406 protein-coding genes, 2 tRNA genes, 4 pseudogenes and 1 riboswitch (1 of these 413 only partly in view) are annotated in these 405,786 nt (G+C 61.3%); of the genes and pseudogenes, 196 read left to right on the top strand and 216 right to left on the bottom strand.

Going from position 1 to position 405,786, the window contains the following annotated elements:
• A pseudogene (locus tag BLQ09_RS10995) lies at positions 1 to 301 on the top strand (IS481 family transposase); the annotation flags it as partial.
• Positions 302 to 443: 142 nt separating this feature from the next.
• On the opposite strand, the gene BLQ09_RS10990 reads toward BLQ09_RS10995, so the two are convergent.
• Together BLQ09_RS10990 and cysK are read right to left on the bottom strand one after the other, a co-directional pair.
• Positions 444 to 1,382 (bottom strand): aspartyl/asparaginyl beta-hydroxylase domain-containing protein, encoded by a 939-nt coding sequence (locus BLQ09_RS10990; RefSeq protein WP_027604254.1) that lies wholly within the window; start codon positions 1,380 to 1,382, stop codon positions 444 to 446.
• Between the two features lie 127 nt (positions 1,383 to 1,509).
• Entirely contained in the window at positions 1,510 to 2,484 is a 975-nt protein-coding gene (cysK, locus tag BLQ09_RS10985) for a cysteine synthase A (protein ID WP_065928169.1), read from the bottom strand.
• Between the two features lie 129 nt (positions 2,485 to 2,613).
• Here cysK and BLQ09_RS10980 point away from each other — a divergent pair, with 129 nt between their 5' ends.
• The 3 genes from BLQ09_RS10980 to BLQ09_RS10970 all read left to right on the top strand — a co-directional run bounded on the left by BLQ09_RS10980 (position 2,614) and on the right by BLQ09_RS10970 (position 5,814).
• Entirely contained in the window at positions 2,614 to 3,690 is a 1,077-nt protein-coding gene (locus tag BLQ09_RS10980; RefSeq protein ID WP_027604256.1) for a DUF748 domain-containing protein, read from the top strand.
• Positions 3,691 to 3,790: 100 nt separating this feature from the next.
• Complete coding sequence (locus BLQ09_RS10975; RefSeq protein WP_027604257.1) at positions 3,791 to 4,636, top strand: AAA family ATPase; 846 nt, start codon at positions 3,791 to 3,793, stop codon at positions 4,634 to 4,636.
• Positions 4,636 to 5,814, top strand: coding sequence for a vWA domain-containing protein (locus BLQ09_RS10970; RefSeq protein ID WP_024074064.1), 1,179 nt, complete (start codon positions 4,636 to 4,638; stop codon positions 5,812 to 5,814). The genes BLQ09_RS10975 and BLQ09_RS10970 overlap by 1 nt, the downstream gene beginning before the upstream one ends.
• Positions 5,815 to 5,856: 42 nt before the next feature.
• On the opposite strand, the gene BLQ09_RS10965 is transcribed toward BLQ09_RS10970, so the two are convergent.
• From BLQ09_RS10965 to BLQ09_RS10950, 4 genes are all read right to left on the bottom strand, one after another.
• Entirely contained in the window at positions 5,857 to 6,399 is a 543-nt protein-coding gene (locus BLQ09_RS10965) for a hypothetical protein (RefSeq protein ID WP_027604258.1), read from the bottom strand.
• A gap of 96 nt (positions 6,400 to 6,495) precedes the next feature.
• A complete protein-coding gene (locus tag BLQ09_RS10960; protein WP_092356650.1) occupies positions 6,496 to 7,407 on the bottom strand; it encodes a 5-oxoprolinase subunit C family protein in 912 nt (303 codons plus the stop codon).
• A complete protein-coding gene (gene pxpB, locus BLQ09_RS10955) occupies positions 7,404 to 8,108 on the bottom strand; it encodes a 5-oxoprolinase subunit PxpB (protein ID WP_092356647.1) in 705 nt (234 codons plus the stop codon). Before pxpB ends, BLQ09_RS10960 begins: the two co-directional genes overlap by 4 nt.
• Positions 8,105 to 8,845, bottom strand: coding sequence for a 5-oxoprolinase subunit PxpA (locus BLQ09_RS10950; protein WP_092356644.1), 741 nt, complete (start codon positions 8,843 to 8,845; stop codon positions 8,105 to 8,107). Before BLQ09_RS10950 ends, pxpB begins: the two co-directional genes overlap by 4 nt.
• Before the next feature lie 175 nt (positions 8,846 to 9,020).
• Between BLQ09_RS10950 and BLQ09_RS10945 the strand changes: the two genes are divergently transcribed.
• A complete protein-coding gene (locus BLQ09_RS10945) occupies positions 9,021 to 9,935 on the top strand; it encodes a LysR family transcriptional regulator (protein WP_092356641.1) in 915 nt (304 codons plus the stop codon).
• A 76-nt stretch (positions 9,936 to 10,011) separates the two neighbouring features.
• On the opposite strand, the gene BLQ09_RS10940 is transcribed toward BLQ09_RS10945, so the two are convergent.
• The 3 genes from BLQ09_RS10940 to BLQ09_RS10930 are packed head-to-tail and all read right to left on the bottom strand — an operon-like array spanning position 10,012 to position 11,906.
• Positions 10,012 to 10,554, bottom strand: coding sequence for a DUF2937 family protein (locus BLQ09_RS10940; RefSeq protein WP_027604263.1), 543 nt, complete (start codon positions 10,552 to 10,554; stop codon positions 10,012 to 10,014).
• Between the two features lie 11 nt (positions 10,555 to 10,565).
• Positions 10,566 to 11,342, bottom strand: coding sequence for a class II glutamine amidotransferase (locus BLQ09_RS10935; RefSeq protein ID WP_092356638.1), 777 nt, complete (start codon positions 11,340 to 11,342; stop codon positions 10,566 to 10,568).
• Positions 11,343 to 11,372: 30 nt separating this feature from the next.
• On the bottom strand, positions 11,373 to 11,906 hold the full coding sequence (locus BLQ09_RS10930) for an MFS transporter (protein WP_092356635.1): 534 nt from the start codon (positions 11,904 to 11,906) through the stop codon (positions 11,373 to 11,375).
• Between the two features lie 24 nt (positions 11,907 to 11,930).
• Here BLQ09_RS10930 and BLQ09_RS10925 point away from each other — a divergent pair, with 24 nt between their 5' ends.
• Positions 11,931 to 13,973 carry a S9 family peptidase gene (locus BLQ09_RS10925; protein WP_092356632.1) on the top strand — a complete coding sequence of 681 codons (2,043 nt, stop codon included), beginning with the start codon at positions 11,931 to 11,933 and terminating at the stop codon, positions 13,971 to 13,973.
• Positions 13,974 to 14,042: 69 nt separating this feature from the next.
• Positions 14,043 to 14,516 (top strand): cyclic nucleotide-binding domain-containing protein, encoded by a 474-nt coding sequence (locus BLQ09_RS10920; protein ID WP_027604267.1) that lies wholly within the window; start codon positions 14,043 to 14,045, stop codon positions 14,514 to 14,516.
• Here the strand turns inward: BLQ09_RS10920 and BLQ09_RS10915 are convergent.
• Positions 14,513 to 14,791 carry a hypothetical protein gene (locus BLQ09_RS10915; protein WP_027604268.1) on the bottom strand — a complete coding sequence of 93 codons (279 nt, stop codon included), beginning with the start codon at positions 14,789 to 14,791 and terminating at the stop codon, positions 14,513 to 14,515. The genes BLQ09_RS10920 and BLQ09_RS10915 overlap by 4 nt on opposite strands.
• A gap of 78 nt (positions 14,792 to 14,869) precedes the next feature.
• Here BLQ09_RS10915 and BLQ09_RS10910 point away from each other — a divergent pair, with 78 nt between their 5' ends.
• Positions 14,870 to 15,556 carry a spermidine synthase gene (locus BLQ09_RS10910; RefSeq protein ID WP_065929156.1) on the top strand — a complete coding sequence of 229 codons (687 nt, stop codon included), beginning with the start codon at positions 14,870 to 14,872 and terminating at the stop codon, positions 15,554 to 15,556.
• A 42-nt stretch (positions 15,557 to 15,598) separates the two neighbouring features.
• On the opposite strand, the gene BLQ09_RS10905 is transcribed toward BLQ09_RS10910, so the two are convergent.
• A complete protein-coding gene (locus tag BLQ09_RS10905; RefSeq protein WP_092356629.1) occupies positions 15,599 to 16,519 on the bottom strand; it encodes a ParB/Srx family N-terminal domain-containing protein in 921 nt (306 codons plus the stop codon).
• 106 nt (positions 16,520 to 16,625) lie between these two features.
• Here BLQ09_RS10905 and BLQ09_RS10900 point away from each other — a divergent pair, with 106 nt between their 5' ends.
• From BLQ09_RS10900 to BLQ09_RS10890, 3 genes are all read left to right on the top strand, one after another.
• A complete protein-coding gene (locus BLQ09_RS10900; protein ID WP_003210675.1) occupies positions 16,626 to 17,000 on the top strand; it encodes a YajD family HNH nuclease in 375 nt (124 codons plus the stop codon).
• 168 nt (positions 17,001 to 17,168) lie between these two features.
• Positions 17,169 to 17,636, top strand: coding sequence for an RNA methyltransferase (locus BLQ09_RS10895; RefSeq protein WP_027604271.1), 468 nt, complete (start codon positions 17,169 to 17,171; stop codon positions 17,634 to 17,636).
• Positions 17,637 to 17,703: 67 nt separating this feature from the next.
• A complete protein-coding gene (locus BLQ09_RS10890) occupies positions 17,704 to 18,054 on the top strand; it encodes a YgaP family membrane protein (RefSeq protein WP_027604272.1) in 351 nt (116 codons plus the stop codon).
• A 52-nt stretch (positions 18,055 to 18,106) separates the two neighbouring features.
• Here BLQ09_RS10890 and BLQ09_RS10885 read toward each other — a convergent pair whose 3' ends face one another.
• Both BLQ09_RS10885 and BLQ09_RS10880 read right to left on the bottom strand, forming a co-directional pair.
• The gene (locus tag BLQ09_RS10885) at positions 18,107 to 19,327 is read right to left on the bottom strand and encodes a hypothetical protein (RefSeq protein WP_027604273.1); all 1,221 of its coding nucleotides are present in this window, start codon (positions 19,325 to 19,327) and stop codon (positions 18,107 to 18,109) included.
• Between the two features lie 13 nt (positions 19,328 to 19,340).
• A complete protein-coding gene (locus BLQ09_RS10880; RefSeq protein WP_003172524.1) occupies positions 19,341 to 19,790 on the bottom strand; it encodes a YcgN family cysteine cluster protein in 450 nt (149 codons plus the stop codon).
• A 153-nt stretch (positions 19,791 to 19,943) separates the two neighbouring features.
• On the opposite strand from BLQ09_RS10880, the gene BLQ09_RS10875 reads away from it, so the two are divergent.
• Entirely contained in the window at positions 19,944 to 20,528 is a 585-nt protein-coding gene (locus tag BLQ09_RS10875) for a nitroreductase family protein (RefSeq protein WP_027604274.1), read from the top strand.
• Between the two features lie 65 nt (positions 20,529 to 20,593).
• On the opposite strand, the gene BLQ09_RS10870 is transcribed toward BLQ09_RS10875, so the two are convergent.
• From BLQ09_RS10870 to BLQ09_RS10850, 5 genes are all read right to left on the bottom strand, one after another.
• Positions 20,594 to 21,526: a D-2-hydroxyacid dehydrogenase gene (locus BLQ09_RS10870; RefSeq protein WP_092356626.1), complete on the bottom strand. Its 933-nt coding sequence runs from the start codon at positions 21,524 to 21,526 to the stop codon at positions 20,594 to 20,596.
• A gap of 107 nt (positions 21,527 to 21,633) precedes the next feature.
• Positions 21,634 to 21,927, bottom strand: a complete 294-nt coding sequence (locus BLQ09_RS10865; RefSeq protein WP_065938924.1) for a YcgL domain-containing protein — start codon at positions 21,925 to 21,927, stop codon at positions 21,634 to 21,636.
• Positions 21,924 to 23,057 (bottom strand): ribonuclease D, encoded by a 1,134-nt coding sequence (gene rnd / locus BLQ09_RS10860; protein WP_065938923.1) that lies wholly within the window; start codon positions 23,055 to 23,057, stop codon positions 21,924 to 21,926. The genes BLQ09_RS10865 and rnd overlap by 4 nt, the downstream gene beginning before the upstream one ends.
• A gap of 122 nt (positions 23,058 to 23,179) precedes the next feature.
• Complete coding sequence (locus tag BLQ09_RS10855; protein WP_092356623.1) at positions 23,180 to 23,779, bottom strand: class I SAM-dependent methyltransferase; 600 nt, start codon at positions 23,777 to 23,779, stop codon at positions 23,180 to 23,182.
• 101 nt (positions 23,780 to 23,880) lie between these two features.
• Positions 23,881 to 25,251: a glutamine synthetase family protein gene (locus BLQ09_RS10850; RefSeq protein ID WP_092356620.1), complete on the bottom strand. Its 1,371-nt coding sequence runs from the start codon at positions 25,249 to 25,251 to the stop codon at positions 23,881 to 23,883.
• 347 nt (positions 25,252 to 25,598) lie between these two features.
• Here BLQ09_RS10850 and BLQ09_RS10845 point away from each other — a divergent pair, with 347 nt between their 5' ends.
• Both BLQ09_RS10845 and BLQ09_RS10840 read left to right on the top strand, forming a co-directional pair.
• Entirely contained in the window at positions 25,599 to 26,372 is a 774-nt protein-coding gene (locus BLQ09_RS10845; protein WP_065947384.1) for a transporter substrate-binding domain-containing protein, read from the top strand.
• Between the two features lie 50 nt (positions 26,373 to 26,422).
• Positions 26,423 to 27,262 (top strand): cache domain-containing protein, encoded by an 840-nt coding sequence (locus tag BLQ09_RS10840; protein ID WP_092356617.1) that lies wholly within the window; start codon positions 26,423 to 26,425, stop codon positions 27,260 to 27,262.
• 69 nt (positions 27,263 to 27,331) lie between these two features.
• On the opposite strand, the gene BLQ09_RS10835 is transcribed toward BLQ09_RS10840, so the two are convergent.
• Together BLQ09_RS10835 and pobA are read right to left on the bottom strand one after the other, a co-directional pair.
• Positions 27,332 to 28,849: an MDR family MFS transporter gene (locus BLQ09_RS10835; RefSeq protein ID WP_051429325.1), complete on the bottom strand. Its 1,518-nt coding sequence runs from the start codon at positions 28,847 to 28,849 to the stop codon at positions 27,332 to 27,334.
• A gap of 66 nt (positions 28,850 to 28,915) precedes the next feature.
• Positions 28,916 to 30,100, bottom strand: a complete 1,185-nt coding sequence (pobA, locus tag BLQ09_RS10830) for a 4-hydroxybenzoate 3-monooxygenase (RefSeq protein WP_175472305.1) — start codon at positions 30,098 to 30,100, stop codon at positions 28,916 to 28,918.
• Positions 30,101 to 30,289: 189 nt separating this feature from the next.
• On the opposite strand from pobA, the gene BLQ09_RS10825 reads away from it, so the two are divergent.
• Positions 30,290 to 31,168 carry a helix-turn-helix domain-containing protein gene (locus tag BLQ09_RS10825; protein ID WP_027604284.1) on the top strand — a complete coding sequence of 293 codons (879 nt, stop codon included), beginning with the start codon at positions 30,290 to 30,292 and terminating at the stop codon, positions 31,166 to 31,168.
• On the opposite strand, the gene BLQ09_RS31250 is transcribed toward BLQ09_RS10825, so the two are convergent.
• Entirely contained in the window at positions 31,161 to 31,337 is a 177-nt protein-coding gene (locus BLQ09_RS31250) for a hypothetical protein (RefSeq protein WP_162844255.1), read from the bottom strand. The two genes, BLQ09_RS10825 and BLQ09_RS31250, sit on opposite strands and share 8 nt — an antisense overlap.
• A gap of 100 nt (positions 31,338 to 31,437) precedes the next feature.
• Entirely contained in the window at positions 31,438 to 32,343 is a 906-nt protein-coding gene (locus BLQ09_RS10820; RefSeq protein ID WP_027604285.1) for a LysR family transcriptional regulator, read from the bottom strand.
• A 107-nt stretch (positions 32,344 to 32,450) separates the two neighbouring features.
• Here BLQ09_RS10820 and BLQ09_RS10815 point away from each other — a divergent pair, with 107 nt between their 5' ends.
• Positions 32,451 to 33,314 (top strand): MBL fold metallo-hydrolase, encoded by an 864-nt coding sequence (locus BLQ09_RS10815; RefSeq protein WP_092356614.1) that lies wholly within the window; start codon positions 32,451 to 32,453, stop codon positions 33,312 to 33,314.
• A 34-nt stretch (positions 33,315 to 33,348) separates the two neighbouring features.
• Positions 33,349 to 33,963: an NAD(P)-dependent oxidoreductase gene (locus BLQ09_RS10810; protein ID WP_092356611.1), complete on the top strand. Its 615-nt coding sequence runs from the start codon at positions 33,349 to 33,351 to the stop codon at positions 33,961 to 33,963.
• Between the two features lie 48 nt (positions 33,964 to 34,011).
• Here BLQ09_RS10810 and BLQ09_RS10805 read toward each other — a convergent pair whose 3' ends face one another.
• A complete protein-coding gene (locus BLQ09_RS10805) occupies positions 34,012 to 34,884 on the bottom strand; it encodes a LysR substrate-binding domain-containing protein (RefSeq protein ID WP_092356608.1) in 873 nt (290 codons plus the stop codon).
• Between the two features lie 111 nt (positions 34,885 to 34,995).
• Between BLQ09_RS10805 and BLQ09_RS10800 the strand changes: the two genes are divergently transcribed.
• From BLQ09_RS10800 to BLQ09_RS10785, 4 genes are all read left to right on the top strand, one after another.
• Positions 34,996 to 36,621: a 5-guanidino-2-oxopentanoate decarboxylase gene (locus tag BLQ09_RS10800; RefSeq protein WP_092356605.1), complete on the top strand. Its 1,626-nt coding sequence runs from the start codon at positions 34,996 to 34,998 to the stop codon at positions 36,619 to 36,621.
• Positions 36,618 to 38,060: an aldehyde dehydrogenase family protein gene (locus BLQ09_RS10795; protein WP_092356602.1), complete on the top strand. Its 1,443-nt coding sequence runs from the start codon at positions 36,618 to 36,620 to the stop codon at positions 38,058 to 38,060. The genes BLQ09_RS10800 and BLQ09_RS10795 overlap by 4 nt, the downstream gene beginning before the upstream one ends.
• A gap of 266 nt (positions 38,061 to 38,326) precedes the next feature.
• The gene (locus tag BLQ09_RS10790; RefSeq protein WP_092356599.1) at positions 38,327 to 39,514 is read left to right on the top strand and encodes a cyanate transporter; all 1,188 of its coding nucleotides are present in this window, start codon (positions 38,327 to 38,329) and stop codon (positions 39,512 to 39,514) included.
• Positions 39,515 to 39,651: 137 nt separating this feature from the next.
• Positions 39,652 to 40,587: a LysR family transcriptional regulator gene (locus tag BLQ09_RS10785; protein ID WP_092356596.1), complete on the top strand. Its 936-nt coding sequence runs from the start codon at positions 39,652 to 39,654 to the stop codon at positions 40,585 to 40,587.
• A 15-nt stretch (positions 40,588 to 40,602) separates the two neighbouring features.
• Here BLQ09_RS10785 and BLQ09_RS10780 read toward each other — a convergent pair whose 3' ends face one another.
• Both BLQ09_RS10780 and BLQ09_RS10775 read right to left on the bottom strand, forming a co-directional pair.
• A complete protein-coding gene (locus BLQ09_RS10780) occupies positions 40,603 to 40,965 on the bottom strand; it encodes a 5-carboxymethyl-2-hydroxymuconate Delta-isomerase (RefSeq protein ID WP_092356593.1) in 363 nt (120 codons plus the stop codon).
• A 55-nt stretch (positions 40,966 to 41,020) separates the two neighbouring features.
• Complete coding sequence (locus tag BLQ09_RS10775; protein WP_092356590.1) at positions 41,021 to 41,944, bottom strand: LysR substrate-binding domain-containing protein; 924 nt, start codon at positions 41,942 to 41,944, stop codon at positions 41,021 to 41,023.
• Between the two features lie 127 nt (positions 41,945 to 42,071).
• On the opposite strand from BLQ09_RS10775, the gene BLQ09_RS10770 reads away from it, so the two are divergent.
• Positions 42,072 to 42,251: a hypothetical protein gene (locus BLQ09_RS10770; RefSeq protein ID WP_027604295.1), complete on the top strand. Its 180-nt coding sequence runs from the start codon at positions 42,072 to 42,074 to the stop codon at positions 42,249 to 42,251.
• Positions 42,252 to 42,335: 84 nt separating this feature from the next.
• The gene (locus tag BLQ09_RS10765) at positions 42,336 to 42,833 is read left to right on the top strand and encodes a hypothetical protein (protein WP_051429319.1); all 498 of its coding nucleotides are present in this window, start codon (positions 42,336 to 42,338) and stop codon (positions 42,831 to 42,833) included.
• Here the strand turns inward: BLQ09_RS10765 and BLQ09_RS31245 are convergent, their stop codons facing one another.
• Positions 42,834 to 42,977, bottom strand: coding sequence for a hypothetical protein (locus BLQ09_RS31245; RefSeq protein WP_162844254.1), 144 nt, complete (start codon positions 42,975 to 42,977; stop codon positions 42,834 to 42,836).
• Positions 42,978 to 43,173: 196 nt separating this feature from the next.
• On the opposite strand from BLQ09_RS31245, the gene BLQ09_RS10755 reads away from it, so the two are divergent.
• Positions 43,174 to 44,478, top strand: coding sequence for an MFS transporter (locus BLQ09_RS10755; RefSeq protein WP_027604296.1), 1,305 nt, complete (start codon positions 43,174 to 43,176; stop codon positions 44,476 to 44,478).
• On the top strand, positions 44,478 to 45,236 hold the full coding sequence (locus BLQ09_RS10750; RefSeq protein ID WP_092356584.1) for a substrate-binding domain-containing protein: 759 nt from the start codon (positions 44,478 to 44,480) through the stop codon (positions 45,234 to 45,236). Before BLQ09_RS10755 ends, BLQ09_RS10750 begins: the two co-directional genes overlap by 1 nt.
• Here BLQ09_RS10750 and BLQ09_RS31500 read toward each other — a convergent pair.
• A pseudogene (locus tag BLQ09_RS31500) lies at positions 45,234 to 45,428 on the bottom strand (LysR family transcriptional regulator); the annotation flags it as partial. The gene BLQ09_RS10750 and the pseudogene BLQ09_RS31500 sit on opposite strands and share 3 nt — an antisense overlap.
• Before the next feature lie 120 nt (positions 45,429 to 45,548).
• Here BLQ09_RS31500 and BLQ09_RS10740 point away from each other — a divergent pair.
• The 8 genes from BLQ09_RS10740 (at position 45,549) to BLQ09_RS10705 (ending at position 51,685) form a co-directional block, all read left to right on the top strand.
• On the top strand, positions 45,549 to 46,400 hold the full coding sequence (locus tag BLQ09_RS10740; protein WP_027604298.1) for an STAS domain-containing protein: 852 nt from the start codon (positions 45,549 to 45,551) through the stop codon (positions 46,398 to 46,400).
• 2 nt (positions 46,401 to 46,402) lie between these two features.
• The gene (locus tag BLQ09_RS10735) at positions 46,403 to 46,765 is read left to right on the top strand and encodes an STAS domain-containing protein (RefSeq protein ID WP_065938902.1); all 363 of its coding nucleotides are present in this window, start codon (positions 46,403 to 46,405) and stop codon (positions 46,763 to 46,765) included.
• On the top strand, positions 46,762 to 47,166 hold the full coding sequence (locus BLQ09_RS10730) for an ATP-binding protein (protein ID WP_027604300.1): 405 nt from the start codon (positions 46,762 to 46,764) through the stop codon (positions 47,164 to 47,166). The genes BLQ09_RS10735 and BLQ09_RS10730 overlap by 4 nt, the downstream gene beginning before the upstream one ends.
• On the top strand, positions 47,157 to 48,164 hold the full coding sequence (locus tag BLQ09_RS10725) for an ATP-binding protein (protein ID WP_092356581.1): 1,008 nt from the start codon (positions 47,157 to 47,159) through the stop codon (positions 48,162 to 48,164). The genes BLQ09_RS10730 and BLQ09_RS10725 overlap by 10 nt, the downstream gene beginning before the upstream one ends.
• Complete coding sequence (locus tag BLQ09_RS10720; RefSeq protein ID WP_027604302.1) at positions 48,157 to 49,020, top strand: sensor histidine kinase; 864 nt, start codon at positions 48,157 to 48,159, stop codon at positions 49,018 to 49,020. The genes BLQ09_RS10725 and BLQ09_RS10720 overlap by 8 nt, the downstream gene beginning before the upstream one ends.
• Positions 49,010 to 50,944 carry a response regulator gene (locus tag BLQ09_RS10715; protein ID WP_092356578.1) on the top strand — a complete coding sequence of 645 codons (1,935 nt, stop codon included), beginning with the start codon at positions 49,010 to 49,012 and terminating at the stop codon, positions 50,942 to 50,944. The genes BLQ09_RS10720 and BLQ09_RS10715 overlap by 11 nt, the downstream gene beginning before the upstream one ends.
• A gap of 248 nt (positions 50,945 to 51,192) precedes the next feature.
• Positions 51,193 to 51,405 carry a cold-shock protein gene (locus BLQ09_RS10710; protein WP_027604304.1) on the top strand — a complete coding sequence of 71 codons (213 nt, stop codon included), beginning with the start codon at positions 51,193 to 51,195 and terminating at the stop codon, positions 51,403 to 51,405.
• 67 nt (positions 51,406 to 51,472) lie between these two features.
• Positions 51,473 to 51,685 carry a cold-shock protein gene (locus BLQ09_RS10705; RefSeq protein WP_027604305.1) on the top strand — a complete coding sequence of 71 codons (213 nt, stop codon included), beginning with the start codon at positions 51,473 to 51,475 and terminating at the stop codon, positions 51,683 to 51,685.
• A 13-nt stretch (positions 51,686 to 51,698) separates the two neighbouring features.
• Here BLQ09_RS10705 and BLQ09_RS31825 read toward each other — a convergent pair whose 3' ends face one another.
• Together BLQ09_RS31825 and BLQ09_RS31820 are read right to left on the bottom strand one after the other, a co-directional pair.
• Entirely contained in the window at positions 51,699 to 52,508 is an 810-nt protein-coding gene (locus BLQ09_RS31825) for a methyl-accepting chemotaxis protein (protein ID WP_371914500.1), read from the bottom strand.
• A 48-nt stretch (positions 52,509 to 52,556) separates the two neighbouring features.
• Positions 52,557 to 53,324, bottom strand: a pseudogene (locus BLQ09_RS31820) (MCP four helix bundle domain-containing protein); the annotation flags it as partial.
• Positions 53,325 to 53,892: 568 nt separating this feature from the next.
• On the opposite strand from BLQ09_RS31820, the gene BLQ09_RS10690 reads away from it, so the two are divergent.
• Positions 53,893 to 54,195 (top strand): type II toxin-antitoxin system HigB family toxin, encoded by a 303-nt coding sequence (locus BLQ09_RS10690; RefSeq protein ID WP_027604307.1) that lies wholly within the window; start codon positions 53,893 to 53,895, stop codon positions 54,193 to 54,195.
• A gap of 3 nt (positions 54,196 to 54,198) precedes the next feature.
• Complete coding sequence (locus BLQ09_RS10685; RefSeq protein WP_027604308.1) at positions 54,199 to 54,570, top strand: helix-turn-helix domain-containing protein; 372 nt, start codon at positions 54,199 to 54,201, stop codon at positions 54,568 to 54,570.
• 140 nt (positions 54,571 to 54,710) lie between these two features.
• Here the strand turns inward: BLQ09_RS10685 and BLQ09_RS10680 are convergent.
• The 5 genes from BLQ09_RS10680 to dapA all read right to left on the bottom strand — a co-directional run bounded on the left by BLQ09_RS10680 (position 54,711) and on the right by dapA (position 58,399).
• Positions 54,711 to 54,800 (bottom strand) — tRNA-Ser (locus BLQ09_RS10680).
• 83 nt (positions 54,801 to 54,883) lie between these two features.
• Positions 54,884 to 55,597 carry a phosphoribosylaminoimidazolesuccinocarboxamide synthase gene (gene purC / locus BLQ09_RS10675; RefSeq protein ID WP_027604309.1) on the bottom strand — a complete coding sequence of 238 codons (714 nt, stop codon included), beginning with the start codon at positions 55,595 to 55,597 and terminating at the stop codon, positions 54,884 to 54,886.
• A gap of 27 nt (positions 55,598 to 55,624) precedes the next feature.
• Positions 55,625 to 56,383 (bottom strand): MBL fold metallo-hydrolase, encoded by a 759-nt coding sequence (locus tag BLQ09_RS10670; protein ID WP_027604310.1) that lies wholly within the window; start codon positions 56,381 to 56,383, stop codon positions 55,625 to 55,627.
• A gap of 4 nt (positions 56,384 to 56,387) precedes the next feature.
• Positions 56,388 to 57,503: an outer membrane protein assembly factor BamC gene (gene bamC / locus BLQ09_RS10665; protein ID WP_027604311.1), complete on the bottom strand. Its 1,116-nt coding sequence runs from the start codon at positions 57,501 to 57,503 to the stop codon at positions 56,388 to 56,390.
• A 17-nt stretch (positions 57,504 to 57,520) separates the two neighbouring features.
• Positions 57,521 to 58,399 (bottom strand): 4-hydroxy-tetrahydrodipicolinate synthase, encoded by an 879-nt coding sequence (gene dapA, locus BLQ09_RS10660; protein WP_065928210.1) that lies wholly within the window; start codon positions 58,397 to 58,399, stop codon positions 57,521 to 57,523.
• Between the two features lie 273 nt (positions 58,400 to 58,672).
• On the opposite strand from dapA, the gene BLQ09_RS10655 reads away from it, so the two are divergent.
• Both BLQ09_RS10655 and BLQ09_RS10650 read left to right on the top strand, forming a co-directional pair.
• Positions 58,673 to 59,233 carry a glycine cleavage system transcriptional repressor gene (locus BLQ09_RS10655; protein ID WP_003172487.1) on the top strand — a complete coding sequence of 187 codons (561 nt, stop codon included), beginning with the start codon at positions 58,673 to 58,675 and terminating at the stop codon, positions 59,231 to 59,233.
• Positions 59,234 to 59,243: 10 nt separating this feature from the next.
• A complete protein-coding gene (locus tag BLQ09_RS10650) occupies positions 59,244 to 59,717 on the top strand; it encodes a peroxiredoxin (protein WP_027604313.1) in 474 nt (157 codons plus the stop codon).
• Between the two features lie 49 nt (positions 59,718 to 59,766).
• Here BLQ09_RS10650 and BLQ09_RS10645 read toward each other — a convergent pair whose 3' ends face one another.
• Together BLQ09_RS10645 and BLQ09_RS10640 are read right to left on the bottom strand one after the other, a co-directional pair.
• On the bottom strand, positions 59,767 to 60,837 hold the full coding sequence (locus BLQ09_RS10645) for an AI-2E family transporter (protein ID WP_027604314.1): 1,071 nt from the start codon (positions 60,835 to 60,837) through the stop codon (positions 59,767 to 59,769).
• 31 nt (positions 60,838 to 60,868) lie between these two features.
• Positions 60,869 to 61,108, bottom strand: coding sequence for a sulfurtransferase TusA family protein (locus BLQ09_RS10640; RefSeq protein WP_010212198.1), 240 nt, complete (start codon positions 61,106 to 61,108; stop codon positions 60,869 to 60,871).
• A gap of 95 nt (positions 61,109 to 61,203) precedes the next feature.
• Here BLQ09_RS10640 and BLQ09_RS10635 point away from each other — a divergent pair, with 95 nt between their 5' ends.
• A complete protein-coding gene (locus tag BLQ09_RS10635) occupies positions 61,204 to 62,637 on the top strand; it encodes a M48 family metalloprotease (protein WP_027604315.1) in 1,434 nt (477 codons plus the stop codon).
• A 67-nt stretch (positions 62,638 to 62,704) separates the two neighbouring features.
• Here the strand turns inward: BLQ09_RS10635 and BLQ09_RS10630 are convergent, their stop codons facing one another.
• The gene (locus BLQ09_RS10630; protein WP_027604316.1) at positions 62,705 to 64,144 is read right to left on the bottom strand and encodes a DegQ family serine endoprotease; all 1,440 of its coding nucleotides are present in this window, start codon (positions 64,142 to 64,144) and stop codon (positions 62,705 to 62,707) included.
• A 25-nt stretch (positions 64,145 to 64,169) separates the two neighbouring features.
• Here BLQ09_RS10630 and BLQ09_RS30965 point away from each other — a divergent pair, with 25 nt between their 5' ends.
• Positions 64,170 to 64,349, top strand: a complete 180-nt coding sequence (locus BLQ09_RS30965) for a hypothetical protein (RefSeq protein WP_133822131.1) — start codon at positions 64,170 to 64,172, stop codon at positions 64,347 to 64,349.
• 29 nt (positions 64,350 to 64,378) lie between these two features.
• Here the strand turns inward: BLQ09_RS30965 and BLQ09_RS10625 are convergent, their stop codons facing one another.
• From BLQ09_RS10625 to rpoE, 3 genes are read right to left on the bottom strand one after another with little or no spacing between them, the layout of a single operon-like run.
• Positions 64,379 to 65,341, bottom strand: a complete 963-nt coding sequence (locus BLQ09_RS10625) for a MucB/RseB C-terminal domain-containing protein (RefSeq protein WP_051429320.1) — start codon at positions 65,339 to 65,341, stop codon at positions 64,379 to 64,381.
• 16 nt (positions 65,342 to 65,357) lie between these two features.
• Positions 65,358 to 65,945 (bottom strand): sigma-E factor negative regulatory protein, encoded by a 588-nt coding sequence (locus BLQ09_RS10620; protein WP_003172479.1) that lies wholly within the window; start codon positions 65,943 to 65,945, stop codon positions 65,358 to 65,360.
• Between the two features lie 32 nt (positions 65,946 to 65,977).
• Positions 65,978 to 66,559: an RNA polymerase sigma factor RpoE/AlgU gene (rpoE, locus tag BLQ09_RS10615; RefSeq protein WP_003172477.1), complete on the bottom strand. Its 582-nt coding sequence runs from the start codon at positions 66,557 to 66,559 to the stop codon at positions 65,978 to 65,980.
• A gap of 462 nt (positions 66,560 to 67,021) precedes the next feature.
• On the opposite strand from rpoE, the gene nadB reads away from it, so the two are divergent.
• A complete protein-coding gene (nadB, locus tag BLQ09_RS10610) occupies positions 67,022 to 68,638 on the top strand; it encodes an L-aspartate oxidase (protein WP_027604319.1) in 1,617 nt (538 codons plus the stop codon).
• Here nadB and BLQ09_RS10605 read toward each other — a convergent pair.
• Both BLQ09_RS10605 and BLQ09_RS10600 read right to left on the bottom strand, forming a co-directional pair.
• A complete protein-coding gene (locus BLQ09_RS10605) occupies positions 68,607 to 69,053 on the bottom strand; it encodes a protein YgfX (RefSeq protein WP_027604320.1) in 447 nt (148 codons plus the stop codon). The genes nadB and BLQ09_RS10605 overlap by 32 nt on opposite strands.
• The gene (locus BLQ09_RS10600; protein WP_027604321.1) at positions 69,037 to 69,291 is read right to left on the bottom strand and encodes an FAD assembly factor SdhE; all 255 of its coding nucleotides are present in this window, start codon (positions 69,289 to 69,291) and stop codon (positions 69,037 to 69,039) included. Before BLQ09_RS10600 ends, BLQ09_RS10605 begins: the two co-directional genes overlap by 17 nt.
• A 140-nt stretch (positions 69,292 to 69,431) precedes the next feature.
• Here BLQ09_RS10600 and BLQ09_RS10595 point away from each other — a divergent pair, with 140 nt between their 5' ends.
• The gene (locus BLQ09_RS10595) at positions 69,432 to 70,373 is read left to right on the top strand and encodes a CAF17-like 4Fe-4S cluster assembly/insertion protein YgfZ (protein WP_027604322.1); all 942 of its coding nucleotides are present in this window, start codon (positions 69,432 to 69,434) and stop codon (positions 70,371 to 70,373) included.
• A gap of 36 nt (positions 70,374 to 70,409) precedes the next feature.
• Positions 70,410 to 71,231 carry an HDOD domain-containing protein gene (locus tag BLQ09_RS10590; protein ID WP_027604323.1) on the top strand — a complete coding sequence of 274 codons (822 nt, stop codon included), beginning with the start codon at positions 70,410 to 70,412 and terminating at the stop codon, positions 71,229 to 71,231.
• Here the strand turns inward: BLQ09_RS10590 and BLQ09_RS10585 are convergent, their stop codons facing one another.
• Together BLQ09_RS10585 and BLQ09_RS10580 are read right to left on the bottom strand one after the other, a co-directional pair.
• Entirely contained in the window at positions 71,232 to 72,617 is a 1,386-nt protein-coding gene (locus tag BLQ09_RS10585; protein WP_027604324.1) for a sensor histidine kinase, read from the bottom strand.
• Positions 72,610 to 73,281 carry a response regulator gene (locus tag BLQ09_RS10580; RefSeq protein ID WP_065938886.1) on the bottom strand — a complete coding sequence of 224 codons (672 nt, stop codon included), beginning with the start codon at positions 73,279 to 73,281 and terminating at the stop codon, positions 72,610 to 72,612. Before BLQ09_RS10580 ends, BLQ09_RS10585 begins: the two co-directional genes overlap by 8 nt.
• Before the next feature lie 235 nt (positions 73,282 to 73,516).
• Between BLQ09_RS10580 and BLQ09_RS10575 the strand changes: the two genes are divergently transcribed.
• From BLQ09_RS10575 to BLQ09_RS10555, 5 genes are read left to right on the top strand one after another with little or no spacing between them, the layout of a single operon-like run.
• Positions 73,517 to 74,809 carry an OprD family porin gene (locus BLQ09_RS10575; protein ID WP_092356569.1) on the top strand — a complete coding sequence of 431 codons (1,293 nt, stop codon included), beginning with the start codon at positions 73,517 to 73,519 and terminating at the stop codon, positions 74,807 to 74,809.
• 31 nt (positions 74,810 to 74,840) lie between these two features.
• Positions 74,841 to 75,824 carry a Bug family tripartite tricarboxylate transporter substrate binding protein gene (locus tag BLQ09_RS10570; RefSeq protein ID WP_027604327.1) on the top strand — a complete coding sequence of 328 codons (984 nt, stop codon included), beginning with the start codon at positions 74,841 to 74,843 and terminating at the stop codon, positions 75,822 to 75,824.
• A 59-nt stretch (positions 75,825 to 75,883) separates the two neighbouring features.
• A complete protein-coding gene (locus BLQ09_RS10565; RefSeq protein WP_027604328.1) occupies positions 75,884 to 76,342 on the top strand; it encodes a tripartite tricarboxylate transporter TctB family protein in 459 nt (152 codons plus the stop codon).
• Position 76,343: 1 nt separating this feature from the next.
• Positions 76,344 to 77,858, top strand: coding sequence for a tripartite tricarboxylate transporter permease (locus BLQ09_RS10560; RefSeq protein ID WP_027604329.1), 1,515 nt, complete (start codon positions 76,344 to 76,346; stop codon positions 77,856 to 77,858).
• A complete protein-coding gene (locus tag BLQ09_RS10555; protein ID WP_027604330.1) occupies positions 77,851 to 78,888 on the top strand; it encodes an AbrB family transcriptional regulator in 1,038 nt (345 codons plus the stop codon). The genes BLQ09_RS10560 and BLQ09_RS10555 overlap by 8 nt, the downstream gene beginning before the upstream one ends.
• 31 nt (positions 78,889 to 78,919) lie before the next feature.
• Here the strand turns inward: BLQ09_RS10555 and ung are convergent, their stop codons facing one another.
• Positions 78,920 to 79,612, bottom strand: coding sequence for a uracil-DNA glycosylase (gene ung, locus BLQ09_RS10550; protein WP_092356566.1), 693 nt, complete (start codon positions 79,610 to 79,612; stop codon positions 78,920 to 78,922).
• A 136-nt stretch (positions 79,613 to 79,748) separates the two neighbouring features.
• Here ung and BLQ09_RS10545 point away from each other — a divergent pair, with 136 nt between their 5' ends.
• Positions 79,749 to 80,861, top strand: coding sequence for an enoyl-CoA hydratase/isomerase family protein (locus BLQ09_RS10545; protein ID WP_092356563.1), 1,113 nt, complete (start codon positions 79,749 to 79,751; stop codon positions 80,859 to 80,861).
• A 55-nt stretch (positions 80,862 to 80,916) separates the two neighbouring features.
• On the opposite strand, the gene BLQ09_RS10540 is transcribed toward BLQ09_RS10545, so the two are convergent.
• Positions 80,917 to 81,288: a hypothetical protein gene (locus tag BLQ09_RS10540; RefSeq protein ID WP_081744398.1), complete on the bottom strand. Its 372-nt coding sequence runs from the start codon at positions 81,286 to 81,288 to the stop codon at positions 80,917 to 80,919.
• 262 nt (positions 81,289 to 81,550) lie between these two features.
• Between BLQ09_RS10540 and BLQ09_RS10535 the strand changes: the two genes are divergently transcribed.
• The 11 genes from BLQ09_RS10535 (at position 81,551) to BLQ09_RS10485 (ending at position 93,598) form a co-directional block, all read left to right on the top strand.
• A complete protein-coding gene (locus tag BLQ09_RS10535; protein ID WP_092356560.1) occupies positions 81,551 to 83,173 on the top strand; it encodes a methyl-accepting chemotaxis protein in 1,623 nt (540 codons plus the stop codon).
• Between the two features lie 167 nt (positions 83,174 to 83,340).
• Positions 83,341 to 83,442, top strand: a riboswitch (guanidine-I (ykkC/yxkD leader).
• 60 nt (positions 83,443 to 83,502) lie between these two features.
• Positions 83,503 to 84,570: a putative urea ABC transporter substrate-binding protein gene (locus tag BLQ09_RS10530; RefSeq protein ID WP_092356557.1), complete on the top strand. Its 1,068-nt coding sequence runs from the start codon at positions 83,503 to 83,505 to the stop codon at positions 84,568 to 84,570.
• A 12-nt stretch (positions 84,571 to 84,582) separates the two neighbouring features.
• Complete coding sequence (locus tag BLQ09_RS10525) at positions 84,583 to 85,398, top strand: ABC transporter permease (RefSeq protein ID WP_027604335.1); 816 nt, start codon at positions 84,583 to 84,585, stop codon at positions 85,396 to 85,398.
• Entirely contained in the window at positions 85,395 to 86,159 is a 765-nt protein-coding gene (locus BLQ09_RS10520; RefSeq protein WP_092356554.1) for an ABC transporter ATP-binding protein, read from the top strand. The genes BLQ09_RS10525 and BLQ09_RS10520 overlap by 4 nt, the downstream gene beginning before the upstream one ends.
• Positions 86,156 to 86,881 (top strand): urea amidolyase associated protein UAAP1, encoded by a 726-nt coding sequence (locus BLQ09_RS10515; protein ID WP_027604337.1) that lies wholly within the window; start codon positions 86,156 to 86,158, stop codon positions 86,879 to 86,881. The genes BLQ09_RS10520 and BLQ09_RS10515 overlap by 4 nt, the downstream gene beginning before the upstream one ends.
• A gap of 9 nt (positions 86,882 to 86,890) precedes the next feature.
• The gene (locus tag BLQ09_RS10510) at positions 86,891 to 87,520 is read left to right on the top strand and encodes an urea amidolyase associated protein UAAP2 (RefSeq protein WP_092356551.1); all 630 of its coding nucleotides are present in this window, start codon (positions 86,891 to 86,893) and stop codon (positions 87,518 to 87,520) included.
• Positions 87,521 to 87,683: 163 nt separating this feature from the next.
• A complete protein-coding gene (gene uca, locus BLQ09_RS10505) occupies positions 87,684 to 91,289 on the top strand; it encodes an urea carboxylase (RefSeq protein ID WP_092356548.1) in 3,606 nt (1,201 codons plus the stop codon).
• Between the two features lie 47 nt (positions 91,290 to 91,336).
• Positions 91,337 to 91,543 (top strand): cysteine-rich CWC family protein, encoded by a 207-nt coding sequence (locus tag BLQ09_RS10500; RefSeq protein WP_027604340.1) that lies wholly within the window; start codon positions 91,337 to 91,339, stop codon positions 91,541 to 91,543.
• Entirely contained in the window at positions 91,533 to 92,225 is a 693-nt protein-coding gene (locus BLQ09_RS10495; RefSeq protein ID WP_027604341.1) for a pseudouridine synthase, read from the top strand. The genes BLQ09_RS10500 and BLQ09_RS10495 overlap by 11 nt, the downstream gene beginning before the upstream one ends.
• A 304-nt stretch (positions 92,226 to 92,529) precedes the next feature.
• Complete coding sequence (locus BLQ09_RS10490) at positions 92,530 to 93,414, top strand: alpha/beta fold hydrolase (protein WP_027604342.1); 885 nt, start codon at positions 92,530 to 92,532, stop codon at positions 93,412 to 93,414.
• 110 nt (positions 93,415 to 93,524) lie between these two features.
• A tRNA-Gly gene (locus BLQ09_RS10485) sits at positions 93,525 to 93,598 on the top strand.
• 143 nt (positions 93,599 to 93,741) lie between these two features.
• On the opposite strand, the gene BLQ09_RS10480 is transcribed toward BLQ09_RS10485, so the two are convergent.
• On the bottom strand, positions 93,742 to 94,251 hold the full coding sequence (locus BLQ09_RS10480; protein ID WP_092356545.1) for a GNAT family N-acetyltransferase: 510 nt from the start codon (positions 94,249 to 94,251) through the stop codon (positions 93,742 to 93,744).
• Between the two features lie 9 nt (positions 94,252 to 94,260).
• Positions 94,261 to 94,629, bottom strand: coding sequence for a hypothetical protein (locus BLQ09_RS30960; protein WP_133822129.1), 369 nt, complete (start codon positions 94,627 to 94,629; stop codon positions 94,261 to 94,263).
• A 496-nt stretch (positions 94,630 to 95,125) separates the two neighbouring features.
• Between BLQ09_RS30960 and BLQ09_RS10470 the strand changes: the two genes are divergently transcribed.
• The gene (locus BLQ09_RS10470) at positions 95,126 to 95,650 is read left to right on the top strand and encodes a DUF3833 domain-containing protein (RefSeq protein WP_027604345.1); all 525 of its coding nucleotides are present in this window, start codon (positions 95,126 to 95,128) and stop codon (positions 95,648 to 95,650) included.
• A gap of 20 nt (positions 95,651 to 95,670) precedes the next feature.
• Positions 95,671 to 95,976: a DUF6482 family protein gene (locus BLQ09_RS10465; protein WP_092356542.1), complete on the top strand. Its 306-nt coding sequence runs from the start codon at positions 95,671 to 95,673 to the stop codon at positions 95,974 to 95,976.
• Positions 95,977 to 96,044: 68 nt separating this feature from the next.
• Here the strand turns inward: BLQ09_RS10465 and BLQ09_RS10460 are convergent, their stop codons facing one another.
• Entirely contained in the window at positions 96,045 to 96,284 is a 240-nt protein-coding gene (locus BLQ09_RS10460) for a DUF6124 family protein (protein WP_027604347.1), read from the bottom strand.
• 425 nt (positions 96,285 to 96,709) lie between these two features.
• Between BLQ09_RS10460 and BLQ09_RS31240 the strand changes: the two genes are divergently transcribed.
• Positions 96,710 to 96,952 (top strand): helix-turn-helix domain-containing transcriptional regulator, encoded by a 243-nt coding sequence (locus tag BLQ09_RS31240; protein ID WP_051429321.1) that lies wholly within the window; start codon positions 96,710 to 96,712, stop codon positions 96,950 to 96,952.
• Positions 96,953 to 96,957: 5 nt separating this feature from the next.
• Here the strand turns inward: BLQ09_RS31240 and BLQ09_RS10450 are convergent, their stop codons facing one another.
• Both BLQ09_RS10450 and BLQ09_RS10445 read right to left on the bottom strand, forming a co-directional pair.
• Complete coding sequence (locus tag BLQ09_RS10450; protein WP_092356539.1) at positions 96,958 to 98,148, bottom strand: MFS transporter; 1,191 nt, start codon at positions 98,146 to 98,148, stop codon at positions 96,958 to 96,960.
• Entirely contained in the window at positions 98,145 to 99,308 is a 1,164-nt protein-coding gene (locus BLQ09_RS10445; protein ID WP_092356536.1) for an MFS transporter, read from the bottom strand. Before BLQ09_RS10445 ends, BLQ09_RS10450 begins: the two co-directional genes overlap by 4 nt.
• Before the next feature lie 95 nt (positions 99,309 to 99,403).
• Between BLQ09_RS10445 and BLQ09_RS10440 the strand changes: the two genes are divergently transcribed.
• The 5 genes from BLQ09_RS10440 (at position 99,404) to BLQ09_RS10420 (ending at position 102,104) form a co-directional block, all read left to right on the top strand.
• Entirely contained in the window at positions 99,404 to 100,300 is an 897-nt protein-coding gene (locus BLQ09_RS10440) for a LysR family transcriptional regulator (RefSeq protein ID WP_027604350.1), read from the top strand.
• A 164-nt stretch (positions 100,301 to 100,464) separates the two neighbouring features.
• A complete protein-coding gene (locus tag BLQ09_RS10435) occupies positions 100,465 to 100,647 on the top strand; it encodes a type II toxin-antitoxin system HicA family toxin (RefSeq protein ID WP_092356533.1) in 183 nt (60 codons plus the stop codon).
• A 22-nt stretch (positions 100,648 to 100,669) separates the two neighbouring features.
• Positions 100,670 to 101,080, top strand: a complete 411-nt coding sequence (locus BLQ09_RS10430) for a type II toxin-antitoxin system HicB family antitoxin (RefSeq protein WP_027604351.1) — start codon at positions 100,670 to 100,672, stop codon at positions 101,078 to 101,080.
• An 88-nt stretch (positions 101,081 to 101,168) separates the two neighbouring features.
• Positions 101,169 to 101,510 carry a hypothetical protein gene (locus tag BLQ09_RS10425; RefSeq protein ID WP_027604352.1) on the top strand — a complete coding sequence of 114 codons (342 nt, stop codon included), beginning with the start codon at positions 101,169 to 101,171 and terminating at the stop codon, positions 101,508 to 101,510.
• Positions 101,511 to 101,603: 93 nt separating this feature from the next.
• Positions 101,604 to 102,104 carry a methylated-DNA--[protein]-cysteine S-methyltransferase gene (locus BLQ09_RS10420; protein ID WP_027604353.1) on the top strand — a complete coding sequence of 167 codons (501 nt, stop codon included), beginning with the start codon at positions 101,604 to 101,606 and terminating at the stop codon, positions 102,102 to 102,104.
• On the opposite strand, the gene BLQ09_RS10415 is transcribed toward BLQ09_RS10420, so the two are convergent.
• Complete coding sequence (locus BLQ09_RS10415) at positions 102,105 to 102,887, bottom strand: GNAT family N-acetyltransferase (protein WP_027604354.1); 783 nt, start codon at positions 102,885 to 102,887, stop codon at positions 102,105 to 102,107. It abuts the gene before it with no gap.
• Positions 102,888 to 103,062: 175 nt separating this feature from the next.
• Between BLQ09_RS10415 and BLQ09_RS10410 the strand changes: the two genes are divergently transcribed.
• Positions 103,063 to 103,488: a low affinity iron permease family protein gene (locus tag BLQ09_RS10410; protein ID WP_027604355.1), complete on the top strand. Its 426-nt coding sequence runs from the start codon at positions 103,063 to 103,065 to the stop codon at positions 103,486 to 103,488.
• A gap of 54 nt (positions 103,489 to 103,542) precedes the next feature.
• Here the strand turns inward: BLQ09_RS10410 and BLQ09_RS10405 are convergent, their stop codons facing one another.
• From BLQ09_RS10405 to BLQ09_RS10390, 4 genes are all read right to left on the bottom strand, one after another.
• Positions 103,543 to 104,070 carry a DUF4142 domain-containing protein gene (locus BLQ09_RS10405; RefSeq protein WP_027604356.1) on the bottom strand — a complete coding sequence of 176 codons (528 nt, stop codon included), beginning with the start codon at positions 104,068 to 104,070 and terminating at the stop codon, positions 103,543 to 103,545.
• A 118-nt stretch (positions 104,071 to 104,188) separates the two neighbouring features.
• Positions 104,189 to 104,830 carry a LysE family translocator gene (locus BLQ09_RS10400; protein WP_027604357.1) on the bottom strand — a complete coding sequence of 214 codons (642 nt, stop codon included), beginning with the start codon at positions 104,828 to 104,830 and terminating at the stop codon, positions 104,189 to 104,191.
• A 54-nt stretch (positions 104,831 to 104,884) separates the two neighbouring features.
• Positions 104,885 to 105,295 carry a fosfomycin resistance glutathione transferase gene (gene fos, locus BLQ09_RS10395; RefSeq protein ID WP_092356530.1) on the bottom strand — a complete coding sequence of 137 codons (411 nt, stop codon included), beginning with the start codon at positions 105,293 to 105,295 and terminating at the stop codon, positions 104,885 to 104,887.
• An 11-nt stretch (positions 105,296 to 105,306) separates the two neighbouring features.
• On the bottom strand, positions 105,307 to 106,233 hold the full coding sequence (locus BLQ09_RS10390; protein WP_092356527.1) for a LysR family transcriptional regulator: 927 nt from the start codon (positions 106,231 to 106,233) through the stop codon (positions 105,307 to 105,309).
• Positions 106,234 to 106,301: 68 nt separating this feature from the next.
• On the opposite strand from BLQ09_RS10390, the gene BLQ09_RS10385 reads away from it, so the two are divergent.
• Complete coding sequence (locus tag BLQ09_RS10385; protein WP_027604360.1) at positions 106,302 to 106,790, top strand: DMT family transporter; 489 nt, start codon at positions 106,302 to 106,304, stop codon at positions 106,788 to 106,790.
• Here BLQ09_RS10385 and BLQ09_RS10380 read toward each other — a convergent pair whose 3' ends face one another.
• The 5 genes from BLQ09_RS10380 to BLQ09_RS10360 all read right to left on the bottom strand — a co-directional run bounded on the left by BLQ09_RS10380 (position 106,791) and on the right by BLQ09_RS10360 (position 111,985).
• A complete protein-coding gene (locus tag BLQ09_RS10380; RefSeq protein WP_027604361.1) occupies positions 106,791 to 108,122 on the bottom strand; it encodes an MFS transporter in 1,332 nt (443 codons plus the stop codon). It lies immediately after the preceding gene.
• A gap of 59 nt (positions 108,123 to 108,181) precedes the next feature.
• Positions 108,182 to 109,123, bottom strand: a complete 942-nt coding sequence (locus BLQ09_RS10375; protein WP_092356524.1) for a hydroxymethylglutaryl-CoA lyase — start codon at positions 109,121 to 109,123, stop codon at positions 108,182 to 108,184.
• Positions 109,120 to 110,313 carry a CaiB/BaiF CoA transferase family protein gene (locus BLQ09_RS10370; RefSeq protein ID WP_027604363.1) on the bottom strand — a complete coding sequence of 398 codons (1,194 nt, stop codon included), beginning with the start codon at positions 110,311 to 110,313 and terminating at the stop codon, positions 109,120 to 109,122. Before BLQ09_RS10370 ends, BLQ09_RS10375 begins: the two co-directional genes overlap by 4 nt.
• A 68-nt stretch (positions 110,314 to 110,381) precedes the next feature.
• Positions 110,382 to 111,311, bottom strand: coding sequence for a LysR family transcriptional regulator (locus BLQ09_RS10365; protein ID WP_027604364.1), 930 nt, complete (start codon positions 111,309 to 111,311; stop codon positions 110,382 to 110,384).
• The gene (locus tag BLQ09_RS10360) at positions 111,311 to 111,985 is read right to left on the bottom strand and encodes an NAD(P)H-binding protein (protein WP_092356521.1); all 675 of its coding nucleotides are present in this window, start codon (positions 111,983 to 111,985) and stop codon (positions 111,311 to 111,313) included. Before BLQ09_RS10360 ends, BLQ09_RS10365 begins: the two co-directional genes overlap by 1 nt.
• A 355-nt stretch (positions 111,986 to 112,340) precedes the next feature.
• On the opposite strand from BLQ09_RS10360, the pseudogene BLQ09_RS10355 reads away from it, so the two are divergent.
• Positions 112,341 to 113,568: pseudogene (locus tag BLQ09_RS10355) on the top strand (aminotransferase class I/II-fold pyridoxal phosphate-dependent enzyme).
• 140 nt (positions 113,569 to 113,708) lie between these two features.
• A complete protein-coding gene (locus tag BLQ09_RS10350) occupies positions 113,709 to 114,896 on the top strand; it encodes an MFS transporter (RefSeq protein ID WP_027604366.1) in 1,188 nt (395 codons plus the stop codon).
• Here BLQ09_RS10350 and yiaY read toward each other — a convergent pair.
• Entirely contained in the window at positions 114,863 to 116,011 is a 1,149-nt protein-coding gene (gene yiaY / locus BLQ09_RS10345) for an L-threonine dehydrogenase (protein ID WP_092356518.1), read from the bottom strand. The genes BLQ09_RS10350 and yiaY overlap by 34 nt on opposite strands.
• A gap of 125 nt (positions 116,012 to 116,136) precedes the next feature.
• Between yiaY and BLQ09_RS10340 the strand changes: the two genes are divergently transcribed.
• Positions 116,137 to 117,153 (top strand): DUF4917 family protein, encoded by a 1,017-nt coding sequence (locus BLQ09_RS10340; RefSeq protein WP_027604368.1) that lies wholly within the window; start codon positions 116,137 to 116,139, stop codon positions 117,151 to 117,153.
• A gap of 61 nt (positions 117,154 to 117,214) precedes the next feature.
• On the opposite strand, the gene BLQ09_RS10335 is transcribed toward BLQ09_RS10340, so the two are convergent.
• Complete coding sequence (locus tag BLQ09_RS10335; RefSeq protein ID WP_027604369.1) at positions 117,215 to 117,742, bottom strand: helix-turn-helix domain-containing protein; 528 nt, start codon at positions 117,740 to 117,742, stop codon at positions 117,215 to 117,217.
• Positions 117,743 to 117,900: 158 nt separating this feature from the next.
• Here BLQ09_RS10335 and BLQ09_RS10330 point away from each other — a divergent pair, with 158 nt between their 5' ends.
• From BLQ09_RS10330 to BLQ09_RS10305, 6 genes are all read left to right on the top strand, one after another.
• Positions 117,901 to 118,683: an aldolase gene (locus BLQ09_RS10330; protein WP_027604370.1), complete on the top strand. Its 783-nt coding sequence runs from the start codon at positions 117,901 to 117,903 to the stop codon at positions 118,681 to 118,683.
• 28 nt (positions 118,684 to 118,711) lie between these two features.
• Positions 118,712 to 119,584, top strand: coding sequence for a dihydrodipicolinate synthase family protein (locus BLQ09_RS10325; protein WP_027604371.1), 873 nt, complete (start codon positions 118,712 to 118,714; stop codon positions 119,582 to 119,584).
• 137 nt (positions 119,585 to 119,721) lie between these two features.
• Complete coding sequence (locus BLQ09_RS10320; protein WP_027604372.1) at positions 119,722 to 120,261, top strand: RNA polymerase sigma factor; 540 nt, start codon at positions 119,722 to 119,724, stop codon at positions 120,259 to 120,261.
• Positions 120,258 to 121,226, top strand: a complete 969-nt coding sequence (locus BLQ09_RS10315; protein WP_027604373.1) for a FecR family protein — start codon at positions 120,258 to 120,260, stop codon at positions 121,224 to 121,226. The genes BLQ09_RS10320 and BLQ09_RS10315 overlap by 4 nt, the downstream gene beginning before the upstream one ends.
• Positions 121,227 to 121,353: 127 nt before the next feature.
• Positions 121,354 to 123,912, top strand: a complete 2,559-nt coding sequence (locus tag BLQ09_RS10310; protein WP_092356515.1) for a TonB-dependent receptor — start codon at positions 121,354 to 121,356, stop codon at positions 123,910 to 123,912.
• Between the two features lie 102 nt (positions 123,913 to 124,014).
• Positions 124,015 to 124,908: a DMT family transporter gene (locus tag BLQ09_RS10305; protein WP_027604375.1), complete on the top strand. Its 894-nt coding sequence runs from the start codon at positions 124,015 to 124,017 to the stop codon at positions 124,906 to 124,908.
• 4 nt (positions 124,909 to 124,912) lie between these two features.
• On the opposite strand, the gene BLQ09_RS10300 is transcribed toward BLQ09_RS10305, so the two are convergent.
• The 4 genes from BLQ09_RS10300 to BLQ09_RS10285 form a co-directional block, all read right to left on the bottom strand.
• A complete protein-coding gene (locus BLQ09_RS10300) occupies positions 124,913 to 126,130 on the bottom strand; it encodes a class I SAM-dependent methyltransferase (protein ID WP_027604376.1) in 1,218 nt (405 codons plus the stop codon).
• 121 nt (positions 126,131 to 126,251) lie between these two features.
• Positions 126,252 to 126,869 (bottom strand): TPM domain-containing protein, encoded by a 618-nt coding sequence (locus BLQ09_RS10295; RefSeq protein ID WP_092356512.1) that lies wholly within the window; start codon positions 126,867 to 126,869, stop codon positions 126,252 to 126,254.
• 28 nt (positions 126,870 to 126,897) lie between these two features.
• Positions 126,898 to 127,626, bottom strand: a complete 729-nt coding sequence (locus BLQ09_RS10290) for a TPM domain-containing protein (protein ID WP_027604378.1) — start codon at positions 127,624 to 127,626, stop codon at positions 126,898 to 126,900.
• Positions 127,627 to 127,644: 18 nt separating this feature from the next.
• Positions 127,645 to 128,256 carry a LemA family protein gene (locus tag BLQ09_RS10285; RefSeq protein WP_065928260.1) on the bottom strand — a complete coding sequence of 204 codons (612 nt, stop codon included), beginning with the start codon at positions 128,254 to 128,256 and terminating at the stop codon, positions 127,645 to 127,647.
• Positions 128,257 to 128,494: 238 nt separating this feature from the next.
• Here BLQ09_RS10285 and bglX point away from each other — a divergent pair, with 238 nt between their 5' ends.
• The gene (bglX, locus tag BLQ09_RS10280; protein ID WP_092356509.1) at positions 128,495 to 130,786 is read left to right on the top strand and encodes a beta-glucosidase BglX; all 2,292 of its coding nucleotides are present in this window, start codon (positions 128,495 to 128,497) and stop codon (positions 130,784 to 130,786) included.
• A gap of 63 nt (positions 130,787 to 130,849) precedes the next feature.
• Here the strand turns inward: bglX and BLQ09_RS10275 are convergent, their stop codons facing one another.
• The 4 genes from BLQ09_RS10275 to BLQ09_RS10260 all read right to left on the bottom strand — a co-directional run bounded on the left by BLQ09_RS10275 (position 130,850) and on the right by BLQ09_RS10260 (position 134,074).
• Complete coding sequence (locus BLQ09_RS10275) at positions 130,850 to 132,007, bottom strand: phospholipase D-like domain-containing protein (protein ID WP_027604381.1); 1,158 nt, start codon at positions 132,005 to 132,007, stop codon at positions 130,850 to 130,852.
• Position 132,008: 1 nt separating this feature from the next.
• Positions 132,009 to 132,599 carry a YceI family protein gene (locus tag BLQ09_RS10270; RefSeq protein WP_092356506.1) on the bottom strand — a complete coding sequence of 197 codons (591 nt, stop codon included), beginning with the start codon at positions 132,597 to 132,599 and terminating at the stop codon, positions 132,009 to 132,011.
• A 90-nt stretch (positions 132,600 to 132,689) separates the two neighbouring features.
• Complete coding sequence (locus BLQ09_RS10265) at positions 132,690 to 133,004, bottom strand: hypothetical protein (protein ID WP_027604383.1); 315 nt, start codon at positions 133,002 to 133,004, stop codon at positions 132,690 to 132,692.
• Complete coding sequence (locus BLQ09_RS10260) at positions 133,001 to 134,074, bottom strand: serine hydrolase domain-containing protein (protein WP_092356503.1); 1,074 nt, start codon at positions 134,072 to 134,074, stop codon at positions 133,001 to 133,003. Before BLQ09_RS10260 ends, BLQ09_RS10265 begins: the two co-directional genes overlap by 4 nt.
• A gap of 184 nt (positions 134,075 to 134,258) precedes the next feature.
• On the opposite strand from BLQ09_RS10260, the gene olsB reads away from it, so the two are divergent.
• The gene (gene olsB / locus BLQ09_RS10255; protein ID WP_027604385.1) at positions 134,259 to 135,014 is read left to right on the top strand and encodes an L-ornithine N(alpha)-acyltransferase; all 756 of its coding nucleotides are present in this window, start codon (positions 134,259 to 134,261) and stop codon (positions 135,012 to 135,014) included.
• Positions 135,014 to 135,805, top strand: a complete 792-nt coding sequence (locus BLQ09_RS10250; RefSeq protein ID WP_027604386.1) for a lysophospholipid acyltransferase family protein — start codon at positions 135,014 to 135,016, stop codon at positions 135,803 to 135,805. Before olsB ends, BLQ09_RS10250 begins: the two co-directional genes overlap by 1 nt.
• Positions 135,806 to 135,859: 54 nt before the next feature.
• Here the strand turns inward: BLQ09_RS10250 and BLQ09_RS10245 are convergent, their stop codons facing one another.
• A complete protein-coding gene (locus BLQ09_RS10245; RefSeq protein ID WP_027604387.1) occupies positions 135,860 to 136,444 on the bottom strand; it encodes an acyl carrier protein phosphodiesterase in 585 nt (194 codons plus the stop codon).
• A 154-nt stretch (positions 136,445 to 136,598) separates the two neighbouring features.
• On the opposite strand from BLQ09_RS10245, the gene BLQ09_RS10240 reads away from it, so the two are divergent.
• The 3 genes from BLQ09_RS10240 to BLQ09_RS10230 are packed head-to-tail and all read left to right on the top strand — an operon-like array spanning position 136,599 to position 139,189.
• Positions 136,599 to 136,925 carry an ArsR/SmtB family transcription factor gene (locus BLQ09_RS10240; RefSeq protein ID WP_027604388.1) on the top strand — a complete coding sequence of 109 codons (327 nt, stop codon included), beginning with the start codon at positions 136,599 to 136,601 and terminating at the stop codon, positions 136,923 to 136,925.
• 13 nt (positions 136,926 to 136,938) lie between these two features.
• Entirely contained in the window at positions 136,939 to 138,105 is a 1,167-nt protein-coding gene (locus tag BLQ09_RS10235) for an MFS transporter (RefSeq protein WP_027604389.1), read from the top strand.
• A 28-nt stretch (positions 138,106 to 138,133) separates the two neighbouring features.
• Complete coding sequence (locus BLQ09_RS10230; RefSeq protein WP_027604390.1) at positions 138,134 to 139,189, top strand: alkene reductase; 1,056 nt, start codon at positions 138,134 to 138,136, stop codon at positions 139,187 to 139,189.
• 295 nt (positions 139,190 to 139,484) lie between these two features.
• On the opposite strand, the gene BLQ09_RS10225 is transcribed toward BLQ09_RS10230, so the two are convergent.
• The gene (locus tag BLQ09_RS10225; protein ID WP_027604391.1) at positions 139,485 to 140,117 is read right to left on the bottom strand and encodes a TetR family transcriptional regulator; all 633 of its coding nucleotides are present in this window, start codon (positions 140,115 to 140,117) and stop codon (positions 139,485 to 139,487) included.
• A 285-nt stretch (positions 140,118 to 140,402) separates the two neighbouring features.
• Here BLQ09_RS10225 and BLQ09_RS10220 point away from each other — a divergent pair, with 285 nt between their 5' ends.
• The 3 genes from BLQ09_RS10220 to adeC are packed head-to-tail and all read left to right on the top strand — an operon-like array spanning position 140,403 to position 146,170.
• Positions 140,403 to 141,551 (top strand): efflux RND transporter periplasmic adaptor subunit, encoded by a 1,149-nt coding sequence (locus BLQ09_RS10220; protein WP_027604392.1) that lies wholly within the window; start codon positions 140,403 to 140,405, stop codon positions 141,549 to 141,551.
• Between the two features lie 3 nt (positions 141,552 to 141,554).
• The gene (locus tag BLQ09_RS10215) at positions 141,555 to 144,716 is read left to right on the top strand and encodes an efflux RND transporter permease subunit (RefSeq protein WP_027604393.1); all 3,162 of its coding nucleotides are present in this window, start codon (positions 141,555 to 141,557) and stop codon (positions 144,714 to 144,716) included.
• Positions 144,713 to 146,170: an AdeC/AdeK/OprM family multidrug efflux complex outer membrane factor gene (gene adeC, locus BLQ09_RS10210; protein ID WP_027604394.1), complete on the top strand. Its 1,458-nt coding sequence runs from the start codon at positions 144,713 to 144,715 to the stop codon at positions 146,168 to 146,170. The genes BLQ09_RS10215 and adeC overlap by 4 nt, the downstream gene beginning before the upstream one ends.
• A gap of 85 nt (positions 146,171 to 146,255) precedes the next feature.
• Here adeC and BLQ09_RS10205 read toward each other — a convergent pair whose 3' ends face one another.
• Positions 146,256 to 147,248 carry a hypothetical protein gene (locus tag BLQ09_RS10205; protein ID WP_139202106.1) on the bottom strand — a complete coding sequence of 331 codons (993 nt, stop codon included), beginning with the start codon at positions 147,246 to 147,248 and terminating at the stop codon, positions 146,256 to 146,258.
• Positions 147,249 to 147,443: 195 nt separating this feature from the next.
• On the opposite strand from BLQ09_RS10205, the gene BLQ09_RS10200 reads away from it, so the two are divergent.
• The 4 genes from BLQ09_RS10200 to BLQ09_RS10180 all read left to right on the top strand — a co-directional run bounded on the left by BLQ09_RS10200 (position 147,444) and on the right by BLQ09_RS10180 (position 153,142).
• On the top strand, positions 147,444 to 149,141 hold the full coding sequence (locus tag BLQ09_RS10200) for a molecular chaperone HscC (RefSeq protein ID WP_092356500.1): 1,698 nt from the start codon (positions 147,444 to 147,446) through the stop codon (positions 149,139 to 149,141).
• A 10-nt stretch (positions 149,142 to 149,151) separates the two neighbouring features.
• Positions 149,152 to 150,765, top strand: coding sequence for a J domain-containing protein (locus tag BLQ09_RS10195; RefSeq protein ID WP_027604397.1), 1,614 nt, complete (start codon positions 149,152 to 149,154; stop codon positions 150,763 to 150,765).
• Between the two features lie 142 nt (positions 150,766 to 150,907).
• Complete coding sequence (locus BLQ09_RS10185; RefSeq protein WP_027604398.1) at positions 150,908 to 152,158, top strand: OprD family porin; 1,251 nt, start codon at positions 150,908 to 150,910, stop codon at positions 152,156 to 152,158.
• 84 nt (positions 152,159 to 152,242) lie between these two features.
• Positions 152,243 to 153,142, top strand: coding sequence for a polysaccharide deacetylase family protein (locus BLQ09_RS10180; RefSeq protein ID WP_027604399.1), 900 nt, complete (start codon positions 152,243 to 152,245; stop codon positions 153,140 to 153,142).
• Here the strand turns inward: BLQ09_RS10180 and pcaC are convergent, their stop codons facing one another.
• From pcaC to pcaR, 11 genes are all read right to left on the bottom strand, one after another.
• On the bottom strand, positions 153,143 to 153,535 hold the full coding sequence (gene pcaC / locus BLQ09_RS10175; protein WP_027604400.1) for a 4-carboxymuconolactone decarboxylase: 393 nt from the start codon (positions 153,533 to 153,535) through the stop codon (positions 153,143 to 153,145).
• A gap of 287 nt (positions 153,536 to 153,822) precedes the next feature.
• Positions 153,823 to 154,614, bottom strand: a complete 792-nt coding sequence (gene pcaD, locus BLQ09_RS10170; protein ID WP_027604401.1) for a 3-oxoadipate enol-lactonase — start codon at positions 154,612 to 154,614, stop codon at positions 153,823 to 153,825.
• Between the two features lie 10 nt (positions 154,615 to 154,624).
• On the bottom strand, positions 154,625 to 155,989 hold the full coding sequence (locus BLQ09_RS10165; protein ID WP_027604402.1) for a 3-carboxy-cis,cis-muconate cycloisomerase: 1,365 nt from the start codon (positions 155,987 to 155,989) through the stop codon (positions 154,625 to 154,627).
• A gap of 10 nt (positions 155,990 to 155,999) precedes the next feature.
• Positions 156,000 to 157,295, bottom strand: coding sequence for an MFS family transporter (locus BLQ09_RS10160; RefSeq protein ID WP_027604403.1), 1,296 nt, complete (start codon positions 157,293 to 157,295; stop codon positions 156,000 to 156,002).
• A 155-nt stretch (positions 157,296 to 157,450) separates the two neighbouring features.
• On the bottom strand, positions 157,451 to 158,017 hold the full coding sequence (gene pcaG / locus BLQ09_RS10155; protein ID WP_027604404.1) for a protocatechuate 3,4-dioxygenase subunit alpha: 567 nt from the start codon (positions 158,015 to 158,017) through the stop codon (positions 157,451 to 157,453).
• 1 nt (position 158,018) lies between these two features.
• A complete protein-coding gene (gene pcaH, locus BLQ09_RS10150) occupies positions 158,019 to 158,723 on the bottom strand; it encodes a protocatechuate 3,4-dioxygenase subunit beta (RefSeq protein ID WP_027604405.1) in 705 nt (234 codons plus the stop codon).
• A 17-nt stretch (positions 158,724 to 158,740) separates the two neighbouring features.
• A complete protein-coding gene (gene pcaF / locus BLQ09_RS10145) occupies positions 158,741 to 159,943 on the bottom strand; it encodes a 3-oxoadipyl-CoA thiolase (RefSeq protein WP_169898478.1) in 1,203 nt (400 codons plus the stop codon).
• Positions 159,940 to 160,719 (bottom strand): CoA-transferase subunit beta, encoded by a 780-nt coding sequence (locus BLQ09_RS10140; RefSeq protein ID WP_027604407.1) that lies wholly within the window; start codon positions 160,717 to 160,719, stop codon positions 159,940 to 159,942. Before BLQ09_RS10140 ends, pcaF begins: the two co-directional genes overlap by 4 nt.
• Positions 160,719 to 161,576 (bottom strand): CoA transferase subunit A, encoded by an 858-nt coding sequence (locus tag BLQ09_RS10135; protein WP_027604408.1) that lies wholly within the window; start codon positions 161,574 to 161,576, stop codon positions 160,719 to 160,721. The genes BLQ09_RS10140 and BLQ09_RS10135 overlap by 1 nt, the downstream gene beginning before the upstream one ends.
• Positions 161,577 to 161,722: 146 nt before the next feature.
• Entirely contained in the window at positions 161,723 to 163,063 is a 1,341-nt protein-coding gene (locus BLQ09_RS10130; protein WP_027604409.1) for a 4-hydroxybenzoate transporter PcaK, read from the bottom strand.
• Between the two features lie 145 nt (positions 163,064 to 163,208).
• Positions 163,209 to 164,051: a pca regulon transcriptional regulator PcaR gene (gene pcaR / locus BLQ09_RS10125; RefSeq protein WP_025855315.1), complete on the bottom strand. Its 843-nt coding sequence runs from the start codon at positions 164,049 to 164,051 to the stop codon at positions 163,209 to 163,211.
• A 552-nt stretch (positions 164,052 to 164,603) separates the two neighbouring features.
• Between pcaR and BLQ09_RS10120 the strand changes: the two genes are divergently transcribed.
• Entirely contained in the window at positions 164,604 to 164,804 is a 201-nt protein-coding gene (locus BLQ09_RS10120) for a hypothetical protein (protein ID WP_003172389.1), read from the top strand.
• Between the two features lie 312 nt (positions 164,805 to 165,116).
• Positions 165,117 to 166,592: an inorganic phosphate transporter gene (locus BLQ09_RS10115; protein WP_027604410.1), complete on the top strand. Its 1,476-nt coding sequence runs from the start codon at positions 165,117 to 165,119 to the stop codon at positions 166,590 to 166,592.
• A 135-nt stretch (positions 166,593 to 166,727) separates the two neighbouring features.
• Here the strand turns inward: BLQ09_RS10115 and ccoM are convergent, their stop codons facing one another.
• Entirely contained in the window at positions 166,728 to 166,844 is a 117-nt protein-coding gene (gene ccoM / locus BLQ09_RS31750) for a cytochrome c oxidase subunit CcoM (protein WP_017530457.1), read from the bottom strand.
• Between the two features lie 143 nt (positions 166,845 to 166,987).
• Positions 166,988 to 167,182, bottom strand: coding sequence for a hypothetical protein (locus tag BLQ09_RS10110; protein ID WP_131697188.1), 195 nt, complete (start codon positions 167,180 to 167,182; stop codon positions 166,988 to 166,990).
• Positions 167,183 to 167,282: 100 nt separating this feature from the next.
• On the opposite strand from BLQ09_RS10110, the gene BLQ09_RS10105 reads away from it, so the two are divergent.
• The 3 genes from BLQ09_RS10105 to BLQ09_RS10095 all read left to right on the top strand — a co-directional run bounded on the left by BLQ09_RS10105 (position 167,283) and on the right by BLQ09_RS10095 (position 169,895).
• On the top strand, positions 167,283 to 168,155 hold the full coding sequence (locus BLQ09_RS10105) for a LysR substrate-binding domain-containing protein (protein WP_092356497.1): 873 nt from the start codon (positions 167,283 to 167,285) through the stop codon (positions 168,153 to 168,155).
• 91 nt (positions 168,156 to 168,246) lie between these two features.
• Positions 168,247 to 168,717 (top strand): RidA family protein, encoded by a 471-nt coding sequence (locus BLQ09_RS10100; RefSeq protein ID WP_027604412.1) that lies wholly within the window; start codon positions 168,247 to 168,249, stop codon positions 168,715 to 168,717.
• Positions 168,714 to 169,895 (top strand): aminotransferase class V-fold PLP-dependent enzyme, encoded by a 1,182-nt coding sequence (locus tag BLQ09_RS10095; RefSeq protein WP_092356494.1) that lies wholly within the window; start codon positions 168,714 to 168,716, stop codon positions 169,893 to 169,895. The genes BLQ09_RS10100 and BLQ09_RS10095 overlap by 4 nt, the downstream gene beginning before the upstream one ends.
• Here the strand turns inward: BLQ09_RS10095 and BLQ09_RS10090 are convergent.
• The gene (locus BLQ09_RS10090) at positions 169,892 to 170,233 is read right to left on the bottom strand and encodes a hypothetical protein (protein ID WP_027604414.1); all 342 of its coding nucleotides are present in this window, start codon (positions 170,231 to 170,233) and stop codon (positions 169,892 to 169,894) included. The two genes, BLQ09_RS10095 and BLQ09_RS10090, sit on opposite strands and share 4 nt — an antisense overlap.
• Positions 170,234 to 170,451: 218 nt before the next feature.
• On the opposite strand from BLQ09_RS10090, the gene rapA reads away from it, so the two are divergent.
• On the top strand, positions 170,452 to 173,298 hold the full coding sequence (rapA, locus tag BLQ09_RS10085; RefSeq protein WP_092356491.1) for an RNA polymerase-associated protein RapA: 2,847 nt from the start codon (positions 170,452 to 170,454) through the stop codon (positions 173,296 to 173,298).
• A gap of 179 nt (positions 173,299 to 173,477) precedes the next feature.
• On the opposite strand, the gene BLQ09_RS10080 is transcribed toward rapA, so the two are convergent.
• Positions 173,478 to 174,824, bottom strand: a complete 1,347-nt coding sequence (locus BLQ09_RS10080) for a spinster family MFS transporter (protein WP_027604416.1) — start codon at positions 174,822 to 174,824, stop codon at positions 173,478 to 173,480.
• 251 nt (positions 174,825 to 175,075) lie between these two features.
• Between BLQ09_RS10080 and BLQ09_RS10070 the strand changes: the two genes are divergently transcribed.
• The 3 genes from BLQ09_RS10070 to BLQ09_RS10060 all read left to right on the top strand — a co-directional run bounded on the left by BLQ09_RS10070 (position 175,076) and on the right by BLQ09_RS10060 (position 180,224).
• Positions 175,076 to 175,441, top strand: a complete 366-nt coding sequence (locus tag BLQ09_RS10070) for a YkgJ family cysteine cluster protein (RefSeq protein ID WP_027604417.1) — start codon at positions 175,076 to 175,078, stop codon at positions 175,439 to 175,441.
• 138 nt (positions 175,442 to 175,579) lie between these two features.
• Complete coding sequence (locus tag BLQ09_RS10065) at positions 175,580 to 177,844, top strand: putative bifunctional diguanylate cyclase/phosphodiesterase (RefSeq protein WP_092356488.1); 2,265 nt, start codon at positions 175,580 to 175,582, stop codon at positions 177,842 to 177,844.
• 202 nt (positions 177,845 to 178,046) lie between these two features.
• Positions 178,047 to 180,224 (top strand): hypothetical protein, encoded by a 2,178-nt coding sequence (locus BLQ09_RS10060; RefSeq protein WP_027604419.1) that lies wholly within the window; start codon positions 178,047 to 178,049, stop codon positions 180,222 to 180,224.
• A 36-nt stretch (positions 180,225 to 180,260) separates the two neighbouring features.
• Here the strand turns inward: BLQ09_RS10060 and BLQ09_RS10055 are convergent, their stop codons facing one another.
• Both BLQ09_RS10055 and BLQ09_RS10050 read right to left on the bottom strand, forming a co-directional pair.
• Entirely contained in the window at positions 180,261 to 181,352 is a 1,092-nt protein-coding gene (locus BLQ09_RS10055; protein WP_027604420.1) for a hypothetical protein, read from the bottom strand.
• A gap of 260 nt (positions 181,353 to 181,612) precedes the next feature.
• Positions 181,613 to 181,915 (bottom strand): DUF2288 domain-containing protein, encoded by a 303-nt coding sequence (locus BLQ09_RS10050; protein ID WP_027604421.1) that lies wholly within the window; start codon positions 181,913 to 181,915, stop codon positions 181,613 to 181,615.
• A 342-nt stretch (positions 181,916 to 182,257) separates the two neighbouring features.
• Here BLQ09_RS10050 and BLQ09_RS10045 point away from each other — a divergent pair, with 342 nt between their 5' ends.
• From BLQ09_RS10045 to BLQ09_RS10005, 9 genes are all read left to right on the top strand, one after another.
• Positions 182,258 to 183,385 (top strand): branched-chain amino acid ABC transporter substrate-binding protein, encoded by a 1,128-nt coding sequence (locus BLQ09_RS10045; RefSeq protein ID WP_027604422.1) that lies wholly within the window; start codon positions 182,258 to 182,260, stop codon positions 183,383 to 183,385.
• 229 nt (positions 183,386 to 183,614) lie between these two features.
• Positions 183,615 to 184,538, top strand: coding sequence for a high-affinity branched-chain amino acid ABC transporter permease LivH (gene livH / locus BLQ09_RS10040; protein WP_003172375.1), 924 nt, complete (start codon positions 183,615 to 183,617; stop codon positions 184,536 to 184,538).
• The gene (locus BLQ09_RS10035; RefSeq protein ID WP_027604423.1) at positions 184,535 to 185,788 is read left to right on the top strand and encodes a high-affinity branched-chain amino acid ABC transporter permease LivM; all 1,254 of its coding nucleotides are present in this window, start codon (positions 184,535 to 184,537) and stop codon (positions 185,786 to 185,788) included. Before livH ends, BLQ09_RS10035 begins: the two co-directional genes overlap by 4 nt.
• The gene (gene livG, locus BLQ09_RS10030) at positions 185,785 to 186,552 is read left to right on the top strand and encodes a high-affinity branched-chain amino acid ABC transporter ATP-binding protein LivG (RefSeq protein ID WP_027604424.1); all 768 of its coding nucleotides are present in this window, start codon (positions 185,785 to 185,787) and stop codon (positions 186,550 to 186,552) included. Before BLQ09_RS10035 ends, livG begins: the two co-directional genes overlap by 4 nt.
• Position 186,553: 1 nt before the next feature.
• A complete protein-coding gene (locus BLQ09_RS31815; RefSeq protein ID WP_017844798.1) occupies positions 186,554 to 187,255 on the top strand; it encodes an ABC transporter ATP-binding protein in 702 nt (233 codons plus the stop codon).
• Between the two features lie 176 nt (positions 187,256 to 187,431).
• Positions 187,432 to 187,728 carry a BufA1 family periplasmic bufferin-type metallophore gene (locus BLQ09_RS10020; protein ID WP_092356485.1) on the top strand — a complete coding sequence of 99 codons (297 nt, stop codon included), beginning with the start codon at positions 187,432 to 187,434 and terminating at the stop codon, positions 187,726 to 187,728.
• 22 nt (positions 187,729 to 187,750) lie between these two features.
• Positions 187,751 to 188,629 (top strand): MNIO family bufferin maturase, encoded by an 879-nt coding sequence (locus BLQ09_RS10015; protein ID WP_092356482.1) that lies wholly within the window; start codon positions 187,751 to 187,753, stop codon positions 188,627 to 188,629.
• A complete protein-coding gene (locus tag BLQ09_RS10010) occupies positions 188,626 to 189,402 on the top strand; it encodes an HvfC/BufC N-terminal domain-containing protein (protein WP_092356479.1) in 777 nt (258 codons plus the stop codon). Before BLQ09_RS10015 ends, BLQ09_RS10010 begins: the two co-directional genes overlap by 4 nt.
• Positions 189,399 to 189,884, top strand: coding sequence for a DoxX family protein (locus BLQ09_RS10005; RefSeq protein ID WP_027604428.1), 486 nt, complete (start codon positions 189,399 to 189,401; stop codon positions 189,882 to 189,884). The genes BLQ09_RS10010 and BLQ09_RS10005 overlap by 4 nt, the downstream gene beginning before the upstream one ends.
• On the opposite strand, the gene BLQ09_RS10000 is transcribed toward BLQ09_RS10005, so the two are convergent.
• Positions 189,881 to 190,789, bottom strand: coding sequence for a LysR family transcriptional regulator (locus BLQ09_RS10000; protein ID WP_065938809.1), 909 nt, complete (start codon positions 190,787 to 190,789; stop codon positions 189,881 to 189,883). The genes BLQ09_RS10005 and BLQ09_RS10000 overlap by 4 nt on opposite strands.
• A gap of 103 nt (positions 190,790 to 190,892) precedes the next feature.
• On the opposite strand from BLQ09_RS10000, the gene BLQ09_RS09995 reads away from it, so the two are divergent.
• The 3 genes from BLQ09_RS09995 to BLQ09_RS09985 all read left to right on the top strand — a co-directional run bounded on the left by BLQ09_RS09995 (position 190,893) and on the right by BLQ09_RS09985 (position 193,980).
• The gene (locus tag BLQ09_RS09995) at positions 190,893 to 191,492 is read left to right on the top strand and encodes a short chain dehydrogenase (RefSeq protein WP_027604430.1); all 600 of its coding nucleotides are present in this window, start codon (positions 190,893 to 190,895) and stop codon (positions 191,490 to 191,492) included.
• 96 nt (positions 191,493 to 191,588) lie between these two features.
• Positions 191,589 to 192,260, top strand: a complete 672-nt coding sequence (locus BLQ09_RS09990; RefSeq protein WP_092356477.1) for a COG3650 family protein — start codon at positions 191,589 to 191,591, stop codon at positions 192,258 to 192,260.
• A 106-nt stretch (positions 192,261 to 192,366) separates the two neighbouring features.
• Complete coding sequence (locus tag BLQ09_RS09985) at positions 192,367 to 193,980, top strand: NAD(P)/FAD-dependent oxidoreductase (protein WP_027604432.1); 1,614 nt, start codon at positions 192,367 to 192,369, stop codon at positions 193,978 to 193,980.
• A gap of 61 nt (positions 193,981 to 194,041) precedes the next feature.
• Here BLQ09_RS09985 and BLQ09_RS09980 read toward each other — a convergent pair whose 3' ends face one another.
• A complete protein-coding gene (locus BLQ09_RS09980; RefSeq protein ID WP_027604433.1) occupies positions 194,042 to 195,136 on the bottom strand; it encodes a PLP-dependent cysteine synthase family protein in 1,095 nt (364 codons plus the stop codon).
• Positions 195,137 to 195,352: 216 nt separating this feature from the next.
• Between BLQ09_RS09980 and nhaA the strand changes: the two genes are divergently transcribed.
• Complete coding sequence (nhaA, locus tag BLQ09_RS09975; RefSeq protein ID WP_027604434.1) at positions 195,353 to 196,528, top strand: Na+/H+ antiporter NhaA; 1,176 nt, start codon at positions 195,353 to 195,355, stop codon at positions 196,526 to 196,528.
• Between the two features lie 77 nt (positions 196,529 to 196,605).
• Here the strand turns inward: nhaA and BLQ09_RS09970 are convergent, their stop codons facing one another.
• Complete coding sequence (locus BLQ09_RS09970) at positions 196,606 to 197,070, bottom strand: outer membrane lipoprotein (protein ID WP_003189251.1); 465 nt, start codon at positions 197,068 to 197,070, stop codon at positions 196,606 to 196,608.
• A gap of 157 nt (positions 197,071 to 197,227) precedes the next feature.
• Here BLQ09_RS09970 and BLQ09_RS09965 point away from each other — a divergent pair, with 157 nt between their 5' ends.
• The gene (locus tag BLQ09_RS09965) at positions 197,228 to 197,488 is read left to right on the top strand and encodes a hypothetical protein (protein WP_027604435.1); all 261 of its coding nucleotides are present in this window, start codon (positions 197,228 to 197,230) and stop codon (positions 197,486 to 197,488) included.
• A 36-nt stretch (positions 197,489 to 197,524) separates the two neighbouring features.
• Here the strand turns inward: BLQ09_RS09965 and pdxH are convergent, their stop codons facing one another.
• The 5 genes from pdxH to dinG form a co-directional block, all read right to left on the bottom strand.
• The gene (gene pdxH, locus BLQ09_RS09960) at positions 197,525 to 198,172 is read right to left on the bottom strand and encodes a pyridoxamine 5'-phosphate oxidase (RefSeq protein WP_027604436.1); all 648 of its coding nucleotides are present in this window, start codon (positions 198,170 to 198,172) and stop codon (positions 197,525 to 197,527) included.
• 27 nt (positions 198,173 to 198,199) lie between these two features.
• Positions 198,200 to 199,363 carry an OmpA family protein gene (locus tag BLQ09_RS09955; protein ID WP_092356475.1) on the bottom strand — a complete coding sequence of 388 codons (1,164 nt, stop codon included), beginning with the start codon at positions 199,361 to 199,363 and terminating at the stop codon, positions 198,200 to 198,202.
• A gap of 143 nt (positions 199,364 to 199,506) precedes the next feature.
• Positions 199,507 to 200,652: a serine hydrolase domain-containing protein gene (locus BLQ09_RS09950; protein ID WP_092356472.1), complete on the bottom strand. Its 1,146-nt coding sequence runs from the start codon at positions 200,650 to 200,652 to the stop codon at positions 199,507 to 199,509.
• Between the two features lie 82 nt (positions 200,653 to 200,734).
• Positions 200,735 to 203,032, bottom strand: coding sequence for a beta-galactosidase (locus tag BLQ09_RS09945; protein WP_027604439.1), 2,298 nt, complete (start codon positions 203,030 to 203,032; stop codon positions 200,735 to 200,737).
• A gap of 98 nt (positions 203,033 to 203,130) precedes the next feature.
• Positions 203,131 to 205,275 carry an ATP-dependent DNA helicase DinG gene (gene dinG / locus BLQ09_RS09940; protein WP_027604440.1) on the bottom strand — a complete coding sequence of 715 codons (2,145 nt, stop codon included), beginning with the start codon at positions 205,273 to 205,275 and terminating at the stop codon, positions 203,131 to 203,133.
• A gap of 99 nt (positions 205,276 to 205,374) precedes the next feature.
• Here dinG and BLQ09_RS09935 point away from each other — a divergent pair, with 99 nt between their 5' ends.
• A complete protein-coding gene (locus BLQ09_RS09935; protein ID WP_027604441.1) occupies positions 205,375 to 205,839 on the top strand; it encodes a CopD family protein in 465 nt (154 codons plus the stop codon).
• 45 nt (positions 205,840 to 205,884) lie between these two features.
• On the opposite strand, the gene BLQ09_RS09930 is transcribed toward BLQ09_RS09935, so the two are convergent.
• Positions 205,885 to 206,643 carry a hypothetical protein gene (locus BLQ09_RS09930; protein WP_027604442.1) on the bottom strand — a complete coding sequence of 253 codons (759 nt, stop codon included), beginning with the start codon at positions 206,641 to 206,643 and terminating at the stop codon, positions 205,885 to 205,887.
• Between the two features lie 155 nt (positions 206,644 to 206,798).
• On the bottom strand, positions 206,799 to 207,494 hold the full coding sequence (locus BLQ09_RS09925) for a PA1041 family peptidoglycan-binding anchor lipoprotein (RefSeq protein WP_027604443.1): 696 nt from the start codon (positions 207,492 to 207,494) through the stop codon (positions 206,799 to 206,801).
• Between the two features lie 192 nt (positions 207,495 to 207,686).
• Between BLQ09_RS09925 and BLQ09_RS09920 the strand changes: the two genes are divergently transcribed.
• The 15 genes from BLQ09_RS09920 to pdeM all read left to right on the top strand — a co-directional run bounded on the left by BLQ09_RS09920 (position 207,687) and on the right by pdeM (position 223,198).
• On the top strand, positions 207,687 to 208,184 hold the full coding sequence (locus tag BLQ09_RS09920; RefSeq protein ID WP_027604444.1) for a DUF6231 family protein: 498 nt from the start codon (positions 207,687 to 207,689) through the stop codon (positions 208,182 to 208,184).
• A gap of 3 nt (positions 208,185 to 208,187) precedes the next feature.
• Positions 208,188 to 208,658 (top strand): YchJ family protein, encoded by a 471-nt coding sequence (locus BLQ09_RS09915; RefSeq protein WP_027604445.1) that lies wholly within the window; start codon positions 208,188 to 208,190, stop codon positions 208,656 to 208,658.
• A gap of 19 nt (positions 208,659 to 208,677) precedes the next feature.
• On the top strand, positions 208,678 to 209,160 hold the full coding sequence (locus BLQ09_RS09910) for an LEA/WHy family protein (RefSeq protein ID WP_027604446.1): 483 nt from the start codon (positions 208,678 to 208,680) through the stop codon (positions 209,158 to 209,160).
• Positions 209,157 to 209,357, top strand: a complete 201-nt coding sequence (locus BLQ09_RS09905) for an SEC-C metal-binding domain-containing protein (RefSeq protein ID WP_003189235.1) — start codon at positions 209,157 to 209,159, stop codon at positions 209,355 to 209,357. Before BLQ09_RS09910 ends, BLQ09_RS09905 begins: the two co-directional genes overlap by 4 nt.
• Before the next feature lie 175 nt (positions 209,358 to 209,532).
• Positions 209,533 to 210,177: a glutathione S-transferase N-terminal domain-containing protein gene (locus BLQ09_RS09900; protein ID WP_027604447.1), complete on the top strand. Its 645-nt coding sequence runs from the start codon at positions 209,533 to 209,535 to the stop codon at positions 210,175 to 210,177.
• 142 nt (positions 210,178 to 210,319) lie between these two features.
• On the top strand, positions 210,320 to 212,761 hold the full coding sequence (locus BLQ09_RS09895; protein ID WP_092356469.1) for a penicillin acylase family protein: 2,442 nt from the start codon (positions 210,320 to 210,322) through the stop codon (positions 212,759 to 212,761).
• A gap of 201 nt (positions 212,762 to 212,962) precedes the next feature.
• Positions 212,963 to 213,967: a ligase-associated DNA damage response exonuclease gene (locus tag BLQ09_RS09890; RefSeq protein WP_092356466.1), complete on the top strand. Its 1,005-nt coding sequence runs from the start codon at positions 212,963 to 212,965 to the stop codon at positions 213,965 to 213,967.
• On the top strand, positions 213,964 to 215,598 hold the full coding sequence (locus BLQ09_RS09885; protein ID WP_092356463.1) for an ATP-dependent DNA ligase: 1,635 nt from the start codon (positions 213,964 to 213,966) through the stop codon (positions 215,596 to 215,598). Before BLQ09_RS09890 ends, BLQ09_RS09885 begins: the two co-directional genes overlap by 4 nt.
• 233 nt (positions 215,599 to 215,831) lie before the next feature.
• A complete protein-coding gene (locus BLQ09_RS09880; protein WP_027604451.1) occupies positions 215,832 to 216,611 on the top strand; it encodes a transporter substrate-binding domain-containing protein in 780 nt (259 codons plus the stop codon).
• A gap of 57 nt (positions 216,612 to 216,668) precedes the next feature.
• Complete coding sequence (locus BLQ09_RS09875) at positions 216,669 to 217,397, top strand: ABC transporter permease (protein WP_027604452.1); 729 nt, start codon at positions 216,669 to 216,671, stop codon at positions 217,395 to 217,397.
• Complete coding sequence (locus tag BLQ09_RS09870; RefSeq protein WP_027604453.1) at positions 217,394 to 218,104, top strand: ABC transporter permease; 711 nt, start codon at positions 217,394 to 217,396, stop codon at positions 218,102 to 218,104. Before BLQ09_RS09875 ends, BLQ09_RS09870 begins: the two co-directional genes overlap by 4 nt.
• A gap of 9 nt (positions 218,105 to 218,113) precedes the next feature.
• Complete coding sequence (locus BLQ09_RS09865; protein WP_092356460.1) at positions 218,114 to 219,232, top strand: succinylglutamate desuccinylase/aspartoacylase family protein; 1,119 nt, start codon at positions 218,114 to 218,116, stop codon at positions 219,230 to 219,232.
• A gap of 13 nt (positions 219,233 to 219,245) precedes the next feature.
• Positions 219,246 to 220,010: an ABC transporter ATP-binding protein gene (locus tag BLQ09_RS09860; RefSeq protein WP_016973168.1), complete on the top strand. Its 765-nt coding sequence runs from the start codon at positions 219,246 to 219,248 to the stop codon at positions 220,008 to 220,010.
• Positions 220,011 to 220,067: 57 nt separating this feature from the next.
• Complete coding sequence (locus tag BLQ09_RS09855; RefSeq protein ID WP_027604455.1) at positions 220,068 to 222,548, top strand: ligase-associated DNA damage response DEXH box helicase; 2,481 nt, start codon at positions 220,068 to 220,070, stop codon at positions 222,546 to 222,548.
• Complete coding sequence (gene pdeM, locus BLQ09_RS09850; RefSeq protein WP_027604456.1) at positions 222,548 to 223,198, top strand: ligase-associated DNA damage response endonuclease PdeM; 651 nt, start codon at positions 222,548 to 222,550, stop codon at positions 223,196 to 223,198. The genes BLQ09_RS09855 and pdeM overlap by 1 nt, the downstream gene beginning before the upstream one ends.
• A 15-nt stretch (positions 223,199 to 223,213) precedes the next feature.
• Here pdeM and BLQ09_RS09845 read toward each other — a convergent pair whose 3' ends face one another.
• The gene (locus tag BLQ09_RS09845; protein ID WP_027604457.1) at positions 223,214 to 223,414 is read right to left on the bottom strand and encodes a hypothetical protein; all 201 of its coding nucleotides are present in this window, start codon (positions 223,412 to 223,414) and stop codon (positions 223,214 to 223,216) included.
• 107 nt (positions 223,415 to 223,521) lie between these two features.
• The gene (gene dcd / locus BLQ09_RS09840; protein WP_003172320.1) at positions 223,522 to 224,088 is read right to left on the bottom strand and encodes a dCTP deaminase; all 567 of its coding nucleotides are present in this window, start codon (positions 224,086 to 224,088) and stop codon (positions 223,522 to 223,524) included.
• A 389-nt stretch (positions 224,089 to 224,477) separates the two neighbouring features.
• Here dcd and BLQ09_RS09835 point away from each other — a divergent pair, with 389 nt between their 5' ends.
• On the top strand, positions 224,478 to 224,687 hold the full coding sequence (locus BLQ09_RS09835; RefSeq protein WP_002554837.1) for a cold-shock protein: 210 nt from the start codon (positions 224,478 to 224,480) through the stop codon (positions 224,685 to 224,687).
• A 209-nt stretch (positions 224,688 to 224,896) separates the two neighbouring features.
• Here BLQ09_RS09835 and rpoS read toward each other — a convergent pair whose 3' ends face one another.
• From rpoS to BLQ09_RS09795, 8 genes are all read right to left on the bottom strand, one after another.
• Positions 224,897 to 225,901 carry an RNA polymerase sigma factor RpoS gene (gene rpoS, locus BLQ09_RS09830; RefSeq protein ID WP_025855149.1) on the bottom strand — a complete coding sequence of 335 codons (1,005 nt, stop codon included), beginning with the start codon at positions 225,899 to 225,901 and terminating at the stop codon, positions 224,897 to 224,899.
• A gap of 105 nt (positions 225,902 to 226,006) precedes the next feature.
• On the bottom strand, positions 226,007 to 226,843 hold the full coding sequence (locus tag BLQ09_RS09825; RefSeq protein ID WP_027604458.1) for a peptidoglycan DD-metalloendopeptidase family protein: 837 nt from the start codon (positions 226,841 to 226,843) through the stop codon (positions 226,007 to 226,009).
• Positions 226,844 to 227,050: 207 nt separating this feature from the next.
• A complete protein-coding gene (locus tag BLQ09_RS09820) occupies positions 227,051 to 227,686 on the bottom strand; it encodes a protein-L-isoaspartate(D-aspartate) O-methyltransferase (RefSeq protein ID WP_169899534.1) in 636 nt (211 codons plus the stop codon).
• Positions 227,687 to 227,727: 41 nt separating this feature from the next.
• Complete coding sequence (gene surE, locus BLQ09_RS09815; RefSeq protein ID WP_027604459.1) at positions 227,728 to 228,477, bottom strand: 5'/3'-nucleotidase SurE; 750 nt, start codon at positions 228,475 to 228,477, stop codon at positions 227,728 to 227,730.
• On the bottom strand, positions 228,465 to 229,523 hold the full coding sequence (gene truD, locus BLQ09_RS09810; RefSeq protein WP_027604460.1) for a tRNA pseudouridine(13) synthase TruD: 1,059 nt from the start codon (positions 229,521 to 229,523) through the stop codon (positions 228,465 to 228,467). The genes surE and truD overlap by 13 nt, the downstream gene beginning before the upstream one ends.
• Complete coding sequence (gene ispF, locus BLQ09_RS09805; RefSeq protein WP_012722614.1) at positions 229,520 to 229,993, bottom strand: 2-C-methyl-D-erythritol 2,4-cyclodiphosphate synthase; 474 nt, start codon at positions 229,991 to 229,993, stop codon at positions 229,520 to 229,522. Before ispF ends, truD begins: the two co-directional genes overlap by 4 nt.
• A 54-nt stretch (positions 229,994 to 230,047) precedes the next feature.
• The gene (gene fghA, locus BLQ09_RS09800; RefSeq protein WP_027604461.1) at positions 230,048 to 230,893 is read right to left on the bottom strand and encodes an S-formylglutathione hydrolase; all 846 of its coding nucleotides are present in this window, start codon (positions 230,891 to 230,893) and stop codon (positions 230,048 to 230,050) included.
• An 8-nt stretch (positions 230,894 to 230,901) separates the two neighbouring features.
• On the bottom strand, positions 230,902 to 232,014 hold the full coding sequence (locus tag BLQ09_RS09795; RefSeq protein WP_017137160.1) for an S-(hydroxymethyl)glutathione dehydrogenase/class III alcohol dehydrogenase: 1,113 nt from the start codon (positions 232,012 to 232,014) through the stop codon (positions 230,902 to 230,904).
• Between the two features lie 108 nt (positions 232,015 to 232,122).
• Between BLQ09_RS09795 and BLQ09_RS09790 the strand changes: the two genes are divergently transcribed.
• The gene (locus tag BLQ09_RS09790) at positions 232,123 to 233,019 is read left to right on the top strand and encodes a LysR substrate-binding domain-containing protein (protein ID WP_027604462.1); all 897 of its coding nucleotides are present in this window, start codon (positions 232,123 to 232,125) and stop codon (positions 233,017 to 233,019) included.
• Here BLQ09_RS09790 and ispD read toward each other — a convergent pair whose 3' ends face one another.
• From ispD to rpsB, 23 genes are all read right to left on the bottom strand, one after another.
• Positions 233,020 to 233,727, bottom strand: a complete 708-nt coding sequence (gene ispD, locus BLQ09_RS09785) for a 2-C-methyl-D-erythritol 4-phosphate cytidylyltransferase (protein ID WP_027604463.1) — start codon at positions 233,725 to 233,727, stop codon at positions 233,020 to 233,022.
• Entirely contained in the window at positions 233,724 to 234,002 is a 279-nt protein-coding gene (gene ftsB, locus BLQ09_RS09780; protein ID WP_003172294.1) for a cell division protein FtsB, read from the bottom strand. Before ftsB ends, ispD begins: the two co-directional genes overlap by 4 nt.
• Before the next feature lie 170 nt (positions 234,003 to 234,172).
• The gene (eno, locus tag BLQ09_RS09775) at positions 234,173 to 235,462 is read right to left on the bottom strand and encodes a phosphopyruvate hydratase (RefSeq protein ID WP_027604464.1); all 1,290 of its coding nucleotides are present in this window, start codon (positions 235,460 to 235,462) and stop codon (positions 234,173 to 234,175) included.
• 157 nt (positions 235,463 to 235,619) lie between these two features.
• On the bottom strand, positions 235,620 to 236,465 hold the full coding sequence (kdsA, locus tag BLQ09_RS09770; protein WP_027604465.1) for a 3-deoxy-8-phosphooctulonate synthase: 846 nt from the start codon (positions 236,463 to 236,465) through the stop codon (positions 235,620 to 235,622).
• 5 nt (positions 236,466 to 236,470) lie between these two features.
• On the bottom strand, positions 236,471 to 238,102 hold the full coding sequence (locus BLQ09_RS09765) for a CTP synthase (protein ID WP_027604466.1): 1,632 nt from the start codon (positions 238,100 to 238,102) through the stop codon (positions 236,471 to 236,473).
• A gap of 274 nt (positions 238,103 to 238,376) precedes the next feature.
• Positions 238,377 to 239,687 (bottom strand): tRNA lysidine(34) synthetase TilS, encoded by a 1,311-nt coding sequence (gene tilS, locus BLQ09_RS09760; RefSeq protein WP_027604467.1) that lies wholly within the window; start codon positions 239,685 to 239,687, stop codon positions 238,377 to 238,379.
• 161 nt (positions 239,688 to 239,848) lie between these two features.
• Positions 239,849 to 240,796, bottom strand: coding sequence for an acetyl-CoA carboxylase carboxyltransferase subunit alpha (locus BLQ09_RS09755; protein WP_027604468.1), 948 nt, complete (start codon positions 240,794 to 240,796; stop codon positions 239,849 to 239,851).
• Positions 240,797 to 240,924: 128 nt separating this feature from the next.
• On the bottom strand, positions 240,925 to 244,446 hold the full coding sequence (gene dnaE / locus BLQ09_RS09750) for a DNA polymerase III subunit alpha (protein ID WP_027604469.1): 3,522 nt from the start codon (positions 244,444 to 244,446) through the stop codon (positions 240,925 to 240,927).
• Positions 244,447 to 244,523: 77 nt separating this feature from the next.
• A complete protein-coding gene (gene rnhB, locus BLQ09_RS09745) occupies positions 244,524 to 245,156 on the bottom strand; it encodes a ribonuclease HII (RefSeq protein ID WP_027604470.1) in 633 nt (210 codons plus the stop codon).
• Positions 245,153 to 246,292 (bottom strand): lipid-A-disaccharide synthase, encoded by a 1,140-nt coding sequence (lpxB, locus tag BLQ09_RS09740; protein WP_027604471.1) that lies wholly within the window; start codon positions 246,290 to 246,292, stop codon positions 245,153 to 245,155. Before lpxB ends, rnhB begins: the two co-directional genes overlap by 4 nt.
• Positions 246,293 to 246,294: 2 nt before the next feature.
• Positions 246,295 to 247,071: an acyl-ACP--UDP-N-acetylglucosamine O-acyltransferase gene (lpxA, locus tag BLQ09_RS09735; protein WP_027604472.1), complete on the bottom strand. Its 777-nt coding sequence runs from the start codon at positions 247,069 to 247,071 to the stop codon at positions 246,295 to 246,297.
• The gene (gene fabZ, locus BLQ09_RS09730; RefSeq protein ID WP_003172281.1) at positions 247,068 to 247,508 is read right to left on the bottom strand and encodes a 3-hydroxyacyl-ACP dehydratase FabZ; all 441 of its coding nucleotides are present in this window, start codon (positions 247,506 to 247,508) and stop codon (positions 247,068 to 247,070) included. The genes lpxA and fabZ overlap by 4 nt, the downstream gene beginning before the upstream one ends.
• 110 nt (positions 247,509 to 247,618) lie before the next feature.
• Positions 247,619 to 248,674, bottom strand: a complete 1,056-nt coding sequence (gene lpxD / locus BLQ09_RS09725; protein ID WP_027604473.1) for a UDP-3-O-(3-hydroxymyristoyl)glucosamine N-acyltransferase — start codon at positions 248,672 to 248,674, stop codon at positions 247,619 to 247,621.
• Between the two features lie 3 nt (positions 248,675 to 248,677).
• A complete protein-coding gene (locus BLQ09_RS09720; protein ID WP_003219314.1) occupies positions 248,678 to 249,181 on the bottom strand; it encodes an OmpH/Skp family outer membrane protein in 504 nt (167 codons plus the stop codon).
• A 45-nt stretch (positions 249,182 to 249,226) separates the two neighbouring features.
• Positions 249,227 to 251,614 (bottom strand): outer membrane protein assembly factor BamA, encoded by a 2,388-nt coding sequence (bamA, locus tag BLQ09_RS09715; RefSeq protein WP_053137245.1) that lies wholly within the window; start codon positions 251,612 to 251,614, stop codon positions 249,227 to 249,229.
• A gap of 74 nt (positions 251,615 to 251,688) precedes the next feature.
• Positions 251,689 to 253,041 (bottom strand): sigma E protease regulator RseP, encoded by a 1,353-nt coding sequence (gene rseP / locus BLQ09_RS09710; protein ID WP_027604475.1) that lies wholly within the window; start codon positions 253,039 to 253,041, stop codon positions 251,689 to 251,691.
• Between the two features lie 54 nt (positions 253,042 to 253,095).
• Complete coding sequence (gene ispC / locus BLQ09_RS09705) at positions 253,096 to 254,286, bottom strand: 1-deoxy-D-xylulose-5-phosphate reductoisomerase (protein WP_027604476.1); 1,191 nt, start codon at positions 254,284 to 254,286, stop codon at positions 253,096 to 253,098.
• Positions 254,283 to 255,092 (bottom strand): phosphatidate cytidylyltransferase, encoded by an 810-nt coding sequence (locus BLQ09_RS09700; protein ID WP_027604477.1) that lies wholly within the window; start codon positions 255,090 to 255,092, stop codon positions 254,283 to 254,285. Before BLQ09_RS09700 ends, ispC begins: the two co-directional genes overlap by 4 nt.
• Complete coding sequence (gene uppS / locus BLQ09_RS09695; protein ID WP_027604478.1) at positions 255,093 to 255,848, bottom strand: polyprenyl diphosphate synthase; 756 nt, start codon at positions 255,846 to 255,848, stop codon at positions 255,093 to 255,095. It lies immediately after the preceding gene.
• 17 nt (positions 255,849 to 255,865) lie between these two features.
• Complete coding sequence (gene frr / locus BLQ09_RS09690; RefSeq protein ID WP_027604479.1) at positions 255,866 to 256,423, bottom strand: ribosome recycling factor; 558 nt, start codon at positions 256,421 to 256,423, stop codon at positions 255,866 to 255,868.
• Complete coding sequence (gene pyrH, locus BLQ09_RS09685; protein WP_003172271.1) at positions 256,420 to 257,163, bottom strand: UMP kinase; 744 nt, start codon at positions 257,161 to 257,163, stop codon at positions 256,420 to 256,422. The genes frr and pyrH overlap by 4 nt, the downstream gene beginning before the upstream one ends.
• Positions 257,164 to 257,374: 211 nt before the next feature.
• Positions 257,375 to 258,238, bottom strand: a complete 864-nt coding sequence (tsf, locus tag BLQ09_RS09680; RefSeq protein ID WP_027604480.1) for a translation elongation factor Ts — start codon at positions 258,236 to 258,238, stop codon at positions 257,375 to 257,377.
• 192 nt (positions 258,239 to 258,430) lie between these two features.
• A complete protein-coding gene (rpsB, locus tag BLQ09_RS09675) occupies positions 258,431 to 259,168 on the bottom strand; it encodes a 30S ribosomal protein S2 (protein WP_003219330.1) in 738 nt (245 codons plus the stop codon).
• 387 nt (positions 259,169 to 259,555) lie between these two features.
• Here rpsB and map point away from each other — a divergent pair, with 387 nt between their 5' ends.
• The 3 genes from map (at position 259,556) to dapC (ending at position 264,365) form a co-directional block, all read left to right on the top strand.
• A complete protein-coding gene (map, locus tag BLQ09_RS09670) occupies positions 259,556 to 260,338 on the top strand; it encodes a type I methionyl aminopeptidase (RefSeq protein WP_012722594.1) in 783 nt (260 codons plus the stop codon).
• A gap of 65 nt (positions 260,339 to 260,403) precedes the next feature.
• A complete protein-coding gene (locus BLQ09_RS09665) occupies positions 260,404 to 263,106 on the top strand; it encodes a [protein-PII] uridylyltransferase (RefSeq protein ID WP_027604481.1) in 2,703 nt (900 codons plus the stop codon).
• A 59-nt stretch (positions 263,107 to 263,165) separates the two neighbouring features.
• Positions 263,166 to 264,365, top strand: coding sequence for a succinyldiaminopimelate transaminase (dapC, locus tag BLQ09_RS09660; RefSeq protein ID WP_027604482.1), 1,200 nt, complete (start codon positions 263,166 to 263,168; stop codon positions 264,363 to 264,365).
• A 9-nt stretch (positions 264,366 to 264,374) separates the two neighbouring features.
• On the opposite strand, the gene BLQ09_RS09655 is transcribed toward dapC, so the two are convergent.
• On the bottom strand, positions 264,375 to 266,018 hold the full coding sequence (locus BLQ09_RS09655) for a Na+/H+ antiporter (protein ID WP_065948797.1): 1,644 nt from the start codon (positions 266,016 to 266,018) through the stop codon (positions 264,375 to 264,377).
• Between the two features lie 281 nt (positions 266,019 to 266,299).
• Here BLQ09_RS09655 and BLQ09_RS09650 point away from each other — a divergent pair, with 281 nt between their 5' ends.
• The 4 genes from BLQ09_RS09650 to BLQ09_RS09635 all read left to right on the top strand — a co-directional run bounded on the left by BLQ09_RS09650 (position 266,300) and on the right by BLQ09_RS09635 (position 269,355).
• The gene (locus BLQ09_RS09650; RefSeq protein ID WP_231982825.1) at positions 266,300 to 266,608 is read left to right on the top strand and encodes an arsenate reductase; all 309 of its coding nucleotides are present in this window, start codon (positions 266,300 to 266,302) and stop codon (positions 266,606 to 266,608) included.
• A gap of 32 nt (positions 266,609 to 266,640) precedes the next feature.
• Positions 266,641 to 267,675, top strand: coding sequence for a 2,3,4,5-tetrahydropyridine-2,6-dicarboxylate N-succinyltransferase (gene dapD / locus BLQ09_RS09645; RefSeq protein WP_027604485.1), 1,035 nt, complete (start codon positions 266,641 to 266,643; stop codon positions 267,673 to 267,675).
• A 64-nt stretch (positions 267,676 to 267,739) separates the two neighbouring features.
• Positions 267,740 to 268,945 (top strand): aminotransferase class V-fold PLP-dependent enzyme, encoded by a 1,206-nt coding sequence (locus BLQ09_RS09640; protein WP_092356455.1) that lies wholly within the window; start codon positions 267,740 to 267,742, stop codon positions 268,943 to 268,945.
• A complete protein-coding gene (locus tag BLQ09_RS09635; RefSeq protein ID WP_027604487.1) occupies positions 268,942 to 269,355 on the top strand; it encodes a SufE family protein in 414 nt (137 codons plus the stop codon). The genes BLQ09_RS09640 and BLQ09_RS09635 overlap by 4 nt, the downstream gene beginning before the upstream one ends.
• 20 nt (positions 269,356 to 269,375) lie before the next feature.
• Here the strand turns inward: BLQ09_RS09635 and tcdA are convergent, their stop codons facing one another.
• The gene (gene tcdA / locus BLQ09_RS09630) at positions 269,376 to 270,185 is read right to left on the bottom strand and encodes a tRNA cyclic N6-threonylcarbamoyladenosine(37) synthase TcdA (protein ID WP_027604488.1); all 810 of its coding nucleotides are present in this window, start codon (positions 270,183 to 270,185) and stop codon (positions 269,376 to 269,378) included.
• Positions 270,186 to 270,403: 218 nt separating this feature from the next.
• On the opposite strand from tcdA, the gene BLQ09_RS09625 reads away from it, so the two are divergent.
• The 4 genes from BLQ09_RS09625 to BLQ09_RS09610 all read left to right on the top strand — a co-directional run bounded on the left by BLQ09_RS09625 (position 270,404) and on the right by BLQ09_RS09610 (position 275,499).
• Entirely contained in the window at positions 270,404 to 272,995 is a 2,592-nt protein-coding gene (locus BLQ09_RS09625; RefSeq protein ID WP_027604489.1) for a glycosyltransferase, read from the top strand.
• 111 nt (positions 272,996 to 273,106) lie between these two features.
• On the top strand, positions 273,107 to 274,258 hold the full coding sequence (gene dapE, locus BLQ09_RS09620; protein ID WP_027604490.1) for a succinyl-diaminopimelate desuccinylase: 1,152 nt from the start codon (positions 273,107 to 273,109) through the stop codon (positions 274,256 to 274,258).
• Positions 274,258 to 275,067 (top strand): putative RNA methyltransferase, encoded by an 810-nt coding sequence (locus BLQ09_RS09615; protein WP_092356452.1) that lies wholly within the window; start codon positions 274,258 to 274,260, stop codon positions 275,065 to 275,067. Before dapE ends, BLQ09_RS09615 begins: the two co-directional genes overlap by 1 nt.
• A 54-nt stretch (positions 275,068 to 275,121) precedes the next feature.
• Positions 275,122 to 275,499: a hypothetical protein gene (locus BLQ09_RS09610; RefSeq protein ID WP_065948851.1), complete on the top strand. Its 378-nt coding sequence runs from the start codon at positions 275,122 to 275,124 to the stop codon at positions 275,497 to 275,499.
• 131 nt (positions 275,500 to 275,630) lie between these two features.
• Here the strand turns inward: BLQ09_RS09610 and BLQ09_RS09605 are convergent, their stop codons facing one another.
• Positions 275,631 to 275,840, bottom strand: coding sequence for a cold shock domain-containing protein (locus tag BLQ09_RS09605; RefSeq protein WP_017529713.1), 210 nt, complete (start codon positions 275,838 to 275,840; stop codon positions 275,631 to 275,633).
• Between the two features lie 180 nt (positions 275,841 to 276,020).
• Between BLQ09_RS09605 and plsB the strand changes: the two genes are divergently transcribed.
• From plsB to BLQ09_RS09590, 3 genes are read left to right on the top strand one after another with little or no spacing between them, the layout of a single operon-like run.
• Entirely contained in the window at positions 276,021 to 278,525 is a 2,505-nt protein-coding gene (plsB, locus tag BLQ09_RS09600) for a glycerol-3-phosphate 1-O-acyltransferase PlsB (protein WP_027604493.1), read from the top strand.
• Between the two features lie 51 nt (positions 278,526 to 278,576).
• On the top strand, positions 278,577 to 278,978 hold the full coding sequence (locus tag BLQ09_RS09595; RefSeq protein WP_027604494.1) for a YbaY family lipoprotein: 402 nt from the start codon (positions 278,577 to 278,579) through the stop codon (positions 278,976 to 278,978).
• Positions 278,979 to 279,000: 22 nt separating this feature from the next.
• Positions 279,001 to 279,690, top strand: a complete 690-nt coding sequence (locus BLQ09_RS09590; RefSeq protein ID WP_092356449.1) for a DUF4197 domain-containing protein — start codon at positions 279,001 to 279,003, stop codon at positions 279,688 to 279,690.
• A gap of 48 nt (positions 279,691 to 279,738) precedes the next feature.
• On the opposite strand, the gene BLQ09_RS09585 is transcribed toward BLQ09_RS09590, so the two are convergent.
• From BLQ09_RS09585 to BLQ09_RS09565, 4 genes are all read right to left on the bottom strand, one after another.
• Positions 279,739 to 281,103: a Fic family protein gene (locus BLQ09_RS09585; RefSeq protein WP_371914499.1), complete on the bottom strand. Its 1,365-nt coding sequence runs from the start codon at positions 281,101 to 281,103 to the stop codon at positions 279,739 to 279,741.
• Between the two features lie 92 nt (positions 281,104 to 281,195).
• A complete protein-coding gene (locus BLQ09_RS09580) occupies positions 281,196 to 281,789 on the bottom strand; it encodes a LysE family translocator (RefSeq protein ID WP_092356443.1) in 594 nt (197 codons plus the stop codon).
• A 611-nt stretch (positions 281,790 to 282,400) separates the two neighbouring features.
• Complete coding sequence (locus BLQ09_RS09570; RefSeq protein ID WP_027604498.1) at positions 282,401 to 285,463, bottom strand: efflux RND transporter permease subunit; 3,063 nt, start codon at positions 285,461 to 285,463, stop codon at positions 282,401 to 282,403.
• A gap of 6 nt (positions 285,464 to 285,469) precedes the next feature.
• Positions 285,470 to 286,570, bottom strand: coding sequence for an efflux RND transporter periplasmic adaptor subunit (locus BLQ09_RS09565; protein ID WP_092356439.1), 1,101 nt, complete (start codon positions 286,568 to 286,570; stop codon positions 285,470 to 285,472).
• A 93-nt stretch (positions 286,571 to 286,663) separates the two neighbouring features.
• On the opposite strand from BLQ09_RS09565, the gene BLQ09_RS09560 reads away from it, so the two are divergent.
• Positions 286,664 to 287,317, top strand: a complete 654-nt coding sequence (locus BLQ09_RS09560) for a TetR/AcrR family transcriptional regulator (protein WP_027604500.1) — start codon at positions 286,664 to 286,666, stop codon at positions 287,315 to 287,317.
• 44 nt (positions 287,318 to 287,361) lie between these two features.
• On the opposite strand, the gene BLQ09_RS09555 is transcribed toward BLQ09_RS09560, so the two are convergent.
• Complete coding sequence (locus tag BLQ09_RS09555; protein WP_092356436.1) at positions 287,362 to 288,144, bottom strand: class I SAM-dependent methyltransferase; 783 nt, start codon at positions 288,142 to 288,144, stop codon at positions 287,362 to 287,364.
• Positions 288,145 to 288,240: 96 nt separating this feature from the next.
• On the opposite strand from BLQ09_RS09555, the gene BLQ09_RS09550 reads away from it, so the two are divergent.
• Entirely contained in the window at positions 288,241 to 288,861 is a 621-nt protein-coding gene (locus tag BLQ09_RS09550; RefSeq protein WP_092356433.1) for an energy transducer TonB, read from the top strand.
• Here the strand turns inward: BLQ09_RS09550 and BLQ09_RS09545 are convergent.
• From BLQ09_RS09545 to ppc, 7 genes are all read right to left on the bottom strand, one after another.
• Positions 288,858 to 289,556: an extensin-like domain-containing protein gene (locus BLQ09_RS09545; RefSeq protein WP_027604503.1), complete on the bottom strand. Its 699-nt coding sequence runs from the start codon at positions 289,554 to 289,556 to the stop codon at positions 288,858 to 288,860. The two genes, BLQ09_RS09550 and BLQ09_RS09545, sit on opposite strands and share 4 nt — an antisense overlap.
• Before the next feature lie 3 nt (positions 289,557 to 289,559).
• Positions 289,560 to 290,387, bottom strand: a complete 828-nt coding sequence (locus BLQ09_RS09540) for an isocitrate lyase/PEP mutase family protein (RefSeq protein ID WP_092356430.1) — start codon at positions 290,385 to 290,387, stop codon at positions 289,560 to 289,562.
• Positions 290,388 to 290,414: 27 nt separating this feature from the next.
• Entirely contained in the window at positions 290,415 to 291,275 is an 861-nt protein-coding gene (locus tag BLQ09_RS09535) for a DUF72 domain-containing protein (protein ID WP_027604505.1), read from the bottom strand.
• Positions 291,275 to 291,565, bottom strand: a complete 291-nt coding sequence (locus BLQ09_RS09530) for a hypothetical protein (protein WP_027604506.1) — start codon at positions 291,563 to 291,565, stop codon at positions 291,275 to 291,277. Before BLQ09_RS09530 ends, BLQ09_RS09535 begins: the two co-directional genes overlap by 1 nt.
• A gap of 160 nt (positions 291,566 to 291,725) precedes the next feature.
• Entirely contained in the window at positions 291,726 to 292,412 is a 687-nt protein-coding gene (gene tsaB / locus BLQ09_RS09525) for a tRNA (adenosine(37)-N6)-threonylcarbamoyltransferase complex dimerization subunit type 1 TsaB (protein WP_027604507.1), read from the bottom strand.
• A gap of 89 nt (positions 292,413 to 292,501) precedes the next feature.
• The gene (adk, locus tag BLQ09_RS09520) at positions 292,502 to 293,149 is read right to left on the bottom strand and encodes an adenylate kinase (protein WP_010212617.1); all 648 of its coding nucleotides are present in this window, start codon (positions 293,147 to 293,149) and stop codon (positions 292,502 to 292,504) included.
• 299 nt (positions 293,150 to 293,448) lie between these two features.
• Positions 293,449 to 296,094 carry a phosphoenolpyruvate carboxylase gene (ppc, locus tag BLQ09_RS09515; RefSeq protein WP_027604508.1) on the bottom strand — a complete coding sequence of 882 codons (2,646 nt, stop codon included), beginning with the start codon at positions 296,092 to 296,094 and terminating at the stop codon, positions 293,449 to 293,451.
• Between the two features lie 184 nt (positions 296,095 to 296,278).
• Here ppc and BLQ09_RS09510 point away from each other — a divergent pair, with 184 nt between their 5' ends.
• From BLQ09_RS09510 to BLQ09_RS09500, 3 genes are all read left to right on the top strand, one after another.
• The gene (locus BLQ09_RS09510; RefSeq protein WP_027604509.1) at positions 296,279 to 296,623 is read left to right on the top strand and encodes a hypothetical protein; all 345 of its coding nucleotides are present in this window, start codon (positions 296,279 to 296,281) and stop codon (positions 296,621 to 296,623) included.
• 297 nt (positions 296,624 to 296,920) lie between these two features.
• Positions 296,921 to 297,331, top strand: a complete 411-nt coding sequence (locus BLQ09_RS09505; RefSeq protein WP_169899499.1) for a DUF4398 domain-containing protein — start codon at positions 296,921 to 296,923, stop codon at positions 297,329 to 297,331.
• Positions 297,332 to 297,386: 55 nt separating this feature from the next.
• The gene (locus BLQ09_RS09500) at positions 297,387 to 298,172 is read left to right on the top strand and encodes a lipotoxin F family OmpA-related lipoprotein LptF (RefSeq protein ID WP_027604511.1); all 786 of its coding nucleotides are present in this window, start codon (positions 297,387 to 297,389) and stop codon (positions 298,170 to 298,172) included.
• A gap of 438 nt (positions 298,173 to 298,610) precedes the next feature.
• On the opposite strand, the gene BLQ09_RS09495 is transcribed toward BLQ09_RS09500, so the two are convergent.
• From BLQ09_RS09495 to BLQ09_RS09420, 16 genes are all read right to left on the bottom strand, one after another.
• Positions 298,611 to 298,940, bottom strand: a complete 330-nt coding sequence (locus BLQ09_RS09495; protein ID WP_092356427.1) for a hypothetical protein — start codon at positions 298,938 to 298,940, stop codon at positions 298,611 to 298,613.
• 169 nt (positions 298,941 to 299,109) lie between these two features.
• Positions 299,110 to 299,436, bottom strand: a complete 327-nt coding sequence (locus BLQ09_RS09490) for a PA3694 family proteiin (RefSeq protein ID WP_092356424.1) — start codon at positions 299,434 to 299,436, stop codon at positions 299,110 to 299,112.
• The gene (locus tag BLQ09_RS09485; RefSeq protein ID WP_027604512.1) at positions 299,433 to 300,338 is read right to left on the bottom strand and encodes an alpha/beta hydrolase; all 906 of its coding nucleotides are present in this window, start codon (positions 300,336 to 300,338) and stop codon (positions 299,433 to 299,435) included. The genes BLQ09_RS09490 and BLQ09_RS09485 overlap by 4 nt, the downstream gene beginning before the upstream one ends.
• Before the next feature lie 27 nt (positions 300,339 to 300,365).
• Positions 300,366 to 301,643, bottom strand: coding sequence for a flavohemoglobin expression-modulating QEGLA motif protein (locus BLQ09_RS09480; RefSeq protein ID WP_092356421.1), 1,278 nt, complete (start codon positions 301,641 to 301,643; stop codon positions 300,366 to 300,368).
• A 21-nt stretch (positions 301,644 to 301,664) separates the two neighbouring features.
• Positions 301,665 to 302,213 (bottom strand): hypothetical protein, encoded by a 549-nt coding sequence (locus tag BLQ09_RS09475; RefSeq protein WP_092356418.1) that lies wholly within the window; start codon positions 302,211 to 302,213, stop codon positions 301,665 to 301,667.
• A 15-nt stretch (positions 302,214 to 302,228) separates the two neighbouring features.
• Entirely contained in the window at positions 302,229 to 302,945 is a 717-nt protein-coding gene (locus BLQ09_RS09470) for a TetR/AcrR family transcriptional regulator (protein WP_027604515.1), read from the bottom strand.
• A gap of 106 nt (positions 302,946 to 303,051) precedes the next feature.
• Complete coding sequence (gene lysS / locus BLQ09_RS09465; protein WP_027604516.1) at positions 303,052 to 304,554, bottom strand: lysine--tRNA ligase; 1,503 nt, start codon at positions 304,552 to 304,554, stop codon at positions 303,052 to 303,054.
• A gap of 91 nt (positions 304,555 to 304,645) precedes the next feature.
• A protein-coding gene (gene prfB / locus BLQ09_RS09460) for a peptide chain release factor 2 (protein ID WP_098465888.1) occupies positions 304,646 to 305,741 on the bottom strand; the annotation gives its coding sequence in 2 pieces (ribosomal slippage) (positions 304,646 to 305,668 and positions 305,670 to 305,741; 1,095 coding nt in all).
• A gap of 156 nt (positions 305,742 to 305,897) precedes the next feature.
• A complete protein-coding gene (locus BLQ09_RS09455) occupies positions 305,898 to 306,899 on the bottom strand; it encodes a response regulator (RefSeq protein WP_027604517.1) in 1,002 nt (333 codons plus the stop codon).
• Between the two features lie 49 nt (positions 306,900 to 306,948).
• Positions 306,949 to 307,959 (bottom strand): chemotaxis response regulator protein-glutamate methylesterase, encoded by a 1,011-nt coding sequence (locus BLQ09_RS09450; RefSeq protein WP_092356415.1) that lies wholly within the window; start codon positions 307,957 to 307,959, stop codon positions 306,949 to 306,951.
• Complete coding sequence (locus BLQ09_RS09445; RefSeq protein ID WP_027604519.1) at positions 307,956 to 310,238, bottom strand: hybrid sensor histidine kinase/response regulator; 2,283 nt, start codon at positions 310,236 to 310,238, stop codon at positions 307,956 to 307,958. Before BLQ09_RS09445 ends, BLQ09_RS09450 begins: the two co-directional genes overlap by 4 nt.
• A complete protein-coding gene (locus BLQ09_RS09440; RefSeq protein ID WP_092356412.1) occupies positions 310,235 to 310,936 on the bottom strand; it encodes a chemotaxis protein CheW in 702 nt (233 codons plus the stop codon). Before BLQ09_RS09440 ends, BLQ09_RS09445 begins: the two co-directional genes overlap by 4 nt.
• Entirely contained in the window at positions 310,933 to 312,186 is a 1,254-nt protein-coding gene (locus BLQ09_RS09435) for a CheR family methyltransferase (RefSeq protein ID WP_027604521.1), read from the bottom strand. Before BLQ09_RS09435 ends, BLQ09_RS09440 begins: the two co-directional genes overlap by 4 nt.
• Positions 312,183 to 312,695, bottom strand: coding sequence for a chemotaxis protein CheW (locus BLQ09_RS09430; RefSeq protein WP_027604522.1), 513 nt, complete (start codon positions 312,693 to 312,695; stop codon positions 312,183 to 312,185). The genes BLQ09_RS09435 and BLQ09_RS09430 overlap by 4 nt, the downstream gene beginning before the upstream one ends.
• Positions 312,695 to 314,257 (bottom strand): methyl-accepting chemotaxis protein, encoded by a 1,563-nt coding sequence (locus tag BLQ09_RS09425; RefSeq protein WP_371914498.1) that lies wholly within the window; start codon positions 314,255 to 314,257, stop codon positions 312,695 to 312,697. Before BLQ09_RS09425 ends, BLQ09_RS09430 begins: the two co-directional genes overlap by 1 nt.
• Positions 314,258 to 314,535: 278 nt before the next feature.
• Positions 314,536 to 315,243 (bottom strand): tellurite resistance TerB family protein, encoded by a 708-nt coding sequence (locus BLQ09_RS09420; RefSeq protein ID WP_065938734.1) that lies wholly within the window; start codon positions 315,241 to 315,243, stop codon positions 314,536 to 314,538.
• A 167-nt stretch (positions 315,244 to 315,410) separates the two neighbouring features.
• Between BLQ09_RS09420 and BLQ09_RS09415 the strand changes: the two genes are divergently transcribed.
• The 8 genes from BLQ09_RS09415 (at position 315,411) to BLQ09_RS09380 (ending at position 325,547) form a co-directional block, all read left to right on the top strand.
• Positions 315,411 to 316,322, top strand: a complete 912-nt coding sequence (locus BLQ09_RS09415) for a LysR family transcriptional regulator (protein WP_092356406.1) — start codon at positions 315,411 to 315,413, stop codon at positions 316,320 to 316,322.
• A gap of 132 nt (positions 316,323 to 316,454) precedes the next feature.
• Positions 316,455 to 317,912, top strand: coding sequence for a gamma-aminobutyraldehyde dehydrogenase (locus tag BLQ09_RS09410; protein ID WP_175472304.1), 1,458 nt, complete (start codon positions 316,455 to 316,457; stop codon positions 317,910 to 317,912).
• A 71-nt stretch (positions 317,913 to 317,983) separates the two neighbouring features.
• On the top strand, positions 317,984 to 319,135 hold the full coding sequence (ydcS, locus tag BLQ09_RS09405; protein WP_065926496.1) for a putative ABC transporter substrate-binding protein YdcS: 1,152 nt from the start codon (positions 317,984 to 317,986) through the stop codon (positions 319,133 to 319,135).
• A 137-nt stretch (positions 319,136 to 319,272) separates the two neighbouring features.
• Positions 319,273 to 320,307: an ABC transporter ATP-binding protein gene (locus BLQ09_RS09400; protein ID WP_092356400.1), complete on the top strand. Its 1,035-nt coding sequence runs from the start codon at positions 319,273 to 319,275 to the stop codon at positions 320,305 to 320,307.
• A 1-nt stretch (position 320,308) separates the two neighbouring features.
• Positions 320,309 to 321,238 (top strand): ABC transporter permease, encoded by a 930-nt coding sequence (locus BLQ09_RS09395; protein ID WP_027604529.1) that lies wholly within the window; start codon positions 320,309 to 320,311, stop codon positions 321,236 to 321,238.
• Entirely contained in the window at positions 321,228 to 322,037 is an 810-nt protein-coding gene (locus BLQ09_RS09390) for an ABC transporter permease (RefSeq protein ID WP_027604530.1), read from the top strand. Before BLQ09_RS09395 ends, BLQ09_RS09390 begins: the two co-directional genes overlap by 11 nt.
• A 170-nt stretch (positions 322,038 to 322,207) precedes the next feature.
• On the top strand, positions 322,208 to 323,632 hold the full coding sequence (locus BLQ09_RS09385; RefSeq protein WP_092356397.1) for a gamma-aminobutyraldehyde dehydrogenase: 1,425 nt from the start codon (positions 322,208 to 322,210) through the stop codon (positions 323,630 to 323,632).
• A 289-nt stretch (positions 323,633 to 323,921) separates the two neighbouring features.
• Positions 323,922 to 325,547 (top strand): glucan biosynthesis protein D, encoded by a 1,626-nt coding sequence (locus BLQ09_RS09380; RefSeq protein ID WP_065926500.1) that lies wholly within the window; start codon positions 323,922 to 323,924, stop codon positions 325,545 to 325,547.
• A gap of 45 nt (positions 325,548 to 325,592) precedes the next feature.
• Here BLQ09_RS09380 and BLQ09_RS09375 read toward each other — a convergent pair whose 3' ends face one another.
• From BLQ09_RS09375 to BLQ09_RS09365, 3 genes are all read right to left on the bottom strand, one after another.
• A complete protein-coding gene (locus BLQ09_RS09375; protein ID WP_027604533.1) occupies positions 325,593 to 325,778 on the bottom strand; it encodes a hypothetical protein in 186 nt (61 codons plus the stop codon).
• Between the two features lie 270 nt (positions 325,779 to 326,048).
• A complete protein-coding gene (locus BLQ09_RS09370; RefSeq protein WP_092356394.1) occupies positions 326,049 to 327,155 on the bottom strand; it encodes an NADH:flavin oxidoreductase/NADH oxidase in 1,107 nt (368 codons plus the stop codon).
• A 222-nt stretch (positions 327,156 to 327,377) separates the two neighbouring features.
• On the bottom strand, positions 327,378 to 329,279 hold the full coding sequence (locus BLQ09_RS09365; protein ID WP_027604535.1) for a potassium transporter Kup: 1,902 nt from the start codon (positions 329,277 to 329,279) through the stop codon (positions 327,378 to 327,380).
• A 413-nt stretch (positions 329,280 to 329,692) separates the two neighbouring features.
• Between BLQ09_RS09365 and BLQ09_RS09360 the strand changes: the two genes are divergently transcribed.
• From BLQ09_RS09360 to tsaA, 7 genes are all read left to right on the top strand, one after another.
• The gene (locus BLQ09_RS09360; RefSeq protein ID WP_027604536.1) at positions 329,693 to 330,016 is read left to right on the top strand and encodes a type II toxin-antitoxin system RelE/ParE family toxin; all 324 of its coding nucleotides are present in this window, start codon (positions 329,693 to 329,695) and stop codon (positions 330,014 to 330,016) included.
• Positions 330,013 to 330,348, top strand: a complete 336-nt coding sequence (locus BLQ09_RS09355) for an addiction module antidote protein (protein ID WP_043293399.1) — start codon at positions 330,013 to 330,015, stop codon at positions 330,346 to 330,348. The genes BLQ09_RS09360 and BLQ09_RS09355 overlap by 4 nt, the downstream gene beginning before the upstream one ends.
• Before the next feature lie 180 nt (positions 330,349 to 330,528).
• Positions 330,529 to 331,869: a 30S ribosomal protein S12 methylthiotransferase RimO gene (gene rimO, locus BLQ09_RS09350; protein ID WP_005785474.1), complete on the top strand. Its 1,341-nt coding sequence runs from the start codon at positions 330,529 to 330,531 to the stop codon at positions 331,867 to 331,869.
• Between the two features lie 99 nt (positions 331,870 to 331,968).
• Complete coding sequence (locus BLQ09_RS09345) at positions 331,969 to 332,442, top strand: GNAT family N-acetyltransferase (protein ID WP_027604538.1); 474 nt, start codon at positions 331,969 to 331,971, stop codon at positions 332,440 to 332,442.
• A 71-nt stretch (positions 332,443 to 332,513) separates the two neighbouring features.
• Positions 332,514 to 333,224: an rRNA pseudouridine synthase gene (locus BLQ09_RS09340; RefSeq protein WP_092356391.1), complete on the top strand. Its 711-nt coding sequence runs from the start codon at positions 332,514 to 332,516 to the stop codon at positions 333,222 to 333,224.
• Positions 333,225 to 333,293: 69 nt separating this feature from the next.
• Positions 333,294 to 333,755, top strand: coding sequence for a YehS family protein (locus tag BLQ09_RS09335; protein WP_027604540.1), 462 nt, complete (start codon positions 333,294 to 333,296; stop codon positions 333,753 to 333,755).
• A 3-nt stretch (positions 333,756 to 333,758) separates the two neighbouring features.
• The gene (gene tsaA / locus BLQ09_RS09330; protein WP_092356388.1) at positions 333,759 to 334,454 is read left to right on the top strand and encodes a tRNA (N6-threonylcarbamoyladenosine(37)-N6)-methyltransferase TrmO; all 696 of its coding nucleotides are present in this window, start codon (positions 333,759 to 333,761) and stop codon (positions 334,452 to 334,454) included.
• 117 nt (positions 334,455 to 334,571) lie between these two features.
• Here the strand turns inward: tsaA and fpr are convergent, their stop codons facing one another.
• On the bottom strand, positions 334,572 to 335,351 hold the full coding sequence (gene fpr / locus BLQ09_RS09325) for a ferredoxin-NADP reductase (protein WP_003172178.1): 780 nt from the start codon (positions 335,349 to 335,351) through the stop codon (positions 334,572 to 334,574).
• Between the two features lie 124 nt (positions 335,352 to 335,475).
• Here fpr and BLQ09_RS09320 point away from each other — a divergent pair, with 124 nt between their 5' ends.
• Positions 335,476 to 336,402 carry a LysR family transcriptional regulator gene (locus BLQ09_RS09320; protein ID WP_027604543.1) on the top strand — a complete coding sequence of 309 codons (927 nt, stop codon included), beginning with the start codon at positions 335,476 to 335,478 and terminating at the stop codon, positions 336,400 to 336,402.
• Positions 336,403 to 336,405: 3 nt separating this feature from the next.
• Here BLQ09_RS09320 and BLQ09_RS09315 read toward each other — a convergent pair whose 3' ends face one another.
• The 3 genes from BLQ09_RS09315 to BLQ09_RS09300 form a co-directional block, all read right to left on the bottom strand.
• Positions 336,406 to 336,768 carry a diacylglycerol kinase gene (locus BLQ09_RS09315; protein WP_027604544.1) on the bottom strand — a complete coding sequence of 121 codons (363 nt, stop codon included), beginning with the start codon at positions 336,766 to 336,768 and terminating at the stop codon, positions 336,406 to 336,408.
• A gap of 75 nt (positions 336,769 to 336,843) precedes the next feature.
• On the bottom strand, positions 336,844 to 337,494 hold the full coding sequence (gene erdR, locus BLQ09_RS09310) for a response regulator transcription factor ErdR (protein ID WP_027604545.1): 651 nt from the start codon (positions 337,492 to 337,494) through the stop codon (positions 336,844 to 336,846).
• A 252-nt stretch (positions 337,495 to 337,746) separates the two neighbouring features.
• Positions 337,747 to 338,466, bottom strand: a complete 720-nt coding sequence (locus BLQ09_RS09300) for a tRNA-uridine aminocarboxypropyltransferase (RefSeq protein ID WP_027604547.1) — start codon at positions 338,464 to 338,466, stop codon at positions 337,747 to 337,749.
• Between the two features lie 179 nt (positions 338,467 to 338,645).
• On the opposite strand from BLQ09_RS09300, the gene BLQ09_RS09295 reads away from it, so the two are divergent.
• Positions 338,646 to 339,086, top strand: a complete 441-nt coding sequence (locus tag BLQ09_RS09295; RefSeq protein ID WP_027604548.1) for a PA3611 family quorum-sensing-regulated virulence factor — start codon at positions 338,646 to 338,648, stop codon at positions 339,084 to 339,086.
• Positions 339,087 to 339,463: 377 nt separating this feature from the next.
• Complete coding sequence (locus BLQ09_RS09290; RefSeq protein ID WP_027604549.1) at positions 339,464 to 340,576, top strand: LOG family protein; 1,113 nt, start codon at positions 339,464 to 339,466, stop codon at positions 340,574 to 340,576.
• A gap of 265 nt (positions 340,577 to 340,841) precedes the next feature.
• Here the strand turns inward: BLQ09_RS09290 and recX are convergent, their stop codons facing one another.
• The 24 genes from recX to BLQ09_RS31230 form a co-directional block, all read right to left on the bottom strand.
• On the bottom strand, positions 340,842 to 341,309 hold the full coding sequence (gene recX / locus BLQ09_RS09285) for a recombination regulator RecX (RefSeq protein WP_092356383.1): 468 nt from the start codon (positions 341,307 to 341,309) through the stop codon (positions 340,842 to 340,844).
• Between the two features lie 8 nt (positions 341,310 to 341,317).
• Positions 341,318 to 342,376, bottom strand: coding sequence for a recombinase RecA (gene recA, locus BLQ09_RS09280; protein ID WP_003189042.1), 1,059 nt, complete (start codon positions 342,374 to 342,376; stop codon positions 341,318 to 341,320).
• 83 nt (positions 342,377 to 342,459) lie between these two features.
• A complete protein-coding gene (locus BLQ09_RS09275; RefSeq protein ID WP_027604550.1) occupies positions 342,460 to 342,960 on the bottom strand; it encodes a CinA family protein in 501 nt (166 codons plus the stop codon).
• A gap of 81 nt (positions 342,961 to 343,041) precedes the next feature.
• Positions 343,042 to 343,542, bottom strand: coding sequence for a lysis system i-spanin subunit Rz (locus BLQ09_RS09270; protein WP_092356380.1), 501 nt, complete (start codon positions 343,540 to 343,542; stop codon positions 343,042 to 343,044).
• Positions 343,530 to 344,087, bottom strand: coding sequence for a glycoside hydrolase family 19 protein (locus tag BLQ09_RS09265; RefSeq protein WP_092356376.1), 558 nt, complete (start codon positions 344,085 to 344,087; stop codon positions 343,530 to 343,532). The genes BLQ09_RS09270 and BLQ09_RS09265 overlap by 13 nt, the downstream gene beginning before the upstream one ends.
• A gap of 22 nt (positions 344,088 to 344,109) precedes the next feature.
• The gene (locus tag BLQ09_RS09260; protein ID WP_092356373.1) at positions 344,110 to 345,120 is read right to left on the bottom strand and encodes a contractile injection system protein, VgrG/Pvc8 family; all 1,011 of its coding nucleotides are present in this window, start codon (positions 345,118 to 345,120) and stop codon (positions 344,110 to 344,112) included.
• A 9-nt stretch (positions 345,121 to 345,129) separates the two neighbouring features.
• A complete protein-coding gene (locus BLQ09_RS09255) occupies positions 345,130 to 345,342 on the bottom strand; it encodes a tail protein X (protein WP_027604555.1) in 213 nt (70 codons plus the stop codon).
• Positions 345,335 to 345,718: a phage tail protein gene (locus BLQ09_RS09250; protein ID WP_027604556.1), complete on the bottom strand. Its 384-nt coding sequence runs from the start codon at positions 345,716 to 345,718 to the stop codon at positions 345,335 to 345,337. Before BLQ09_RS09250 ends, BLQ09_RS09255 begins: the two co-directional genes overlap by 8 nt.
• Positions 345,718 to 346,857 carry a hypothetical protein gene (locus BLQ09_RS09245; RefSeq protein WP_092356370.1) on the bottom strand — a complete coding sequence of 380 codons (1,140 nt, stop codon included), beginning with the start codon at positions 346,855 to 346,857 and terminating at the stop codon, positions 345,718 to 345,720. The genes BLQ09_RS09250 and BLQ09_RS09245 overlap by 1 nt, the downstream gene beginning before the upstream one ends.
• Before the next feature lie 6 nt (positions 346,858 to 346,863).
• Positions 346,864 to 346,989 (bottom strand): hypothetical protein, encoded by a 126-nt coding sequence (locus BLQ09_RS31490; protein WP_017844653.1) that lies wholly within the window; start codon positions 346,987 to 346,989, stop codon positions 346,864 to 346,866.
• Positions 346,986 to 347,558 carry a phage tail assembly protein gene (locus tag BLQ09_RS09240; protein WP_092356368.1) on the bottom strand — a complete coding sequence of 191 codons (573 nt, stop codon included), beginning with the start codon at positions 347,556 to 347,558 and terminating at the stop codon, positions 346,986 to 346,988. Before BLQ09_RS09240 ends, BLQ09_RS31490 begins: the two co-directional genes overlap by 4 nt.
• Before the next feature lie 50 nt (positions 347,559 to 347,608).
• Entirely contained in the window at positions 347,609 to 348,115 is a 507-nt protein-coding gene (locus BLQ09_RS09235; protein WP_027604559.1) for a phage major tail tube protein, read from the bottom strand.
• Entirely contained in the window at positions 348,115 to 349,281 is a 1,167-nt protein-coding gene (locus tag BLQ09_RS09230; RefSeq protein ID WP_027604560.1) for a phage tail sheath protein, read from the bottom strand. Before BLQ09_RS09230 ends, BLQ09_RS09235 begins: the two co-directional genes overlap by 1 nt.
• Before the next feature lie 2 nt (positions 349,282 to 349,283).
• Positions 349,284 to 349,475, bottom strand: coding sequence for a hypothetical protein (locus BLQ09_RS09225; RefSeq protein WP_092356365.1), 192 nt, complete (start codon positions 349,473 to 349,475; stop codon positions 349,284 to 349,286).
• Between the two features lie 85 nt (positions 349,476 to 349,560).
• Positions 349,561 to 349,989: a tail fiber assembly protein gene (locus tag BLQ09_RS31235; protein WP_175472303.1), complete on the bottom strand. Its 429-nt coding sequence runs from the start codon at positions 349,987 to 349,989 to the stop codon at positions 349,561 to 349,563.
• Positions 349,990 to 349,998: 9 nt separating this feature from the next.
• Positions 349,999 to 351,420, bottom strand: coding sequence for a phage tail-collar fiber domain-containing protein (locus tag BLQ09_RS09215; RefSeq protein WP_092356362.1), 1,422 nt, complete (start codon positions 351,418 to 351,420; stop codon positions 349,999 to 350,001).
• Positions 351,421 to 352,050: a phage tail protein I gene (locus BLQ09_RS09210; protein ID WP_092356359.1), complete on the bottom strand. Its 630-nt coding sequence runs from the start codon at positions 352,048 to 352,050 to the stop codon at positions 351,421 to 351,423. It lies immediately after the preceding gene.
• Positions 352,047 to 353,042 (bottom strand): baseplate J/gp47 family protein, encoded by a 996-nt coding sequence (locus tag BLQ09_RS09205; RefSeq protein WP_092356356.1) that lies wholly within the window; start codon positions 353,040 to 353,042, stop codon positions 352,047 to 352,049. Before BLQ09_RS09205 ends, BLQ09_RS09210 begins: the two co-directional genes overlap by 4 nt.
• Positions 353,039 to 353,371 carry a phage baseplate protein gene (locus BLQ09_RS09200; protein WP_092356353.1) on the bottom strand — a complete coding sequence of 111 codons (333 nt, stop codon included), beginning with the start codon at positions 353,369 to 353,371 and terminating at the stop codon, positions 353,039 to 353,041. Before BLQ09_RS09200 ends, BLQ09_RS09205 begins: the two co-directional genes overlap by 4 nt.
• Positions 353,372 to 353,380: 9 nt before the next feature.
• On the bottom strand, positions 353,381 to 353,992 hold the full coding sequence (locus BLQ09_RS09195; protein ID WP_027604567.1) for a phage baseplate assembly protein V: 612 nt from the start codon (positions 353,990 to 353,992) through the stop codon (positions 353,381 to 353,383).
• Positions 353,993 to 353,995: 3 nt separating this feature from the next.
• Complete coding sequence (locus BLQ09_RS09190) at positions 353,996 to 354,511, bottom strand: ATP-binding protein (protein ID WP_027604568.1); 516 nt, start codon at positions 354,509 to 354,511, stop codon at positions 353,996 to 353,998.
• Positions 354,512 to 354,531: 20 nt separating this feature from the next.
• On the bottom strand, positions 354,532 to 354,876 hold the full coding sequence (locus tag BLQ09_RS09185; RefSeq protein WP_027604569.1) for a phage holin family protein: 345 nt from the start codon (positions 354,874 to 354,876) through the stop codon (positions 354,532 to 354,534).
• Between the two features lie 594 nt (positions 354,877 to 355,470).
• Positions 355,471 to 356,214 carry a LexA family transcriptional regulator gene (locus tag BLQ09_RS09180; protein WP_169899530.1) on the bottom strand — a complete coding sequence of 248 codons (744 nt, stop codon included), beginning with the start codon at positions 356,212 to 356,214 and terminating at the stop codon, positions 355,471 to 355,473.
• A gap of 80 nt (positions 356,215 to 356,294) precedes the next feature.
• A complete protein-coding gene (locus BLQ09_RS31230) occupies positions 356,295 to 356,447 on the bottom strand; it encodes a hypothetical protein (RefSeq protein ID WP_155954374.1) in 153 nt (50 codons plus the stop codon).
• Between the two features lie 261 nt (positions 356,448 to 356,708).
• Between BLQ09_RS31230 and BLQ09_RS09175 the strand changes: the two genes are divergently transcribed.
• The 4 genes from BLQ09_RS09175 to fdxA all read left to right on the top strand — a co-directional run bounded on the left by BLQ09_RS09175 (position 356,709) and on the right by fdxA (position 360,658).
• Positions 356,709 to 356,924 carry a hypothetical protein gene (locus tag BLQ09_RS09175; protein ID WP_027604571.1) on the top strand — a complete coding sequence of 72 codons (216 nt, stop codon included), beginning with the start codon at positions 356,709 to 356,711 and terminating at the stop codon, positions 356,922 to 356,924.
• A 135-nt stretch (positions 356,925 to 357,059) separates the two neighbouring features.
• Positions 357,060 to 357,386 carry a DUF2388 domain-containing protein gene (locus tag BLQ09_RS09170; protein WP_027604572.1) on the top strand — a complete coding sequence of 109 codons (327 nt, stop codon included), beginning with the start codon at positions 357,060 to 357,062 and terminating at the stop codon, positions 357,384 to 357,386.
• A gap of 214 nt (positions 357,387 to 357,600) precedes the next feature.
• Entirely contained in the window at positions 357,601 to 360,192 is a 2,592-nt protein-coding gene (gene mutS / locus BLQ09_RS09165) for a DNA mismatch repair protein MutS (RefSeq protein ID WP_065926522.1), read from the top strand.
• A 142-nt stretch (positions 360,193 to 360,334) separates the two neighbouring features.
• Entirely contained in the window at positions 360,335 to 360,658 is a 324-nt protein-coding gene (fdxA, locus tag BLQ09_RS09160; RefSeq protein ID WP_027604581.1) for a ferredoxin FdxA, read from the top strand.
• A 496-nt stretch (positions 360,659 to 361,154) separates the two neighbouring features.
• Here the strand turns inward: fdxA and apbC are convergent, their stop codons facing one another.
• Positions 361,155 to 362,249 (bottom strand): iron-sulfur cluster carrier protein ApbC, encoded by a 1,095-nt coding sequence (apbC, locus tag BLQ09_RS09155; protein ID WP_027604582.1) that lies wholly within the window; start codon positions 362,247 to 362,249, stop codon positions 361,155 to 361,157.
• Between the two features lie 172 nt (positions 362,250 to 362,421).
• Here apbC and metG point away from each other — a divergent pair, with 172 nt between their 5' ends.
• The 4 genes from metG to BLQ09_RS09135 all read left to right on the top strand — a co-directional run bounded on the left by metG (position 362,422) and on the right by BLQ09_RS09135 (position 366,616).
• Positions 362,422 to 364,473 carry a methionine--tRNA ligase gene (gene metG / locus BLQ09_RS09150; protein WP_027604583.1) on the top strand — a complete coding sequence of 684 codons (2,052 nt, stop codon included), beginning with the start codon at positions 362,422 to 362,424 and terminating at the stop codon, positions 364,471 to 364,473.
• A 114-nt stretch (positions 364,474 to 364,587) separates the two neighbouring features.
• Positions 364,588 to 365,550, top strand: coding sequence for an electron transport complex subunit RsxB (gene rsxB / locus BLQ09_RS09145; RefSeq protein ID WP_092356350.1), 963 nt, complete (start codon positions 364,588 to 364,590; stop codon positions 365,548 to 365,550).
• A gap of 137 nt (positions 365,551 to 365,687) precedes the next feature.
• Positions 365,688 to 366,326 carry an endonuclease III gene (gene nth, locus BLQ09_RS09140; RefSeq protein WP_027604585.1) on the top strand — a complete coding sequence of 213 codons (639 nt, stop codon included), beginning with the start codon at positions 365,688 to 365,690 and terminating at the stop codon, positions 366,324 to 366,326.
• Between the two features lie 107 nt (positions 366,327 to 366,433).
• Positions 366,434 to 366,616, top strand: a complete 183-nt coding sequence (locus BLQ09_RS09135; RefSeq protein ID WP_027604586.1) for a PA3496 family putative envelope integrity protein — start codon at positions 366,434 to 366,436, stop codon at positions 366,614 to 366,616.
• A gap of 84 nt (positions 366,617 to 366,700) precedes the next feature.
• On the opposite strand, the gene BLQ09_RS09130 is transcribed toward BLQ09_RS09135, so the two are convergent.
• From BLQ09_RS09130 to BLQ09_RS09120, 3 genes are all read right to left on the bottom strand, one after another.
• Positions 366,701 to 367,333 carry a response regulator transcription factor gene (locus BLQ09_RS09130; RefSeq protein ID WP_027604587.1) on the bottom strand — a complete coding sequence of 211 codons (633 nt, stop codon included), beginning with the start codon at positions 367,331 to 367,333 and terminating at the stop codon, positions 366,701 to 366,703.
• A 591-nt stretch (positions 367,334 to 367,924) separates the two neighbouring features.
• Complete coding sequence (locus BLQ09_RS09125) at positions 367,925 to 369,142, bottom strand: argininosuccinate synthase (RefSeq protein ID WP_012722490.1); 1,218 nt, start codon at positions 369,140 to 369,142, stop codon at positions 367,925 to 367,927.
• A gap of 129 nt (positions 369,143 to 369,271) precedes the next feature.
• On the bottom strand, positions 369,272 to 370,180 hold the full coding sequence (locus tag BLQ09_RS09120) for a flagellar protein MotY (protein WP_092356347.1): 909 nt from the start codon (positions 370,178 to 370,180) through the stop codon (positions 369,272 to 369,274).
• A gap of 156 nt (positions 370,181 to 370,336) precedes the next feature.
• Here BLQ09_RS09120 and pyrC point away from each other — a divergent pair, with 156 nt between their 5' ends.
• Both pyrC and rnt read left to right on the top strand, forming a co-directional pair.
• A complete protein-coding gene (gene pyrC / locus BLQ09_RS09115) occupies positions 370,337 to 371,383 on the top strand; it encodes a dihydroorotase (RefSeq protein WP_027604589.1) in 1,047 nt (348 codons plus the stop codon).
• Positions 371,380 to 372,054, top strand: a complete 675-nt coding sequence (gene rnt / locus BLQ09_RS09110; protein ID WP_027604590.1) for a ribonuclease T — start codon at positions 371,380 to 371,382, stop codon at positions 372,052 to 372,054. Before pyrC ends, rnt begins: the two co-directional genes overlap by 4 nt.
• A 65-nt stretch (positions 372,055 to 372,119) precedes the next feature.
• Here the strand turns inward: rnt and BLQ09_RS09105 are convergent, their stop codons facing one another.
• A complete protein-coding gene (locus tag BLQ09_RS09105) occupies positions 372,120 to 372,722 on the bottom strand; it encodes a peroxiredoxin (RefSeq protein WP_003172097.1) in 603 nt (200 codons plus the stop codon).
• Positions 372,723 to 372,966: 244 nt separating this feature from the next.
• Here BLQ09_RS09105 and BLQ09_RS09100 point away from each other — a divergent pair, with 244 nt between their 5' ends.
• Together BLQ09_RS09100 and bfr are read left to right on the top strand one after the other, a co-directional pair.
• Entirely contained in the window at positions 372,967 to 373,185 is a 219-nt protein-coding gene (locus tag BLQ09_RS09100; protein ID WP_074844072.1) for a bacterioferritin-associated ferredoxin, read from the top strand.
• A 201-nt stretch (positions 373,186 to 373,386) separates the two neighbouring features.
• A complete protein-coding gene (gene bfr, locus BLQ09_RS09095) occupies positions 373,387 to 373,857 on the top strand; it encodes a bacterioferritin (protein ID WP_012722487.1) in 471 nt (156 codons plus the stop codon).
• A 71-nt stretch (positions 373,858 to 373,928) separates the two neighbouring features.
• Here the strand turns inward: bfr and grxD are convergent, their stop codons facing one another.
• Both grxD and BLQ09_RS09085 read right to left on the bottom strand, forming a co-directional pair.
• On the bottom strand, positions 373,929 to 374,267 hold the full coding sequence (grxD, locus tag BLQ09_RS09090) for a Grx4 family monothiol glutaredoxin (RefSeq protein WP_027604591.1): 339 nt from the start codon (positions 374,265 to 374,267) through the stop codon (positions 373,929 to 373,931).
• Positions 374,268 to 374,353: 86 nt separating this feature from the next.
• Entirely contained in the window at positions 374,354 to 376,462 is a 2,109-nt protein-coding gene (locus tag BLQ09_RS09085; protein ID WP_092356344.1) for a molybdopterin oxidoreductase family protein, read from the bottom strand.
• Between the two features lie 431 nt (positions 376,463 to 376,893).
• Between BLQ09_RS09085 and argF the strand changes: the two genes are divergently transcribed.
• Entirely contained in the window at positions 376,894 to 377,814 is a 921-nt protein-coding gene (gene argF / locus BLQ09_RS09075) for an ornithine carbamoyltransferase (RefSeq protein ID WP_027604593.1), read from the top strand.
• The gene (locus tag BLQ09_RS09070) at positions 377,811 to 378,920 is read left to right on the top strand and encodes an ABC transporter ATP-binding protein (RefSeq protein WP_065926527.1); all 1,110 of its coding nucleotides are present in this window, start codon (positions 377,811 to 377,813) and stop codon (positions 378,918 to 378,920) included. Before argF ends, BLQ09_RS09070 begins: the two co-directional genes overlap by 4 nt.
• 63 nt (positions 378,921 to 378,983) lie before the next feature.
• Here the strand turns inward: BLQ09_RS09070 and ybaK are convergent, their stop codons facing one another.
• The gene (gene ybaK, locus BLQ09_RS09065; protein WP_092356341.1) at positions 378,984 to 379,454 is read right to left on the bottom strand and encodes a Cys-tRNA(Pro) deacylase; all 471 of its coding nucleotides are present in this window, start codon (positions 379,452 to 379,454) and stop codon (positions 378,984 to 378,986) included.
• A gap of 326 nt (positions 379,455 to 379,780) precedes the next feature.
• On the opposite strand from ybaK, the gene BLQ09_RS09060 reads away from it, so the two are divergent.
• The 11 genes from BLQ09_RS09060 to BLQ09_RS09010 all read left to right on the top strand — a co-directional run bounded on the left by BLQ09_RS09060 (position 379,781) and on the right by BLQ09_RS09010 (position 392,051).
• Positions 379,781 to 380,635, top strand: coding sequence for an MIP/aquaporin family protein (locus BLQ09_RS09060; RefSeq protein ID WP_027604596.1), 855 nt, complete (start codon positions 379,781 to 379,783; stop codon positions 380,633 to 380,635).
• Positions 380,636 to 380,711: 76 nt separating this feature from the next.
• Positions 380,712 to 382,217, top strand: coding sequence for a glycerol kinase GlpK (glpK, locus tag BLQ09_RS09055; RefSeq protein ID WP_027604597.1), 1,506 nt, complete (start codon positions 380,712 to 380,714; stop codon positions 382,215 to 382,217).
• Between the two features lie 95 nt (positions 382,218 to 382,312).
• Positions 382,313 to 383,068: a DeoR/GlpR family transcriptional regulator gene (locus BLQ09_RS09050; protein ID WP_027604598.1), complete on the top strand. Its 756-nt coding sequence runs from the start codon at positions 382,313 to 382,315 to the stop codon at positions 383,066 to 383,068.
• A gap of 222 nt (positions 383,069 to 383,290) precedes the next feature.
• Positions 383,291 to 384,829, top strand: a complete 1,539-nt coding sequence (gene glpD / locus BLQ09_RS09045; protein WP_092356338.1) for a glycerol-3-phosphate dehydrogenase — start codon at positions 383,291 to 383,293, stop codon at positions 384,827 to 384,829.
• Positions 384,830 to 385,141: 312 nt separating this feature from the next.
• Positions 385,142 to 386,068 (top strand): glutamate/aspartate ABC transporter substrate-binding protein, encoded by a 927-nt coding sequence (locus BLQ09_RS09040; RefSeq protein ID WP_027604600.1) that lies wholly within the window; start codon positions 385,142 to 385,144, stop codon positions 386,066 to 386,068.
• 194 nt (positions 386,069 to 386,262) lie between these two features.
• Positions 386,263 to 387,009, top strand: a complete 747-nt coding sequence (locus BLQ09_RS09035; RefSeq protein WP_024073702.1) for an amino acid ABC transporter permease — start codon at positions 386,263 to 386,265, stop codon at positions 387,007 to 387,009.
• Positions 387,009 to 387,680, top strand: coding sequence for an amino acid ABC transporter permease (locus tag BLQ09_RS09030; protein ID WP_092356335.1), 672 nt, complete (start codon positions 387,009 to 387,011; stop codon positions 387,678 to 387,680). The genes BLQ09_RS09035 and BLQ09_RS09030 overlap by 1 nt, the downstream gene beginning before the upstream one ends.
• On the top strand, positions 387,677 to 388,411 hold the full coding sequence (locus tag BLQ09_RS09025) for an amino acid ABC transporter ATP-binding protein (protein ID WP_027604602.1): 735 nt from the start codon (positions 387,677 to 387,679) through the stop codon (positions 388,409 to 388,411). The genes BLQ09_RS09030 and BLQ09_RS09025 overlap by 4 nt, the downstream gene beginning before the upstream one ends.
• A gap of 66 nt (positions 388,412 to 388,477) precedes the next feature.
• Positions 388,478 to 390,379: a two-component sensor histidine kinase AauS gene (locus BLQ09_RS09020; RefSeq protein WP_092356332.1), complete on the top strand. Its 1,902-nt coding sequence runs from the start codon at positions 388,478 to 388,480 to the stop codon at positions 390,377 to 390,379.
• The gene (locus BLQ09_RS09015; protein ID WP_065926532.1) at positions 390,376 to 391,713 is read left to right on the top strand and encodes a two-component response regulator AauR; all 1,338 of its coding nucleotides are present in this window, start codon (positions 390,376 to 390,378) and stop codon (positions 391,711 to 391,713) included. Before BLQ09_RS09020 ends, BLQ09_RS09015 begins: the two co-directional genes overlap by 4 nt.
• On the top strand, positions 391,713 to 392,051 hold the full coding sequence (locus BLQ09_RS09010; RefSeq protein ID WP_092356329.1) for a GlpM family protein: 339 nt from the start codon (positions 391,713 to 391,715) through the stop codon (positions 392,049 to 392,051). Before BLQ09_RS09015 ends, BLQ09_RS09010 begins: the two co-directional genes overlap by 1 nt.
• Before the next feature lie 122 nt (positions 392,052 to 392,173).
• Here BLQ09_RS09010 and BLQ09_RS09005 read toward each other — a convergent pair whose 3' ends face one another.
• The 6 genes from BLQ09_RS09005 to BLQ09_RS08980 all read right to left on the bottom strand — a co-directional run bounded on the left by BLQ09_RS09005 (position 392,174) and on the right by BLQ09_RS08980 (position 399,650).
• A complete protein-coding gene (locus BLQ09_RS09005; RefSeq protein ID WP_092356326.1) occupies positions 392,174 to 393,571 on the bottom strand; it encodes a sigma-54-dependent transcriptional regulator in 1,398 nt (465 codons plus the stop codon).
• Positions 393,561 to 395,330 (bottom strand): HAMP domain-containing sensor histidine kinase, encoded by a 1,770-nt coding sequence (locus tag BLQ09_RS09000; RefSeq protein ID WP_092356323.1) that lies wholly within the window; start codon positions 395,328 to 395,330, stop codon positions 393,561 to 393,563. The genes BLQ09_RS09005 and BLQ09_RS09000 overlap by 11 nt, the downstream gene beginning before the upstream one ends.
• On the bottom strand, positions 395,330 to 396,454 hold the full coding sequence (locus BLQ09_RS08995; RefSeq protein ID WP_092356320.1) for a GNAT family N-acetyltransferase: 1,125 nt from the start codon (positions 396,452 to 396,454) through the stop codon (positions 395,330 to 395,332). The genes BLQ09_RS09000 and BLQ09_RS08995 overlap by 1 nt, the downstream gene beginning before the upstream one ends.
• A 130-nt stretch (positions 396,455 to 396,584) precedes the next feature.
• The gene (locus BLQ09_RS08990; RefSeq protein ID WP_092356318.1) at positions 396,585 to 397,562 is read right to left on the bottom strand and encodes an alpha/beta hydrolase; all 978 of its coding nucleotides are present in this window, start codon (positions 397,560 to 397,562) and stop codon (positions 396,585 to 396,587) included.
• A complete protein-coding gene (locus tag BLQ09_RS08985; RefSeq protein ID WP_027604609.1) occupies positions 397,559 to 398,953 on the bottom strand; it encodes an aspartate aminotransferase family protein in 1,395 nt (464 codons plus the stop codon). The genes BLQ09_RS08990 and BLQ09_RS08985 overlap by 4 nt, the downstream gene beginning before the upstream one ends.
• Positions 398,946 to 399,650 (bottom strand): MtnX-like HAD-IB family phosphatase, encoded by a 705-nt coding sequence (locus tag BLQ09_RS08980; RefSeq protein ID WP_027604610.1) that lies wholly within the window; start codon positions 399,648 to 399,650, stop codon positions 398,946 to 398,948. The genes BLQ09_RS08985 and BLQ09_RS08980 overlap by 8 nt, the downstream gene beginning before the upstream one ends.
• Positions 399,651 to 399,876: 226 nt before the next feature.
• Here BLQ09_RS08980 and BLQ09_RS08975 point away from each other — a divergent pair, with 226 nt between their 5' ends.
• A complete protein-coding gene (locus BLQ09_RS08975) occupies positions 399,877 to 400,647 on the top strand; it encodes a MipA/OmpV family protein (RefSeq protein WP_092356315.1) in 771 nt (256 codons plus the stop codon).
• 51 nt (positions 400,648 to 400,698) lie between these two features.
• On the opposite strand, the gene BLQ09_RS08970 is transcribed toward BLQ09_RS08975, so the two are convergent.
• From BLQ09_RS08970 to BLQ09_RS08950, 5 genes are all read right to left on the bottom strand, one after another.
• Positions 400,699 to 401,103, bottom strand: coding sequence for a DMT family transporter (locus BLQ09_RS08970; protein ID WP_027604612.1), 405 nt, complete (start codon positions 401,101 to 401,103; stop codon positions 400,699 to 400,701).
• A complete protein-coding gene (locus BLQ09_RS08965) occupies positions 401,100 to 401,480 on the bottom strand; it encodes a DMT family transporter (protein ID WP_027604613.1) in 381 nt (126 codons plus the stop codon). Before BLQ09_RS08965 ends, BLQ09_RS08970 begins: the two co-directional genes overlap by 4 nt.
• Entirely contained in the window at positions 401,477 to 402,397 is a 921-nt protein-coding gene (locus BLQ09_RS08960; RefSeq protein WP_027604614.1) for an arginase family protein, read from the bottom strand. Before BLQ09_RS08960 ends, BLQ09_RS08965 begins: the two co-directional genes overlap by 4 nt.
• Before the next feature lie 188 nt (positions 402,398 to 402,585).
• The gene (locus BLQ09_RS08955) at positions 402,586 to 403,239 is read right to left on the bottom strand and encodes a DsbA family oxidoreductase (RefSeq protein ID WP_027604615.1); all 654 of its coding nucleotides are present in this window, start codon (positions 403,237 to 403,239) and stop codon (positions 402,586 to 402,588) included.
• Between the two features lie 55 nt (positions 403,240 to 403,294).
• Positions 403,295 to 404,314: an alpha/beta fold hydrolase gene (locus tag BLQ09_RS08950; protein ID WP_027604616.1), complete on the bottom strand. Its 1,020-nt coding sequence runs from the start codon at positions 404,312 to 404,314 to the stop codon at positions 403,295 to 403,297.
• A 182-nt stretch (positions 404,315 to 404,496) separates the two neighbouring features.
• On the opposite strand from BLQ09_RS08950, the gene metR reads away from it, so the two are divergent.
• Positions 404,497 to 405,414 (top strand): transcriptional regulator MetR, encoded by a 918-nt coding sequence (gene metR / locus BLQ09_RS08945; protein WP_027604617.1) that lies wholly within the window; start codon positions 404,497 to 404,499, stop codon positions 405,412 to 405,414.
• 24 nt (positions 405,415 to 405,438) lie between these two features.
• Here metR and BLQ09_RS08940 read toward each other — a convergent pair whose 3' ends face one another.
• On the bottom strand, positions 405,439 to 405,786 hold the 3' portion of the coding sequence (locus BLQ09_RS08940; RefSeq protein ID WP_027604618.1) for a GNAT family N-acetyltransferase. Its footprint extends 159 nt past the window's final position; only the last 348 of its 507 coding nucleotides appear in the window; its start codon lies beyond the right edge, outside the window; the stop codon is at positions 405,439 to 405,441.

The following is a 405,786-nucleotide window of genomic DNA, read 5'->3' as shown; positions in this document are numbered from 1 at the left end:
CGTACGCCCTCACGAAGCGCTCGGCATGAAAAGTCCGGGAGACTTGTATGTGCCGTCCACCCGAATTTATCCAGGATGCTTGCCCGATGTGGAATATCCGGCAGAAATGAAAGTTCGAAGCGTCAGGCAGGACGGATCGATCAAGTGGAACGGCAAGTTGGTATTTATCAGCGAGGCGCTGTCCGGGGAAAGGATAGGGCTCAAAGAAGCTGAAGATGATGCTTGGGATTTGTACCTGTGTGATTATCCCTTGGGGAGGCTTGGACGAGGTATGACCCGCGTCCAGGCCTCAAATGTGTAAACGATGTCCCCGGTTTCAGATGTAAACGATGTCTACGGTTCTACACCCCGATGGCGGTCTTTCAGTCACAGCTTCTCTGACTGATCCACCGCTATCGGGAGCAAGCCCCCTCCCACATTTTGACCGCGTCTAACGCTTCAGATCAGCCGAACAACCACTTCCACAGCAGTACCAACACCACTACCGCCAGCACCGGCCGCGCAATGCGGTAAGCCTTCGGATGCTTGCGCTTCCACTGCTTGACCACACCGCTGAACTTGTCGCTGAAGGTCTTGCTCCAGGCATACGCCTGGTTGATGCCGCCGACGCGCTCGTCATCCAGGTTCTGCGGTGCGGTGGCGCGGCCCAACTGCTTGCTGACCCAGCGGTTGACGCGGGTCATCAGGCGGTTGCTCAGGGGCCGCTCGATGTCGCAGAACAGGATCACGCGGGTCTTGTCGGTTTCGTTTTTCACCCAGTGCACGTAGGTTTCATCGAACATCACGTCGTCACCGTCGCGCCAGGCGTATACCTGGCCGTCGACGAAGATGCGGCAGTCGTCGGAGTTCGGCGTGGACAAGCCCAGGTGATACCGCAGGGAACCGGCAAACGGGTCACGGTGCGGGTTGAGGTGGCTGCCGCCCGGCAACAGCGCGAACATCGCGCCCTTGACGTTGGGGATGCTGCTCACCAGCGCCACGGTTTTCGGGCACAACGCCTCGGCCGATGGCAGGGGTTTGTCGTACCACTTGAGGTAGAAACGCTTCCAGCCTTTCTTGAAGAACGAACCGAAACCGGCATCGTTGTTCTTTTCCGCGGCGCGGATGTAACCCTCGTCGAACAGGTGCATGGCCTCTTCGCGGATCACTTCCCAGTTGTCCTTGAGCACGTCCAGTTCCGGGAACTTGCTGCGGTCCAGGTACGGCTTGGACGGCACGGCCGAAAACAGGTACATCAAGGCGTTATAGGGGGCGAACAGCGCCGAATGGTTGACGAACTGGCGCAACATCGGCAAACGGGCCTTGCCGCGCAGGTGCACATACAGCGTGCTGCCAATAAACAGCAACAACACCGACAGTTTGGCGGCCAAAGAAAAGGTCATGCAGCAACTCCTGGAAATAAGCGCCTGGCCAACAGCCTCCCGGCGACGGGAGGCCAGACGTGACAGCCGGCCATGATAAACAGTTGGGCCATTATGCAGAAGGCCCAGGCTGACCGGCTGACATAAATCAAGCCTGGTTTTCCTGCTCGGTAAACAAATCGCTGAACAGCATGCTCGACAGGTAGCGCTCACCGGAGTCCGGCAGGATCACCACAATGGTCTTGCCCTGCATTTCCGGCTTCTCGGCCAGGCGCACGGCCACGGCCATGGCGGCACCGCAGGAAATACCGCACAGGATGCCCTCTTCCTGCATCAGGCGCAGGGCCATGGCCTTGGATTCCTCGTCGGTCACCAGTTCCACGCGGTCGACCATCGACAGGTCGAGGTTCTTCGGCACGAACCCGGCGCCAATCCCCTGGATCTTGTGGGGGCTGGGCTTGATCTCGGCACCGGCCAGGGCCTGGGTGATCACCGGCGACACCATCGGCTCGACAGCCACCGACAGGATCGGCTTGCCTGCGGTGTTCTTGATGTAGCGCGACACGCCGGTGATGGTGCCCCCCGTGCCCACGCCCGCCACCAGCACGTCCACGGCGCCATCGGTGTCGTTCCAGATTTCCGGGCCGGTGGTTTTTTCGTGGATGGCCGGGTTGGCCGGGTTTTCGAACTGGGCCGGCATAAAGTAGGTGGCCGGGTCACTGGCAACGATTTCGCCGGCCTTGTCGATGGCCCCCTTCATGCCCTTGGCCGGCTCGGTGAGGACCAATTCGGCGCCGAGGGCCTTGAGCACCTTGCGGCGTTCGATACTCATGGACGCCGGCATGGTCAGCAGCAACTTGTAGCCACGGGCGGCGGCGACAAAGGCCAGGCCGATACCGGTATTGCCGGAAGTCGGTTCCACGATGGTCATGCCCGGCTTGAGTTTGCCGGTGCTTTCGGCGTCCCAGATCATGTTTGCGCCAATGCGGCACTTCACCGAATAGCCCGGGTTACGCCCCTCGATCTTGGCCAGGATGGTCACGCCACGGGGTGCGATACGGTTGATCTGAACCAGGGGCGTGTTACCGATGGAGTGCGCGTTGTCTGCAAAAATGCGGCTCATGGCGGGTCCTATTAGGCGGTTTTCAGAAAGGCTCCAAGGGTATGCCTCGTGCTGCAAAGCGTCCAGTCGAAGGAACGTTGCGCCTGCCGCAGGGGTCCACCGCACCAGTATGGACAGAGGACTCTCCCCATGAAACGTCGCTACAGCTGGCCACTATGGACCATTGCCGGATTGCTGGTGGTCCTGGTCGCCGTGAGCATCGCGCTCCCTTACCTGGTGCGTAACTACCTGAATGACAAGCTCGCCGACATGGGCGATTACCGCGGCCAGGTGACCGACGTGGACCTCGCGCTATGGCGTGGCGCGTACCGGATCAACGGCCTGGAGATCGTCAAGGTCGACGGCAAGGTGCCCGTCCCGTTCGTCAAGGCGCCGCTGATCGACCTGGCGGTGAGCTGGCACTCTCTCTGGTACGACCACGCGGTGGTGGCCAAAGTGCTGTTTATCAAGCCCGAGGTTAACTTCGTCGACGGCGGTGCCAACAAGCAAGCCTCCCAGACCGGTAAGGGCACCGACTGGCGCGAGCAGTTGAGTAAGTTGGCCCCCATCACCCTCGATGAAGTGCGCATTGAAGACGGCAAGATCGCCTTCCACAACTTCAGCTCCAAGCCCGTGGTGAAGATCGACGCGACCGACGTCAACGCCAGCTTCTACAACCTGACCAATGTGGTAGACGTCAAAGGCCGGCGCGACGCGCGCTTCGACGGCAAGGCCCTGCTGCAAGGCCAGGCTCCGCTGGAAGCCACCGCCACCTTCGACCCGCTGAGCAATTTCGAGAACTTCGAGTTTCGCTTCCGCGCCAGGGACTTGCAGCTCAAGCGCATGAACGACTTCGCCGCAGCCTATGGCAAGTTCGACTTCAAGGCCGGCACCGGGGACGTGGTGATCGAAGCCCAGGCGGAAAAAGGTCAGTTGACCGGGTACATCAAGCCGCTGCTGCGCGACGTGGAAGTCTTCGACTGGCAGCAGGACGTGGAGAACAAGGACAAGAACATCTTTCGTTCGATCTGGGAGGCCGTGGTGGGCGCCAGCGAGACCGTATTGAAGAACCAGGCAAAGAACCAGTTCGCCACCCGCGTGGAACTCAGTGGCAGCGTACATCAGCAAAATGTCAGCGCGTTCTCCGCATTTTTGGCGATTTTGCGTAATGGTTTTATCCAGGCGTTCAATGCGCGCTATGAGCAGCCCAAGCCTTCGGCGGATTGAGCCGTGACCGGTCATTCAGAGACTGAATAACCCGTCTGCGTTCACAGTCGCCGGGGCCGCGCGGTATAGTCCGGGCATTGATGAATTCGAGGAATGACCGATGAAGTTCGAAGGCACCCAGGCCTACGTTGCCACCGATGACCTGAAACTGGCCGTCAACGCTGCCATCACCCTGGAGCGTCCGCTGCTGGTCAAGGGTGAGCCCGGCACCGGCAAGACCATGCTCGCCGAACAACTGGCCGAGTCCTTCGGCGCCAGGCTGATCACCTGGCACATCAAGTCCACCACCAAGGCCCACCAGGGCCTGTACGAGTATGACGCGGTCAGCCGCCTGCGCGACTCGCAACTGGGGGTGGACAAGGTGCACGACGTGCGCAACTACCTGAAGAAGGGCAAGCTCTGGGAAGCATTCGAGTCCGAGGAGCGGGTGATCCTGCTGATCGATGAAATCGACAAGGCCGACATCGAGTTCCCCAACGACCTGCTGCAGGAACTCGACAAGATGGAGTTCTACGTCTACGAAATCGACGAGACCATCAAGGCCCGGAAGCGCCCGATCATCATCATTACCTCCAACAACGAAAAAGAGCTGCCGGACGCGTTCCTGCGCCGCTGCTTCTTCCACTACATCGCCTTCCCCGACCGCACCACCCTGCAAAAAATCGTCGACGTGCACTACCCGGACATCAAGAAGGAGCTGGTCAGCGAGGCGCTGGACGTGTTTTTCGACGTGCGCAAAGTCCCCGGTCTGAAGAAAAAACCGTCCACCTCCGAACTGGTCGACTGGCTCAAGTTGCTGATGGCCGACAATATCGGCGAAGCGGTGCTGCGCGAGCGCGACCCCACCAAGGCCATCCCGCCCCTGGCCGGTGCCTTGGTCAAGAACGAGCAAGACGTGCAGTTGCTCGAACGCCTGGCATTCATGAGCCGTCGCGGTAATCGATAATGTTGCTCAACCTGTTCAATGAAATGCGCGCAGCCAAGGTCCCGGTGTCGGTGCGCGAGCTGCTCGACCTGATCAACGCGCTGAAACAGCGCGTGACCTTTGCCGACATGGACGAGTTCTACTACTTGGCCCGGGCGATCCTGGTCAAGGACGAGCGGCATTTCGACAAGTTCGACCGCGCCTTCAGCGCCTACTTCAATGGCCTGGAAAAGCTCGACGATCACCTGCAGGCGCTGATCCCCGAAGACTGGCTGCGCAAGGAGTTCGAACGCTCGCTGAGCGACGAAGAGCGCGCACAGATCCAGTCCCTCGGCGGCCTCGACAAGCTGATCGAGGCATTCAAGAAACGCCTGGAAGAACAGAAGGAACGCCACGCCGGCGGCAACAAATGGATCGGCACCGGCGGTACCAGCCCGTTCGGCTCCGGCGGCTACAACCCCGAAGGCATTCGCGTCGGCGACGCCGGCAAACGCCAGGGCAAGGCCGTGAAGGTCTGGGACCAGCGCGAGTACAAGAACCTCGACGACCAGGTGGAACTGGGCACCCGCAACATCAAGATCGCCCTGCGCCGACTGCGCAAGTTCGCCCGCCAGGGTGCGGCCGAAGAGCTGGACATCGATGGCACCATCGACCACACCGCCCGCGATGCCGGGCTGTTGAATATCCAGATGCGCCCGGAACGGCGCAACACCATCAAGCTGCTGTTGCTGTTCGATATCGGCGGCTCGATGGACGCCCACGTGAAGATCTGCGAAGAACTGTTCTCGGCCTGCAAGACCGAGTTCAAGCACCTGGAGTACTTCTACTTCCACAACTTCGTGTACGAATCGGTGTGGAAGAATAACCAGCGCCGCACCTCCGAGCGCACCTCCACCCAGGACCTGCTGCACAAGTACGGTGCCGATTACAAAGTGATCTTTATCGGCGATGCGTCGATGGCGCCGTATGAAATCACCCAGGCCGGCGGCAGCGTCGAGCATTGGAATGAAGAGCCGGGGTATGTGTGGATGCAGCGCTTCATGGCCAAGTACAAGAAACTGATCTGGATAAACCCGTATCCCAAGGATACCTGGGGTTATACCGCGTCGACGGGGATTGTGCGGGAGTTGGTGGAAGACCAGATGTACCCGCTGACGTTGCGCGGGTTGGAAGAAGGCATGCGCTTCCTGTCCAAGTGATAGCAGGCCCATAGCCGATAACATCGGCTACGGGCCCCTCACTCAGCAGTGCTCGCGGTCGATCCAGGCAAACTTGAGGAAGAGCGCGGCGAACCGCTTGACCAGTTCCGAATCCTGACGGTCGACCTTCCCATCATTGTTGACGTCCTGGTTGATCGAGACAAAGGCGCCACGACCATTACCGTCGCTGTACACCGCTGCCGAATAGACAATGGTTTCATCTCGCGGCCCCCCCTCCCCTTGATGAAAGTGCAAGCGCACCGTGTCGGGAATCCCGTTGTTATCAAAGTCACCGGCAAATACCTTCAGGTACTTGTCGAAGGGTTCGTCGAGGCTGAACCATTCGAACGCCAGAAACAGCTGGGCAAACTCGATGGCCATCTCTCGGTCCACGGTGTCGACAATGCCGTCCTGATTGAGATCGTCCGCAATGATCCAGTCGAACTGGCCGTCGTCGGTGATATCGAAGGCCGTGGCCCGATGGACAAGCGCGGGGGTCCTGGAATCGTCATAGAACTCCAGGTACACCACATCGGGAACATCGTTATCGAGCACATCTTGGGCAAAAATCTTCAAATAGCGCATGGAAAAGCCTGGATAGTGGATGAACCCATTCAGGTTTTCATGACTGCGCTAAAGCCGCGAAGACGACAAACACTGGCACTTCCGTAGGAGCTTTCCTTACAGCGCAAACCGGCGCAGATACTCCACATGCTGCCGATGCGCCATTTCCTGCACCACCGGCACCAACCTCAGCTTTTCTCCCGGCAAACACTGCGCCAGCCGCGCCAGCGCCAATGGCGTCAAGGCGCCCAGGCGCGGATAGCCACCGATGGTCTGGCGATCATTGAGCAACACGATCGGCTGCCCATCCGGCGGCACCTGGATGCCACCCAACGGAATCCCTTCGGAAATCAGCGAGGGCCCCTGGTATTGCAAGGGCGTACCGAGCAAGCGCATGCCCATGCGGTCGGCGCGACTGTCCAGGGCCCACTCGGTGTTAAAGGCATCAAACAGGCTCTGGCCGCTGAACAGGCCAATTTGGGCGCCGACGATCACCTCCAGCGGCGCCTTGGCCGGCAACGCCTGCTCGCTCAGCACTTTCATCCCGCCGCCGGTACCGGAGTAGCCCAGTCGCCCGCCTTCGGCCAAGGCCTTGCCGAAACCGTCCGGCCCGCCCAGCGCCTCACGTACCACCGTGGCGCAGCTGCCCAGCACATCCGGCGCATCAAACCCGCCCGGGGCGGCCAGGTAAGCCCGCGCGCCGCTGAAGGGCTGGGTAAAGCGCAGGCGCTGGCCCTTTTGCAGGATAAAACTGCGCCCGGGGCTGATCGCACGTTCATCGATATACGCCCCCAGATCCGCCCCGGCCAGCGCCAACAGGCAATAATCCTCGGCCTGCACGGTAAAGCCACCGAGGGTGATTTCCACCACCGGCGCGTCCAGCGCATTGCCCAGCAGCCAGTTGGCCCAGGACATCGACACCCAATCCAGCGCGCCGCCCTGGGTCACGCCCAGGTGGCGCACGCCAAAACGACCGGCGTCCTGCAGCAGGCACAGCGGCGTGCTGGCCTCGATGATCAAGCGGCTCATGCCTGCGCCTCCAACGGCGTGTCATCGCCACCCAGGTTTATAAATTCAGCGTGGCTGACCGACTCAAAGCGCACCGTGTCACCGGGCTGCATCAGGCTGTAGCCGTCGCGCTCGCGATCGAACAACTTGGCCGGCGTGCGGCCGATCAGATTCCAGCCACCGGGGGACACCACCGGATAGGCAGCGGTCTGTCGCTCGGCGATACCGACACTGCCGGCCGCCACGCGTTTGCGTGGGGTGCTCAGGCGCGGGGTGGCGAGGATTTCATCCACCAGCCCCATAAAGGCAAAACCGGGGGCGAAGCCGAGGGCGAATACCTGGTATTCGTGGGCGCTGTGGCGGCGGATCACGTCGTCGACAGCCACGCCACTGCGCTGGGCGAGCAATGTCAGTTCAGGGCCGACACTCAGGTCGTACCACACCGGCAGCACATGGCACTGGCCGCTGCCCTGGGCCTGGGGTTGCAGGTCGGTCAGGGCCTGGTCGATCAATTCCCGCGCCTGGGCCGGGCTCAATGCGGTGAGGTCGTAATGCACCATCAAGGTGGTGTAGGAAGGCACCAGATCCACCAGGGCTGCGCCAAAACCGCTGCGCAAGCGCTGGGTGGCGGCGAGCATCCACGGCATATTGGCTTCGGCGATCACCTCGAACAGACGCACCATCAGGCAGTCGATCGCCACCACTTCAATCCGTGGCTTCATGCTGGCTTCAATGCCTCGCGGATACGCTTTACGGCGGCGACCGAACTGGCATTGTCGCCATGCACGCACAGGGTATTGGCGCGCAACAACAACGGGCTGCCATCGCTGGCGGTCAGGGGTTCGCCACGGGAAAGGGTCAAGGACTGCTGGACGATGACCTCTGGATCATGGTGCACCGCCCCCGGCAATTGACGGGAAACCAGATGGCCGTTGGCGTCGTAGGCACGGTCGGCAAAGGCCTCGAACCACAGGATCACCCCGTATTCGTCGCCCAGTGCCTGGGCCGCGCTGTTGTCGCGGGTCGCCAACAGCATCAGCGGCAGGTCGCCATACGCGGCCACGGCCTCGATCACCGCACGCAGTTGCGCCGGGTTGGCCATCATGTCGTTGTACATCGCGCCATGGGGCTTGACGTAACTGACACGTCCGCCCTGGGCACGGCAGATGCCGTCGAGGGCGCCGATCTGGTAATGCAGCAGGTCCTGGATTTCCTGGGGGGTGTAGGCCATGGAGCGGCGGCCGAAGCCTTGCAGGTCCTGGTACGCCGGGTGTGCGCCCACCTGTACACCGTGCTTGAGGGCCAGGCTGACGGTCTTGCGCATGATGCTCGGATCGCCGGCATGAAAACCGCAGGCCACGTTGGCGCAATCGATGAACGGCATGACCTCGGCGTCCAGACCCATGGTCCAGTTGCCAAAGCTCTCGCCGATGTCGCAATTCAATAGCAGACGGCTCACGCTGGTTGCTCCTGTAGGCTTTGTTTTTTTGTAGTGTGGGATTTTTTACGCAGAACTCGCAACTTGTCCTGACACCCCAACGGCGCTTATCGTGGAATAGCCTGATTTTTGGCGTTTGCCCGGTGCGGCGTCCAACTAATAAAAACCGATCCATGCATAAGAAAAAGTTGATCCCATGAATTTGAAGTTCCTCGAAACCTTCGTCTGGGTGGCCAAGCTCAAGAGCTTCCGCCTGACTGCGGAGAAGCTGTTCACCACCCAGGCCTCGATTTCCAGCCGCATCGCCGTGCTGGAAAGCGAGCTGGGGGTAAAGCTGTTCCTGCGCGACTCCCGGGGCGTGAGCCTGACCCCGGAAGGCTTGAAGGTGCTCGATTATGCCGAGCAGATGATGGTGACCATGCAGGGCCTGAAACAGTCCCTGGAAACCACCAGCAGCAAGGTCGGGCGCATTCGCATCGGTGCGATGGACACGGTGATCCACACCTGGCTCAGCCCGTTGGTGGCGGAACTGATGGACCATTTCCCATTGGTGGAAATCGAATTGGTCGCCGATACCGCGCTTAATCTCAGCGATCAGCTGCAAAAAGGCTTTCTCGACCTGATCCTGCAAACCGACCTGCTGCGCCTGGAAACCGTGCGCAGCCTGGAGTTGGCCAGCCACCCCATGGCCTGGATCGTCGCCAGCCAGTCGATCTACAACCGCGACTACGCCTCCCTCGCCGAACTGGCCCAGGAGCGCATCATCACCTACTCGAAAAACTCCCACCCGCACCAGGACGTCATCAGCCTGATGCAGGCCAACGGCGTGGCCGCGCCACGGATGAACTGCGTGAACTCGGTGTCGGCGATTACCCGGTTGTTGCGCGATGGCTTCGGGATTGGTGCATTGCCGCCGGTGCTGGTCAGGGAAGAACTGGCGCGTGGCGAATTGGTGATGTTGCCGATGGCGCAGACACTGCCGAACCTGCAGGTGGTGGTGTCGTGGCGCGTGGGGGTGGAGTTGGTGGAGGAGATTGTCGGGCTGTGCCAGAAGGTCGTTACCCGCTATGCCGAGGAAGTCGGCGAAGAGCGGATGGTGCTGAACAACTGAATAAACCGGATACACATGTGGGAGGGGGCAAGTCGAGTCGTCGCACCGCCCCTCCCACATTAGACCGAGGCGTGGGTTAGAGACCTTTCAGGTCCCGTTCCTCAATCGGCCGGCTCTGGCGCAAGCGCTTGCCACCCAGCACCACCCAGTCGATCAGGCGGAACAGACACTCCAGGCCAAACGACAGCAGCATCGCCCCGCCCAGGCCCCAGCCCATGGCTTCGGGGGTCAGCAGGATCTGGTAGCTGTAGCCGTTCCAGGTCTCCAGGCGGATATCCGGGTCGGCGGCCACCGCCACTTGCAGTGCGCGGATGTACCACGGGCCTTGCATGGCCTGGAATTGCTTGTCCAACGCCACCTGGCGGTCAAGCATGGCGCCCAGGCTGTTGGCGTCGCTCTGGAACACCGGGTCGTCGCTGGCGCGGTAATGCGCCACCAAGGCCTTCAAGTCACCGTTGAAGAACTGCCGCGCGGTGGTTTCAAACCCGCTCAGGCCGGTCTGGGCCTCGATCAGGTGGGCTTCGACGCGCTTGGCGTAGTCGTTGATAAACCCCGGCACTTGCACGCCGACCAACAGGCCAATGGCAAACAGCACCAACCGCAGATAACTGAGCAACATGGTCGATATCCTTACTCGGTAACGCCCTGGCTGACGCATTCACCGCGTCGCCACAGGCTCCATTGGCCCGGTTCGTAGCGGGTCCAGTTTTCGTTGTCGGTCAACGGCTCGGTGGCGATCACCGTCACCACATCATTGGGGGTGGTTTCGGCCTGAAAATCGACGATCACGTCGACATCCTTGAGGCGCGCCGGACCAAACGGCGCACGCCGGGTGATCTGCGCCAGTTTGGTCGAGCAATAGCAAAACAGCCAGTCACCGTCGCTGAGCAGGCAGTTGAACACACCTTTGCTGCGGTATTCGGCACAGGCGGCGATCAGGTCCGGCAGCATCTGTTTGATGTCCACCGGCTCGGGGAAGGCCTCGCGCACGCGGTTGAGCAAGTCGCAGAAGGCCGCTTCGCTGTCGGTGTCGCCGACTGGCCGATAGAACGTGGCGCGGGGATGGAAGTCCGCCAACTGGCCGTTGTGGGCGAAACACCAGTTGCGGCCCCACAGTTCGCGCACGAACGGGTGGGTGTTGGCCAGGCTCACCTTGCCGACGTTGGCCTGGCGGATATGGCCGATCACCACTTCACTCTTGATGGGGTAACGCTGCACCAGCAGGGCGACTTCCGACTCGCTGCTCGCGGCCGGGTCCTGGAACAGGCGCAGGCCACGGCCTTCGTAGAAAGCGATGCCCCAACCGTCGCGATGGGGGCCGGTACGCCCACCGCGCTGCATCAGCCCGGTAAAGCTGAACACGATATCGGTGGGGACGTTGGCACTCATGCCCAATAATTCACACATGCCAGGGCTCTCGCTGCAGGGCGGACAACGTTAAAGGCGCGGTTCGACCCGCATACCGCTCACCGGTGCAGGACGACGGAACGGCTCATCGTCTTCATCCACAGGCTCGGCGGCCAAGGCGGCGTCGGTGGCGGCCTTGCGCTCACGGCGGGCGTTGGCGGAGCGCTCGATGGGCCAGCGGATCAGCACAAACACGAGGTACACACCAAAGGCGATCAGGGTGTACATGAACAAATCGGAAATCGCCCGCCAGGCGTTATTGCCGACCTTGAGCACCAGGTCCAGGGCCGTGATGGCCACGGCCGGTGCGAACTGAGTCTTGACCGGGTCGACGATGGTCGGGCTCAACAGCAGCACGGCCATCAGCAATTGCAGCGGTTCGCGCAGCCAGCGCCAGATCCAGCGGGTCATGCGCCACCACACCAACAGGCAGCCCAAGGCAGCGAAGGCGTAAAGGCCCCAAGCGGTCAGATAGTCGTTCTCGGTCATGGTGTCCATGGCAAGGTAGGCAAACAGGCGGCTATGATAACGGCTTTTGCGTGTCGCGGCTGCAATGCCTGCCACCTTCCGCCAGACAGAGAGTGCTCCATGCCTTCATCGACCGCCCCGATTGCCCGTAAAGCCCCAGGCCAGGACCCGTACGCCTGGCTGCAAGAGCGCGACAGCGTTGAGGTCCTTGATTACCTGAAGGCCGAAAATGCCTTCCAGGAAGCCCGGCTCGCCGACCAGCAGGCCCTGCGCGAAACCCTGTTCGAGGAGATCAAGGGCCGCATCCTCGAAACCGACCTGTCCCTGCCCTCCCCCTGGGGCCCGTACCTGTATTACACGCGCACCACCGCCGGTGACGAATACGCCCGCCACTACCGCTGCCGCCGCCCGGCCGACGACGGCAACCAGGTGGACGACAGCAGCGAAGAGCTGTTGCTGGACCCGAACGTGCTGGCCAACGGCGGCTTCTTTTCCCTCGGCGCATTCAGCATCAGCCCCGACCACCAGCGCCTGGCCTACAGCCTAGATACCAGTGGCGAAGAGATCTACACCCTGTTCGTGAAGGAATTGGCCACGGGCAAAGTCAGCGAACTGGAGTTCCAGGATTGCGACGGCAGCATGACCTGGGCCAATGACAGCCTGACCCTGTTCTTCGGCGAGCTGGACGACACCCACCGCCCGCACAAGCTGTATCGCTACCGCCTGGATGGCACGGCGGCGCAGGAAGTGTTCCATGAGCCCGACGGGCGTTTCTTCCTGCATTGCTACCGTTCCAGCTCCGAGCGCCAGTTGCTGCTCTCGCTCGGCAGCAAGACCACCAGCGAGGTCTGGGCGCTGGATGCCGACCAGCCGCACCTGGACTTCACCTGCCTGGCGCCACGGGTCGAGGACCATGAATACGATGTCGACCACGGCCAACTGAACGGCGCGTGGACCTGGTTTATCCGCAGCAACCGTGACGGCATCAACTACGCCCTGTTTGTGGCGACCGACATTGGCGACGTGCCGACCGAGGATGAGTGGCAGAACCTGATCCCCCACAGCGATGACGTGATGCTCGACGGCGTCAGCCTGAACACCGGCGCCATGACCCTGAGCCTGCGCATCGGCGGCCTGCCGGTGATCGAAGTGCACCCCCAGGGCTTGCCGGCGTATCGCGTGGAGCTGCCCGACGCCGCCTACAGCCTCTACGTGCAAAACAGCCTGGAATTCGTCAGCGACAAGATCCGCCTGCGCTATGAAGCCCTGAACCGCCCGGCCCAGGTGCGCCAGCTGGAACTGGCCAGCGGCGCCCAGCAGGTGCTCAAGGAAACCCCGGTGCTCGGCGTGTTCAATGCCGATGACTACGTCAGCCAGCGCCTGTGGGCCACCTCCGCCGATGGCACCCAGGTGCCGATCAGCCTGGTGATCAAGCGCGACCAGCTCGGCAAGCCGACACCCTTGTACCTGTATGGCTACGGCGCCTATGGCTCAAGCCTCGACCCGTGGTTCTCCCATGCACGCCTGAGCCTGCTGGACCGTGGTGTGGCCTTCGCCATTGCGCATGTGCGCGGCGGTGGCGAACTGGGTGAAGCCTGGTATCGCAATGGCAAGCAGGAACACAAGCAGAACACCTTCAGCGACTTTATCGCGTGTGCCGAACACCTGATCGCCGAGGGCCTGACCACCTCCAGGCAACTGGTCATCAGCGGCGGCAGTGCCGGCGGCCTGTTGATCGGCGCGGTGCTCAACCAGCGTCCGGAGTTGTTCCAGGCGGCGATTGCAGAAGTGCCGTTTGTCGACGTACTCAACACCATGCTCGACCCGGAATTGCCGCTGACCATCACCGAGTACGACGAGTGGGGCAACCCCGAAGAGCCTGCGGTGTATGAACGCATCAAGGCCTACGCGCCGTACGAAAACGTCAGCGCCCAGGCCTACCCGGCCACGCTGGTGATCGCCGGCTACAACGACAGCCGCGTGCAGTACTGGGAAGCGGCCAAGTGGGTGGCCAAGTTGCGCGCGACCAAGACGGACGACAACCTGCTGTTGCTCAAGACCGAACTGGGTGCCGGCCATGGCGGGATGAGCGGTCGCTACCAGGGATTACGTGACGTAGCACTCGAATATGCATTTGTGTTCAAGGCGCTGGGGCTGGTTTAAGGAACTTAGCGGGGCGGTCCTGTCTGAACATTCAGACCGCCTCCTGATTGATGGACCAAGATTGCAGCCATGGCACTACCGACGCTAATGAATACCGAAATCCGCGACATGCTCATGGACTGCGGCCTGTTCGACCCGTTGTTGCCGGAAGACTTCTACGTCGCCGCCGGCTACTTCAATATCAGCAGCATTGCCGAGGGCGAGGTGATTTTCCTCGAGGGCGATGCCGGCACCTTCATGTGCATCATCCACAGCGGCCAGGTGGCGGTGCAGAAAACCAACCACACCGGCCAGCGCCTGACCATTGCCACCCTGCGCAGCGGCCGGGCCTTTGGGGAGATGGCCGTGCTTGACGGCGAGCGGCGCTCCGCCAGTTGCGTGGCCGCCAGCGACTGCGTGTTGTTGAACCTGGGCAAGGACGCCCTGGAAAAGATGCTCAATGAAACGCCGCGTGTGGCGGCGAAGATCATCCGCGCAATCGCCATCGCGTTGTCCAAGCGCCTGCGCATGGCCGATGGGCAATTACTCTCCCAACAGTTTTAACCGCCGGGGGTCTTCGGCTTGCTGTCGTTCTGCTGCAAGCCGGGCACCGTCTGATCCTTCGGCGGTGTCGGCAATACGATGGGCACCAACGGCGGTGAGCCGTTCGTCTTCGGCACGGCCGGCGGGGTGATCTGCGGATACAGCGTCGGCGTCGGCGTGCCCGGTGCGCCGGGGCTAGGTGCCGGCGCCACCGGTACGGTTTGCAACTCCTGAGCCTGCGCCGCACCCAATGCGAGCGCGCTCAACACAATGACCGTTAGAATGCTGCACTTCATCGATGGCTCCATGGCCTGACCGGAATGTCGTAAGGCTACTCCCAACCGCGCAAGAATGCCCTTCCCAATGAGATTTCCATGAAACGTTTCGTTCTGCTGGACACCACACCGATCCCCGACAACGGCGGTGCCTTGTGCCTGTTCGAATACGGTGAAGACTTTGTCATCAAGATCCAGGGCGGTGACGGCGGCCAGTTGATGAACACGCGCATGCACGGCTCCGAAGACGCGCTGGCGGAAATCCCTTGCCGCAAGGTCGCGGGGCGCCCGGGCTCACGGGTACTGATCGGTGGGTTGGGCATGGGCTTCACCCTGGCCTCGGCGCTCAAGCACCTGGGCAAGAGCGCCGAAGTGGTGGTGGCGGAACTGGTGCCCGGCGTCGTGGAGTGGAACCGGGGGCCCCTGGGGGAAAAGTCCGGTCGCCCACTGCTGGACCCACGCACGGTGATCCGCATGGAAGACGTGGCCAAGGTGCTGCAGGCCGAGCCCCAGGGCTTTGACGCGATCATGCTCGACGTCGACAACGGCCCCGAAGGCCTGACGCAGAAGGCCAACAGCTGGCTCTATTCCGCCGGTGGCCTGGCTGCCTGCGCCAAGGCCCTGCGGCCCAAGGGCGTGCTGGCGGTGTGGTCCGCCAGCGCCGACAAACTGTTCAGCGACAAACTGCGCAAGGCCGGTTTCAAGGCCGAGGAAGTGCAGGTGTTTGCCCATGGCAACAAGGGCACCCGGCACACCATCTGGATTGCGGAGAAGCTCAAGGGCTGAGCACGCTTCCCAAGACGCCCTCCTCCCACATGTTGATCCCTGTCAGTCGTGGGATTTGCGGTAGTCGATCACGTACGGCACTTTTTTGTCGAAGGTCTTCTCCAGCTCATCGCGGTCCAGCCGGGTCATGCCGCCCAGTTGATGGGCGGTGAAACCGCTGTCACCCACCTGTGAGCCCGGCGCCAGGCCGACCATGCGCTTGGCGACCGCTTCGATAGCGTCCTTGTAGCCGCCTTTCTTGTTCAGGTTGTACTGGCCCAGATCAATCTGCGTGCGCAGCCAGTTACCCCAATAGAACTCCAGGAACTCCGGTGCGATCTCGCCGCCATCCGGCTTGCCATAGGCGGCCTTGCGGGTGAAATACACCAGGCTGCGGAAGGTGTCGTCCTGCAGGTTCTTGAAGCCCAGGTGCGCCGGCAGTTGTTCCGGCGGCAGGGCCTGGCCCTGGTTGTCCTTGAGCCAGACCTTGCGGGCCGCTTCCATGCGCTGCCAGAAGCTCGCCATGTTCGGGCTGTTGCTGAAGTCGTCGGTGACCTTGACCCACATCTTCAAGCGCGGGCCGCCACCGGGCACTTCCCACAAGGTGGTGAAACTGTGGTGACCGTCCGTCAGGTACAGCTGGCCGGCAGGGCCGACCACCACGGTTTTCATGTCCTCGGGATGGGTGCCCACCGGGTCCTTGCAGGTGAAGCTGTCGGGCTGGTGCAGGTCAGCCTTGTCGGGCACCTTGCCGGCCTCACCCTGGCCGTTGGTTTCGCAGTATTCATCGAAGACCTTGGCGGGTTTATCGGCGAACAGGCCCAGGCTGTAGTAGATCTGGTCGAAGCCCACCACCGCCTGGGTCGGATGCAACTGTTCAAGGGCAACCTCGATCACCTGCCCGGGCTGGGGCGTCGAGAACGCCTGGGCCTGAAGGGTAACGACACACAGCAGCAGTGCAACAGTCCATGAAAGCAGACGCATGTTTTTCAGATCCTTATGAGTAAAGTAAATCGATCCCAGCGGTCATTTGCGACGCAAGCGGCTAGAATCAACGCTATCCGTGACCACCAAACAGCCAGGAGCCATGATGAGCTCGACCAACCCGCCCTCCCACACCGCCAAGCTGGACCGCATCCTTGCCGATGCCCAGCGCGACCGGGAAATGGGCTACCGCGACAAAGCCCTGAAGATGTACCCCCACGTGTGCGGCCGCTGCGCCCGTGAGTTCGCCGGCAAGCGCTTGAGCGAACTCACCGTACACCACCGTAACCACAATCATGATGACAATCCCCAGGATGGCTCGAACTGGGAGTTGCTGTGCCTGTACTGCCACGACAACGAACACTCGCGCTACACCGACCAGCAGTACTTCGGCGAAGGCTCCACCAGCAGCCCGACGATCGCCAAGGCCACGCATAACCCGTTTGCGGCGTTGGCGGGGTTGATGAAGAAAGACGACTGAAGAGTGTCGTCGCCTGTCCTGGCCTCATCGGGAGCAAGCCCCCTCCCACATTTTGAGTCGTGAACACTTTCAAATGTGGGAGGGGGCTTGCTCCCGATAGCGTTAGCCCAAGCAATACACCACCTTCAGGCCGTATAATCGCCGCTTTTCTCCAAGGCACCCTTCCCCGTGGGCAATAAACGCTACAGCTGCATCGGTCTGTATAACCCCAAATCCCCCGAAAACGTTGGCTCGGTCATGCGTGCCGCCGGCTGCTACGGCGTGGCCTCGGTGTTCTACACCGGCGTGCGCTACGAGCGCGCCCGGGACTTCGTCACCGACACCAAGAAGGTCCACCACGACATTCCGCTGATCGGCATCGATGACCTGAAGAAGATCCTGCCCCTGGGCTGCATCCCGGTCGCCGTGGAGCTGGTGGACGGTGCCCGCCCGCTGCCCGAATACACTCACCCCGACCGCGCGCTGTATATCTTCGGCCCTGAAGACGGGTCCCTGGATAAAGACATCCGCGACTGGTGCGAAGACGTCGTGTACATCCCCACCACCGGCTGCATGAACCTGGCCGCCACCGTCAACGTGGTGCTCTACGACCGCATGGCCAAGGGCAACAACACCCGCTCGGGCCCCAAGTACTGATCTTTTGGGAACATCCGGCGCCTGCGCGCAGTCAGCTGCATACACTTGACCTTGTTGGAGACAGATCATGAGCGACAGCACAACCTTGCGACCTATCATCGAACACACCCCCTTCCAGAATCAGCCCACCCAGAACGTGCACGGCTGGGAGCGCATCGGCTCAGTGGCCGGTGGCGTGATGATGGTGGGCAAAGGCCTGCGCCGTGGCGGGATTTTCGGCCTGATTCAGGTGGCGATCGGCGGCGTGGCCCTGGCGCGCGGCTTTACCGGGCACAGCGCGCTTAAAGACAAGCTGGAACAGGGCCGCCAGGAAATGAACAGCGTGCGCACGAAGATCGAACGTGCCGGTGCAGAGCTGAAAAACCTGAAGACCAAGGCGGAAGTGGCGGCTGAGAAGGCGGTTAAAACCACTGGTTAGATTCAAGTGTGGGAGGGGCTTGCCCTCTCCCACTTTTTTGTATGGCGAAGACTCAGCGTAACAACTTGCTGTCGAGCACCACCGACGACTCGCCGATGATGCTCTCCGCCAACTGCACGAACTCCGCAGTGGTGATGCTGTTGGCGCGCATCACCGCCTGCGCGAGGTCATCCAGGGAGCGCTTGTTGTGAGTCTTTACGCGGATCTCGCGATCCAGCTCCTGCAACACCACCACCGCCCGTGACACCGTCGCACCGCTGACGTGGTCGCCGCGCAGGCTGGTCACGTCCTTGCCATCCCTGGCCAAGCGCGCCTGTATCGCCTGATAGCGCTCATCGGTCACCCCACCGGCACGGCGCACCAGCTCAATGGCGTAGTACTCCGCCAGCCCCTCGCTGATCCAGTCACTGGTGTCGTGGTCGTTGAAGCGGCCAATCGCCTGCACCACTTCACGGATCAACGGGCTGCTGCCGTTCTCGCTGACCAGCGGCGTGCGGCTGTTGAGGTAGATCGAGTCGCGCGCCGAGACCGCACCACGGCGCATCGGATCGCTGGCGCCCACCACCAGCAGCTTGGCCGGATGACGTGGGAACGCCGCTTCCACCTGCGGCCAGACAAAGGTCAGCAGGGTCAGCACATCCATCCGCCGCATGGCTTGCCCCTTGGGCGAGGCGATGGTCACTTCGGTCTCGCCCAGGCGCACGCGGCGGCTGCCCAGGGTGCCGGCGAGCATCCAGCCGGTGGGCCGGTCAAACAGGCGCGAGACGTTGTCGATGCGGAACTTATTCTTGCCGATGCGCGGCCAGGCGGTTTCGATGCTTTTCCAGCCGGCCGGCAGTTCGAACACCAGGCGCGAGACCAGTTCGACACCGTCCTGCTGGTCGAGGCGTGCGGGCGGCACCAGGTCCTCGCCGCGAAACAGCGCCCAGCTCGGGGTCATCCGCGCTTCGTAAATACCCGGTTTGCGCGCGTGGCTCAGGCGCACCCGATAGGTCAGGCTGGCCTTGTTGGCGCTGGGTTGCCACAGGCCACGGTGGTCATTGACGCTCCACTGGCCATCGGCCTTGAAGTCGCTGTAGTCGCCGGTGCGGCCCAGGTCGAAGTTCAGGCTGCGCACCGCCGAACCCTGGGACAGGCTCACCCGCACCTCGGCCTGCTCGCTCTGGGGCAGCAGCTTGACGTGATAATCCAGATCGACTTTCTTCGCGCACCACGCAGGCATGCTCAACGCCAGCAACACCAGGCTTGCCGCCAGCTTGGTTCCCGCCCTCATACACACTCCTTGCTCAGCCCGCGCGGAAGATCAGGTAATCCTCCCAGTCGTCCTCGGGCACGCTGCCTTCGCTGAGCATGCGCCCGGACTGGGAAATGCGTTCGTGGTGCACGGCATCGCGGTCGCCGCAGACCAGGTGGTGCCACAACGGCAGGTCCTTGCGCTCGCTGACCAGGCGGTAGCCGCAGGTGGGCGGCAGCCATTTGAACTGGTCGGCCTGGCCCGGGGTGAGCTGGATGCAGTCGGGTACCGAGGCGCGGCGGTTGGGGTAGTCGGTGCACTGGCAGGTTTTCAGGTCCAGCAGCTTGCAGGCGATGCGCGTGTAATAGACGCTGTTGTCGTCTTCATCCTCAAGCTTTTGCAGGCAGCACAGGCCACAGCCGTCGCACAACGACTCCCACTCCTCCTGGTCGAGGTGTTCAAGGGTTTTGCGTATCCAGAAAGGTTCGACTTTGGCGGCCATGGCTCTACATCGGTATCGGTAGGTGAAAAGGCCGCCAGTCTAGTGCCCAAGGCCCCTGGGGCCAAGCGCTTACGACTGTCGGTATGACAAGACTTGTCAGTCTAGCGGGGGCGCAGTAGCTTTGAGCGCCGAATTGACGATCAGGAGCTGCCCATGACACGCGTTGCCGATTACCCGATCCATACCCAGTTCACCGAACGCTGGTCGCCCCGTGCCTTTACCGGCGAGAGCATCCCGCAGGAAACCCTGCTGAGCTTCTTCGAAGCCGCACGCTGGGCACCGTCGGCCTACAACTCGCAGCCTTGGCGTTTTCTCTACGCACGCCGTGATACGCCGGACTGGGAGCGCTTCCTGGGCCTGCTGAATGAATTCAACCGTGGTTGGGCACAGCATGCGTCGGCCCTGGTGATCATTGCCTCGAAAACCGACTTCATCGCCCCCGGCGCCACGGAAGAAACCCCGGCACTGTGGCACACCTTCGACACCGGCTCGGCCTGGGGCCACCTGGCGCTGCAAGCCAGCCTCAGCGGCTGGCACACCCACGGCATGGCCGGCTTCGATCAGGAGCTGACCCGCAAGGAGCTGAAGATTCCACAGGGGTATGCGCTGCATGCCGCCGTTGCGGTGGGCAAGCTGGGCGACAAATCGACCTTGCCGGAGTACCTGCAAGGCCGTGAAGCGCCAAGCCCGCGCAAGCCGCTGAGCGAGCTGGTGTCAGAAGGTGATTTCAGCCTCTGAAACTGACGCAATCTCAAAATGTGGGAGGGGGCTTGCACCCTCCCACATTTTCTCCCAGCGCCGCCTCAGTAACCGCGCTCGAAATCCACTTCCCCACGCAAGGCTTGCTTGGCCTGGTACGCGCGCAGGTTTTCCAGGAACAACTCCACCATCATCGGCGGCGAGGTCGGCGCGGAGCTGTGCCCGGTCAACAGCAGGCCCCAGGCGGTCCAGAACGGGTGGCGCTGCGGCAACGGTTCCTGGCGGCACACGTCGATTACCGCGCCGGCCAGGTGCCCTTCCTTCAGGGCTTCGACCAGATCGGCATCCACCACCGCCACACCGCGCCCGACGTTGATGAACAAACCGGTCGGCTTGAACTGCTTGAACAGCGCTGCGTCGTACAGGTCGTGGGTATTCGGTGTGTTGGGCAGCAGGTTGATCACGTAGTCCACCTCCCCCACCAACCGGCCCAGTTGGTCGAGGCCGGCCACTTCGATAAACGGCGCTTGTTCCCGCGCAGTGCTGGCGATGCCGTACAACTTGACGCCGAACGGCACGAGAAACTCGGCGACACGCTGGCCGATGTCACCGGTACCCACGATCAACGCCTTGCGCCCCGCCAGGCTCTGGCCGGTGCGGCTGTCCCACTTGCGCTCGACCTGGCTGACCAGTCGCGCCAGTACTTCGCGCTCGTGGCCCAGCATGTAGGTGAGGACAAATTCGGCCATGACCTGGCCATAAATACCGACGGCGCGGGTCAGGCGATAATCGCGGGGCAAGCCTTCGGCCAGCAGCGGCGTAATGCCGGCCCAGGTCGATTGCAGCCACTGCGGCTGGTGGCCCTGGCGCAACAGCGTCGCCAACAGGTCCGGCTGGCCCAGCCATACCGGGCAATCGGCGGCCAGGCGCGACAGTTCGGCCGAGTCGCCGCTGGTGAGCACCTCCAGGTCCGGCGCCGCGTCATTGAGCAATTGGGCGTAGAGCGGGTGATCCTGTTCAGCAATCAGAACACGCATGGTTCAAACCTTTCAAAAACAGTGCAGACGGCCGCCCGCTTCCCTACGGCCACCGCCCACTAATACGATTCCATTGAAACCTGTGCCCCGGGCGAGGCACTGCCCGATCACATCGGGTCGTTGCGACGCAGCAGCTCTTCGGGCAGGTGCTCGATGTACTCGTCCTCGGCCGGCGGCATTTGCAAGTGATAGCCCTGCTTGTCGAGGTTTTCCAGCACCACCACGATGTCCTCGCGCGACAGTTTGCGCTCCGGCGTCAGCACCATGTCGAAGGCGTGGTGCGGTTTGCCGAACGCCGCCATCAAGGGCTCCGGCACGCGCTCCAGGGCGTCGCTTTTGAGCACGTAGAGGTACATGCCGTCTTTTTTCAGGCTGCGATAGATGGAGCAAATACGTTTCAAGGCTGTTCTCCGGCAGTGGCCAGGCTGTCGAGCAGCGCCTGGCCCATCAACTCGCGGCGCCAGCCACGCAGCGAGTCTGGCAATTGGTAAGGCCCATCGGGGTAGCCACTTTTAACCAGGGCTTCGAGGGTTTTCTTGCGCAGCATCAGTTCCGGCGCCATCTCCAGGCGCTCGGCGAATGTCTGGCCGAGGGCGCGCAGTTGCTTGATCAGCGTGGCGGCGTCCACCGGCAGCGGTTCGGCCACGGCCGGCGGCCATTGGTCCATGGGCACGCTGCCGGCACGCTTGATCAGGTCCAGCAGGAACTGGCCATCCTGGCGCACGGTACGCGGGTGCATGTCTTCGATCTTGCCCAGGGCGGCGAGGTTGTCCGGCTGGGATTTGGCCAGGGGCCACAGCGAGTGTTCGCGAATGATGCGGTTGCGCGGCAGGTCACGGGCGCGGGCTTGCTGCTCGCGCCAGGCGCAGAGTTCACGCAATACGGCGAGCTGGGCACGGGAGAGTTTCCACGCCAGCTTGGCGTCACGGTAGACCTCGTACGGGTCGACTTCGCGGCGCAGGTTGGCAACCAGTTCGGCGCCGTCTTCCAGGACCCAGGCGTATTTATCATCCGACAAGCGCGGGCGCAGGCGAATGTAGACCTCGGCCAGGTGCACGGCGTCTTCGGCGGCGTAGCTCACCTGGGTCTCGGACAATGGCCGCTGCAGCCAGTCCGAGCGGGTCTCGCCCTTGGGCAACTCGATATCGAGCACGGCTTGCACCAGGCGCGAGTAGCCCATGGAGAAGCCGAGGTTCAGGTAGGCGGCGGCCAATTGGGTGTCGAACAACGGCACCGGCAGGCTGCCGGTCAGGCGCAGCAACACCTCAAGGTCTTCGCTGCAGGCGTGCACCACCTTGATCACCGCCGGGTTCTCCAGCAACGCGGCCAGGGGTTGCCAGTTGTCGATGGTCAGGGGATCGATCAGGTAAGCGCGTACGCCATCACCGATCTGGATCAGCCCGGCAATGGGATAAAAGGTGTCGACCCGCATGAATTCGGTGTCGAGGGCGACGAATGGCAACTGCTGCCATTCGGCGCAATGCTGGCCGAGGCTATCGTTGTCGCAGATCCAGTGAATATCGATGGCCACACGGCTCTCCCTTGAAGAATGGCGCGCAGTATATATCGCGAACGGGGCTAGCGAGCATCCGCAGTGCACAGGCAACCATGAAAACTCAGACAGGAGATGAAGAATAGTCCGACAAGAGGGAGTTATCCTTTCTTACGAAGAACGTAGGCCCGCCACAGGCTGGAGCCGGGCATGAATTCCTGCTGACTCAAGACCTTGAACCCGGCCTGGCGAAATTCCTCTTCCACAGCGGTACGCGAGGGTACCGACACAATCACCGTGTCGCGGCTGACCCGGTGAAACTCGCGCAGCAACGCCATGCGCCCTTCGCTGCTGGGCACATGACGAAACAACTCCAGGCAGAAAATGCAATCCACCGCATTCGCCGACAAACCGATGGAAAACGCCGAGCCCTGGAAGGTCTTGACGCGCTTGAGCAATGACGCCGGATGGTGGCTACGGGCGTGGTCGAGCATGTCCTGGGAATTGTCCGAGGCCAGGATCACCCGGTTGACGTGCTCGGCCAACACCGGCCAGAAGCGCCCCGAGCCGCAGGCCAGGTCCAGGATCAGCCCCGGCTCGCCAGCGACCTTGAGCGCCTGGCGCACCAACCACTCGTCGCGCCATGACGCCAGGCGCTGGCGCAGACCGGGCGGGCGCGTGTCACCGCAGACCCTGGCGTGCTCAAGGCCACAGCGTTCGGCGTATTCGATCTCGATGGAAGAAGGAGGTTGTGGCGACATCGCAGGCTCATGTGACTGAAACGGTGGTGAACGACCTTGATTCGCAGCTTAACCACTGCAACGTGAAAAAAAGGTCGAAGCCCTCACCGCCGTAAAAACCATCACGCCTGATGCAGATACCAACGCCAGTCCTGCTCACCCACCTCGCCCATGAACTGGCGGTATTCAGCATGCTTCACGGCCAGGTACACGCCCAGGAACTCGCTGCCGAACGCCTTTCGCGCCCAATCGGAACCTTCCAACGCGCGCAGGGTGGTGAGCCAATCGGTGGGCAGCAACGCCTTGGCCTGGGCGTAGCCGTTGCCTTCCACCGGGGCGCCGGGGTCCCGTTGTTCGCGAAGGCCACGGTGGATGCCCGCCAGGATCGCGGCCGCCGCCAGGTAAGGGTTGGCATCGGCGCCGCAAATGCGGTGTTCGATATGCCGGGAATGGGCCGGACCACCCGGCACCCGCAGGCTGACGGTGCGGTTGTCCACGCCCCAGGTGGCGGCCAGCGGCGCATAGCTGTTGGTTTGGAAACGGCGATAGGAGTTGGCGTTGGGGCAGAACATCAGCAGTGAATCGAGCAGGGTGCTGAGCATGCCCCCCACGGCGTGGCGCAGCAGTGGCGTGCCGTCGGCGGCTTCACTGGCGAACAGGTTATTGCCCTCCGCGTCGGCCAGGCTGATGTGCATATGCATGCCGGTGCCCGCCAGGTCATCGAACGGCTTGGCCATGAAGCACGCAGCCATGCCGTGCTTGTGCGCCACGCCCTTGACCAGGCGCTTGTAGCGCACCGCTTCGTCCATGGCTTGCAGGGCGTCGGCGCGGTGTTCCAGGGTGATTTCCACCTGGCCCGGGGCGTATTCGGAGATCGCCGTGCGCGCCGGAATGCCTTGCAGTTTGCAGGCGCTGTAAAGGTCGGCGAGGAACGGTTCGATCTGCTCCAGCTCACGCAGGCCGTAGACCTGGGTTGCGCGTGGACGCCCGCCGTCCACGTCCCGCGCCGGTTGCGGGCGGCCATTGCTGTCGCGCTTCTGGTCGAGCAAGTAGAACTCCAGCTCCGCCGCCATTACCGGGTAATAACCGTCGGCGTTCAGGCCTTCGATTACCTTGGCCAGCAAATGCCGGGGGTCGGCCACGGTGGCGGGCAGGCCTTCGGTGGGGTGCATGCTGACCTGCACCGCAGCGGTCGGGATCAGCCGCCATGGCATGCGCTGCAAACTGCCGCTGATCGGGTAGGCGCGGCAGTCGATATCGCCCACCTCCCACACCAGCCCGGAATTCTCCACATCGTCGCCATTGATGGTCAGGCCGAGGATGGTGCTGGGCAGCGGACGGCCGCTTTCATACACCGCCAGCAATTCGTCGCGGTGCAGCAACTTGCCGCGCGGCACGCCGTTGTTGTCGAGGATAAACAGCTCGAACATCTCGATATCCGGATGCTGTTCAAGGAAGGCGTGGGCTTCGTGCAGGCTGGCAAAAATACTCATGGGGGTTTCTCTTACGTTTGTTTCAGGCAGGCGCGCACAAGGGTGCGTCATCCGTGGGGTAAATCAGCGTAGGAGAAGGGAGTCTGGCGGGCGCGCGTGGCGGCAGTGGAACAGGGCCCAGAAGGCGAGCTCGGAGGGCAGTGTCGCAGGGTGAGTGTCGGAAGAGCCGCCCATGGGTGGATCACAATGATAGAGATGCCCCCAGCGTCACACGCCCGCATAGGTGTTTAAATTCAGGGTTGATGGAGTTTGGTTGCGACTTGGCTAAACATTCAACGCCCCTTGCTACCTGGCCTTGCTGCTGGAAATAATGACCGCCCCCGAGCATGCCCCAAGGACCCGACCGCATGAAAACAACGATAACCCTGTGCGTACTGGCAAGCCTGGCCACCTCCGCCCTGGCCGACACCGCCCCCTCGCGCCTTGACCAGGTGCTTGAGCGCGGCACCCTCAGCGTCTGCACCACCGGCGACTACAAGCCCTACACCTCGTTGCGCGCCGATGGCGGCTATGAAGGCATCGACATTGCCATGGCCGAGTCCCTGGCCAAGAGCCTCAATGCCAGGATCCAGTGGGTGCCCACCACCTGGAAAACCCTGATGCCGGACTTCCTCGCCCAGCGCTGCGACATCGCCGTGGGCGGGATTTCGGTGTCCCTGGAACGCCAGAAAAAAGCCTTCTTCAGCCAGTCCCTCGGGGTCGACGGCAAGATCCCGCTGGTGCGTTGCGCCGACGTCAAGCGCTACCAGACCGTGGAGCAGATCAACCAGCCCCAGGTGCGCGTGATCGAACCGGCGGGCGGCACCAACGAAGTTTTCGCTCGCGCCCACCTGGGCCAGGCGCAAATCCGCCTGCACGACAACGTGACCATCTTCGACGAACTGCTGGCCGGCAAGGCCGACGTGATGATCACCGACGCCAGCGAAGCGCGTTACCAGCAGAAGCAAAAGCCCGGGTTGTGCGCGGTCAACCCGGAGCGGCAGATGCAGTACAGCGAAAAAGCCTTCCTGCTGCCCCGCGATGATGTGGCGTGGAAGAGCTATGTCGACCAGTGGTTGCACCTGAGCGTGGCCACCGGCGTCTACGACGGCATCGTCAGCCAATGGTTGGCGGCGCCCTGAGCCAGAGCCGTCTACGCTGTGCTCATATCAATAAGAACGAGGGACGGGACATGAAGGGACTGCTCCGCATCACCTGGCTGCTGCTGTTGTGTTTCAGCCAGGTACACGCCGCGACCACTCAGGACGAGGACGCCCAGGCCGCCAAGGCCCTGCTGGAAAAAGCCCTGGCCTACTACCAGAGCAACGGCGACAAGGCGCTCGCCGTGTTCAGCCGCCAAGGCGAGTTTGTCGACCATGACCGCTACGTATTCGTGGTCGACACCCAGGGCGTGCTGCTGGCCAGCGGCGGGCCCTCCTCCGCCTTGATCGGCCGGGATGTGTCCGAGGTACTCGGGCCAGAGTTGCGCCAGTCATTCAAGGACGCGCTCAAGGTGCCGGAAGGCCAGGGTATCCAACAGGCCGACTACCGCTGGCAGAACTGGAACGACGGCAAGGTCGAGCACAAGCATGTGTTTTACCAGCGCGTCGGCGAGCGCATCCTGGCCGTGGGTTATTACCTGCCCCGCGCCACCCCGGAACAGGCCCGGGCCCTGCGCAACAAGGCGGTGAACGCATTGCTGAAGGATGAAGCCGGCACACTCAAGGCCATCAACTCATTGCAGGGCGGTTTCCTGCAGGATGACCTCTATGTGTTTGTCGTGGACTTGAACACCCAGCGCTACGTGGCCCATGGCACCAACCTGCGCCTGATCAACACCGACTTCAGCAAGATCAAGGACCCCGACGGCAAGCCGGTGGGCGAGCCGATCCTCAAGCTGATGGCCGAGCAGGACCAGGGGGAATACAAGTACCGTTGGAAAAACCCGGTGACGGATAAGGTCGAGAACAAGCATGCGTATGTGCGCAAGGCCGGGCATTTCATGGTTGCGGTGGGTTACTACAGCCCCTGATCTGAACTGGAATGCATTCAAATGTGGGAGGGGGTAAGCCCCTCTCACATCAAATCTCTATTGTGTCAGTCAGCGGGTTTTGTCTTCCCGCCCGCGCAGCACGCGATTGGGCATCGCGATCGCCGCCGCCAACCCCAGCAGCGACACCCCCGCACTCACCAGCAGCAAATGCCTGAACGTCACCCCCAGCTCCCCGCGCAGGGCATCCTGCGCCGGGCCTGGCGCGGCGTTCAGGCCGTCGAGCAGCACGTTGCCGGAACCGCCTTCGACCACCAGCGCACCGCTGGCCAGGTGGGCGAAGCTGGAGTCCTGCAACAACGCCAGCAGCAACGCCGACATGCACGCCACCCCCACCGCGCCGCCCAGGGAGCGGAACAGGTTGGTGGTGCTGGTAGCAACGCCGATGTCCCGTTGCTGCACCGAGTTCTGCGCCCCCACGAGGGAGGTGGGGAACTGCATGCCGGCGGCGATCCCGCACAGCAACATGCACACGCCGGTCAGCAGCATATCCTGGGGCGCACTGTAGGCCATGCCCAGGATCGCCAGCGGGCTCAACAGCGCGCCGCTTAGGATCATCGGTTTGTAACGCCCGGTCACCGAGGTCATGCGCCCGGCGCAATAGGCGCCGATGGGCAGGCCCATCGCCAGGGGCAGCAAATGCAAGGCGGCGCTGTCGGCACCGCCGCCGGTCACTGTCTGAAAGCGCAAGGGCATCAGCACCGTCAGGGAAATCGCCTGGAAGCTGGTGAAGAAAATCGTGCACCAGCACAGCACCGCGCTGCGGTTGGCAAACAGGTGCATCGGCAGCAAGGGCTCGCGGGCGCGGCGCTCGTGCCAGACGAACAGGGTCAATGCCACCAGGGCACAGGCCAGCAGCCCCAGCACCTGGCTGTCACGCCAATGATGGCCCTGGCCGATTTCGGTGATGCCCAACAGCAAGGCGGTGAGACCGATGATCATCAGCACGGTGCCGAGGTAATCGATGATCGGCTTGCGTTGCGGTGCCGGCAGCCCCACCAGGGTGCGATGGGCCACGTACCAGGCACCGGCGCCCAACGGCAGGTTGATCAGGAACACCCAACGCCAGGATAAATACTCGGTCATGTAGCCGCCCAACACCGGCCCGGCCACGCTGGCCACCGCGTACATACTGCTGAAATAGCCCTGATAGCGCCCGCGCTCACGGGGCGGGATGATGTCGCCGATGATCGCCTGGCTCACCGAGATCATCCCGCCGGCGCCGATGCCCTGCAGCACCCGCGCCAGCACCAGTTGCTCCATGCTCTGGGCCATGCCGCAGAACAACGAAGCGACGGTGAACAGGCCCATGCCGATCAGCATCATCGGCCGCCGCCCGTAAAGGTCGCCGAGCTTGCCGTAGATCGGCACCGCCACCGTCATCGCCACCATATAACCGGAGATGACCCAGGCCAGCAGGTTGACGTCGTGGAATTGCGCGGAGATGGCGGGCATGGACACCGCGACAATGGTCTGGTCCAGGGCACCGAGGAAGATCGCCATCATCAACGAGGCGAGAATACTGCGCACCGCGGGGAGCGGTGGCGCGGGCTGATTGAGCTGAGTCACGGCAGAACCTTCGAGCAAGGCCCGCGGGAAAAGGCGGCCCGCGGGAATGCTCGATACGATAGCAGGCTATTCGATAGGCTCGTAAGGAAGTCCGACGTAATTTTCCGCAATGGTCTGGCGCCCGGCTTCGGAGTGGATGAAGTACTCCAGCTCGCTCTGGGCAATGCGCTGGCTGAATCCGTCGGACTCAGGGAATTGATGCAACATCGAGGTCATCCACCAGGAAAACCGTTCGGCCTTCCACACCCGGCGCAGGCAGATGGCGGAATAGCGTTCGAGCAAGTCCACGCGCCCCTCGCCATACACCTTGAGCAAAATCCGGAACAAGGTGCTCACGTCGCTTGCCGCCAGGTTCAAGCCCTTGGCCCCGGTGGGCGGCACGATATGGGCCGCATCGCCGAGCAGGAACAGGCGCCCGTACTGCATCGGTTCCACCACAAAACTGCGCAGGGGCGCGATGCTTTTTTCGATGGAGGGGCCGGTGACCAGCTGTTCAGCCAAGGCGCTGGGCAGCCGGGTTTTCAGTTCCGCCCAGAAGCGTTCGTCCGACCATTCATCCACGGGCTCCTCGGCCGGCACTTGCAGGTAATAGCGGCTGCGTGTCGGTGAACGCATGCTGCACAGCGCAAAGCCCCGTGGGTGCTTGGCGTACACCAGTTCCGCGTGCACCGGCGGGGTGTCGGCAAGGATACCCAGCCAACCGAAGGGGTAGACCCGCTCGAACACTTTCAGCGATTCAGCCGGGATCGACTGGCGCGCCACACCGTGGAACCCATCACAACCGGCGATGTAGTCGCACTCCAGGCGAAACGCCTGGCCCTGATGCTCGAACGTCAGCCAGGGTCGATCACTTTTAAGATCATGGGGCTGCACGTCGCGCGCTTCATACAGGGTGGTGGCGCCAGCGGCGGCGCGGGCGGCCATCAGGTCGCGGGTGACTTCGGTCTGGCCGTAGATCATCACCGATTGGCCGCCGGTCAGCGCCTTGAGGTCGATGTGGGTCAGTTGGCCGTCCAGCGCCAGCTCGAAGCCATCATGCACCAGGCCTTCGGCATCCATGCGCTGGCTCACGCCCGCCTCGCGCAGCAGGTTGACCATGCCTTGTTCCAGCACCCCGGCGCGGATGCGGCCTTGTACGTAGTCGGCACTCTGGCGCTCCAGGATCAGGGTCTGGATACCGGCGTTGTGCAACAGCTGGCCGAGCAAGAGTCCGGAGGGACCGGCGCCGATAATGGCGACTTGGGTTTTCAGGGTTTTCATTATTTTTATCGCCCGCAAGTTCCACCCGAACGGATCGAGTGAAAGAGTTGTCATTGATCTTGTGGCTGACAGTTTTCACTTGAGTGCGCAGTATAAGAAGGTGAAAACTGCGACAAAACCTGCGCTTTTTGCCAATTTGGGCGATTACCGCACCACTGTCCTGAGTATCGGATTGAAACCATGACCAACACCGCGATTCCGGTCTTCAAGCTTTACGGAGAAAGCCAGCAATGGCCGACCCCCGATTTGTTGCACTGCGAAACCATTTCCCGGCGCAGTCGGGAATACCAGTGGGAAATCCAGCCCCACCGGCACGCGGATCTGTGCCAATTGCTGTACGTGCACAAAGGCCAGGCCGAGTTGGAAATCGAAGGCCTGCGCACCACCCTCAAAGAAGCCACGCTGCAGGTATTGCCGCCGTTGTGCGTGCATGGGTTTCGCTTTGCCGAAGATGTGGAAGGCTATGTAGTCACCCTGGCGGCACCGCTGGTCAGCCACTTGCAAGCCCAACTGGGCGCAACGGCAGGCGGTTTGCAGACCCTGGGCAGCTACCCGGCGGGCAAGGACAGTGATTACCTCAACAGCCAGTTCGCCCGCCTGCAGGACGAATACGCCGACGACCAACCGGCCCGGGACATGCTGATGCATGCGCTGGTCAGTGTGCTGCTGGTGTGGATCAGCCGCCAGGCCATCCAGCGTCGCCACCCGCGCGCGCCAAGGGGCCGCGAGTATTTCCGGCGCTTTACGCAATTGGTTGAACAGCACTATCGGGAACACCCGAAGATTGAGGATCTGGCCCACAAACTGGGTATCTCGGTCTCGCACCTGAATGGGACGTGTCGGGAACTGGGCGGGCAGCCTGCCTTGCAGATCATGCATGACCGTCAATTACTCGAGGCCAAACGCCTGCTGACCTACACCAGCATGACCATCAACGAAATGTCGGAAGTACTGGGTTTTTCCGACCCGACCAACTTCTCTCGGCTGTTCCGCCGACGGGTCGGGTTCTCACCCAAGGCGTTTCGCGAACAACTCAAGGCCGAACAGCCGCCTACCTGAGTGCACTGAAACTGCCGGTGTGGGGAACGCATTGGTCCTGATGGCAGCTGATCGCAAAGGTCGGCTGCATCCGGGTCTGCTCCACGCGGTAGGCGGCGGTGCCATACAGCCCGGTCGCCAGGGCGCAGAGGAAGAAAATCATCAGGTATTTGCGGGTTTTAATGCTCATGGCACAGACCTCTGAGCGGATCTACAGGGTGCTGTTTAAAGCATAGGTCAACCAGGGCGAGTTGCCATTATTGGGCGACATTCAACAGGGTTATGTCGCCTTAGAGCCCCCTATCCCACACCGGCTGCTCGGGGAACCTCACCACCAGGAAATCCAGCAGGCTGCGCAACGCCGATGGCATGTGTTTGCGCGACGCATAGACCGCGTAGATGTTCATCTGCCGGGGTTCGGCCTCGGGTAGCAGACGTACCAGTTCACCACGGCGAATGTGATCGCCGGCCTGGTAGCTGGGCAGCATCGCCACACCCGCGCCGGCCAGCGTCACGCGTAACAACGTACTGGCTTCGTTAGCGGTGATATTGCCGTGCACCGGCACCGACACGTGCTCGCCGTGCTCCTCGAAATGCCACAGGCTTTTGCCGAAGTACGAATGGGTCAGGCAGTTGTGCCGGGCCAGGTCCTCGACTTTCTGCGGCGCCGGGTGCTCCAACAGGTAGGCCGGGGTTGCGCACACCACGGAGCGACAGACCGTCAGGCGCCGGGCGATCAGGTTGGGGTCCAGGTCGTTGCTGGTGCGGATGGCCAGGTCGATGCGCTCATCCACCAGGTTCACCGTGCGGTCGAGCATTTGCAGGTCAATGGTCACCAAGGGGTAGCGCTTGACGTACTCGGCAATGGCCTCGGCCAATTGCGCCTGGCCGAACGAGGTGCTGACACTCAGGCGCAACAGGCCACGGGGCGCATTATCAGGCTCACTGACGGCGGCCTGCATATCGCCGCACAACTCCAGGAGTTGCCGACAGCGTGGCAGGGTTTCGCCACCGGCCGCCGTAAGGCTGAGTTTGCGCGTGGTGCGGTGCAACAGGCGCGCGCCGACCCAGTCTTCCAACTCGGCCAGGTAACGCGACACCACCGGGCGCGACAGGTCCAGATGATCGGCGGCGGCGGACTGGCTGCCCAGGTCCACCACCGTGACAAACACGCGCATTGCTTGAAGACGATCCATGATTTGCCCGATTTCAGAAACAAACTATGTCCCAGCATCGCATTTTTAGTTCGGTTTAGTGCAACTAAGCTCTGTGCATCCTTTGAATCCACTGCTGGAGCTGCCCGATGTTCTCAACCCTCAAGCGCTTGACCTTCACCGCTGCCTTGGCGTTTGCCGGCCATGCAGCGGCGGCCGACCTGACCCTGGATGTCTACAACCCAGGCGAGGCGGCGATCTTCCCGGTCAGCTCGGTGCTGGTCAGCGGCGCCAAAGACGCGATCCTCGTGGACGCACAATTCGGCCAAGGCCAGGCCGAGCAACTGGTGCAGAAGATCCGCGCCAGCGGCAAACACCTGACCACCATCTACATCAGCCACGGCGACCCGGATTACTACTTCGGCCTCGACACCCTGACGGCCGCGTTCCCCGACGCCAAGGTCCTGGCACCGCAACCGGTGGTCGACCATATCAACGCCACCGTGGCCGGCAAACTTGAGTTCTGGGGCCCGAAAATGGGTGCCGACAAACCGGGCAAAACCATCGTGCCCCAGGTGCTGCAAGGCCACAGCCTGACCCTTGAAGGGCAGCAACTGGAGGTGATCGGCCTGGATGGCCCGCAGCCGGACCGCAGCTTCGTGTGGATCCCGTCGATCAAGGCCGTGGTCGGGGGTGTGGTGGTCGCGCAAAACATTCACCTGTGGATGGCCGACACCCAAAGCGCGCAATCCCATAAAGACTGGCTTGCGACCCTGCAACGCATCGAACAGCTGAAACCTCGCACGGTGATTCCGGGCCACTACCTGGGCACGCCATCGCCGCAATCCGTGGCCTTTACTGCCGACTACATCAAGGCCTTCGACGTAGAAACCGCCAAGGCCAAGGACGCCGCCGCCCTGATCGCGGCCATGAAAAAGCGCTACCCCACCCTCGCCGACGAAAGCTCGCTGGAACTCAGCGCCAAAGTCGCCAAGGGCGAAATGAAGTGGTGAATGGCTTTAAACCCTGACCGTACTGGAGAACATCATGAGCAAGATCGCAATCATTGGGGCCACTGGCCGTGCCGGCAGCCAATTGCTGGAAGAAGCCCTGCGTCGTGGGCATAGCGTGGTGGCTATCGCGCGTAACACCGACAAGCTGGCCGTACGCCCCGGCGTCACCGTCAAGCAGGTTGATGCACTGGATGCCAATGCCCTGGAACAAGCCATCAGCGGCAGCGATGTGGTGATCAGCGCGGCACATTTCGCCACGCTGCCCGCCAGCGCTGTGATCGGCCCGGTGAAAAAAGCCGGGGTGAAACGCCTGCTGGTGGTGGGTGGCGCCGGTTCGTTGCTGCTGCCCGGTGGCGAGCGGGTGATCGACAGCGCGGGCTTCCCTGCCGACTACAAGGCCGAAGCCAGTGCAGGCGCCGAGTTTCTTGACGTGCTGCGTCAGGAAAAGGACCTGGATTGGACGTTCCTGTCGCCGTCGGCCTTGTTCGATGGCACCGAACGCACCGGTAAATTCCGCCTGGGCCAGGATGATTTGCTGGTGAGCAGTGACGGTACCAGCTCGATCAGCTTTGCCGACTACGCCATCGCCATGCTCGATGAAGTGGAAGCACCGAAGCACTCGCGCCAGCGCTTCACCGTCGGCTACTGACACCTGTGAGAGGGGGCTTGCCCCCTCCCACATTTGGACCTCCAGCGCCTACGACTGTCGTGCCTGGCTCACCAACCAGTCCATCAACGCTTCAAGCCCTGCCGACGGCACCGTCCCCGGCGGATACACCAGGTAGTACCCCTTCCCCGTCGGCACGCGCAGTTCAAACGGCATCGCCAAGCGCCCCGCCTTGAGATCCTCGCCCATCAACGCACTGTCGCCCATCGCCACCCCGGAGCCCTGGGAGGCCACGTTCATCGCCAAGTCCAACGTTTCGAAATGATGCCCCTGGCTCACGTTGCTCAACCGCGTATCCGCCGCCTTGAGCCACCGCGCCCAATCGCGCTCGTCCCGGGTGGGGTGCAACAGCACCTGTTGCTGCAAGTCCGCCGGGGTGTGCAAACCGGCGAGCAGCGCGGGGGCGCAGACCGGGGTGAGTTGCTCATCGAACAAGTGCCGCGCCTCGGCCGATTGCTCGGCGATGGGCGCATAGATCACCGCCGCGTCGAATTGCTCGCGACGAAAATCCACGCTGTAGGCCACGGTGGTGGTGAGTTCCACCGGCACGTCCGGGCGCTCCCGCTGCCATTGCATCAGGCGCGGCAACAACCAGCGCATGACACAGGTGGAGGCCTTGATTTGCAGGGTCTGGCGGCGATTGCCGATCTGTTCCTGCGCGTCACCGAGCAGGCCAAACACCTGCTGCACCCGTTGCGACCACTCGCGACCTTCTTCGGTCAGGCTCAACCCCCGTGCCTGGCGCTGGAACAAGGCGTAGCCCAAATGGCTCTCCAGGCCGGCGATCTGCCGGCTCACCGCGCCTTGGGTGATGTGCAGTTGCTCGGCGGCGCGGGTGAAGTTGCAGCACTGGGCCGTGACCCAGAAGGTATGCAGCGCGGGCAGGGGCGGAAGGCGTTTCATATGGGCGCAGCCATGACGTGAGGACATGGCTAGTATGACTTTTTATCGATTGTTGCCGCTACGGGCCAACCGGTCCAATACCGCCACGATTCCATAACAAGAGCGACACCTATGGCGACCTGCGGCGAAGTATTGGTCAACCTCCTGGAACGCTACGGCGTGGACCAGGTGTTTGGTATCCCCGGCGTGCACACCGTGGAGCTGTATCGCGGCCTGGCCCGCTCGAGCATCCGCCACGTCACCCCGCGCCACGAACAGGGCGCCGGCTTTATGGCCGACGGCTACGCGCGCACCCGTGGCAAGCCGGGCGTGTGTTTCATCATCACCGGCCCCGGCATGACCAATATCACCACCGCCATGGGCCAGGCCTATGCCGACTCGATCCCGATGCTGGTGATTTCCAGCGTGCAATCGCGCAGCCAATTGGGTGGTGGGCGCGGCAAGCTGCATGAGCTGCCGAACCAGGGCGCGATGATGGCCGGGGTGGCGGCGTTCTCCCATACATTGATGTCGGCAGCGGAGCTGCCCGCGTTGCTGGCGCGGGCGTTTGCGTTGTTCCAGGCCGGCAGGCCGCGCCCGGTGCATATCGAGATTCCGTTGGATGTGCTGGTGGAAAACGCCGATGCACTGCTGGGCAGTCAACCGGTCAGCATCGCCCGTGCCGGTGCGGCACCGGCGGCAGTCAAGCAGATGAGCCAGTTGCTCGCCGCCGCCAAACGCCCGCTGATCCTGGCCGGTGGCGGCGCGATTGAGGCGGCCGCCGAATTGACTCGCCTGGCCGAAACCCTCGGCGCGCCGGTGGCCCTGACCATCAATGCGAAGGGCATGCTGCCTTCCGAGCATCCGCTGCTGATCGGCTCCACCCAGTCCCTGGTCGCTACCCGCGCGCTGGTGGCCGAGGCCGATGTGGTGCTGGCCATCGGCACCGAGCTGGCCGAGACCGACTACGACGTGACCTTCGCCGGTGGCTTCGAGATACCCGGCGCGCTGCTGCGCATCGATATCGACCCCGACCAGACCGTGCGCAATTACCCGCCGCACCTCGCACTGGTGGCCGATGCGCAGATCGCCGCCGATGCCTTGCTGACCGACTTGAACCGCACGCCGCTGGGCCCCCGCCACACCGACTGGGGCGCTCAGCGCGTCGCCCGGTTGTGGGCCGAACTGGTCCCCACCTGGGACGCCGCCACCCGCGCGCAAACCCTGTTCCTCAATACGGTGCTGGAAGCACTGCCGGGCGCCGTGCTGGTGGGCGACTCGACCCAACCGGTGTACAGCGGCAACCTGACCCTGAACCTCGACCACCCGCGCCGCTGGTTCAACTCCTCCACCGGCTACGGCACCCTGGGCTACGCCCTGCCGGCCGCCATCGGCGCCTGGTTGGGCCGTGGCGATGGGCAACCGGTGGTGTGTTTGATCGGTGACGGCGGGCTGCAATTCACCCTGCCGGAACTGGCCAGCGCAGTGGAAGCGCGCACGCCGATCATCGTGCTGCTGTGGAATAACCAGGGGTATGAAGAGATCAAGAAATACATGCTCAACCGCGCCATCGAACCGGTCGGCGTAGACATCTACACCCCGGATTTTATCGGCGTGGCCAAGGCCCTCGGCAGTGCTGCCGACAGCGCTCACAGCGTTGCACAGCTGCGCAACGCCTTGCGCGCCGCCGCCGATCGCCCAGGGCCGACGCTGATTGAGATCGACCAGGACCTATGGATGAAGGAGACAGCGGTATGAGCGCAGTAGTGAACGGTGTGTATATCGACGGCGCATGGCGTGCCGGCCATGACGTGCTGGAGGTGATCAACCCGGCCACCGAGGCGACCCTGGCCCGCGTCAGCGTCGGCGATGGGCAGGCCGTGACCCAGGCCGTGGATGCAGCCAGCGCGGCCTTTATCGACTGGTCGAAAAGTAGCGGCCGTGATCGCGCCAGCCTGCTGCGCAAAATCGCCCAAGGCGTCAGCGCGCAGCGCGAACAGTTGATGCACCTGCAATCGAGCAACAACGGCAAGCCGCTGTTTGAAGCCGGCATCGATGTGGACGATGTGATCGCCACGTTCGAGTACTACGCCGGTATCGCCGACGACATGGACGCCGGCCAGGACCGCCCGGTGGCGCTGCCCAGCGATGACTTCAGCGCGCGCCTGCGCCGTGAGCCGTGCGGCGTGGTGGGGCTGATCGTGCCGTGGAATTTCCCGATGGTCACCACCGCCTGGAAACTCGCCCCGGCCCTTGCCGCCGGTTGCTGCGTGGTACTCAAGCCCTCGGAAGTAACGCCATTGGCGGAGTTGCAGTTGGCGCAAATCATCGCTGACGCGGGCTGCCCGGCGGGGGTGTTCAACCTGGTCTGCGGCACCGGGGTGGCCGTTGGCGCACCGCTGGCGGCAGACCGTCGCGTGACGAAGATTTCCTTCACCGGCAGCAACGCCGTGGGGGTGCAGGTGATGCAACGTGCAGCGGAAACCATCAAGGGCGTGAGCCTGGAATTGGGCGGTAAATCTTCGCTGCTGGTACTGGCGGATGCCGACCTCGACCTGGCGGTGGAGCTGGCGTGTGGCGGTGGCTTTTTCAACGCCGGGCAAATGTGTTCCGCCACCAGCCGCGTGCTGGTGGCCGACAGCCTGGCGGATGAATTCCTGCAACGCTTGCAGGCACGGGCTGAAGCAATTCGCGTCGCCGACCCATTTGCCGACGACGTGGAAATGGGCGCGTTGATCAACCGCGTGCAGTATCAGCGGGTGCTGGGGCATATCCAACGGGGCGTCGAGGCTGGCGCGCGATTGGTGTGTGGCGGCGAACGCCCGGCGAACCTGGCGAAGGGCTACTTCATTCGCCCGACGGTGTTTACCGACGTGCCATTGGACAGTGCGTTGTGGAACGAAGAAATCTTCGGCCCGGTGCTGTGTGTACGGGCTTTTGCCACTGAGCAAGAGGCCATTGCCCTGGCCAACGACAGCGATTTCGGCCTGGTGGCCAGCGTGGTCAGCCATAGCGTCGAGACCACCGAGCGCGTGGCGAATGCCTTGCAGGCCGGGCTGGTGTGGATCAACTCACCGCAGGTGATCTTCCCGCAGACCGCATGGGGCGGTTACAAGCAGAGCAGTATCGGCCGTGAGCTGGGCCCGTGGGGGCTGGCGGCGTTTCAGGAGATCAAGCATGTGATCCGGTCTATCTGACGACGCAGAACAAATATGGGAGGGAGCTTGCACCTAATGCCAGTCAGTTAAGGAGGAACACTGTAACTGTGGTGAGCGGGCTTGCCACAGGTTACTGTTTGACCGTTCTATCTCTTAACTGATCGGCATTAGGGCTTGCCCGCTCTCACACTTTGACTTGCGGTGTTTCAGTTAACCGCAATTTTTAGATAGCCCCTGCGACTTTCTCATTTGCCCCCCTCCCCCCTGCGTGGCCTGATTCACCCTTGTTCACTCAAGGCAGGCCCATGGAAAACGTTCAGGCAAAACCCACCACCGCCGTATGGCTGATGATCAGCGTCGTGCTGGTCGCCCTTAACCTGCGGCCGTCGATGGCCGCCGTGGGGCCGTTGTTGTCGTCGATTCGCGGCGAGGTGCCGTTGAGTTTCAGCAGCGCGGCGTTGCTGACCATGTTGCCGGTCATGGCCATGGGCCTGGCGATGTTCTTTGGCATGGGCCTGGCCAAGCGCGTTGGCGAGCACCGCAGCATTGTGCTGTCACTGCTGGTGATTGGCGTGGCGACGTTGTCGCGGCTGTTCCTGGATTCGGCCCTGGAATTGATCGTCAGCGCCATTGCCGCCGGTGTGGGCATCGCCATGATCCAGGCGTTGATGCCGGCCCTGATCAAGTCGCGGTTCAGCGACAACGTGTCGCTGTTCATGGGCCTCTACGTCACCGCCATCATGGGCGGCGCGGCGCTGGCGGCAGCGTTCTCCCCCTTCGTGCAGGTGCAGACCGGCAGTTGGCGCATCGGCCTGGCGATCTGGGGGTTTCTGGCGTTGCTGGCCCTGGTGTTCTGGTACGCCCAGCGCTCGGTGTTGCCACCGTTGCCCCAAGCCACCGCCGGTCCTCAGGAATCGTTTTTCGGCAACGGCCGCGCCTGGTTGCTTGCGATCTTTTTCGGCCTCGGTACGGCGTCCTACACCTGCGTGCTGGCGTGGCTGGCGCCGTACTACGTGGAGCAAGGCTGGAGCGAACAGAATGCCGGGTTGTTGCTGGGATTCCTGACCGCGATGGAGGTGGTGTCCGGCCTGGTGACGCCGGCCATCGCCAACCGCCGCCGGGATAAACGCGGGGTGGTGGCGGTGTTGCTGGGGCTGATCATCCTCGGGTTCTGCGGCCTGATCCTCAGCCCGCAACACCTCAGTCTGCTGTGGCCGTGCCTGCTGGGCCTGGGTATCGGCGGGTTGTTCCCGATGAGCCTGATCCTGTCCCTCGACCACCTCGACAACCCGCGCCGCGCAGGGGGCCTTACCGCATTCGTGCAGGGCATCGGCTACCTGATTGCCGGCCTGTCGCCGCTGATCGCCGGGATGATCCGCGACCAGCTGGGCAGCTTCGAATGGGCCTGGTGGTCGTTGACGGCGGTGGTCGTGGTGATGCTGCTGATCGTCACGCGCTTCAACCCAAGGCATTACGCAGAACACATTCGCTGACGTCGTGTTGTAAACAGTATTTGTCTCACGACAAACATAGAAACGCCCTACAGAGCTTTCTATTGGTACGGCCGTTCCGTTAAGCTTTCGCGCTGTCTTGTACTGACTTCGGTACATGGGGTTTACGGACGAAACCGATGTTAAACAGTAACTTGCTCAGAAAACTCGATATGCAGGACTTGATGGTGTTTATCGCCGTCTATGACCAGAGCAGCGTTACCGACGTGTCAGAAACGCTGTTCGTCAGCCAGTCCACCGTGAGCTACAGCCTGAAGAAACTGCGGACCAGTTTTGAAGACGAACTGTTTATCAACACCCGGGCGGGCATGCGGCCTACGTACAAGGCCACTACCATGTACGCCCATGTGCAGAAGATCCTCGAAAGCATCAACCTGTGCCACGCCGGTGGCCAGGCCTTCGACCCGACCCAGAAGGCCGTGACCTTCAATGTCTGCGCGCCGGAGTACTTCGAACAACTGATCCTGCCGCGCCTGTTGAAGCATTTCGACCGCGCCGACCTGCCGGTGATCGTCAATGTGCAGAAACTGGAAGCCGACATCCCCGCCGACGACCTGCGCGAGGGCCGCCTGGACCTGGTGATCTGCTTCGGACCGCACTTTCACCGCGCCCATAAAGACTTCAAGACCCAGATGCTGCTGGAGGACGATCTGGTGTGCGTCTTCGATAAACGCTCGGCACCGCGCGAGCCGGCATTCAGCCTGCAATCATTCGTCGAGCGGCGCCACGTGTTCCCTACGCCATGGACCTCCGACACCAACATGATCGACGGCTGGCTGGCGCGCCAGGCCCACAAGCGCCAGGTGATCGCCCGCGCCAACAGCTACAGCGCGGCGCTGAAGATGATCACCGGCACCGACTTCATCGTCACCCTGCCGCGCCGCGTGCAGAAACTGCTGGCACCGGCGACGGTGTTCGGCCACTGCGAGGCCCCCAACGGATTGCCGGGGTTCACCCTGGATATGCAGTGGAATGAAAGCAGTGAACAGGACAGTGCCAATACCTGGTTTCGTGAACAGGTGGTGAAGATGTGTGCGGATCAGGGATTACTCTGACTTCTGTGGCGAGGGTTAGCCGATCGCGACTTTGCTGTAGGAATCGCGATCCATGTCGACCAGTTGGACACTGAGTTGAACCTGCAGATCCGCCGGCCAGTCGCCCAGATCCTGCAACGCTGCCAGCAGGCTTTGCGACAATTGCTGCTTGACCTGCGGCGACCGCCCGCTGAGCAGCGACAGCTTCACCGCGATGAAAGCGCGTGGGTTGAGGGAGGTGCCGACCTGAAAACTCTCGAGCTTCACGGCGCGGCTTTTGATATCGAACTCGGAACCGAACTGCCCGGACGCCATCAGCACATTGTTGAGCCGCAACAGGGTTTTCTCGACGGCCAGGTTTGTCAGGTTGGCGGTGTATTCCAAGTGCAGGTGTGGCATGGATGACTCCGAGTCATTCGTAGGAAAGTCTGTAGATATAGCACGGATAAAAGCCTCAGGCCTTGTTCGCCTGACCTCGATCGCTCATGAACGCTTCCAGCCGCGAACGCACCCAGCGTTCGGCCGGGTCGGTGTCCACATGACTGAGCCAGACCATGGACAAATCCAGGGTCGGCGTCTCGAACGGAAACGGCTCGCAGAACAGGTTGCCCGACACCGCCATGGCCTCGGCGGTGTAGTCCGGCAGGCTGGCGATCAGGTCGGTCCCGGCCAGCAGCGCGGGCAATGCGCTGTATTGCGGCACCGACAACACCACATGGCGCTTGCGGCCGATTTCCGCCAGCCACTCATCGGCAAACCCGGACACGTTGGCGGTGTGGGACACCAGCACATGGGGGCGCGAGCAATATTCATCGAGGGTCAGCGGGGTGTCCGAGGCATCGGCGCGCAGCAGTCGCGGACGAATGTGGCGCAGCAGCTTGCGCTTGGCATTCGCCGGCAGGCCACGGGTCTGGGTGATGCCGACGGTAATATCGCCGGACGCCAGCAGATCGGGAATCCGCCAATAGTCCACGTGCTGCACCACGAACACCACCTGCGGCGCTTCCTGGCGCAAGGCGCGCAACAACGGTGGCAACAGGCCGAACTCGACGTCGTCGGACAGGCCGATGCGAAAGGTCATGGTGCTGATGGATGGGTCGAAATCGTGGGTCAGGCTCAAGGCCGACGACAGTGAGTCCAGGGCGGGCGACAGGTGCTGGATGATTTCCTCGGCGCGCGCGGTAGGTTCCATGCGATGGCCGACGCGAATGAACAGCGGGTCGTTGAACAGGGTGCGCAGACGGTTGAGGGCCGAACTGATGGTCGGCTGGCCGAGAAACAGCTTCTCGGCCACCCGCGTCACATTGCGCTCGAGCATCAGTGCTTCGAAGACCACCATCAGGTTGATGTCGGCCTTGCGTAATTCATTGCGATTCATCGGCGCCTGCCCCTAGCCCAAGACAAGCCGCAGTTTAGAAAGCCGGGCCGGCCGCGTCTATGTGCACACTGTTCATCACGCGGCTTTGGGACTATAAACAGCGCTCGAACGTCGCAGGAACACTACCGTGCTGGTCATTTTTGGCCTGGCCATTCTGGTGGCCGGACTCTGCCTCTGGCTTATCCGCTTTGTCACCCGCCCCACCGCCCGCACCTTGTTGCGGGTGTTCGTCGGCCTGTGCCTGGCAGCAGTGGTGGCGTACCTGGTGCTGGCCTCGGGTTTTCCTGTTTCGTTGCTGGTTTCATAACGCCCCTTCTTTGAACTGGATGCTATTGCCTTGATAAACATCCGCAACATCGCACTACCGCTGTTACTGGCCGGATGTACCGCCATGACGCCCTACAAGGCACCGCTCGAAGGCCCGCGCGCGCAGCTCAAAAGTGAGTTGAGCACCCACGCCAGCTACAACGAATGGCTGTCTGTCAGCGTTTCGACGGATCATGAATGCCTGCAAGGCAGGGTGGGAACGCCGAGTAAGGAAACCGCACTGTTTGCGGTGCACAGCAGCACTTCGCGCCCCGACGGTTACGTGGACATCGCCGCCGACCAACCGCTGCACTTGATCGTGTCGGGCCTGGCGAGCGCCGGCCGGCGCTGTGTGATTGAGTTCAACACCCAGTTCGCCGCCCAGGGACGCTACCTGCTCAAAGGCGGGATTGCCGACGCCGACAGTGGGTGGTGTCGCGTTAAGGTGATCAATGCCGATACCGGCGCCGCGCTGGCGGAATTCGAAACCCCGACCCAGGTAACACCCGACCCCACGGAGAGCCCTTCGTGGAGGCAGTTCATGGCCCGTCAAGGGTGCTTTTTGGCTCCGGCCGAACATTGATCAGGGCTTGAGCGGACGCTCCTGATCCCGCTCGGACAGCTCAGTGCCGTCGTCCGGGTGCTTCCAGGTCTGGGGTTTTTCCTCTTCATGTCGCCGGGGTTGCTCATGCTCCGGCTCATCTTGGCGCTTCGGTTCATTGCCCATAGCCATCTCCCTTCCGTAAGAATGGGTCATACCTTCCAGCATAGAACAGAGCGGGATCTTTGACAGGCACGCAAATTCATAACCAACAGACATTAATCAATCCATATTTTTCACTTTTCATTTCTAAATGTGTCAGCCACTATCCTCGGTCTTACGCGAAACAAGCATTTAAAAAGAACGCTGGAGACACAAACCCATGACTAGCCCTTCCCGGCCCGATTCTGCCCGTTCGAAAGTAGGTGCGGTATTCCGCGTTACTTCGGGCAACTTCCTTGAACAATTCGACTTCTTTCTGTTCGGCTTCTACGCCACCTACATCGCTGCCGCGTTCTTCCCTGCCGCCAATGAATTTGCGTCATTAATGATGACCTTCGCCGTGTTCGGCGCGGGCTTCCTGATGCGCCCACTGGGCGCCATCATCCTCGGCGCTTATATCGATGACGTCGGTCGCCGCAAAGGGTTGATCGTGACCTTGTCGATCATGGCCAGCGGCACGCTGTTGATCGTGCTGGTGCCGGGCTATCACACCATTGGCCTGTGGGCCCCGCTGCTGGTGCTGGTGGGCCGCTTGCTGCAAGGCTTTTCGGCCGGTGCGGAGCTGGGCGGTGTGTCGGTGTACCTGTCTGAAATGGCCACCCCAGGCCGCAAGGGGTTCTACACCAGTTGGCAATCGGGCAGCCAACAGATCTCCATCGTGGTCGCCGCCGCCCTGGGCTATGGCTTGAACGTGTGGATGGAACCGGCGGTGGTTGCCGATTGGGGCTGGCGCATTCCGTTCGCCATCGGTTGCGTGATCATCCCCTTTATCTTTGTGTTGCGTCGCAACCTGCAGGAAACCGAAGAATTCGCCAACCGCAAGCATCGCCCGACCATGCGCGAGGTGCTGGCCACACTGGTGAAAAACTGGACCGTGGTCATCGGCGGCATGCTGATGGTGGCCATGACCACCACCGCGTTCTACCTGATCACCGTGTACGCGCCGACCTTCGGCAAGACCGTGCTGCAACTGAGCACCTCCGACGCGCTGCTGGTGACCTTGCTGGTGGCGGTGTCGAACTTTGTCTGGCTGCCGATCGGCGGCACCCTGAGCGACCGCTTCGGCCGCAAGCCGGTGCTGATCGCCATGACCGCGTTGACGGTACTCACGGCTTATCCGGCGCTGTCCTACGTGGTGAATGCACCGAGCTTCGCCCATATGCTGGAGACGCTGCTGTGGTTCTCGTTCCTGTACGGCATGTACAACGGCGCGATGATCCCCGCCCTCACGGAAATCATGCCGGTGGAAGTGCGCGTGGCGGGCTTCTCCCTGGCCTACAGCCTGGCGACCGCGATCTTCGGTGGGTTTACCCCGGCGATCTCCACCTGGTTTATTCACATCACTGAAGACAAGGCCTCGCCGGCCTATTGGATGATGTTCGCTGCGTTGTGCGCGCTGTGTTCGACCCTGGCGCTGTACCGTCGCGCCAATGCACGCGGGCAGGTGATGCAGGGGGCGGCGTGATGAAGTCTCTGTTCAAGACCCTGACGGCCCTGGCCCTCGGTGCCCTGGCGCTGACGGCCCAGGCCGAGGAACTCAAGGTGATGACCTCCGGTGGCTTCACCGCCGCCTATAAACTGCTGGGCCCGCAATACGCCCGGCACAGCGGCGACACCCTCGATACCGTCCTCGGCCCCTCCATGGGCAAGGCGCCGGAAGCGATTCCCAACCGCCTGGCCCGTGGCGAACATGCCGACGTGGTGATCATGGTCGGCTATGCCCTGGATGACTTGATCAAACAAGGCAAGGTCGACCCGGCGTCCCGCGTGGAACTGGCGGATTCGCGCATCGGCCTGGTGGTGAAGGCAGGTGCGACCAAACCCGCGATCGGCACCGATGCCGAACTCAAGGCCGTACTGAGCAAGGCCAAGTCCGTGGCGTATTCGGACAGCGCCAGCGGTGTGTATGTCGAGAAAGAGCTGTTCAAGAAGCTCGGCATGCCCGCCAAAGGCACCATGATCGAACGCCTCCCGGTGGCCGAACAGGTCGCCAAGGGCGATTACGAGGTGGGCTTGCAGCAGGTGGCGGAGTTATTGCCGGTGCCGGGTGTGACGTACGTCGGCAAGATCCCGGAAGACGTGCAATCGGTGACGCGCTTTGCGGCGGGCATTCCGGTCAATGCCGAACACCCTGCACAGGCCAAGGCCTTGTTGCAATTCCTCGCGTCGCCCCAGGCACAACCGGTGGTGCAATCCACCGGCCTGGACTCGGTGGCACACTGACCGAAACGGCATCTCGCGCACCAACCGCTCCAATTCCAGCGCCGCCGGCGGCCAGCTCCGTCCGCGGCGTTTGATCAAGCCCACATTACCCATCACCTGCGGTTCCACCCACCGCACACTCAGCCAAATGGGCTGCTCCGACGCCAGTATCGCGATCGACGGCAGCATGGCCCCCCATCCCGCCTCCACCAGTCTGAAGCGCCCGGTCCACAGGGCTTGAGGCAAATGAACGAAAACCTTCGAAACAATTCAAAGCACTTCAATTTAGTATAAATTGCATGCCACTCAACAAGGCATTCAAGGAGGTTTCCCGTGGCAACTCTGCAAGCTCACACCATCCAGGCACTGCACACCCATCGCCCGACCCTGCTGACCGAATGGGTTGCCAGCCTTGAAGCTTCGGGGGCCACGCGTAACGTCAAGGCCGAAGACACCCGGCAGCAGGCCAACGACTTCCTCAACCTGCTCATCGCGGCGCTGCAGCAAGGCGGTTCCCAGCCGGTCAACCATGAAAACTGGGCAGAAACCCGGGTATTCCTGGAAAAGCTCTCCCACAGCCGCGCCCTGGTCGGCCAGGACTCGCAACAGACCGCCAGCTTTATCTTTGCCCTCAAGGGCCCGCTGTTCGCCCTGCTGCAACGGGAGTACGCCGAACAACCGACGCAACTGGCCGAACAACTGTGGGAAATCTCCGAGCTGCTTGACGCGCTGGGCATGCACACCATCCGTACGTTCCAGAAATCCCGTGAGTCGGTGATCAAGCGCCAGCAGGAAGAATTGCTGGAACTGTCCACCCCGGTGGTCAAGCTGTGGGACGGCGTGCTGGCCCTGCCGATGATCGGCACCCTGGATTCGCAACGCACCCAGGTGGTCATGGAGTCCCTGCTGCAGCGCATCGTCGACACCGGCTCGGAAATCGCCATCATCGACATCACCGGCGTACCCACCGTGGACACCCTGGTAGCCCAGCACCTGTTGAAAACCGTTACGGCCATCCGCCTCATGGGGGCCGACTGCATCATCAGCGGCGTGCGTCCGCAGATCGCCCAGACCATCGTGCACCTGGGCCTCGACCTGCAAGGCGTGGTGACCAAGGCCAACCTGGCGGATGCCTTGGCGCTGGCCCTGAAACGCCTGGGCGTCACCATCAGCAAGGCTGTTTAAGCATGGAACGTATCCCTATTTTGCAGATGGGCGAATTCCTGCTCGTGACGATCCAGGTCGACATGCATGACCAGCTCGCGCTGACGCTGCAGGACGACCTGTCCGAGCGCATCAGCCGTACATCCGCCCGGGGCGTGCTGATCGACATTTCGGCGCTGGACATGGTCGACTCGTTTATCGGCCGCATGATCGGCACCATTTCCGGCCTGTCGCGCATCATGGATGCCCAGACCGTGCTGGTAGGCATGCAGCCGGCCGTAGCGATCACGCTGGTGGAACTGGGCATGACCCTGCCGGGCGTGGCCACCGCGTTGAACGTCGAGCGCGGCATGCAACTGTTGCGTGACCGGGTAGACCACTCATGACCCAGGCCAGCAGTGGCACTCACCCGGTGCTCATCGAACAGGACGTAGTGCTGGCCCGACAATTGGTGCGCAAGCTGGCCCAGGAATGCGGCATGCGCCTGATCGACCTGACCAAACTGGTCACCGCCGTCAGTGAGCTGGCGCGCAACACCGTGGTGTACGGCGGCGGCGGCCATATGGATTGGGCCGTGGTCGAAAAAGACCACCGCCCAGGCCTGCGCCTGACCTTTCGCGACGAAGGGCCGGGCATCCCCGACCTCAAGTTGGCGATGACCGACGGCTGGACCTCCGGCAGCGGCCTGGGCCTGGGCCTGACCGGCGCCAAGCGGTTGGTGGACGAGTTTGAACTGGACACCGCACCCGGCCAGGGCACCCGCGTGACGATTACCCGATGGGCCTGAATATTCCCAGTGCCCTGACCCAGGTGTTGTTGATCGAGGATGTCAGCCAGATCGGCCATGCCCGACGCACCGCGCAACAGTTGGCCGAACAATCGGGTTTCGACGAGACCGATGCCGGCCGCGTGGCACTGGTGGCCACCGAGCTGGCCAGCAATATCCTCAAGCATGCCGCCCATGGCCAATTGCATCTGCGCCTCACGGGTAACCAGGGCGTGGAGCTGATCGCCGTGGACCGTGGCCAGGGCTTTGACCTGGACAGTTGCCTGGTGGACGGCTTTTCCACCGGCGGCACCCAGGGCATCGGCATGGGCGCCATTTCGCGTGTGGCCCAGGTGTTCGACGTGTACGCCGATCAGCGCGGAACGGCGATGCTGGCGCGCCTGTATCCACGGGCATCGGCCAGCAAAGATCTCCGCTACGGCGTCAGCCAGCATTCCCTGCACGACGACCCGGCCTGCGGCGATGCCTGGCACCTGGTGATCGAACCCGGCCGGTTCAGCGTGATGGTAGCCGACGGCCTGGGCCATGGCAGCGAAGCCGAACGCGCGGCGCAGGCCGGCGAAGCGGTGTTTGCCCAAGACGCCTTCTTCGACGCAAGCGAGCTGTTCAATGACCTGCATATCGGCATGAACGGCACCCGCGGCGCAGCCGTGGCCGTGGCGCAGTACGATGCCACGGCAGACAGCCTGCGCTTTACCGGGGTGGGCAATATCGGCGCCAGCCTGATCGGCCCCGGCAAGTCCCGCGGGCTGGCGTCCCATCCGGGGATCGTCGGCGTGCAGTTTCGCAAGGCGCAGCCCTTCGACTACGCTCAAGTGGGCGGCCAGATGCTGATCCTCTACAGCGACGGCCTGCAGTCACGCTGGAACCTGGCGGACTATCCCGGGCTTTCCCATCGCCACCCTGCCCTGATCGCCGCCGTCCTGCACCGTGATTTCTGTCGCGGCCGGGATGACGTTACCGTCTTTGTGATTGCCCTGGAGGCCATCGATGGCTGACACCACCGTTTCGCTTGAGGAGCAAGTGCGAACGCTTCGCCTGGAAGCCGATGCACTGCGCGCCGAACTGGACGAAACCAACCAGGGCGTATTGGCACTCTATGCCGAGCTGGATACCCAGGCCGACCAACTGCGCCAGGCGTCGGACCTGAAAAGCCGTTTCCTGTCGTACATGAGCCATGAATTCCGCACGCCCCTGGGCTCGATCCTGAGCATCACCAGTCTGTTGGCCGACGAACTCGACGGTCCCCTGAGCCCTGAGCAGCACACACAGGTCGGGTTTATCCGCAGCTCGGCACGCGAACTGCGGGAAATGGTCGACGACCTGCTGGACCTGGCCAAGATCGAGGCCGGGCGCATCACGATCTCGCCGGCCTGGTTCGACATGTTCGATCTGTTCTCGGCGTTGCGCGGGATGTTCCGCCCGATCGTCGATGCGACGTCGGTGGACTTGATCTTCGAAGAGCCGATCGGCTTGCCCAAGCTGTACACCGATGACAAGAAGCTCGCGCAGATCCTGCGCAACTTCATCTCCAACGCCCTGAAGTTCACGGTGCAAGGTGAAGTGCGAGTGTCGGCGCAGAGAGTGGGTGATCAGGAAATCCGCTTTGCCGTGCACGACACCGGCCTGGGCATTCCGGCTGAATTGCACAGCAACCTGTTCGAAGACTTTTCCCAGATCGATTCGCCGCTGCAAAAACGCCTGCGCGGCACCGGCCTGGGGCTGTCGCTGTGCAAACGCTTTGCCGAGTTGCTCGGCGGCCGCGTCGGCGTGGAAAGTACCCCAGGCGTGGGCTCGATGTTCTTCGTGATCATTCCTCTCTCTATTCCTGGCGGGCTTGTTGATGAACCGTGACATCCAACTGCTGATCGTCGACGACAACGCGGCGACCCGCTATGCCCTGCGCCGGCGCCTGGAGAACCATGACTACCGCGTGCTCGAGGCCGGCACCGGCCAGGAAGGGCTGGACCTGATCGCCAGCCAAAAGATCGACGGGCTGATCCTCGACGTCAACCTGCCGGACATGAGCGGCTTCGACATCGTACGCGGGCTGCGCGCCGATCCGGTCACGGCCTTGCTGCCGGTGGTGCACGTGTCGGCCGCCTCCATCGAGACCGGCGATATCATCACCGGCCTGGATGCCGGGGCCGATGCCTACCTGATCCACCCCATCGACCCCGATGTGCTGCTGGCGACCCTGCGGACCTTGCTGCGGGTGCGCGACACCGAATATGCGCTGCGCGAGAGCGAGGCACGCTTTCGCGAAATATTCTTCAATATCAGCGCACCGATTGCGGTCATGGATGCGCAGCTCAAGGTCCACGAATGTAACCACGCCTTCGCCCAATTGATTCACGACAACCTCAACCCCGACGCCCTGCTGGAGTGCTTCGCCGCCGATCAACTCGGCGTGCTCCAGGAACTGTGCCAGCGCCTGGCTGCCGGCGAGCGCTGGAAGGGCACCCTGCACATGAAGGTCGACGGTCAGTTGCGCGAGACCGAATGGCAGGTTTCGCCCTACCGCAGCGCCGAATTGAGCCTGGTGTTTGTCGAAGACGTCACCGAGCACCGCCACCGCGAGCGGCACCAACAGGCCGAGCTGGCCAACGCCGCCACCCAGTTGGCACGTACCGAGGCGCAACTGTTGCAGGCGCAGAAGATGGATGCCCTGGGCAAGCTCACCGGCGGCATTGCCCATGACTTCAACAACCTGCTGACCGGGATCATCACCAGCCTGGAGCTGATCAAGAAACGCATCGAGACCCAGCGCACCGACAAGGTCATGGCCTATGCCGATGCAGCGTTGAGCTCGGCCCTCAGCGCCGCCGGCCTGACCAACCGCCTGCTCGCCTTCGCCCGCCAGCAGCCGCTGGACACACGGCCGATCGACATCAACGCGCATATCCGCTCCCTGGAGGAACTGCTGGTACGCACCATCGGTGAACATATCGCGCTGAAGCTGGAGCTGACCCACAACCCTGCCGTGGCGATGGTCGATCCGATCCAGCTGGAAAGTGCGGTGCTGAACCTGGTGATCAACGCCCGCGACGCGCTGCCCAAGGGCGGCACTGTCTGGGTGACGACTTACCCGGCCTACTCCAGTGGCAACCTGAAACTGGAAAACGGCGCCTACATCGCCCTGTCGGTGCGGGACAACGGGGTGGGCATCGAACACAGCGTCATCGACAAAGTCTTCGACCCTTTCTTCACCACCAAGCCGCTGGGCCAGGGCACCGGGCTGGGCCTGTCGACCATCTACGGGTTTGCCCGCCAGTCCGGCGGCGATGCACAGATCCGCAGCGTGACCCGCCAGGGCACCGAAGTGACCATCATGCTTCCCGCCGCCAGCGGGCCTGCCAGCATCGTGACCAAGCCTCTGGCCGCACCCGGCCAGAGCAAGGGCGAACATGTGCTGGTCGTCGAAGACATGCCTTCGGTGCGCAGCTTTGTCGCCGAAATCCTGGCCGACGCCGGCTACCGTTGCAGCCTGGCCGCCAATGGTGACGAAGCGGTGGTCTGCCTGCGCAGCGACCCGAGCATCAACCTGTTGTTGACCGACGTCGGCCTGCCCTTTATGACCGGGCGCGAACTGGCAGACGTGGCACGCGAGATCCGCCACACCTTGCCGATCCTGTTCATGACCGGCTACGCGGAAAATGCCGCGAACCGGCAAAGTTTCCTCGGCGAAGGCATGGATCTGATTTCCAAGCCGTTTCACATCGATGAGTTGCTGGAAAAGATCCGTCGTGGGCTGGATGGGACGGCAGGCGAGCGTTAGAAGGGACAGGGGCACCACGCCAAAAGGCACCTGCCTGGTGCCCGAAGGCGGCGAAAACCGAATGCCCGCGCGGCGCGAAAACCCACGGTAAAACGAAGCAGTATCGCGCAACGGCACAGGCGGCGAACCTGTCAGGAATGACAGTACCGCTGGTCCCGTGGCGCGTTGACGAGCAGCGGCTTCGGGACTTTGCTTATGGTTACCGCGACGAATCTGCAGCGGGGCACACCGGTTCGAGGACAGGAAGAATGAGCGACAGACAGAACGGCACAGTGAAGTGGTTCAACGATGAAAAGGGTTACGGATTCATCACGCCGGAGAGCGGCCCCGACCTGTTCGTCCACTTCAGGGCAATCGAGGGCAACGGGTTCAAAACATTGAAGGAGGGCCAGAAGGTCACCTTTGAAGCCGTACAGGGCCAGAAAGGCATGCAGGCCGATAAAGTCCAAATCGTGTCCTGACCCGCTTGATGCCCGCAGACATACCTGCCCCGACGGGCCACCTATTGCACTGGAAAGGAGAACGGCCATGCCCAGGAAAACTCCACAGACTGCAATCTCCATCAGCAGCAAGACTGCCGCCTACGATGAGCAGGACATTTTCTTTCGCAGCGCCACCACCGCCCAGGGCGGCCGGCGGCTGCGCGAGGGGCAGACGGTCACCTACGAATTGGTCAGGGGCCCGGGCGGCGACTGGCAGGCCGTCAATATCGAGATCGTGGACGAGTCGACACTGAACTAGCCCGCGCATGTCACTACAGCTGAAACCTTGCGACGGCTTCGTTCAGGGAAACGGCCAGCTGCGCCAGTTCTCGACTCGATCCATTGATCTGCCCGGCGCCGGAAGAGGATTGCGCAGACAGGTCGCGAATATTGACGATGTTGCGATCGACTTCCTTGGCCACCTGGGCCTGCTCCTCGGCGGCGCTGGCGATGACCAGGTTGCGCTGGTGGATCTGGTCGATGGAGTCGGTGATCTGGCTCAATGCGCCCCCCGCGCCCTCAGCCAAAGCCAGAGTGTCGGTGGCACGCTGGGTACTCGACTGCATCGAGCTCAACGCCTCGTTTGACCCCGTGCGCATCGCGGTCACCATCTGGTCGATTTCCAGGGTCGATTGCTGGGTACGGTGGGCCAGTGCACGGACTTCGTCAGCCACCACCGCAAAGCCACGCCCGGACTCACCGGCCCGCGCCGCCTCGATCGCAGCGTTGAGTGCCAGCAGGTTGGTCTGCTCGGCGATGGAGCGGATCACATCGAGCACCTTGCCGATATCCCGCGATTGCTCGGCGAGGTTCTGCACCAGGGTCGAGGTTTCGCCGATGTTGGTGCTCAGGGCTTGAATGGCGCTGACGGTTTCACCCACACGGTGCTGGCCTTCGCGCGCGGTTTCATTGGAAAGGCGAGTGGACTCGGAGGTGGACACCGCATTGCGCGCTACCTCATCCGCCGCCGAGGTCATCTCGTTGACGGCGGTGGCGGCCTGCTCGATTTCAGCGGTCTGCTTTTGCAGGCTGCGGCTGCTCTGGTCGGTGATGCCGTTGAGGTCGGTGGCCGATGACGCCATCTGCCCGGCCGACTGGCGAATCAGTTGCAAGGTCCCGCGCAGGTTGGCCTGCATGGTCTTGAGTGCCACGAGCAGGCGCGTCACTTCGTCGTCGCCGCTCACGTCCACCGTTTGGGTCAGGTCACCTTCGGCAACGTTCTCGGCAGCCCGTACGGCATGACTGAGCGGGCCGACAATGCTGCGCGTGAGCAACCAGGCCAGCAGCACGGTGCTCAACCCGGCCACGATCACAAAGCCGAACACCATGGTGCGCGAACGGCCGTACTGCGATTCGGCCGCCTGGCCTTGCTGGTTGATCTGGGCGTTGTAGTAGTCGGCCAGGGCATTGAGTTGGGCCCCGGAGCCATCCACCACGGTTTTCATATCCACCAGCAACAACTTGTTGAGCTCGGCGCCCTGCTGCTTGTCGGCAAGGATGAACGACTGCGCCAGCCCTTGCTGGTATTGGCGCAGCGAGACCTGGAACTGGTCATAGAGCGTGCGTACTTCGGGGGTGTCGATCACTGCATCGAGGTCGGCCAGCCGTTTGCTCAGGTCCTGGCTGCGGGTGTCCATCTGGCTACGGTATTGCGGGATGCTCGCCGGGTTCGGGTCCAGGGCCATGCGCAAAGAGATCGTACGAATGCGCAGCATGATTTCACGAATGTCCGCCACCAGCCGCATCTTCGGCACCAGCCCGCTTTCCACCTGCACCGCGCTGGCGCGGATGCTTGCCATGTTCGACAGTGCAAAAAAACCCAGCAGGGCCACGAGCAAAGCAATCAGGGCAAAACCCAGACCCGCACGGCGGGCGATGGACAGGCTGCGAAGGGACATTAGGGGGGACTCTCTTATTGGGGATACGATGTCGTACGAGAGTGTTTCGGCCGTGTGGGTAAAGACTTGAGGGGCGTACACCCAGGAAATGGGAAGTTATAAATATCAGTGAGTTATTTGCAGTATCGACGAGCACGGCGCCCACCAACGACAATACTGGGAACATCAAAGGATTACCCCACCAGCAGGTCTGACATGGAAAAAGCCGTCATTACTCTGGCACTGATTTCTTGCCTATACGGCTGCATCGGCGCACAACTTTCACTTCCTGAACAGAAAAACGTACGCACCACCCCTCAACCGAACCCGCCTGAACGAGCATGGTGCGGCGTGACGCTTTGGGCTGTAGTTCCAATACCCCTGAAGCTCCCCGTGTGCCGCTCACATCCCGCTCCCTCGCCCTTATATGCCTGTGGTCCTTTCATGTTCCTGGGACCGGTCATGCACGGTTACAAGGGGAATGCCTTATGCGGAGAAATGCCTTGAGAGCCCATGACACCCGTCTGGAAAACTGCTTGCTCCCATGTGCCCACTTGCAAAAGTCCCAAGGCGGGACTAGGATTTTCCCATGAGAATAGTCGCACTCAGTCAACTCAAAACCTTTTGGCACAAGCACCCGGATTCGGAGCAACCGTTCCTGGCCTGGATAGACGAAGTAAAAAACGCCGACTGGTCAAACCCGGCTGACATCAAGGAACACTTTCGCAGCGCTAGCATTCTCAAAAGCCGAAGGGTCGTCTTCAACATCAAAGGTAACGACTACAGGCTCGTGGTCGCCGTGGCCTATCGCTATGGCGCTGTCTACATCAAGTTTGTCGGTACACATAAGCAGTACGACGCAATTGACGCCGATACCGTCGAAACGGAGTAACCCATGAACATCCGACCTATCCACACCGAACAGGATTACAAGGACGCGCTCAAGTCTGTCTCTGCACTGTTCGACAACGAACCAGAACCCGGCACCCCGGAAGGTGATTACTTTGACGTAATGATCACGCTGATCGAGGCCTATGAAGCCAAACACTTTCCCATGGACCTGCCCAACCCAATCGATGCCATTCGCTTCAGAATGGAACAGTCTGGCCTGTCGGCGGCTGATCTTATTCCCGCCATTGGCCGCCAGAATCGTGTTTATGAAGTGCTGAATGGAAAACGAGCGCTGACCTTGCCAATGATTTGGAAGCTGCATGAGATGTTTGGAATTCCAGCAGAAAGCCTGATCAAGCCAGTAAGGCATGCTTGAAGATGGAATACGGTTGGTTGTGCCTGCTGGAAAGAACCACTACGGCCTTGTTTGCTGCTCGGAACGAGTAGCTCTGCCCCAAACTCTCAGAAACGAAAAAGCCCCGTAGCTTATTCAGCTACGGGGCTTTTTCTATGTAATGGCGGAGAGATAGGGATTCGAACCCTAGGTACCGGTGAAGGTACAACGGATTTCGAATCCGTCCCATTCGGCCACTCTGGCATCTCTCCAACGGCGCGCATCATAACAGCCTGTTTCGTGGAAGCAAAGCGCGGATGCGATTTTTTTCCGTGCTATCAGATGCTTGCGTCGATTAAAGCGGTACGCCGAGGCGCTTGGCGACTTCTTCGTAGGCTTCGATCACATCACCGAGGCCTTGGCGGAAGCGGTCCTTGTCCATCTTCTTCTTGGTGTCCTTGTCCCACAGGCGGCAGCCGTCCGGGCTGAATTCGTCGCCGAGGACGATGGAGCCATCGTGGAACACACCGAATTCCAGCTTGAAGTCCACCAGCAGCAGGCCTGCGTCGTCGAACAGCTTGCTCAGCACGTCGTTGACCTTGAGGGACAACTCCTTCATGCGTGCCAGTTGCTCGGCGGTGCCCCAGCCGAATGCCACGACGTGGGATTCGTTGATGAACGGGTCGCCCTTGGCGTCGTCCTTCAGGAACAGCTCGAACGTGTAAGGGTTGAGCTTGAGGCCCTCTTCCACGCCCAGGCGCTTGACCAGGCTGCCGGCGGCGTAGTTACGCACGACGCATTCCACCGGGATCATGTCCAGCTTCTTCACCAGGCACTCGTTGTCGCCCAGCAGTTTGTCGAATTGGGTCGGAATGCCGGCCGCTTCGAGTTTCTGCATGATGAAGGCGTTGAACTTGTTGTTCACCATGCCCTTGCGATCAAGTTGTTCGATGCGCTTGCCGTCGAACGCCGAGGTGTCGTTGCGAAACAGCAGGATCAGGCGGTTGGCGTCGTCGGTCTTGTAAACCGACTTGGCTTTGCCGCGGTAGAGTTCTTCACGTTTTTCCATGATGGGCTCCGCTTTGAGTGAGGTGGGCTAGGCGATATGTCGCCAGTCGAGCCCTGAATCTTGATCGGCCAGTTGCAGCCAGTCCGGGTCGCACCCGAGGGTGTCGACAAAACATTGCCGGGCAAGCGTCGGCAGGTTGTTCTTGCTGCTCAAGTGGGCCAGGACCAGGTGTTGCAGGTCTTGCCAGCCCAACTCATACACCAGGTACGCCGCCTGATGGTTGTTCAAATGTCCCAGTTCGCCGCCGACCCGTTGCTTGAGAAAGTACGGATAGTGACCGCGAGCCAACAGGTCTCGGCAGTGGTTGGACTCGATCATCAAGGCATCGAGGTTCCGGTAGCCGTCCAGTACCTTGGCGCAGTAGGAGCCCAGGTCGGTGAGCACGCCGAAACGCCGCTCTCCGTCACTGAATACATACTGCGTCGGTTCCTGGGCGTCGTGCGCCACGGCAATCACATCGATGCTCAGGGCACCGATTTGCAGCTGCTCGCCACCGGCCAGGAAACCTGCGGGTTCTATAGGTTTGCGCATCCCGCGCAGTGTGCCGCGACTGAGGTACACCGGAAGATTGTAGCGCCGAGACAGCAAACCCACGCCATGCACGTGGTCGGCATGTTCGTGGGTCACCAGAATCGCGCTCAGCTGCGAGGGGTGAACCCCCAGGCGCAGCAGGCGCCGCTCGGTTTCCTTTAACGAGAAACCACAATCCACCAGCACGTACGTGTCGTCATGGGCGACCAGCGTGCCGTTCCCTTGGCTACCGCTGCCGAGAACGGCAAAACGCATCGGATCAGCCCAGGTTGTCCTGAATCACGCCCAACACCTTGCGCGCTGTTTCAGCCGGCGCGACGGTGTTGATGTTCTTCTCGACGGTGACCTGCACAGTCTCGCCAACCTTGCTCAAACGCACCTGATAACGCTCGGCGCGGGTTTCGATTTCTTCCTTGGTCGGCTTGCTGCCGAACAGTTTGCCGAAGAAACCAGGCTCTTCGTCTTTGCGCTCGGCCTTTTCAGCCACGTTGATGTAGTACAGGCCCAGGCTGCGGTTGATGTCTTCAACACGCCATGGGCCTTGCTCCAACGCGCGGCCGACGCTGGCCCAGGCGCGATCCAGGTCTTCACCCAGGTTCAGCACCACGTTGCCGCTGCCGTCCTCGGTGAGGCTGACGCGGCTCGGGGTGTCGTAATCACGGGCGGCGAGCAGGGAAACGGAACCGCCCTTCTCGGAGATACGGCTCATGCTGGCCAGCATCTCGTCGACCAATGCCGAGTCGACACCGGTGTTGACCGAGCGGTTGGTGAAGTCGACGTTGGCGGTGCTGCCGGCAGGACGCTCGGCGCTGACCACGTAGACTTCACTGGTGTTGCGCTGTACGCCCGGCTCGATGCGCACACGCACACGGGCTTCGCTGTCGGCGGCGACACCACCGGCCTGCAGGCGCTTGGCCATGGTGGCGGACAGCTCGCTGCCCTGCTGCCATGCCGTGGTGAATTCACCGGTCTGCGGGCGCTGCTCATCGATGCGGAAACCGTTGTCCTGGAAGAACTGCACCGCTACCGGCCAGACTTCTGCAGGTGGGCGCTGCGCCACGATCCAACGCGAATCACCGCTCTTCTGCAGGCTGTAGTCGCTGGCATCCGCCACGGCCGAGATCGGCTGTGGACGTGGCACGACGTATTCACCCTTGGTGGTGTCGTCGGCAACGTTGCGTGGAATCGGCAGCAACGGGTCAAGGCGCTTGGCGACGTTGACGTCCGGCGGCAGTTGCATCGGTTTGGTTGCTTGTGCTTCCAGGTAATCGCTGCCGCGGTCACGGAAGTAGCCTTCCGGGCCCCAGATCCAACCGCAGCCACTGGTGCTGGAGATAATCAAGGCAAGTGCGGAAAGTCCGGCCAATCGCTTCATGCGTAGTGCTTCCTCAATTAAACCAGGACGCCGGACTGGCGCAGGGCCTGTCGCAGCGGTTCGTGACAGGCTTCGCTGAGGCGGGTGAGCGGCAGACGGATACCGTCCGGCATCAGGCCCATCTCGAACAGCGCCCACTTCACGGGAATAGGGTTGGATTCGATAAACAGTGTCTTGTTGAGCGGCATCAGCTTCTCGTGGATCGCACGGGCGGTCACGGCGTCGCCGGCGATGGCAGCGGCACACAGGTCGCTCATGGCGCGCGGGGCCACGTTGGCGGTCACGGAGATATTGCCCTTGCCGCCCAGCAGGATCAGCTCGACAGCCGTGGCGTCGTCACCGGAATACAGCAGGAAATCGCTGCTCACCCCGGCCAGGATGTCCTTGGCGCGCTGCAGGTCGCCGGTGGCTTCCTTGATGCCGATGATGTTCGGCACGGTGGACAGGCGGATCACGGTCTCGGCCTTCATGTCGCACGCGGTACGACCCGGCACGTTATAGAGGATCTGCGGGATGTCGACGGCTTCGGCAATGGTGCGGAAGTGCTGGTACAGGCCTTCCTGGGTCGGCTTGTTGTAGTACGGGGTCACCAGCAGGCAAGCGTCGGCGCCGGCTTTCTTGGCGTTTCGGGTCAGCTCGATGGCTTCGCGCGTCGAGTTGGCGCCCGTGCCGGCGATCACGGCAATACGCCCCGCGACACGCTTGACCACGAATTCGATCACCTGGATGTGTTCTTCCACATCGAGGGTGGCCGATTCACCTGTGGTGCCGACCGCCACGATGGCGTTGGTGCCTTCTTGCAGGTGGAAGTCCACCAGTTTGCCCAGGCTGTCCCAGTCGAGATGACCTTGTGCATCCATGGGTGTGACCAGTGCCACCATACTGCCCGCAATCATGCAACCGCTCCTGCCGGAAAAAGAGAGCCGTAATGGTACTGGCGCCAAGATGCTTGTACAAGCGAAGTACCGCCTGAGGATGCGTTCTGGCGCAACTAAACGACGGGCAATGCCATCATCGGGCCAAAGCACCGGTTGAGACAGGGCAAAATCAGGCGGATCACGTAATGAAAACGCCACCTCCTATCCCTTGGCGACGCTTTTCGCTACCCTTCATGCTTTGATCGATACAGCCCTCACCGTATCGACCGCTCATCGTTTTAGGAAGGCTGCATGTCCACCCCCACAGTTCGCGAACAATTCCTTGTTATCAGTGCCCTCGGCGCCAACCCCATGGAGCTGACCAACGTCCTGTGCCGCGCCAGCCATGAAAACCGCTGTGCCGTGGTGACCTCCCGCCTGACCCGCCATGGCGAGTGCAGTGCGCTGGTCCTGCAGATTTCCGGCACCTGGGATGCCCTGGCGCGCCTGGAGACCGGCCTGCCGGGCCTGGCCAAGAAGCACGACTTCACCGTCAACGTGGTGCGCAGCGCCGCCCTGGAAAATCGCCCGCAGGCGCTTCCTTATGTGGCGTATGTCAGCTCGGCCTACCGCTCGGACATCGTCAATGAGCTGTGCCAGTTCTTCATCGACCATAACGTCGAACTGGAGAACCTGACCTGCGACACCTACCAGGCCCCGCAAACCGGCGGCACCATGCTCAACGCCACCTTCACCGTGACCCTGCCGGCCGGCGTGCAGATCAGTTGGCTGCGCGACCAGTTCCTGGATTTCGCCGATGCCCTGAACCTCGACGCGCTGATCGAGCCGTGGCGCCCACAGAACCCAATGTAAGGAAGTCATCATGGCGGTAGTCATCGATAAACCGGTCGCCGATTTCGAAGCCCAGGCCACCAGCGGCCAGACCTTCAGCCTTGCCACCCTCAAGGGCAAGCAAGTGGTGATCTATTTCTACCCGAAGGACAGCACCCCGGGCTGCACCACCGAAGGCCAGGGTTTCCGTGACCAGTACGCGGCATTCAAGGCGGCCAACACCGAGGTGTTTGGCGTGTCGCGCGACAGCGTGAAGTCCCATGAGAACTTCAAGGGCAAGCAGGAATTCCCGTTCGAGCTGATCAGCGACAAGGATGAGGCGGTCTGCCAGCTGTTCGACGTCATCAAGCTGAAGAAGCTGTACGGCAAGGAATACCTGGGTGTGGATCGCAGCACCTTCCTGATCGACAAGGACGGTGTGCTGCGCCAGGAATGGCGCGGCGTGAAAGTGCCGGGCCATGTGGACGCCGTTCTGGCCGCAGCCCAGGCGTTGAACAAGGCCTGATCTGTAGCGCGGATCACTGCGGCGATGAAGCAGTGATTCGCGCCTCCCCTTACAACAACGGTGCCACCACCGGCTCCTGCCGCGGCCACGCATCCAGCACGGCCTTGAACAGCGTCGCCAGGGGAATCGCAAAGAACACCCCCCAGAATCCCCACAGCCCACCAAACAACAACACTGCACAGATGATCGCCACCGGGTGCAGGTTGACCGCCTCCGAGAACAGCAGCGGCACCAGCACGTTGCCATCCAGGGTCTGGATGATGCCGTAGACCGCCATCAAGTAGATGAACTGGTCGCTCCAGCCCCACTGGAACAAGGCGATCAAGGTCACCGGCACCGTCACCACCACGGCACCGACATACGGCACCACCACCGAAATCCCTACCAGCAGTGCCAGCAAGGCGGCGTAGTTGAGGTCCAGTGCGATAAACGCGATGTAGGTAACGCCCCCGCAGATAATGATCTCGATGACCTTGCCACGAATGTAGTTGGCGATCTGCCGGTTCATTTCTTCGGCCACCCGGGTGATCAGCGCTCGTTCGCGGGGCAGATAGCCGCTCACCCAACGTCCGATCATGGCGCGGTCCTTGAGGAAGAAGAACACCAGGATCGGTACGAGCACCAGGTAGATCATGATGTTGACCAGCAGCGGCAGGCTGGACAGGGAAAAGGTCAGCGCCCATTGCCCGAATTTTCCGATTTCGCCCCGTGCCACTTCTATGGCCTGCAACACCTGCTCGTCCGACACCAGATGCGGGTAGCGCTCCGGCAACAGCAGCAACAACGACTGCCACTTGGCGAGCATGCCCGGCAACTCGTTGAACAACGTGATCAGTTGGTGCCACAGCAGCGGCAATACCACGACGACAAACACCACCAGCAGCCCCATGAACAAGGCGAATACCAGGCCCACTGCCGCGCCGCCCGGCAAGCGTAGACGCTCCAGGGTGGTGACCAGGCCCTGCATCAGGTAAGCCAGCACCATCCCCGCCAATACCGGCGCCAGCATGCCTCCCAAGGTGAGTACGGCCGTAAAGGCCAGAAACAGCAGGACCGCCAGCACCACGGCTTCTTCATCGGAGAAGTAGCGCTGGATCCAGTCTCGTAACACTTTGAACATCAATCAACCTCGGGTGGTAGGGGCAAACGGTTCAGGCCTTGCGCAACCAGTAACGGTACACACCGGCGGCGTCTTCTTCATGCAGCAGGGTATGGCCGGCCAGCTTGGCGAAGGTGCGAAAATCACGCTGGGAACCTGCGTCGGTGGCGATCACCTTGAGCACAGCGCCACTGGCCAATCGATTGAGTTCCAGCTTGGCCTTGAGCAGAGGCAACGGGCAATTGAGGCCGCTGGCATCGAGTTCGGCATCAAAGGCTACAGCGTCGGTCATGGTTTTACTCCGGGCACGCATTCGGGGTGCTTAGAATATCTGGTCCGAAGCTCAGTGTCCGGCTACAGTAAGCTCTTTGTCGAAAGGCTCTGTGCATGACTTTTTTGCGCCCCACCCTGCTGACGCTGGCTTGCCTGCTGGCCTCCCCAGGCTTCGCTGACGACCTGCCGTCACTTGGCGACGCCAGTTCTGCCATTGTCTCGCCGCAACAGGAATATCAGCTGGGCCGCGCCTGGCTGGCCTACCTACGGGGCCAGGTCTCGCAGTTGAACGACCCGCAGCTCAAGGATTACGTCGAAACCAGCGTGTACAAGCTGGTGGAAACCAGCCAGGTGAATGACCGGCGCCTGGAATTCATCCTGATCAACAGCCCGCAGCTGAACGCCTTTGCCGCACCCGGCGGTATCGTCGGCGTGAACGGCGGCCTGTTTCTCAATGCCCAGACCGAAGGGGAATACGCGTCGGTGCTGGCCCACGAACTGGCTCACTTGTCCCAGCGTCACTTCGCCCGTGGTGTCGAGGCGCAGCAGCGCATGCAGATCCCGATGATGGCCGCCCTCCTCGGCGGCATCATTGCGGCCGCCGCCGGTGCCGGGGATGCCGGGATTGCTGCGATTGCCGGCACCCAGGCGGCGGCCATCCAGGAACAACGACGATTCTCTCGCCAGAATGAACAGGAAGCGGACCGTATCGGCATCGTCAACCTGGAGAAAGCCGGCTACGACCCGCGTTCCATGCCGACCATGTTCGAACGCCTGATGCGTCAGTACCGCTTCGACGCCAAGCCGCCGGAATTCCTGCTGACTCACCCGGTGACCGAATCGCGTATCGCCGACACCCGCAACCGCGCGGAACAAGCCAAGGCCGGTGGCAAGGAAGACAGCCTGCGCTACCAGCTGATTCGCGCACGGGTACAGCTGCAATACGAAGACACCTCCGGACTCGCCGCCAAGCGCTTCCAGGCGCAACTGGACGAAAATCCTAAAAACGACGTGGCGCGCTATGGCCTGGCCATCGCCCAGATCAAGGCCTCCCAGTTCAAGCAGGCACGGGAAAGCCTGCAACCCTTGCTGGCCAAGGCGCCCAATGACATCACCTACAACCTGGCGCAGATCCAGTTGGACATCGACAACAACCACCTGCCCGATGCCCAGCAACGCACGGATCGGATGCTGACCCAATACCCCGGCAACTACCCGCTGAATCAGATTCGGGTAGATCTGTTGCTTAAACAGAATCGCACCGCCGATGCGGAAAAGGCCCTGGATGGCTTGCTCAAGTCGCGCCCGGACGATCCGGATGTGTGGTACCAGGTCGCCGAGACGCGTGGTTTGTCGGGCAATATCATCGGCCTGCATCAGGCTCGCGCCGAATACTTTGCATTGGTGGGCGACTTCCAGCAGGCGATTCAGCAGTTGGACTTTGCCAAACGTCGCGCCGGCAGCAATTTCCCGTTGTCGTCACGTATCGATGCACGTCAGCGTGAGTTGATCGAACAGGAGCGCCTGGTTAAAGGCATGATGGGCTAGACCCATCGCCCACAAAAAAGCCCCGCCCTCGTAAAACGAAGGCGGGGCTTTTTATTGGCCGGGTGGGTTACTCGGCCAGCTTGAAGGTAATGAAGCTGGCACGCCCCTGGCGAAGCACGCGCATCGATACCGAGCGGTTCTTCGGCAACGCCTTGGCGATGTCGGTGAACTGCTTGGTAGTCTCAATCGCCTGATTGTTCAGGTGAGTGATCACGTCGCCAGGCTGCAGGCCGATCAAGGCTGCCGGGCCGTCCTGCACTTCCTTGATCACCACGCCGCTCTTGAGATCGAAGGCTTTCTTCTGCTCGTCAGTCAGCTCGGCCACGGCAATGCCCAGGCGATTGCTGCTGCGCTCGGCGCCCGGCTTGGTGTTACCCAGGGCATCCAGGGTCGCGCCCTCTTCAGGGATCGCTCCTACAGTCAGCTCGACATTCTGGCGCTTGCCATCACGAATCACTTCCAACTTGGCCTTGCTGCCGGCCTTGAGTGCGCCAACCAGGTGCGGCAGGTCGGCCGACATAACGATCGGTTGACCGTTCATGCTCAGGATCACGTCGCCCACTTGCAGACCGCCTTTGGCAGCCGGGCCGTCATCCTGGATTTGCGCGACCAGGGCGCCCGCCGGCTTGTCGAGGCCGAAGGATTCAGCCAGGTCCTTGTTCACTTCCTGAATCACCACGCCCAACCAGCCACGGCTGACCTTGCCACCGCTTTTCAGCTGATTGGAAACATCCATGGCCACGTCGATAGGAATGGCGAACGAAACCCCCATGAAGCCACCGGAACGGGTGTAGATCTGCGAGTTGATCCCCACCACTTCGCCCGCCAGGTTGAACAACGGGCCACCGGAGTTGCCCGGGTTGATCGGCACGTCGGTCTGGATGAACGGCACATAGTTCTCGTTCGGCAGGCTGCGACCAATGGCACTGACGATACCCTGGGTAACGGTATGGTCAAAACCAAACGGCGAGCCGATGGCTACCACCCACTGCCCCGCCTTCAGGTCCTGGGACTTGCCCAGCTTCAGCACCGGCAGGTCCTTGCCCTCGATCTTCAGCAAGGCCACGTCGGAACGCGGATCGGTGCCGACCAATTTGGCTTTCAGCTCACTGCGATCGGCCAGGCGTACGAGGATCTCGTCGGCGTCGGCAATCACATGGTTATTGGTGAGGATGTAGCCATCTGGCGAAATGATGAAGCCCGACCCCAGGGACTGCGCTTCACGCTGGCCACCACCGCCACCACGGGGCGCACGCGGTTGTGGCATGCCACGCTCGAAGAACTCGCGCAGCATCGGCGGCAGGCCTTCCAGGTCAGGCATCTGCTGGTTGGAGACTTTGCGATCCGGCAGCTTCTGGGTGGTACTGATGTTCACCACGGCAGGCGAGGCTTGCTCAACCAATTGGGTGAAGTCAGGCAACTCGACCGCTTGCGCGGGCACGGCCTGACCCAGCACCAATACCGTGGCGACTATGGATAGGTAAGACTTCAAACGTGGTATCGACATACAGCTCCCGTTACGACGAGCAGGGTTGAGCGACAGGGTTCAAGAAACGCCGAAAACTGCGAACGACATCTTTGTTCCGCGAACAAAACAAGGCCAGGGCCAACAAGCCCTGACCTATAAAAAACATGGGAGATTTTTGCAAGTGAAAATGCTGATCCAGACATTTCATGCTCTCGGCAGCCAACCTGGCATGGGCGTACTGTGAAAGATCCGGATGAACATAGGATTAACGACTCACGGCTTGGGGGTGGCCTTTTTTTCACCGCGCACCGACAGTGCGATGCGTTCGGCGGTGCCAATAGGTATTTCGCCGACCACAGTCACCATCATTTCGCCATCCACCGTATTCAAGCGACGAGATACAGCGACCGTGGGGCCTAATTGGGTGCGAGTCTCGGTCACGCTCACATCGCTGATCGGCTCGAGAAACACCGAGAAGCGCGCCAGTCCATCTTCATACATCAGGCTGTCGACCGTGGCCTTGGTATGGGGATCCTTGCGGGCGCTGCTATTGGTCAGCTGAAAGCCTGGCGGCAACCACTCCAAGTGCCACGCCTCGGTGGCCTCTACGGCCGCTGCCTTGGTGTCGCCGACGGCGATGGAGGTGCATTCGCCGCTGGGCTGCAAGTCGCGATCATTAGGCGTGGTGGAGGTGTCCAATCGAGTGAACTGAAAGCGCTCCAGCAACTGCCCTTGATCATTCAGCAACAAGGATTTGAGCGGCAAGGCAGTTTCACGATCAAGATGCAGCTCAAAACCGTAGCGGTATTGATCACGGGGTGTAATCGACACAATCACTGCATTACGACCGGCCACGCGAGATTTGCCGATAACGGCCAGTTCGTAGAATTGATTGAGTCTTTGCGGATCGAGGGCGCGCGAGGGCGCATCACGCGAATTGCCAAGGCCGGCGACAAGAGTGCCGCTGACGCACTGAGTGCGGCCATCTACGCGAACGACTTCCTGGGCAGAACCATCAAGCTGCAAAAGCCGCTCGCGGACCTGGCCATTCTGGACACGATGCCAGATGTCATGGGTAGAAAAACTGCCATTACGTTCGTAGACAAACGTACCTTGAAAACTTTGCTGCTGCTCAGCACGCCCAAGTCGAGTCAGCCAGTCTTGGGCGTCGTCGGCATGGGCGGGGAGTGCAAACCAACCACTGAGCAATAAGGTAAGGAGCGGTATGGCGCGCATAGGGCTCCTTAACGGATCAGCGGTTTTCCAGGCTTGCAGCGCGAGCGTATGGCAGAGCGCTTTCAGTGCCTTTCAAGGCGGATTCCTGTGCGTGTTGGCGCAGGTAGCCTGGAAGACGCTGGTCCTGCCAGCCGGATTGCCCTTGCAGCACACCGTTGGCCATAGGGCCGGTGGTGTCGGAGCTTTCCTTGTAGCCGGCCAGTACCGCTGGGCCTTTGACTTGCGGACCGGCCATGACCGGTTGCTGAGTCTGCTGGGCCAGTTCGGCACCGGCGATTTCGTCCTGGTTGTACAGGCGAACACCGGCCAGCACTGCAACAGTCACCGAAGCAGCCACTGCCAGGCGACCCAGGCTGCGCCAAGGGCCACGAGCAGCTTTTGCCGGAACGGCTTCATCAGCCAGCGCGGCAGAAACGGCCGCAGCAATATCCAGACGAGGGATTAGAAGATCCTTGTGCATCACCGCCCGAGCGACTTGGTAACGAGACCAGGTATCACGGGTTTCGGCATCATCAAATGCATTGAGCACTCGACGAAGTTCCAGTTCATCCGCTTCGTTATCCATCACTGCGGACAGCGATTCCTGCAGGGCATCACGACTCATGGCGGTTCCTCTCTTGGCTGTCGCCGCTGTCTTTAGTTTTCCTGCAACAACGGTTGCAAGGCTTTATCGATGGCTTCCCGGGCCCGGAAAATCCGTGACCTTACAGTCCCCACCGGACACTGCATGACGCTCGCAATGTCTTCGTAACTCAGACCATCGAATTCACGTAAAGTTAACGCCGTACGCAAATCTTCTGGCAGTTGCTGAATCGTGCGATGAACGGTGCCTTCGATCTCGTCGCGCAGCAATGCACGCTCCGGCGACTCGAGATCTTTGAGGCCGTGATCACCATCGTAAAATTCTGCATCTTCTGAACTTACATCACTATCCGGTGGGCGGCGTCCGCGAGACACCAGATAGTTCTTCGCCGTGTTGATGGCGATGCGGTAGAGCCACGTGTAAAACGCACTATCACCGCGGAAATTGCCCAGTGCACGGTACGCCTTGATAAAGGCTTCCTGTGCAACGTCCTGCGCTTCATGGGTGTCGTGCACAAACCGCACGATCAACCCGAGAATTTTGTGCTGGTATTTCAGCACTAGCAGATCAAATGCTCGCTTGTCACCGCGTTGAACGCGCTCGACCAGCTGCTGATCCTCTTCCTGGGTTAGCATGAACACTCCTCGTTGTACTTGAAGGAGGCTTGCATAACTAAACGATCAGGCTTGCAAACATAGACTCGGACTTTTCGCAAAAGTTCTCCCCCTTCAAGCAAGTTTCCGGCATGCACTGATTTGGCACACACGAAAAACGCAGCGCGGGCAACGCCGGCTGCGCGAATAATCTTGTCGTCGGTTTTCTGACGCGTCCAATGCTCCCGACGGGCCAATAAACTCAACGTTTCCCAGCTTTCGGGCAACCTGCTATTGAGTCGAGGCTTATGCAAAAAGTTCCCATCTCAATAACCTGCCGATTTTACCCGAGCCGTGCACCGTAATCTCACATTGCCACGAATGCCCGGCTATTGTGCCGCTCCCCCCCTCTATATACTAGTGGCCCGTGTGACCCTTTGATTCGCCGATCCAGGCGTCCTGTTTGCGCCAGCCCTGTGGATCGCTTTTTGCGGAATCCTTCAAATGAGCCAACAGTTTCAACACGATGTCCTGGTGATCGGTAGCGGCGCGGCCGGCTTGAGCCTTGCACTTACCCTTCCCAGCCACTTGCGCATTGCCGTCCTGAGCAAAGGCGACCTGGCCAACGGTTCGACATTCTGGGCCCAGGGCGGTGTCGCCGCGGTGCTGGACGACACCGATACGGTGCAATCCCACGTTGAAGACACCCTCAACGCCGGCGGTGGCCTGTGCAACGAAGACGCGGTGCGCTTCACCGTCGAGCATAGCCGCGAGGCGATCCAATGGCTGATCGACCAGGGCGTGCCCTTCACCCGCGATGAACACGCAGGCAGCGATGACGGCGGCTTCGAGTTCCATCTGACCCGCGAAGGCGGCCACAGCCATCGCCGTATCATCCACGCCGCCGATGCCACCGGTGCCGCGATCTTCAGGACCTTGCTCGACCAGGCCCGCCAACGCCCCAACATCGAATTGCTGGAACAACGCGTCGCTGTCGACCTGATCACCGAAAAGCGCCTGGGCCTGCCGGGCGAACGCTGCCTCGGCGCCTATGTGCTCAACCGCGCCAGCGGCGAAGTGGATACTTATGGTGCGCGCTTCACCATCCTCGCCTCCGGCGGCGCCGCCAAGGTCTACCTCTATACCAGCAACCCCGACGGCGCCTGCGGCGACGGCATTGCCATGGCATGGCGCTCGGGCTGCCGGGTGGCCAACCTGGAATTCAACCAGTTCCACCCCACCTGCCTTTATCACCCACAGGCCAAGAGCTTCCTGATCACCGAAGCCCTGCGCGGCGAAGGTGCACACCTCAAGCTGCCCAATGGTGAGCGCTTCATGCAGCGTTTCGACCCGCGCGCCGAGCTGGCTCCACGGGATATTGTCGCCCGCGCCATCGACCATGAAATGAAGCGCCTGGGCATCGACTGCGTCTACCTGGACATCAGCCAAAAGCCCGAAGCGTTCATCAAGACCCACTTCCCGACCGTCTACGAGCGCTGCCTGGCGTTCAACATCGACATCACCAAAGGCCCGATCCCGGTGGTGCCGGCGGCGCACTACACCTGCGGCGGCGTGATGGTCGACCAACATGGGCGTACCGATGTACCCGGCCTGTACGCGATTGGCGAAACCAGCTTCACCGGCCTGCACGGCGCCAACCGCATGGCCAGCAACTCACTGCTCGAATGCTTCGTCTACGCCCGCTCGGCCGCAGCCGACATTCTCGAACAACTGCCGCGCATCCCGGTGCCGGCCGCCCTGCCCCGCTGGGATGCCAGCCAGGTTACCGACTCGGACGAAGACGTGATCATCGCCCACAACTGGGACGAGCTGCGGCGCTTCATGTGGGATTACGTGGGGATCGTGCGCACCAACAAGCGCCTGCAACGGGCACAGCACCGGGTGCGATTGCTGCTGGATGAGATTGATGAGTTCTACAGCAACTATAAGGTCAGCCGTGACCTGATCGAACTGCGCAACCTGGCCCAAGTCGCGGAGTTGATGATCCGTTCGGCCATGGAACGCAAGGAAAGCCGGGGCCTGCACTACACCCTCGACTACCCGCAGATGTTGCCCGAGGCCCGCGACACTATTCTGGTGCCAACCACCTACGGCGGCTGAACTTCAAGCGAACCCGCAGGCGCCGGTGCACATCGGCGGCCTGCGAATCCGTCGGCACGCAGACCGAGCGAACCCGCCATTCCCCCGGTACGCGATAGCGCAACACCACAATCAGCGGCAACGCCAGGCTGTCGGGGCGCAGCTGCACGCGATGCCAGCCGCGCTCACCGCTGAATAATTGCCAGCCCTCTTCATCCCGTCGCAGGCCACGAATCGACGAACGGTGAGTCAGCAGGACATAACGCGGCAATACCCAGGCAGCCTGGGCCAGGCACGCCAGCACGCCGAGGACGGCAAAGGGAGCGTCGAGGACCATCAGCGCACCCAGCGCGAACAGCTGGGCAAGGAGATACGCCGCCAGCAGCAGCCGTGAGGCCTGCCAGCGGCATTCAAAACGATTACTTGGGCTGGACACGATCCAGGATCATCCGGACCATGCGCTGCAGTTCAGGATCTTCGGATTCGGCCCGCTCCATGAACCAGCCGAACATGTCCTGATCTTCGCAAGTCAGCAGCCTGACGTAGAGATCGCGATCTTCCTTATTGAGCGTCGCATACACCTCTTTGGTAAAAGGCACCAGCAACACATCAAGCTCAAGCATGCCACGACGGCTGTGCCAGTAGAGACGATTGATTTCTACATCTTCGACCATGGAGCGCTCCTCAAATAGAGTGCAAGTATACAGGCCCGACGGCACCGGAACAGTCGGCTTTGGTCGCCCCCTACGGAAACTATCCATTTGCCGGGCGCCCCTCTATGATGCACCCATGACTTTTTGACCTGCGATGACCCATGGCTGACTCTGCTTTCTTCTGCCCCCTGTCCCACGAAGGCGTTCTCGCCGTCCGCGGCTCCGACGCTGCCAAGTTCCTGCAGGGACAACTCACCTGCAACCTCAATTACCTGAGCGACACCCAGGCCAGCCTCGGTGCGCGCTGCACGCAAAAAGGCCGCATGCAGTCGAGCTTCCGCATCCTGTTGCAGGGCGACGGCGTACTCCTGGCCATGGCCAGCGAACTGCTCGAACCGCAACTGGCGGACCTGAAGAAATATGCGGTGTTCTCCAAGTCCAAGCTCACCGACGAAAGCGCCGCCTGGGTGCGTTTCGGTGTGATCGATGGCGATCAGGCGCTGACCGGCCTTGGCCTTGAGCTGCCCACCGAAACGGACAGCGTTGCCCGTACCGAACACCTGATCGCCGTCCGCGTGTCCCCCGCCCGCGCCGAACTCTGGGTACCGGCCGAGCAAGCCGACGGCGTGCGCGGCCAATTGGCCGCACAGTTGACACAAACCGACTTGAATCACTGGCTACTGGGCCAGATCCGCGCCGGTATCGGCCAGGTCATGCCCCAGACTCGCGAACTGTTCATCCCGCAGATGCTCAACCTGCAGGCCGTGGGCGGCGTCAGCTTCAAGAAAGGCTGCTACACCGGCCAGGAAATCGTCGCGCGCATGCAGTACCTGGGCAAACTCAAGCGTCGCCTGTACCGCTTGAGCTTGAACGCGGCGCAAATGCCCGAGCCAGGCACCCCGTTGTTTTCCCCCAGCCACAACAGCTCGATCGGCGAAGTGGTGATTGCAGCAAAAGCTGACCAGGTGATTGAACTTCTGGCGGTATTGCAAGCCGAAGCTGCCGATAGTGGCGATGTGCACCTAGGCACACTGGAAGGCCCCGGTTTGCAACTGCTTGACCTGCCTTACACCCTTGACCGCGATCGTGAGATCCAGCGTTAGTCGCCGTATTTTCCTGCAACACCCTAGAGAGCATGAATGAACAAACTGGCGGAAAAAGTCCAACAGGCGTTGGTTAAGGCCATCGACAACGATGACCTGGTTCTGCCGACATTGCCGGAAGTGGCCCTGAACATCCGTCAGGCCGCTGAAGACCCGGAAATCAGCATCAGCCACTTGAGTAAAGTGATCGGCCGCGACACTGCGTTGTCGGCGCGCCTGATCAAAGTGGTCAACAGCCCGCTGTTGCGCGCCACCCAGGAAGTCACCGACCTGCACACCGCCATCACCCGGCTGGGCACCAACTACAGCAGCAACCTGGCCATCGGCCTGGTGATGGAACAGATCTTCCACGCCCGTTCCGAAGTGGTCGAACAGAAAATGCGCGATGTGTGGCGCCGCAGCCTGGAAGTGGCAGGTGTAAGCTACGCCCTGTGCCGCAACCACAGCCAGCTCAAGCCGGACCAGGCAGCGCTGGGCGGCCTGGTGCACCAGATCGGCGTGCTGCCGATCCTGACCTACGCCGAAGACCACTACGAGCTGCTGTCGGATCCGGTCAGCCTCAACCACGTGATCGACAGCATCCACCCGGTGCTGGGCGACAAGTTGCTGAGTGGCTGGGACTTCCCGGAAATGCTGGCGAAACTGCCGGGCCAGTACCTGAACCTGGAGCGGGACTCAGCCTGCCTCGACTACATCGACGTAGTGCAGATTGCCATGCTGTATTGCCATCACGGCACCGATCACCCCCTGGCCAAGGTGGACGTCTCCAGCGTGCCTGCGATGAAAAAACTGCGGGTTGATCCCTACAGCGAAAAACTGCGCGCAGAGCTGGATGAAGCGCGCGCCATGTTCGATTGATCAACCGGCGATAAAACTCACCCGCACCTTCAACCCCGCGTGCTCGCCGTCATGCAGGCTGATCTGGGCCAGATGCGCACGACAGATTTCGCCCACGATCGCCAACCCCAGGCCTGAGCCCATGCCTTGCTGGCTACGGCGGTAGAAGCGCTCGAACACCCGGTCGCGCTCATCCTGCGGAATACCCGGGCCATCATCTTCCACCTCCAGTACCGCCGGCGCCGTGACCCGCAGGATCACGTTGCCGCCCGGTGGCGTGTGCGCCAGGGCGTTGTCCACCAGGTTGCTCAACAGCTCGTTGAGCAGCGTCGGCTCGCCACGCAACCACACCGGTTCATCCGCCTCCAGCGCCAGTGCCACGCCGCGCGCATGGGCCAACGGCGCCATGGCCATGCCCAGTTCACGGGCCAATTGGCTGAGGTCGAGCAACTGCGCGCCGCCTTCGGCAATCGCCCGGGCACCGTTTTCGATGCGCGCCAGGGACAGCAACTGATTGGCCAGGTGGGTCAACCGATCGGTGCCTTGGGCGGCGGTCTCCAGGGTACTGCGCCAGGTTGCGGGATCTTCGGCGCGCAGGCCCAGCTCCAGGCGCGCCTTGAGCGCCGCCAACGGGGTACGCAGTTCATGGGATGCATCGGCAATAAACTGCGCCTGACGCTCGAACTGGCCGCGCAGGCGTTCGGTGAAGTGGTTGAGGGAACGCACCAGCGGGCCGAACTCATGCTGAACCTCCACCAACGGCAACGGCCGCAAGTCGTCGGGCTGGCGCTCTTCCACCGCCGTGCGCAGGCGCTCCAGCGGGCGCAAGGCGGCGCTGACGGCAAACCACACCAGCAACAAGGCGCCAATGGCGAGCATGCCCAGGCGCAGCAAGGTGTCAGCCATCAGGCTGCGGGCCATGCTCACCCGTGCCTCATCGGTTTCGGCCACGCGGATTTCCGCCATGCCGTTCATGTTCGGTTCGGAGACCGCCTTCAGCAGGCTGACCACCCGCACTTCCTGGCCCTGGTACTTGGCGTTGTAGAAGCGCGCCAGCGCCGGGTAGTCGTCGGTGCGCGGTGTGCCGGGGGGCGGGCCGGGGAGGTTTTCGTAGCCGGAAATCAGCTTCTGATCAATGTCATTGACCTGATAGTAGATGCGCCCGGCGCTGTCGTAGGCAAAGGTGTCGAGGGCGACATAGGGCACGTTGGCGCTGAGGGTACCGTCCACCTGGGTCAGGCCGGCGGCGATGGTACGCGCCGAGGCCAGCAGCGTGCGGTCATAGGCGGTGTCGGCCGCTTCGCGACCGTTCCAGTAGGCACTCATGCCACTGGCGAGCATCAACAGCACCAGCAGCAGCGCCAGGTTCCACAGCAGGCGCCAGCGCAGACTGCTGGGCTTATGCATCGCGGGCTTCCAGCAGGTAGCCGAGACCGCGGAACGTCACGATAGCGATGGGTTGGCCATCGAGCTTCTTGCGCAGGCGGTGCACGTAGATTTCGATGGCGTCGGGGCTGGCCTCTTCGTCCAGGCCGAACACCTGGGAAGCCAGTTGCTCCTTGCTCATCACCCGGCCTGGGCGGGCAATCAGCGCTTCAAGCACGGCTTGCTCGCGGGAAGTCAACGTCATCAACTCGCCGCCCACCGTGAAACGTCGGGTGTCGAGGTCATAGACCAGCACCCCGCAGGCCTGCTGGCGCTCGCCGCCCAATACGCTGCGGCGCAGCAGCGCCTTGACCCGGGCTTCCAGCTCGGTCAGTTCGAACGGTTTGGCCAGGTAGTCATCGGCGCCCAGGTTCAGGCCATGCACGCGGTCCTTCACATCGCTGCGCGCGGTCAACATCAGCACCGGCAGGTTTTTCCCACGCGCCCGCAAGCGCGCCAGCACCTCGAAACCGTCCATGCGCGGCAGGCCCACATCGAGGATGGCCACCGCGTAATCCTCGCTGCCCAAGGCCAGGTCGGCGGCCACGCCGTCATGCAATACGTCAACGGTCAAACCTGTGCTCTTGAGCGCTTGGGCGACGCTTTCGGCGAGTTGCAGATGGTCTTCAACCAGAAGGACACGCATGGATTTCCACCTTATTCGGACGTGGTCGGCGCCACGCTTTGCCGGGCAGTTTACAGGCGCCGACTGCCCTGTGAAGCCTGAAAACATTGAAAGGCAGCTGAAAGGTTAGTGAAAGCTTCGCCCTTTAGCATCCAGCCACGGTAGGTCCTGCCTGCCGAGCGACCTGATGGGTCGCGCCCGAAAAACGCCTCGAAGCGTTTTCGCCAAAATAAGAACAATAACGGAGTGCACCACGATGCTGTCGACACAGCCACAGGCCTGCCCGCCTGTTCGTATTTCCCGCCTGACCCACACCGCCCTTGCCAGTGCCGCTGCCCTTGCCGGCTTTTCGCCGCTTGGCCAGGCTGCCTTCTTCGAAGACAGCAGCGCGACCCTGGAAACCCGCAACATGTACTTCAACCGCGACTTTCGCGACGGCACCAGCGCCCAGCAGTCCAAGCGCGACGAGTGGGCCCAGGGCTTCATGCTCAACCTGCAATCGGGCTACACCGACGGCACCGTCGGCTTTGGCGTGGATGCGCTGGGCATGCTCGGGGTCAAGCTCGACTCCAGCCCCGACCGCACCGGCACCGGCCTGCTGCCCACCCACGACGATGGCCGCGCCGCCAATGAGTACTCCAAGCTGGGCCTGACCGGCAAAGTGAAGATTTCCGCCACCGAGCTCAAGATCGGCTCGCTGATGCCTGAACTGCCGATCCTCAAGCCCAATGACGGGCGCATCCTGCCGCAGACCTTCAACGGTGGCCTGGTCACCTCCAAGGAGTTCAAGAACCTGGTCTTCACCGGCGGCCGCCTCGACAAGGCCAAGGACCGCGACGACAGCAACTACGAGGACATCGCCCTCAACAACAAGAACAGCCGCTTCCTCAGCGGTGCCACCGGCAAGCATTTCAACTTCGGCGGTGTCGACTACAAGTTCGCCGACAAGATCACCGGCAGCTACCACTTCGCCCAACTCGACGACGTGTACCGCCAGCACTTCCTCGGCCTGGTCGCCGCACGCCCAATGGGCCCCGGCACCTTCGCCGCCGACCTGCGCCTGGCGATCAGCGATGACGCAGGCGCAGCCCGTGGCGGCAAGATCGACAACACCTCCCTCAACGGCCTGTTCAGCTATGCCCTCAATGGCCATAAGCTCAGCGCCGGCTACCAGCATATGTCCGGCGACAGTGCCTTTCCGTACGTGGATGGCAGCGACCCGTACCTGGTCAACTTCGTGCAGATCAACGACTTTGCCGGCGCCGAAGAGCGCTCCTGGCAGGCGCGCTACGACTACGACTTCGCCAAGCTGGGCATTCCCGGCCTGAGTTTCATGAGCCGTTACCTCTCGGGTGACAATATCAAGCTCAGGAACGGCGACACCGGCAAGGAATGGGAACGCAACAGCGAGATCAAGTACGTGGTGCAAAGCGGTACGTTCAAGGATGTCGCCGTGCGCCTGCGCAATGCCACCTACCGTTCCAACTATTCAGCCCGTGATGCGGATGAAATGCGCCTGCTGGTCAGCTACAGCGTTGCGCTCTGGTAAGCCACTCATAACAACAAAGACGGAGATCACCATGACCCCTTCATTGCGTAAATTGGCCCTCGCCGCCGGCTGCATGCTGTTCGCCGGCCAACTGCTGGCCGCCGACGAACCCAAGCGCCCGGAATGCATCGCCCCGGCCTCCCCCGGCGGTGGTTTTGACCTGACCTGCAAACTGGCGCAAAGCGCGCTGGTCAACGAGAAACTGCTGAGCAAACCAATGCGCGTGACCTACATGCCGGGCGGCGTGGGCGCGGTGGCCTACAACGCCGTGGTGGCCCAGCGTCCTGCGGACGGCGGTACGCTCGTGGCCTGGTCCAGCGGTTCGCTGCTGAACCTGGCCCAGGGCAAGTTCGGGCGCTTCGATGAGAGCGCCGTACGTTGGCTGGCCGCCGTGGGTACCAGCTACGGTGCCATCGCGGTGAAAGCCGATTCGCCCTACAAGACCCTCGACGACCTGGTTAAAGCCCTGAAGAAAGATCCGGGCAGCGTGGTGATCGGTTCCGGCGGCACCGTCGGCAGCCAGGACTGGATGCAAACCGCGCTGATCGCCAAGGCCGCCGGGATCAACCCGCGCGAGCTGCGCTACGTGGCGCTCGAAGGCGGCGGTGAAATCGCCACCGCCCTGCTCGGCGGACATATCCAGGTCGGCAGTACCGACATCTCCGACTCCATGCCGCACATCCTCAGCGGTGACATGCGCCTGCTGGCGGTGTTCTCCGAGGAGCGCCTGGACGAGCCGGAAATGAAGAATATTCCGACCGCCAAAGAGCAAGGCTACGACATCGTCTGGCCGGTGGTGCGTGGCTTCTACCTCGGGCCAAAAGTCAGCGATGCCGACTACGCCTGGTGGAAGGAGGCCTTCGACAAACTGCTGGCCTCCGACGAGTTCGCCAAGCTGCGTGACCAGCGCGAGCTGTTCCCGTTCGCCATGACCGGCCCGGAGCTGGACACCTACGTGAAGAAACAGGTGGCTGACTACAAAGTGCTGGCCAAAGAGTTCGGCCTGATCCAGTAATCGCCCCTCTGTCGCGCGGCCATGCCTGGCGAACCCCAGGCATGGCCCAGGAGTTCAACATGCTCTTACAACGCATATTCGCCGCCGCGCTGCTGCTGGCCTGCGCCGGTCTGGCGCTGATGGCCTGGCCCTACCAGGCGTCGTTTTCCTACGAACCCGTAGGGCCCCGCGCCTACCCATTGCTGATGCTCGGGCTGATGAGCCTGGCGCTGATCTACATGCTGTTCCGCCCGCAACCCACCCAGCACACCGAAGAAGAACCGGCATTGGACCGCCAGACCCTGGTCAAGATCGGCATCTGCGTGGCGCTGTTGATCGTGTTTGCCGGCACCTTCGAGCCCCTGGGCTTCATCCTCAGCAGCATGCTGATCGGCATCCCCATGGCGCGCCTGTATGGCGGGCGCTGGGTGCCCAGCGTGGTGATCGTCAGCCTGATGGCCATCGGTCTTTATCTGCTGTTCGATAAGGCCATGGATGTTCCACTGCCCCTCGGCCTGCTCGACGTTCTGGAGAACTGATATGGATACTTTCGGCTATTTGGGCCAGGGCTTCGGCGTTGCACTGTCCCCCTACAACCTGGTGACCGCCCTGTGCGGCACCCTGATCGGCACCGTGGTCGGCCTGTTGCCGGGCCTGGGCCCGATCAACGGCGTGGCGCTGTTGATCCCCATCGCGTTCGCCCTGGGCCTGCCGCCGGAATCGGCGCTGATCCTGCTGGCGGCCGTGTACCTGGGCTGCGAATACGGCGGCCGTATCAGCTCGATCCTGCTGAACATCCCGGGCGAAGCCTCCACCGTGATGACCACCCTCGACGGCTACCCGATGGCCCGCAAAGGCCTGGCCGGCGTGGCGCTGTCGTTGTCCGCGTGGAGTTCGTTCATCGGCGCGTTTATCGCCACCTGCGGCATGGTGCTGTTCGCGCCGCTGCTGGCCAAATGGGCGATTGCCTTCGGCCCGGCGGAATATTTCGTGCTGATGGTGTTTGCGATTGTCTGCCTGGGCGGCATGGCCGGTGACAAACCGCTGAAAACCTTCGTGGCGGCGCTGATCGGCCTGTTCCTCTCGGCAGTGGGCATCGATGCCAACAGCGGCGTGTACCGGTTTACCGGCGATAACATCCACCTCACCGACGGCATCCAGTTTGTGGTGTTGGTGCTGGGCTTGTTCTCCATCAGTGAGATCCTGTTGCTGCTGGAAAAAACCCACCGAGGCCAGGAAGCAGTAAAGGCCACCGGACGGATGATGTTCAACCTGAAGGAAGCAGGTTCGGTGTTCGTGGTGAACATTCGTTGCGGCCTGCTCGGTTTCATCATGGGCGTGCTGCCCGGCGCGGGCGCGACCCTGGCCTCGGCCGTGGCGTACATGACCGAGAAACGCCTGGCCGGTGCCAGCGGCAAATTCGGCCAGGGCGACATGCGCGGCCTGGCGGCACCGGAAACCGCCATCGGCGCGTCCGCCTGCGGTGCCTTGGTGCCGATGCTGACCCTCGGCGTTCCCGGGTCGGGCACCACCGCCGTGATGATCGGCGCCCTGTCGCTGTACAACATCACCCCCGGCCCGCTGCTGTTCCAACAGCAACCGGACATCGTCTGGGGCCTGATCGCCTCGTTGTTTATCGCCAACATCATGCTGGTGATCCTCAACATCCCGATGATCCGCATCTTCACGCGCATCCTCGCCGTGCCGAACTGGGCGCTGGTGCCGGTGATCGCGATCATCACCGCGATCGGTGTGTACGCGGTGCACGCCACCACCTTCGACCTGTTCCTGATGGTCGGCATCGGCATCTTCGGCTACATCCTGCGCAAGCTGGACTTCCCGCTGTCGCCGGTGCTGCTGGGCTTTATCCTCGGCGGCCTGATGGAGCAGAACCTGCGCCGCGCGCTGTCGATTTCCAACGGTGACCTGCAGATTCTCTGGTCAAGCCCGATCACCTTCGGGGTGTGGGTACTGACCGCGTTGATGCTGGCGTTCCCGCTGGTGCGCATCTACCGCAAACGTGCCCTGCAGCGTCGTGCCGTGGCCGATGTCTGAGGTCACCTTTAAACATTGGTGGGGAACACCACTGGTCGGCCTGGCCGGCGGTTACCTGGCCAGCCTGGTCGGCTGGCCTTTGCCGTACATGGTCGGCTCCTTACTGGCGATCATCCTCGTGCGTTGCCTAACGCCCTGGCAGTTGGCGGAGATTCCCGGCGGGCGCAAATGCGGCCAATGGGTGGTGGGCATCGGCATCGGCCTGCACTTCACCCCCGTGGTAATCGAACAGGTAATGAGCCATTTCGGCCTGATTTTCTTCGGTGCGTTGGTCACCAGCCTGTCGAGCGTGGTCGGCGTGTGGTTGATGCGCCGCAGTGGCGAAGACCGCGCCACCGCGTTTTTCTCGAGCATGCCGGGCGGTTCCGGGGAGATGGTCAACCTCGGCTCGCGCAATGGCGCGGTACTCAGCCGTGTGGCGGCAGGGCAAAGCCTGCGTGTGCTGGTGGTGGTGCTGTGTGTGCCGGCGATCTTCAAGTATCTGTTGGGCGGCGGTGCGCCGCAGTTTCATCCGGCGCCGGTCAGTTGGGTGTGGCTGGCGCTGCTGTTTCCACTCGGTGCACTGGTGGCCTGGGGATGGCAGCGCTTGCGCCAGCCTAACCCGTGGTTGTTCGGCCCCTTGCTGGTCAGTGCGACGGCCAGCGTGGTGTGGGACCTGCATATCGGCCTGCCCGACGGCGGCAGCCAGATCGGCCAGTGGTTGATCGGCAGCGGGTTGGGCTGCCACTTCAATCGGCAGTTCTTTCGTCGAGCACCATCGTTCATGGGCCGCACCTTGATCGGCACGGCCTTGACCATGGCGCTGGCAACGTTGGCGGCGGTGGGCTTGAGCGCCCTCACCCACCTGGACCTGCGCTCGCTGACCCTGGGCATGATGCCCGGCGGGATTGCCGAGATGAGCCTTACGGCCGAGACCCTGCAACTGTCGGTGCCGTTGGTGACGGCGATGCAGGTGATGCGCTTGTTGTTTGTGCTGTTCCTGGCGGAGCCGTTGTTTCGGCATTGGAACCGTCAGCCGGAAAAAATCTAAACCTTCGGCACAGGTTGAACTGTGCCTGGCCTTAGAGCGGCGGCAACCGCCACTCAATCGGCGTTTCGCCGTTCTGCTCAAGAAACTTGTTGGTGCGGCTGAAATGCCCGCACCCCAGGAACCCGCGATACGCCGACAACGGCGACGGATGCACCGACGTCAGCACCAAATGCTTGGTGGCATCGACCAACTTCTGCTTGCCCTGGGCATGGGCGCCCCACAACAGGAACACCAGGTGCGGCTGGTGCTCGCTGACCACCTCGATAACGCGATCGGTAAAGAACTGCCAGCCCTTGCCCGCATGGGCATTGGCGTTGGCGCGTTCCACGGTCATGGTGGTGTTGAGCAGCAACACGCCCTGGTCGGCCCAGCTCTGCAGGCAGCCGTGGTTGGGGATGTCGATGTTCAGGTCGCGCTTGAGCTCTTTGTAGATATTGACCAGGGACGGCGGCGACGGCACGCCCGGTTGTACCGAGAAGCACAAACCGTGGGCCTGGCCGGGGCCGTGGTACGGGTCCTGGCCGAGGATCACCACCTTGACCTTGTCCAGCGGCGTTGAGTTAAGCGCATTGAAGATCAGCGGGCCGGGCGGGTAGATCTCTTTGCCGGCGGCATGTTCCTGGCGCAGGAACTCGCGCAACTGGCCCATGTAGGGCTTATCGAACTCATCACGCAGGGCGTGTTTCCAGCTGGGTTCGAGTTTGATACGGTCGCCTTCGGTCATAGTTGAAATGTCTTGTAGAAAAGAATGAGGCGAACCCTAGGAAAGCCGGCCCTGCTTGTCAATTGATCTGACACACCACCAGCACTTTCCCACGAAGCGATCATACTGATCCTTCACCTTCTCGATTGAGGTCACGATGAATCTGCACTTCGAAGAACTGACCGGCAGTGGCGGCGCCCGCGTCGGCATCGCCAGCCTCGACGCTGAAAAGTCCCTCAACGCCCTCTCTTTGCCGATGATCCTGGCCCTGACAGATCGCCTGGAGGCCTGGGCCAAAGACCCGGCCATCGTCTGCGTGCTGCTGCGTGGCAACGGGCCCAAGGCGTTTTGCGCCGGGGGCGAAGTGCGCAGCCTGGCCCAGGCCTGCCGCGAGCAGCCGGGTGAAGTGCCGGCCCTGGCCGCACAGTTTTTTGCCGCGGAATACCGCCTCGACTACCGCTTGCACACTTACCCTAAGCCGCTGATCTGCTGGGGCCACGGTTACGTGCTGGGCGGGGGCATGGGCCTGCTGCAAAGTGCGGCCATACGGATTGTCACGCCGAGCAGCCGCCTGGCCATGCCCGAGATCAGCATCGGCCTGTACCCGGACGTGGGCGCCAGTTGGTTCCTGTCGCGCCTGCCGGGCAAGCTGGGCTTATTCCTTGGCCTTACCGGCGCCCATATCAACGGCCGTGACGCCCTGGACCTGGGCCTGGCCGACCGTTTCCTGCGCGACGATCAACAAGACGAGTTGCTCGATGGCTTGCTGCAACTGAACTGGCAGGAGCAGACCGCGATACAGCTCAACAGCCTGTTCAAGGCCCTGGCCCAGGAAGCCGTGGCCCAGCAACCCGAGGCGCAATGGCTGCCGCGCCGGGCACAGATCGACGAATGGCTGGACGTCGGCGATGTGCGCAGCGCCTGGCGCGCCTTGAGCCCGCTGCGTGACCACGCGGACCCACTGTTCAATCGCGCCGGCAAGACATTGAGCGAAGGCTGCCCGCTGACCGCGCACCTGGTGTGGGAACAGATCCAGCGGGCCCGCCATCTGTCCCTGGCCGAGGTGTTCCAGATGGAATACACCCTGAGCCTGAACTGCTGCCGCCATCCGGAATTCAGCGAGGGGGTGCGCGCGCGGTTGATCGACAAGGACCAGAAGCCCCATTGGCATTGGCCGGACATCAATACGGTCCCGGACGCCGTGGTGCAGGCGCACTTCACCAAGGCGTGGGAAGGCCGGCACCCGCTGGCGGACTTGTCCGATTACTGAGGTTTTGCGCCCATGAAAAAGCGGCGCTTCATGCGCCGCTTGTCATACAGGCCGGTCAACGGTGACCGCCGCGGCCACCTCCACGGTCATGATCGCCACCGCGTCCATGCCCGCCATTGTTCCAACGATCCCCCCAGCCCTGGTTCGGGTAAGGCCGGTAACCGGCCCTTGGCCCTGACGGGTAATAGCGAGGCGCCGGCTGGTAATAACGCGGTGCCGAGTAGTAACGCGGTGCCGGAGCGTAGTAACGCGGCGACGGGTAGTAATCACGGCGATATTGATACGCCGTGCCGCCGCCATAGTAATAAGCCGGCGCCGGTGAGGTGTAGACCTCGGAACGGTAGTAGCTCTGGCCTCCATCGTAGTAGGGCACACAAGCGGAAAGGGTCAGACCGAGTAAAGCGCTGAGCAGCAGTCGTCGATACATGGCGGCCTCCTGGACCGCGGAAGAGCACCTCCAGCGACGCTGGGGGGCGGCATTCAGCTTTCACTGAATGACGAAATATCTGACATCAAAAAACGAAACTGGTGCGTTTTCGCAATAGTTTGAAACATGTGTGTAACCGTCATGAACAGGGCTTTTTTGTACGAACTGAAACTTTCCGGATTTGCATGATGTCATTACGACATCGCACAATGCCAGGGAGGCTCTAGCGCGAGCTTCCTCCCCTCATACCCGGATTCCAGTCATGAAGATTTCAACCAAACTGCTGCTCTCATTTGTATTGTGCGCGTTCATCACCCTCGTCGTGGGCGCCTTGGGTATCAAGGGCGTGACACGGCTGGCTTCGGCGCTTGAACTGACCTTCTCGAACAACCTGGTCTCGGTGAGCAATACCGCCGCCACCCTCAATGGCATGGTCGCCCACAACCGTGGCCTGTATCGCCTGGTGGATGCCAGCAATGGCGATGTGGCCCAGCAGGACCGCGAACGCGTGCGCCAGGACATCGCCAACGAACTCAAACGCAGCCAGACCGCCTACGCCATTTATCGCGCCACACCGTTGGAAGATGACGAACGGGCAGCCGGCGACAAGTTCGACCAGATCTGGCCCACCTACGTCAGTAACTCCGAACGCATCATCGCGATGCTCGATGCCGGCCAGCTTGAGCAAGCCCGTACGCAGCTCAACACCAGTAACAATGAACTGTTCCGCCAGGCACGTGAGCTGATTCGCGTGATGGTCGACTCCAATAACCGCCAGATCAAGGAAGGCGCCGCCGCCGCCGACGATCTGCGCAACAGTGCGATGACCTGGATGATTGCCGGCATCGTGCTGGCCTTCATCATTGCAATCATCATTGGCGTGCTGATCACGCGGCTCATCACCCGCCCCATCGCCCAGGCGGTGGAAGGCGCGCAGCGCATTGCCAAGGGTGACCTGACCCAAGCCATCGTTACCGAGCGTACCGACGAAGCCGGGCAACTGTTGATGGCGTTGTCGGATATGCAGGGCGGCCTGAAAAGCACCCTGGTGGAAATCGCCAACGCTTCCGACCAGCTCGCGTCAGCCGCCGAAGAGCTGAGCGCGGTCACCGACGAAAGCAGCCGCGGCCTGACCCGCCAGAACGACGAAATCCAGCAAGCCGCCACCGCCGTCAACCAGATGACCGCAGCGGTCGACGAAGTGGCGAGCAACGCCGTGTCGACCTCCGAGGCGTCGCGCCAGGCCACCGCCGAAGCCGAGGACGGTCGCCAGCAGGTGGAGCAGGCCGTGTCGGGCATGTCATCGATGGTGGTCGAGATCAACGATTCGACCCAATCGGTCGCCGACCTCGCCGACCAGGTGCGCGAAATCGGCAAGGTGATCGATGTGATCCGCGGCATTGCCGACCAGACCAACCTGCTGGCCCTCAATGCCGCCATCGAAGCTGCCCGAGCCGGTGAACAAGGCCGTGGTTTTGCCGTGGTGGCCGATGAGGTGCGCGCGCTGGCCCACCGCACCCAGACCTCCACGGTCGACATCGAGAAAATGATCGGTGAAGTCCAGGCCGGTGCCGATGGCGCCGTGGCCGCCATGAACAAAAGCCTGACCTGGGCCAACAACACCCAGACCCTGGCGCAAAACGCCGGCCAGGCGCTGGAGCGCATCACCGCCAGCGTGGCCAGCATCAACGAGCGCAACCTGGTGATCGCCTCGGCGTCCGAGGAACAGGCCCAGGTGGCCCGGGAGGTGGATCGCAACCTGCTCAACATCCAGGACCTGTCCACCCAGACCGCCGCCGGTGCGCACCAGACCAACGCCTCCAGCCAGGACCTGTCGCGCCTGGCCACCTCGTTCAATGTGCTGGTCAGCAAGTTCCAGCTGTAAGCGCCTCATAGCAGTGCGCCGACGCACCCGCGTGGCGCACACCGCCCTCTTCTACACCCTCCTCTCCCGCCCGCCCGGCTGAACCGCCGGGCATCGAAGCCACTTGGCACGACTCTCGCTTTATCTCTTGCGTGCAGGATTGATACAGGTTCGCGGCACCACAATTTGCAATGGCCGACTAGGGTTCCGGCTCGCCGAAAGCGAGTGGCTGGTCCGAGAGTTGGCGACCTCCAGTTGAGGTTACACGGCGGGATAAAAGCCCGGGAGACAAGCCACCGTTCACGGTGCCGCGTTGCTCCTGCTCGCCCTTGATCAACTGGAGAAGACCCATGCCCTCAATCCGTTTACCCGCCCTGCTCGCCGTCGTCTTTGCCGCCGTGCTGAGCGTCCAGGCCCAAGCCGCCCCCAAAAAACACTTCAGCGTGTGCTGGACGATCTACGCCGGCTGGATGCCGTGGGAGTACGCCGGCAGCCAAGGCATCCTCGACAAGTGGGCGAAGAAGTACGGCATCACCATCGACATGGTGCAGCTCAACGACTACGTCGAATCCATCAACCAATACACCGCCGGCCAGTTCGACGGCTGCACCATGACCAACATGGACGCCCTGACCATCCCCGCCGCCGGTGGCGTGGACAGCACCGCGCTGGTGGTCAGCGACTTCTCCAACGGCAACGACGGCGTGGTGATCAAGGGCACCGGCAAGACCGTGGCCGACCTCAAGGGCATGAACGTCAACCTGGTGGAACTCTCGGTGTCCCACTACCTGCTGGCCCGCGCGCTGGAGTCGGCGGACTTGACGGAAAAAGACCTGAAGGTGGTCAACACCTCCGATGCCGACATCGCGGCGGCGTTCAACACCGACCAGGTCCAGGCCGTCACCACCTGGAACCCGATGCTTTCGGAGATCAAGGCCAAGCCTGGGGTGAGCCAGGTGTTCGACTCGAGCAAAGTGCCCGGCGAAATCATGGACATGATGGTGGTCAACACCCAGGTCCTCAAAGACAACCCCAAGCTGGGCAAAGCCCTCACCGGCGCCTGGTTCGAAGTGGTCGCGCTGATGAGCGCCAAGGGCCCCGCCAGCACCGCAGCCCTCGAACATATGGCCAAGGCCTCCGGCACGGACCTTGCGGGCTTCCAGTCGCAACTGGACACTACCAAGCTGTTCGCCACGCCCCAGGAAGCCCTGGCCTTCGCCATCAGTCCACAGTTGCCCGCCACCATGGGCAAAGTCGCCGAGTTCTCGTTTAAACACGGCCTGCTGGGTGAAGGCGCCAAGGACGCCAGCGCCGTGGGCATGCGCTTCGCCAACGGTGTGACCAGTGGCGACAAGGCCAACCTCAAGCTGCAGTTCGACCCCAGCTACGTACAGATGGCCGCCGACGGCAAGCTGTAAGAGGACCCGGCCATGCGCCTGATCAACCGTCACCCGGACCGTTCCAGCCGCCTGTTGCTGGTGCTGCTGCCGTTCGCCCTGCTGCTGTTCGCCTACTTCGTGGGCTCGGCCGAGCGCCTGGCGGACAACCCCAACGACAAGCTGCTGCCCGGTGCCGGGCAAATGCTTGACGCGGTAAAGCGCCTGGCCTTCAACGCCGACACCCGCACCGGCGAATACGTGCTGTGGCAGGACAGCGCCGCCAGCCTGCGGCGCCTCGCCATCGGCCTGGGCATCAGCGCCCTCGCCGGCCTGTGCCTGGGGATCGCCGCCGGCACGCTGCCGCTGTTTGGCGCGCCGTTGTCACCGTTGCTGACGGTGCTGTCGATGGTGCCGCCGCTGGCGATCCTGCCGATCCTGTTCATCGTGTTCGGGCTGGGGGAATTGTCCAAGGTGATGCTGATCGTCATCGGCGTCACCCCGTGCCTGGCCCGAGACCTGGAACAGCGCGCGCGGGAAATTCCGGTCGAGCTGCTGGTGAAGGCGCAGACCCTCGGCGCCTCCACCTGGACCCTGATGCTGCGTGTGGTATTGCCGCAATTGCTGCCGCGTCTGTTGATCTCGCTGCGGTTGATGCTCGGCTCGGCGTGGTTGTTTTTGATCGCCGCCGAAGCCATCGCCTCCACCGACGGTTTGGGCTACCGGATCTTCCTGGTACGGCGCTACCTGGCGATGGACGTGATCCTGCCCTATGTGGTGTGGATCACCCTGCTCGCCTGGCTGATGGACTGGGGCCTCAAGGCCCTGACCCGGCGTGCGTTCCCCTGGTACGAAGGAGCGCGGGCATGAGTTTTATCAGCGTCAATAATGTGTGGCAGCGCTATGGCGATCAGGTGGTGCTCGAAGGTCTCAACCTGCAGGTCGCCGAGGGTGAATTCTGCACGCTGGTGGGCACGTCCGGCTGTGGCAAGTCGACTTTCCTGCGCCTGCTGCTGGGCCAGGAAAGCGCGAGCAAGGGCCAGATCCTGCTGGACGGCCAGGCCCTCGCCGCCGAGCCGGATGCCAGCCGTGGCGTGGTGTTCCAGCGCTACTCGGTGTTCCCACATCTGACTGTGCTCGACAACGTCGCCCTCGGCCTGGAACTGCCACGTTCTCGCCTGCTGGGCCGGCTGTTCGGTAAAGCCAAAAAGGACGCCCGGGAACAGGCTGCCGCGCTGTTGCACAAGGTCGGCCTCGGCCACGCCCTGGACAAGTACCCCGCGCAGCTCTCCGGCGGCATGCAACAACGCCTGGCCATCGCCCAGGCCCTGATCATGAAACCCCGCGTGTTGCTGCTGGACGAGCCCTTCGGCGCCCTCGACCCGGGCATTCGCAAGGACATGCACCAGCTGCTGCTGGCGCTGTGGCGCGAAACCCGGCTGACGGTGTTCATGGTCACCCATGACCTGAGCGAAGGCTTCAGCCTCGGCACGCGCCTGCTGGTGTTCGACAAGGTTCGCGTCGATCCCCACGCCCCCGGCGCCTACGGCGCGCGCATCACCTACGACATCCCTTTGAACAGCGAACGCCGCAAGGCGCTCGCCGCCGAACTTGGAGCCACGTCCAAATGACCGATTCCACCCAACTGTTCCCACCCTTTGCCGAAGAAATGCTGCCCGGCGGCGGCCACCGTTCGTTCGTGCTCAAGCGCGGCCAACTGCTGCGCCTGACCGACCTGCGCGGCGGCGCCAACGTCAGCCTGACCCTGCTCAACGCCAACGAAAAAACCGAGCGCCTGAACCTGCCCGACAGTCTCAAATGCCAACACACCGCCAAGCTCACCACCGGCCATTGCCTGTACTCGGACATGGGCCGCGTGCTGGCCGCGATCACCGCCGACACCTGCGGCTGGAGCGACAGCATCGGCGGCGTACTGTGCGCCGCCGAAGTCGCCGAGAAATACGGCCAGGGCCGCTACCAGGAACTGCGCAATGGCTTCTTCCGCAACGGCACCGACAACCTGTTGGTGGAGTTGGGCAAGTGGGGCCTGGGCCTGTCCGACCTGCTGATGACCCTCAACCTGTTCAGCAAAGTCACGGTGGACAGCGACGGAGGCCTGCACTTTGTACCGGGCCATTCCAAGGCCGGCGATTACATCGAGCTCTACGCGCCGATGGACACCCTGGTAGTGCTCACCGCGCTGCAACACCCCATGGACCCGAACCCGCAATACGCCCCGCAACCGCTGAAACTGAGCTGGATGAACGCCGACAAAAGCGTCGCCGAACACTGCCGCACCTCGCGCCCGGAAAACGAGCGCGGCTTTATCAACACCGACCGCCTGTTCGCCTGAGGAGCTGCCATGTCTATCGCACTGAAACAACCGGACGCGGCCGTTTACCGCGCAACCATCCCCGCCGGCGAACCGTGGCTGATGGAGGTCAAGGCCGGGCAGACCCTGCGCATCCTCGACCTGGAGGGCAACCAGGCCGTCGACACGTTGTTCTACAGCGTGAAAACCCCCCGTGAACGCTACGACGTGCAACGCACGTTGCGCCGGCAGAACAGCGTGTACCTGGGCACCGGCAGCGTGCTGTATTCCAACCTCGGCCAGCCGATGCTGACCATCGTCGATGACACCTGCGGACGCCACGACACCCTCGGCGGCGCCTGCGCCCAAGAGAGCAACACCGTGCGCTACGCCCTGGAAAAACGCTACATGCACAGCTGCCGCGACAACTACCTGCGCGCCTGTGCCCACGACGGCCGCCTGGGCAAAGGCGACATCGGGCCGAACATCAATTTCTTCATGAATGTGCCGGTGACGGCCGACGGCGGGCTGACCTTCGAAGACGGCATTTCCGCCCCCGGCAAGTACGTCGACCTGCGGGCGGAGATGGATGTGATCGTGCTGATCTCCAACTGCCCGCAGTTGAACAACCCATGCAACGCCTACAACCCCACCCCTGCGGAGCTGCTGGTATGGAACTGAAACTCAAGCGCCTGCGCCGTTGGCTGTTTGCCCTGTGCCAATCCCGAGCCGGGCAGTGCATCCGCAAACAATAGCGCGCCAATCTGGGATCCACACTGACTGCACCCACTGCGGACGACCGCAGTGCTCCCCCACTTTGCGGGACGGCCCGCAGGGTTTTGCCATGTTCGAAAAACTGTTGATCGCCAACCGTGGCGCCATCGCCTGCCGCATCCTGCGTACCTTGCGCGAGCTGCAGGTCAAGGGCATCGCCGTGTACGCCGAGGCCGATGCGGCGAGCCTGCATATCCAGCAAGCCGACGAGGCCTACAGCCTCGGTGAAGGCGCAGCGGCCAGTACGTACCTGGCGGTGGACAAAATCCTCGCCACCGCCAAGGCCTGTGGGGCCAAGGCGATCCATCCCGGCTACGGCTTCCTGTCGGAGAACGCCGAGTTTGCCGAAGCCTGTGAAAACGCCGGCATCGCCTTTGTCGGGCCGACGCCGCAACAGCTGCGGGTATTTGGCCTCAAGCACACCGCCCGCGCCCTGGCCAAGCAACACAAGATCCCGCTGCTGGAAGGCACCGAACTGCTCGACAGCCTCGCCTCTGCGTTGCTGGCCGCCGACGCCGTGGGCTACCCGGTGATGCTCAAAAGCACCGCCGGCGGTGGCGGTATCGGCATGCGCGTATGCCGCAGCAGCGTGGAGTTGAGCGAGTCCTTCGAGGCGGTCAAACGCCTGGGGCAGAACAATTTCAGCGATGCCGGCGTGTTTATCGAGAAGTACATCGAGCACGCGCGCCACCTGGAAGTGCAGGTGTTCGGCGACGGCGCCGGTGAAGTGATCGCCCTCGGCGTGCGCGACTGCTCGGTGCAACGGCGCAACCAGAAAGTCCTCGAAGAAACCCCGGCGCCGAACCTGCCCGAAGGCATGGCCGAGGCCCTGTGCGCCGCCGCCATCACCCTGGCCAAGGCCGTGAACTACCGCAGCGCCGGCACCGTGGAATTTATCTATGACAGTGCTGACGGGCGCTTCTACTTCCTCGAAGTGAACACGCGCTTGCAGGTGGAACACGGCGTCACCGAACAGGTATGGGGCGTGGACCTGGTGCGCTGGATGGTGCAACTGGCGGCCGGGGAAATGCCGCCGCTGAACACACTCGAGTTAACCCCCCGGGGCCACGCGATCCAGGCGCGCCTGTATGCCGAAGACCCGGGCCGCGATTTCCAGCCCAGCCCTGGCTTGCTGACCTGTGTGGATTTCCCGCTGGCCGAGGGCCTGCGAATCGACACTTGGGTGGAAGCCGGCTGCGAGATCCCGCCGTACTTCGACCCGATGATCGCCAAGCTCATCACCTGGGCGCCCACCCGCGAACAGGCGCGCCTGGATCTGCACCGGGCGTTGAGTGACAGTCGGTTGTACGGCGTGGAAACCAACCGCGATTACCTGTGCCAAATCCTGCTGGCTCCGCCCTTTGCCAATGGCCGGCCGTGGACGCGGTGCCTGGAAGGCCTGGTCTACGTGGCCGCCACGTTTGAAGTGATCAGCGCAGGCACGCAAACCAGTGTGCAGGACTATCCCGGCCGCCTCGGCTACTGGGCCGTGGGCGTGCCGCCGTCGGGGCCGATGGACAGCCGCGCGCTGCGCCTGGGCAATCGCCTGCTGGGCAACGAGGAGGGAGCAGCGGCGCTGGAAATCACCCTGAGCGGGCCGCTGCTGCGCTTCAATTGCGCGGCGGTGGTCGCCGTGACCGGCGCTGAAATCCCGCTGCGGTTGAATGATCAAGCCGTGCCAATGAACACCGCGTTGTTGATTGAGGCCGGGTCGGTCCTGAGCCTGGGCACCCTCGCCGGCGCCGGGGCGCGCAGTTACCTGTGCCTGCGTGGCGGGCTGCAAGTGCCGGACTATCTGGGCAGCAAAAGCACCTTCACCCTCGGCCAGTTTGGCGGGCATGGCGGGCGCGCCTTGCGGGCGGGCGATGTGTTGCATCTGTTGCCGTTGGAAGACCGGAACGCCGGGCAACAATCAGTCGCTGAACCGCTGCCGGAGGTCCGCACACTGCGGGTGATTTACGGCCCCCACGGCGCACCGGAATACTTCCTGCCGGCGTACATCGACACGTTCTTCGCCACGCAGTGGGAAGTGCATTTCAACTCCAGCCGCACCGGTGTTCGGCTGATCGGGCCCAAGCCATTGTGGGCGCGTACCGATGGCGGTGAAGCGGGGCTGCATCCATCGAACATCCATGACAACCCCTATGCCATCGGCGCGGTGGATTTCACCGGTGACATGCCGGTGATCCTGGGACCGGACGGGCCGAGCCTGGGCGGTTTCGTGTGCCCGGTCACGGTGATCGAGGCGGACCTTTGGCAACTCGGCCAGCTCAAGGCCGGTGACAAGGTTCGCTTTGAACCGGTGGACCTCAAGACCGCCCGCGACCTTGCCCTGAACTGGGATCAAAAGAATGCCGAAACCCTGTGGGAGCAGAGCTTGCTCGCGATGGGACCAACTCGGTCAGCCGCCCGCATCGAGCAATTGGCATCCCCCATCATCCTGGACATCGGCCACGCCGACACCCGCCTGGTCGCGCGCCTCGCCGGCGACACCCACCTGCTGCTGGAAATCGGCGCGCCGGAGCTGGACCTGGTGCTGCGCTTTCGCGCCCATGCCCTGATGCAGGCCCTGGAAACCCGAGCGCTGAAGGGCGTGATCGACCTGACGCCCGGGATCCGCTCGTTGCAGATCCACTACCAGCCGGAACAACTGCCCCTCGCCGACCTGATCGCACTGATCAGCCACGAGTGGACCGCCGTGTGCACCCGGCAAAACCTGCAGGTGCCCTCGCGCATCGTGCACCTGCCGCTGTCCTGGGACGACCCGGCGTGCCAGCTGGGCATCGAAAAATACATGACCACCGTGCGCAAGGACGCCCCGTGGTGCCCGAGCAACCTGGAGTTCATCCGTCGCATCAACGACCTGGCCAACCTCGATGAAGTGCGCCACACCGTGTTCGACGCCAGCTACCTGGTGATGGGCCTGGGCGACGTCTACCTCGGCGCGCCGGTGGCTACGCCGCTGGACCCGCGTCATCGCCTGGTGACCACCAAATACAACCCGGCCCGCACCTGGACCGCCGAAAATTCGGTGGGCATCGGCGGCGCGTATTTGTGCGTGTACGGCATGGAAGGGCCCGGCGGTTATCAGTTTGTCGGGCGCACCTTGCAGATGTGGAACCGCTATCGCGAAGTGGCGGCGTTTGACGGCAAGCCGTGGCTGCTGCGCTTCTTCGATCAGATTCGGTTCTATCCCGTGAGCGCGGATGAGCTGGTACGGATTCGTCGGGATTTCCCCCTGGGACGCTTCGAGCTGGATATCGAGGAGAGCACCCTGAACCTGGCGGATTACCAGGCATTTCTTGCGCGGGAAGCCTCGGGGATCAGTGCTTTTCGTGAACAACAGCAACAGGCGTTCAATGCCGAGCGTGAGCGCTGGATCGTCAGCGGCCAGGCGCATTTCGACAGCGAAGAGCTCGCGGCGCCAGCGGCGCAAGACACGCTGCTCAAGGCCAATGAATACAGCATCGACAGCCCTATCGCCGGCAACCTCTGGCAGGTGCCGGTGGCCGTGGGTGCGCGGGTTGCCGCCGGGGATGTGCTGGTGATTCTGGAGTCGATGAAAATGGAGATCCCGGTGCTGGCGCCCTTTGCCGGGGCGGTGCGGGAAATCCCGGTGCAGCCGGGCAGCGGCATTGGCGCCGGCCAACGGGTCGTGGTGCTGGAACGGGACTGACCGGCGCTGTATCGTGCAGGGACTTCCGAGGCCCTGCCACACCGACCATGACCACGCCAACCCTTTGCCCCGCCTGCGGGGCCCGCAACAATTGCACCCTGGCCGACCCACGCACCGCCGACCAGCCGTGCTGGTGCTACAGCGTCACCATCGACCCGGCGGTGCTTGAAGCGCTGCCCGATGCATTGCGCAACACAGCCTGCCTGTGCCCGCGCTGTGCTCAGGTGGATGAGCAGCTTCGCAATGCGCGTTGACCGTTTCCTCAGCAACCTGCCGCGTTTCAATCGCCAGCAAGTGCGCGTGTTGCTGGTGGAGCGGCGGGTGAAGGTGGATGGCGTGGCAGTCAGCGACCGTCATCATGAAGTGCGCGAATTCAGCCGCGTGTGCGTGGACGATGACGTACTGCAGGTGGGCAAAGCGGCGCGCTATTTCATGCTGCACAAACCCCAGGGCTGCGTCAGCGCGACCTCAGACCCGCAACACCCGACCGTCCTGGACCTGCTGGATGAGCCGGACAAAGACGAGCTGCATATCGCCGGCCGCCTGGATTTCAACACCACCGGCCTGATGCTGATCACCAACGACGGCCAGTGGTCGCGGCGCCTGACGCAACCGCAGACCAAGTTGCCCAAGGTCTATCGGGTAGAGACGGAGCAGGACATCGGCCCCGAATACGCGGCAACCTTTGCAGCGGGCCTTTATTTCGCCTTTGAAGACCTGACCACGCAACCGGCCGAGCTGGAGCTGCTGGGGCCACGCCTGGCCCGGCTGAGCATCATCGAAGGCCGCTATCACCAGGTGAAGCGCATGTTCGGGCACTTCAACAACAAAGTGATCGGCCTGCACCGTGAGCGAATGGGCCCATTGGGCTTGGATGCGGCCCTGGCGCCCGGCAAGTACCGGGCGCTGTCCGAGGAAGAAATCCGACAGGTCTGACGACCGTTCGGCCGGTGATGGCAAAAACCCATTTGCGCGACTTGCGGCATCCCCGGTCTACTGCTTGAATCAAACCGTCAGCCAAATTATGACTGGCGAGTCGCCTATAACCTCCAAGAAACACCTTGCCCCGCCCGCGCTTGATCTACGGGCCTCCCAGGCAAACAGCCCGCCCTAACAACAGCCGTCGGCCAGCCGTCATCGGACCGACATGGGCTCTCATCTTCCAGGCGTATGCCTACCTGTCATAAAGCTCGTGCAGAGTGATCTGCGCGCCCTACCCGCTTGCCAGGAGTCTTACGACATGAGGCCAGAAATCGCTGTGTTGGATATACAGGGTCAGTATCGGGTTTACACGGAGTTCTACCGCGCGGATGCTGCTGAAAAGACCATCATCCTGGTCAACGGCTCGCTGGCCACCACGGCCTCCTTCGCCCAAACCGTGAAAAGCCTGTACCCGCAATTCAATGTGGTTTTGTACGACCAGCCCTACGCCGGTCGCTCCAAAATCCATAACCGTCATGAGCAAATGCTGACGAAGGAAGTCGAAGGCCAGATCCTCCTGGAGCTTATCGACCACTTCGCCGCCGAGCACGTGCTGTCCTTCTCCTGGGGCGGCGCCGCCACCCTGGTGGCCCTCGCCCAGCGGCCACGGCGTGTGGAAAAGGCCGTGATCAGCTCGTTCTCGCCGGTGATCAACGCGCCGATGCGCGACTACCTCGAGCGTGGCGTCGACTACCTCGGCAACCTCGACCGCGACCGCGTCGGGCACTTGATCAACAGCACCATCGGCAAACACCTGCCGTCGCTGTTCAAGCGTTTCAACTACAAGCATGTGAGCAGCCTGGCCGAGCACGAATACGGGCAGATGCATTTTCACATCAGCCAGGTACTGCACAACGACCGCCTGTGCTACCTCAAGGCCGCGCGGCAGATCGATGTGCCGGTGCTGTTTTTGAACGGCGAATGGGACGAATACACCAGCGCCGAGGATGCCAGGCAGTTCGGGCAGTACGTGACGAAGAGCAGCTTCAGCACCATCCAGGCGACGGGGCACTTCCTGGATATGGAGCACAAGGCCGCCTGCCGGGACAGCCGGGACGCGGTGGTGGGCTTTTTGAAACCGGAACGGCAAGCCAGCCGATTGCGTTATCACCAGGGCCAGACGCAGCATGCATTCGCCATCTGAAATGAAGGCTTGCCGTGGCGAACGGACGTGCTCGCCACGGCAAGCTGCACAAATTCCGAAGAAAAACTTCAAATCCCGGCGCACATCTGGTACAAAGTCAGCCGCTCTGAGCGGGTGTCGTATAATGGCATTACTCCAGCTTCCCAAGCTGATAACGAGGGTTCGATTCCCTTCACCCGCTCCACTCAGACATAGATTCCACGCCGGCAGGATTTTGGCGGGGGATGCATAAAAAAACCGGTCCTTGGTGGCCGGTTTTTTTATGGGCTTTCCAGAATCAGCTTTATTGGGGAACGCCTCTACTTATTCTTCCTGCTCACCAGCAACTCAAGCCACCGCCCGGAATCCTTTGATCAGAGTTGCAGTGGACAATATTAGACGCCTAGGATTATTCGTTGACGCCACGAAACCCAACTTAGCCTGGTAATAACTTGCAGCTCTCTGATCTTTAGCATCCACGACTACAAACGCTACGCCCGATTGTTTGGACACCGTATAAACCCGCCTGAAGAAGTCGGACATGAGCCGCTGGCCAAGCCCCACGCCCTGCCTGCTTTTATCAATCGCCAAACGACTCAAAAGCACTGCCGGCATGGGGTATCCGGGCATCCGCTTTTTTTGGTCTTCACTCAGTTCGTCAACCGCAACAGATGCATTCGCCAAAGCATAGTAGCCGAGCAAAATGCCCCTTTCGATGTACATGAATGTTCGAGAAACGTTGCGCTTTTCGTCTTGCCCTGCGTGCTGGGCGATATAAGCGTTTAGCGCTGGGTGAACTTCACAATCGAAAGCAGAACGGTCAATAGACTTGTTAAAATTGACGGTAATGAAATCCATTGAGAGGCCTTAGCGCAAGGCGAGCAATTTTTGCAGAGCCTCTGTCGGCTCTGGTGGCGTATCCAACAGTTGGTGTGCGGTACCGGCATCAAGCACAGTGACGCCGTAAAGGTCCAAATCAAAAGCCATTTCTTCATGCGCGACAGAGCGTACAGCCAGCGCTGCTACAACTTTCTTGAGCTCTGCCAGCTCGCGTTCCACACTCGAAAGATGCGTAGCACGCATTGAACGAGTCTTAAGCCCACTGGTGCGACTGAACGCACTACTTGCCAGGCTTTTCGAGGCATGTCGCTCAACCACCGCGTCGGCGTCTGACAAAGCAGCCGACACCTTGTCGGCGGTCAGCTGCGTGCTTTTTGGTTGAACCGGTTTGTTCACGATGCATCCCTCTGTATTCGTGAATCCTAGCACATTGGACTTTACGCCTATCCTCAGGCCTTGCCTCTCGGACTTGCCCCGACTGAGTGAGATAGAACGCGATACGCCTCCATGTTCACTTCGAACGATTTCGTCCATCTGCCACAGACTTTGCGCCAAACGATCAAATAAGACTTTTTCCACCACTTCTCTCCCCTCTGGTGCTCTGTAAGGCCTGCTCAACCCATTCTCATTTGATCTATGGGGTAGCTTTTTTCGGGACACCAGCACACTCCAAATGCCCTGCATACAGCTGCGGTCAAGCGCGGATAGTCGCTGGCAAACCATAAGTACCTCGTCCAACACGCACAACACCGACGCTTCCGATGATTGCGTAGGCAATGCCCGAAATTTCAACATCCCTCGCGCACTCAAAAACATGTACAAACAATGAATTATGTACAAGTATCAGGCCCAAGCGTTGGCATCGCGCCTCGCACGCTCAAGGAGCCTGGTCATGACGCGTCTATGGGTTTCACTGTTGCTGGCATTGAGTGTGAGCAGCTGCGCCAACGTGGGTGTCGACCACTACGCCGACCAGCAACCGAAACTGGACCTGGAGCGCTTCTTCAGTAAACCGGTGAAAGCCTGGGGCATCTTCCAGAAGCGTTCGGGGGAAGTGGCCAAGCGCTTTGAGGTCGATATTGCCAGCCGGCGCGAGGGCAACGCGTTGATTCTGGATGAGCGTTTCTTGTACAGCGATGGCACGCGCCAGCAACGAGTGTGGACACTGACGCCGGACGGCCCAGGACGCTGGCGCGGACGAGCCGGGGATGTGGTGGGCGAGGCGATCGGCGAAGTGGCGGGTAATGCGCTGCGTTGGCGCTACCGGCTCAACCTGCCGGTGGATGGCTCGGTGTACGAAGTCAGCTTTGACGATTGGATGTACCTGATGGACGAGGACACCTTGATCAACCGCTCGAGCATGTCCAAGTTCGGTGTCGAGTGGGGTCAGGTCACACTGTTCTTTCGTCGCCAATGAGCCACGAGCGAGGGTCAATCATGAATATGCAAATGCTGGCCGAGCTGGCCGGGAAAGGCGAAATACGTGAGCTGGAGTTGCTGTCCCTGGAGGGTGGTTTCTATATCGCTCGCGTCAGGCTGGAGCACATCGAGGCGACGTTACTGGACGATCAGGGCAAGCCGATGCGCATCGGGTCCACCACGCATTTACGCGACCTGTTGCAGCGGGTTCCGCCGTTTCCTTGCGTACTGGTGCAACACTGCGTTCACGATGAAATGTGCGGTACGCGTGAAGGGCCTATCGGTGCGTTGCGCATTCCGTTTTCGCTGGCGGCGACACTGTAAATCCTGGCTCCCCTCCCCCGTGGTATGGGCGGCCTGGGAAGGCAAGCCGTTTACACCGTACGGGTGACCTACGCGGCTCGGTCCACGCGGTCCTGAACAGCCTCGACCAGCAGCAGGCCCAGTTCAATCATTTGCTGAATGGCCAGGGCCAGGTAGCGCTGTTGAGAGGGCAGGCTTTCGACGAACTCGTGGGTCATGGCACCTGCACCGGCGATGGTTTCGTAGGCGTTGGCGAGCAGCGCTTGAGTGTCGATTTCGGGGCGGACGCTGAACAGTTTTACGGATGGATTGCATGAGTCAGTACACATCTGTTGATCCTCGGTAAGGACCACCACCCACAGGGTAAGGGTGGCAGCTGTACGCAGGTTAGTAGACCGGGAAGTTCTTAGAACCGGCGCGCTCGAAAGCGCCCTGCATACAGCTACCGTCAAGCACGGGCACTAAAGTGCCTAACTCAACGAACAGCTACACGCCAAGAACTATATCGGGCTACTAAACCCGACCGCTGATGGGCAGCGGCTGACGAACCTTAAAGAGGCCGTCCAAGGCGCACAACTCGGACGAGTCTGATCGTTGTGTAGGCAATGCCGCAAGGTTCAGACTCATGCTCGAAGCGTGAAGAAATCGAAGCTTTTGGCAACAAATAGCCGTTGAAGAACGTTTGAATTCAACCTACCACTCACATCATTGTCCATGGCCCCAGCCCACCAGAAATGCATACGCAGGTTTGATCATGACTCAGCCATTGACCGCTTTCGATATTGTTGACCTGCTCGACAGCCAGGAAGCCATCCACGAATACCTTTCTCAGGTGATTGCAGAGGGTGATAAATCAGAGTTCCTAAGGGCTGTCGATTTTGCGGCCAAAGCCCGTGAGAAAATCCGGGCAGAACTGGCGATGGTTGAGTCCAGCCGAGAACCTCAGCCGTTCGACTCCGTGGCATTTAAGCAAAAAATTCCAAGTACCCGAGAGTGAGCCTTTTAAGCCTCAACCCCACTCCTCTGCACCACCCACGCCAACGGCAACGTCACACCCAACATCCCCGCCAACACCATCACCGCCACCGGCACGCCAAGCACATCCCCCACTGCACCAAACACCACCGGCGCCAGCGCGCCACCCCCAATCGTGCCGGTGTAGAACAGTGCAAACGCCTGCTCGCGCTTGCCCGCGCCGGCAAGGTCGGGCACGGCGCCGTACAGTACCGAGGAGGTGCCATTAAGCACCAGGCCCAAGAGCGGCAGCATCACCATCAACCCGCTGAGCGGCAGGTACACCGCCGCGACGATCAGCACTGCAGTGCTGGTTTCCGTGATCCACACGGTCTTCATCATGCCGATGCGTGCGCCGAGGTAGCCGCAGAACAGTTTGCCGAAGGCACCACCGATGAACAGCAAGGTGAGGGCGAGGCCGATGCCAGCAGTACCGGCGCCTTTGGCTTGCAGCAGGAACGGCAGGAAAGTGAGAAATCCCATGCGCACGGCGCTGTCGAGGGTGCCGGTGAGGATCAGCGCGCGCAGGCCCGTGGCGGAGCCGCTACCCCTGAGGGACTTGGCTGTTTTTGTGGCGGTGGATTCGGATGCTTGAGCAGGAATCAGCCACCACAACAGCCCCGCCGCCGCCAGGCCAAGCAGGCCCAGCAACGTGGCGCTGGCCCGCCAACTGATGACGGTGAGCAGCAGCCCGACCAGACCAGGAATCAAGGTTTTGCCGATATCGCCGGAGAAGTTGTACTGGGACAGCGCCTGCTTGATCCCACCGCCGTCCTCGTAGGCGTCGGTGATCATCGACGAGGCCAATGGGTGCTGGGTGCTGGCGCCCAGGCCGCCGAGCAGCAGCGCCACCAGCAACACGCTCAGCCCTGTAGCCTGCCCCACCAACAAGTAGGCAGTACCCGCCAGCGCCGTGCCGCCCACCAGCATCGGTGTGCGGCCCCAGCGTCTGGCGGCGCGGCTGGCCAGCAATTGGAACACGGCCATCACCCCGGAATAGGCACCACGCAGCAGGCCGATCTGGGCGTAGGACAAGGCGAACTGAGCCTGCCAGACAGGCAGCAAAACGTAGATCACATCAGTGAGCCCATCATGCACGGCATGGGCGCTGCAACCGGCGCACAAGGCGCGACGGCGCGTCGATGATTCGGGCGAAGGCACAGCGACTGTGTCGTTCATGGTGCAGGAATCAGCTCAGGTTTAAGAGGCTTCCAGCCGGTCAAGGCGATCAACAAGGTCAGCAGCTGGAAACCGATGATCAGCACCACGCAACCGGCCCAGCCCCAACGTTCCCAGATCAGCGCCGGGACAATGGCGCCACCACTGCCGCCCAGGTAATAACAGGTGAGATACACACCGACAGCGCCCGTCTTGTTATCGCCCGCGGTAGCGGTGATAAACCCATTGGCGGCCGCTTGGGCGAGGAACACACCGGTGGAACTGAACGCCAGGCCGACTACGATGCACCAGAGGGAGGGCATCAGGGTCAACGCCGAACCACTGACGCCCAGCACGGCGGCGACACCCAGCAGTTGGGCATGGGGCCGGGCTTTGCTGAGGCGTCCGGCGATGGGGATCACGATCAACGCCAACAGAAACACCATGTACAGCGTCCCCAACGCCGCAGGCCCGAGGTTGAACGGCGGCAGGCCCAAGTACAAACCTGCGTAGGTAAACGCCGCGACTTGCGAAAACAACACGCAGAAACCTACGGCGTATGCGGCCAACAGCGGCTGGCGAAATACACCTGACGAGGAGGCTTTAACCTGCACGGTCCGCGGACGGTTGGCCGGCAACAGAAACTGGATGAATCCGCCGACCATCAAGCTCAGCACCGCGAGCACTTCAAAGGCCTCACGCCAGCCCACATACTCGGTCATGACTCCGGTGACGAAGCGCCCGGCGAACCCGCCCAACACGGTGCCCGCGACGTAGAGACTCGTCACCTCCGTGACCGTGCCGCCGCTCCAGCGGTCGCCGATGTAGGCCACACTGGTGGCGAACAGCACCGGGATCAGCATGCCCTCGACAAAGCGCCACACCAGCACTTCGGCAAAGCTGTCGGCATAAGCGGTCATCAATGCCGGCACCGCCAGCAACACAGCGGCCACCGAGATCACCGTGCGTTGTGCAAAACGTCCGGTCAGGCGACTGACGAAAGGTGCCGTGATCGCCACCGCCAGGGTGGTGACGGTGATGCTCCAGCCCGCCTCCTTGGCACTGATATGAAAGTGCGCGGCAAACGTCTGGAGGATGCTTTGGGTCGCATAGAGGTTGAGAAACGCCGCGCAGCCACACAGGAACAGGGCAAGGCGGGCACAATGCAGGCGCGGTTTCATGAAACCTCTCGTTTTATTTTGAAAGGTCTTTATAGAATGGCCGGCGGGTCTTAAACCAATACCGAATTCCGACCGATTGATACCCAAGGATCAGGATGCTCGACCTACGCAAGCTGCGTTACTTTCTGACCGTCGCCGAAGAATTGCACTTCGGTCGCGCGGCCCTGCGCCTGCACCTCGCCCAGCCGCCTTTGACCCGGCATATTTCAGCGCTGGAGGCAGAGTTGGGTTTCAAGCTGTTCGATCGCACCAGCCGCACCGTGACCCTCACCGCACAGGGACGCTCGTTCTTGCCCTATGCACGTGGCGTGTTGGAACAGGTGGAGTTGGCTCAGGTGATTGCCGGGAAGTTGGCAGCAGGGACAGCGGGTCAACTGGCCTTGGGCTACGTCAGCTCGATTGCCCTGTCGGACCTGTTCAGCCAATCGATCCAGGCCTTCGCCCAACGCTTTCCCGATGTACAACTGACCCTGGTGGAATGCGCCTCCGGCAGTCTCGGTGCGCAAGTGGCCGATGGACGGCTGGATATTGGGTTGAGCCGGCTGTTGCCACAAAACGACGCAGTGCAAACGCTGTCGTTGGGCGAGGAACCCTTGGTGGCAGCGGTGTCGAGTGACAGCCCGTTGGCCTGCCAGGCCGACATCAGCCTGGCGCAGCTCAGTGCCTATCCTTTGATTCTGTTTCCAGCCGATTACGGCTCGGGGCTGAACCAGTCCATCGAGCAGCTTTACCGCCACCATGGCGTGCCCCTGCATGCCGGACCGACCGGACGGCAGATCACTTCGATCATTGCACTGGTGGCCGCCGGGCAAGGGGTGGCGCTGGTACCGGCCTGTACCCGGAGTTTGATGAACAAAGGCGTGACTTATCGGCCTTTGGTGGAGGCGGATGCGTGTGCGCAGTTGTTGGTGTTGACGCCGACCGAAAGACACAGTGTGTTGATTGACGCGTTTCTTGCCGTTATAGGAGAGGCATTACACATCCGGCAATGACCCGAAAAACCTCGCAATACCTCCCCACAGCGCCGATCCCACTGGCTTTTACACTGCATTCACCACCTGCCGAAATACCGGCCATCGAAGACTGGTAGGTAGAGTGTTGATAATTTATTTTCAGTGGTTATAGTCACCACCAACACACACCACAAGGAGGTGCTGTGGATAGCCGATACTTGATAGGTCACATCGTCGCAGACGGCTGGTACCTGGTGCGCATCAGAGGCAGTCATCACCACTTCAAGCACCCGACGAAGCCTGGCTTGGTGACGATCCCCCATCCAAAGAAAGACCTGTTGGACAAGACCGCCAAGAGCATTTTGAAACAAACTCTGTTGAGTTAATCGTCCCTGGAGGACAACGAACATGCTGTACCCCATCGCAATTTCAACCGGTGACCACGATCACGCCTGGGGCGTGGAAGTCCCGGATATTCCCGGTTGCTACTCTGCCGGCGACGACCTGGACGACGCCATGGCCATGGCGCGCGAAGCCATCGAAGGGCACTTCGAAATCCTCGCGGAAGACGGCGCGCCGATCCCGAGCGCCCAGAAGGTCACCGTGCATGCCGCCAACCCTCAGTACGCCGGCTGCACTTGGGCGGTTGTAGACATCGATGTCACCAAGTACCTGGGCAAGGCGCAAAAACTCAACATCACGTTGCCGGGCTACCTGCTCAACCGCATCGATGAATACGTACTGCACCACCCGGAGGAAAAAAGCCGCTCCGGCTTCCTCGCGTCGGCGGCGCTCAAGGTGCTGCAACAGGATCGGTAGCTGCAACGGGAGCAAAGTCTGAATGCGGCACTGCATCCATAGCGTGATGATGTCGCTTCATTGAGCTTGCGGCCCCAGGGTTATTGCCATGATTGAACCCAAACAACCCACATCCACACCTGTTCTGCGCCAAGTACTCGGCTGGGTGCTGGTGTTGCCACTGCTGGTCGCGCTGGTGCGACTTCCGTACCCCTTGGGGCTGGGGCTGGCGCTCGGATCCATCGCCGCATCCGTCTACGGCGTAGTGTTTGCCAGGCGCCATGCCAGCCGAGGCGTCACCGCATTCGCTGCAATCGTCACGCTGTTCAATCTGATTTCCCTGGTCGCCATCGGGGAGGCCTCAGTCATCATGGGGCTCTACAGGATTTCCTGGTTCTACTGGTACCCGTACTATTCCAACTGGGTTTACTGGAATGTCCAGGGCCAGTGAGAATTCCACCGCAAGAAACGTAGTGTTCAGTCCGGCGGATGGCAATACCGTAGGCCTGTAGCGTTTAACAACTGCCCCTCGAGGAGCCCGCTCATGTCTTACGAATACAAGCTCATGCCCTCCCCTGTCGGTGAGCTCACCCTGGTGGCGCGCGATGGCAAGCTCAGTGCCATCCTGTGGGAAGTCGAGCGCGCCAACCGTGTGCGCCTGGGTCAATTGCACGAAGCCAACGACAGCCCGGTGCTGTTGGAAACCGAGCGCCAGTTGAAGGAGTACTTTGCGGGGACTCGCCACACATTCGACCTGGAACTGGATTTCACCGGTACCGCCTTTCAGAAGCAGGTCTGGCAGGCGCTGCTGACTATTCCTTTTGGCGAAACCCGCAGCTACAGCCAGATCGCCCGGCAAATTGGCAACCCGAAAGCCGTACGAGCCGTGGGCGCCGCCAATGGGCGTAATCCCATCTCGATCATTGCGCCGTGCCATCGAGTGATTGGTGCCTCGGGCACCTTGACCGGGTTTGCCGGAGGACTCGACGCCAAGCAGTATCTGTTGACGCTTGAGGACTGCAGCCAGGTGAAAATGAGCTTCTGATCAGGCAATTGCAACCGGCCCTCGAGTAAAAGCCTGGTAATCGAATAAGCCTTCGAAACCCAGCTTGCGATACAGCGAGATCCCCTCCATCGTCGCTTCAAGAAAACAGCGCCGGGCCCCCAGGCTTGCAGCGTGAAGCAGGGCGGCTTGAAGCAATCGCGTGCCATAACCTCTTGCGCGAAAATCCACGAGCGTGCCGAAATCGCTAAGCCGTGCCTCTCCATTCCACATGGATAAAGTCAACGAACACCTCACCTGCCCCTCGGTGGAAAGGATGAAGTGGTAAAGCGATTGGCCCGTTTCAAGGGCCCGCTGGTGCCGGGCCTGATAACGTGCAACACCCTCGGGCGCCATCGAAAACGCATTGCCAAGGGGAACTGCCCAGTGGGCCAGGTTCCGAGTCAAGCTGATCTGCACCGAGCGGTCATCCGTAGATAAAACAAAACCCGACAGATCGAGGACCATCGCAGTGGTCTTTTCGGCAGGCTGAAAGCCCAGCCCGATGAGGGCCTCGGCTACCGCACCGACCTTTTCCTCATGAATCACGACGCGCGTATCCAGGAAAATACGACGAAGCAGGTCCAGGGGCGCTGTCATAGCCCCCCCCAGCGGGGCACTGCCGACCCGGATAAACAACAGGTTCCACGGGTCGAAATATTCGCCGGTAAAGTAAGCGTTGATACAGGCGTTGTAGCGGCGATGCAGCGAGCACGTCGCGGCGAAATAATGATCTTCGGTCTGGTGATAAAGCGTAGGCAGGTCGCAGGCGGTATCAGCGTGCATGGGAATTTCCGCATAAAAACCCAGTCTTGCGCCTATCGCTGCAGAGCGCCGTAGGCTCACTCCTAAGAACCGTGCAGAAAACGCACGATGTTGCTCACACCCTAAGTTGTAAAAAGAAATTTCAGAGCGTGCCTGCGGTCAGTATTTTCATCACTCACCTTTAAGGAAAACGGTCATGAAATTCTCTGCAGTCTCACAATCCCTGTCCCGTTGGGCAGGCAGTGCCCGGACGTTCTATGCGGCGGTCGCGTTGATTTTCCTGTGGAGCTTGAGCGGTCCGTACTTCCACTACAACGACACCTGGCAGTTGATCATCAACACCTCGACCACCATCATCACCTTCCTGATGGTGTTCCTGATCCAGAACACCCAAAACCGCGATAACGACATCCTGCACATCAAGATCGATGAACTGCTGCGGGTCTCCAAGGATGCGCAGAACGCCGTGCTGAGCCTGGACGGCCTGGACCGCAAGGAACTGGAAAAACTGCGCCAGGAATACCGCAGCATCGGCAACACCGGCACCGTCAGCCTGAACAGCAGCTGTGGCCACGCGGCCGACGATGCGGCCCCGAACAAGACCGATCTGAACCAGGCATAAAAAAACGGCGGTTGGACATGATCCAACCGCCGTTTTTTATATCAAGCGAAAGGCTCAACCGTCGCCTTGATGGCCCTTACCGTAGGTCGAGGCCAGGGCTCGGGCCTTTTGCAGACGTTCTTCCAGCTTGGGCAGCGTCTCATCCACCAGTGCCTTGATTTCCGGCACATCCGAGGCCGCCCCTTCGCGCTTGAACAGGGCAATGGCGTCTTCGTTTTCCTTCACTTGCTGCGCGGTGTAGGCCGCGTCGAAGGAGTCGCCGTCCTTGAGTTCGGGCATCAGGGTTTCGGCCTTGTCGACGATCTTCTCCCGTGGGGCCACGGGCAGGTCGAGCTTCTTGGCGATCGCCGCCAAATGCTGGTTGGCCAGGGTGCGCTCGTTGATCACCTCGATGGTGTAGTCCTTGATTTCCTGGGACGAGGTCTTGGCGTGGGCCATGCGACTGGTTTCGATATCGGCCATGCCTTTGGCCGAAGCCTGCTCGATGAATTCAGCAGGCGACTGGGCGAAAGCATTGCTGGCGCCGAGGCCCAGCAGCATCGCGAAACTGGCGGTGCGTAACCGGATAGCCATGCGGCTCATGATGGGTTCCTCCAGGGCAAAAATAAGTGCGGGGAAAGACACCTCGCCCTGAATTCGAATTTTCAGGGCGGCAAAGGTTTAGAAAAAACTTGCCCGTGCGACGAACGGTCGTGCCCAGTCAGGCCGGTTTGCTGCCGAACAGGCCTGGCAGCGCATGGGCCAGGGCATTGATGGCGAAGCCGATAAACATCACGCCGCAAAGCCTGGTGATGAGGATTTCGTGGCGCTGATACACCGTGCGCACCCGCTGGGCACCGACCACGCCGATCAGGATCGCGTAGGCCAACAGGCCACCGACGAAGCTCAGGAAGATCAACGCCGGCAGCATCGACCAGGTCAGCAATTCGGCGCGGCTGGACAGCAATGCAGTAAATGTCGCCACGGCCACCGGATACGCCTTGGGGTTGGTCAAGCCGAACAGGATGCCGTGCCAGAACGGATGCCGCGCCGCGCCCTGGGGGGCTTCACTGCTGCGACGCTGGGTACGAATCGCGCGCCAGCCGAGCCAGAACAGGTACAGCCCACTGAGCACGCCGAGCACATCGAACGCGCTGCTGCCGACTTCCCGCGCGCCCACAATCGCGATCAGCGCCGTACTGCACCACAGCACATCGCCGAGCAAGTGCCCGCACAGAAACCCCGCCCCGGCACGACGCCCCCGGGCGGCGCCGATGCCAAACACCGCCAATACGCCGGGGCCAGGCGTAATACCGTAGATAAAACCCGAAGCGAGGACGGCGAGCAGCAAGGAGGGGGTCATGGGCGCGACTCTGACAAAACGTAGGAAGGTGGACGGATTCTGCACGTTCCTGCGCTATGGGTAAAACCGCATTCCCGCATAGGGATTGTCGCGGCAAGCCAACAGACGCGAAGCCAGGTCGCCGACATGGGCTTCGAGCTTATGGCCGTCGGGATCAAGGAAATAGAACGAGGCACCTTCGCTGCGATTGTCGCGCCACGCTTGCACCTTGGCGGCGCGCAGACGCGAGACCAGCGCAGCGAAATCACTCGCAGCGACAGTGAACCCATAGTGGGTGTAATCGGCCGACGGCTTCGAGTCGCGCAGCGGATCAAGGGACAGGCATAGCCATAGGCCCGGCAATGACAAATAGGCGCCGGTGTCCCAGGTGGCTTCGAGCTTGAGTTGCAACAACTCATGGTAAAAGGTGACGCTGCGACTCACGTCGGTGACGGCCAGGGTCAAGTGGTTGAAGCCTGAGAACATGTTTTTTCCTGTTATCTGCGGCCTTCGGACAACATACCCTGCACCTGCCCAATCAACCACTGCAACCCCGAATCCCCGCCCCGTCGCGCATGCCACGCCAGTTCAAAGGTAAACGACGGAATATGAAACGGCGGCGCCACGGCGACCAGATGCGGGTGATCAATATTCAGCAAGCCTCGCGACGATACGGTGAGAATCAAGTCCGTGCCCTCGATCAACTGCGGCGCCACGCCCCAGTGCGGCAGGCTGATCGCCACATGCCGTCGCTCGCGAATCGCGGTCAGTGCCCGCTCGATTTCCGGCGCGCCGCTGCCGCGCATTTCCAACAGTACGTGGGGGCGCGACAGGTAGGAGGGCAGGTCGAGCGCACCGCCCTGCGGCAGGCTGTTGCGGTCCAGCAGGCAGGTGTAATGCTCTTCGAATAACGCTGCGGTGCGCAGCTCGGCGGGCATGTCGGGGAAGACGCCGGCAGCCAGGTCGATATCACCATTGAGCACGCCCTCCACCATGCCTTCGCGGCTGGCCTGGATGATTTGCAGGTCGATACCGGACGCTTCACGTCGCAGGACGCGGACCAGACCCGGTAGGAAAATCGCCGCACTGTAGTCCGACATCGCCACACGAAACCGGCGCTTGGCCGATGCCGGGTCAAAGCGATTCGGCGCCAGCAACGCCTGGACCTGGGCCAGGGCTTCGGCCAATGGCGCCGCCAACTCCAGGGCGCGGGCCGTGGGCACTAACATGCCGCCCTGGCGTACCAGCAACGGGTCACCCAATAAATCGCGCAAGCGCGCCAGCGCGTGGCTCACTGCCGGCTGGCTGAGGTGCAAACGCTCGGCGGCGCGGGTGACGTGTTGCTCACTGAGCAAGGCGTCAAGGACCACCAACAGGTTAAGGTCGACGCGGCGCAGATCATTCATCAGTTGCATGCTCGGCATAAGAACTTGGAATTTAAATTTGCGTGACGAATAGCCTAGAGTCCAGCAAAACCTCTGGGAGATTCGCCATGACGACGTTGCATTGGGCCGGTTTGTTGCTATTGGCGGTGATCGCCGGGGCGATGGTGCCGTTTCAAAGTGCGATCAACGCCAGCCTCGGACGCAGCCTTGGGCACCCGCTGTGGGCCACCCTGGCGTCGCTGCTGGTAAGCATCCTCGTGCTGCTGCCGGTGATCGTGGCGCTGCGCCTGCCGCTGCCCGGCCTCGCATTTATCACCAAGGCGCCGCTGTGGATGTGGGCCGGGGGCGCGTTTGGCGTGTGCTTTATCGCGCTGGCGTTGACGCTGCTGCCCAAGCTGGGCGCGTCGGGGTTTATCGCCCTGGCCATGGCCGGGCAGATTCTCGCGTCGCTGCTGCTGGATCACTTCGGCCTGTTTGGCTTGGCGGAGCGCCCACTGACAACGCCCCGAATCCTTGGCGCGTTGTTGTTGATGGGCGGCGTGGCGTTGATTCAGTTCAGCGCCACACCGGCCCACGCGCTGACAACCGCCGGCTGATCAGGCCTTGTCGAGGGTGCGCAGCTTTTGCGGCAGGCCCCACAGCAGCAGCGCCGCCGCCAACAGCGCGCACACGCCGATCACATAGAGTGCCGGGGTGGTGCTGCCGGTAAGGTCCTTGATCCGCCCCACCATCACCGGGCTGACAATCCCACCGAACTGCCCGAGGGTATTGATCACCGCAATCCCGCCCGCCGCGCCTGCGCCGGCACCGGCCAGCAACTTGGGTGGCAGGGTCCAGAAGGTCGGGATCGACGCGATGATGCCGGCGCCCAACATGCCCAGGGCGATGATCAGGAAGGTGGTGTGGTCGGCAAAGATCCCCGCACTGAAGAAGCCCACCGCGCCCAGCACCACCAAGCCGCAGACAAACTTGCGGCGCTCGCCGGTCGCGTCCGACAGCCGCCCGATCACCACCATGCTGATCGCGCCGCACACATAGGGAATCGCGGTGAGCAGGCCGATCATCACCGGGCTTTGGGTGCCGGCGCTGCGGATCAGCTGCGGCGCCCAGAAGTTGAGGCCGTAAGACGCCACCTGGATCAGGAAGTAGATAAACCCGAGCATCAGGAAGCCGGGAATGCGGATCGCCGACAACAGTGAGCCGCCATGTGTGTTCGGCTCATGCCGGGCAATGCGGCTCGACAGCAGGGTCTTCTCCGCCGGCGTCAGCCAGTGCGCATCTTCGATACGGTCCTTGAGCAGGGTCAGCACCAGCAAGCCCAAGCCGATGCAGGGCAAGCCGCCGAGCAGGAACAGCCAGTGCCAGCCGCGCATCTGCAGCACGCCGTCGAGGTGTTCCAGCACCAGGCCGGAGAACGGCGCACCTACCAGGCCGGCAAAGGCGGACGCCAGGAACAGCATCGAGGTAATGCGCCCGCGGAAGTGCTGCGGGAACCACAACGTCAGGTAATACAGCACACCGGGCGCGAAGCCCGCCTCCATCGCACCGATGATGAAACGCAGGCCATAGAACTGCCATTCGGCGGTGACAAACACCATGGCCGCCGTGGCCAGGCCCCACGACATCATGATCCGCGCAATCCAGCGCCGCGCGCCGACCTTGTACAGCATCATGTTGCTCGGCACTTCAAAGATCACATACCCCACCACGAACAACCCGGCGCCCAGGCCGTAGGCGGTGTCGCTCAGGCTGAGGTCGGCCTGCAGCTGGAACTTGGCAAAGCTGATGTTGATGCGGTCAAAAAACGCGAACAGGTAGCACACCATGATCAGCGGCATCAGGCGCCAGGCGACCTTGCTGACCAGGGCTTTTTCGGCATCGATTTCAGCGGCCGGGCGCGCGCCGGCCTCCAACGTATTAGTGCTCATGGTTTCTCTCCAGCGGACTGCTCACAGGCGTCCGATTGTTTTTGTTGTCTGGTATGGCGTTACAAGGCGGCGATGTAGTCCGGCGGCGGATGCAGGTCGCAATTGCGCCCGGCCTTGGCCACCTGGCCAGGCAATTCATGGCCCAGCAAGACCGGCAAGCGGCGGGACAGGTTCAGCAGGTGCGGCAGGTCGACTCCGGTGTGAATGCCCACCTCTTCACACAGGTTGACCAGGTCTTCGGTGCAGATATTGCCCGACGCCCCCGGCGCAAACGGGCACCCACCCAGGCCACCCAACGCCGCGTCAAAACGCCGTGCCCCGGCTTCGTAGGCGGCCAGCACATTGCACAGGCCCAGGCCGCGGGTGTTATGGAAATGCAGGGTCAGGTCGCTGGCCGGCACGTGTTGCAACACGCGCTTGACCAGGCGTTCCACCTGGCGCGGGTTGGCCATGCCGGTGGTGTCGGCAAGGCTGATGCCCTGGATGCCGAGTTGCAGATAGGCCTCGACCAGTTGCAGCACGCGGTCTTCATCGATCCTGCCTTCGAACGGGCAGCCAAAGGTGGTGGCGATGCTGCCGTTGAGGCGTACCGGGTGCCCGGCGGCAAAGCTGACGATCTCGCCGAATGCCGCCAACGACGCCTCGCACCGCATGCGCATATTCGCCAGGTTGTGGGTCTGGCTGGCCGACATCACCAGGTTCAGTTCATCGGCGCGCGACTCGACGGCGCGCTGGGCGCCCTTGAGGTTAGGGATCAGCGCAACGTAGATCACCCCGGCTTTGCGCGCAATGCCCTGGAACACGTGTTCGCCATCGCGCAATGCAGGGATGGCCTTGGGCGACACGAAGGAACCGGCTTCGATCCGCGAAAAACCGGCCAGGGAAAGCTGGTCGATCAGGGCGATCTTGTCAGCGGTCTCGACCCAGGTCGGCTCGATTTGCAGGCCATCGCGCGGGGACACTTCCTGCACGATCAGCGAGTCGGAATAGTCAGTGATCATTGCACCACTCCCGAGGTTTTCAGGCGTTGGATGTCGGCAACCGTAAGGCCCAGGCTGCCGAGGATGTCATCGGTGTGCTGGCCCAGGCTCGGGCCCTGCCAGTTCACGGCGCCGGGGGTTTCCGAGAGCTTGGGTACGATGCCGGGCATCTTCACCGACACACCGCCCGGCAGTTCGGCATTGAGCAACATGTCGCGCGCCTGGTAGTGCGGGTCGCTGACGATATCGGCCACGGAGTAGATGCGCCCGGCCGGCACTTCGGCGGCTTCCAGGGCGCTGAGCACCTGCTCGATAGGCAGGCTGCTGGTCCAGTGGGTGATGGCGGCATCGAGCAAAGCGCTTTTCGCCGCACGGCCATCGTTGTGGGCGAATTCGGCGGCTTCGGCCAGGTCGGCACGGCCGATGGTGGTCATCAGGCGCTTGTAGATCGGGTCGCTGTTACCGGCGATCACCACATAGGCACCGTCGGCGGTCAGGTAGGTATTCGAAGGTGCGATACCGGGCAAGGCACCGCCGCTGCGCTCACGCACGTGGCCGAGCATGTCGTATTCGGGCACCAGGCTTTCCATCAGGTTGAACACGCTTTCCGCCAGGGACACATCGACAACCTGCCCGTCGCCCTGGCCCGTCTTGACCCGCAGCAACGCCATCAGCGCACCGATCACACCATGCAACGACGCCAGGGAATCGCCGAGGCTGACGCCGACCCGCGCCGGGGGCGAGTCGGGGTTGCCGGTGGTGTAGCGAATCCCGCCCATGGCTTCGCCGATGGCACCGAAACCAGGGCGGTCGCGGTACGGGCCGGTCTGGCCGTAGCCGGAGATACGCACCAGGGTCAGCTTGGGGTTGAGCGCATGCAGTACGTCCCAGCCCAGGCCGAGTTTTTCCAGGCCACCGGGGCGCAGGTTTTCGATCAGCACATCGGCGTCGCCGAGCAGCTGCTTGATCAGGTCCAGGCCTTCAGCGGACTTGAGGTCCAGGGCCAGGGATTTCTTGTTGCGCGATTGCAGGTACCACCACAGCGAGGTGCCTTCATGCAGCTTTCGCCATTTACGAAGTGGATCGCCCTGCCCCAGGGCTTCGATCTTGATCACCTCGGCACCGAACTCGGCCATCAGCCGGGCGGCGAACGGCGCGGCAATCAGCGTGCCGATCTCGATCACCTTGATACCGCTCAAGGGAGCCGTCATGGGGTGTACCTCTTATTCTTGGAATGTGCAGCCAAGGCTAGAGGACAGGGACAGGAAAAATCCAACCGTCAGTTGGCAAGGAGCGTTCGCTGAATGCGAACGCTCAGGTAATCGAACAACAGCCGGCTCACGGGTGACAACTGCGCCTCATCGCGCACCACCAGGATCAAACTGCGGTCCGACCAGGCATCGGTCAGCGGCACGGCATGCAGGCCCAGGGCACGGCCAAACAACTCATAGGCCTTCAGCGGCAGGATGCCGATGCCCATGTTCGCCTGGACCATCCGGCACATCGCATCAAAGCCCGGCACATGAATACGCAGGCGCAGTGTCTTGCCGGCCTCGCGCGCGGCGGCGTGGGTGCGCATGTTGATCGAGCTGGCGGCGTGCAGGCCCACGTAGTCACTGTCCAGGGTCTCGGCGAAGGCCAGGCTTTCGCGCGGCGCCAAGGGGTGATCCGCCGGCATCAACACCACCAGTTTGTCGTGGCGATAGGTCACGCTGGGCAGGCCCTTGGTGTCGGTATCACTGGAGCAGATCCCCAGGTCCGCCACCCCATCCAGCACACCTTGCACCACGCCGTTGCTGGGGCGTTCTTCGAGGTCGGTTTTCACTTCGGGATGCAGCCTGGAAAAATCCCGCAAGTCTTCCGGAAGAAACTGAATAATCGCCGAGAGATTGGCCAGCATCCGCACGTAACCGCGCACGCCATGGCTATGCTCGCCAAGCTCCAGGCCCATTTTTTCCACGTTGAACAGCATCTGCCGGGCATGGTGCAGCAGGGTTTCGCCGGCGGCGGTGAGGTCCATGCCCTTGGCCCGTCGCACGAACAGGCTCACCCCCAGCACCTGCTCCAGCTCCATCAAACGCTTGCTGGCTGCCGACACGGCGATGGCTTCGCGGGCGGCGGCACGGGTCAGGGTGCCCTCTTCGAACACCGCGACGAACAGCTGCAGGGTGATCAAGTCAAGGCGACGCACCAGGCTCTTGTGCAACATCAGGCGCGCTCGGACGCCAGGCGATTGATCTCGGCCTGTTCCACCACCGGTTGCGGCGCGCCATGGCGCACCGCCGCGAGCATCGCCCGGCCAACGGTCTCGGTGCTCACCACCCAGCCCGGCTTGACCCGACGCACCAACGACAGTACGGGCCCGAGTACGGAATAGAAGGCTTGATAGAACGGCGTCTTCGAGCGCACACCGTGCAGCGGCTGAATGATCCCCGGCCGGAACAGGAACACCGCCTTGAACGGCAGGCGCAGCAGGGCATTCTCGGTCTTGCCCTTGACCCGCGCCCACATCGACTTGCCCACCTCGGAGCTGTCGGTACCGGCGCCGGACACGTAGATAAACGTCATTTGCGGATTAAGCCGCGCCAGGGTGCTGGCGGCGACGAGGGTCAGGTCATAAGTGAGGTGGGTGTACTTGGTTTCATTCAGGCCGGCAGACGACACGCCGAGGCAGAAGAAACACGCGTCAAACCCTTGCAGCAGGTTTTCCAGGGGTTGGAAATCCAGCATGTCGCTGTGCAATACCTGATGCAACTTGCCGTGTTCCCGGGTCAGGGGCGTGCGGCCGACGGCGACGACTTCCTGTACGTCAGCGGCCAGCAGGCACTCGCGCAGGACGCCCTGGCCGACCATGCCGGTGGCACCGAATAACAGAACTCTCATCAAGTACTCCCTTCATCCATATGGTTTCGACTACCCAAGAGACAGGTCCTTGAAGGCCATCGTCACATCCGGCCGGTATGCGGACACCTTACTCAATCCTGCGGGATACGACCTCAACAAAACGCGAACGCCCCCACTGCATTCATTTACCCAATCACAATCAAATGCTCCCTGGATCCGCTACGTTGAGTCATGCACATAAGAATCGGTCGGATGTCCATTGGGACTTACAAAATGTAGGACCTTACTCACAACAAAATATCCATTCGGAGTAGCTTGCATGGGAAATATCTGACTTACCTTATCAAAATTTTCCCTTTACTGTTTTTGCCTTCCCTAAGGACAGGTAAAAACAATGGAAAATATTCATTCAAAAAATCAGTTCACAAATTACAAAAAACTGATCGACCTTGCCGACAGAGACTGGCACTCAGCACAGTCAGGCCGAATTTGCGAACTTAATGTAAAAGTCAAAAGCAACAACCAACTTATTGATCAGTACGGACGAAAACTTCATCACTTTTGCACAACATCATATCTTGGCCTCGACTATAACCCAAAGATACTAAAAGGGGCTATCCAAGAAATAAAAGAAAGCCAAAACACTTCGCATTGCAAACTCAAAAAATCGATGCAAACTTGAAATACTTGAACGATATGAAACAGACCTATCAGGCCTTTTCAACTCAATCTGCCTCAGCACTTTGTCCTGTAGTGCGGCCAGCTCCGGACTCTTGCCCATGCTCGCCAGCGGCGTATTTACCAATGACTCCCCACCCACAATGATATTCGACAAATATTCCCACTATTCAATGAATCATATTAAAGCCTCGTGCGCAGATGAAACAGAAGTAAAAACCGCGCCTCACAATGACATGTGCTGGATTGAAGACTTGTGCAAAAAACGTAAAAATGTAGCTTACATAGCAGACGGCATATACAGCATGGGTGGAGTCGCAGATATCGATAGCCTGCTCTACTTGAAGGCGCGTTACGGACTGTTCCTTTATTTGGATGACTCCCACGCCTTGTCCGCATTTGGAGATAAAGGGGCCGGTTTTATCCGGCCGCGCTTGCAAGAGATAGACAATAAAACCTTAATCGTGGCCTCTCTAGGCAAATCATTTGGTGCCAGTGGAGGAATGATCATGTTCGGTAGCGAAAGACAGAAAAGTCTAATGTATCGATACGGCGGGCCCAGTAACTGGTCCCAAAGTCTCAATTCTGCCGCTATAGGAGCCGGGCTGGCGTCAATAAAAATACATCAAACAACCGAGCTATCCGTGCTTCAAGAACAGCTTCAAACCAATATCCGGTTATTCGACAGCCTTATCCACACTGAACAACAGGGTGCCGACACCGCAATACGATTGGTAACCTGCGGCGAGGCTGAAAAAGCGAACAAACTCGCTATGCGACTGGCTGACAGCGGATTTTTCACCTCTGCCGTATTTTTTCCTGTCGTGCCCAAGGAAAAAGCAGCATTACGTATAACTCTTCGGGCAGACATGAGCCCTAAAACAGTAGAGTTGTTTTGCTCCACACTGACAGCCTTAATACAGGAACATAAAGACGCAAAATAAATTGCGCACCTACTATAAACAACCGCCACATACTCACTCTTATTTCTCAATGAGCATAAACATCAATCATTGTTCGGATCCATACGGAGGAATCGACTTACGATGACGTACGCAGAACTTAAGGCGCAGGACGCCTCCCCTTGAAAAACACCACCCGTCTCGCCCTCGCTTGCTGCGCCGCCTTCCTCGCCCAAGTCGGCATTAGCAGCTATTTGCCCGCTGTGCCGGTCATCGCCCAGTCCCTGCTCGCCGCCGAGGACTACGTCGCACTGGCCCTGGCCGTGTACCTGGTGGGCATGGCGCTGCCGATGTTGCTCTGGGGCAGCCTGGGGGAGCGTTTTGGCAGAAAGCCGGTCCTGCTGGCGGCGCTGGCGGTATATGCCTCGGCAAGCGCGGCGATTCCATCGGCATTTAACGTCGAGTCTTTTTTGTCATTACGCCTGATTCAGGGTTTGGGCGCGGGTGGAGTCGCGGTCATGGCCAGGGTGTTGGTGCGGGACAGTTTCAGCGGGGCGCTTTTGGCCAGAGGGTTGTCGTGGCTGGGGATGACGTTTGTAATCGCGCTAGGTATCGGCCAGTTCATGGGGGCGCTGTTGCAGGCGGCCTTCGGCTGGAAGGCCATTTTCTATGGGTTGGCAATAAGTGCCCTCACGTTGATTGCTGTGCTGCAAAGGGTGGTGTTTCCGTCAGTGATGAAGGCTGATTCGCCAGACTCAGCCTGGCGGATCTACACCACGATTGTGCGGCATCCCCCCTTTCTACACGCAGCATTGGCCGGTGGGCTGGGCTATGGGGTGATCATTGCCTTCAACACCTGTGCTCCGCTGATACTGCAAGGGCGCTTCGAGTGGAGCGCGGCGCAGTACGGCTGGCTGGGGTGGCCGATCAGCGGGGCCTATCTGGCGGGGGCGTTGATGGTCAACCGCTTCGTCGCGCGGATGGGGCGGTTGACGATGATGAGCTGGGGCGTGGCGCTGGCGTTAATGGGAACGGCGCTGATGCTGTTGGGTAGTGTATTTGCCAGCGGGATCGCGCTGTTGTTGTGGTTGCCGTATTGCCTGGCAGTATTTGGGCAATCGATGAGTTACCCCATCAGTTTGTCACTGGCTAATGATCAGTCGCCGGTCAGCGGTTCCTATGCCATGGCCTTGAGTGGCTTCATGCATCAGTTGATGGCCGCGTTGATCGGCGGCGTAGCAAGCCTGCTGGTGAGCCAGCAGGCTTGGCCATTGGCGCTCTTGTGCGTGGCATTGGCTGGCGGCGCGTTCATGTGCACCGCCAGTTGCCGGACAGATCAGAACGCGCTACGAAAGATCTCCTCAATCTGACGCTGATCGGCGCGCCGTGGGTTGGTCAGCCCGCACGCGTCCTTCAATGCATTGGTAGCCAGCAGCGGAATGTCCTGCAACTTGGCCCCCAGTTCGCGCAGGCCGGCGGGGATTTCAACGTCCTGGGACAGGCTGCGAATGGCGGCGATGGCGGCTTGGGCGCCCTCTTCGTCAGTGGTGCCCTTGGCGTCGACACCCAGCGCGCGGCCGACATCGCTCAAGCGCTTGGCACTGACGCTGGCGTTGAAGCTTTGTACATGGGGCAGCAGCACCGCGTTGCACACGCCGTGAGGCAGGTCATAGAGACCGCCGAGTTGGTGGGCCATGGCATGCACGAAACCGAGGGAGGCATTGTTGAACGCCATGCCTGCGAGGAACTGGGCATAGGCCATGTTTTCCCGCGCGGCCTTGTCGCTGCCGTCGCGTACGGCCAGGCGCAGGTTGGCGCTGATCAGTTCGATGGCCTTGATCGCACAGGCGTCGGTGATCGGGGTGGCCGCCGTGGACACGTAGGCTTCGATGGCGTGGGTCAGGGCGTCCATGCCGGTGGCGGCGGTGAGGCCCTTGGGCATGCCGACCATCAGGCTCGGGTCATTGACCGACAGCAGTGGCGTGACGTTGCGGTCGACGATGGCCATTTTCACGTGGCGGGTTTCGTCGGTGATGATGCAGAAACGCGTCATCTCGCTGGCGGTGCCTGCGGTGGTGTTGATCGCCACCAGGGGCATCTGCGGCTTGCTGGATTGGTCGACCCCTTCGTAGTCGCTGATATGCCCGCCGTTGGTGGCGCACAGGGCGATGCCCTTGGCACAGTCATGGGGCGAACCGCCGCCCAGGGACACCACGAAATCGCAGGCGCTCTGCTGCAGCAACGCCAGGCCTTTCTCGACGTTTTCCACATTGGGGTTGGGCTTGGCGCCGTCGTAGATCACCGAATCGATGTCCTGCATCGCCAACTTCTCGGCGATCATGCCGGCCACGCCCGCCTTGGCCAGGCCCGCGTCGGTGACGATCAGCGCTTTGCGAAAACCGTAGTTGCGAATGGCATTCATGGCTTCGTCGAGGCAGTCGGTGCCCATGATGTTGACGGCGGGAATGAAGAAGGTGCTGCTCATGGCGAATCCTCGGATGACGTGTATGCCTACAGCATCAACCTCACCTGCCTGCGGCATCTTGACCAGGATCAACGCCGGCTCGTGATAAAGTCGCCATCCAGCCGATTTCGAGTAGACCCACAGCAATGAAGGATTTCCAGGATATTGACGCCCACCTTGAAGATTGGAGCGCCCTGCGCAGCCGCACCGCCTTCAGTGGGATTCTGATCGGCAATGGCGCGAGCCGCACGATTTGGGAAGACTTTGCCTACGACTCGCTGTTCGAAAACGCACGCACCGTCGAAGAAAAACCCCTGGGCCCATCCGAGCTCAGCGTGTTCGACGCCCTGCAGACCCGCAGCTTCGAGCAGACCCTGGGGGCCTTGAAAACCACCAGCCGAGTCAACAAGGCCCTGGCGGTCAGCTCGGCGGCACCGCGTAATCGCTACTACGCGATCAAGGAAGCGCTGATCAATACCATCCACGCCGTGCACATTCCGTGGCGCCTGGTGCAGCCGTCGACGCTGGCGACGATCAACCGCGAACTGGCGACCTACACCAGCGTGTTCACCACCAATTACGACCTGCTCAACTATTGGGCGATCCTGCACACGCCGGGCATCGACGACCTGTTCCGCAGCGCCGATGCCAGCTTCGACCTGCGCAACACCCACACCGATAGCACGCGCATCCTCTACCTGCACGGCGGCCTGCACCTGGTGCGCAACCTTGACGGCACCGCACGCAAATTGCCGAGCACCGACAGCACCTTGCTCAGCAGCTTTGCGATCAACAACACGATCAAGACCCTGGACGATGTGCCGCTGTTTATCAACGAAGGCACGGTGCAAGAGAAGCTCAAGACCATCCGCAGCTCGGATTACCTGTCGTTCTGCTATGAACAGTTGCTGAGCCATGAGGGCGCGCTGTGCATCTTTGGCCATGACCTGGGAACGCAGGATCAACACGTGGTGGATGCAATTCGCCAGGCCCGCCCCGCGACCCTGGCGATCTCGGTATCGGGCCGCAGCGACGGGTTTATTCGCCAGCAGAAGCGGCGGTATTCGCAGTTGTTTGATGGCAGTGGCGCGCAGTTGAAGTTTTTTGCCGCGCGCACGCATCCGTTGGGTGACCCCGCACTGTCGGTACCTGTCGAACGTTGAGCCACCGGTGGGAGGGGCTTGCTCCCGCCCATACCGACCGCATTTCAAACCGTCAGCGCGGTCATTCTTGCGAGCTGTGTACAACCACCAATAGCTGCGCCTGCACAGGCCCTACCGAACGCAGCCGATGCGGCTTCTGCGCATTGAAATGCAGCGCATCGCCGCGCTCCAGAATCACCCGTTCGTTCATGAAATCCACTTCTACCGCCCCTTCATGCACGAACAGGAACTCCTCTCCAAGGTGCTCCTTGAAGGTCTTGTCGGAGAATTGCGCCGGCGGGTAGATGATGAACGGCAACAAGCTGCGCTCACTGACCTGATGGGCCAGCACTGCGTAACCCGGCGCGGTGTCGGGCCGCTCATGGCTGCGCACCAGGCTGTAGCTGTCGAGGCTGACGCGGTCTTCGCTGAACAGTTCTTCGACCTTCACGTTCAACGCCTTGGCCAGTTTCAGCGCAGCGGCAATCGACGGCGTGTTGAGCCCACGCTCGACCTTGGACAGGTAACTCTTGGTCATCCCGGACTTTTCAGCCAGGGCCTCCAAGGTTACGCCAAGTTTTTTCCTCAATAATTTCAAACGGATAGACATGTGCTGCGGTTAATCCATGCAGAAGCGATAAGCTGCGCTTGCCAATGACACTTTGTGTCATATAGCATCATTAGTGTCATTTGCCTCACCCAACGACCTTGCGAGCAGCGGGAGACCAGCAAATCCGACGTCCATTGAACCACCCAAAGGACACCGATATGGCCAAGACATTAGCACTCCCCAAAGACCAACTGGTCAAGCAAGCGCTGGTCCAGATGCAAAACACCCTGGCGGATAATACGTGGACCGTCCGGCAAAAGCTGGCGCTCACTTGCCGAATCCTGTTCGAACACGGCCACGACTCCGGCCTCGCCGGGCAGATCACCGCGCGCGGGCCTGAACAGGGCACCTACTACACCCAGCAACTGGGCCTGGGTTTTGATGAAATCACGGCCAGCAACCTGTTGCTGGTCAACGAGGATCTTGAGGTGCTGGAAGGTCACGGCATCCCCAACCCGGCCAACCGCTTTCACAGCTGGGTGTACCGCGGGCGAGCGGATGTGAATTGCATTATTCATACGCACCCGACCCATATCGCTGCGCTGTCGATGTTGGAAGTGCCGTTGCAGGTGTCCCACATGGACCTCTGCCCGTTGTACGAAGACTGCGCGTTCCTGGAGGCCTGGCCGGGCGTGCCGGTGGGCAATGAAGAGGGGGAAATCATCACCGAGGCCCTGGGCGACAAGCGCGCGATCCTGCTGTCGCACCACGGCCAGTTGTCGACCGGAGGGAGTGTCGAGGAAGCGTGCGTGATCGCGCAGTTGATCGAACGCGCGGCCAAGTTGCAGTTGCTCGCCATGGCAGCCGGTGCGATCAAGCCGATCCTGCCGCAACTGGGGCGCGAAGCCCATGCCTGGATTTCCCGACCCAAGCGCCACGGCGCCGCGTTCAATTACTACGTGCGGCAGAACCTGCGCCAGCACGCCGATTGCCTGAACTGACCCGACCTTTTTCTACCGGAGACTTTCCATGTCCAGCCCAACTATTCACGGCATCATCGGCTACACCATCACCCCGTTCAGCGCTGACGGCCAGCGCATCGACCTCGACGCCCTCGGTCGTTCCATCGACCGTTTGATCGACAGCGGCGTGCACGCCATCGCGCCTCTGGGCAGCACCGGTGAAGGTGCGTATTTGAGCGATGCCGAGTGGGACGAAGTCAGCGCCTACAGCCTGGCAAAAATCGCCCGGCGCGTGCCCACGGTGGTCAGCGTCTCCGACCTGACCACCGCCAAGGCCGTGCGCCGCGCCCGCTACGCCGAAGCCAATGGCGCGGATGTGGTGATGGTGCTGCCGGCCTCGTATTGGAAGCTCAGCGAGGCGGAAATCCTCGCCCACTACGCTGCGATCGGCGACAGCATCGGCGTGCCGATCATGCTCTACAACAACCCGGCCACCAGCGGTACGGACATGTCGGTGGATCTGATCCTGCGTATCGTCAAGCAGGTGGCAAACGTGACGATGGTCAAGGAGAGCACCGGGGACGTTCAACGCATGCATCAACTGCGGCGCCACAGCGACGTGCCGTTCTACAACGGCTGCAACCCGCTGGCCCTGGAAGCCTTCGCGGCCGGAGCCAAGGGTTGGTGCACGGCGGCGCCAAACCTCATCCCGCACCTGAACCTGGCGTTGTATGCGGCGGTGCTGGCCAATGACCTGGACAAGGCGCGCGAGCTGTTTTATCGGCAGTTGCCGTTGCTGGAGTTCATCCTCAAGGGCGGGTTGCCGGCGACGATCAAGGCCGGGCTGCGCCTGACCGGGTTGGAGGCGGGCGAACCTCGTTTGCCGGTGTTTCCATTGGGTGAAGCAGGGATCGAACAACTGAAGACCTTGCTGCGGTAAAACTGCGACCTTATGTGGGAGGGGTTTGCCTCCTCCCCATATTTTAATCCGGGCCCGTCTAAAATAGAGACAAATGACAATGGTTCTCGATATCATTCGCGACTTTTCCACGTCGTGCTTCGTCAAGAAGGATATCCATGTCTCGTCCCAAGCCCGACCCGGTGTCGGCCGATGCCTTTCGCGGGTTCTATGCAGATATTCTGTATTTCCTGCGCAGACGCACGGACAACGCCAGCGACGCGGCGGACATGACCCAGGACGTCTTTACCCAGTGGCTGGACTACCGCGACCGGGCCAAGGTCGAACAGCCACGGGCATTTTTGTTCCAGATGGCACGCAACCTGCTGCGTGATCACTGGCGCAAACAGAAGGTACGGCAGACCGTCCACCCAGATCAGGCCGACAGGGACGCGGAACCGATCACCGACGAGCAAAACGACCCCATGGCCGCCGCCCAGCGCCTGCAACGCCTGGAACAGTTGAAAGAAGTCCTCGCCGAACTCTCGCCCCGCCGGCGAGAAGCCCTTATGCTGCACCGCTTCGAAGGCCTGAGCCAGGCGCAGATCGCCGAGCGCATGGGTATTTCGACGAGCATGGTGGAAAAGCACATCGCTTTTGCCCTGCTGCATTGCAAGCGACGCCTTCAAAACGACCCCGGCACGGAGCAGCCAGAATGAACCGCCTGAGCGACACCGACGGCCTGGATATCGAAGCCAGTGACGCCATCGATGCCCAAGCCGCCAGTTGGTTTGCGCGCAACCGGAACGACACAGGCCGTGCCGATCGCAAGGCCTTTGCCGCCTGGCAGGCCACGCCGGCCCATGCCCGCGCCTATGCCGAATTCGAGCAGTTGTGGGCCGACCTGGCCCAGTTGCAGCAACTGAACAAACCCGTGGCGCTGCCCAAGCGCAAAGCATCGGTATTGCGCCCGGCCCTGGCCGTAGCCGCCGCCGTGCTATGTGCCGTATTGGCCCCTCACATCGGTGCGCCCCGCGAGTTGTATCACAGCCAGGTGGCGGCCCATGCCAAGGGCATGCGCACCCTGAACCTGCCCGATGGCAGCACCCTGTCGGTGAATGCCAACACCCGCCTGCGCGTGGACTTCAGCGCCCACCAGCGCATCGTGCACCTGGACAAGGGCCAGGTGTATATCGAAGTGGCGGCCGACAAAGAGCGGCCGCTGTTCGTTCAAGCCGGCGAGGCCAGTGTGCGGGTGGTCGGCACCGGCTTCGATGTGCGCCGCAGCCAGCAGCAACTGGTGGTCAGCGTCGCCCACGGCCAGGTCGCTTTCGAGCCGTCCGCCACAAGCCCCGTCTCTCTGCTCGGGGCCCAGCAACGCGCCATCTACAGCTACGCCAAGGGCACCTTGCAACAGCAAACCCTCACGGCCGAAGAAGTCGCCGATTGGCGCAGCGGGCACTTGTCGTTCCGCAACCGTGAACTGGCCAGCCTGATCGATGAACTGAGCCTGTATCGCCCGCAGGCACCGTTGCAGGTCAGCAACGCGGTAGCGCACCTGAAAGTCTCGGGCAATCTGGACGTGAATGATCCGGACGCCCTGCTTAACGCCCTGCCCGCCCTGTTGCCGGTGAAAACCGTGGTCTCGGCCGATGGCATCGTGCGGATTGAACCGAGCAAATAACCTGCGAAGTTCTTATTTGAGAATATTTTGCATTCGCAGGTGTGGATTTTTTTGCCTGCCCCGTCTTCCTCCGGTCTGTATCTGATCAGCACACCTTTTTGGCCATTTGGCCGCTCCGGGGGATTCCATGTTTCGCGCGCCTTGCCACGCTTCGCACCTGTATCTTCGACCGACCCTTATCGCCACCTGCCTGGCGTTCAGCCTCGGCGCCCAAGCCGAGTCATTCACCCTGCAACTGCCCGCCCAGGCGCTGGCCACGTCCCTGAGCCAAGTAGCGCAGCAGGCGAAGATCCAGCTGTTGTTCGATGAGGAGCTGCTCAAGAACGTGCAGGCACCGGCGCTCAACGGTGACTTCACACCGGAAGTTGCGATTCGCAGCCTGCTGAAAAACGGTGAGTTCACCCTGATCAAGGTCGGCAGCACATACGTGGTAAAGCCCGAAGAGGCCAAGACCACCCAGAGCGGCGCGATCCAGCTGGACACCCTGAGCGTGATCGGCACCGGCAATCAGGTCGACTCGAGCACCGTCGGCCGCTCCACCCTGAGCCAGGCGGATATCGATCGCTACCAGGCCAATAACATCCCCAGCCTGTTGCAGACCCTGCCCGGCGTGAGCCAGGGTGGCTCACTGAAACCCGGCGGTCAGACCATCAACATCCGTGGCTTCGGCGATGCCGAAGACGTGCCGCTGACCGTCGATGGCGCGACCAAAAGCGGTTTCGAGCGCTACCAGCAAGGCACCGTGTTTATCGAGCCTGAGTTGATCAAGAGCATCGAAGTGGAGAAAGGCCCCAACTCGCCGTTCAGCGGGAACGGCGGCTTTGGCGGTACGGTGAACATGACCACCAAGGATGCCCCGGATTTGCTCAAGGACGGTCGCAACAGCGGTGCGATGCTCAAGTACGGTTATTCCAGCAACGACCACGAACAGGTCTACAGCAGCGCCGTGTATGGCCGCACCGACGATGGCCGTTTCGACGCGCTGGCCTACCTGACAAAACGCGACGGTGACGACATGAAGGTGGCCGCCAAGCTGCCCAATGAGAACAACCGTTACCCGATCAACCCCCAACGCCTGCCCAATACGGCCCAGGATGTGGACGGCAAGCTGTTCAAGGTCAATGCGCACTTCACCGATGAACACAGCGTCGGCCTGTCCTACTCACGGTCCCACAGCAACCGCTGGACACCGTTTTCCGCCGCCAGCTACCCCACGCCACCGACTCAGGCCAACATTGACCGCTACGGCTACGAGGGGGCACTCAAGCGTTTTTTAGCCCACCGCGATACCGTCGACACCACGTGGTCGGGCAAGTATGAGTACCAGCCCCTGGACAACCCGCTGGTGGACCTGACCGTCAAATATTCCCAGTCCAACACCGACCAGACCGACGAGCGCGATGCCACGGCGTTTTTCCAGCTGGCCACCGGCGGGCGCAAGATGGACACGGCCTACACCGACAAGAACCTCGACATCCGTAACGTCAGCCTGTTTGACACGGGTCCCTTGCAACACGCAGTGACCCTCGGCGGCCAAATTCGCAAGCACACCCGCAAAACCGAGATGTGGATGCCCGGCGCCACCTACAACACCCCACTCTACAACTACGGGCATTTCCAACCGGGCTTCATGCCGCATGGCAAGGTCGATACCAACAGCTTCTTCATCCAGGACGCGGTGACCCTGGGGGACGTGACCGTTACCCCATCGCTGCGCTACGACCACGTGCGCAACCGCGGCGAGGCCAACGATGCGCCGTACTACAGCAACCCCGACCCGGCCGTCGGCCACGACTACAGCGACCGGACCTACACCGGCTGGTCGCCGCGCCTGGCGCTGTTCTGGACGGTAACCCCCCATGTCGGGCTGTTTGCCAATTGGAGCCAGACCTGGCGCGCGCCGGTGATCGACGAGCAGTACGAAGTGCAGGGCCTGGGCAGCCGCACCGCCACCAGCGTCGACCTCGACCCGGAGCGCATCACCTCGATCACCGTGGGTAACATCACCAGCTTCGATAACCTGATCGCCCAGGATGACAACCTGCAAATACGCACGACCCTGTTCCACAACAAAGTCGAGGACGAGATCTTCAAGGCTACCGGTGTGGGCTGCCAGAACCAGGCCATCAACGGCGGCAGCATTTCCACGGCCTGCCCGCCGGGGGCGATGTCCAACTATCGCAATATCGGCGGCCTGACCATCAAGGGCTTCGAGGTCGAGTCGTTCTATAACTCCACCTACCTGTTCGGCTCGGTATCGTACGCCTATGCCACCGGCCAACACGAAGGGGCCTACACCAACCCGTGGGGGCCGGATGTGTCGGCACGCGATATTCCGCCGACCAAATGGGTACTGGTGTTAGGGACCAACATCCCGGCCTGGGATGCCCAGGTCGGTTGGACGGGGCAATTCGTCGGCGCCACCGACCGCCTGCCCAGCGACAAATATTCGGGCGGCCCGGGCTCCAGCGTCGGCGACGTGTTCTACGACCAGTATGGCAACAAGCGCTACAACACCCAGGGCCTGTTCGCCAAATGGAAGCCGCAGCAAGCGTACCTCAAGGGCACTGAGGTCAACTTCACCCTGGACAATATGTTCAACAACAACTTCCGTCCGGCCCTGAGCGGCGACCGTGCCTACACCAAGGGGCGCGACGCCAAGATCAGCATCACGCGCTTCTTCTGAAAACTGTACGGATAAATCCGCACCCAGCTGTAGGCCCGCAATCGGCGGGGGTTGTGGCTAGATGGGCTTCCCTTGAAGCCCTCTGGATTTCGGATCCCGCCCATGAGCTCGCGCGAAAACACCGGCATGGCCCTCGGCCTGCTGGGTGTCATCATCTTCAGCCTGACCCTGCCCTTCACCCGTATCGTGGTGCAGGAGATCCACCCGTTGCTCAACGGCCTGGGCCGTGCCTTGTTCGCGGCGGTCCCGGCGGCGGCGCTGTTGCTGTGGCGCCGCGAGCGCTGGCCGACCTGGCGCCAGGTGCGGGGTTTGTGCCTGGTCATTGCCGGGGTGATTCTGGGCTTCCCGGTGCTGTCGGCGTGGGCCATGCAAACCTTGCCGGCCTCCCATGGCGCACTGGTCAATGGCCTGCAACCGCTGTGCGTGGCGCTGTATGCGGCGTGGCTGTCCCATGAGCGGCCGTCGAAAGCCTTCTGGGCCTGCGCGGCGCTGGGCAGCGGGTTGGTGTTGAGTTATGCATTGATCACCGGCGCCGGCAGTATCCAGGCCGGCGATTTATTGATGCTCGGCGCGATAGCCGTGGGTGGCCTGGGCTATGCCGAAGGTGGCCGGTTGGCCAAGGAGATGGGCGGCTGGCAGGTGATCTGCTGGGCGCTGGTACTGTCCACGCCCGTGTTGATCGGCCCGGTGTGGTACCTGACGGCGCAGCACCAAGGCGCGGTCTCGATGCGCGCCTGGTGGGCGTTCGGCTATGTGTCGCTGTTCTCGCAGTTCCTGGGCTTCTTCGCCTGGTACGCCGGCCTGGCCATGGGCGGCATTGCGCGGGTCAGCCAGATTCAGCTGTTGCAGATCTTCTTCACCATCGCGTTTTCGGCGCTGTTCTTTGGTGAACATATCGAGCCGATTACCTGGGTGTTTGCCTGTGGGGTCATCGTCACGGTGATGCTCGGGCGTAAGACCGCGGTGCAGGCTGCGCCGATCGCTAAGTCGGCGTGAGCCCCTATTTAAGGTAGCCATCCGCGCGCAGCAGGGTTTCCAGGCAGTGTTCGGAGATGTGATAGAACGCCTTCAACTCCTGGATTCTCTCCAGCAACTGCGCGTTGTCCACCGGCTCCGCACGCTTGACCGCCAGGATCATCTTGTTCTTGTTGGTGTGCTCCAGGGAGATGAACTCGAACACCTTGGTCTCGTAGCCGCACGCTTCGAGGAACAACGCACGCAAGCTGTCGGTGACCATTTCCGCCTGCTGGCCCAGGTGCAGGCCGTATTGCAGCATCGGCTTGAGCAGCGCCGGGCTCTGGATCTGCAGGCGAATCTGCTTATGGCAGCACGGCGAGCACATGATGATCGATGCGCCGGAACGAATGCCGGTGTGGATCGCGTAATCGGTGGCGACGTCACAGGCATGCAGGGCGATCATCACGTCCAGTTGGCTGGGCGCCACGCTGCGCACATCACCACATTTGAACACCAGCCCCGGGTGTTCCAGGCGAGCGGCGGCGGTGTTGCACAGGGTCACCATGTCTTCGCGCAACTCGACGCCGGTGACTTCGCCTTCGGCCTTGAGGGTGTTGCGCAGGTAGTCGTGGATCGCAAACGTGAGGTAGCCCTTGCCCGAACCGAAATCGGCGACGCGCACCGGTTGGTCCAGCTTCAGCGGTGAGGAGGTCAGCGCATGGCTGAACACTTCGATGAATTTGTTGATCTGCTTCCACTTGCGCGACATCGACGGGATCAGCGCCTGCCTGGCGTCGGTCACGCCCAGGTCGGCGAGGAACGGCCGGCTCAGGTCGAGGAAGCGATGTTTCTCACGGTTATGCTCGGCCGATGGCGCCTCGCGCAGTTGCTGAGGCTTGCTCCTGAACAGCGAGCTTTTGTTCTTCTTGCTGTATTCCAACTGGGCTTCGTCGGTCAGCGACAGCAGGTGCGCGTTCTTGAACGAGCCCGGCAGCAACGCGGCAATCGCCGCCACGCCGTCGGCCAGCGCCAAGTTCTTGGTGATGTCGCGGGTCTTGTAGCGGTAGACGAAGGACAGGCACGGCTGCTCCTTGACGGTCACCGCCTTGATGATCAGCCGCTGCAACTCGGCTTCGTCGCCGACGTATTTGGCCAGCACCAGCTTGATAAAGGCGTTCTGCGCAAGGCTTGTGCTCAACAGTTCGATGAACTGGGCGTGATGATCCGGCGCGGGGCTGGCAGGTTGAGCGGTAACGGACATGAACAAAAACGCCTCGGGCAGGGAATGCCGGGCATTTTAGGGGGGATGGGGGTTCAGGGCACGGGGTTATTTGATCAACGGTACTGCCCCCTCCCACATTTGATCTCCGGTGCTGGATGTTCTATTCGAGTACGACCAGGCGATTTGGCAGTTCATTCCGGGCGTGTGTCACCGGTACATGCACCTTCAACAACTCGCCACACGCCTCGATACAGGCAATAAACCCAGCCAGCGTCTGCCCCTGTTTCACCTGCTGGGTAAACGCCTTGACGATGGCATCCCAACTGCTGTTATCCAGGCGCTTGGAGATACCTTCGTCCACCAGGATTTCCACATAACGCTCCGCTTCGCTGACAAAAATCAGCACCCCGGTGCTGCCCAGGGTGTGGTGCAGGTTCTGCTCCAGGAACTGCCGGCGCGCGAGGTTGGAGGCGCGCCAATGGCGTACCGAGCGCGGGATCAGGCGGGTGGTCACCTTGGGCAGGCGAAACAGCAGGCACAACACGATGAACGTCGCCCACTGCGCCAACAGCAAGGTGTACATGGTCAGGTAGCCCGACATGTAATGCACCACGCCCGGTACCACCAAGGCGATCAGGCTGGCCCACAGCAGGGGGATGTAGGCGTAATCGTCGGCGCGGGCCGCCAGCACGGTGACCAGTTCGGCGTCGGTGGTTTTTTCGACCCGGGCAATCGCTTCGGCGACTTGGCGCTGCTCGTGTTCAGTCAGTAATGCCATGGTTGTAGTTGCTCTCTAGTTATTGTCATTACCAGCCGCCCGACGCGCCGCCGCCGCCGAAGCCACCACCGCCGCCTCGGAAACCGCCGCCACCTCCCCCGCCACCGCCGCCGCGTCCACTGCTGCCGAGGATCGCCAAAAAGATCGCGCCCACCGGCAGGCCCATGCGATTGCACAGCCACAACACGCCGATCAGCAGGATGAACAGGCCGATGGAAAAGCCGGGATTATCCTTGGCAAAGTTGGCATCCGCCACATGCGCCGGCACCGCCAGCGGTTCGCCGCCGACCACCTGCACCATCGCCGCCACGCCGTCGCTGATGCCCTGGCTGAAATTGCCGGCCTTGAACTTGGGCGCAATCACCTGGTTGATGATCACCCAGGCCTGCGCATCGGTGAGCACGCCTTCAAGGCCATAGCCAACTTCGATCCGCAACGTGCGCTCGTCACGGGCGACAATCAGCAACGCGCCGTTGTCCTTGCCCTTCTGGCCGATGCCCCACTGGCGACCCAACTGGTAACCGTAGTCCTCGATGGGCACGCCCTGCAGGTCGGGCACCGTGACCACCACGATCTGGTCGCCACGGGTCTGCTCCAGCGCCTGCAACTGCTGGGTGATGTGCTCGCGCGTGGCCGGGTCGATCATCTGGGCGGTGTCCACCACCCGCCCGCTCAACGCCGGGAACGTCAGCGCCGCCTGGGCCACCCCCACGCAGGCCAGCATCCATAGCGCCAGGCCTATCCGTAATAAACGCATCGACACCTCAGTGCAGCCTTATTTGAACTTCACTTGCGGCGCTTTATCGGCATCGGCACTGGTGGCTTCAAAGGTGGCGCGGATCGGCAGGTCGCTGTACATCACGCTGTGCCACAGGCGGCCAGGGAAGGTGCGGATCTCGGTGTTGTACGCCTGCACGGCCTGGATGAAATCGCGACGGGCCACGGCGATGCGGTTTTCGGTGCCCTCGAGCTGGGATTGCAGGGCCAGGAAGTTCTGGTTGGCCTTCAGGTCCGGGTAGCGCTCGGAGACCACCATCAAGCGGCTGAGGGCACCGCTCAAACCGTCCTGGGCCTGTTGGAACTGCTTGAGTTTTTCCGGGTTGTCCAGGGTGCTGGCATCCACCTGGATCGAGGTGGCCTTGGCCCGCGCCTCGATCACGGCGGTCAGGGTGTCCTGTTCATGGGCGGCGTAACCCTTGACCACTTCCACCAGGTTGGGGATCAGGTCGGCGCGGCGCTGGTACTGGTTCTGCACCTGGCCCCAGGCCGCCTTGGCCTGTTCGTCCAGGGTCGGGATGTTATTGATGCCGCAGCCGCTCAATACTGTGCTGATCAATAGCAAAGCCGCGGCCTTGAGGCCCCAGCGGGAATGTTGTGCTGCTTGCATGGTGTTTCTCCTGCCCAAACTGGATGGAATATGACGACTAACCCTAAAAACCACACGCTTGGGGCATAATCCGCCACCACTGGAATGCATCGAGCCAATCAGCTACAAAGATGCCCAGCGCGATAAAGAGTTCAGAGTGTGCTGCATTTATCTGAACAACACCCGAACAACAATAGACGCTCCCCACATTTTGGCCGATCAGCCCAAGCGCTGTGCAGTGAGCCGAAAAAGGATATTCATGAAGAAGCTGTGTTTGCTCGGCCTTGTTGCCACGCTGGCCACCCACCCCGTCTGGGCAGAAACAAAGCCTGCTGCGCTTAAGGACAAGGACGCTTTCGTCAGCGACCTGCTCAAGCAGATGACCCTGGATGAAAAGATCGGCCAATTGCGCCTGATCAGCATCGGCCCGGAAATGCCCCGCGAGCTGATCCGCAAGGAAATCGCCGCCGGCCGCATCGGTGGCACGTTCAACTCCATCACCCGCCCGGAAAACCGTCCGATGCAGGACGCGGCCATGCGCAGCCGCTTGAAGATCCCGATGTTCTTCGCCTATGACGTGATCCACGGCCACCGCACGATCTTCCCGATCAGCCTGGCCCTGGCCTCCAGCTGGGACATGGACGCCATCGGCCGCTCCGGGCGTATCGCCGCCCAGGAAGCCGCCGCCGACAGCCTCGACATCACCTTTGCACCGATGGTCGATATCTCCCGCGACCCGCGCTGGGGTCGCACGTCCGAAGGCTTCGGTGAAGACACCTATCTGGTCTCGCGCATTGCCGAGGTGATGGTCAAGGCCTTCCAGGGCGCCAGCCCCGCGAATGCCGACAGCATCATGGCCAGCGTCAAGCACTTCGCCCTCTACGGCGCAGTGGAAGGCGGGCGTGACTACAACGTGGTCGACATGAGCCCGGTCAAGATGTACCAGGACTACCTGCCGCCGTACCACGCGGCGATCAAGGCCGGCTCCGGCGGCGTGATGGTGGCGCTGAACTCGATCAATGGCGTGCCCGCCACCGCCAACACCTGGCTGATGAACGACCTGCTGCGCAAGGACTGGGGCTTCAAGGGCCTGGCCGTCAGCGACCACGGCGCGATCTTCGAGCTGATCAAGCACGGCGTGGCCAAGGACGGGCGCGAAGCCGCCAAGCTGGCGATCAAGGCCGGCATCGACATGAGCATGAACGACTCGTTGTACGGCAAGGAATTGCCGGGGCTGCTCAAGTCCGGCGAGATCGAACAGAGCGACATCGACAACGCCGTGCGTGAAGTGCTCGCTGCCAAGTACGACATGGGCCTGTTCAAAGACCCGTACCTGCGCATCGGCAAGGCCGAGGATGACCCGGCCGACACCTACGCCGACAGCCGCCTGCACCGTGCCGAGGCCCGTGATGTGGCGCGCCGCAGCCTGGTGCTGCTGAAGAACCAGAACGACGCCCTGCCGCTGAAAAAGTCCGCGACCATCGCGCTCGTGGGCCCACTGGCCAAGGCGCCGATCGACATGATGGGCAGTTGGGCGGCGGCCGGCAAGCCGGAGCAATCGGTCACGCTGCTTGACGGCATGAACGCGGTCATCGGCGAAAAAGGCAAGATCATCTACGCCCGTGGCGCCAACATCACCAACGACAAGGCGGTGGTCGACTACCTCAACTTCCTCAACTTCGATGCACCGGAAGTGGTGGATGACACCCGCCCGGCCCAGGTGATGATCGATGAAGCGGTCAAGGCCGCCAAGGATGCCGACGTGGTGGTCGCCGCCATGGGTGAATCCCGTGGCATGTCCCACGAATCGTCGAGCCGCACCGACCTGAATATCCCGCAAAGCCAGCGCGACCTGATCAAGGCCCTGAAAGCCACCGGCAAACCGCTGGTGCTGGTACTGATGAACGGCCGCCCGCTGTCGATCCTGGAAGAGAAACAACAAGCCGACGCGATCCTGGAAACCTGGTTCGCCGGTACCGAAGGCGGCAACGCCATCGCCGACGTGCTGTTCGGTGACTACAACCCATCTGGCAAGCTGCCGATCACCTTCCCACGCTCCGTGGGGCAGATTCCGACCTACTACAACCACCTGACCATTGGCCGGCCATTCACCCCGGGCAAGCCGGGCAACTACACCTCACAGTACTTCGATGACACCACCGGGCCGCTGTTCCCGTTTGGCTATGGCCTGAGCTACACCACGTTCAGCCTGTCGGACATGGCGCTGTCGTCCACCACCCTGAACAAGACCGGCAAGCTCGACGCCAGCGTCACGGTGCAGAACACCGGCAAGGTCGATGGCGAAACCGTGGTGCAGTTGTATATCCAGGACGTGGCGGGTTCGATGATCCGTCCGATCAAGGAGCTGAAGAACTTCCAGAAGGTCATGCTCAAGGCTGGCGAAGAACGCACGCTGCACTTCACCATCACCGAGGACGACTTGAAGTTCTACAACACCCAGCTCAAGTTCGCCGCCGAACCGGGTGAGTTCAATGTGCAGATCGGGCTGGACTCCCAGGACGTACAGCAGCAGACCTTCGAACTGCTCTAACACCTGACACGGTCAAAAAATGTGGGAGCAAGCCCCCTCCCACATTTGACCTCAGTGTTCTTGCTAGCCGCGTCGATCCAGCAGGTTCACCACCAACCGATCAATCCACCCCCACACCCGCTGCTTCACCCGCCGCCACAACGGCCGCGCCTTCCACGCTTCCAGGCTGACCACCAGGCTCTGGGCAAAATCCGCGGTAAAGCTCGCCGCCACCGCCTGCGTCAGCCCGGGGTCCAACGCTTCCAGGTTGGCTTCCAGGTTGAAGCGCAGATTCCAGTGATCGAAGTTGCACGAGCCGATACTCACCCAATCGTCCACCAGCGCCATCTTCAGGTGCAAAAAGCACGGCTGGTATTCAAAGATCTGCACGCCTGCACGCAGCAAGCGCGGGTAATAACGGTGCCCGGCGTAGCGCACGGAGGGGTGGTCGGTGCGCGGGCCGGTGAGCAGCAAACGCACATCCACCCCACGCCCTGCGGCCCGACGCAATGCGCGGCGCACGCCCCAGGTGGGCAGGAAATACGGCGTGGCGAACCAGATACGTTGCTGGCTGCTGTTCAGCGCGCGGATCAGCGATTGCAGGATATCGCGGTGCTGTCGGGCGTCTGCATAGGCCACTCGGCCCAGGCCTGGCCCCGTCGCCGGCACCTTGGGCAAACGCGGCAAACCGAAATGGGTGGCGGGCTTCCACGCACGGCGCGCGACATTGGCGTGCCATTGCCGTTCGAACAGCGCTTGCCAGTCCAGCACCAGCGGGCCGTGGACCTGCACCATCACCTCATGCCACTCGGCGGTGTCTTGCCCCGGCGTCCAGAACTCATCGGTGACGCCCGTGCCGCCGACCACGGCAGTTTCCTGGTCGATCAGCAACAGCTTGCGGTGGTCGCGATACAGGTTGCGCATCCAGCGGCGCCAGCTCAGGCGATTGTAGAAACGCAGCTCCACACCGGCGTCGGTCAGGCGCTTACGCAGCCCCAGGGTAAACGCCAGGCTGCCGTAGTCATCAAACAGGCAGCGCACCCGCACGCCGCGCTCGGCGGCCAGCACCAGCGCCTGCACCATCGCTTCGGCGCAGGCGCCAGCCTCCACCAGATACAATTCCAACTCCACTTGCCGCTCGGCCCGGGCAATGCCCACCAGCATCTGCGGAAAAAATTGCGGGCCGTCGATCAACAACTCGAAACGGTTGGCGCTGCGCCACGGGAACACTGCGCCGCTCATGTCAGCGCGCCGTAAAGATCAGCACCGCACCCACCGGCACCGACAAACTGATCGACTTAAGCCCTGCCGCCTTGCGCAACGCTGCCACCCCCGGCGCCAGGTCGAAATCCTCCGCACGCAACACCACCGGTTCCAGGGTCACCACCTGGAAGCGTCGGTCATCCAGGCGCGTGGCCAACAACTCGGCGCTGTAGGTCTGGGTCTTGCCATGCAGGGTGACGCTCAAGGGCAAGCGCAGTTCCAGTTGCGCGCCAGGCGCCAGGTCATTGATGGGTTGCAGATTGATCTGTGCGCTGATCAGCGCCTTGGGGAAAGTCTTGATCTCGAACAGCTGGTTGCGCATGCGCTCGTCGCGCAGCGGGATGCCGCTGTTGACCGACTCCAGCTCTACTTCCAATTGCGCCGCGCCCTTGCCGTCGACCTTGCCGTGCAGCACCAGGAAGCGATGGACTTCAGCAATCTCGGTGTTTTTGGTGGTGACGAACGACAGGCGCGAGGACTCGTTGTCCAGGTACCAGTCGGCATGGGCGGGCACCGCGGCAGCGGCCAGCAGGGCGAAGGCCAGGGGTTTGATAACAGACGCGTTGAACATTAAGCACTCGTGGGGCGAAAAACCTGCACGAACCTTAAGCGCAATGTCACGAACGGCGCAAATCCAATGTGGGGGGTGACTTGCGCTGTGTCAGGGATTCAGACGACAGCCCTGTCGATCCCCCAACCACCGCGCGCTGTGCGTACGCCCCAAGCCACTCGCCGTCACTTCACTGCGTTCCGGGTTATCGCTGAACCCACTGGTGGGCACGTACTGCTTCACATAACCCCGGCAATAGTCGGCTGGATTGTTCGCCACATAGCGGCACGAGCAGTACTCCTTGGCGGTATACGCCGCGATGATATCGGGGAAGGCTTGCAGGTTGACGCGCTCGTGCCAAACCCAGCCTGACAGGGCGAGCAACAGCACCAGAAAAAGGCTGGTAAACGGCCGACGACGCATCATGGTTGCACCGCCGCAAGCACGCGCTTGAGCAGTTCGTTGTGGCGGTAGCTGCCGTCGCGATCATCGCCATAGCGCACGATCACCAGGTGTTCGTCGGGCATCACGTACAGCGCCTGTCCCCAATGACCGAGGGCGGCGAAGGTGTCGGCGGGGGCGTCGGGCCAGGGTCTCGAGGCGCCTTGGTTGAGCCACCATTGGCCACCGGGGACGGCTTCGTCCTGGCCGGCGGTGTATTTGTCGAAGGGTTGGCGGTTGAACGCCACCCAGTCCCTGGGCAGCAATTGTTGATCCCCCCAGCGCCCGTCGCGGGCCATCAGCAGGCCGACACGCGCCAGGTCACGCGCGGTGAGGAACGCATAGGACGAGGCGACAAAGGTTTCGTCGGCATCGGTTTCCCAGGTGGCGTTATGAATGCCCAGCGGCTTGAACAGCGCGTCCCAGGGGTAACTCATGTACGCCTTGTGGCCGAGCATGCCCTTGAGCGCGGCGGACAGGATATTGCTGTCGCCGCTGGAATAACGAAAGGCCTGGCCCGGTGCGCTGAAGGACTCAGTGCTGGCGGCGAACTCGGCCATATCGGCGCGACCACGGGTGTAAAGCATCGCCACCACCGAGGACTTCAGCGGCGCGTATTCATACTCTTCCTGCCAGTCCAGGCCCGAGGCCCAGTGCAGCAGGTCGGCCATGGTCACCTTGGGGTGTTGTTTCATCGGCGGGTAAAAGCGTGCCGCAGGGTCGGTCAGTTTGAAACGGTTTTCGCCGTAGGCCACGCCGAGCACCGTGGCCATCAGGCTTTTGCTGATGGACCAGGTCAAGTGTGGCGTGCTGGCCGTGGTCGGTGCGGCGTAGCGTTCATAGATGACCACACCGTCGCGGATCACCAGCAGCGCGTCGGTGCGAATGCCTTGGCGGGCAGTGTCGTCACGGGGCGGGAATGCATAGGCGTCAAGGGCTTCGACGGCGGGTCCTGCGAGCGGCGTGCCCTTGGCCCAGTCCTTGTCGGGCCAGGTTTCAGCGCAGGCGGTAACGGTGACGAACAGCAGGGAAACGCACAGCAGGCCTCTGACCATGGACACACACTCAAGGGAGCATTCAAGCCCGCGAGCCTAGCCGAGGGCAATGACAGATTTGCTACAGAGACCCTGTCATCCAAGCGTCACCATAACTTCATGGAGATGACACCGGGGCTACATAGCCTGACTTTGGACAACAAAGTCGACCGGCCGAAACGTGGCTGGCACTCGGAGATTCGCCATGACTCAGATCGCCCGCATCAGCGACACCGGCAATGAACGCCGTCTGCAAGCCGAACGCCTGGTTGGCGCCAAGGCTTTGCAGGAAGCCCAGGCCCTGCGTTTCAACGTCTTCAGCGGCGAGTTCAACGCCAAGCTCAAAGGCGCGGAACACGGCCTGGACATGGATGACTATGATGTTCACTGCAGCCACATCGGCGTGCGGGACTTGAACAGCGGTCGACTCGTCGCCACCACCCGTTTGCTCGACCACCAGGCCGCCAGCACCCTGGGCCGGTTCTACAGCGAAGAAGAATTCAGCCTGCATGGCCTGCTGCATCTGCAGGGCCCGATCCTGGAAATCGGCCGCACCTGCGTCGACCCGGCCTACCGCAACGGCGGCACCATCGCCGTGTTGTGGGGCGAGTTGGCCGAAGTGCTCAACCAGGGCGGCTACAGCTACCTGATGGGCTGCGCGAGCATCCCGATGCACGACGGCGGCATCCAGGCCCACGCGATCATGCAGCGCCTGCGCGAACGTTACCTGTGCAACGAACACCTGCGCGCCGAACCGAAAAAACCGCTGCCGGCGCTGGACCTGCCGACCAACGTGATCGCCGAGATGCCGCCGCTGCTCAAGGCCTACATGCGCCTGGGTGCGAAGATCTGCGGCGAGCCGTGCTGGGATGAAGATTTCCAGGTCGCCGACGTGTTCATCCTGCTTAAGCGCGATGAGCTATGCCCGCGCTATGCGCGCCACTTCAAGGCGGCCATGTGATGAGCCGCCTGCGCGTGTACGGGCGCATCGCCCGGGTGCTGGTGGTAGTGGCGCTGGGCTTGAGCATGGCCAGTGTGTTTGGCGTGTTCGAACGCTTGGGCGTGGCCAACTCGATGGTGCGGCGCCAACGCTGGTCGCGGTTCTTCATGGCGCGGCTGACCAATGCCCTGCCCTTTCGCGTGACAGTGCACGGCGAGTTGCCGACCCAGCACATGCTGTGGGTGAGCAACCACGTGTCCTGGACCGATATTCCGTTGCTGGGCGCAGTGGCGCCGATGTCGTTTTTGTCCAAGGCCGAAGTGCGCACCTGGCCGGTGGCCGGCTGGTTGGCGGCCAAGGCCGGTAGCTTGTTTATCCGTCGCGGTTCGGGCGACAGCCAGTTGATCCGCAAGCAGATGACCCGCCACCTGGAACAACAGCACCCGCTGCTGATGTTCCCCGAAGGCACCACCACCGACGGCCGCAGCCTGCGCACCTTCCACGGGCGCTTGCTGGCCAGTGCGATTGACGCGGATGTGTCGCTGCAACCGGTGGCCATCCGTTATCTGCGCAATGGGCAGGTCGACCCGCTGGCACCGTTTATTGGCGATGACGATTTGCTCTCGCACCTGATGCGCCTGTTCGGCAATGACCAGGGCGATGTGGAAATCCACGTGCTCAAACCGATTGCCTGCGCCGGACAGGAACGTGCGGCACTGGCGTTCCAGGCGCAGCAGGCGGTGCAGAAGGCGTTGTTTGGGCCGATGCCGGAGACTGAACAAGTAGCGGCGCGACCAGCCTTTGCCGCGTGATATGAGCTAGACACTGCTCCAAATGTGGGAGGGGGGGCTTGCCCCCTCCCACATTTAGCTTTGTGTTGTCAGGTGGTTATGCGCGAAGGCTTGCAGTTCGGGGTAGAAGATCCGGAAGTCTTCACTCAACGGCTCATACAACTCACGCAATTCCTGCATCGCAAACCCTAATTCCTGGGGTTGTGTGAGCCGCCGCGAAATCCCGCGCAACACCGGCTCTATCACCGCGAACTCGCGGTACGACCCCAACCAGTCATCCGCCGCCATATACGGCGCTATCTGCGCCAGCCGCCCCGGCAACTGCGGTTCGGCCGCCAGCACGCGGTACACCTGCGAGGTGAAGTGCTCCAGGGGCTGATCGGCGTACAGCGCCCAATCCCGCGCCAGGCAGTGATCGAAGAACACATCAAGGACAATCCCGGCATAGCGCCGCCGGGTGAGGCTGAAGCGCGACAACGCCTCGCCCACCAACGGGTGGCTGTCGGTGAAGCGGTCGATCGAGCGATGCAACTGGATCGCCGCTTCGATTGGCGGGCTGAACTGGCCTTGCAGGCGGCCTTTGACAAAGTCGCCATACAGGCTGCCCAGCAGTTGCGCAGGAAGTTGGCCGCCCAGGTGCAGATGTGCGAGATAATTCATGCCGCGCAGTCTAGCACTGGCGCCAACGTATCGTTATAACCCGATATACCGATTCAGCCTGAGCTCAGAGCAAATTCATATTGGTATATCGGGATATAACGATTTAAAGTTCGCCTCATCGCGATATAACGCTTTACGACACCGAGCACCTGCCATGTCCATCGACCTCGACGAAATAATAAAAGCCCTGGCGCACCCAGTACGACGAGACATCCTCACCTGGCTGAAAGACCCGAAAGTGCAGTTCCCCGAGCAAGTGCACAACCACGAATACGGCATCTGTGCCGGGCAGATCGACCAGCGCTGCGGCTTGTCCCAGTCGACCGTGTCGGCCCACCTGGCCACCTTGCAACGGGCGGGATTGATCAGCAGCCAGAAGGCCGGGCAGTGGCACTTTTTCAAGCGCAATGAGGAAGTGATCCAAGCCTTCCTCGCGGCGCTTACCACTGAACTCAGCGCTGAAATCAGCGCGACGTTGTAACAAGGAAACGATAATGCCCCTCTCGCTACTCATCCTGGCCCTGAGCGCCTTCGCCATCGGCACTACCGAGTTCGTGATCATGGGCCTGCTGCCTGATGTGGCGGCGGACCTCGGCGTGTCGATTCCCGGCGCCGGCTGGCTGGTCACCGGCTATGCCCTGGGCGTGGCCATTGGTGCGCCATTTATGGCACTGGCCACCGCCAGGTTGCCCCGCAAGGCGGCCCTGGTAGCGTTGATGGGCATCTTCATTATCGGCAACCTGCTCTGCGCCCTGGCCAGTGACTACAACGTGCTGATGGTTGCCCGTGTGATCACCGCGCTATGCCACGGTGCGTTCTTCGGCATCGGTTCGGTGGTCGCCGCCAACCTGGTGCCGGCCAACAAGCGCGCTTCGGCCGTGGCCCTGATGTTCACCGGCTTGACCCTGGCCAACGTGCTTGGTGTGCCACTGGGCACCGCGCTGGGCCAGGAAGCCGGCTGGCGCTCGACCTTCTGGGCAGTGACGGTGATTGGCGTAGTGGCGTTGATCGGCCTGATCCGCTTCCTGCCGGCCAAGCGTGACGAAGAAAAACTCGACATGCGCGCCGAACTGGCCGCCCTCAAGGGTGCCGGCATCTGGTTGTCGCTGAGCATGACCGCGCTGTTCGCCGCATCCATGTTCACCCTCTTCACCTATGTTGCGCCGCTGCTCGGCGATGTCACCGGCGTGTCGCCCAAAGGCGTGACCTGGACCCTGCTGCTGATCGGCCTGGGCCTCACCGTGGGCAATATCATCGGCGGCAAGCTGGCGGACAAACGCCTGGCAGCCACCCTGATCGGCGTGTTTATCAGTATGGCGGTGGTGTCCACCGCGCTGACCTGGACCAGCGTCGCCGTGATCCCGACCGAGATCACCCTGTTCCTCTGGGCCACCGCTTCATTTGCCGCCGTACCTGCGCTGCAGATCAACGTGGTGACCTTCGGCAAGGCCGCACCGAACCTGGTGTCCACCCTGAACATCGGTGCCTTCAACATCGGCAATGCCCTCGGCGCCTGGGTGGGCGGCAGCGTGATTGCCCACGGTTTCGGCCTGAGCAGCGTGCCTCTGGCGGCAGCGGCCCTGGCGATCCTGGCGCTGCTGGTGACCCTGATTACTTTCCGTCAGGGCGGCGATGCCGACCTGGCCCCTGCGACCCACTGATCAACTTCAAAGAGAAGGGTGTTTTCCCATGACGACTATTTTCGATCCGATCAAACTGGGCGACCTGGAGCTGTCGAACCGCATCATCATGGCGCCGCTGACCCGCTGCCGCGCCGATGCCGGCCGCGTACCCAACGCGCTGATGGCCGAGTACTACGTGCAACGTGCTTCCGCCGGGCTGATCCTCAGCGAAGCCACTTCGGTGACACCGCTGGGCGTGGGCTACCCGGACACGCCGGGCATCTGGTCCAACGACCAGGTGCGCGGCTGGGCCAATATCACCAAGGCCGTGCATGGCGCAGGGGGCAAGATCTTCCTGCAACTGTGGCACGTCGGCCGCATTTCCCACGCGTCCTACCTGAACGGCGAAACCCCGGTGGCGCCGAGCGCGATCCAGGCTAAAGGTCACGTCAGCCTGGTGCGCCCATTGGCCGACTACCCAACGCCGCGTGCTCTGGAAACCGCTGAAATCGCCGACATCGTCGACGCTTACCGCACCGGCGCCGAGAACGCCAAGGCCGCAGGCTTTGATGGCGTGGAGATCCACGGCGCCAACGGCTACCTGCTCGACCAGTTCCTGCAAAGCAGCACCAATAAGCGCACCGATAACTATGGTGGGTCCCTGGAAAACCGTGCACGCCTGCTGTTGGAAGTGACCGATGCGGCCATCGAGGTCTGGGGCCCTGGCCGTGTGGGTGTGCATTTGGCACCGCGCGCCGATGCCCACGACATGGGCGACGACAACCTGAAGGAGACCTTCACCTACGTCGCCAGCGAGCTGGGCAAGCGTGGTATCGCCTTCATCTGCTCCCGTGAAAAGGCAGGTGCGGACAGCCTCGGTCCTCAGTTAAAAAAAGCCTTTGGCGGCGTGTACATCGCCAACGAACGTTTCACCAAGGACAGTGCCAATGCCTGGCTGGCCGAAGGCAAAGCGGACGCCGTGGCCTGGGGTGTGCCGTTCATTGCCAACCCGGACCTGCCAGCACGCCTGAAAGCCGATGCGCCGTTGAACGAAGCGCATCCGGAAACCTTCTACGGCCAGGGCCCGGTGGGCTACATCGATTACCCGACGCTGCCACTGTAATCACCCGACACGCGAAACCAAATGAGGGAGGGGGCTTGCCCCCGATGGCGGTGCCTCAGTCACTGTATGTGTTGACTGAACCACTGCCATCGGGGGCAAGCCCCCTCCCACATTGTTGCCCTGGGAAACACTCCTTAACAGCCTTGCAACAAAATCCCTACAAAATACTTAGGCGGCTATGTATCAACCGCCCGCCAGCCCGTATATAAAGTCACCCCACCTATCAGGCAGAAGGACGATTGACGGTCCTTAGGCTTTACTGTTGACACAACCTGATGCAATTACGCATTTTGTCTCAATTGCGCAGGCTGGGGCTCAGGCGCAGCATATCGAGCCCTGCATCCACCCAGCGTTCGGCCTCCTGATGTAGCTGGAAGCTGTCGGGTACCAGCAGCCACTGGCCAATCAGCCCGTTGATGTAGGCATGGATGCACACTGCGCCACGGGTGGTGTCGAGGTTTTCCGGAAGTTGCCCGCGATGGACCGCGTTACGCAGTGTCAGGCCGATGCGCAGGTTGCATTCCAGGCTGTGGGTCTGGCGCTGACGGCGCATGTCGCACATTTCATCGGTGAATTCGCACTTATGAAACAAAATCTCATTGATGCGCCGGGTTTTCGGGTCCAGGGCCACCTGATGAAACAAATGAATCAGCAGCTTGCGCATGCACCCCAACGGATCGACTTCGTCCTCGCTTTCACTGGCCCTGGCCAATTCGTCCAGTGGCTCATGCAGCGTGTCCAGCAGGGCCTGCAACAGATCGGATTTATTACTGAAGTGCCAATAAATGGCGCCCCGCGTGACACCGGCCAGCGCAGCGATATCCGCCAGCGTAGTCCGTGCAACGCCGCGTTCATAAAAGGCTTGCTCGGCGGCTTCGAGAATTTGGCTGCGCGTTTCCTGAGCTTCCTCTTTAGTGCGACGAACCATGGCAGTACAACCTCAATCAGGACACATAAGACTATCGCTAACGCAGTGTTAATAGACGTTAACGATCATCCGAATATTTGTGGGACGACACCGTCATGGGCGCCGAACGTAGTGGAATCGAGGCTTTTGGCTTGCTTTGTCAACAATCCGCGCAGCCTGTCAAGAGTTTACAAACAACCATGAACGTAAGTATATTGCGTAGCAAGCTACTTATCTACTCACAGCGTGTTTTTTACCCTTCCACACTTCTTGTGCGCACCCTGCGCGCCTGACCCGAGGATCTTCATGCAACTTAAGCCAGCTGTTACCGCTCTGGTCACTGCCGTCGCCCTGGCATCGCTGCTCAGCGGATGTAAAAAGGAAGAAGCGGCTCCGCCCGCTCAAGTCCCTCAGGTCGGCGTGGTCACCATTCAACCGCAAGCCTATACCCTGACGTCCGAGCTGCCAGGCCGCACCACCGCCTACCGCATCGCGGAAGTTCGCCCACAGGTCAACGGCATCATCCTCAAGCGCCTGTTCAAGGAAGGCGCGGATGTGAAGGAAGGCCAGCAGCTCTATCAGATCGATCCGTCGGTCTATGAAGCCACGCTGAAAAGCGCACAAGCCAGCCTGACCCAGACCAAGTCCATCTCCGACCGCTACAAGCAGTTGGTCGATGAGCAAGCCGTCAGCCGCCAGGAATACGACACCGCCGTGGCCAACCGCATGACTGCGGAAGCAAACGTGCAAACCGCCCAGATCAACGTGCGCTACACCAAGGTGTTCGCGCCGATCTCCGGGCGTATCGGTCGTTCTTCGGTGACCGAAGGCGCGCTGGTCAGCAATGGCCAGACCGATGCCATGGCGGTAATCCAGCAACTGGACCCGATCTACGTCGACGTCACGCAGTCTTCGGCTGAAATGCTGAAACTGCGCCGCGACCTGGAAAGCGGCCAACTGGAAAAAGCCGGCGCCAACGCCGCCAAGGTCAAGCTGACCCTGGAAGACGGCAGCGACTACGGTCATGACGGCAAACTGGAATTCTCCGAAGTCTCGGTCGATCAGACCACCGGCTCCGTGACCCTGCGCGCCGTGTTCCCCAACCCTGACCACACCCTGCTGCCGGGCATGTTCGTACACGCCCAGCTGCAAGCCGGCGTGAACAGCAAGGCGATCCTCGCGCCGCAGCAAGGCGTGACCCGCGACCTCAAGGGCATCCCGACAGCGCTGGTGGTCAACGCCGACAACAAGGTCGAGCAGCGTGTACTGGTGGCCAACCGCACCGCCGGCGCCTATTGGCTGGTGGAGAAAGGCCTGAACGCCGGTGACCGCGTGATCACCGAAGGCCTGCAGTACGTCAAGCCGGGTGTGGAGGTAAAGGTCAAGGAGGCTGACAACGCCAAGCCCGCCGGTTCCGCCGCTGCTCCTGCTGCCGCGCCTGGCCAGGGGGAGTAATCCATGTCGAAATTTTTTATCGACCGTCCCATTTTCGCCTGGGTAATTGCCCTGGTGATCATGCTGGTCGGGGCACTGTCGATCCTGAAGTTGCCCATCAACCAATACCCGGCCATCGCGCCAACCGCCATCGACATCCAGGTAACCTACCCAGGCGCGTCCGCACAAACCGTGCAGGACACCGTGGTGCAGGTCATCGAGCAGCAGCTCAACGGTATCGACAACCTGCGTTATGTGGCCTCGGACAGTAACTCCGACGGCAGCATGACCATCACCGCGACGTTCAACCAGGGTACCAACCCGGACATCGCCCAGGTGCAGGTGCAGAACAAGCTGAACCTGGCGACCCCATTGCTGCCGCAGGAAGTGCAGCAACAGGGTATCCGCGTAACCAAGTCGGTGAAGAACTTCCTGATGGTGATCGGCCTGGTGTCGGAAGACGGCAGCATGACCAAGGATGACTTGTCCAACTACATCGTTTCCAACATCCAGGACCCGATTTCCCGGACCGCAGGTGTGGGTGACTTCCAGGTGTTCGGTTCGCAGTACGCCATGCGTATCTGGCTGGACCCGGCCAAGCTGAACAACTTCCAGCTCACGCCGGTGGATGTCAGCACGGCCATCTCGGCACAGAACGTCCAGGTGGCCACCGGTCAATTGGGCGGCCTGCCTGCCCTGCCCGGCAACCAGCTGAACGCCACCATCATCGGCAAGACCCGCCTGCAGACGGCTGAGCAGTTCGGCAATATCCTCATGAAGGTCAATGCCGACGGTTCCCAGGTTCGCCTGCGTGACGTGGCGCGTATCGAACTCGGCGGCCAGAACTACAGCATCAGCGCGCAGTTCAACGGCAACCCGGCTTCCGGTATGGCGATCAAGCTCGCGTCGGGCGCCAACGCCCTGGACACCGCCAAGGCCATCCGTGCCACCGTGGCGTCCCTGGAACCGTTCTTCCCGCCTGGCATGAAGGCGGTGGTGCCGTATGACACCACCCCGGTCGTGACCGAATCGATCTCCGGTGTAGTGCACACCCTGATCGAAGCGATCGTGCTGGTGTTCCTGGTGATGTTCCTGTTCCTGCAGAACTTCCGCGCCACCATCATCACCACCATGACCGTACCGGTGGTATTGCTGGGTACCTTCGGGATCCTCGCGGCGTTCGGTTTCACCATCAACACATTGACCATGTTCGGCATGATCCTCGCCATCGGCCTGCTGGTGGACGACGCCATCGTCGTGGTGGAAAACGTCGAGCGGGTAATGGCCGAGGAGCATTTGTCGCCGAAAGAGGCGACGGTCAAGTCCATGGGCCAGATCCAGGGCGCCCTGGTGGGTATTGCCCTGGTACTGTCGGCGGTACTGTTGCCGATGGCATTCTTCGGCGGCTCCACCGGTGTGATCTACAAACAGTTCTCCATCACCATCGTTTCGGCCATGGCGTTGTCGGTACTGGTTGCCCTGATCTTCACCCCGGCCCTGTGCGCCACCATGCTCAAGCCGATCGACCCGGAAAAACACGGCCAACCCAAGCGTGGTTTCTTCGGCTGGTTCAACCGCACCTTCGACCGTGGCGTACTGAGCTACGAGCGCGGCGTGGGTAACATGATCAAGCACAAGATCCCGGCCTTCCTGGTGTACGCCCTGATCATCGCCGGCATGATCTGGCTGTTCATGCGCATCCCGGCTGCGTTCCTGCCCGATGAAGACCAGGGTGTGATCTTTGCCCAGGTGCAGACCCCGGTAGGTTCGTCGGCTGAACGCACGCAAAAAGTCATCGACGACATGCGCGCCTACCTGCTCAATGACAAGGAAGGCGAGCCGGGCGAAGGCAAAGGCGTGAAATCGGTGTTTACCGTGAACGGCTTCAACTTCGCCGGTCGTGGCCAGAGTTCGGGCCTGGCCTTCGTGATGCTCAAGCCGTGGGATGAGCGCGACTCGTCCACCTCGGTGTTCGAGATTGCCAAGCGTGCCCAGGGTTACTTCATGCAGACCTTCCAGGACGCCATGGTGTTTGCCATTGTGCCGCCGTCTGTACTGGAACTCGGTAACGCCACCGGTTTCGACGTGTTCCTGCAAGACCAGGGCGGTGTCGGCCATGAAAAGCTGATGGCGGCGCGTAACCAGTTCCTGGGCATGGCTGCCCAGAGCAAGATCCTGGCCGGTGTGCGCCCCAACGGCGTGAACGATGAGCCGCAATACGAGCTCACCGTCGACGACGAGAAGGCCAGTGCCCAGGGCATCACGCTGTCCAACATCAACCAGACCCTGGCGATTGCCTTGGGTGGCAGCTACGTCAACGACTTCATCGACCGTGGTCGGGTGAAGAAGGTTTACGTGCAAGGTGAAGCCGCCAGCCGGATGTCCCCGGAAGACCTGAACAAATGGTACGTGCGCAGCGACTCCGGGAAGATGGTGCCGTTGTCGGCCATCGCCTCGGGCAAGTGGATCTACGGCTCGCCGAAGCTCTCGCGTTATAACGGTGTAGCGGCGATGGAAATCCTCGGTACCCCGGCACCGGGCTACAGTACCGGTGACGCCATGGCCGAAGTCGAACGCATCGCCAAGCAACTGCCGGCGGGCGTGGGCTACGCCTGGACGGGCCTGTCGTATGAAGAACGCCTGTCCGGCTCCCAGGCGCCGGCACTGTATGCGCTGTCGCTGCTGGTGGTGTTCCTGTGCCTCGCGGCGCTGTACGAAAGCTGGTCGATCCCGATCGCAGTGATCCTGGTGGTTCCACTGGGCGTGGTGGGTGCGTTGATCGCCACCAGCATGCGCGGCTTGTCCAACGACGTGTTCTTCCAGGTGGGCTTGCTGGTGACGGTGGGCCTGGCGGCGAAGAACGCCATCCTGATCGTGGAGTTCGCCAAGGAACTCCACGAGCAAGGCAAAGGCATCGTCGAGGCGGCCATCGAGGCCTCGCGGATGCGCCTGCGGCCGATCATCATGACCTCCATGGCGTTCGTCCTCGGCGTGTTGCCGCTGGCGATCTCCTCGGGTGCCGGCTCAGGCAGCCAGCACGCAATCGGTACCGGTGTCATTGGCGGTATGATCACGGCCACGGTGCTGGCGATCTTCTGGGTCCCCCTGTTCTTCGCGAGCGTGTCCGCCATGGGCGAACGTAACAAGACTGAACCTAAGCAAACTCCTCAAGAGGCTGGCCAATGAGCAAGTCGCTACTTTCCTTAGCCGTCACCGCATTCGTGCTCAGTGGCTGCTCGCTGATCCCTGACTACCAGCGCCCTGAAGCGCCGGTGGCAGCTCAGTTCCCACAGGGGCCGGCGTATTCGTCGGCCCAGGCGCCGGGCCAGGCCGCTGCCGAGCAGGGCTGGAAGCAGTTTTTCCATGACCCTGCCCTGCAACAGCTGATCCAGACCGCGCTGGTGAACAACCGTGACCTGCGTGTCGCGGCGCTGAACATCGACGCGTATGCGGCGCAGTACCAGATCCAGCGTGCCGACCTGTTCCCGGCCGTATCGGCCACGGGCAGCGGCAGCCGTTCGCGCACCCCGGCCAAGCTGTCGCAGACCGGCGAATCGACCATCACCAGCCAGTACTCGGCCGGCCTCGGGATCAGTTCTTATGAGCTGGACCTGTTCGGTCGTGTGCGCAGCCTGAGTGAAGAAGCGCTGCAAAAGTACTTCGCCACTGAAGAAGCACGGCGCAGCACCCAGATCAGCCTGGTGGCCAGCGTGGCGAATGCCTACCTGACCTGGCAGGCCGACAAGGAACTGCTCAAGCTGACCCAGGACACCCTCGGCGCGTACGAGCAGAGCTTCAAACTGACCTCGCGCAGCAATGAAGTCGGTGTGGCGTCGGCCCTCGACCTCAGCCAGGCGCGCACCTCGGTGGAAAATGCCCGCGTGGCACTGGCACGCTACACCCGCCAGGTGGCCCAGGACGAAAACAACCTGACCCTGCTGCTGGGCACCGGCCTGCCGGCGAATATCGCCAGCAAGCCGCTGTCGGATGACCTGCTCAGCGACGTACCGGCCGGCTTGCCCTCCGACCTGCTGCAACGTCGTCCCGACATCGTGCAGGCCGAGTACAACCTCAAGGCCGCCAACGCCAACATCGGTGCGGCCCGTGCAGCGTTCTTCCCGAGCATCAGCCTGACCGCCAGCGCCGGTACCGCCAGCCCTACCCTGGGCGGCCTGTTCAAAGGCGGTTCGGGCACCTGGTCGTTCGCCCCGCAGATCAACATCCCGATCTTCAACGCCGGCAGCCTGCGCGCCAGCCTGGACTATTCGAAGATCCAGAAAGAGATCAACGTGGCGAACTACGAGAAGGCGATCCAGACCGGCTTCCAGGAAGTCTCCGACGGCCTCGCCGCGCGTGAGACCTACAAGCAGCAGTTGGAGGCCCAGCGTGGCTTCGTCGCGGCCAACCAGGATTACTACCGCCTGGCCGAGCGTCGCTACCGCATCGGTGTCGACAGCAACCTGACCTTCCTCGACGCCCAGCGCCAACTGTTCAGTGCCCAGCAATCGCTGATCACCGACCGCCTGGCGCAGCTGACCAGCGAGGTCAACCTGTACAAGGCCCTCGGTGGTGGCTGGAACGAGCAGACCGCGAAGAACGAGCCGTTGAAAGAAGAAGCACCGGCGTTGAAGTTGTTCTGATAGCGCCGCAATAAACAAAAACCGCCTCCCTTATCAGGAGGCGGTTTTTTATGGCCCGCGATATTTTACAGGCTGGGTGCCAAGGTTAAGTTCTCAATTCACTGACTTGAACCTGGAACACAGAACTCGAAATATCATACTGGGTGTTTTGACCGTCCGAGCCACGAGCAGTGATTGAGAAATTAAACTCACCGATAAACCAGAACCCTTCGTCTGGATGATCAGTGCGCCTTACGCGGAATGTACCCGTCGGATCAGAAAACCCGTATGAGAATTCAGGCCGCATAATAAAAAGCGTATCAACACTATTTGGCGGCCCCCCAGGCCCTGTGATCGGGTAATCAGTAAAGGTTTTCAGCTCTCTCCCTGCGAACTCGAGGACCGCACGATCACCTCCATCACGGGGCAAGCACTGAATAAAATAACTCGAGTCTGAGTAGATCACGAAAAATACATTACCCAGGTCGATGGGGTCATAACTGCCATTGACACTGGCGTTGATCTCACAAAGAACTGGAACCTTCGCTTGCACTCGGTGCTTGGGGACAAACTTACCCGTTGCGCCGTGGTTTGCTAACGCGCAGGTGATTTGAAGGGCATGGCAGACAACTTCCATATCGCCCTTGCCATCTGGCTTGAAGTAGATGGAAAACTGCATGCTCAGCGCTATACGGCCGTCCTTGTATTCAAGAAGGTCAACCGTCAGGGACCCCGAATATTCGTCCGGGAAATACTCGATGCGGTTTCCCAAGGCAAAAGCCGCCCTGACTCCAGGGTCCTCCGGCCGGATCGGATAGGTCTGGCCTGCTTTCAGCCCTTCAGCCTTAAGGGTCAGTTCATTTTTCGAACCGGGATTGTCTTCAAACCCTAAACAAATGGAAAACTGAGCACCCTCGATATAGATCAACTCGAATGTGTCGAATGTAATCGGGATCTTCTTGTTACTCCCAAAGATCAGGTCCGCGTTGAACGTATTCGACGACGTTAACAACTCACCTATGTCTGTTCCAAAGCTCATGAGCACTTCTCCCTTGAGCACCAGAAAAATACTGCCACCGCCTTGAACATAGGCGTTCAAAAACGGGCCATCTACTGTCAACCCTGACAGTAGACGCAGAAGCGGTTAAACATAAGGCTGACAGGTTGGCCAAGCGCTTTGTGGCGAGCGGGCTTGCCCCGCTCGTCACAAAGCGCTCCCGCCTTGCTTTGCGCTCAACCTTTCAGGTTAAAATCTGTCACAGATTCTTACAGACCACAGAGGGAGCTTGTCGTAATGATCGTAGGAATCGACCTGGGGACCACTAACAGTCTCGCAGCCGTCTGGCGCGGCGATGCCGCCGAAATGGTGCCCAATGCCCTGGGCCAGTTGCTGACCCCCAGCGTGGTCGGGCTGGATGACCAAGGCCGTGTCCTGGTGGGCCAGGCCGCCAAGGAGCGCCTGCACACCCACCCGCACCTGACGACTTCGCTGTTCAAGCGCTACATGGGCAGCGCCACCGAGGTGCGCCTGGGCGACCGCTCGTTCCGCCCCGAAGAACTCTCGGCGCTGGTACTCAAAAGCCTCAAGGAAGACATCGAGCGCACCTACGGCCAAACCGTTACCGACGCGGTGATCAGCGTGCCCGCCTATTTCAGCGACGGCCAACGCAAGGCCACGCGCATCGCCGGTGAACTGGCCGGGCTCAGCGTTGAGAAACTGATCAACGAACCGACCGCCGCGGCCTTGGCCTACGGCCTGCACCAGCGTGATAAAGAAACCTCGTTCCTGGTCTTCGACCTTGGCGGCGGCACCTTCGACGTGTCGATCATCGAGCTGTTCGACGGGGTGATGGAAGTACGCGCCAGCGCCGGCGACAACTTTCTCGGCGGCGAAGACTTCGACACCCTGTTGCTCGAACACTTTGTCGACAGCCAACGCAACGCCACGGGTTTCCCGCCCACCAGCACGGTGCTGCAAGCCCTGCGCCGCGAAGCCGAGCGCGTACGCAAAGCCTTGGGCCAGGACGACAGCGCCGAGTTCGCCCTGCGCATCGACGGCCAGCAATGGACAAAAACCATCACCCAACAGGAACTGGCCAAGCTCTACACGCCGCTGCTGGAACGCCTGCGCGCGCCGATCGAACGCGCCCTGCGCGATGCGCGGATTCGGGTCGGCGACCTGGATGAAATCCTGCTGGTGGGCGGTACCACACGCATGCCGCTGGTGCGCAAACTCGCCGCCGGCCTGTTCGGGCGCTTTCCCTCCATCAGCCTCGATCCCGATCAGGTGGTCGCCCATGGTGCGGCGATCCAGGCCGCCCTCAAGGCCCGTTCCGCGGCCCTCGAAGAAGTGGTGCTGACCGACGTCTGCCCCTACACCCTGGGGATCGAAACCTCCAACCAGTACGGCGGCCATATCGAAAGCGGCCATTACCTGCCGTTGATCGAACGCAACAGCAGCGTGCCGGTGAGCCGGGTCAAAAGCGTGGTCACCCTGCACGACGACCAGGCCCACGTACTGCTGAAGATTTATCAGGGCGAAAGCCGCCTGGTCAAAGACAACATCGAGCTGGGCCAACTGGATATTCCGGTGCCCAAGCGCAAGGCCGGTGAAGTCTCCCTGGACGTGCGTTTCACCTACGACAACAACGGCCTGCTGGAAGCCCAGGTGAATATCCCGCTGACCGGCGAGCAGCATTCGCTGGTGATCGAGAACAACCCCGGCGTGCTCAACCCGCAGGAGATCCAGCAACGCCTGCAAGCCCTGGCGCAATTGAAGGTCCACCCCCGCGACCAGCAGGTCAATACCGTGCTCGTCGCCCGCCTCGAACGGCTCTACCAGGAAAACCTCGGCGAGCTGCGCGAACAGCTCGGGCATTGGGCGGCGCAGTTCCAGCAGGTACTCGACACCCAGGACGAACGCCGCATCCGCGAAGCGCGCAGCGAACTGAGCCGTCAACTTGAGCAACTCGACAACGGGTTCTGGCGCTGAGGGCACACCGATGGATTGCTGGACCGTACTGCAACTGCCGGAGGACGCCGACGAGCGCAGCATCAAGCGCAGCTATGCGCGCTTGCTCAAAGGCTGCCGCCCGGACGACGACGCCCAAGGCTTCCAGCGCCTGCGCGAGGCCTATGAACACGCGCTGAATGAAGCACGCTGGCGAGCGGATAACGAAGAGGCAGAACCCGTCCAGGCGCCCGTGGCCGAAGCGGTCTACACCAACCTGAATGACCTGGCCGAACTGCTGGACATCAGCCCCGTCAGCCCGGCGCCCTTCGACGCACCCACTCCGGACCCGGCCCAGACCCTGCTCGACGGCCTGACCGCGGGTAACCTCGATGAACGCTGGGCCCAGGCTCGGCAACAGGGCTGCACCGAGGCGTTCCAGGCCGGCCTGTTGCGCCATTGTTTCGAAGCACCGGGCGAACGCAGCGCCATCGCCGCTTGGGCCGCGCAACACCTGGAATGGCTGACCCCCTGGCAGCAGGTGGCGATGACGTCCTGGCAATACGAAGCACTGACCGGCGAGCTGCTGCAAGACTACCGCCGCACCCTGCAGGAACTGCTGGAGCAAAAGGCCGAGCGCGAGTTCATCACCCAGCTCACGCAGTACAACGACCAACCCTGGCTGCGGGTGTTCGACCTGCAACAGCAGTGGCAGCGCATCGTCCTGCACCTGCTGCATGACACCCAGTGGAGCGTGCCGCTGTTCGAGCGGGTGTGCCAGGCATTCGGCTGGGACGACCAGAAAGGCGTCTACCCGGAACCGGCGTGGATGTGGCGCGAACTGGTGTCCCGTTGCGAACAGGAAAGCTTCTACGCCAACCTGCAGGACAAGGCCCAGGACACGCGGCGCACATCAGCCGATGCCCTGGCCGCACGCCTGCTGCTGATGCCGATGTCCGCCACGCAACACAAACGCCTGATCGATGGATTTGGCGAGAACGAGTGGAACGCCTGCCAGCACCTGGCGCAAACACTGACCTGGCGCTATCCGCAACTGGTCGAGCGCCTGCCTCAAACAGACCTGTTCTTTTGGCGCAAATTCGTGCCCCGGCCGATCTACACCCAGGTGTTTATCCGGCTATGGGCCGTCTTCGCCCTGGGGCTTGGCCTGAGCATCGCCCATGATAAGCCAGACAGAATGGACGGGATGTCGCTGGTCATTTTCATGCTGATGGCGTTCGTGCCGGCGGCCGTTGGCTTTCGCGTCACCCAAATGTGGGCCGGGATGAGTTCAACCTATCGGGTGCTGGATGTGTGGCTGAGCCAGTACCTGATCCCCAAGCGAATCAACCCCAACGACTACTGGCTGGTGATTCGCCACGGCGTACCGCAGGCGATCATGCTGGTGGCCTGCGGTTTGATGCTTGGTGTACTGGGTGCGCTGACCTATGCCGGCGCGCTGCTGATCAACCTGCTGCACAAAAAACGCATCGGTCATATGAGCCAGAAGTTCGCCGAAGGCTACCCCTGGTTGAACGGCCTGCACTGGGCCTTCTGGAGCCCTCTGCAAGGGGTGTTCCTGGTGGTGATGGTGGCGCTGATCATTGCCGCCCAGCATTATTTGCCGGCGGTGCCCTGGACCCACTTCGACCTGCCCAAACGATAACCCGCCAATGCCGGGCCTCAGCGCCCGGCAACTTGCGTTCGATCATCGCCCACAACCCGCCCTGCCCCGATTGAACCGCCCCCGCACCGCCCCGCACCATGGCCGCCACCTGCATAAACCCAATAACAACAGGTCCACCACCATGAGCACTTTTCACCCGCGCCGGCTCCTGCTGGCCACCGCTATCGCCAGTCTTGCCCTGCCCGTCGTCGCCGAAGAACACGGTTTTCTGGAGGACGCCAGCGCCAACCTCAACCTGCGTAATTTCTTCTTCAACCGCAATTTCACCAACCCCACCAAAACCCAGGGTGGCGCGCAGGAGTGGACACAGAGTTTCATCCTCGACGCCAAGTCCGGCTTTACCCAAGGCACCGTCGGTTTCGGTGTGGATGTGCTCGGGCTGTACTCGTTGAAGCTCGATGGCGGGCGCGGTACCGGCGGCACCCAGTTGTTGCCGCTGGACCACGATGGCCGCCCTGCGGATGAATTCGGGCGTCTCGGCGTGGCGTTCAAGGCGCGTATTTCCAAGACCGAAGTGAAGGTCGGCGAATGGATGCCGGTGCTGCCGATCCTGCGTGCCGACGATGGCCGCTCCCTGCCGCAAACCCTGCGCGGCGGGCAGATCACCTCGAAGGAAATCGACGGCCTGACCCTGTACGGCGGCCAGTTCCGCGCCAACAGCCCGCGCGACGACAGCAGCATGTCGGACATGTCGATGGTCGGCAAAACCGCGTTCACCTCGGACCGCTTCAACTTCCAGGGCGGCGAGTACGCCTTCAACGACAAACGCACCCAGGTCGGCGTGTGGAACGCCCAGCTCAAGGACATCTACAGCCAGCAGTTCGTCAACCTGATCCACAGCCAGCCCCTGGGCGACTGGACCCTGGGCGCCAACCTCGGGTTCTTCTACGGCAAGGACGACGGCAGCGCCCGCGCCGGCGACCTGGACAACAAGACCTGGTCCGGCCTGTTCTCGGCCAAGTATGGCGGCAACACCTTCTACGTCGGCCTGCAAAAACTCACCGGCAACAGCGCGTGGATGCGCGTCAACGGCACCAGCGGCGGCACCCTGGCCAACGACAGCTACAACTCGAGTTACGACAACGCCGAGGAAAAATCCTGGCAGGTGCGCCACGACTACAACTTCGCCGCCCTCGGCGTACCGGGCCTGACCCTGATGAACCGCTATATCAGCGGCAGCAACGTGCACACCGGCACCGTCACCGACGGCAAGGAGTGGGGCCGCGAAAGCGAATTGGGTTATACCGTGCAAAGCGGCGTGGTGAAGAACCTCACGGTGCGCTGGCGCAATTCGAGCATGCGCCGCGACTACAGCAACAATGAGTTCGATGAAAACCGGTTGATCGTCAGTTACCCGATAAGTCTGCTGTAATCCGGCGCCGCACTTACTGTATGGTGCGCGCCTGCCGCTGCTGATCCGCCCAGCAGCGGCCTCTTATCCGAGCCTGTGCACACCATGAAATCCTTTGCCATCGCATCCGCCGTGCTTGCCCTGGCCTTGAGCCTCAGCGGCTGTATCGGCGCACCCATCGCCCTGACCGCGCAGACCGAGCAACGCCTGCAGGCCCAGGCGCCGATCCGTTTTTTGCTGACTTTCGATGACGGCCCCAGCGCCTCGGGCTACGACAACCCCAGCCGTTCAGTGCTCGCCGACCTGGCGCACAACCCGGTGCTGCCGGGGATCAAGGCGGTGTTCTTCCTGCAGACCGAATCGTCGCGTTCCGGCGGCAGCTCGCGGGGGCGCAAGACGATGGAGCGTGAATACGCCGGCGGGCATGTGCTGGCTTTTCACACTGCCACGACCTTTCATACCAACCACCGCTGGCTGAATGATGCCGAGCTGGAGCGCACCCTCAGCCAGGGCGCGAGCGATATCGCCTCGATCACCGGCGCGCCGCCCGTGCTGGTCCGCCCGCCGTTCTGGAACTACGACCGGCGCACCTTCGCCGCCTACCAGCGCCATGGCATGCAGGTCCTGCTGACCGACCTGAGCGCCAATGACGGCAAGATCTGGGGCTTCAATGGCAGCCCAAGGCGCCGCGCCAACCTGTATCGACAACTGTCGGTGGTGCGCGAGCGCATCGCGCTGGGGGAGCTACCGACGGTGGACGGCGTGATACCGGTGGTGGTGACCTTCCACGATATCAACCGCTATACCGCGCGGCATATGCAGGAATACCTGCAGATCCTGCTGGACAGCGCACGAGTCAATGGCATGAAGACGGCTGCCGAACCGTTCTACACCGATACGGCCGCCCTGCAACGCGCGGCGCTGGCGCGTACGGTCAAAGACGTGAATGAAGCCGTGCATCTTCCGGGCGTGTGGAATTGGGTGTGGGACGCCGACTCCCACTGATCACTCGCGCGACTCGACACCCAGCTCATCCCATACAGACTCCGCCAGGTGAAACGTGGCATTCGCCGCCGGGATCCCGCAATAGATCGCGCTCTGCATCAGCACTTCCTTGATCTCGGCACGGGTCACGCCGTTGCTGGCGGCGGCGCGCAGGTGCAGCTTGAGTTCTTCGCTGCGGTTCATGCCGATCAGCATGGCGATGGTGATCAGGCTGCGGGTGTGGCGAGGCAGCCCGGGGCGGGTCCAGATGTCACCCCAGGCGTGGCGGGTGATCATGTCCTGGAACTCGCTGTTGAACTCGGTCAAGGCATTGAGGCTGCGGTCGACATGGGCATCGCCCAGCACTTCGCGGCGCACCTGCAGGCCGTCGGCGTAACGTTGTTTCTCGTCCACAAAAAACTCCTGGTTCAATAAAATTTCAACTCGATGACCTGTGGCGAGCGGGCTCCTGTGGTGAGCGGGCTTCTTGTGGTGAGCGGGCTTGCCCCGCGCTGGGCTGCGAAGCAGCCCCAATACGGACGCCGAATTATTTCAGACAGACCGTGGCGCCTGATTTGGGGCCGCTTCGCGCCCCAGCGCGGGGCAAGCCCGCTCACCACAAGAAGCCCGCTCACCACAGGAAGCCCGCTCGCCACAGGAAGCCCACTTGCCACAACGAGCCAGTTGCCACAACAGCGGCCTCAGCGGGCCAGCAGGAATTTGATAACCCGGTCACTGAATGCAGCGCCAGCCTGTACGTTGGACAGGTGCGCCGCGTAGAACTCGGCGTACTCGGCGCCCTGCACATGGTGCTGGATAAAGTGGCCACCGGCCGGTGGGGTCACGGCGTCTTCAGTGCCGGCAATCACCAGGGTGCGTGCCTTGATCTTCGGCAACTGCTCACGGAAATCCGCATCACGCACGGCGGCGCAGTTGGCCGCGTAACCTGGGGGCGAAGTCGCGGCAAGCATGTCGGTGATCTGCTTGGCCTGGTGCGGGTTGGCTGCCGCAAAATCGGCGGTGAACCAACGCGCAATCGACGCATCGCGCAAGGCCACCATGGCCGCCGCGCCATCACGCTGGACCATCTCGATCCGTGGGTTCCAGATCTCCGGCGTGCCGATTTTGGCGGCGGTGTTGCACACCACCAGGCGCTGCAGGCGCTCACCGGCATTAATCCCCAGCCATTGGCCGATCAAGCCGCCCATGGACAGCCCGCAAAAGTGCGCACGCTGAATATCCAGCGCATCCAGCAGTGCGATCACGTCGTGGCCCAACTGCTCGATGCTGTACGGTCCCTCGGTCACCAGGGATTTGCCGTGGCCACGGGTGTCGAAACGCAACACCCGGAAATGCTCGGTCAACGCCGGGATCTGGATGTCCCACATATGCAGGTCGGTACCCAGCGAGTTGGACAGCACCAGCACCGGTGCGTCCACGGGGCCATCGAGTTGGTAATGCAGTTCGCCCTCGGCGAGTTGTACGAAAGCCACAGCGTTCTCCTTAGGCGGTCAATGCAAAGTGTTCGGTGACAGCGCGAGTGACCCAGGTGGGCGCCTGGCCCAGGTAGTGGGCCGGGTCGAGCAGGCGGTCCAACTCAGGGGCGGACAACTCGGCGGTGACCTGCGGTTCGTCCGCCAGCACCGCGCGCAAGTGGCGCCCTTCTGCGACGGCGCGTTTGCAGCATTGCTCCAGCAGGTGGTGCGCGGTTTCCCGGCCCAGGCGTTGAGCCAGCACGATGCTGACGGCTTCGGCCAGCACCAGGCCTTGGGTCAGGTCGAGGTTGTGGGCCATACGTCCGGGGTCGACTTCCAACCCTTCGCTCACCAGCAGCGCTTGTTTCAAGGCCCCGGACACCAGGCGGCAAATCTCCGGCAAGGTTTCCCATTCGGCGTGCCACAGGCCCAGGCTGCGTTCATGTTCCTGGGGCATGGCGTTGAACATCGTCGCCACCAGGCCGGGCACGCGCGTGGCGGTGCTGATCAGCACAGCCGCGCCCACCGGGTTGCGTTTGTGCGGCATGGTCGACGAACCGCCCTTGCCGGGCGCCGACGGCTCGAACACTTCGGCCGCTTCAGTTTGCATCAGCAGGCTGATATCGCGGCCCAGTTTGCCGAGGCTGCCGGCGATCAGGCCCAGGACGGAGGCGAACTCCACCAGACGATCCCGTTGGGTGTGCCAGGGTTGTTCAGGCAAGCTCAGCTTCAACTCTGCCGCCAGCGCCTCGGCCACCGGCATGGCGTGTTCGCCGAGTGCCGCCAACGTCCCGGACGCGCCGCCGAATTGCAGCACCAGCAAACGCGGTTGCAGTTCTTTCAAACGCTGGCGACTGCGCGTCACCGCGCCCAGCCAACCGGCAATCTTCATCCCCAGGGTGACCGGCGTCGCGTGCTGTAACCAGGTACGCCCGGCCAACGGCGTCGTCGCATAACGCTGGGCCTGGGCGGCCAGCACGTCGCCCAGACGCGCCAGGTCCGTTTCGATCAACCCCAGGGCCCGGCGCAGTTGCAGCACCAGCCCGGTGTCCATCACGTCCTGGCTGGTCGCGCCCAGGTGCACATAACGTTCGGCCCCGGCATCCCCGCTGGCAATCAACTTGCCCAGGGCCTTCACCAGCGGAATCGCGGAATTCCCCGCCGTGGCAATCGCCACGCCGAGGGCGTCCACGTCGTACAGCGACGCCAGGCAGGCCTGGGCAATCGGCGCCACGGACGCCTGCGGGATCAACCCGACCCGGGCCTGCGCCCGGGCGAGCGCGGCTTCGAAATCGAGCATGCCCTGCAGGCGTCCCTGGTCGCAGAACACCTCGGCCATGCTGTCAGCGGTGAAGTAAGCGTCGAACAGTTGATTGCTCGTGCGCAGTGTCATAACTCATCCCTTACAAATCGTGATGCAGGTACGCCGCCTGTTTCGGCAAACGCAAGCTGAACAGGAAGGCCACCGCCATCATGCCGGTGACATACCAATAGAAGGTGTTTTCCATGCCCATGGATTTGAGGCCCAGGGCCACGTATTCCGCCGAGCCGCCGAAGATCGCGTTGGCCACCGCATAGGCCAGGCCCACGCCCAGGGCGCGCACTTGTGGCGGGAACATTTCCGCCTTCACCAGGCCGCTGATCGAGGTGTAGAAGCTGACAATCGCCAGGGCCAGGGTGATCAGCACAAACGCCAGGAACGGACTGCTGACGGTTTTCAAGCTGAGCAGGATCGGCACCGTGCACAGTGTGCCCAACGCGCCGAACCACAGCATCGAGTTACGCCGGCCGATCTTGTCGGCCAGCATGCCGAACAGCGGCTGCATGCACATGTACAGGAACAGCGCGCCGGTCATGATGTAACTGGCGGTCTTGGCGTGCATCCCGGCGGTGTTCACCAGGTACTTCTGCATGTAGGTGGTAAAGGTGTAGAAAATCAGCGAACCGCCTGCGGTGTAGCCGAGCACGGTGATGAATGCCGCCTTATGGTCACGGAACAGCGCGGCGATACTGCCGGCGTCCTTGTCCGCGCGGGTTTCCTTGCTGGTGGTTTCCTTGAGGGTGCGGCGCAGCAGCAGGGAGATCACCGCGGCAATCGCACCGATCACGAACGGAATCCGCCAGCCCCAGGCCCGCAGTTCTTCCTCAGTGAGGATCTGTTGCAGGATCACCACCACCAGCACCGCCAACAGTTGGCCACCGATCAGGGTCACGTACTGGAACGAGGCGAAAAACCCACGCTGGCCCTTGAGTGCGACTTCACTCATGTAGGTGGCGGTGGTGCCATATTCGCCCCCCACCGACAGGCCCTGGAACAGCCGCGCCACCAGCAGCAGGGCCGGGGCCCAGGCGCCGATGTCTTTGTAGGTGGGCAAAAAGGCGATGACCAGGGAACCGGCGCACATCATCAGCACCGAGATCATCATCGAATTCTTGCGCCCGTGCTTGTCGGCGACCCGGCCGAACAGCCAGCCGCCGATGGGGCGCATCAGGAAGCCGGCGGCGAACACGCCAGCGGTGTTGAGCAGTTGGACCGTGGGGTCATCCGACGGGAAAAACGCGGGGGCGAAGTAGATGGCGCAGAAGGCATAGACGTAGAAGTCGAACCATTCGACCAGGTTGCCGGAGGAGGCACCGACAATCGCAAAGATCCGTTTGCTGCGCTCTTCTCCGGTGTAGTGACTGGTGGTTGTTGTCATGGTTTTTCACTCAGTGGGAACGGTTATAGCCTAGACATACTTTGCAACAACCATGTTCCGCAAGCAGACTTTTGCGTAGGCAGTGCCTGAACCGGCCCCCTCCCACATCAAAATGTGGGAGGGGGCTTGCCCCCGATGGGGCCCTGACAAGCGACTCAATAATCGAAGAACACCGTCTCCTTATCTGTGCCCTGCAAAATCACATTCCACTGATGCACACCCGCCGCGTCCGGCTTGGCAATCAACGTGCCGCGCCGCTCGGCAGGCACACAGGCCAGCAACGGGTCATCCCCATTCAACGCCTCGCCCTCGAAATAAATCCGCGTCAGCAGGTGCTTCACCAGCCCACGGGCAAACACCAGCACCACCAGGTGCGGCGCCTGGGTCGTGCCTTGCAGGCCCGGCACGCTGCCCGGCTTGATCGTGGTAAAGCGGAAGCGCCCTTCGGCATCCACCGGCACCCGGCCAAAGCCTTCGAAGTTCGGGTCGAGCGCCTTGTCCTGCTCATCTTCAGGGTGGTCGTACTTGCCGGCGGCATTGGCCTGCCAGACTTCGAGCATGGCGTCGTTGACAACATCACCGTTGCCGTCCACCACTTGCCCGCTGATCGCCACGCGCTCGCCGAGGGTGGCGGCGACGGTCAAATCCTCGCGGTTCAGCCAGGTCAGGCCGATGTGGTAGTACGGCCCGACGGTGTGGGACGTGGTCGCGTTGAGTGTCATCTCATTTCTCCATCGGCGTGGCGTCGCGGCCGCGCAGGACGATGTCCCAGCGGTAGCCGAGGGCATAGGAAGGAATGGTCTTTTCCAGGTCGAAACGGGCGATCAGGCGTTCCTTGGCGCTGGTATCCGGCACACAGTTGTAGATCGGGTCGTATTCCAGCAGCGGGTCGCCAGGGAAATACATCTGCGTCACCAGGCGTGTCAGCACGCTCGGGCCGAACAGCGAAAAATGGATATGCGCCGGACGCCACGCGTTGTGGTGGTTGCCCCATGGGTAGGCCCCAGGCTTGATGGTCTGGAACTGGTACCAGCCATCGGCGTCGGTGACGGTGCGCCCGGTGCCGGTGAAGTTCGGGTCCAGCGGCGCATCGTGCAGGTCGCGCTTGTGGTTGTAGCGACCGGCGGCGTTGGCCTGCCAGATCTCCACGAGGATGCCCGGCACCGGCAGGCCGTTTTCATCCAGCACGCGGCCATGAATGATGATGCGTTCGCCCAACGGTTCGCCGTCGTGTTGGGCGGTGAGGTCGTTGTCCTTCTCGCTGACTCGCTCGGCGCCGATGGTCGGGCCGGTGATTTCCGACAAGGAATGGGGCAGGAACACCAACGGCTGGGACGGCGAACGCAGGTTCGTCGACTGGTAGGCCGGGTGCAGGTAATCAGGTTGAGTGCCCGCTTGCGGGCGCCGGTAACCGGGCTTGTCACTCATGGAGCTGTCCTCTCTTATTAGATGCGTTCGATCGCCAGGGCCAGGCCTTGGCCGACGCCCACGCACATGGTCGCCAGGCCTTTACGGCCGCCGGTTTTTTCCAACTGATGCAGGGCCGTCAATACCAGCCGTGCACCGCTCATGCCCAAGGGGTGGCCCAGTGCGATGGCGCCACCGTTCGGGTTGACCTGGGGTGCATCGTCGGCGATGCCCAGTTCACGCAGCACCGCCAGGCCTTGGCTGGCGAAGGCTTCGTTGAGTTCGATCACATCGAAGTCAGTCACGGCCAGGCCCAGGCGTTCCACCAGCTTGCGTACCGCCGGCACAGGGCCGATGCCCATCACCCGTGGCGCAACACCGGCGCTGGCCATGCCCAGCACCCGGGCGCGGGCAGTCAGGCCGTGTTTTTTCACCGCTTCGGCAGACGCCAGGATCAGTGCGGCCGCACCGTCGTTCACCCCCGAGGCATTGCCCGCGGTGACGGTCTTGTCCGGGCCGTTGACCGGTTTGAGTTTGGCCAGGGCTTCAAGGGTGGTGTCCCTGGGGTGCTCATCGTGCTCCACCACGGTTTCGCCTTTTTTATGGGCGACCCGCACCGGCACGATTTCTTCGGCGAAGAACCCGGCCGCCTGGGCGGCGGCGGTGCGTTGCTGGCTGCGCAGGGCAAAGGCGTCCTGGTCGGCGCGGGAGACCTGGTAGTCGTCGGCGACGTTATCGGCGGTCTGCGGCATGGCGTCCACGCCGTACTGGGCCTTCATCAACGGGTTGATAAAACGCCAGCCGATGGTGGTGTCTTCCAGCTTCATGTTGCGCGAAAACGCCGCATCCGCCTTGCCCATCACGAACGGCGCACGGGACATCGACTCGACGCCACCGGCAATCGCCAGCTCCATTTCGCCACTGGCGATGGCGCGAAACGCGGTGCCGATCGCATCCATGCCCGAGGCGCACAGACGGTTGAGGGTGACGCCGGGAATGCTTTCCGGCAGGCCGGCCAGCAGCAACGCCATGCGGGCGACGTTGCGGTTGTCTTCACCGGCCTGGTTGGCGCAGCCGAGGAACACCTCGTCAACGGCCGACCAGTCCACGGAAGGGTTGCGCTCGATCAGCGCCTTGATCGGCACGGCCGCCAGGTCATCGGCGCGCACGCTGGACAGGCCACCGCCAAAGCGGCCGATGGGGGTGCGAATCGCATCGCAGATAAACACCTCGCGCATCAGGCTTCTCCCGGTGCTTGGCCGTGGGCGGCGGCCGTGCGTGCTTCGAGGTCACGCAGGGCGGTCAACTCGACCTCGGTCGGCTCGGCGGTGGTGCTGACCTGCTCGGCAAATCGAATCGCCCAACCGGTGGCCGCTACGACTTGCTCGCGGGTCACGCCCGGATGGAGGGCGGTGACCACGAATTCATGGGTGCCCTCTTCCGGTTCCATGATGCACAGGTCGGTAATGATTCCGACAGGACCGGCACCCGGCAGCCCCAGGCGTTTGCGCGAATCCCCACCTTCGCCGTGGCCGACCGAGGTGATGAAGTCCAGCTTGTCGACAAACGAACGGGACGACTGCTTGAGGATGATCAACACGCTCTTGGCCGAGCCGGCGATTTCCGGCGCGCCACCGGCGCCCGGCAGGCGCACCTTGGGTTGGTGATAATCACCGACCACGGTGGTGTTGATGTTGCCGAAGCGGTCGACTTGCGCGGCACCGAGGAAGCCCACGTCGATACGCCCGCCCTGCAGCCAGTAGCGAAAAATCTCGCCGGTCGGCACCACGGTGTCGGCGGTTTCCGCCAGCTCGCCATCACCGATCGACAGTGGCAATACGCTGGGCTTGGCGCCAATCGGCCCGGACTCGTAGATCAGCACCACATCCGGCGACGAAGTCAGGCGCGCCAGGTTGGCGGCCTTGGACGGCAGGCCGATGCCCACAAAGCACACGGAGCCGTTCTTGAGGCGGCGCGCGGCGGCGACGGTCATCATTTCATTGGTCGAGTAAGCCATTACTTGGCCTCCTGCTGCGTGGTCAGCTTGGCCTGGAATTCACTGAAATCGGCAGTGCCGTGGATGTATTCATCCATCCAGGCAGTAAAGGTCCCACGGTCGCGGGCGATGGGGTCCCACGCCTGGTAGAAGCGATTGTCACGCTCGTTGTAGCCGTGGGCGTAGGACGGATGGGCACCACCGGGTACGTGGCACACCGCAGTCAGGGCCCAGGTCGGCAGTACGCAACTGTTCATCGGCGCGTTCAGGTCATCGACGATTTCTTCCACGGTGACGATGCAGCGCTTGGCCGCCAGGGCCGCTTCCTTCTGCACCCCAAGAATGCCCCAGAGCAGCACGTTGCCCTTGCGATCAGCCTTTTGCGCGTGGATCACGGTGACGTCCGGACGCACCGACGGCACCGCTGCCAGCACTTCACCGGTGAACGGGCACGTCACGCTCTTGATCAGCGGGTTGACCTTGGGCAAGTCGGAACCCGCGTAGGCGCGCAGCACCGCGAACGGCAGGCCCGATGCGCCGGCGACGTAGGCATTGGCCAGGTCGGCGTGGCTGTGTTCTTCGATTTCCAAGGGTTGCGGCCATTGCTTTTCGACCGCGTCACGCAGGCGATGCAGGGAACCTACACCCGGGTTACCGCCCCAGGAAAAAATCAACTTGCGCGCGCACCCGGCACCAATCAACTGGTCGTAGATCAGGTCAGGCGTCATACGCACCAGCGTCAGGTCTTTCTTGCCCTGACGAATGATTTCATGACCCGCTGCCGTAGGGATCAGATGGGTGAAGCCTTCCAGTGCGACAGTGTCGCCGTCGTTCACGAATTGCTTCACCGCGTCGCGCAGCGCAAGAATTTCAGCCATGGGGTTGGGCTCCCGATGTGGATCGAAAAGGCGCTGAGGTGGCGCCGAAGTGCTTGAAGATTAAGCCGGGGAAATCGGCCAAACAATCCGATAATCGACTCAGTGTTCGATTATCGAACGGATTGTTGGCAGGCTATCGATTGATCTCAGGTCGCATCCGCATGGCTGACCATGCCTTTGATCACCACGGCTGCCGTGGCCAAAGCGGCCGGAATCACCAGGGCGGTGAGCACCTGCTCGAAGTTCCAGCCCAGGCCCAGCAAGGTGGCACCCATCCACGCGCCGAGGATCGCGCCGAAACGGCCGATGCCAAGCATCCACGACACGCCGGTGGCGCGGCCTTGGGTCGGGTAGAAGCGCGCGGCCAGGGATGGCATCGCCGATTGCGCACCGTTGACGCACATCCCGGCGACCAGCACCAAGGTGGCCAATAGGGTGATATTGCCCAGGCTTTGCCCCACCGCGTAGGCAAACACCCCGGCCAGCAGGTAGAAGGTGCCGATGACCTTGTGGGGGTTGAACCGGTCCATCGCCCATCCCACGCCGACGGCGCTCAATACGCCACCAAACTGGAACAGCGCGCCGATGAAGGCGGCCTGCTCCATGCTGGCGCCGCTGTCGCGCATCAGGGTCGGCAGCCAACTGGTCAGCAGGTACACGATCACCAGGCCCATGAAGTACGTGAGCCACAGCAGCAAGGTGCCGGCGCTGTAGGTGCCCGAGAAAATCACCGCGAACACGTTGCGCGCCTTGACTGTTTTTTGTTCGGGCACGCTGAAGGCGGTGGCCTGGGCAACAATAGAGGGTTCGATGGGCGACAGGGTCTTGCGCACCTTATCGACACCTCGATTACGCACCACCAGGAAACGCGCCGATTCCGGCAGCCACAGCATCAGCACCACCACCAGGATCAACGGCAGGATGCCGCCGATCATCAACAAGGCGTGCCAGCCGAACGCCGGGATCAGCTTGGCCGAGATAAACCCGCCACCGGCCATGCCCAGGTTGAAACCACAGAACATGCTGGTCACCAATAGCGACTTGTGGCGTTCAGGGGTGTATTCGGAGAGCAGGGTCGTCGCGTTCGGCATGCCGGCCCCCAGGCCCAGCCCGGTGAGAAAACGCAGCACCAGCAATTGATCCACGTTGCTGCTGTAGGCCGAGGCCAGGCTGAAGGCGCCAAACACCAGCACCGCGCCCACCAGTACAACCTTGCGCCCGAAACGGTCAGCCAGCGGTCCGGAACCCAGGGCGCCGAACACCATGCCGATCAACGCAGCGCTCATCACCGGGCCAAGGCTGGCGCGGTCAATGCCCCAGTCCTGGGACAGCGCGGGCGCGATAAAGCCCATGGCGGCGGTGTCGAGGCCATCGAGGAAAACGATGAGGAAACACAGGATCACCACGCGCCACTGGTAACGGGACAGTGGCTGGGTGTTGATGAAGGACTGGACGTCCAGGGTCGTGCCGACAGAAGGTTGATTCATTATTCTTATTCCACACCGATGGCGGGCCAACGGCCTGGGGCCGTCATTATTATTGGTGCGCCCTCAAGAGCGCTGCCGCACAGTAATAAGCCGGGGGAAACATCGTCAATTGATCAAGCGGGGATCTGTGCGGTCACCGAACACCTTAGGCAAACAACTGCGCACTCAACTCACGGCTGGCACTGAGCATGCTCGGCAGGAAACGCTGCTCCAGTTCGCTGCGGCTGACCCGTCCAGCGTGAGTACTGACATTGAGCGCCGCCAGCACCTGGCCGGACGCGTCATACACCGGCACGGCGATGGAGCGCAGACCCTGTTCCAGTTCCTGGTCGACAATGCACCAGCCCTGCTGACGCACTTGTTGCAGGCATTCGAACAAGGCTTCAGGGGTGGTCAGGGTGCGGCTGGTCTTGGTTTGCAGGTCGGCATGGTCGAGGTAGTCCTGCAGCGAGGCATCATCCAATGCCGCGAGCAGGATACGGCCCATGGAGGTGCAATAGGCCGGCAACCGTCCGCCCACCGACAGGTCCACCGAAATCAGGCGCTGGGTGGTGGCCGAACGGGCAATGTAGAGGATGTCATCGCCTTCAAGGGTGGCCATGTTGCAGGCTTCGTGCAGTTGTTCGCTCATGCGGTCCAGGTAAGGCTGGGCCGATACCGCCAAAGGCGTGGAGGACAGGTAGGCATGCCCCAGGGTCAGGACTTTGGGCAGCAATGAATAGGTGCGCCCATCGGTGGTGGCGTAGCCGAGCTTGATCAAGGTATGCAGGCAACGGCGTACGGCGGCGCGGGGGATCTCGGTGCGGTGGCTGATCTGGGCGATGGTCAGGTGGCGCTTGCGCTCCTGGAACGCCTGCACCACCGCCAGGCCGCGGGCCAGGGAGGTCATGAAGTCGGGGTCACCGGTAAACGCCTGGATACGCTTGGCCGGCGAGGCAACGATCGGCGGCGCCACTGACGCGAAAGAGTTGCGCAATTGATCGTTCATGCCAGGTTCCTTTCTCTTATTGTCAACCGCAGGGGATTGGGCTGCTATTACAAGCCGGGCCGGCCGTGATGCACAAGGCAGGCCCGGCAACATTGGGCGATTATCGGACAACCATGCGATTATCGCAATTTAGCGCTGAGGGCGATCTATCAACCACGTCCCCGGCGATGTTAAGCCGTTAATTTAATAGCTTGTTTCCTTGTTGAGTTTATGACGCCAGAATTTCAGCAAATACTGACGCGTCGACGTAACAAAACACTCACACAAAGTTGACGGTTTTTAACTTTATGCCGATAGTGTTATTCAAATGCGCCGCTATAATGCATCCTGTGCGGAGGAGAGCCCGGTTTCATATTGAGGCTGGAACTCGCCAAACCATGCACAGGCCGTGCATGGACGATCGCAACTACCTGCCTGGAATGACCGCCCAACAGTGGCCTCCCGTTTTCATTCAAACTTGAACACTTCGTGGGTTCAAGTTGGAACAACCCGAGGGCGACATTCAGGCCAAACACTGCAATGTACTTACACCCAACTCAATTAGGTAACAACGTGACGAAAGATGAACTGCGCGCGGAACTTGAGCGCCAGGAGCAACGTTACAAGGACGTTTACGGCGGGGAAGTCACCACCTACGCCGCCCAGCCTGAACCTGAACGCAAACCATGGCGCAAGCGAGCCAGCCTGCTCGACCAGGCATTTGCCCAGGAAATCCAAAAGATTGAACAGGAACTCAAGGCCGAAGAGCCATAAGCGCTTCGGATCGAGTCCAGGGCCCTGCCTGCAGCGATGCCATTTAGCCATCCTCCAGCCGACCTGAATCCCACCATCGCCTGTAAAATTTCATACAAATGTTTCAGGCATGACGATTTGGTGACAAAACCCTGTCCTTTCAGCCCTGCGCTTTATAAATCAAAGACTTGCCAAAGCCCCGAAAACCCTGGGATCGCCAGCTTTTGCCCCTGGCGATTCGATGAAGATTGATACCGATGAGCAGCTAGTGCATCGATTACCGAGGTTTTCTGGCATAATCGCGCCCCCTTACGACCGGGTCAGAAAACCTTCATGATCGATTTATTCAGCGGACTGGATGCTTGGGTTCTCGTGAGCCTGTTGCTCGCCCTGGCCTTTGTCCTCGCCTTCGAGTTCATCAATGGCTTTCATGACACCGCTAACGCGGTGGCCACAGTCATCTATACCAAAGCCATGCCGCCGCATCTGGCCGTGTTCTTCTCCGGGGTGTTCAACTTCCTCGGCGTGTTGCTCGGTGGTGTCGGTGTCGCCTACGCCATCGTGCACCTGCTGCCCGTGGAGTTGCTGATCAATGTGAACACCGGCCATGGCTTGGCGATGGTCTTCTCGTTGTTAGCCGCGGCGATCACCTGGAACCTGGGCACCTGGTACTTCGGTATCCCCGCCTCCAGCTCCCACACCCTGATCGGTTCGATCCTCGGTGTCGGCCTGGCCAATGCCCTGATCAACGACATCCCCCTGGCTGACGGTGTGAACTGGCAGAAGGCCGTCGATATCGGCGCGTCCCTGGTGTTCTCGCCGATGGCCGGCTTCCTGGTCGCAGCCCTGGTGCTGATCGGCCTGAAATGGTGGCGCCCGCTGTCGAAGATGCACAAGACCCCGGACCAGCGCCGCAAGCTCGACGACAAGAAGCACCCGCCGTTCTGGAACCGCCTGGTCCTGGTGATTTCGGCCATGGCCGTGAGTTTCGTGCACGGCTCCAACGATGGCCAGAAAGGCATCGGCCTGATCATGCTGGTGCTGATCGGTATCGTGCCGGCGCAGTTCGTACTCGACCTGGGCAGCACCACCTACCAGATCGAGCGTACTCGCGACGCCACGCTGCACCTTAACCAGTTCTACCAGCGCAACCACGAGACCCTGGGTGAGTTCCTGGCCCTGGGCAAAAGCGTGAAAGACGACCTGCCGGGCAAGTTCCGCTGCAACCCGCAGCAGACCGAACCCACCATCAATGCCTTGCTGGATACCTTGAAAGGCGTCTCCGATTACCATTCCCTGAGTGCCGATCACCGCATCGAAGTGCGCCGCTACCTGCTGTGCCTGGACGACACCGCGAAAAAAGTCGGCAAGTTGCCGGGCCTGGAAGCGCGTGAGAAGTCCGACCTCGACAAACTGCGCAAGGACCTCACCGCCACCACCGAGTACGCGCCGTTCTGGGTGATCCTCGCGGTCGCACTGGCCCTGGGCCTGGGCACCATGGTGGGCTGGAAGCGTGTGGTACTGACGATCGGCGAGAAGATCGGCAAGCAGGGCATGACCTATGCCCAGGGCATGTCGGCACAGATCACCACCGCCACCATGATTGGCTTCGCCAATATCTTCGCCCTGCCGGTCTCCACCACCCACGTCCTGTCTTCCGGCGTAGCGGGCACCATGGTCGCCAACAAGAGCGGCCTGCAAGGTGGCACGGTCAAGACCATCCTGATGGCTTGGGTGTTGACCCTGCCTGCGACCGTGGGCCTCTCGGCCGGCTTGTTCTGGCTGGCCTCCAAGGCACTGGGCAACTGATCGCCAGGCGCTGACAAAAAAGGTGCGGCCTCTGTGAGGACCGCACCTTTTTTATGGACCAGAATTGAACACCCAAAAAAAAGGGCGACCGAAGTCGCCCAAAATGCCTTGCGTGCTCATGTAACCCGGAAAGACCTAAGGTTTTTTACGCTTGTTCGCGTCTTTCCAGATAAAAAATCCAAACCCTACAAAAAACAGCACCATGAGGCTTACAGTCAGCACTCCGGCGAATACCACATTATCGATAAACATGACCGGCCTCCTGCACTTGCCTTGTTGCGATAGGGCTAAGTTAATGGAGAAGGCGGATTGAAAAATTGACGGGGATCAATGTCGCCCGCGACGGGGCGTAAAGAAGGGCAGTAACTGACCTGCATCAATAGATGCAGGCCGTTTTAACGCTTTTTGGGTTTGTTCTTTGATTTTTTCTTGGCTTTGCCTAAAGGCATCGCCTGTTCGAACGCCTGGCGCACTTCATTCAGGCGCTTGTCATTCAGGTCATGCACGCGCTTGGCGCGCTCGGCGTTCAGGTCGATCAGCTTGTCGTCATCACTCATGGCTTGGCTTACGTCGTGGCGAGTAAGGCTCAATAATGCGGACTCCTGCGCCCGGCGGCAAATCAACCGGCGACAAAAGGCCGACCGACGCCCAAAATCGGCACTTTCCAACCACTCAAGGAGGCCCATCCAGGTGGCACTGCATAAGGATCTTCCGCCGCTGCTGGCCCTGCGCGCCTTTGAAGCCGTGGCCCGGCACTTGAGCTTTATCAAGGCCGCGCAGGAGTTGTCGGTAACCCAGAGTGCCCTGAGCCATCAGGTACAAAAGCTCGAACAGCACCTGGGTAAATCGCTGTTTATCCGACGCACCCGCGCGATCGATCTGACTGCAGACGGCCAGCAGTACTACGCCGAAATCCGTCCCGCCCTGGACGCCATTGCCGTCGCGACCCGCGCCCAACGGGTGGTGCCCGGCGCCACGGTGTTACGTGTCGGCCTGCTGGCGTCGTTCGCCACCTTGTGGTTGGCGCCGCGCCTGGCCGGTTTTCTCAATCGCTATCCGCATATCCAGGTGGAATTGCTGCCGGCGATTCAACTGGCGAACGTCGCGGCGGCCGAAGTCGACCTGGCCATTCGCTACGGCAAGGGCGACTGGCCCGACGTACAGGCCACACGACTGATGCCGGAGGTGATCTCTCCGGTGTGCAGCCCGGCATTCAAGGCCAGCCAAGTGCACAACGGTGCGCTGTTGATGGCCACTTCGCACCGGCCTTTTGAGTGGACGGACTGGTCTGGGCATTATCAAGTCGACCTCAAGCACCATCCGCGCGTCATGCTCCACGACTACAACATCGTGGTCGAAGCTGCGGTGGCCGGCCAGGGCATTGCCATGGGCCGTCATCGCTTGATCCAACGCAGGCTGGATGATGGCAGCCTGGTAGAAGCCTTCGATTGGCCGCCCTATCACAGTGAAATAGGCTACTGGTTGATTGCAGCGCAAGGCCCTGCCAGCGACGCCGCGCGGTGTTTCAGCGAGTGGTTGAAGGACATCTGCCGCGACACGTGAGTTATTTCGATACGTCGGATGAGATCTATCCGTTTGTCGACACTCCCCCCTACCCCACATGCTGAAACCTCCTGACCCAAGAGGATTCACCATGAGCGACTCCCTCCGCCACCGCGTGCAAGCCCTCGGCCTGACGCTGCCATCACCCAGCCAACCGATTGCCAACTACATCAACCATGTGGTCAGCCAGAACCAGCTGTTTATCTCTGGGCAAATCCCGCTGATAGACGGCAAGCCTGCCTACGTGGGCCGCCTGGGCGAATCCCTCAGCGAGGAAGAAGGTATCCAGGCAGCGGAACTGGCTGCACTGGGCTTACTCGCGCAATTGAGCGATGCCCTGGGCGATGACCTGTCGCGCCTGGTGCGCATCCTGCGCCTGGGAGTGTTTATCGCCAGCAGCAGCGACTTCCAGCACCAGGGCGCCGTGGCCAATGGTGCGTCCAACCTGCTGGTGAATGCCCTCGGCGAAAAAGGCCGGCATGTGCGCACGGCAGTGGGCGTTTCAAGTCTGCCGGCCGGCGTGGCGGTGGAGGTTGACGGGATTTTCGAGTTGCAGCCGTGAGCCCGCTGCACGTGCAACATCTGCGCGAGGGCACTCCCGGCTGCCAATCGGGCATCGTGCACTTCAACTCTGCCGGTGCCTCCTTGCCGAGCCAGGCGACCCTTGACGCCATCATTGACCAACTACAACGCGAAGCCCGCGACGGCCCGATGGAAGCCGGCGAGCATGGCGCGTTGCTGGTAGAAAAAGCCCGCCGCGCGGCCGCGCAGTTGCTCAACGCGCCCACCCCATCGATTGCCTTTGCCAGCAGCGGCTCGACCGCCTGGAGCATGGCGTTCCAGGCCTTGGGCCCGTGGCAGCCGGGCGACCGCATTCTGGTAGGGCGCCACGAATGGGGCGGCAACCTGGCGAGCATGCAGTTGGCGGTGCAAGCCGGCGCGCGGGTGGACGTCATCCCCTGCGATGCCACCGGCGCGGTGTGCCCCGTGGCGTTGGAAGCAATGATCGATTCACGCGTAAAACTCATCGACCTCACCTGGCTCCCCGCCAACGGCGGCCTGATCAACCCCGCCCAGGCAATCGGCGAAGTGGCCAGGCGTCATGCCATTGCCTACTTTATCGATGCCGGCCAGGCCGTCGGCCAGGTGCCGGTGGATGTGCAGGCGTTGCAGTGCGACGTGCTCAAGGCGGCCGGGCGCAAGCACCTGCGCGGGCCACGGGGGACAGCGCTGCTGTATGTACGACCGGATTTCCTCCCGCACTTGAACCCCGCCCAGCGCGACGTGTTTTCCGCCCCCTGGAGCGCCGACGGTTTCGACCTGCGCAACGACGCCCGACGCTTTGAAACCAGTGAGGCGTCCTTTGCCCTGTTGGCGGGCCTGGGCAATGCGCTGCAGGAGATGAATCAATTGGGGATCGAGCGTGTATGGGAACGCATCACGCACACCAGCAGGCGAATCCGCGAAGCATTGCGTGGGATTCCCGGCGTGTCGCTGCATGACCTGGGCACGCTTCAATCAGGCTTGATCGCCTTCAACCTCGCCGGCTGGGACGCCTTCGAACTCAAGCGACAATTGGGATTGAAACGGATCAATATCGGCGCCAACGGTGTGGCCTACACCCCGTTGGATATGCAGGCCCGTGGCCTGACCAGCATTGCGCGGATCTCCGTCAGCCCCTTCAACAACGAGCGTGACATCGAATTGCTGATCGCGGCTCTGGAGGAACTGCGCGGTTAAACCTCGACGTCCACCCACAAACCCTGGCGCGGCGCGTCTTCGATCAGCGGCACGACCGGTACGGTGTTGTCGGCATTGAGCAGGTCGCCCGGGATCGCCAAGTGCTGATCCGGGTCTTCATCGGCTTCGCGCCGGCGTTTCTGCTGTTCCTGCTGGCGGCGTTGCTCTTCACGCAACAACAGGGTCGACTGCTCGGCATCGCCCTTTTTCAGGTCGATGGTGCTTTCGTTGGAGCCCGCTTGCACAGGAACCACGGGCGGAATATCGGGTTTCTGGCGGACCGGGTCGAGTTGCGACGTAACCGGTACGACGCTGACGGGCAGCATAGGTGGAAGCATGATAGTTGTTCTCCTGTCAGCAGGCTGTCGGCGGGCCGCGCGACGACTTGAGCGCAGGTTCGCCAACCTGTGACCCAGTCGACACTCACAAGTGCCCGCCACCCGTCGATTGCGTGCTCACCCGGCCGCCCAAACGGAGTAGTTTTTGTCAGAGTCCTTGGGCGTGGGGCCTTGTTCCGTTAACATAGTCGGCTTTTTCACGGCGGGAGTCAGGCAGCATGGCGCAGCAGTATCAACCGGGGCAACGCTGGATTAGTGACAGCGAAGCAGAGCTGGGGTTAGGCACCGTTCTGGCACAGGACGGCCGCTTGTTGACCGTGCTCTATCCGGCCACTGGCGACACCCGCCAGTATGCGCTACGGAATGCGCCCCTCACCCGTGTGAGGTTCTCGCCGGGTGACTCCATCACCCATTTCGAAGGCTGGAAAATGACCGTGCAGGAAGTCGACGACGTCGACGGCCTGCTGGTCTACCACGGCCTCAATGGGCAGAACGAGCAGGTCACCCTGCCGGAAACCCAGCTCTCCAACTTTATCCAGTTCCGGCTGGCCAGCGACCGTCTGTTCGCCGGGCAGATCGACCCGCTGGCCTGGTTCTCGCTGCGCTATCACACCCTTGAACACACCAGCCGCCAATTGCAATCCTCGCTGTGGGGCCTGGGTGGCGTGCGTGCGCAACCTATTGCCCACCAATTGCATATCGCCCGTGAAGTCGCTGACCGTATCGCACCACGGGTCTTGCTGGCGGACGAAGTGGGCCTGGGCAAGACCATCGAAGCCGGCCTGGTGATCCATCGCCAACTGCTGTCGGGCCGCGCCAGCCGAGTCCTGATCCTGGTACCGGAAAACCTGCAGCACCAGTGGCTGGTGGAAATGCGCCGCCGCTTCAACCTGCAAGTGGCGCTGTTCGATGAAGAACGCTTTATCGAAAGCGATGCCGCCAACCCGTTCGAAGACACCCAACTGGCCCTGGTCGCGCTGGAGTGGCTGGTGGACGATGAGAAGGCCCAGGACGCAATGTTCGCCGCCGGCTGGGACCTGATGGTGGTCGACGAAGCCCACCACCTGGTCTGGCATGAAGACAAAGCCAGCCCGGAATACGCGCTGGTCGAGCAGCTTGCCGAAGTGATTCCCGGCGTGCTGCTGCTCACCGCCACTCCGGAACAGCTGGGCCAGGACAGCCACTTCGCGCGCCTGCGCCTGTTGGACCCGAACCGTTTCCACGACCTGCACGCCTTCCGTGCCGAAAGCGAGAACTATCGCCCGGTGGCCGAAGCCGTGCAGGAGCTGCTCGACAAGGGCCGCCTGTCGCCTGCCGCGCACAAGACCATCCAGGGTTTCCTCGGCAACGAAGGCGAAGCGCTGCTGACCGCCGTCAACGATGGCGACGCCGAAGCCAGTGCGCGCCTGGTGCGTGAACTGCTCGACCGCCACGGCACCGGCCGCGTGCTGTTCCGTAACACCCGTGCCGCCGTGCAGGGCTTCCCGGAGCGTAAGCTGCACGCCTACCCGCTGCCGAACCCGGACGAATACCTCGAGTTGCCCCTGGGCGAACACGCCGAGCTGTACCCGGAAGTCAGCTTCCAGTCGCAACCGGACATCGACGAAGAAAACCGCTGGTGGCGCTTCGACCCGCGCGTCGAATGGCTGATCGACCAGTTGAAAATGCTCAAGCGCACCAAGGTCCTGGTGATCTGCGCCCACGCCGAAACCGCGATGGACCTGGAAGACGCCCTGCGCGTGCGCTCCGGTATCCCGGCCACGGTATTCCACGAGGGCATGAACATCCTCGAGCGTGACCGCGCCGCCGCTTACTTCGCCGATGAGGAATTCGGCGCCCAGGTACTGATCTGCTCGGAAATCGGCAGTGAAGGCCGCAACTTCCAGTTCTCCCACCACCTGGTGCTGTTCGACCTGCCATCCCACCCCGACCTGCTGGAACAGCGGATCGGCCGTCTGGACCGGATCGGCCAGAAACATGTGATCGAACTGCACGTGCCCTACCTGGAAACCAGCCCGCAACAGCGCCTGTTCCAGTGGTACCACGAAGCCTTGAACGCGTTCCTCAACACCTGCCCGACCGGCAACGCCTTGCAGCATCAGTTCGGCCCGCGCCTGCTGCCGCTGCTGGAAAACGCCGACGACAGCGAGTGGCAAGCCCTGATCGACGAGGCCCGTGCCGAGCGCGAGCGCCTGGAGCAGGAACTGCACACCGGCCGCGACCGCCTGCTGGAGCTCAACTCCGGTGGCGCCGGTGAAGGTGATGCGCTGGTGGAGGACATCCTCGAGCAAGACGACCAGTTCGCCCTGCCGATCTACATGGAAACCCTGTTCGACGCCTTTGGCATCGACAGCGAAGACCATTCGGAAAACGCGCTGATCCTCAAGCCCAGCGAGAAGATGCTCGACGCCAGCTTCCCCCTGGGCGACGACGAAGGCGTGACCATCACCTACGACCGTAACCAGGCGCTGTCCCGTGAAGACATGCAGTTCATCACCTGGGAACACCCAATGGTGCAGGGCGGCATGGACCTGGTGCTGTCCGGCTCCATGGGCAACACCGCCGTGGCGCTGATCAAGAACAAGGCGCTCAAGCCGGGCACCGTGTTGCTGGAGCTGCTCTATGTCAGCGAAGTGGTCGCGCCCCGCGCGCTGCAACTGGGCCGTTACCTGCCTCCGGCGGCACTGCGCTGCCTGCTGGACACCAATGGCAACGACCTGTCCGGCCGCGTCTCGTTCGAAACCTTGAACGACCAGCTGGAAAGCGTGCCTCGGGCCAGCGCCAACAAGTTCGTGCAGGCCCAGCGCGATCAACTCACACCGCGGATCAATGCCGGTGAAGAGAAGATCACGCCGCGTCACGCCGAACGTGTGGCCGAAGCCAAGCGTCGCCTGGCGGCAGACACCGACGAAGAACTGGCGCGCCTGACCGCGTTGCAAGCGGTCAACCCGACCGTTCGCGACAGCGAGCTGGTCGCCCTGCGCAACCAACGTGAGCAAGGCCTGGCCATGCTCGACAAGGCGGCGCTGCGACTGGAGGCGATTCGGGTGTTGGTAGCGGGTTGATTACCGCCCTGCCCTGTTGAATAGAGGCCCGCGCACTGCGGGCCTTTTTTATTCACTTGAGAACAGTGTTGGCATTGCGGGCCTTATCGGGGCAAGCCCCCTCCCACATTGATCGGTGACCGACATGACAACGCGGTCTACTGTGGGAGGGGGCTCACCCCGATGGCGTCACCGCAGAATCAAGCCATCGCAGCCGCAGCCGGCACCTCAACCCCCTTCAACCCCTCCTTCATCCGCTTGGCATCACGCACAAAACTGCGTGACGCCTGGAACAGGAACAGCATGGTCAAGAACAACGCCACCGGAATCAGGTACATGGCGTCATGCAAGCCCACCGCCTTGTAAGCCTCGGTCATCTGTTCGGCCCCCGCCGCATACATCGCCGCATGGGCAAAGTGATCGGACAACCCGCCCACCACAATCGGCCCCATGCCTCCGCCCAGCAAGTACAAGCCGGCAAAGAACAGCGCCATCGCCGTGGCCCGCAGGCGCGGCTCGACCACGTCCTGGATCGCGGTGTACACACAGGTGTAGAAGTTATACGCAAACAACCAGCCCACACTGAACAGCACCACAAACACGCCGATCTCGATGCGCCCGGCATGCAGGGCCCAGGCGGTGGTGACGGTGGAGATGATCAGGCTGCACGCCGCAAACAGCAGTCGGCCATTGGCAACGCGTTGATGGATCTTGTCGGCAATCCAGCCCCCCAAGGTCAGGCCCACCAGGCCGGTCAACCCGACGATGACGCCGGTGGCGACCGCCGCGTCCTGCAGTGGCATGAGGAAATAGCGCTGCAGCATCGGCACCAGGAACGAGTTGCACGCATAGGTGGCGAAGTTGAAGCACAACCCGGCCAGCACCAGCCACAGGAAGGTCGGCACGGCCAGCACGCGGCGAATCGGGCGATCGACGCGCTCCTGGGAGACTTGTACGGCTTCGGCGGCGCCGCGCTTGGGTTCCTTGATATAGAACATGAACACCGCAAGGATCAGCCCCGGCACGGCGGCGATGAAGAACGGCGCGCGCCAGCTGTCGAAGGCCTTGACCATCCAGCCGATGGTGAAGAACGCCAGCAACAGGCCCAAAGGCAGGCCCAGCATGAAAATCCCCATGGCCCGGGCGCGGCGGTGCGCCGGGAACAGGTCGCCAATCAGCGAGTTGGCAGCCGGCGCATAGCTGGCTTCACCGATACCGATGCCCATGCGCACCAGCAAAAACGTCCAGAAACTGCCAACCAGGCCGTTGACCGCTGTCAGCCCGCTCCACGCGAACAGGCCCCAGCCCATCAGTTTGCTGCGCGAGCCGGTATCGGCCAGACGCCCCAGCGGCAGGCCGGCAATGGCATAAACGATGGTGAAGGCGGTGCCGATGATGCCGAGCTGGAAGTCGCTCAGGTGCCATTCCATGCGGATCGGTTCGATGATGATCGCCGGAATGGTGCGGTCGAAGAAGTTGAACAGGTTGGCGAGGAACAGCAGGAACAGAATGCGCCAGGCATTCGCCGCTTGGGTCGAGTTCTGCATGGGTCCGTCTCTTTTATTGTTATGAGAGCTGCGATGCCCGATGCATCCCGCCCGGTACCTGCAACATAGTCAGGCGAGCCGTGGTTGTCTGTAATGATTCGTAAAGCTGATAGGGCATGATTTCACCCGACAACACGGGACTTTGCCGACAAAAATATAAGTGCCTGCCCCCCTTCCCAACGGCCATGACCCGATTAGAATGGCGAGCCTTCCAGTAGTACCCCACTCTACTTTTCTTATCGATGACGCCCATGTCCGAAGCCAGTCCGTGTCTGAGTTGCGGTGCCTGCTGTTCACACTTTCGTGTGTCTTTCTTCTGGGGTGAGTGCGCCTCCTCGGGGGGTACGGTGCCTGATGACCTGGTGGTGCAGATCAACCCGACCCGCGTGGCAATGATCGGCACCGACCAGAAGCCCGCGCGCTGCTGCAGCCTTGAAGGCGAAGTCGGCAAAGGTACGAGCTGCTCGATTTATGAGCAACGCTCAAGCCCCTGCCGGGAATTCGAAGCTTCATGGAGCCAGGGCGAGCAGAATGTCGATTGCGACGCGGCCCGTGCTGCGTTCGGCCTGCCGCCGTTACAAGCCCCGTTCGAGTTGGAGTTGCCCATCAGCGCTTAGCACTAATTGCTATGCACGGCATGCCAAAATCATTCCGAGCAAAGTGCCATTATCGCTGGAAAATCCCGCGAGGCTTCTATACTCGACCTCATAGGTCATCGCCGTAGGCTGTGACGTGACGCTATGACGGGACATGCTATGGAATGGCTAGGTCTGCACTTTTTTACCGACCTCCCAGCGAACGGGCACTTATTACTCAATTGCAGTCATAACCCTTTTCTGGTGCTGCTGGCCTATCTGGTCGCCTGTGCGGCGGGGTTCGGCACCCTGGACATGGCCGAACGGGTTGGCCATGTCGAAGACCCTACCGCTCGCCGCCATTGGCGTTGGCTGGGTGCCGGTTGCCTGGCAGGGGGTATCTGGTCCACTCATTTCATCAGCATGCTGGCCTTCCAGGCCCCCATCGCGATTCACTACGACCTGCTCATGACGTTCGCCTCGCTGGTCATCGCCCTGATCGCCTCGTTGTTCGCCATGCAAACCCTCGGTCACACCAGACTGCGGTTTAACCAATACCTGCTGGCATCGCTGTGGATGGGCATCGGCATCGCCCTGATGCATTACGTCGGCATGTCGGCCATGCGTTCCCAGGCCCAGGCGTATTTCGAGTCGGGCCTGCTGCTCGCCTCGGTGGGCATCGCCATTGGCGCCAGCCTGGCCGCTCTGTTGTTGTCGAGCTACCTGCGTACCGGCGCCGGCGTCTTCCATCAACTGCTCAAATACGCCGCCAGCCTGATGTTGGGCGCAGGCATTATCAGCATGCACTTTACCGGCATGGCCGCCATGCAACTGATCGTCCCCACCGGCGCCGATCTCTCGTTACCACTGAACAATAACCCTATCCAACTGGGCCTGTCGGTCGCCGTGATCACCCTGCTGGTGATCGGCAGCAGCATCAGCGCCGCGCTGGCGGACAAGAAGCTGCAGCACAAGGAGCGCGACCTGCGTCGGGTCAACGCGCTGCTCAGCGAACTGGACCAGGCCCGCGCCTCCCTGCAACAGGTGGCGCATTACGATGCGCTGACCGGCCTCCTTAATCGGCGCGGCTTCAATCAGATTTTTGCGGAAAAAATCGCCGAAAAAACGGCTTCAAACGGCATGATGGCGGTTATTTTCCTCGATATCGATCACTTCAAACGCATCAACGACAGCCTCGGCCATGACGCTGGGGATCAATTGCTCAGCGTGCTCGCCAGCCATATCAAAGGCTCCGTGCGCAGCCATGCGGACGTGGTCGCACGGTTTGGCGGCGATGAGTTCTGCATCCTGATCAGCGTTCACCACCGCGACGAAGCGCGACACCTGGCCCAGCGCATCATGCAGAAGATGAAGGACCCGGTCGAACTCGCCGGCCGCCGTATGGTGATGACCACCAGCATCGGCATCAGCCTGTTTCCGGAGGATGGCCTGACCTGCGAAGAGCTGCTCAAAAATGCCGACCTGGCGCTGTACCAGTCCAAGGACATGGGACGCAATGGCCTGAACTTCTTCAGCTCCAACCTGAAGACCCGTGCCTTCCTCGAACTGCAATTGGAAGAAGAGCTACGCAGCGCCCTGCGCGCCCAGAACCAGTTGGTACTGTTCTACCAACCGATCTTTGACATGAAGCTGGGCAAAGTGACACGCCTGGAGGCCCTGGTGCGCTGGCAGCATCCGCAACAGGGGCTGCTGACCCCAGACCGGTTTATCGGAATTGCCGAAAGCAACGGGCTGATCGCCGAACTCGACCACTGGGTCTTGCGCCAGGCCTGTCATGACTTGAGCCTGCTCTCCGACCGAGGCTATACCGAACTGACCATGACAGTGAATTGCTCGGCCCTGAACCTGGCCCGCGATGAGCTGGCGGATGAGATCGAAGATGCGCTGCGCTTCAGCGGGATCGGCGCCAACCGCCTGGAGCTGGAAGTGACCGAAAATGCCTTGATGGGCAATATCAGCAGCACCCTGGCCCTGCTGCGGCAAATCCGCGCGCTGGGCGTGTCGCTGGCCATCGACGACTTTGGCACCGGCTACTCCTCACTCGCCTACCTCAAGCGCCTGCCGCTCAACACCCTGAAGATCGACCGCTCGTTTATCCAGGACATTCCCAAGTCGACCGCCGACATCGAGATCGTCCAGGCGATTATCGGCATGGCTCACACCCTGCACCTGCAAGTGGTGACCGAAGGCGTGGAAACCCAGGCCCAATTCGATCTGCTGCTCAACCATGGCTGTGATTTCGTCCAGGGCTACCTGTTGAGCCCGGCGGTGCCCGCCAGTGAAATAATGGGTGCAATGCAGGGCATCGACAGACGCAACCCGCTCAACTCATCCAACGTGGCGGGAACCAAGGACACGCCCCTGAAAAAAGAGCTCTCCTTGAGCCGCTCCGTACCCCACTCCATCGTCAGACCCATTCGCTGAGGTCCAATCTTTGGCATTTCGCCATCATTTACCTAAAGATCGCCGACAAACGGCCGATCCATCAGAGTCCGGCCAGGTTTTTCCTGAGCACACAGGGTCAGCCTGAGCGTTCCGGACAAGGACGCACTGTAAAGTCGCGAACTCCCATTCCGTGATGGCCATTTGATACTTTTCAGCCATCCTCCCAGGCACATGGCGCACAATGACTTCTAAAAATAACCCAGCCACCGTGGTATCCGATGTGTTGCTCCCAGCTCCTGCGGACAAGCCCTCAGGTTCAAAGTCATTGAGCACCGCCCGCCCGCTGGCCACCCAGCAATACCTGTACTTCACCGAAACCAATACCGACCGCATCCTCGATAACCTCGACGGCCTGCGCGACATGGTGTTCCCGCGCCCGCCTCACCTGGAAGGCGACAGCGAGCAGCACAGCGAGCAGGAATTCCCCTCGGTCTGCCTGATCGGCCTGGGCCGCTGCGGTTCGAACATCGCGCTGGACGTGGCGGAGCTGGTGTACAACGCGCGCAAGTTCTACCTCAACGAATTCAGCACCGAAGACAAATCCTTGGATAAGGGCTACAGCCCGGCCCAGTGGATTCGCAACAACCTGCGCCTGGGCGGCGGCAAGGCCAGCAAGCCGGTGTTCCTGGTGGAACCGCTGGTGATGCTCGGCGACCTGGACAAGGACATCGCCGGGCGTATCCGTTTCTCGCGCAAGGGCGAAAAAAGCGGCTTCCTGCGCGACTACAGCAAGATGAAAATCATGGACCTCTCCGAAGTCCATGCCGGTGGCGCCGGTAACGCGCCGATCCTCGGCCAGTACCTGGCCAAGATCATCCTGAACAAAGACACCCAGCGCTTTTCCAGCCCCGACTGGAAGATGATCCACTCGTACCTGATCGACTCCTGCGGCATCAAGGCCAACCAGTCGCGCCTGTACTTCTCGATCTTCAGCGCCGGCGGCGGTACCGGTTCGGGCATGGCCTCGGAATTCGGCCTGGCGCAGCAGCATTCGTACATGAACAAGACGTTCGACACCAAGCCCGCCGACGAGCACGACAGCAAAAGCGGCCACGCCTTCGTGTTCGAACCGATCTTCACCAGCGGTATTTGCGTGCTGCCGAACATCTCCGACCACCGCAGCGAAATGTCCGAGGCGCTGCACATCAACGCCGGACGCTTGCTGTGCAAGTACCTGTCGGAAGAATGGGACTTCTCATACAACTTCGACAATGAAGACAGCAGCGAAGCCAGCGTAAAGGGGCGTATCCGGCCGTGGAACGCGATGATGCTGATCTCCAACGACATCATGCGCTACGCCGAAGAGAGCGATGACGGCAATATCCAGAACATTGACGTCAATGCCATGGAAAAACACGCCAACCAGTACATCTCCCAGCAGATCTTCAACATCCTCACCGCCCAGGCCGTGACCACCGACTACGACCAGAACTACTTCCGTCGCGCCGGCATCGACATCGGCGAAACCATCCGCCTGGACGCCAATGACCTGTTCATGAGCCTGGCCGGGCCGGTGGCGATTGCCTACGCCGAATCCGTAGTACCGGAAACCCCGGCGCCGTCCAATGACAAGTTCAAAGTCTTCGAGAAAGAGCCCCAGCGCCTGAACATCGATGACCTGTTCTTCCGCTCCATCGACCTGCCGCATTTCAACAAGGTCACCCAGGCCATCGAAGGCATCAGCCTGTTGCCGATCGAGTCCAAGCGCTACAAGGCGTCCCTGGAGCAATACAAGAACTCCGGCTACGATGCGGCGGCGCTGCATGACCTGCACTTTTTCAAGAACTGCTCGTCGGTGGTGTCGATCGTCTCGCTGCCCAAGGACTACAAGCTGTCCTACATGGACCTGAACCGGCTCAAGACGCACCTCAACAGCCTGTTCCCCAACACCACCCTCAAGCGCTATGCCCTGGTAATCGGCGCGTCCGCCAACCTGTCGCTGACCACCCTGATCGCCAAGAGCCCGTGCCTGTCGGATGACTTCCTGACGCTGATCGTGGCCTTTATCAAGCGTTGCTTTGCACGCAACCCGTACCGCTTCGACGACACCCTGGACAACTCGATCCTGGATTTCATCATCCACGAGGACTTCGACGAAGACCGCATCGACGAGTTGCTCAACGAGTTTGAAAACCCGGCGAAGATCCTCGATACCAACTGGTACGCGATCAAGCCGATGTATGAGAAGAAGTACCGCGAGTTGATCAACGACAAAGAGAAGTTCGTGTCGATCAATGACATTCGCCTGTCACGGGATTGCGTGAAGAAGGCGATCAAGTACTTGCGCGAGATCTACCGTCACCGCATCGGCAAGACCAAGGTTATTTCGTTGAATAACCACACCGGCAAGACCGCCTAGCCCAGTATGACGGCGCCGCCTGGCGCCGTTGCAACCTCAGTGCGTCATGCGTTGGCGCAGGAACGCGATGATGGTCTTTTCGTCGGCGCGTCTTGCAGGCCGGGGCAAATGCTTCGGCCAGCCGGAATTTTTTGCGCCGAAGAACCGCTTCTGCTCCGCCTCATCCCAGCCACGAATCTCCCGCGAAGCCGATTCCCACCACCCGTGTCGGCACACGTCGTAGTACGGATGCGCAGGCGCCGAACTGCCGTAGAGCAAGTCACGACCGACCTTTTTCAGGTGCTTGCGCTGATTGCGCAGCTTCCACTTGATGCGCAGCCGCTGCCAGGGCGAGGGCACCGGCTTGACTCGCGGCACATCCCTGCATCGCGCGACCAGCTCGGGGCCGAATGCCTCACCGTGAAGGGTGAAGAAGTGCGCTTGCATGGCATGGAAGAAGCGCTTATCGGCGAAGTAGTGATGAACGAATTTATGCGCCTCGCGCACCTTTTGGTCGCGCATCGCGAAGGAAATCGCGATTTGCTCGATGGTGTGAATATCGAACGAGTTCCGCGTCCACTCGTCGATCAGGCGGATAGAGGCTTCGAGCAGCGGCGCATCGCTGGCACGCACGCCGCACAGACCACTGTTATAGAGCTTGAAGCTGTTATCCGCAGAGATGCCATGGGCCTGCAGGTGCTCGCCCAACTTGAGATAGTCAGGGCGCTTGCAGACATAGCTCCAGTCGTATTCGAAGCCGTCCATCACATACTGGCCCGGCTCTATCAGTTCGAACACACGATGGGGGGACTTGAGGAACAGCGTGTCGGTGTCAACGAAGAGGGTCTTGTCCGCCCGCATAAGCCCTTGGGCGATCGCGCAGGCCTTGCGGCGATGGGGGTAACCGTTTTCACCCTGCCATTGGGCCAGGGTCTGCTCGTCCAGGGCGATGGTTTCAACCGGCCAGCCCATGTATTCCTGAGGCCGATCGGTCATGACCCGGATGCACAGCGACTCGCCCGGTTTGAGTTGGGACAGGGCGGTGAGGATGCTGAACTTGGCTTCGCGCCGATAAACGTCCTGGCGACCGTAGATAAGGTAAAGCAGTTGGTGCGAAGGCTTCGCTAAGGGGGACAGCGCTGACGGCATGACTAGCTCCGGGTGACAAGCGGCGAACTTTACCGGAATTCGCCGTTTCCTACGCCGCGATCTGACAGGCACCACCCTTTTATTCACACTGAGAAACAATTCTCCGGCCTATTCAACGGCGAGAAAACTGTTCCCATGACGTGCGCGTCACCCAGCGCTGTGACCTTTCTTCACGGCAAGATGCCATCACGGCAACAGCGGTTACTCAGCTACACACTTTTAAAACGGAAAATAACGCACCTTTTCAGTGCAACCCTTTATCACGCCGCCCTTTCCTGGATCAGTATCCACGGCGAAACCACCACCGCCCACAAGCTCGGGTCGCGTTCAACCAGGTCCAATGCCCGCGGTGCAGACACTTCGCCAAGGCTGCCCGCGGCCAGCCAGGCAGCGACTTTGTCGCGATTGTCCTCGGCCATTCCCTCGGCGGCTTCGATCAAATCCAGGCTTGGGTCGACCCACAATAGGGCACCTTTGGCAAAGAACGGTTCAAGCTCTTTCCAGGAGATTTCGGCGGTTTCACCGAGCAGCTTGGCATAGAGGGTGCTAGGTTCTTGCGTCATGGGAGTTCACCTGAAGAAAAAATCGGCGCAATCATAACGTCACGCTTCAGGCAGAAAAACCCAGTTGCAAATGCGTTATCGATTGAAAGTGTCAGGAAAGCCAAGGAATGCGCGAGAGTCAGGCATTACCCCCGCCGCAATTCTGTCTTTTTCTTTCATTTAAGCGACACCCCCGGGGTTTGCCCCCGGCAGCCAGCTTTTCAAGCGATCAACCGGCGCTCTACACTGTACCGGTACAGTTGCCAGGGCACTGCCGGGGGGATATCCGAGATATCCGATCCGGTTCTGCAGCTCACAAGGCCGCTAGAACTATAAAAAATACAACAGTAAGAGTGGAGCACTATGAATAAGGCTACTAAGCAGATTTCCAAACTGTTTGCCGCTATGGTCCTGGCTGGGGTTGCCGGCCATTCGTTCGCAGCCGACACCATCAAGATCGGCATCGCCGGTCCAAAGACTGGTCCTGTAACGCAATACGGCGACATGCAATTCATGGGTGCCAAGCAGGCCATCGCCGACATCAACGCCAAGGGCGGCGTCGACGGCAAGATGCTCGAAGCCAAGGAATACGACGACGCCTGCGATCCTAAACAAGCCGTGGCCGTGGCCAACAAAGTGGTCAACGACGGCGTCAAGTTCGTGGTCGGTCACCTCTGCTCCAGCTCCACTCAGCCTGCGTCCGACATCTATGAAGACGAAGGCGTGATCATGATTACCCCGGCAGCCACCAGCCCGGAAATCACCGCCCGTGGCTACAAGCTGATCTTCCGCACCATCGGCCTGGACAGCGCCCAAGGCCCGGCGGCCGGCAACTACATCGCCGACCACGTGAAGCCGAAAATCGTTGCCGTCCTGCACGACAAGCAGCAATACGGTGAAGGTATCGCCACCGCCGTCAAACAGACCCTTGAGAAGAAAGGCACCAAGGTTGCCGTCTTCGAAGGCCTGAACGCCGGCGACAAAGACTTCTCCTCGATCATCCAGAAGCTCAAGCAAGCCAACGTCGATTTCGTCTACTACGGCGGCTACCACCCGGAGCTGGGCCTGATCCTGCGCCAAGCCAAGGAAAAAGGCCTGAACGCCAAGTTCATGGGCCCTGAAGGTGTCGGCAACGACTCCATCTCGCAAATCGCCCAGGGCGCTTCCGAAGGCCTGCTGGTAACCCTGCCGAAATCCTTCGATACCGACCCGGCCAACAAAGCCATCGTTGAAGAGTTCGCCAAGAACAAGCAGGACCCAACCGGTCCGTTCGTGTTCCCGGCCTACTCGGCCATTGAAGTCATCGCCGGCGGCATCAAGGCCGCCAAGAGCGAAGACACCGCAAAAGTGGCCGAAGCCATCCACGCGGGCACCTTCAAGACCCCTACCGGCGAGCTGAGCTTCGACGCCAAGGGCGACCTGAAGGACTTCAAGTTCGTGGTCTACGAATGGCACTTCGGCAAACCAAAAACCGAAGTTTCCCCTCAGTAAGCCAGGCGTTACTGGTCCAACAAGCCCACTGTGAGAGCAGTGGGCTTTGTTTTACGAGGTTTATGGGCCTGTCACCCGCGATCCGGGCGCTGGCTCACCTGAAAATCTTAAAACCGTCACCAGCGGTTCGCTGGCAAACGCTTTGTGCAAATGTGCTCACAGAACACAGCACGGGGCCGGAACATGACTCCACCAGTGAAATGCGTATCGGGTTTTTAGGAGCGCTGTAATGCCTGAGATCTATCATTTTTTCCAACAGCTGGTTAATGGGCTGACCATTGGCAGCACCTATGCCTTGATAGCCATTGGCTACACAATGGTTTACGGCATCATTGGAATGATCAACTTCGCCCATGGCGAGGTATACATGATTGGTTCCTACGTGGCCTTCATTGCCCTTGCCGGGCTGGCCATGATGGGTATCCACTCCCTGCCGCTGTTGATGACCGCCGCGTTCCTGGCGTCGATCGTCGTAACCAGTGCCTATGGCTACAGTATCGAGCGCGTTGCCTACCGTCCCTTGCGTGGCAGCAACCGTTTGATCCCGCTGATTTCCGCCATCGGCATGTCGATTTTCCTGCAGAACACCGTATTGCTGTCCCAGGACTCCAAGGATAAATCCATCCCCAACCTGATCCCGGGGAGCTTCTCCTTCGGTCCGGGCGGTGCGGAAGAAGTGTTGATTTCCTACATGCAGATCCTGGTCTTCGTCGTCACCCTGGTGGCCATGCTGGGCCTGACCCTGTTCATCTCCCGCTCCCGTCTGGGGCGCGCCTGCCGGGCCTGCGCCGAAGACATCAAGATGGCCAACCTGTTGGGCATCAATACCAACAACATCATCGCCCTGACCTTCGTGATCGGTGCCGCACTGGCAGCCGTCGCGGCCGTACTGCTGAGCATGCAGTACGGCGTGATCAACCCCAACGCCGGGTTCCTGGTAGGCCTCAAGGCCTTTACCGCAGCGGTATTGGGCGGCATCGGCAGTATTCCGGGCGCGATGCTCGGCGGCCTGGTGCTGGGGGTGGCCGAGGCGTTTGGTGCCGATATTTTCGGCGACCAATACAAGGACGTCGTCGCGTTCGGCCTGTTGGTCCTGGTGCTGTTGTTCCGTCCGACCGGCATCCTGGGCCGTCCGGAGGTTGAGAAAGTATGAGCAGATATCTTAAATCGGCGTTTTTCAGCGCCTTGCTGGTGTGGGCGGTGGCCTTCCCGGTACTCGGTCTCAAGCTGAGCATTGTCGGCATCAACCTGGAAGTGCATGGTACCGGCCCCGTGACGCTGACCATCATCGCCCTGTGTTCGGTGCTGATGTTCCTGCGCGTGCTGTTCACCCAGCAGGTCGGCGCACTGTTCAAGCGCAACCGTGGCCCGCTGGTCTCGCCCAAGGTCAGCCAATTCCTGACCCTGCCACGCACCCAGCGCTACATCATCATCGGCCTGATCGTGGCCGCGTTGATCTGGCCGTTCTTCGGCTCGCGCGGTGCGGTCGACATTGCCACCCTGATCCTGATCTACGTGTTGCTGGGCCTGGGCCTGAACATCGTAGTGGGCCTGGCCGGCCTGCTCGACCTGGGTTATGTGGGCTTCTACGCCGTGGGTGCCTACACCTACGCGCTGCTGTCGCACTACCTGGGCTGGAGCTTCTGGATCTGCCTGCCGCTGGCCGGCATGGCGGCGGCCACGTTCGGCTTCCTGCTGGGCTTCCCGGTATTGCGCCTGCGTGGTGACTACCTGGCCATCGTGACCCTGGGCTTCGGGGAAATCATCCGTCTGTTCCTGCGTAACCTGACCGACATCACCGGTGGCCCCAACGGCATCAGCAGCATCCCCAAGCCGACGTTCTTCGGGCTGTCGTTCGACCGCACCGCTGCCGAAGGCATGCAGACGTTCCACGAGTACTTCGGGATCGATTACAACCCGGTGAGCAAAGTGGTGTTCCTGTACCTGGTGGCGCTGTTGCTGGCGCTGGCGGCACTGTTCGTGATCAACCGCTTGCTGCGCATGCCGATCGGCCGTGCCTGGGAAGCGTTGCGCGAAGATGAAATCGCCTGCCGTGCCCTGGGCCTGAACCCGACCATCATCAAGCTCTCTGCCTTCACCCTGGGTGCCGCGTTCGCCGGTTTTGCCGGCAGCTTCTTCGCCGCTCGCCAAGGCCTGGTGACCCCGGAGTCGTTCACCTTCATCGAGTCGGCGATCATCCTCGCCATCGTGGTGTTGGGTGGCATGGGCTCGCAGCTGGGCGTGATCCTGGCGGCGATCGTGATGATCCTGCTGCCGGAAATGATGCGTGAGTTCAGCGAATACCGCATGTTGATGTTCGGCGCCATGATGGTGCTGATGATGATCTGGCGACCTCAAGGCCTGCTGCCCATGCAACGTCCACACATGGAGCTGCGCAAATGAGCCGCGAGATCCTGAAAGTCGAAAACTTGAGCATGCGCTTCGGTGGCTTGCTGGCGGTCAACGGCGTCGCCCTGACCGTGAAAGAGAAACAGGTGGTTGCGCTGATCGGCCCCAACGGCGCCGGCAAGACCACGGTGTTCAACTGCCTCACCGGTTTCTACAAGCCGAGTGGCGGCAGCATCCTGCTGGACGGCCAGCCGATCCAGGGCCTGGCCGGCCACGAGATTGCCCGCAAGGGCGTGGTGCGCACCTTCCAGAACGTACGGCTGTTCAAGGACATGACGGCGGTCGAGAACCTGCTGATCGCCCAGCACCGTCACCTGAACACCAACTTCTTTGCGGGCCTGTTCAAGACCCCGGCGTTCCGCAAGAGCGAGCGCGAGGCCATGGAATACGCTGCGTACTGGCTGGACAAGGTCAACCTCACCGAGTTCGCCAACCGCCCCGCCGGCACCCTGGCCTATGGTCAGCAACGTCGCCTGGAAATCGCTCGCTGCATGATGACCCGTCCGCGGATCCTGATGCTCGACGAACCGGCCGCCGGCCTGAACCCCAAGGAAACCGAAGACCTCAAGGCGCTGATCGGCGTGTTGCGTGAGGAAAACAACGCCACGGTGCTGTTGATCGAACACGACATGAAACTGGTCATGAGCATTTCCGACCATATCGTAGTGATCAACCAGGGCACGCCGCTGGCGGACGGGACGCCGGAGCAGATCCGCGACAATCCTGAAGTGATCAAAGCCTATCTGGGGGAAGCGTAAAATGCTGCAATTCGAAAACGTTTCCACTTTCTACGGCAAGATCCAGGCCCTGCACAGCGTCAACGTCGAAGTGCGCCAGGGTGAGATCGTCACGCTGATCGGTGCCAACGGCGCTGGCAAGTCGACCTTGCTGATGACCTTGTGCGGCTCGCCGCAGGCCCACAGCGGCAGCATCCGCTACATGGGTGAAGAGCTGGTGGGCCAGCAGTCGTCGCACATCATGCGCAAGAGCATTGCCGTGGTGCCGGAAGGCCGGCGGGTGTTCTCGCGCCTGACCGTGGAAGAAAACCTGGCCATGGGCGGGTTCTTCACCGACAAGGGCGACTACCAGGAGCAGATGGACAAGGTGCTGCACCTGTTCCCTCGCCTCAAGGAGCGCTTCAGCCAGCGCGGCGGCACCATGTCCGGCGGCGAGCAGCAAATGCTCGCCATCGGCCGGGCGCTGATGAGCAAGCCCAAGCTGTTGCTGTTGGACGAACCCTCCCTGGGCCTGGCACCGATCATCATCCAGCAGATCTTCGACATCATCGAACAACTGCGCAAGGACGGTGTAACGGTGTTCCTGGTGGAGCAGAACGCCAACCAGGCGCTGAAAATCGCTGACCGCGCCTACGTGCTGGAAAACGGCCGGGTGGTGATGCAGGGCACGGGCGAGCAGCTGCTGACCGATCCGAAGGTGCGTGAGGCGTACCTGGGCGGCTAAGAGACGGTGGCTGGATAAGCCGGGTCTCATGTGGGAGGGAGCCAAGCTCCCTCCCACATTTTTTTGCATTGTTTGAAATTATTTCGTCTGGCCTTGTAACGAACATCCCCCTCCCGCCTCTAGTGGTGCAAGCAGGCATTCAAGCCCGCTCCTCAACCTACTGCTGGAGATCCACCATGACCACCAAACTGTCCGCCGCTAGCCTCGTCCTCGCCCTGAGTTCGGCCTTGAGCCTATCCGCCCTGACCACCAGCGCCCACGCTGCCGACGACATGCAGAAGTGCTTCGGCGTCGCTGAAGCCGGCAAGAACGATTGCGCCGCCGGTGCCGGCACGTCCTGCGCCGGCACCTCGAAGACCAAGGATCAGGCCAACGCCTGGAAACTGGTCCCGGCCGGCACCTGCACCCAAACCCCAAGCTCCACCTCGCCGACCGGCTTCGGCCAGGAAGCCGCCTTCACCGCCAAGTCCTGACCCCTGCCTGGCCTGAGTACGGATGATGACGCTTTCACTCCTGCCCACAGTCTCACCTATTCAGATGCCCGGGCTCCCCTATCGGACCGGGCTGGGGCTGAAGCACGAGCACTTCAAGGAAGTGCTCGATACTTCGCCCGACATCGGTTTTTTTGAAGTGCACGCCGAAAACTACATGGTGGCCGGCGGCCCGTTTCATCACTACCTGGGGTTGATTCGCGAACGCTACCCCCTGTCGTTGCACGGCGTGGGCCTGTCCATCGGTGGCGAAGGCCCGCTCAACCGTGAGCACCTGGGGCGCTTGGCCGCATTGATCGAACGCTACCAACCCCACTCATTTTCCGAACACCTGGCGTGGTCCAGCCACGGCCCGGTGTTTCTCAACGACCTGCTGCCCCTGGCTTATGACGCCACCACCTTGAGTCGAGTTTGCGAGCACGTCGACCAGGTACAGTGCACCCTCAAGCGGCCGATGCTGCTGGAGAATCCATCGACCTACCTGCAGTTCCAGCGCTCGACCCTGGACGAGACCGATTTCATCAGCGAGATCATCCGCCGCACCGGCTGCGGCCTGCTGCTGGACGTGAACAACGTCTACGTGTCGTGCATCAACCACCAGCGCGACCCACTGGCCTACATCCACGCCCTACCATTGCACGCTGTGGGTGAGATTCATCTGGCCGGCTTCGCCGAAGACACCGACAGCCTGGGCGATCGCCTGCTGATCGATGACCACGGCGCGCCCATCGATAACGCGGTGTGGCTGCTGTACGAACACGTACTCGCGCTGACGGGCCCGGTCGCAACCCTGATCGAGCGCGACAACCAAGTACCGGCCTTCAGCGTGCTATGGGCAGAAGCCCAGCACGCTGAACGGTACTTATCGCAGGTCCACCCATGAGCCTTCACGACGCCTTTTCCAGCGCCTTGCTGGCGCCCGGCCAACCTTGCCCCGACGGCCTGTTCAGCAACAACGGGGCCGACCCGGCCAGTCGTTTTGCGGTGTATCGCAACAATGTTCACAACTCGTTGATCAATGCGCTGGCAACCGCATACCCCGTAACCGCGCAATTGGTCGGCGATGAATTTTTCCGCGCCATGGCCGGCATTTTCGTCCAGGCCTACCCGCCCGCCAGCCCGCTGATCAGCAAGTACGGCGGCACATTCGCCGACTTTATCCAAGGTTTTGAACCGGCCGCCAGCGTGCCCTACCTGGCCGATGTCGCCCGGTTGGAACGCTTGCGGGTTCGCGCTTATCACGCAGCGGATACAGCGGTGGTGGATCCGCAAGCCGTTCTGCAGCAACTGCAAGCCCACACGAAGCCGGGGGCGCTGCATCTGCAACTGCACCCGTCCGTTGGCACATTGAATTCCGCCTACGCAGTGGTTGCAGTATGGGCGGCACACCAGACCGAGGGCGCCCTGGCCACCCTGGATCCCTGGCATGCCCAGAGCGCGCTGGTGTTGCGCCAAGGGTTGAGCGTCAAGGTCTTCGCCATCGACGGCGGCTCGGTCGCCTTTATCAATAGCCTGAAACGCGGCTCGGCGCTGGAAATGGCCGTCGCCAATGCCCTCGAGGCCAGCGCCGAGTTCGACCTGCACCAATGCCTCACGCTGCTGATCAACCACGACGCCCTCAGTCATCTGCTCCCAGAACAACAGGTATCGCCATGAACACTTCCGATTCGTGCCTGATCAAACAGGCCATCGCGCTTTTCGAGAAAATTCCCTACAGCCTGCTGGCGTTTATTGCGCGCTTCTCCATAGCGGCGGTGTTCTGGAAGTCCGGGCAAACCAAGGTCGAAGGCCTTGCCATTGACCTGATCAACGGCACGTTCGAACTTGGTGCCCCCAGACTCGCCGCCTCGACATTGCCGCTGTTTCGCAGTGAATACCACGTGCCATTGCTGTCGCCGGAAGTGGCCGCGCACATGGCGGCGTTTGCCGAGCACTTTTTCCCGGTGCTGATCCTGGCGGGCCTGGCCACGCGCTTCTCAGCCCTGGCCTTGATCGGCATGACCCTGGTCATTCAGTTGTTCGTCTACCCGGACGCCTACCCCACCCACGGCACCTGGATGGCGCTGCTGTTGCTTTTAGTCGCCAAAGGCCCGGGCAGCCTGTCCATCGATCACCTGATTGCGCGCCGCTACCGTTAAAGCCGATCCAGCGCCTCGCCGCTGCGCTTGAACCAGTCCACCAGGTAGTCGGCCAATACTTGGGTACGTCTCGGCAGGCCGCCTTGATAAGGATGGACCAGGTACATCGGCAGACTCCGCGTCTGGTAATCACGCAGGAGCCAACGCAATCGGCCGTCAGCCAATTCCGTGGGCAGCACGTAGGACGGCAAGCGGGCGATTCCGGCCCCTACCAGGGCGGCCTTCTTCAGCAAGTTGTAATGGTTGGAGGCAAAGGTGCCGCTCACCCTCACCCGCAACAACTCGTGCTGCTGGTGATACAGCCATTCCTCGCGACCGCTGTAGTGGCTGTTGAGTAAACAGGTGTGCGCCGCAAGATCCCCAGGGGTCAGGGGTTCGCCATGTTGCTCCAGGTAAGCGGGACTGGCGCAGGTCATCTCGTGCCAGGCCAGCAGCGGCCTGGCCACCAGACGCTCGTTTTCAATCGCCCCCGAACGCACCCCCAGGTCAAAGCCGTCTCGCGCCAGGTCTCGGTAGCTGTTGTTGAGCTCCAGCTCGATCTGCACCTGGGGATACTGCTTGGAAAACTCCAGCAACAAACCATCGAAGAAGGTTTCCCCTAATGAAACCGGAACCGTCATACGCACAGGCCCGGCCAAATCGTCCTTGAGACGCGCCAATGCCTGTCGGGCGCGATCCACCTGCACCACCAGCGCTTGCGCCTGGGGCAACAGCGCCGCACCGGCGGCGGTCAGGCTGAGCCTGCGTGTGGTGCGGTGCAGCAAGACCACGCTGAACTGCGCTTCCAAATGGCTGATGCGCTTGGACAACTGGCCCTTGCTGCAGCCCAGTTGCTCGGCCGCCACGGTAAAACTGCCGGCTTCGATCAGTACGGCAAAGGCCGCCAGGTCATCCATCTCGCTCATGGACTGTTTCCATTTGAAAACCAAAGGTTGCCTATTAGCACGTTTATCCGCTTAAAAAGCCACTCTAGACTGAACCTTCACTTACTCCTGGAGGGACAGCCCCATGAAAATCCTATTGATTGGCGCCAGTGGCACCGTCGGCTCGGCAGTCAAGGCCGAACTGGCCCAGCGTCACGAGGTGACCAGCATTGGCCGCAGCAGCGGCGACTTCCAGGTGGATATCAGCGACAGCACCTCGATCCGCAACCTGTTCGAGCAGACCGGCAAATTCGATGCACTTGTCTGCACTGCAGGCAACGTGAATTTCGTGGCGCTGGGGGATATGGGCGAAAGCGACTTTGAACTGGGCCTGCGTGACAAGCTGATGGGCCAGGTCAACCTGCTGTTGATCGGCCGCGAGTATGCCAACGACGGCGCGTCGTTCACCTTCACCAGTGGCATTCTCAACCGTGACCCGATCCGTACTGGCGCTTCGGCTGCGCTGGTCAATGGCGCACTCGACGCGTTTATCAAAGCCGCGGCAATCGAATTGCCACGGGGGCTGCGCATCAACTCCGTGAGCCCGACCGTGCTGGTGGAGGCCATGGGCAGCTACGCACCGTACTTCCGTGGCTATAAACCGGTTCCGGGGGCCGATGTGGCATTGGCCTATGCAAAAAGCGTGGAGGGCTTACAGACCGGCCAGACATTTATTGTTGGCTGAATGTAACCATTGTAAGAATTGCCTGAAGCAGGGCTGCGGGGTTGTGATGCAACGCCAGCCTGCGTAACGTGGCGGCACTTGTCTGGAGACCCGATCATGCGTGCCGCCCGTAACCTCGCCCTGTTTGCCTTGCTTCCTGTGTTAGCCGCTTGCCAGATGTTCGAAAACGAGCCGACCAAGCCGTCTACCGCCGGGTTGACCCGCATGCAGGGCGAACTCACGGCGGTAGGTAGCAAGCTGCTGTTCCAGCCGTGCGACGATAAACGCAACTATGTCGTCAACGACACCAGTGGCACCAGCATCCTGCAGGAAGCGGCGTCCCTGGCCGGCCAGCAAGGGGCATTGTTTGCCGATTTGCGTGGCAAGTTCTCGGGCGTCGCCAGCGGCACCCAGGGCAGCGTCGACCTGCAACAACTCTACCGCGTAGAGCGCTCGACCTCTGCCTGCACCGACCCGGACTTCAAGCGCATGACCCTGCGGGCCAACGGCCACAAGCCAGCCTGGGCCATGAACGTCACCGCCAAGGGCATGGTGCTCGAGCGTGAAGGCCAGCCACCACTGGCGGTGCCTTATGTCGAAGAGCAGATCGGCGACGGCCGCTTCAACCTGATGACCGAAGCCAACAACCAGCACATCGAACTGTGGGTCGCGCCCCAGCGCTGCATCGACAGCGTCAGCGGCAGCCTGCAACACATGACGGCGGAATTGCGCGTCAACGGCCAGGTACAGCGCGGTTGCGCGGCGTTTGGTGGTTCCCGGGACGACTGATTCAGCGCTGCGCTGTTTTAACCTGACGGAAAACCGCCATTGGGGCTTATAATCGCCGGTTTGCAAAACAGCCGGCCTCTTTGTCCGCCGCCTACCGGATCCCGTCATGTTACGAATCACCGAACTCAAGCTGCCCATCGACCATCCCGAACAAGACCTGCGGCCTGCCATCGTGCAGCGCCTGGGCATCGCCAGTGATGACCTGCTCGATTTCACCCTGTTCAAACGCAGCTACGACGCGCGCAAAAAGTCGTCGGAGCTGTGCTTCATCTACACCATCGACCTCAATGTGAAGGGTGAGGCCGCCCTGCTGCTCAAGTTTGCCGATGACCGCAACGTCAACCCGGCGCCGGACGTCAGCTACACGGTCGTGGGCCAGGCCCCGGCAGGCTTGGTCGAACGGCCTGTGGTCGTCGGTTTTGGCCCGTGCGGTATCTTCGCCGGGCTGTTGCTGGCGCAGATGGGTTTCAGGCCGATCATCCTCGAACGCGGCAAGGAAGTACGCCAGCGCACCAAGGACACCTGGGGCCTGTGGCGCAAAAGCGTGCTCAACCCCGAGTCCAACGTGCAGTTCGGTGAAGGCGGCGCCGGGACCTTCTCCGACGGCAAGCTCTACAGTCAGATCAAGGACCCGAAATTCCACGGCCGCAAAGTCCTGCACGAGTTCGTCAAAGCCGGCGCGCCGGAAGAAATCCTCTACGTCAGCAAGCCCCACATCGGTACCTTCCGCCTGACCGGCGTGGTAGAAAACATGCGCGAGCAGATCATCGCCCTGGGCGGTGAAGTGCGTTTCGAGCAACGGGTGACCGACGTGCTGATCGAAGACGGCCAGTTGAATGGCGTGGTCATCGACGGTGGTGAGCAGATCCTCTCCAAACATGTGATCCTGGCCCTCGGCCACAGCGCCCGCGACACCTTCCGCATGCTCCATGGCCGTGGCGTCTACATGGAAGCCAAACCGTTCTCGGTGGGGTTCCGGATCGAACACCCGCAATCGCTGATCGACGCCGCGCGCCTGGGCAAATATGCCGGGCACCCGAAGCTGGGCGCCGCCGACTACAAGCTGGTGCACCACGCCAAGAACGGCCGTTCGGTCTACAGCTTCTGCATGTGCCCGGGTGGCACCGTGGTGGCAGCGACCTCCGAGCCGAACCGCGTGGTGACCAACGGCATGAGCCAGTACTCGCGTAACGAGCGCAATGCCAACTCCGGCATCGTCGTCGGTATCACGCCGGAAGTGGATTACCCAGGCGGCCCGCTGGCGGGTATCGAGTTGCAGGAGCGCCTGGAGTCCCACGCCTACATCCTCGGCGGCAGCAACTACGAGGCTCCGGCACAGTTGGTCGGCGACTTTATCGCCGGTAAGCCATCCACGGCCATCGGCAGTGTGGAACCGTCCTACAAGCCAGGGGTGGCCCTGGGCGACCTGGCCCTGGCCTTGCCGGACTTCGCCATCGAAGCGATCCGCGAAGCACTGCCGGCGTTCGAGAAGCAGATCAAGGGCTACTCGCTGCACGATGCCGTGCTGACGGGGATCGAGACGCGCACCTCGTCACCGCTGCGGATTACCCGTGACGAATCGATGCAGAGCCTGAACGTGAAAGGCCTGTTCCCGGCCGGTGAAGGCGCTGGGTATGCGGGCGGGATTCTGTCGGCCGGTGTCGACGGGATTCGGATTGCCGAGGCGTTGGCACGGGATATGTTGGGTATCGAGGCCTGAGAACAGCGCAAATTAAATGTGGGAGGCGGCTTGCCCCCTCCCTCATTTGGTTTGCATCGGGTCAGATATTCGCGCGCAGGATGCTGGCGGGCAATGGTTCACCCTGCTCCACACTGGCGGCCACGGCCGCGATCAACCCCTCGAGCGCATAGCCCTGCCCCGCCAACCACGCCTGGTCGTAATAGGTGGTGGCATACCGCTCGCCCCCATCACACAAGATCGCCACGATCGAACCTGACTCCCCTGCCGCTTTCATCTGCTGCGCCGCCATTAATGCGCCAATCAGGTTAGTCCCGCTGGAACCGCCGACTCGCCGCCCCAGGCGCTCAGCCAGGTAATGCATGGCCGCCAGCGACAGCGCATCCGGCACCTTGACCATCGCATCAATCACCTTAGGCAGAAACGACGCCTCGACCCGTGGCCGGCCAATGCCTTCGATCCGCGAACCACAGTCCAGACGCAGGCTGGCGTCACCGCTCTGGTAGAAATCGAAAAACACCGAGCGCTCGGCGTCGGCACACAACACGCGGGTACAGTGCTGGCGATAACGCACATAGCGACCCAGCGTGGCAGTGGTGCCGCCGGTACCGGGGCTGGAAATCAACCAGCTCGGTTCCGGGTGCCGCTCAAAGCGCATCTGCTGGAAGATCGACTCGGCGATGTTGTTGTTCGCCCGCCAGTCGGTGGCACGCTCGGCATAAGTGAACTGATCCATGAAATGACCGCCGCTTTCCTGGGCCAGGCGTTCGGACTCGGCGTAGATCTGCGTGGGATCCTGTACCAGATGGCTTTTGCCGCCGTAGAAGGCAATCTGCGCGATCTTTTCCTGGGATGTCGTGGCGGGCATCACCGCAATGAACGGCACCCCGAGCAGCCGGGCAAAATACGCTTCGGAAATCGCCGTCGAGCCGCTGGATGCTTCAATGACCGGTGCGCCCGGCTTGAGCCAGCCATTGCACAGCGCGTACAAGAACAGCGAACGGGCCAGCCGATGCTTCAGGCTGCCGGTGGGGTGGCTGGATTCATCCTTGAAGTACAATTCGATGCCCGGCAGGCCCGGCAGCGGTAACGGAATCAGATGCGTGTCAGCACTGCGTTGGAAGTCCGCTTCGATGATGCGAATGGCTTCGCGGGCCCAGGGACGGTGGTCGCTCATAAGGAAGAACTCTAAGGATTTCAGCACCGATCTTAGGATGTTTCCTACACTGCACACAGATACAGTGACGACTCAATTGGACACACAATTGCTAGGCTTTGGCGCTACGCCACCCTACCCCATCCCTTATAACAAATAAGAATATAACTTTTGTTTTAACAACTAACGGTACGGGTTAGGGTACCCACCTATTGAACCTGGATTGGAGAGCATCCCTTGCCTCTGCGTAGCACTTTTACCCGTTTCTTCCAGCTGGAAGCCGCCAGCGGCCTGTTGTTGATCGCCGCTGCCGCCTTGGCGCTGATCATCAACAACTCTCCGTTGTCGCACCTGTATGGCGCGTTTCTCGACGTGCCGGTGGTGGCCCAGATTGGCGCACTGCAAATCGCCAAGCCCGCGCTGCTGTGGATCAACGATGGCCTGATGGCCCTGTTCTTCCTGCTGATCGGCCTGGAGGTCAAGCGCGAGCTGCTTGACGGCCACCTGTCCAAGCCTTCGCAAGTGGTGCTGCCCGGCGCAGCCGCCATCGGCGGCATGGTGGTGCCGGCGCTGATCTACTGGGCAATCAACAAGGACTACCCCGCCGCCCTCTCCGGCTGGGCAATCCCGATGGCCACCGACATCGCCTTCGCGTTGGGCGTCCTGGCATTGCTGGGCAAACGGGTGCCGGTATCGTTGAAGCTGTTCCTGATGACCCTGGCCATCATCGACGACCTGGGCGCGATCATTGTTATTGCCGTGTTCTATTCCGCCGACCTGTCCGGTGCAGCCCTGGCCGGCGCGGGCGCCTGCCTGGTCGCCTTGATTGCAATGAACCGCCTGGGCGTGATCAAGCTCGGTCCCTACCTGATCATCGGCCTGATCCTGTGGGTGTGCGTACTCAAGAGCGGCGTGCACGCCACCCTGGCCGGCGTGACCCTGGCGTTCTGCATCCCGATGCGCACCAGGAATGCCGAGCCCTCGCCGCTGCTGACGCTGGAACACGCCCTGCATCCGTGGGTGGCCTACGGCATCCTGCCGCTGTTCGCCTTCGCCAACGCCGGGGTGTCACTCACCGGGGTCAGCCTGGAAAGCTTCACCCACCACGTGCCCATGGGCATTGCCGCCGGCCTGCTGATCGGCAAGACCGTCGGCGTGTTCGGCCTCACCTGGCTGGCCATCAAGACCGGCCTTGCCGCGCTGCCCAGCGGCGCCAACTGGGGCCAGGTCTTCGGCGTGGCGATCCTGTGTGGCATCGGCTTCACCATGAGCCTGTTCGTCGGCTCCCTGGCGTTTGTGCCGGGTGCCAGTGAGTTTGCCGGGGAGGATCGAATGGGGATCCTGACCGGGTCGATACTCGCAGCGTGTATTGGGTATGGGGTGACGGCGATAGCGAGTCGCAAAAAAGCCTGAGCCGACTGAAACGCAGCCCATAAAAAACCCCAACCGGTCACCCGGTTGGGGTTTTTCTTTTGCCTGCGGCTTACCGGTCAGCGAGTAACGCGGCTGGTGCCATCAACGGTCATGATGCGGACGCGATCACCGATGCGGAAGATTTCATTTTCCTGCACGGCTTGCACGTAGGCACGCATGCTGCCGTCGTCTTCGCGAACGGTGATTTCCACGCCCTGGGTGCGGGTCAGGCCTTCTTCGGTAGCCGAGCCCAGCAGGCCGCCGGCAACGGCGCCTATCACGGCAGTCACGATACTGCCACGGCCACCGCCGATGGCGCTGCCGCCAACGCCACCGATGACCGCGCCGGCAGCGCCGCCGATTGGGGTCTTGGTGCCTTCGATTTTTACCGGACGCAGGGATTCAATGGTGCCCATGCGAACGGTCTGTACACGACGCGCTTCGTCACGGGAGTACGAGTCGCCGGTCAGACTCGAGGCGCAGCCACCCAGCAGCAACGACAGCGTGGTAAAGCAGGCAACCAGTAAAACGGACTTACGCATAGCATCAACTCCAAAGGACAGGTATTCATTAGACGCTGCAGCTTGACGCCTGTCACGACAAGCCCGGCAGGAAATTGCTTTCATTCAGCCTCAGTACAGACTGCCCGTAGCCAAAATACCGACCAACGGTAGCACTCTCATCGTAACCAGGAACTTCATGGACTATTTCATCATTGTAGTCACTACCGTCGCCGGCCTGTACTTCCACGGCTGGCTGTACCTGCGGATCAGACGCTGGATAGACCGCGACCTGGCACTGTCCCTCGCAGGCGACGACCTGCACAAGCGTGCCTTTATGCTGCAACAACTGGAGCAGGCACGGATCTCGAAGATCAAGCGAAGCGAGTTGCCGCAGTGGCTGAAGAACGCCGCACAGCACTACACAGCCGAAGCCTCTTCAACAGAGACTTCGGTGTGATCGATATCATTCCAGTGGGGTGACGAAAGGTGCCGCTCAGGGCGCCAGGCGCTCGCGGGTCCATTCGGTCCCTTGCAGGCGGTAGTTCAGGCGGTCATGCAGGCGGCTGGCGCGGCCTTGCCAGAACTCGATGCGCTCCGGCAGCAGGCGATAGCCACCCCAATGCTCGGGGCAGTCGGGCTGGGTATCGCTGAAACGCTGTTCGGTGGCCTTGAGCAGGTCCTGCAGTTCTTCACGGTCACGAATGACCTGGCTCTGCGGGGAGGCCCAGGCGCCTAAACGACTGCCCAGGGGGCGGACCTGATAATAAGCGTCGGACTCCTCAGGCGTGACCTTGACCACCCGCCCTTCAATACGCACCTGGCGCTCCAGGGTCGGCCAGAAGAACGTCATGGCCGCAAACGGCCGCGCCGCGAGCTGTTCGCCCTTGGCGCTCTGATAGTTGGTGAAGAAGGTAAAGCCCTGCGCATCCAGGCCCTTGAGCAGCAGGATGCGGCAGTGCGGGCGACCGTCCTGGTCGACCGTAGCCAGGGTCATGGCATTGGCTTCCACCGGTGGCTGCTCGGTTTTCACCGCATCGGCAAACCACTGGTGGAACAACGCAAACGGCTCGTTCGGGGCCTGGGCCTCGCTCAAACCGTCCCGTGTGTAGTCACGGCGCATATCGGCCAGTGCCTGGGTCATGCGGCTTTATCCTTGTGGTTCAGCGGATCAGTTTTTCGCCTGGTCATTCGCAGCCGGTGCAGCAGCCTTGGCTTTGGCCGGGGCCGGTTTCTTCGCAGCGGGCTTGGCCGGGGCTTTTTTAGCCGCAGGCTTGGCAGCCGCCTTTTTAGCTGCGGGTGCCTTTTTAGCCGGGGTCTTGGCGGCCGGGGCCGGGGCTGGAACGTTCTGCACCGCAACCATTTCGGCTACAGGCGGGGTCTTGCCCGATTGATACTTGCTCAACAGCGCCAGCATGGTCGTGCGCTGGGTGAACATGATTTCCATGCGGCGGTTCAGCGCGCGGCCCTGGGTGCTGTCGTTGGCGGCACGTGGCATCAGGTCACCCATGCCACGCAGCATCAGGCGGTCCTGTTTCAGGCCGCTGAGGCTGAAGATCGAGGCGATGGACTGCGCACGCTCCTTGGTCAACGCCTGGCTGGCAGGCGCGGTACCGGTGGCATCCACGTGGCCCAGCACCAGCACAGCGGTTTTTGGATCGGCTTCAACCGCCTTGGCGACGCGAGTGAACGGCCCCAGGGTAACCGGCAGCAGCATCGCCGGGCGTTTCGGGTTGTAGGAGCCGTCTACCGGAGCAATCACCACGAGTACGTTATCGCGACGTTCCAGCTGCAGGTTGCTGTCCTTGATGGCGGCGCGCAGGCGCGGCTCATAGTCGTCCAACCAGGCCTGGGTGATTTTCGGGTCAGGCATCGGCACATTGGTCACGTCGACCTTGGCCAATGGCTTGGGTTTGCTTTCGAACGGCCACCACCAGTGGGTTTCGCTGTCGGTCTTGGCGACGGCAGGCGCGGCGTCTGGAGCCGGGGTCGCGGCCTTGAGGTCGGCTTTCAGGTCAGCCTTGGCATCAGCGGCCTTCTCGTCGGCGCTCTTGGAGGAGAACGGCCACCAGCTGGAACCGGTGTCAGCCTTGGCGGCCGGCGCTGGCGCGGAGGCGACAGGCGCAGCAGCAGCGGCTACAGGTGCGGCAGGCTTGGCGCCGGCAGCGGGCTTGGCATCCGGCTTGGCGTCGGTTTGGGTCACTGCGTCCTTGGTCGTGGCCTTATCCGATCCAAATGACCACCAATGCCCACCCTCGGCATCATTTTGTGGAGTTTGTGCGCAACCGGTAATAATGAGGCAAAGCGCCAGTGCCAAGGACTTGTTCGATAACATGAGATATCCACAAAATGAGAAAAGAAACGGGGGTCTCGATGACCCGTTAAACAGACGCTTACAGAACATTAAAGTTACATCATTTCGTTCAGCGCCTTCTTATAGTTGCCTTTGTAACAAAAAAATGTGAAACAGCAAGGGGTTTACAGACAACCGGCCAATATTCCGACCAACTTCTGTGCCCGCGGGTCCATAAGTACATAAGGCCCCAATGTATTAGTCACGAAACCAAACGCTACATCATGCTCAGGATCGGCAAAACCCACCGAGCCGCCGGCGCCTGGATGCCCGAACGCACGGGCGCCAAGGCCAAATGTAGCATTGGGCAACTGTGGTTGATCCAACATGCAGCCCAGCCCGAAGCGGGTTTGTGTCAATAATGTTTTATCCGGCCCGATACTGTGTTCACGGGTCAATTCTTCGAGCATGTCGGCTTCCAGCAAACTACCGTCCAACAAACCACTATAAAAACCCGCCAGACTACGCGCATTACCGTGACCATTTGCCGCCGGCTGCTGCATGCGTCGCCATTCAGGTTTATTAGTACTGGTGAGAATAGACGGTGGGTTGGCAAATGCCCGCGTCGTCATCGCGGTGGGCTCGCGCATCATTACTTGCAGTAAACGCTGCGCGGCTTCATCGCCCATATTGCCTTTGCTGCGCGCTATATGTGCAACACGATAAAACTCTTCGTCGGCCAGGCCCACGTGGAAGTCCAGCCCCAGCGGCCGTGCCACCCGCGCCACAATGGACTCACCCGGCCCACGCCCATCGGCGCGGCGCAGCAATTCGCCGACCAGCCAACCGTAGGTGATCGCCTCGTAGCCATGGCCCTGGCCCGGCGTCCACCAGGGGGCTTCGGCTGCCAGGGTGTCGACCATCAATTGCCAGTCGTACAAGGCTTCGGTGGGCAGCATCTCGCGGATGGCCGGCAACCCGGCCTGATGGCAGAGCAACTGGCGCAGCGTAATGTTTTCCTTGCCGGCAGCAGCGAACTCAGGCCAGTACCTGGCCACTGGCGCGTCCAATTGCAACTTGCCCTCGGCCACCAGTTGCAGGGCCGTGACAGCGGTGAAGGTCTTGGTGCAGGAAAACAGGTTAACGATGGTGTCGCTGTGCCAGGCCTCGGTACCGTCCTTGTCGGCGGTACCGGCCCACAGGTCAACGACGGTTTCGCCGCCGACCTGGATGCAGAGCCCGGCGCCACGCTCCTGCGGGTCATCGAACAACGCGGCGAACCCTTCACGCACCGCTTCGAACTGGAGCTCGTAATGACCCTGAACCTGCACCTAAGCCCCCTAGGAAAACACCGTAAAAAGTGGCCGACATTGTTCCAGCCATTGTGGGATTTGTGAACCCGTCAACAATGAATCAATGACCATTTCCCGAATGCCCACCGGCGTGTCCGGCGCCCTGCCCCGGGCCTTTGCCCTCACGTCCAGGTTTGCTGCCTTCGCTTTCATGAACCGTGCTGGCGGCCTTGGCCTTTTCCGCTTCCTTGCCCAGTTGATCCACCGCCGCCAGGTTGCTTTTACGCACACTGTCGACAAACCCCTGGAACGGTACGTCAGTGATACCCACCAGGCCGAAGTGGCCGTTTTCACCGTCCAGCAACCGGCCGGTCACCGGCTGGTCCAGGTACTGGAACCAATGCACACCGACAATGGACGGCTCGGCCATGGCTTGCTTGAGGAAGTTGGCATATGCCACGCCACGCTCTTCTTCCCTGGCCAACTGGGTCACGCCGCCCCAGAACGGGCCACGGTCCGCAGAGCCGAAGTTGAATTCAGTGATCAACACCGGCTTGTCCAGTGCACGAAGCGCGGCAAAGTCATAGCCGTCCTGGGGTTTGAGCGTGTACATGTTGAAACTCAGCACATCGCAATACTGCGCGCACGACGCCACGGCCTCCGGCGTACTCACCGCATAACGCCCGCCCAGCAGCAGTTGGTTGGGGGCGTGCCATTTCAGCGAGTCGGAGATGGTCTTGAAGTAGGCATCGGCGAAGGTCTTCTGGAAGTATTTGAAGTCAGCTTCGATTTCCGGGTGTTCAGGGTTGGGCATCGGCGGTTCGAAGCCCGGATCTTCCATCAGCTCCCACCCCGCCAACTCGATGCCCCAGGCTTTCGACAGGCCTTGCTCGTTGCGGTACTTGTCACGCAATTGCTTGAGAAACGCGCGCTTGGCCGGTACGTCGGTGGTCATGCGCAAGGTGCCGTAGGCCAGGGCGTAGCGGGATTTCGGATCATCGCCGGGGCCGGCCCAGGCCAGTTCGTTGTCGGCAAAGAAGCCGATCAGCCAGGGGTCGTCGCGGTGGTCGCGGGCGGCAATGGCCACCGCGCGCTCGGTCGCCATGGCGAAACGCGGATCGAACGGATCGGGCATGCCGCCCCACCAGTCGGTGCCGGTGCTGATGCTGGCGTAGTCGCCGACGATCGACAGCGGCAAGGTGTACGGCACTCGATCGGCAGTGGCCAACGCGCCGTCGCTCCAGTTGCCGACGGTGTTGAAACCCCAGGCTTGCAGGCGATCGAGGGTATGGGTCACCCAGCGTTTCTGGTCGAACCCTTCGCCGCCATAAGTGCGCTGCAGGTTGGCGCCGTAGAAATCGTACCAACGCCCGGCAGCGAAGCCACGACCTTCGCCCGCACCATTGCCGGTGCGGTTATCGCCGCTGCCGTAGTACTTGTCGAAGGGTTCGCCGGCCTTTGGCAGCGCCGCGAACATCCACTCACGACCGGCCACGTAGGTCTGGCTGTTGTCCGGGGCCACGGTATTGACACCCAGGGAATAGAACGGATGGCCTTCCGGAGTCACCAGGTACCAGCGACCGTCGCGCTTTTCGGTGCGGAAAAAGCCACTGGCCTTGAACGCCGGCCCTTTGTTCCAGCCGCCGAACGTGTCCAATGCGGATTTATCACGCGCGGCCAGCCAGCCCTGCAGTTGGGTTTGTTCCTTTGCCGCAGCCGCCTTGAGCTGTTCGTCGCTGCTGACCTTTTCCGGCCAGCGCGCACGGGTGGACTGACCATAGGTATCCACCAGTTCGCTGTAGGCCGCCTTCAGCACCGGCTCACTGTCCTGCACACCAAAGCGCTCCAGCAGGATGCTTTGCGCGGCGTTGGGCTTGATCATCGACAGGGTCACCGAGACCACCTGGCTACGGTCGATCTCGCCAGCACTGCTGGCCAGCAACACGCGCTGGCCATCCACGGTGATCGGCATCGGCGGGCCGGCCTTCATGCCCTGGCTCAACGGCGAGCTGGCTTGCAGCGGGACCAGCAAGGTCTGGGCGGGGCCGGCCGGCAGGTCGATGCGGCTGACCAGGGTCTTGCCATCGCTGCTCTGCACCTTGACGTAGAGGGTCAGCGCCCAGTCCATGGCACTCTGGATACGCAGGCTCATGGCGCCGGACTGCGACCAGTCCCAGGCACCGGCCTGTGGGCTGAGCACCAGGCTCGGCTCGGCGGCCGGGTTGAAGGTGATGCGACGCAACACCTCGCCTTCGGGGGTTTGTTCGGCGTTGTATTGCGGCAGGCTGGCGTCCTGGGTCGCCACCTTGACCACATCGGCAGGCCGGACGAAGTTGAACAATGTCTGTTGCCCCGCGGGCGCGGCCATCAAGGGCGCAGTGAACAGCAGGGCAAAAAGGGCGGGCAGCGTGCGAATCATACGAACAAGGTTCTCCCAAACGGCCGGTAAATAGCCTGATGACATAAATCGATAGCAGTGAGATAGACCACGAAGTGGGCGAATTCGCCCACGATGGCTTAAGAAATTTCGCGCCGGAACGGCGGCAACGCATTCAGGATCGCCTTGCCGTAGCGCTGGGTCACCAGGCGGCGGTCGAGCAAGGTGATGGTGCCCCGGTCTTCCTCGGTACGCAGCAAGCGACCGCAGGCCTGCACCAGCTTCAAGGAAGCATCCGGCACCGAGATCTCCATGAACGGGTTACCGCCCCGCGCTTCGATCCATTCGGCCAATGCGGCCTCGACCGGATCATCCGGCACCGAGAACGGGATCTTGGCGATCACCACGTGTTCGCAGTAGGCACCGGGCAAGTCCACGCCTTCGGCAAAACTCGCCAGGCCGAACAGCACGCTGGAATCCCCGCCATCGACCCGCGCCTTGTGCTTGTTCAGGGTTTCCTGCTTGGACAGGTTGCCCTGGATAAACACCTGCTTGCGCCAGTCGCGGTCGAGGCCGTCGAACACGTCCTGCATCTGCTTGCGCGACGAGAACAACACCAGGGTGCCGCGCGAACCTTCCACCAGGGAGGGCAGGTCGCGAATGATCGCCGCGGTGTGCGCCGGTGCATCCCGTGGGTCGGCCTTGAGATCGGGCACCCGCAGTACACCGGCGTCGGCATGATGGAACGGGCTTGGCACCACCGCCGTGACGGCCTTTTTCGGCAGCCCCGCGCGCATGCGGAAGCGGTCGAAGGTGCCCAGGGCAGTCAGCGTGGCCGAGGTCACCAGGCAGCCGTACGCCACGTTCCACAGGTTGCGGCGCAGCATCTCGGCGGCGAGGATCGGGCTGGCGTTGACCTCGATATCAAACAACGCACCGCTTTCCGACAGGGTCAGCCAGCGGGCCATGGGCGGGTTGTCTTCGGGGTCTTCGACGGTAAAGGCCGTCCACAGCTCCCAGTTGCCCTGGGAACGGGACAACAGGCTGCCGAACAGCGGATACCATTCCTCGGCCTGGTTGCTGGCGATGCCGATGTTGACCTCACCGTCCATGCCTTCCTTGAGCAAGTCAGTCAGGCGGGTGAACAGGTCGGTAAGACGGGAAAAGCCTTTCTTCAGTTCGATGCCCATTTCGCGCATATGCTCGGGGATCATCCCACCGACAAAGCGGTGGCGCGGGCGCTCACGGCCTTCCACATCTTCACCGGGCTTGAAGTCGGCCACCTGCTCGCAGGCGCTGAACATGAACTGTTGCTGGGTCTTGATCTCCCGCGCCAGCTCCGGCACCTGCTCGATCAACTTGCCCAGATCGCCGGGCAGCGGGTGCTGGGCGAGCAATTTGGTCAGGTTCTTCGCGGTGGTTTCCAGCCAGTCGGCGGTGGAACGCAGGCGCGTGTAGTGGGCGAAGTGGCCGATAGCCTTGTCGGGCAGGTGATGGCCTTCGTCGAACACGTAAAGGGTGTCACGCGGGTCCGGCAACACGGCACCGCCGCCCAGGGCCAGGTCGGCCAGGACCATATCGTGGTTGGTAACGATCACGTCGACCTTGCCCATGCCTTCGCGAGCCTTGTAGAAGGCGCACTGGCCGAAGTTGGGGCAATGGCGGTTGGTGCACTGGCTGTGGTCGGTGGTCAGGCGTGCCCAGTCGGCATCTTCGAGGGCGGTGGGCCAGCTGTCGCGGTCGCCGTCCCATTTATTGCCGGCCAGTTTTTCGATCATGCTGGTAAACAGCTTCTGGCTGACCTCATCCACCTCGATCTTGAAGCCTTCTTCCTCGAACAGCGACGCCGTGGCGGTTTGCGCGTGGCCTTCCTGCAGCAGCACGTCGAGCTTGGACAGGCACATGTAGCGGCCACGGCCCTTGGCCAGGGCGAAGGTGAAGTTCAGGCCGCTGTTGCGCATCAGGTCGGGCAGGTCTTTGTAGACGATCTGCTCCTGCAGGGCGACGGTGGCAGTGGCGATCACCAGGCGCTTGCCGGCGGCCTTGGCGGTCGGGATCGCAGCCAGGCTGTAGGCCACGGTCTTGCCGGTACCGGTACCGGCTTCGACGGCCACGACGGCGGGCTCACCTTCGCGGCGGCCTTCGTCATCGGTGTCGATATCCCCGAGGACCTTGGCCACTTCGGCGATCATCAGGCGTTGGCCGTAGCGCGGTTTCAAGCTCTTGGCTTCGAGAAAACGCGTGTAGGCGCCCTGGATCGTGGTTTTGAGTTCAGTGCTGATCATGGATAGTCGGGCGCAAAAAACGCTGGATAAATTTTCAGTGGTTCGGATCGGCCGCTATCATACCCCGCTAATTAATCCCGCGCAGAACGGAGTACCACAATGACCGCGTTTAGCCTCGTTTACACCCTGCATGTATTGGCCGCCCTGATCTGGGTCGGCGGCATGTTTTTCGCCTGGATGATCCTGCGCCCAGCCGCTGTGGCGGCCCTTGAGGGCCCTGCCCGACTCAAGCTGTGGGCCAATGTGTTTCAACGTTTTTTCGTGTGGGTATGGGTGGCAGTGCTGGTTTTGCCGATCAGCGGCGTCGGCCTGCTGCACCTGCGCTTCAGCGGGTTTGAAAGCGCACCGCGCTATGTGCAGGTGATGATGGGTTTGTATCTGGTGATGACGGCGTTGTTTATCCGTATCCAGGCGCTGAAGTTTCCGCAACTGAAGGCGGCGGTGGCGGCTGAGGATTGGCCGGCGGGTGCGGCTGCACTGGGGCAGATTCGCAAGCTGGTGGGGATCAACCTGATCGTGGGGTTGGTGGTGGTGGCGATTGCATCGGCTCGGCCGATGTTCTGAGTACAGTCACAAGCTGCAAGCTCGAAGCTTGCAGCTCTTTAGAACTTAGAGCCGCTGAATAGTCACGGTACCCGCTGGCCCAGATGGCCCCGGCTGCCCTTCCAACCCTGGCCGGCCCTTCTCGCCACCATCGGCGCGGTACACCAGGCAGCCTTTGGACTCCCCGCCTTTGCCCGGCTTGCCGGCCGTGCCGGCCAAACCTCCAGCACCGCCATCCACCCAGACCTTGATGTGTTCAGCCGGGAAGTCCTTCGGCAACTCCACGCGCACCTGTGCACCCGCCCCACCCGGCAGGCCATCGCCGCCGTTATCGCCATTGAAACCGCGCCCCGCCGAGCCCCAGGTGCACCCAGGATCCACGCCATTGGCGCCATCCAGCCCGGCATACCCTTGGGCACCGGCGCCGCCACGGGCATCCACCGAGAGTTCTTCAGCCGTCAGCGAGTTGATGCGCAAGGTCAGGTCACGCCCGGCCTTGGCCGGTTTTTCATGGGTGCCGGGGGCACCGCGCGAGGTGATCTGGCTGCCCTGCTCAAGTTGCGCATGCCGCACCTGCAATTGCAGCGCGGTATTGCCAGGAACAATCGCGATGCGTGCGTCGCGGCCCAGGTGCAGTTCATCCACCGTGACTTGGCTGATGGTGGCTGGAATCAGCAACGTGCCGTAGTCCGCCACGTCCAGGCGTTCCAGTTGCAACACGCTGGTGCTGGAGGGAAGGCGCATCAATGAGTTGGTTTCGACACTGACGCTCTGGGCCAGGGCAACGGGGCTGACCAACAGGGCCAACAGAAAAACCTTACGCATCATGGGGCTCCTGAATGTTTTCAAATTTTTCTTTGGACGCACAGTAACGACTTCTACAGGCGATTTGCCAGTGAAGGTTCAAAAAACTTGAGAGGGAGCGGTTCAAGCGAGGGTGGCCGGCAATGCCCCTGTGGATCCCACAGGGGCAAGGGCTGTCAGCGGTTGATCTGGATTTCCGTGCGGCGGTTCAGGGCGCGGCCTTCAGCGGTCTTGTTGTCGGCGACCGGATGGCTTTCGCCCGCCCCGGTGACAGATACAAAGGCACTGCGGGGCACCCCGGCGCCGATCAGGTAATCGGTGACCGAATGGGCACGTTTTTCCGAGAGTTTCTGGTTGTAGGCGTCTTTACCGACGCTGTCGGTGTGACCACTGACCCGTAGCTGGGCGCTCGGGGCTTCCTGTTTCAGGCGCGTGGCAATGGTGTCAAGTTTGGTTTTATCCGCCGCCGTCAACTTGGCCGAGTCGAACTGGAAGTGCACATCGCGGATCACGATGGTTTCTTCCTTGACCACGACCACCTCCTCGACCACCGCCGCCGGCGGTGCCGGTGGGCAACCATTGGCGTCAACCTGCACGCCTTTCGGGGTGCCCGGGCACTTGTCGCGGCTGTCCGGCACGCCATCGCCATCTTCGTCGCCATCGCCGTGCACCCAGCAATAGGCGCCGGCCATGCCGCCGACCAGCAACGCGCCATAGCCTGCGTAGGCCGAGCTTTCAGTCGCACCGATCGCTGCACCGGTCACACCGCCGACAGCGGCACAGGTAGGCCAATCGGTTTTTTGCAAGCCTGCGCAACCTGTCAATACTCCGGTTAGCAGAACCAAGGGTAGAGCTGTCCGCATGATGCTCATCTGACTTTCTCCTGAGGGGATCGGCGGGGGCCGATGGGTGGAGTAAAGACCGCTCTTTTCAACTGCGCCACTACGCCAAGCCCCCCGTATTCATTGGGGATCGTCGCCCACGTAGGACTTTTCGCAGCCACCCGCTCTAGGCCCGCACGCTCAGCCGCGCTAGTCTCTAGGGTCCTGATGTGAGGATCTCTGATGACCGCTGGTATTTCTGCCCGTACTCCCCAGCAAGCGCTGGCCGCCTTGCTCGATCTGCACCAGCCCAAACGCCTGTTGCTGTTGGGTGCCAGCCAGTTCCCGGCGCTGGACGCCTTTAAGGACGCACACCCTGACACCCAGGTGTTCTGCGCCGCGCCAGGGCCATTGCCGCAAGCACTGGCGGCCCAACGGTTTGACCTGGCGCTGGTGGTCGATTGCCTCGAGCACCTGCCAAAACCCCAAGGCCTGACCTTGCTCGGCGGCATCCGCAACCTCAACGCCAGCCGCATTGCGGTGCTGGTGGACCTGGGCGCCTGCGGCTGGAAGGAAACCGACTTCTTCTCCCTGGCGCTGCAGGCCGGCGAGCGTTTCCAGCGCGATGAGCAGGTGCTGACGCTGTTTACCTACGATCTGCTTGACTATAAACAGGTGCCGGACTGGCTCAACGCCCGTTTCTGGGCCAACCCGGAAAACTTCGGAAAGTATTGGTGGTAATTAATGAGTACATCCATTTGCCCCTGCGGCAGTGGCAACCTGCTGGATGCCTGCTGCGGCCATTATCACGCCGGGCACCCGGCACCCTGCGCCAGCGCCCTGATGCGTTCACGCTACAGCGCCTATGTGCTGGGCCTGGTGGACTATCTGGTCGCCACCACTTTGCCCGCGCAACAGGCTGGCCTGGACCGTGAGGCCATCGGCGCCTGGAGCGCCCAGAGCACCTGGCTCGGCCTGGAGGTTGAAAGCTCCGAAGTGTTCGGCGGCCAGCCGGAACACGCCTTCGTGACCTTCACCGCACGCTGGCATGACAGCACCGGCGAACATAGCCACCGCGAGCAGTCTTCTTTCGTACAGAATGAAGGGCGCTGGTACTTCATCGACCCCACGGTGGAAGTGAAAACCGGACGCAACGATGCGTGCCTGTGCGGCAGTGGGCAAAAATTCAAGAAGTGTTGTTCCAGCTATCTCTAACCACCACAGGACTCACGCCATGCTTCGGATCTACAGCTTGATGCTGGCGTTAACCTTCGGCCTGACCGGTTGCGCCTCCTGGTTCGAAGACGATTCGCCCCCGCCCCACGTTTCCCTGGTGAAAGTCGAAGTGGTGCGGGCCAAGCTGCTGGAGCAGAAATTCAAGCTGTACTTTCGCGTGGATAACCGCGACGACTCGGACCTGACCGTGCGTGGGCTGATCTACAAGGTCACCCTGGATGACTTTGTGCTCACCGAAGGCGAGTCCAATGAATGGCTGACGGTACCGCCCAAGGGCCATGCATTTTTCAAGGTGTCGGTGCGCACCAACCTCTGGCCGCAGATCCGCGACGTGGTGCAGATGCTGAAAAAACCCGACCAGCCTGTGCCGTATCGTCTGGAGGGTGAACTGAAAACCGGATTATTCATCGGTTATGACGTGCAGGTGAACCACAATGGCGAGATAATCCCCGGCGATTTTATTCCGGAGCGACATCGATGACTCAGCAACCCCATGTCCATGGTCCTGACTGCAACCACGATCATGATCACCATGATCACGACCACGGCCATGTCCACGGCCCGAACTGCGGCCACGCTCACCAGGAGCCGGTGCGCAATGCGTTGAAGGACGTTGGCCGCAACGATCCTTGCCCGTGCGGCAGTGAGAAGAAATTCAAGAAGTGCCACGGCGCGTAAATCGCGCTGAGGGCCCACGTGTGTGTGAGGGAGTTCGCTCCCTTCCACAGCTGCATCGCATTCCAAATCGAAAGCGTCTAAGGGTAGACGCAAATGTTTGATTGAATTTCCACCCTCCCACCTTTACCTATACCTACAGGCATTCGCTCAAGCATCACCACTTTTGGAGAGCTTCATGATCGACCTGTATTACTGGACCACCCCCAACGGTCACAAAGTATCGCTGTTCCTGGAAGAAGCCGGTCTGCCCTACAACGTGCACCCGATCAACATCGGCCAGGGCGACCAGTTCAAGCCGGACTTCCTGAAGATTGCCCCCAACAACCGCATCCCGGCGATCGTCGATCAGAACCCGAGCGACGGCGGCGCGCCGATCTCGCTGTTTGAATCCGGCGCGATCCTGCTGTACCTCGCGGAAAAAACCGGCCAATTCATTCCAAAAGACCTGCGCGGTCGCCAGGAAGCCCTGCAATGGTTGTTCTGGCAAATGGGCGGGCTCGGGCCGATGGCGGGTCAGAACCATCATTTCAGCCAGTTCGCACCGGAGAAAATCCCCTACGCGATCAAGCGCTACGTAGATGAAACCGCCCGTCTGTACGGTGTGCTGGACCGACGTCTGGCGGACCGTGCGTTCGTGGCGGGTGAGGACTACAGCATTGCCGATATGGCGATCTATCCGTGGATCGTTTCCCACAAATGGCAGAGCCAGCGCCTGGAAGATTTCCCACACGTTCATCGCTGGTTCAATAGCATCAAGGAACGGCCAGCGACGGTTCGGGCGTATGAATTAGTCCAAAAGGTCAATCCGCCTGAATCCTGACCTGAAGTCGTGCGCGGTCAACAGGTGGGAGGGGCGGTGCGACTCAAGATCTAACGCTTTACCCAAACTCCTGCTTGCGTCGTTTCACCGCGCTCACTAACGTAGCGCCTTTACTGACGCTACCCCCCGCAGGAGCTTTGCCATGGCCTCGCCAGCCCTCTCACATTTTCTTCCCCGGTTCGGCGTTGCCGCGGCAGTGGCCAGTGCATTAAGCCTGGCCGGTTGCCAGCTCCAGAGCACCCAGGACACCCTGCCGCCAGTGGCCGGCGTACAGCCGATCAAGGGCCTCGCACAGAATGTTTCGATACGCCGCAACGCCCAGGGCATGCCGCTGATCGAAAGCAACACTTTCCACGACGCGCTGTTCAGCCTCGGTTATGTACACGCCAGTGACCGTATCACCCAGATGGTCAGCCTGCGCCTGCTGGCCCAGGGCCGTTTGGCGGAAATGTCCGGGCCTGAGGTGCTGGATGTGGACCGCTTCATGCGCGCGGTCAACCTGAAAAAAAGCGCCGGCGAGCTGTACAACGCCTCGTCTCCGCGTCTCAAGCGCTTCTTCGAAGTGTATGCCCGTGGCGTCAACGCCTACCTGTTCCGCTACCGCGACAAGCTGCCGCCGGACCTGGCCCAGACCGGCTACAAGCCTGAGTACTGGAAGCCGGAAGATTCGGCGCTGCTGTTCTGCCTGCTGAATTTCAGCGAGTCGGCCAACCTGCAGGAAGAGCTGGCGTCGTTGCTGCTGGCGCAAAAGGTCGGCGTGGACAAACTCGCCTGGCTGACACCGAGCGCGCCGGATGAGCCGATCCCCCTGGCCGAAGCCGAAAAACTCAAGGGCGTGAACCTCAGCCAGATCACCGGCCTGGCCGGGCTGGACACGGTCAGCCAGCAATTGAGCAGCCTCAACTCGCTGGCGGTTACCACGTCGAGCAACTGGGCCATCGGCCCGCAACGCAGTCGCAGCGGCAAGAGCCTGCTGGCAGGCGACCTCGCCGCCCAGCCGCAGGCGCCGTCACCGTGGAACTACGTGCAGATTCGCGCACCGAAATACCAGGCCGTCGGCGCCTCGATTGCCGGCCTGCCGACCCTGTTGTCCGGTTTCAACGGCAACGTGGCATGGAGCATGAGCACGGTCAAGGGCGATACCCAGGACCTGTTCCTGGAGAAGGTCAAACGCCAGGGCAGCGCGCTGTACTACGAGAACAACGGAAAATGGCTGCCGGCAGCGGTGCGTAATGAAACCTTCTTCGTCAAGGGTCAACGCTCGATTCGCGAAGTGGTGTACGAAACCCGCCACGGCGCCCTGCTCAACAGCAGCCAGGCCCTGACCAGCGGTTTTGGCCTGGCCCTGCAAACCGCCGACTTCAAGGATGACAAGAGCCTCGACGCGTTCTTCGACCTGTCCCGCGCGCAAAACGCCGGCAAGGCCTCGGACGCAACCCGCAACATTCGCGCCATTGCCTTGAACATGGTCTTCGCCGACGCCGGCAGCATTGGCTGGCAGGTCACCGGCCGTTTCCCCAACCGCCGCGAAGGTGAAGGCCTGCTGCCCTCGCCCGGCTGGGATACGCGCTTTGACTGGGACGGTTACGCCGACGCGATGCTGCACCCCTATGACCAGGACCCGGCCCAAGGCTGGATCGGCACCGCCAACCAACGCACCGCGCCGCGCGGCTACGGCATGCAGCTGTCCAACTCCTGGGATGCGCCGGAGCGCAGCGAGCGCCTGGCGCAACTGGCCAATGCGGGCAAGCACGACAACCGCAGCATGATCGCCATGCAATACGACCAGACCACCACCTTTGCCGCCAAGCTCAAGACCATGTTCCAGGCGCCGGGCATGGCCCAGCCCTTGAAGCAGGCGATTGATGCGTTGCCGGCGGCCGACCAGGCCAAGGCACGGGAAGCACTGAAGCGCCTGATGGCGTTCGACGGCCGCCTGGTGTCGACGTCCGCCGACGCGGCGCTCTACGAACTGTTCCTGCAGGAAAGCACCCGGCAGATCTTCCTCGACGAACTGGGGCCGGAAAACAGTGCCAGCTGGAAAGCCTTTGTCAGCAACGCCAACCTGTCCTATGCCGCCCAGGCCGACCACCTGCTGGGCCGCGAAGACAGCCCGTTCTGGGACGACGTGCGCACCGTGCAAAAAGAAGACAAACCCGCCATCCTCGCCCGCAGCCTGGCCGCCGCGATCACCGCCGGCGGGAGCCAACTGGGTGCTGACCACAAGGCCTGGCAGTGGGGCAAGCTGCACAGCACCACCTGGAAAAACACCAGTGGCCAAGTGATTCGCGGCCCGCTGGCGTCCGGTGGCGACCACAACACCTTGAACCCGGCGCCGTACAGCTGGGGCCAGGACTTCAACACCACCCAGGTGCCGGCGTTGCGCATGATCGTCGACTTCGGCCAGGTGGAGCCGATGATGGGCCAGGGTGGCATCGGCCAATCCGGCAACCCGGCCAGCCCGAACTACGCCAATGGCATCGACCCGTCGCTGAAGGCGCAATACCTGAGCTTCCCGATGCAGCCGCAGAACTTCGAGAAAGTATATGGGAAGGCCAGGTTGACCCTGACCCCAGGCAAGTGACCTGACTTCAACCTGGTGAAACCGGATCCAAATGTGGGAGGGGGCTTGCCCCCGATAGCGGTGTATCAGTCACCGATGTTTTGACTGAACCACTGCTATCGGGGGCAAGCCCCCTCCCACATTTGGACTGCATGCATTCAGATAGAACTTCTGCGCTCGCCCCCGCCTCATACCTGATAAGCCCATCGCCCCGGTCACCCCATGGACCTTGTCATCGCCCGGCCCGAAGGCCTCTACTGCCCCGCCGGAGATTTCTACATCGATCCCTGGCGCCCGGTGGAACGCTCCGTCATCACCCACGCCCATGGCGACCACGCCCGCACGGGCAATCAACACTATTTGGCTGCCGCCCCTGGCGAAGGCATCCTGCGCTCGCGCCTGGGCCAGGACATCAACCTGCAAACCCTGGCCTATGGCGAAAAACTCGTCCACCACGGCGTGACCCTGAGTTTTCACCCGGCCGGGCATGTACTCGGCTCGGCCCAGGTGCGCCTGGAGTACCAGGGCGAAGTCTGGGTGGCGTCCGGCGATTACAAAGTGGAACCGGACGGCACCTGCGCGCCCTTCGAACCGGTGCGTTGCCATACCTTTATCACCGAATCCACCTTTGGCCTGCCGATCTACCGCTGGCAGCCCCAGGCGCAGATCTTCGCCGGGATCAACGACTGGTGGACGGGCAATATTGCCGCCGGCAAAGCCAGTGTGTTGTTCTGTTATTCCTTCGGCAAAGCCCAGCGCATCCTGCATGGTATCGACGCCAGCATCGGGCCGATCCTCAGCCATGGCGCGGTCGAGCCGCTGAACCGGGTGTACCGCGAGGCCGGCATTTATATTCCCGAAACCCTCTACGCCGGCGAATTCAAAAAGACCGACCCATTGCTGCGCCAGGCCCTGATCATCGCGCCGCCGTCCGCCGGTGGCAGCAGTTGGATCAAGCGCTTCGGCGACTACAGCGATGCCTTCGCCAGCGGCTGGATGCGCCTGCGCGGTACCCGGCGGCGGCGCGGGGTGGACCGAGGGTTCGTGCTGTCAGACCACGCCGACTGGCCCGGGCTGCTGTGGGCGATCGAACAAACCGGGGCCGAACGGGTGATGGTCACCCACGGCTCCGTCGGGGTATTGGTACGCCACCTGCGGGAAAAAGGCCTGGATGCCCAGGGCTTCACCACCGAATACGGCGATGCCGAAGAGGAGGCCACGGCATGAAAGCCTTCGCCGAGCTGTACGCCAACCTCGATGCCACCACCTCCAGCAATGCCAAGCTCGCGGCCCTGCAAGCCTACTTCCTGCAAGCGCCGCCTGAAGACGCTGCGTGGGCGGTGTATTTCCTGTCCGGCGGACGACCGCGGCAATTGGTACCGACGCGTCTGCTGCGGGACATGGCCACCGAAGCATCCGGCATCGAGCCGTGGCTGTTCGAAGAAAGCTACCAATCGGTAGGCGACCTGGCCGAGACGATTTCCCTGCTCCTGCCGGAATCCACCTACACCTCCGAGGACGGCCTCGCCGTATGGCTGGAAGAAAAACTCCTGCCGCTGCGTGGCCTGTCGCCCCTGGACCTGGCCGAACGGTTACCGGCGTTATGGGCGCAACTGGACCAGCCGAGCCTGATGGTGTGCATCAAGTTGATCACCGGCAGCTTTCGCGTCGGCGTGTCCAAATTGCTGGTCACCCGTGCGCTCGCGGCCATGGCCGACCTCGACAGCAAGCGCGTCGCGCAGCGATTGGTGGGCTACACCGATTTATCCAACCGACCGACAGCCGAAGGCTACCTCAAGCTGATCGCCGCCGAATCATCCGACGAGCATGCACAAAGGGGCGGACAGCCCTATCCGTTTTTTCTTGCCCACGGGCTGGCGCAACCGGTGGAGCAATTCGACGCCTTGCTCGGTTCCCCCGCCGACTGGCAGGTGGAATGGAAGTGGGACGGCATTCGCGCACAGCTGGTCAAGCGCGAAGGCCGGCTGTGGATCTGGTCGCGGGGTGAAGAGCTGGTGACCGAGCGCTTCCCCGAACTGCACAGCCTGGTCAGTGGCCTGCCCGATGGCACGGTGATCGATGGCGAGATCGTGGTGTGGAAGGACTCGGTACAACCCTTCGCCCTTTTGCAGCAGCGCATTGGCCGCAAGACCCTGAGCAAAAAAGTGCTCGACGATGCCCCGGTTGCGCTCCTCGCCTATGACCTGCTGGAACATCAGGGCGACGACTGGCGCAACCACCCCCAGGCCGAACGTCGCGCCCAACTGGAACAGGTGATTGCCCAGTGCAACCAACCCGTGTTGCAGCCCTCGCCCCTGCTGACGGGTGCCACATGGCAGGACCTGGCACTGCAACGCGAAGCCTCCCGCAGCCTCGGCGTGGAGGGCATGATGCTCAAGGCTCGCGACGGCCTGTACGGCGTGGGCCGCACCAAGGACATGGGCCTGTGGTGGAAGTGGAAAGTCGACCCCTTCAGTGTCGATGCGGTGTTGATCTACGCCCAACGCGGCCATGGCCGGCGCGCCAGCCTCTACAGCGACTACACCTTTGCCGTATGGGATGGCCCGCCCGGCAGTGAACGCACGCTGGTGCCCTTCGCCAAGGCCTACTCAGGACTGACCGACGAAGAAATGCGCAAGGTCGACGCCATCGTGCGCAAGACCACCGTGGAGAAGTTCGGCCCGGTCAGCAGCGTGACGCCCAGCATGGTGTTCGAGCTGGGGTTTGAAGGCATTGCCCTTTCCAAGCGGCACAAGAGCGGGATTGCGGTGCGCTTTCCGCGGATGTTGCGTTGGCGCCAGGACAAGGCAGTGGATGAGGCGGATAACCTTGCCACCCTGCAGGACTTACTGGCCTGACCCAGAACACCGCCCCTCCCACAATCGGATCTCCAAATGTTCCGAAATAGTGCGCTCGATTTTCAATGCCCATTTTCGGGCATCTCCTACACTCATGACTCCCTTGTCCCACCTTTTAAAACGCTCATTCGGAACTATGGTGCAGAAATTGCTACTCGTGATCCGTCTGACACCGTTCAGTAACAGTCCTAAACGCGCCACAAGCGCTTATCTTGGTTTCCAGGGATTAAATAATGAAAAAAGCATTGCTGACCCTTTCTGCACTGGCTCTGTGCATGGCCGCCGGTACCGCGCTGGCCAAGGAATACAAGGAACTGCGTTTTGGTGTCGATCCGTCCTACGCACCGTTCGAATCCAAGGCGGCCGATGGCAGCCTGGTAGGCTTCGATATCGACCTGGGCAATGCGATCTGCGCCGAACTGAAAGTGAAGTGCAAGTGGGTCGAAAGTGACTTTGACGGCATGATTCCAGGCCTCAAAGCCAACAAGTTCGACGGTGTGATCTCGTCCATGACCGTGACCCCGGTGCGCGAGAAGGCCATCGACTTCTCCAGCGAACTGTTCTCCGGCCCGACCTCGCTGGTGTTCAAGAAAGGCGCGGGTTACTCGACCCCAGAGTCCCTCAAGGGCAAATCCGTGGGCTACGAGCAAGGCACCATCCAGGAAGCCTACGCCAAGGCGGTACTGGATAAAGCCGGCGTGACCACCAAGGCCTACGCCAACCAGGACCAGGTTTACGCCGACCTGACCTCCGGTCGTCTCGACGCTTCCGTGCAGGACATGCTGCAAGCCGAACTGGGCTTCTTGAAGTCACCGGCCGGTGCCGGCTATGAAGTCAGCGCCGCCATCGATGACCCATTGCTGCCATCGAAAACCGCCATCGGTATCAAAAAAGGTAACACTGAACTGAAGGCCCTTTTGGATAAAGGTATCAAAGCGTTACACGATGATGGCACCTACGCCACCATCCAGAAGAAACACTTTGGCGATCTGAACCTGTACAGCGGCAAATAATGCCTGGGGCGCCCCTTCTCTCAAGGGGCGCTTTTTTATCGCCATAGGTCCTGATTTATGTTCGAAGAACTGTTGCAAACCCTCGGGCTGAGCGCACTCAGCCTGAAGGGTTTCGGCCCGTTGTTGCTGCAAGGCACCTGGATGACCATCAAGTTGTCGGTGCTGTCCCTGATTGTCAGCGTATTGCTGGGCCTGCTCGGCGCCAGCGCCAAGCTCTCCAGCCTGCCCTTCCTGCGCATCCCCGCCCAGCTCTACACCACCCTGATTCGCGGTGTACCCGACCTGGTGCTGATGCTGTTGATTTTCTACAGCCTGCAAACCTGGCTCACCGGCCTGACCGACTTCATGGAATGGGAATACATCGAGATCGACCCATTCAGCGCCGGGGTGATCACCCTGGGCTTTATCTACGGTGCTTATTTCACCGAGACGTTTCGCGGAGCAATCCTCGCCGTGCCCCGTGGCCAGCTGGAAGCCGCCACGGCCTACGGCCTCAAGCGCGGGCAACGCTTTCGCTACGTGACCTTCCCGCAGATGATGCGCTTTGCCCTGCCGGGTATCGGCAACAACTGGATGGTGATGCTCAAGGCCACGGCCCTGGTGTCGATCATCGGTCTGGCGGACCTGGTCAAGGCCGCCCAGGATGCCGGCAAAAGCACCTACCAACTGTTCTACTTCCTGGTGCTCGCCGCGCTGATCTACCTGTTGATCACCAGCGCGTCCAACTTCGTCCTGCGTCGTCTTGAACGTCGCTACTCCGCAGGCTCACGGGAGGCGGTGCGATGATCGAACTCTTGCAGGAATACTGGCGCCCCTTCCTCTATAGCGACGGCCAGCACATCACCGGCCTGGCCATGACCCTGTGGCTGCTCAGCGCCGCCCTGGTCATCGGCTTTGTGGTGTCGATCCCGCTGTCCATCGCCCGTGTATCGCGCAACCCGCTGGTACGCTGGCCGGTGCAGTTCTACACCTACCTGTTCCGTGGCACGCCGCTCTATATCCAGTTGCTGATCTGCTACACCGGCATCTACAGCATCGCCGCCGTACGTGAACAGCCGCTGCTGGATGCGTTCTTTCGCGATGCGATGAACTGCACGATCCTGGCCTTCGCCCTCAACACCTGTGCCTACACCACGGAGATTTTCGCCGGGGCCATCCGCAGCATGGCCCACGGCGAAGTCGAGGCGGCCAAGGCCTACGGTTTAAGCGGCTGGAAGCTGTACGCCTACGTCATCATGCCTTCGGCGTTGCGCCGCTCGTTGCCCTACTACAGCAACGAAGTGATCTTGATGCTGCACTCGACCACGGTAGCGTTTACCGCGACGATCCCGGACATCCTCAAGGTGGCGCGGGACGCCAACTCGGCCACGTTCATGACGTTCCAATCATTCGGTATCGCCGCGCTGATCTACCTGACCGTGACCTTTGCCCTGGTCGGTCTGTTCCGTCTGGCGGAGCGCCGTTGGCTGGCGTTTCTCGGGCCCAGCCATTAAGGAGCCTTCATGCGTCATCAGGTACACGATCTGATCGCGCCGGTGCCAGGCACGGCGCGGCAGATTCACAGTTTCCACTTCGGCCCCGAACACGCCGAGGGCAAGGTCTATATCCAGTCATCGCTGCATGCCGATGAACTGCCGGGCATGCTGGTGGCCTGGCACTTGAAGGTGCGCCTGGCCGAGCTGGCGGCAGCCGGGCGGTTACTGAGCGAGATCGTGCTGGTGCCCATCGCCAATCCGGCAGGCCTGGAACAGGTGTTGATGGACACCCCGCTGGGCCGCTACGAGTTGGAAAGCGGGCAGAACTTCAATCGCCTGTTTGTCGACCTCAGTGATACCGTCGGCGATCAGGTCGAGGGCTCGCTCGGCGATAACCCGCAACAAAACGTCGAACTGATCCGCACCGCCTTGAGCGCTGCCCTGGCCGTGCAAATCGCCGAGACCCAGTTGCACTCCCAACGCCTGGTGTTGCAACGCCTGGCCTGCGATGCCGACATGGTGCTGGACCTGCATTGCGACTTCGAAGCCGTGGCGCACCTCTACACCACGCCCGAAGCCTGGCCGCAGGTGGAACCGCTGGCACGCTATATCGGCTCGGAGGCCAATCTGCTTGCCACCGATTCCGGCGGGCAATCCTTCGATGAGTGTTTCACCCTGGTGTGGTGGCAGCTGCAACAACGCTTTGGCGCGCGCTTCCCGATTCCCATGGGCAGTTTTTCGGTGACCGTCGAACTGCGTGGCCAGGGCGACGTCAACCATGGGTTGGCCGCCCTCGACTGCCAGGCAATCATCGACTACCTGATTCACTTCGGCGCGATTGCCGGCGACGCCGCACCGCTGCCCGAACTGCCCTACCCCGCCACGCCGCTGGCGGGCGTCGAACCCGTGGCAACGCCGGTGGGCGGCCTGCTGGTGTTCAGCACCCTGCCCGGTGAATACCTGGAAGCCGGGCAACTGATCGCCGAAATCATCGACCCCATTACCGACCGCGTAACGCCCGTGCACTGCCAGAAGGCCGGCCTGCTTTACGCCCGTTCGCTGCGCCGCATGGCCACTGCCGGGATGGTCATCGGCCATGTCGCAGGCACCGAGGCCTACCGCAGCGGCTATCTACTTTCGCCTTGAGGATGCACGCCCCATGTACAAATTGACCGTTGAAGGCCTGCATAAAAGCTATGGCGACAATGAGGTGCTCAAAGGCGTCTCGCTCAAGGCCAGGACCGGTGATGTGATCAGCCTGATCGGCGCCAGCGGCTCGGGCAAAAGCACCTTTTTGCGTTGCATCAACTTCCTGGAAACCCCCAACGACGGCGCCATGACCCTCGACGGCCAGCCGATCCGCATGGTCAGCGACCGCCACGGCATGCGCGTGGCCGACGATGCCGAACTGCAGCGCCTGCGCACGCGACTGGCGATGGTGTTCCAGCATTTCAACCTGTGGAGCCATATGAGCGTGCTGGAAAACATCACCATGGCCCCGCGCCGGGTGCTGGGTTGCAGCAAAAAGGACGCCGAAGACCGCGCCCGTCGCTACCTGGACAAGGTGGGTTTACCGGCACGCGTGGCGGACCAATACCCGGCGTTCCTGTCCGGTGGCCAGCAGCAACGGGTGGCCATCGCCCGTGCCCTGGCCATGGAGCCGGAGGTGATGCTGTTCGACGAACCCACCTCGGCCCTCGACCCGGAGCTGGTGGGTGAAGTGTTGAAGGTGATCCAGGGCCTGGCCGAGGAAGGCCGCACCATGATCATGGTGACCCACGAAATGAGCTTTGCACGCAAGGTATCCAGCCAGGTGCTGTTCCTGCACAAGGGCCTGGTGGAAGAGCAAGGCGCGCCGGAGGATGTGCTGGGCAATCCGAAGAGCGAACGCCTGCAACAGTTCCTGAGCGGCAATTTGAAGTAAACCTTTGCGACGCCTGGAGGGTCTGTGGAATAGGCCCTCCAGAGCGTTCGCCGCCCCATGGCAAAACCCCTCGACTTCGCCAAAACGTGGTTTGCCGCCAAAGGCTGGAAGCCGTTCGCTTTCCAGAAAGACGTATGGACGGCGGTCAAGGACGGCCGCTCGGGCTTGCTGCACGCCAGCACCGGCGCCGGCAAAACCTACGCCCTGTGGTTTGCCGCCCTCAACCGTTTCGCGATCACCCGACCGCCCGCCACCGGTAAACGCAAACCGCCGGCTGAGCCACTGACCGTGCTGTGGATCACGCCCATGCGTGCGTTGGCCGCCGACACCGCACGCGCCCTCGAAGCGCCGCTCGAGGCCTTGCAGATTCCCTGGAGCGTCGGCCTGCGCACCGGCGATACCAGCAGCAGCGAGCGTGCCCGGCAAACCCGACGCCAGCCCACCGCCCTGGTCACCACCCCGGAAAGCCTGACCCTGATGCTCGCCCGCGCCGACAGCGAAACGAGCCTGGCGCACCTGCGCATGGTGGTGGTGGATGAATGGCATGAGCTGATCGGCAACAAGCGCGGCGTGCAGTTGCAGCTGGCGTTGGCGCGGCTGCGGCGTTGGCATCCCGAACTGATGGTGTGGGGCATTTCGGCCACCCTCGGTAACCAGTCCCACGCCCTGGAAGTGCTGGTCCCACAAGGGGACGGGATTAATGTGCAGGGACAAACGGCCAAGCAGTTGCACGTCGACACCTTGCTGCCGCCCTTCGCCGAGCGGTTTCCCTGGGCTGGGCATATCGGCTTGAAGATGCTGCCGCAGGTGGTGGCCGAGGTCGACGCCAGCAGCAGTTGCCTGGTGTTTACCAACACGCGGGCGCAGTCGGAAATCTGGTATCAGGCGCTGCTCGATGCACGCCCGGATTGGGCCGGGGTGATTGCCCTGCACCATGGTTCGCTGGCCCGCGAGACCCGCGACTGGGTGGAGCGGGCGTTGAAAGACGGTCAGCTCAAGGCGGTGGTGTGCACCTCCAGCCTGGACCTGGGGGTGGATTTTTTGCCGGTGGAGCGCGTGCTGCAAATCGGCTCGGCCAAAGGCGTGGCGCGCCTGATGCAACGCGCCGGGCGCTCCGGCCATGCACCCGGACGGCCGTCGCGGGTGACCCTGGTGCCGACCCACAGCCTGGAACTGGTGGAAGCCGCTGCGGCCCAGGACGCCATTGCAGCGCGGCGCATCGAAGCCCGCGAATCGCCCCACAAGCCGTTGGATGTGCTCGTACAACATTTGGTGAGCATGGCCCTGGGCGGTGGCTTTACGCCGCAGGCGCTGCTGGCGGAGGTGCGTGGCGCCTGGGCCTATCGTGACCTCAGCGAGGCCGATTGGGCCTGGGCCCTGGGTTTTGTACGGCATGGCGGCTTATCGCTGACCGCTTACCCGGATTACCGCCGCGTGGCGCCGGACGAGCACGGCATCTGGCGCGTCCCCGATGCCCGGCTTGCGCGCCGCCATCGCATGAGCGTGGGCACCATTGTCAGCGACGCCAGTATCCAGCTGAAATTCTGGAGCAAGGGCGGCGGTGGCAAGAACCTGGGCAGTGTCGAGGAAGGTTTTATCGCACGCCTCAAGCCGGGTGATGGCTTCTTGTTTGCCGGACGCCTGCTGGAATTGGTGCGGGTGGAAAACATGACCGCCTATGTGCGCCGCAGCAGCGCCAAAAAAGCTGCCGTACCCCGCTGGAATGGCGGGCGCATGCCCCTTTCCAATGAGCTGGCCCAAGCCGTGGTGGAGCGCTTCGATGCGGCCGCGCACGGGGTCTACGAGGGGCCGGAAATGCGGGCTGTGCAAACCCTGCTTCAGACACAATTGCGCTGGTCCGGCTTGCCGACGCGCGAGCACTTGTTGGCCGAAGCCTTGAAATCGCGGGAGGGCTGGCACCTGTTCCTCTACCCGTTTGCCGGCCGCCAGGTGCACCTGGGACTGGCGAGTCTGCTGGCGTGGCGGGTCAGCCAGCAGCAGCCTGTGACCTTCTCGATTGCCGTCAACGATTATGGCTTGGAGTTGCTCAGCGCCACCGAGTTGGATTGGCCACGCTTGCTGAATGGGGCGCTGCTGAGCCCGAAGCAGTTGCTGGCAGACGTAGCAGCCAGCCTGAACGCCGGGGAACTCGCCCTGCGCCGCTTTCGCGAGATTGCGCGTATCGCCGGGCTGGTGTTTGCCGGTTACCCCGGCGCGCCGAAAAGCACGCGCCAGGTGCAGGCATCCAGCGGGTTGTTCTTTGAAGTGTTCAAGCAATATGACCCGCAAAACCTGTTGCTGGCCCAGGCGGGGGAAGAAGTCCTGCGCGACGAATTGGATATTCGTCGACTGGAAGAGACCTTGCTTCGCCTCTCGGCGCTGACACTGGACGTGCATAGGATCGAACGTCCTACGCCCCTGGCCTTCCCACTGCTGGTAGAACGGATGCGCGAAAGCATGAGTTCGGAAAAACTCTCGGAGCGCATTGCGCGGATGGTCAAGGACTTGGAAAAAGTCGCCGATAACGGCAAACGCTGATGGTGTGCTCAGTGACGCTGGAGGGCGAAGAGCTGTGGCTGTTGGCGGATAAGGCGCTCTACTGGCCCGCGCGCCAGTGCCTGCTGATCGCCGATGCACACTTTGGCAAGGCATCGGCCTATCGCAGCCTGGGCCAGCCGGTACCGCAAGGCACCACCACCGAGAATCTGCAGCGCCTGGATCGGCTGTTGGCGGCCGTACCGTGCGCCCAGGTAATCTTTCTCGGCGATTTCCTCCACGGGCCCGGCTCCCACGCCAGCGGCACCCTCAGCGCCTTGAGAGCCTGGCGAGCACGTCATTGCGACCTGTCGATGACCTTGATTCGCGGTAATCACGATAAACGCGCGGGCGACCCACCGGCTGACTTGAACATCGAAGTGGTCCCGGAGCCCCTGTTGATGGGCCCTTTCGCCCTGCAACACGAACCGCACGCCCATGCCAGCCACCATGTGCTGGCGGGGCATGTGCACCCGGCGTATCGCTTACGCGGCAAGGGCCGGCAGAGCCTGCGCCTGCCGTGTTTCCAGTTCGGCACACGCGTCAGCCTGCTGCCGGCGTTTGGGGCGTTTACCGGGGGGCATACGGTGGAGCAGGACAATGACCGCCGAATCTTTGTCATCGGCGATCACCAGGTGTGGCAGGTGCGCTGACCGGCCTTGCGGGTATCAGGCGACCGGTGCGGGAGGCGGCTCGTCCGGAAGGGTCGGCTCACCGGGCTCGGTGGGCTGCTGTGGCCAATCTTCATCGGGTTGGCCGGGGATGCCGCCTGCATAGGCGGGATCAGCCATCAGGGACCAGGCCAGAACGCCAATCTGGTTGGGTTCAAGCCGGGCAAGTTCTGCGCTGATTCGCGGGTCAATCTTCATAAGGCACTCCTCAAGCGTGGCTCGGTGCGTTTTGCACGCACCGAGGCAGTACACCCAATAGAGTCACTTTCTGCGGACTAATTCCCTTTACGCGTAGGACCTTTCGATCAAGCGCGTGGCAAGGTGACGCCGCGCTGGCCTTGGTACTTGCCGGCGCGGTCTTTGTAGGACACTTCACAGGCCTCGTCAGACTGCAGGAACAGCATCTGCGCCACGCCTTCGTTAGCGTAGATTTTCGCCGGCAGGGTGGTGGTGTTGGAGAACTCCAGGGTCACGTGGCCTTCCCACTCAGGCTCAAGTGGCGTCACGTTGACGATAATGCCGCAGCGCGCGTAGGTGCTTTTACCCAGGCAGATGGTCAGCACGTCGCGGGGAATCCGGAAGAATTCCACGGTGCGTGCCAGGGCAAAGGAATTCGGCGGGATAATGCACACGTCGCTTTTCACATCGACGAAGCTCTTTTCGTCGAAGTTCTTCGGATCCACGATCGCCGAGTTGATGTTGGTGAACACCTTGAACTCGTCGGCGCAGCGCACATCGTAGCCGTAGCTGGAAACGCCGTACGAGATCACGCGGTCATCGCCTTCACCACGAATCTGGCGCTCGACGAACGGTTCGATCATGCCGTGCTCTTGCGCCATGCGGCGAATCCACTTGTCCGATTTGATGCTCATGGCGGGTGTCCTGAATAGCGAGGTGGAAAAATTCTGTGGGGCATCTTACCGGGGCCGGCGTTGGGGTTCAAAGGGCGTCGGGCTTTTCTTGATGAACGCACCGGCTGCCATAAGGCGCAGCCAGCGGGGCCGGGACCCGCATTGCCGCAACCAGTGTGTGTAAATACCACCGCCAGTCACGAAAATAGAGAAACCTTCGGAAATACCATTGGCACGTTCCGGAAAAAGGGTTAAGGTGGCGCCACTGTGCTGCTTGTGTCACTGAGAATCTCTACACGATATGTTGAATTTCGATCCAACCATCTCCAAGAATTTTTCCTGCTCTTTGCACTCAGTCTCGGCCAGGGCTTTTCCTGAGTCGCAGTTAACTTTGTCCAAGGAGATACACCATGTCTAATCGCCAAACTGGTACCGTTAAGTGGTTCAACGATGAAAAAGGCTTCGGCTTCATCACTCCACAATCCGGTGACGACCTGTTCGTTCACTTCAAAGCTATCCAATCCGACGGCTTCAAAAGCCTGAAAGAAGGCCAACAGGTTTCTTTCATCGCTACCCGCGGTCAGAAAGGCATGCAAGCTGAAGAAGTTCAAGTTATCTAACTTGTACTGACTCAGTCAAAAAGACCCCGCCCTTAAAAGCGGGGTTTTTTTATGCCTGGGATTTGGGCATACATGAATAAAATGTCGTGCGCAAAAAATGTGGGAGGGGGCTTGCCCCCGATGGCGGTGTAGCAGTCGATACTTGCATTGACTGACAGACCACTATCGGGGCAAGCCCCCTCCCACATTCAAGCACTCAAGCGGCGTCGTTATTGAAACAACGACTCGCTCGACAAGCCATTCTTCTCCAGGATCTCGCGCAAGCGCTTGAGCCCTTCCACCTGGATCTGCCGCACCCGCTCACGGGTCAGGCCAATCTCCAGGCCTACGTCCTCCAGCGTACTGCTCTCATGGCCACGCAGGCCGAAGCGGCGAATCACCACCTCACGCTGCTTGTCCGTGAGCTCGGACAGCCACTGGTCAATGCTTTGGGAAAGATCATCATCCTGCAACAGCTCGCAGGGATCCGTAGGACGATCATCCGTCAGGGTGTCCAGCAGGGTTTTATCCGAGTCCGGACCCAGCGAGACGTCGACCGAAGACACACGCTCGTTAAGACCCAGCATGCGCTTGACCTCCCCTACCGGTTTTTCCAGCAGGTTGGCGATTTCTTCGGGCGAGGGTTCATGATCGAGTTTTTGAGTGAGCTCACGTGCCGCCCGCAGGTACACGTTGAGCTCCTTGACCACATGGATCGGCAACCGGATCGTGCGGGTCTGATTCATGATCGCCCGTTCGATGGTCTGGCGAATCCACCAGGTGGCATAGGTCGAGAAGCGGAAGCCCCGCTCAGGATCGAACTTCTCCACCGCCCGGATCAAGCCCAGGTTGCCCTCCTCGATCAGGTCCAACAAGGACAGCCCACGATTGACGTAGCGCCGGGCGATTTTCACCACCAGGCGCAGGTTGCTTTCAATCATGCGCTTGCGCCCAGCCGGATCACCCTTTTGCGACAAGCGCGCAAAATGGACTTCTTCTTCGGGAGTCAGCAGAGGGGAAAAGCCGATTTCATTGAGGTACAGCTGGGTCGCATCGAGCGCCCGGGTGTAATCAATGTATTTGTGTTGCTTTAACGCGGTGGAGTTCTTGGATTTGGTGCGAACTGAAGGTACAGCAGGTCCCTCATTCGACATCGATTCCGTAGCGATGCCGGTCTCCATAAGGAGAACCTCATCGTCGATGTCAAACTCCGGCGCTTCTTTACTGAGAGCCATTGTTATAGTCCTTTGGTGAGTTCGACCTCAAGCTCAAGCGACGCCTTTATCCTTGGCAACGCTGGAGCCTGTTCCTTCTACGTGAGGAACAGGCTGTGCAACATATCAACGACGGGGTAGGAATTGCAGTGGATCTACAGGCTTCCCTTGACGGCGAATCTCAAAGTGCAGTTTCACCCGGTCTGTACCAGTTGATCCCATTTCGGCAATTGTCTGTCCGACTTTGACCTGCTGCCCCTCCCGAACCAACAGCCTACGGTTGTGGCCGTAAGCACTGACGTAGGTATCGCTGTGTTTGATGATGACCAGCTCGCCGTAGCCCCGCAAACCACTCCCGGCGTACACCACCGTCCCATCAGACGCAGCTAAAACAGGCTGTCCCAAATCCCCGGCAATATCAATGCCTTTATTCAAACTGCCGTTTGAAGAGAATTTTCCAATTAACACTCCATTTGAGGGCCATCCCCAACCGGTCGGCGCAGGCCCTGCGGGGGGCAACGGCGCGGGTGCCGGCTTGTTCGCGACACTCGGCGCAGCGGTACCCGCAGGCCGGGTAATGATGGTGGTTTTGCTCGAAGACGACGGCGAAGATCCGGTGTTTGTCACAACTGCCGTAGGGGTAGAACCGGTGCGACCGTCAAAGCGAATCGTCTGACCCGGATGTATCGTGTAGGGCACAGGAATATTGTTACGGGCTGCGAGGGCCTTGTAGTCCCAGCCATAACGGAAGGCAATCGAGAACAAGGTGTCGCCCTTGCGCACGACATACTGCCCGGTGGTCACCGTCGGCTTTTGTGGTGCAGCGTTATTGCGGTCAACCACCCGTGCACCGCTGCTTGGCGAGCTGGAACACCCTACCAGAAGGGAACCAAAGACAAGGCCAAGCACCAGTCGCTGAAAACTTGTTTTACTCATACGCTGCGCAAGACCTGTGAGACTCACCCGCCGCTCCCTTTGTGGTGGCTGAACATGAATGCCTGTATCAGGCTTGAAATATGACGCAAGTATAACTGGGCATTGAAGTTTTACCGTCACGCGACTGAAACGAATCATTCAGCGCGTTGAATCGCCCCGCCCATCATGTTGACTTGATAGACCCCGCCGTAAGACACATCCTCACCAACAGAATTCACTGCCCGCGAAAAATGATCAGGCCAGCGGGCCATTGAGCAACGGCACAAAACGCACGGCGCCGAGTACATGCCGGGAAAAACCATCGTCTTCACGGACAATAAGCATCAATTGTTGCACTTCACCGGAACCCACCGGAATGACCAGCCGCCCTCCCGGGGCCAGTTGATCGAGCAGCGCCTGCGGCACATCCGTGGCCACGGCAGTGACGATAATCCCGTTGTAGGGCGCCAGCGCCGGCCAGCCTTCCCAACCATCGCCCCAGCGGAATACCACGTTGCGCAGGTTCAGCTCCACCAGGCGTTCCTTGGCGCGATCCTGCAGCACCTTGATGCGCTCCACCGAGAACACCCGCTCCACCAGTTGCGACAGCACCGCCGTCTGGTAGCCGGAACCGGTGCCGATCTCCAGCACTTTGTCCAGCGGCCCCGCCGCCAGCAGCAGCTCGCTCATGCGCGCAACCATATAAGGCTGGGAGATGGTCTGGTTATGGCCGATGGGCAATGCCGTGTCTTCGTAGGCACGATGGGCCAAGGCTTCATCGACAAAGAGGTGCCGAGGCGTACGCCGGATCACTTCCAACACCTGGGCGTTGGAAAGCCCCTCTTCGTACAGGCGCTGGATCAAACGCTCACGGGTGCGCTGGGAGGTCATCCCGATGCCCCGGCGCAGCAGGTCGTCTTGTTCACGAGCCATCAGCGCAGCCCCTCCAGCCAGCCATCGAGACTACTGAAGGCATCACTGAAGGTGCGATCAAGTTGCAACGGGGTAATCGACACATAGCCTTGCATCACCGCGTGAAAGTCCGTGCCTGGGCCACCGTCTTCGGCATCGCCCGCTGCCGCGATCCAGTAGCCTTCCTTGCCACGCGGGTCGACGACCTTCAACGGCGCTGCCGCGCGGGCGCGATGGCCCAGGCGCGTAAGCTGGATACCGCGAATGTGGTCGAGGGGCAAATTGGGAATGTTGACGTTGAGCACCGTGCGCGGCGGCAGGTCCAGGGCGCCATGGGCCTCCACCAGCTTGCGCGCGAAATAGGCCGCGGTGGGCAAGTTGTCCAGTTGCCGCGATGCCAACGAAAACGCAAACGAGGTACGGCCGAGGAAGCGTCCTTCAAGCGCCGCCGCCACCGTGCCGGAATACAGCACGTCGTCGCCCAGGTTGGCGCCGAGGTTGATGCCCGACACCACCAGGTCCGGCTCCTGGTCCAACAAACTGTTGATCGCCAGGTGCACGCAGTCGGTGGGGGTGCCGTTCACACTGATAAAGCCATTGGCCAGAACCTGCGGGTGCAGCGGACGGTCGAGCGTCAGCGAACTGCTGGCGCCGCTCTTGTCCTGGTCGGGGGCAACCACCACGCACTCGGCGTAATCCTGCAGCGCAGCATAGAGCGCGGCAAGGCCGGGTGCGGTGGCACCGTCATCGTTTGATATCAGAATACGCATGGGCTGTCCGTCTGCCCCACCGGCACCAGATCAACAAGCTCGCGCACCAAGACAGTGGCGAAGCATCCGGCCGGCAGGACGAATTCCAATTGCAGAATGTCAGGCCCGGGATAATGCCACGTCAACCCGCCAATGGGCAGTCGCAGAATGCGACGTTCCTGGCTCATGCCGGCACTCACCAGCCAATCACGCAGGTCGGCTTCACCGGCGGCGACCGCCTGCTCCAACTCAAACGTGGCGCCTGTCGCCGGAGAATCACCCTCGCCCCACTGCGGGCCGGTAGGGTGCAGGTCCAGGATCGCCAGGCGCGGGTCGCTGCACTCAGCCTCCCCCGCCGGAAAAAAGCTGCGGCTGTCGGTAAATGCCAGCAGATCACCCACTTGCGCGCGCTGCCAGGAACCGTCGGCGACGCGCGCCGCCAGCACTTTGTTGAAGAGAAAACTGCGCGCGGTGGACAACAACCGCGAACGCACATTGCGCTGCTCCGGGAGGGCCTTGCGCGCCGCCCATTCCCGCGCGTCGACGACATTGCCACCGTTGTGGCCAAAACGCTGGGTGCCGAAATAGTTGGGGATGCCGTACTGGGCAATCAATTGCAACCGAGCGTCAATGGCGGCGGTATCACCGGCCAATTGGGTCAGGCGCAAGGTAAAGCCGTTGGCCGAGTGCGCGCCGCGCTGCAGCTTGCGCTTGTGGCGGGCGGTTTTCAGGATCCTGAGGGTGTCGTTTTCCGCACCGCTCATGTCCGGATCGGCCTTGCCCGGCAATTGAACGCTGAACCACTGGCGGGTCAACGCCTGACGGTCCTTGAGCCCGGCATAGCTGACAGTGCGCAACGGCACGCCAGCCGCCTTGGCGATACGCCGCGCGGCTTCCTCAGTATTGAGCCCGCGCTTCTCAACCCACAACCACAGGTGCTCGCCTTCGCCGCTGAGCGGAATATCGAGCACTTCGTCGACCTGGAAATCTTCAGCCGTGGCCTTCAGGACCGCGCTGCCCAGGGCCTCGCCATAGGCACGCGGGCCCAGCAGTTGCAGGTCGTTCATGCGCGCAGCAACAAGGCGACGGAGTGCACCGCGATGCCCTCTTCACGACCGGTGAACCCGAGCTTTTCGGTGGTGGTGGCTTTCACGTTGACTTGATCCAATTCAATTTGCAGGTCTGCGGCAATCAGTGCGCGCATGGATTCGATATGCGGGGCCATTTTCGGCGCCTGGGCCACGATGGTGTTATCGACATTGCCGACCTTCCAGCCCTTGGCATGGATCAGGCCGACCACATGGCGCAGCAGGACACGGCTGTCCGCGCCCTTGAAGGTGGGATCGGTATCCGGAAAGTGCTTGCCGATATCGCCCAGCGCCGCCGCGCCGAGCAAGGCATCGCTCAAGGCATGCAGGACAACGTCGCCGTCGGAATGAGCCAGCAGCCCATGGTGGTGTGCAATGCGCACGCCGCCCAGGGTGATGAAATCGCCTTCAGCGAAACGGTGCACATCGTAGCCGTGGCCAATACGCATAAAAAAACGCCCCGATTTAATTCAGGGCGTGATTCTACCTACTTTTGCCTCATATTAACCGAGCAAAGCACGACCATGATGTCGCAAATGATCTTCGATGAAGCTGGCGATAAAGAAGTAGCTGTGGTCGTAGCCAGGCTGCAGGCGCAGTTCCAGCGGATGGCTGGCCGCCTTGGCCGCTTGCTGCAAGGCTTCGGGCTTGAGCTGCACGGCAAGGAAATCGTCGCGGTCGCCCTGGTCCACCAGCAACGGCAGCTTTTCCGAGGCTTCGCCGATCAGCACACAGGCATCCCATTCACGCCATTTGGCGCGCTCTTCACCCAGGTAACGGGAGAAAGCTTTCTGGCCCCACGGGCAATCCATCGGATTGTTAATCGGCGAAAACGCCGACACCGACAGGTAACGCCCAGGGTTGCGCAGGGCACACACCAACGCACCGTGGCCGCCCATGGAGTGGCCGCTGATACCGCGTTTGTACGAAGCCGGGAAATGCGCTTCAACCAATGCCGGCAATTCCTGCACCACGTAGTCATGCATCCGATAGTGCTTGGCCCACGGTTCCTGCGTGGCATTCAGGTAAAACCCTGCGCCCAGGCCGAAATCCCAGGCGTTATCCGGGTCGCCCGGTACACCGGGCCCACGTGGGCTGGTGTCCGGCGCCACGATGATCAACCCCAGTTCCGCCGCCATGCGCTGGGCACCGGCTTTCTGCATGAAGTTCTCATCGGTGCAGGTCAGGCCGGACAGCCAGTACAGCACCGGCAGCTTGCCGCCCTGCTCCGCTTGCGGCGGCAGGTAGACGGCGAAAGTCATGTCGCAGCCGAGCACATCGGAGTGATGTTTGTAGCGTTTATGCCAGCCGCCGAAGCTCTTCTGGCACGACAGGTTTTCCAGACTCATGGCCGACCTCAGAAGTGGATGACGGTACGAATGCTCTTGCCTTCATGCATCAGGTCAAACGCTTTGTTGATGTCTTCCAGGCCCATGGTGTGGGTGATGAAAGTGTCCAGCGGAATCTCGCCGGTCTGGGCCATTTCCACGTAGCTTGGCAACTCGGTACGGCCGCGTACGCCACCGAACGCCGAGCCACGCCAGACGCGACCGGTCACCAGCTGGAACGGGCGGGTGGAGATTTCCTGGCCGGCACCGGCAACGCCGATGATCACCGACTCGCCCCACCCCTTGTGGCAGCACTCGAGCGCGGCACGCATCAGTTGCACGTTGCCGATGCACTCGAAGGAAAAGTCCACGCCGCCGTCAGTCAAATCGACAATCACGTCCTGGATCGGGCGGTCATAATCTTTCGGATTGATGCAGTCGGTAGCGCCCAGTTGCTTGGCGATCTCGAACTTGGCCGGGTTGATGTCAATCGCGATGATACGGCCGGCCTTGGCCTTGACCGCACCGATCACGGCCGACAGGCCGATACCGCCAAGACCGAAGATCGCCACGGTGTCACCCGGCTTGACCTTGGCGGTGTTGATTACCGCACCGATGCCGGTGGTGACGCCACACCCGAGCAGGCAGACCTTCTCCAGCGGCGCTTCTTTGGGAATTTTGGCAACGGAAATTTCCGGCAGCACGGTGTACTCGGAGAACGTCGAGGTGCCCATGTAGTGGAAAATCGGCTGACCCTTGTAGGAAAAACGCGTGGTGCCATCCGGCATCAGGCCTTTGCCTTGGGTGGAACGAATGGCCTGGCACAGGTTGGTCTTACCCGAGAGGCAGAACTTGCACTTGCCGCATTCCGGGGTGTACAGCGGGATCACATGGTCGCCCACCGCCACCGAAGTCACGCCTTCGCCGATGGCTTCGACCACCGCACCGCCTTCATGGCCAAGGATGGAGGGGAAGATGCCTTCCGGGTCAGCGCCGGACAGGGTGTAGGCATCGGTATGGCAAACCCCGGAGGCGACCACACGCAACAGCACTTCGCCCGCCTTGGGCATGGCCACATCGACTTCCACGATCTCGAGGGGTTTCTTGGCTTCAAAGGCAACGGCAGCGCGGGACTTGATCATCCAGGTTTCTCCAGGGCGTTAAAAATGATGGAGAGAGTGTAAAACATGGCTCCATGATTAATAATCCAGGCAAAAGCAAAACTTTATTGCTGTACAGGGATAATCGCTATGCTGGAGAACCGCTGGGAAGGCATCGATGAATTCGTTGCCGTCGCCGAATGCAGCCAATTTACGGCGGCTGCCGAGCGGCTGGGTGTGTCTTCGTCCCACATCAGCCGCCAGGTGGCACGCCTGGAAGAGCGCCTGCAAACGCGGTTGCTGTATCGCAGTACCCGTAAGGTGACCCTGACCGAAGCAGGTCAGACATTTCTGCAACATTGCCAGCGCCTGCAGGACGGCCGCGAAGAAGCCCTGCGCGCCGTGGGCGACCTCACCAGCGAACCGAAAGGCATGTTGCGCATGACCTGCGCGGTGGCCTATGGCGAGCGTTTCATCGTGCCGCTGGTGACGCGGTTCATGGGCCTGTACCCGCAATTGCGGGTGGATATCGAATTGAGCAACCGCCAACTGGATCTGGTGCACGAAGGCCTCGACCTGGCGATTCGCCTGGGGCGCTTGCAGGATTCGCGCATGGTCGCCAGTCGCCTCGCACCTCGGCGTATGTACCTGTGCGCGTCGCCGTCCTACCTGGCGCGGTACGGACGGCCCCATAGCTTGTCGGAATTGAGTCGACATAACTGCCTGATCGGCAGCTCGGATATTTGGCAACTGGCCCAGGACGGGCGCGAATTTTCCCAACGGGTACAGGGAAACTGGCGCTGCAACAGTGGGCAAGCGGTGCTGGATGCGGCGCTGCAAGGGGTGGGGTTATGCCAACTGCCGGACTATTACGTGCTGGAGCATCTGCACAGCGGCGCGCTGGTGTCGTTGCTGGAGGCGCATCAGCCGCCGAATACGGCGGTGTGGGCGCTGTATCCGCAACAACGGCACTTGTCGCCGAAGGTCAGGAAGTTGGTGGATTTCTTGAAAGAGGGCTTGGCCGAGCGGCCGGAGTACAGCGGTTGATTAACGACGATTCGCCCAACGCAGTCGCAGCCACTCCAGGTCTTCCGGCCGGGTCACCTTGATATTGTCCGAGCGCCCTTCGATCAAGCGCGGCGCCTGCCCGGACCACTCCATCGCCGAGGCTTCATCGGTGATCACCGCATCGGCCACCAGGCTGTCAGCCAATGCGCGGTGCAAGGCCCCGAGGCGGAACATCTGCGGCGTATAGGCTTGCCAGATCAAGCTGCGGTCGACGGTTTCCACCACCCGCCCCTGCTTGTCGACACGCTTGAGGGTATCGCGAGCCGGCACCGCCAGCAGGCCGCCCACCGGATCGTCCGCCAATTCGACCAGCAGCTTGTCGAGGTCATCACGGCTCAAATTAGGCCGCGCCGCGTCATGCACTAACACCCAATCGTCATCGCCGGCGCCCAGGGCATTGAGTTGCAGCAGTGCATTGAGCACCGACCCCGAGCGCTCCGAACCACCGTCCGCACGTTGGATACGCGGGTCAGCGGCACACGCCAGGTCGGGCCAATACGGATCTTCAGCAGCAAGACTGACCACCAACCCCTTGAGGCTGGGATGGTCGAGAAAACAGCCAAGGCTGTGTTCGAGAATAGTGCGCCCGCCCAATTGCAAGTATTGCTTGGGACGGTCCGCGGCCATACGGGCACCGACGCCCGCGGCAGGTATCACGGCCCAGAAGGCCGGCAAACGGTAACTCATTGGGCCAACTGGTAGAGGGTTTCGCCCTCCTTGACCATGCCCAACTCATGACGGGCCCGTTCTTCAACGGTCTCGGTACCCTTTTTCAGCTCAAGCACTTCGGCATCGAGGACGCGGTTGCGCTCCAGCAGGCGTTCGTTCTCGGCGTGCTGGTCGGCAATTTGCTGGGTCAGGTCTTTTACCTGCGCAAAGCTGCCATTACCTACCCATAGGCGGTACTGCAGGCCAGCCAGCAACAAGAGCAAGACGAGGAACAACCAATTGGGACTGCGCATCGAATATCGGGTATCCAGTGGAAAAACACGCCATGCAAAACTTTTACAGCAACTGATAGCACGAAGCCTGGAAGAACCAGGCTTGTGCTTGATCGCCATCAGATTAGCGTCGAAACTCGCACCTTCGTGATCTTTCCGACGCAATCCACCGACTTTTTACCACTTACCGATCAGCCGCGAAACTCGCCGCGACCGTTGTACTTGGCTTTGCCGGCCAGTTGCTCTTCGATACGCAGCAATTGGTTGTACTTGGACACACGGTCGGAACGGCACAGGGAGCCGGTCTTGATCTGGCCCGCCGAAGTGCCCACGGCCAGGTCGGCGATGGTCGAGTCTTCAGTTTCGCCGGAGCGGTGCGAGATCACGGCGGTGTAGCCCGCAGCCTTGGCCATCTGGATGGCTTCCAGGGTTTCGGTCAGGGTGCCGATCTGGTTGAACTTGATCAGGATCGAGTTGGCGATCTTTTTGTCGATGCCTTCTTTCAGGATCTTGGTGTTGGTCACGAACAGGTCGTCACCCACCAGCTGGACTTTCTCGCCGATCTTGTCGGTGAGGATCTTCCAGCCATCCCAGTCGGACTCGTCCAGGCCGTCTTCGATCGAGATGATCGGATAGCGCTGGGTCAGGCCCTTGAGGTAGTCGGCAAAACCTTCGGAGTTGAACACCTGGCCTTCGCCGGACAGGTTGTATTTGCCATCTTCGTAGAACTCGCTGGCGGCGCAGTCCAGGGCCAGGGTCACGTCGGTGCCCAGTGTGTAGCCGGCGTTGGCCACGGCTTCGGAGATCACTTTCAGTGCATCTTCGTTGGACGCCAGGTTTGGTGCGAAACCACCTTCGTCACCTACGGCAGTGCTCAGGCCACGAGCTTTCAGCACGGCTTTGAGGTGATGGAAAATCTCGGTGCCCATGCGCAGGCCTTCGGAGAAGGTCTTGGCGCCGACCGGCTGCACCATGAATTCCTGGATGTCGACGTTGTTATCGGCATGCTCGCCACCGTTGATGATGTTCATCATCGGAACCGGCATCGAGTAGACACCCGGGGTACCGTTCAGGTTGGCGATGTGGGCGTACAGCGGCAGGTCCTGGTCCTGGGCGGCCGCCTTGGCAGCAGCCAGGGACACGGCGAGGATGGCGTTGGCGCCGAGGCTGCCTTTGTTTTCAGTGCCGTCGAGCTTGATCATCGCGTGGTCCAGGGCTTTCTGGTCCAGCGGGTCCTTGCCCAGCAGCAGGTCACGGATCGGGCCGTTGATGTTGGCTACAGCCTTGAGGACACCCTTGCCCAGGTAACGGCTCTTGTCGCCATCACGCAGTTCCAGCGCTTCGCGCGAACCTGTGGAAGCACCGGACGGCGCGCAGGCGCTGCCGATGATGCCGTTATCGAGAAGCACGTCGGCTTCGACGGTGGGGTTGCCACGGGAGTCGAGAACTTCACGACCTTTGATGTCGACGATTTTTGCCATTGTTGTAAACACTCCAAAGTTGACGAAAACGACGCAGCTGAAGGAAATCTTTTGACCGACCGCAAGGGTGGAACAACGGGGCAGGCTTGCAGGCGACAAGGCTCAGGCCCGTAGGCCTGAGCGTAAAGCGTGGGAAAGTCTACCGGAGAATCAACGCTTACGCGGTCTCTACCGTCGGAAAACTCTTGACCAGTTCGTCCAACTGCTTGAGCTGGGCCAGGAATGGCTCCAGCTTGTCCAGGCGCAGGGCGCATGGGCCGTCGCATTTGGCGTTGTCCGGGTCCGGGTGGGCTTCGAGGAACAGGCCCGCCAGGGACTGGCTGATGCCGGCCTTGGCCAGGTCCAGTACCTGGGCACGGCGCCCACCGGCGGAGTCGGCGCGACCACCGGGCATTTGCAGCGCGTGGGTCACGTCGAAGAACACCGGGTATTCGAACTGCTTCATGATGCCGAAACCGAGCATGTCCACCACGAGGTTGTTGTAGCCGAAGCTCGAACCGCGCTCGCAGAGGATCAACTGGTCGTTACCCGCTTCCACGCACTTGTTCAGGATGTGTTTCATCTCCTGGGGCGCGAGGAACTGGGCTTTCTTGATATTGATCACCGCGCCGGTCCTGGCCATCGCGACCACGAGGTCGGTCTGGCGCGACAGGAAGGCCGGCAACTGGATGATGTCGCACACCTCGGCGACCACGGCAGCCTGTTCAGGCTCGTGGACGTCGGTGATGATCGGCACGCCGAAGGCTTGCTTGATGTCCTGGAAGATCCGCATGCCTTCTTCAAGGCCCGGGCCGCGATAGGAGGTCACGGACGAACGGTTGGCCTTGTCGAAGCTGGCCTTGAACACGTAGGGGATACCCAGTTTCTCGGTAACCTTGACGTACTCTTCACAGACCTGCATCGCCATGTCACGGCTTTCCAACACGTTCATGCCGCCGAACAGCACCATGGGCTTGTCGTTGGCAATCTCGATGTCGCCTACGCGAATGATCTTCTGGGCCATCAGGTTTACGCCTTCTTCTGGTGTTGCGTCAGTGCAGCCTTGACGAAACCGCTGAACAACGGGTGACCGTCGCGTGGAGTCGAGGTGAACTCGGGGTGGAACTGGCAAGCGACGAACCATGGATGATCCGGGGCCTCGACCACTTCCACCAGCGCGCCATCACCGGAGCGACCGGAGATTTTCAGGCCAGCCTCTTTGATCTGCGGCAGCAGGTTGTTGTTCACTTCGTAGCGGTGACGGTGACGCTCGACGATCACGTCCTTGCCGTAGCAACCGTGAACCAGGGAACCCGGCTCCAGCAGGCAGTCTTGCGCGCCAAGGCGCATGGTGCCGCCCAGGTCGGAGCTTTCGGTACGGGTTTCGACGGCACCGGTGGCGTCTTCCCACTCGGTGATCAGGCCCACGACCGGGTGGCCGCTCTTGCTGTCGAACTCGGTGGAGTTGGCGTCTTTCCAGCCCATCACGTTACGGGCGAACTCGATAACAGCCACTTGCATGCCCAGGCAGATGCCCAGGTACGGCACCTTGTTCTCGCGAGCGTACTGCACGGCAGTGATCTTGCCTTCCACGCCACGCAGGCCGAAACCGCCTGGAACGAGGATCGCATCGACACCTTCGAGCAGCGCGGTGCCCTGGTTCTCGATGTCTTCGGAATCGATGTAGCGCAGGTTGACCTTGGTACGGTTGCTGATGCCCGCGTGGCTCATCGCTTCGATCAGCGACTTGTACGCATCCAGCAGTTCCATGTACTTGCCGACCATGGCGATGGTGACTTCGTGCTCAGGGTTGAGCTTGGCGTCAACCACGGCTTCCCACTCGGACAGGTCCGCGCCGTTGCACTGCAGGCCGAAACGCTCGACCACAAAATCATCCAGGCCTTGCGAATGCAGGATGCCCGGGATCTTGTAGATGGTGTCGGCGTCTTCCAGGGCGATCACCGCACGTTCTTCAACGTTGGTGAACTGCGCGATCTTGCGACGCGAGGAAATGTCGATCGGGTGGTCGGAGCGGCATACCAGTACGTCCGGCTGCAGGCCGATGGAACGCAGTTCCTTGACCGAGTGCTGGGTAGGCTTGGTTTTGGTTTCGCCGGCGGTGGCGATGTACGGCACCAACGTGAGGTGCATCAGCATCGCGCGCTTGGCGCCGACTTCGAAACGCAGCTGGCGGATGGCTTCGAGGAACGGCTGGGATTCGATGTCACCCACGGTGCCACCGATCTCGACCATCGCCACGTCGGCATCGCCTGCACCCTTGATGATGCGGCGCTTGATCTCGTCGGTGATGTGCGGGATCACCTGGATGGTTGCACCCAGGTAGTCACCACGGCGCTCTTTGCGCAGCACGTGCTCGTAGACACGGCCGGTGGTGAAGTTGTTGTTCTGGGTCATGGTCGTGCGGATGAACCGCTCGTAGTGGCCCAGGTCCAGGTCGGTCTCGGCGCCGTCGTGTGTGACGAACACTTCACCGTGCTGGAACGGGCTCATGGTGCCCGGGTCGACGTTGATGTACGGGTCCAGCTTGAGCATGGTGACTTTAAGCCCCCGCGCCTCCAGGATGGCCGCCAATGAAGCGGAGGCAATGCCTTTCCCCAATGAAGAAACAACACCGCCCGTGACGAATATGTAGCGCGTCATGAAAAACCCTAGAAGTCTGCGTTAAAGCGGTCCGAGCCGCCGGGGAAAGCGAAGAGAGGCCGAAGCCCCCGATCACCTGCATTAATCACAGTGCACCTTTCAAAAAAACCGCCGCGTTGTGACAGACCAGCAGTGAAACTGCCGGTACGTTGATCGCTACACATTTTTTGGAATCGCCCAGCAAAGACTGCTTGGTAATCGGCAACTGCTGCGATTCAGGCGAATCCACAGAAGTTGTATCAAGAAGGGAGCGTAGTCTACCGGAAAGGCGCTATCAGCTCAAACCTTGATCGCAGGTCTCTGGCATCCAATGTAATTGCCAAGCTTCACTCGGTGCGGCCCAGAGTCCTGTGAGGAGGGGCACGCCGAGCAATTGCTCGCCCCGATACAGCAGCGGCAATCTGCCACGGATGAAGCCCGGCACCCCCTGTTCATTAAGCAGGCGCTTCAAGTCACGCCGGCCTCGGCCAGGTAATTCAAGCATTTCGCCGCCCTGGCGATAACGCACCTCCAGCGGGCCTTCGGGCACCTTGCCGCTCATTTCCAGCAGGCCATTGCCGGGTAACTCTAGTGGCTTTTGCGGATCAGGCCAGCTCACCGATGCGTGGGAAAACTCCGACCAGCCGCGAGGCAACCACCAGATGCGTGCGCCGCAACGGTGCAACTCCCCATCAGCCAGACGCCATAAGGGCTGCGCGTCGCCCTTGGCGTCGCGCAGGGAATACCAGCCGGCCCAATGGTCGCTGTCGGGTAAACGGGTCAGCGGCGCCAGCCAATGGCGCAGGACATTGCGCTGGCGGGCATCGGAAAGTTCGCGCAGTGGACCAAGGTCCAATGATGGCAACACCAACCAAGGAAACCGCGAAGGTTGATCGGCGGCTTGCAGGTCCATGCAGGCCAGTTCACCCAGCAGCGCCTGGGCTTCACCGAGGTGGTCGGCAGTCCGGGCCAGACTGGAGAAAGCTTGGGGCCAACGCGCCGTCAGCGTCGGGATCACGCGGTGACGCAGGTAATTACGGGAGAAACGTGGATCGGTGTTGGAAGGATCTTCAATCCACGTGAGTTGATGCTCATCGGCGTAGGCTTCCAGCTCGGCGCGCGAGACCTCCAGCAACGGCCGCACCAGGAAACCACCTGCCAACGGACGATGCGCAGGCATTGCGGCGAGCCCTCGCACCCCGGCACCGCGCAGCAGGCGGAATAGCAGGGTTTCGGCTTGATCATCGCGATGCTGGCCGGTGAGTAACACTTCCCCTGCCCCGATCACCTCGGTAAACGCCCGGTAACGTGCATCACGCGCTGCACGCTCAAGACTGGCGCCGGGCTGCACGTGCACGCGCATGACCCGCAAGGGGACGCCCAGGCTGTCGCACACCGACTGGCAATGGCTCGGCCAGGTGTCGGCGGCGGCTTGCAGGCCATGATGGACATGGACAGCGCTTAGAGGCGGAAGGGCTTCGGCGTTGGCCAGGAGATGCAGCAGGACAGTGGAATCAAGACCACCGGAGAAGGCGATATGCCAAGCCGGGGCGTTGCGCCAGGGGGCCAGGGCGTGCAGGAGCTTGGCGGATAAAGTCGGTTTCATCACAGGTTACCGCCGCAAATCTGGAATACCCAAGCCAAGCATACACAAAGCAAATGTGGGAGGGTGCTTGCCCCCGATAGCGGAGCATCAGCCAGTGAATACAGTGACTGACACTCAGCAATCGGGGGCAAGCCCCCTCCCACATTAGTACCGCTGCGGCCTTAGAGGCCGTAGCTCATCAGGCGCTCGTAGCGACGGGCCAGCAGCGCTTCGTTATCCAGCTTCTTGAGCATCGCCAGTTGCGAACCCAACTCGGCACGGATAGTCGCGGCGGCGGCGGACGGGTCGCGGTGGGCGCCGCCCAATGGCTCGGCGATCACTTTGTCGACGATACCCAAGCCTTTGAGGCGATCGGCGGTGATGCCCATGGCTTCAGCAGCGTCCGGCGCCTTTTCTGCGGTTTTCCACAGGATCGAGGCGCAACCTTCCGGCGAGATCACCGCATAGGTCGAATATTGCAGCATGTTCAACTGGTCGCAGACGCCAATCGCCAGTGCACCGCCGGAGCCACCTTCACCAATCACGGTGGCGATGATCGGGGTTTTCAGGCGGGCCATCACTCGCAGGTTCCAGGCAATCGCTTCGCTCTGGTTGCGCTCTTCGGCGTCGATACCCGGGTATGCACCCGGCGTGTCGATGAAGGTCAGGATCGGCATCTTGAAGCGCTCGGCCATTTCCATCAGGCGGCAGGCCTTGCGGTAGCCTTCCGGACGCGGCATGCCGAAGTTGCGACGCACTTTCTCGCGCACTTCACGGCCTTTCTGGTGACCGATGACCATGACCGGCTGGTCGTCCAGGCGAGCGATACCGCCCACGATGGCCGCGTCGTCGGAGAAGTGGCGGTCGCCGTGCAACTCGTCGAACTCGGTGAAGATGTGCTGAATGTAGTCCAGGGTGTACGGACGGCGCGGGTGGCGGGCCAGGCGCGCGATCTGCCAACTGGTCAGCTTGCCGAAGATGTCTTCGGTAAGCGTGCTGCTCTTGTCTTGCAGGCGGGCAATCTCATCGCCGATGTTCAGCGAATTGTCATTGCCGACCAGGCGCAGTTCTTCGATCTTGGCTTGCAGGTCAGCGATCGGCTGTTCGAAATCAAGAAAATTCGGGTTCATAAGCGTCCGTCTTGGGTCGACGGCCAGGGAGTGCCTGGCCAGCCGGTTGTCTATTCGCGCCCTACCTTAAGGGAGAGGCGCGTTTAGGTCGAGATTAAATGTTGAGCCGAGGTCAGGCGTTCTGACCGTCAACGGTATTGGAGGAAGACGTTGTCTCGCCCGAACTGGTCACGCAATGCTTGAATCAAGCCATCAGCGGGATCAATTCGCCAGGTCTCACCGAACTGCAACATGGCCTTGGCGTCATTGCCGGTGTACTCCATGGTCACCGGGCACGCGCCACGATGGCGCTTGAGCAGGTCACCCAACCAGCGTAGCTGATCGCCCTTGAGGGCTTCGGTTTTCACCTTCAGGCGCAGGCTCTCGGCCAGGTTGGTGCGCGCATCTTCCATGCTCATCACCCGTTTGATCCGCAGGCGCAGGCCGCCGGAGAAGTCATCGTTGCTGACCTCGCCTTCCACCACCACCATCGCGTCGGTCTGCAGCAACGACTGCGCGGAGTGAAAGGCGTCGGCAAACAGCGACGCTTCGATCCGGCCCGAGCGGTCGTCGAGGGTGATAAAGCCCATCTTGTCGCCCTTTTTGTTTTTCATCACTCGCAGGGCGATGATCATGCCGGCGACGGTCTGGGTATCACGCGCCGGCTTCAGGTCGATAATACGTTGACGGGCAAAACGGCGGATTTCGCCTTCATATTCGTCAATCGGGTGACCGGTGAGGTACAGGCCCAAGGTGTCTTTTTCACCCTTGAGGCGCTCCTTGAGGGTCAGGTCCTTGGCCTTGCGGTGGTTGGCATACACATCCGCATCTTCTTCGACGAACAACCCGCCAAACAGGTCGGCGTGGCCGCTGTCGTGGGTGCGGGCGGTCTGTTCGGCGGCCTTGATCGCTTCTTCCATGGCGGTGAGCAGCACCGCGCGGTTGCGGTCGATATTCGCCTGGTACGCCTTCGGCTCATCATGGAAATACGGGCCGAGACGGTCGAGTGCGCCGCTGCGGATAAGACCATCGAGGGTACGTTTGTTGATGCGCTTGAGGTCAACCCGTGCGCAGAAGTCGAACAGATCCTTGAACGGTCCGTCCTGGCGCGCTTCGGTGATGGCTTCCACCGGGCCTTCGCCCACGCCCTTGATAGCGCCCAGGCCATAGATGATGCGGCCTTCGTCGTTCACCGTGAACTTGAACTCCGAGGCGTTCACGTCCGGCGCGTCGAGGCGCAGCTTCATGGTGCGCACTTCCTCGATCAAGGTCACGACCTTGTCGGTGTTGTGCATATCCGCCGAAAGTACCGCAGCCATGAACGGCGCCGGGTAGTGGGCTTTCAGCCAGGCGGTCTGGTACGACACCAGGCCGTAGGCGGCGGAGTGGGATTTGTTGAAGCCGTAACCGGCGAATTTTTCCACCAGGTCGAAAATGTTACCGGCCAGGTCGGCATCGATATTGTTGGTGGCGCAACCCTCAATGAAACCGCCGCGTTGCTTGGCCATTTCCTCGGGCTTTTTCTTACCCATCGCACGCCGCAGCATGTCCGCGCCACCGAGGGTGTAGCCGGCCATCACCTGGGCGATCTGCATCACCTGTTCCTGGTACAGGATGATGCCGTAGGTCGGCGCCAATACCGGCTTGAGGCCTTCGTACTGGTAGTCGGAGTGCGGGTACGCCAGCTCGGCACGACCGTGCTTACGGTTGATGAAGTCATCCACCATGCCCGATTGCAGCGGGCCCGGACGGAACAGGGCCACCAGTGCGATCAAGTCTTCCAGGCAGTCGGGCTTGAGCTTTTTGATCAGCTCTTTCATGCCGCGGGATTCAAGCTGGAACACCGCCGTGGTTTCGGCTTTTTGCAGCAAGGTGTAGGTGGGCTTGTCGTCCAGCGGGATGAAGGCGATATCCAGCGGTTCTTCGTTGACCTTGGCGCGGTCGCGGTTGATGGTCTTGAGTGCCCAGTCGATGATCGTCAGGGTGCGCAGGCCGAGGAAGTCGAACTTCACCAGGCCGGCCGCCTCCACATCGTCCTTGTCGAACTGGGTGACCAGGCCGCCGCCCTCTTCATCGCAATAGATAGGCGAAAAGTCAGTCAGCTTGGTCGGCGCAATGACCACACCACCGGCGTGCTTACCGACGTTACGCACCACGCCCTCGAGCTTGCGCGCCATCTCCCAGATTTCGGCGGCCTCTTCATCGACCTTGATGAAGTCGCGCAGGATCTCTTCCTGCTCGTAGGCTTTTTCCAGGGTCATGCCGACTTCGAACGGGATCATCTTCGACAGGCGGTCCGCCAGGCCGTAGGACTTACCCTGCACCCGCGCTACGTCACGGATAACCGCCTTGGCCGCCATGGAACCGAAGGTGATGATCTGGCTCACGGCGTTGCGACCGTATTTCTCGGCCACGTATTCGATCACACGGTCGCGACCGTCCATACAGAAGTCGACGTCGAAGTCGGGCATGGACACCCGTTCCGGGTTCAGGAACCGTTCGAACAGCAGGTCATATTCCAGCGGATCAAGGTCGGTGATCTTCTGTACATAGGCGACCAGCGAGCCGGCACCCGAGCCCCGGCCCGGGCCTACCGGCACGCCGTTGCTCTTGGCCCACTGGATAAAGTCCATCACGATCAGGAAGTAACCGGGGAACCCCATCTGGATGATGATATCCAGCTCGAAATTCAGCCGATCGACATAAACCTGGCGCTTGGCCTCGTAATCTTCGGTGGTGTCCCTCGGCAGCAGGACGGAGAGCCGCTCCTCCAGACCATCAAACGACACCTTGCGGAAATACTCGTCGATGGTCATGCCATCGGGAATCGGGAAGTTGGGCAAAAAGTGCTTGCCCAGCTTCACTTCGATATTGCAGCGCTTGGCGATCTCGACGGAGTTTTCCAGGGCCTCGGGCAGGTCGCTGAACAGCTCGGCCATCTCCTCCGCGCTCTTGAGGTACTGCTCTTCGCTGTAGTTCTTGGAACGACGCGGGTCATCCAGGGCCCGGCCTTCACCGATGCACACGCGGGTTTCGTGGGCCTCGAAATCTTCCTTCTTGATAAAGCGCACATCGTTGGTCGCCACCAAGGGCGCGCCCAGCTTGTCGGCCAGGGCTACGGCGGCGTGCAGATGCTCTTCATCGTTGGGGCGGTTGGTGCGCTGGACTTCCAGGTAGAAACGGTCGGGGAAGACCTGCATCCACTCCCTTGCCAGCACTTCGGCTTCATGGGGATTGCCGCCCAGCAGTGCGATACCGATCTCGCCCTCCTTGGCGGCCGACAGCATGATCAGGCCTTCGCTGGCCTCGGCGACCCATTCGCGCTCGATGATGATCGAACCGTTGCGCTGGCCGTCGATAAAGCCACGGGAAATCAATTCGGTGAGGTTGCGATAACCCACGCCATTCATCGCCAGCAGGCTGATGCGGCTCAGGGGGTTATCCGGGTCTTTGTTGGACAGCCACAGGTCGGCGCCGCAGATCGGCTTGATGCCGGCGCCCATGGCGTTCTTGTAGAACTTGACCAGGGAGCACATGTTGTTCTGATCGGTAACCGCGACCGCAGGCATGTTCATGCCCACCAGGGTCTTGACCAGCGGTTTGATCCGTACAAGGCCGTCGACCAGGGAGTATTCAGTGTGCAGGCGCAGGTGAACGAATGAAGCCGGCATAGTGATCCTGTCCAGAAACTTAGAAACAACAAGGCCCGGGATTGTACCGGGCCTTGGCAAAAACATCAGCCTTGCGACTAAACCTCGCTGAGGTTCTCGCGCAGCTCATAAGCCTGGCGCACCGGGGCAAACGAGCGCCGATGGATCGGCGTTGGGCCGAGACGGGCCAGGGCTTCCAGATGAACGGGCGTCGGATAGCCTTTATGGCCCCCGATGCCGTAGCCGGGGTAAATCAATTCGAAGGCAGCCATTTCACGGTCTCGGCTGACCTTGGCCAGGATCGACGCGGCGGCAATGGCTGGAACCTTGCTATCACCCTTGACCACCGCCTCAGCCGGCATCGCCAGCTTCGGGCAACGGTTGCCATCGATCATCGCCAGTTTTGGCGTGATATGCAGGCCTTCAACGGCACGCTGCATGGCCAGCATCGTGGCGTGCAGAATGTTCAATTCGTCGATTTCTTCGACTTCGGCCCGGGCGATATGCCAGCTCAGGGCCTTTTCACAGATTTCGTCGTAGAGTTTTTCACGACGCGCTTCGGTGAGTTTTTTCGAGTCGTTGAGGCCCAGGATCGGACGGTTCGGATCCAGGATCACGGCCGCCGTCACCACCGCGCCACACAGCGGGCCGCGCCCCACTTCGTCAACACCGGCCACCAGTTCGTGGGTTTGGGCAACGAGGCTGAAATCCAGGCCTATTTGCGTGCTCATAAAGCTTCCTGTTTTTGGCCGATCAAGGTCAATACGGCGTCGGCCGCCTGGTTCGAGGCATCACGGCGCAGGGTGCGGTGAATGTCGTCAAAACCGCGGGTCTGTTCTTCGCCGCCGTCGATCAAGGGCAATAGGGTTTGCGCGAGGGCTTCGGGGGTTGCATCGTCCTGCAATAATTCCGGCACCAACAAGCGCTGGGCCAGCAAGTTGGGCAAGGAGATGTAAGGACTTTTGACCATGCGCTTGAGAATCCAGAAGGTCAGCGGTGCCAGGCGATAGGCCACGACCATCGGGCGCTTGTAGAGCAGGGCCTCCAAGGTCGCGGTGCCCGAAGCGATCAGCACCGCATCACAGGCCGCCAGGGCCAGGTGCGACTGGCCGTCGAGCAGGGTCAATGGCAGATTGCGACCGACCAGCAGTGTCTCGATTTGTGCACGCCGTTGCGGGCTGGCGCAGGGCAACACGAACCGTATCCCGGGCTTCAAGGCTTGCAGGCGCTCGGCAGCATCGAAAAACACGCTGGCAAGACGGCCCACTTCGCCGCCTCGACTGCCCGGCATCAGCGCAACGAGCGGGCCTTCGGGCAACCCCAGCTCGGCACGCGCGGCTGCACGATCAGCCTGCAAAGGAATGCTGTCAGCCAGGGTATGCCCGACAAACCTTACCGGCACGCCCTTCTCCTCGTAGAACCTGGCCTCGAACGGCAACAGGGTCAACATCAGGTCGCAGCCTTCGCGGATCTTCAACACACGTTTCTGCCGCCACGCCCACACAGAGGGGCTGACGTAGTGCACGGTCTTGATCCCGGCCTGACGCAACTTGAGTTCGATATTGAGGGTGAAGTCCGGCGCATCGATGCCGATAAACACGTCGGGCTTTTCTTCGATCAGCGTCTGGATCAGCAGCTTGCGACGAGCCAGGAGCTCACGCAGGCGACCCAGCACCTCGACCAGCCCCATGACCGACAGACGCTCCATGGGGAAGTATGACGTCAGGCCTTCGGCCTGCATCAGCGGGCCGCCGACACCGATAAATTCCACCGCAGGGTGCCGGGCCTTGAGTGCCCGCATCAGACCTGCGCCCAAAATGTCGCCGGAAGCTTCTCCGGCCACCAGCGCGATACGCAGAGTAGCCATGATCAGCGGGTGATGCCGCGGGTCGACGCCTGGATCGAGTCACGGAACACCGCGACTTCCGGAAACAACGCTGCCGGCTCGGCCAGTTGGATCAACGCCTGGTCCACCGTCAGCCCCTGACGGTAGACCACCTTGTAGGCGCGGCGCAGGGCGTGGATCGCCTCTTCGCTGAAGCCACGACGGCGCATGCCTTCGAAGTTCATGCTGCGGGCTTCGGCCGGGTTGCCGAACACCGTGACGAACGCCGGAACGTCCTTGCCGATGGCAGTGCCCATGCCGGAAAAGCTGTGGGCGCCGATATGGCAATACTGATGCACCAGGGTAAAACCGGACAGGATCGCCCAATCGTCAACGTGTACATGGCCAGCCAACGCGGTGTTGTTGACCAGGATGCAGTGGTTGCCGATCACGCTGTCATGACCGATATGGGCATAGGCCATGACCAGGTTGTGATCACCCAGCGTGGTCTCGGCACGATCCTGCACGGTGCCACGGTGAATGGTCACGCCTTCACGGATGATGTTGTGATCACCGATTACCAGGCGGGTTTCTTCACCCTTGTACTTCATGTCCGGGGTGTCTTCGCCTACCGAGGAAAACTGGTAGATGCGGTTATGTTTGCCAATGCGGGTCGGACCCTTGAGGATCACGTGCGGCCCGATGACAGTCCCCTCGCCGATTTCCACACCTGCGCCGATGATCGACCAGGGGCCGACCTCAACGTCGGCGGCCAGTACGGCCGACGGATCGATGATTGCGCGAGGGTCAATCAAACTCATAGTTTGCGTTCCGCACAGATGATCTCGGCAGAGCACACCGGCTTGCCATCTACCGAGGCCTGGCATTCGAACTTCCAGATCTGGCGCTTGCAGCTGATGAACTTGGCTTCCAGGATCAACTGGTCACCCGGGGTAACCGGGTTGCGAAAGCGCAACTTGTCGGAGCCCACGAAATAGTAAAGCGTGCCGTCGGCAGGCTTGAGGTCGAGCATTTTGAAACCAAGGATACCGGCAGCCTGGGCCATTGCTTCGATGATCAATACGCCCGGCATGATGGGATGCGCGGGAAAGTGACCGTTGAAGAACGGTTCGTTGATGCTGACATTCTTGTAGGCACGAATGCGCTTTTCCTCAACATTCAGGTCCACTACACGGTCCACCAGCAGGAACGGGTAACGGTGAGGCAGGTATTCGCGAATCTCGTTGATGTCCATCATTTCGGGGGGAAGCCTGTAATAAAGATTGGGGGCGGGCGACTAAACGCACGCCCCGCTAGCAAATCAAGGAGGCAGTCTAGCGGCTGTGCACACTTGATATGGAAATGGTATCAGCCTTCTGATGAAGCATTACCGCCAGGGGTCACGTCCCCAACACGCTTTTCCAGCTGTTTGAGACGTCGAGCCATGTCGTCGAGCTGCCTCAAACGTGCTGCGCTCTTGCGCCATTCAGCTGCGGGCTGCATGGCGGTACCAGATGAGTAGGCCCCCGGTTCGGTAATCGAGTGGGTGACCATGGTCATGCCGGTGATGAAAACGTTGTCGCAAATATCGATATGCCCCACCAGCCCTACGCCACCGGCGAGCATGCAATGCTTGCCGATCCGGGTGCTGCCGGAAATGCCTACACAGGCGGCCATGGCGGTGTGATCGCCAATCTGCACGTTGTGGGCGATCTGGATCTGGTTGTCGAGCTTCACGCCGTTACCGATCACGGTATCGGCCAGGGCCCCGCGATCGACCGCCGTGTTGACACCGATTTCCACGTCGTCGCCGATCAATACGCCGCCGACCTGGGCGATCTTGTGCCAGGCGCCTTTCGAGTTGGCAAAGCCAAAGCCTTCACCGCCGATCACCGCACCCGACTGAATGACCACACGTTCACCGATACGCACGTCGTGGTACAGGGTCACGCGAGGTGCCAGCCAACCATCGGCGCCGATTACACAGCGAGCGCCGATAAAGCAATGTGCACCGACCGTTACACCGGCCGCGATGCGTGCGCCGCTCTCGATCACCGCAAACGCACCGATGCTGGCCGCAGGGTCAACCTGGGCATCATCGGCGATAACCGCAGACGGATGAACACCACCTGCTGCCTTGGGCTTCGGGTCGAACAGATGCGACGCCTTTGCGTACGACAGGTAGGGGTCAGCCACTACCAGGGCATCCCCGGCGTAACTCTCGGCGTCAGCGGCCTTCAGCAACACGGCTGCGGCCTGGCAGTCGACCAGGTATTTACGGTATTGGGGGTTTGCGAGGAAGCTCAACTGAGCTGGGCCAGCCTCCTGCAAGGTGGCTAGCCCAGTAATTTCCTTCTCCGGGGAACCACGCAAGGTGGCTCCCAGGAACTCGGCCAACTCGCCGAGCTTGATAGTCGCGGTCATGGCTTACTTCAGCTGGTTCATGCGCTCGATCACCTGACGGGTGATGTCGTATTGAGGCTTGACGTCAATCACGGCGCCACGCTCGAACACCAGGTCAAAGGCACCTTTCTTGATGACTTCTTCCACGGCGCTGTCGAGTTTAGGCTTCAGCTGTTTCAGCATTTCACGGTCGGCAACAGCCTTGGCTTCGTTCAGCTCCTTGGATTGGAACTGGTAGTCACGGGCCTTTTGCTTGAACTCAAGCTCCAGACGCTCGCGCTCGCCTTGCTGCATCTTGTCGCCACCCGCTACCAGACGGTCCTGGATACCCTTGGCGCTGCTTTCCAACGTCTTGAGCTTGGTCAGTTGCGGACCGAATTTTTTCTCGGCATCCACGGCGTATTTCTTGGCCGCATCGGATTCCAGCAGGGCCATCTGATAGTTCAGGACGGCGATTTTCATTTCGGCGAAGGCCGGGGTGGCTACCAGCACGGTGGCCAGCAGAACCAATTGAGTCAACTTACGCACGATGTACTCCTACAGAATCCGTTGTCGTTATCTTGGGTCAGACGCTTAGAACGTCTGGCCGAGGGAGAATTGGAAAATCTGGGTTTCAGCGTTATCCGGTTTCTTGATCGGCATGGCCAGAGCAAAGCTCAACGGGCCAAGCGCAGTCACCCAGGTCACACCGACACCCACCGAGCTCGCCAGGTTGCTGAGGCTCACGTCGTTGCACTCAGTCCGTGACTTCACGCCGCTTGGGTTGGTGATCTGTTCGCACTTGGAGTCGAACACGTTACCCACATCCCAGAAGACCGAAGTACGCAGGGACCGCTGATCCTTGACGAACGGCAGCGGGAACAGGATTTCCGCACCACCCTGGATCAACACGTTACCACCGAATGGCAGCGGGTCGTTGTCGGAGTCAGCGACGGTGCCCTGGTTACCGGTCACACCAACGCCACGGCTCGGTGTACCACGTGGACCCAGGGTGCTGTCCTTGAAGCCCCGCACGGAGTTGAAGCCACCCGCGTAGTAGTTCTCGTAGAACGGCAGCCCATTGGTGGAACCATAACCGTCGCCATAGCCCAGCTCGGTGTGCAGGCGCATGGTGTAGTTATCGCTCAGCGGCTGGAACAACTGGCCACGGTAGTCGAGCTTGAAGAACGACAGGTCGCTGCCCGGCGTCGTTGCTTCCAGCGTCAGGCTCTGGGAATGACCACGGGTGGCAAGCACGCCTTTGTTCAGGGTCGACTCGGACCAGCCGGCGGACGCCTTGAAGTTCAGGAACTTGTCGCCTTCCTTGCGAGTGAAGTCGAAGATCTCGTCCACGGTGTACACACCGGTCTTGATCTCATCCTGTTGCGCAGTCAGGCCGAAGGTCAGGCGCGAGGTCTCGCTGATCGGATAACCGATGTTGGCGCCTACGCCCAGGCTGTCGATTGCATAGCTGGCTACGTCGACGTCGAGGTCTTTGTAGTCGGTGGTGCGATAGAAGGCGTTGTAGCCCAGGCTCACACCGTCCGCGGTCCAGTAGGGGTCGACATAACCGAAGTTATAACGGCTCTGGTATTCGCTTCGGGTCAGGCCGATGGACACCTTGTTACCGGTACCCAGGAAGTTGTTCTGGGTGATGGAACCACCGAGGATCAGGCCGGCACTCTGTGCGAAACCGACACTGGCGGTGATCGAACCCGACGCTTGCTCTTCCACGGCGTAGTTCACGTCAACCTGGTCATCCACACCCGGTACGGCTGGCGTTTCGACGTTCACTTCCTTGAAGAAGCCCAGGCGCTCAAGACGGGTCTTGGACTGGTCGATCAGGTAAGTCGACGCCCAGCCACCTTCCATCTGGCGCATTTCGCGGCGCAGCACTTCGTCCGCGGACTTGGTGTTGCCACGGAAGTTGATGCGGTTCACGTAGGCACGCTTGCCTGGGTCGACGACAAAGGTGATGTCCACGGTGTGGTCTTCATCGTGGGGGGTAGGCACGCCGTTGACGTTGGCGAAGGTATAGCCTTCGTTACCCAGGCGACGGGTGATCAGTTCGGACGTGGTGGTCATCAGCTTGCGCGAGAACACCTGGTCTTTCTGCACCAGCAACAGGGCCTTGACCTGGTCTTCAGGCACTTTCAAGTCGCCGCTGAGCTTAACGTCACGAACCTTGTACTTCTCGCCTTCGTTGACGTTGACAGTGATGTAGACGTGCTTCTTGTCCGGGGTGATGGACACCTGGGTCGAAGCGATATCCATGTTGATATAGCCACGGTCCAGGTAGTAGGAACGCAGGCGCTCCAGGTCACCGGAGAGTTTTTCGCGGGCGTACTTGTCATCGTTCTTGAAGAACGACAACCAGTTGGTGGTCTTGAGCTCGAACAGGTCGATCAGGTCTTCATCAGCGAACTTGGTGTTGCCCACCACGTTGATGTGCTGAATGGCCGCCACGGTACCTTCGTTGATGTTGACCTTGAGGCCGACACGGTTACGAGGCTGCGGCACGACTTCCGTTTCCACGGTCGCGGAGTAGCGACCCTGGGCAACGTACTGGCGCTGCAGTTCGTTACGCACACCTTCAAGGGTGGCGCGCTGGAAGATCTCGCCCTCGGCCAGGCCGGATTGCTTCAGGCCTTTCATCAGGTCTTCAGTGGAGATCGCCTTGTTGCCTTCGATCTCGATACTGGCGACGGAAGGTCGCTCGACGACGGTGATGACCAGGACGTTACCTTCGCGACCCAGTTGGATGTCTTGAAAGAACCCGGTTTTGAACAGCGCACGAGTGGATTCCACCAGGCGACGGTCATCAGCCTGTTCCCCGACGTTCAACGGCAAGGCACCAAAGACGCTACCCGCGGAAACCCGCTGGAGGCCGTTGACGCGAATATCGGAGATGGTGAAGGACTCGGCGTGAACTTCGGCGATCATCAATACGGTGAGAACCGCAGTTAGCAGCAGACGTTTCATGAAGTCCTTTCTTATTCCAACTGGCAATAAACAAACTGCCGCAAAATGCGGCAGATTCGCAATTCAGCGAAGCGTTACAGTCGACCCAGATCGTTGACCAAGGCTAATAACATCACCCCGACCACCAAGCTGATACCGATCTGTATCCCCCAACCCTGCACCCGATCCGACAAGGGGCGACCACGCACCCACTCGACCAGATAAAACAACAGATGCCCCCCATCCAATACTGGAATGGGCAGCAAATTCAGAACACCCAGGCTGATACTCAGATAAGCCAGGAAATTCAGGAAATCCGCGACACCCGACTGGGCAGAAGCGCCCGCCACTTTAGCAATGGTTATCGGTCCACTCAAGTTTTTTACCGAGAGCTCGCCGAACAACATTTTCTTGAGGGATTCGAGGGTCAGCACACTCATGGTCCAGGTGCGTTTTGCACCCTCGCCAATGGCCGCCAGCGGCCCGAAACTGACCTCACGCACCATCGAGGGCGGCCACTCCGGACTCTTGACGCCTGCACCCAGGTAACCCCCGGCCGCCTTGGCTTCCCCACGTACCGCCAGGGTCACGGGGACGTCGATTTGAGCACCGTCACGCTCAATTTTCAGCACAATCCTTGTATCAGGGCGTACGCGCACCAGGTCGACTACCTGCTGCCACTCACCCAACACCTGGCCATCGAGGGCCAGCAAGCGATCGCCGGTTTTCAGGCCAGCGGCCTGGGCCGGCCCCTTCGGATCCAGCTCGGCAAGCACTGGCGGCAGCGCAGGACGCCATGGACGGATGCCCAGGGACTTGATCGGATCAGGCTCGTCAGCGCCCTTGAGCCAATGGTCCAAGGCCAACGTGCGCGGGGTCTCGGCACTGGAGTCCTGCTCACGCACCACGACGTTGACGGTGCCGCTTTCACCCAAACGACGGACCAGCTGCAAATTGACCGCGCCCCAACCCGTCGTCGGCTCACCATCAATGGAAACAATTTCCTGCCCTGCGACCAGACCTGCCTTGGCGGCAATACTATCCGCCTCGACCGCGCCGATGACAGGACGCACCTGCTCGCTGCCGAGCATGGCCAGGACCCAGAAAAACAGCATCGCCAGGAGGAAGTTGGCGATAGGACCGGCCGCAACAATGGCGATACGCTGACGAACGGTCTTGCGATTGAAGGATTGGTCCAACTGATCGGCCGGCACTTCACCTTCACGCTCATCGAGCATCTTGACGTAGCCACCCAACGGGATGGCCGCGATCACGAACTCGGTGCCATGCCGGTCGTGCCAGCGAACCAGTGGCATGCCGAAACCGACGGAAAAGCGCAGTACCTTGACGCCGCAACGACGTGCCACCCAGAAGTGGCCGAATTCGTGGAAGGTAACCAGCACACCCAGAGCAACCAGGGTGCCGACAATCATGTAAAGCGCACTCATCTAATTTCTCCGCATTCCAATCCAGTGCCCCAGGGCTCAATCGCGCCCACAAGACTAACGCGCGTTGCGGTCCAACCATTGTTCGGCCAAGGCCCGTGCCTTGGTGTCCGCCTCGAATACCGCGCCGAGGTCATTGACTGCCACCACGGGTTCAAGACCCAGGACGTCCTCGATGATACTCGCGATCTGCGGAAAGCGGATGCGCCGTTCGAGAAACGCCGCCACGGCCACTTCATTCGCCGCGTTGAGCATCGCCGGCGCGCTGTTACCTGCCTCCGCCGCCTCACGCGCCAGACGCAGGCACGGAAAACGTTGCTCGTCCGGCGCCTCGAAGTCCAAGCGGGCAATGGCAAACAGGTCCAGTGGCGCCACACCGGAATCGATTCGCTCCGGCCAGGCCAGGGCATTGGCGATCGGGGTGCGCATATCCGGATTACCCAATTGGGCCAATACCGAGCCATCCACATAGTCGACCAGTGAATGAATCACACTTTGCGGGTGAATCACCACCTCGACCTGATCCGGTCGCGCATCGAACAACCAGCACGCCTCGATCAACTCCAGGCCTTTATTCATCATGCTTGCCGAGTCGACGGAGATCTTGCGCCCCATCGACCAGTTAGGATGAGCGCACGCCTGGTCCGGAGACACCTGCTCCAACTCCCCCAAGGGAGTTTGCCGGAAAGGACCACCCGACGCGGTCAGCAGAATCCGACGCACACCCACCTGGCCCAGGCCACGAGCAAAGTCGCCGGGCATGCATTGGAAGATCGCATTGTGTTCACTGTCGAGGGGCAGCAATACGGCGCCGCTCTTGCGCACCGCCTGCATGAAGAGCGCGCCGGACATCACCAGCGCTTCTTTGTTGGCCAGCAGGATCTTCTTGCCCGCATCCACGGCAGCCAAGGTCGGGCGCAAGCCGGCCGCACCGACGATAGCGGCCACCACTGTATCCACCTCGGCATCGGCCGAGACCTGGCACAACCCCTCCTCCCCTACCAATACCTGAGTGGCCAGCCCGGCAGCCCGCAGGTCATCCTGCAGGCTCCGTGCCGCCGAACGCCCGGGCACCACGGCAAAGCGCGGCACGTGGCGCACGCACAGTGCCAGCAGTTCGCTGAGGCGGGTGAACCCGGTCAAGGCAAACACTTGATAGCGGTCAGGATGACGAGCGATCACATCCAGGGTGCTCAACCCTACCGAGCCGGTTGCACCCAGCACGGTCACTTGTTGCAGGCGGCTCACGAAGCGGTCATCCACAACAGCACGGCAAAGATCGGGATGGCTGCGGTAAGGCTATCGATACGATCCAGCACCCCGCCATGACCCGGCAGCAGGTTGCTGCTGTCCTTGATCCCGGCCTGGCGCTTGAACATGCTTTCGGTGAGATCACCGACCACCGAGATAAATACGACGATGGCCGTGCCCAGCAGGGCCAGGAAGATCTCCTTCGCCGACCAGTCGCGCACCAAACCCACTACAAGCGTGATCACCAGCGTCAACGCCAGGCCGCCATACACGCCTTCCCAACTCTTGCCCGGACTGACTGCCGGCGCCAGCTTGCGCTTGCCGAAGGCCCGGCCAGAGAAGTAGGCGCCGATGTCTGCGCCCCAGACCAGCACCATCACCGCCATGATCAGCCAGTTACCCATGGGCGAATTCTTGACCTCCACCAGCCCTTGCCAGGCAGGCAACAGAATCAACAAGCCAATCACCAGCTTGCTGGCGACACTGGACCACTGGCCACTGCTGCGCGGAAAAGTCAGCACCAGGTAGGTCGCAAGCGCCCACCACAGCACCGCCGCCCCCAACACCCAAGGCACGATAATGCTCGACAGGGTGTGCATCAGAAACAGCAGCACCGCCACCACAAGGGCATACACCACACGCGGCAACTGCGCATTGAAACCTGCCAATCGCGCCCACTCCCAGGCACCCAGGGTTACCACCAGGCCGATAAACAGCGCAAAGCCGGAGCCATCCAGCAGGAAAAACCCGCACAAGGCAATCGGCAACAGTATCAGTGCGGTGATGATTCGTTGTTTAAGCATTTAAACCCGGGCTCCAGCTTCGATCTGCTCACTCGTTTTACCGAAGCGACGCTGACGGGAAGCGAAATCGGCCAGCGCAGTGCGCATGGCATCGTGTTTGAAGTCCGGCCAGAACAGGTCGGAGAAGTACAACTCGGTATAGGCCAATTGCCATAAGAGGAAATTGCTGATGCGATGCTCACCACCGGTACGGATACACAAGTCAGGCAACGGCAGGTCGCCGGTCACCAGGCAGGTCTGTAACAGTTCAGGCGTGATGTCGTCCGGCCTCAGATGACCGGCCTGCACTTCGCGGGCCAGTCGCTGCGCAGCCTGGGCAATATCCCACTGGCCACCGTAGTTGGCCGCGATTTGCAGCACAAAGCGGTCAGTGCCGGCAGTGATCGCCTCGGCTTCACGCATGGCCGCCTGCAGTTCCGGGTGAAAGCGCGAGCGGTCGCCGATGATGCGCAGGCTGATGTTGTTGTCATTCAGGCGCTTGGCCTCACGACGCAGGGCCTTGAAGAACAGATCCATCAAGGCACTGACTTCTTCGGCGGGCCGCTGCCAGTTTTCACTGGAGAACGCGAACAGGGTCAATACCTCGACCTTGGCCTCGGCACACACCTCGATCACGGCCCGCACCGCATCGACACCCGCCTTATGCCCGGCGACACCCGGCATAAAGCGTTTCTTCGCCCAGCGATTATTCCCATCCATGATGATCGCGACATGGCGCGGCACCACGGAGGGCACAGTCTGCTTGGTCTTTTCCATGAAGGCGTCCTGACCCCTTATACGGCCATCAGGTCCTTTTCTTTTTCGTCGGTTGCCTGGGTGATCTTCGCCTCGGCTTCCTTGGTCAGCTTGTCGATATCGGCGACGGCACGACGCTCTTCGTCTTCGCTGATTTCCTTGTCCTTGACCAGCTTCTTCAGCTCGCCCAAGGCATCACGACGAATGTTACGCACTGCAACCCGTGCATCTTCAGCCGCGCTGCGGGCCTGCTTGGTGAAGCCCTTGCGGGTTTCTTCAGTCAGGGCCGGCATGGAGATCAGCAGCAACTCACCCAGGTTGGTGGGGTTGAGGTTCAGGCCGGCGCTCTGGATGGCCTTGTCGACTGCCGCGAGCATGTTGCGCTCGAAGGCCACGACCTGCAGGGTGCGCGAATCCTTTACGGTAACGTTGGCCACGCCGCTCAGCGGGGTATCAGTGCCGTAATAAGGCACCATCACGCTGCCCAGGATGCTCGGGTGCGCCTTGCCGGTACGAATCTGGCCGAATGCGTGGCTCAGAGACTCCAGGGATTTCTGCATACGCGCTTGGGCGTCTTTCTTGATTTCGTTGATCATTGTTGGCCTTCCTCGATCAGAGTCCCTTCCGCGCCGCCGTGTACGATATTCAGCAGGGCACCGGGCTTGTTCATGTTAAATACGCGCAGCGGCATCTTGTGGTCGCGGCACAGGCAAATAGCCGTCAGGTCCATCACGCCCAGCTTGCGATCCAGCACTTCATCGTAGGTCAGATGATCGAACTTCTCGGCATGCGGGTCTTTGAATGGGTCTGCGGTGTACACGCCATCTACCTTGGTCGCCTTGAGCACCACGTCGGCATCGATCTCGATGGCGCGCAGGCAAGCAGCCGAGTCCGTGGTGAAGAACGGGTTGCCGGTACCGGCAGCGAAGATCACCACCTCTTTGGCGTTCAGGTGGCGCATGGCTTTGCGACGATCATAGTGATCGGTCACACCCACCATGGAAATAGCCGACATCACGATAGCCGAGATATTGGCACGCTCCAGGGCGTCACGCATGGCCAGGGCGTTCATCACAGTGGCCAGCATGCCCATGTGGTCGCCGGTGACCCGATCCATGCCGGCCGCACTCAATGCCGCGCCGCGGAACAGGTTACCGCCACCGATCACCAGGCCGACCTGCACGCCGATGCCGACCAACTGGCCGACTTCCAGCGCCATGCGGTCGAGCACCTTGGGGTCGATCCCGAACTCTTCCGAGCCCATCAGGGCCTCGCCGCTAAGCTTGAGTAGAATGCGTTTATAGCGAGCCTGATAACCACTGCCCTGCTGAGCCATTGCGAATCTCTCCTGCGGCGTATTTTTAAAAAATTCTTGGCGAGCCGTTTACGGCTTGCGTTCACTCTAGCTGGACGCTCTCACAGCGCCATCGGAACACGGCTTTGTAAGCCAGTTCCGAGGGTAAGCCAAATTAAATCGGCCTGCCCATTTGAAAAGAGGCTGCGCGCGTGAGCGGGCAGCCTCTTTCGGGCGACAGTTAAAAACTGTCTTATTGCTTGGCGGCAGCCAGCTGGGCAGCAACTTCTTCAGCGAAGTTGTCGACCGGCTTCTCGATGCCTTCGCCTACCTTGAAGTAAGTGAAGGAAACGATTTCAGCACCGGCTTTCTTGGCCAGTTCGCCAACCTTGATTTCAGGGTTCTTGACGAACGCCTGCTCAACCAGGCTTGCCTCAGCCAGGAACTTGCTGATACGGCCCTTGACCATGTTCTCAACAATGTTTTCTGGCTTGCCTTTGATTTTTTCTTCGTTCAGCTGCAGGAACACAGCTTTTTCACGCTCGATCGCTTCGGCAGAAACTTCCGAAGGCAGCAGGAACTCAGGGTTGCTGGCCGCTACGTGCATAGCGATGTCTTTGGCCAGCTCAACGTTGCCGCCCTTCAGGACCACTGCAACGCCGATCTTGTTGCCGTGCAGGTAACCACCGACGACATCACCTTCAACGCGCACCAGGCGACGGATGTTGACGTTTTCGCCAACCTTGCCGACCAGTACCAGGCGATCAGCTTCTTGAGCGGCGATCAGCGGAGCGACGTCAGTCAGCTTGTCGGCGAACGCTTTTTCAACGCTGGCAGCAACAAATGCCTTGAAGTCGTCCTGCAGGGCCAGGAAGTCGGTCTGGGAGTTCACTTCCAGCAGAACAGCAGATTTGCCGTCTTCTTTCAGAGCGATAGCACCTTCAGCAGCCACGTTGCCTGCTTTCTTGGCAGCCTTGATGGCGCCGGAAGCACGCATGTCATCAATGGCTTTTTCGATGTCGCCGTCAGCCTTTTCCAGGGCTTTCTTGCAATCCATCATGCCTTCGCCGGTACGCTCACGCAGTTCTTTAACCAACGCTGCAGTAATTGCTGCCATTTTCAAATTCCTCTTGGATAGGTTTTCAACCATTCCACCCGATCGAACGGGGGATCAATTCTTCCCGAACCACCCTTGTTAGCCGCTGCACGTTACAGGTGATGTAGCTGCGCTGCTGACAAATGGTTTTCGAGGTGGCAAAAAGGGGGCCAAGCCCCCTTTTTGCTTACTGAGTCAACGCCAGGGCGTCAATTACTCAGCTGCGGCTACCGGAGCTTCTTCAACGAACTGCTCGGTGCCACCAGCAACGTGGTTGCGACCACGGATGACAGCGTCAGCCATCGAACCCATGTACAGCTGGATGGCGCGGATGGCGTCATCGTTGCCTGGGATGATGTAGTCAACGCCTTCCGGGCTGCTGTTGGTATCGACTACGCCGATAACAGGGATGCCCAGCTTGTTGGCTTCGGTGATCGCGATGCGCTCGTGATCAACGTCGATAACGAACAGTGCGTCAGGCAGACCGCCCATGTCCTTGATGCCACCCAGGGAACGATCGAGCTTTTCCAGGTCACGAGTGCGCATCAGCGCTTCTTTCTTGGTCAGCTTGGCGAAAGTACCGTCTTCGGCCTGCACTTCAAGGTCACGCAGACGCTTGATGGAAGCACGGATGGTTTTGAAGTTGGTCAGCATGCCGCCCAACCAGCGGTGATCGACGTACGGCGAACCGCAACGTGCTGCTTCTTCAGCAACGATCTTGCCAGCGGAACGCTTGGTGCCGACGAACAGGATCTTGTTTTTGCCCTGGGCCAGGCGCTCTACGAAAGTCAGAGCTTCGTTGAACATTGGCAGGGTTTTTTCAAGGTTGATGATGTGGATCTTGTTACGCGCGCCGAAAATGTATTTACCCATTTTCGGGTTCCAGTAACGGGTCTGGTGACCGAAGTGCACACCGGCCTTCAGCATATCGCGCATGTTGACTTGGGACATGATAGTTCCTTAATAAGTCGGGTTTGGCCTCCACGTATCCCAATGACCAACCAGCGGCATCAAGGCCTCCGGCACCCAGGTCATCGTGTCGACACGTGTGTGGATTTAAGCTTTTCGGGGTATCCCCGGAAAGCGGCGCATTTTATACCACACGAAGGGCGAAAACGAAACACGCAATCACATTTGGCCTGGGCGACGTGTACGCAAGCCTTTGAATAGAGCCGATATAACCCCATCTGATAGAGAGAAGCGATCGTCGGGGGCTCATGATTTGCCGCCCGCGTCTGTTAGAATCGCGTTTTTTGGCGCTTGTGCGAATTCTGCAACCTTTTGTCGCACGCCCGTAAACCGTATTGATTTCAGCGCATCGCGCTAGAGAGAGCCTGTATGACCGTTAGTTTGAAAACCGCCGAAGACATCGCCGGCATGCGCATTGCCGGCAAACTGGCTGCCGATGTGCTGGAAATGATTGCCGAGCACGTCAAGCCCGGCGTTACCACGGAAACCCTGAACCAGATCTGCCACGACTATATAGTCAATGTGCAGGGCGCCATTCCTGCGCCGCTGAACTACAAGGGCTTCCCCAAGTCGATCTGTACTTCGGTCAATCACGTGGTCTGCCACGGGATTCCGGGCGACAAGCCGTTGAAGGACGGCGACACCCTGAACATCGACGTCACCGTGATCAAGGACCGCTACTTCGGCGACACCAGCCGCATGTTCCACGTCGGCACCGTGCCGGTGTGGGCCGAGCGCCTGTCCCAGGTCACCCAGGAATGCATGTACAAGGCCATCGAGATCGTCAAGCCTGGCTGCCGCCTGGGCGACATCGGTGAAGTGATCCAGAAGCACGCCGAAAAGAACGGTTTCTCGGTAGTGCGCGAATTCTGCGGTCACGGTATCGGTACGGTCTTCCACGAAGAACCGCAGATCCTGCACTACGGCCGCGCCGGCACCGGCATGGAGCTCAAGGCAGGCATGACCTTTACCATCGAGCCGATGATCAACCAGGGCAAGGCCGACACCAAGGTGCTGGGCGACGGCTGGACCGCCATCACCAAGGACCGCAAGCTCTCGGCCCAGTGGGAACATACCCTGCTGGTCACCGAGACCGGCTACGAGATCTTCACCCTGCGCGCCGACGACACGATCCCACGCGTTTCGGCGTGAAGGGCTGCCAAGGTTTTCCCAAACTGTGTTGTGACTGACTGATAGATAGAAAGGAAAGCCGATCAATGCCCCAGGTGGATCCCGAACTCTTCGATCGTGGCCAGTTCCAGGCCGAGCTGGCACTGAAGGCGAGCCCCATCGCCGCATTCAAAAAGGCGATCCGCCAGGCCCGCGAGGTGCTCGACGAGCGCTTTCGCAGCGGCCGGGACATCCGCCGGCTGATCGAAGACCGCGCCTGGTTCGTCGATAACATCCTGCAAAAGGCCTGGGAACAGTTCAGCTGGAGCGAAGACGCCGATATTGCCCTGGTAGCGGTCGGCGGCTACGGTCGTGGCGAGCTGCACCCGTACTCCGACATCGACCTGCTGATCCTGCTGGACAGCGCCGACCATGAGATCTTTCGCGATTCCATCGAGCGCTTTCTGACACTGCTGTGGGACATCGGCCTGGAAGTCGGCCAGAGCGTGCGCTCGGTGGATGAGTGCGCCGAAGAGGCCCGCGCCGACCTGACCGTCATCACCAACCTGATGGAAAGCCGCACCATCGCCGGCCCCGAGCGCCTGCGCCAGCGCATGCTCGAAGTCACCAGCACCGCGCACATGTGGCCGAGCAAGGATTTCTTCCTGGCCAAGCGTGCGGAGCAGAAGGCCCGGCACCACAAGTACAACGACACCGAATACAACCTCGAACCCAACGTCAAAGGCTCGCCGGGCGGGTTGCGCGACATCCAGACGATTCTGTGGGTCGCACGTCGCCAATACGGCACCCTGAACCTGCGCGCCCTGGCCGGAGAAGGCTTCCTGGTGGAGAGCGAAAACGCCCTGCTGGCATCGTCCCAGGAATTCCTGTGGAAAGTGCGCTACGCCCTGCACATGCTCGCCGGGCGCTCCGAAGATCGCCTGCTGTTCGACCACCAGCGCTCCATCGCCACCCTGCTGGGGTTTGAAGGCGAAGACGCGAAGACCAGCATCGAAAGCTTCATGCAGCAGTACTACCGGGTGGTCATGAGCATTGCCCAGCTCAGCGACCTGATCATCCAGCATTTCGAAGAAGTGATCCTCGCTCCGGAAGACGAAGCACCGCCGCAGCCGATCAATTCGCGCTTCCAACTGCACGACGGCTATATCGAGGCACGCAACGACAACGTGTTCCGCCGCACTCCGTTCGCCATGCTGGAAATCTTCGTGCTGATGGCCCAGCAGCCGGAAATCAAGGGCGTACGCGCCGACACCATCCGCCTGCTGCGGGAAAACCGTCACCTGATCGACGATGACTTTCGCAACGACATTCGCAACACCAGCCTGTTTATCGAGCTGTTCAAGTGCAAGATCGGCATCCACCGCAACCTGCGGCGCATGAACCGCTATGGCATCCTCGGGCGTTACCTGCCGGAGTTCGGGTTTATCGTCGGGCAGATGCAGCACGACCTGTTCCACATCTACACCGTGGACGCCCACACCCTCAACCTGATCAAGCACCTGCGCAAGTTGCAGTACACCCAGGTGTCAGAGAAATTCCCGCTGGCCAGCAAGCTCATGGCCAAGCTGCCCAAACCGGAGTTGATCTACCTGGCCGGCCTGTACCACGACATCGGCAAGGGCCGGCATGGCGATCACTCGGAAATCGGCGCAGTCGATGCCGAGGCGTTCTGCCAACGCCACCAGCTGCCGTTGTGGGACAGCCGCCTGATCGTGTGGCTGGTGCAGAACCACCTGGTAATGTCGACCACGGCCCAGCGCAAGGACTTGTCCGACCCGCAGGTGATCCACGACTTCGCCGGGATTGTCGGCGATGAAACCCGCCTCGACTACCTGTACGTGCTGACCGTTTCCGACATCAACGCCACCAACCCGACCCTGTGGAATTCCTGGCGCGCCAGCCTGTTGCGCCAGCTCTACACCGAGACCAAGCGCGCGCTGCGCCGTGGCCTGGAAAACCCGGTGGACCGCGAAGAGCAGATCCGCCGCACCCAAAGCGCCGCCCTGGACATCCTGGTGCGCGGCGGCAACGACCCGGACGACGTCGAGCAACTGTGGTCGCAATTGGGGGACGATTACTTCCTGCGCCACACCGCCGGCGATGTGGCCTGGCACAGTGACGCGATCCTGCAGCAGCCGGCCGATGGCGGCCCGCTGGTGTTGATCAAGGAAACCACCCAGCGCGAATTCGAAGGTGGCACGCAGATCTTCATCTATGCGCCCGACCAGCACGACTTCTTCGCCGTGACCGTGGCGGCCATGGACCAGCTCAACCTGAACATCCACGACGCACGGGTGATCACCTCCAGCAGCCAGTTCACCCTCGACACCTATATCGTGCTCGACACCGAAGGCGAGTCCATCGGCGATAACCCGGCGCGGGTGAAAAAGATCCGCGAAGGCCTGACCGAAGCCCTGCGTAACCCCGACGACTACCCGACGATCATCCAGCGCCGGGTACCGCGTCAGCTCAAGCACTTTGCCTTTGCGCCCCAGGTGACCATTTCCAACGATGCACAGCGCCCGGTGACCGTGCTGGAACTCAGCGCACCGGACAGGCCAGGCCTGCTGGCACGAATCGGCGGCATTTTCCTGGAATTCGATTTGTCACTGCAGAACGCCAAGATTGCGACCCTCGGCGAGCGCGTGGAGGACGTGTTCTTTATTACCGATGCCGATAACCAGCCGCTGTCCGACCCGGAGCTGTGCCTGCGCTTGCAGGCGGCGATCGTGCAGCAGCTGAGCGTGCCCCAGGAACCCGGTGTCGAGCTGACGCGCCTGACGATTTGATACCAGGAGCGGCCTACCGCTCCCCTCCCAGTTTTTAACGCCTTGCACGAGATCCACCGATGAACAACGCCCTGAACCAGCTCCAGCCCTACCCGTTCGAAAAGCTGCGCGCCCTGCTGGGCAGCGTCACGCCGAACCCGGACAAGCGCCCGATCGCGTTGTCCATCGGCGAACCCAAGCACAAATCGCCGCAGTTCGTTGCCGATGCCCTGGCCAACAACCTCGACCAGATGGCGGTCTACCCCACCACCCTGGGCATCCCGGCCCTGCGGGAGGCCATCGGTGCCTGGTGCGAACGCCGCTTCGACGTACCCAAGGGCTGGCTGGATCCGGCGCGCACTATCCTGCCGGTCAACGGCACCCGTGAAGCGCTGTTCGCCTTCACCCAGACCGTGGTCAACCGAGGCGACGACGCGCTGGTGGTCAGCCCGAACCCCTTCTACCAGATCTACGAAGGCGCCGCGTTCCTGGCCGGGGCCAAGCCGCATTACCTGCCATGCCTGGATGAAAACGGCTTCAACCCGGATTTCGACGCGGTATCGCCGGACATCTGGAAACGCTGCCAGATCCTGTTCCTGTGCTCCCCCGGCAACCCGACCGGTGCACTGATCCCGGTCGACACCCTGAAAAAACTCATCGCCCTGGCCGACGAATATGACTTCGTTATCGCCGCCGACGAGTGCTACAGCGAACTGTACTTCGACGAACAAACCCCGCCACCGGGCCTGCTCAGCGCGTGCGTCGAGCTGGGTCGCCAGGACTTCAAGCGTTGCGTGGTGTTCCACAGCCTGTCCAAGCGTTCCAATCTGCCAGGCCTGCGCTCCGGCTTTGTCGCGGGCGACGCCGAGATCCTCAAGGGTTTCCTGCTGTACCGCACTTACCATGGCTGTGCGATGCCGGTGCAAACCCAGCTGGCAAGCATCGCGGCCTGGCAGGACGAGGCCCATGTGCAGGCCAACCGCGACCTGTACCGCGAGAAGTTTGATGCCGTGCTGGCAATCCTCAAGCCGGTGCTGGACGTACAGGCCCCGGACGGCGGCTTCTACCTGTGGCCGAATGTGCAAGGCGATGATGCCGCGTTCTGCCGCGATTTGTTCGTGGAGGAACACGTGACCGTGGTGCCGGGCTCTTACCTGTCCCGGGAAGTGGATGGCGTCAACCCCGGGGCTGGCCGTGTGCGCCTGGCGCTGGTTGCACCGCTGGCCGAGTGTGTGGAAGCGGCCGAGCGGATTCGGGCTTTCATTCAGCGTCGTCGATAGGCAACCGGGTCATTTCATCTGGCCCAGATTCGCCTCACTCATATCCAGCTCCGCCAACACTTCCCTCAAAACGTCATCACCAATTTGGTGATGACGGCTCAAGCTGTACAACTCCAAGCGTTGCGCACGCAGGGCCTTGAGCCGCAGTTTTCGCTCGAGCAGGTCCATCTGCATCGCGAGCGCCTGGGCTTCGGCTGAGTCGTTGAACACTTCCAACTGATGGCGGTATTCCGACATCAGCCGTGCCTTTAGCTCCGTAGCCAGCGCCGCCTGGGCGGCGTCGGACGTTTCCGAGTCTAAGGGCTCTTCCGCCTCCAGTGCGTGAATCGCTGCCACGGCGGTTTTTTTCCAGGCCTCGCGCACTTCGTTATGGCGCTTTTCGTCCGGACTTTTTTCAACGCCCCGCAAGAGCAGCGGCAGGGCGATGCAGGCGGCGATCAGCGACAGCAGGATCACACCCGCTGCGATAAAGATCAGCAGGTCGCGCTCGGGGAAATCCTGGCCTGGCACCAACAGCAATGGCACCGACATTACACCGGCCAGGGTCACCGCACCGCGCACACCGCCCACGGTCAACAGCCAGCAGGAACGCGCAGTGGGCACCAGGGTCAACTCACTTTTCCCACGCAGTCGCCGGAGCAAACCCGATAGGCGCCAGATGCTCTGCACCCAGATAAAACGCAGCACCACCAACACCAGGAAAATCGCAATCACATCCAGGCAGCGATACAACAAGGTGGGCCACAGCGTCGGCTCATGACTGGCCACGGCCTTGATGATGTCCGGCAATTGCAGGCCCAGCAGCAGGAAGATCAGGCCATTGAAGGCAAACTCCAGCAATGACCAGACACTGCGATTGAGCAGGCGCGTGCTGGTCTGGCGAGGCAGCAGGTCGAGCCAGCTTTGCATCATGCCCGCCGCGACCGCCGACAAGATGCCCGAGGCGCCGAGGCGTTCGGCCAACACGTAGGCCGCAAACGGCAGCAGCAACATGAACACCACATGCGTTGCCGGATCATCCCAGCCCCGGGCAATCATCCAGGCGCGCAGGCGGCCGACCAGCCAACTCAGCGCCACCCCCACCGCCAGGCCGCCCAAGGCCACCAAGACAAAGGTCAGGCTGGCATCGGCCAACGAGAACACACCGGTCAACGCGGCCGCCAAGGCGAACTTGAAGGTCACCAGGCCCGAGGCGTCATTCATCAACGCTTCGCCCTGGAGCATATGCATCAGCGGCGTCGGCAAGCGGTTCTGGGCAATTGCCGACACGGCCACGGCATCGGTCGGCGACAACACGGCCGCGAGGGCGAAGGCCACCGGCAGCGGGATCGTCGGCAATAGCCAATGAATGAAGTAGCCGGCACCGACTACGGTGAACAGCACCAACCCGACGGCGAGTGTCAGGATCGGCCCACGCAGGCGCCACAATTCGCGCTTGGGCATGCGCCAGCCATCGGAGAACAGCAGCGGTGGCAGGAACAGAAACAGGAACAACTCCGGATCCAGCGCCACGTGCAGCCCCAGCGTGGGCCAGGCCAGCAAGGCGCCGGCGGCAATCTGCACCAGGGGTAACGGCAGGGGGATGACACGTCCGACCAGACGCGAAACGCTGACCAGCATCAGCAGGATAAGAACGGTGTAGGCGGTTTGCATAACGCGGGTTTCCCGGACGATCGGCTTGCAACGACACACATCAGGCAACAACTGGCCGTTGAAGTGCCATATTACCCGGCTATCTTACCGGCCTATGCTGCGCGCTGGCTTTTGCACAAAAGTCGCACGCTGCTGACGAGCGGCACCCAAAATCTCTGGGCGTGGCATAATCCGTGACCTTTCATTTTCATTGGCACTTGCATCAGTAAAGCAGGGGGGGCAATTCCTTGACCGCTTCAAGCAAAACGTTGCACCTTTTCGGCATCAAAGCCTGCGACACCATGAAAAAGGCGCGCACCTGGCTCGACGAGCACGCGGTGAGCTATGAGTTCCACGACTACAAAACGGCCGGTATCGACCGCGAACACTTGACCCAATGGTGCAACGAGCACGGTTGGCAGGTGGTTTTGAACCGTGCGGGCACCACCTTTCGCAAACTCGAAGACGAACGCAAAGCCGATCTCGATCAGTCGAAAGCCATTGAATTGATGCTCGCACAACCTTCGATGATCAAGCGCCCGGTGCTTGATCTCGGTGACAGAACCCTGATTGGCTTCAAGCCAGATAGTTATTCGGCGGCCCTCAAGTAGGCCAGCCCTTCCATTTTTGTAGAGGTAACAGCATGTCCAATTCCCTGTTCAGCCTGGGCTTCGGCGTCGGCACTCAGAACCGCCAAGGTGCTTGGCTGGAAGTGTTTTACGCACAACCCCTGCTCAACCCGTCGGCTGAAATCGTTGCCGCCATCGCGCCGATCCTCGGCTACAGCGAAGGCAACCAGGCGATCACCTTCACCGTAGCCCAGGCCCTGCAACTGGCTGACGCGCTCAAAGGCGTCGACGCCACCCAGGCCGCCCTGCTGAGCCGCCTGGCCGAAAGCCACACGCCGCTGGTCGCCACCTTGCTGGCCGAAGACGCCGCACTGACGTCCACCCCGGAGGCCTACCTCAAGCTGCACCTGCTGTCCCATCGCCTGGTCAAGCCGCATGGCCTGAGCCTCGCTGGTGTGTTCCCGCAACTGCCGAACGTGGCGTGGACCAGCCAGGGCGCGATCGACATCAACGAGTTGGCCGAACGCCAACTGGAAGCCCGCCTGCGTGGCGAGTTGCTGGAAGTGTTCTCGGTGGACAAGTTCCCGAAAATGACCGACTACGTGGTGCCGAGCGGCGTGCGTATCGCGGATGCCGCGCGTATCCGCCTGGGTGCCTACGTGGGCGAAGGCACCACCGTGATGCATGAAGGTTTCGTCAACTTCAACGCCGGCACCGAAGGCCCGGGCATGATCGAAGGCCGTGTATCGGCTGGCGTGTTCGTCGGCAAGGGCTCGGACCTGGGCGGCGGTTGCTCGACCATGGGCACCCTGTCGGGCGGCGGCAACATCGTGATCAAGGTCGGCGAAGGCTGCCTGATCGGCGCCAACGCCGGTATCGGTATCCCATTGGGCGACCGCAACACCGTGGAGTCGGGCCTGTACGTCACCGCCGGCACCAAGGTTGCGCTGCTGGACGAGTCGAACCAACTGGTCAAGGTGGTCAAGGCCCGTGAGCTGGCCGGCCAACCCGACCTGCTGTTCCGCCGTAACTCCGAGACCGGTGCCGTGGAGTGCAAAACCCACAAATCGGCCATCGAACTGAACGAAGCGCTGCACGCTCACAACTAAGCAGCCACTCGATGCCACTGGCGGGCCCCGACCCTGGGGCCCGCTTATACGAGTCTTGAACACCATGCTTGTGCCCTCCCCCTGGCGCGCCGACTTTCCGGCCATCGCCACCCTGCAACGGCAAGACCAGACTTATCTGGACAACGCCGCGACGACGCAAAAACCCCAGGCCCTGTTGGATGCCATCAGCCATTACTACGCCAATGGCGCCGCCAATGTGCACCGCGCCCAGCATTTGCCGGGTGCCCATGCGACCCAGGCCTTCGAGGACAGTCGCAGCAAGGTTGTGCAGTGGTTGAATGCAGGTGACAGCGGGCAAATCGTGTTCACCCACGGCGCGACGTCAGCGCTGAACCTCCTGGCTTATGGCCTTGAGCACTTATTCAATGCGGGCGATGAGATTGTCATCAGCGCCCTGGAACACCACGCCAACCTGTTGCCGTGGCAGCAACTGGCCAAGCGTCGCGCGCTCACGCTGGTGGTATTGCCTCTCGGCGATGACGGCGTGATCGACCTGCAAGCCGCCGCCGAGTCGATCGGCCCGCGTACGCGCCTGCTGGCGATGAGCCAACTGTCCAACGTCCTTGGCACCTGGCAGCCGTTGCCGGCCTTGCTGGCGCTGGCCCAGGCCCACGGCGCGCTGACCGTGGTCGATGGCGCCCAAGGCATCGTCCACGGCCGCCACGACGTGCAGGCCCTGGGCTGCGACTTCTATGTATTTTCCAGCCACAAGCTGTACGGTCCGGACGGCGTCGGCGTGCTCTATGGCCGCAACGAGGCCCTGCATCACCTGCGCCATTGGCAATTTGGTGGCGAGATGGTGCAACAGGCTGAGTACCAAAGCGCGAGCTTTCGCCCGGCACCGCTGGGCTTCGAGGCCGGCACCCCGCCGATCGCCGGTGTGATCGGCCTGGGCGCGTCCCTTGACTACCTGAGTTCGCTGGATCAGCACGCGGTGCTCGCCCATGAAGCGGCCCTGCATGACTACCTGTTGCGCGGGCTGAACGCGCGCAATGGCGTCCGTGTGCTGGGGTCGCCGCAGGCGGCGCTGGTCAGTTTTGTGGTCGAGGGCGTGCACAATGCCGACCTCGCGCACCTGCTGACCGAGCAAGGCATTGCCGTACGCGCCGGCCATCACTGCGCGATGCCGCTGCTCAAGGCGATGCACTTGTCGGGGGCGATCCGTGTCTCCCTGGCGCTGTATAACGACTCCGATGACCTGGAACGCTTCTTTGAAGCGCTGGACCAGGCGCTGGATATGTTGCGATGAGCCTGCCGGTGGACGCGCAGGCTGCATTGGAAACCTTTCACTCAATCGGCAGTTGGGAGCAACGCGCTCGAATGCTGATGCAGTGGGGTGAGCGCCTGCCCGTATTGGCGGACGAGGAGAAGGTCGATGCCAACCTGGTGCAGGGCTGTGAGAGCCTGGTGTGGTTGGTGGGGCGCTTGCACGATGGCCACTGGCAGTTCGCCGCGAGCAGCGATGCGCGGATGATTCGTGGCTTGGTGGCATTGCTGCTGGCACGGGTCAATGGGTTGTCGACGGACGAGTTGCAGGCGGTCGACTTGCCGGATTGGTTCAATCAGCTGGGGCTTTCCCGTCAACTGTCGCCGTCGCGCAGCAATGGGCTGAATGCAGTCCTGCAGCGCATGCGCGAACTCAGTCATACCCACATTTGAACCGTGTAACGTTCTGAGACTCAGGCGGGCTTGACCCGCTCCGAGGGCCTACGCACCCCGGCCACAATCTTGTCCACCGCCTTGGTCGCCGCGACCATGCCGAAAGTCGCCGTCACCATCATCACCGCGCCAAACCCGCCGGCGCAGTCCAGCTTCACCCCATCACCGACAAAACTCTTCTGCAGGCAGATGCTGCCATCCGGCTTGGGGTAGCGCAGTTGCTCGGTGGAAAACACGCACGGCACGCTGTAATGGCGGGTCACGGTGCGGGAAAAGCCGTAGTCACGGCGCAAGGTGGAGCGCACTTTCGACGCCAAGGGGTCATTAAAGGTGCGGTTCAGGTCGCAGACCTGGATCAGCGTCGGGTCGATCTGCCCACCGGCGCCACCGGTGGTGATGATCTGGATCTTGCGGCGCTTGCACCAGGCAATCAGCGCGGCCTTGGCATTGACGGCGTCGATGCAGTCGATCACGCAATCGATGTTGGGCGTGATGTACTCGGCCATGGTGTCGCGGGTGACGAAATCCGCCACCGCATGCACCGTGCAATCCGGGTTGATCGCGCGCAGGCGCTCGGCCATCACCTCGACCTTGGGCTTGCCCACGGTGCTGTCCAAGGCGTGCAACTGGCGGTTGCTGTTGCTGACGCAGACGTCGTCCAGGTCGAACAGCGAAATCTCGCCCACTCCGCAACGGGCCATGGCTTCCGCCGCCCAGGAGCCGACGCCGCCGACGCCGACGATCGCCACATGGGCCGCTTTCAAGCGCTCCAGGCCTTCAATGCCATACAAGCGGGCGACGCCTGCAAACCGCGGATCTTCTGTACTCATGACCATTACCCCAAAAACCGGCGCGCATTATAGGACTACGCAGCGACAAGTTTTAAGCTACAAGCTACAAGTTAAGAACTTAGATGTACTTTCGCTGCCCAATGTCCGGTTTTTCTCGGCTTGCTGTACGGTCAGGGAAAGGCCGGTGTAGGATGCGCGCCGTTCGGTGCAGGCCGACACCTCTTTTCGTTCCACACCCTTTGGAACCCGACATAACCATGGCATCGCGTAAATTTGGACTCAACCTGGTGATAGTGCTGGCAATTGCCGCGCTGTTCACCGGCTTCTGGGCGCTGATCAACCGCCCGGTCACTGCTCCCAACTGGCCCGAGCAGATCTCCGGTTTTTCCTACTCGCCGTTCCAGCAAGGCCAGTACCCGCAGAAAAACCAGTACCCCACCGACGAGCAGATGCGTCGCGATCTGGAGATCATGAGCAAGCTGACGGATAACATCCGCACCTACTCGGTCGACGGCACGCTGGGGGACATTCCCAAGCTGGCCGAAGAGTTCGGCCTGCGCGTAACCCTGGGGATCTGGATCAGCCCGGACCTGGAGCGTAACGAGCGCGAAGTCCAGCGCGCCATCGAGATCGCCAACAGCTCGCGCAGTGTCGTGCGGGTTGTGGTCGGTAACGAGGCGCTGTTCCGTGAAGAGATCACCCCTGAAGCGCTGATTGTGCTGCTGGACCGAGTGCGCGCCGCCGTGAAAGTCCCGGTGACGACCTCCGAGCAATGGCATATCTGGGAAAAGAACCCGCAACTGGCCAAGCACGTCGACCTGATCGCCGCGCACATCCTGCCGTTCTGGGAATACATCCCGATGGACAAGGCCGGCCAGTACGTACTCGACCGCGCCAGGGACCTGAAGAAACTGTTCCCGAAAAAGCCGCTGCTGTTGTCGGAAGTGGGCTGGCCAAGTAACGGCCGTATGCGCGGCGGGAATGAAACGTCCCCCGCAGACCAGGCCATTTACCTGCGTACGCTGGTGAACAAGCTGAACCGCCAGGGCTACAACTACTTCGTGATCGAGGCCTTCGACCAGCCGTGGAAGGTCAGCGACGAAGGCTCGGCCGGCGCGTATTGGGGCGTCTACAACGCCGCGCGCCAGCAGAAATTCAACTTCGAAGGGCCGGTGGTGGCAATCCCGCAGTGGCGCGTCCTGGCGATCGGCTCGGTGGTGCTCGCCTTGCTGTCCCTGACCCTGCTGATGATCGACGGCTCATCCCTGCGCCAGCGTGGCCGCACCTTCCTGACCTTTATCGCGTTCCTCTGCGGTTCCGTACTGGTGTGGATCGGCTACGACTACAGCCAGCAATACAGCACCTGGTTCAGCGTGACCGTCGGCATCTTGTTGGCCCTGGGTGCACTGGGCGTATTCATTGTGTTGCTGACCGAAGCCCACGAACTGGCGGAAGCGGTATGGACCCACAAGCGCCGGCGTGAATTCCTGCCGGTGGAAGGGGAATCGGACTACCGCCCGAAAGTGTCGATCCATGTGCCGTGCTACAACGAGCCGCCAGAGATGGTCAAACAGACCCTCGACGCCCTGGCCGCCCTCGATTACCCGGACTACGAAGTCCTGATCATCGACAACAACACCAAGGACCCGGCGGTATGGGAACCGGTGCGCGACTACTGCGAAACCCTGGGCCCGCGCTTCAAGTTTTTCCACGTCGCCCCCCTGGCCGGTTTCAAGGGCGGTGCACTGAACTACCTGATCCCGCACACCGCCAAGGATGCCGAAGTGATCGCGGTGATCGACTCGGACTACTGTGTGTCGCCGAACTGGCTCAAGCACATGGTGCCGCACTTCGCCGACCCGAAAATCGCCGTGGTGCAGTCGCCGCAGGACTACCGCGACCAGAACGAAAGCACCTTCAAGAAGCTCTGCTACGCCGAATACAAAGGCTTCTTCCATATCGGCATGGTCACCCGTAACGACCGCGACGCGATCATCCAGCACGGCACCATGACCATGACCCGTCGCTCGGTGCTCGAGGAACTGGGCTGGGCCGACTGGTGCATCTGCGAAGACGCCGAACTCGGCCTGCGGGTATTCGAGAAAGGCCTGTCGGCGGCGTACTACCACGACAGCTACGGCAAGGGCCTGATGCCGGATACCTTTATCGACTTCAAGAAACAGCGTTTCCGCTGGGCCTATGGCGCGATCCAGATCATCAAGCGCCACACCGCCAGCCTGCTGCGCGGCAAGGACACCGAGCTGACCCGTGGCCAGCGCTACCACTTCCTCGCGGGCTGGTTGCCGTGGGTGGCGGACGGCATGAACATCTTCTTCACCGTCGGCGCGCTGTTGTGGTCGGCGGCGATGATCATCGTGCCGACGCGGGTCGACCCGCCGCTGTTGATTTTCGCGATCCCGCCGTTGGCGTTGTTCGTGTTCAAGGTGGGCAAGATCATCTTCCTCTACCGCCGCGCGGTAGGTGTGAACCTCAAGGATGCATTCTGCGCCGCCCTGGCTGGCCTGGCGTTGTCCCACACCATTGCCAAGGCGGTGCTGTATGGCTTCTTCACCACCAGCATTCCATTCTTTCGTACCCCGAAAAACGCGGATAACCACGGCTTCTGGGTAGCGATTTCCGAAGCCCGCGAAGAAATGTTCATCATGCTGCTGTTGTGGGGCGCGGCACTGGGGATCTACCTGGTGCAGGGCCTGCCGAGCAACGACATACGTTTCTGGGTGGTGATGCTGCTGGTGCAATCGCTGCCGTATGTGGCGGCGTTGATCATGGCGTTCCTGTCGTCGCTGCCGAAACCGGCCGTGGCACCTGAGCCTGCACCTGTGGCTTAAAAACTTGCGCAATGCACTAAACGGCGGCCTCTGGCCGCCGTTTTGCTATAAGATAACGGCCGTTTTGTCCGCCCGCCCCGCTCTTCCAGACATGCTTCCCGGAGTTTTCCCATGACGGCCCATGCCGACCTTTCGCCGACCCTTCAACTTGCCATCGACCTGATCCGTCGTCCCTCGGTCACGCCGATCGACGCCGATTGCCAGAAGCTGATGATGCAGCGCCTGGGCGACGCCGGTTTTGCGCTGGAGCCGATGCGCATCGAGGACGTGGACAACTTCTGGGCCACCCATGGCAAGCATGACGGCCCGGTGCTGTGCTTCGCCGGCCACACCGACGTGGTCCCCACCGGTCCGGTGCAAGCCTGGCAGAACGACCCGTTCGACGCATTGATCGACGAAAACGGCATGCTCTGCGGGCGTGGCGCGGCCGACATGAAGGGCAGCCTGGCCGCCATGCTGGTGGCGGCCGAGCGCTTCGTCAGCGACTACCCGGACCACAAGGGCTCGGTCGCGTTCCTGATCACCAGCGATGAGGAAGGCCCGGCACACCATGGCACCAAGGCCGTGATCGAACGCCTGGCCGCGCGCAAGGAGCGCCTGGACTGGTGCATCGTCGGCGAACCGTCGAGCACTACCCTGGTGGGTGACGTGGTCAAGAACGGCCGTCGCGGCTCCCTCGGTGCCACCCTGACCGTGCGCGGCGTGCAGGGCCATGTGGCCTACCCGCACCTGGCGAAGAACCCGATCCACCTGGCCGCGCCGGCCCTGGCCGAACTGGCCGCCGAGCACTGGGACAACGGCAACGCCTTCTTCCCGCCGACCAGCTTCCAGATCTCCAACCTCAACTCTGGCACCGGCGCCACCAACGTGATTCCGGGTGACCTGACGGCGGTGTTCAACTTCCGTTTTTCCACCGAATCCACGGTCGAAGGCCTGCAACAGCGCGTTGCGGCGATTCTCGACAAGCATGGCCTGGACTGGCATGTGGAGTGGGCGCTGTCTGGCCTGCCGTTCCTCACCGAGCCGGGCGCGTTGCTCGATGCGGTGTCGGCCAGCATCAAGGCGATCACCGGGCGTGAGACCCAGGCCTCCACCAGTGGCGGCACCTCCGATGGGCGCTTCATTGCGACCCTCGGCACCCAGGTGGTCGAGTTGGGCCCGGTGAACGCGACGATCCACCAGGTCAACGAGCGGATCCTGGCCAGCGACCTCGACGTGCTGACCGAAATCTATTACCAGACCCTGATCAAGTTGCTCGCCTGATGCTGGCCTGCCCGATTTGCAGCGCCCCGCTCAACGCGGTGGACAATGGCGTGGCGTGCCCGGCCGGGCACCGTTTCGACCGCGCGCGCCAGGGCTACCTGAACCTGCTGCCGGTGCAGCACAAGAACAGCCGCGACCCGGGCGACAACCTGGCGATGGTCGAGGCGCGCCGTGACTTTCTCAACGCCGGGCACTACGCCCCGGTGGCCAGGCGCCTGGCCGAGCTGGCCGCCGAACGCGCACCGCAGCGCTGGGTGGACATCGGTTGCGGCGAGGGTTACTACACCGCGCAAATCGCCGCGGCCCTGCCCCATGCCGATGGCTACGCCCTGGACATTTCCAAGGAAGCGGTCAAGCGCGCGTGCAAACGCGACCCGACGCTGACCTGGTTGATCGCCAGCATGGCCCGCGTGCCGTTGGCCGACGCCAGCTGCCAGTTCCTCGCCAGTGTGTTCAGCCCGTTGGATTGGCAAGAGGCCAAGCGCCTGCTCAGTCCCGGCGGCGGCCTGATGAAGGTCGGCCCGACCAGCGGCCACCTGATGGAACTGCGCGAGCGCCTGTACGACGAAGTGCGCGAGTACACCGACGACAAGCACCTGGCCCTGGTGCCGGACGGCATGAGCCTGGCCCACAGTGAAACCCTGGAGTTCAAGTTAAGCCTGGCCGAGCCCCAGGACCGCGCCAACCTGCTGGCCATGACCCCCCACGGCTGGCGCGCCAGTGCCGAACGCCGTGCCGAGGTGATCGAGGCGGCCGAGCCGCTGCTGGTCACGGTATCGATGCGCTACGATTATTTCGTGCTTCAATAACCGACTTTTAACCATCCGCGAATGGATTTTCGAATCCCGCAACGAGGAATATCCATGCGCCAACCCGATATCGAGATTTACCTGAAGGACGCCGACGTCGACTACAAGGCCATCGCCGCCTGGCTGGGCGCTGCCCTGGGCCCTTGCAGCGACTGGGTCCAGCGTGGCCAGACCTACAAGTGCAAGGCCGGCAATGTGCCGGTCACCTGGCTGCCGAAAGCCGTAGGCAAGTGGAACAGCCTGTACCTGGAAAGTGACCAGACGCCGTGGGAAGACGACATTGCCTGCGCCCGCGCTGCGTTTGCTGCGCTGAACGTGGAAGTGCGCTGCGCACCGGGGAGCTGGGTCGAGGAAGAAGGTGAGGAAAGCGCCGACACCTGGATTCGCATCAGCGCGGACGGTGAAGAGCAGATCACCTGGAAAACTGCCTGAGCCTGAACTGTTAACCCAATCAAATGTGGGAGGGGGCTTGCCCCCGATAGCGGTGTATCAGCCAATGTATTCAGTGACTGACACTCTGCCATCGGGAGCAAGCCCCCTCCCACATGGGTTCAGTGGTGAACTTACAGACCGACCACATCCTCCGCCTGCAACCCCTTCTCGCCGCTTACCACGGCGTATTCCACCTGCTGGCCCTCGGCCAACGAACGGTGGCCGTCGCCGCGAATGGCGCGGTAGTGCACAAACACATCCTTGCCATCTTCACGCTGGATAAAGCCATAGCCCTTGGCGTCGTTGAACCACTTCACATTGCCTGTCTCGCGCGTTGCCATCTGTTCACTCCCACTTGATTGTTATTGTTGAGCCGATCGCGTTGAACTGCCGAGTATAAGACAGGCTCAAAAACGATCAACTCAAGTTTACATCGCTGCTTTTTTGCCGATTTTCGGCGAATACGGCACACTACCCGCCCGAGCGCCTGCTCGGTTTTTCCCACTTGAAGCAGCTCGCCTATGACCCGCTCCCCGTTCCGCCGTCTGGTGTTTGGCACCTTGCGCCGACTGTTGTACCTCTGGGTTCGCTCGGAGACGATCAACCAGTCGTCCCTTACCCTCAACCTGGACCGCAGCCGGCCGGTGTTTTACGTCCTGCAATCGCCCTCCCTCACCGAATTGGCCGTGGTCGATGCCGAGTGCACCAAGGCCGGCCTGCCGCGCCCGGTACTGCCGGTATCGGTAGGCCCGCTGATGGAACCCGCGGCGTTCTTCTACCTCACGCCCGAGCCGGACTGGCTGGGGCGCCAGGACAAGCGCGGCGCGCCGCCGACCCTGACCCGCCTGGTCAACACCCTCAGCGAACACGCCGAAGAGAATGCACAAATCATTCCGGTCAGCGTGTTCTGGGGACAAACCCCTGCGAGCGAGTCCAGCCCGTGGAAACTGCTGTTTGCCGACAGCTGGGCGGTCACCGGGCGTCTGCGCCGGTTGTTGAGCATCCTGATCCTGGGGCGCAAGACCCGCGTGCAATTCTCCGCGCCCATCAACCTGCGTGAATTGATCGAGCACAATAAAGGCCACGAACGCACCGTGCGCATGGCCCAACGCATCCTGCGCGTGCACTTTCGTAACCTGAAGACGGCGGTGATCGGCCCCGATTTGTCCCACCGGCGCAATCTGGTGAAAGGCCTGGTCAACATGCCGCTGGTGCGCCAGGCCATCCTTGACGAAGCCGAGCGGGAAAAAATCAGCCCGGAAAAAGCCAAGGCCCTGGCCCTGCGCTACGGCAACGAGATCGCCTCGGACTACACCTACACCGCGATCCGCTTCCTGGAAGTGGTGTTGAGCTGGTTCTGGAACAAGATCTACGACGGCATCAAGGTCAATAACATCGAGGGCGTGCAACAGGTTGCCCAGGGCTACGAGGTGATTTATGTGCCTTGCCACCGCAGCCATATCGACTACCTGCTGCTGTCCTACCTGCTGTTCAAGAACGGCCTGACCCCGCCGCATATCGCCGCCGGCATCAACCTGAACATGCCGGTGATCGGCAGCCTGTTGCGCCGTGGCGGTGCGTTTTTCATGCGCCGCACCTTCAAGGGCAACCCGCTGTACACCTCGGTGTTCAACGAATACCTGCACACCTTGTTCACCAAGGGCTTCCCGGTGGAGTACTTCGTCGAAGGCGGACGCTCGCGCACCGGCCGCATGCTGCAGCCGAAGACCGGGATGCTGGCGATTACGCTGCGCAGTTTCCTGCGCTCCTCGCGCATGCCGATCGTGTTCGTGCCGGTGTATATCGGCTATGAGCGCGTGCTCGAAGGCCGCACCTACCTCGGTGAGCTGCGGGGTGCGAGCAAGAAGAAAGAGTCGATCTTCGATATTTTCAAAGTGGTCGGCGCGCTCAAGCAGCGCTTTGGCCAGGTCGCGGTCAACTTCGGCGAGCCGATCAAGCTGGCCGAGTTCCTCGACGCCGAGCAACCGGACTGGCGCACCCAGGAACTGGGCCCGAACTACAAACCGGCCTGGCTCAACGAAACCACCAACCGCCTCGGCGAACAGGTGGCCCGCCACTTGAACGAAGCGGCCGCCGTGAACCCGGTGAACCTGGTGGCCCTGGCGCTGCTGTCGACCACGCGCCTGGCCCTGGATGAACAGGCCATGGCCCGCCAGTTGGACCTGTACCTGGCGCTGCTGCGCCGCGTGCCTTATTCGCCCCACACCACCTTGCCCGAAGGCGACGGCCTGGCGCTGATCAAGCACGTCAAGGACATGGACCTGCTGTCGGAACAGAGCGATGCCTTGGGCAAGATTCTGTACCTGGACGAGCAGAACGCCGTCCTGATGACCTACTACCGCAACAACGTGCTGCACATCTTCGCCCTGCCGGCGCTGCTGGCCAGCTTCTTCCAGAGCAGCTCACGGATGAGCCGCGAGCAGATCCTGCGCTATACCCACGCGCTGTACCCGTACCTGCAATCGGAGCTGTTTATCCGCTGGTCGCTGGAAGAGCTGGATACGGTGGTCGATCAATGGCTGGACGCGTTCGTCGAACAGGGCCTGCTGCGCTTCGAAAACAACGTGTACCTGCGCCCCGCACCGAGCTCGCGGCACTTCGTGCTGCTGACCCTGCTGTCCAAGACCATCGCCCAGACCCTGCAACGCTTCTACATGGCGATCTCGCTGCTGCTCAACAGCGGCCAGAACAGCATCAGCGCCGAAGAACTGGAAGACCTGTGCACGATCATGGCCCAGCGCCTGTCGATCCTGCATGGCCTCAACGCCCCGGAATTCTTCGACAAGAGCCTTTTCCGACATTTCATCCAGACCTTGCTGGAACAAGATGTGCTGCGCCGCGACGAGGCCGGCAAGTTGAGCTACCACGACCTGCTCGGCGAACTGGCCGAAGGTGCGGCCAAGCGCGTGTTGCCCGCGGAGATTCGCCTGTCGATCCGCCAGGTGGCCTTGCACCGTGTGGATGGCGCAGCCGAAGCGCCGGTGGAAGCGGAAGAAACACGCTAGATTGAACAAGGCGCCAGTTGGATGCTGGCGCCGTTGAAAAGGAGCTGCACCATGAAAAAAATCATTCTCCTGGGTCTCACCGCCCTGCTCGGAGCCTGCCAATCCATGCATCCAGCGCCCAAGGCCAGCCTCGACGGCGAGGTGTTCTACCTGCAACGCATTGCCCTGCCGCCCGCCGCCACCTTGAGCGTGAGCCTGCAGGACGTGTCCCTGGCGGATGCGCCCGCGGTGACGCTGGCCGAGCAGAAAGGCCCGGTCAAAGGCCAGGTGCCGCTGCCGTTTCACCTGACCTACGACCCCGCACAGGTCAAGCCGGGCCACAGTTATTCGGTGAGCGCTCGCATCGAGCTGGACGGCAAGCTACTGTTTATCACCACCGAACGGCACACGGTGCAGCTCAACGGCCAGGATCCACAGCCGCTGCGCGTGCGCGTGAACGCCGTAGCACCCTGAACTCGAACATAAGGAAGCGCCCATGCTCCGCAACTCCCTTCGCCTCACTGCCCTGTGTGCCGGCCTGCTGCTCGGCGCCAATGCCGTGGCCCTGGACCTCAGTAGCCTGTCCCAGGGCGACGCCAGCGGCGGCCTCAAGGACGCCCTGACCCAAGGCGCACAGATCGCCGTGAAACAACTGGGTGTACCCGGTGGTTTCAGCAACAACCCTGAAGTGAAGATCGGCCTGCCGGGCAAGCTGGGCAAAGTCGCCGACAAGCTGAAAATGTTCGGCATGGGTGACCAGGTCACGCAGTTGGAAGACAGCATGAACAAAGCCGCTGAAACCGCCGTGACCCAGGCCCAGCCGATCCTGGTCAACGCGGTGAAGAACATGAGCGTGACCGACGCCAAGGGCATCCTCAGCGGCGGCCAGGACTCCGCCACCCAGTACCTGAACAAGAGCAGTCGCGAACAGATCCGCGCCAAGTTCCTGCCGATCGTCAAGGCCGCCACCGACAAGGTGGGCGTGGCCCAGCAGTACAACGCCCTCGCAGGCAAGGCCGCCGCGTTTGGCGCCGTGGATGCCAAGAGCGCCAACGTCGAAAGCTACGTGACCGAACAGGCGCTGGATGGTTTGTTCAAGATGATTGCGCAGCAGGAAGAGACGATTCGCAAGAACCCGGCGGCGGCGGCCACCAGTCTGGCGAAGAAGGTGTTTGGCGCCTTGTAATAGCTATGATGCCCACGTTTCAGCGAGACGTGGGCATCGGGAAGCCGCTCAATGAGAAGTCTTTAACCAGTTCTTTTGTATTTCTGCTTGGTCTCGCATTGAAAAGAACCATTCGCGGCCAACCTTCTTTTTGACAAATATATTCAAGTCGACAAGACCGTTCAGCACGGCCGATGCCGTATTGTAAGAACAGCCTAGATTTTCCTTCACATTGACGGCTGTGAACTGTTTGGCGGTACCGCTCTTGGCGACCTGAAATACCGTCTTTTGTTTCTCATTCAGTTCCTTATAAAGTCCTGACTCCCACAACCAACGCTCAAACGCCTCGGCCTCTCGGACACTTATCTCGTAAGACTGCTTAAATCCATCAACTGCGCGTTGCACGATGGAGCACTGATAGTCGATAAAGTAAGTCAGATCGAGTTCATCCGTCTCCGTATACAGATAAGACATACCGTATTGAACAGCCGCATTCTTCAGCAAGACACTGATGGAGATATACCTGAATGCCGCGTAATCGCTTTTAAACATGAACCAATAAAACAACGCACGCGCAACACGACCATTGCCATCCCGAAAGGGATGCTCGTAACCCAAGGCAAAGTGCAGAGAAATGCCTTTGATCAGTGGATGCAGGTAGCGGGTGGCCGTAGCATCGTCGTGACAAGTATTGATCCAATCAGCCAACCGCTCCAGCCGAGTGATGATCCCCTCTGCGGGAGGTGGCGAATGCACAACATTGCCATCACCATCCTGGACAACCACCTCATCGTTTAAACGAAAGCTGCCAGGAGAATATTTATCATCGTCAATGCCCTGAACACCTACTTCGTGCATGTCCGCGATCAACTCCACACTTAGCGGCTCGTTTCTCTTATCCCAAGCGAAACGCATCATTCGGTAATTGCCGATGATCATTTTTTCATCTGGCGTTCTGGGCAGTCGCTCTCGCTTCAACATATCTTTTGCAACGAGCGTCGTGGTTGCCGCGCCCTCCAACTGGCTGCTACTGATGGCCTCATCTTCGATCAGGTCGTTGAGCAAATACTTTATATGAGCAGCCTTCCCGACCTTGCTGCTCATGTACTCAAGTGCGGCAGTCGAGGCATACCTGTCGACCGTGGAGACCACGCGTTGTGCGGTTGGCGTTAATACAAAGTTGCACCAGACCTCAGGCGTACCTACGGGCACTATTTGCTGATACAGACGGGAGCGCTCGGACTTTACGATCCCCCAGCATATCGCTGGATCCAAGTGCTGAGGAAAACGGTGGCGTAGCTGATCAAAGTGCAAATAGCGGCCCCGACTGTCTGTTGGCTGAGACAGCTTCATATAGTCAGATAGATGCTGAAGATGGGGCTCCTGGCCAATGAGAACAAAAACCCGTTCCGGCACCTTGGGTGGCAGTTTAATCATCAAAATCTCAATTTTTGATTTCTGAGACTTGAGTACAGCAGAAAACCCCACCTATCTCAATAACCACGAAAATTGAGACATGCCTTTCTTCAATGCAATACCGACTCAGCCAATCGCCCCACCGTCAACGTTGCAAAGCCCCCCATGGCCAGCGCCGTCGCACGGTTGATCTTCAAGGGTGTCAGCCAGGCTTTTTGCAGCCCTTCGAAGCGACTGCCGAATACGATCCACGCAGACCCTACCGGTATCACCACCAATGCCAGTGTGGCCATGAACCCGGCATAGCCTTGCCATGCGGCAAAGGTACCGGCCGGCGCAATGAACGACACGATCAACAGCCCCTTGGGGTTCATCAGCGTCAACCAGAAGAAACTCAACCCACTGAGGCGGTCACGGCCAGGGTCGACGGTGCTGTTTTTGCGTTGCCAGAGCTTGTACGAGACATACAGCAGGTATCCGGCCGCCGCCAATTGCGTGAACTTCGACGCCCAAGGCGAATAGGCCGCCAGGTAGAGCAGTGCAACACCCCATATCGAAACCTGAAGCACGTAAGCCAGGCACTCGACAAATGCCAACCACCAGGACGCACGATAGCCAAACAATACGCCGGCACGAAACAGCAAGGTATTGGTGGGACCGGGGGCGAGCAGTAGCAACATCAGGGCTGGAATGCAAGCGAACATGCAGGTTTTCCTCAAGAGTGACGACCCAAAGTCGTTCCACCCATCGAAACTGACGCGTCAACATGGATGGCCCGGCGACAGTGGCCAACATCAAACCCGCGAAGTCTACTGCAAGTACCCGCAAGATGCCCTCACCGGGAGGGCATGCAGATTCGTTCCAGCGGTTAAACCAGATAACTACAGGAAAGCGCCCACGACAAAAGTCGTCGTTGTTGCCACGCCATAACCAATACTCATGGGCGGCTCGGCCGAACGCATTGAACAAGGGAGTGGCCTCGTGGGACTGGGCTCAGGCCAGCAAGGGCTAGGCGGTTTTGCGTAGCAAGGCCGGGGCGGCGGCGGGCAAGGCCGGGGTGGCGGCTCTTGCGGGCAAGGACCGCTTACCGGGGGTCTTTGAGGCATGCACAGCGCAGCAAAAAAGTTCTTGAGGGGGCAAAGAGACATAAAGTATTCCTTAAGTCCAAAGAGATGAGTCCATTTACCGTTGTCGTCAACAACTGACATCGACAAATCCATACCTGTGATCAGGTAGTCTCTAAGTGGCAGGAATGCAGGAAGCGTTCCCGGCTCCTGCCACCCGTTTCGACACTCAAATATTGGCCCTTACCCCTCTATGCCGCCTTCCGAACCTTGAACCACGCCGCGTAGAGCGCCGGCAAGAACAACAGGGTCAACGCCGTCGCCACGATCAAGCCGCCCATGATCGCCACTGCCATCGGCCCGAAGAACACGCTGCGTGACAGCGGGATCATCGCCAGCACCGCCGCCAGGGCGGTCAGCACAATCGGGCGGAAACGCCGTACGGTGGCTTCGATAATTGCCTGCCACGGCGCCAGGCCGGCCCTGATGTCCTGTTCGATCTGGTCCACCAGGATCACCGAGTTGCGCATGATCATCCCAGACAACGCGATGGTCCCGAGCATGGCCACGAAGCCGAAGGGCTGGCGGAACACCAGCAGGAACAGCGTCACGCCAATCAGGCCCAACGGCGCGGTCAGAAACACCATCGCCGTGCGTGAGAAGCTGCGCAGTTGCAGCATCAGCAAGGTCAGCACCACCACGATAAACAGCGGCACGCCGGCCTTCACCGAGTTCTGCCCGCGGGCGGAGTCTTCGACGGTGCCACCGACTTCCAGCAGGTAGCCATCCGGCAGTTCGGCGCGTACACCTTCAAGGGTTGGCAGGATTTGCTGGACCAACGTAGCCGGCTGTTCCTTGCCGTAGATATCGGCGCGCACCGTCACCGTCGGCAAGCGGTTGCGGTGCCAGATAATGCCCTCTTCAAAGCCGTATTCGAGGGTGGCGATCTGCGACAGGGCCACGCTTTTACCGTTGTCGGTCGGTACCGCCAGGCTGGGCAGCAGCGACAACTCAGTGCGCTCGTGGACGGTGCCGCGCAGGAGAATTTCGATCAACTCGTTGTCCTCCCGGTATTGACTGACGCTGGACCCGGTCAGTGAGCTTTGCAGGAATTTCGACAGGTTGGCGGTGCTGACGCCGAGGGCGCGGGCGCGGTCCTGGTCGATATTGAGGTAGACGATCTTGCTCGGCTCTTCCCAGTCCAGGTGCACATTGACCACATGGGTATTTTCGCGAACCTTGGCCGCGACTTTCCGCGCAAGAGCGCGGACTTCCTCGATGTGTTCGCCGGTTACGCGAAACTGCACCGGGTAGCCCACGGGCGGGCCGTTTTCCAGGCGGGTGACACGGGAGCGCAGGTCGGGGAATTGTTCGTTGAGGGTTTCGATCAGCCAGGTGCGCAGGCTCTCGCGGCCCTCGATGGTCTTAGCCAACACCACGAACTGCGCAAAACTGGCCGCTGGCAGTTGCTGGTCCAGGGGCAGGTAGAAACGCGGCGAACCGGTGCCGACGTAGGCCACATAGTTATCAATGCCGGCGTGTTCCTTGAGCAAGGCTTCCAGGCGCTTGACCTGGTCGGCGGTGTTGCTCAGGGAAGCGCCTTCAGCCAATTTCAGGTCGACCATCAGCTCCAGGCGGCCTGAGGCCGGGAAGAACTGTTGCGGCACAAAACGAAACAACGCCACCGAGCCGATAAACAGCAGCAACGTCAGGACAATCACGGTTTTGCGCCGACTCACGCACCACTCCACCAAACGTCTTACACGTTGGTAGAACGGCGTGCCGTAGGGATCCGGGCCATCGGTGCCATGTTTGGCCGCGTGAATCTTCGCCAGGTCCGGCAGGAGTTTTTCCCCCAGGTACGGCACAAACACCACGGCGGCGATCCATGAGGCGAGCAACGCGATCGTCACCACCTGGAAGATCGAGCGCGTGTATTCCCCTGTGCTCGACTGCGCGGTGGCAATCGGCAGGAAGCCGGCCGCCGTGATCAGCGTACCGGTGAGCATCGGGAAGGCGGTGCTGGTCCAGGCAAAACTGGCCGCCTTGAGCCGGTCGTAGCCCTGCTCCATTTTGATTGCCATCATTTCCACGGCAATGATCGCATCATCCACCAGCAACCCCAGGGCCAGCACCAACGCACCGAGGGAAATCTTGTGCAGGCCGATGCCGAGGTAATACATCGTGGCAAAGGTCATCGCCAGCACCAGCGGAATCGCCAGGGCTACGACCATGCCAGTGCGTATGCCGAGGGAGAAGAAACTCACCAGCAAGACAATCGCCAATGCCTCGGCCAACACCTGCACGAATTCGCCGACACCGGTTTTCACCGCTGCCGGTTGGTCTGACACCTTGCGCAGCTCCATGCCCGCCGGAAGGTTCTTTTGCAAACGTGCGAACTCGCCTTCGAGGGCCTTGCCCAGCACCAGGATATCGCCACCGTCGCGCATGGCCACGGCCAGTCCGATAGCATCCGCCCCCATGTAACGCATGCGCGGCGCCGGTGGATCGTTGAAGCCGCGGTGAATATCGGCAACATCACCGATGCGGAAGGTTCGATCAGCGACACGAATAGGAAAGTCGCGGATTTCTTCCACCGTCTTGAAGTTGCCCGACACACGCAGTTGCACACGCTCGCTCGGGGTTTCAAAGAAGCCGGCAGTGGACACCGCGTTCTGCTCCTGCAACGCCTGCTGCACAGCGGCCAACGGCAGGCCAAGGGTGGCGAGCTTGAGGTTGGACAGCTCGATCCAGATCTTCTCATCCTGTAGGCCAAGTAACTCGACCTTGCCCACATCCGCCACCCGTTGCAGCTGAATCTGGATGCGGTCGGCGTAGTCCTTGAGCACGGCATAGTCGAAGCCGTCGCCGGTCAGGGCGTAGATATTGCCGAAGGTGGTACCGAACTCGTCGTTGAAAAACGGCCCCTGGATATCCGGCGGCAAGGTCTGCCGGATGTCGCTGATCTTCTTGCGCACCTGGTACCACAACTCAGGAATCTGCACAGAGTGCATGGAGTCGCGCGCAATGAAGGTGACGGTGGACTCACCCGGGCGAGAGAACGAGACAATGCGCTCGTATTCGCCGGTCTCCATCAGTTTTTTCTCGATACGCTCGGTGACCTGGCGCGAGACTTCCTGGGCCGTAGCGCCGGGCCAGTTGGTCTTGATCACCATGGCCTTGAAGGTGAACGGTGGATCTTCGCTTTGCCCCAGCTTGGTGTAGGACAAGGTGCCGACCACAGCCAGCAGGATCATCAGGAACAGTACGATCTGGCGGTTACGCAACGCCCATTCGGAAAGATTGAAAGCCATTGGGGACTACTCCTTGGCCGCCAGGTTCACTATACGGTTGGAGCCATCCACCGCGCGCACTTGCTGGCCCTCGTGGAGCACATGCACGCCGGCTGCGACCACCCAGTCGTTGGGGGTCAAGCCTTCCAGCACCGGTACGGTTTTTTCGCCAAAGGCGCCGATGCGTACCGGCGTGCGCTTGAGGGTGTTGTCCGGCTGTACACGCCAGACGTAGGACGCACCGTTCTCCGCACTCAGGGCAGACAGCGGTACCGACAGCGGAACAACGCCGTCGGCCTGTATGAATACGCGAGCGCTTTGCCCCAGTTCCGCCGGGACTGTGCCGCCGGTGAAGGCAACGCGAGCGGCGAAGGTGCGCGATTTTGGATCAGCCGCAGGCGACAGTTCACGGATGCGCCCGGTGAAACGCTGGCCCGGCTGGCTCCACAATTCCACCGCGACCGGTTGACCGATCTTGAAGCGACCAAACCCTTGTTCGGGCAGGCTGATAAGCACTTCGCGCTCGCCATCGGTGGCCAGGGTGAACACGGTCTGGCCAGCGGAGACCACTTGGCCGACTTCCACCGCGCGCTTGGCCACGACGCCATCCTGGGGGGCGCGCAATACGGCGTAACCGGCCTGGTTACTGGCCACGTCGAACTCGGCCTTGATCTGCTTGAGGCGCGCTTCGCCGGAACGGTAAAGGTTTTCGGAATTGTCGTACTGGGAACGGCTGACCATCTGACGGTCCATCAGGGTCTTGTAGCGATCACGCTCAGCGCGCACCAGGCGCAGGTTGGCCTCAGCAGCGGCGACCTGGGCACGGGCGGCCTCCAGTTGCAGGCGCACATCCTGAGGGTCAAGTTCCGCCAGCGCCTGGTTGGTCTTGACCCGCTCGCCCTCCTCCACCAGACGCTTGCTGACTTTGCCACCGATGCGAAAGGCCAGGTCCGGCTCATAGCGCGCGCGTACCTCACCGGGGTAGCTGTCCGTCGACTGCGCCGAGGGTTGCGGCTGCACCACCATGGCCGGGCGGACGGTGGTCTGGACCGCTTCTTCCTGGCCGCAGGCGGCCAACAGGAAGACCAGGCAGACAGGCAACGCAAAGGGCAGGAAAGTGCTGCGCATGCTGAAGGACCTTTCGCAAATGGAGCTAGGAATAATTATACTGGCCGGTATGTTATTAATACCAAACTCGCCAGTCCAGTATTAAAGGTGAAAATGTCCGACAATCGTGTAAGCACCAATAGCCCCGGGCGTCCCAAGGACATGGCAAAACGCCAGGCAATCCTCTCGGCAGCAAAAACCCTGTTCTTGAGCAATGGCTACGCCAGCACCAGCATGGATGCCGTGGCCCTTGAGGCCGGCGTGTCGAAACTGACCGTCTACAGCCACTTCACCGACAAAGAAACCTTGTTCACCGCCGCCGTGGTGGCCAAGTGCGAGGAACAGTTGCCGGTGATGTACTTCGAACTGCCCGAAGGCATGCCGGTGGAAACGGTATTGTTGAATATCGCGCGGGGGTTCCATCGGCTGATCAACAGTGAAGAGTCGGTAAACCTGCATCGCCTGATGATGACCACCGGCAATCAGGACGTGAAACTCTCACAGATCTTCTTCGAAGCCGGGCCCATGCGCATGCTCCAGGGCATGGAGCGCCTGCTCGGCAAGATCGACCAGAGCGGCGCGCTGAGCATCGACAGACCGCTTACGGCAGCCGAGCACTTCTTCTGCCTGCTCAAGGGCACCGCGAACTTCTGCCTGCTGTATGGCTGCGGCGGGCAACTGAGTGAGGAAGCCGCCGAAGCCCATGTGCAGGAGGTGGTGGGGTTGTTTATGCGGGCCTATAGGAGAGATGCGGCTGCAAGTGGTTAGCTGCAAGCAGCAAGTGAAAAGCGCTTTTGCTTGCAGCTTGTGGCTTAAGACTTGAGCGCTTTCTTGGGATAAATGTCATACCGGCTGGACTTGCCATCCAGCGCATGGCTCGGCTTGGGCCCCTCGATGCAGGGCGCCTTGCGCGGGCGCTTGACCACCACACGGTGGCTGGCCAGGGCCAGGGCGGCGGCCAGCAACGCCGGTGCGTCCGGATCATCCCCCACCAGCGGCCGGAACAGGCGCATTTCTTTCTTCACCAGGGCGGTTTTCTCACGGTGAGGGAACATCGGATCGAGGTAGATCACCTGGGGCGGCTCCCCTTGCCAATGGAGCATCACGTCAATGGAGTTGCCCTTGAGCAGCTTCATGCGCGCCACGATGGGCGCCACGTCGAAATCCTCCGCGCCGCGTGCCAGGCCATCTTCGAGCAGGGCGCCAATCAGCGGTTGGCGCTCGATCAGGCTCATCTCGCAGCCCAGGCTGGCCAGCACGAACGCGTCCTTGCCCAGACCCGCCGTGGCGTCCAGCACACGGGGACGCACGCCTTGGGCAATGCCCACGGCCTTGGCGATCATCTGTCCGCTGCCGCCGCCATACAGCCGACGGTGAGCCGCGCCGCCTTCGACGAAGTCCACCCGCACCGGCCCCGGCGCGTCGGGACCAAGCTGTTGCAGTTGCAGGCCATGCTCACCTACCTGCAGGGAAAAATCCGCCTCCGCAAGCTGTAAAGGCAAGCCGAGCTGTTCAGCCCACTGCTCGGCCCGGGCCTGGAAACCTTCGCCCAAGGCCTCGACCTGGATGCGGCTGGCCGCTGGTTGTTCGCTCATCAATCGCTACGCTCAAAAATATTAAGGATCGGCAAACAACGGCCGATAAAAACAACAGTCAGGTATTTTGCCAGAGCTGAGCGTCGACCGAGAAAAATGTCAGACATTCTCCCCCTAACCATCGGTGTACTGCCGACCCATAACCACTACGGCCTGCGCAATACTCAAGCGCTGGCCGGGGTGAGCCATGTGTGGCAGGACTTCTTCGCCCGGGCGCTGGCCGAGCAGCTCGGTGAAACGCCGGACGCGCTCGCCGCCAAGGCGCCGGCACCGGCGGACCCGGCGGTAGAGCCCAGCGCCGGTGCCGACCTGTTGTCGCAGATCCTCACCCAGCGTGAGTGCGACGTCAAAGACACCGAGATTGCGCCACCTGAGCCACTGTTCCTGCCCATCGCCGAATTCGAAACCGAATTGCTGCCACCGGCCGCCGAGCCGTTCCCACAGGATGAAATCGTCGCGCAGCAGCGCCAGCAGAATTTCGAAAGCGCTTGGGTTCGCCCCATCGTCCTGACGGCCGGCCAGCCACTGCCTGAGCCCGGCCCGGCGCCGGAACCACGCCCTCTGCACTTGCCGATTGCCGAGTTCGAACTGGACCTGTTGCCACCACCGGCCACGCCTTACCCGACCGAAGAATTGCTGGCGCAACAGAAGGCGCTGGACTTCGACTACCACTGGGCACGCCCGCTGATCACCCACAACCTGCGCCTGGCGGCCTAGCGACACACCCACCAACGCCCCATGTCCAGATGGAAATGGTTGCGGTGCGCGGCGTTGTAGTCCGGGCTCAACACCACATTGAAGTCATCACAGGCGCCATCGCGCACCTGGCGCAGGAACCGCGCGCTGTCGCCCTCCCCGGACCAATCCTTGAGCACGCTGATACTGCGCCCATCCGCCAGGCGAAACCCGGCGATATCCAAGGCATTGGCCGACGCATGCTGGCTGAGCCGCCCTTCGGCACGGTTATACATGTTGCGACAGGCAAAGCTGCCCAGGTGATCGACCCGCGTCACCGCCTGGCCGAACACCGCCTGGGCCGCCGGCTGCAGGCTGTGACGCTCGAACAGGGCGAACGCCACGGCCAACGGGCAACTGGCGAGAAAGCTGCTGCTCAATGCCACGTCTGCCCCCTGCACGCGCAAGGTATTGCGCAGCGGACAGGCAGCGTCGGCGGGCGTGTCAGCCTGATGGCTGACACGCAAACCAGAGGTTTTCAGCACTTGGTCGCACAGCACAGGGTCATCCTGCAGGCGCCCCAGCTTGTAGCGAGTCAACAGGTTAGGGCTGGACCTCACGTCCAGCGGCGACCAGGGGTTCCATTCTGCCGGCAACGGCAGCCAGCCACGCCATACACCCACGGCAAATGCGCCGCCGAGCACCAGCAGAGCACCCAGCAGTTTGAAAAAACGCACGGCTCAATCCTTGAAGAACTGATTGGCCTGGCTGAAGGGCATCGAGCGCTCGGTAAAGCTGAAGGTGCCCAGCTCATAGACTTCCTGGGCCGCTCGGTAGAATTCACCATAGGCCGCCAGTGCCATGGCCGAGCCCACGCTGATGCGCTTTACCCCCATCGCACTCAATTGCGCCACGCTGAGTTTCAGGCCGCCGGACATCAACACGTTCACCGGCTTTGGCGCCACGGCCTTGACCACCGCCAGCACGTCCTCGGCACTGCGCAGGCCCGGCGCATAAAGCACGTCGGCGCCGGCTTCGGCGTAGGCCTGCAAGCGGCGAATAGTGTCGGGCAGATCCAGGCGACCATGCAGGAGGTTTTCCGCGCGGGCCGTCAGTGTGAAGGGGAATGGCAAGCTGCGGGCAGCGGCGACGGCGGCTTCCACGCGTTCTACGGAAAGGTCGAAGGGATAGATCGGGTCGACGGCAACGCCGGTGGCATCTTCGATAGAGCCCCCCACGATACCGCTGGCCGCCGCCCGCAGGATGGTCTCGGCACAGCCATCAGGGGTATCGCTAAAGCCGTTTTCCAGGTCGGCCGCCACCGGCAGCGCGGTGGCCTTGGCAATCATGCTGGCATTGCCCAAGGTGTCTTCCAGGGACAACGCCCCTTCCGCGTCCGGGCGTCCCAGGCTGAACGCATAACCCGCACTGGTCGTGGCCAGGGCTTCAAAGCCAAGGCTGGCGAGCATCACCGCAGAGCCGGCGTCCCACGGGTTAGGCATCACGAAGGCACGGTCGCGCTCATGCAGGGCCTTGAAGGTTTCGGCGCGAAGGGTTTGGGCATCCATGACTGACTCCTGGCGGGAAAAGGAGCCCTAGAGTAACCCCAGTTGCTCGGCTTCGGGTTCCCGATGCAAGGTCGGCAGCGCCGGCAGGCCGGGCAGGCGCGCCATCAGCTGCGCGTGAAAACGCAGGGCCAGTTGCGCGGCAAGGCGATTATCCGAGGTGTGCAGGAACACGTAGGGTGTGCGGCCTTCTTCGATCCAACCCGCGACTTTTTCCACCCACGGCACCAGGAACGGGTCATTGGCCTCAAGCTCCGGATGGCCGATAAAACGCACTTGGGGAAACCGGGTCAGCGCGGCCGGACGGGGCGGCACCTTGGGCTTTTTCGATTGTGCGTGCAGTACCGCCGCCGAAGTCGACGTGCAACTGAACAACGCACGCGGGTCGAGGCAGATGCGCTCGACACCGCGATCACGCAACAAACGGTTGAGCATGCGCTCGGCATCGCCCTTGGCGAAGAACTCAGGGTGGCGTACTTCCACCGCCATCGGGCGTTCCAGGCCATCGATAAAACCGGCCAGTTCAGCCAGGCGTTGCGGCGAAAAACTCGCCGACAGTTGCAGCCACAGCGGCGAAACACGTTCACCGAGCGGGCTCATCAAACCGACAAAACTTTCCGCCGCCGGCAATTGCTCGCGCAAGTCGCCACCGTGACTGATGTCACCGGGGAATTTGGCAGTGAAGCGAAAATCGTCGGGCATGATGTCGGCCCAGCGCTGCACGGTAGCGGCCGAGGGGCGAGCGTAGAACGTGGTATTGCCTTCAACGGCGTTGAAGACCTGGGAATAAAGGGCAAGGTAATCGCCGGAGCGGGCGTCGGCTGGGTACAGGTACTCGCGCCAGGCGTTTTCACTCCAGGACGGGCAGCCGAGGTAGTAAGGCAGGCGCATCAGATGTGGATGTCGAGACCCAGCACTTCCATATCCCATTCGACAAATCCGGCGGTGGTCAGGTAGCTGGCCAGGGCGGTGGCAACGCTTTTGCTCATGGAGCGCGGGAAGACCATGTCTTGCTGACGGGCGGGAACGCCACTGATGCGGGCTTGTGAACTGGCCTGCGCATCGGATTGGACCTCAATGAAGTCCGGCGAATCCTCGACGGAGTCGTCCACCGTGGCGTTTGCCCTACGCGGCTTGCGCTTGATCGGGTACGACTGTGAGGAAAATCCATCTATACGCATAGGCGCGAACTCGCTATCAGTAATGGCATTTTGGCAGCACTGTCCGTCGCGCGCAAATGCTCTGGTGATAACTAGAACACATAATTTGAAAAAGGTTTAAAAACCCGGGCAAATTCTGACGATTGGCGACTTTTGCCTCAAATTGCCATCATTTTTGGCGTCAAATAATCCCTCTTTCCGCCTTGGTCTGCGCGACCTTATCGCGCAGGTAAACCGGTGCGGCCTGATCCGCAGGAATCGCCTCGCCACGTTCGAACGCGAAGCGCGCCAGGGTCAGCAGATCTTCGGCGTGAGGCAACAGGGTGGCGTCCTGGCCAGCGGGTTGAACACCGATGCGCTCGCCATACCCCCAGCCGGTACCGGCGCCGAACCAGTCACCGCTGGCATCGTCGGGCAATACCGCCGATTCCGGTGGCTGTACCGCTTCCACGCCGACAAGGCGCATTTCGCCAGCCGTTTCGCGGTAGCAAGCCCAATACACTTCGTCCATACGCGCATCGATCGCGGCCGCCACCTGCCGCGCGCCCTGTTCGCGCAAGGCACGCTGGGCCAGTACGGCAAGGTTGGAGACCGGCAGCACCGGGCATTCCAACGCAAAGGCCAGGCCCTGGACCACGCCAATGGCGATACGCACCCCGGTGAACGCCCCCGGGCCACGGCCGAAGGCGATGGCATCCACGGCCGACAGGGTGGTGCCCGCGTCTTCAAGCAGCTGCTTGATCATCGGCAACAGCTTCTGCGCGTGCAGGCGCGGGATCACCTCGTAGTGGCTTGTGACCTTGCCATCGTGCAGCAAGGCAACGGAGCAAGCTTCAGTCGCGGTGTCCAGGGCCAGCAGGGTGCTCATCGGTGTGGGTGTCCAAGTCGAAAAAAAGTGCGCCAGTATAAACAACAACGGCCCGCAAGCGGGCCGTTGTCTATCAAGCCGATAAAGGATCAGCTCAGTGCTTGCAGGACCTTGGCGGTGATGGCTTCCACCGAGCCGACGCCAGGGATATGGCTGTACTTCGGCTTGCCCTGGGCTGCGGACAGCTTCTGGTAGAAATCCACCAGCGGCTTGGTCTGGGAATGGTAGACCGACAGGCGATGACGCACGGTTTCTTCGGTGTCGTCCTTACGCTGCACCAGGTCTTCACCGGTGACATCGTCCTTGCCTTCAACTTTAGGCGGGTTGTAGACGGTGTGGTACACGCGGCCGGAGGCTTCGTGGACGCGACGACCGGCGATACGCTGGACGATTTCTTCATCTTCAACCGCGATTTCCACCACCGCGTCCAGCTCGACGCCGGCTTTCACCAGGGCTTCGGCCTGGGGAATGGTGCGTGGGAAACCGTCGAACAGGAAGCCGTTCTTGCAGTCTTCCTGGCTGATGCGTTCCTTGACCAGGTTGATGATCAGGTCATCGGAGACCAGGCCGCCGCTGTCCATCACGCTCTTGGCGATCAGGCCCAGCTCGGTGCCGGCCTTGACGGCAGCGCGCAGCATGTCGCCGGTGGAGATTTGTGGAATGCCGAATTTTTCAGTGATGAACTTTGCCTGAGTACCTTTACCGGCCCCGGGAGCTCCCAGCAGAATGACGCGCATCGATGTGCTCCTCAATTTTTTATAGAGATGACGCTCGGATTCGCCGCGTGGGGCCAATCTCGTAAAAATAATATAGGGCTCATGAAACTATGGGCCCAGGCCGCGCAAACGGCCAAAGGCTGATCAAGATACACAGCGGGCCCTAACCACACAAGCCGCCAAAAGTCGCAGGAACCCGCGCCACGCGTACGTCATAGGTAGGGTGTGCCTGAGTGCAACCCGCGCTGTAAACGCCGACCACCCCTTTCGGGGCGGCCGTCGTGGTTTCTGCGCAAGCCTTTGAGAACACGCAAAAAACCTCAGCCGGTGTTGCGCAGGCCGGCGGCAATACCGGCCACGGATACCAGCAGCGCCTGTTCCAGAGGGCTGTCCTGCGCGGCTTCCTGGCGACGCGAGCGCGCCAGCAACTCGGCCTGCAACAGGTGCAAGGGATCGAGGTAGGTGTTGCGCAGGCGGATAAACTCCAGGGTGTCAGGGCTATGGGCCAGCAGTTGCGACTGGCCGGTCAGGCCAAGCACCACGTCGCAGGCCTGCGACAATAGGTCGCGTAAGTGCGCCCCCAATGGCAACAGGTCCGGCTGCACCAGGCGCTCGTCATACAGGCGCGCAATATCGGCATCGGCCTTGGCCAGGACCATTTCCAGCATATCGATGCGGGTGCGGAAGAACGGCCACTGTTCGCGCATCTGTCCCAGCAGTTCACCTTCGCCGCGCTCCAGGGCCTTGCTCAACGCGGCCTCCCAACCCAGCCAGGCCGGCAGCATCAGGCGAGTCTGGGTCCAACCGAAGATCCACGGAATGGCGCGCAGGCTTTCTATACCACCGGCGCGGCGCTTGGCCGGGCGACTGCCCAGAGGTAGCCGGCCCAGCTCCTGCTCCGGGGTGGACTGACGAAAATACTCGACGAATTGCGGATTTTCCCGCACCACCGCGCGATAAGCGCTGACGCCGTCGGCCGCCAATTCATCCATCAAATGGCGCCACGCCGGCTCCGGTGGCGGCGGTGGCAGCAATGTCGCTTCCAACACGGCGGCCAGATAGAGATTGAGGTTCTGTTCAGCAATGTCCGGCAAGCCGAATTTGAAGCGAATCATCTCGCCTTGTTCGGTGGTACGGAAACGCCCCGCCACCGAACCCGGCGGTTGCGACAGGATCGCCGCGTGGGCCGGGCCGCCGCCACGTCCGACGGTGCCGCCACGGCCATGGAACAGCAGCAATTCCACCTGTTGCTCCCGACAGATATCCACCAGCCGCTCCTGGGCCCGGTACTGCGCCCAGGCGGCGGCGGTGGTGCCGGCGTCCTTGGCCGAGTCGGAGTAGCCGATCATCACTTCCTGCGGGCCCTGCAAGCGCGCCCGGTAGCCTGGCAGCAGCAACAGTTGTTCGATCACGGGACCGGCGTTATCCAGGTCGGCCAGGGTTTCGAACAGGGGCACCACGCGCATCGGCCTTTGAACGCCCGACTCTTTAAGCAGCAGTTGCACCGCCAATACGTCCGACGCGGCACCGGCCATGGAGATGACATACGAGCCTAACGATGCGGCAGGCGCGGCGGCCACTTCCTTGCAGGTATTGAGCACTTCGGCCGTATCGGCCGATGGCTTGAAATAGCCCGGCAACAGCGGTCGACGGTTGGCCAGCTCCTTCATCAGGAAGCTGATGCGCATGTCTTCGTTCCAGTCCTCGTAACGGCCCAGGCCCAGGTAATCGGTGATTTCAGTCATCGCCGCCGAATGACGACTGGAATCCTGGCGCACATCCAGGCGCACCAGGAACAGGCCAAAGGTGACGGCCCGGCGCAGGCAATCGAGCAACGGGCCGTCGGCGATCACGCCCATGCCGCACGCGTGCAGCGACTGGTAGCACAGCTCCAGTGGCTCGAGCAGGTCGCGGTTGTTCTGCAACACCTCGGCAGGCGCCGGCGTGCTGCTGCTCAACGCGGTATGGGCCCATTGGCGCGTGGCGCGCAGGCGTTCGCGCAGTTGCTTGAGCAGGGCACGATAGGGTTCGACGCTGTCGCCGACCTTGGCCTGCAACGCTGGGCTGGCCTGTTGCATCGACAGTTCGGAGGCCAGGTGGTCGATATCGCGCAGGTACAGGTCGGCCGCCATCCAGCGCGCCAGCAGCAACACCTCGCGGGTGACCGGCGCGGTGACATTCGGGTTGCCGTCACGGTCGCCGCCCATCCACGACGCAAAGCGGATCGGCGCGGCTTCCAGCGGCAAACGCAGGCCCGTCGCCGCGTGTAACGCCTGGTCGGCCTTGCGCAGGTAATTGGGGATGGCGTGCCACAACGAATGCTCGATCACCGCGAAGCCCCACTTGGCTTCATCCACCGGGGTGGGCCGGGTGCGGCGGATCTCTTCGGTGTGCCAGGCTTCGGCGATCAAGCGCTGCAGGCGCTGGCGGATCTGCTCGCGCTCAGCAGTGGTAAGGTCGCGGTGATCCTGCAGCGCCAGTTGCGCGGCGATGGCGTCGTATTTCTGGATCAGGGTGCGACGCGCCACTTCGGTGGGGTGGGCGGTGAGGACCAGTTCGATGTCCAGGCGTCCCAACTGGCGGGCCAGGGACTCATTGCTGTGGCCCTCGCCCTGCAGGCGCGCCAGCAACTCCGGCAATACGCGGGACTCGAACGGTGCCGGTTGCGACTCATCGCGTCGGTGAATCAACTGGTACTGCTCGGCGATATTGGCCAGGTTGAGGAACTGGTTGAAGGCCCGCGCCACCGGCAGCAGTTCGTCTTCCTGCAACTGATTGAGGCTGGCGCTCAGTTCATCACCCGCGGCTTTGTCCGGGGCGGCTCCGCGGCGGTCGGCCTTGGCGCCTTTGCGGATCTGTTCGATCTTGGCGAGAAAATCATCGCCGTACTGCTCCCGAATGGTGTTGCCCAACAGCTCACCCAGCAGGTGAACATCCTCACGCAAGCGTGCATCGATATCACTCATCAGCCAATCTCCAGCCAGAAATCCGGGACGCGCAGGTCTGTCAGAGTGCCGCCGGCATCGTTTTATGACAAGACTTTAAACCTTGTGACTTGCAGCTAGTCTCAAGTGTGAGCCGCCGCGTTTATCCACGCGCACGGCTGGTCACTCATCACCGCCCGCCACCGCAGGCTTTATTGAGGTTGCCATGAAAATTCGAGAACTGGCCCAGCATTGGGAAGAGAACGCCAAGGGTCGCCTGACCAAGACCGAGTACGCCATCCATCTGGATGTGGAGGCCGCTGCACGGCTGGCAGCCATCGCCGAGATGTACCCCAAGCGCCACACCGAAGAACTGCTCGGCGAGCTGATCGGCGCCGCCCTTGAGGAGCTGGAAGCCAGCTTTCCCTACATCAAGGGGCAACAGGTCATCGCCACCGATGAAGAGGGCGACCCGCTCTATGAGGACGTCGGGCCTACGCCGCGGTTCCTGACCTTGTCCCGTCGCTATCTGCATGATTTGTCTGCCAGTGCCGACGACCAAAAGCACTGACGGACTCGATTGACACCTATCTGAACCCCGTATTCCGGGCCTCTGCCGAGGCTCGGAGTACCCCTGCACGTGGCAAAAGTTCCAATTTTTTACCCTGACCAATCAGTCAGATATTTTTTTAGGCAAATCGCCATCTCTTCTGAACTTTTGAAAAAAGCCTCCGGTCACAGCCAGTAAGCCATCACTTGGAACGGCCGTTTGAAAGGGCCTGTCGCGCTTTACCGCCGCGCCCCAAACCGTTCACCGACTGCGATGGATTTTGATGTTTTTAGGAGCTATCCAATGGAGTTGAAGACGATGAAGACCAGCACTGCCAAATCCACGTTTAACCACCTGCGCGGGCTTAAATTGGCCGCGCTGGCAATCGGCACCAGCTTCGTTTTGGCTGGCTGCGCCGGCAACCCGCCCACCGAGCAATACGCGGTGACTCAGTCCGCGGTCAACAGCGCAGTGAGCGCCGGCGGCACCGAGTACGCAGCAGTTGAAATGAAATCGGCCCAGGACAAGCTCAAGCAAGCCGAAATCGCCATGCACGACAAGAACTATGACGAGGCGCGTCGCCTGGCCGAACAGGCTGAATGGGATGCTCGCGTTGCAGAGCGCAAGTCCCAGGCCGCCAAGGCCGAACAGGCTGTGAAGGATTCCCAGAAAGCTGTTCAGGAGCTGCGTCAGGAAGGTATGCGCCCGGCTGCTATCCAGCAGAAATAAACCGCCGCGCCTGATTGCACTGCACCCGATATCGAATTGAAAGGACGACACGACTATGCGTAAACAATTGATGATCCCTGCCCTGCTGGCGATGAGCGTTGCCCTGGCGGCCTGCTCTACCCCGCCCAACGCGAACCTGGAAAACGCACGGACCAACTTCTCGTCCCTGCAAACCAACCCGCAAGCCACCAAGCTTGCCGCGCTGGAAACCAAGGACGCCAGCGATTGGCTGGACAAGGCTGACAAGGCCTACCGCGACAAGGAAGACCAGAAGAAAGTAGATCAACTGGCGTACCTGACCAACCAGCGCGTTGAAGTGGCCAAAGACACCATCGTGCTGCGCGAATCCGAAGCCAAGCTGAAAAACGCCGGCGACGAACGCGCCCGCGCCCTGCTCGAGGCCCGTGATGCGCAGATCAAGCAGTTGCAGGACAGCTTGAACGCCAAGCAAACCGAGCGCGGTACCCTGGTGACCTTTGGCGACGTGCTGTTTGCCACCAACAAGGCCGACCTGAAGTCCAGCGGCTTGGTCAACATCAATAAGCTGGCGCAGTTCCTTCAGGAAAACCCGGATCGCCAGGTGATTGTTGAAGGTTACACGGACAGCACAGGCAGCGATGCCTACAACCAGAGCCTGTCGGAGCGACGCGCCGCTTCGGTGCAGGTTGCGCTAATCAAGATGGGCGTTGACCCACGTCGCATCGTGACCACCGGCTATGGCAAGGAATACCCGGTTGCCGACAACGGCAGCGTCTCGGGCCGTGCCATGAACCGCCGCGTTGAAGTGACCATCTCCAACGATAACCAGCCGGTCAAGCCACGCTCGTCCGTCGCCAACTGATTGATTGATGCTGGATAAGAAAACCCACCTTACGGTGGGTTTTTTTTGGGCTCGCCGAATTGGACAGGACGGTTTGTGTCCTCCGCTGGCAGCTCAATCTTCGGGGCATGGGCATGTTTCGGCAAATGCTCCATCAGTTGCTTTTTCTGCTCCCGAGCCTGCTGCCGTTCCAGATCCTCATGGCACCTGACCATATCCCGCATGTTACGTAATGCAGGACTTTCAGGAGCTGCAGGATTCGCAGGAGTTGAAAAAATAGATATCGCCACTTTCTCGGCCCTGAACTGTGTAAGTTACACCGCTTTCTGTGGCGTCTTGCGCGATATGGTTCCAAATAAATCCCGCCCCCCCTGTGGGCATTGAGCGGGCCGTGGCTAACGTGACCCCGGATACACAAAAACCCGCCTATGGCAGGCGGGTTTTTCAACGGGTGGGCAATCAGGGGTTGATCGAGCCTCCCCCCTGATAGTCGGGTTGCGGAATCTGGCCATTGCCCTTGCCACCATCTTCGCCGCCACTGTTCCCCATTAAAGACTGCTGCAATTTTGCCAACTTTTCCTGCATCCTCTTCAGTTCCTCCTCCAGTTCCTCAAGACTAGCTCCGCCCCCGCTTCCATTCCCGCCCTGAGAGCCTTGTGACTTCATTTGGTCAATTCTGTTTTGTAGGCTATTAATATCCCCCTTGAGATCTTGCTCGGGACTACCGCTCCCGCCGGCGCCATAGCTGCCCGTATTCACTGGAGACTGTGTTCCGCTGATGCTTGCCATAAATGTCGACTCCACAATAACTAACGAAAAGGACCGATCAGTCACACCGATCAGTCCATAGTCTGTGGCGGGCAAATAGAGATGGTTCCGGCCTGGGAAGACTCGGACCTGCACCAAGGGACGAATCCCCAGGCTGAGTGGCGTTTTCCCACGGACTCGACGCGCTGGCTTACTGCTGCAGTTGCGGGGTTTCCTGGCCCATGCAACGCACCGCCTGCTTCTTATTATTGACCAATACACCACTCAAGCCTTTTTGTTCGGTATCGAACATGACCAGCACGCCATCGACGCACTGTGCCACTTGAGCGGCCGGGGTCAGGGAGATCTTGTAGTCCTCGCCCGGCACGGTCTTGAGCATGGTGAAGTCGCTGAGCAGCAACGCATCCTCAGGCTTGGCGAAGTGCAAATAGCCGTAGTACCACAGGCAGCCGACGGTGCCGATGATGGTGCCGATGCCGGTGAGGATCAGCGGGGTCATGTTGCGTTCTTCGCTCATTGCGGGCTCTCTGATGGATCAACTTTAGGAATGGGGTAATTCGGAATCTCGCCCAGGCGGCGCAGGCCGTTGAAGTGCTGCGGGTCGTCCAGATAGCGCAGCATCACGGTTTGCCAAGTCTTGTCGGCAAAGGTCTGCACATGGCCGCCGCGGGTCAACTGCAATACCCGTGGCGGTGGCGCGGCCTGATACAGGCGGATACCGTTGGCCACGGGCACGATCGGGTCATCCAGACTGTGGAACAGCAATTTCGGCACGCCGGTCAGTTGCGGCATGGCGTTGATCGCGCTGTCGGCGTCAGGCACCAGCCAAGACAAGGGCACCTGGAAGGGCCATGTTAACCAGGAGGTGCTCAGGGCGAATTGTCCTACGTCACGATAACTGGCCGGCACGCCGTCCAGTACCAAGGCCTTGAGTTGGACTTGACGCTGCGGGTGTTCCGCCAGGTAATGCACCGCCAGCGCACCGCCGAGGCTTTGACCGAGGACGATCAACGGCTGGCCCTGGGTTTCGGGCGCCTGGTCGAGCCAGTTGAACGCCGCGTCCACATCCTGATAAATCGCCGGCAGTGAGGGCTTGCCTGCCGACAGCCCATAACCGCGATAGTCCAGCAGCAGTACCTGGTAGCCCTGCTCCGGCAACCACCAGCTGCCGCCCAGGTGCCAGGCCAGGTTACCGCCGTTGCCGTGCAGGTGCAGCACCGTCCCTTTGACGGGTACTCCGGCCTTGGCCGGCAGCCACCACGCGTGCAGCTTTACGCCGTCGGCGGTGGTGAGGGTGACATCGCGGTATTGCAAGTGCGCTTTTTCGGGCGTGAACGGCAGGCCGGGTTCGGGGTAGAACAGCAGGGAGCTGCAACCGTTCAATGTGAGTAGCAGGCACAGAATGCCGAGGATTCTCATCCGTTGAAGCCTCGTGAATAACAGCGTTTAAAGGATATTGGAGTAATCCGTCTCGATCCGGTCCAGGCTCAAGTGGTTGAGGAAGTTGGAGAAACACATCCACGCCGCCAGTGCATTCATGTCGCGGAACTGTTCAGGCAGGTACTTGGGCGGCACCACCAGGCCTTCGTCCACCAGTTGGCGCAAGGTGCGCATGTCTTCCAGGGTGGTCTTGCCGCAGAACAGCAGCGGCACTTGCTCCAGCTTGCCTTTGCGCACAGCCAGCTGGATGTAGTTGTAGACCATGATAAAGCCCTTGAGGTAGGACAGGTCCTTGGTAAACGGCAAGCCGTTCGGCACCGAGCCACGGAATACCCGGCTGGCGTTGCCATAGCTTTCGGCCATTTCAAAGCCTTGCTCGCGGAAGAACTCGAACACCTGCAGGAAGTCGGCACCCTCTTCCACCATGTGGATCGCCCGGGTGCGGTTGGTCAGCTTGCGCAAGCGGCTCGGGTAGGAGGCGAACGTAATGATCTCCATGAGGATCGCCAGGCCTTCCTGGGTCACGGTGGACGACGGCGGGCCCTTGGACAGGAAGGTGCAGATCGGCTGGTTCTGGCCGTTGAGCGTGGTACCGACATGCACCAGGCCTTCGTGGACTTCCAGCGCACGCACGTCGCGGTCGTTGAACATCGCGTCGGCGCGGATCTTGATGTAGTCGGCGCCCGCTGCGGCATCGGCAACGATGCCGTCGGACTCGAACACGCGGATGGTCTCTTCGGCTTCGCCAAATACCTTGTTCAGGCGGGTTTGCAGCAGGGCCACGGCGTCCTTGGCGGTCAGGGTCTTGGCTTCGTCCTTGAGGTCGCCACGGCCGTCGATATTGTTCAGGTAGTCGGAGAGCATCAGGCCCAGGTCAGCCAGGGTCGGGTCGCCGGCGTGGAAGGCGTCGGAAGCGGCGCCGTACAGCTCCTGGGAAATCAGGCCGAAGTCCTCGGTGCCGCGGGCTTCGAGCATGCGCACCACCATGCGGTATTCGCGGCACATGCGGCGCATGATCTGCCCCACCGGGCTGAACTGGCCGAGGCGGCGAGTGATGTCGCGTTCGATGTTCTGGAATTCCAGCTTTACCGCACTGGAGTCGAACGACAGCGGTCGGTTCAGGTAGTAGTCGCGATCCACGGCGGGCATGGCCTTGCCCTTGGCCTTGAGAAATCCCTGGCGAATGTTGTCGTCCCACTTCACAGCGTCGAGGACGCGAATCGGTGTTTGCGCCAGCACAATGCGATCGGACAAGCTGCGTATCGTCTGCTGGTAATCGTCCACCCGGTGCTTCCTCTCTAAACGTTATTTGCCCGCACGCTGGTAGCGCACGGCTTCAACGAACACATCGGCATTGGCCGGGTCATCCAGGTAGGCAAACACCTGGCTCATGGAACTGTCGACCCGTACGCCGGCGCCTTCGACGGTCTCCACGCTGCTGCCCTGCAGCACCTGTTGCCCGATGGCCTGGTGAATCTGTTCGAGGTCGAGGTTATAGACCACCAATTCGTGCTTATCGTCGAACTCGAACCCCGCCAGGAAGTAATGCCCTCCGAACCGGGCCGGCAACGGTGCCGACAGGTACCAGCGGTTGCCATGACGCGAAACGGTAAACAGGTACTCATCACGCTGGGCCGGCGTGGCTTTAGGGTAGCTCACTGCCTTGTAGCGGTGCTCACCGGCACGGCTGATGCGCAGATTGAGCGGTTCGCCCCAGGCATTCCTGCTGGTCCAATGGCCCAGCAACTCATCCGGCGCCGCCTCATGGGCGGGCAACGGGTCCTTGAACGTGACCAGGCAACCGCTGAGCAACAGGAACGACAAGGCGATTACCGCCACACGCCAGGTTTTCATTGGACTCCCCCGGTGTCAGACCGAGGCCAACACCAAATGCATGTAACGCTTGAGGATCTCAAGCATCTCTTCACCGGTCAGAGGCTCTGCGCCGCCCAGCAGGCCCTGATATTCCATCCGACTGATAATCGCCGTCAACACCTTGGCGTCCTGTTGCGGCTCGCGGGAGCCCAATACCTGGAAAAACTGTCCCGTGCCCTGCAACAGGATCTGCTGGTGGGACCGCACCAGCTCGGCCAGGCGCGGGTTGAGCAAGGCTTCCTGGCGAAAGGCCTGTTCGGCCATCAAATGTTCGCGGCGGTTGGTCAGTTGGCGCAGCACATAGTCGGCGGTCAGCCGCGCAATGTCATCGGCCAGTTGCGAGCGCGATTCCGGGCTGCCATCGCCATAGGCAACCATCTCACGCAGCAGGCCTTCGTTACGCACCCATAGCTTGCCCATGAAGGCGGCGCTGCGTTCAACATACTGGGCGAAGGTATCGGTGAGCAGGTCATCGATGTCCTTGAAGTAATAGGTAGTGGCTGACAACGGCACACCGGCCTCGGCCGCCACGGCCCGATGGCGCACGGCGCGCACGCCATCGCGCACCACGATGCGCATGGCTGCATCGAGAATGTCTTGCCTGCGTTGCTCGCTGCCCCGACGGCTGGCCTTACGGCCCTGGTACTGGACGCTTTCAGCCACGGCAGCGGCAATGCCGGCGGCACCTTCTTGAGCGGTTACGCGGTTCACGACACACATCCTTGAATAGATCAAAACCTGGCGCTGTTTGCTTGACGCTTAAAAACGCCACATAAAAAAGCCGCCTTATAAAAGGCGGCTTCGGATTTCGCTACATTTACGCTTGTGGCCGCATGTGCGGGAACAAGATCACATCGCGGATCGACGGCGAGTTGGTCAACAACATCACCAGGCGGTCGATGCCGATACCTTCACCGGCCGTTGGCGGCATGCCGTATTCCAGGGCACGTACGAAGTCGGCGTCGTAGTGCATGGCTTCGTCATCGCCGGCGTCCTTGTCGGCCACCTGGGCCATGAAGCGCTCGGCCTGGTCTTCGGCATCGTTAAGCTCGGAGTAGGCGTTGGCGATTTCGCGGCCGCCGATGAACAGCTCGAAACGGTCGGTGACGTTCGGGTTGTCGTCGTTGCGACGGGCCAGCGGCGACACTTCGAACGGGTACTGGGTAATGAAGTGCGGCTGTTCCAGCTTGTGCTCCACCAGCTCTTCGAAAATCATCACCTGCAGTTTGCCCAGGCCTTCGAAGCCGAGCACCTTGGCACCGGCTTTCTTGGCGATGGCGCGGGCCTTGTCGATGTCGTTGAGGTCGTCGGCGGTCAGCTCAGGGTTGTACTTGAGGATCGAGTCGAACACCGACAGACGCACGAACGGCTCGCCGAAGTGGAACACCTTGTCGCCGTACGGCACGTCGGTGCTGCCCAGGACCAGTTGCGCCAGCTCGCGGAACAGTTCTTCGGTGAGGTCCATGTTGTCTTCGTAGTCGGCGTACGCCTGGTAGAACTCCAACATGGTGAATTCCGGGTTGTGCCGGGTCGAGACGCCTTCGTTACGGAAGTTGCGGTTGATCTCGAACACTTTCTCGAAGCCACCGACCACAAGACGCTTGAGGTACAACTCAGGCGCGATACGCAGGAACATTTCCAGGTCCAGTGCGTTGTGGTGGGTTTCGAACGGCTTGGCTGCGGCGCCCCCCGGGATGGTCTGCAGCATCGGGGTTTCCACTTCCAGGAAGTCACGCTGCATCAGGAAGCTACGGATGTGCGCGATGACCTGCGAACGCACGCGGAAGGTCTGGCGCACGTCTTCGTTGACGATCAGGTCAACGTAGCGCTGGCGGTAACGTTGCTCGGTGTCGGTCAGGCCGTGGTGCTTGTCCGGCAACGGGCGCAGGGACTTGGTCAGCAGGCGCACGCTGGTCATTTCCACGTACAGGTCACCCTTGCCGGAACGGGCCAGGGTGCCTTCGGCGGCGATGATGTCGCCCATGTCCCAGGTTTTCACCGAGGCCAGGGTTTCTTCGGACAGGGTCTTGCGGTTGACGTAGACCTGGATACGCCCGGTCATGTCCTGGATCACCATGAACGAGCCACGGTTGAGCATGATGCGACCTGCCACCTTGACCGGGATCGCCGCTTCAGCCAGCTCTTCCTTGGTCTTGTCCGCGTACTGCTTCTGCAAGGCATCGCAGTAGTTGTCGCGACGGAAGTCGTTGGGGAAGGCATTGCCCTTGGCGCGCTCGGCAGCCAGCTTTTCCTTGCGCAGGGCGATCAGGGAGTTTTCTTCCTGTTGCAGGGCTTGCGGGTCGAGTTGTTGGTCGCTCATGTCTTTAAATTTTCCATCAGGTTCGTGGTCCCCGGCCTGCGGCCGGGGATCGCCGGCAAGGACTGGGCGTCCCTCCGGTTCCTACAAGGGGTTACAGGCCAGATTTCAGGCTGGCTTCCAGGTATTCGTCGATGTCACCGTCGAGCACCTTGTCGCAGTCGCTGCGTTCGATGTTAGTGCGCAGATCCTTGATCCGCGAGGCATCGAGCACATAAGAGCGGATCTGGTGACCCCAACCGATATCCGACTTGGTGTCTTCCAGGGCCTGGGAAGCGGCGTTGCGCTTCTGCATTTCCTGCTCGTACAACTTGGCCCGCAGCATTTTCATGGCGGTGTCCTTGTTCGCGTGCTGGGAACGTTCGTTCTGGCAGCTCACCACGGTGTTGGTCGGTACGTGGGTAATACGTACGGCCGAGTCGGTGGTGTTTACGTGCTGGCCACCGGCACCGGAGGAGCGGTAGGTGTCGATACGCAGGTCGGCCGGGTTGATCTCGATTTCCACCTTGTCATCGATCTCGGGCGAGACGAACACCGCAGAGAACGAGGTGTGGCGACGGTTGCCGGAGTCGAACGGGCTCTTGCGCACCAGGCGGTGTACGCCGATCTCGGTACGCAGCCAGCCAAAGGCGTATTCACCCTTGATGTGCACGGTCGCGCCCTTGATGCCGGCGACTTCACCGGCCGACAGCTCCATGATGGTGGCGTCGAAACCGCGCTTGTCGGCCCAGCGCAGGTACATGCGCAGCAGGATGTTGGCCCAGTCCTGGGCTTCGGTGCCGCCGGAACCGGCCTGGATGTCCAGGTAGGCGTTGTTCGGGTCCATTTCGTGGCTGAACATGCGACGGAATTCAAGCTTGGCGAGGTTTTCCTCGAGACGGGCCAACTCGGCGACGACATCGCCCACTGCGCCTTCGTCGTTTTCTTCGACGGCCATGTCCAGCAGGTCGCGGCAATCGGCCAGGCCGGTGTTCAGTTCGTCGAGGGTGTCGACGATCTGCGCCAGCGCAGCGCGCTCGCGCCCCAGTTCCTGGGCGTATTCAGGTTTGTTCCAGACACTCGGATCTTCAAGCTCGCGATTGACTTCGGTCAGACGCTCATGCTTTTGATCGTAGTCAAAGATACCCCCGAATAGTTTCGGAGCGCTCGGACAGGTCCTTGATGGTGTTAAGGATCGGGTTGATTTCCATGGCGGGCAGCACTCGTTGGCGAACTTTTGAAAGCCGGCGAGTATAACGGCAAACGGGGACTAACGGCAGCCCGCTTGGCGAAAAGGCAGACTACGCAGGGTTAAATGTGGGAGGGGGCAAGCCCCTTCCCACCTTTTGATCTGCTGCGGCCTCGAGTCACTCGATACCGACCTGATTGCGCCCGTTGTGCTTGGCCGTATACAAGCCCTTGTCCGCCGCCATGATCAACCGGCGGCAATCGGTACCCTGCACCGGCGTCATGGTCGACAGGCCGATGCTGATGGTCAGGCTCGAGCCTTCCGCCGGCGCGATGTGCGGGATCTTCAGCGCGGCGACGGCCATGCGCAGCTTTTCCGCCACCAGGCGTGCCCCACCCGGCGAGGTGTTCGGCAATACCAGGGCAAACTCTTCGCCACCGTAGCGCGCCGGCAGGTCCGAAGGGCGGCTGCTGGCTTCGCGGATGGTGTTGGCCACTTTGCGCAGGGCTTCGTCACCCTCGACGTGGCCGAAGCTGTCGTTGTAGGTCTTGAAGAAATCCACGTCGATCATCAGCAATGACAGCTGGGTCTGGTCACGCATGGCGCGGCGCCATTCCAGCTCCAGGTATTCGTCGAAGTGGCGGCGGTTGGACAGCCCGGTCAGGCCATCGGAGTTCATCAGCCGTTGCAGCACCAGGTTGGTGTCCAGCAGCTGTTGCTGGCTGACCCGCAGCGCACGGTAGGCGGCATCGCGCTGCAACAGGGTCATGTAGGAGCGCGAGTGATAGCGGATGCGCGCCACCAGTTCGATGTTGTCCGGCAGCTTGACCAGGTAGTCGTTGGCCCCCGCCGAGAACGCCGCGCTCTTGATCAGCGGGTCTTCCTTGGTGGAAAGCACGATGATCGGGATGTTCTGCGTGGCCGGGTGGTTGCGGTATTCGCGCACCAGGGTCAGGCCGTCGAGGCCGGGCATCACCAGGTCCTGCAGGATCACCGTGGGCTTGATGCGGATGGCCTGGGCAATCGCCTGGTGCGGGTCGGCACAGAAGTGGAAGTCGATGTTTTCTTCATGGGCCAGGCCACGCCGTACGGCTTCGCCGATCATGGCCTGGTCGTCGACCAGCAACACCATGGCGGCGTTTTCGTCGGTCTTGATGTCGTCGATCTGTAAATCATTCATGTGCAGTCACCTGAATTACTACCTGCAAGCCAGCCGCGGGAGGTGTGGATCATTTTGCAAATACCTCCAGCAATCGGGGCGCAATTCTATCCAGTGGGCGAATTTCAACAGCAGCATCAATCGCCGCCGCCGCTTTGGGCATGCCATACACCGCCGAGCTTTGCTGATCCTGGGCGATGGTCAAATAACCTTGTTCACGCATTAGCTTGAGCCCCTGGGCCCCATCACGGCCCATACCGGTCAGCAGTACGCCGACGGCATCGCCATTCCAGTGGCTGGCCACGCTTTCGAAAAACACATCGATGGAAGGCCGGTAAATCTCGTTCACCGGCTCTGCGGTATAGGCTAGCGTGCCATTCTTCAATAAACGAATGTGGTGATTGGTGCCGGCCAGCAGCACCACCCCGCTTTGCGGCGGTTCGCCTTCGCGGGCCAGGCGTACCGGCAGGCCGGAAGCACTGCTCAGCCACTCGGCCATGCCGGCGGCGAAGACCTGGTCCACATGCTGCACCAGCACAATGGCGGCGGCAAAGTCCCGGGGCAACCCCTTGAGCAGGATTTCCAGGGCAGCCGGGCCACCCGCCGAAGAACCGATCGCCACCAGGCTCTGGCGTTTGCCGGTGCTGCGCTCCGGGGTGGTTTCGGCGCGCACACGGCTGCCGCGCTGGCCGATCAGCCAGCCGATGTTGAGGATCTTGCGCAGCAACGGCGCCGCCGCATCCTTGGGGTTGCCCACGCCGAGCGCCGGCGTGTCCACCACATCCAGGGCGCCGTGGCCCATGGCTTCGAACACCCGACTCACATTGGCCTGGCGGTCGACGGTCACCAGCAGGATCGCGCACGGGGTCTCGGCCATGATCTGCCGCGTGGCCTCCACGCCGTCCATCACCGGCATGATCAGGTCCATCAGGATCAGGTCCGGGGTCAGTTCGGCGCAGCGCTGCACCGCCTCCAGGCCGTTGCTGGCCACCCAAACCACCTGGTGCAGGGGCTCGAAGCTCAAGGCACGGCGCAGGGCCTCCACGGCCAGGGGCATGTCATTGACGATCGCAATCCTCATGACCGCGCGCCTCCGATCAACTCCACCACGGCATCCAGCAGCGCGTCATCATGGAAGCTGGCCTTGGCCAGATAATAATCGGCCCCAGCATCCAGCCCGCGACGGCGGTCTTCTTCACGGTCTTTGTACGACACCACCATCACCGGCAACGATTGCAGGCGACTGTCACGGCGCAGGAGTGTGACCAATTCAATACCGTCCATACGAGGCATATCGATATCAGTGATAAGCAGGTCGAAGTCTTCGGAGCGCAAGGCGTTCCAGCCATCCATGCCGTCGACCGCGACGGCCACTTCGTACCCGCGATTGAGCAGTAACTTGCGTTGCAACTCCCGCACAGTGAGCGAGTCGTCCACCACCAGTACCCGCTTGCGCGGTGCCTCGGTGGCCTGCTGGCTGCGCCGGGCGATGCGTTCCAGGCGCCCGGTGTTGAGCAGCTTGTCCACCGAGCGCAGCATATCTTCCACATCGACGATCAATACCACCGAGCCGTCGTCCAGCAAGGCGCCGGCGGAAATATCCTGGACCTTGCCCAGGCGATCATCCAGCGGCAGCACCACCAGGGTGCGCTCGCCGATAAAGCGTTCCACGGCAATCCCGTAAACCGCATCGCGCTCGCGAATCACCACCACCTTCAAGGTTTCGTCATTGCTCTGCCCCGATGGGCGCTGCAACAACTGGCTGGCGGCGACCAGGCCGACATGCCGACCTTCGTGCCAGAAATGCTGGCGGCCTTCCAACTGCACAATGTCGTCGGGGGCCAGGTCGCACATGCGCTCGATATGCGCCAGCGGGAACGCATAGGCTTCCTCGCCGACTTCCACCACCAGGCTGCGCACCACCGACAGAGTCAGCGGCACCTCCAGGTGGAAGCGGCTGCCCTGCCCTGCCGTCTGCTCCAGCACCACCGCGCCGCGCAGTTGGCGGACCATATGCTGCACCGCATCCAGTCCGACACCGCGCCCGGACACTTCGGTGACCTTGTCGCGCAGGCTGAACCCCGGCAGGAACAGGAACGTCAGCAGCTCCTCTTCACTCAGGTTCAGGGCCGTCTCCCAGGTTGAAAGATGCCGATCGACGATGGTGCCGCGCAGGCGCTCCAGGTCGACGCCATTGCCGTCGTCACTCAGCTCCAGCACCAGCAGGCCGGCCTGATGGGACGCGCGCAGGCGGATCAGGCCTTCGGCGGGTTTGCCTGCCAGCAGGCGTTGCTCGGGCATTTCGATGCCGTGGTCGACGGCATTGCGCAATAGATGGGTGAGTGGCGCTTCGAGCTTTTCCAGCACGTCGCGATCGACCTGGGTCTTTTCCCCCTCGATCTCCAGGCGCACTTGCTTGCCCAGGCTGCGGCCGAGGTCGCGCACCATGCGCACCTGCCCGGCCAGTACATCGGCAAACGGGCGCATGCGACACGCCAGCGCAGTGTCGTAGAGCACCTGGGCACGCTGGCCGGCCTGCCAGCCAAACTCATCCAGCTCGGCGGTCTTTTCCGCCAGCAGCGCCTGGGCTTCGCTCAACAGGCGGCGGGTATCGGCCAGGGCTTCCTCGGCTTCGAGGCTCAAGCCCAGGGTCTTGAGCTGGCCATCCAGGGTATCCAGGGCGCGTACGCTCTGGCTTTGAATCCGTTTGAGACGCTGCATGCTGGCCAGGTAGGGCTTGAACCGCTGGGTTTCCACCAGGGACTTGCTCGAGAGGTCCAACAGGCTGTTCAAGCGCTCGGCGGTCACGCGTAATACACGTTCGCCACCTTCAGTCATGCGCCGGCCCTGACGCGGCGGATCGCTGGCGACGGGCGGTGCGGGCTCGGGCTCCGGCGGCAGCTCTTCGATAAGCGGCGCCGGGGCGGGCTCAGGCGCAGCGGGCAGCGGCACGACGTAGGCACTGGGCTGGGATGGATCCAGCAGGCGCTCCATCAACGCCACATAGGCGTCGATGTCCGCCGTGCCGACATCGTTGCCAGGGGTGGCGATACGCATCAGCAGGTCGGTGCCTTGCAGCAAGGCGTCGATATGTTCGGGTTGCAGGTACAGGCGGCGTTCCTGGGCGCTGACCAGGCAATCCTCCATGACGTGGGCCACGCTGACCCCGGCGTCCACCCCAACGATGCGCGCCGCGCCCTTGAGCGAGTGCGCGGCACGCATGCAGGCTTCAAGCTGGTCGGCCTGGGTAGGGTTGCGCTCAAGGGCCAGCAGGCCCGCGCTCAGCACCTGGGTCTGGGCATCGGCTTCCAGGCTGAACAGCTCCAGCAGCGAGGCGTCGCGCATCTGGTCGGGGGTCATGTGAGGCTCCGGGTCACGGCGGACAACAATTGCGCCTCGTCCAGCCACCGCAGGCTACGGCCTTTCCACTGCAACACACCCTGGGTGTAGCGCGCGCTGGCCTGGGTACCCGAGGCCGACGCCGCCTTCAGGGTGCGCTCATCGATGGCATGGATGCCATCCACTTCGTGCACCGGCACCACCACCGGGCCATCCTGCGCGGCGATGATCAGCATGCGCGGCATGATCCGCCCACCGCTGGCGCCCTGATGGGTTGTTTCCAGGCCAAGCAACTCCACCAGCGACAGGCACGCCACCAGCGCGCCACGCACATTGGCCACACCGAGCAAGGCACGGGAGCGCTGGTGCGGCAGCGAATGAATCGGTTGCAACGGCGCCACCTCCACCAGGCAGCGGGTGGCGATGCCCAGCCATTCCTCGCCGAGGCGGAACACCAACAGCGAGCGGGTGATGATCTTTTCGTCAACCTCGGCAGCCGCCACCGGACGACGGTCGTCCTGCTGCAAGGCATAGCGGTCCAGCAAGCGCGTGGCGGCAGCCGAGTACACCGAACAGTTGCGGCAGTGGATATGCTCCACCAGCAGCGGGCATGACTTGTCGCCATGGATACCGATACGGTTCCAGCAGTCGTCGATGGCTTGGGTGTCGGCCAGGGTCAAGTCCAGGCCTGCGGTGTTGAGCGCCTCGGTGCTACTCATCGTTTGGACTCACTGTCTGCTCGCTCGCTGCGGGCGGCCCGCGCCTGTAAACGGCGCGCCCCCGCACTGTCGCCCTGGGACTCGAGCAAGGCGGCCAGGTGCATCAAGGCCTGCGGATGCTGGGGTTCCAGGTACAAGGCTTTTCGATAAAACCCCTGGGCTTCCAGGGCGCTGCCGGCCACGTCGCTGAGCAACCCCAGCCAGTAGAACACCTGGGCGGCCGGCGGGTGACTGTTCAGATACTGCTCACAGGCGGCGCGGGCCTCGGCACTTTTACCTTCGTTGGCCAGGCTGGCGATGCGGCTGAGCAAGGTGCCCGCATCGGAGGGCGGCGCCTTGATCGGCCCCGCCTGGTTGCTGGCCGTGCTGAACGGTCGCGGCTTGACCGGGACCGGCGCGGCGCTGCGCGGTGGCGTCGGCATGGGCACGAATACCGGCTCAGGCTTCACCGGTTCGGCCTGCCGGCTGAAGGCAAATGACTGCGGCACCCCAATCGAGCGCATGCCGTGGCGCCCCAGCAAGCTGCCCTCGGCGGGACCGATAAACAGCACGCCGTCCACATGGGTCAGGCCCTTGAGTACGTCGAAGACTTGCTTCTGGGTCGGCTGGTCAAAGTAGATCAGCAGGTTGCGGCAAAACACGAAATCGTAGCTCGCCTCGTTCGCCAGCAGCGTCGGGTCGAGCAGGTTGCCGACTTGCAGGCGCACCTGTTCGCGCACGCGGTCGGCGATGTGGAACCCGTCGCCGTATTCCGTGAAGTGGCGGTCGCGAAAGGCAATATCGCCGCCACGAAACGAGTTCTTGCCATACACCCCGCGCCGGGCGCGCTCCACGGACAGCGGGCTGACATCCAGGCCCAGGACCTTGAACTGGTGAGGCGCCAACCCGGCATCCAGCAAGGCCATGGCAATGGAATAGGGTTCTTCGCCGGTGGAACACGGCAGGCTGAGAATGCGCAGGGCGCGCATCTGCTTGATCTCGGCCAGGCGTGCAAGCGCCAGTCGGGCCAGGGTCGCAAAGGATTCGGGGTAACGGAAAAACCAGGTCTCGGGGACGATCACGGCTTCGATCAGCGCTTGTTGCTCGTCCTCGGAGCTTTGCAGGTGCTGCCAGTACTGCCCTGGCGTTTGCGCCTGCACGGCCTGGCTGCGCTGGCGCACGGCACGCTCGATGATGGCCTCGCCGACCGACGCGACATCCAGGCCGATACGTTCTTTCAAGAAGGCAAAGAAACGCGGGTCGTTGCTCATAGGCTCAGCTCGGCAGAAAACAACAGGGCGCGCACATCGTCGGTGAGCACGTCATTCACGCCAATCCACTGCATCAGGCCCAGGGCGTCCTCCCGCACCGGCCCCAGGTACCGCGCCTGGCGGTTATCCAGGCCGTAAGGCTGGAATTCCGCCGGGTCGCACCGCAGGGTGTCCGTGGCCTGCTCGAGGATCAGCCCGAGCCAGCGCGATTCGACCCAGGTGTGCGGCTGGTAATTGACCAGCACCAGGCGCGTACTCGTACGCGCCTGGGCCGCTGTGCCGAAGGTCAGCGCACTCAGGTCGATGACCGGCACCAACGCCCCGCGATGGGCAAAGATGCCCGCCACCCACAGTGGCGCATGGGCGATAGGCTTGAGCGGCAGGCGTGGCAACACCTCGGCCACCTCCGTGGCCTTGAGCGCAAAGCGTTCGCTGCCGATGTGAAACACCAGGAACAAGGCTTTTTTCGCTGCCGGAACGGCGCCGCGTTTAGCCGCAAGGTCGCTCATCAGACTTTGAAACGCGACACGCCGCTGCGCAGACCCACCGCAACCTGGCTCAGTTCATCGATGGCAAAGCTGGCCTGGCGCAGGGACTCCACCGTCTGGCTGCTGGCATCGCCCAGTTGCACCAGGGCATGGTTGATCTGCTCGGCGCCGGTGGCCTGGGCCTGCATGCCTTCGTTGACCATCAACACCCGCGGCGCCAGGGCCTGTACCTGATGGATGATCTGCGACAGCTGCTCGCCTACTTGCTGCACTTCGAACATGCCTCGACGGACTTCTTCGGAGAACTTGTCCATGCCCATCACGCCCGCCGAAACCGCTGACTGGATTTCACGCACCATCTGCTCGATGTCATAGGTGGCCACGGCGGTCTGGTCGGCCAGGCGCCGCACTTCGGTGGCCACCACGGCAAAACCGCGACCGTACTCACCGGCCTTTTCGGCTTCGATGGCGGCATTCAGGGACAGCAGGTTGGTCTGGTCGGCGACCTTGACGATGGTCACCACCACCTGGTTGATATTGCCGGCCTTCTCATTGAGGATCGCCAGCTTGGCGTTCACCAGGTCGGCGGCGCCCATCACCGAGTGCATGGTTTCTTCCATGCGCGCCAGACCTTGCTGGCCGGAACCGGCGGCCACCGAGGCCTGGTCGGCGGCGGTGGACACTTCGGTCATGGTGCGGACCAGATCCTTGGAAGTGGCAGCGATCTCCCGCGAAGTGGCACCGATCTCAGTGGTAGTGGCCGCGGTTTCAGTGGCAGTAGCCTGTTGCTGCTTGGAGGTGGCGGCAATCTCGGTGACCGAGGTGGTGACCTGCACCGAAGAGCGCTGGGCCTGGGACACCAGGGCCGTAAGCTCGGTCATCATGTCGTTGAAGCCGGTTTCCACCGCGCCGAACTCGTCCTTGCGCTCCAGGTTCAAGCGTTTGCTCAGGTCACCGGTACGCATGGTCTGGAGGATCTCGACGATACGCTGCATCGGCGCCATGATCGCGCGCATCAGCAGCAGGCCACACAGGCCGGCAGCGAGGATCGCCACGGCCAGCGACAGGAACATGCTGACCTTGGCCGAGGCAACGGCGTCGTCAATGGCGGCCGTCGCGTTGTCGGACACGGCCTTGTTTTCCGTGATGATGTCATTGAGCTTCATGCGCCCTTCGGTCCAGATCGGCGTCAATTGCTCTTCCAGCAGCTCGCGGGCGGCCGGCAGGTCATTGGCTTCGACGCGCTCAAGCACCTCGGCCAGGACCTTGTTGTAGTTGATGTGGGCGGCCTTGAAGTTATCGAACTCCATGCGATCGGCCTGGCTATGCACGGTTTTTTCGTAATTGGCCATCTGCTGTTCAATACGCGCCTCGAAGGCCTTGTAGTCCGACTTATCGCTATTGGTGAAGGTTTTATCCTCACGCAGGCCAATGATATCGATGGTCTGCAAATAGCTGTCGACCCACGCGCTGCGGATCATCGAACTGAGGTAAACCCCCGGCACCGCGTCGTCACGCACCGATTCCTGGCTGGCTTCAATCTTCAGCAACCGTGAGTAGGACACCACAACCATCAGCAGCATGATCGCGATAATGACCGCAAAGCTCGCCAAAATCCGCTGGCGCAAGGTCCAATTCTTCACAGTGTTTCCTCGAAGGGCCATTCAAATGGAGGGGAGTATAGCTGAGCAGAAGCCCTCATTTATCAATGGGTTTCGATGTGGCACACACACATTGCAAAAACACCTGTGGGAGGGGGCTTGCTCCCGATTGCCGTGGGTCAGTTGCAGAGATTCGAACTGGACCACCGCTATCGGGAGCAAGCCCCCTCCCACAGGTTGGATTTGCCCGGCCCCGTTGGTTACTGGTTAAGCCGTACCTGCTTTTCCAGTTCCAGCTTCAAGCCCGGCTCGAGCTTGAGTTGGCGGGCCAATTCGTCCAGATACGCCTTTTCCATAAAGTTCTCCTCATCCACCAGCATCACGCTGGCGATGTACATCTCGGCGGCCATTTCCGGGGTGCCGGCGGCGCGGGCGACGTCGGCCGGGTCCAGCGGCTTGTTCAGCTCGGCGTGCAGCCAGCTTTGCAGTTCGCGGTCGTTGTCCAGCTTGGTGAATTCACCTTCGATCAGTGCGCGTTCGCGTTCATCCACATGGCCGTCGGCCTTGGCGGCGGCGACCAATGCCTTGAGGATCCCCTGGCTGTGCTGCTCGACCTGGGCCGGTGGCAGGCGGTCGATGGTTTGCGGTTCGCCCTGAGGCGCGTTGGCCTGCTTGGCCTGCCAGTTGCCGTAGGCTTTGTAGGCAATCACGCCCAACGCGGCCAGCCCGCCGTAGGTCAGGGCTTTGCCGCCAAACTTGCGCGCCTTCTTGTTGCCCAGCAACAGGCCCATCGCCCCCGCCGCTAGGGCGCCACCGCCCGCACCGCCGAGCAGGCTGCCCAGACCGCCGCCGCCGAGCAGCCCGCCGAGGGCGCCTTTATCGTCCTGTTTGCGCTGGCCGCCGGTTTTATTCTGCAACATGTCCTGGCCGGACTTGAGCAACTGATCGAGCAATCCACGGGTATTCATTCGTAGCCTCCAGACACTAGGGTTCATGGACCAATAGGCCCTCAGCGTAAAACTAAGTGCCAAAAAGCCGCGATCTAGAGTGCTTCCAGATGTAACGCCACTGCCGTTCGCTAAAACCGATATACACTCGGACAAATCTATAAAAACACCCCACTGGTAATTCCAGCATGATGACCTTGCGTCAAATCCGGCATTTTATCGCCGTGGCCGAGACCGGATCGATCTCCGCCGCCGCGCAGACCGCGTTCATTTCCCAGTCCACCCTGACCCTGGCGATCCAGCAACTGGAGCAGGAAATCGGCGTCATCCTGTTCAACCGCCACGCCAAGGGCATGACCCTCACGCACCAGGGCCATCAGTTCCTGCGCCAGGCGCACTTGATCCTCGCCACCGTCGACAATGCCAAGCGCAGCCTGCAACAGAGCACCGACCAGGTCGCCGGGCAATTGATCATCGGCGTGACCAGCCTGGTCGCCGGCTACTACCTGGCGGATTTGCTCACCCGCTTCCAGCGCGCCTACCCCAACGTGGAGATCCGCGTGATGGAAGACGAACGCCCGTATATCGAGCATTTGCTGGTCAGCGGCGAGATCGATGTGGGCGTACTGATCCTCTCCAATCTGGAAGACCGCCACGCCCTGCAGACCGAAGTCCTCACCCACTCGCCCCACCGCCTGTGGCTGCCGGCGCAACACCCGCTCCTGGAGCACGACAGCATCAACCTCGCCGACGTGGCAAACGAGCCGTTGATTCAGCTGAACGTCGACGAAATGGGGCATAACGCCCAGCGCCTGTGGGCCGCTGCCGGCCTGCAACCGCGCGTGACCCTGCGCACCGCCTCCACCGAGGCCGTGCGCAGCCTGGTGGCCGCGGGCCTGGGCGTGTCGATCCAACCGGACATGACCTACCGCCCCTGGTCCCTGGAGGGCGACATTATTGAAGCGCGGCCGATTGCCGACCTCAGCCAGACCCTGGACGTCGGCCTGGCCTGGCGTCGGGGCACCGCGCGGCCGGCCTTGGTGGATCCGTTCCTCACCGTTGCGCGGGAACAACCACACCCGCGCAAGCCATCTATTTAATCGAATGCTGCATTCAGTATTTAGTATTTGTTGACCTCGCGCCTGACCTCTAGTCTCTGTCTATGCATAAGAGAAGGTCCGGCGCCTTGTAAGAGAACGCCCATGACCGCACAAGAAAAGAGATCACGAAAAATGTCCGGCGCGCCCACCCCGCTGCTTACTGCGTTGCTGATCGACGGCGAACTGGTCCAGGGCCAGGGCGTTGCCGAGCCGATCCTCAACCCGGCCACCGGCGAAGTGCTCACCCAGATCGCCGAGGCCAGCACCGAGCAGGTCGAAAGTGCGATCCTCGCCGCGCACCGCGCTTTTGCCGGCTGGTCGCGGACCACGCCGCAACAACGCTCGAACATCCTGCTGGGCATCGCCGACGCCATCGAGAAACACGCCGACTACCTCGCCCGCCTGGAATCGCTGAACTGCGGCAAGCCGTTGCACCTGGCGCGCCAGGATGACTTGAGCGCCAGCGTCGATGTGTTCCGTTTCTTCGCCGGCGCCGTGCGCTGCCAGACCGGCCAGCTCAGCGGCGAATACCTGCCGGGCTACACCAGCATGGTGCGCCGCGATCCGATTGGCGTGGTGGCCTCGATTGCGCCGTGGAACTACCCGCTGATGATGGCCGCGTGGAAGATCGCCCCGGCGCTGGCGGCCGGTAATACCTTGGTGTTCAAGCCGTCGGAACACACGCCGCTGTCGATCCTCGCATTGGCCCCGGTCCTGAAGGACGTGTTACCACGCGGGGTCATCAACATTCTGTGCGGTGGCGGTGAAGGCGTCGGCAGCCATCTGGTCAGCCACCCCAAGGTGCGCATGGTCTCGCTGACCGGCGACATCGTCACCGGCCAGAAAATCCTGCAGGCCGCCTCCAAGACTCTCAAGCGCACCCACCTGGAATTGGGCGGCAAGGCGCCGGTGATCGTATGCAACGACGCCGACCTGCAAGCCGTGGTCGAAGGCGTGCGTGCCTACGGTTACTACAATGCCGGCCAGGACTGCACGGCGGCATGCCGCATCTACGCCCAGGCGGGCATCCACGACAAATTGGTCGCCGAGCTGGGCGCAGCCGTCAGCAGCCTGCGCTTCGCCGGCAAGCGCGATGCCGATAACGAACTCGGCCCGCTGATCAGCACACGCCAGCGCGACCGCGTGGCCAGCTTTGTCGAGCGCGCCCTCGGCCAGCCGCATATCGAGCGGGTCACCGGCGCGGCCGTGCATTCCGGGGCCGGCTTCTATTACCAGCCGACGCTGCTCGCCGGCTGCAGGCAGACCGATGAAATCGTCCAGCGCGAAGTGTTCGGCCCGGTGGTCACCGTGACCCGCTTCGACGAACTGGAACAGGCGGTGGACTGGGCCAACGATTCCGAATACGGCCTGGCCTCCTCCGTCTGGACCCAGAACCTGGACAAGGCCATGCAGGTCGCCGCGCGCCTGCAATACGGCTGCACCTGGATCAACAGCCATTTCATGCTGGTCAGCGAAATGCCACACGGCGGCTTAAAGCGCTCGGGGTATGGGAAAGATCTGTCCAGCGATTCGCTACAGGACTACAGCGTGGTGCGCCACATCATGGCCCGCCACGGCCAGCATCTTTAAAACAACAACTAAGCTCATGCGTCACGGCTTCACACACTGCCCCGACCATAATTAAAGAAGAGGGAATCCCCATGTCTGCGCATAAGACCGCACTGCTCAGTGCCTTGACCACCGCGCTGCTGGCCAGCGTCAGTATCCAGGCCGCCGAACCGCTCAAGGCGGTGGGCGCTGGTGAAGGCCAGCTGGATATCGTCGCCTGGCCCGGCTATATCGAACGTGGTGAAAGCGACAAGGCCTACGACTGGGTCACAGGTTTCGAGAAGGAAACAGGCTGCAAGGTCAATGTGAAAACCGCCGCCACCTCTGACGAAATGGTCAGTTTGATGGCCAAGGGCGGTTATGACCTGGTCACCGCGTCCGGGGATGCGTCGCTGCGGTTGATCGTCGGCAAGCGTGTGCAACCGATCAACACGGCGTTGATCCCCAACTGGAAGAACATCGACCCGCGCCTCAAGGATGCGCCGTGGTACGTGGTGGGCCAGCAGACCTACGGCACCCCATACCAGTGGGGGCCGAACGTACTGATGTACAACACCACCGTGTTCAAGACCGCGCCCACCAGCTGGAACGTGCTGTTCGATGCGCAGAACCTGCCGGACGGCAAGCCGAACAAAGGTCGTGTGCAGGCCTATGACGGTCCGATCTACATCGCCGATGCGGCGCTGTACCTCAAGAGCACCCAGCCGGAACTGGGGATCCAGAGCCCCTATGAACTGACCGAAACCCAGTACAAGGCCGTGCTCGACCTGTTGCGCGCGCAGCAGCCGTTGATCCACCGCTACTGGCATGACACCACCGTGCAAATGAGCGACTTCAAGAACGAAGGCGTGGTGGCCTCCAGCGCCTGGCCGTATCAGGTCAACGGCCTGCAGAACGAGAAGCAGCCGATTGCTTCGACCATTCCCAAGGAAGGCGCCACCGGCTGGGCCGACACCACCATGTTGCACAGCGAGGCCAAGCACCCGAATTGCGCCTACAAGTGGATGGACTGGTCGCTGCAGCCCAAAGTCCAGGGCGATGTCGCCGCCTGGTTCGGCTCGCTGCCGGCGGTGCCGGCAGCCTGCAAGGAAAGCGAACTGCTCGGCGCCGAGGGTTGCAAGACCAACGGCTTCGACCAGTTCGACAAGATCGCCTTCTGGAAAACCCCGCAGGCCGAGGGCGGCAAGTTCGTGCCATACAGTCGCTGGACCCAGGACTACATCGCGATCATGGGCGGCCGCTAAGACCATGCAGACGGCATAGATCCCCTGTGGGAGGAGGCTTGCCCCCTCCCACATCGACCGCATTTACCGATGTTTTGTTTTTTCAGCAGTCCAGGCCGGGCGCTGCGACCACCCGCGCCTTTTTGGAGCACCGCACCATGACGCTTGCAGTCCAATTCACCCACGTTTCCCGTCAGTTCGGCGAAGTGAAGGCCGTTGACCGGGCTTCCATCGATATCCAGGACGGCGAGTTCTTTTCCATGCTCGGCCCATCCGGCTCGGGCAAGACCACCTGCCTGCGCCTGATCGCCGGTTTCGAGCAGCCGAGCGCAGGCTCGATCCGCATTCATGGCGAGGAAGCCGCTGGCTTGCCGCCGTATCAGCGTGACGTAAACACGGTATTCCAGGATTACGCACTGTTCCCCCATATGAACGTGCGCGACAACGTCGCCTATGGCCTCAAGGTCAAAGGCGTGGGCAAGACCGAACGCCTCAACCGCGCCGAAGAAGCCTTGGGGATGGTCGCCCTCGGTGGCTACGGCGAGCGCAAGCCGGTACAGCTCTCCGGCGGCCAACGCCAACGGGTGGCCCTGGCCCGTGCCCTGGTCAATCGCCCCCGCGTGTTACTGCTCGATGAACCCTTGGGCGCCCTCGACCTCAAGCTGCGCGAACAGATGCAAAGCGAGCTGAAGAAGCTGCAGCGCCAGCTCGGCATCACCTTTATCTTCGTGACCCACGACCAGACCGAAGCGCTGTCGATGTCCGACCGTGTGGCGGTGTTCAACAAGGGCCGTATCGAACAGGTCGACACCCCGCGCAACCTGTACATGAAACCGGCCACCGCGTTCGTCGCCGAGTTCGTCGGCACCTCCAACGTGATTCGCGGCGAGTTGGCCCAGCGCCTCAGCGGCAGTGCGCAGCCGTTTTCGATTCGCCCGGAGCACGTAAGGTTTGCCGAGGGCCCGCTGGGCGCCGACGAAGTGGAAATCAGCGGCCTGCTGCACGACATCCAGTACCAGGGCAGCGCCACCCGCTATGAACTGAAACTGGAAAACGGCCAGGCGCTGAACATCAGCCAGGCCAACAACCAGTGGCTGGACATCAGCAGCGGCCATCAGGTCGGCCAGTCCATCACCGCCCGTTGGGCGCGAGAAGCCATGACGCCGCTGACTGACCGCGCAGGCGAGGTGTGACATGAGCCTGGCCCTTTCCCAACCGCCGATGCGCAGGTTTTCCAACCTGCTGTACCGCAAGCCCAACCTGTACCTGGCGATGCTGCTGGTTCCGCCGCTGATCTGGTTCGGCGCGATCTACCTGGGTTCGCTGCTGACCCTGCTGTGGCAAGGCTTCTATACCTTTGACGACTTCACCATGGCGGTCACCCCGGACCTGACCCTGGCCAACTTCGCCGCGCTGTTCCAGCCGTCGAACTTCGACATCATCCTGCGCACCCTGGGCATGGCGATCGTGGTGTCGATCGCCAGCGCCATCGTCGCCTTCCCGATCGCCTACTACATGGCGCGCTACACCACGGGCAAGACCAAGGCGTTCTTCTATATCGCGGTGATGATGCCGATGTGGGCCAGCTACATCGTCAAGGCGTATGCCTGGACCTTGCTGCTGGCCAAGGGCGGCGTGGCGCAGTGGTTCGTGCAGCACCTGGGCCTGGAACCGGTATTGCAGTTCGTGCTGGGCATTCCCGGCGTGGGCGGCAGCACCTTGAGCACCTCGCACCTGGGGCGCTTCATGGTGTTCGTCTATATCTGGCTGCCCTTCATGATCCTGCCGATCCAGGCGTCCCTGGAGCGCTTGCCGCCGTCGCTGCTGCAAGCCTCCGCCGACCTCGGCGCGAAGCCGCGCCAGACCTTCATGCAGGTAATCCTGCCACTGTCGGTGCCGGGGATTGCCGCCGGTTCGATCTTCACGTTTTCGCTGACCCTGGGCGATTTCATCGTGCCGCAACTGGTGGGCCCGCCGGGTTACTTCGTCGGCGGCATGGTCTACGCCCAGCAAGGCGCCATCGGCAATATGCCCATGGCCGCCGCGTTCACCCTGGTGCCGATCGTGCTGATCGCGGTTTACCTGTCCATCGTCAAACGCCTGGGGGCCTTCGATGCACTCTGAGAAATCATCCTTAGGCTTGAAGATCGCAGCCTGGGGCGGGTTGGTATTCCTGCACTTCCCGATCCTGATCATCTTCCTCTACGCCTTCAACACCGAAGAAGCCGCGTTCAGCTTTCCGCCCCAGGGCTTTACCCGGAAGTGGTTCAGCGTGGCCTTCGCCCGGCCGGATGTGCTGGAGGCGATCAAGCTGTCGTTGCAGATCGCCGCCATCGCCACCCTGATTGCCATGGTGCTGGGCACCCTGGCCTCGGCGGCGCTGTATCGCCGCGAGTTCTTTGGCAAGCAAGGCGTGTCGCTGATGTTGATCCTGCCGATTGCGCTGCCGGGGATCATCACCGGTATTGCGCTGCTGGCGACGTTCAAGACATTAGGCATCGAGCCGGGGATGTTCACCATCATCGTCGGCCACGCGACGTTCTGCGTGGTGATCGTCTACAACAACGTCATCGCCCGCCTGCGCCGTACGTCCCACAGCCTGATCGAAGCCTCGATGGACCTGGGCGCCGACGGCTGGCAGACCTTCCGCTACATCATCATGCCCAACCTCGGCTCGGCGCTGCTGGCCGGCGGCATGCTGGCGTTTGCGCTGTCGTTCGACGAAATCATCGTCACCACCTTCACCGCCGGCCACGAGCGTACGTTGCCGCTGTGGTTGCTCAACCAATTGAGCCGGCCACGGGATGTGCCGGTGACCAATGTGGTCGCGATGCTGGTGATGCTGGTGACGATGTTCCCGATCCTGGGCGCCTATTACCTGACCCGCGGTGGTGAAAGCGTGGCGGGGAGCGGTGGTAAATAACTTGGCCACTGAAGGAACGCGGTTCAAATGTGGGAGGGGGCTTGCCCCCGATAGCGGTGTGACAGCCAACACAGCTGTCACTGAACCACTGGCATCGGGGGCAAGCCCCCTCCCACATTTAAATCCGGTTTCTTCAGGGAAATAACACGCGTTTTTTGGAGGACTCAATCATGCAAACCAAACTGCTGATCAACGGCCAACTGGTACAAGGCGAAGGCCCGGCCCAGGCCATCTTCAACCCGGCACTGGGCCGCGTGCTGGTGGAAATCAAAGAAGCCAGCGAAGCCCAGGTCGACGCCGCCGTGCGCGCCGCCGATGCGGCCTTCGAAGGCTGGTCGCAGACCGCGCCCAAGGATCGCTCGCTGTTGCTGCTGAAACTGGCCGACGTGATCGAAGCCCACGGCGAAGAACTGGCCAAGCTGGAATCGGACAACTGCGGCAAGCCCTACAGCGCCGCGCTGAACGACGAGATCCCGGCAATTGCCGACGTGTTCCGCTTCTTCGCCGGCGCCAGCCGATGCATGAGCGGTTCGGCCGGTGGTGAATACTTGCCCGGCCACACCTCGATGATCCGTCGCGACCCGGTGGGCGTGATCGCGTCTATCGCGCCGTGGAACTACCCGCTGATGATGGTCGCCTGGAAAATCGCACCGGCCCTGGCCGCGGGCAATACCGTGGTGCTCAAGCCGTCGGAGCAAACCCCGCTGACCGCGTTGCGGATGGTCGAGCTGGCGTCGGAGATTTTCCCGGCCGGAGTACTCAACCTGGTGTTCGGCCGTGGGCCTACCGTGGGCAGTCCGCTGGTGAACCACCCGAAAGTGCGCATGGTGTCGCTGACCGGCTCCATCGCCACAGGCGCGAATATCATCTCCAGCACCGCCGACAGCGTGAAGCGCCTGCACATGGAGCTGGGCGGCAAGGCGCCCGTGATCATCTTCAACGACGCGGATATCGATGCAGCGGTGGAAGGCATTCGTACCTTCGGCTTCTACAACGCCGGGCAGGACTGTACCGCAGCGTGCCGGATTTATGCGCAGGCGGACATCTACGACGCCTTTGTGGAGAAACTCGGCGCGGCAGTCGCCAGCATCAAATACGGCTTGCAGGATGACCCGGCCACTGAGCTGGGCCCGTTGATCACTGCGCAACACCGCGACCGGGTTGCCGGGTTTGTCGAACGCGCCGTGGCGCAGCCGCATATCCGCCTGGTCACCGGTGGCAAGGCGGTGGAAGGCAATGGTTTCTTCTTTGAGCCGACCGTACTCGCCGATGCGCAACAGGACGATGAGATCGTGCACCGCGAGGTGTTCGGGCCGGTGGTGTCGGTGACCAAATTCACCGATGAGGCGCAGGTGCTGGGCTGGGCCAATGATTCGGACTACGGGTTGGCGTCGTCGGTATGGACCACCGACGTAGGACGCGCCCACCGCCTGGCCGCGCGCTTGCAATACGGCTGCACCTGGGTAAACACCCATTTCATGCTCGTCAGCGAAATGCCCCACGGTGGTCAGAAACTGTCGGGGTATGGCAAGGATATGTCCATGTATGGCTTGGAGGACTACACCACGGTTCGGCATGTAATGTTCAAGCACTGATCCCCCAAGTGCCGTAACGCTTTATTGTAGGAGCGAGCTTGCTCGCTCCTACATTTGGATCTTCATAATTCGTGGGTAATGTGTTCACTCACAGCGTCGGAAATGTCTTGTCGCATTTGCAATGCAATCACCCCGCCATCAATCAATTTTCCTTCTCCATCGAACCGCTTAAGCTATCCGGCGTCTGTTTAATGTCCGTTGTGTTTGGCCGAAGGCATGTCCGAACCGTAATTTCTGATCCAGCACGTGCCAGGAACGGCGCGGGATTTGCTCACGACAGGTTGTCTCTATGCACCGCAGGAATTTGCTCAAAGCCTCCATGGCCATTGCGGCCTACACCGGTTTATCGGCCAGCGGCCTGCTTGCCGCGCAGGCCTGGGCCGGGAACCGTGCCGCCGATGGCAAGGCCGTAGCGTTCGATTTTGAAACGCTCAAGGCCCAAGCCAAACAGCTCGCCGGGACCGCGTATAAAGACACCAAACAGGTGCTGCCGCCTACCCTGGCGACCATGACCCCGCAGAATTTCAACGCCATCGGCTACGACGGCAACCATTCGCTGTGGAAGGAATTGAACGGCCAGCTCGACGTGCAGTTCTTCCACGTCGGCATGGGCTTCAAGACACCGGTGCGCATGCACAGCGTCGACCCCAAGACCCGTGAAGCCCGCGAAGTGCATTTCCGCCCTTCACTGTTCAATTATGAAAAAACCACCGTCGACACCAAACAGCTGACCGGCGACCTGGGTTTCTCCGGCTTCAAGTTGTTCAAGGCGCCGGAACTGGATCGCCATGACGTGCTGTCGTTTCTCGGCGCCAGCTACTTCCGCGCGGTGGATTCTACCGGCCAGTACGGCCTCTCCGCCCGTGGCCTGGCGATTGATACCTACGCAAAAAAACGCGAAGAGTTCCCCGACTTCACGCAGTTCTGGTTCGAGACCCCGGACAAGAACGCGACCCGCTTTGTGGTCTACGCCCTGCTCGACTCGCCGAGCGCCACCGGCGCCTACCGCTTCGATATCGACTGCCAGGCCAACCAAGTGGTGATGGCCATCGACGCCAACATCAATGCCCGCACCGCCATCGAACAGTTGGGCATCGCCGCCATGACCAGCATGTTCAGTTGCGGCACCCACGAACGCCGCATGTGCGACACCATCCACCCACAGATCCACGATTCGGACCGCCTGGCGATGTGGCGAGGTAATGGCGAGTGGATTTGCCGCCCGTTGAATAACCCGGCCAAGCTGCAGTTCAATGCGTTCGCCGACACCGACCCGAAAGGTTTCGGCCTGGTGCAGACCGACCATGAGTTCGCCAGCTACCAGGACACCGTCGACTGGTACAGCAAGCGTCCAAGCCTGTGGGTCGAACCGACCACCGCCTGGGGCGAAGGCTCGATCGACCTGTTGGAAATCCCCACCACCGGCGAGACCCTGGACAACATCGTGGCCTTCTGGACCCCGAAAAAGCCGGTGGCGGCCGGCGACTCACTCAACTATGGCTACAAGCTGTACTGGAGCGCCCTGCCCCCGGTCAGCACGCCGCTGGCGCAAGTCGACGCGACCCGTTCCGGCATGGGCGGCTTTACCGAAGGTTGGGCGCCGGGCGAGCACTACCCGCCAGTGTGGGCTCGCCGGTTTGCCGTGGACTTCAAGGGCGGCGGCCTGGACCGTTTGCCGGCCGGCACCGGGATCGAGCCGGTGGTGACCTGCTCCCACGGCGAAGTGAAAGACTTCAGCGTGCTGGTGCTCGACAACATCAAGGGCTACCGCATCCTGTTCGACTGGTACCCGACCAGCGACAGCGTGGAGCCGGTGGAACTGCGGCTGTTTATTCGCACCCAGGACCGCACCCTGAGTGAAACCTGGTTGTATCAGTACTTCCCGCCGGCACCGGAGCAGCGCAAGTACACCTGATCCAGATCGTTCCCACTCGCGTGGGAACGATCCTCGCGCACGCCATCAGAACCGCGACACACTCTTCATCGCTCCAATCAGATACCGCATCGCCACCTGATCGTTTTCGGTCAGGGCGCGATACTGCGCCAGTAATTCGGCTTCGTCCGAACTCAACCTGCGGCCACGCAAGGACACCCTGCGGGTAAAAAAAGACACCACCGCACCCGCTACACCATAGGACTTGGCCATGGACTGTTTCTCCTGATATCGATCAAAAACTCCTGTGCCCACAAACCGTTTCCCGGGGAGCGCAATGCCTCCGTGAACAAACAGGCTGACTTCCTGGGCCAGAAATCAGTCCTACCCTAAGCGTAGAAACAATCTCGTTACGTGTGGGATTTTTTTAGAGCATTCACTTAAAAAATCACTTCGGTAACAAATACCTACAACCCCATCCCACAGCAGCAGGCAAAAAAAACCCACCGGTTCAAGGTGGGTTTCGACGGCGCCGACGCAGGATCAATCCCTCAAGTCAGACTCATGGATCGGTTGGTCCCGATGGGTCGCTCGTTGGTACTGAGCCGGCCAAATGGCCTTGTGCCCGCCCAGATCATCATCGGCATGCAACGGCCAGTAAGGGTCACGCAGCAGTTCACGGGCCAGGAAGATGATGTCGGCCTGGCAGGTACGCAGGATGTGCTCGGCCTGGGCCGGTTCGGTGATCATGCCGACGGTGCCGGTGGCGATGCCCGACTCCTTGCGTACACGCTCGGCAAAGCGCGTCTGGTAACCGGGGCCGGTGGGGATTTCGGCGTTAGCGGCAGTGCCGCCGGAAGACACGTCGATCAGGTCCACGCCCAGGTCTTTGAGGCGACGCGCGAGTTCCACGGTTTCATCAGGGTTCCAGCCATCTTCCACCCAGTCGGTGGCCGACACCCGCACGAACAGTGGCAGCTCCTGGGGCCAGACCTCGCGCACGGCCTCGGTCACTTGCAGCACCAGGCGGATACGGTTCTCGAAGGAGCCGCCATATTGGTCCTGCCGCTGGTTGCTGATGGGCGAGAGGAATTGATGCAGCAGGTAACCATGGGCGGCGTGGATCTCCACCACTTCAAAACCGGCGGTCAGGGCTCGCCTGGCGGCGGCGACGAAGTCGGCGATCACTTGCTGGATCTGCGCCTCATCCAAAGGCTTGGGTTGGGTGTGCTGCGGGTCAAAGGCAATCGGCGACGGCCCCACCGGCACCCAGCCACCGTCTTGCGGCTTGACGCTGCCGTGCTTGCCGATCCATGGGCGGTGGGTGCTGGCCTTGCGCCCGGCATGGGCCAGCTGGATGCCCGCCACCGCGCCCTGGGCGGCGATAAACCGTGTGATGCGCCGCAGGGGTTCGATCTGTTCGTCGTTCCACAGGCCCAGGTCTTCGGCCGTGATGCGGCCATCGGCGGTTACGGCGGTGGCTTCGGTGAATATCAGCCCGGCGCCACCGACCGCGCGGCTGCCGAGGTGGACCAGGTGCCAGTCGTTGGCCAGGCCATCGACACTTGAGTACTGACACATCGGCGACACCGCGATACGGTTGAGCAGGGTCAATTGGCGCAGGGTATAGGGTTCGAGCAGCTGACTCATGGCGCACCTCTTCTTGGCTTTTGGGCACTTTTGTAGGAGCGAGCTTGCTCGCGAAGGCCTCATAGGCGCCGCGTCTATCCAGGATTAACGCGTTACCGTGACGTTTTTCGCGGGCAAGCCCGCTCCTACACAACAGTGCTTAGAGCCTAGTCGACAACCGTGGATTGCACAGGGTTCAGACGTAAAGCGGGAGCCGATTGCCGGCTCCCGTACCGCGCAGGCTTACATTTCGACCTGGGTGCCCAATTCGATCACTCGGTTGACCGGGAGCTTGAAGAACCGCAGGTTGCCGTTGGCGTTCTTGAGCATGAATGCAAACAACGCTTCGCGCCAACGGGCCATGCCCTTGATGCGGGAGGCGATGACGGTTTCACGGCTGAGGAAGTACGTGGTGCGCATCGGACTGAAATCCAGGCCGTCCAAATGGCACAGCTTCAACGCTTCGGGGACGTCCGGCTCATCGGTAAAGCCGAAGTGCAGGATCACGCGAAAGAACCCCTCGCCGTAGGAATCCACCTCGAAGCGCCGTGAGGCCGGAACACGCGGGATGTCTTCGTAGACCACTGTCAGCAACACCACCTGTTCATGCAGCACCTGGTTATGCAACAGGTTGTGCAACAGCGCATGGGGCACGGCGTCCGGGCGCGCGGTAAGGAACACCGCCGTGCCCTGTACGCGATGCGGCGGCTGCACGCGGATGCTGCTGATGAAGATCGGCAACGGCAGGCCACCTTCGTCGAGGCGGTCCACCAGCAATTGCTTGCCGCGCTTCCAGGTGGTCATCAGCACGAACAGCACAATCCCCGCCAATACCGGGAAGGCACCGCCCTGGATGATCTTCGGCACGTTGGCCGCGAAGTACAGCCCGTCCACCAACAGGCAGCAGACCAGGACCGGCACGGCCAGAATCGGTGGCCATTTCCACAGCAACAGCATGACTGCCGACACCAGGATGGTGGTCATCAGCATGGTCCCCGTCACCGCCACGCCGTAGGCCGACGCCAGTGCGTTGGAGGACTCGAAACCCAGCACCAGCAGGATCACGCCGACCATCAGCGACCAGTTCACCGCACCGATATAGATCTGGCCCTGTTCGGCGCTAGAGGTGTGCTGGATATGCATACGCGGGATATAACCCAACTGGATCGCCTGGCGCGTCAACGAAAACGCACCGGAAATCACCGCCTGGGACGCAATCACCGTGGCCAGGGTGGACAACACCACCAGCGGGATCAGCGCCCAACTTGGCGCCAGCAGGTAGAACGGGTTGCGTGCGGCTTCCGGGTCGCCCAGCAGCATGGCGCCCTGACCGAAATAGTTGAGCACCAGCGCCGGCAACACCAGGATGAACCAGGCGCGGGCGATGGGCTTGCGGCCGAAGTGCCCCATGTCGGCATACAGCGCCTCGGCACCGGTCAACGCCAGCACTACCGCACCGAGGATTGCCACGCCAATGCCAGGGTGGGCCTCGAAGAAACGCACGCCCCACATCGGGTTCAGGGCATTGAGCACTTCAGGGTGCAGGGTAATGCCATACACGCCGAGGCCACCCAGCACCAGGAACCAGGTCACCATCACTGGCCCGAACAGCTTGCCGATGCGGTCGGTACCGTGCTTCTGGATCAGGAACAGCGCCACCAGCACCACCAGGGCGATCGGCACCACCCATTTTTCCAAGCCGTCGAACGCCAGCTCCAGGCCTTCAATGGCCGACAGCACCGAAATCGCCGGGGTGATCATGCTGTCGCCATAGAACAACGCCGCACCGCACAGGCCGCACACCACGAGGAAACTGCGTAACTTCTTGCGCTCCCCCGCCGCCCTTCGCGCCAACGCGGTCAGAGCCATGATGCCACCTTCGCCCTGGTTATCGGCGCGCAGCACGAACAGCATGTACTTGATCGACACCACCCAGATCAACGACCAGAAGATCAGCGCCAGGATCCCCAGCACACCGTCATGGTTGACCTGCACCCCATAACCACCGTTGAACACCTCTTTGAGGGTATAGAGCGGGCTGGTACCGATATCGCCGTAAACCACCCCGACCGCTGCCACCAGCATGCCGATCGGCTTTGCGTTGGAATGCTCGGCACCTGCTGCCTGACTACTTGCCTGACCCATCAACCACTCCTGCCCTTTGACCTGAGGTCTCTTATAAACAGCGCGTCTAAGCTGACCCTAGCATGCGCTGTTTTACTTCTCGTAACAGACGTTTTATTGACCCAAGGGTTTTCCCCGTGCGCAACGGCGCGAAGCATAGCGCAGCGGTCGTCGTATTTCCCTGCTCAAGTGATTCGGGTATCGATTTACACCGTCAGTCGTAGATGAAGCGGCATTTTGGAGCCTTTTTGCCTGCATTGATCACATTTACGGCCAACCGTATATTTTCCGCCCGGCTCAGTAGCGCAGCCTCAGCGGTGTATGCGCAAGCTCCTTGGCCACCTTGCCTGATCAATAAATCGCGCGCCTGCATCACCTGCGTAGTCGATATAAAAACTCAATCATTGCCCTGTCTCTTTTAAGGTACATTCCGCATGTACGAAGTGAAACACGTACTTTCAGTCAACGGGGTGGATATCTACCAGGCTTGGCTGGACACCGTGCAAGACACGCGTTCAAAGGCAAGAATCACCACCAGAGTGGATCGAGCTTCCCTTGGCCACTTTGGTGTTACCGAGTCGGTGGGTGACGGGGTCTTTGAGATGAAACTCGACTTCGGGCCTGGGTTTCGTGTGTATTACGCAATCCAGGATCGAAAAATTGTTTTCCTGTTGGGCGGCGGCTCAAAGGTCAGGCAGCAGAACGACATTGATCAGGCCAAGGCCCTCTGGAAATCTTACAAGGTGCAGCAAAAATGACCATTCGTACTCGTTCTCATGAAGATAGTGTTCTTGAAATGCTCCGAGACGACGAAGCATTTGCCTTGGAATATCTATCTGTCGCGCTTGAGGAAATCGATGAAGCGGGTGGGGAAGACGCGTTCCTTGTCGCTATCCGTCGAGTGGCGGACGCTCGCGGCGGGATGCTCAGTCTGTCGCAGAACACGGGCCTCAATAGAGCAAATCTCTATAGGTCCCTCGGCGTCGGCGGCGACCCAAAGCTTTCCACTCTCCTGAAAGTGCTTCAGGCGTTAGGTGTGGGCATGTCTAAAGTTGTAACGCACCGCACAGAGCAGGACGTCCGGGCTTAAGAACGTGTAAGGGCTGGGCGATTCACCCAACACAGCACTCGTCGCATTTCCCTGCATAAAGCTGGTCAAGTGCGTTGCCCGTCGCTAGAATTGCGCACTTTTTGATCAGAGGCGCAGCAAGCGCCCGTCCGCAGCCCTGTCGTGCCCGACTGGCGGCGTCATTCAATACCGAGGTTAGACATGTCCACCACCATCGCAAAAGCCAACCCCAAGGTTGGCTTTGTTTCCCTGGGTTGCCCGAAGGCTCTGGTCGATTCCGAACGCATCCTCACGCAACTGCGCATGGAAGGCTATGACGTGGTGTCCACTTACCAGGACGCCGATGTGGTGGTGGTCAACACCTGCGGCTTTATCGACTCGGCCAAGGCAGAGTCCCTGGAAGTGATCGGCGAAGCCATCAAGGAAAACGGCAAGGTCATCGTGACCGGCTGCATGGGTGTGGAAGAAGGCAATATCCGCAACGTGCACCCCAGCGTACTGGCCGTGACCGGCCCGCAGCAGTACGAGCAGGTGGTCAATGCCGTGCACGACGTGGTGCCGCCGCGCCAGGATCACAACCCGCTGATCGACCTGGTACCGCCTCAAGGCATCAAGCTGACCCCGCGTCACTATGCGTACCTGAAGATTTCCGAAGGCTGCAACCACAGCTGCAGCTTCTGCATCATCCCGTCGATGCGCGGCAAGCTGGTCAGCCGTCCGGTGGGTGACGTACTCGACGAGGCCCAGCGCCTGGTCAAATCCGGCGTCAAGGAGCTGCTGGTGATCTCCCAGGACACCAGCGCCTACGGCGTCGACGTGAAATACCGCACCGGCTTCTGGAACGGCGCGCCGGTGAAAACCCGCATGACCGAACTCTGCGAAGCCCTCAGCAGCCTGGGCGTGTGGGTGCGCCTGCACTACGTCTACCCGTACCCGCACGTGGACGAGCTGATCCCGTTGATGGCCGCCGGCAAGATCCTGCCGTACCTGGACATCCCGTTCCAGCACGCCAGCCCGAAAGTGCTCAAGGCCATGAAACGCCCGGCCTTCGAAGACAAGACCCTGGCGCGCATCAAGAACTGGCGCGAGATCTGCCCCGAGCTGATCATCCGTTCGACCTTCATCGTCGGCTTCCCCGGCGAAACCGAAGAAGACTTCCAGTACCTGCTGGACTGGCTGACCGAAGCGCAACTGGACCGTGTGGGCTGCTTCCAGTACTCGCCCGTGGAAGGTGCCCCGGCCAACCTGCTGGACCTGGCCGTGGTCCCGGATGACGTCAAGCAGGACCGTTGGGAGCGCTTCATGGCGCACCAACAGGCAATCAGCTCGGCGCGCCTGCAACTGCGTATCGGCAAGGAAATCGAAGTGCTGATCGATGAAGTCGACGAGCAAGGCGCAGTCGGCCGTTGCTTCTTCGATGCACCGGAAATCGACGGTAACGTGTTTATCGACGATGCCAGCGGCTTGAAGCCAGGTGACAAGGTCTGGTGCACGGTGACCGACGCCGATGAGTACGATCTGTGGGCTGAAAAGCGCGACTGATCAAAAAAACTTGAAAAGCCCTGCCTCTGGACAAGATGCGGGGCTTTTTTAGGTCTATCTTTTGCCCATCAGCACCCATCATCGCAAGGGGCAGCGGGCATGCGTCAGCATTCGGTTATCCACACACCTAAAGCCAGCGACTACGCAGAGCTGGCGCGCATCTGGGAGGCCTCGGTGCGGGCCACCCATGATTTTTTGCCGGACAGTTACATCGTATTGCTGAAAAACCTGCTGCTGACCCGCTACCTGGATTCGGTGATGCTGATCTGCACCAAAGACACACGCCAGCGTATTACCGGGTTTGCCGGGGTGGCGTGCGGTAAGGTGGAGATGCTGTTTATCGACCCGCAATACCGCGGGCAAGGCCTAGGCCGGCAGTTGCTGCGTTATGCGATCGAGCGCATGAACGCCGATGAACTCGACGTCAACGAGCAGAATCCCCAAGCCTTGGGGTTCTATTTCAAGCAGGGTTTCGAAGTGGTCGGACGCACCGAACATGACGGCCTGGGGCAGCCCTATCCGTTGCTGCACCTGCGCCTGCGCCAGCAACAACAAAGCGCCCGTCAGGGCTAAATGAAATGGGGCCGGGATTAACCGCGCCCACACAGGTACAATAGCCGCCCCCTTTTGTTACGGCCCTTGTCATGACTGACCCCATACGCCTCTCCAAACGCCTTATCGAACTGGTCGGTTGCTCCCGTCGGGAGGCTGAGCTGTTTATCGAAGGCGGCTGGGTCTCGGTGGACGGTGAAGTGATCGACGAGCCGCAATTCAAGATCACCACCCAGAAGGTCGAACTGGACCCGGAGGCCAAGGCCACCGCGCCAGAGCCGGTGACCATCCTGTTCCACGCCCCGGCCGGTGTCGATGCCGAGACGGCAATGGCCTCGATCAGCGCCGAAACCCTGTCCGAAGAACACCGCTTCAGCAAGCGTCCGCTCAAGGGCCACTTCCTGCGCCTGACCGCCAGCGCCGACCTGCAAGCCAAGGCCAGCGGCCTGCTGGTGTTTACCCAGGACTGGAAGATCCTGCGCAAGTTGACCGCCGATGCCGCCAAGATCGAGCAGGAATACGTGGTGGAGGTTGAAGGCGACATGGTTGCCCACGGCCTCAACCGCCTGAACCACGGCCTGACCTACAAAGGCAAAGAGCTGCCAGCCGTAAAAGCCAGCTGGCAGAACGAAAACCGCCTGCGATTTGCGATGAAAAACCCGCAACCAGGCGTGATCGCCCTGTTCTGCGAAGCCGTTGGCCTGAAAGTTGTCGCGATCCGCCGCATTCGCATTGGCGGCGTGTCCATCGGCAAAGTGCCGGTTGGCCAATGGCGTTATCTGTCCGGCAAAGAAAAGTTCTAAACAGCCTCCCCCTTTCCAGGCACCGCCCCACTCGGCGGTGCCCACCGTTGAAAACCAGGATTGCCCACCATGATTCACAACGACGTACTGCGCAGCGTGCGCTACATGCTCGACATCAGCGACAACAAGATGGTCGAGCTTATCAAGCTCGGCGGCATGGACGTGACCAAGGAAGACCTGCTGACCTACCTCAAGAAAGACGAGGAAGAAGGCTTTGTGTTCTGTCCGGATGAGGTCATGGCCCACTTCCTCGATGGCCTGGTGATTTTCAAGCGCGGCAAGGACGAAAGCCGTCCGCCGCAGCCGATCGAAACCCCGGTGACCAACAACATCATCCTCAAGAAACTGCGTGTGGCCTTCGAACTGAAGGAGGACGACATGCACGCCATCCTCAAGGCTGCCGAATTCCCGGTGTCCAAGCCTGAGCTGAGCGCGCTGTTCCGCAAGTTCGGCCACACCAACTACCGCACCTGTGGTGACCAGTTGCTGCGCAACTTCCTCAAGGGCCTGACGCTGCGGGTTCGCACGTAAGCCATGGGTTACCAGGTCTCGCCGGTCGGTTTCGTACGCTCCTGCTTCAAGGAGAAGTTCGCCATCCCGCGCCAACCGCAACTGGCGCCTGCCGCGCGGGGCGTGCTGGAGTTGGTGGCGCCGTTCGACCAGGGCGAGGCGGTACAGGGCCTGGAGCAGGTCAGCCACGTGTGGCTGTTGTTTCTGTTCCACCAGGCCCTGGAAGACAAGCCCCGCCTGAAAGTGCGCCCGCCCCGCCTGGGTGGCAACACGTCCATGGGGGTGTTTGCGACCCGCGCGACTCATCGGCCCAACGGGATTGGCCAGTCAGTGGTCAAGCTGGACAAGGTCGAGCCGGGCCGGCTATGGATTTCCGGAATCGATTTGCTCGATGGCACCCCGGTATTGGATATCAAACCGTATGTGCCCTACGCCGACATCATCGACACGGCCACCAACAGCATCGCCAGTGGTACGCCGCAGCTGATTCCAGTGCAGTGGCTGAAGAGCGCACTGCAGCAGGCACAAGGCCATGCCCAGCGCCTTGGGGAGCCGTTGGTGGAGTTGATCGATCAGTGTCTGGCACAGGATCCACGCCCGGCCTACCAGACGCCAGGGCCTGAACGCGAATACGGGGCGCAGTTCTGGGATGTGGATGTGCGCTGGCACTATCCAGAGGCCGGGATGATTTGTGTGCTGGAAGTGGTGCCGGCGGGATAAACCGGAAACCCAATGTGGGAGGGGGCTTGCTCCCGATGGCAGTGGATCAGTCAACGTGTATATCGACTGATCCACCGCCATCGGGAGCAAGCCCCCCTCCCACATTTTTTACCGCAGTTATTTCTCGACGAACGCGCGCTCGATCAAGTAATCACCCGGCTCACGCATGCGTGGCGAAACTTTCAGGCCGAAGCTGTTCAGCACTTCGCTGGTCTCGTCCAACATGCTTGGGCTGCCGCACAACATGGCGCGGTCGTCCTCGGGGTTGATCGGTGGCAGACCGATGTCGCTGAACAGCTTGCCGCTGCGCATCAGGTCGGTCAGGCGGCCTTCGTTTTCGAACGGCTCGCGGGTCACGGTCGGGTAGTAGATCAACTTCTCACGCAGGGCCTCGCCGAAGAATTCGTTCTGCGGCAGGTGCTCGGTGATGAATTCGCGGTAGGCGACTTCGTTGACGTAGCGCACGCCGTGGCACAGGATCACTTTTTCAAAGCGCTCGTAGGTTTCCGGGTCCTGGATCACGCTCATGAACGGAGCAAGGCCAGTACCGGTGCTGAGCAGATAGAGGTGTTTGCCCGGCTTCAAATCGTCAAGCACCAGGGTGCCCGTCGGTTTTTTGCTGATGATGATCTCGTCGCCTTCCTTCAAGTGCTGCAATTGGGAAGTCAGCGGGCCATCCGGCACCTTGATGCTGAAGAACTCCAGATGCTCTTCCCAGTTCGGGCTGGCAATGGAGTAAGCGCGCATGAGCGGGCGGCCGTTGGGCTGTTGCAGGCCGATCATCACGAACTGACCGTTCTCGAAGCGCAGGCCCGGATCGCGGGTGCACTTGAAGCTGAACAGAGTGTCGTTCCAGTGATGAACACTGAGGACACGCTCGTGGTTCATGTTGCTCATGTACGGGGGACTCCTGGAAATGGGTCTGCGCCAAAGATGAAGTGCGCAATTGCACAGCATTCTAATGGCGGCGACAATATCTGTTAACTGGATTATTAAGATAAGGGTTATCGGTTATATCGATATGCGATTTACTCTCCGTCAACTGCAAGTCTTCGTCGCCGTCGCCCAGCAGGAAAGCGTCTCTCGCGCTGCTGGCCTTCTGGCCTTATCTCAATCCGCCGCCAGCACCTCGATTACCGAGCTGGAGCGTCAATCCAGCTGCCAATTATTCGACCGTGCCGGCAAGCGCCTGAGTCTCAACGCCTTGGGCCATCAGCTGTTGCCTCAAGCGGTGGCGCTGTTGGACCAGGCCAAGGAGATCGAAGACCTGCTCAACGGTAAGTCCGGCTTCGGCTCCCTGGCGGTCGGCGCGACCCTGACCATTGGCAATTACCTGGCCACCCTGCTGATCGGCAGCTTCATGCAGCAGCACCCCGAAAGCCAGGTGAAGCTGCATGTGCAGAACACTGCCAATATCGTGCACCAGGTTGCGCACTACGAAATTGACCTGGGTCTAATCGAAGGCGACTGCAGCCACCCCGATATCGAGGTGCAAACTTGGGTGGAAGATGAGCTGGTGGTGTTTTGCGCGCCCCAGCACCACTTGGCCAAGCGCGGCGTGGCCACCCTGGAAGAGTTGACCCATGAGGCCTGGATCCTGCGGGAGCAAGGCTCCGGCACGCGCCTGACCTTTGACCAGGCCATGCGCCATCACCGCAGCGCGCTGAATATCCGCCTGGAGCTGGAGCACACCGAGGCGATCAAACGGGCGGTGGAATCGGGTTTGGGCATCGGGTGTATTTCCCGGCTGGCGCTGCGCGATGCATTTCGCCGTGGCAGCCTGGTGCCCGTAGAAACCCCGGACCTGGACCTGGCCCGACAGTTCTACTTCATTTGGCATAAACAGAAATACCAGACCTCCGCGATGCGGGAGTTCCTGGAGCTGTGCCGCGCCTTCACCGCCGGGGTTCAGCGCAGCGACGAGATCGTGCTGCCGAGCATTGCCTGATCGTCAGATCAGGATCACGGCCCACACCAGGGTGATCATGGTCAACGCCACGAATTGCGCGGCGCTGCCCATGTCCTTGGCGTTTTTCGACAAGGGGTGGCGGTCGAGGGAAATACGGTCGATCGCCGCTTCTACCGCCGAATTGAGCAATTCAACGATCAAGGCCAACAGGCACACTGCAATCAGCAGCGCGCGCTCAACACGGCTGATGTGCAGGAAAAAACTCAGCGGGATCAGGATGACGTTCAACAAGACCAGTTGACGGAACGCCGCCTCACCGGTGAACGCCGCGCGCAGACCATCCAGGGAATAGCCCCCTGCATTGAAGATACGTTTGAGACCGGTTTGACCCTTGAAAGGCGACATAGACGTAGGCAACTGAACCAAAGAAGTGGGGAAACTAGATCACGCAAAGTCAAAAAAGCGTGAATCGATAACAACTTAATGCTGAGCAATTGACTCAAGTTGTTGCAAGAGCAGCGCCGCCTGGGTCCGCGTACGCACCCCCAATTTGCGAAAAATTGCCGTGACATGCGCCTTGATGGTCGCTTCCGACACACTCAGCTCATAGGCGATCTGCTTGTTCAGCAAACCTTCGCAGACCATGGTCAGCACTCGAAACTGCTGGGGCGTCAGGCTGGCCAAGCCATCACGGGCGGCCTTGGCTTCGTCGGACACGTTGATGTGTTCGAATGCCTGCGGCGGCCAGGACACATCACCGTCCAACACTGCGCGCACGGCCTTCTGAATATCTTCCATCGCGCTGGACTTTGGAATGAAGCCGCTGGCGCCAAACTCCTTGGAACGCACCACCACGTCGGCGTCTTCCTGGGCAGAGACCATCACCACGGGGATCTGCGGGTATTGCCCACGCAGGAGCACCAGCCCCGAGAAACCGTAGGCGCCGGGCATGTTCAGGTCGAGCAGCACCAGGTCCCAATCGGATTTTTCGGTAAGGCGGGTTTCCAGCTCGGCAATGCTGGCCACTTCAACCAGGCGCACGTCGGGGCCAAGGCCCAGGGTCACGGCCTGATGCAGCGCACTGCGAAACAGCGGGTGGTCATCGGCTATCAGGATTTCGTATGTGGCCATTGATTAAATGATCCTGTTTTTTATGGCAGCCCCGATGGGTTCGGGGTTCACCAATACACAAGGCGACAGCCAGGCAGCCATCGCCACAGGGTACGTTCAACGTCAAAAGCACTTGGAACGACGTCGAAAACTCACGGTTGCACCCCAATCGGCGCTCAGCATGCCCAGCGCAGCCTGGGGGGTCAAGCACTACGCCCATGGGCATTTTAGCGGCATGCAGGTTTACGGTGCCATCATGCAAACGTCGTCTGGCTATAGCACGGATATATAGGGTGCAAGACGAGTATGGACGCTGTCGGTCGGGTCCAGTGGCAGCTGGAACTTGGCGGCCAGGTAATGGGTGCTGAATACGTCGAGGTAGGCGTCCAGCACTTCGCTTGCTGCGGCGTCCTCGGCCAGCTCCAGGCACAGGGCGGCGACTTCGGCGGTGCAGAAATGGTCATCACGCTTGGAGCGGCGCAGTTTGTAGCGCGAAAGCTGCTCAGGCGCCAGGCTCAATACCGGCAGATGCTCCAGATAGGGACTCTTGCGGAACATCTTGCGCGCTTCGCTCCAGGTGCCATCCAGCAGGATGAACAGCGGGCGCCTGCCTTCTGCCACCGTCACGGTACTGACGACACGCTCGGGCGCCACGAATTCGCCGGGGAACACGATGTAGGGCTGCCACTGCGGGTCAGCGAGCAGGGTGAGCAATTCCGGGTCGACTTCGGTGCGCGACCAGGCGAATGCCGTGGTGTCCTCGACCACGTCGGCGATCAGCCAGCCGGTGTTGCTGGGTTTCATGGGTTCGACATCGTGCATCAGCAGGCACATGGCGGACCTGGCCGCGACCTGGGGGCGCCAGGCACACAGGCAGTATTCGGGGATGACCCGGCAGCCGGGGCAGCGTTCGGCACGGGAGCCTCGATTGACGAAGGGCTTGATCGCGCGTGCCAGGCGCTGTGTACGCAGGCGAGAGACGGCGTGGCTCATCGGATGCGCCGTACAGAGGGGTAGATCGACACGGAGAAAACTCGTGGAAGGCTGAAGTGACCGCAGTTTACCAGCGATACGCCTGGCTGTAGTGGCAAGGGGTCACCTATAATTGCGCGCCACTGAACGCACAGCGCAGTGGCTGGTCTATGCACCAGTAACCGAATCAGGAGAGTTTCATGCTGCGTTCCATGCTGCGTCTTGCCGCCCCATCCATCGCACTTGCGCTGGTACTGCCCGTGGGCGCCCAGGCGGCCTCGCTGCTGGAGGCCCAAATGAACCGGAAGCTGCAAAGCGTCGCGACTGAAAGCAACAAGGACCTGCCGCGAGAAATCGACGAAAAAACCCTGGAAGTGGCCTACACCGTTGAGGGCATGCAACTGATCGATCACCTCAGCGTATTGCCTGATCGCGCCGAACAGATGCGCGCCAACCCCAAGGCGGTGTATTTCCAGCTGGGGCAAAGCGTGTGCCTGAACAAAGGTTATCGCGAGCTGATGGCCAAGGGCGCAGTGATGCGCTATGAAATCACCGAGAACAAGACCAATCGTCCTGTGGCATCGGTGAAATTCGTGGAAGCGGATTGCCCGGCACCAGCTGCCGCCAAGAAGAAAAAGTAATCTTCGCTTGCCCTTCGCGCGCTGCTGTCCAGTAGCGCGCACTCCCCTGCTTCACTTCCCTGCAGGCGGCTAAACTCCCTGCTGAGTGACCAATAAGCGGTTGCCAGCCAAGGGTTTTTCGGCCCATGATCAAGTCATCCTGATCGCCCGTTCATCACGGCTTCCACGCCGTTCTGTAACATTTCCAGGGCAAAAGAGGGTTGCCCTCCTGCGACGTGCAGTGCAAAGGTTTTTTAAATCACAAGGAATATACAGAGCCCGTTTGCTGCCTGGCGAACACGTGCAATGCCTTGGGTATGCAGCGACACATGCAGTGTCGTGGCCCCCGGACGAATCTCTCGCCGCTGGCCCAGCCTCTGTGAAGAAGGAGAAGTTGAATGCCTTACGAACCGAATGACCACCTGCTCCGGCATTTTGAAGAAAACGGGGCCGACCTTACGCAACAGGTTGAAGCTCAGCTCCAGCAGATCGCCCCCAACAGCCCGAATATCCCCTTGTATCGCGACATGATCCTGACCGTGCTGCGCATGGCCCAGGACGACCGCAACCGCTGGAACGCCAAGATCACCTTGCAAGCCATTCGCGAACTGGACCACGCCTTCCGCGTACTCGAACAGTTCAAGGGGCGCCGCAAGGTCACGGTGTTCGGCTCGGCCCGCACCCCGGTGGAAAGCCCACTGTACGCCTTGGCCCGCGAGGTGGGTGCCGCACTGGCCCGTTCGGACCTGATGGTAATCACCGGTGGTGGCGGCGGCATCATGGCGGCGGCCCACGAAGGGGCAGGCCTGGAACACAGCCTGGGGTTCAATATCACCCTGCCGTTTGAACAGCATGCCAACCCGACCATCGATGGCACCGAGAACCTGCTGTCCTTCCACTTCTTCTTTACCCGCAAGCTGTTCTTCGTCAAGGAAGCCGATGCGCTGGTGTTGTGCCCGGGTGGTTTCGGCACCCTGGATGAAGCCCTGGAAGTATTGACCCTGATCCAGACCGGCAAAAGCCCGCTGGTGCCGGTAGTGTTGCTGGATGCGCCCGGTGGCGGTTTCTGGCAAGGCGCCCTGGACTTTATCCGTAGCCAGCTGGAAGCCAATCGCTACATCCTGCCCACCGACCTCAAGCTGGTACGCCTGGTGTACAGCGCTGAAGAGGCAGTGGAAGAGATCAATCAGTTCTATGCCAACTTCCATTCCACACGCTGGTTGAAACGTGAGTTTGTGGTGCGCATGAATCACCCGCTCAGCGATCAAGCGCTGGCTCATTTGCAGAGTGAATTTGCCAGCCTGCGGTTGAGCGGAGAATTCCAGCAACTGGCCTATACCGGTGAGGAGCATGATGAGCCGAAGTTCAGCCATTTGACGCGGTTGGTGTTCAACTTCAATGGCCGCGACCAGGGCCGGTTGCGGGAGCTGGTGGATTACATCAACTTGCCGGAGAACTGGGCGCAGGCTCAGGGGAAGACGCAACAACGGGTAGCGCCGCAGCCGGCGTGAAATCCAGAAACGCAGGATCCAGAAACGCAAAAAGGCCCGCTATTTTCATAGCGGGCCTTTTTTTGGGGGCTTCAGGTTTGGTGTTTCAGGTTTAGATCGAAGGGGAGGCCATTGGGGCTGCTTCGCAGCCCAGCGCGGGGCAAGCCCGCTCACCACAAACAAGCCCGCTCACCACAACAAGCCCATTCACCACACAACAAGCCCATTCAACAAACAACAAGCCTATTCACCACACAACAAGGCCGTTCACCGCACAACAAGGTGTTCAGTCATCCATGTCTCGGCCACTTAATAAGCGGCTGATCATTTCCATCGAAAAACCGCGATAACTCAAGAAACGCCCCTGCTTGGCGCGTTCCCTGGCATCAATGGGGAGATGACCCGAGAATTTGCGGCGCCAGGCGTCTTCCAGTTGCGCCTGCCAACTGATACCGCACTCACGCAAGGCAAGGTCGATATCGGCGCGCTGTAAACCGCGCTGGCTCAGCTCTTCGCGAATACGCGCAGGGCCATAGCCGGACCGGGCTCGGTAGGAGACAAAACTTTCGAGATAACGGGCTTCCGAAAGCAGCCCCTCTTCCGTCAAACGGTCAAGGGCGGTTTCGATCATCTCAGGTTCCGCGCCGCGTTGACGCAGCTTACGCGTCAGCTCGACTCGACCATGCTCGCGGCGAGCGAGCAGGTCCATTGCGGTACGCCGAACGGCGACGAGTGTATCCAGTACAACGGTCATCGTTTATTTCAGATGTCAGTATCGGCTTCTTCTACTTCTTCAACCGGCTCGCGGTTGGCGGCAGCTTTCACGTCTGGTGCTGCGGTCAGCAGTTTGTCGCGGATCTGCTTCTCAAGCGTGGCAGCGATATCCGGGTTGTCCGCCAGGAACTTGGCCGAGTTGGCCTTGCCCTGACCGATCTTGCTGCCATTGTAGGCATACCAGGCACCGGATTTTTCAACGAAGCCGTGCAGCACGCCCAGGTCGATCATCTCGCCGTTCAGGTAGATACCCTTGCCGTAGAGAATCTGGAATTCAGCCTGGCGGAAAGGCGGAGCCACTTTGTTTTTCACGACCTTGACGCGGGTTTCGCTACCGACCACCTCGTCACCCTCTTTCACCGCGCCGGTACGGCGGATGTCCAGGCGGACCGACGCGTAGAACTTCAGCGCGTTACCACCGGTGGTGGTTTCCGGGCTACCGAACATCACGCCGATCTTCATGCGGATCTGGTTGATGAAGATCACCAGGCAGTTGGCGTTCTTGATGTTACCGGTGATTTTACGCAGCGCCTGGGACATCAGGCGGGCTTGCAGGCCCACGTGCATGTCGCCCATTTCGCCTTCGATTTCAGCCTTGGGTACCAGGGCTGCAACGGAGTCGACCACGATCACGTCGATGGCGTTGGAGCGCACCAGCATGTCGGTGATTTCCAGGGCTTGCTCACCGGTGTCCGGCTGGGACACCAGCAGGTCGTCAACGTTGACGCCCAGCTTGCCGGCGTATTCAGGATCCAGGGCGTGCTCGGCGTCGACGAACGCGCAGGTGGCGCCCATCTTTTGTGCCTGGGCAATCACCGACAGGGTCAGGGTGGTTTTACCGGAAGATTCAGGACCGTAGATTTCAACGATACGGCCTTTTGGCAGGCCGCCAATGCCGAGTGCGATATCCAGACCCAGAGAGCCAGTGGAAATAGCCGGGATCGCCTGACGGTCGTGATCGCCCATACGCATTACGGCACCCTTGCCGAATTGACGTTCGATCTGACCCAGGGCCGCAGCCAAGGCTTTCTTCTTGTTGTCGTCCATTAAAGTCCTCACGTAATCAATAAGGCCTGGCGGCCAATACCTGTATAAGTAGACAGTATTGTTCCACAAAGATCGGAGATCGCCTACCCCTGATTTTCTATTTCTGCTGCAGCTCGTCGCAACAAGCCCTCCAGCGCGGCCTTAACCGTTTGTCGGCGGACCTCGTCGCGGTTGCCGGGGAAGTGCTGAAGCTCGGCCGTGACCTCCTCGCCAACGCCAAAGGCCAGCCACACGGTGCCCACCGGCTTGTCCACCGAACCACCATCGGGCCCCGCCACACCGCTGACCGCCACGGCAAAGCGCGCCAGGCTTTTCTCCTGGGCGCCGCGCACCATGGCCTCCACCACTTCCTGGCTGACCGCCCCAACCTTTGGAAACAAGGTTTCCGGCACATTCAGCTGCCGGGTCTTCTGCCGATTGGAATAGGTGACATACCCCGCCTCGAACCAGGCCGAACTCCCCGGGATCCGCGTAATGGCCTCGGCGATACCGCCACCGGTACAGGATTCCGCGGTGGTGACGTGGGCATTGAGCACCTGCAGGCGGCGGCCCAGGTCAGCGGCAAGTTGAGTGATTTCCTTCACGACGGTCTCCAGAAGTGGGCGGGGGTTTGCCTACCCTACAGGAGCAAATCGCTCATGCAAGCGACAGGCTGGAACAAGAGATCAGCGGGCGACAGCGCGCACATATGCCTGGCAAGCGCGCAGCGCGATCAGTCCCTGGTCGCCGGCATCGGTGATGCCGATAATTCGCTGAGCATGCGCCGGGTCAAGTCGGGCTCGTGCGGCTGCATGAACCAGGCCTGTGGTGGCGGTGGCGGTTGGCATTGCACAGCCACGGGCAGGTTCGGTGGCGTCGAGAAGGACTGACAACCGCACATCAGCAGTGGCCAGACGGTCGCGCAGAGCAGCCTGGTTATGTTGGGCATCGCGCAATTCCCGGGCATGATGTTGGTCGCTGGCACTGAGCTGTTGCTCCAGGGCCAGTCGTTTGTCTTGTTCAGCCTGTTGTTGATGCAAGGCCGCCTGGCGTTGCTGGCTGAACGCCTGTGCATGGGCAGAAGCCTGGCGCTCAAGCTGTCCCCCCAAGCGCCAGGCCTGGACCTGCCAGGTCACCGCCACCAACAGGCAAGCACCGATCAGTTGGTAGGCCCCTAGGAAACGCATAACACCGCCTTCGCCCGCGCCCACAGCCGCAAGCGATCCTCCAGCCCATTCAGCCCGCCATTGATACGCCGTGTAATGCTGGTGAACTGGTCCTTGTCGGCCAGCTCATTCAGGCCATTGACCTGCCAGAACCAGGCGGCCGACTCAACCGCCCATTGCGGTTGCTCCAGCAACATCGGCTCCCGTAACAGACGGTCATCACCAAACAGCGCCTGGCTGCATGCCAGGTAATTGCGCCGACCGGTGATCTGGATCAGTCCTCGGCCCCGGTACAACTGGCCGTCGCCATCCGCTTCGGGGCTATTGCCCAGGCGTGCGGCCAGGCTGCCGGTGTCGTATTTGCCCAGGTAGTGATCGCTGCCCAGTTCGCGCACGTAACGCAGCTCACCGGATTCGTGGCCGATCTGGGCGAGGAAGGCGGCAATGCGCTTGGCACGGTTAATCTCGAAGCGAACGAACGCCGCATTCAAGGGCATTAAAAAAACGCCCGCTCTAAGGCGGGCATCCGGCATGACGTCAAGCAGTTGGGGGAGTGTTATCACCATTGGTTTTACTCTCGAAAAGTAGCTATATCGACAACCCACCCGCCGTGATCGAACTGCGGTATCCCGTCACCGGATCGCCGACATGAACCACCTGCTTTATCGACCAGCGCCCCTGCATATAGGACGGCCAGCTCTCATCCAGCACTAACAACCCTTCCGCCGCCAACAATGGATTGCCCGGGCAATCGATCAGCAACTTCAAATTTTCACGCCCCACACGGCGTAGCTCACCTTCGGCAACAGCGCGGGCTTCGGCTTCGTTCTGGCAGCGTTGGCGCAAGGTCTTGAACGGCGCATTCCCCACCTGGACGACGCGCTGCTTGCCGGCGGAGGCATCCCACCAACTGGCACGGCAGCCTTGGTATTTCGAGCGGGATTTTTCGTCGAGCTTGGCGGTGATAAAGCTTTGTTCACCGGGGCGATTGTCATCCGTCACGGACAGCCTCACTTCCGGCAGCAGCTGGCCGGAGAGCGATTTGGCTTGGCCGGCTTCGGCCAATACATAGAGTTCGTTGAACGGTTTGGTGACTGCACTATAAAGTCGGGCAAGGCGCGAAATGAACGCCATGTCACTTTCGTTGGACTGGTCAATGTGCGCGATCGCAATCCCCTCCAGCGCCGGCGCCACTCGCGGTGAATAGCCGTGACGACTGACCAGTTGGCGAAACAGCGCGCCCAGGGTGGTCGGACCGTAGCTGGCGGATCGACGCTGGCGGTAACCCGTTGCATCGACCACGCTGAAGGGCGCCGCGGTGGCCACGATCATCAAGCGCATGGGAAACAGCACCGGTGTGCGTTGGGTGACGACAAACTCGCCCTTTTCCACCAACCCCGATTCCAGGTAACCGGCACGCAAGCCGATCTTGCCGTTCAGCGTGGGCAGGCCGTCCAGGCCCTCGATATTCAGGGTCAGCTCCAGCCGGTCGGTCTCAATGCCCGCGGCGTCGGTGTGGCTCCAGTGCATCAAGCGTTGATTGAGCAGCGCCGCGTTGGCGCCATAAAACTCCACGATAGGCGTAAATCCCTGTGCCATGCAGCCTCCTTAATCCCAGGCCAAAACGGGTCGCACAGCTCCGGGCCGAGCGTGCAGTTCAGGTACGATCACCCACACGCCGGCCGGCAGCACCGGGCCATATTCGGCAAGCTCGGGGTTCAGGCGCCAGAGGGTTTCTTCCGCCGTGTCGTCGCAACGGCCCACCTCCCGATAAAGCAACAGGTTGACCGAATCGCCGGCAATACTTCGTACTCTACGCATTGGCGAACTCCTCCAACTCCAGCGTCCAGGCCATGACCATGGCGGTGCCGTCATCGATGACATTGCTCTGGGTTTCCACAATCGAATTGATCCGCCACAAGCCCCAGTTACGACCGATGCCGTCAACCAGGGGCAACGGCGCCCGCGCATTTTGCAGCGCGCGCAATTGGTCCAGGCGCTGCATGCCTACGCCGTACATGGCCGTGCCGCCGAATGTGAGTTTTTCCAGCTTCTGACCGCTCTGCCGCGACTGCGACTTGCTGGCAATAATCGCCAGGTCACTCCAGCCGCCATCGCTGGCACGGACCAACGAGGAATAGGCGAATCCTCGAGACAAGCCGAAAATAAAGTCGCCGAGTACCATTTGTTGTCGCATCAATCACCTCCTGGAGGATCGGCCAGTGCCGCGTTGCGTCGGATGCCCAGGGTGTCGGTGAGCATCGGCAGACACTGAAACTGCAGCGCCTGGATCACCTGGTTGACGACCTCCTGGGCATCGGCGGGGTTTACACCGGTGATCTGGATGCTCGGGGCGAGGGTCACTTGCACGTTGTCCGTGCGTGCACTGTTGAGTTCCTTGCTCACCGCATTGGGCGTTGGCAGGCGATCACTTGAGCCGAACAACTGGTTACCGAGCCAGGCTCCCGCCTCACTGCCCAGCAAACCACCGATTGCCCCCCCGACAGCAGTACCAACACCAGGAAAAACCATCGTGCCAATGGCCGCACCTGCGGAGGCACCGGCCCAGGCGCCACCGGCGGTGCTGAGGCCTGAGCCGACGGCTTTTGCGTCGCCATTGCGGACACCTTGGATCACGTCAGTGGCGACGGAGGCATATTTCAGAGGGCCAAGTCGGCGAACGCCGGTTGACTCAAGTTTGGCAAGTACTCCGGTTAGTCCACCGGCGGGGATATTCGACGAGCTGGGCACTGCACCGACAAAGGATTGCAAGCCTTGCAAGGGGGCTCCCGAATGAAAGCCCATTTGCGAGCCCCCTACCCAGTTACCGGTGCGTTCGGACACACGACGAAGCGGTGAGCCGCGCCCACCGATTTTTTTACGGCCTTTGATCATCTTGCCAATCTTGTCGATAGCAAGATCAATAAGTTTATCCGCGGCTTTGCTCTTGGCAGAGTCCCATAACGTATCCAAGGCCGACTTGCCCGCGTCGGCAGAAGGATCGGCAGGCGGCGCCTTCGGCTCATTTTTCAACGCGCCCGCAGTGACACCAGCCTCTCTCGGTGCCAAAGAGTTGCTGTTGATGAACAACGTACTATTGAGCGTTTCCAACGTCTCACGCAGCCGCACTTGCTCCTGCGTCAGGGCATTGATATCCACACTCAGCGTGGCCAACGTAGAGCCGAGCGTAAACTGCGGGTGCGATGCAGCCTCCAGGCTTACAGGCGCCACAGCACGTGTGGAAAACGGGGCGAGTGCATTGCCCAGATCCGCCTCGCCGAACATCCAGCGCAGGTCTTCCTGGACGAGCTTGATCCCGTATTTAGTCTCTTGCATCCCGCTCTACTCCTGTTTAACGCCAAGCCGAGTGATCGCGATGTCGTAGCGGCGCAATGCTTTGCCGGCGTCCCAGTCAAGAATCTCCGCCTCATTGACCGAATAAATCAGCGGCACCACATCGAGGATCACTTCGATGTCGCGCTCCGAAAGAAGTCCGCCGGTTGATTTAAAAAATCGTCGATACGCTCCTGCAGTTCCGTCCAATCGGGCACAGTCAGGCCGGCAAGATCGGGGATCATCAGGCCAGTGCAGTGAGCAGTGATGAACTCGGCGCGCTCTTTGTTGGTGGGGAGTTTTTTCATCACCTTGGTGGCGCGCAGGGCGGGCATTTCCAGGGGCAGAACGGTGAGGCTGCGACCCGCAGCCTCGAGGGGCAGCAACAATCGGACCGGCTGGTCGTGGGCCGATTCCTCAGCCTCACCGCGGAAAAACGACGCAGGGCGCGTCGACATCTCATGTACGTATTGGGCGATGGTCACGTAGTCCGGGCGCTTGAGCTGGTCGAGCTCTTTTTCCGACAGGCCGGTGGCGAGTTTCGCCAGTTCGAAAAACTGATCGTCCTCGTCGTCACCGGCCCGGGCCAGCGCTTCTTTTTGCGCGGCGTAGTACAGCGGCTTGAGTTGCACCTGCTGGATCGTCGCGCCGGTGTCGGCGGTGATCGGAGACAGCAGGAGGTGCAGCGGTGGCATCCAGGCCATGGGGCAATTCCTTGATGAAGTAAGGGGCGAGCACGCCCGCCCCCGGGGAGTTACGGCATCAGCACCGCACGGCGGGCATCGCCGAGGATGTCGACACCATTGAGCACGAACTTCTGGGTGCGCACGTCGATGTCGATGACCGGGATGCCGTTTTCCAGGCGGTTGTAAGTGCGGCAGGACAGCTCAAGCGTGGTGAGAGCCTTGTCGCCCATCTTCAACTTGGCTTCGACCAGGGATTTCAGCTTGCCGCCGACCGTGTGATAGGTGAAGTAGGTCTTGCCGTCCTGATCCTGGCCGGCTTCCCGCACGTTCAGCAGGATGTCATCCCCCAGGCGCACGCCCAGGGCCAGCATGATTTCCGGGCCGGCACCTTGCAGCACCAGGGTGGCATTGAGCACCTTGCCGCTCTTGGCCATTTCTTCGGCGATAAAGCGCCCGCCGGACATGGATTCCATGTCGAATTCAATCTTCGGCGGAGTGAATTCCTCAACCGTCGCGGACAACGGCAGGCCTTGAAGGGTGGCCGCAATGGCCTGTCTGACTCGATTGGTAAACATTAGAGAACGTCCTCCAGGAACTGCTCGATGATTTCATCGCGGGCGTTGAGTTGATAAATCATGTGTTCGTTCGGCGCATAGCGGCCGTAATCGATAACGATGAACCAGGTGCCGTTCTTGTACTTCTCGACACTGTTGAGCTCCGGGTGCAGGTACACGCTGCCGCCGGGAATGGTTTCGTCGGCGACCAGGGTTTGCAGCCAGTCGTTGATGCGCTTGACCTCCTGGTCCATGAAGGACTTGGTGAGGTTCTTGGCCATGGCTTTCTGGCCCGCCTTGACCAGCTTGCGGCTGATGGCATCTTCCAGCCCGACATAGCTGATGAACTTGCCGGTGATGGAGCGGTTACCCAGCAGCGAAAAACCGCCGAGGATGGTGCGGGCGTAGTAGCTCACGCCGTAACGGTTGAGCAGGTCGCCTTCGGTGGAGGTGTCGAGGATGTTGTACTCGACCACGCGGGAAACGTCCTCGGCGAACGTCACCTGGTTACCCGGGCTTTCCCATTGCTTGACCTTGGCCAGCGCAGCGATCGCCAGGGACGACGGCGCAAGGAACACGTTTTTCTTCGCCGCCTTGGAGTACACCGACGGCATGTTGTGCACCAGCAGGCAACGGTCGAAACCAAGCTCGGCACCGCCCAGTTCGCCGCTGTAGGTCACCTGGTCGGCCACCGCCGCGTCCTTGCCATCCAGCACCACACGGGCCTTGATGCGCTTGCCGAAGGCCGCGAACTCACCGGCCACGGCCTTGGTGCCGGTGAAGCCTGGAGCGCCGATGATGGTCAGGTCTTCCGGCACGCTGGCCAGTGCCGCGAGGCCCAGCTTGCGACCGGTGACCGGCTCGTTGCCGCCGATTACATTATTGAGGGTGTCCGCCGGGGTGGCGCCCTCCTCCACGATCACCACGTAGACCGGCACCTTGACCACTTTGAGGATCTGGTAGACCGCGTGGAACAGCGTGCCAGACTCCGCGCCGGTGGGGTCCAGCAGCGCCTGGGTGGTGAAACTGTTGATACGGAATGGCGCGTTTTTCGGGATCGACGCATGGGCATTCGGCGCGGTGCCGACCAGGCCGATCACGTTGTCGCCGAGGCCACCCATGGCCTCGGGGGATTCGGTGGCATTGACGGTGATGCCGTTGTGCTCGAAGTTCAGAACCTCAGCCATGGTTAGTCAGCCTTCTTGGTAGTGGCCTTTTTGGCCGGGGTGGCGTTGAGGACGCTGGTCAGTTCCAGGCGGCCGGCGGTGCGCAGGGCGGATGCTTCGACGTCCAGCAGGTCCAGTTCCTCGCCGACGGTGGACCAATGGCCACCTTCGGTTGGGAATGGGATGAGGACGGTGTAGGTTTGGCGGTGGGTCATAGGTGGGATCTCCAGGCACAAAAAAACCGCTCAGGGCGGCGGGTCATTCAACTCGGGAAAGAAAACGCCCCGTCAGTGCAGGGCGTTATTTGGTTAGTTCGGCAATCCAGGGCGCAGCTATGGGACGGTGCTCGCTATCCGGGAAGGCGGATGATTGCGGCCAGTCGCGCAGAGATTGCACATACAGCAGCAATTCAGAAAACTGCTCATCCTTCAGCGTGGTTTCAGTGCCAATTTCAAGTTGATCGCGATGACGCTCACGCAGCCATTTAACTCGTTCAATTTCCGCGTCTCTCCACATGCGCTCAACACCTTCAAGCTCGACCTCAAAGACCGGGGCATTGATCAAGTAGGGCTGCCCGTTGTTATCGTGCGCCCGGACCTTCCCTCGTTCTGGATTTGCTATGACCCGTAGAAAAACTTCATCCGAGATTTCCACTGCATCGCCCGGAATACTCTCGCCATGCATCGCTGGCAAGTACGTGCAGCCTGTTGATGGACTGTAAAAACGCATAGATTCTCCTTATCTGCCGAATGCAAACCAGCGCGCGACAACGGTTGCCACAGATGAAACTTGCTTATCGCACGTCAAGTACATGCCTTTTTTCGTCACCTGATGCACATAAGACCCGATCACGGAACTCAGAATGCCGCTCTCTACAGTCCAGTCGGCATAGAGCACAGAAATTGGGAACTCAACAGGAAATGAAACGGCCAGTAAGCTATCGCCATCTGTCTGATATTCAACGGCGCCCCATTGAATAACCAAGCCGCCTAACCAACTTGGGAAAACGAAATAACCCGTTGGGGTAAAACTTGCGGCAAAACCCAGGCGCAGCTTTTTTGGTGTAACCATTACCAAATCATTTGCGCTATCAAGCATTTGCACAGCAGTGGCGACCTTTGCGGTGCCTTGGTTGAGTTCGGTCGCTTGGGCAGCCAATGCCGCGAGGGCTGCAATATTAATACTTCCCTGATTGATGGGGGCGTTCCAGGCCTTGATGCACCACATCACTGCAAGGTTCCGCGGTCGGGTCTCAGTATCACCTGTAAAGCCCACGTTGTAGAGCGTGTCGTAAGTATTGCCGCCGAGAGACTTGGCACCTGTCGCGATTGCGGCAGAGTTGATACCTGTTTGATTAGGCGGAGTATGGGTATGGCTCTTGAATGCATCGGCCTGGTAACCACCGATAGTACGGCCTGGGTCTATGCCTCGCCCATGATCCCAGCCTCGAAAAAACTCTCCGCGTGATTCAGGCAATCGCGTGTAATCCGCCGCATCCCCCGCAACGTTGAATTTCCTCGCCAAATACGCAGCAAGATCCGGATAAAGGTCATCCTTGAACAGACTGTTATCCAGCTCCAAATACCCAGGCGGAACAGCCCCCAAGGGAAACGGCACCATCACCCCAACCGGCAACGCCGAAGCCTTGGCAATCATCGCCTCAATCTCAGCCTTGGAATACGTCCCCTTCGCCAGGTAGTCCATCACCCAAGCCCGAGTTGCCTTCACCACCGTGTCATCAATCAACAACGTCACGATCGACGCATTACTCGTCTCAAAGATCGAGCGAATATAAAACTCTTTCCCCGATCCCGACGTCGCCAGCACCGGTTTATACGACTCCGGATATTTAACGACGGCATACAAGATCCCGGTGTCCGTCCACAGTCCGGCTTCCCGCACATACCAGCCGCCGACATCCGATGGAATGGTGACTTCGGCCATCAGCCAGTTGGCGTTTTTCTCGTCCTGGAACAGCGCATTCAGCGGCCCGCGCCAGACTTCGCGCTTGAGCGCCTTGGCGTTGGCGTCGGGATTGTAGACGGCACCGTTGCCGTCACCGACGGAAATCTGCGCCAGTTTGATCGGCACGCCAGCCGCCTTGCAGGCGGTTTCGTAGGCGATCCCCGCATTCGTGAGCAGGGTGTAATAGTCAGCCATTTAGTGCTCCTGTGGATAAAGGGTGGTGGTTTCGACGCTGTACAGACCGGCCGCCATAAAGGCGCGGCCCGAGGCCTCGACGCCCGCCAGCACGTTTGGGTAGATCATGGTGAGTTCGCCGCACAGCGTGGCGGCGCCAATGCTGTGACGGCCGAAAGCGCTCAGTCCCACGGAGATCGACAGGATGTCGCGTTCGCTTTTGGCATCGGCCAGGCGGCGGTCGAGTCGGGCATCGATGGTTTCGCTGTAGGGCAAATCGGTCCAGGCGCGTACGGCAAAGCTGTAGGGCACGCCCGGTGGTTTCTGTTCGTACCAGGCGCGCACTTCAGGGCTGAGTTGCAGGCCCTTGGCGGCATTTTCCAAGGCCTGCCGGGTGCCGGCCCGGCGCGCGGTGGGCCAGGCGAGTTTGACGGTCAGGCGCTTCTCGGCCTCAGGGGCTGTGGCGCCCCACTCGTTGACCGCCCGGTCCGCCGCTAGGTAGGGCAAGAACGCCGCGGGTGTACGATCCGGGTCCATCAGTTCGGGAAACGGTGGGGTGACCCGCTCCAGCAACGTACCAAACCCCAGGTCCAAAGCCTTCTCCAGCGGTGAGCTGTTGGCAGGCAACAAGCTCGCTTTGGGTTCACTCATAGCGTGCGCACCTCCACCTCGACGCCCCTGCAATACGGGGCCTGGAATGCCGTGCTGATGATCGGCGCCAGCGGCTCGAGGATCTGCAATTGCGCGGCGCCGGCGCTGTGGATCGCATAGTCGATCCAACTTGGATCCACCCGTCCTTCCAGGCGATGGCAGGACTCTGCATAGTCTTGCAGCAATTTCTGCGCGGCGACTTGGGTGAGTCCGGAATCGGGACCGGCGTTGATCCTGGCCACTACGCGAATTTTGTACGGCAGGATTTGCGCACCTTGGACGGTGACCAGGTCGGTCTCAGGCCGTACATCGGGCCGTGCGAAATGTCGCCGTACGCCGTCAAGCAAATCGTCGCACGGCGTGCCATCTCCTTCCCTTGAAAGCACGGTGACCCTCACTTCGCCAGGCGCCGTGCGCCGTCCGTTGCCATCCTTGACCCGGGCCGCGTAGCCATCCGGATCGAAGGTGTAGCTGACGGTCACCACGCCCGGTGTGGCGCTTTGCACCTTGACCGACGGCCGCTCGCCGAGGGTGAAGACTTCGCGGCGATACTGCATCCGCGAACCCGCCGCCGGCGCGTGAGGCGCCAGGTAATAGCGCAAGCGCGCGTCGTCGTCGCTTTCCAGGGTGGGTGGCACCGGTGGGAAAGCCGCCGGGTCGCCGGGGTCGAGCACTTGGCGCTCCAGGCCCATATCGGCCAGGCGTGCATCCAGGTTGCTGCCGGTGGCCCACCACGCCAGCATCTGCTTGATGCGGGCGTTGTATTTGCGTTCGTGGGTTTGCAGGCGTACGCAAAAAGCTTCCAGGGCCAGGGTCAGCAGCTCGCTCTCGTTGTCGAGGCTGACCTTGAGTCTGGCCGCGCTTTGCGGCGCGCGGGTGGCGACGTAGTCGACGACAAACGCCTTGAACTCCGCCAGCAGCGGTTCGAACTCATCGACCGCGATAATCGCCGGCTCCGCCAATTGGTTCTGGCCTGGGATCAGCATGCTCATGTCACGACCTCGAAGGATTGTTGGCGGTTTTTCCAGGTGCCGGCAAAACGCAGCAATAACCCGGCGCCCTGGCGGGTGGCGACGATGACCTGGGGCTGGAAGTCGGCAATGCCGTTCTGGCTGTTGTAGAACGCTTGCGCCGCGTGGCTTTGGGCGAGGATCAACAGGTCATCGCCAAGGTTCTGGCCGAGCAGTTGCGGGATCATCGAGCCGTACAACGGGCGCTTCTGGCGAGTGCCCAAGGGGGTGGTCAGCGCTCGGGTGGCACGCTGTACGAATTGCAGCCAGTCATCCACGGCTGCCCCGGTGTTCCTATCGATTCCGATCATGGCAAATCCTTATGCGCGGCTGATCACGCGGCCCTGGTGATCCACCAGCGGGCCGCTCAAATGCACGCCGACGGCATCCAGCGTGAGGCCGGTGGCGCCGAGTTGCAGGGTGATGCCCTGGGCACTCAGGGTCAGGCTGGCAGCGCCGACCTTGACGTCGACCTGTTCGCGGGATCCGCTGAACGTGGTTGGGCCGTTAATCCAGTTGAAGGTGTGACTGGCATCGTCGTAGTCGCTTTGGGTGCCATCCTGATGGCGCCGCCGGGTCAGCGAGGCGACGCTGGACACGGGAGGAAACAGACTGCTGTTCAGCCCGAACAGCGCCACCGACTGCGTGCCCCCTTCCCCGCCGCCGTAGTTAAGCAACAGGCATTGCTCGCCCACCGACGGAATACGGGTTTCGGTCTGCGCACCGGCGCTGGGGTTGAAGAACCGAATCGCCGGGGTAAGCAACTCACCATGGCTGACCTTGCAGGTATTGCTGGCGGCGTCGACCTCCTGGCACACGCCAATGCGGCAGAAACTGTCCGCGCGTCGATACAGGTCTTCGAGCTGGGCTTCCATTTCCGCCAGGCGCTCGACAATCGGCCCCAATTGCATGCGTAACAATGCGTCGAACATGGACTACTCCTGCAGGGGCCGATATTGATCCGGATCGTCGATGTCCGAGACTTCCCAGGTGCGGGCAAACAGCGGTGTGCCGGTGGGATCCTCGATCAATGACGGGCCGAGATAGAGGGTTTGGGTGAAAGACACGGTCCAGGTGTCGTAGTCCGTTTCGGCGCTGGCGAGCCCAGAGGGCGCCGCGACGACAGCCGTGGGTAAATCGCACTGGTCCGACGGCAGGCCCCAGCGGTTATCCAGGGCCAGGTCCATCAATTGGCTGGCCAGGTCACACGCGTCAAAAGGCGCCGCCGCGCTGGCGACCGTAACCCTGAGTGATACCGACAAGGCATGCGCCTTGCGCCCTTCGCGGGAACGCACGCCGGGGCCGTTGCGTTCCACGCTGATCAGCACGCCGGTGTGATCCCCGGCGCCGCCAACGTCCTGGTGGTTGCCTACCTGCAGTTGCGGGAAGGCACGCTTCAGCGCCCCCTCAATGGCTACAGGCAGTTGGGAGGGTTTTTCGATAAGTGTCATCAGTTGCGTCCTTGCAGCAGTTACTGCTGATCCGAGCGGGATGTGGGCGCTTCGTTGACCCCGATGCGCTTGGCCGCCCAGCGTTCATAAAGGCCGATGGCGACGTCCGCGCCGGCCATGGCCGTCAGGCAACCAATGGCGCCGGCGGTCCAGATCGACATGCCGGCGGCGTAGCACAGCATCAATGCCGAGACCCCGCAGACCATGCACGCCCCAGACCGCAGGGCCAGGCGCCGGACCAGCGACCAACCGCGGGCGCCCTCCTTGTCGGCGCGCCACATTTCGCCGGATACACCGCCAATCAGCGCCAGTGCGATCACCAGCCAGATAGGCATTTCCGCTAACGCTTGCTGCTCGTTTGTCATGTCACGCCTCCTGGCTGAGTAACGCCGGCAAACACCGGCTTTTGGGTAAATCCATGTATAGGTAGGCATTCCAAAAAGCCCGGTTGCCCAGGCTTTTCAGTAATGCGGTCCAGCTTCGATCTTTCGGCGCTACTGGCGCGGTACGGATCTTTCCTCGATGTTTTTCCGACCACGATCCCTGTCTGCCGGATAACTGCTTCTGGTGCTTTACGCTGCACACCCGGGTCAGTTGCCAACCCTCTGAACCGTTAAGGCCGGTTCATCGCTGCCTGTTGCTGAAGCGGTGTCACTAAAGAGCGTCGGCATCCTTGCCGGTGTTGGCTGGCGTCCCTGCCATCGCTCTGATGGCGTCCCTGCCGATGTTGCGTGCCTTCCTTGTCTTCCTTGGCAGCATCCTTGCCGCCTCCACCACCTTATTGGCTGGCTTGAGATGAAGGATATGCATGTATGCATACACAGTCAATGCGCTAGTGCATTTATTTTCAGCCAACTCATGCACAAATGCATTTTCGACCTTGCGGGCAAAGGGCTTGGCGATTTTCTACAGACGAAAAAAAGCCCGCTCGATGGCGGGCTCTCTCTTACGCAAGGAGGTCAACGGGCGTACATACCCCACCAGAACACATGCCCAAGGATGCTGATCTGCTCATCCTGGATATCCTGGAAGCTGTAGTCCTCATCCGGGTGTTCATCGCGATTGAAACTGCGCAGGCGAATCCCGGAAGGCAGGCGATAGAGCTGTTTAACCCGCAGCTGGCCATTGTGATTGATGGCATACAAGTCGCCATCGACGATGTCGCCGATGCCACTTTTGCCAGCATTTACGCCGACCGTCGCGCCGTCGCGCAGTACCGGCAACATACTGTTGCCGCGCACCGTTACACACTTGGCCTGGTCGAACTGCACACCGTTATGCCGCAGGCTGCGCTTTCCAAAACGCAGGCTGGCCTTCTCGCTTTCCTCGATGACGAATCTTCCTGATCCAGCAGCCAATTCAACCTCGCGCAGAAAGGGGATCGACACCTCGTCATCATTAACGGGGGTGTCATCGTCCCACAGGCTTATATCCTTGAGTTCCGAATGCATCGGGTCGCGCCCGTCATCGCGCAAAGCCCCCACCGCCGCGCGCCCGCGCAGTTGATCGGTGCTGACGCGGAAGTACTCGGCGATGCGCGAGATGTGTTTATCCGACGGATCAACGATCTTGCCGCTGAGAATCCGGGACAACGTGGATTGAGGCACGCCAGTACGCCGGTGAAGCTCCGTGGGGGAGATCCGGTCGCGGTCCAGCAGTTCTCTTAAGACGATAGAAACGTTGCGTTTTTGCATAGCGGCGATAGTGACGGGAGTTTTTGGGGTTGGCAAATGCTAATTTGCATATTCCATGCACATCAGCGGAACTTCCGGGCAAAATAATGTCAATTTGGCATGATCACCGCGGTACTTGATGCGATGCGCTCAAACAGCGCCAGGCTGATTCCTGGCGAGCCAAGGAAGAAAACAATGAAACTCGTGCTTGCCATTTTGTTGATGTTCAGTGGGTACACCTTTGCGGCAAGTTGCACCAGCATCAGCGACTCTGACCAACGAGCCTACTGCAACGCCCAGCAAAGTGGCTCCAGCTGCGAAAACATTAGCAATAGCGATTTGCGCACTCAGTGCAACGCAATGAAGCGTTGATCAGGATGGGCTAAGGGACAAAAAGGGTCGCCCGCACTTTTATTTACGTTCTATCTATCCGTTCATGACCTGCGAAGCCCCCAACCTTGCGTGCTAACCTTGCCGCCAACGCCCATTCACCTCAATTTAAAGCGGTATGCGGAAGACCACGAATGACCGAATGGAGAAATCAGAGCTTCTGGGGCAAGGCGTGGATATACGCCGTGCTGGCGCTCCTAATGTTGATCTCCGACGGCGCAGACTTCAGTTCGCTGGGCGGCTGGGGCTCTAATCGCAAGCGGGTCTTCAGCCCCGGGTTCATTGTGCTGTGCTGTTTCGTCGCGGTGATTGAATTGATAGTGCTGAACCATTTCTATGGGGCGAACTGATGAGTCGAGAGCACAGCGTTAAAAACCACCCCGTCAAGCATGGCAACCCGCCCCAGTGCCGACGGCGCCTTATATCTGCAAAGTGACCAGCTCTGCTATCGTGCCCCCCTCTTATAGAAATGGAAGCTTCGAAGAATGGACTCATGGAAGACTCTGGCAATCGCTGTCATGGTATTGATCGGCGCCCCAGCAGTGGCCGCAGAAAACGCCAACCCTTTCGATAAAGCGCTGATGTACACGACGTTCGTGCCCACCATCCTGATTGGGGGAGCCAGCGCTCTCACGACCGATGCGCCAAAGCTTTTCACATCGTCCAAAACCGATGCCCTGGCCTTTATCGGTTCGGACGGCGAGATCCGCGGTGCTGAGTTCGAACAGGCATCTCGGTACTATCGCTCGACCTACGCCTCGCCTCTTATGTCCGACATGCAACTGGCCAAGGCGATCGCCTCATCGTACTGAGGGAGGTATTTTCGGCTGCGTGCCAACAGCGACACGTCCCTGCAGAAGCGTTGCGCATTTAAACAAATGCGCCATCCCACTTTGCGTTTTACCTATCCGTTTGCGACCTGCGAAGGGCCGACCTCGCGTGTTAACCTTGCGGCCATTGCAAAATCAGCAGGGCCGAGTGCCCCACCTTTGCCCCACTCCTTTCAACGAATTTGCCTATTATCCAATGAGTAAAAACACGTCCGATCTGTCCTCTCACACCCCGATGATGCAGCAGTACTGGCGCCTGAAAAACCAGCACCCTGATCAATTGATGTTCTATCGCATGGGCGACTTCTACGAGATCTTCTATGAAGACGCGAAGAAGGCCGCCAAGTTGCTGGACATCACCTTGACCGCGCGCGGGCAGTCGGCGGGGCAGTCGATTCCGATGTGCGGGATCCCTTATCACTCGCTGGAGGGTTACCTGGTCAAGCTGGTGAAGCTGGGCGAATCGGTGGTGATCTGCGAGCAGATCGGCGATCCGGCCACCAGCAAGGGCCCGGTGGAACGCCAGGTGGTGCGCATTATTACGCCGGGGACGGTGAGCGATGAGGCGCTGCTGGATGAGCGTCGCGATAACCTGATCGCCGCGGTGCTGGGCGATGAGCGCTTGTTCGGGCTTTCGGTACTGGATATCACCAGCGGCAATTTCAGCGTGCTGGAGATCAAGGGCTGGGAAAACCTGCTGGCGGAGCTGGAGCGCATCAACCCGGTGGAGTTGTTGATCCCGGATGATTGGCCGAAGGATCTGCCTGCGGAAAAACGCCGTGGGACCAAGCGTCGCGCGCCGTGGGATTTCGAGCGTGACTCGGCACTGAAAAGTCTATGCCAGCAGTTCTCGGTGCAGGACCTTAAAGGCTTCGGTTGCGAAACCCTGACCCTGGCCATCGGCGCTGCGGGTTGCCTGCTCAGCTATGCCAAGGAAACCCAACGCACCGCCCTGCCGCATTTGCGCAGCCTGCGCCACGAGCGCCTGGACGACACCGTGGTGCTCGATGGTGCGAGCCGTCGCAACCTGGAACTGGACACCAACCTGTCCGGCGGGCGCGATAACACCCTGCAATCGGTGGTCGACCGCTGCCAAACCGCCATGGGCAGCCGTCTGCTGACCCGCTGGTTGAACCGTCCGTTGCGGGATTTGACGGTGCTCCAGGCGCGCCAGACGTCGATTACCTGCCTGCTGGACGGCTACCGCTTTGAAAAGCTGCAGCCGCAGCTGAAGGAAATCGGCGACATCGAGCGCATCCTAGCGCGGATCGGCCTGCGCAATGCGCGGCCCCGTGACCTGGCGCGTCTGCGCGATGCCCTCAGCGCCCTGCCGCAACTGCAAGTGGCAATGACCGAACTGGATACGCCGCACCTGCAACAGCTCGCCGTAACGGCCGGTACCTACCCGGAACTGGCAGCGCTGCTGGAAAAGGCCATTATCGACAACCCGCCGGCGATCATCCGTGACGGCGGCGTACTCAAGACCGGCTACGACAGCGAACTGGACGAACTGCAGTCCCTGAGCGAAAACGCCGGGCAGTTCCTGATCGACCTGGAAGCCCGCGAAAAAGCCCGCACTGGCCTGGCCAACCTGAAAGTGGGCTACAACCGCGTGCACGGCTACTTTATCGAGTTGCCGAGCAAGCAGGCCGAGTCGGCCCCCATCGACTATCAACGCCGCCAGACACTCAAGGGAGCCGAGCGTTTTATCACCCCGGAGCTGAAAGAGTTTGAAGACAAGGCGCTGTCGGCCAAGAGCCGTGCCCTGGCCCGGGAAAAGATGCTCTACGAGGCGTTGCTGGAAGACTTGATCAGCCAGTTGGCGCCGCTGCAGGACACCGCCGCCGCCCTGGCGGAGCTGGATGTGCTGAGCAACCTCGCCGAACGGGCGCTGAATCTCGACCTGAACTGCCCGCGGTTTGTCAGTGAGCCGTGCATGCGCATCGTGCAGGGGCGCCACCCGGTGGTGGAACAGGTGCTGACCACGCCCTTCGTCGCCAACGACCTGTCGCTGGACGACGATACGCGCATGTTGGTGATCACCGGTCCGAACATGGGTGGTAAATCCACCTATATGCGTCAAACCGCGTTGATCGTACTACTGGCGCATATCGGCAGTTTTGTGCCGGCAGCCAGTTGCGAGCTGTCCCTGGTGGATCGTATCTTCACCCGGATCGGCTCCAGCGATGACCTGGCCGGTGGCCGTTCGACCTTTATGGTGGAAATGAGCGAGACCGCCAATATCCTGCACAACGCCACCGAGCGCAGCCTGGTGCTGATGGACGAAGTGGGTCGCGGCACCAGTACGTTTGACGGCCTGTCCCTGGCGTGGGCGGCGGCCGAGCGGTTGGCGCATCTGCGTGCCTATACGCTATTTGCCACCCACTACTTCGAACTGACGGTGCTGCCGGAAAGCGAGCCGCTGGTGGCCAACGTGCACCTGAATGCCACCGAGCACAACGAGCGCATCGTATTCCTGCACCACGTGCTGCCAGGGCCGGCCAGCCAGAGTTACGGCCTGGCCGTGGCGCAATTGGCCGGCGTGCCGAACGACGTGATCACCCGAGCCCGCGAGCACCTCAGCCGCCTGGAAACCACGGCCCTGCCCCACGAAACCGTGGTAGCTAGCCCTGCCAAGGCCAGCCGCAAACCTGCTGCGCCGCACCAAAGCGATATGTTCGCCAGCCTGCCCCATCCGGTGCTGGATGAGTTGGCAAAGCTTGACCTGGACGACTTGACGCCGCGAAAAGCGCTGGAAATGTTATATGCACTGAAGACTCGGATATAACGCTCGCGCTTGCAAGCTGATAGACTCTCGCGCGGTTTGGGATGCTGCTGGCTCTTAGCCTGGCCTGCAGACTATCGCTCCCGAACCTCGCGAGCCCTACCACAAAGGGTTTCGCTGCCGCCGCCTGAGGAGAGAATTAGAAATGACCTTCGTCGTCACCGACAACTGCATCAAGTGCAAGTACACCGACTGCGTAGAAGTGTGTCCGGTGGACTGCTTCTACGAAGGCCCGAACTTCCTGGTCATCCACCCGGACGAGTGCATTGACTGCGCCCTGTGTGAACCTGAATGCCCGGCCGTCGCCATTTTCTCCGAGGACGAAGTCCCGGCGGGCATGGAACAGTTCATTCAGTTGAACGTTGAATTGGCTGAAATCTGGCCAAACATCACCGAGAAGAAAGACTCGTTGCCGGATGCCGCCGAATGGGATGGCAAACCCAACAAGATTGAGCAACTAGAGCGCTAAAAGCGCCGCTGCCCAACAAAAAAAGGCCCTTCAAGGGCCTTTTTTGCGCTCAGGGGAACGCATTCACTTTTCTATAGACGAAAAAAGGGGCGGTATGACCCGCCCACATTTTTTCCCTAGTCCCTGTGTTCCTTTTCATCATCCTGATGAATCGCATCCTGCGACGTTCCTTCAACCATCGTTCCTTGATGGCTGTGTCAATCCGTGGACACAGGGCTGATGTTAGAGAGTTCCAAGGGAAGTTCAACGGGATCCAAACCGGGCACTGACAGGCTCCAGCCCCCAGACAAAGATAATTAATTGTTATCTTTCAAATAGATAGAAAACTCCTTCAAAGATTCGAGACGCACACACCCAGCAAAAAAACCAAACACTTACGAGAAAGTAAGCGAATGCTTACGCGCGCCATTGCGTAAAAGCGTAAAAGAACCCCATTGACCGATCTCCAGGCAAGAAAAAGCCCCGACAAGTCGAGGCTTCTTGTCCTTCAGCGAGTTCAGTCGTCGCTGACGGTAATGGTCGGCATTGCCGGGGCCGCCGCTTCCTGCAGGACGATCCGTGCGCCCACATGGCGAGCCAATTCCTGGTAGATCATGGCGATCTGGCCATCGGGCTCTGCCGCTACGGTGGGCTTGCCGCCGTCGGCCTGTTCACGAATGCCCATCGACAATGGCAACGAGGCCAGTAGTTCAACGCCGTACTGGGTCGCCAGCTTCTCGCCACCGCCTTCACCAAACAGATGCTCTGCGTGGCCGCAGTTGGAGCAGATGTGCACCGCCATGTTTTCCACCACACCCAACACCGGAATGTTGACCTTGCGGAACATCTCCACGCCCTTCCTGGCGTCCAGCAAGGCCAGGTCCTGGGGCGTGGTCACGATCACCGAGCCCGCCACCGGGACTTTCTGTGCCAGGGTCAGCTGGATATCGCCGGTGCCTGGCGGCATGTCGATCACCAGGTAATCCAGGTCGCCCCAGGCGGTCTGGGTGACCAACTGCAGCAACGCGCCGGAGACCATCGGCCCGCGCCACACCATCGGCGTGTTGTCATCGGTCAGGAACGCCATGGACATGACCTCCACGCCCATGGACTCGATCGGCACGAACCACTTCTGGTCCTTGACCTTCGGCCGCGTGCCTTCGGCGATGCCGAACATCACGCCCTGGCTCGGGCCGTAGATATCGGCGTCGAGAATACCCACGCGCGCGCCTTCACGGGCCAGGGCCAGGGCCAGGTTGGCTGCGGTGGTGGATTTGCCCACGCCGCCCTTGCCGGAAGCGACTGCCACCACGTTCTTGACGTTGGCCAGGCCCGGGATCTGCGCCTGGGCCTTGTGCGGGGCGATCACGCACTGGATGTCGACCTTGGCGGCACGCACGCCGTCGAGGCCCTCGATGGCCATTTGCAGCATCTGCGCCCAACCGCTCTTGAACAGGCCGGCGGCATAACCCAACTCCAGTTGGACCGAGACCTGGTCACCCTGGACCTCGATGGCACGTACACAGCCGGCGCTGACCGGATCCTGGTTCAAATAGGGGTCGGTGTACTGGCGAAGAACGGCTTCCACCGCTGCGCGATTGACGGCGCTCATGGGCAACTCCCGAAAAAAGACTGACTGAAACAGGCGGCTATCCTAACCGTTCCAGCCGCGTTACGGCATGCTTTCGCAGGTGCGGAAGATTCTGAAACAGCACCACGGGGTGAAATAAATTTCCCGGCGCTTTATAGTGGCCGACCTCCGTTTCATCAAGTAGCCGAGCCCCATGTCCGAGCCACGCAAGATCCTCGTCACCAGCGCCCTGCCCTATGCCAATGGTTCCATCCATCTTGGCCATATGCTTGAGTACATCCAGACCGATATGTGGGTGCGCTTCCAGAAGCATCGCGGCAATCAATGCATCTATGTCTGCGCGGACGACGCCCACGGTTCGGCCATCATGCTGCGCGCCGAAAAGGAAGGCATCACCCCGGAACAGCTGATCGCCAATGTGCAGGCTGAACACAGCGCCGACTTTGCCGAGTTCCTGGTGGATTTCGACAACTTCCACTCGACCCACTCCGCCGAAAACCGCGAGCTGTCGAGCCAGATCTACCTGCGCTTGAAGGACGCCGGGCACATCGCCACGCGCTCGATCACGCAGTATTTCGACCCGGAAAAGAAAATGTTCCTGGCCGACCGCTTCATCAAGGGCACCTGCCCGAAATGCGGCACTGAAGACCAGTACGGCGACAACTGCGAAAAATGCGGTGCCACCTACGCACCGACTGACCTGAAGAACCCGCGCTCGGCGATCTCCGGCGCCATCCCGGTACTCAAGGACTCCCAGCACTTCTTCTTCAAGCTCCCGGATTTCCAGCAGATGCTGCAAACCTGGACCCGCAGCGGCACCCTGCAGGACGCCGTGGCCAACAAGATCGCCGAATGGCTGGATGCAGGCCTGCAACAGTGGGACATCTCCCGCGATGCGCCGTACTTCGGCTTCGAGATCCCAGGCGAGCCCGGCAAATACTTCTATGTATGGCTGGACGCACCGATCGGCTACATGGCCAGTTTCAAGAACCTCTGCGACCGTACGCCGGAGCTGGACTTCGATGCGTTCTGGGGCAAGGACTCCACCGCCGAGCTGTACCACTTCATCGGCAAGGACATCGTCAACTTCCACGCCCTGTTCTGGCCAGCCATGCTCGAAGGTTCGGGCTACCGCAAGCCCACCGGCATCGCGGTACACGGCTACCTGACGGTCAACGGCCAGAAGATGTCCAAGTCCCGTGGCACCTTTATCAAGGCACGCACCTACCTGGACCACCTGTCGCCGGAATACCTGCGCTACTACTACGCCTCCAAGCTGGGTCGTGGCGTCGACGACCTGGACCTGAACCTGGAAGACTTCGTCCAGAAGGTCAACTCAGACCTGGTGGGCAAGGTGGTCAACATCGCCAGCCGCTGCGCCGGTTTTATCCACAAGGGCAACGCCGGCCTGCTGGTGGCCGAGAACGCCGCGCCGGAACTGACCGACGCGTTCCTGGCTGCCGCGCCAAGCATCGCCGACGCCTATGAAGCCCGTGACTTTGCCCGTGCCATGCGCGAGATCATGGGCCTGGCCGACCGCGCCAACGCCTGGATTGCCGACAAGGCCCCCTGGTCGCTGAACAAGCAGGAAGGCAAGCAGGCTGAGGTCCAGGCGATCTGCGCCACCGGCGTCAACCTGTTCCGCCAGCTGGTGATCTTCCTCAAGCCCGTGCTGCCATTGCTGGCCGCCGACGCCGAGGCGTTCCTCAATGTCGCCCCGCTCACCTGGAACGACCACGCCACGTTGCTCAGCAACCATCAGTTGAATGAATTCAAGCCTCTGATGACCCGCATCGATCCGGTCAAGGTCCAGGCAATGACCGACGCCTCGAAAGAAGACCTGGCCGCCAGCCAGACCGATACCGGCGAATCGAAACCGGCCGGTAACGGCGAGCTGGCCAAGGACCCGCTTTCCCCGGAAATCGACTTTGACGCCTTTGCTGCCGTGGACCTGCGCGTGGCGCTGATCATCAAGGCCGAAGCCGTGGAAGGGGCCGACAAACTGCTGCGCCTGACCCTGGATATTGGTGACGAACAACGCAACGTGTTCTCCGGAATCAAGAGCGCCTATCCGGACCCGTCCAAGCTCAATGGTCGTCTGACCATGATGATTGCCAACCTCAAGCCGCGGAAAATGAAGTTCGGTATCTCCGAAGGCATGGTGATGGCGGCCGGTCCCGGCGGCGAAGAGATCTACCTGCTGAGCCCTGACAGCGGCGCCAAGCCGGGTCAACGTATCAAGTAAGCGCCGCAAAACAGCCCTGTCGTTTCGGCGACGGGGCTTTTCAACTAGTCCCCCCTTCTCGCTTGCCGGATAATCAAACCCTGTTTGTTCAACCGGCACGCCAATGATCACTCCATGAATCTGATTCAACGTATCGACGCACTGCTGCCGCAGACACAATGCGGCAAGTGTGGGCACCCGGGCTGCAAGCCTTACGCCGAGGGTATCGCCCGGGGCGAGGCAATCAACAAATGCCCACCCGGAGGACAGGAGACGATCACCGGCCTCGCGCTATTACTGCGTGTACCCATTCTGGAGCTGGATACCAGCCGTGGGGACGCCCCGGCCCAGGTCGCCTACATCCGCGAGGCCGAGTGCATCGGCTGCACCAAATGCATCCAGGCCTGCCCGGTGGACGCGATTGTCGGCGCCGCCAAGTTGATGCACACCGTCATCGTCGATGAGTGCACCGGTTGCGACCTGTGCGTCGCGCCCTGCCCCGTCGACTGCATTGAGTTGCGCCCAGCGGTCACAGGGCTGCCGATCATCGGCGGCCTGGCAGCGAACGAAAACGAACGCCGTGAACGAAATTTCAAGCGCGACCGTGCCCGGCAACGCTTTGAACAACGCAATGCACGCCTGCAACGGGAAGAAGAGCACAGGACTGCCCAACGTGTGGCGCGGCCTCAGCGCTCAGCACCAACTCCCCCTTTGCCATTTGACGCAGCGCGGGCCGCCCAGGATGCGGAGGTGAAAAAAGCCAAGATCAATGTGGCCATGAGCCGCGCCCAATTGCACAAATCCTTGCAGGCTTTTGGGCACCCGCCGACCTTTGAACAACAATCCCAACTGATCGCCCTGCAACAGCAATTCGAGGCAGCGGAGCAGGCGTTGGCAGCCCTGGGCCAGCATCACGCACCCGCGACACCGCTGCCTGCCGTCAACAACGCCGACCTCAAGCGAGCCAAAATCCGATTGGCGATGCGCCGGGCCGAGTTGAAGAAAGCCCTGGACCAACAGGCGGATCCGCAACAATTAGCCGACGCGCAACACAAGCTCGATGACGCGCAGCGCCAAGTAGACGCCCATGGCACATGACTGATAATCCTGGGGGGGTTGTTACAGTCCATCGCCGACACCACATTGATACCGTCGGGTTATCCTTCTCGCAGGACTCCGTGCCTGGACCCACTATTCAACACTACGCTGACTGCCCGAAAGGAACCTTCCGCCTCATGAACGCCGCAAAACGCCTGGAAATTTTCCGCAGGCTTCACGAAGACAATCCGGAACCCAAGACCGAACTGGCCTACTCCTCGCCGTTCGAGTTACTGATTGCGGTGATCCTGTCGGCCCAATCCACGGACGTCGGCGTCAACAAGGCCACGGCCAGGCTGTATCCCGTGGCCAACACGCCAGAGGCGATTTACGCCCTGGGCGTGGACGGGCTGTCGGAGTACATCAAGACCATCGGCCTCTACAACAGCAAGGCCAAGAATGTCATCGAGACCTGCCGCTTGCTGATAGAACGGCACAATAGCGAAGTGCCAGAAACCCGCGAAGCACTGGAAGCCCTGCCGGGGGTGGGCCGTAAAACCGCCAACGTGGTGCTCAACACTGCATTCAGGCAACTCACCATGGCCGTGGATACCCATATTTTTCGGGTCAGTAATCGAACCGGCATAGCACGCGGCAAGAACGTGGTCGAAGTGGAAAAGCAGCTCATGAAGTTCGTACCCAAACCGTACCTGCTTGACTCCCACCATTGGCTGATCCTGCACGGACGCTATGTTTGCCAGGCCCGCAAGCCGCGCTGCGGCAGCTGCCGCATTGAAGACCTGTGCGAATACAAGGACAAGACGTCGGACGATTGAGGGTTCATTGGTTTTCTCGATCAGTCGATTGAAAAAATCTTTTTTACCCATTCATGGATTATCGTTATAAGGAGCGCCAACGGCAGTCTTACTCCGGAGTTAACGTTATGAGCACTGACAAAGAACAGTTGGATGTGGAAGACGACCTCGTTGAATCGGAGGACGATGGCGTGGAAGCACCTGTGGCAGAGGTCGCCAAGACCAATCTGAGCAAACGCCGTACTATCGACAACCTTCTGGAAGAACGACGCTTGCAAAAACAACTGGCCGACTACGACTTCGACCTCTGATCAAGCGGTCGACGGCCGGAAGCCTCCCTGTCGGAGGCTTTTTTCTGCCGGTTGTGCGGCCTATGCGCAGTGCTGTGCCCTCACCTATACCAAGCCGTTACGCTGGGCCAGCTCGATCAGGTCCACGAGAGAGCGGGCATTGAGCTTGAGCAGCAGACGAGTCTTGTAGGTGCTGACGGTCTTGTTGCTGAGAAACATACCGTCGGCAATCTCCTTGTTGGTCCTGCCCCGAGCCAATTGCTGCAACACCATCATTTCCCGGCCGGACAGACGCTCGACCATATCGGCCTCACTGGCATTACCCATGGTGGAGCGTACCGAGTTGAGTGCCTGGTTTGGAAAATAGCTGTAGCCCGACAACACCGCCTTGATCGCACTCAGCAACTCGGTCAGGTCCTGTTGCTTGCACACATAGCCCGCAGCGCCCGCCTGCATGCAACGCATGGAAAAGTGACCTGGAGCCTGGGAGGTGAGCACCAGTACCTTGAACGGGACAGCCTGCTTGGTAGACGAAAGCCGGCAAATAACTTCCAGGCCATCGAGCTTGGGAATCCCAATATCCAGTATGACAATGTCCGGCATATGCTCCCGCGCAAGTTGCAACGCATCGACACCGTTATTGGTCTCTGCAACGACCTCATAACCATGACGCTCCATTAGCATACGCACAGCAAGACGAATGACGGGATGATCATCTACGATCAGCACTTTATTCATGAGAAAGTCCAATTTCGCTGTTCGAATTATTTAGAGCAAACACAATAGCCTAGTCGTTTCCTAGTTGGCATAGCGTTCCCCCCCGAGCAACAGCAAGCAGAGACCCAACCCACAGAGATAAAGGAAACGCCCTACAAAAAAACACCGATACAGATGTTTCCAGTTTTATGGGGCCCTTCAGAACTTTCCGGGACCTCACATATTTTGAGTGAAATTTCCAGCCCCTCCAGGGGATAAGGTAAACGTGCCGCACGCAACTATCAGGAAATGCCCCTTGCCTGTCGACTGCAGGTAGCGGAGCCGGCAGAGAAAAATCGGTAGTTTCAGTTCCATTTAACATATTTACTTACATCCTTATTTCCTACAGAATTTTTGGCTTCTTACATACTCCTCGCACCTACATGAGTGAATTATCTGTAAGACTGGTTCCTACATAAATGATAAAAAACATTCCCCCGACAAAAAAAACAGTGCCCCAATAATCAACAACACTGATTAAACAAGTTTAAACAAAGTGGACTTAATCAAGAATTCAAGAAAAAAAAAAATGGCCCCTTGAACAAGGGGCCATTTTTACAACCGGCTTGACACTCAGAACAACGAACGACCTTTGTTGGCAGCAATGCGCATGCGCAATGCATTCAACTTGATAAAGCCCGCTGCGTCAGCCTGGTTGTAGGCACCGCCATCTTCTTCGAAAGTGGCGATGTTGGCGTCGAACAGCGAGTCATCCGACTTACGGCCGGTAACGATCACATTGCCCTTGTACAACTTCAGACGCACAACGCCATTCACGTGGGCCTGGGAAGCATCGATCATCTGTTGCAGCATCAGACGCTCAGGGCTCCACCAGTAGCCGGTATAGATCAGGCTGGCGTACTTGGGCATCAGCTCGTCTTTGAGGTGAGCCACTTCACGGTCCAGGGTGATGGACTCGATGGCGCGGTGGGCACGCAGCATGATGGTGCCGCCCGGGGTTTCGTAGCAACCACGGGACTTCATGCCCACGTAGCGGTTCTCGACGATGTCGAGGCGGCCGATGCCGTGTTCGCCACCGATACGGTTCAGCGTCGCCAATACGGTGGCCGGGGTCATTTCCACGCCGTCCAGCGCGACGATGTCGCCATTACGGTAGGTCAGTTCCAGGTACTGCGGCTTGTCTGGAGCGTTCTCCGGGGAGACGGTCCATTTCCACATGTCTTCTTCGTGCTCGGTCCAGGTGTCTTCCAGCACGCCGCCTTCATAGGAGATGTGCAGCAGGTTGGCGTCCATCGAGTACGGGGACTTTTTCTTGCCATGACGCTCGATCGGGATCGCGTGCTTTTCAGCGTAATCCATCAGCTTTTCACGGGACAGCAGGTCCCATTCACGCCACGGGGCAATCACTTTTACGCCGGGCTTGAGCGCGTAGGCACCCAGTTCGAAACGCACCTGGTCGTTGCCCTTGCCGGTGGCGCCATGGGAAATGGCATCAGCGCCGGTTTCGTTGGCGATTTCGATCAGGCGCTTGGCGATCAGCGGACGTGCGATGGAAGTACCCAGCAGGTACTCGCCTTCGTAGACGGTGTTGGCGCGAAACATCGGGAAGACGAAATCGCGGACGAATTCTTCGCGCAGGTCGTCAATGTAGATCTCTTTCACGCCCATGGCTTGCGCCTTGGCACGTGCAGGTTCGACCTCTTCGCCCTGACCCAGGTCAGCGGTGAAGGTCACCACTTCACAGTTATAAGTATCCTGCAGCCACTTGAGGATCACCGAAGTGTCCAGGCCGCCGGAATACGCGAGAACGACCTTGTTTACGTCGGCCATGCCATCACTCCACGGGGTTGTACGGAAAGGCGTCGATTCTACCGATCAAAACCGTGGATTTACAGGGGCGCGACAGCAAATGAAGATAAAGCGACAGATTATGTCGAGCGAGCGACCGATGGTCGCACGTCAGGAGGTGTGTGCCGGGTTGCTCGGCCCCGTGGCCTGGGGGGCCGGTTTCTCAGGGGCAGCCACGCGTTCGAGCTGAATATTCACACGGCGGTTACGGGCCCGGTTGGCGGCAGTGGTGTTGGGCGCCAAGGGGTAGCTTTCGCCATGGAACCGCAGGGTGATCTGGGACTCCGGGATACCGTTGGCCTTGAAGTAGTCCATCACAGCCAGCGCGCGACGGCGTGAAACGTCACGGTTGCTCAGGCGATTGCCGCTGTTGTCCGAGTGGCCGTTCAATTCGATATGGTTGACGGTTGGGTCCGCCTTCATGAATTCGAGAATCACCGCCAGCTTCTGCTTTGCCGCAGCGTCCAGCTCGATGCCGCCACCGGGGAAGCCCACTTCGGTCTGCTTGACCTGATCGTAATTCATCGGCAGCAGCTTGGCGGTGCACAGCTGATAATCGCTGTAGGCCTTGTTGAATTTCACCGGCAGCAGGCGAATCTCCGAATAGCCACCCTCGCGTCCATAGTGCCGCACCGTGGGCGAGCGTCCATCGAGCAAACCGTTGAAGAGACGCCCGGCCTGGGCCTGAGAGCTGTTGAACAGCACATCACCGCTGCCGGCACGTACGGCGCCGAGATTGATGTCACCCCGACCGGGCTGCCAGGGGGCTGCGGCGGCCAACAAGGTGGCCGACCCTGCGCCCAGCGACCCGTTATAGGCTTTAAGGCGAAACGTCGCCTGCTCGCCGGCCCGGCGCACGAACTCACCCGAACCGAAGTCGGTGATCGGTTGGCTCAGGCGGCACTCGAACTTGTCCCCCTCTACCTTCCACTCAATGTTCTCCAGACGTGTCTGGAACGTGAGGGCCATAGCAGGCAGGCTGGCGAACACACTGAGCAGGGCTAGATAATGCTGGCGCACGGGAGGCTCCACTGGTTTCTACAACACTTCAAAGCGTCATACATCGATAAGGCATACGAAAGGCTATCGGATGCATCCTGCAAAACTTGATAGCGAGTGCCTGCAAGAGTCTTTTCCGGTAGCATTCCCACCAGATTGACCCGCCTGGAATCCCCAATGTCCGACCGCCTGACCCTGCTGCGTCCCGACGACTGGCATATTCATCTTCGCGATGGTGCTGCGTTGCCCCAAACCGTGGCCGATGTAGCGCGTACGTTTGGCCGCGCCATCATCATGCCTAACCTGGTACCACCGGTGCGTAACGCCGCCGAAGCCGACGCCTATCGCCAGCGCATCCTCGCTGCACGGCCGGCCGGCAGCCGCTTCGAACCATTGATGGTGCTCTACCTCACCGACCGTACCCAGCCCGAAGAAATTCGCCAGGCCAAGGCCAGCGGTTTCGTGCACGCCGCCAAGCTGTACCCGGCCGGCGCGACCACCAACTCCGATTCCGGCGTGACCAGCATCGACAAGATCCTGCCGGCCATCGAAGCCATGGCCGAAGTCGGCATGCCGCTGCTGATCCACGGTGAAGTCACCCGTGGCGACGTGGACGTGTTCGATCGCGAGAAAATCTTCATCGACGAGCACATGCGCCGCGTGGTCGAGCTGTTCCCGACCCTCAAGGTGGTGTTCGAGCACATCACCACGGCCGATGCCGTGCAGTTCGTCACCGAGGCCTCGGCCAACGTCGGCGCAACCATCACCGCCCATCACCTGCTGTACAACCGTAACCACATGCTGGTGGGCGGGATTCGGCCGCACTTCTATTGCCTGCCGATCCTCAAGCGCAACACCCACCAGGTTGCCTTGCTGGATGCCGCGACCAGCGGTAATCCGAAGTTCTTCCTCGGCACCGACTCTGCGCCCCACGCCCAGCACGCCAAGGAAGCGGCATGCGGTTGTGCCGGTTGCTACACCGCGTTCGCCGCCATCGAGCTGTATGCCGAAGCGTTCGAACAGCGCAACGCCCTGGATAAACTCGAAGGTTTCGCCAGCCTCAATGGCCCGCGATTCTACGGCCTGCCGGCGAATACCGACCGTATCACCCTGGTCCGTGAAGACTGGACCGCCCCCGCCAGCCTGCCATTTGGCGAGCTGACCGTTATCCCGCTGCGCGCCGGTGAAACACTGCGCTGGCGCCTGCTGGAGGAAAGCAAGTGAGTGAAGACCATTACGATGACGACCAGGAACACGGTGGCGGTGGTGGTTCGCGCCATCCGATGGCCGAACGTTTCCGCGGCTACCTGCCTGTCGTTGTCGACGTAGAAACCGGCGGCTTCAATTGCGCCACCGATGCACTGCTGGAAATCGCCGCAACGACTATCGGCATGGACGAACAGGGCTTTGTGTATCCGGAGCACACCCACTTCTTCCGCGTCGAGCCGTTTGAAGGTGCCAATATCGAAGCGGCAGCCCTGGAGTTCACCGGGATCAAGCTCGATCACCCCTTGCGCATGGCCGTCAGCGAAGAGGCGGCACTCACCGATATCTTCCGTGGCGTACGCAAGGCCTTGAAGGCCAACGGCTGCAAGCGCGCGATCCTGGTCGGACATAACAGCAGCTTCGACCTGGGCTTCCTCAACGCCGCCGTGACGCGGCTGGACATGAAGCGCAATCCGTTCCACCCGTTCTCCAGTTTCGACACCGCCACCCTTGCTGGCCTGGCCTATGGCCAGACCGTCTTGGCCAAGGCCTGCCAGGCGGCCGGCATCGACTTCGACGGTCGCGAAGCCCACTCGGCCCGCTACGACACCGAGAAGACCGCCGAGCTGTTCTGCGGCATCGTCAACCGCTGGAAGCAGATGGGCGGCTGGGAAGACTTCGGCGACTGAGGTCAAATCCCGCGCACAAAAAAACCGGCCTTCTCAGGCCGGTTTTTTTGTCCCGCGAATCCGGCTTACAGCTTGCCAGCGTTCTCGGTCAGGTAAGCCGCAACGCCTTCTGGCGAAGCGTTCATGCCTTTGTCGCCTTTTTTCCAGTTGGCAGGGCAGACTTCGCCGTGCTCTTCGTGGAATTGCAGGGCGTCGACCAGACGGATCAGCTCTTCCATGTTACGGCCCAGCGGCAGGTCGTTGATGATCTGGGAGCGCACAACGCCCTTGTCGTCGATCAGGAACGCGCCACGGAAAGCCACGCCGCCTTCGGATTCAACGTCATAGGCCTTGGCGATGTCGTGCTTCATGTCGGCAGCCATGGTGTATTTGACTTTGCCGATGCCGCCATCGTTGATGGCCGTGTTGCGCCAGGCGTTGTGGGTGAAATGGGAGTCGATGGAAACGGCAACCACTTCAACGTTACGTGCCTTGAAATCGTCCATGCGGTGGTCCAGAGCGATCAGCTCCGAAGGGCAGACGAAGGTGAAGTCCAGCGGGTAGAAGAACACCAGGCCGTATTTGCCTTTGATGGCTTCAGACAGTTTGAAGCTGTCAACGATTTCGCCATTGCCGAGCACGGCAGGTACGTCGAAATCCGGGGCTTGTTTGCCGACGAGTACGCTCATTGGGTATCTCCTGATGTAAGGGTGACGATTGAAGTAAAAGGACCGGCCTTGAGTCTGCCGCATTCAAGCGACAGCCCTGTGACGCAGTCACGCTTCGTGAAGACCGACCATCATACACTGAAAAAACCGTTCGTCAGCGTGAGGGCGGTGCAGGCCAATACCCTACGAATCTACTTTGACAATCATTCTCGTTAACATTAAGATCCATCGCACTTAAGCCTTAAACCCGCGACGGTTCTCCCTTATGTATGTGTGCCTGTGTACCGGCGTCACCGACGGACAAATCCGCGAAGCAATCTATGAAGGTTGCTGCAGCTACAAGGAAGTGCGTGAAACCACCGGCGTTGCCAGTCAATGTGGTAAATGTGCTTGCCTCGCCAAGCAAGTGGTACGGGAAACCCTGACGCAGCTGCAAACAGCCCAGGCCGCTGTTCCCTACTCAGCAGAATTTACACACGCTTGAATAGGCGTGTTTTGAAGAACCGGACCGAGTGTCCGGTTTTTTTATGCCTGTAATTCAATTAGTTAGCGCTAAGACGCGGAACACAAACATTCTTATTCCGATTAATTTTCATTTATTATTCAATAACTTAGGTTTGACACTAGGGTTTTCGCCGCTCAAACTCCGCCTTATACACAGCTACTACAGGGCAGGACCCCAGTCATGAAAGGCGACATCTCAGTCATCCAGCAACTCAACAAAATCCTTGCCAATGAACTGGTCGCGATCAATCAGTACTTCCTGCATGCGCGCATGTACGACGATTGGGGCCTGGAAAAGCTTGGCAAGCGTGAATACAAAGAATCCATCAAGGCCATGAAGGACGCCGACGCGCTGATCAAGCGCATCCTGTTCCTCGAAGGCCTGCCGAACGTACAGGACCTGGGCAAGCTGAACATCGGCGAGCACACCCAGGAAATGATCAGCAGCGACCTGGGCTTTGAACGCAAGAGCCACAGCGACCTCAAGGCCGCCATCGCACATTGCGAGACCAAGGGCGACTTCGGCAGCCGCGAGCTGCTGGAAGACATCCTTGAAGACCAGGAAGAACATATCGACTGGCTGGAAACCCAACTGGGCCTGATCGACAAAGTCAGCCTGGAAAACTACCTGCAATCGCAGATGGGCGAATAATCCCGTCGCTCTCTCAGGTACAAAAAAGCCCCGCTCTCTCACGAGAAGCGGGGCTTTTTATTGCAGGCGAATCAAGCGTCGGTCTTGGCCGCCGCGTTTGCCGCTGCATCTTTGATCAACGCCTGCAACGAACCATCAGCTGCCATTTCGGTGATGATATCGCTACCGCCGACCAGCTCGCCGGCTACCCACAGTTGCGGGAAGGTAGGCCAGTTGGCGTACTTCGGCAGGTTGGCGCGGATTTCCGGGTTTTGCAGGATATCCACGTAAGCGAACTTCTCGCCACACTGCATAACAGCCTGGGAAGCCTTCGCGGAGAAACCGCACTGAGGAGCGTTAGGTGCGCCCTTCATGTAAAGCAGAATGGTGTTGTTGGCAATCTGCTCTTTGATCGTTTCGATGATATCCATGGAACACCTCGGCTGGAACTTTGCGACTCACAGGTCGGCACGGTGGCGCATTGTAACGCAAAATTCCAACGCGGTGCTCGGGCTCCTTATGCGGCAGCGACTTGGACCGGTACGCCATTCAATGCCGCATTGCCCGATAACTCATCCAATTGCCGCTCGTCGGTCAAGTCATTCGCGCTCGCCCCCGGTTGCTCGCTGGCGATGGTCATCTGGACGCCAGGACGGGCGTGGCCCCAACCATGGGGCAGGCTGACCACGCCGGGCATCATGTCCAGGCTGGCGACCACCTCCACCTCGATCATGCCGATACGTGAACTGACGCGCACCCGCTGGCCGTCTGCCAACTGGCGACTGGCCAGGTCGTCGGGATGCATATGCAACTGGTGCCGAGGCTTGCCCTTCACCAGCCGGTGATAGTTATGCATCCAGGAATTATTACTGCGCACATGGCGACGGCCGATCAGCAGCAACTCGTCAGCCACAGGCATCGGCTGCGCCGCAAAGCGCGCCAGATCCGCCAGAATCACTGCCGGTGCCGCCTGCACCTTGCCATCCACGGTTTTCAAGCGCGCTGTGAGATTTGGCTTGAGCGGCCCCAGGTCCATGCCATGGGGATGATCCGCCAGCTTCGCCACCGACAACTGATGGCTCGACGCATCACCATAAGCGCCGGCGCGCAGGCCGAAGTCGATCATTTGCGCAGGCGGCATGGTGGGCTTGAGCGCCATACCGGTGTGCGCAGCGAATGCCGTGGCCAGGCCGACAAAAATCTCCCAGTCATGCAACGCCCCCTCAGGCTTGGGCAGGATCGCGCGATTGAAACGGGTGACATTGCGCACGGCGAACATGTTGAACGTGGTGTCGTAGTGGTCGTTCTCCAGCGCCGAAGTGGACGGCAGGATCAGATCGGCATAACGCGTGGTCTCGTTGATATAGAGGTCGATGCTGACCATGAACTCCAAGCCGTCCAGGGCCTGCTCCAACTGGCGGCCATTGGGGGTCGACAGCACCGGGTTGCCCGCCACCGTCACCAGCGCGCGGATCTGTCCTTCGCCGCCGGTGAGCATTTCTTCGGCCAATGCAGACACTGGTAACTCGCCGCCGTACTCCGGGCGCCCGGACACGCGGCTCTGCCAGCGATTGAAATGCCCGCCACCGGTGGACGCGACCAAATCCAGCGCCGGACTGGTGCATAACGCGCCGCCCTCGCGGTCGAGGTTGCCCGTGACCAAGTTGATCAACTGCACCAGCCAATGACACAGCGTGCCGAACGCCTGGGTCGACACACCCATGCGCCCGTAGCACACCGCTTTATCCGCAGCAGCGAAATCCCGTGCCAACTGGCGAATCTGCCCGGCAGGTACGGCACACTGGCGGCTCATGGCTTCGGCGGTAAAGCCGAGGATCGCACGGCGCACCTCCTCAAGGCCCTCTACCGGCAAATGACTGTCACGCATCAGGTTCTCGGTGAACAGTGTGTTGAGTACCCCGAACAGCAACGCCGCATCCCCGCCAGGCCGCACGAACAGATGCTGATCAGCGATCGCCGCTGTCTCACTGCGCCGAGGATCGACCACCACCACCTTGCCGCCCCGGGCCTGGATAGCCTTGAGACGCTTCTCCACATCAGGCACGGTCATGATGCTGCCGTTGGAGGCCAGCGGGTTGCCGCCCAGGATCAGCATGAAGTCGGTGTGGTCGATGTCCGGAATCGGCAGCAACAGGCCATGGCCGTACATGAGGTGGCTGGTGAGGTGATGGGGCAACTGGTCTACGGAGGTGGCAGAAAACCGGTTGCGCGTCTTGAGCTGGCCGAGGAAGTAGTTGCTGTGGGTCATCAGCCCATAGTTGTGCACGCTGGGGTTACCCTGATACACCGCCACTGCATTCTGCCCATGCCGCGCCTGGATGCCCGCCAGCCGCTCGGCGACCAAGGCAAACGCCTCATCCCACGGGATTGGCTGCCATTCGCTGCCCACCCGCAACATGGGCTGGTGCAGGCGGTCAGGATCATTCTGGATGTCCTGCAACGCCACGGCCTTGGGGCAGATATGGCCGCGACTGAAGCTGTCCAGCGTGTCGCCCTTGATCGAGGTGATCGCCAGGCTGCCGTCTTCGGCCTGGGTGGTTTCCAGGGTCAGGCCACAGATGGCTTCACACAGGTGGCAGGCACGGTGGTGGAGAGTCTTGGTCATGGCCAGTCTCTTTATTGGGCTTTGGCCTGACTATGGGCCGTGACCATGACAGGCGCCAGCATCGTTCGTCCTGTGAATCGATAGCCATCAGGCCAGGCCATGCGCAAACATGAGCAAATGTTACAGAACCTGTCATCAACCTCTGAAACCGACGCAGCCTGATCCAGGCCCGCCCCCGCGCATTGCAAAAGGTGATGGCGTCAGTGTACAAATGGCCCGCTGCTGTCAGGAAATCGTCTTCAAAAGCGCTCTCGCGCCCTTCTTGAACACCCCTAAAAACGTAGCCCTATTGGTAAGACGCGACATTTAATGTCAATATCGCGCCTTCCCCTATTTCGTCGCCCCGTGCGGCTTTCGCCGCAGGTCTCGCCCGTTGTCACAATAAACAAGGCTTTGAGTATCTGCGGTCTGTTGCAAAAAGGTAGTTAATGATGAGCGCAAGGCACTTTCTCTCCCTGATGGATTGCACGCCCGAAGAGCTGGTCAGCGTGATCCGTCGAGGCATTGAGCTTAAAGACCTGCGTAACCGCGGCGTACTGTTCGAGCCTTTGAAAAACCGCGTGCTCGGGATGATTTTCGAGAAGTCGTCGACCCGCACTCGCCTGTCGTTCGAAGCCGGCATGATCCAGCTGGGTGGCCAGGCCATCTTCCTGTCGCCGCGTGACACCCAACTGGGCCGTGGCGAGCCGATCAGCGACTGCGCGATCGTCATGTCGCGCATGCTCGATGCGGTGATGATCCGTACCTTTGCCCACAGCACCCTGACCGAATTCGCCGCCAACTCGCGCGTGCCGGTAATCAACGGCCTGTCCGATGACCTGCACCCATGCCAGTTGCTGGCCGACATGCAGACCTTCCTTGAGCACCGTGGCTCGATCCAGGGCAAGACCGTGGCCTGGATCGGTGACGGCAACAACATGTGCAACAGCTATATAGAAGCGGCGATTCAGTTCGACTTCCACCTGCGCATCGCCTGTCCGGAAGGCTTCGAACCGGCCGCCGAGTTCCTGGCCAAGGCCGATGGCCGTGTGCAGATCCTGCGCGATCCAAAGGATGCAGCGATCGGCGCCCACCTGGTCAGCACCGACGTCTGGACCTCCATGGGCCAGGAAGACGAAACCGCCAAGCGCCTGGCCCTGTTCGCGCCCTTCCAGGTGACCCGCGCCCTGCTCGACATGGCCGCGCCGGACGTGCTGTTCATGCACTGCCTGCCCGCCCACCGGGGTGAGGAAATCAGCCTCGACCTGCTCGATGACCCACGCTCCGTGGCCTGGGACCAGGCCGAGAACCGCCTGCACGCGCAAAAAGCCCTGCTCGAATTCCTCGTCGAACCGGCGTACCACCACGCATGAGCCAGCCATTACTGCTGAACTTGCGCAATCTGGCATGCGGTTACCAGGATCAACGGGTGGTGCAGAACCTCAATCTGCACCTCAACGCGGGCGATATCGGTTGCCTGCTGGGTTCTTCGGGCTGTGGCAAAACCACGACCTTGCGCGCGATTGCCGGTTTTGAGCCGGTGCACGAAGGCGAAATCAGCCTCGCGGGCGAAGTGATCTCCAGCGCCGGTTTTACCCTGGCGCCGGAGAAACGTCGCATCGGCATGGTGTTCCAGGACTACGCGCTGTTCCCCCATCTCAGCGTGGCCGACAACATCGCCTTCGGCATTCGCAAACACCCGCAAAAAGACCGTGTGGTCGCCGAACTGCTGGAGCTGGTCAACCTCAAGAACCTGGGCAAGCGTTTCCCCCACGAACTGTCGGGCGGCCAGCAACAACGCGTCGCCCTCGCCCGCGCCCTGGCGCCGGAGCCGCAGCTGTTGCTGCTGGACGAACCGTTCTCCAACCTCGACGGCGAACTGCGGCGCAAGCTCAGCCACGAGGTGCGCGACATCCTCAAGGCACGGGGCACCAGTGCGATCCTGGTCACCCATGACCAGGAAGAGGCATTCGCCGTGAGCGATCACGTCGGGGTGTTCAAGGAAGGCCGCCTGGAGCAGTGGGATACCCCCTACAACCTCTATCACGAACCCCTGACGCCTTACGTCGCCAGCTTTATCGGCCAGGGTTATTTCATTCGTGGCCAGTTGAGTTCGCCCGAGTCCGTCCACACCGAACTCGGCGACCTGCGCGGAAACCGCGCCTACACCTGGCCTACGGGGGGGGCGGTGGACGTCTTGCTGCGCCCGGACGACATCGTCTACGCGCCGGACAGCGCCTTGAAAGCTCGGATCGTCGGCAAGACCTTCCTCGGCGCGTCGACCCTGTACCGCCTGCAACTGCCGACCGGTGCGCAGTTGGAGTCGATTTTCCCCAGCCATGCCGACCATCAGGTGGGCGCGCAAGTGGGCATTCGCGTGGCCGCTGAGCATCTGGTGCTGTTCCAGGCCTCAGGCAGCGTCGCGGCGCAGGTTCCTCACGCCGAATCCGGCGTACGACGCTACAGCCCGGCTGGCTGAGTCAATGATCAACGTGTGGGAGGGGCAAGCCTCCTCCCACATTGGTTATCCAGGATACCGGGATTACGGCCGGCCAATTTCTGCGAATTTGGCCTGGGTATGTTCCGCCAGCACTGCGGCGGACAACTCCACTTCCAGTCCCCTTCTCCCCGCACTCACAAAAATTGTCGCAAACGGCTGCGCCGTCACATCGATAAATGTGCGCAAACGCTTCTTCTGCCCCAATGGGCTGATGCCTCCCAGCAGGTAACCGGTGGAACGCTGCGCCGCCGCCGGATCAGCCATTTCGACTTTTTTCACACCCGCCGCATGAGCCAGGGCCTTGAGGTCGAGACTTCCGACGACCGGCACCACAGCCACCAGTAATTCGCCTTTTTCACTGCTGGCCAACAAGGTCTTGAACACCTGCGCCGGGTCGAGGCCCAATTTCTCTGCGGCCTCCAGGCCATAGGAGGCCGCCTTGGGGTCGTGTTCATAACTGTGGATGCGATGTTCGGCGCGAACTTTTTTCAACAAATCCAATGCGGGGGTCATGACCTCTCCGAGCGTGGCAAACTGACGGCCAATTCTAGGCCAAGCCCGCATAAAACGCTCTAGTCCGCCCTCCCCGTCCACAATACTTAACGTGGCGAGCGTGATCATTCATCAAACCAATAGTTGGAAAGTGACCGACAGTTCACTTTCGACCTTTGACAGCCGTCATTCTTGTCTATATTTTTTCGTTTCCGAATACTGTAGGAATACACCTGCAGCGTTCCAGCAGTAAGCCGTGTCTTGGATGGGGATCCTCGTCACGGTGAAAATCGCGCAACCGTCCGTTGAGGCAGTGCGCCAGACAAGAACAACAATCGAGGTTTTCCATGACAACTGCTCTTCAACAGCCTTCACTTTCGAGCCAATGCATGGCCGAGTTCCTGGGGACTGCGCTTCTGATCTTCTTCGGTACAGGCTGCGTTGCTGCGCTCAAGGTCGCGGGTGCCAGCTTCGGGTTGTGGGAAATCAGCATCATCTGGGGGATCGGCGTCAGCATGGCGATCTACCTGAGCGCCGGTATTTCCGGGGCTCACCTCAATCCGGCGGTCAGTATCGCCCTGTGTATTTTTGCCGACTTCGACAAGCGCAAACTGCCGTTCTACATCCTGGCCCAAATCGCCGGAGCCTTCTGCTCGGCGGCGCTGGTGTACACGCTTTATAGCAATCTCTTTTTCGATTACGAACAAACCCACCATCTGGTACGCGGCACCCAGGCCAGCCTGGAATTGGCCTCGGTGTTCTCCACCTACCCCCATGCACTGCTGAGCACGGCGCAGGCCTTCCTGGTGGAAATGGTCATTACCGCGATCCTGATGGGCGTGATCATGGCCCTGACCGATGACAACAACGGCCTGCCGCGCGGTCCGCTGGCACCACTGCTGATTGGCCTGCTGATTGCGGTCATCGGCAGTGCCATGGGCCCGCTGACCGGCTTTGCGATGAACCCGGCGCGGGATTTCGGGCCCAAGCTGATGACCTTTTTCGCTGGCTGGGGTGAAATGGCCTTTACTGGCGGCCGCGATATTCCTTACTTCCTGGTTCCGATTTTCGCGCCGATTGTCGGCGCATGCCTCGGTGCTGCGGCCTATCGCGGGCTGATTGCTCGCCACTTGCCGAGCGCCGCACCTGCTATAGCGGAAACAACTGACACGGCTGTCAACGGCAAGACTCGTATTTCCTGAAAGCGCCAGCCTGGTCCTCTGCCCTTCGCGGCCCCGGCTGATTTCTGACTTCCTTATTTCGTCCAAGGCAATAGACATGACCGATATCGAGAATAAGAACTACATCATTGCCCTTGATCAGGGCACCACCAGTTCCCGGGCAATCATCTTCGATCGCGACGCCAACGTGGTCTGCACCGCCCAACGTGAATTCACCCAGCACTACCCGCAAGCCGGCTGGGTCGAGCATGACCCGATGGAAATCTTCGCCACCCAGAGCGCGGTGATGGTCGAGGCCCTGGCACAAGCCGGCCTGCACCATGACCAGGTCGCCGCCATCGGTATCACCAACCAGCGTGAAACCACCGTGGTATGGGACAAGATCACCGGCCGCCCGATCTACAACGCCATTGTCTGGCAATGCCGCCGCAGCACCGAGATCTGCCAGCAGCTCAAGCGCGACGGCCACGAGCAATACATTAACGACACCACCGGCCTGGTCACCGACCCGTACTTCTCCGGCACCAAGCTCAAGTGGATCCTCGATAACGTCGAAGGCAGCCGCGAGCGTGCGCGCAACGGCGAGCTGCTGTTCGGCACCATCGACAGCTGGCTGATCTGGAAATTTACCGGCGGCAAGACCCACGTCACCGACTACACCAACGCCTCGCGCACCATGCTCTTCAACATCCACACCCTCGAGTGGGATGCGAAGATGCTGGAGATCCTCGACGTTCCGCGGGAAATGCTGCCGGAAGTGAAGTCTTCCTCCGAGATCTACGGCCGCACCAAAAGCGGCATCGCCATCGGCGGTATCGCCGGTGACCAGCAAGCGGCCCTGTTCGGCCAGATGTGCGTGGAGGCCGGCCAGGCCAAGAACACCTACGGCACCGGCTGCTTCCTGCTGATGAATACCGGCGACAAAGCGGTCAAGTCCAAGCACGGCATGCTCACCACCATCGCCTGCGGCCCCCGTGGCGAAGTGGCCTATGCGCTGGAAGGCGCGGTGTTCAACGGTGGCTCCACCGTGCAATGGCTGCGTGACGAGCTGAAAATCATCGCCGATGCCACCGACACCGAATACTTTGCCGGCAAGGTCAAGGACAGCAACGGCGTGTACCTGGTCCCGGCCTTCACCGGCCTGGGTGCCCCCTACTGGGACCCGTATGCCCGTGGCGCACTGTTTGGCCTGACCCGCGGCGTACGCGTGGATCACATTATTCGTGCCGCCCTGGAATCGATTGCCTACCAGACCCGCGACGTACTCGACGCCATGCAACAGGACTCGGGCGAACGCCTCAAGGCCCTGCGTGTGGACGGCGGTGCGGTGGCCAACAACTTCCTGATGCAATTCCAGGCCGACATCCTCGGCACCCAGGTCGAGCGCCCGCAAATGCGCGAAACCACTGCACTCGGCGCCGCCTACCTGGCAGGCCTGGCCTGCGGCTTCTGGGGCAGCCTGGACGAGCTGCGCGGCAAGGCCGTGATCGAGCGCGAATTCGAACCGCAACTGGAAGAAGCCGCCAAGGAAAAACTCTACGCCGGCTGGCAAAAAGCGGTGAGCCGCACCCGTGACTGGGAGCCCCACGAAGGCGCCGAATAAGCCATGCGCCGGCCCCATATCGGGTTGTAACTGGCAGGGAGCAGATTCCTGCGTCATCATGGGCCACTTTTGTATGGCAGCCCAAAGGACGCCCCATGAATCTGCCTCCCCGCCAGCAGCAAATCCTCGAACTGGTCCGCGAACGCGGCTACGTCAGTATCGAGGAAATGGCGCAGCTATTCGTTGTCACCCCGCAAACCATCCGCCGCGATATCAACCAGCTGGCGGACGCCAATCTGCTGCGCCGCTACCACGGCGGCGCGGCCTATGACTCCAGTGTCGAGAACACCGCGTACGCCATGCGCGCCGACCAGATGCGCGACGAGAAACAGCGCATCGGCGAAGCCATTGCGGCACAAATTCCCGATCACGCCTCGTTGTTCATCAATATCGGTACCACTACCGAGTCCATTGCCCGTGCGCTGCTCAATCACAATCACCTGAAAATCATCACCAATAACCTCAACGTCGCCACCATGCTCAGCGCAAAGGACGACTTCGATGTGTTGCTGACCGGCGGTAATGTGCGCCGTGACGGCGGCGTGGTGGGCCAGGCCAGTGTCGACTTCATCAACCAGTTCAAGGTCGACTTCGCGCTGGTGGGTATCAGCGGCATCGACGAGGACGGCAGCCTGCTGGACTTCGACTACCAGGAAGTCCGGGTTTCCCAGGCGATCATCGCCAATGCACGCCAGGTGATCCTGGCGGCGGACTCCAGCAAATTCGGGCGCAATGCCATGATTCGACTGGGGCCGATCAGCCTGGTGGACTGCCTGGTGACGGATCAGGAGCCGGTGCCGGCCCTGGTGCAGTTGTTGAACCAGCATAAGGTTCGCCTGGAAGTCGTATAGCGTCTGCACTGAAGCCATCGGGGGCAAGCCCCGATGGCGATTTATCCAGCGCCTTTTTCTCGAGCCTGCCCAGGCTTATGTTCACAAATTTTCCTTTTCCCGCCCTTCGATGAGTTTTTTCAATCGAAGTCGACTGGCTGTGCCCACGTTTATCAGCTACCATTTTCGCAAATGAACATTAATGTTCGAATTCCAATACGAAAAAGCTCCCGAGGCCAGTCGATGAACCCTTCTACCTTGCCTGCTCCACCGCTTGCCGAAGTCTATGACGTTGCCGTAATCGGTGGCGGGATCAACGGCGTCGGCATTGCAGCAGACGCAGCCGGTCGCGGTTTGTCGGTATTCCTTTGCGAAAAGGACGACCTGGCCAGCCACACCTCCTCCGCCAGCAGCAAGCTGATCCACGGCGGCCTGCGCTACCTCGAACATTACGAATTCCGCCTGGTACGCGAAGCCCTGGCCGAACGTGAAGTGCTGCTGGCCAAGGCCCCGCACATCGTCAAGCAGATGCGCTTCGTGCTGCCACACCGCCCCCACCTGCGCCCGGCGTGGATGATCCGTGCCGGCCTGTTCCTCTATGACCACCTGGGCAAGCGCGAGAAACTCGCCGGCTCCAAGAGCCTCAAGTTCGGCCCTGACAGCCCGCTGAAAAGCGAAATCACCAAAGGCTTCGAATACTCCGACTGCTGGGTCGACGACGCCCGTCTGGTCGTCCTCAACGCCATGGCCGCCCGTGAAAAAGGTGCGCATATCCATACCCAGACCCGCTGCATCAGTGCCCATCGCAGCAATGGCATGTGGGACATGAACATGGAACGCGCCGATGGCAGCCTGTTCTCGATCCGTGCCCGCGCCCTGGTGAACGCCGCCGGCCCGTGGGTCGCCAAGTTCATCAAGGACGACCTGAAGCTGGACTCGCCCTACGGTATCCGCCTGATCCAGGGCAGCCACCTGATCGTGCCGAAACTGTATGAAGGCGCCCACGCGCACATCCTGCAGAACGAAGACCAGCGCATCGTCTTCACCATTCCGTACCTGAACCACCTGACCATCATCGGCACCACCGACCGCGAATACACCGGCGACCCGGCGAAAGTGGCGATCACCGAAGGTGAAACCGACTACATGCTCAAGGTGGTCAACGCGCACTTCAAGAAACAGCTGAGCCGCGACGACATCGTCCACACCTACTCGGGTGTGCGCCCACTGTGCAACGACGAGTCGGACAACCCGTCGGCCATCACCCGTGACTACACCCTGTCGCTGTCCGGTGGTACGGGCGAGGCACCGATCCTGTCGGTGTTCGGCGGCAAGCTGACCACCTACCGCAAGCTCGCCGAATCGGCGATGGCGCAACTGGCCCCGTACTTCACGCAGATGCGTCCCAGCTGGACCGCCACCGCCAGCCTGCCCGGCGGCGAGGACATGACCACGCCGCAAGCCCTGGCCGAGGCCATTGGCAGCAAGTTCGACTGGTTGCCGAGCGAAATCGCGCGCCGCTGGTCCACCACCTATGGCAGCCGCACCTGGCGCCTGCTCGAAGGCGTGCAGTCGCTGGCTGACCTGGGTGAACATTTGGGCGGCGGCCTCTACACCCGCGAGGTCGATTACCTGTGTGCCGAGGAATGGGTAACCCAGCCTCAGGACGTGCTGTGGCGCCGGACCAAACTCGGCCTGTTCACCACCCCACAGGAACAGGACAACGTGCAACGCTATCTGTCCAAGGTTGAGCAGACCCGCAGCAAGATCGAAGCGGCCTGACAGGCCCGTCGTACAAAAGCCCCTGCGCCGTAAGGCCCAGGGGCTTTTTTATAGCGCCTGGCATTCGGTTTTCCGAACGCCACAGGCAAGCCTATTCGGTTTACCGGATCAAACGGTTACATATTTGTCGTCATACAAAATTAATCCTCATGTAAATCAACTTGTTAAGCTTTTATTTCCGGTCTGGCACGACTCATGCTCTACACTCCTAGACGATTGCCTGGGACGCTTCAGGAGCCGTCACGGGCATTCGCTGTACAAGAGAGCCGTCTAGCCGGCTTCATAAAAAAAACAAATGTCGAGGAAGTATTGATGCGCATCGTTCCCCATATCCTGGGCGCAGCTATCGCTGCTGCTCTGATCAGCACTCCAGTTTTTGCCGCCGAACTCACCGGCACACTGAAGAAAATCAACGACTCCGGCACCATCACCCTCGGGCACCGCGACAGCTCCATTCCGTTTTCCTACATTGCGGATGGTTCGGGCAAACCTGTGGGCTACTCCCACGACATTCAGCTGGCCATCGTCGAAGCCCTGAAAAAAGACCTGAACAAACCCGATCTGCAGGCCAAGTACAACCTGGTCACCTCGCAGACCCGTATTCCGCTGGTTCAGAACGGCACCGTCGACATCGAGTGCGGTTCCACCACCAACAACGCCGAACGCGCCCAGCAAGTCGCCTTCACCACCAACATCTTCGAAATCGGCACTCGCCTGCTGGTCAAGAAAGACAAGGAAGGCAAGCCTAGCTACGCCGACTTCGCCGACCTGAAGGGCAAGAACGTCGTGACCACCGCCGGCACCACGTCCGAGCGCATCATCAAGGCGATGAACGCTGACAAGCAGATGGGCATGAACGTCATCTCCGCCAAAGACCATGGCGAGTCCTTCCAGATGCTGGAAAGCGGCCGTGCCGTAGCCTTCATGATGGACGACGCCCTGCTGGCCGGTGAAGAAGCCAAGGCCAAGAAGCCGGATGACTGGGTCATCACCGGTACTCCACAGTCCTTCGAAGCCTACGCGTGCATGGTTCGCAAAGAAGACCCTGCCTTCAAGAAAGCGGTGGATGACGCCATCGTTGGCCTGTACAAGTCCGGCGAAATCAACAAGATCTACGCCAAGTGGTTCGAAAGCCCGATCCCACCAAAAAACCTGAACCTGAACTTCCCAATGAGCGACAAGGTTAAGGAGCTGATCAAGAACCCGACCGACAAGCCGGCGCCTGAAGTAAAAATCTGATTCCTGACTAACCTTATCGCCTGAGGGAGCCAACCCTCCCTCAGGCGTCTGTTACTACCTGCTGGCTATACTTTGGAACACTCGACCGGGCGGTTTTCGAGCCGATCGCGTGTGCCTGGCGTTCATCGCCAGGCGGGAATGGACTTTCCCCAAGCGGGTGCTTGTACATCGATCGATCTCGAGGGGAGACCCTAATGAATTACAACTGGGACTGGGGCGTGTTCTTCAAGTCCACCGGCGTGGGCAGCGAGACTTATCTCGACTGGTACATCGCCGGCCTGGGCTGGACCATCGCCATCGCTGTCGTGGCATGGATTATCGCCTTGCTGCTGGGCTCCATTCTGGGGGTCATGCGCACTGTGCCAAACCGCCTCGTATCAGGCATCGCGACCTGCTACGTGGAACTGTTTCGTAACGTGCCGCTGCTGGTGCAGCTGTTCATCTGGTACTTCCTGATACCCGACCTGCTGCCGCAGAACCTGCAGGACTGGTACAAGCAGGACCTCAACCCGACCACCTCGGCCTACCTGAGCGTTGTCGTGTGCCTGGGCCTGTTCACCGCTGCCCGTGTGTGCGAGCAAGTGCGTACCGGTATCCAGGCGCTGCCACGTGGCCAAGAGGCCGCTGCACGTGCCATGGGCTTCAAGTTGCCGCAGATCTACTGGAACGTGCTGCTGCCCCAGGCCTACCGGATCATCATTCCGCCGCTTACCTCGGAATTCCTCAACGTCTTCAAGAACTCCTCCGTGGCGTCCTTGATCGGCCTGATGGAACTGCTGGCGCAAACCAAACAGACCGCCGAGTTCTCGGCCAACCTGTTTGAAGCCTTCACCCTGGCCACGCTGATCTACTTCACCCTGAACATGAGCCTGATGCTGCTGATGCGCGTGGTCGAGAAGAAAGTCGCAGTGCCCGGCCTGATCTCCGTGGGGGGTAAATAATGGAACTCGATTTCAGCGGCATCATCCCCGCCATCCCGGGCCTGTGGAACGGCATGGTCATGACCTTGAAGCTGATGGTCATGGGCGTGATCGGCGGTATCGCGCTGGGTACGATCCTGGCACTGATGCGCCTGTCGTCCAGCAAACTGCTGTCCCGGGTGGCCGGCGCCTATGTGAACTACTTCCGCTCGATCCCGCTGCTGCTGGTGATCACCTGGTTCTACCTGGCGGTGCCGTTCGTGTTGCGTTGGATCACCGGCGAAGACACCCCGATCGGCGCGTTCACCTCCTGCGTCGTGGCGTTCATGATGTTCGAGGCCGCGTACTTCTGCGAGATCGTGCGGGCCGGCGTGCAGTCGATCCCCAAGGGCCAGATGGCGGCGGCACAGGCAATGGGCATGACCTATGGCCAGACCATGCGCCTGATCATCCTGCCCCAGGCGTTCCGCAAGATGACCCCGTTGCTGCTGCAACAGTCGATCATCCTGTTCCAGGACACCTCGCTGGTCTACACCGTGGGCCTGGTGGACTTCCTCAACTCCGCCCGTTCCAACGGCGACATCATCGGGCGCGCCAATGAGTTCCTGATCTTCGCCGGTGTCGTCTACTTCATCATCAGCTTTTCCGCCTCGCTGCTGGTCAAGCGTCTGCAAAAAAGGTTTGCCGTATGATCTCGATCAAGAACATCAACAAGTGGTATGGCGACTTCCAGGTGCTGACCGATTGCAGCACCGAGGTTAAAAAAGGCGAAGTGATCGTGGTGTGCGGGCCATCGGGCTCGGGCAAGTCCACCCTGATCAAGTGCGTCAACGCGCTGGAACCGTTCCAGAAAGGCGACATAATCGTCGACGGCACCTCCATCGCCGACCCGAAGACCAACCTGCCGAAACTGCGTTCGCGCGTGGGCATGGTGTTCCAGCACTTCGAGCTGTTCCCGCACCTGACCATCACCGAAAACCTGACCATCGCACAGATCAAGGTGCTCGGCCGCAGCAAGGAAGAAGCCACCAAGAAAGGCCTGCAACTGCTTGAGCGCGTCGGCCTGTCGGCGCACGCCCACAAGCACCCGGGCCAGCTTTCCGGTGGCCAGCAGCAACGTGTGGCGATCGCCCGCGCCCTGGCCATGGACCCGATCGTCATGCTGTTCGACGAACCGACCTCGGCCCTCGACCCGGAAATGGTCAACGAAGTACTGGACGTGATGGTGCAACTGGCCCAGGAAGGCATGACCATGATGTGCGTCACCCACGAAATGGGCTTTGCCCGCAAAGTGGCCGACCGCGTGATCTTCATGGACGCCGGCAAGATCATCGAAGACTGCCCGAAGGAAGAGTTCTTCGGCGACATCAGCGCCCGCTCCGAGCGCGCGCAGCACTTCCTTGAGAAAATCCTGCAGCACTAAGTACCACCCAGTTGTGGTGAAGGGGCCACCCCCTTCGCCACAACTGGTTGACCCAAGGCATCTGTGATGAAATGCGACCCCAACCTCTATCGCGCCGCACCGCCATCACTTGCCGTGAAACCTCGTCTGATTCGCCAACTGTTCCTGCCGCCGTTGATCATCGCCCTGATGATCGGCCTGGGTTATATCGGCTTCTGGATCAGTGAGTACTACGGCATCCGCACCCTCAGCGACAACGGCGAACGCCAGCTGGAGCTGCATGCCCGCACCGTCGAGAGTGAAATCAGCAAATACACCTACCTGCCCAGCCTGCTGGAGCTCGAGTCGAGCGTCTCCAAGCTGCTGGCCGAGCCGAACCAGGAAACCCGCAAAACGGTCAACGACTACCTCGAAGGCCTGAACCGACGCAGTCGCAGTCGGGCCATCTACGTGATGGACACCACCGGCCGTGTGCTGGCCACCAGTAACTGGCGCGATGCCGACAGTTACCAGGGTGAAGACCTGTCCTTTCGCGCCTATTTCCAGAATGCCGTGCGCGGCCAGCCCGGGCGTTTCTACGGCATCGGCAGCACCAACGGCGAACCCGGCTACTACCTGGCCCACGGCCTGGAAGAACACGGCAAGATCATCGGCGTGGCGGTGGTCAAAGTGCGCCTCGAAGCCCTGGAAGAGCGCTGGCAACGCGCGCGCCTCGAAGCCTTTGTGAGCGACGAGAACGGCATCATCATTCTCTCCAGCGACCCGGCTCGACGCCTCAAGGCGGTGCGACCGCTGAGCGACGAGACCAAGGATCGCCTGGCCCACAGCCTGCAATATTACTGGGCCACGCTCAACGAACTGGAACCCCTGGCCCGTGAGCGCTTGAATGACCGCAGCGAGAAGCTGACCTTCCCGGCCAACACTGAAGTGGTCAACGACGAGCACGAAGTCAGCTACCTGGCGCAAACCCGCCCACTCAATGACACACCGTGGAATTTCACCCTGCTCACCCCGCTCAACGACCTGCGCCGCGCGGCGATCAACCAGGGCATCCTGGTGGCTGTCGCGTTTGGCCTCGTCGCGTTTTTGCTGATTGCCTGGAACGAGCGGCGCAAAGTCATCGCCACCCGCCTCGCTGCGCGGGAAGCCTTGCAGGAAGCCAACAGCCAGCTGGAACGGCGGATCGCCGAACGCACCGCCGACCTGCGCGCCAGCAACGAGCGGCTCAAGGGCCAGATCCGCGAACGGCGCCAGGCCGAGGAAACCCTGCGCCGCGCCCAGGATGAACTGGTACAGGCCGGCAAGCTGGCGGCCATCGGCCAGATGTCCACCAGCATCGCCCATGAACTGAACCAGCCGTTGGCCGCGCTGCGCACCTTGTCCGGCAACACCGTGCGCTTCCTCGAACGCGGCGCGCTGGACACCGCCAGCGCCAACCTCAAGACCATCAACGAGCTGATCGACCGCATGGGCCGCATCACCGCCAGCCTGCGCTCCTTTGCCCGACGCGGCGATGACCAGGGCGAAGCCAGCCTGGCCAAGGCCGTGGACGCCGCGTTCCAGGTCCTCGGCCCACGCCTGGACAGCCTGCCGCTGAGCCTGCACCGCAACTTTGCCCCGGCCCAATTGCAGATCGACCAGACGCGCCTGGAACAGATCCTGGTCAACCTGATCGGCAACGCCCTCGACGCCATGCAGGCACAACCGGCTCCCGAGTTGTGGCTGGAAGGCAGCGCCGCCGAGGGCAAATACCGCCTGCTGGTGCGCGACAACGGCCACGGCATCGACGCCGAGGCGCGCAAGCATCTGTTCGAACCCTTCTTCACCACCAAACCCGGCGAGCAAGGCCTGGGCCTGGGCCTGACCCTCTCCGCCAGCCTCGCGGCAGCCACCGGCGGCACCCTCGCCGTGGAGCACCCGGCCGGCGGTGGCACTGCCTTTGTCCTGAGCCTGCCGCTGGTGGGCGCTCAACAAGCTGAGTCGACATGAATATTGATCCTCAAGACCTCACCGTGCTGATCGTCGAAGACGACCCCCATGTGCTGCTCGGCTGCCAACAGGCCCTGGCGCTGGAAGACATCCCCAGCGTGGGCGTGGGCAGTGCCGAAGAAGCGTTGAAACGCATCGGCGAGAACTTCGCCGGCATCGTGATCAGCGACATCCGCCTGCCGGGCATCGACGGCCTGGAACTGCTCACCCGTCTCAAGGCCCTGGATAAAAGCCTGCCGGTGGTGCTGATCACCGGGCATGGCGACATCTCCATGGCGGTCGGCGCCATGCGCAATGGCGCCTACGACTTCATGGAGAAACCCTTCTCCCCCGAGCGTCTGGTCGACGTCGCCCGCCGCGCCCTGGAACAACGCGGGCTGGCGCGGGAAGTCTGGTCGCTGCGCCGCCAGTTGGCTGAGCGGGATTCGCTGGAAGGCCGCATCATCGGTCGCTCGCCGGCCATGCAGAACCTGCGCGAGCTGATCGCCAACGTCGCCGATACCTCGGCCAACGTGCTGATCGAAGGCGAGACCGGCACCGGCAAGGAACTGGTCGCGCGTTGCCTGCATGATTTCAGCCGCCGGCACGCCCACCAGTTCGTCGCCCTCAACTGCGGCGGCCTGCCGGAGAACCTGTTCGAAAGCGAGATTTTCGGCCACGAAGCCAACGCCTTCACCGGCGCCGGCAAGCGCCGTATCGGCAAGATCGAACACGCCCATGAAGGCACGCTGTTCCTCGATGAAGTGGAAAGCATGCCGATCAACCTGCAGATCAAATTGCTGCGGGTGCTGCAGGAGCGCACCCTGGAACGCCTGGGCTCGAACCAGAGCGTGGCCGTGGATTGCCGGGTGATCGCCGCCACCAAGTCCGACCTCGACGAACTGAGCCGCGCCAGCCAGTTCCGCAGCGACCTGTACTACCGCCTCAACGTGGTGACCCTGGAACTGCCGCCCCTGCGCGAACGCCGCGAAGACATCCTGCAACTGTTCGAACACTTCCTGCAGCAGTCGTCGCTGCGTTTTGACCGCACCGCGCCGGAACTGGACAACCAGACCCTCTCCAGCCTGATGAGCCACGACTGGCCCGGTAACGTACGCGAACTGCGCAACGTCGCCGAACGCTTCGCCCTCGGCCTGCCCGCCTTCAAGAAAAGCGGGGCCAGCAGCGGCAGCCAAGGCCTGGCGTTCACCGAAGCGGTGGAAGCCTTTGAACGCAACCTGCTCAGCGACGCCCTGCAACGCAGCGGCGGCAACCTGACCCAGGCCAGCCAGGAACTGGGCATGGCCAAGACCACCCTGTTCGACAAGGTCAAGAAATACGGGTTGAGCCACTGATGGATGTTTTTTTGAAAGCCGCCCTGGGCGCGGCGGTGGTGCTGATCCTGGCGGCACTGGCCAAGACCAGGAACTACTACATCGCCGGGCTGGTGCCGCTGTTTCCGACCTTTGCGTTGATCGCCCATTACATCGTCGGCAAGGGCCGCTCGCTGGACGATTTGAAGACCACCATCCTGTTCGGGATGTGGTCGATCATTCCCTACTTTTTGTATTTGGCGACGTTGTATGTGATGGTGGACCGCATGCGGCTGGAGGCCTCTTTAGCCGTCGCGGCGGTAGCGTGGCTGATGGCCGCGACGGTGTTGGTGAGCGTGTGGGTACGCGTCCACGCCTGACACCACTCAATCCAAATGTGGGAGGGGGCTTGCCCCCGATAGCGGTGTATCAGTCACCTTATCTTTAACTGACCCACTGCCATCGGGGGCAAGCCCCCTCCCACATTTTTAATCGAGGCATGTCAGCGGACGATCTTGTCGACCTGGATGCCCAGCTTCTTCAACCGATACCAGAAGCTTCTCTCGGAAATTCCTATCTTCGCCGCCGCCGCAGCCTGCACGCCGTTGCTCTCCTGCAAGGCGGCCAGGATGTAGGCTTTCTCCACCTCCGCCAGCGCCGCATCCAGGTCCTGGGGAATCCCCGGCCCGTCGCTGAGGATCGCGGTCATGCCGCCTTCGCTGGGTTTGGAAGCAAACAGATAGCCCGGCAAATCAATGTCTTCGATCACGGGCGTGGCGGCCACGATGGTCGCGCGCTCCACACAGTTTTGCAGCTCACGGATATTGCCCGGCCAGTGATACGCGGCCATGGCCTGCAACGCCTCAGGGCTGAAGCCGGTAATCCGCTTGCCGGCTGTGGCGCTGAGGGTCCGGGCAAAGTGGCGGGCCAGGGGCGCGATGTCTTCCACGCGTTCACGCAGGGCCGGCAGCGGGATCGGGAACACATTGAGGCGGTAATACAAGTCTTCACGAAACGCCTTGTTGGCCACCGCCTCCAGCAGGTTCTTGTTGGTGGCGGCGATCACCCGCACATCTACCTTGCGCTCGCGGGGGTCGCCCACCGGCTCGATCACCCGCTCCTGCAAGGCCCGCAGGATCTTGGCCTGCAAGGCCAGGGGCATATCGCCCACTTCATCGAGAAACAGCGTGCCCTTGTCGGCCTGCTGGAAGCGCCCGACCCGGTCAGACACGGCGCCGGTAAACGCGCCCTTGCGATGGCCGAACATTTCGCTTTCCAGCAGCCCTTCGGGGATCGCCGCGCAGTTGACCGCCACAAACGGCTTGTCGGCACGGCTGCCGTGCTTGTGGATGGCGCGGGCGACCATTTCCTTGCCGGTGCCGCTTTCGCCGGTCAGCAAGATGGTGGTGCTGCTGTCGCGCACCGAATCCACCGCCTGCAGCACCTTGCGAAACGCCGGGCTGTCGCCCACCAGGCTGTCGAACTGCGCCTGCTCATCCAGCTCGGCGCGCAGGCGCGCGTTGTCGCGCATGATGTCGCGAAACTGCAGGGCCTTGGCCACGGTGATGTCCAGCTCGTCGATATCGAACGGTTTGGCAATGTAGTCGTAGGCCCCGTTGCGCATCGACTGCACGGCGTTTTTCACCGTGCTGTAGGCGGTCATCACGATCACCGGCACGTGGGGGTAACGCACCTTGATCTCGGCCAGCAAAGCCGGCCCGTCCATGCCCGGCATGCGCCAGTCACTGATCACCAGGTCGATGTCTTCCTGTTCCAGCACCTTGAGCGCATGCAGGCCGTTGCCCGCAATGAACACCTGCACGTTGTTCTGACCCAGGGCCGACGCCAGCAGGTCGCAGAGCTTGGGTTCGTCGTCGACTACCAGAATGTTATGCGTCATGACTGTCCTCGTCGTCTTCGCCTGTCGCTGGAATGTACAGGCTGAAGGTGGCGCCGGCATCGTTTTCGCTGGCGCATTCGATGCTGCCGTCGTGACTTTCCATGATCGAATAGACTTTGGCCAGGCCCAGGCCCGTGCCCGAGGCCTTGGTGGTGACGAATGGCGTAAAGATGCGTTCGATCATCTCCGGCGCGATGCCCTGGCCGGTGTCGGCGATGGCGATGACGGTGTTGTCGCCTTCGCTGCGGATCCCCAGGGTCAGGCGCCCGCCTTCAGGCATGGCATCGATGGCGTTGAGAATCAGGTTGAGGCAGGCCTGCTTGAGTTGCTTGGCGTCGGCGTAGATCGTCGCCCCCGGCGCCTGGTCGTCGATCTGCGCGTCGATGTTATGGCTGGCCAGTTCCGGCGCGCAGAAGCCCAGGATCTCCTCCACCAGCGGACGGGCCGGCTGCAGCACGCGCAACGGTGGGTTGGGTTTGGCAAAGTCGAGGAACTCGGTGATCAGGTCATTGATGCGGCTGACTTCGCTGATCACATATTCCAGGTGGCGCTTGTCGGCGTCCGGCAGGTCAACGCGGCGGTGCAACAACTGGGTGGCCGTCTTGATGATGCCCAACGGGTTACGGATCTCATGGGCCAGGCCCATGGCGACTTCACCCAGTGCATGCAGGCGATCACGCCGGCGCAGTTGGGCTTCGAGGTGGTGCAGCTCGCCCAGGCGCTCGGTCATATGGTTGAAGGTGCTGCTCAATTGCGCCAGTTCATCGCCGCCACTGACCAGCACGCGGTGCGTGTAGTTGCCTGAGATCACCGCGCCCACGCCTTCGGACAAGTCCCGCAACGGCTTGGTCAGGCGCCGTGACACCAGCACCCCCGCCGCCAGGGACAGCGCCGAGCTGAGCAGGAAAATCAGCACGAACAGATTGCTCTGGTTCACCAGCCCCACCAGGCTGGTATGGCGCAGCAGGCCGCTGAAAATCACGCCTTGCAGGTCACCGGCGTCGTTGAAAATCGGCCAGTACAACCCGCTGTAGCTGTTGGTGAACTGCTCGCTGGGCTGCTTGGTACTGCGCATCGCGGTCTCGACACTTTTCGGAATGCGCGCAGGATGGTCCACGAAGCGCTGGGTCGAAAATATCTCCGAGAACCCCTCGGGGTTGGCCAGGTACAGGCGCAGGTCGAGGGAATGCACATCGGCCACGCTGGTGAGAAAGCTGCTGTCCAGGTAGGTCGCCACCAACAGGCGGTAGTCGACGCCGTCCTGGCTGGTTTCGAAGGTCGAGACCACAATCCCGGTGCTCACCCCTGCCACTTGCACGGTCTGCAGCACCGCGTTGCTGGTCAGGCTGATCTGTTTGACAATGTCATCGGAAGCCGTGCTGAACACCACCTTTTGATCGCTGGTGCGGATCAGCGCCACCACGTCGATGTCGGTGGCATCGGCGATGTCTGCGGTCAGCCGGTCATGCTTGGCCGCCTGCCGGCTCGAGGGCGGGCTGGTGTAGCGCAGGAACAGTTTGGCCATGCGCGCGTTGTCGTGAAGGATGTCGCCGATCTCGTCCTTGACGATCTTGGTCGATTCCTGCAGCCAGATGCGCACGTTGCTGTCGAAAATCTGCGACAGCGTGGTCGCCGCCAGCTCCGCCGCGATCATGGTGGGAATCACGCTGACCAGCCAGAACGCCAGCACCAGCTTGCGCTGGACGCTCCAGCGCGAAATGGCAAAGGGGCGGGCTTTCTGGCGGGTCTTGGTGATCATCAGGTTTCGCTTATCGCAGCAGCCATGGCAGGGTCGGAACGATCCGGTCGAATAAACAGTTTTACAAGCGTGAGCAGGCCGTTGACCAGCCGGTTGCGGTGGCGGAAAAACACACTGTTGCCCTGGAACTCGCAACCCAGGCGCAGCTTACTGGCATACCCGGCCTGGCCGCACTCATACACCGCAATATTGTGTTGAATACAGTAGTCGACGTTGGTCAGCCAGCTGCGGAAGTACAGGTTGTAGTCACGGCTGAACGCAACGTCATGGGCGAAAAACTTGTCCACCAACCGGTGCTCGTCCAGCAGCAGCAGGTTGAACGCCACCAACTGCTCGTCGACCCAGTAAAGAACACAGACGGCGCGATCGCCAAGGCGTTCCAGCACGCCGGTGAAATAGCCGGCAGGCAGGCGTTCGAACTGCAACTCGGCGCGCGTCAGCGTGGCCTCATACAGGCGCATGACCTCGGGCAGCACGTCGTCGATATTGCCGCGCCACTCCACCCGCGGTCCAGGTGCACGCAGCTTGCGGCGCAAGTCCTTGCGGGTGGATTTGCCCAGCGAGCCGAGGTAGGCGTCCACCGAGCCGTATGGCAGCGGCAACACCCCGGTGGGCAAGCCCGGCATGCTTTGAAACCCCCCCACCCGGCAACTGTCGAGCCAATGGGGATCCTGGCTGGGTGCATCCTTGACCGCCAGCAGGCCGATACCGAAGTCATCGGCATCCTGGCGCGCGGCTTCCAGCAAGTGTTTGAGCAACAACGGACGACGCGACTCGGGCACGCCACTGGCCACCCCGGCGTCGCAACGCTCGGCCACCGGGGAGCCAATGGCATACAGGCCCAATTGCAAAACACCCGGCCACAGCCGCTCCACACGTTCGGCCAAACGCTTGCCGGCGCCCGACACCGTGGTGTCGAGGCGATAATGGGTGATGAACGCGGCAGCCACGGCCACCAGCGTTCCGTTGTCATAAACCGCCAGGTAGCGCCATTGGAAATCATCGATGGCGGCGTTTTCCACGGCGACGTAATAGTCCCAGTCTTCCAGGGCACCGGGAAAACAGTCGTTCCAGGCGCTACGCTGGAGGGCCCGGATGGTCGGGAAGGCTTGGGTGGTGATCACATCGTTTCCCTTGTTATGGCTGGCGAGCTTGCTGTGGTGAGCGGCTTATTGTGGTGAGCGGGCTTGCTGTGGTGAGCGGGCTTGCCCCGCGCTGGGCGGCGAAGCAGCCCCAAACCCAGGCACCTCAGTTCTAACTGGACGCATGCAGTGTCAGTGATGGGGCGGCTTCGCCGCCCGGCGCGGGGCAAGCCCGCTCACCACAACAAGCCCGCTCACCACAACAGCAAGCCAGCTCAACACAACAAGCCCGCTCACCACAAAGTAAGCCGGCGTCCACAAACGCGGTGTGCCGTTCGACAAAGTCAGCACTCAACTCGATGACCCGGCGGTATTGCAGGTCGACGGTGATCATGTGGTAGCAGTTGTCCAGCAGGATCTTGGTCACCGGGCCGCCCAGGTGACGCTCCACGTAATCGGCGTTCCAGCGGCTGGTGATGTCGTCTTCGAGGGAATGCAGCACCAGGGCCGGCACCTTGACCTTGGGCATGCGTTTCCTGACCACGGCGTTCATGCGGTGCAATTCGCGCACCGTGATGCCTTCCATGGTCAGCAAACCGGCTTCGCTGCTCTGCCCTTCCTTCATCTGCCGCTCGACGATTGCCCGCAGGCGTTCGTTCTTGATGCCGTAGGGCGGCTTCTCTTCGAAGCGGCAGATGTGCACGCCGAACGGAATCTTCATCAGCAACGGCGTGAGGAATGCCAGCTTGTTGATGCTCCAGCCGTCGTACTTGAGGGTGGTCGAATACATCAACAGCCCGGCAACTTGCCCAGGGTGCTCGGCAGCCACGTACATCGACATCACCGCGCCCATGGACAAGCCACCGACAAACACCTGCTCGTGGCGTTGCCTGACCTGCACGAAGGTCTTGCGCACGCCCTCGTACCAGTCCAGCCAGCCGGTGGCCTGCAGGTCGCTGTTGTCACCACAGTGCCCGGCCAGGGTGGGCACGTACACCGTGCAGTTACCCGCCTTGGCCAGGCCCTTGGCGACCTGGCGCAGTTCCGTCGGGGTGCCGGTCAGGCCGTGGATCAACAGGATCCCGACCGGACCTTCACCGAGAACGAAACCGGCGCGGCCTTCACCGAGGTCGATCCCGGCGGCGCTCACCGTTGGGTCGCCCGTACCAGCAGTTGCTCGAGCAGCTTCAGGCCCAGTTCGATTTCCGGGTAGCTGATTTCCAGGGACGGTGCCAGGGTGATCACGTTTTTGTAGTAGCCGCCCACGTCGAGGATCAGGCCGAGTTTGCGGCCATCGACGACCATGTCGCCTTTCATGCCTTCTTCGACCATGTAGTCCAGGGTCGCCTTGTCCGGCGTGAAGCCGTCCGGGCCGCAGATTTCGCAGCGCAGGGCCAGGCCCAGGCCGTCGACGTCGCCGATGATCGGGAAACGTTTCTGCAGGTCCTGCAGGCCTTCGAGGAAGAATTTGCCCTTGGCCATGACCATCGCGCCGTAGTCGACTTCGTTGGTCATCTTGAACATTTCCAGGCCCACCGCCGTGCCCAATGGGTTGGAGGCGAACGTGGAGTGGGTCGAACCTGGCGGGAAGATCTTCGGGTTGATCAACTCTTCACGGGCCCAGATACCGCCCAGTGGGTTGAGGCCGTTGGTCAGCGCCTTGCCGAAGACGATCACGTCCGGTTGGACGTCAAAGTGTTCGATGGACCAGAGTTTGCCGGTGCGGTAGAAGCCCATCTGGATTTCGTCGGACACCATCAGGATGCCGTGCTGATCCAACACATGCTTGAGTTCGCGATAGAAGTTCATCGGCGGGATCACGTAGCCACCGGTGCCCTGGATCGGCTCGACGTAGAACGCGGCGTATTCACTCTGGCCGACTTTCGGGTCCCACACGCCGTTGTATTCGGTCTCGAACAGGCGTGCGAATTGCTGCACGCAGTGGCTGCCGTACTCTTCCTTGGTCATGCCTTTAGGCCCGCGGAAGTGGTACGGGAACGGGATGAACTGCGCACGCTCGCCGAAGTGGCCGTAGCGGCGACGGTAGCGGTAGCTGGAGGTGATCGACGAGGCGCCGAGGGTCCGGCCGTGATAGCCGCCTTCGAAGGCGAACATCAGGCTTTTGCCGTTGGTGGCGTTACGCACCACTTTCAGGGAGTCTTCGATCGACTGCGAGCCGCCGACGTTGAAGTGCACGCGACCGTCGAGGCCGAATTTCTTCTTGGCGTCCACCGCGATCATTTCCGACAGCTCGATCTTGCCTTTGTGCAGGTACTGGCTGGCGATTTGCGGCAGGGTGTCGATCTGCTGTTTCAGCGCGTTGTTCAGGCGCGGGTTGGCGTAGCCGAAGTTGACGGCCGAGTACCACATTTGCAGGTCGAGGTAGGCCTGGTCTTCGGTGTCCCACACGTAGGAGCCTTCGCAACGGCTGAAAATACGCGGTGGCTCGATGTAGTGAACGGTGTCGCCGTAGGAGCAATACTTGGCTTCTTTATCCAGAAGGATCTGGTCTTCGGCGGTAGCGATGCGGATATCAGACATGGTGGAAGAGTTCCTGATTGTCAGAAGAGGTATTGAAGGTGGTGGCGTTGGCAGCGATGCCCTGAGGCAGGCGGGCCAGCAACGCAGGCACTTCGGCGAAGGTGTCGAAGCGCGCGTGAGGGATGTTGTTGGCTGCGCAGTACTGGGCGAGGCTGCCTTTGGCGAACACGAAGTCGGCGGTGGAGGCCACGCACATGTCCGACTTGCCGTCGCCGATCACCAGCACGCGCTTGTTGCGCGGGGTGGATTTGCACTTGCAGTTGCCGGACGCGGCGCGGCAGGCATCGCTGGCATACGGGAAGTCGATGCGCCAGCTGTTCTGGTCGACCTGGCGCAGGCGGTTGGCAAGGATCGGCAGCAAGGTCACGTAGTTGCGCGACAGGATCCGCGCAATCCCCTGTTCGATGCCGTCGCTGACCACTTCGAGGGAAGCGCCCAGGCCAAGCACGTGATCGACGAAGTCGGGAAAATCCGGGTCGATCTCGACACTGTCGAAATACGCCAGCAGTTCACTTGGGGTGGCCTTGATCAGCGCCAGTTGACGGCTCAGGCATTCGCGGGAACCGATATGCCCATCCAGCCATTCCTGTTCGATGGTTTCCCACTCGGGGCCGGCGAAGCGTTGGAGGACGTTGTCGATGACATCGGTGGGGGTAATGGTCCCGTCGAAGTCACACACGATATGCCAGTGGATCATCTGCGTTTACCTTGAGGAGCGCGCTGTGTGCGCTTGCCCAAGGGGTAGAGCAGGGAGTGTGCCAACTGGCTGAAGCCCAGCCGGGCTGGGGGTTCTGGCGTTAGCGGTGGAGATATGTGTCGTGCAAGCTACAATTTTTGTAGCTCGCTACAAACAAGATGAGTGCTTGCGCAAGGGATGCCCTTCGCGCGTTCATGCGCGCATGTCCACATAAGGAACCTGCTCCATGCTCAAACTCACTTGCGCTGTATTCGCCGGTTTACTGGGGCTGTGGGGCATTGCCGACCCCGCCCTGGCATCCCCGATCACCGGTGAAGTCGGCGCGGGCCTCAGTTATCAACCCCACGACCCCACCGGCAGCCGCTACGAAACCCGCCCCGTGCCCTACCTGGACCTGGACTGGGGCCCTGTCAGCCTGAGCACCGATGACGGCCTGACCTGGAGCGCCCTGAACACCAACGGTTTTACCGCCGGCCCCTACATCAACTACCTGCAGGGGCGTACTTCCAACGGCGAGCTGCAAGGCCTGCGCAATGTGTCGGACATGGCGGAAGTGGGCGGTTTCATCCAATACGCGCCGGCCGACTTCTGGCGCGTGTACGCCCGGATGGGCCAGGCCGTGGGCGGCGGGCACTCGCAGAGCGGTGCGCTGGGCAAGGTCGGCGGCGAGCTGGGCTACCCACTGGGAGGCGGGATTATCGGCAGCAGCGGCCTGGCGGCGAATTTCGCCGATGCGCGCCAGACTCAAACCTATTTCGGGGTAGACGCCAATGAATCCGCGGCCTCCGGCATTCGCCCCTACAACGCCAGCGGCGGTTTCCAGAACCTCACGCTGACCCAGAGCTTCGAGTTCCCCCTGGCCTCCCACTGGTCGCTGCTGACCAGCGCCAGCTGGATCCACCTGGTGGGCTCGGCGGCCAACAGCAGCATCGTCAAGGAGACGGGCGACGTGAACCAGGGCCAGGTGCAGACGGCGATCAGCTACAGGTTCGATTGATCACTTCGGACAACATGTGGGAGCAAGCCCCCTCCCACATGGGTCCGTGTTTCAGTTTTCCTCGCCCTCGGCCAACAGCGCGATTCCGCCGATAATCACCGCAACGCCCACCCAATGCAGCGGGCTGATATGTTCCCCCAGCCCCAGCCACGAACCGAGCAACACCACCACAAACACCAGTGAACTCAGTGGAAACGCCAGGGACAGGCTGCTGCGCCGCAGGATCAGCATCCACACGAAAAACGCGCCGATGTAGCAGGCAATCGCCGCCAGGATTCCCGGGTTGCGCGCCACCTCGGACAACCACTGCCAGTTGAAATCCATCTGCCCCAGCTGGTCCCCTGCAACCTTGGTAAACAGCTGCCCGGCACTCTCGGTGCAGATCAGCAAGGCCCACAGCACCACCGTGCCGAGGCGCCCATGCAACCAACCGGTATGCATCGTTTGCGTACTCATGCCTGACTCCCAGCAATCGCTACCAGCATCACACCCAAGGTAATCACCAGCGTGCCCAGCCAACGGCGGCGGCTGACGGTTTCGCCCAGTACCACCTTGCCGGCCAGCACCACCCCGCAATAGGCCAGGGCCGCCGCTGGGAATAACAGGCTCAACGGCGCACGAGACAGCGCTTCAAGCCACACGAAAAACTCGATCACATAGGCCGCGATCCCCGCCCACAGCAACGGCGCATTGAACACCTGGCCCCAGAACGCATTCAGGCGAAAGCCGCCCTCCAGCTCCGGCAAACGGTCCAGGCCGAGCTTGAAACACAGTTGACCGATCACATCGAGCACGATGGAAAAGGCCACGAGCAACACCACAGTCAAGGTCACGGGAACAGCTCCTCAAACAGGTCGATCAGGGCTTCATTGGTGGCGGCGTTGCGCTGCAGATCCTCCGGGCTCCAGCGCTCCGCGGGCGGCTGGTCGGACTTGGCTTCCCAACGCTTGAACGCGTTGCTGAACGCCGGCGTGGCGAACTCGCCGCACACGTCGATGCCGATGATGCGCTTGCGCGCCGCCAATGCGCGCAGGGCTTGCAGCAGGTGGGTCAGGCGCATGCCGCCCTGGTCCCAGTTGGTGGCGGCGTCTTCACTGGCGAGCACGTCTTTGTCGATGGTGATCCAGATCGCTTCGGTGGGCAGGCTGCCGATCATCTGCTCGAGAAACGCCGGCCAGTCCAGCTCCGCCAGGTTGCGCCAGTGCAGGTGGTTTTCCTGCTGCTGGTGGCCGGCGCCATCGCCGACCCGGCCCCAGACTTTCGACGGCGGGTGCTGCCAGGGGAACAGTTGCAGGCGCCCGCGCTTGAGGGCTCCGAGGTTGCCGCCACGCAGTTGCGGGTTATGCAGGTCATCGCTGCACGGGCCGAGGGTGACGATGCGTTTGATCGCCGGCATGTTCAATGCGCGGTTGACCCACGAGCCACAGTGACGCTTGGGCGCAAAGCGCACCCAGTCTGGGTGGTTGTCGAAGTGGATCAGGCTGATGGGTTCTTTCAGGTCGGCCAGAAACGCCGGCGTCAGGTGGTGATAATCGCCGGAGCCGACGAACAGGATTTCCGGGCGCGCATCCGTGGGCCGGGGCCGCCGGGCCAGGCGCTCGGCGAAGCGCTTCCAGGTTTTTTCGGTGGACCACAGGCGCAGCTTCGGGCCCAGGTCCAGCAGGTCGATACGCGTGGCACGGCCACTGGCCAGACGCCGGGCAATCGGTGCCTGACCGGTGAGGCTGTGGTCGAGGTCGAGAATATTCAAGGTCATGTTTCCCCTATGGCTTTAGGGGGGCGATGCAAGGGGCGGGCCAGCGTTTACCTCAAGGACAGTGAGAAACAAATGTGAGAGGGGGCTTGCTCCCGATAGCAGAGTGTCAGTCAACAAAGATGTTGAATGTGCCACCGCTATCGGGGGCAAGCCCCCTCCCACATTTGGATCAGTGTTCGATTTTAGTTTTTAGCTTCGCTGATGATCTGGCGAATCGCCCCCACAAAGGCTTCCGCCGGCTGGCCACCGCTGACGGCGTACTGGTCGTTGAACACGATGGTCGGCACCGACGTCACCCCACGGGAGGTCCACAACTGCTCTTGCTCGCGGACTTCGGCGGCGTATTCATCGCTGGCGAGAATCTCGGCGGCGCGCTTTATATCCAGGCCGACGCTTTCGGCGATGATCGCCAGGGTGGCGTGATCGGAAGGGTCCTGGCCATCGCTGAAGTAGGCCTTGAACAACGCCTCCTTGAGGTTGTACTGCAAGCCCTCGAGCCCGGCCCAATGCAGCAGGCGGTGTGCGTCGAAGGTGTTGTAGATACGGCTCTGGCCGTCGGTGCGGAAGGCAAAGCCCAGCTCGGCGCCCATGTCGCGGATACGCGCACGATTGGCCTGGGACTCTTCGGCGCTGGAGCCGTATTTCTCGGTGATATGCTCGACGATATTTTGCCCTTCGGCGGGCATGTTCGGGTTCAGTTCGAACGGCTGGAAATGGATCTCGGCCTGCACCTCGCTGCCAAGCTGGTCGAGGGCTTCGGTCAGGCCGCGCAGGCCGATGATGCACCAGGGGCAGGACACGTCGCTGACGAAATCGATTTTCAGGGGAGTACTCATGACAGGCAACCTCGCAGGCTTCAATACGCCGTAAAGGGTGCACGATACACCAATGTCACAGCAGCTTCGAAGGCCCGACCGGATCGATCTGCGCCCAATGCGCGGCATCTTCACGATGAGCCTGCAGGTACGGCAGCACCGCCGTCAGCAGCGGCACCTTGAACGCTTCCTGGAAACGATGGGCCATGCCGGGAATCAACTTCAACTGGCTGCCCTGGATATGCGCCGCCAGGTGCACGCCGTGCATCACCGGCAGCAAAGGGTCGGCGGTGCCGTGGACCACCAGTGTCGGCACGCGCAGCTGGTTGAGCAGCGGCACACGGCTGGGTTCGGCGAGGATCGCCATGATCTGGCGCTTCACGCCGTCCGGGTTGAAGGCGCGGTCATAGGACAGCGCCGCCTGGTGCAGCAACACCTGGCGATCGTCCTTCACCGTCGGGCTGCCCAGCGCCGCGAGCAAATCCGCCTGCTGCTCCAGCGCCACTTCACGATTCGGCGCACTGCGTCGCGACAATAACTGCACCAGCGCCGCATTCGGGGCCGGCAAGCCTTCGGCGCCGGAGCTGGTCATGACCAGGGTCAGGCTTTCCACGCGCTGCGGCGCCATCGCCGCCAGGTGCTGGGCGATCATGCCGCCCATGCTTGCGCCCAGTACGTGGAACTGTTGGATCTGCAAGGCGTCCATCAGGCCCAGGGCGTCATCGGCCATATCCGTCAGCGTGTACGGCGCCGATACCGGCAGGCCGAGCTTGTAGCGCAGCACTTCAAAGGTCAGGTTGGCGCTCGCCGGCGCCTGGCGCCAGGTGGAGAGGCCGACATCGCGGTTGTCATAGCGGATCACCCGGAAACCCTGCTGGCACAGGGCAACGACGACTTCGTCGGGCCAGTGGATCAGTTGCCCGCCCAGGCCCATCACCAGCAGCAAGGCCGGGTCGGACGCACGGCCGATACTCTGGTAGGCGATGCTCACCTGGGCCAGGTCGACCGTTTGGGTCGGGACATTGACATCACATCGAGACGCCGCAAAAGACGGCAGGCCGAACAGTAGAGCGGCCAGTAAAAGCAACACGCGCATGAAAAACACCGAAACGCAGAACCCCAGTAGAGCGCGAGTCTGATGAAGTTTGTTCAAGGGCGCTGCCACAGTTCCATGACAGTTTGATGAAGAGTGCCCGGCGGTCGTGGTCGACACAGCTTGCAACATGAGACAAACTCACGCTATCCCGCTTCGTCACAAATTGTCTTCATGGAGAGCCCGTGCTCGAGATCCGTCACCTCAAGACCCTGCACGCCTTGCGCGAGGCCGACAGCCTGGTGGAGGCCGCCGAGCGCCTGCACCTGACGCAATCGGCGCTGTCCCACCAGTTCAAGGAGCTGGAAGAGCGCCTGGGCATGCCGCTGTTCGTGCGCAAGACCAAACCCGTGCGTTTCACCAGCGCCGGCCTGCGCCTGCTGCAACTGGCCGACGCCACCCTGCCCCTGCTGCGCGGTGCCGAGCGCGATATCGCGCGCCTGGCCGGTGGCACCGCCGGACGCCTGCACATGGCGATCGAGTGCCACAGTTGTTTCCAGTGGCTGATGCCGACCATCGACCAGTTCCGCGATGCGTGGCCGGAAGTCGAGCTGGATCTGGCCTCGGGCTTTGCGTTCGCGCCGCTGCCAGCCCTGGCCCGTGGCGACCTGGACCTGGTGGTGACGTCCGACCCGCTGGAGCTGCCGGGCATCACCTATGTACCGCTGTTCACCTACGAAGCCATGCTCGCCGTGGCCAACCAGCACGCGCTGGCGAACAAGGCGTACATCGTGCCCGAAGACCTGCTGAGCGAAACCCTGATCACGTACCCGGTGGAGCGTGACCGCCTGGACATCTTCACCCGCTTCCTGGAACCGGCCGACGTGGAACCGGCCCAGGTGCGCACTTCGGAACTGACGGTGATGATGATGCAACTGGTCGCCAGCGGTCGCGGCGTGTGCGGCATGCCCCATTGGGCCCTGCATGAATACAGCTCGCGCGGCTACGTGAAGGCCAAGCGCCTGGGCGAGAAAGGCTTGTTTGCGACGCTGTATGCGGGGATTCGTGCGGATATGCTGGATGCACCGTATATGCGCGATTTTTTGCTGACGGCCAAGGACACGTCGTTTTCAACGCTGGACGGCGTGAGCGCGGTGCGCTGAAACAACACCCTCCCACATTGGCTCTCAGCCAGAGTTGAGTTCGCGCCACATGTAGATTTTGTCGAAGTAGTCCACACCCACCCGCACCGCCAACGGTTCCAGGCCGTACTGGATAAACCCGCAGCGGCGGTACAGCGCAAACGCTGCATCGTTGCCGGCGGTGACGGTCAGTTGGATCACTTTCAGGCGCGGATGTTGGCGCGCTTCATCCAGCGCGGCCTCGACCAATCGCCGGCCCAGGCCTTTGTGCTGGTGCGCCTGGGTCACGTACATGCCGAACAGGGTCACTTTGTGCCGCGCCTTCTCCCGAGGCTCGAAGGCCAGGCCGACGATGCCGGCCAGCTCATCCCCGACGTACGCGCCGAGCAAACG

Source organism: Pseudomonas sp. NFACC25 (genome assembly GCF_900100935.1).
GTDB classification, from domain to species: Bacteria; Pseudomonadota; Gammaproteobacteria; order Pseudomonadales; family Pseudomonadaceae; genus Aquipseudomonas; species Aquipseudomonas marginalis.
Note: the sequence above shows the minus strand (reverse complement) of the source record. Positions and strands in the feature narration are given on the sequence as shown.

Excerpts from the sequence above, each read along its gene's own strand:
- BLQ09_RS09665 (WP_027604481.1), top strand. The coding sequence starts at position 260,404 with ATGCCCCAGGTGGATCCCGAACTCTTCGATCGTGGCCAGTTCCAGGCC.
- uca (WP_092356548.1), top strand. The coding sequence starts at position 87,684 with ATGTTCGAAAAACTGTTGATCGCCAACCGTGGCGCCATCGCCTGCCGC.
- tsf (WP_027604480.1), bottom strand. The coding sequence starts at position 258,238 with ATGGCAGCAATTACTGCAGCGTTGGTTAAAGAACTGCGTGAGCGTACC.
- BLQ09_RS10750 (WP_092356584.1), top strand. The coding sequence starts at position 44,478 with ATGAAGTCTCTGTTCAAGACCCTGACGGCCCTGGCCCTCGGTGCCCTG.
- BLQ09_RS09610 (WP_065948851.1), top strand. The coding sequence starts at position 275,122 with ATGCGCCAACCCGATATCGAGATTTACCTGAAGGACGCCGACGTCGAC.
- BLQ09_RS10560 (WP_027604329.1), top strand. The coding sequence starts at position 76,344 with ATGGATACTTTCGGCTATTTGGGCCAGGGCTTCGGCGTTGCACTGTCC.
- BLQ09_RS09650 (WP_231982825.1), top strand. The coding sequence starts at position 266,300 with ATGAAAAAGGCGCGCACCTGGCTCGACGAGCACGCGGTGAGCTATGAG.
- BLQ09_RS10250 (WP_027604386.1), top strand. The coding sequence starts at position 135,014 with ATGAGCCGCCTGCGCGTGTACGGGCGCATCGCCCGGGTGCTGGTGGTA.
- BLQ09_RS09245 (WP_092356370.1), bottom strand. The coding sequence starts at position 346,857 with ATGCAAGAGACTAAATACGGGATCAAGCTCGTCCAGGAAGACCTGCGC.
- BLQ09_RS09420 (WP_065938734.1), bottom strand. The coding sequence starts at position 315,243 with ATGAATACCCGTGGATTGCTCGATCAGTTGCTCAAGTCCGGCCAGGAC.
- BLQ09_RS10570 (WP_027604327.1), top strand. The coding sequence starts at position 74,841 with ATGACCCCTTCATTGCGTAAATTGGCCCTCGCCGCCGGCTGCATGCTG.
- BLQ09_RS09070 (WP_065926527.1), top strand. The coding sequence starts at position 377,811 with ATGAGCCAGCCATTACTGCTGAACTTGCGCAATCTGGCATGCGGTTAC.
- BLQ09_RS10330 (WP_027604370.1), top strand. The coding sequence starts at position 117,901 with ATGGCCAAGACATTAGCACTCCCCAAAGACCAACTGGTCAAGCAAGCG.
- BLQ09_RS09985 (WP_027604432.1), top strand. The coding sequence starts at position 192,367 with ATGTTACGAATCACCGAACTCAAGCTGCCCATCGACCATCCCGAACAA.
- BLQ09_RS09910 (WP_027604446.1), top strand. The coding sequence starts at position 208,678 with ATGCTTCGGATCTACAGCTTGATGCTGGCGTTAACCTTCGGCCTGACC.
- BLQ09_RS09485 (WP_027604512.1), bottom strand. The coding sequence starts at position 300,338 with ATGAGAATCCTCGGCATTCTGTGCCTGCTACTCACATTGAACGGTTGC.
- dnaE (WP_027604469.1), bottom strand. The coding sequence starts at position 244,446 with ATGCCGGCTTCATTCGTTCACCTGCGCCTGCACACTGAATACTCCCTG.
- BLQ09_RS10005 (WP_027604428.1), top strand. The coding sequence starts at position 189,399 with ATGAACACTTCCGATTCGTGCCTGATCAAACAGGCCATCGCGCTTTTC.
- BLQ09_RS09015 (WP_065926532.1), top strand. The coding sequence starts at position 390,376 with ATGAATATTGATCCTCAAGACCTCACCGTGCTGATCGTCGAAGACGAC.
- BLQ09_RS10445 (WP_092356536.1), bottom strand. The coding sequence starts at position 99,308 with ATGAAACCGCGCCTGCATTGTGCCCGCCTTGCCCTGTTCCTGTGTGGC.
- BLQ09_RS10625 (WP_051429320.1), bottom strand. The coding sequence starts at position 65,341 with ATGCGCGCCATACCGCTCCTTACCTTATTGCTCAGTGGTTGGTTTGCA.
- BLQ09_RS10905 (WP_092356629.1), bottom strand. The coding sequence starts at position 16,519 with ATGCGTCTGCTTTCATGGACTGTTGCACTGCTGCTGTGTGTCGTTACC.
- BLQ09_RS09345 (WP_027604538.1), top strand. The coding sequence starts at position 331,969 with ATGCGTCAGCATTCGGTTATCCACACACCTAAAGCCAGCGACTACGCA.
- BLQ09_RS09755 (WP_027604468.1), bottom strand. The coding sequence starts at position 240,796 with ATGAACCCGAATTTTCTTGATTTCGAACAGCCGATCGCTGACCTGCAA.
- BLQ09_RS10320 (WP_027604372.1), top strand. The coding sequence starts at position 119,722 with ATGTCTCGTCCCAAGCCCGACCCGGTGTCGGCCGATGCCTTTCGCGGG.
- BLQ09_RS10090 (WP_027604414.1), bottom strand. The coding sequence starts at position 170,233 with ATGCTTCCACCTATGCTGCCCGTCAGCGTCGTACCGGTTACGTCGCAA.
- BLQ09_RS10420 (WP_027604353.1), top strand. The coding sequence starts at position 101,604 with ATGTCTTACGAATACAAGCTCATGCCCTCCCCTGTCGGTGAGCTCACC.
- nth (WP_027604585.1), top strand. The coding sequence starts at position 365,688 with ATGAACGCCGCAAAACGCCTGGAAATTTTCCGCAGGCTTCACGAAGAC.
- BLQ09_RS31825 (WP_371914500.1), bottom strand. The coding sequence starts at position 52,508 with ATGGCGTCATCGGCCACCGACCTCAACGGCATCACCGACCAGAGCAGC.
- BLQ09_RS08950 (WP_027604616.1), bottom strand. The coding sequence starts at position 404,314 with ATGCGCGTGTTGCTTTTACTGGCCGCTCTACTGTTCGGCCTGCCGTCT.
- BLQ09_RS09915 (WP_027604445.1), top strand. The coding sequence starts at position 208,188 with ATGAGTACATCCATTTGCCCCTGCGGCAGTGGCAACCTGCTGGATGCC.
- BLQ09_RS09375 (WP_027604533.1), bottom strand. The coding sequence starts at position 325,778 with ATGGCCAAGTCCTATGGTGTAGCGGGTGCGGTGGTGTCTTTTTTTACC.
- BLQ09_RS10500 (WP_027604340.1), top strand. The coding sequence starts at position 91,337 with ATGACCACGCCAACCCTTTGCCCCGCCTGCGGGGCCCGCAACAATTGC.
- BLQ09_RS09790 (WP_027604462.1), top strand. The coding sequence starts at position 232,123 with ATGCTGGAGAACCGCTGGGAAGGCATCGATGAATTCGTTGCCGTCGCC.
- BLQ09_RS09595 (WP_027604494.1), top strand. The coding sequence starts at position 278,577 with ATGAAAAAAATCATTCTCCTGGGTCTCACCGCCCTGCTCGGAGCCTGC.
- frr (WP_027604479.1), bottom strand. The coding sequence starts at position 256,423 with ATGATCAACGAAATCAAGAAAGACGCCCAAGCGCGTATGCAGAAATCC.
- BLQ09_RS10840 (WP_092356617.1), top strand. The coding sequence starts at position 26,423 with ATGAAGGGACTGCTCCGCATCACCTGGCTGCTGCTGTTGTGTTTCAGC.
- livH (WP_003172375.1), top strand. The coding sequence starts at position 183,615 with ATGCCTGAGATCTATCATTTTTTCCAACAGCTGGTTAATGGGCTGACC.
- BLQ09_RS08955 (WP_027604615.1), bottom strand. The coding sequence starts at position 403,239 with ATGAGTACTCCCCTGAAAATCGATTTCGTCAGCGACGTGTCCTGCCCC.
- BLQ09_RS09530 (WP_027604506.1), bottom strand. The coding sequence starts at position 291,565 with ATGCGTATAGATGGATTTTCCTCACAGTCGTACCCGATCAAGCGCAAG.
- BLQ09_RS10225 (WP_027604391.1), bottom strand. The coding sequence starts at position 140,117 with ATGGTTCGTCGCACTAAAGAGGAAGCTCAGGAAACGCGCAGCCAAATT.
- BLQ09_RS09135 (WP_027604586.1), top strand. The coding sequence starts at position 366,434 with ATGAGCACTGACAAAGAACAGTTGGATGTGGAAGACGACCTCGTTGAA.
- BLQ09_RS10580 (WP_065938886.1), bottom strand. The coding sequence starts at position 73,281 with ATGCGTGTCCTTCTGGTTGAAGACCATCTGCAACTCGCCGAAAGCGTC.
- BLQ09_RS10890 (WP_027604272.1), top strand. The coding sequence starts at position 17,704 with ATGAGCGACAGCACAACCTTGCGACCTATCATCGAACACACCCCCTTC.
- BLQ09_RS10990 (WP_027604254.1), bottom strand. The coding sequence starts at position 1,382 with ATGACCTTTTCTTTGGCCGCCAAACTGTCGGTGTTGTTGCTGTTTATT.
- BLQ09_RS10780 (WP_092356593.1), bottom strand. The coding sequence starts at position 40,965 with ATGCCACACCTGCACTTGGAATACACCGCCAACCTGACAAACCTGGCC.
- fabZ (WP_003172281.1), bottom strand. The coding sequence starts at position 247,508 with ATGATGGACATCAACGAGATTCGCGAATACCTGCCTCACCGTTACCCG.
- BLQ09_RS10185 (WP_027604398.1), top strand. The coding sequence starts at position 150,908 with ATGAGCACTTTTCACCCGCGCCGGCTCCTGCTGGCCACCGCTATCGCC.
- BLQ09_RS09295 (WP_027604548.1), top strand. The coding sequence starts at position 338,646 with ATGCTGCGTTCCATGCTGCGTCTTGCCGCCCCATCCATCGCACTTGCG.
- BLQ09_RS09845 (WP_027604457.1), bottom strand. The coding sequence starts at position 223,414 with ATGAAGATTGACCCGCGAATCAGCGCAGAACTTGCCCGGCTTGAACCC.
- BLQ09_RS09635 (WP_027604487.1), top strand. The coding sequence starts at position 268,942 with ATGAGCCTGCCGGTGGACGCGCAGGCTGCATTGGAAACCTTTCACTCA.
- BLQ09_RS09365 (WP_027604535.1), bottom strand. The coding sequence starts at position 329,279 with ATGGGTCAGGCAAGTAGTCAGGCAGCAGGTGCCGAGCATTCCAACGCA.
- BLQ09_RS10945 (WP_092356641.1), top strand. The coding sequence starts at position 9,021 with ATGAATTTGAAGTTCCTCGAAACCTTCGTCTGGGTGGCCAAGCTCAAG.
- BLQ09_RS10785 (WP_092356596.1), top strand. The coding sequence starts at position 39,652 with ATGTTAAACAGTAACTTGCTCAGAAAACTCGATATGCAGGACTTGATG.
- BLQ09_RS10855 (WP_092356623.1), bottom strand. The coding sequence starts at position 23,779 with ATGTCGCCACAACCTCCTTCTTCCATCGAGATCGAATACGCCGAACGC.
- dapD (WP_027604485.1), top strand. The coding sequence starts at position 266,641 with ATGTCCAATTCCCTGTTCAGCCTGGGCTTCGGCGTCGGCACTCAGAAC.
- BLQ09_RS10545 (WP_092356563.1), top strand. The coding sequence starts at position 79,749 with ATGAATCTGCACTTCGAAGAACTGACCGGCAGTGGCGGCGCCCGCGTC.
- argF (WP_027604593.1), top strand. The coding sequence starts at position 376,894 with ATGAGCGCAAGGCACTTTCTCTCCCTGATGGATTGCACGCCCGAAGAG.
- BLQ09_RS09315 (WP_027604544.1), bottom strand. The coding sequence starts at position 336,768 with ATGTCGCCTTTCAAGGGTCAAACCGGTCTCAAACGTATCTTCAATGCA.
- BLQ09_RS09935 (WP_027604441.1), top strand. The coding sequence starts at position 205,375 with ATGACCGCGTTTAGCCTCGTTTACACCCTGCATGTATTGGCCGCCCTG.
- BLQ09_RS31250 (WP_162844255.1), bottom strand. The coding sequence starts at position 31,337 with ATGAGCATTAAAACCCGCAAATACCTGATGATTTTCTTCCTCTGCGCC.
- lpxA (WP_027604472.1), bottom strand. The coding sequence starts at position 247,071 with ATGAGTTTGATTGACCCTCGCGCAATCATCGATCCGTCGGCCGTACTG.
- BLQ09_RS09250 (WP_027604556.1), bottom strand. The coding sequence starts at position 345,718 with ATGCGACAACAAATGGTACTCGGCGACTTTATTTTCGGCTTGTCTCGA.
- bfr (WP_012722487.1), top strand. The coding sequence starts at position 373,387 with ATGAAAGGCGACATCTCAGTCATCCAGCAACTCAACAAAATCCTTGCC.
- BLQ09_RS10300 (WP_027604376.1), bottom strand. The coding sequence starts at position 126,130 with ATGTCCGTTACCGCTCAACCTGCCAGCCCCGCGCCGGATCATCACGCC.
- map (WP_012722594.1), top strand. The coding sequence starts at position 259,556 with ATGACCGTTAGTTTGAAAACCGCCGAAGACATCGCCGGCATGCGCATT.
- BLQ09_RS10705 (WP_027604305.1), top strand. The coding sequence starts at position 51,473 with ATGCCCAGGAAAACTCCACAGACTGCAATCTCCATCAGCAGCAAGACT.
- BLQ09_RS09100 (WP_074844072.1), top strand. The coding sequence starts at position 372,967 with ATGTATGTGTGCCTGTGTACCGGCGTCACCGACGGACAAATCCGCGAA.
- ispF (WP_012722614.1), bottom strand. The coding sequence starts at position 229,993 with ATGCGTATTGGCCACGGCTACGATGTGCACCGTTTCGCTGAAGGCGAT.
- BLQ09_RS09640 (WP_092356455.1), top strand. The coding sequence starts at position 267,740 with ATGCTTGTGCCCTCCCCCTGGCGCGCCGACTTTCCGGCCATCGCCACC.
- BLQ09_RS10885 (WP_027604273.1), bottom strand. The coding sequence starts at position 19,327 with ATGAGGGCGGGAACCAAGCTGGCGGCAAGCCTGGTGTTGCTGGCGTTG.
- BLQ09_RS10520 (WP_092356554.1), top strand. The coding sequence starts at position 85,395 with ATGAGTTTTATCAGCGTCAATAATGTGTGGCAGCGCTATGGCGATCAG.
- BLQ09_RS09230 (WP_027604560.1), bottom strand. The coding sequence starts at position 349,281 with ATGGCTGAGGTTCTGAACTTCGAGCACAACGGCATCACCGTCAATGCC.
- BLQ09_RS09425 (WP_371914498.1), bottom strand. The coding sequence starts at position 314,257 with ATGCTGCTGATGGTTGTGGTGTCCTACTCACGGTTGCTGAAGATTGAA.
- BLQ09_RS09215 (WP_092356362.1), bottom strand. The coding sequence starts at position 351,420 with ATGGCTGACTATTACACCCTGCTCACGAATGCGGGGATCGCCTACGAA.
- BLQ09_RS09035 (WP_024073702.1), top strand. The coding sequence starts at position 386,263 with ATGAATTACAACTGGGACTGGGGCGTGTTCTTCAAGTCCACCGGCGTG.
- BLQ09_RS09380 (WP_065926500.1), top strand. The coding sequence starts at position 323,922 with ATGCACCGCAGGAATTTGCTCAAAGCCTCCATGGCCATTGCGGCCTAC.
- pcaH (WP_027604405.1), bottom strand. The coding sequence starts at position 158,723 with ATGAGTGACAAGCCCGGTTACCGGCGCCCGCAAGCGGGCACTCAACCT.
- BLQ09_RS31230 (WP_155954374.1), bottom strand. The coding sequence starts at position 356,447 with ATGCTGGTGCAACTTGCCGCAAAGGTGTACCCACTGAACATCAACAAA.
- BLQ09_RS10130 (WP_027604409.1), bottom strand. The coding sequence starts at position 163,063 with ATGAATCAACCTTCTGTCGGCACGACCCTGGACGTCCAGTCCTTCATC.
- BLQ09_RS09450 (WP_092356415.1), bottom strand. The coding sequence starts at position 307,959 with ATGAGGATTGCGATCGTCAATGACATGCCCCTGGCCGTGGAGGCCCTG.
- BLQ09_RS10535 (WP_092356560.1), top strand. The coding sequence starts at position 81,551 with ATGAAGATTTCAACCAAACTGCTGCTCTCATTTGTATTGTGCGCGTTC.
- BLQ09_RS10450 (WP_092356539.1), bottom strand. The coding sequence starts at position 98,148 with ATGAACGACACAGTCGCTGTGCCTTCGCCCGAATCATCGACGCGCCGT.
- rseP (WP_027604475.1), bottom strand. The coding sequence starts at position 253,041 with ATGAGTGCGCTTTACATGATTGTCGGCACCCTGGTTGCTCTGGGTGTG.
- fpr (WP_003172178.1), bottom strand. The coding sequence starts at position 335,351 with ATGAGCAACATGAACCACGAGCGTGTCCTCAGTGTTCATCACTGGAAC.
- pcaG (WP_027604404.1), bottom strand. The coding sequence starts at position 158,017 with ATGACACTCAACGCGACCACGTCCCACACCGTCGGGCCGTACTACCAC.
- BLQ09_RS10815 (WP_092356614.1), top strand. The coding sequence starts at position 32,451 with ATGTTCTCAACCCTCAAGCGCTTGACCTTCACCGCTGCCTTGGCGTTT.
- BLQ09_RS10410 (WP_027604355.1), top strand. The coding sequence starts at position 103,063 with ATGAAATTCTCTGCAGTCTCACAATCCCTGTCCCGTTGGGCAGGCAGT.
- BLQ09_RS09765 (WP_027604466.1), bottom strand. The coding sequence starts at position 238,102 with ATGACGCGCTACATATTCGTCACGGGCGGTGTTGTTTCTTCATTGGGG.
- BLQ09_RS09190 (WP_027604568.1), bottom strand. The coding sequence starts at position 354,511 with ATGACACTTATCGAAAAACCCTCCCAACTGCCTGTAGCCATTGAGGGG.
- BLQ09_RS10825 (WP_027604284.1), top strand. The coding sequence starts at position 30,290 with ATGACCAACACCGCGATTCCGGTCTTCAAGCTTTACGGAGAAAGCCAG.
- BLQ09_RS10000 (WP_065938809.1), bottom strand. The coding sequence starts at position 190,789 with ATGAGCGAGATGGATGACCTGGCGGCCTTTGCCGTACTGATCGAAGCC.
- BLQ09_RS10915 (WP_027604268.1), bottom strand. The coding sequence starts at position 14,791 with ATGAAGTGCAGCATTCTAACGGTCATTGTGTTGAGCGCGCTCGCATTG.
- BLQ09_RS09560 (WP_027604500.1), top strand. The coding sequence starts at position 286,664 with ATGTCCGACAATCGTGTAAGCACCAATAGCCCCGGGCGTCCCAAGGAC.
- BLQ09_RS09540 (WP_092356430.1), bottom strand. The coding sequence starts at position 290,387 with ATGGATGCCCAAACCCTTCGCGCCGAAACCTTCAAGGCCCTGCATGAG.
- BLQ09_RS10315 (WP_027604373.1), top strand. The coding sequence starts at position 120,258 with ATGAACCGCCTGAGCGACACCGACGGCCTGGATATCGAAGCCAGTGAC.
- BLQ09_RS09040 (WP_027604600.1), top strand. The coding sequence starts at position 385,142 with ATGCGCATCGTTCCCCATATCCTGGGCGCAGCTATCGCTGCTGCTCTG.
- yiaY (WP_092356518.1), bottom strand. The coding sequence starts at position 116,011 with ATGAGCAGCACCTTCTTCATTCCCGCCGTCAACATCATGGGCACCGAC.
- BLQ09_RS10055 (WP_027604420.1), bottom strand. The coding sequence starts at position 181,352 with ATGCCGTCAGCGCTGTCCCCCTTAGCGAAGCCTTCGCACCAACTGCTT.
- BLQ09_RS10060 (WP_027604419.1), top strand. The coding sequence starts at position 178,047 with ATGACTTCTAAAAATAACCCAGCCACCGTGGTATCCGATGTGTTGCTC.
- BLQ09_RS10370 (WP_027604363.1), bottom strand. The coding sequence starts at position 110,313 with ATGACGGCTCCCTTGAGCGGTATCAAGGTGATCGAGATCGGCACGCTG.
- BLQ09_RS10650 (WP_027604313.1), top strand. The coding sequence starts at position 59,244 with ATGGCGGTAGTCATCGATAAACCGGTCGCCGATTTCGAAGCCCAGGCC.
- BLQ09_RS10360 (WP_092356521.1), bottom strand. The coding sequence starts at position 111,985 with ATGAGAGTTCTGTTATTCGGTGCCACCGGCATGGTCGGCCAGGGCGTC.
- BLQ09_RS10310 (WP_092356515.1), top strand. The coding sequence starts at position 121,354 with ATGTTTCGCGCGCCTTGCCACGCTTCGCACCTGTATCTTCGACCGACC.
- BLQ09_RS10065 (WP_092356488.1), top strand. The coding sequence starts at position 175,580 with ATGGAATGGCTAGGTCTGCACTTTTTTACCGACCTCCCAGCGAACGGG.
- BLQ09_RS10975 (WP_027604257.1), top strand. The coding sequence starts at position 3,791 with ATGAAGTTCGAAGGCACCCAGGCCTACGTTGCCACCGATGACCTGAAA.
- BLQ09_RS09920 (WP_027604444.1), top strand. The coding sequence starts at position 207,687 with ATGACCGCTGGTATTTCTGCCCGTACTCCCCAGCAAGCGCTGGCCGCC.
- BLQ09_RS09060 (WP_027604596.1), top strand. The coding sequence starts at position 379,781 with ATGACAACTGCTCTTCAACAGCCTTCACTTTCGAGCCAATGCATGGCC.
- BLQ09_RS10900 (WP_003210675.1), top strand. The coding sequence starts at position 16,626 with ATGAGCTCGACCAACCCGCCCTCCCACACCGCCAAGCTGGACCGCATC.
- BLQ09_RS10405 (WP_027604356.1), bottom strand. The coding sequence starts at position 104,070 with ATGAGCCGCATGGCTATCCGGTTACGCACCGCCAGTTTCGCGATGCTG.
- BLQ09_RS09340 (WP_092356391.1), top strand. The coding sequence starts at position 332,514 with ATGACTGACCCCATACGCCTCTCCAAACGCCTTATCGAACTGGTCGGT.
- BLQ09_RS10035 (WP_027604423.1), top strand. The coding sequence starts at position 184,535 with ATGAGCAGATATCTTAAATCGGCGTTTTTCAGCGCCTTGCTGGTGTGG.
- BLQ09_RS10690 (WP_027604307.1), top strand. The coding sequence starts at position 53,893 with ATGAGAATAGTCGCACTCAGTCAACTCAAAACCTTTTGGCACAAGCAC.
- fos (WP_092356530.1), bottom strand. The coding sequence starts at position 105,295 with ATGTTCTCAGGCTTCAACCACTTGACCCTGGCCGTCACCGACGTGAGT.
- dapC (WP_027604482.1), top strand. The coding sequence starts at position 263,166 with ATGAACAACGCCCTGAACCAGCTCCAGCCCTACCCGTTCGAAAAGCTG.
- BLQ09_RS10645 (WP_027604314.1), bottom strand. The coding sequence starts at position 60,837 with ATGTTCAAAGTGTTACGAGACTGGATCCAGCGCTACTTCTCCGATGAA.
- BLQ09_RS10980 (WP_027604256.1), top strand. The coding sequence starts at position 2,614 with ATGAAACGTCGCTACAGCTGGCCACTATGGACCATTGCCGGATTGCTG.
- BLQ09_RS09265 (WP_092356376.1), bottom strand. The coding sequence starts at position 344,087 with ATGGTGATAACACTCCCCCAACTGCTTGACGTCATGCCGGATGCCCGC.
- BLQ09_RS10290 (WP_027604378.1), bottom strand. The coding sequence starts at position 127,626 with ATGCGTTTATTACGGATAGGCCTGGCGCTATGGATGCTGGCCTGCGTG.
- BLQ09_RS09440 (WP_092356412.1), bottom strand. The coding sequence starts at position 310,936 with ATGAGTAGCACCGAGGCGCTCAACACCGCAGGCCTGGACTTGACCCTG.
- rnhB (WP_027604470.1), bottom strand. The coding sequence starts at position 245,156 with ATGAGCACGCAAATAGGCCTGGATTTCAGCCTCGTTGCCCAAACCCAC.
- olsB (WP_027604385.1), top strand. The coding sequence starts at position 134,259 with ATGACTCAGATCGCCCGCATCAGCGACACCGGCAATGAACGCCGTCTG.
- BLQ09_RS09005 (WP_092356326.1), bottom strand. The coding sequence starts at position 393,571 with ATGACGCATAACATTCTGGTAGTCGACGACGAACCCAAGCTCTGCGAC.
- BLQ09_RS10635 (WP_027604315.1), top strand. The coding sequence starts at position 61,204 with ATGACTTTTTTGCGCCCCACCCTGCTGACGCTGGCTTGCCTGCTGGCC.
- BLQ09_RS09395 (WP_027604529.1), top strand. The coding sequence starts at position 320,309 with ATGAGCCTGGCCCTTTCCCAACCGCCGATGCGCAGGTTTTCCAACCTG.
- BLQ09_RS09700 (WP_027604477.1), bottom strand. The coding sequence starts at position 255,092 with ATGCTTAAACAACGAATCATCACCGCACTGATACTGTTGCCGATTGCC.
- BLQ09_RS10595 (WP_027604322.1), top strand. The coding sequence starts at position 69,432 with ATGGCTGACTCTGCTTTCTTCTGCCCCCTGTCCCACGAAGGCGTTCTC.
- BLQ09_RS31235 (WP_175472303.1), bottom strand. The coding sequence starts at position 349,989 with ATGCGTTTTTACAGTCCATCAACAGGCTGCACGTACTTGCCAGCGATG.
- BLQ09_RS09490 (WP_092356424.1), bottom strand. The coding sequence starts at position 299,436 with ATGAGCGAAGAACGCAACATGACCCCGCTGATCCTCACCGGCATCGGC.
- BLQ09_RS31240 (WP_051429321.1), top strand. The coding sequence starts at position 96,710 with ATGACTCAGCCATTGACCGCTTTCGATATTGTTGACCTGCTCGACAGC.
- rpsB (WP_003219330.1), bottom strand. The coding sequence starts at position 259,168 with ATGTCCCAAGTCAACATGCGCGATATGCTGAAGGCCGGTGTGCACTTC.
- BLQ09_RS09320 (WP_027604543.1), top strand. The coding sequence starts at position 335,476 with ATGCGATTTACTCTCCGTCAACTGCAAGTCTTCGTCGCCGTCGCCCAG.
- BLQ09_RS09170 (WP_027604572.1), top strand. The coding sequence starts at position 357,060 with ATGGACTCATGGAAGACTCTGGCAATCGCTGTCATGGTATTGATCGGC.
- BLQ09_RS10585 (WP_027604324.1), bottom strand. The coding sequence starts at position 72,617 with ATGCATAAGCCCAGCAGTCTGCGCTGGCGCCTGCTGTGGAACCTGGCG.
- BLQ09_RS10960 (WP_092356650.1), bottom strand. The coding sequence starts at position 7,407 with ATGAGCCGCTTGATCATCGAGGCCAGCACGCCGCTGTGCCTGCTGCAG.
- BLQ09_RS09050 (WP_027604598.1), top strand. The coding sequence starts at position 382,313 with ATGAATCTGCCTCCCCGCCAGCAGCAAATCCTCGAACTGGTCCGCGAA.
- ydcS (WP_065926496.1), top strand. The coding sequence starts at position 317,984 with ATGTCTGCGCATAAGACCGCACTGCTCAGTGCCTTGACCACCGCGCTG.
- pcaR (WP_025855315.1), bottom strand. The coding sequence starts at position 164,051 with ATGAACGATCAATTGCGCAACTCTTTCGCGTCAGTGGCGCCGCCGATC.
- rsxB (WP_092356350.1), top strand. The coding sequence starts at position 364,588 with ATGAATCTGATTCAACGTATCGACGCACTGCTGCCGCAGACACAATGC.
- cysK (WP_065928169.1), bottom strand. The coding sequence starts at position 2,484 with ATGAGCCGCATTTTTGCAGACAACGCGCACTCCATCGGTAACACGCCC.
- pyrC (WP_027604589.1), top strand. The coding sequence starts at position 370,337 with ATGTCCGACCGCCTGACCCTGCTGCGTCCCGACGACTGGCATATTCAT.
- BLQ09_RS09030 (WP_092356335.1), top strand. The coding sequence starts at position 387,009 with ATGGAACTCGATTTCAGCGGCATCATCCCCGCCATCCCGGGCCTGTGG.
- BLQ09_RS10115 (WP_027604410.1), top strand. The coding sequence starts at position 165,117 with ATGATCGATTTATTCAGCGGACTGGATGCTTGGGTTCTCGTGAGCCTG.
- BLQ09_RS10730 (WP_027604300.1), top strand. The coding sequence starts at position 46,762 with ATGACCCAGGCCAGCAGTGGCACTCACCCGGTGCTCATCGAACAGGAC.
- BLQ09_RS10010 (WP_092356479.1), top strand. The coding sequence starts at position 188,626 with ATGAGCCTTCACGACGCCTTTTCCAGCGCCTTGCTGGCGCCCGGCCAA.
- BLQ09_RS10375 (WP_092356524.1), bottom strand. The coding sequence starts at position 109,123 with ATGATCACTGACTATTCCGACTCGCTGATCGTGCAGGAAGTGTCCCCG.
- BLQ09_RS09945 (WP_027604439.1), bottom strand. The coding sequence starts at position 203,032 with ATGATTCGCACGCTGCCCGCCCTTTTTGCCCTGCTGTTCACTGCGCCC.
- BLQ09_RS10795 (WP_092356602.1), top strand. The coding sequence starts at position 36,618 with ATGAGCGCAGTAGTGAACGGTGTGTATATCGACGGCGCATGGCGTGCC.
- BLQ09_RS10935 (WP_092356638.1), bottom strand. The coding sequence starts at position 11,342 with ATGTGTGAATTATTGGGCATGAGTGCCAACGTCCCCACCGATATCGTG.
- BLQ09_RS10875 (WP_027604274.1), top strand. The coding sequence starts at position 19,944 with ATGACACGCGTTGCCGATTACCCGATCCATACCCAGTTCACCGAACGC.
- BLQ09_RS10385 (WP_027604360.1), top strand. The coding sequence starts at position 106,302 with ATGACGACGTTGCATTGGGCCGGTTTGTTGCTATTGGCGGTGATCGCC.
- purC (WP_027604309.1), bottom strand. The coding sequence starts at position 55,597 with ATGGAAAAACGTGAAGAACTCTACCGCGGCAAAGCCAAGTCGGTTTAC.
- adeC (WP_027604394.1), top strand. The coding sequence starts at position 144,713 with ATGAGCAAGTCGCTACTTTCCTTAGCCGTCACCGCATTCGTGCTCAGT.
- ccoM (WP_017530457.1), bottom strand. The coding sequence starts at position 166,844 with ATGTTTATCGATAATGTGGTATTCGCCGGAGTGCTGACTGTAAGCCTC.
- BLQ09_RS09905 (WP_003189235.1), top strand. The coding sequence starts at position 209,157 with ATGACTCAGCAACCCCATGTCCATGGTCCTGACTGCAACCACGATCAT.
- lpxD (WP_027604473.1), bottom strand. The coding sequence starts at position 248,674 with ATGACCGCGACTATCAAGCTCGGCGAGTTGGCCGAGTTCCTGGGAGCC.
- BLQ09_RS09290 (WP_027604549.1), top strand. The coding sequence starts at position 339,464 with ATGCCTTACGAACCGAATGACCACCTGCTCCGGCATTTTGAAGAAAAC.
- BLQ09_RS09605 (WP_017529713.1), bottom strand. The coding sequence starts at position 275,840 with ATGGCAACGCGCGAGACAGGCAATGTGAAGTGGTTCAACGACGCCAAG.
- BLQ09_RS10720 (WP_027604302.1), top strand. The coding sequence starts at position 48,157 with ATGGCTGACACCACCGTTTCGCTTGAGGAGCAAGTGCGAACGCTTCGC.
- BLQ09_RS10925 (WP_092356632.1), top strand. The coding sequence starts at position 11,931 with ATGCCTTCATCGACCGCCCCGATTGCCCGTAAAGCCCCAGGCCAGGAC.
- BLQ09_RS10140 (WP_027604407.1), bottom strand. The coding sequence starts at position 160,719 with ATGGCTTACTCGACCAATGAAATGATGACCGTCGCCGCCGCGCGCCGC.
- BLQ09_RS10630 (WP_027604316.1), bottom strand. The coding sequence starts at position 64,144 with ATGTCGATACCACGTTTGAAGTCTTACCTATCCATAGTCGCCACGGTA.
- BLQ09_RS10425 (WP_027604352.1), top strand. The coding sequence starts at position 101,169 with ATGATTGAACCCAAACAACCCACATCCACACCTGTTCTGCGCCAAGTA.
- nadB (WP_027604319.1), top strand. The coding sequence starts at position 67,022 with ATGAGCCAACAGTTTCAACACGATGTCCTGGTGATCGGTAGCGGCGCG.
- BLQ09_RS09430 (WP_027604522.1), bottom strand. The coding sequence starts at position 312,695 with ATGAGCGACCTTGCGGCTAAACGCGGCGCCGTTCCGGCAGCGAAAAAA.
- BLQ09_RS10655 (WP_003172487.1), top strand. The coding sequence starts at position 58,673 with ATGTCCACCCCCACAGTTCGCGAACAATTCCTTGTTATCAGTGCCCTC.
- glpD (WP_092356338.1), top strand. The coding sequence starts at position 383,291 with ATGAACCCTTCTACCTTGCCTGCTCCACCGCTTGCCGAAGTCTATGAC.
- BLQ09_RS09000 (WP_092356323.1), bottom strand. The coding sequence starts at position 395,330 with ATGATCACCAAGACCCGCCAGAAAGCCCGCCCCTTTGCCATTTCGCGC.
- BLQ09_RS10470 (WP_027604345.1), top strand. The coding sequence starts at position 95,126 with ATGACGCGTCTATGGGTTTCACTGTTGCTGGCATTGAGTGTGAGCAGC.
- BLQ09_RS10480 (WP_092356545.1), bottom strand. The coding sequence starts at position 94,251 with ATGGATTTCATTACCGTCAATTTTAACAAGTCTATTGACCGTTCTGCT.
- pdeM (WP_027604456.1), top strand. The coding sequence starts at position 222,548 with ATGGTGTGCTCAGTGACGCTGGAGGGCGAAGAGCTGTGGCTGTTGGCG.
- BLQ09_RS10575 (WP_092356569.1), top strand. The coding sequence starts at position 73,517 with ATGCTGTCGACACAGCCACAGGCCTGCCCGCCTGTTCGTATTTCCCGC.
- BLQ09_RS09105 (WP_003172097.1), bottom strand. The coding sequence starts at position 372,722 with ATGAGCGTACTCGTCGGCAAACAAGCCCCGGATTTCGACGTACCTGCC.
- rpoE (WP_003172477.1), bottom strand. The coding sequence starts at position 66,559 with ATGCTAACCCAGGAAGAGGATCAGCAGCTGGTCGAGCGCGTTCAACGC.
- BLQ09_RS09995 (WP_027604430.1), top strand. The coding sequence starts at position 190,893 with ATGAAAATCCTATTGATTGGCGCCAGTGGCACCGTCGGCTCGGCAGTC.
- BLQ09_RS10870 (WP_092356626.1), bottom strand. The coding sequence starts at position 21,526 with ATGCGTGTTCTGATTGCTGAACAGGATCACCCGCTCTACGCCCAATTG.
- BLQ09_RS09655 (WP_065948797.1), bottom strand. The coding sequence starts at position 266,018 with ATGCAAACCGCCTACACCGTTCTTATCCTGCTGATGCTGGTCAGCGTT.
- BLQ09_RS10245 (WP_027604387.1), bottom strand. The coding sequence starts at position 136,444 with ATGAATTATCTCGCACATCTGCACCTGGGCGGCCAACTTCCTGCGCAA.
- BLQ09_RS09820 (WP_169899534.1), bottom strand. The coding sequence starts at position 227,686 with ATGACCTCCCAGCGCACCCGTGAGCGTTTGATCCAGCGCCTGTACGAA.
- BLQ09_RS10295 (WP_092356512.1), bottom strand. The coding sequence starts at position 126,869 with ATGGCATTACTGACTGAACACGAGCAGCGCCAAGTCGCCGAAGCGATT.
- BLQ09_RS09010 (WP_092356329.1), top strand. The coding sequence starts at position 391,713 with ATGGATGTTTTTTTGAAAGCCGCCCTGGGCGCGGCGGTGGTGCTGATC.
- BLQ09_RS10180 (WP_027604399.1), top strand. The coding sequence starts at position 152,243 with ATGAAATCCTTTGCCATCGCATCCGCCGTGCTTGCCCTGGCCTTGAGC.
- BLQ09_RS09570 (WP_027604498.1), bottom strand. The coding sequence starts at position 285,463 with ATGGCTTTCAATCTTTCCGAATGGGCGTTGCGTAACCGCCAGATCGTA.
- BLQ09_RS10490 (WP_027604342.1), top strand. The coding sequence starts at position 92,530 with ATGAGGCCAGAAATCGCTGTGTTGGATATACAGGGTCAGTATCGGGTT.
- BLQ09_RS09955 (WP_092356475.1), bottom strand. The coding sequence starts at position 199,363 with ATGTTATCGAACAAGTCCTTGGCACTGGCGCTTTGCCTCATTATTACC.
- BLQ09_RS09240 (WP_092356368.1), bottom strand. The coding sequence starts at position 347,558 with ATGGCCTGGATGCCACCGCTGCACCTCCTGCTGTCTCCGATCACCGCC.
- bamA (WP_053137245.1), bottom strand. The coding sequence starts at position 251,614 with ATGAAACGTCTGCTGCTAACTGCGGTTCTCACCGTATTGATGATCGCC.
- BLQ09_RS09535 (WP_027604505.1), bottom strand. The coding sequence starts at position 291,275 with ATGCGCCTGCCTTACTACCTCGGCTGCCCGTCCTGGAGTGAAAACGCC.
- tsaB (WP_027604507.1), bottom strand. The coding sequence starts at position 292,412 with ATGAGCACCCTGCTGGCCCTGGACACCGCGACTGAAGCTTGCTCCGTT.
- BLQ09_RS10165 (WP_027604402.1), bottom strand. The coding sequence starts at position 155,989 with ATGACACTGCGCACGAGCAATCAACTGTTCGACGCTTACTTCACCGCT.
- BLQ09_RS09210 (WP_092356359.1), bottom strand. The coding sequence starts at position 352,050 with ATGAGTGAACCCAAAGCGAGCTTGTTGCCTGCCAACAGCTCACCGCTG.
- BLQ09_RS09025 (WP_027604602.1), top strand. The coding sequence starts at position 387,677 with ATGATCTCGATCAAGAACATCAACAAGTGGTATGGCGACTTCCAGGTG.
- BLQ09_RS08980 (WP_027604610.1), bottom strand. The coding sequence starts at position 399,650 with ATGATCCACTGGCATATCGTGTGTGACTTCGACGGGACCATTACCCCC.
- erdR (WP_027604545.1), bottom strand. The coding sequence starts at position 337,494 with ATGGCCACATACGAAATCCTGATAGCCGATGACCACCCGCTGTTTCGC.
- fghA (WP_027604461.1), bottom strand. The coding sequence starts at position 230,893 with ATGAGTCTGGAAAACCTGTCGTGCCAGAAGAGCTTCGGCGGCTGGCAT.
- BLQ09_RS10270 (WP_092356506.1), bottom strand. The coding sequence starts at position 132,599 with ATGTTCAACGCGTCTGTTATCAAACCCCTGGCCTTCGCCCTGCTGGCC.
- BLQ09_RS09890 (WP_092356466.1), top strand. The coding sequence starts at position 212,963 with ATGGACCTTGTCATCGCCCGGCCCGAAGGCCTCTACTGCCCCGCCGGA.
- BLQ09_RS10285 (WP_065928260.1), bottom strand. The coding sequence starts at position 128,256 with ATGCAAGCAGCACAACATTCCCGCTGGGGCCTCAAGGCCGCGGCTTTG.
- tcdA (WP_027604488.1), bottom strand. The coding sequence starts at position 270,185 with ATGAGTACAGAAGATCCGCGGTTTGCAGGCGTCGCCCGCTTGTATGGC.
- BLQ09_RS10530 (WP_092356557.1), top strand. The coding sequence starts at position 83,503 with ATGCCCTCAATCCGTTTACCCGCCCTGCTCGCCGTCGTCTTTGCCGCC.
- truD (WP_027604460.1), bottom strand. The coding sequence starts at position 229,523 with ATGAACGACCTGCAACTGCTGGGCCCGCGTGCCTATGGCGAGGCCCTG.
- BLQ09_RS09415 (WP_092356406.1), top strand. The coding sequence starts at position 315,411 with ATGATGACCTTGCGTCAAATCCGGCATTTTATCGCCGTGGCCGAGACC.
- BLQ09_RS10365 (WP_027604364.1), bottom strand. The coding sequence starts at position 111,311 with ATGTTGCACAAGAGCCTGGTGCGTCGCCTTGACTTGATCACCCTGCAG.
- bglX (WP_092356509.1), top strand. The coding sequence starts at position 128,495 with ATGAAGAAGCTGTGTTTGCTCGGCCTTGTTGCCACGCTGGCCACCCAC.
- kdsA (WP_027604465.1), bottom strand. The coding sequence starts at position 236,465 with ATGGCCCAGAAGATCATTCGCGTAGGCGACATCGAGATTGCCAACGAC.
- BLQ09_RS10805 (WP_092356608.1), bottom strand. The coding sequence starts at position 34,884 with ATGAAACGCCTTCCGCCCCTGCCCGCGCTGCATACCTTCTGGGTCACG.
- BLQ09_RS08975 (WP_092356315.1), top strand. The coding sequence starts at position 399,877 with ATGCTCAAACTCACTTGCGCTGTATTCGCCGGTTTACTGGGGCTGTGG.
- BLQ09_RS10670 (WP_027604310.1), bottom strand. The coding sequence starts at position 56,383 with ATGCGTTTTGCCGTTCTCGGCAGCGGTAGCCAAGGGAACGGCACGCTG.
- BLQ09_RS09445 (WP_027604519.1), bottom strand. The coding sequence starts at position 310,238 with ATGACCCCCGACCAGATGCGCGACGCCTCGCTGCTGGAGCTGTTCAGC.
- BLQ09_RS09865 (WP_092356460.1), top strand. The coding sequence starts at position 218,114 with ATGCGTCATCAGGTACACGATCTGATCGCGCCGGTGCCAGGCACGGCG.
- BLQ09_RS10015 (WP_092356482.1), top strand. The coding sequence starts at position 187,751 with ATGATGACGCTTTCACTCCTGCCCACAGTCTCACCTATTCAGATGCCC.
- dapA (WP_065928210.1), bottom strand. The coding sequence starts at position 58,399 with ATGATTGCGGGCAGTATGGTGGCACTGGTCACACCCATGGATGCACAA.
- BLQ09_RS09475 (WP_092356418.1), bottom strand. The coding sequence starts at position 302,213 with ATGAAAACCTGGCGTGTGGCGGTAATCGCCTTGTCGTTCCTGTTGCTC.
- glpK (WP_027604597.1), top strand. The coding sequence starts at position 380,712 with ATGACCGATATCGAGAATAAGAACTACATCATTGCCCTTGATCAGGGC.
- BLQ09_RS10135 (WP_027604408.1), bottom strand. The coding sequence starts at position 161,576 with ATGGCTGAAATTCTTGCGCTGCGCGACGCGGTGAAGCAATTCGTGAAC.
- BLQ09_RS10600 (WP_027604321.1), bottom strand. The coding sequence starts at position 69,291 with ATGGTCGAAGATGTAGAAATCAATCGTCTCTACTGGCACAGCCGTCGT.
- BLQ09_RS31245 (WP_162844254.1), bottom strand. The coding sequence starts at position 42,977 with ATGGGCAATGAACCGAAGCGCCAAGATGAGCCGGAGCATGAGCAACCC.
- BLQ09_RS10080 (WP_027604416.1), bottom strand. The coding sequence starts at position 174,824 with ATGCAGAACTCGACCCAAGCGGCGAATGCCTGGCGCATTCTGTTCCTG.
- BLQ09_RS09435 (WP_027604521.1), bottom strand. The coding sequence starts at position 312,186 with ATGAGCAACGACCCGCGTTTCTTTGCCTTCTTGAAAGAACGTATCGGC.
- BLQ09_RS10510 (WP_092356551.1), top strand. The coding sequence starts at position 86,891 with ATGTCTATCGCACTGAAACAACCGGACGCGGCCGTTTACCGCGCAACC.
- BLQ09_RS10880 (WP_003172524.1), bottom strand. The coding sequence starts at position 19,790 with ATGGCCGCCAAAGTCGAACCTTTCTGGATACGCAAAACCCTTGAACAC.
- BLQ09_RS09795 (WP_017137160.1), bottom strand. The coding sequence starts at position 232,014 with ATGATCAAGTCCCGCGCTGCCGTTGCCTTTGAAGCCAAGAAACCCCTC.
- recX (WP_092356383.1), bottom strand. The coding sequence starts at position 341,309 with ATGACCGTTGTACTGGATACACTCGTCGCCGTTCGGCGTACCGCAATG.
- BLQ09_RS10715 (WP_092356578.1), top strand. The coding sequence starts at position 49,010 with ATGAACCGTGACATCCAACTGCTGATCGTCGACGACAACGCGGCGACC.
- BLQ09_RS09925 (WP_027604443.1), bottom strand. The coding sequence starts at position 207,494 with ATGAGCATCATGCGGACAGCTCTACCCTTGGTTCTGCTAACCGGAGTA.
- BLQ09_RS09130 (WP_027604587.1), bottom strand. The coding sequence starts at position 367,333 with ATGAATAAAGTGCTGATCGTAGATGATCATCCCGTCATTCGTCTTGCT.
- surE (WP_027604459.1), bottom strand. The coding sequence starts at position 228,477 with ATGCGTATTCTGATATCAAACGATGACGGTGCCACCGCACCCGGCCTT.
- BLQ09_RS09410 (WP_175472304.1), top strand. The coding sequence starts at position 316,455 with ATGTCCGGCGCGCCCACCCCGCTGCTTACTGCGTTGCTGATCGACGGC.
- BLQ09_RS09990 (WP_092356477.1), top strand. The coding sequence starts at position 191,589 with ATGCGTGCCGCCCGTAACCTCGCCCTGTTTGCCTTGCTTCCTGTGTTA.
- BLQ09_RS10045 (WP_027604422.1), top strand. The coding sequence starts at position 182,258 with ATGAATAAGGCTACTAAGCAGATTTCCAAACTGTTTGCCGCTATGGTC.
- mutS (WP_065926522.1), top strand. The coding sequence starts at position 357,601 with ATGAGTAAAAACACGTCCGATCTGTCCTCTCACACCCCGATGATGCAG.
- BLQ09_RS09835 (WP_002554837.1), top strand. The coding sequence starts at position 224,478 with ATGTCTAATCGCCAAACTGGTACCGTTAAGTGGTTCAACGATGAAAAA.
- BLQ09_RS09205 (WP_092356356.1), bottom strand. The coding sequence starts at position 353,042 with ATGAGCATGCTGATCCCAGGCCAGAACCAATTGGCGGAGCCGGCGATT.
- BLQ09_RS09225 (WP_092356365.1), bottom strand. The coding sequence starts at position 349,475 with ATGACCCACCGCCAAACCTACACCGTCCTCATCCCATTCCCAACCGAA.
- BLQ09_RS10725 (WP_092356581.1), top strand. The coding sequence starts at position 47,157 with ATGGGCCTGAATATTCCCAGTGCCCTGACCCAGGTGTTGTTGATCGAG.
- BLQ09_RS09580 (WP_092356443.1), bottom strand. The coding sequence starts at position 281,789 with ATGTTCGCTTGCATTCCAGCCCTGATGTTGCTACTGCTCGCCCCCGGT.
- pyrH (WP_003172271.1), bottom strand. The coding sequence starts at position 257,163 with ATGGCTCAGCAGGGCAGTGGTTATCAGGCTCGCTATAAACGCATTCTA.
- BLQ09_RS10465 (WP_092356542.1), top strand. The coding sequence starts at position 95,671 with ATGAATATGCAAATGCTGGCCGAGCTGGCCGGGAAAGGCGAAATACGT.
- ftsB (WP_003172294.1), bottom strand. The coding sequence starts at position 234,002 with ATGCGCAGTCCCAATTGGTTGTTCCTCGTCTTGCTCTTGTTGCTGGCT.
- BLQ09_RS10200 (WP_092356500.1), top strand. The coding sequence starts at position 147,444 with ATGATCGTAGGAATCGACCTGGGGACCACTAACAGTCTCGCAGCCGTC.
- BLQ09_RS09175 (WP_027604571.1), top strand. The coding sequence starts at position 356,709 with ATGACCGAATGGAGAAATCAGAGCTTCTGGGGCAAGGCGTGGATATAC.
- rapA (WP_092356491.1), top strand. The coding sequence starts at position 170,452 with ATGGCGCAGCAGTATCAACCGGGGCAACGCTGGATTAGTGACAGCGAA.
- BLQ09_RS10050 (WP_027604421.1), bottom strand. The coding sequence starts at position 181,915 with ATGACGCAAGAACCTAGCACCCTCTATGCCAAGCTGCTCGGTGAAACC.
- BLQ09_RS09565 (WP_092356439.1), bottom strand. The coding sequence starts at position 286,570 with ATGCGCAGCACTTTCCTGCCCTTTGCGTTGCCTGTCTGCCTGGTCTTC.
- lysS (WP_027604516.1), bottom strand. The coding sequence starts at position 304,554 with ATGAGCGACCAACAACTCGACCCGCAAGCCCTGCAACAGGAAGAAAAC.
- BLQ09_RS09270 (WP_092356380.1), bottom strand. The coding sequence starts at position 343,542 with ATGCGTTTCCTAGGGGCCTACCAACTGATCGGTGCTTGCCTGTTGGTG.
- BLQ09_RS10685 (WP_027604308.1), top strand. The coding sequence starts at position 54,199 with ATGAACATCCGACCTATCCACACCGAACAGGATTACAAGGACGCGCTC.
- bamC (WP_027604311.1), bottom strand. The coding sequence starts at position 57,503 with ATGAAGCGATTGGCCGGACTTTCCGCACTTGCCTTGATTATCTCCAGC.
- BLQ09_RS10540 (WP_081744398.1), bottom strand. The coding sequence starts at position 81,288 with ATGTATCGACGACTGCTGCTCAGCGCTTTACTCGGTCTGACCCTTTCC.
- BLQ09_RS10970 (WP_024074064.1), top strand. The coding sequence starts at position 4,636 with ATGTTGCTCAACCTGTTCAATGAAATGCGCGCAGCCAAGGTCCCGGTG.
- BLQ09_RS10440 (WP_027604350.1), top strand. The coding sequence starts at position 99,404 with ATGCTCGACCTACGCAAGCTGCGTTACTTTCTGACCGTCGCCGAAGAA.
- BLQ09_RS10910 (WP_065929156.1), top strand. The coding sequence starts at position 14,870 with ATGAAACGTTTCGTTCTGCTGGACACCACACCGATCCCCGACAACGGC.
- BLQ09_RS09260 (WP_092356373.1), bottom strand. The coding sequence starts at position 345,120 with ATGGCACAGGGATTTACGCCTATCGTGGAGTTTTATGGCGCCAACGCG.
- BLQ09_RS09510 (WP_027604509.1), top strand. The coding sequence starts at position 296,279 with ATGAAAATTCGAGAACTGGCCCAGCATTGGGAAGAGAACGCCAAGGGT.
- pxpB (WP_092356647.1), bottom strand. The coding sequence starts at position 8,108 with ATGAAGCCACGGATTGAAGTGGTGGCGATCGACTGCCTGATGGTGCGT.
- BLQ09_RS09500 (WP_027604511.1), top strand. The coding sequence starts at position 297,387 with ATGCGTAAACAATTGATGATCCCTGCCCTGCTGGCGATGAGCGTTGCC.
- metG (WP_027604583.1), top strand. The coding sequence starts at position 362,422 with ATGTCCGAGCCACGCAAGATCCTCGTCACCAGCGCCCTGCCCTATGCC.
- ybaK (WP_092356341.1), bottom strand. The coding sequence starts at position 379,454 with ATGACCCCCGCATTGGATTTGTTGAAAAAAGTTCGCGCCGAACATCGC.
- BLQ09_RS09185 (WP_027604569.1), bottom strand. The coding sequence starts at position 354,876 with ATGACAAACGAGCAGCAAGCGTTAGCGGAAATGCCTATCTGGCTGGTG.
- BLQ09_RS10230 (WP_027604390.1), top strand. The coding sequence starts at position 138,134 with ATGACGACTATTTTCGATCCGATCAAACTGGGCGACCTGGAGCTGTCG.
- BLQ09_RS10820 (WP_027604285.1), bottom strand. The coding sequence starts at position 32,343 with ATGGATCGTCTTCAAGCAATGCGCGTGTTTGTCACGGTGGTGGACCTG.
- BLQ09_RS09505 (WP_169899499.1), top strand. The coding sequence starts at position 296,921 with ATGAAGACCAGCACTGCCAAATCCACGTTTAACCACCTGCGCGGGCTT.
- BLQ09_RS10380 (WP_027604361.1), bottom strand. The coding sequence starts at position 108,122 with ATGAGCACTAATACGTTGGAGGCCGGCGCGCGCCCGGCCGCTGAAATC.
- ung (WP_092356566.1), bottom strand. The coding sequence starts at position 79,612 with ATGACCGAAGGCGACCGTATCAAACTCGAACCCAGCTGGAAACACGCC.
- apbC (WP_027604582.1), bottom strand. The coding sequence starts at position 362,249 with ATGAGCGCCGTCAATCGCGCAGCGGTGGAAGCCGTTCTTCGCCAGTAC.
- BLQ09_RS10215 (WP_027604393.1), top strand. The coding sequence starts at position 141,555 with ATGTCGAAATTTTTTATCGACCGTCCCATTTTCGCCTGGGTAATTGCC.
- dinG (WP_027604440.1), bottom strand. The coding sequence starts at position 205,275 with ATGATCAGCACTGAACTCAAAACCACGATCCAGGGCGCCTACACGCGT.
- BLQ09_RS09370 (WP_092356394.1), bottom strand. The coding sequence starts at position 327,155 with ATGAGTCAGCTGCTCGAACCCTATACCCTGCGCCAATTGACCCTGCTC.
- BLQ09_RS10920 (WP_027604267.1), top strand. The coding sequence starts at position 14,043 with ATGGCACTACCGACGCTAATGAATACCGAAATCCGCGACATGCTCATG.
- lpxB (WP_027604471.1), bottom strand. The coding sequence starts at position 246,292 with ATGGCTACTCTGCGTATCGCGCTGGTGGCCGGAGAAGCTTCCGGCGAC.
- BLQ09_RS10020 (WP_092356485.1), top strand. The coding sequence starts at position 187,432 with ATGACCACCAAACTGTCCGCCGCTAGCCTCGTCCTCGCCCTGAGTTCG.
- plsB (WP_027604493.1), top strand. The coding sequence starts at position 276,021 with ATGACCCGCTCCCCGTTCCGCCGTCTGGTGTTTGGCACCTTGCGCCGA.
- BLQ09_RS10525 (WP_027604335.1), top strand. The coding sequence starts at position 84,583 with ATGCGCCTGATCAACCGTCACCCGGACCGTTCCAGCCGCCTGTTGCTG.
- BLQ09_RS09335 (WP_027604540.1), top strand. The coding sequence starts at position 333,294 with ATGATTCACAACGACGTACTGCGCAGCGTGCGCTACATGCTCGACATC.
- BLQ09_RS09900 (WP_027604447.1), top strand. The coding sequence starts at position 209,533 with ATGATCGACCTGTATTACTGGACCACCCCCAACGGTCACAAAGTATCG.
- BLQ09_RS09875 (WP_027604452.1), top strand. The coding sequence starts at position 216,669 with ATGTTCGAAGAACTGTTGCAAACCCTCGGGCTGAGCGCACTCAGCCTG.
- BLQ09_RS10260 (WP_092356503.1), bottom strand. The coding sequence starts at position 134,074 with ATGGTCAGAGGCCTGCTGTGCGTTTCCCTGCTGTTCGTCACCGTTACC.
- BLQ09_RS10515 (WP_027604337.1), top strand. The coding sequence starts at position 86,156 with ATGACCGATTCCACCCAACTGTTCCCACCCTTTGCCGAAGAAATGCTG.
- fdxA (WP_027604581.1), top strand. The coding sequence starts at position 360,335 with ATGACCTTCGTCGTCACCGACAACTGCATCAAGTGCAAGTACACCGAC.
- BLQ09_RS10335 (WP_027604369.1), bottom strand. The coding sequence starts at position 117,742 with ATGTCTATCCGTTTGAAATTATTGAGGAAAAAACTTGGCGTAACCTTG.
- BLQ09_RS10235 (WP_027604389.1), top strand. The coding sequence starts at position 136,939 with ATGCCCCTCTCGCTACTCATCCTGGCCCTGAGCGCCTTCGCCATCGGC.
- BLQ09_RS09860 (WP_016973168.1), top strand. The coding sequence starts at position 219,246 with ATGTACAAATTGACCGTTGAAGGCCTGCATAAAAGCTATGGCGACAAT.
- pdxH (WP_027604436.1), bottom strand. The coding sequence starts at position 198,172 with ATGACCCAGGCACTGGCCGATATGCGCCGTGACTACACACGGGACGGT.
- BLQ09_RS09550 (WP_092356433.1), top strand. The coding sequence starts at position 288,241 with ATGTCAGACATTCTCCCCCTAACCATCGGTGTACTGCCGACCCATAAC.
- BLQ09_RS09360 (WP_027604536.1), top strand. The coding sequence starts at position 329,693 with ATGTACGAAGTGAAACACGTACTTTCAGTCAACGGGGTGGATATCTAC.
- BLQ09_RS10390 (WP_092356527.1), bottom strand. The coding sequence starts at position 106,233 with ATGCCGAGCATGCAACTGATGAATGATCTGCGCCGCGTCGACCTTAAC.
- tsaA (WP_092356388.1), top strand. The coding sequence starts at position 333,759 with ATGGGTTACCAGGTCTCGCCGGTCGGTTTCGTACGCTCCTGCTTCAAG.
- BLQ09_RS08985 (WP_027604609.1), bottom strand. The coding sequence starts at position 398,953 with ATGTCTGATATCCGCATCGCTACCGCCGAAGACCAGATCCTTCTGGAT.
- BLQ09_RS10790 (WP_092356599.1), top strand. The coding sequence starts at position 38,327 with ATGGAAAACGTTCAGGCAAAACCCACCACCGCCGTATGGCTGATGATC.
- BLQ09_RS09615 (WP_092356452.1), top strand. The coding sequence starts at position 274,258 with ATGCTGGCCTGCCCGATTTGCAGCGCCCCGCTCAACGCGGTGGACAAT.
- BLQ09_RS10810 (WP_092356611.1), top strand. The coding sequence starts at position 33,349 with ATGAGCAAGATCGCAATCATTGGGGCCACTGGCCGTGCCGGCAGCCAA.
- BLQ09_RS09885 (WP_092356463.1), top strand. The coding sequence starts at position 213,964 with ATGAAAGCCTTCGCCGAGCTGTACGCCAACCTCGATGCCACCACCTCC.
- ispD (WP_027604463.1), bottom strand. The coding sequence starts at position 233,727 with ATGAGTTACCGTTTGCCGGCCTTCTGGGCCGTGATACCTGCCGCGGGC.
- BLQ09_RS09355 (WP_043293399.1), top strand. The coding sequence starts at position 330,013 with ATGACCATTCGTACTCGTTCTCATGAAGATAGTGTTCTTGAAATGCTC.
- rpoS (WP_025855149.1), bottom strand. The coding sequence starts at position 225,901 with ATGGCTCTCAGTAAAGAAGCGCCGGAGTTTGACATCGACGATGAGGTT.
- BLQ09_RS09235 (WP_027604559.1), bottom strand. The coding sequence starts at position 348,115 with ATGTTTACCAATCGAGTCAGACAGGCCATTGCGGCCACCCTTCAAGGC.
- BLQ09_RS09085 (WP_092356344.1), bottom strand. The coding sequence starts at position 376,462 with ATGACCAAGACTCTCCACCACCGTGCCTGCCACCTGTGTGAAGCCATC.
- BLQ09_RS10710 (WP_027604304.1), top strand. The coding sequence starts at position 51,193 with ATGAGCGACAGACAGAACGGCACAGTGAAGTGGTTCAACGATGAAAAG.
- grxD (WP_027604591.1), bottom strand. The coding sequence starts at position 374,267 with ATGGATATCATCGAAACGATCAAAGAGCAGATTGCCAACAACACCATT.
- BLQ09_RS10305 (WP_027604375.1), top strand. The coding sequence starts at position 124,015 with ATGAGCTCGCGCGAAAACACCGGCATGGCCCTCGGCCTGCTGGGTGTC.
- BLQ09_RS10735 (WP_065938902.1), top strand. The coding sequence starts at position 46,403 with ATGGAACGTATCCCTATTTTGCAGATGGGCGAATTCCTGCTCGTGACG.
- dcd (WP_003172320.1), bottom strand. The coding sequence starts at position 224,088 with ATGAGCATCAAATCGGACAAGTGGATTCGCCGCATGGCGCAAGAGCAC.
- adk (WP_010212617.1), bottom strand. The coding sequence starts at position 293,149 with ATGCGCGTCATTCTGCTGGGAGCTCCCGGGGCCGGTAAAGGTACTCAG.
- BLQ09_RS10160 (WP_027604403.1), bottom strand. The coding sequence starts at position 157,295 with ATGACAACAACCACCAGTCACTACACCGGAGAAGAGCGCAGCAAACGG.
- BLQ09_RS10845 (WP_065947384.1), top strand. The coding sequence starts at position 25,599 with ATGAAAACAACGATAACCCTGTGCGTACTGGCAAGCCTGGCCACCTCC.
- BLQ09_RS09300 (WP_027604547.1), bottom strand. The coding sequence starts at position 338,466 with ATGAGCCACGCCGTCTCTCGCCTGCGTACACAGCGCCTGGCACGCGCG.
- BLQ09_RS10800 (WP_092356605.1), top strand. The coding sequence starts at position 34,996 with ATGGCGACCTGCGGCGAAGTATTGGTCAACCTCCTGGAACGCTACGGC.
- livG (WP_027604424.1), top strand. The coding sequence starts at position 185,785 with ATGAGCCGCGAGATCCTGAAAGTCGAAAACTTGAGCATGCGCTTCGGT.
- BLQ09_RS10265 (WP_027604383.1), bottom strand. The coding sequence starts at position 133,004 with ATGATGCGTCGTCGGCCGTTTACCAGCCTTTTTCTGGTGCTGTTGCTC.
- BLQ09_RS10965 (WP_027604258.1), bottom strand. The coding sequence starts at position 6,399 with ATGCGCTATTTGAAGATTTTTGCCCAAGATGTGCTCGATAACGATGTT.
- BLQ09_RS10275 (WP_027604381.1), bottom strand. The coding sequence starts at position 132,007 with ATGAGCGGCGCAGTGTTCCCGTGGCGCAGCGCCAACCGTTTCGAGTTG.
- BLQ09_RS09200 (WP_092356353.1), bottom strand. The coding sequence starts at position 353,371 with ATGATCGGAATCGATAGGAACACCGGGGCAGCCGTGGATGACTGGCTG.
- BLQ09_RS09555 (WP_092356436.1), bottom strand. The coding sequence starts at position 288,144 with ATGAGCGAACAACCAGCGGCCAGCCGCATCCAGGTCGAGGCCTTGGGC.
- dapE (WP_027604490.1), top strand. The coding sequence starts at position 273,107 with ATGACGGCCCATGCCGACCTTTCGCCGACCCTTCAACTTGCCATCGAC.
- BLQ09_RS09855 (WP_027604455.1), top strand. The coding sequence starts at position 220,068 with ATGGCAAAACCCCTCGACTTCGCCAAAACGTGGTTTGCCGCCAAAGGC.
- BLQ09_RS10400 (WP_027604357.1), bottom strand. The coding sequence starts at position 104,830 with ATGACCCCCTCCTTGCTGCTCGCCGTCCTCGCTTCGGGTTTTATCTAC.
- BLQ09_RS10775 (WP_092356590.1), bottom strand. The coding sequence starts at position 41,944 with ATGAATCGCAATGAATTACGCAAGGCCGACATCAACCTGATGGTGGTC.
- BLQ09_RS10340 (WP_027604368.1), top strand. The coding sequence starts at position 116,137 with ATGAAGGATTTCCAGGATATTGACGCCCACCTTGAAGATTGGAGCGCC.
- BLQ09_RS10460 (WP_027604347.1), bottom strand. The coding sequence starts at position 96,284 with ATGTGTACTGACTCATGCAATCCATCCGTAAAACTGTTCAGCGTCCGC.
- BLQ09_RS09125 (WP_012722490.1), bottom strand. The coding sequence starts at position 369,142 with ATGGCCGACGTAAACAAGGTCGTTCTCGCGTATTCCGGCGGCCTGGAC.
- BLQ09_RS10325 (WP_027604371.1), top strand. The coding sequence starts at position 118,712 with ATGTCCAGCCCAACTATTCACGGCATCATCGGCTACACCATCACCCCG.
- BLQ09_RS31815 (WP_017844798.1), top strand. The coding sequence starts at position 186,554 with ATGCTGCAATTCGAAAACGTTTCCACTTTCTACGGCAAGATCCAGGCC.
- BLQ09_RS10640 (WP_010212198.1), bottom strand. The coding sequence starts at position 61,108 with ATGACCGACGCTGTAGCCTTTGATGCCGAACTCGATGCCAGCGGCCTC.
- BLQ09_RS09020 (WP_092356332.1), top strand. The coding sequence starts at position 388,478 with ATGAAATGCGACCCCAACCTCTATCGCGCCGCACCGCCATCACTTGCC.
- BLQ09_RS10620 (WP_003172479.1), bottom strand. The coding sequence starts at position 65,945 with ATGAGTCGTGATGCCCTGCAGGAATCGCTGTCCGCAGTGATGGATAAC.
- BLQ09_RS09195 (WP_027604567.1), bottom strand. The coding sequence starts at position 353,992 with ATGTTCGACGCATTGTTACGCATGCAATTGGGGCCGATTGTCGAGCGC.
- BLQ09_RS10195 (WP_027604397.1), top strand. The coding sequence starts at position 149,152 with ATGGATTGCTGGACCGTACTGCAACTGCCGGAGGACGCCGACGAGCGC.
- eno (WP_027604464.1), bottom strand. The coding sequence starts at position 235,462 with ATGGCAAAAATCGTCGACATCAAAGGTCGTGAAGTTCTCGACTCCCGT.
- BLQ09_RS10430 (WP_027604351.1), top strand. The coding sequence starts at position 100,670 with ATGCTGTACCCCATCGCAATTTCAACCGGTGACCACGATCACGCCTGG.
- tilS (WP_027604467.1), bottom strand. The coding sequence starts at position 239,687 with ATGAAACCGACTTTATCCGCCAAGCTCCTGCACGCCCTGGCCCCCTGG.
- ppc (WP_027604508.1), bottom strand. The coding sequence starts at position 296,094 with ATGAGTGATATCGATGCACGCTTGCGTGAGGATGTTCACCTGCTGGGT.
- BLQ09_RS10070 (WP_027604417.1), top strand. The coding sequence starts at position 175,076 with ATGTCCGAAGCCAGTCCGTGTCTGAGTTGCGGTGCCTGCTGTTCACAC.
- BLQ09_RS09385 (WP_092356397.1), top strand. The coding sequence starts at position 322,208 with ATGCAAACCAAACTGCTGATCAACGGCCAACTGGTACAAGGCGAAGGC.
- BLQ09_RS08970 (WP_027604612.1), bottom strand. The coding sequence starts at position 401,103 with ATGAGTACGCAAACGATGCATACCGGTTGGTTGCATGGGCGCCTCGGC.
- BLQ09_RS10850 (WP_092356620.1), bottom strand. The coding sequence starts at position 25,251 with ATGAGTATTTTTGCCAGCCTGCACGAAGCCCACGCCTTCCTTGAACAG.
- BLQ09_RS09870 (WP_027604453.1), top strand. The coding sequence starts at position 217,394 with ATGATCGAACTCTTGCAGGAATACTGGCGCCCCTTCCTCTATAGCGAC.
- BLQ09_RS10240 (WP_027604388.1), top strand. The coding sequence starts at position 136,599 with ATGTCCATCGACCTCGACGAAATAATAAAAGCCCTGGCGCACCCAGTA.
- BLQ09_RS10415 (WP_027604354.1), bottom strand. The coding sequence starts at position 102,887 with ATGCACGCTGATACCGCCTGCGACCTGCCTACGCTTTATCACCAGACC.
- BLQ09_RS10755 (WP_027604296.1), top strand. The coding sequence starts at position 43,174 with ATGACTAGCCCTTCCCGGCCCGATTCTGCCCGTTCGAAAGTAGGTGCG.
- uppS (WP_027604478.1), bottom strand. The coding sequence starts at position 255,848 with ATGGAAAAGACCAAGCAGACTGTGCCCTCCGTGGTGCCGCGCCATGTC.
- BLQ09_RS09400 (WP_092356400.1), top strand. The coding sequence starts at position 319,273 with ATGACGCTTGCAGTCCAATTCACCCACGTTTCCCGTCAGTTCGGCGAA.
- BLQ09_RS10555 (WP_027604330.1), top strand. The coding sequence starts at position 77,851 with ATGTCTGAGGTCACCTTTAAACATTGGTGGGGAACACCACTGGTCGGC.
- BLQ09_RS09980 (WP_027604433.1), bottom strand. The coding sequence starts at position 195,136 with ATGAGCGACCACCGTCCCTGGGCCCGCGAAGCCATTCGCATCATCGAA.
- BLQ09_RS09495 (WP_092356427.1), bottom strand. The coding sequence starts at position 298,940 with ATGGCAAGCATCAGCGGAACACAGTCTCCAGTGAATACGGGCAGCTAT.
- BLQ09_RS09965 (WP_027604435.1), top strand. The coding sequence starts at position 197,228 with ATGGACTATTTCATCATTGTAGTCACTACCGTCGCCGGCCTGTACTTC.
- BLQ09_RS09895 (WP_092356469.1), top strand. The coding sequence starts at position 210,320 with ATGGCCTCGCCAGCCCTCTCACATTTTCTTCCCCGGTTCGGCGTTGCC.
- BLQ09_RS10220 (WP_027604392.1), top strand. The coding sequence starts at position 140,403 with ATGCAACTTAAGCCAGCTGTTACCGCTCTGGTCACTGCCGTCGCCCTG.
- BLQ09_RS09455 (WP_027604517.1), bottom strand. The coding sequence starts at position 306,899 with ATGAATGATTTACAGATCGACGACATCAAGACCGACGAAAACGCCGCC.
- BLQ09_RS10940 (WP_027604263.1), bottom strand. The coding sequence starts at position 10,554 with ATGTTGCTCAGTTATCTGCGGTTGGTGCTGTTTGCCATTGGCCTGTTG.
- BLQ09_RS09390 (WP_027604530.1), top strand. The coding sequence starts at position 321,228 with ATGCACTCTGAGAAATCATCCTTAGGCTTGAAGATCGCAGCCTGGGGC.
- BLQ09_RS10565 (WP_027604328.1), top strand. The coding sequence starts at position 75,884 with ATGCTCTTACAACGCATATTCGCCGCCGCGCTGCTGCTGGCCTGCGCC.
- BLQ09_RS10590 (WP_027604323.1), top strand. The coding sequence starts at position 70,410 with ATGAACAAACTGGCGGAAAAAGTCCAACAGGCGTTGGTTAAGGCCATC.
- BLQ09_RS09970 (WP_003189251.1), bottom strand. The coding sequence starts at position 197,070 with ATGCGTAAGTCCGTTTTACTGGTTGCCTGCTTTACCACGCTGTCGTTG.
- rimO (WP_005785474.1), top strand. The coding sequence starts at position 330,529 with ATGTCCACCACCATCGCAAAAGCCAACCCCAAGGTTGGCTTTGTTTCC.
- BLQ09_RS10100 (WP_027604412.1), top strand. The coding sequence starts at position 168,247 with ATGAGCGACTCCCTCCGCCACCGCGTGCAAGCCCTCGGCCTGACGCTG.
- BLQ09_RS09625 (WP_027604489.1), top strand. The coding sequence starts at position 270,404 with ATGGCATCGCGTAAATTTGGACTCAACCTGGTGATAGTGCTGGCAATT.
- recA (WP_003189042.1), bottom strand. The coding sequence starts at position 342,376 with ATGGACGACAACAAGAAGAAAGCCTTGGCTGCGGCCCTGGGTCAGATC.
- BLQ09_RS09255 (WP_027604555.1), bottom strand. The coding sequence starts at position 345,342 with ATGCGTAGAGTACGAAGTATTGCCGGCGATTCGGTCAACCTGTTGCTT.
- BLQ09_RS09930 (WP_027604442.1), bottom strand. The coding sequence starts at position 206,643 with ATGCGTAAGGTTTTTCTGTTGGCCCTGTTGGTCAGCCCCGTTGCCCTG.
- BLQ09_RS10765 (WP_051429319.1), top strand. The coding sequence starts at position 42,336 with ATGACGCCCTACAAGGCACCGCTCGAAGGCCCGCGCGCGCAGCTCAAA.
- BLQ09_RS09590 (WP_092356449.1), top strand. The coding sequence starts at position 279,001 with ATGCTCCGCAACTCCCTTCGCCTCACTGCCCTGTGTGCCGGCCTGCTG.
- BLQ09_RS09880 (WP_027604451.1), top strand. The coding sequence starts at position 215,832 with ATGAAAAAAGCATTGCTGACCCTTTCTGCACTGGCTCTGTGCATGGCC.
- BLQ09_RS10495 (WP_027604341.1), top strand. The coding sequence starts at position 91,533 with ATGCGCGTTGACCGTTTCCTCAGCAACCTGCCGCGTTTCAATCGCCAG.